Raw genomic sequence first — 442322 nt, 5'->3', positions numbered from 1 at the left:
AAGAAGACGACGGTTACGGGCGTCGAGATGTTCCGCAAGCTGCTCGATCAGGGCCAGGCTGGCGACAACATCGGCGCGCTGATCCGCGGCATCGGTCGTGAAGACGTCGAGCGCGGTCAGGTTCTGTGCAAGCCGGGTTCGGTTACGCCGCACACGAAGTTCAATGCGGAAGCCTACATCCTGACGAAGGAAGAGGGCGGTCGTCACACGCCGTTCTTCACGAACTACCGTCCGCAGTTCTACTTCCGCACGACGGACGTGACGGGCGTTGTCGATCTTCCGGAAGGCACGGAAATGGTCATGCCGGGCGACAATGTGTCGGTCGTCGTGACGCTGATCGTGCCGATCGCGATGGAAGACGGACTTCGCTTCGCGATCCGCGAAGGCGGCCGCACGGTCGGTGCCGGCGTCGTCGCGTCGATCATCGAGTAATCCGCGAGACCCGCGGGACGGACCTTGTGTCCGCCCGCGGACCGCATGGGGATTTGGACATGAACGGTCAAAACATTCGGATCCGTCTCAAGGCGTTCGACCATCGAGTTCTCGATGCCTCGACCCGCGAGATCGTCAGCACGGCGAAACGGACCGGTGCACAAGTGCGCGGTCCTGTGCCGCTGCCCACGCGGATCGAGAAGTACACAGTGCTTCGTGGTCCGCATATCGACAAGAAAAGCCGTGATCAGTTCGAGATGCGCACGCATAAGCGTCTTCTCGACATCGTTGATCCGACGCCGCAGACCGTGGACGCGCTGATGAAGCTCGACCTCGCCGCTGGTGTCGACGTCGAGATCAAGCTGTAAGGCGCTCACAAGGGGACACGCCGATATGCGTTCTGGAGTGATCGCACAGAAGGTGGGTATGACGCGCATCTATAATGATGCGGGTGAGCATGTGCCGGTAACGGTGCTGAAGCTCGAAAACTGTCAGGTAATCGCCCACCGGACGGAAGAGAAAAACGGTTATGTTGCGGTGCAGGTTGGCGCCGGACTGGCCAAGGTTAAGAACACGCCGCGCGCCATGCGCGGGCACTTCGCCGTCGCGAAGGTTGAGCCGAAGCGCAAGCTCGCGGAATTCCGCGTCTCGCAGGACAACCTGATCGACGTCGGTGCCGAAATCACGGCGGACCATTTTGTCGAAGGGCAGTTCGTGGATGTCACGGGCACCTCGATCGGCAAGGGCTTCGCCGGTGCCATGAAGCGGCACAACTTCGGCGGCCTTCGCGCCTCGCACGGTGTGTCGATTTCGCACCGTTCGCATGGCTCGACCGGTCAGTGCCAGGACCCCGGCAAGGTGTTCAAGGGCAAGAAAATGGCCGGGCACATGGGTGCCGAGCAGGTGACCACGCAGAACCTGAAGATCGTTCGCACCGACGTTGAGCGCGGGCTGATCATGATCCAGGGCGCCGTCCCGGGATCGAAAGGTGGCTGGATCGTCATCCGCGACGCGGTCAAGAAGGCGCTTCCGGACGGTGTTCCGATGCCGGGTGCCTTCCGCGCGGTCGAGGCTGCTGCTGCAGTCGAGAAGGAGAGCGAGTGATGGAACTTGAGGTAAAGACCCTCGACGGGGCTGCCGCCGGTTCGATCACGGTGTCGGACGAGATCTTCGGTCTCGAGCCGCGCACCGACCTGATCCACCGCGTCGTGCGCTGGCAGCTGGCGCGTCGCCAGGCCGGCACGCACAAGGCGAAGCAGCGTTCGGAGATTTCCGGCACGACGAAGAAGTTCGTCCGCCAGAAGGGCACGGGCGGCGCGCGTCACGGCAACAAGAAGGCTCCGCAGTTCCGCGGCGGCGGCAAGGCCCACGGGCCGGTCGTCCGCAGCCATGCGCACGATCTTCCCAAGAAGGTCCGCGCGCTCGGCCTGCGGCATGCCCTTTCGGCGAAGCTGAAGGGCGACGGTATCATCGTCGTCGATTCCGCCAAGCTCGAGGAAGCCAAGACCAAGGCGCTGTTCGCCCGTTTCGCCAAGCTCGGTCTCAGCAATGCGCTGATCATCGACGGCAGCGAGGTCGACACGAACTTCCGCCTTGCATCGCGCAACATTCCGGCGATCGACGTTCTGCCGATCGAGGGTATCAACGTCTACGATATCCTGCGGCGTGAAAAACTGGTGTTGACCAAGGCGGCGTTGTCGGCCCTGGAGGAGCGGTTCAAATGAGCACTCTCAAGCACTTTGACACGGTCGTGTCCCCGGTGATCACCGAGAAGGCGACTTTCGCGTCCGAGCAGAACAAGGTCGTGTTCAACGTTGCGCCGACCGCCACGAAGCCCGAGATCAAGGCCGCTGTCGAAGCGCTCTTCGGGGTGAAGGTGACGGCCGTGAACACCCTTGTCCGCAAGGGCAAGCAGAAGCGGTTCCGCGGGCGGATCGGCCAGCAGTCCGACGTCAAGAAGGCGGTCGTGACCCTGCAGGACGGCCAGTCCATCGACGTCACAACCGGTCTGTAAGGGCGGAGAGGGAACAATGGCACTCAAAACCTTCAATCCGACGTCGCCCGGTCGGCGCCAGCTGGTCCAGGTGGACCGCTCGTCGCTGTACAAGGGCAAGCCGGTCAAGGCTCTGACCGAGGGGCTTTCCAAGTCCGGCGGTCGCAACAACACCGGTCGCACGACGTCGCCGAACCGCGGTGGCGGGCACAAGCGCCGCTACCGTCTGGTCGACTTCAAGCGCACCAAGCTGGACGTTTCGGCCACGGTCGAGCGGATCGAATACGATCCCAACCGGACCGCGTTCATTGCGCTGATCAAGTATGAGGACGGCGAGCTGTCCTACATCCTGGCTCCGCAGCGCCTGGCCGTTGGCGACAAAGTCCTCGCCGGCAAGTCGGTCGACGTGAAGCCGGGCAATGCGATGCCGCTGGCCTCCATTCCGGTCGGCACCATCGTCCACAACGTCGAGATGAAGCCCGGCAAGGGCGGTCAGATCGCTCGTTCGGCCGGTGCCTACGCACAGGTTGTGGGACGTGACCAGGGTTACACCACGATCCGCTTGCTTTCGGGCGAGCAGCGTCGGGTGCTTGGGACCTGCATGGCCTCGATCGGTGCCGTGTCCAATCCGGACCACGGCAACATCAATCTCGGCAAGGCGGGTCGTTCCCGCTGGCAGGGTCGTCGCCCGCATGTGCGTGGTGTCGCCATGAACCCGGTCGATCACCCGCACGGTGGTGGTGAGGGTCGTACCTCCGGTGGCCGTCATCCGGTGACGCCGTGGGGCAAGCCGACCAAGGGCAAGCGCACGCGTTCGAACAAGGCCACGGACAAATACATCGTCCGCAGCCGCCACGCGCGCAAGAAGTAAAAGGGGCCGACCATGGCACGTTCAGTTTGGAAGGGCCCGTTCGTCGACGGCTTTCTGCTGAAGAAGGCAGAAAAGGTCCGCGCGTCGGGCCGAAACGAAATCATCAAGATCTGGAGCCGGCGTTCGACGATCCTGCCCCAGTTCGTGGGTTTGACCTTCGGCGTCTACAATGGCCAGAAGCACGTTCCGGTGCTGGTGTCTGAAGACATGATCGGTCACAAGTTCGGCGAGTTCTCGCCAACGCGCACCTATTATGGCCATGGCGCCGACAAGAAGGCGAAGAGGAAGTAACCATGGGCAAGCCGAAGGGCGGGCGCGCGCTCGCCGATAATGAGGCGAAGTCGGTCGCCCGGATGCTGCGCGTTTCTCCGCGCAAGCTGAACCTTGTTGCGGAAACGATCCGCGGCAAAAAGGTGGAAAAGGCGCTGTCCGATCTCACCTTCTCGCGCAAGCGGATTTCCGACGACGTCAAGAAGGCGTTGATGTCGGCGATCGCGAACGCGGAGAACAACCATGACCTCAATGTCGACAGCCTGGTCGTGGCCGAGGCGCATGTCGGCAAGGCATTCGTGATCAAGCGGTTCCAGGCTCGTGCCCGTGGCCGTGTGGGTCGGATCGAGAAGCCTTTCTCGAACCTTACCATCGTCGTCCGCGAAGTCGAGGAGACCGCCTGATGGGACACAAAGTAAATCCGATCGGTCTGCGTCTTGGCATCAACCGCACCTGGGATTCGCGCTGGTACGCGGACAAGGGTGAATACGGCCAGCTGCTGCATGAGGACTTCCGCATCCGGGAGTACATCCTCAAGGCTCTGAAGCAGGCAGCCGTTTCCAAGGTTGTCGTCGAGCGTCCGCACCGCAAGTGCCGCGTTTCGGTTCACTCGGGTCGTCCGGGTGTCGTGATCGGCAAGAAGGGCGCGGACATCGAGAAGCTCCGCAAGGCGCTTTCGCAGATCACCAACTCCGATGTGCACATCAACATCGTTGAAGTGCGCAAGCCCGAGATCGACGCTCAGCTGGTTGCTGACGGCATCTCGCAGCAGTTGGAGCGCCGCGTTGCCTTCCGTCGTGCCATGAAGCGGGCGGTTCAGTCCGCCATGCGGATGGGCGCACAGGGCATCCGGATCAACTGTGGCGGCCGTCTTGGCGGCGCCGAGATCGCCCGGACCGAATGGTACCGCGAAGGTCGTGTGCCGCTGCACACGCTGCGCGCGGACATTGACTTCGGCATGTCCACGGCCCACACGGCCTACGGCACATGCGGCGTCAAGGTCTGGATCTTCAAGGGTGAGATTCTCGAACACGATCCGATGGCGCATGAGCGTCGCGCGGTCGAGGGCGACGGATCGAACCAGGGCGGCGGACGCCGCGATCGCGGACGCGCTGCCTAACAGGCGGCGGTCGGGTCTTGGACAGTAGCAAAGCGAGAGAGTAGAGATGCTGCAACCGAAGCGAACGAAGTTCCGCAAGCAGCACAAGGGCCGGATCCATGGTACCGCCAAGGGCGGAACCGATCTCAATTTCGGCGCCTTCGGCCTGAAGGCCGTGGAGCCGGAGCGGGTGACCGCACGCCAGATCGAGGCGGCCCGTCGTGCCATGACCCGTCACATGAAGCGTGCGGGTCGTGTTTGGATCAGGATTTTCCCGGACGTGCCGGTGTCGTCGAAGCCGACTGAAGTGCGTATGGGTAAGGGCAAGGGTTCGCCGGATTATTGGGCCGCTAAGGTCAAGCCCGGTCGGATCATGTTCGAGATCGACGGTGTGCCGGAAGACACGGCACGCGAAGCGATGCGCCTTGCTGCAGCCAAGCTGCCGATCAAGTGCCGCTTCGTTCAGCGTATCGCCGACTGAGGCGGGACCAGGAGAGTAGTGCCATGAAGGCCATGGACGTTCGGGCAAAGACCTTGGACGAGCTGGTAGCGGACCTTGAAAGCCTGAAGAAAGAGCAGTTCAACCTGCGCTTTCAGCGGGCCACCGGCCAGCTTGAGAATACGGCGCGTGTGCGCCAGGTGCGTCGTGACATTGCGCGCATTCAAACGATCATGCGCGACAAGCGCGTGGCAACAAGCGCGTAAGGAGACCATTATGCCGAAACGCGTACTGCAGGGCGTTGTGGTGAGCGACGCCAACGAAAAGACGGTCACGGTTCGTGTGGAGCGCCGCTTCACCCATCCGCTGTTCAAGAAGACCGTCCGCCGCTCGAAGAAGTATCGGGCGCACGACGAGACCAACGCGCACAAGACGGGCGATACCGTCCAGATCCAAGAGTGCGCGCCGATTTCGAAGACCAAAACCTGGACCGTTGTCGAAACGTCGACTGCGGACTGACATGACTTCCGGCGTTCGCAAGCGAACACGGTGAGAGAAGAACAAGGCGGCCAGTCATGATTCAGATGCAAACAAACCTCGACGTGGCGGATAATTCCGGCGCCCGTCGTGTCATGTGCATCAAAGTGCTCGGCGGCTCCAAGCGGAAATATGCCAGCGTCGGCGACATCATCGTCGTCAGCGTGAAAGAGGCAACACCGCGCGGCCGCGTCAAAAAGGGCGACGTGATGAAAGCGGTCGTCGTGCGCACGGCGAAGGATATTCGCCGTCCCGACGGCTCGGTGATCCGGTTCGACCGCAATGCGGCGGTCCTGGTCAACAACAACAAGGAACCGGTGGGGACCCGTATCTTCGGCCCGGTTCCGCGCGAGTTGCGTGCGAAGAATCACATGAAGGTGATTTCGCTCGCTCCGGAGGTGCTCTAATGGCCGCCAAGATTAAAAAGGGCGACACCGTTGTCGTGCTCACGGGGCGCGACAAGGGCAAGACCGGTGAAATCATCTCGGTTTCCCCGCAGGACAACAAGGCTCTGGTTCGCGGCGTGAACGTCGTTCGCCGGCACCAGCGCCAGACGGCGCAGTCCGAGGGTGGGATCATCAGCAAGGAGCTGCCGGTTCACATGTCGAACCTGGCGCTTGCCGATCCGAAGGACGGGAAGCCGACTCGTGTCGGGTTCCAGGTGAAGGAAGACGGCACCAAAGTGCGCGTGGCCAAGCGTTCGGGAGATCTGATCGATGGCTGACACCAAGACCTTGCCGCGGCTGAAGACGGAGTATCTTGAAAAGATCCGTCCGCAGATGCAGGAAAAGTTCAACTACAAGAATCCGATGCAGATTCCCTCGCTTGAGAAGATCGTTCTCAACATGGGGATCGGCGAGGCGGTGGCCGACAGCAAGAAGGCCAAGATCGCTGCCGAGGATCTTGCGCATATCGCCGGTCAGAAGCCGGTCATCACCAAGGCCCGCAAGTCCATCGCGACCTTCAAGGTTCGTGAAGGCATGCCGCTTGGCGCCAAGGTGACGCTGCGCGGGGAACGGATGTACGAGTTTCTCGATCGCCTCATCACGATTGCGCTGCCGCGCGTTCGTGACTTCCGCGGCCTGAATGCCAAGAGCTTCGACGGCCGTGGAAACTACGCAATGGGCGTGAAGGAACATATCGTGTTTCCGGAGATCAATTACGATCAGGTCGACCAGATCTGGGGCCTGGACGTGATTGTTTGCACCACCGCGGACAACGATGACGAGGCGCGCGAGCTTCTGCGCGCGTTCAACTTCCCGTTCCGCAAATAACGTAGCGGGAAAAAGAACGAGGACAGACGATGGCGAAGAAGAGCGCGATCGAGAAGAACAAGCGGCGCGAGCGGCTCGTTAAGAAATACGCCGAGAAGCGCACCGCGCTGAAGGCGGCTGCGAAAGACGACAGCCTGTCGCTTGAAGAGCGTTACGCCGCAAGGCTGAAGCTCGCCAAGCTGCCGCGGAATTCCGCGGAGGTGCGTATTCGCAACCGTTGTGAAGTGACAGGACGCCCCCGCGGCTACTATCGCAAGCTGAAGATGTCGCGCGTTGCGCTTCGCGAGCTGGGCTCCAAGGGCTTGGTCCCGGGCCTCGTGAAGTCGAGCTGGTAAGGAGAGTCCGATGGCGATTTCCGATCCCTTGGGCGATATGCTCACCCGGATCCGCAATGCTCAGATGCGGCGCAAGAGCAAGGTCTCTACGCCCGCTTCGAAATTGCGCGAACATGTGCTCGACGTGCTTGCGTCGGAAGGGTATATCCGTGGCTATTCGGCTGTGGAATTCGACGGCGGCAAGGCTGAGCTCGAGATCGAGTTGAAGTACTTTGACGGCGAACCGGTCATTCGTTCGATCGAACGGATTTCCAAGCCGGGGCGGCGGGTGTATTCCTCCGTCAAGAATATCCCGCGTGTGGCGAATGGCCTGGGCGTGTCGATCCTTTCGACGCCGCGCGGTGTCATGGCCGACCATGATGCGCGGGAGCAAAACGTTGGTGGCGAGGTGCTTTGCCGCATCTTCTGATGCTGCAGGGCACTCTTGCAAGGTAAACTGGACAGGTTGGTCTTATGTCTCGAATTGGCAAGAAGCCAGTCCCCGTGCCGAGCGGGGTAACGGCAACGATCAACGGCCAGACGGTAGCGGTCAAGGGTCCGAAGGGGGAACTCTCCTTCGTGGTCAATGATCTCGTTCTGGTCGAAATGACGGACGATGGAATCAAGGTCGATCCGCGCGTCGACAGCAAGCCGGCGCGTGCGATGTGGGGCATGTCCCGCACGATGGTGGAAAACATCGTGACCGGGGTGAGCAAGGGCTTCGAGAAGCGCCTTGAAATCACCGGCGTCGGTTATCGTGCACAGGCGCAGGGCAGGAACCTGCAGCTTGCGCTCGGTTTTTCGCATGACGTCGTGCATCCGATGCCCGAGGGCATCGATGTGGCATGTCCGAAGCCCACGGAAGTCGTGATCACGGGCATCGACAAGCAGCGCGTCGGACAGGTTGCGGCGGAAATCCGCGATTATCGTCCGCCCGAGCCCTACAAGGGCAAGGGTATTCGCTACGCGGGCGAATATATCGTCCGCAAGGAAGGCAAGAAGAAGTAACGGACCGGACCATGGCGAAGACACAATCAGGCTTCGAACGCCGCCGCGACCGCGTCCGTCGTTCGATCAAGAAGGTACTCAACGGGCGTCCGCGCCTGTCGGTGTATCGCTCTTCCAAACAAATCTATGCGCAGATCATCGACGACGCCAAGGGCCATACGCTCGCTTCGGCGTCGAGCGTCGACAAGGATCTTCGCTCCGCTCTCGCTTCGGGCGGCAACACCTCTGCGGCCGAGACCGTCGGCAAGGTGCTCGCCGAGCGCGCCAAGGCGGCCGGCGTCACCAAGGTGGTGTTCGACCGCGGCGGGTACATGTACCACGGGCGCGTCAAGGCTCTGGCCGATGCGGCTCGTGAGGGCGGACTGGAATTCTGATCGTCGTTGAAAGACGCTCACAGACAAACGGAAGCGAATATTATGGCGAGACAGGATAATCGGGATCGCGGAGGCGATCGGAACGAGCGCGACAGCGAATTCGTCGACAAGCTTGTTCACATCAACCGCGTCGCCAAGGTCGTCAAGGGTGGCCGCCGGTTCGGCTTTGCCGCGCTTGTGGTCGTTGGCGACCAGAAGGGCCGCGTCGGCTTCGGTCACGGCAAGGCCCGTGAAGTGCCGGAAGCGATCCGCAAGGCAACGGAAGCCGCGAAGCGGTCGATGATCCGCGTGCCGCTGCGCGAGGGCCGCACCCTGCACCATGACGTCAACGGACGTCACGGCGCGGGCAAGGTGATCCTTCGTGCCGCACCGGCCGGTACCGGCATCATTGCCGGCGGTCCGATGCGTGCGGTGTTCGAGACCCTCGGCGTCCAGGACGTCGTTGCCAAGTCGCTGGGCTCGGCGAACCCCTACAACATGGTGCGTGCCACCTTCGAAGCCCTGAAGCACGAGGACAGCCCGCGTTCGGTCGCGGCTCGCCGCGGTCTCAAGGTGTCGCAGGTCCAGGCCCGTCGCCGTGATATCGACGATAGCGCGCAGGCGGCCGCAGAGGCTTGACCTTTGCGTGCATCGACCCCAGCTTGAGAAAGGCTTGGTTCCATGGCGAACACTGATAAGACCGTTACGGTCGAGCAGGTTGGCAGTCCCTTGCGGCGTCCGAAGGACCAGCGCGCGACGCTGGTCGGCCTCGGACTGAACAAGATGCACCGTCGCTCGACACTCAAGGATACGCCGGAAGTACGCGGCATGATCCGGAAGGTTCAGCATCTCATCCGCGTCGTCGAAGACGCGTGATGGATGCGGGGAGATAAATGATGAAACTGAATGAACTCCGGGACAATCCGGGTGCCACGAAAGACCGCATGCGTGTCGGTCGCGGCATCGGCTCCGGCAAGGGCAAGACCGGCGGCCGTGGCGTCAAGGGTCAGAAGAGCCGTTCGGGCGTCGCGATCAAGGGCTTCGAGGGCGGCCAGATGCCGATCCATCGCCGCCTGCCGAAGCGCGGCTTCACGAACATCTTCGCGAAGTCCTTCTCGGTGGTGTCGCTCGGCCGCGTGCAGATCGCGATCGATGCCGGCAAGCTTGACGCAAGCCAGACGGTGACGGCCGAGGCCCTCAAGGCCGCCGGCGTGATCCGTCGGGTCAAGGACGGCGTCCGCCTTCTGTCCGACGGTGCCCTGAAGGGCGCAGTCTCCTTCGAGATCGCCGGCGCCTCCAAGGCTGCCATCGACGCGGTCGAGAAGGCTGGCGGCAAAGTCACGATTATCGGAGCCCAGGCTGAATAAGCCTGGGTTTTCCCTTGTTCCTGCACGCATATTTGACCGGAGCCTGGAATGGCATCAGCTGCCGAACAGCTAGCGGCTAATCTGAATTTCTCAGCTTTCGCCAAGGCAGAAGAGTTGAAGAAGCGTATCTGGTTCACACTGGGTGCGCTTCTTGTGTATCGGTTCGGCACTTACGTGCCGCTTCCGGGGATCAATCCCGAGGCTTTCGCCCAGGCCTTCGGCCAGGCGCAGCAGGGCATAGTTGGCCTGTTCAACATGTTCTCCGGCGGTGCCGTCCAGCGCATGGCGATCCTCGCACTCGGCATCATGCCGTATATCTCCGCATCGATCATCATTCAGCTTCTCACCTCCGTTGTTCCCTCGCTGGAACAGCTCAAGAAGGAGGGCGAGCAGGGCCGCAAGGTGATCAACCAGTACACCCGTTACGGCACGGTGGTTCTCGCCACCTTCCAGGCGTACGGGCTTGCGGTCGGTCTCGAGAGCGCTGCGAATGTCGTGATCGATCCGGGCTGGTTCTTCCGCATTTCGGCGGTCATTACCTTCGTCGGCGGCACCATGTTCCTGATGTGGCTCGGTGAGCAGATCACCGCGCGCGGCATCGGCAACGGCATTTCGCTGATCATTTTCGCCGGCATCGTTGCGGGTCTTCCCTCGGCAATCGCCTCGACGCTCGAGCTCGGGCGGCAGGGCGCACTCGCCACGCCGATCATCATCGCCATCATCCTGCTGTCCATCGTGGTGATTGCGATCATCGTGTTCATGGAGCGTGCGCAGCGGCGGTTGCTGATCCAGTATCCGAAGCGCCAGATGGGCAACCGGATGTTTGAGGGCAACACCTCTTTCCTGCCGCTCAAGCTCAACACGGCCGGCGTGATTCCGCCGATTTTCGCCTCATCGCTGCTGCTGGTTCCCGCGACACTTTCGGGGCTGGGCACGACCGGCGACGAGAACAGCATCCTGACCACGGTCACGGCGCTGCTTGGCCACGGCCAGCCGCTCTACATGCTGCTTTATGCGGTGCTGATCGTGTTCTTCTGCTTCTTCTACACGGCGATTGTGTTCAATCCGTCGGACACGGCCGACAATCTGAAGAAGCACGGCGGGTTCATCCCGGGCATCCGTCCGGGCGAGCGGACCGCGCAATATATCGACTACGTCTTGACCCGCATCACCGTGGTCGGCGCCATCTACATTGTTCTGGTCTGTCTATTACCCGAATTCCTTATTTCCGCGACGGGCGTTCCGTTCTACTTCGGTGGCACCTCCCTTTTGATCGTCGTCAGCGTGACCATGGATACGGTATCCCAGATCCAGGGCCATCTGCTCGCGCATCAGTATGAGGGACTGGTGAAGAAATCGAAGCTCAGGGGGAAGCGTAGATGAGGTTGATTTTTCTCGGACCGCCGGGTGCCGGCAAGGGCACCCAGGCCGCCCGTCTGGTGGAGAAGCATGGCATTCCGCAACTGTCGACGGGTGACATGCTTCGGGCGGCGGTTGCCGCGGAAACGCCGGTGGGCCTGAAGGCCAAGTCGGTGATGGACGCAGGCGGGCTGGTGTCGGATGACATTGTCATCGGCATCGTCGCCGACCGCATCGAGGAGCCGGATGCCCAAAAGGGGTTCATCCTCGACGGGTTTCCCCGCACGGTCGCCCAGGCGGAAGCGCTGGATGCGATGCTGTCCGAGAAGAACATGAACCTCGATATCGTGCTCGAACTGGACGTGGACCAGTCCGCGCTGGTCGACCGGATCGTCAAGCGGGCGGCCGAGGCCAAGGCAAACGGCGAGCCGGTGCGCAAGGACGACGATCCGGAAGTGTTCAAGCAGCGCCTTGAGGCATACAACCGCGATACCGCAGTCGTTGCGCCCTATTATCGTGGACGCGGGCAGCTGAAATCTGTCGACGGCATGAAGTCGATCGACGAGGTCTCTGCCCAGATCGATTCCGTGCTTGACGCGGTTGGCAGAGAGGTCTAATCCTCGCGACCTGCCCTAATGTACGCATCCGGGTCCGCGTTACGCGCGCGGGACGCGGGTGCGTTCGTGCAGTTTTTCCTCCCCGCATGGGCCGGCCTCCACCGGACGCGGGGCAACCCGGCGGCGCTTCAAGTCCGAAGCCCCCAAAACATGGAGACGGCATTGGCCCGTATCGCAGGTGTAAACATCCCGACGAACAAGCGCGTCGTCATCGCGCTTCAGTACATTCACGGCATCGGCGCCAAGTTTGCCGAGGAGATCATCACCAAGGTGAACATCGCGCCCGAGCGCCGTGTTAACGAGCTTTCGGATGCGGAAGTCCTTGCCATGCGCGAGACCATCGACCGCGATTACATCGTGGAAGGCGATCTTCGCCGCGAAGTCGCGATGAACATCAAGCGCTTGATGGACCTTGGTTGCTACCGCGGGCTGCGCCACCGTCGCGGCCTTCCGGTCCGCGGCCAGCGCACGCACACCAACGCCCGCACCCGCAAGGGCCCGGCGAAGGCGATTGCCGGCAAGAAGAAGTAATTCATCGGAACGTACGGCCCGGTGGAGCCGCCGAACGACGGCGGTGACGAGATCGAGCAAAGGATAGAAAAATGGCTAAAGAAACCACGCGCGTCCGGCGTCGCGAACGGAAGAACATTTCCTCCGGCGTCGCGCATGTGAACTCGACGTTCAACAACACCATGATCACCATCACCGATGCGCAGGGAAACACGATTTCCTGGTCGTCGGCTGGCGCCATGGGCTTCAAGGGCTCGCGCAAGTCGACCCCGTATGCCGCACAGGTGGCCGCGGAAGACGCCGCGAAGAAGGCAGCCGAACACGGCATGCGCACGCTTGAGGTCGAGGTCCGCGGTCCGGGTTCGGGTCGTGAGTCGGCCCTGCGCGCCCTTCAGGCTGCCGGGTTCATGGTGACGTCGATCCGCGACGTGACGCCGATCCCGCACAACGGTTGCCGTCCGCGCAAGCGCCGCCGCGTCTGAGTTTCAGACGTATCACTCCCTTCTCATGGCACAGCATGGCCGTGGCTTGCGGGCCGCGGCGGGACAGCCGGAGGAAAGAGATTTGAGCATTAACAAAAACTGGCAGGAACTGATCAAGCCGAACAAGCTTGAGGTAAAGCCGGGTCATGACGCGCGCCTGCTCGGTGTCGTCGTTGCCGAGCCGCTGGAACGCGGCTTCGGTCTGACCCTCGGCAATGCCCTTCGCCGTGTTCTGCTGTCGTCGCTTCAGGGTGCGGCTGTCACAGCCGTCCAGATCGACGGCGTTCTGCATGAGTTTTCGTCGATCCCCGGCGTTCGCGAGGATGTCACCGACATCGTCCTGAACATCAAGGAAATCGCGATCCGCATGCAGGGCGAGGGCCCCAAGCGCATGGTCGTGCGCAAGCAGGGCCCGGGCGTCGTGACCGCCGGCGACATCCAGGTGGTGGGTGACATCGAGGTCCTCAATCCGGATCTCGTGCTTTGCACGCTCGACGAGGGTGCGGAGATCCGCATGGAGTTCACCGTGAACACCGGCAAGGGCTATGTCGCAGCCGACCGCAACCGTCCGGAAGACGCGCCGATCGGCCTGATCCCGGTCGACAGCCTGTATTCTCCGGTCAAGAAGGTGTCCTACCGGGTGGAAAACACCCGTGAAGGCCAGGTTCTCGACTATGACAAGCTGTCGCTGACGATCGAGACCGACGGATCGGTGACGCCCGAGGACACCGTCGCCTTCGCAGCCCGGATCCTTCAGGACCAGCTCTCGATCTTCGTCAACTTCGAAGAGCCGCGCCGCGAAGTGAAGGAAGACACCGTTCCGGAACTCGCCTTCAACCCGGCGCTCTTGAAGAAGGTCGACGAGCTCGAGCTTTCCGTGCGTTCGGCCAACTGCCTGAAGAACGACAATATCGTGTATATTGGCGATCTCATCCAGAAGACCGAAGCCGAAATGCTGCGCACGCCGAACTTCGGTCGCAAGTCGCTGAACGAGATCAAGGAAGTTCTCGCCCAGATGGGTCTCCACCTCGGCATGGAGGTGGCCAACTGGCCGCCGGAGAACATCGACGAGCTCGCCAAGCGCTACGAAGATCATCAGTACTGATCGCGCGGGTTGCGCGGTCTTCAGGTAACAGCATCAGGCGGGTTGGTCCGCCGTGACAGGAAAAGGAGAGAGCCATGCGCCACGGCAATCGCGGCCGCAAGCTCAATCGGACTTCGAGCCATCGCAAGGCGATGTTTGCAAACATGTCCGCATCGCTGATTGAGCATGAGCAGATCGTGACGACGCTTCCCAAGGCAAAGGAACTGCGTCCGATCGTCGAGAAGCTGATCACCCTCGGCAAGCGTGGCGACCTGCACGCCCGCCGTCAGGCGATTTCGCAGATTCGCGACGTCGCGCTCGTTCGCAAGTTGTTCGACACGCTTGCGGAGCGCTACAAGGGCCGCAACGGCGGTTACACGCGCGTTCTCAAGGCGGGCTTCCGCTATGGTGACAATGCGCCGCTGGCCGTGATCGAGTTCGTCGATCGCGACGTCGAGGCAAAGGGTGCTGCCGATCGTGCACGCTCCGAAGCCGAAGACACGGCCGAAGCCGCAGCATAAGCTGCCGCGACACGACACGAATGAAAAGGCGGCCTTCGGGTCGCCTTTTTTGTTACCTTCGATCCGCCTATATCGGGGGAGGCGAGTCGGGCGGCCGCTCCCGTGCGCAACGCCCGAGGCAGAAATCCGGATTGTGGGGAATGGCGAGATGACGGGATATGCAGGCACGATTGTGCGGGCAGCGTTGCGAGTTGGCGGTTTGGCCGTATTGGCGGTCGCTCTCGCTCTGCCGGGCCAGGCCTCCGACCGGCAGACGCCGCGTTCGGCGGTGGAACTCAAGGCGTCCTTCGCGCCCGTGGTCAAGACGGCAGCGCCGGCGGTGGTCAATGTCTATGCGAAGCGGACCGTGCGCCAGCGCCAGACATCGCCGTTCTTCGACGATCCGTTCTTCCGGCGTTTCTTCGGCAATCCGGGACAGGATCTCGGGCGCCCGCGCGAACGGGTGGAATCCTCGCTCGGGTCCGGCGTGATCATCTCCGCCGACGGGGTGATCGTGACCAACCATCACGTGATCAAGGGCGCGGACGAGGTGCGCGTCGCGCTGTCGGACCGGCGCGAGTTCGATGCGGAAATCATCGTGCTTGACGAAAAGACCGATCTCGCCATCCTCAAGGCGAAAGACCTGAACGGCACGTTGCCCTATCTGGAATTCGCCGATTCCGACACGGTCGAGGTCGGCGACATCGTGCTTGCCGTCGGCAATCCCTTCGGCGTCGGGCAAACCGTGACGCAGGGGATCGTTTCGGCACTGGCGCGCACGCGGGTCGGCGTCTCGGACTACCAGTTCTTCATCCAGACCGATGCGGCGATCAACCCGGGCAATTCGGGTGGCGCGCTCGTGGACGTCGACGGACGGCTTGTCGGCATCAACACCGCGATCTTCTCGCGCTCGGGCGGCTCGAACGGTATCGGCTTCGCCATTCCCTCCAACATGGTGCATTTCGTCGCCGTCGCGGCCCAGGGCGACGGCACCGTGCGGCGCCCATGGCTCGGGGCCGGCCTGCAGTCGGTCGGCGCGGAGATCGCCGAGGCGATGGGGCTGGACCGCCCGCGCGGCGTGCTCGTCACCCAGATCGCGCCCGACAGCCCGGCAGAGGCATCCGGCCTGCGCGTGGGCGACCTGATCATCCGTGTGGCCGATGCGGAGATTACCGATCCCAACAGTTTCGGCTACCGCTTCGCGACCAAGGAAATCGGCTCCACGACGCGTTTCACCATCCTGCGTGGCACGGGGGAGCAGGAGATCACCGTATCGCTCGAGGCCGCGCCCGAGACCGTTGCGCGCGATCCGAGGCGCATCGAGGGCTATTCGCCCTTCGCCGGAACGACGGTGGTCAATCTCTCGCCCGCCGTTGCCGAGGAGCTGCGTCTCGATACCTTCGAGCAGGGCGTTGTCGTTTCAGAGCTGGAGCCGGGATCCACCGCCAACCGCGTCGGCCTTGAGGTCGGCGACATCCTGCTGTCGGTGAACGGACGCGAGATCGCCACATCGCGCGAGCTTCAGCGCATCGCCGGCGGCGATCCGGGGATCTGGCGGCTCGAGATCAAGCGCGGCGACCGGGTGCTGCGCATCGCCCTTCGGGGTTAGGGCAATGGCCGCGAAAGAAGCCGTTCGGCGATGAGTGACCTGTTTCAAAGCGCGGGACTGGATGCGGGGGCGGTGCGACCGCTCGCCGACCGGTTGCGCCCGGCGCAGTTGAGCGAGGTCGTCGGCCAGGATCATCTGCTGGGCGAGGACGGCGCACTGACGCGGATGCTGCGCACGCGAAGCCTCGGGTCGCTGATTTTTTGGGGCCCGCCCGGCACGGGAAAGACCACCGTGGCGCGGCTTCTCGCCGAACAGACCGATCTGCGCTTCGAGCAGATCTCGGCAATCTTCACCGGGGTCGCCGATCTCAAGAAGGTGTTCGAGGCCGCGCGCGCCGCGCGCAGTATCGGGCAGGGGACGCTGCTCTTCGTCGACGAGATCCATCGTTTCAACCGCGCGCAGCAGGACGGGTTCCTTCCCGTCATGGAGGACGGAACGGTGACGCTCGTCGGGGCGACCACCGAAAACCCGAGCTTTGAACTCAATGCGGCGCTTTTGTCGCGTGCGCATGTCCTGACCTTCAAGACGCTCGACAGCGAGGCCATTGCAAAGCTGCTGGAGCGCGCGGAAGCGGAGGAAGGTCGGCCCCTGCCGCTCGATGAAGGCGCGCGCGCGGTTCTCCTGCGCATGGCGGATGGCGACGGCCGTTCGGCGCTGACGCTTGCCGAGGATGTCTGGCGCGCGGCATGGGAGGGCGAGACCTTCGATGCCGAGCGTCTCCAGGAGATCGTGCAGCGGCGCGCCCCGGTCTACGACAAGTCCCGCGACGGGCACTACAATCTCATTTCCGCGCTCCACAAGTCCGTGCGCGGGTCCGATCCCGATGCAGCGCTTTACTGGTTCTGCCGCATGCTCGATGGCGGCGAGGACCCTTTGTTTCTTGCGCGCCGGCTGATCCGAATGGCGGTGGAGGACATCGGGCTTGCCGATCCGCAGGCGCTGGTGCAGGCAAATGCGGCGCGCGATGCCTATCAGATGCTTGGCTCTCCCGAGGGCGAACTGGCGCTGGCGCAGTCGGTCGTCTATCTCGCGACCGCGCCGAAGTCGAACGGCGTTTACAAGGCCTACAAGGCGGCCGTGCGCTCGGCAAAGCAGAACGGCTCGCTGTCGCCGCCGAAGCATATCCTCAACGCGCCGACCAAGCTGATGAAGTCGGAGGGCTATGGCTCCGGCTATGCCTATGACCATGATGCGCCGGATGCGTTTTCCGGTCAGGACTACTTTCCGGAAAGCATGGGGCGGCAGCAGTTTTACGATCCGCCGGAGCGGGGATTCGAGCGCGAGGTCCGCAAGCGCCTGGATTACTGGGAACGCCTTCGCCGCGAGCGCGCCGGCGGCTGAGCAGGCGGATCGCCGGCCTGCGCCGTTTCGCAGGCGCTTGTGGGTTGCATGACGTGAAGCCCTTGCCATTTTCTGCGAAGCGGCCGAGCATTGTCGTTCCAGCACGGAGCGTGCAGCTTTCATGAAACAGATCGAATTGCGCCTGGCGCTTGTGTTGTACGGTGGCGTTTCGCTGGCCGTGCACATGCATGGAATCACGCGGGAGTTTCTCAATCTGGTGCGGGCGTCCCGGCGGACGGAGGTCCGGCTGGACCTCGGGACGACGAACGAAGCGGGAAGCCCGGTCACCGCCGCCTATGAGGCGTTTCTCGACCTTTTCGCCCCGAAACTCGATTTGCGTGTGGTCATCGATGTGATTTCGGGTGCTTCCGCCGGTGGCGTCAACGGCGTGATGCTGGCGCGCGCGCTGGCGCATAACCTCTCGCTCGACGGCCACCGCGACCTCTGGCTCGAGAACGCCGACGTCACGCGTCTCGCCAATGAACCGGTCGGATTGACGCGCTATCTCAAGGGGTCGATCGCGCCGGTGCTGGACCGGCTGGTGACCATGGCGCTCAAGTCCGAGCTGGATGACGGCGAAACGCGCGGCAAGCTGCGTCGCCTCATGCAGTCGCGCTGGTTCACACCGCCCTTTTCCGGCGCGCGTTATGTGGGATGGATGCTCGATGCCTGCCACACCATGCGTCCCGGCGACGGGGAGGGCGGTCCCGCAACCCTCGTGCCGCAGGGCCAGCGGCTCGATCTGCTCGTGACCGTCACGGATTTTTACGGCGCCAAGCAGCGCTTCGCCATCCACGATCCCGTCGAGGTTGAGGAAAGGGAACACCGTCTGATCCTGCGCTATGCCGCCACCTGTCGCGGCAATGGTGAGCTGCAGTCGGATTTCGGCGATGGCGCCATCCCCTCCCTCGTGTTCTCCGCGCGCGCCACCTCGGCCTTTCCCGGTGCCTTTCCGCCAATGATGCTGGGTGAAATGGACCAGGTTCTCGAGGCAAGGGGGGAAAGCTGGGCGCAGCGCGACAGCTTTTGCCGGCGCGCGTTCGGCGCGGCGGACGCGGCGGCGGAGGCGCGCGTTTTCGTCGATGGCAGCGTTGTCATGAACAAGCCGTTCCAGCCGTTGCTCGAGGCGATTGCCGGGCGCGCCGCGGGCCGGGAGGTCGTTCGCAAGATCGTCTATGTCGACCCCAAACCCGAGGAGGTGTCCGCGCCGGAGGATGACACGCCGGACGCGCAGCTCCCTGGGTTCTTCCGTGTCATTCTGGCGTCGCTTGCCCATATCCCGCGCAATGAGCCGATCGGCGATGCGCTCGAACAGGTCGCGGAGCACAACCGGGAGGTCCGGCGGATCGCCGAGGTGATCTCCGCCGCCGAACCGCTGGTGGAAAGCGAGGTTCGCGCGATCCTCGGGCCAGAGCTGCTTCATCCGCTGACCACGCAGGAACTGACCCGCTGCCGGACGATGGCCAATGAGCGGGCGCATCTCACCGCCGGCTACGCCTATCGCGGCTATCAGCGGCTGAAGCTTTCCGGCGTGGTCGAGCGGGTCGCGGATCTGTGCGCGCGGGTTCTGAAGGGCGAGCCGGGCGGTGCCCCCGAACCCGCCAGGGCGGGCGGCGGCGGTCAGGCGTCCGCGATTGCGCTTCGCCTCGACGCGTGGCTTGCCACCGCCTTGCACGCAGGCGCTGAAACTTCGGTCACGCCGGAGCCGGTCATCCGTTTCCTGCGTGGGCTGGATGTCGACTATCGCATTCGCCGTCTCCGTTTCGTGATCCGCCGGCTCAACCGGCTCTACCGGCTCGCGGAGAACCGTGCCGGGGTCAGGGCGGACGAGATGGATGAGTTGAAGTCGACGCTTTACCAGCAGATCGACCATCTCTCGCGTCGCTGGAGCGCGGAGTTTTATGGCGAGGAAACGCGGCGCCTCGTCGAACAGCTGCTGGAAACCCCCGCGGCCGACCCGCAGGCGGGTGACGCTCTGGTCGCGGGGTTGTCGGCGCGCATGGGGCTTTCCGATCTCGACGCGCTTGCCGACGATGTCTTCTCGATGATGACGCTCAACTATCTGCCGCAATCGCTGCATCTGGCGCTGACCGGCGCCTATGTCGGCTTCGCCTTCTACGATCTCGTAACCTTGCCCGTTCTGCGGGGCACGGCGATTGCGGAACACAACGAGATCCAGGTCGACCGCATCAGTCCGGCCGATTCGCACAGCTTGCGGCGCGAGGGAATCGCCCTGAAGGGACGCAGCCTGAATGCCTTTGGCGCGTTCTTCAATCGCGGCTGGCGCGAGCATGACTATTTGTGGGGGCGCCTGACGGCGGCGGACCGTTTGATGACGATGGCACTTCAGGCGGCCGAGCCCGTGGTGCGCGTCGCCGAGGAGCGGGTGCGTGCGGCGAGGCGGGGCGTGTTTCTCGCCATCCTGGAGGAGGAACGCGAACGGCTCAACGCGGATCCCGCGTTGGTCCCGGGGGTGTTGCGGGAGGTGGAGGAGACGTTCTCAGACGTTCGCGCGGGCGCGTGAGATCTCGACGCTGACGCGTCCGCTCGCGATGGGAAGCGGGGCGCCGGGCTTGTGGACCCGAACGCGCACCGCCGCGATGCGGGCATCGCAGTCCAGCACAGCGTCGGTAATCGCTCCCGCCAGCCGCTCGATGAGCTGAAACCGGGAGGTGGTCACCACTCGTTCCACTGTTTCGGTCAATAGGCCGTAGCAGACCGTGTCTTCGTAGCGGTCGGACGCGGACACTGTCGTCAGGTCCAGGTGACAGGTCAGATCGACCTGGAAGCGCTGGCCGAGCCGCGCTTCTTCCGCATGAACGCCGTGGTAGGCGTAAAAGGCCAGATCTTGAAGGTGGATTGCATCCATGACGGGTTGGGTCCGGTTCGGCGGCGGCGCTCCATAGCGCTGCGCCCGCCATCTAGCAGTCGGGGTGCGGGTGCCGCAACCGCGAACTGGCCGCGATCACCGGCGCGAGCGCTGCACTTCTCCGGCACGCTGTGCCGGCACCTCGAGGCGAAAGTCCGGACATCGACCGTCGTCGGACCGGATCTGCATGACGCCGGCGCCTCCCGGCTTGTTCCAAAGCCAGGTCGCCCGATTCGCGCAAGGGGGGACAATCGGCGCCCTTACGGGGCTGCCACGGAAACCGTCGGGCCGAAAAGCGCCTCGAAGGTGTGTCTGAGCGTCAGGTCGACATCGGCGAGCGTCACGGGCAGGCCGAGATCGACGAGACTGGTGACACCGTGCCGGGTGACACCGCAGGGCACAATGCCGGCGAAATGGTCAAGCTCCGGCTCCACGTTCAGCGCCATCCCGTGAAAGCTGACCCATTTGCGCATGCGGATACCGATGGCGGCGATCTTGTCCTCCCGGTCCTCGCCCTGGTCCGGGCGGCGCACCCAGACGCCAACGCGGTCCTCGCGCCGTTCGCCGCGCACGTGGTGCTCCCACAGCGCGGAGATCAGCCAGTCCTCCAGTGCCGCGACGAAGGCACGGACATCCGCGTTGCGCCGCTTGAGGTCGAGCATGACATAGACCACGCGTTGCCCCGGACCGTGATAGGTGTATTGCCCGCCGCGCCCGGTCTTGTGGACGGGAAACCGGTCGGGGGTCAGCAGATCGCTCGTGTTCGCGCTGGTGCCGGCGGTATAGAGCGGGGGGTGTTCCAGCAGCCAGATACGCTCCGCCAGCGTGCCGTCGGCGATGCCGCCGACGCGGCGTTCCATCTCGGCAATGGCGGTGTCATAGGGAATCAGGCGGTCGCTGACCGCCCATTCGACCGGCGGGCAGTCGGGCGTTGCCGGATGGAAACCCTTAAGGATCTGCCCGCGTTCTGTCATTTTGCAAGTCCGTTAGCGGTTTGTTAACCATGACGCGCCCAAGGTCAGCGTGGGCGTCATCCGCGCCCCCGTCATTTAGAGTGAATACCCTGGCAATGCCATCCCTGTTCGAGGCCGGACGCTTTCATGGGCATCTTCGACGATATCTCCATCGACATTTCCGTGGTTCTGGGAACGGCGGAAATGCCGATCCACCAGCTGCTTCGCATGGGCCGCGGCGCTGTCATCGAACTGATGTCGCGCGAGGAGGACGATGTGAAAATCCTGGCGAACAACATTCCCATCGCCAAGGGGCAGGTGGTCCTGCAGGGCGAGCGTGTCGGTGTGTCCGTGACCGAAGTGCTGATCCGTCCGCCGGAAGCACGGCCGGTGCGCGCCGCAGGGCCGGTTTGAGCCTCCGGAAACGCAAGGCTGTGAATATCCTCTCGCAATTCGCTTGCGCAGCAAAAACCGATTTGCTAGACGAAGGCTCCGCAGCGCGATGGGTTGCGGAACAAGCGGTCGTGGCGGAATTGGTAGACGCGCAGCGTTGAGGTCGCTGTGGGGTAAAACCCGTGGAAGTTCGAGTCTTCTCGACCGCACCAAAAAAAAGACCCGGTCTTCGGACCGGGTTTTTTTGTGTCCGCAAGCAGCGGATCGCTCCGAGTTGATGCGACGCAGGTCATTGTCGCGCAGGGGCGGGCCCTGCGCGACAATGCGGTTACAGAGCAGCGGCCGGGTAGACCGGTCCCTGTGCCACGATAAAGCCGCCATCGACGACCAGCGTTTCGCCACTGATGAAACTCGCCTCGTCGCTGGCGAGGAAGAGAGCTGCCGCGGCAACCTCCTCCGGCCGTCCGAAGCGGGCCAGAGGCGTCCCGCGGGTGACGCCCTCGACATAGGTTGTCGAAGTCATCAGCGGCTGGGTCATCGCCGTCTCGATCGAACCCGGCAGAACGGCATTGCAGCGAATGTTGCGATGACCGAACTGATAGGCGATCGATCGGGTCAGACCGACAACAGCGGCTTTGGCGGCCGTGTAGCCGGCAACCGGGCCGGCTCCGGGAGGCCCGCCCCCCATGACGGCCGCGATGGACGCCTGGGTGACGATTGCGCCGCCGCTGGCCGGCATCAGCGCGACCGCTTCGCGACAGCACATCCATGTGCCGTCGACATTCACGCGGAACACCTGCTCCCAAGCCTCCCGCGTTTGCTCGGTGATCCCGCCGATTGCACCGGAGATGCCGGCGTTCGTGTACAGGATGTCGAGCCGCCCCTCGTGATCGCGAATGTCGCGAAACAAAGCGCCGACCTGCATTTCATCCGATACGTCGCAGGAAATGGCGCGCGCGGACCCGCCGGCCGCCGCGATTTCGCGGCAGAGATCCTCAACTGCGGCTGCATCGAGGTCGGAGGCGATGACATGCGCGCCCTCGCGGGCGAAGAGACAGGCACTTGAGCGGCCGATCCCGTTTGCCGCGCCGGTGATCAGCGCGATCTTTCCGTTCAGTCTCATTGTGTGATCCAGTTCTTTCGGAAGGGGCTGGCGGATCAGGTCCGCGGCACATCCTCCAGATGGGCGAAGGCGTTGTTTTCGCGGACGCGGTCGATCATCCAGTCGACATCGACCAGGCCGGCAATGGAATCGTCTTCGTTCAGACCGACCACCGCGCCGTACATGAAGCCGAGCAAAGTGCAGCCGTCGGGATGGATTTGCGGCGTATGCGAAACGCCGCCTGCTTCAACCATGAACTGGCCGGCGCGAATCGTGCCGTGCTCGTAGGAAAAGCCGCCTTCGAGGATAAAGGCGTTCGCAGCGCCCATATGCTTGTGTTTCACCGCAGGCGCTTCCGGCGAGATGCGAAGCAGGATTACGGTGTAGGAGCGATTGCGGTCATAATCGAGCAGCTTGAACTCGGTGCCGGGCAACGCCCATTCGGTCCAGGGAATGTGTTCCGCGCGCACGAGCGTCGAGCCGTCGGCGAAGTATTGGTGCTGCGTCGGGGCGGCGGGAATTTCCGTCATTTTCTCTGGTGTATAGGTGTTCATGTTTTTCCTCCGGTAGGTTCAAGCCATTGACAGGGCGTTTTTTTCTTCGCCCCCTTCAAATGCTATTGTCGTACAAACCCTGGTGGAAATACTCTCTGGGTATATCGCGATACCGGGGAGGAACCTGAGTCGATGCGTCCAACACTTGAGCAATTGCGCCAGTTTGTCGCGCTTGACGATCTTCGCAATTTCACCCGTGCCGCCGCGCTATGCGGCATTTCGCAGCCGCCGTTCTCGCGCAGCATCCGCCGGCTTGAGGAGGTGGCGGGTCTGGCGTTGGTGGCGCGCGAACAGGGCGGTGTCGAATTGACGCCCGCGGGTGTGGAACTCGCGAGCCGCGCGCGCGGCATCATCGCCGATCTCGACGACGCGTTGCACCTTGTCCGCGCAATGTCGACAGGACGGCGGCGCATTCGCATCGGCTTCCTTGAGTATGTCTACGCGTTGATCGAACCGCTCGGCCTGGACACCTGCGCGCACCTGTTTTCCGATCGCATTCTCGAGCCGGTCGACCTGGGCGACCTGCGGCCCGATCAGGCGGTGCTGTCGGGGGAACTGGATCTGGCCTTCGCGGCCGGATGCGACGGAGAAGGACATTGGGCACCCGGGGTCTCGGCGACGACCCTTTTCACGGAGCCCATGGCTGCGATGCTGAGATCCGATCATGCCGCAGCGGGCATGCGCGAGGTTTCCCTGTCCGGGCTTGCAGGCGACTCTCTCGTTGCATTCGATCGCGGGCATGCGCCGTTTCTCTACGATCGTCTGGCGAAGGCGCTGGAGCGGTCGGGCGGACGGGCACCGCTCGCTCTTCACGTCGCCACTCTGGAAAGCATGGTCAACGCCATCCGGGCAAACGGTGCGGTCGGCCTCGTGCCCGCATCCGTGAGGCAAAGACCCTTGCGTGACATCTCGGTCGTGCCCTTCGCCGAGGCGGACGGTCCGCACATCAGTCTGATGCTGTTGTGGCGACAGTGCGAAACACAACCTTCGTATCGTTCGTTCGGCGCCTGGATGCGACAGGCGATCCTCAGTCGGGAGGGACTTTCCGAAAAGCTTGCGCCGGCGTGACGTCAACGCAAGGCAACCACAGGCGGGGCCTACGCGTTGTGTCGACGTGAACTGTTGTTCTGCCTTTTTTTGAAATCCTGTGCTGCGCGCATTCCGTAACACACTGAGGAGTGGTTGACCGGCTTGTTCAGCCAACCGTTTCTTGGCCGTGCAGCATCGGTCGAGACGCACTCAAACCCGAAAGGAGCGTGCGATGCCAGTCGAAAAGAAAAAGGTCAGCGCCCGACAGGGGAACACCAACAAGACCAATGCGCGTGTTCTCGCGATCTCGCTCGGCCTTGGCGTGGTGGTTCTTGTTGCCGTGACTTTCTGGTTCGTCTTCTAGGGTTGGATCCATGGTTTGACGCGCAACCGGCGCCAGACCGGACGGGCAGGGCAATTGCCGCGCCGGCGTCGCAAGCGGGCCCGGCCAGGCCCGTCGATGAGGTCGCTGGTCCGATGCGGTTCCTGTTTGGGGCAGAGCGCTCGTGTCCGCGGCCCTGTTGGATTGCCTGATGGCGCGAAAGCGAAATCTCGCGCCTATCTCACGTCGAGTGCGAAAGTCCGTTCGAAGGCGGCGCAGCGTTCATGGGCGGCGCATGCGGCATCCAGCCCGCGCGTCTCCAGAAGGGATGCGGCGTTGCCGCCATCGGTCTTGATGACGTCGGCCATCCGTCGGGCAAGATCGAGGCTGTAGGCCTCTTCGACGCCCTCGATGGTGGCGCAATGGTCCGGCGTGCCTCCCAAGGGCGAGGCAATACACCGATTGGCAAAGGCGAGCCAGTCGCCGGCGCCCTCGTTGATGACCTGGATATAGTCGGTGAGAAAAGTGGACGTCGCCAAAGCATCCGTTCGGCTGAGATTGTACTTGCCCACCCGCATGGCAATCTTGATGTCCTTGGGATAGTCGCCTTCCTCCTTGAGCACGAACTCGCTTGTGCAGCAGCTCACAGAGGTGGATCGCCGCAAGGCCTGGATCTCTTCCGGCTCGATCCAGGCCATTGAAACGAAGCGCGGTTCCCCTGCGAGTGCCGCGGCCCACTGGACATTGCGCTCGGATCCGAAGGCCACCGTGTCGCCGCGCATGCCGGCACTGGTGAAACCCACCCAGACGCCGAGCGCGACGAGCGCCACCATGGCCGCGCTGCCCCCGCGCCATTTGCGAAGCACAAACAGGAGGATTGCCACGGCGAGCAGAAGCCAGGCCAGATATTGCAGCCAGGCCATGCCGTTGTCCGCCAGATGGCCGAAGCTGTCCACCAGATAGAGAACGGCCTGAACCGGGGCGCTGAAGATGGTGAGCACGATGCCGAGCACGACCATGCCGGCTATGATCTTGGCCGCGTCGTAGAGATTGATGCCGATAACCATTCTATTCTCTCTTTTTCATCGTGCCGACGTCGAGTGCATCCCGGGTGTGCCCTACGTGAGAAGCCCCTTCGGATACGGTCCTTGAAGCTTTTCATGGTGACACTTGCCGCATGTTTGCCTGTCGCGCAGATTGGCCCGCATTTCTTAAGGGTGGCTAAATCGCTGCGGCATGCCGAGCGGTCCGGGTGTCGATCGCATAGAGTAGGGCGGGGCGTGTCCCGCGCGACCTGTTCCGGCGAGTGGGGGCGTGGGCGGCAGGTCGGAAGAAGAGCACTCTGCAGGGCTTGCAAAAAGCGCACTGTGTGCGTATCTTGCGGTGTCGAAACGGTCGCGTTGCCAGCCGGTTCATCGTCTTCGCGCCAGCCGCCTTTCGCATGTGCGAGGGTGGGTGAACTCCAGGTTGCGCATATGATCGCAGCCGGGCGGGTCCCTGTGTCATGGCGCGGGAAATCCAGCTGGTTTTCGGGCCGCGCCCACAGGATTTCGCGCGGCGGACGTTGGTGCCGCACCGTCTTTGCCCTAAGACTGTTGGGGGATGCGTGCCACGGATCATGTGCACCCTACAGGCGGTGCTGCAGGCCCCTGCAGAACGTGACGAGCGTAAGCGCGTGACGGTCTCGCAAGACTGCAATCTCGCAAGACTGCAACGGACCAACCAGGGAGGGGATCGTGTCGGACGCCGAAACAGTCGAACCAGTCGATCCCGCATTGGAACTCCCGCCGGTCCGTGACGAAGAGGGACGGATCTCCGCCGGTTTCCTGGCGCTGATCGAGGCCGGAATCGAGGCCGAGGACGCCGCCGCGCTCATCGGTCTCGTCGGCGACCTGCACGAAGCGGATGTCGCCGATCTGATCGAGTCTATGGATGGCGACAGCCGGGGGCCGTTCGTGCGGCTGCTCGGCGACGAGTTCGATTTCGCCACCCTGACGGAACTCGACGAGGCGGTCCGCCTCAAGATCCTGGAAGAGCTGCCGGCGAAGACGCTGGCGGAGGGCATCGGCGAGCTCGATTCCGACGATGCCGTCTATATTCTGGAGGATCTCAGCGAGGACGAGCAGGCCGCGATCCTGCAGCGGCTCTCGCATACCGACCGCGTCCAGCTCCAGCGCTCCCTCGACTATCCGGAAGAATCCGCCGGCCGTCTCATGCAGACGGATTTCATCGCGGTGCCGCCGTTCTGGAGCGTCGGTCAGACCATCGACTACATGCGCGAGGCGGAAGACCTTCCGGAAACGTTCCACGAGATCTTCGTGGTCGATCCGGGCTTCCGGCTGATCGGGTCGATACCGCTCGACAAGCTGCTGCGCACCAAGCGGGCGACCAAGGTCTCCGCGATCATGGAGGAGGACGTCCACCCCTTCGAGGCGACGGAGGACCGCGAGGAGGTGGCGCGCTCCTTCGAGCGTTACAACATGGTCTCTGCCGGTGTGGTCGACGATGCCGGCCGGCTGGTCGGCATGGTGATGATCGACGATATCGTCGACGTCATCCAGGAGGAGGCGGAAGAGGATCTGCGCGGCCTGGCGGGCCTTGGCGACGAGGAGATTTCGGATGCGGTGTTCGTCACCGCCAAGTCCCGTTTCACCTGGCTGGTGGTCAACCTTGCGACGGCGGTGCTCGCCTCCGTGGTGATCTCGCTGTTCGAGGGCACCATCGAGGCAATGGTCGCGCTTGCCGTGTTGATGCCCATCGTCGCTTCCATGGGCGGCAATGCCGGCACCCAGACGATGACGGTCGCCGTGCGCGCGCTGGCAACCCAGGAGCTCGACGCCCGCAACATGTGGCGGGTGTTGCGCAGGGAGGTGCTCGTCAGCCTGCTGAACGGTGTCGCGCTGGCGTTCCTGATCGGCATGGCCGCCACCTGGTGGTTCGACAATGCCGGCCTCGGCACGGTGATCGGCGTGGCCATCGTCATCAACATGATGTCGGCGGGCCTGTCGGGCCTTCTCATCCCGGTCGTTCTGGAAAAGGTCGGGGTCGATCCGGCCATTGCCTCCAGCGTCTTCGTCACGACGGTGACGGACATCGTCGGTTTCTTCGCCTTCCTGTGGATCGCGGCGCTGTGGTTCGGCCTGCCGATCTGAGGGAAAACGGACCACGCAAGAAAGCCAAAGGGAGCGTCACGATGGCAAACTCTCTCCGGGTGCGGGGCATCCTGGAAACCTCGGTCTATGTGGACGATCTCGACCGGGCCCATGCGTTCTACGGCGATATTCTCGGTCTGGAGCGCATGGTGAGCGGGGATCGACTGAGCGCCTATGACGCGGCGCCCGGAGAAACCTTGCTCGTCTTTTTGCGCGGCGCGACCTCGCAAGACGTTCCCACCAGCGGCGGGCTGGTTCCCGGCCATCACAGCGAGGGGCCGAGCCATTTCGCCTTCAAGGTCGCAAAGGCCGATCTGAATGCCTGGCGGGCGCATTTCGCGCAAGCCGGCGTTTCGATTGTCAGCGAGGTCACTTGGCCGGCCGGTGGCGTCTCGCTCTATGTGAATGACCCCGACGGCAATGTCGTGGAGTTCGCGGCCCCCGCGCTTTGGCCGAACTACAGGGAGTAACGGCGCCGCGATGACCCATTTCCTTCTCGTTGCGCTGGGCGGCGCGCTTGGCGCGGGCAGCCGGCATCTGGTCAACCAGGCGGCGCTGCGCGTCTTCGGTCCCGGGTTTCCGGTCGGTACGCTGACGGTCAATGTGCTTGGGTCGCTGGCCATGGGGCTTGTGATCGGCTGGCTCGCCGCGCGGGCCAGTGCCGGGGGCGCGGGGGCCGGACTGCGGCTTTTTCTCGCGACCGGCGTTCTGGGCGGGTTCACGACGTTTTCCGCCTTTTCCCTCGATGTCGTTTTCCTGTGGGAGCGGGGCCAGCAGATGGCCGCGCTCGGCTATGCGGCGGTTTCGGTGGCGGTCTCCATCGCGGCGCTTCTCGCCGGACTGTGGGCGATGCGCACATTGATGACGTGAGCGGACATGCGGGAATGCTTGCCCTGCCGCGCGCGGCGGATTAGGTAGGGCAAAATCCCCACGCCTTCCGCGCAGTGCCGCGTAAGCTGGCGGAAGCGATCAGGAAAGCCAATGTCCGGAATAGAACAACGAACCGTCACCGCGGATGAGGCCGGCATGCGCCTCGACCGGTGGTTCAAGACGCATTTTCCGGGGCTCGGCTTCGGCCATCTGCAAAAGCTGTTGCGCACCGGGCAGGTGCGCGTCGACGGCAAGCGCGTGGACACCTCCACCCGCATTGCAACGGGGCAGGTCGTGCGCATTCCGCCGATGCAGGTCGACGCCAAGGTCCAGGCCAAGGACAGCGCCAACGCCAAGCCGAAGGCGCGCAAGCTCGTTGCCGGCGACCGCGAGGCGGTCGAGGCGATGACGGTCTATGAGGATCGCGAGGTGATGGTGCTGAACAAGCCGGCGGGGCTTGCGGTGCAGGGCGGTTCCGGCCTGACGCGTCATCTCGACGGCATGCTGGAGGCCTTTCGCGACGCCAAGGGCGAGAAGCCGCGCCTCGTACACCGGCTGGACCGGGAAACCTCCGGCATCCTGCTGCTTGCAAAGACCCGCAAGGCGGCGCAGTCGCTGTCGAAATCCTTCCGCGCGCGCCAGACCCGCAAGATCTACTGGGCGTTGGTCGCCGGCGTGCCGAAGCCGCGCCAGGGGCGGATCTCGACCTATCTCGCCCGCGACGATGACGAGGAGCGCATGCGCATCGCCCGCCACGGCGAAGCGGACGCGCAGCATTCCGTCTCGCTCTATTCGGTGGTGGAAAATGCCGGACCGAAGGTGTCGTGGGTAAGCTTGCGCCCGATCACGGGCCGCACGCACCAGCTGCGCGCCCACACGGCGCATGTCGGTCATCCGATCATCGGCGATCCGAAGTATTTCAACATCGAGAACTTCGAGTTCCCGGGCGGCCTGCAAAACAAGCTGCATCTGCACGCGCGCCGCATCGTCATTCCGCATCCGTCGGGGCGCGGGTCCATCGATGTCTCCGCGCCGCTGCCAGCCCACATGCAGCAAAGCTGGAACTTGCTCGGTTTCGACGCCTCCCAATACGACCCCGAAACAAACGATCCGGAGGATTGAGCCCTGTATCTGGTCATTTTCGATTGTGACGGGACGCTGATCGACAGCCAGGACACGATCCTGCACGGGCTGAGCGTGGGGTTCGAGGCGGTGGGGCTTACGCCGCCGGACCGGCGCACGGGTCTGTCTATCGTCGGACTTTCCCTCGATGTCGCCTTCAAGCGGCTTGTCGCGCCCGAGCACGCGCATCTCGTGCCTGCGATGGCGGATGCCTATCGCCAGGCCAAGGTCGAGCGCCGGCTCGCCGGGCTCGATCACGATCCGCTTTATCCAGGCGCGCGCGCCGTGCTCGACGCGCTGCATGCGCGCGAGGACGTGTTGCTCGGCGTGGCGACCGGAAAAGCCCTGCGTGGCGTGCGCCACATGCAGGAGATGCATGGCCTGGAGCAGATGTTCGTCACTATCCAGACGGCGGACAGCGCTCCGTCCAAGCCTCACCCGGGAATGATCCTGCAGGCGATGGCCGAAACGGGCGCGCAGGCCGACAAGACGGTGATGATCGGGGACACGACGTTCGATATCGACATGGCGCGCGCCGCTGGCGTGGCGTCCGTCGGGGTGACCTGGGGCTATCATTCGCGCGAGATGCTCGTGGCGAGCGGGGCCGGACGCATCATCGATCGTTTTGGCGAGCTTCAGGGCGCGCTGGCCGAGACGTTCGGGCTCGATCTGTTTGCCGCAGAAAGGGACATTGCCTGATGCGCGATCTGCTGGAAGAGCTGGAAGCGGGCGGCGGGGCCCTTGATCCCGTGGAACGCGCGAAGACGCTGTCTCGCAAGCAGCTGCCCAAGCGCTTTTACACCGTCGTGTCGGTGGATGCCGGAGCCGACGGCTTTTCCGTTCTGCTCGACGGGCGTCCGGTCAAGACCGCTCAGCGCGGCCGGCTGGTTCTGCCCGACGAGGGCCTCGCGCGCCGGGTCGCGGAGGAATGGGACGCGCAGGAAACCGAAATCGATCCGCTGCGCATGCCGCTGACGCGGATCGCGAATGTTGCGATCGATGCCGTGTCGAACCGCATGCCGGAGGTCGCCGACGACGTCGCCAAATACGCCGGAAACGATCTGCTGTTCTACCGCGCGGAAACGCCGGACACGCTGGTCCAGCGCCAGAACGACCAATGGGGCGCCGTGCTTGGCTGGGCGGAGGCGCGCTACGCCGGCCGCTTCGTGCTGGCCGAGGGCATCATGCCGGTGCGTCAGGATCCCGCAGTGATCGCGCGCATTCGCGAAAGGCTGGAACCGGCCTCGCCGCTGTGGCTTGCCGCGCTTCATGTCGCGACCACGCTGACCGGCTCCGCGTTGCTGTCGCTGGCGTTGGCGCATGAGGCCTTCGATCCGGAGACGATCTGGCGGGCCGCGCATCTCGATGAGGACTGGAACATCGAGCAATGGGGCGCCGACGAAGAGGCGCTGCGCACCCGCGCGCTGCGCAGGCGCGACTTCGATGCGGCCGCCTTCGTCCTGTCGGTGACGCGCGAGAAGTGATCATCGGCCCCTGTCTCCAGGTTTTTCGCGACAGGTCTCGTTGGCGCGGCTGGATGTCTCGTCATTTGTTTGATTGTTGGATTGGAAAATACGCGCCATAATTGCGTCTTGCGATGGGGAGACGCAAGATGGCCGATATTGCAGAGATCGAGCGCCGCATTCTGGCGGGTGAAGACATTTCCTATGAGGACTACCAGGCCATCCGCGCCGAGCGGGAGCGGCTGAACGATCTGGAAGAGATCCTGCTTGGCAAGCGGGCGGGGGTCGAGGTGGAAAAGGAGATCGTGGCACGGGCCACGGGTCCGGCGGTCGCCATTGTCGTCGGGCACACCAAGAACAGTCCCGGCGCCTCGGGCGGGGCGCCGATCCACAAGAACGAGTATCCCTGGAACAAGGATCTTGCCGCAATGGTGCATCAGGCCTGCATGTCCCGTGGCGTGCAGAGCAAGATCTTCTTTCGTGACGGGATCGGCATCAGCGGCGCTTACAAGCAGGTCGCCAAATGGGGCGCGAGCTGTGTGATGGAGTTGCATTTCAACGCCTACAACGGCGCAGCACACGGCACGGAAACGCTTTATGACGAGGACAAGAATGCCGGTTCCAAGGCCTGGGCACAACGGCTGCAGGACGCGATGCTGGGTGCGCTCGGGCTCTACGACCGCGGGCTGAAGGAACGCGACAAGGGCGATCGCGGCTATGGCAGCGTGTCGGCGCTCGACATTCCTTCCGCGCTTACGGAACCGTTTTTCGGCGACAAGGCGAGTGATGCGCATGTCGGCGAAGCCAACAAGCAGGAGCTTGCGGAGGCACTCGCTGCGGCGGCGGCCGCGCAATTGGCGCCGCCCTCGTAGAGGGGCCGCCGCCGCGTTGGTTTCGCGTTTGGGGGCGTGGCGTCAGATCTCGAAGTCGGGGATCTCGGCGACTGCGTCGCGGAGCTTTTCGGACCACATGCGCGACATATCCGCGAAATATCGGTCGGTTTCCTCGATCCGCGTCTGGCGATGGGCCGAGAAGCTGTCGGTGTTGTAGAGCAGCATGTCGATCGGCATGCCGACGGACAGGTTCGACCGCAGCGTCGAGTTGAACGACAGGAGCACCAGTTTCGCCGCCTGGCCAAGGCGCATGTCGGCCTGGGTCACCCGGTCGAGGATCGGCTTGCCGTATTTGTGCTCGCCGATCTGCAGGAAGGGCGTGTCGTGCGAGGCCTCGATGAAATTGCCGGCGGAGTAGATCTGGAACAGCCGCGGGGTCTCGCCCTTGATCTGGCCGCCCAGCAGGAAGGTCACGCTGAAGCTTTCGGAATTGGCGGCAAGCGCATCGCCGTCGATGGCGCGCACATCGCGCATGACGCTGCCGACGAGGCGCGCGGCCTGGAACATCGTCTCGACCGAGAACAGCGTCGGGCGGGTGGGGTCGTCGCTTTCCAGCCGCTCCGACAAGAGGCTCACCACGGACTGGGTGATGGCGAGATTGCCGGCGGACATCAGGCTGATCACCCGCTCGCCGGGCTTTTCCCAGACATTCAGCTTTTTGAAGGTTGCGACATTGTCGAGCCCGGCATTCGTGCGGGTATCGGCGGCCATCACAAGGCCGCGGTCGAGTTTGAGGCCCACGCAGTACGTCATGTTGCACCGTTTGACACGCACCGTGGCAACGGGTTGCCGCAGTGCGAACTGATTCCCTTATGGGACGTTGTGACGGATATGACCGCGTTCCGGGGACCGGAGCAACGGTTTCATTGTTGCTGAGATTGCGCCGATTCCTGCAGGACCGCCACCTCGACCGACATGGCCTCGTCGCCATTTCCCCGTCGAACGCCGCGAATGGGCGCGGCGGAACGCGAATCCAGACCGCAGGTCAGGCGGATGTAGCGCTCCGTCGGGCACATGCCGTTGGAAACGTCGAACCCGACCCAGCCGAGCGAGGGAAGCTTGACCTCGGCCCAGGCGTGATGGGCCTCGGAATCCTGCTCGTCCCCCATCAGCATGTAGCCTGAGACATAGCGGGCGGGAACGCCGATGCTGCGTGCCGCACTGATGAAAATATGTGCATGATCCTGGCAGACCCCGAGGCCGGACGAGAGTGCCTCGGCTGCGGTCGTATGGACTTCGGTGACGCCCGTTTGATAGCCGACCTTGTCGCGAATGGCATGCATCAGCTCGTGAAATCCGGCAATGTCGTCGGTGTTCTCGGCGATGGCGCCGAGACGCCGGATCGATGCATTCGTCTGGGTGAGGGGCGTGAAGCGTCGGAACACGCCATCCGGTGCGGCATAGGGAAACGCCCCGACGATCCCGGCCGTGTCACTCGTCTCAACCATCCCCTCGACGGCGACTGTGAGTTCGGTCACGGGGCCGCGATGGCTGACGAGATCGACGCGGTTCCCGAATGCGTCTGTGTAGTGCGCTCCGCGTTCCAGGCCCGGAACGCTTACCGACCAGGACAGGATCTTCTGGCCCTTGTGGGTATGGGGAACGAGCCGCAATTGCTGGATCATGTGAGCGATCGGCTGCTCGTAGGCATAGCGGGTGACGTGTTTCACGACGAGGCGCATGGGCCGTCGGCCTCCGTTGGTCGCGTGTCGGACCTGCGTCCGGTCCGTGTCACGAGAAGTGGTAGTCCGCGGCGAGCTGGGCGCCAAGCGCGTTGTTGCGGCCGATGAGGTCGGTCAGGAACTCGTGCAGGCCGCCCTGGAAGATCCGGTCCATCGAGGTGTCTTCCAGAAGCGACAACGTGCCTTGCGCCATGTCGCAGCTGACCGGACTGTCGTGATAACGCACCGCAAGCGCGGCGGCGCTTTCCGCGATCCAATCATAGCAGTATGCGATCGACCGTGGCATTTCCTTTCGCAGGATCAGGAATTCCGCCACGTTGAAGGGACGGACCTGCGCATCGCGATAGGCGTGGCGATAGCTCCTGTGCGCCGAAACCGACCGCAGGATCGTGGTCCACTGGTAGCGGTCCAGGTCGCCGCCGATCACTTCGTTGTCCGGCAGCAGGATCCAGTACTTCACGTCGAGGATCCGGGCGGTGTTGTCCGTGCGCTCGATGAAGGCGCCGAACTGGCTGAAATGGTAGCCCGCGTCGCGCATCAGGGTTCCGAGCATTGCGCCACGAAACAGCATGGAGCGCTGTTTGATCCAGGCCAGGAAGTCCGGCAGCTTGTTGTCGGTCATGTGCTGCGGACGAATGTCCAGGAACTCCAGATAGGTGGTGTTCAGGCTTTCCCACATTTCTCCGGTGATGGCGGTCCTGACGGAACGGGCGTTGTTGCGTGCGGCCTCGATGCAAGAACGTACCGAGGAGGGATTGTCCCGGTCGAACAGCATGTGCTGGACGACGGCCCGCTTGCTCGGGTCGTCGTATTTGGCGAAGAACGCTCCGTCGCATCCCGCGCTCACCAGCGTGGAGCGCCAGTCGTCGGAATGATCCTGCCCCAGGCGCGGGGTCATCGCGATGCGATAGCCGACTTCCAGCAGGCGGGCCATGTTCTCCGCGCGCTCGTTGTAGCGCGAGGTCCAGTAGAGCGAAGCGGCGGTGCGGCCGAGCATGTCTTGTCAGTCCTCCAGTACCCAGGTGTCCTTGGTGCCGCCACCCTGGCTGGAATTGACCACCAGCGAGCCCTTCTTCAAGGCAACGCGGGTCAGCCCGCCAGGCGTGATGCGCACCTTGTCCCCGACCAGAACATAGGGCCTGAGGTCGACATGCCGCGGGGCGAGGCCCGAGGCGACATGGGTGGGACACGCGGAGAGCGACAGGGTCGGCTGGGCGATGTAGTTCGACGGATTGGCCTTGAGCCGCCGCTTGAATTCCGCCAGCTCGCGTTTGGAGGCGGTCGGACCGATCAGCATGCCGTAGCCGCCCGATCCGTGCACTTCCTTGACCACGATGTCCGACAGATGGTCGAGCACATAGGCCAGATCGTCGTCCCGCGCGCAGTTCCAGGTGGGGACGTTCTGCAGGATCGGCTTTTGCCCGGTGTAGAATTCGATGATCTCCGGCAGATAGGCATAGACCGCCTTGTCGTCGGCGATGCCGGTGCCCGGCGCATTGCAGATCGTGACGTTTCCCGCGCGATAGGCGTCGAACAGCCCCGGCACGCCAAGCATGCTGTCGGGCCGGAAGGTGAGGGGGTCGAGGAAGGCGTCGTCGATGCGCCGGTAAATCACATGCACCCGCTCCGGCGCACGGGTGGTGCGCATGAAGACCTTGCCGTCCTCGACGAAAAGGTCGCGGGCCTCGCACAATTCGACGCCCATGCTGTCGGCGAGGAAGGCATGCTCGAAATAGGCGGAATTGTAGATCCCCGGCGTGAGGATACAGACCGTGGGGTCCTGCGCGTCGCAGGTTTCCGGTGCGACGCTTTCCAGCGTTTCGCGCAACAGGTCGGGATAGTGCTCGATCGGCGCGACCCGGTTCTGCTGAAACAGTTCCGGAAACATGCGCATCATGGTTTCGCGGTTTTCCAGCATGTAGGAGACCCCGGAGGGCGTGCGGGTGTTGTCCTCAAGAACGTAGAACTCATCCTCGCCGACGCGCACGAGATCCGTGCCGATGATATGCGCATAGACCTTGCGCGGCGGGGTGAAGCCGATCATCTCCGGGAGGAAGGCCTCGTTCTGGACCACCAGATCGGCGGGAATGCGGCCGGCGCGGATGATTTCCTGGCGGTGGTAGATGTCGTGCAGGAACGCGTTCAGTGCCCGCACCCGCTGGTCTATCCCGGCGGAAATGCGCCGCCATTCGGCCGCCGCGAGGACGCGCGGCACGATGTCGAAGGGGATCAGGCGTTCGGTCGCTTCCGACGTGCCATAAACGGCGAATGTGATGCCCAGACGCCGGAAAATCGTTTCGGCCTCGCGCGATTTCCTGCGCATTTCCGCAGGGGTCATGCCGGAAAACCAGTCCGCCAGCGCCTTGTAGGGCGCGCGGGGCTCTCCATCGGACCCAAGCATTTCGTTGAATGGCTCTGTATCCGTCATTCTCCCCCTCTGCGCGACCGTGTCCGGTTTTCCGGCTGCCAACCTTTGACAATTTCGCAAGCTGGCGTGGCGCGTCTCAAGTCCGAAAAAGCGCCAGACACTGGACAGTTTTTCAGCATTTCGGCACTGCCGGCGGTTGCCGTAGCGCGTTCTTCACCTTAGCCGCTGGAAGAATTCCGTCAAACGTGTGCATTGGGTGAGCGCGCAATCGAGCGCCCTGTTTTGCCTTCGTCAGTCCCACTCGAAGGGGCGAAACAGCGGCACCTCGCAGATGTAGCCGACCACGCAGCTTTGCGTGTCGCGGGTGCGGGCGACCTCGGGCCGCACGACCTCCCAGCGGTCGCACCAGCGCGGGCCGGCGACGAAGCGCTGATAGGTGTATTGGCCGGTGGTCATCACCACCGCGCCGCGCTGGGCGACCATCGCCTGCGCCTGTGCGCAGCTCATTCGGCGAAGGTCGGGTCGGGCCGCTTCGGCAACGGTCGGGACAAGGGCGGCGAGGGCGAGGACGAGCATCCCGGCGTATCCGGCAATCCGGCCGGCGCGTGCGTGCGATGGCTTCCGCATCCCGGGTGCGGTGGATTGGATCGTCGACATATGCGGACCTCCTGTCGGGGCGGAAAATGCGTCCCGCCGCTGAAACCGGCTCCGGTCGGCGGTTTGGGCATGAACGGCCTGCCGGATGCCTCGGCCCAGTTTGCCGGGTCGGGCGGTCGAGGCCAAGAAAAACCCGGAGTCTTTCAGGCGCCCCACCGCGCAAGGGCGGGGAAGACGCCGGGTGCGCCGCTGCCGCAAAGGGTGCATCGCTGATGGGTAAAACTCGATATCTTATCGACAATTATAGCAGTTATCTTATTGTAAGAAATGGTATAAATTTTACTTATTGACTTAAACGTAAAGGTAATTCAGCATGACCTCGGAGGGGTCATGCAGCCTTATTATACCATCACCCAGCTCACCCAGGAATTCGGCGTGACGACGCGGACGCTTCGGTTCTACGAGGCCGAGGGGTTTCTCAAGCCGCAACGGCGCGGGCGCCAGCGGCTTTATCGCCCCGGCGACCGGACGCGGCTGAAGCTGATCCTGCGCGGCAAGCGGCTGGGCTTCTCGCTGGCCGAGATCCGCGACATCATCACCATGTATGCGAAGGCGCCGGGCGAAGCGGGGCAGCTGCAGCTGTTGATGCGCCGTATCGAAAGCCGGCGTGCGGAGCTTCTGGCCAAGCGCCAGGACATCGACCTGACGCTTTCGGAGCTTGAAGAGGTGGAGGCCGGGTGCCGCAAGCGGCTCGCCGAGATGGGACCGGCCGGCGACCTGTTCTCCGCTCTTGGGGACAAGGCGCCATGAGCGCGCAGCAGCCCCGCGATCCGGCATGGGAGGCGCGGGTGCGCGCAAGCTTCGCGCGCCAGGCGTTCATGACCACGCTGGGTGCGGAGATTGCCGCGCTTGCGCCCGGGCGGGTCGAACTCGCGGCCGCGTATCAGCCCGGCCTGACCCAACAGCACGGTTTCTTTCACGCCGGGGTGACCAGCACGCTGGCCGACAGTGCGGCCGGCTATGCGGCGCTCTCGCTGTTCGAGCCGGGGCACGGCGTGCTGACCACCGAATTCAAGATGAACCTGCTCAATCCCGGGCGCGGCGACCGGATCAGGGCCGTCGGTCGGGTCATCAAGCCCGGCCGGACGCTGACCGTGGCGGCCGCCGACGTCTATGGCTTCGGCGACTTCGGCGAGGTCCATATAGCGACCGGCCTCTTCACCATGATCGCGCGGGAGGGACTGAATGACTGAGGCAGAAAGGATCGCGATCCGGCCGCTCGTCGCCGCCGACCGCGCCGACTGGCTGCGGCTGTGGCAGGCCTATCTCGCTTTCTACCGGCAGGAGCTTGGCGATGGGGTGTCGGAGGCGGTTTTCGCCCGGATCTCCGGCGACGGCGCCCATTGCGGTCTTGTCGTCGAGCAGGGCGGCCGGATGGTCGGATTTGTCCACTATATCGTCCACGAAACCACCTGGTCGCTCGCGCCGACCTGCTACCTGGAAGACCTCTATGTGGACGGTGCGATGCGCGGCGGCGGTGCCGGACGGGCACTGATTGCGGCTGTCGACGAAGCCGCCAAGGCGCGCGGCTGCCGCTCCGTCTACTGGCACACCCATGACGACAATGCCCGCGCGAGGGCGCTCTATGACAAGGTTGCGGTGCTGAGTCCCTTCGTGCGCTACGACCAGATCCTGACCCCGTAATCTTGAACCCAACCGCCCGGACGCGCCCCGGCCGCGCCGTCCGAACCGGAGCCAAAGCCATGATCCGCAACGATTTTCCTGCCTTCAACTTCAATCTCGGCGAGACCGCAGACATGCTGCGCGACAGCGTGCGCTCGTTTTCGCAGGACAGGATTGCGCCGCTCGCCGAGCGTATCGACCGCGAGGACTGGTTCCCGCGCGCCGAGCTGTGGCCGGCGATGGGCGAGCTTGGCCTGCATGGCATCACGGTGGAAGAGGAATGGGGCGGCACCGGCCTCGGGTATCTGGAGCATTGCATCGCGATGGAGGAAGTGTCGCGCGCATCGGCCTCCATCGGCCTGTCCTACGGCGCGCATTCCAACCTGTGCGTCAATCAGCTGCGCCGCTGGGGCACGGATGCGCAAAAGACCCGCTATCTGGAAAAGCTGATCACCGGCGAGCATCTCGGTGCGCTGGCGATGTCGGAGCCGGGGGCGGGGTCGGATGTCGTTTCCATGAAGCTGCGGGCCGACAAGAAGGGCGACCGCTACATTCTGAACGGGTCCAAGATGTGGATCACCAACGGGCCGGATGCCGACACGCTGATCGTCTACGCCAAGACCGATCCGGCGGCCGGACCCAAGGGCATCACCGCCTTTCTGATCGAGAAGGGCTTCGCCGGCTTTTCCGTTGCCCAGAAGCTCGACAAGCTTGGCATGCGCGGGTCGGAGACCGGCGAGCTGGTGTTCCAGGACTGCGAGGTCCCGGAGGAAAACGTGCTTCATCAGGTCGGCAAGGGCGTCAATGTGCTGATGTCGGGCCTCGACTACGAACGCGCGGTGCTTGCCGCCGGTGCCGTCGGCATCATGCAGGCCGCGATGGATGCGGTGATCCCCTATATTCACGAGCGCAAGCAGTTCGATCAGCCGATCGGCACGTTCCAGCTCGTTCAGGGAAAGGTCGCGGACATGTATGTCGCGATGAATTCCTCCAAGGCCTATGTCTATGCCGTGGCGCAAGCCTGCGACCGGGGCGAGACGACGCGCGAGGATGCCGCCGGCGCGATCCTCTATGCCGCTGAAACCGCCACCAAGATGGCGCTCGACGCGATCCAGCTGCTCGGCGGCAACGGCTACATCAACGAATATCCGACCGGCCGGCTCCTGCGCGACGCCAAACTCTACGAGATCGGTGCCGGAACGTCCGAAATCCGACGCATGCTGATCGGCCGGGAGATCTTCAACAAGACCGGTTGAGGGGCAGATGCGAGTTGCCACCCCACCACCCGCTTCGCCCATTCCTGGACTGCGGCGGTCGTCTCGGTCGGGAGGCCCGGGGATCTGGCGCAGGTGTCGGGGAGGGGGGCGTGCACGCCTCCGGGACGGTGCGCCGCGTGACCGCCCGGTGCGGCGAGCGCCAAAAAGTCGCCCTGCGGGCGCGATGTTTGGGGTCATGGAAACCTTCTTTCCGAAACCCCTTTGCCGCGCGGGCGCGCATCGCCTAAGTATGGGGGTCGAGACAGGGCCTTTCCGGGCCGAATCCGTCTTCACAAGGAGCAGATCTTGCACATGACCAACAAGACGACCGATGTGCCGAGCCGCCTCGACGACGAGGAAGAGGAAAAGACCAAGACGCCGAGTTCCATTCAGGTCGACAAGCATCTGTTCGACGCGCGCACGGTTCTCATCACCGGGCCGATCACCCAGGAACTGGCGCGGGACGTCAGCGCGCGCCTGATGGCGCTGGCGCAGGTGTCGCATGATCCGATCACCGTGATCGTGTCCTCGCCCGGCGGCCACGTCGAATCGGGCGACATGATCCATGACACCATCAAGTTCATCGCGCCCGAGGTTCGTATCCTGGGCATGGGCTGGGTGGCGAGCGCCGGCGCGCTGATCTACGTCTCGGTTCCCAAGGAGCGTCGTTACTGCACGCCGAACACGCGCTTCCTGCTGCATCAACCGTCCGGCGGCGCCGGCGGCCAGGCATCGGACATCGAGATCCAGGCGCGCGAGATCCTCAAGATGCGCGACCGCTTGAACAAGATCTTCGCCGATGCCACCGGACAGCCGATGGAGCGGATCGAGAAAGACACCGACCGCGACTACTGGATGGGGCCGGACGAGGCCATCGAATACGGTCTCGTCGGCAAGGTCGCGGCCTCCGTTTCCGATCTCGACTGAGGTTCCTTCGGGCGGGTTCCTTCGCGGTTCCCGCCCGAATCATGTCCGCACGCCGGAGACGTTGTCACCGAAGAGGATCCTGCAATGAAATACCTGTCTCTCAATGGCATCGACATGCCGGCGCTGGGCCTTGGCACCTGGCCGCTCAGCGGCGAACCGTGCCGTGACATCGTGCGGGCCGCGCTGGAAAGCGGCTGGTCCCATGTCGATACGGCGGCGATGTACGACAACGAAAAGGATGTCGGGGCCGGCCTTCGGGCATCGGGGCGTTCGCGCGACGACTATTTTCTCACCACCAAGGTTTGGCACGACCGCCTCGACCCGGAGCTGATGCTGCGCTCCTGCGAGGACAGTCTCGACCGGCTCGGGCTTGAGCATGTCGACCTCTTCCTGATCCATTGGCCGAATGCCCATGTTCCCTTGAAGGAACAGATGGAGGCTCTGCTCGAGGTGCGCGCGCGCGGCTGGGCGCGGGCGATCGGCGTGTCGAATTTCACGGCCGCGCTGGTGCGCGAGGCACAGGATCTCACCGGTGGAGCGCTGTCGCTCAATCAGGTGGAGTATCACCCGCAGCTGTCCCAGAAGGCGGTGCGCGCGGCGCTTGCCGAGGCCGGCATGGGGCTGACCGCCTATTCCCCGATCCAGAAGGGCGCGGTGCGCGAGCAGCAGGTCATTCGCGACATCGCGAAGCGTCACGGCAAATCGGAGGTCCAGGTCACGCTGCGCTGGCTGGTGCAGCAGGACAATGTGGCCGCGATCCCCAAGACCGGAAACCCGGCACGGCTTGCCGAGAATGCGGCGATTTTCGACTTCGAGCTGAGCGCGGACGAGATGGACGCGATCTTCGCGCTGGGCAGCGGGAACGGGCGCCGGGTCGATCCGGATTTCGCGCCGGAGTGGGACGCCGAATAGGCTTTTCCTGCCTCTGGGGAACACGTGATCGCGAAACGGTCTTTTTTCGGCTAAACTCCGGCCCTAGATAAGCTTGGAGCCTGCCCCCGCGGCAATACGCCGGGCCCGGCTCGGTTTGGCGTGGCGCTTCGGCCGCGCGGCAATGCGGCATTTCGGGTCGCGACGTGGCAGACAGCAGGGGCCCGGGCGACCCGGGGCGAAGGGGCATCCATGACGATCAACGCAACCGTGCTGGCCGCCGATGTCATGGAATGGCTTTATGGCGAAGCCGTCATGATCGGCGACAGTCTGGAGCTCATCGAGACGCTGGCGCAGCGGTTGCGCAAGAGCGGCTTGCTCGTCGAGCGGATTTCCACCTCGATCCCGCTGCTGCATCCCAATGTTCGCGCGGAAAGCGCTTTGTGGAGCAGCGACGGCGAGCGGGAAATGCGCCGCTATTTCGAGTCGGCGGAGACCAACGAGGTGTATCTGGCCAGCCCGCTGAAGGTGGTCTACACCGAGAGACGCAGTGTGCGCATCCGGCTGATCGGCGATGAAGAGCCGCCGCACTTCGGCATCACGCCGGATCTGATCGAGGGTGGATATACCGACTACATCATTCTGCCGATGCCGTTTTCCGACGGTTCGCTGAAGGGGGTGAGCTTCGCGACCCGCGCAAGGAACGGCTTTTCCGGCGCCGAGATCGGTCTTCTGGAGGCAATCACCCGGCCGCTGGCGCTGATCTGCGAGCTGCAGACCCTGAAACGCACGTCGCGCACCTTGATGGAAACCTATGTCGGGCACCGCGCCGGCGAGCGCGTTCTGGAGGGGACCGTTCATCGCGGCGACGGCGAGACGATTTCGGCCGTCGTCGGCTTTGCCGACCTGCGCGGCTTCACCGAGCTCTCCAACGCGTTGCCCGGCGATAAGCTGATCGCGTTGCTCAATGCCTATTTCGAGGCGATCACGAGCGCCGTCGAGGCGCATGGCGGCGAGGTGCTGAAATTCATCGGCGACGAGGTGATGACGGTCTTTCCCTACCGCTGCCCGGAGAGCGCACGCGAAGCGTCCCGACAGGCGCTTATGGCCGCACGCGACGCGGTGGAGAGGATCTCCGAGATCAACCGCACCTGTTGCGAAAAGTCGCAGGAACTGCGTGTCGGCATTGCCCTGCATGCCGGCGACGTCTTCTTCGGCAATGTCGGCGCAAAGACGCGGCTCGATTTCACCGTTGTCGGACCGGTCGTTAACCTGGCGTCCCGGATCGCCGGGCTCACCCGCGATCTCAACCAGGACATTCTCGTCTCGGAGGCCATCGCCGACATCATGGGCTGCCGCGCCGGACTGATGGGCAGCTTTCAGGTGAAGGGGTTTGCCGAGCCTGTCTCCGTCTTCATGGCGCCCTTGTCGGCGATCGGGTCCGATGGCGACTGGTGTGCGGAAACGGCGAGGGTTCTTGCCCTGGAGGCGAACTGACGCCTGGTGAGGACGATCATCACGAAAAGGGTGGTGACGAAAAACACACGGGCGTCGGCGAACCAGCCGAGATATCCGATGGAGAAGAAAAACGCCCGCTGCCCGCGATTGAAGTGGCCGCCGGCGAGCACCATCATGCCGCCCGCGCGTTTGGCGAAGTCCGCCACATGCGCCGGCTTCGGGTCTCCGTCGGGCATGGCGCCCATCATGATCGTGGCGTAGTTGAACAGCCGATAGGCCCAGCCGAACTTGAAGAACGCATAGGCATAGATCAGCGTCAGGCCGATCACCTTCAATTCCCAGGTGGCGGGGTTGCGTCCTTCGTCCAGTCCGAGGTCCTGCATGATCCGAAAGACCGATTCGGTCGAGGTCAGAAGGGCGAAACAGCCACCGATCGCCAGAAGCGAGGTCGAGGCGAAGAAGCCCGTGCCCTGCTGAAGCCCGCCGGCGACGGCGATGTCCATGATCCTCACCGGCCGGCGGCTCATTTCCAGCATCCAGCCGATGCGATGCCGGTTCATCGCATGCGACAGCGTGCGCTTGCGCAAGGGCGACAGCTCAACGACTGCGTGAAAGCCAAGCCAGCCCGCCAGGAACCAGGCAAGCGCAGCAAGATCGAGGGCGGTAAGAATGTCCATCAGAGTTCCTGTGCCGGCAGCGGTGCGCGACATGCGCCTGCGACACAGTGGCCCCGGACGGGCGTGCGATCAAGCAAGGCGGTGACTTTGCGCGCGTCGCCGATTTCGGGCGCAAGAGCGGAGAAACGGCGGATTTCCGGTCGTCGGCGCGATGTTTCCTCCACAAGCCCCTGTGGGCAACCGGAGGGGAGAGGGCGGAAAAACCGCCATGCGTGACGCGCACGGCAGGTCGCCCATTTTTTCACCTTGCGAAAGCCTTTCCAAATCGTTAAATCCCGCTCGTCCGAACACGGCGCGCAATTGGTGCCGCCGCAACTCATCATGGGCTCAGGATCGGGCAAGGGGTTCTCATGGACGAACATGTGCAGAAATCCTGCTGGGGCGTGGCGGCATGGGCCGTTATCCTGGCCGGTGGCGTTCTCGCCTTGATGGTCGTATTCGGCGGTGCCGACGTCGGTCCCGCCACGGTGGTGGCGGTTCAATAGACGTTGCGCGGCCCGGGGCCGCGGACACCGGAATCGAGACAGGGGTGCGGCGGGGCCGCGCCCCTTTTTGTTTGTGTCTTGCGCATTCCGGCCGTTCGTTCTGCCGTTGCCTCTTTCGCGTCTTGAAAAACCCGGCCGCAGGGCAAAGACTGACCGAAAGGCGGCGGGACCAAAACAGGAGAGGGACACGATGGCGGGAGCGATAACCAGAGGCTACAAGGCGCTGATCGAAGCGGCCAACGCCGAGATCGAGACGCTGAGCGTGGCCGAAGCCATGGCGCTTCATGGCGACCCGCAGGTCGTGTTCGTCGACATCCGCGATATCCGGGAGCTGGGGCGGGAAGGGCGGATGCCGGGTGCCGTTCATGCTCCGCGCGGCATGCTGGAATTCTGGGTCGATCCGGACAGCCCCTATCACAAGCCGGTGTTTGGCGAGGACAAGCGGTTCGTCTTCTTCTGCGCCGCCGGCTGGCGTTCAGCGCTTGCAACGAAGACGGTGCAGGACATGGGATTGACGCGTGTCGCGCATATCGACGGCGGTTTCGGCGCCTGGAAGGCGCAGGGCGGGCCGGTCGACGAAGAAACGAAAGACAGCAAGGCGCCTTGACCGCCGGCAGCGCTCAGCAGGCCGGGCACGCCTCGACGGGGCGGGGTTTCGGGCGTTGCCGGCCGTGGGACGAGGCGCGCTGGAAAACCATCTGCCGGAGTTTGCGGACGCCGGCCGGCGTGCTCGACAGCAGTCCGCCGAAGCGCATGGGGCCCATTTCAAAGACAATCAGGGTCACCGGACCGAGGCCTGGCCAGTCCACTTCGGCGCCCCAACTGGGCACCTCTTCGGCGGAGGCCACGCCGGCGAGGACGACGGCATCGTCACGTGACAGGTTGACGCCAGCCGACACCGGCCATTCGATCCGCGCAAGGCCTGTGGGAATGCGCCACAGACGCATGGACGCGCCGGCATCGATCAGGAGTTCCCTCCGGTCCTCGGAAAGGGCGATATGCACCAGCCGCTGGTCGAACCCCGTCGGCACGATCTCGAGACCCTGGTCGGAGCGGACGAGCGTTGCGGTGTTGGCGACGATGTAGGGCTCCGGCGCGGGCACTTGCGGCATGGCAGCACCCGTCATCCCCAGAAGAAGGGCAAGCGTCGGCACTGCGGGTATCAGGCGGCGGAGTGAAGGAAGCTGGATCATCTGGCTGTCGCAGTCATCGGAATTCGGCCACACTAAACAGCACTGCCTTCCGTAAGGCGAATCATTTCCCGTGCAAGATGGATGCTGATTGCCATGAAGTTGATTGTCGGAAACAAAAATTACTCCTCCTGGTCACTGCGCGCCTGGCTCGCGCTCGCGCTGACCGGCACGTCCTTCGAGGAAGAACTGCTCCCGCTCGATACTCCGGAGTTTTACGACCGCATCGAGGGACTGTCTCCGGCCGGGCGCGTGCCGGTGCTGATCGATGGCGATGTGACGGTCTGGGATACGCTGTCGATCATCGAATATCTGGCCGAGCGGTTTCCCGATGCGGGCCTGTGGCCAGCCGCGCCCCATGCCCGTGCCCATGCGCGCTCGATCTGCGCGGAGTTTCATTCCGGCTTTCCCGCCTTGCGGGGACATTTTCCGATGAACCTGCGCCGGACACCGGCGCCGCATCCGCAAGACCCGGAGGCCGGGCGCGACATCGCCCGTATCCGCGAGATCTGGACGACCTGCCGGTCGAAGGCCGGCGACAGCGGCCCCTTTCTCTTCGGCGCGTTTTCCGCCGCCGACTGTTTCTTCGCGCCGGTCGTCACCCGGTTTCTCACTTACACGCTGGAGATGGGCGAGACAGAACGGGCCTACGCGGAGGCGGTGATGGCGCATCCGCTGATGCAGGCATGGTGTGCGGAGGCAGCCAAGGAAACGGCAATCGTTGACGCGGACGAGGTTTGATTTGTATCTTAAGTATATGATTTTACTTAATAAATCTTAAGACGTTGACTGGCACGTAAACGTCATTCAATGTCTTTTCCCGAATGAGGCCGTGGCCGTCCGGGGGCGGTCGGCACGATGAACCGAGGGGGCGAACGGGTGGCGATCCTGCGCAGCAATTCCACAATCCAGGGCGCGGAGCTGGAAGCCAATCGCAGTGCCTGGGCGGCACTGGCGGAGGATCTCGCGCAAAAGCGGGCCGAAGCCGCGCGCGGCGGCAACCAGCGGGCGCGCGAGCGGCATCTGTCGCGGGGCAAGCTTCTGCCGCGCGAGCGGGTGACGCGGCTTCTCGATCCCGGCACGCCGTTCCTGGAGCTTGGTGCGCTTGCCGCGCACGGGATGTACGGGGATGCGATCCATGGCGCGGGACTGATCACCGGCATCGGCCGTGTGTCGGGCCGCGACTGCATGATCGTGTGCAACGATGCCACCATCAAGGGCGGCACCTACTACCCGATGACGGTGAAGAAGCACCTGCGCGCGCAGGAAGTCGCGATGGAAAACCGTCTGCCCTGCATCTATCTGGTCGATTCCGGCGGCGCCAACCTGCCGAACCAGACCGAGGTGTTTCCCGACCGCGACCACTTTGGCCGCATCTTTTACAATCAGGCCAACATGTCGGCGGCGGGCATTCCGCAGATCGCTGTCGTCATGGGGTCCTGTACGGCGGGCGGGGCCTATGTGCCGGCGATGTCGGACGAAACCGTCATCGTGCGCCGGCAGGGCACGATCTTCCTCGCCGGACCGCCGTTGGTCAAGGCGGCCACGGGCGAGGAGGTGTCGGCGGAGGATCTGGGTGGCGCCGAGGTCCATGCGCGCGTCTCCGGTGTGGCCGATCACTACGCCATCGACGACGATCAGGCACTGGCGCAGGCGCGGCGCATCGTCGCCAATCTGAACACGGTCAAGACGCCGGAGGCGGCACTGCAGCCCGCGCGCGATCCGGTGCTCGATCCGGGCGAGCTGGAAGGCGTCGTGCCGGTCGATCTGCGCAAGCAATATGACATTCGCGAGGTCATTGGCCGCATCGTCGACGGTTCGGAGTTCGACGAGTTCAAGGCGACCTATGGCACCACGTTGGTGACGGGCTTTGCCCGGATCATGGGCATGCCGGTCGGTGTGATTGCCAACAACGGCATTCTCTTTTCGGAATCCGCGCTCAAGGGCGCGCATTTCGTCGAATTGTGCTGCCAGCGCAAGATCCCGCTGCTCTTCCTGCAAAACATCACCGGCTTCATGGTCGGACGCGAGTATGAGGCCGGTGGAATCGCCAAGGACGGGGCCAAGCTGGTGACGGCGGTGGCAAGCGCCAAGGTGCCCAAGATCACCGTGATCGTCGGCGGCTCCTATGGCGCGGGAAACTATGGCATGTGCGGGCGCGCCTATGGACCGCGGTTCCTGTTCATGTGGCCGAACGCGCGGATCTCGGTCATGGGGGGCGAGCAGGCGGCGAGCGTGCTGGCCACCGTCAAGCGCGACAACATCGAGGCCGACGGCGGGACCTGGAGCGCGGAGGAGGAGGTCGCGTTCAAGACGCCGATCCGCGAGAAATACGAGGCGGAGGGGCATCCCTATCATGCCACCGCGCGGCTTTGGGACGACGGCATCATCCTGCCGCAGGAAACCCGCAGGGTGCTGGGTCTCGCCTTTTCCGCAAGCCTGAATGCGCCGATCCCGGAGACGCGCTTCGGCATTTTCCGCATGTGACATGGCGGCCCGCCGCTTTCCGGCGGGCGCGTTTCAAGCCTGAAAGACAAGAGGATCGCCATGCTGGATTCGGTGCTGATCGCCAATCGCGGGGAAATCGCCTGCCGCATCATCAAGACCGCGCGGCGTCTGGGCCTGCGTACCATCGCCGTCTATTCGGAGGCCGACCGCAACGCGCTTCACGTGCGCATGGCGGACGAAGCGGTCGCCATCGGGCCGGCGCCGAGTTCGGAAAGCTATCTGGTTGGAGAGCGCATCCTGGAGGCGGCGCGTCAAACGGGTGCAGCCTCGATCCATCCGGGCTACGGGTTCCTGTCGGAAAACGCCGCCTTCGCGCAGGCCTGTGCCGATGCCGGGATCGTCTTCGTCGGGCCGTCAGCGGCCGCGATCCGGGCCATGGGCCTGAAGGACGGGGCCAAGGCGCTGATGGAAAAGGCCGGGGTGCCGGTCGTGCCCGGCTATCACGGCGACCGGCAGGACGCGGAATTCCTCAAGCGGAAAGCCTATGAGATCGGGTATCCGGTCTTGATCAAGGCGGTGGCCGGCGGCGGTGGCAAGGGCATGCGCCGGGTCGACAAGGCCATCGAGTTCGAGGCGGCACTTGCCTCCGCGCAGCGCGAGGCGCAATCGGCCTTTGGCGATCCGCGCGTTCTGATCGAGAAATTCATCCTCAATCCGCGCCACGTGGAAATCCAGGTGTTCGGCGACGGCAAGGGCAATGCGGTGCATCTGTTCGAGCGTGACTGCTCCGCGCAGCGCCGCCACCAGAAGGTGCTTGAGGAGGCGCCGGCCCCCGGCATGAGCGAGGAAACCCGCGCCGCAATGGGCGATGCGGCGGTGGCCGCGGCCAAGGCGGTCGATTACGCCGGTGCCGGCACCATCGAATTCATCGCCGACGGCTCCGGGGCGCTCCGGCCCGACGGCTTCTGGTTCATGGAGATGAACACGCGGCTCCAGGTGGAGCATCCGGTGACCGAGCTTGTCACCGGGCAGGATCTGGTCGAATGGCAGTTTCGTGTCGCCTCGGGCGAGGGTCTGCCGCTGACGCAGGACGAGATCCGTCTCGACGGCCACGCGGTGGAGGTGCGGCTCTATGCGGAAGATCCAGACAGCGGCTTCCTGCCGTCGACCGGCACGCTCGATCTTCTGATGTTGCCGGAAGGCGAGGGCATTCGCATCGACACGGGCGTGGAGGCCGGAGGCGAGATCTCGCCCTTCTACGATCCGATGATCGCCAAGGTCATCGCCTATGCGCCGACGCGCGAAGAGGCGCTCGACCGGCTTGCCCATCAGTTCGGCGTGTCCTGGATCGCCGGTCCGAAGAACAATCTGGCCTTTCTGGCGAGCCTCGTCGCTCACCCGGAGGTCCGGGCCGGCGGTTTTGACACCGGCCTGATCGACCGGGATCTCGAAGCGCTGACGCAAGGCTCGGTGTCTCCGGCGACGATTTCCATGGCGGTTGCGGCGCTGCTCGACGGACAGGAGAGCGCTGACGGTGTGGCGGAGAGCGGGTGGACCGATCCTTTCGCGCTGCGCGATGCCTTCCAGCTTTCAGGGCAGCGCTCGGTCGGTGTTCGGGTCGAGGTCGATGGCGAGGCGCGCGACATTCAACTGGCGTGGCGCGATGGCCGCGCGGTCCCGCAAGGCGATGCGGACGCCGGCGAGAGCGCGGGCATCGTAAGCTGGGCGGGTGACGTGGTCTATGCGCTGGAAGGCGGGCGGGCGGTCAAGGTCGCGCGTGTCGATCAGCTGGCACGCGTGGCGGAAGAGGCCGAAGGGGCCGCCGCGATCAAGGCGCCGATGCATGGCAAGGTGATCGCGGTCGATGTGGCGGCCGGCGACACGGTCGCCAAGGGCGACCGGCTGGCCGTGGTCGAGGCGATGAAAATGGAACATGCCGTCGTCGCACCGCGCGACGGCACGGTGGAAACAGTCTTCGTCAGCGAAGGCGGGCAGGTCGATCAGGGCGCGCCGATGGTCTCGCTGGTCGAGGTCGACGCCTGAGTTCACGAGGCGCAAACGAGGTCCGCTGCGTCGACTACCGAGCGACCGGCGTGAGGGCGTCGACCAGATCGGCAGGCGTTGTGAAACGCGGGGTCCAGCCAAGAAGCTTGGCCGCGCCGGCGTGCGATGCGCGTTGCGACAGGGCGTAGCCGGCGGCAATGTCGTGGTGCAGGGCAAGACCCGGCGCGCGCTCTTCATGTTCGAGATCGAGCCGGAGGCCGAGGCTGTCTGAGACAAGGCGCATCAGCGTGGAGACGGGCACCGCTTCCACGCCACATCCGAAGGCGCTGAGGCGATAGCGCCGTGCCTCAACCACGCGCACATAGAGATCCGCCAGGTCCTCATCCGATATCAGCGGCCACAGCGTGTCCAGTCCGGCACGCGTGCGAAAGGCATGGCCGGTCTCCGCCGCACGGCGCATCTCGGCGACGGGGCCGCCGTCACGGCCGCAGACGAGCGCCGGGTGAATGACCGAAAGCGCCAGATGGCGCATCGGCAACAGCGAGCGGATGGCATTGGCCACATGGGCGAAGGCTGGCAGCGGTCGAAACGGCGTGCTCTCGCGCAAGGGGACCGTCGGGCTCGCCGGAAAGAGCCAGATGCCGCCGGTGTAGACCACGCTGAAGGGCTGGGGACGGTCGGCGGGAAGGGATTTGAGGGCCGCGACGAGGCGGCGTTCGACCGTGACGGATTGTGCGTCGAACGTGGCGGCCGTATGCACCAGCGCATCGCAGCGCGCGGCTTCTTCAAGCCAGGCGCGCGGCTCGCGCAGGTCGCCGGAAACGGCTTGCGCGCCAGCGGCCCGGAGCCTTGCGCCGCTGTCCGCCGAGCGTGCCAGCGCCTTCACGCCGTGGCCGCGCGACAGGAGCAGCGCGAGCACCGCGCGCCCGATGGTTCCGGTTCCGCCTGTGAGAAAGATCTGCATCCCCAATTAAAAGCGCCGCGCAACCGATTCGCGCAAGCGTTCCCGTCCGCCGGGTTCGCGGGCGGTCGCGGAACAGCCAGATGTGTATTGCGGGACAGGATGAGACGCCGGCGCTTTGATCTCGGGCCGGAGGCACTATAACGGAGAGCATGACGCTACATCTGCTGAAATTATGCGTGGGGGCCGGCTCCATCGAGGATCTGCAGGCCTGGATCGATTTCCGGGCCGAGGAGCGGCGTGCGCGCGGCGAGGCACCGGAGCAATGCCACACCACGCGGATGGTTCCCACCCGCCGTGACGAGCTGCTCGACGGCGGCTCGCTCTACTGGGTGATCAAGGGATCGATCCAGGTGCGCCAGAGGCTGATCGACATCCGGCCCTTCACCGATGCCGCGGGCATCAAGCGCTGCGACCTGGTGCTCGAGCCGGTGCTTTATCCCACGCGCCCGCATCCGCGCCGTCCGTTTCAGGGCTGGCGCTATCTCAAGGCGGAGGATGCCCCGGCCGATCTCACGCGGCTGGACGGGGCGGGAGACATTCCCGACGCCATGCGCCGCGAACTGGTGGAACTCTGCCTGATCTGAGGCTTGGTCCCGGTCAGGACGGCCGCGACCATCCCATGTTGTCGATGAGCCGTGTGGCGCCCAGTCTCGCGGCGACGAGCAGGCGCATGTCGCGCGTCGCGTTGTCGACGGGCGCAAGCGTGTCGGCTGCCCGAAGTTCCAGATAATCGACCGCGAAGCCGCCGTCGGACAGTCTGCGCCGTCCCCGATCGAGGGCATCGGCAACGGTCGTTCCAGCGTCGAGCGCCTGAAGCGTTTCGCGCAGGACAGCCGGCAACAGCGCGGCCTGTTCGCGATCCCGGGCGGAGAGGTAGCGGTTGCGCGAGGACATTGCCAGACCGTCGGCCTCGCGCACGGTCGGTGCGCCATCGATCTCGATGGGGATGTTCAGGTCGCGGACGAACTGGCGGATCACGCAAAGCTGCTGGTAATCCTTCTCGCCGAAGATGGCGAGGTCGGGGAGCGCTGCAAGCAGGAGCTTGGTGACCACAAGGGCCACGCCGTTGAAGAAATGCGGACGGGTAACGCTTTCCAGGTCCTGCGACGGTCCGCCGACGGTAATTCCCGTCGCGAAGCCTTTCGGATACATCTCGCCGACGGTCGGCAGGAACACGGCATCGACGCCGAGGGCCGCCAGTTTGGCGATATCGCAGTCGTTGTCGCGCGGGTAGGCGTCGAAATCCTCGTTCGGAGCGAACTGGGTCGGGTTGACGAAGATGGAAACGATCACGAGGTCCGCCCGGGCCTGTGCAGTGCGCACCAGCGACAGGTGGCCCTCGTGAAGCGCCCCCATCGTCGGCACCATGGCGATGCGCCGACCGGCGCGCCGTGCGGCCTCGACATCCGCGCGCAGGCCGGTGATGGTCTCGAAAATCCGGGGGCGTGTCATCGTCGCAGGTCTCCGTCACACAAATGTCGGCGGGAACGCGCCTGGCGCACTGGCAAAAGAGGCGCTCATGCCTTGGCAATTCCCGATGCGAAGGCCATATCGCACTGGGCGGGCAATTGCCACGGTGCGAAACGGGAGGAAGGAGGCGCTGATGCCGAAAACGCGCGATATCGACCTCAAGAAACAGGGGACGACTCCGGCGGAGCGGGCGTCGTCGGGATCGGAGATCGCCAGTTTCCTGAAGGATGCCAAGGCCACGACGACGGTGGCCCGGGCCGGTCGGCTGGTGATCGCGCTCGACGCGACGATGAGCCGGCAGCCGACCTGGGATCGCGCCTGCGCGCTCCAGGGAGACATGTTCGCCGCCGCCGGAAAGGTCGGACATCTGGCGATGCAGCTCGTCTATTTTCGCGGTTTCGGCGAATGTGCGGCCTCAAAATGGGTTCAGGACGCGAATGCGCTCGCCCGGTTGATGACCCGCATCGACTGCCGCGGTGGCCAGACCCAGATCCGCAAGGTGTTGCGCCACACGATCGACGAGACCAAGCGCAAGAAGGTTCAGGCGCTGGTCTATATTGGCGATTGTGTGGAGGAGGAGGTCGACGGCCTTTGCGCCCGTGCCGGGGAGCTCGGTCTTTTGGGCGTGCCCGCCTTCATCTTTCAGGACGGGCGCGAACCGCATGCGGAAACGGCGTTTCGCGAAATCGCGCGACTCACCGGAGGCGCGCATTTTCGTCTCGACGAGGGCGCGCCGGAGGAATTGGCGGCCCTGCTCAAGGCGGCGGCGGTTTTTGCAACCGGCGGCCGACCGGAGCTTGAAAAGCTCACCAGGGGCGGGGATGCAGGCGCAAAGCGGCTTCTGGCGCATCTGCGCTGAGCGGGTGGGCGGATCGGCGCCGCCCCTCGCACTTGGGTGCATCGCCCGTTATATGAAGCGCAAGGATTACAAACGCGGAAACGTCGCAACCGACGTCTGCATCGGGAGATGACATGGGATATCTGCTGCTGGGGGTGGCGGCACTGGGACTCGTCCTGGCGTTCGGCAATTCCATCGCCTCGGCCGATCCGGCGCGCCTGGCCAGGCAACTGAAGACCGCCGGCGGGGTCGGGCTGCTTGTCGCCGCCCTCGTGCTCTTGCTGATCAAGCGCTTCGACCTTGCATTTTTTGCAGGCATGGCCGGCTTGTCATTGCTGGGCTTGCGAAACGCGAAGGGATTTCGCAGCGCGGGCGGGAGTGGCTCCACCGCCGGTGCGGGTCAGGCCTCGGTCGTCCGGTCGGCCTATCTGGAGATGTCGCTGGACCACGAAACCGGCGACATGGACGGGGAAATCCTGGCCGGCGCATTCGAGGGGCGCCGGCTCGACGGACTTGCGCCGTCGGAGCTTCAGGCGCTTTACCGAGAAATTTCGGGCGATCCCGACAGTCGGGCGCTATTCGAAGCTTATCTCGACCGCCGGCAGCCCGGATGGCGCGTAGACTTCGAGGCGGATGCCGCAGCGGGGCAGGGAGCCTCGCCGGGCACGGGCGCCATGACCGAGGAGGAGGCCTACCAGGTTCTTGGGCTTTCGCACGGCGCCGGCAAGGCGGAAATCCGGGCGGCGCATCGCCGGCTTATGAAACGTGTTCATCCCGACCAGGGGGGGAGCGGATTTCTCGCTGCGAAACTCAACGAGGCTAAGGACCTGCTTCTCAATCGTCATTGAATTCACCAATACGCGTGACAGATGATCTTGGTGGCGCCGGCGCGGTCTACTGATAGACCGCGTAGCAGTTGAACTTGTTCCGCTTGAGGGTCTTGCATGTGTCCCACGCTGCGGTCTTGGTCTTGAAGCCGATGAACCGGGCCCGGTAGAGGGTCGTTCCGTCCGCTTCGACGGGTTCGGTATGCGGGGCGTAGCCGCGCAAGGCGCGTCCCGTGCGGCCCTGGGCCTTCTTGAGCATCGCGATCGCGCCGTCTTCGGATTCGGCGGCGGCGATCTGGATCTGCCAGCCCGGTTCGGGATCGGCGGTGTTGTTGGCCGCCACGGTGACCGACGCGTCGGCGGGCGCCTTGGGAAGGGCGACAGCGTCGCCGGCGCTCGCCACCTGGATGGCCTGCGTCCTCACAGCCCTGATGACAGGCTCGGTGCGGGACCGCGGAGCGGCGGCCGGGGGAAGGGGAACGCCGGCGCGGCTGGCAAAGGCGAGGCTCTTGCGCCGAAGGGCGGCCTTGAGATCGGCCTTTTGCGGCACGGGCACGATCGATCCGGTCACGATGTTGCCCTGGGCGAGCTGGGTGGCGGCGATGATCGGCTTGGCGTCGGGAACCTCGGCGACCAGCAGCGGCTTGAGGTTCGGCACCGGGATGTTGCGCAGTTCCGCGTAGCGCGGGATCGCTGAGGCGCCGCGAGCGACCAGCATCGGGGCGGTGCGCTTGCCGCGCGACGCCTTGGGAAGATAGCTGGCGATCAGCTTCTTCATCTGGGCGTTGCGCGATGCGCCCGTGCGGCCACCCATCACGACCGCGACGATGTGGCGGTTGCTGCGCTTGACCGAGGTAACGAGATTGAATCCCGATGCACGGATATAGCCGGTCTTGATGCCGTCGACGCCTTTCACGCGGCCCAGAAGCCGGTTGTGATTGCCGTAGCGACGACCCTTGTACTTGTAGAGACGCGTTCCGAAGTATTTGTAGTACTTCGGAAAGCGTTCCTGGATCGCCCGGCCGAGAAGCGCCATGTCGCGCGCGGTGGTGACCTGCGCGCCGTTGGGAAGGCCCGACGGATTGCGGAAGGTCGTGGACTTCATGCCGAGCTGGCGCGCGCGCTGCGTCATGCGGCGGCCGAATGCCGAGACGGATCCGGAGATGTTTTCGGCAACCACCACCGCGACGTCGTTCGCGGACTTCGTCACCAGTGCCAGGATCGCGTCCTTGGCACGGATGGTGCTGCCGGGCTTCAGACCCAGCTTGGACGGCGGCCGGCTCGAAGCGTATTTCGAGACCTTGAGCGGCGACCGCAGCGACATGCGCCCGGCTTCCAGTTCCTCAAACAGCATGTAGAGCGTCATGATCTTGGTCAGGGACGCCGGATAGCGCTTTGTATCCGCCTTGTAGCTGTAGAGGGTCTTGCCGGTCTTGGCGTCGACCACAATGCCGGAATACTTGGAATTCGCGTTCGCATCGCCCGGCGCAACTGCCAGACAGCCGACTGCGACCGTCGCAATCAGGGAACCGCGAAATCCGCTTGCCAGGACGCGCACGGCGCGTCGCACACCTTTACTCAGCACAATGTCACCCCATTCGGGCCAGGTGTTTCGTTTGCGGCGCTCTCGCCGACCCCGGTCGTGCCGGATGTCGCGATGACCCTCGCCGTGGACGGGATCCTAACGCAAACAGGGTTACGAATGTGCAAACGCGAGCGTCTGCGAAATCCGGTTTCCGTGTTGTTCCGCCGGTTTGTTCCCGCCATGTCGTTCCCGCAGATTCGCAAATGGCAGTTAATGCGCCGTTACCTCCCGCCGATCCGATGCATCATTCGGCACAATCGCACCCCGGGCTGTGGACGGACGCCCCCGCGTCGAGCTTATCGGTGCAGGCTCTGTCACACGACCGGGAAACCCCTTAGGTCGAAGGGATATATTGCAGTGCAAAATGGATCGTTGACATAAATTGTGCACTGCATATATATGCTGAAGACAATCAAAAAGTCGGCGTCGACCCCATGGTATCGAACCCGGCTACGCACGCGCAAGACGGGCATCCGTGCTGCGGTCCACCGACCCAAACACGCCAACGAGGTTATCATGATCAACAATTTCGAAGAAATGCAGAAGCTCAGCAAGGACAACATGGACGTCATGATGCAGAGCATCGGCGCCATGACCAAGGGCATGCAGGCGATCGCGTCCGAAGTGGCCGACTACCAGAAGAAGTCCTTCGAAGAGAGCACTGCGGCCATGGAGAAGCTCGCCGCTTCCAAGTCGCTCGACAAGGCTTTCGAAGCCCAGAGCGACTTCATGAAGTCCGCGTACGAAGGTTTTGTCGGCGAAGTCACCAAGATCGGCGACATGTATTCGGAACTGGCGAAAGACACCTACAAGCCCTACGAGGGCGTCATTGCCAAGGTCGCGAAATAAGCCTTCCGGCTTTCAGTGACGATCGAGGCGGGGCAACGGCTCCGCCTCCTAAAGCCCGGCTTCGGCCGGGCTTTTTTGTGGTCGGCGGCAGAGTGCCGCGCATCCGCTCCGGCGCGTTCCGCAGGCGCGGACCCTTCGGTTCGTCCGCTGGGGCGATGGCATTGTTGCCGGCGGAAAAGATCATACATAGTGTCTATCGGAAGTGGCGTCATGAGAGCGGGCGGCGACGTCCGCCCGGTGGCGCGCGAATGAGGACATGGCGCCGCGACGGCCAAAAAATGCATTTGATTGCGTTCGCGGGGTTGGTGAGCGGCCCTCGTGCGCTAGGATAGTCATCAAAGGGCGGTTTGCGGGTTCCGCTTGCAAAAGCGGCATCGCCGGCGCGGGTCTTCCAGCCGTCCGGACGAACGGGACAAAGCGCAGCCAGGCGCCACGGGGTCCGTTGCGAAAAGGCCATGGAGCAGGAATGACGAAAGGACCTCAACGCGGGGACGGGGACGACGCAGGCGGTCTGGTCGTCACCAAAACGCGTACGGTAGCCAAGCGGCCGAACTTGTACCGCGTTCTGCTGCTGAACGACGACTACACACCGATGGAATTCGTCGTGCATGTCGTGGAGCGGTTCTTCCAGAAGAATCGCGAGGAAGCGACACGCATCATGTTGCACGTTCATCACCACGGGGTGGGGGAGTGCGGGGTGTTCACCTACGAGGTGGCCGAGACCAAGGTTACACAGGTGATGGACTTTGCCCGCAAACACCAGCATCCTCTTCAGTGCGTGATGGAAAAGAAATAGGGGTCGCCAGTGCCTTCATTCTCCCGAAGCCTCGAAAAGGCGCTGCATCAAGCGCTTTCTTTCGCAAACGAGCGGCAGCAGGAATACGCGACTCTCGAGCACCTTCTGCTTGCCCTGGTCGATGACCAGGACGCGGCGGCCGTGATGCGCGCCTGTAATGTTGACCTGGATATCTTGAAACGCAATCTCGTCGACTACATCGATTCCGAACTCGAAAACCTCGTGATCGACGGCGACGACGACAGCAAGCCGACGGCCGGATTCCAGCGCGTTATCCAGCGCGCGGTGATCCATGTGCAGTCCTCCGGTCGCGAGGAAGTGACCGGGGCGAACGTGCTGGTGGCGATCTTTGCCGAGCGCGAAAGCCATGCCGCCTATTTCCTGCAGGAGCAGGACATGACGCGCTACGACGCGGTCAACTACATCTCGCATGGCATCGCCAAGCGCGCCGGCATGTCGGAAGCACGCCCCGTGACCGGCGCCGACGAGGACGCCACGACCGAGGAAGTCGGCGAAAAGCCGAAGCAGAAGACCGACGCGCTCGAAGCCTATTGCGTCAATCTCAACGAAAAGGCGAAGGCCGGCCGCATCGACCCGCTGATCGGGCGCGCTGCGGAGATTTCACGCACCATCCAGATCCTGTGCCGTCGGTCGAAGAACAATCCGCTCTTCGTCGGAGATCCCGGTGTCGGCAAGACCGCCATCGCGGAAGGGCTGGCCAAGCGGATTGTCGACAAGGACGTTCCCGACGTCCTGATGGACGCCACCATCTTCTCCCTCGACATGGGCGCGCTGCTTGCCGGCACGCGCTACCGCGGCGATTTCGAGGAACGCCTCAAGCAGGTGGTCAAGGAGATCGAGGATTATCCCGGTGCGGTGATGTTCATCGACGAGATCCATACGGTGATCGGCGCGGGCGCCACCTCGGGCGGGGCGATGGACGCCTCCAACCTGCTCAAGCCGGCGCTTGCCTCTGGAACGATCCGTTGCGTCGGCTCGACCACCTACAAGGAATACCGCCAGTTCTTCGAGAAGGACCGCGCGCTCTTGAGGCGGTTCCAGAAGATCGACGTCAACGAGCCTACGATTTCGGACGCCGTGGAGATCCTGAAAGGTCTGAAGCCCTATTTCGAGACTTTCCACAAGGTCCGCTACACGAACGATGCGATCAAGACGGCGGTCGAGCTGTCGGCGCGTTACATCAACGACCGCAAGCTGCCGGACAAGGCCATCGACGTGATCGACGAATCCGGCGCGTCGCTGAAGCTCCTGCCCGAAGGTCGTCGTCGCAAGACCATCGGCGTGAAGGAGATCGAGACCACCGTGGCCTCGATGGCGCGGATCCCGCCGAAGTCCGTCTCCAAGTCGGACGAGGAGGTTCTGTCCAACCTCAATGCGACGCTGAAACGCGTCGTCTACGGGCAGGACGACGCCATCGAGACGCTGTCGTCGGCGATCAAGCTCTCGCGCGCCGGGTTGCGCGAGCCGGACAAGCCGATCGGCAATTACCTCTTCTCCGGCCCGACCGGTGTCGGCAAGACGGAGGTTGCGCGTCAGCTGGCAAGCTCGCTCGGTGTGGAGCTGCTGCGCTTCGACATGTCGGAGTACATGGAGCGTCACACGGTGTCGCGGCTCATCGGCGCGCCTCCGGGCTACGTCGGCTTCGACCAGGGCGGTCTGCTGACCGACGGTGTCGATCAGCATCCGCATTGCGTGCTTCTGCTTGACGAGATCGAGAAGGCCCATCCGGACCTCTTCAACATCCTGTTGCAGGTGATGGATCACGGCAAGCTGACCGATCACAACGGCAAGCAGGTCGATTTCCGCAACGTGATCTTGATCATGACGACCAACGCGGGCGCGTCCGACATGGCAAAGGAGCCGATCGGCTTCAACCGCGTCAAGCGCCAGGGCGAGGACCAGGAGGCAATCAACCGCCTGTTCACGCCGGAGTTCCGCAACCGTCTCGATGCCGTCATCGCCTTCGGCAACCTGCCGACCGAGGTGGTGCACCGGATCGTCGAGAAGTTCGTCATGCAGCTGGAAGCGCAGCTTGCCGACCGTGGCGTGACCTTCGAGCTGACCGATGAGGCGATCGCCTGGCTCGCCGAAAAGGGCTACGACGACCGCATGGGCGCGCGGCCTCTGGCGCGCGTCATCCAGGAACACATCAAGCGGCCGCTCGCCGACGAAGTGCTCTTCGGCAAGCTGCGCAAGGGGGGCACGGTCAAGGTTTCCGTATCGGAAGACGCCGCCGGCCTGCTGCTTGAAAGCGTCGAGGAGACGCTGGTCAAGCCGAAGACCGAAAAGCCCAAGGCGGCGAAGCCGAAGCGCCGTCGCAAACCGGCGGCCAAGAAGACCGAGGCCTCGACCGGCCCGACACGCAAGGGTGACGGGCCGGCCAAGAAGAGCCTGATCCCGAAGGTTCCGCTGGCGGACTGATTTCGCCGACGAGAAGGCTCTTCTCGAAACGACATCGTGAAACGGCACCCCTCGGGGTGCCGTTTTGCATTCGGCCCGACGCCTGCTAGAAGGGAAGGGTTCCCTTCAGCATGATGCGCGTGTGCGACGCGACGCCTCCCGGTCTCCAGTGCCTTGTCATGACGCCACCTTCCGATCCTTCGGGCGCCCCACCTCCGGTCGACGTGCCGACACCATCCATTTCCTCGTCGGGATGGGCCTGGCGTGGCATGCGGTCTGCCGTTTCCATTCCGGCGTTGATCCTGACGGCGGCATTCGTCGGTTACGCGGGTCTCGCGCGCGAGAGTGGACTGACCCTGGATCAGACATTGATGATGACGGGGCTCGTTTGGGCCTTGCCCAGCATCGTCGTCCTGACCGGTGCGATTTCCGGTGGCATGGGCATGATTTCCGCCGCCCTCGCGGTGGCGCTCGCCTCCGTGCGGCTGATGCCGATGACCATGGCGCTGATGCCGCTGTTGCGGGTGGAAGGCAAGACGAAGCGCTGGCATTTGATGGTCGCCTCGCATTTCGTCGCGGTGACCGCCTGGGTGTTTGCCATGCGCAATGTGGAGGATCTCCCGCGCGAGGGACGGCTGCCGTTCTTTCTGGGGTTTGGCGCCAGTCTGACCGGGTTCGTCTTTTGCATGACGGGGCTGGCCTATGTGATGGTCGGAAGCCTGCCGCCAATGGTTGCCGGCGGTCTCTTCATGCTCACGCCGGTCTATTTCCTCTGTTCGCTCTGGGGCGCGTCGCGAATTTCCGCCGACAAGGCCGCGATGCTTGCCGGTCTGATCCTGGGGCCGGTGTTCTTTCTTCTCGCGCCTGAGCTGGACCTGCTGTTGACCGGGCTCGTCGGAGGGACGGTCGCCTATGTCGGCACAAGGCTGGCGCGACGGGGATGGCGATGACGATGGCGGACCTCTGGTGGTGGCCCTATGCCATGATCGTCATTGCCGGCTGGCTGGCGACAGACGTCTGGCGCTGGCTTGGTGTGCTGGTCAGCGGGCGGCTGCGTGAAGACAGCGAGTTGATGATCTTCATCAGGAGCGTGGCCACGGCGCTCGTCGCCGGTGTGATTTCCAAGCTGGTGCTGTTTCCCGCGGGCGCGCTTGAAAGTGCGCCCGTCCTGTTGCGGCTGGCGGCTGCGGCCTCCGGCTTCGCAGCCTTCCTGATGTTGGGTCAGCGCGTGATCGTCGGGGTTTTGGCTGCCGAAGTGGTTCTGATCGGCGGGTGGCTTCTTCTTGGAGGAAGTTGAGGACAGACCCGGATCGAGGCGCGATTGCTGACAGAATGCTGTCAGCAGCTCCCTGTCATGGTCTCCCGGTGGCGCAGGCACGCGCCGGGCCCTGACATGGAGACCTCCGATGACAACCGAAGAACCGACGCTTCACTACGCCCCCCGCTCCCGCGCCACTGCGACGCGCGTGCTGCTCGAAGAGCTTGGCGCGCCCCATGACCTCAATGTGCTCAACATCCGAAAGGGCGCGCACAAGGCGCCCGCGTTTCTGGCGATCAATCCGCTCGGCAAGGTGCCGGCTCTCAGCCACGGCGATACGATCCTGACGGAATCCGTCGCCATCGCGCTCTATCTCGGCGATCTCTTCTCAGAGGCCGGATTGACGCCACTGCCGGGCGATCCGCGACGCGGTGCCTATCTGCGCTGGATGGTGTTTTATGCCGCGAGCTTCGAACCGGCGTTGATGGACAAGATGTGCGCTCATGTGCCGCCGGCGAATGAATGCGCCTACGGAACCTTCGATCAGGTCATCGAGCTCCTTGCCAATCAGCTCGGGCAGGCGCCCTACATTCTTGGCGACGAGATCACGGTCGCCGACATCCAGTGGGGGGCGACGCTGGAGTGGGCGTTGGCGTTCAAGGCGATCCCGGAGTTGCCGGTCTTTCGCGACTATGCAACGCGGGTCACGTCCCGGGCGAGCTTCCAGCGTGTGTTCAAGGATGAGGTGCGGCTCGGCGCCGAACATGAGGCCGCTGCCGCCTGACCCGGGCGCGTTGGCGTGCGGGGTGCCCGGAATGGGCGGCTCCGTCCGGCAAATGGTGCGTGTCGGTCAGCCCGTCAGTTCGACGGGCCGACCATCTTCAGCCGGCCAGCGCGGCGCGGATCTTTTCGGCATGCGCTGCCAGAACCGCGCCGTCTGCCATGTCGCCCGTGTGGGGACGCAGTTTCACGCCATCGAAGCGCGGGATCACATGGACATGGGTGTGAAACACAACCTGTCCGCCCGCGCTTTCGGAAAACTGCTGGATCGTGGTTCCGTCCGCCTCGAAGGCTTTCATCACCGCACGGGCGAGCTTCTGCACTGTCGCCATGACGGCGTTGAGGTCGCCCTCGGCGATATCCAGGATGTTGCGTGACGGCGCCTTGGGGACCACCAGCACATGGCCGTCGCCGCGGGGCATGATGTCCATGATCGCGAGCGTCTTGTCGTCCTCGTAAACGCGCTCGCTCGGCAATTCGCCGCGCAGAATTTTGGCGAAGACATTCTGGTCATCATACGGCACCGACATGGCAGGCTCCCCGATTGGTTCGCGGTCCGGCAACTGCCGTCTCCGCTTCACGTTCTGAATCAGCTGCACGTTCACATGCCGATTCAGCCTTGTTGCGTGGGCCGACTGAACGGCGTTTGAGAAAAAGATTCAAGTGCGGGAAAAGGGCGAGTCTTTTGAATCGCTTGCGCGATGCTCTTCAGCCGCGCTTGAACGGGGAGTAGGCTTGTGCAATTGCCTCGCCCTCGCGCCGCACGGCCTCACGCTCGCTCTCAAGATAATCCGCAACGGCGTCGCGCAGGCCCGGATGCGCAATGAAGTGCGCGGAGTAGGTCGGGGTCGGAAGATAGCCGCGCGCCAGCTTGTGCGCCCCTTGCGCGCCGGCTTCCACGCGGGCAAGTCCGCGCTCGATCGCGAAGGCGATGGCCTGGTAGTAGCAGACTTCGAAATGCAGGAACGGGTGGTCCTCAAGGCAGCCCCAGTTGCGCCCGAAGAGCGCGTGAGAGCCGATGAGGTTGAGTGCCCCGGCGATCATCCGTCCCTCGCGCCGCACCATCACCAGCAGGACACTGTGTGCGAGGCGTTCGCCAAGCAGGGAGAAGAAGCGGCGGTTGAGATAGGGGCGGCCCCATTTGCGGGCGCCTGTATCTTCGTAGAAGGCGTGAAACGCATCCCAATGCGCTTCCGTCAGGTCCTTGCCCGTCACCCATTCGATCTCGAGCCCGGAGGCAAGCGCCGCGCGCCGTTCCTTGCGGATCTGCTTGCGTTTGCGCGACGCGAGATCGGCGAGAAAATCCTCGAAGGTGGCATAGCCCTTGTTGAGCCAGTGGAACTGCTGGTCGTTGCGTTGCAGGAAGCCGCGCTTGCCGGCGATCTCCCACTCGGCCTCGTTCAGGAAGGTGACATGCGCGGAGGACGCGGAGCGCAGGCGGCACAATTCGCGCAAGCCGTCGGCAAGGGCTGCGATGGCGGCGGGTCGGTTGATGCCGGCCCCGCTCAGGAACCGGCGGCCGGTTGCCGGTGTGAAGGGGACGCAGGACTGAAGCTTGGGATAATAGCTGCCGCCGGCACGGTGATAGGCGTCGGCCCAGGAATGGTCGAAGACATATTCGCCCATCGAATGGCTTTTGAGGTAGCAGGGAAGGGCGGCGACCGGGGTTCCGTCGGGTGCGTCCAGCAGCAGGTGCTGGGGCAGCCAGCCGGTGTGTTCGCTGACGCAGCCGGACTCTTCCAGGATCGACAGAAAGTCGTGCGAAATGAAAGGGTTGAACTCCGTTTCCTCAGAAATGGAATCGTCGCCCTGATGTTCCGATTCAACGCCCGCTTTTGGCGAGAGCGCGCCGTTGTCGCCGAGGCTCCAGTGTGGATTGGCAAGCGCATCCCAGTCGTTGCGGGAAATCTCCGCCAGCGAGGTGATGGCTCTGAGGTGAAATTCCTGTGTCTCGTCGTCGGCGGCGCTCACGAAGCTCGTGCCCTTGTGTCGCGGTGTATGTCGCTTGCGCTTGCGCGCCCTTGTCGACTTAGGGTCGCGCCGCAAAAAGGGGAAGGGCTGACGCGCCTTCCCCTCGGTGTCATCACGCTTTGGCGTCCGGGTCGAAGCCCTCGAACACAATCTGGTCGGCGAAGGCGTCCGCACGGGCGCGGTCTTCGGGCGTGCGCACCGTCCAGGCGATCACCGGCAGTCCGAACAGCTTGCGCAGGGTCATCGGCGCAAGTGCGGGAAGCCCCTTTACCCAGTAGGACACGAAGCTCGGGCGCACCCGCGGCGCATAAAGCATGTGGCGCAGCATGAAGCGTTCGATGCGGCTCGCGCGGCCCCAGTTCCTCAGATCGCGGACGCCGTCGCCGAGGGCGCCGCGCGGAATGTCGGGCGCGGCCTCGCGCATCATCTGCAGGATATCGGGATCGAAGGATTTTACCGCCACGGGTCCCTTGTAGCGCGACAGGCTTTCGGCGATGCCCGCAATATAGGCGTGCTTGGGATGACGCTCGAAGCGCGACTTGATCTCGATGCACAGGCCGACCCGGCCGTCGACCTGCTCGAGCAATTCATCGAGACGCCAGAGGCGGTCGTTCGTGCCGCGCATCATCACCGCTGCCAGTTCCGCCGCCGTTCGCGCCTTGACCGGGCCGGTCTCGAAGGTCAGTCGCTCCAGCGTGTCGTCGTGAAACACGATGGCCTTGTCGTCGGCGCTTTGCTGAAGGTCGACCTCGACGGAGAAATTTCTCTCCATCGATGCCGCGATGGCGGAGGGCGTGTTTTCGACGCACCCGCGCGCCGTGTCATGAAAGCCGCGATGCGCGATCGGGCGCTCGGTCAGCCAGGAGAGATCGCGCATTTGTGCAGGGTTTCCGTTCAAGAAGGCGTGTCCGCTCAGGCGACTTCGAAAATCGCCTCGACCTCGACCGCAACACCAAAGGGCAGGCCGGCGACGCCAACCGCTGAGCGCGCATGTCGTCCCTTGTCGCCAAGTGCCTCGACCAGGAAATCGGAGGCGCCGTTGATCACCTTCGGCTGGTCGGTGAAATCGGGCGTGGAATTGACGAAACCGACGATCTTCACCAGGCGAACCACACGATCGAGATCGCCGAGTGCCGCCTTTGCCTGCGCAAGGAGGTTGATCGCGCAAAGCCTTGCCGCCGCCTGGCCGTCTTCCAGCGCGTAGCCGTCGCCAAGCTTTCCCTGGTGCTCGATGCCGGCGGGACCCATCGGGATCTGCCCTGAAACGAACAGCTGATTGCCTGTCTGGACATAGGGGACATAATTGGCGGCCGGCGCGGCCGCCTTGGGCAAGGTGATTCCCAGCGTTTCGATGTGTTTTTCGATCTGACCCGGCATTGGCAAATTCCTTTGGTTTATCTGCGTGGCGCCAGCTTCCGCGCGCATATGAAATTCGCCGGGAGATTGACCCAAATTCCGGGGCGCTTCAAGCGTTGAACCGGGTTCCTGCGGATCCGTCCGCTCCGGCAGGCGGCAATCCGCAAAAGGAAGGACTGGTCGGTGCGGCCAGGATGCGCAACATTGGGGCGGGGATCTGTGAGGAGTGAGAGATGAAGATATTGCGTCTTGGCGTTGCCGCTGCCCGGACCGGCGCAGCGTCGGTTTTCCTGGCGGCTGTGCTCCACGGTGGCGCGCAAGCCGGCCCGACGGAGCTTTTGACGCATCGGGCGGTCTATGATCTGACGCTTGCCGAAACCTCCCAAGCGGCAGGCATTTCCGGTGTGCGCGGGCGGATGGTCTATGAATTCACCGGCGGGCCGTGCGAAGGCTACAGCGTCGCCTTTCGCTTCGTCATTCAGGTGTCGGACGAAAACGGTCAGGTGCGGGTGACCGACTTGCAGACGAGCTCTTTCGAGGATCCGGCGAGCAAGGCCTTTCAGTTCCTGTCGAAGACCTACATCAACCGCAAGCTGAGCGAGGAAACGCGCGGGCGTGCCGAACATGCGGCCGACGGCATCGAGCTCGACTTGAAGAAACCGGCGCCGCGCACGGCCACGCTGTCCGACAAGGCGCTGTTCCCGACAGAACATTTGCGTCGCCTGCTCGAAACGGCGGTGCGCGGCGACACGATCCTCGTGGCAGATCTCTTCGACGGTTCGGAGACGGGCGACAAGGTGTATGAGACGACGTCGGTGATCGGAGCGCGACGTGACGGGCCGGGCAGCCCCGGCGAGGAAAATGCCGGCGCGGTCGCCAAGATCGGCGATCATCCCCACTGGCCGGTGACGATCGCCTATTTCGACAGCCAGACGCCGAGCGCGGGTGAGCGCATGCCGGTCTACCAGCTCGGCTTTCTGCTCTACGACAATGGCGTCAGCCGGCGGCTCAAGCTCGACTATGGCGACTTTGAGCTGCGCGGCAATCTGTCGGAGCTGACGCTGATCGATCCGGTGACCTGCAAACAATAGGGACCCGTGGCGATGCCGCCGTCAGCGATCCCGCTGGCGGCGGATGTCGCCTGAACGGGTCAGGCCCAGCTCGACGGCGCTTTTGCCGAATTTCGAGCGCAGGGCGTCCACCGCGCGTTCCGCGCGGGCGCGCCGTCCCGCGCCGTCGTCGACGAGATCGTCCGGGTCGGCGTGGACAGGGTCGGAAAATTCGCTGACGCCGATGCCGATCAGCCGGAAACGGCGTCCGTTCGCCTCGACCTGCAGAAGATCGTCGCCGGCGCGAAAGATCCGGTCGGCAAGCTGGGTCGGCGCCGGCAGGCTGCGGGCCCGGGTCAGGGTCTTGAACTCGGCGGTCTTGAGCTTCAGCGTGACGGTGCGTCCGGCCATGTCGGCGGCTTTCAGGCGCTCCGACACCTGCTCGCTGAGCCGCCGCAGGATCGCGCGCAACTGGCCGTGATCGCCGATATCGGTGTTGAAGGTCGTTTCGTTGGATATGCTCTTGGTGTCGCGCTCCGGCGACACCCGCCGCTCGTCGCGACCATGCGCGAGGGTGGCGAGCCGCAGGCCCATCGCGCCGTACCGGCGGGCCAGATCCGTCGCTTCCATTCCCTGCAATTGTCCGATGGTCTTCACGCCGTCGCGGGCGAGTTTGTCCTGAAAGACCTTGCCGACACCCCAGATCAGGCCGACCGGCTTGTCGGCAAGGAATGTCCCGGCTTCCCGCGCGCCGATCACCGAAAAGCCGCGCGGCTTGTCGAGATCGGAGGCGATCTTGGCGAGAAACTTGTTTGCTGCCAGCCCGACGGAAACGGTGATGCCGACGTCGCGTTCCACCTCGCGGGCGAAACGGACCAGGGTTTCGGCCGGGGTTGCATGGTGAAGACGCTCGGTGCCGGTGAGATCGAGGAAGGCCTCGTCAATGGACAGGGGCTCGACCAGCGGCGTGAGCGCGAGCATGCGCGCCCGGATCTCGCGCCCGACACTTGCGTATTTCTCCATGTCGGGGCGGATGACGACGGCGTCGGGGCAGGCTTCGAGCGCCTTGAACATCGGCATGGCTGACCGGACGCCGTGGATACGCGCGATATAGCAGCAGGTGGAGACGACACCGCGCCGCCCGCCGCCGACGATCACCGGCTTGTCGAGCAGCTCCGGATTGTCGCGTTTTTCCACCGAGGCATAGAAGGCGTCGCAATCGACATGGGCGATGGAGAGCGTGTCGAGTTCGTCATGGGCGAGAAGCCGGGGGCTGCCGCAGGCGGTGCAGCGGCGCGCAGCCTGTTTTTGACGTGTGCCGCAATCGCGGCAGATCGCACCGCCGTGCGGTGGCGTGTTGTCCGCAGGAGGCCTGTCCGGATCTGAGGGTGAGGGCGACATTCCAGGAGCTCCGACGCGCAGCGCGAGGGCGTTTCCCGATCTAGTCGGAAAGGCACGTCGAAATATAGGCTTCCACGGCGCTCCAGTCATGGGTTTTCAGATGAACGCCCGCAATCGTGTCGGAGGTGGCGAAAAACCGCCTGTCGGCGACAAAATGGATCAGGACGCAGTCGGCCAGGGCCGTCTGCACCGAGCGGATGTTCTGTGGACTGTCGTCGATGAATGCCACCGGCCCCCGGCGTCCGGCGGCAAGCGCCGCCACGGCGCCGCCCTTTGCCCCGGTGTTGGTGATCACCGGATAGCGCATCCCGTGGCCGGCGAGCGTTCTGACGCGCTTTTCCCTGTTCCAGGCGCCGGGAAGATTGGTCAAAAACACGATGTCGGCGGAACGCGACAGCGTTTCCAGCGCCTGCGCCGCGCCGTCCACCGGTTGTTGCCGATGCGTCCAGGTGTCGAAAAAGTCCTGCAGCAGGTCCTTGACCGCGTTTGCCGGCACCGGCGCGCCGTCGCGACCGGCGATGTTGCCCGTCAATTTGTAGGCGTGGCTCAGGAAGCGCAGGCCCTGTGCCTCGAGGTGCTCTTCAAGATGGGCGATGAAATGCAGGACGACCTCATCGACATCGCAAATCACCAGGGGACGCTCGCTGGCAGCCAGGGCCTTGATCTGGCTGAGCGTTTCAGCAAGAACGGGAGCAGGCTCAACCATGGGCGGATGTGGATCCGTCGAGCGCGTGCCGGGCGATTGCGACGCTGGTCGGCCGGTGGCCGCGGGCTTCGCAAAACGCCAACAGGAGCGCTTCATGGGCCATGTAGAACTCCAGCACGCCGATCAGGAAGCCGTCTTCCTCCGCCGCGTCGCGAAGTTCGGCCGGGCCGATGCCGGCAAGCGCGAGAAAGCGGCCGAGATGCTCCATGTCGCCGGCCAGATACGAAAGCGCATCGGCGGCCAGCGCTTCGGCTTCCTCGGCGCTGAGGCGGGACCGCTGTCCAAGGTTCATTTGCGTTTGCCTTTCCGAAACGAATTCCCTCTACGATATATGGTACCTATCGTGGGAAAGGGGCCAACGCCAGTCACGCTTGCGCGCAGGCTGCTCGAGAGAGCGGACCCGCTAAAGGCAAGGTGGGCAAGGCACGGGGACGAAGGCGACTGATATGGCAAAGACCGTGCTGATTGTTGAGGACAACGAACTCAACATGAAGCTGTTTCATGATTTGTTGGAAGCTCATGGCTATGAGACCCTCCAGACCCGCACGGGAATGGAGGCGCTGGAGCTTGCGCGCGCGCACCGTCCCGATCTGATTCTGATGGACATCCAGCTTCCGGAAGTTTCCGGGCTGGAGGTCACGAAATGGATCAAGGAAGACGACGATCTGAAGACGATTCCCGTTATCGCGGTCACGGCCTTCGCAATGAAGGGCGACGAGGAACGGATTCGCCAGGGCGGGTGCGAGGCCTATATCTCAAAGCCGATTTCGGTTGCGAAATTTCTGGAAACCGTTCGCTCCTATCTGGGCGATTGACGCCACGCGAGGGGGCATGACGGGTCGCATTCTGGTCGTAGACGACGTAAAGGCGAATGTCCGGCTTCTCGAAGCCCGGCTCGGGGCCGAGTATTTCGACGTTCGCTCCGCGGCAAGCGGTGAGGAGGCGCTGTCGACCATCGCCTCCTGGCCGTGCGATATCGTCCTGCTCGACGTGATGATGCCGGGAATGGACGGGTTCGAGGTTTGTCGGCGAATCAAGTCGGACCCCAGAATCGCCCATATCCCGGTGGTGATGATCACGGCGCTCGATCGCGCGGATGACCGCATCAAGGGCTTGCGGGTCGGTGCCGACGAGTTTCTGACAAAGCCTGTCAACGATCTGGCGCTTGTCGCGCGGGTGAAGAACCTCGTGTCCCTCAAGCGGGTCACCGACGAGCTCCGGCTTCGCGCGCAGACCGGCTCGCAGTTCGGCCTGGTTGCCGAGAACGAGGCTGCACCCGATGCGGAAGGGCGTGTCCTGCTTGTCGACGACAGTGCGTCGTCGTCGCGGCATCTTTTTGAAATCCTGCGGCAAAGCTGCCGTGTGGAGCTGGAGACCGATGGCGCCCACGCCTTGATCACGGCGGCGGAACGCGGTTACGAGACCATCGTGATCAATCTCGGTCTGGAGCGGTATGATGCGTTGCGGCTGGTGTCGCAGATCCGGGCGCTGGAGCGCACGCGGCTCGTACCGATCATCCTGATTGCCGGGGCAGACGACACGGCGCGCATGATGCGGGCGCTGGACCTCGGCGTGAACGACTGCATCCTTCGTCCGGTGGAACGCACGGAGCTTGTCCTGCGCCTGCGCACCCAGATTGCCCGAAAGCGCGCCAACGACCGGCTTGCGAGCGATGTCGAGCAGACCATCGCCATGGCAATCACCGATCCGCTGACCGGATTGCGGAATCGTCATTATCTCAAATCCCATCTGTCGCGCCTGGTTCGTCAGGCCGCAGAGACCGAACTGCCGCTGTCGGTGCTGATGATCGACATCGACCGTTTCAAGGCAATCAACGATACCCATGGGCATGACGCGGGCGACGTGGTGCTGCGGGACGTGGCGCAGCGCCTGCGCGGCCACGTGCGCGGTCTCGACATGGCATGCCGGCTGGGGGGCGAGGAATTCGTCATCCTGATGCCGGAGACAACGCTGTCCGCCGCCGAAAAGGTCGCGGAGCGTCTGCGCGACGTTGTCGCTCGTGACGCTTTCGCTTTGCCCGAGGGGGATGCGGAGCATCTGCCGGTGACGGTCAGCATCGGCGTCGCGGCCCATGAGAGGGCTGGCGACAGCGGCGAAAAGCTGATCAAGCGCGCCGACCGGGCACTCTACCAGGCCAAGCGGGACGGACGGAACCGCGTGGTCTGTTGCACGGAGACGTTCGACGACCCGGACAGCGAAGAGACGACGCCTTGTACGTCATCGCCTCCCGGCAGGCGGATGCAAGCCGGTTGACAGACGACGTCTGGTCTACGGACGAGCCGAAAAGCGGCGCGCATAGGTTGCCGTAACGTCCTCGAAAACCGCATCCCGTTCGCGTTGCGCCTGGCGCAGGTCCCTGCGGCTTGAATCAAGCGAAAAGCGCGCACTGGAGCGTCGATCGCGCAGACGTTCGCGCTCCCGTCGGCACGCCCGCCGGGCCGCCCGGTCCTCCTGCACGCAATCGAGCTCGGCGATGCGCTCGCCAAGGTCGTCGATTTCGCGCTGCGCGCGTTCGAGGCTGCTTTCGCTCAGATTGACATCATCCTCGGCGCCTTTCAGCCGACCGCCGAGCCGGCGCGCGTCGTCGAAGTCGACCGCAAGGTCCGCCGGGCACGAAAAAGAGGGCCTGTTGCCCGTGCGTCCGTCCTCGAACCCGCGCCGCGGCGTACAATAGGCCCGCACGCCCGTGCTCCAGCCCTGCATGTAGGCATCCGTGTCGACCGTCACCGAATGGCGACCGCAATCCTCGACGACCTTCTGCAGGCGCGATTCCGGAAATCCCTGCAAGGCATGGGCCTTGCCAATCGCCGGCCAGTCGCCAGCCTCGCATTGTTCGCGGGAGACGGTCGCGCAACTTGCCAGGAGGACGGCGGCTCCGCCCGCTGCTGCAAAGGCCCAGATTTTCATGATATCGATCCGCTCGTTCCAAATAGGAATTTGGCAAAAAACAACCAGAATGCTACCTAAAGATGTGCCGGCTTCAGGTAAACCGTTTCTGCCGGTGGATGCAAGCGCGTGGTCCCGGGGAGGCTGACACACAATCTGGCGTTTTGTCACGCTGCGGCTTGCCGGTTTTCCCGAGGGCAAAACCTGCGTTTACCGCGTTCATTTACATAAATTGTAAATAAAATGCTAACGGCGCCGGGTTTGTATTGATTCGCAACGGCGTTTGGATAGGCTGCCGCTTGTGAACGGATGCCGGTTGTCAATTCGCATCATTTCATGATCGTCTCTGCGCACTGAATGCGCCGGGACGATAGAAGCGTCCCACGGAAGGTTCAGGTCCGCCGCATCTCCTGACACCGTGGGGTTGACCGGTGCCCCTGCAGGCAGGAGTGGCCTCCTTGAAATGCCTGCGGGAGCACCGGTCGCCTTCTTCGCGCGCCGGTCGCACCCGGCTGTTTTCCAGCCCTGCTCATTCCACCCGATCCCGTCCGGACCCGACGTGTCCGTTGCCCGGAGGGCTTTCCAACGTGCCGTTGGTCCTGAAAACGAAAAAAGGCCCCCGAAGGGACCTTCTCGTCGTCATGCCCGGCAGGGTGCCTGCCGATGTGCGCGTCGCCGTTACTTGATCTTGGCTTCGCGGAATTCGACGTGCTTCTTGGCAACCGGATCGTACTTCCGCTTGACCATCTTTTCGGTCATCGTGCGGGAATTCTTCTTGGTCACATAGAAAAAGCCTGTGTCGGCGGTCGACTGCAGCTTGATCTTGATGGTGTTCGCCTTGGCCATCGGTCTTGTCCTTGCACTGGTGTCCGGCACCGCGTCGCGAACTCCGAGAGATCGAAGAGGACGTTCCACCGGGAAATCTTGGGAAACTTTGCGCGCACCATACGTTTCGCGCGCCATAAGTCAAGCGGGATCGCGGGCGGCCTCAGCCCGGTCAGACTTCCTCCCGAATAAAGCCGTTTCCACGCCAGTAATAGAAGGGCAAAGGCGTGACCGGGTCCAGGTCGGGGTCGTCGCGAAGCCGGTTTTCCAGCTCTTCGATGATGGTCAGCGTGATTGTTGGCAGCTCGAGATCCTTGGCCTGCGTCAAGGTCAGCCAATGCACGTCCTCAAGCTCTCCGGAAGGCCCGGTGCCTTCGGGCAGGCGGTCGGCGACGGCATCGGCAAAGACCGCGAGGAAGCGCGTGTCGAATCGTCTCGGCCTGCGCGGCGGCGTGATCGCGCGCGCGATCAGCCGCACGGGCGTGAGGTCCGGCACAAGGCCGCGGTCCGAAAAGGCGGCCATGTCGCCGGTGCCGGTCCAGGGGCGATCGGTCTTCGCGCCGACGAGGAGACCCGCCTCTTCATAGGTTTCACGGGCGGCAGCAACGGTGAAGGCGCGTGCGCGGGCTTCCGTCTTCGGCCCCTTCATCGCATGCATCAGCTTGCGCTCGACGTCCGGGTGATAGGCTCCGGCGACCGGGATGCGGCTGTCCTGCGGGTCGACGCGTCCGCCGGGAAAGACGAACATGCCCGGCATGAACCGGTGCCGCTGATGACGGCGCCCCATGAGGACACGGGGACTTCCGCCCTGACTGCGGTCCAGTACCAGGAGGGTTGCGGCGTCCTTGGGGCGCAGGTTTGGGTCGTTCGTGTTGCGCTCGGCCTCCGAAAGGCGCCGGACCAGGTCCTCGCTCATCGTGCCTCGTGTCCGCCGCCGAAGTCGTACATCGGCTGATCGTCCCCGATCGCGTTCGGGTCGAAACCATGCATGTAGTTGGCCCATTGCAGGCCGATCAGCGCGCCCTTGATCGGCGGCAGCGCGAGCAGGGAGGAGATCACGATCAGCGGCAACCAAAGCACGAAATGCACCCACATGGCGGGAACGAAGGCGATCTCGACGGCAAGGGCAATCGGCAGGATGATGTGGCCGACGATGAAGATCGTGAAATAGGGCGGGGCGTCGTCGGCGCGGTGGTGGTGCAGTTCCTCGCCGCAGGATTTGCAGGCCGGCTCGACCTTCAGATACTTGCCGAACAGGCGGCCTTCACCGCAGTTGGGACACAGGCACTTGGCACCGAGCAGCATTGCCCGGCTGACATCGCGCTTCGGTTTGGACGCCGGAACCGGCGATACATCGGTCAGTCCGGCATAGGTGACTGTCATGTCCGTGGTCCCTTCGAATTTCGGCTGCGACCGGGCGCGCTCTTTCCGCTGCGGGGCCTGCCTTTTGACTGCCGCGCGGTCTTGCTTCGCCGCGAGGCGGTGCGATCACGCGAACTCTTGCGCTTGTGGTAGTGTCCTTCGCTCAAAAGTTCAAACCTGAGGGACCCGGCATAGGGGGCCGCTTCGACCAGTCTCACCTCTACCCGGTCTCCCAAAGAGAAGGTTTCCCCGGTGGTTCGCCCCGACATCGAATGCGACGATTCGTCATAGTGGTAGTAGTCGTCGCCAATTGTGGAAGCCGGCACGAAGCCGTCCGCGCCGGTGTCGTCGAGGCGCACGAAGAGGCCGGACTTCACCACGCCGGAAATGCGACCGGTGAAACGCGCGCCGACCTGGTCCGAGAGCCACAGCGCGATCAGACGGTCCACCGTGTCGCGTTCCGCCAGCATCGCCCGGCGCTCGGCGGCGGAGATATCCGCGCCGACGGCTTCCAGTTTCGTCTCCATGCCGTCCGGCAGTCCGTCGTCGCCAAGCTTCAGCGCCCTGATCAGGCCCCGATGCACGATCAGGTCGGCATAGCGGCGAATGGGCGAGGTGAAATGCGCGTAGCGTTTCAGGTTCAAACCGAAATGGCCGATGTTGTCGGGAGAATACTCCGCCTGCGCCTGACTGCGCAGGATGACCTGATTGACCAGTTCGGCGTCCGGCTGGCCCTTCACCTTGCGCAGGATGCCGTTGAAGGCGGCCGGACGAAGCCCGCCGGATGCCGCAAGGCGAATGTCGAGCGTCGACAGGAATTCCTTCAGCGCTTCCAGCTTTTCCGGGCTGGAAGCGTCGTGGATCCGGAAGAGCAGGGGAATGCCGGCCTTTTCCAGCGTCTCGGCGGCGGCGACATTCGCCTGGATCATGAACTCCTCGATCAGCTTGTGCGCCTCGAGGCGTTCGGGAACGAAGACGTCCTTGACGGTGCCGTCCTCCTTCAGCCGGATCTTGCGTTCCGGCAGGTCGAGGTCCAGCGGCTCTCGGTCGTGGCGTGCGGTCTTCAGGCTCTCATAGGCAGCCCAGAGCGGCTTGAGGATATCGTTCAGCACCGCTTCGCTGGTGTGATCCGGCTCGCCGTCGATGGCCCCTTGTGCCTGCTGGTAGGAGAGTTTCACGGCCGAGCGCATCATCACCCGGTGGAAGCTGTGGCTCTTCTTCTTGCCCCGGGCGTCGATGGTCATGCGCACGGCCATCGCGGCCCGGTCTTCGCCTTCCTTCAGCGAACACAGACCGTTGGAGAGCGTCTCCGGCAGCATCGGAATGACGCGGTCGGGAAAATAGACCGAATTTCCGCGCAGATGCGCCTCGCGGTCGAGTGGCTCGCCGGGCCGGACATAGAAGGCCACATCGGCGATCGCGACGGTGACGATGTGACCGCCTCGATTGTCCGGGTCGGGATCGGCTTCCGCATGCACCGCGTCGTCGTGATCCTTGGCGTCGGCGGGGTCGATGGTGATCAGAGGCAGCTTGCGCCAGTCCTCGCGGCCCTTAAGCGTTGCCGGTGCGGCCTGTTCGGCCGCCTCGACCACCCGGTCGGGGAAGCGATGCGGAATGCCGTGCGTGTGAAGCGCGATTTCGGAGATCGCCATTTCCGAATGCATCGCACCGATGCGCTTTAACACCTTGGCGCGTGTGTCGCCGTAGCGGCCCGGACCTTTGGTCGTGGTGACGGAGATGAGGTCGCCGTCCTCCGCGCCCTTCAGGTCGCCGGTGTCGATCTCCAGTTCGCGTTGCTTGCGTTCGATCGGCTCCAGGAAGGTCCGGCCACGTCCGGTTCTCAGGATGCCGAGAATCGAGGCTGCCTGGCGTTCCAGCAGCTTGATGATCCGCCCGGCGTGCGCTGCCTCCGGTCCTGTCTCGTCAGAGCTCAGGCGCACGAGCAGCCGGTCGCCGAGTCCGGCAGTGCGCGGCTGGCTTTTCCGGCGCTCCGGCACGACGAGGATTTTGGGCGGTGCGCCCTGTTCGTCCACGTCCCAGCTGGCCGGTTCTGCGATCAGTTCTCCATCCTTGTCGCGCGCGACAACGCTCACGACCAGTACGGGCGGCAGTTCGCCAGCCTTGATGAGTTTCTTCTGCCGCTTCTCGAGCAGGCCGTCGTCGGCCATTTCCCGCAGAAGACGCTTCAGATAGATCCGCGCCCCGCCGGTGATCCCGAAATGGCGTGCGATTTCGCGCTTGCCCGCCTTGCCGGGATTGTCGGCGACGAAAGCCAGGATTTCGTCGCGTCCCGGCATCTGGGGCGTCCCGGCCGACTTTGTCGCCGTCTTCTTCGGTTTCGTCTTTTTCGGGCGGTTTGCGGTCAAGCGTCATCCTCTGCCACGGCCTTCTTGGCGGTGGCGGTCTTCTTTGCGGTTGTCTTCTTTGCGGCCGGTTTCTTGGCCGCAGCCGCCTTTGCGGTCGTCTTTTTCGCGGCGGGCTTCTTTGCAGCCGGTTTTTTCGCGGCCGCCTTTTTGGCCGCCGGTTTGCCCTTGCCCGTCTTTTCGATCTTCGCCGCGATCAGCGCCAGCGCCTCGTCGAGCGTGACGGCCTGCGGATCGTTTCCCTTGGGAAGCGTCGCATTGACCTTGGCCCATTTCACGTAAGGTCCGTAGCGCCCGTCCTGGACCGTGATCGGACCGCCGTCGGGGTGCTCGCCCAGTTCCTTCAAGGGGGGCGTGTTGCCCCGGCCGCGTCCAGCCTTGGCGCGCTTTTGCGCCAGCGCATCGACGGCGCGGTTGATGCCGACGCTGAACACCTCTTCCGGGCTTTCCAGATTGGCGTAGGTGCCGTCATGCAGGACGAAGGGACCGTAGCGACCGATGCCGGCGACGATGTCCTTGCCGTCCTCAGGGTGCGGGCCGACCTCGCGCGGAAGCGACAGCAGCTGAAGCGCCTTGTCGAGATCCATTTCGGAGGCTTGCCAGCCGCGCGGCAGGGAGGAGCGCTTGGGTTTGGCTTCCTCGCCGAGCTGGACGTAGGGGCCGAAACGCCCGGTGCGCAGGCTGACGTCCAGTCCGCTTTCCGGGTCCTGGCCGAGCACCTTGGGGCCGTCGGCGATCTCCCCGTCGCCATCCTTGCCGGACGCCGACAATTGGCGGGTGTATCCGCAATGGGGCGGGTTCTCGTTGGGCGTCTTGCCCTCCAGCTTTTCCTTGTCGTAGTTCGAGCAGCCGACAAAGGCGCCGAAGCGGCTGACCTTCAGCGAGAGCCGTCCCTCGCCGCAGGCCGGGCATTTGCGCGGGTCCTCGCCGTCGCCCTTGTCGGGGAACACATGGGCCGCGAGCATTTCGTTGAGGGAATCGAGCACCTCGGAGACGCGAAGGTCCTTGATGTCGTGGACCGAGGCGGAGAAATCACGCCAGAAATCGCGCAAGACATCCTTCCATGACAATTCGCCGGCGGAGATGCGGTCGAGCTTTTCTTCCAGCGCGGCGGTGAAGTCGTACTCGACGTATCGGTTGAAGAAGCTTTCGAGGAAAGCGATGACAAGCCGGCCCTTGTCCTGCGGAATCAGCCGCTTTCCGTCGATTTCCACATAGTCGCGGTCGCGCAGGGTTTGCAGCGTGGAGGCATAGGTGGAGGGGCGTCCGATCCCGAGCTCTTCCATCTTCTTCACCAGCGTCGCCTCGGTGAAACGTGCCGGCGGTTCCGTGAAGTGCTGGGCGGTCTCGATCGAGGTCCGCGACAGGGGTTCGCCCTGCGTCATCGCGGGCAGGCGGCGCCCTTCCTCGTCTTCCTCGTCGTCCTTGCCTTCCTGATAAAGGGCGAAGAAGCCGTCGAAGCGCACGACGGAGCCGGTGGCGCGCAAGGTCGCACTCTTGCCGCCGGCCTTGGCGTCGATGTCGACGGTGGTGCGTTCCAGGACGGCCGATTCCATCTGCGAGGCGATGGTGCGCTTCCAGATGAGCTCGTAAAGGCGGGCGGCGTCGGGATCGAGATAGCGGGCGACGTCGCGCGGGCGCCGGGTCAGGTCGGTCGGCCGGATCGCCTCGTGCGCTTCCTGGGCGTTCTTGGCCTTGGACGAGTAATGGCGCGGCTTTTCCGGCACATAATCGTTGCCGTAGTCGGCGCCGATCACCTCGCGGGCGGAGGCGATGGCCTCGCCGGCAATCTGGACGCCGTCGGTTCTCATATAGGTGATGAGACCGACGGTCTCGCCGCCGATGTCGGCGCCTTCATAAAGCTTCTGCGCGACCTGCATGGTGCGCGCCGCGGCAAAGCCATGCTTGCGCGAGGCTTCCTGCTGAAGCGTCGAGGTGGTGAAGGGGGCGGCCGGGTGGCGGCGCTGGGGTTTGGATTCAACGCTTGCCACCGAAAGGGCGGCGGCATTCAGGTGGGCGGCGATAGCGTCCGCCTCCGCCTTCGAGCCAATGCCGAGGCGCGCCAGTTTCTTGTCGTTGAAGGCCGCGATGCGGGCCTGGAACGCGGCGCCTTGCGAAGTGGTGAGATTGGCGAGAACGGACCAGTATTCCTGGCTGACGAAGCGCTCGATCTCGCTTTCCCGGTCGCAGACGAGACGCAGCGCCACGGATTGCACGCGGCCAGCCGAGCGGGCGCCTGGCAGCTTGCGCCAGAGCACCGGGGACAGCGTGAAACCGACGAGGTAATCGAGCGCACGTCGGGCAAGATAGGCATCGACCAGCGGTTCGTCGATATCGCGCGGGTTGTCCATCGCCTCGAGAATGGACTTCTTGGTGATGGCGTTGAACACCACGCGCTGCACCGGCATGTCCTTCAGGAGCCGCTTTTTGCGAAGAACCTCCAGAACGTGCCACGAAATTGCCTCGCCCTCGCGGTCGGGGTCAGTGGCGAGGATCAGCCTGTCCGCGCCCTTCACCGCTTTTGCGATGTCGCTGAGGCGCTTTTGCGACTTCGCATCGACATCCCAGCTCATCTCGAAGTCTTCGTCGGGGCGGACCGATCCGTCCTTTGCCGGCAGGTCGCGCACGTGCCCGTATGAGGCCAGGACGTGATAGTCCGACCCCAGATACTTGTTGATGGTCTTGGCCTTGGCCGGCGATTCAACAATGACGATATTCATGAGACCCCAAGCAGGAAGAGAAGCGCCTTGCGGCACGGGCGGCGCGATAACGCACGGCTCCGGCGCGCACGAATGGCGCCGGACGATCCCCCAATTAGATAGCAGCTGTCAAATGACCATTCGTGTCGTCCGGGTCAAGGGATGGATTCCGAACGCCGAAAAAAGGCTGCAACGGTGCCTTCCGTCGACCGGAACCTTGCGCCGGGTTGTAATTGACGTGTAGTATGTATTTAGAAAACTACTGGTTGTATCGCTTTTGCCAGCCGCGTCAGGCGGCCAACCATCGGGTCAGATTATGTCGTCAGAATCCCTATCAGATCGAGCTGAAGCTGCCCGGTACTCGGCCCAGATTTGCCGTGAGTTGCGGGACCTGGCAACGAATAACGATCTGACTTTCCTAGCTTATTTGCTCGAGATGGCACGTGTCGAGGCATTCGACAAACATGCAGAGTTTCAAGAAAAAGAAAATCTCTGAACCGTCGTGAAGAGGGTACCTCTTAAGGTTGTGTTTCAAGAATCGCTAAATTCAATGCGTATTTTTAGAACTTGAAATTGTATTGTGGTGTGTCTTGCATTTTTACAACCTGAAATTCTTTATGGCGAATTTGAGGGGTAACAGGCGGGGCCTCATCGGGGCTTGTCCGTCGCCTGGTGCGCCGCGGCCGACTTGTCGGGCCTCGTCAGAAGCGACAGGTGATTTTGTAAGGCCCGGCGGGGGGCTGCGCGGTCGGCGGCCGTTCCGGATCATGTCGCAAGCCGGGGGCGGCCCGACGAAGCCCGAGAGCTCCCGATCCGGTCGATCATCGACCGTCGATTAGGCTCACCTTCTGGCCCGGATGGCGTTCGAGCCGTCCGGCGAGTTCCAATTCCAGCAGGATCACGTGAACGACGCGGGCCTTCAGCTGCATATGGCGGATGAGTTCGTCGATTTCGACCGGCGCGCCGCCGAGTGCGGACAGGACTTTCCCGCGATCGGTATCGGCGACCTGGAGGGGAAGCGTTTTGTTCTCGCGCCCGGGCTCCTCGACCTCGATGGATGGCGGTTCGGGAAAGGGCCGACGGGGTCCGAGGCTGTCCAGAATGTCCTGGGCACTGGTGATGAGCGTTGCGCCGTCCCGGATCAGGCGGTTGCCCCCTTCCGAGCGCGGATCGAGGGGGGAGCCGGGGACGGCAAGGACTTCGCGGTTTTGTTCGGCCGCGAAACGCGCCGTGTGCAACGAGCCGGAAGCGCGCGCCGCCTCGATCAGTACGGTCGCCAGCGACACTCCGGAGATCAGGCGGTTGCGCCGGGGAAAGTCCCGGCTGCGCGGTTTCCATCCGAGTGCCATCTCGCTGACGACCGCGCCGCCTTTGTCCAGAATGGACCTGTGCAGGTCGCGGTTCTCGCCCGGATAGATCACGTCGACCCCGCCGGCCATGACGGCGATGGTGCCGCTGGCGAGCGCGGCACGGTGTGCAGCCGCGTCGATGCCGCGCGCCAGGCCGGACACCACGGTATAGCCGGCCTCGCCGAGACCCGAGGCAATCTCGCCGGCAAGCTTCAACCCTGCCAGCGAGGCGTTTCTGGCCCCGACCATGGCAATGGTTGCCTCTTCGGCAAGGCGGTCGTCGCTGCCGCGCACGCTGATCAGCGGCGGTGCACCGTCCACATATCTCAGGAGCGGCGGGTACCCGTATTCGCCCAGCGCGCGCAGGCGTCCCCCCAGTCGCTCGAGCGCCTCGACCTCATCCTCCGCGTCGGCTTGCGAAAACACACGGATGGTGCGCTTTCCGCCGCGCCGCGACAGGTCGGGCAGGGCCTCGAGCGCGGCTTCCGCCGATCCGGCATGATTGATCAGCGCGCGGAAGGTGACCGGCCCGACGTTTTCGGAACGTATGAGACGCAGCCATGCGAGCCGCTGCCGGTCCGTGAGCACGCGGGTGCGTGCCGGTTCGGACCGGTCGGCGCTCATCCCTTCTGTCCGATCCGGCCTTCCGTTCCCTTGAGCAGGCGGGAGATGTTCTCGTGGTGCTTGGCCCAGAGGATCACGGTGAGCACACCCATGAGCTCGGCAAGCTGGACGCGCCCGAAAACGAGATACAAGAGCACCGGCGTTGCAAGGCTTGCGACAAGCGCGGAGAGCGAGGAGTAGCGAAAGAGCACCGCCATGGTGACCCAGATCGCGGCAAAGGCGAGGGCCGCCGGCCAGTGCAGTCCGAGCAGGATGCCGAGATAGGTCGCTACGCCCTTTCCGCCGCGAAAGCGCAGCCATACGGGAAAAAGATGTCCGAGAAAGGCCCCGAACCCCGCGATCACCGCGGCATCCGGCCCGCCGAAACGAAAGGCGACGAGGACGGCGACCGTTCCCTTCAGCGCGTCGCCCAGAAGGGTGAGGGCGGCGAGATGCTTCTTGCCGGTGCGCAGGACGTTGGTGGTGCCGATGTTGCCGGAGCCGATCGCGCGGATGTCACCTTCACCCGCAAGCCGCGTGATGACCAGGCCGAAGGGGATGGACCCAAGCAGATAGCCGAATACAAGAGCGGCCGAAAAATAGGGCCAGGCGTGGGCCCAGCTGATCGGATCGGGCACGTGCAGCCTCCGGTTGCGCAATCGTTGCAAAGACTAGGACGGGAGCAGGCGTCCCGCAACCATCGTCTGGAGCACCTTGCCGGTAAAGCGGGCGTCCTCGAATGGGGTGTTCTTCGACCTTGAGCGTATCTTCGTCTTGTCGAGAACCCAGGGGCGGTCAGGGTCGAACACCACGATGTCCGCCGGCGCGCCTGCCGCAAGCCGCCCGACCGGCAGCCCGAGCCGATCCGCCGGATTGCAGGTCATCGCCGCCAGGAGCGTCATCAGATCGACATCGCCCGAATGCACGAGGCGAAGGCCGGCTGAAAGCAGGGTTTCCAGCCCGATGGCGCCGTCGGCGGCCTCGGCGAAGGGGTGGCGCTTGGTCTCGACGTCCTGCGGGTCGTGTGCGGAAACGATGACATCGATGGTGCCATCGGCCAGCCCCGCCACCATGGCGCGGCGTTCGTCCTCGCTGCGCAGCGGCGGCGCCATCTTGAAGAAGGTCCGGTAGGGGCCGATGTCGTTTTCGTTCAACGTCAGATGATTGATCGAGATGCCGGCTGTCACGTCGAGGCCGGCGGCCTTGGCCCGCGCCAGCGCCTCGACGCTGTCGGCGCAGGAAAGGGAGCGGGCATGATAGCGACCGCCCGTCAGCTTCGCGAGCCGCAGGTCGCGTTCCAGCATAATGATTTCCGCTTCGCGCGGGCTGGCCGGCAGGCCCTTCCAGCTGGCGTTCAAGCTTTCGTTCATCACGCCGGCGCCGGAGAGGTCCGGGTCCTCGGTGTGGTGCACGACGAGGGCGTCGAAATCGCGCGCATAGGTCATGAGCCTGCGCATCACGCCGGAATGGGTGATCGAATGATTGCCGTTGGAAAAGGCGACCGCGCCGGCCTCGCGCAGCAAGCCGATCTCGCTCATTTCCCCGCCGTCCAGCCGCTTTGTCAGGGCTGCCATCGGATGCACGCGCACGCAGGCCGTGTCGCGGGCACGGCGCAGGACGAAGTCCACCAGCGCCGGATCGTCGATGATCGGATCGGTATCGGGCGAGGTGACAATGGTGGTGACGCCGCCCGCCGCAGCGGCCAGACTGGCGCTCGCCAGCGTTTCGCGGTGTTCCGCGCCCGGTTCTCCCACCGTGACGTCCATATCGACCAGACCGGGGGCCGCGACGGCACCGGTGAGGTCGATGACACGCGTTCCCTCCGGTGCGCCCTGGTTGAGCGCCTCCGGGCCGGCCGCGACGATCACGCCGTCGGCAATCAGAACACCGCCCGGCGCATCGAGCCGGCGGGCCGGATCCAGCACCCGCGCGTTGGTGAACAGGATGGGGGGCTGACTCGCCTCGTTGGCCATATCCATCGTCCTTAGCGGTTCGGCAGATGTGCCGAGAGGGCCTCGAGCACGGCCATGCGCACGGCGACGCCCATCTCGACCTGTTCGCGGATCAGGCTTTGCGGTCCGTCGGCGATCTCGGGGTCGATCTCCACACCCCGGTTCATCGGACCGGGATGCATGACGAGCGCGTCGGGCCGGGCTGCGGAAAGCTTTTCGGCGTCCAGGCCGTAGTAGCGGAAGTACTCGCGCACGGAAGGAATGAAAGCGCCGGCCATGCGTTCGCGCTGCAGGCGGAGCATCATGACGATATCGGCGTCGGCAAGGCCTTCGCGCATCGTCGCGCAGACCTCGACGCCCATCTGGCGGATGCCGTTCGGCAGGAGTGTGGACGGGGCGACGACCTTGACCCGTGCGCCGAGTGCGTTGAGCAGGATGATGTTCGAGCGCGCAACGCGCGAGTGCAGGATGTCGCCGCAGATCGCAACCGTCAGCCGGGCGATCTTGCCCTTGTGACGGCGAATCGTCAGCGCGTCGAGCAGCGCCTGGGTGGGGTGTTCGTGCGCCCCGTCGCCGGCGTTGATCACCGAGCAGCCGACCTTTTGGGCGAGCAGATGCACCGCGCCGGCCGCATGGTGACGCACCACGATGATATCCGGGTGCATGGCGTTCAGGGTGGCGGCCGTATCGATCAGCGTTTCGCCCTTCTTCACCGAGGAGGACGACACCGACATGTTCATCACGTCCGCGCCAAGGCGCTTGCCGGCGATCTCGAAGGAGGATTGCGTGCGTGTGGAGGCTTCGAAGAAGAGATTGATCTGCGTGCGGCCCCGCAGGACGGCCTTCTTCTTTTCCACCTGCCGGCTGATCTCCACGGCGCTTTCCGCGCGGTCGAGCAGGGCAAGGATTTCGTGCGGCTGGAGACCTTCGATCCCAAGCAGGTGACGGTGCGGATAGGCATCCGCAAGGGGGGAGGTTTGTGCGCTCATTAAAGGCTACCCTATAGGCGCAACTGCGCGCGCGCTCAAGGGCGCCTTGGCAATGCCCACGCTTTTTGCCGACCGGGCCGGAAGCGGACGACGTTCAGACCGCGACGAGAAGCGCGACAGGCATCGTTATGGCGGCGGCGAGGGTTTGAAGGGTGAGGATTTCCGCCATCAGCTTGGCGTCGCCGCCCATCTGTCGCGCCAGCAGGTAGGAGCCGCCGGCGCTGGGCACGGACATGGCGATCATCACGGCGGTAAAGGCCGGGCCTTGCACGCCCATCAGGCTTGCGAAGCCGAATCCCAGCGCGGGCATCAGGGCCAGTTTCAACAGAAGCGCGGAGGTCAGCGCAGGGCCCGGGCGACGCAGCGCGTTGAGGTCGAGGCCGGCGCCGACGCAGACGATGCCGATCGGCAGGGCGGCGCTGCCGAGGATTTCCAGCGTCGACCATGCGAATCGCGGCAGCGGCAGGCCGGTGACATTCAGGAGCAGGCCCGCCGCCGTCGACCAGATGAACGGATTGCGGACGAGGTCGAGGAGGATTTTCCGGACACCGGGCGCGGGACCGCTGGTGAAATGCGACAGGACCAGAACGCAGATGACGTTGAGGAGCGGCACCATCGCGACGATGGCGACCGCCAGAAGGGCGACGCCGTCGGCGCCCAGCATTTCATCGGCAATGGCGAGCGCGACAAACGTGTTCCAGCGGGTCGCGCCCTGGAAGACCGAGGTGAACCGCGGACCGTCAATGGCAAAGGTCCGGCGCAGAAGCGGTTGCAGGGCGAGCGCGATTGCTGCCATGGCGACGACGGAGGCAACCAGCGTCGCGCTCATCTCGAAGGCGGGCAAGGCCATGAAGTCGGTCTGAGCGACGGTCGCGACAATGATCGCGGGAAACAGCACGAAATAGGCGATGCGCTCGATGCCGCGCCATTGTTCGCCGGTGATGATTCCCAGGCGCGCGACGAGATGACCTATGGCGATGACGAGCAGAACCGGCAGGAGCGCATTGATGACAACGCTCATTGTGGGTCGTCTCCGTCATACACCGCGTATCTGTCGCCCGTCGGGCCGGCTTGCTCGTCGGTGTCGCGGCGGATGCGCGCCAGCCGGTCGAGGCAGCCCTGGAGGATATAGGCGGCGGCCATCTTGTCGACGAGTTCCGCGCGCCGTGCCCGGGAGCGGTCGGCATCGATCAGCGTGCGGGTGACGGCAGCGGTCGACAGGCGCTCGTCCCATGCGGTCAGCGGAAGGTCGGTGAGCGGCAAAAGGTTGCGGGCGAAGGCGCGGGTTGCCTGAACGCGCGGGCCCTCGGAGCCGTCCATGTTGAGCGGCAGGCCGATCACCATGCCGCAGATCTCGTGTTTCCGGCAGATGTCGAGCAGGGCGGCGGCATCCACACCGAACTTCTTGCGCTTGATGGTCTCAAGCGGGGTCGCGATGCCGCGCCCGAGATCGGACAGCGCGAGACCGATGGTCTTCGTTCCGAGATCGAGGCCGATCAGGCGGCCGATGCGCGGCAGACGCGCCGCGAAGTCATCGTGGGAGAGGAGGGGATCTTGCGCCATGAGATGGCTTTAGCACGCGCAATCCTGTGCGAACAGGGAGCGGGATTGCAGGCGCGCCGCAACCGGTTAGATTCCGGGGGACACCTCGCGGCACTTTCCGCGACAAGCGACAAAAGGGAGACCCGTCATGAAGATCACCTATCTCGGTCACGCCGCCTGCCGTCTCGACATTCCGGGCGCCGCGATCCTCATCGACCCGTTCCTGAGCGGCAATCCGTCCTTTCCCGAGACGCTGAGCGTCGACGGCGTCAGCGCGGGCGTGACCCACATCTTGCTGACCCACGGGCATGACGACCACATCGGCGACACGCTGGAGATCGCGCGCAAGACCGGCGCGCAGGTCACCGCGAACTTCGAGATTGCCATGTGGGTGCAGTCGCAGGGGCATGAGAACATCAACCCGATGGGCTGTGGCGGATCGGTCGATGTCGGTCCCTTCACCGTGTCGCTGACCCAGGCGCATCACACCTCGTCGTCGCTCGCCGGGGGCTGGCCGCCGGTTTACATGGGTCAGCCGAACGGGCTGGTGGTGCGCGCAAAGGGGGAACCGACCTTCTATCACATGGGCGATACGGACCTCTTCGGCGACATGGCGCTGATCGAGGAACTCTATCGGCCGAAGGTCGGTGTCGTGCCGATCGGCGACCGGTTCACCATGGGCGCGAAAACGGCGGCGATCGCCTGCAAACGGTTCTTCGATTTCGAGACGATCCTGCCGTGCCACTACGGCACCTTCCCGATTCTCGACCAGTCTGCCGACGGTTTCCTTGCCGAGATGGGCAGCGATGCGGGGCGGGTGAAGGTCACGGAACCGGGCGGCTCTTTCGAGGTCTGACGACGGTCCCGGGCGCTGGACACGGTCTGAATGTTCACGTAATGTTCCATTTCCAATTCCAGCGTCCGGACAAGCCATGACATCTCAGATCCCGTTTCGCGCCAAGCTTGACGACTTCCTGCTCAGCCTTGCCCGCGGGGATCTCCTCGAGGCGATCGGGGCGCATTATGCGCCTGACGCGCGTCTCTTTGAAAACGACATCCTGGTTGCGCGCGACCGCGCCACCGTCTTGCGAAAGCTGCAGCCGGTCTTGCGCCGCTTCGCGATGGTGCGGGGCACGTTCGACGAGCTGACCTGCGAGCGCGATACGGGGCGCGTGCGGTTTTTCTGCCGCATCGACGGGGTGGACATCGACGGCCGGATCGTGCGCGAGGAGGTTTTCCACGCGCAGGTCTGGGCGGGCGGTGCGGTGGTGGAGGAGCGGCAATATCGTGGCGACGCGCTTGCGCGCCTGTTTTCCCGCAGCTTCGCGCCCAGCCGTCGCGGTCCGCTGCCCGCGTCGCGCGTATCGGCCCCGCTCCCGACGCCTGGCGCGGCGGTGATGGCGGTGCGCACCCTCGGTGCGTGAGGGCTTTTTCCGGGCCGGTCGTGTTGCGGGCGCCCTTTGGCTTGCGGGCGGCTTGATCGCGATGATATAGGCCTCCTGTCGAGGATGCCCTCGCGCGGATCGGTTCCGCTCAGGCGTCCCGGCTCCCGAGGCAATCCGGAGATCCCCATGTCCGTCGATATCGACACGGTGAAACGCGTTGCGCATCTTGCGCGCATCAAGGTCACGGACACCGAAGCCGGTGAGATGACCGGTCAGTTGAACACCATTCTTGCCTTCGTCGAGCAGCTGGACGAGGTCGATGTCAGCGGCGTCGAGCCGATGACCTCGGTCGTCAAGCAGGAGATGAAGAAGCGCGCCGACGTGGTCAATGACGGTGGCTATCCGCAGGACGTGGTCGCCAACGCGCCGATGTCGGAAGACAATTTCTTCATGGTGCCGAAGGTGGTGGAATAGGCCGTGACTGTTGCGATTGGCGTCGAGTGCCCGCTCACCGACGACATGCGCGCCCTGATCGCGGAGTTGAATGCCGCTTTGCTGGCGCTGACGCCGCCCGAGGCCTGTTTTCACATGAGTGTCGAGGACATGGCTGGGCGTGACACGACCGTATTCGTTGCCCGCAATGGCGACAGTGGCGATGTGCTCGGGTGCGGGGCGCTGCTGCGTCATCCGAACAGGGTCGGCGAGGTCAAGCGCATGTACACGCGTCCCGCCGCGCAAGGCCGCGGGCTCGGCGGGCGTATCCTGGCGCGGATCGAGGACCTTGCACGCAGCGAGGGTTTCACGCGACTGGTGCTTGAGACCGGCAACACCTACACGGCCGCGGAGCGGGTCTACCGGCGGGCCGGCTTCCGGCAATGCGGTCCGGTGCTCGGGTATCCCGACACGCCGTGTTCCGCCTTTTACGAAAAACAGCTTCTTTCCAACGCGTGACGCGAACAGCCCAGCGAGACGAAGACATGACCGAGCTGACGAAACTGACCCTGACCGAAGCGCGCGACGGGCTTGCAGCACGCGATTTCAGCGCCAGCGACCTCACCAACGCCTATCTGGGCGAGATCGCGGCCGGCAATCAGGCGTTGAACGCCTATGTGGCGATCACCGAAGACAAGGCGCGGGAGATGGCCGCAGCCTCCGACGCGCGGCTCGCCAAGGGCGAGGGCGGTGCGCTGGAGGGCATTCCGCTCGGCATCAAGGATCTCTTTGCCACCGAAGGCGTTCACACACAGGCGTGCAGCCACATCCTCGACGGGTTCAAGCCGCGCTATGAATCGACCGTGACCGCGAACCTCTGGGCCGACGGCGCGGTGATGCTCGGCAAGCTCAACATGGACGAGTTTGCCATGGGCTCGTCCAACGAGACGTCCTACTACGGCAATGTCGTCAACCCGTGGAAACGCGACGGTTCCGACGAGGCGCTGGTGCCCGGCGGATCGTCCGGCGGGTCGGCTGCCGCCGTCTCCGGTGCCCTGTGTCTGGGCGCGACCGCGACAGATACCGGTGGTTCGATCCGCCAGCCGGCGGCGCTGACCGGCACGGTCGGCATGAAGCCGACCTACGGTCGCTGCTCGCGCTGGGGCACGGTCGCCTTTGCCTCGTCGCTCGATCAGGCCGGGCCGATCACCCGGACGGTTCGCGACAATGCGGTCATGCTGCGCTCGATGGCCTCCGTAGACCCCAAGGACACGACCAGCATCGATGCGCCGGTTCCCGATTACGAGGCCGCCGTCGGCAAGTCGGTGCGCGGCTTGCGGATTGGCATTCCCAAGGAGTACCGCGTCGACGGTATGCCCGACGAGATCAACGCACTCTGGCAGCAGGGCATCGACTGGCTCAAGGATGCGGGGGCCGAGATCGTGGAGATCTCGCTGCCGCATACCAAATACGCGCTGCCGGCCTATTACATCGTCGCGCCGGCGGAAGCCTCGTCGAACCTTGCCCGCTATGACGGCGTGCGCTACGGATTGCGTGTCGATGGCGACGACATCGCCGACATGTATGAAAAGACGCGCGCGGCCGGCTTCGGCACCGAGGTGAAACGGCGTGTGATGGTGGGAACCTATGTGCTCTCCGCCGGCTACTACGATGCCTATTATCTCAAGGCCCAGAAGGTTCGCACGTTGATCAAGCGCGACTTCGACCTGTCCTTCGAGGCGGGTGTCGACGCGATCCTGACACCGGCAACGCCGGATGCGGCCTTCGCGCCGGGAGCGATCACCGATCCGGTCGCCATGTATCTCAACGACATCTTCACGGTGACGGTGAACATGGCCGGCCTGCCGGGGCTTGCGGTGCCTGCCGGGCTCAACCGGGACGGCCTGCCGCTCGGGCTCCAGCTCATCGGTCGGCCTTTTGGCGAAGAGACGCTTTACAGCCTGGGGTCGGTGATCGAACAGGCCGCCGGTCGCTTTACGCCGAAGCGCTGGTGGGCCTGACGCGCGGGCGCTCCGAACAGACTTGCAGATGAATGTTTCGCCGCCGGGGCAGCCCCGGCGGCGTTTTTCGTCGGTGTCAGCGGTTGTCCGGCTGTGAGCGGACCCGCTTCAGGCCCAACCGGGTGATCCGGTAGGGGCCGCTTCGGGACGAGGCGATGTAGCGCCGTCGCTTCAGCTTTCTGAAAAGGGCTATGTCCAGCCCCGGTGCCCGCCAGCCGTCACGTGTGACGCAGGTGGCAATTGCGACGCGGTTGCGTTCGTCCTTTTCGACGCGCAGATGACCGCCCTGGGCAAGCAGGTGAAGCACCCGCTGCTCGGCTTTCGAAATGTCCATGATTGTCCGGATTGTTGATGCACGGCTCCGCTGTCCGCAGCCGGAAACGCTTGCGGAGGGGAGCAGTCTCACGGCCGACCCTCGGAATTGGGCCGGCCCTATCGGGCCTCGCGGCGTCCGTGCATCAAGTCTCCATCGGTTTGAGACCGTTAATTGGATGGGCTTGCGCGGATTTTCAAGCCGTTTTGCGACCAATGCCGCATTCTGAACGGACGGTGTTGCAGGTGGAGCGCAGGATCGGTCGCAAAATCGGGCGTGTGACGCTTCGCTCCGTTTCCTTTTTTCCGTTCTGGCTCTAGAACTAGCGCCATGACACCGGCAGAATCGATTTCCGTCCTCTTCGGCCTTGCAGGCCTGGTCAATCCCTTTGCGCTGATGATCGGTGCCGTGCTCGGCTGGTTTGCCGATGCGCGCGCCAAACTCCTCATCGCCGGGTTTGCCGCCGCTGCCCTGAGCCTCCTGCTCGATGCTTCCATGAATCTGAGCGGCGTGCCGCCGGTGGGAGGCTACGATGGCGGCCCGCTGGCCGTTCTGCCCTTCCGTTTCGTCGGCGCAGCGCTTGCGGCCGCCTTCGTTCACGGCATGCGCAACCGCATGCGCGGCGATCGATAGGCGTTGCGGCGCGCGTTCTCCTTTTCCGACCCGGATGCGGGTCGCATCATGTCCGGTCAGTGAGGAAGTCTCATGTCACCTGCCGCGGTGTCCTACCTGGCGCTTGCCGTCGCCATCGTGTTCGAAGTCGTCGGCACGACGGCGCTACAACAATCCCAGCAGTTCACCCGCCCGCTGCCGACGATGGTCATGGGCGGATGTTACCTTGCCGCCTTCTATTGCCTGTCGATCGCGCTGCGGACGCTTCCGGTGGGCGTCGCCTACGCGATGTGGAGCGGTCTGGGTATCGTGCTGATATCGCTGGCGGGGGTCGTTCTGTTCCGCCAGGCGTTGGATCTCGCGGCCTGGATCGGCCTTGGCCTGATCATCGCCGGCGTCATTGTCGTCAACGTCTTTTCAAAGACCGTGTCGCACTGATATCGGCACGGTAGCGACCGACCGGCGATACGGAGACGGCCCCCGTATCGCTCCCTGTGCGGGAATTCGCCCGTCGCGCAACATGTGTCAGCGCTGCGCGCTCCACTCGGCGAAGAGGTCGCCGTTCGGGCAGTAATCCGGAGTTTTTTCCGCGCCGTCGGCATGAGCGTCCAGCCAGCTAGCGCATTCGCCCGGGCACTCGCATCCCATGCAACGGTTCGCGGCCGCGCGCAGGCTGTTTGCCAGCGTGATGTCGGCCGGCATGCCCTCGGTGGCCCCGACGGTCCGCATCATCCGGCCCATCAGGCCCGCCCGTTCGTCGAGCCGCTTCAGATATCCCATGCCTGTCTCCCTTGCGATGCGCTGCCGGCGCCCTGGACGCGCCGCTTGTGACTGTGTCCATCCTGAATTGGTTGCAGATGAAACGAATTGAGCCAGATCAAACCCTGCAGGCTTTTCAGCGCGTTTTCGCCGAATCTGGTAAGGTTGCAGCGTTCAGGAGCGCATACGCTGGAGAGTGACGATGGTCTCGCGCGTGTCGACCCCGACGGGCGTCGTCGCCGTTACGCCCGTCACCCGGCTTCCGCCGCTGTCTGTTGGCGATGTCATCGCCATGCGCGTGGCGCGCCACATGACCGATGGCGTCATGCGGCTTGTGTCCGGAAATCTGCAGCTCGACGTGGCTGGACAGGAGATGTTTCCCGTCGGCGCGCGGGTCGCGTTGCAGGTGGGGCGCGGATCGGATGGCGCACTGACATACCGGGTGGGCGCCACCGGCGATGCCGCCGCAGAACCCGGGATGCAGGCTGCGCCTGCCGCGCCACGTGAACAGGCGGCGCTTCAGCGTCTCTCTGCCCTTGCTGCCGAACTCGCGGCCCGCCAGGACGGACTGGCGCCTCTATACTCCGGCCTGTCGGCCGTGCGCGCGTCGCCCGCGGTCGCAACGCTGCCGCAACCGGTGGCCGCGGCCATGGCGGCACTGTTCGGCATCCGGCTGGTGGCCGATGACAAGCTCGATGGGGCCCGGCTGAAACGGGCGATCGCAACCGCCGCCGGTGCAACTGCAAGCGGGGGAGGGCGCGGCGGCCTGCCGGCGCTGCTTCAGGATCTCGGCGAGGCCTTGCGGGTCTTTTCAAGGGGCGGGGAGGGGATCGCGCGGGAGGGGACGCCGCCGGCACCGCCGAGCCTGTCCCGCCATCCGCAGCCGCAGACGCCGGGACGCGCCAGTTTGGAGATGATGCAGGCGCTGTCGCGCGGTGACTTGTCCGCCGCCGCGCTGTTGCTTCTTGGAAAAAGCGATGCCGCCCTTGCCCGCGTGCGGCTGTCCGGCCTTACCTCGCTCAAGGTGCTGGGCGATGGCACCGCAGCCGGCGATGGCATCGCCTTTGATCGCACGCTCGACCTGCCGTTTGTTCTGGGCACACACACGGGCGTGATCAACCTGCAGATCGGGCGCGATGACACGCCGGGCCACGATGGCGAGGGCGCGCATCCTGCCTGGCGGGTGCGCTTTGGCATCGAAACGGACGCAAGCGGACCGGTTGAAGCGGTGGTGGGGCTCGACGGAACCCGGTTGTTCGCGACACTCTGGGCGGAGCGCGGCGAGACGGCGTCCGCGCTTTCGGCCGGGATCTCCGGATTGCACGAAATGCTGTCCGCATCCGGGCTGGAGGTGGTCGAGCTTCGGGTGCTGCCGGGCCTGCCGGGAAATCCGCCCGCGGAATCCGGCCAATATGTGAACCAGGTCTCATGAGCAACGCCCCCGCTGATCCCCCGCAACCGCTTGCCGTTGCGCTTCGCTACGACAATGCCGGCGCGCCGCGCGTGACCGCCAAGGGGCGCGGCGAGGTGGCGGCGCGCATCCTGGAGACGGCCGCCGCCCATGGCGTCCCGATCGAGGAGGATGCGGCCCTGGTGCAGGCGCTGGCGCAGATCGAGATCGACGAGGAAATCCCCATCGAACTCTACGAGGCGGTCGCGGCGGTGCTGCGCTACATCCTGTCGATCAAGTGAGGGCAAGCGGACGGGGGTCACGGTCTCCGGCGGCGCAGCAGGGTCCATGTCCTGAGATCCGCGACGGTCTTGACGAAGACCAGCACGACAGCCCCGCACAGCAGCGCCTTCGACACCGTGCCCATCGTGCCCTCGATCAGCAGCGCATGCACCACGCTGCCCGCAACGGCGAGCGCCACAAGGCCGGTATGCGCCAGCCGCCAGACCCGGGGCCGGATGCGAAGCCGCCAGCCCAGCGCGGCCAGAAGGGCGGCTGCGAACAATGCCCACATGGCGATCACGCCCCAGGCGGAAAACGGGGTCGGCGAGGCGAAGAGAAGCGCGTCGATCACATCGGGCGGGCTGGTAAGCCAAAGCCCCGCGACATGAACCACGACCGCCGCGACCAGCGCGCCTCCAACCCATCCATGCAGGCGCCGGCCCCTTGGCGAGGGCAGGCCGGGCAGGGCGCCGCCGGCAAGCAGCGGCTGGAGAAGCAAAAGCGCCATCGCGACCACGCCCGCAAAGCCGGCGACGATATAGACCGGCTGGCGCCAGGCGATGAGCGGGCTTGTCGCCGCGATGGCGAGCGGCACGGCAATCACCACGCCAAGGGCGGCCCAGACAAGAGCCGCGCGGATCGAAGCCCGTTGGCTCACGCCGGCTGAAGCACGAAATTCGCGGCAAGCGTCGTCTCGTCGGCGCTTCGCATGACCGGGCGCAGGAAGACTGTCTTGAACCCGCCGCCGTCATGTTCGGCGTCATAGGCGAGATGGCCGTGCGGCTGGCCGAAGGCCGGCACGATCTGCGGCATGTCCATGCGGAATTCGCCGTTTTCGTCCGTCAGCGTCGCGCCGTGGCTGTGCGGGTCGCGCTCGTGGCCTTCCGTCGTATGCGCCCAGATCTGGATGCGCCTGCCGGCAAGCGGCGCACCGTCGCCGGCGCGCAGCACGGTGCCCCGCATCAGGAACCCGCCGCCGCCGATCCGCTCCACGACGGGCGCGCCGGGCCGGTAGTTGTTGGCCCCGCCGCGCATCGACGGCGTCGGCGCCACGCTCTTGGCCTGGGCCGGCACGATCAGGCGCGAGGCGCCCACCGTGAGCGCGGTGCTCGCAGCGGCCGCGCCGCCAAGAAGAACGGTGCGGCGGGTGGGATGGAAAAGGCTCGTCATCTCGCTCGCTCCTGTGGTGATTTTGTAACGCGGGCGCGAAACCGGAGGAGGCGATCCACGCGCGTCCAGTCTACGCGGGGGAATGTGGTGCGGATGAGGAGAAGGTCGAGGGCCGTTGCGTGGGTATCGCTAAAATCTTGCATCGTCACAAACATCCCACCCACCACCATAAGGGATGGACCTTTTCCCCGGTTTTGCGTAGGCAGTGCGTCAACGCCCGTGTTTATAAAATCAGGACCTGAAACGGCATGAGCATCGTCGACACACGCACTCCCGATCCGAAGAAATTCATCAAGGGCGCCACTGGCGACTGGGAAATCGTGATCGGGCTTGAGGTTCATGCGCAGGTCACCTCCAACGCGAAGCTTTTTTCCGGGGCTTCGACCGAGTTCGGGCGGGATCCGAATTCCAACGTTAGCCTCGTCGATGCCGCCATGCCGGGCATGTTGCCCGTCATCAACGAGGAATGCGTTGCCCAGGCGGTGCGCACAGGCCTCGGGCTGAAGGCGGCGATCAACCTGCGCTCCGTGTTCGACCGGAAGAACTATTTCTATCCCGATCTGCCGCAGGGCTACCAGATTTCGCAGTTCAAGCAGCCGATCGTCGGCGAGGGCGAGATCCTGCTCGAAATGGGCGACGGCGAAGACGTCACGGTCGGCGTCGAGCGCCTGCACCTGGAGCAGGACGCCGGCAAATCGCTGCACGACCAGCATGCGACCATGTCGTTTGTCGACCTCAACCGCTCGGGCGTGGCGCTGATGGAGATCGTCTCCAAGCCCGACCTTCGCTCCGGCGACGAGGCCAAGGCCTATCTGACCAAGCTGCGCACCATCCTGCGTTACTTGGGCACCTGCGACGGCAACATGGACCAGGGCTCCATGCGCGCCGACGTCAACGTCTCGGTGCGCGCGCCGGGCGGCGATTTCGGCACGCGCTGCGAGATCAAGAACGTCAACTCCATCCGCTTCGTCGGTCAGGCCATCGACTATGAGGCGCGGCGCCAGATCGGCATTCTGGAGGACGGCGGATCGATCGACCAGGAGACCCGCCTGTTCGATCCGGTCAAGGGCGAGACCCGCTCGATGCGCTCCAAGGAAGAGGCGCATGACTACCGCTATTTCCCCGATCCCGACCTCTTGCCGCTGGAGTTCGACCAGGCCTATGTCGATGCACTGGCAAGCGGCCTGCCGGAACTTCCCGACGACAAGAAGACACGCTTCATCGCCGATTACGGCCTGTCCGCCTATGACGCCGACATCCTGATCGTGGAGCGGGCCTCGGCCGACTTCTTCGAGGAGGTGGCCAAGGGGCGCGACGCGAAGCTGTCGGCCAACTGGGTGATCAACGAGCTGTTCGGCCGGCTGAACAAGGAAGGCCTCGACCTTGGCGAGACGCCCGTGTCGGCGGCGCAGCTCGGCGGGCTCGTCGATCTGGTCAAGGACGGCACGATTTCCGGCAAGATCGCCAAGGACCTGTTCGAGATCCTGTGGACCGAGGGCGGCGATCCGGCGGAGATCGTCGAGACGCGCGGCATGAAGCAGGTGACGGATCTCGGCGCCATCGAGGCGGAGGTCGACAAGATCATTGCCGCCAATCCGGAGAAGGTGGAGCAGGCCAAGGAAAAGCCGGGCCTACTCGGCTGGTTCGTCGGCCAGGTGATGAAGGCGACCGGCGGCAAGGCCAATCCGAAGGCGGTCAACGATCTGCTCAAGTCGAAGATCGGCATCGAGTAGCGCGAAGGGGCCGGGACAACGCCGGCCCTTGTCAGTCTCTCCCGCGCTTGCGGCGACGACGCGATGGCGTGCGCCTGTGCATGATTGTCTTGTCTCCGTAAATATTGCAGTGCAATATATGACAGGATGGCAAAAGCACATTTCGCTTGCCATCCAATTGCCGTGATTGCCCGGGATTTTCTCAAACATCTTGGTGGGATAGCCCTGTCCGCTCGATATCGCGACGGGCTGACGCGCGTGCGGGCCGATGCCTTCATGCTGCGCCAGCACACCAGCCGGCCTGCCGGCGGGCGCGGTTTGAACGACAGGGGCGTGCGATGCGATCGGAGCGGCAGTCCGCTCTTTTGACCGTCGTCGCGATTCTTCCCGCCGGATGCCGAAAACCGTTTCCGAGGTGCCAATAGCCGACATGCCGATGATCGACAAACGCCGCTTCCTGACGTCCAGCGCCGGTTTTCTCTCCCTTCTTTTGGGGAGCGCTGCCTTTCCCGCCTTCGCCCAGAAAGCGGTCGCCGATGCGCCGGAGGGTGCCGAGGCGCAGCCCGCGCAAGCGGGGCCGCCTTTCGACTGGAATGCGCTCGTCGCGCGGATGAAGGCCAAGGCGGGGACGGCCTATGCGGAGCCGGAATCGCGCCTGCCCGAAGTCGTCGCCGCACTCGGCTACGATGCCCATCGCGCCATTCGCTACCGTCCCGAACAGGCGCTGTGGGCGAAAGAGCACCGCAATTTCGAGCTTCAGGCATTTTACCCCGGCTGGGTCTTCGACCATCCGGTGGAGATCCTCGAGATCGTTGACGGGAAGGTCCGTCCGATGGGGTTTTCCGCCGACGACTTCGAGTACCGCGCGCCCCTCGATCCCGCCGACTTCCAGGTCTTTCCCGGCGCCGCCGGCTTCCGCCTGCACTATCCGCTCAATCGCAACGACTATCGCGACGAACTGATCACCTTTCTGGGATCCAGCTACTTTCGCGCGCTCGGCCGGGGCAACGTCTACGGCCTATCCGCGCGCGGGCTGGCCGTCGATACGGCGGCGGGAACGGAGGAGGAGTTTCCCCGGTTCACCCGCTTTTACATCGAGAGACCCGAGCGGGATGCGCGCCAGATCCGCTTTTATGCCGAGCTGGAGAGCCCGCGCGTTGCGGGCGCCTATGCCTTCACCGTCCTGCCGGGCGTGGAAACGCTTGTCGACGTGGAGGCCGCGATTTTCCTGCGTGGCGACGTTTCCCGGCTCGGGCTGGCCCCGCTTACGTCGATGTATCTGTTTGGCGAGAACGACCGCACGGGCTTCGACGATTTCCGTCCCGAGGTCCACGACAATGACGGCCTTGCCATGCTGCGCGCCAGCGGCGAACGCATCTGGCGGCCCTTGACCAATCCGTCACAGCTCCAGCTCTCCGTCTTCAGCGAGACAGACCTGCGCGGGTTCGGCCTGCTTCAGCGCGACCGGGTGGCCGACAATTACCTCGACACGGAAGCGTACTACGAGCGCCGGCCCTCACTCTGGGTCGAGCCGGTGGGCGACTGGGGCCCGGGTGCCGTCCTTCTGGCCGAGATTCCGTCCGATTCCGAGGCCAACGACAATATCGTTGCCTTCTGGATGCCTGAAAACGGGCTTTCGGCAGGGTCCGAGCACCGGTTGCGCTACCGCATGACCTGGGCGCGCGACGTCGAGGGAGACGTGCCTCTGGCGCGTGTCCTGCGCACGCGCACGGGCGCGGGAGGCGTCGCCGCGGTGGAGAACGATCAGGACATGCGCAAGTTTCTCATCGATTTCACCGGGGGCCCGCTGGAGGGGCTGGGCGAGGACGCGGCCGTGGATGTCGCGCTCCATGTCGGCAACGGCGAGGTGGTCCACAAGAATCTTTCGAAGATGCCAGGGAACGATCTGTGGCGTTTGATCGTTGATATACGGCGGACTGACGCCGACCAGCCGGTTGAACTCGCCGCAAGCCTTGGTTTTGAAGGCAAGACCCTGTCCGAAACCTGGACCTATCAATGGGGGCATGCGAGATGACGTCAGACATTCGTCATGGAGAACGCGCGGTCCGACCGGAGCCGAGCGCTGCGAAACCGTCTTTTTTCGACCAGTTGCGCCGCGACCTCGGTCGCCACGACCTTGACGACACAACGCTTGAACGCGCGGTCGCCGAGGCTGCCAGAGGTATCGCCGACGTGGACGCCGGGGCGCTCGTTGCACGTCTCAAGGCGGGGCAGGGGGACAGCGCCCTGCGTCGCCGGATCGCGGCCCGGCTTTGCCTTCCGGCTCCGCATGCACCTCTCGCGATGCCCGTGCAAAGGCTGGAGCATCCGCGCCTGGCATTGCTGCCGAAACTCGCCGGACTACGCTTTGTCTCCCGTCGTCGAAGTCTTCGTGAACGGTGAGGAGGCCCGTGACGCCCCCCTTCAAGCCTTGATGGGGAATTTTCGGATGCATTTGAGCCGGCGGATCCCGCCACATGCGTTTCTCGCGCTGACGTATCCACGTCGCGTCAAGTCTCAGTGGAGTGCCGTCGGATGAAGCCGGATGTGTCGAAATCCTCGTTCAGGGAAAACGTCTCCGTCGGCCTGCGCCGCACGGGTGCGATCGTTCTCACGCTTGGTCTTACGGTCGCGGCTGCGTCCATGTTCGGTTCGGTTGCCGTCGCCGACGGATTCGACTGGGTGGATGTGGTCCGCGTCTCGCTTGTCGCCTTTTGCGCGCTTTGGCTCTCGTGGGGCGCGTGCATCGGCGTTCTCGGGCTCATCTTCGGCCATGACAGCGTGCCGGTGCGGGACGGATTGCCCGAGGGGCGCACCGCCATCGTGATCCCGGTTTACAACGAGGCGGCGGATGCCGTTTTCGCGCGTCTGGACGCCATGTATCGCGCACTCGACGCGGCGGGCGCGCTCGACAGCTTCGATTTTCACGTGCTGTCGGACTCGACCCGTGAGGAAGCGGCGACCGCGGAAAAGCGGTTGCATCGCCGCGCGGTGACGGTGCTTGGCGCGGGCGGGCGACTGTTTTACCGGCACCGCTCCCCCAACACGGGTCGCAAGGCCGGAAACATCGCCGACTTCATCCGCACGAACGGCGGTGCCTACGCCTATATGCTGGTTCTCGACGCCGACAGCCTGATGAGCGCGGATACGATCGTCGAAATGGTCCGGCGCATGGAGACCGCGCCCGATCTCGGGCTGCTGCAGACGGTGCCGCGCATCATCGGCCGCAGAACGTTGTTCGGCCGGATGATCCAGTTCTCTGCCAACTTCTATTCGCCGGTGTTTTCGCGCGGTGTCGCCGCGCTTCAGGGCCGCCAGGGGCCGTTCTGGGGGCACAATGCGCTCATTCGAACGCGGGCCTTCGCCGCTACGTGCGGTCTGCCGGATCTGTCGGGAGAACCGCCCTTCGGCGGGCAGATCCTTTCTCACGACACCGTGGAGGCGGCAATGCTGGCGCGGGGCGGCTGGCGTGTGCGTCTCGATGCCGATCTCGACGGATCCTATGAGGAAGCGCCGGCGAATCTCATCGAATACGCCAAGCGCGACCGGCGTTGGTGCCAGGGGAACCTGCAGCATGCTCGCCTGCTGCTCGCACCGCGCCTTGCGTTCTGGAGCCGGATCAACATCCTGCAGGGGATCATGGCCTATCTGGCCTCGCCAGTCTGGCTCCTGTTCCTGACGGCGAGCGTCATAGCGCCTCTGTTCGCGCCGGCGCCGGTCTATTTTATCTCGGGATCTCCGTTTCCCCGCTTCCCTCACCCCGAAACGGAAAAGGGCCTGGCGCTTATTTTCGGGGTCGTCGGGTTGCTCATCTTGCCCAAGGCGCTGCTCCTGTTGCGTGCCGTTCTGACTCGCGACGTCACAAACTACGGGGGCGCGGGGCGCGCCTCCGTCTCGGCGCTCTACGAATTGCTGCTCGCCTCGCTGATGGCGCCGATCCACATGATGTTCCAAAGCCGGTCCGTGTTTCAGGTTCTGTCCGGTTCAGACTCCGGCTGGCCGTCGAGCGACCGCGAGGACGGGTCGCTCGACTGGGCGACGAGCCTGCGCTCGAGCTGGTGGATGGTGGTCTTCGGCATGGTGATGCTGGTGTTCGCCTATTCCTTTGCCTTCGACCTGCTGGCCTGGCTGCTTCCGGTGACCCTGCCACTTGTTCTGGCACCGCTGGTGATCCGGTGGACAGCCGCTCCGTCTGTTGGGGACCGCGCGCGTTCGAAGGGACTTCTCCTCACCCCGCAGGAATTGCGTGACGTCCCGGTGATCGCAGGTGCGGCACGGGCGCTTGCGACCTATCGGGCCAGCGATGCGGACCATGAGGCGCAGCGCAGCGCCGCCTGAAACCTCCCGGCCTTCCCCCTTGCGACGGCAGTGTCATCATGCCGTTACGCGAAAGTCATACCCGGCTCACCAGACAGGTTTTCAACGAGTCGGGAGAGACGAGATGCCTTCTGCGAGCAAGGTCCGGGGACGCGGGGCCCTGATCGGCGACGCCGTTCACCGGAACAGGGCGCTGTCCGGGGAGGGCGCTCTCGAACGGCTCTTCACCTGGGCCTTCAAGGGGCTTGTCTACCCGCAGATCTGGGAAGACCCGGAAATCGACATGGAAGCCCTGGCCATCGAGCGCGATCACACGATCGTGGCGATTGCGTCGGGCGGCTGCAACATCCTGTCGTATCTGACGGCCGATCCGCGCGCGATCACCGCCGTCGATCTCAACAAGGCGCATGTCGCGCTGACGCGTCTGAAGCTGACCGCCGCGCGGCAGTTGCCCAACCACGAGGCATTCTACCGTTTTTTCGGCAAGGCCGATCAGGCCGCCAATGTGGCCGCCTACACACGCTTCCTCCAGCCGCATCTGCACGGTGAGGCTCGCGCCTATTGGGAGGCGCGCGATCTCACCGGGCGCAGGCGGATCTCGCTGTTTGCCCGCGATCTCTACCGTCACGGCCTGCTCGGCTATTTCATCGGCTGGGGCCACAGGATCGCGCGGCTCTATGGCATCGACCCGAAGGATCTGCTCAAGGCGCGCACGATGGAAGAGCAGCGCAGCTTCTTCGACACGGCGCTCGCGCCGCTCTTCGACAAGCGCATGGTGCGTTGGGCGACCTCCAAGAAGGTCTCGCTCTACGGGCTTGGCATTCCGCCGGCCCAATACGAGGCATTGGCGTCTGCCGGCGATGACGGCATGGCGGGCGTGTTGCGCCAACGGCTGGAGCGGCTGGCCTGCGGGTTTCCGCTTTCCCAGAACTATTTCGCCTGGCAGGCCTTCGGGCGCGGCTACGCGGATGACGATGCCGGACCGCTGCCGCCTTATCTCCGCCGCGCGCATTTCGAGGATGTGCGCGCTCGCGCCGACCGCGTGAAGGTGGCCAATCGCTCGTTCACCGACCATCTGGCCGGTCAGCCGGACAAGAGCGTCGACCGCTATGTGCTGCTGGATGCGCAGGACTGGATGTCGGACGGCGCGCTCAATGACCTTTGGGCGGAAATCACCCGCACCGCGCGTCCCGGAGCACGGGTGGTGTTTCGCACGGCGGCCGAGCCTTCGCTTCTGCCGGGGCGGGTCGCGGCCCATATTCTCGAGCGATGGGATTATGACGCCGAGACGTCCGCAAGTTGCACGGCCCGGGATCGTTCCTCGATCTACGGCGGCGTGCATCTTTACACCCTCAGGCCCGCATGAGCGGGCAGGGGCTGCAACAGGACAGCGTTGCCGGTGCGGCGCTGATGGACCGTATCTACGGCTGGCAGCGGCCGATCTACGATCTCACCCGCAAGTATTATCTGCTTGGCCGCGACAGGCTTCTGTCCGAGCTTGCCCCGCCGGACGGTGGAACCGTGCTGGAACTCGGTTGCGGAACGGCGCGCAATCTCATCCTTGCCGCGCGGCGCCATCCGCATGCCCGGTTCTTCGGGATAGACCTCTCCTCCGAGATGCTTGCCGAGGCCCGAAAGGCAATCGCGAAGGCGGGGCTGGAACGGCGTATCTCGGTCGCGCAGGGCGATGCCACCCGTTTCGACACTTTGGGTCTCTTCGGCGTCGCGACGTTCGACCGGGTGTTCTTGTCCTATGCCGTGTCGATGATCCCGGACTGGCCGAGGGCAATCGAGGCGGGGGCGGGAGCGCTCGCCGGAGACGGCAGCCGGCTCTCCCTGGTCGATTTCGGTCGAATGGAAGCCTATCCGGGCGTTTTCCGCGCTCCCTTGCGGGCCTGGCTCGCCGCGTTTCATGTCAGCCCGCGCGACGGGATCGAGACGACCCTTGAGACGACAGCCGAACCCCTTGGGGGAACAGTGGACTGTCGCTCGCTCTTTGGCGGCTACGCCGTATACGCAACGCTTGCGCGAGTGCCGGCGCGGCCCAAAACGGCCTCCAGATCTCGCTCGACGACAAAGGACATGCGATCATGACACTACAAAACGTTCCCCTCTCCGAATCCCAAGAGCCGTTCGCGGCGGAGGTTCAGATCGTTCCTGCCACCGATGCGGATATTCCCGCAGCCGTTGCACTCTTGAGCGGAAATGCCGTTGGGTCGCGGGTCGGGGTCGAAACGGGAGATCCCGAGCCGTATCGCGCCGCGTTGCGGCGGATGCAGGCGGGTGGCGCGACGACGCTTTTTGTTGCCCGGCCGGAGGGCGCGGAGCCCGGCGTTATCGCCGGCATGTTCGAGCTCACGGTTCTGACGGGCCTGTCCTACGTCGGTCAGCCGCGCGCGAAGCTGGAGAGCGTGCATGTCGCGCCGGACTGGCAGCGCAGAGGCATCGGGCGCACGATGATGGCCTTTGCGGAGGCGCGGGCGCGCGCGCTTGGATGCGTGCTCTTGCAGCTCTCCTCGAACAAGGAGCGCGCCGGTGCGCACCGGTTTTACACAGCCCTCGGCTACGAGGCCTCGCATATCGGGTTCAAGCGGATGCTGTAGCGCTCCGCCCGCCAGTTTTTCCGTTCGACACACAGTCTCTCATGGAAGTGGTTGCGAACACGCGGCCGGATAAGGCTGACCGAAGCCGATATGCGGACCGAATGTCCAGCTCTTCCCGTCGAAACAGAACCGGACCCGAATATCGTTGTCATTGCCATAAATCAGGCCAACATCTGACGGGCCAAGGAGTTCCATTCCGTGAAACCTGCCGTCAAAAAAGCCCCGTCGCCATTCCGACACGGTGCCATCGTCGGATATGCCATATAGAGCAATTATGTCCTTGTGGTTCCCATAGAGGCGCCCGACCACATTGTCTCCAGACACGAGGCCATGTCCGTCTCCGTCTTCAATTCTGTATGTATTCCTTGAAAAACCATCAGGCTTTTTTGTGAATATATCAAAGATATCATTATCTCTTCCATATCGGACGACCGTGTGATTTTTCCCCGTGAAAACATCAACCCCGCAGTCGTACTCGTCTCCATCCTGAATTCGATAGAATGTGCCGCTCGATATATTGCTTTTGTCTTCCCCAACAATAATCAGATCCTTGTCTTCTCCGCCAATCCACGTGGTGAATGAAGATGAACCCGTTGAGCATTGCCAAAAAGGATCATTCATCGGTCCGCCGCGAACGATGCCCATGTTCGCGTCACAAAGCCTTGGATCGCCGTCCCCTCCCGTGGCCATCAAACCGCAGCCGCCAAGCGGGTTTCCCATGTCCCAGGTGTCGATTTGCGGGCCGGCATCGCTGGCGCATTTCACGCATTTCCCAAGGCGTCCTGCATGAGAAGACAAGGGTGCGAACGCTAGAAATACAGAGAATGCAATCAATGAAGCCTTCATTTTTCTCTCCGTTGCGACAATATGTTGAAAAATTCAATTTTTTATTTGTATATTACAAATAATACTTGATTTACCTTGCGTCATTTTATTTTAGCAAGATTGTTGATAACGCACAATCATTTGGTTCTGAGATGGCTTCCCCCGGGCCCGCTTTTCATGTCACGCCGGGGCGTTCATGGCACGTGATCGGGCGTCCATCGTTGCGGCCTCCTTTGAGCGCGTGATCAATTCAGGCTTTGCCGGATGGAACGTGGTTGCCTATGTCTAGCCGTGAGGGCGGAAAAATCCGCAAGCCTTGAGACCGACAGTCCGGAGACCAAGAATGAGCGTTTCTCAAAAAGAGCCCATTGAAGTCCATTACTGGCCGACGCCGAACGGCTGGAAGGTGACGATCCTCCTGGAGGAGTTGGGGGTTCCCTACGAGATCAAATACGTCAACATCGGCGCTGGCGACCAGTTCAAGCCGGACTTTCTGAAAATCGCGCCGAACAACCGCATGCCGGCCATCGTCGATCCGGAAGGTCCGGGTGGCGAACCCATTTCGGTTTTTGAATCGGGGGCAATTCTTCAGTACCTCGGCCGCAAGTTCGGCAAGTTTTATCCCGCCGACGAGCGTGCGCGGGTGAAGGTCGAGGAATGGCTCATGTGGCAGATGGGCGGTTTCGGTCCGATGCTCGGCCAGAACCACCACTTCCGCGTCTATGCGCCGGAAAAACTCCCCTATGCCATGGAGCGCTATCTCAACGAGACGCACCGCCTCTATGGCGTGCTGGACACGCAGCTTGAGGGACGGGACTTCGTGGCCGGCGACTACAGCATTGCCGACATGGCGATCGTGGGCTGGGCAAAGGGCTGGGAGCGTCAGGGGATGGACCTCGCCGCCGATTTCCCGAACGTGAAGCGTTGGCTCGAGGCGATGATGGAACGCCCGGCGGTGGCGCGCGGTCTTGCCGTGGGACAGGAAGAGCGCGAAAAACTCAACCTTGCCGGCGACAAGAACGCGCAATCGGTGCTGTTCGGCCAGCGGGCGCGCTGACCGCGTATCCGCTGGTAAAAGATACGTTGGATTGAGGGTGGGGCGCCCGGCGGTCCGCCGGAGCGCCCTTTTTGCCGCAATGCGAGCTATCTGACCCGGTTCCATGTTTCGCCCCGGCAGATCAGTCCGCCAAGCACGCAGCCCTTGAGCGACAGTCTGTCCGGACCTTCCAGGACCATGCGTCCCTTGTAGGTCTTGCCGTCTTCCGCGTTGTAGACCCGCCCCGTCCAGACACCGGGCTCGCCGGCCGGCGTCATTCCCATCACCGTGCGCGTGCCAAGCAAGGAGCGGGAGCGTTTCGCGGGATCCGGGTTCTTGGTGTCGGCGCGCGGTGCCTTCAACCACACCAGCGTGCCGCACAAGGCGGAGCCGCACTTGCTGATCTCGATGCGCGACGTGCCGCTTGGGCGCTGCCAGATGCCGCTGGCGTCGGCGGCCGCGGCCGCGGCCGGCATCAGGAACATCAACGCCATGATGAGCGCGGTGCGGGCAATCGGGTGATCGGTCATTTCACGTGTCTCCTCCGCAGTGTCCGAAAAGAGGCGTTATGCCCTTTACGTAAACGGAATGTAGTCGAGAGGTGAGGCGTTGACCACCGGTGCCGTTACGGCAGGTGAGGGCGTTTTGCCCGGGTCGCGAGGAGGTTTAAAAATTCCTCTTTGTTCGAATGGTGAATCCCTGGTTGACGACGACTGTCGAATTGTCGGCAAAGGAAGCTGATTCCATTATCCGATTTCCGGATTCCTGGTGAATCCTTTGTAAAATTTACCGAAAATTCTAATTGTGTTTGTGTCTCGTTAAGTGCGATTTTTAAGCTCTCGTTGAAAGACCGACGACACACTCGGCGTTGAAAGATGCAGACACAAGAAACCGGAACGGCGTCTTTCTCCCTTCTTGGCTTTGCATGCCGCAAAGCCGGAGCGTTGAACGGAAACGGAGTGTGAAATGGCCCGTCTTGATCTTGGAAACCCCGAACTGGCAACCATGGGCGGACAACCCGCCGGCCCTGACATCCTGTTGCAGATGGGGCTTGATTGCGCCTGCGGCCGGCATGGCGTGACGGATCTGGTCGCTGCGCACAAATGGTTCAATCTGGCCGCGATGAAGGGCAATGCCCAGGCGGTGCACCATCGCCGCGATATCGCCGACGAAATGAGCCGGACCGAAATCGCCGAAGCCCAGCGGGCCGCCCGCGAATGGCTCAGTCTGAATTGAGACACCTTACGCCCGGCCCGCGCGGAGGAGCCGCATCGCTCGAAGGCATTCCGACAGATCGCGGCGTGTGACCTGTAAGGCGTCCAGGCGCCGCGATCGACATGCCCGGGCCGATGACCGGCCGACACGCGTCCGTCACAAGCCGTCTTTTGCGCAGGGGTCGTTTTGCGATTTCCCGAGGGGGCGCCGCTTTTTCTCGCGACGAGATACAGTCTGCGATGCAGCTTTGGCATCCGGCAAGGACAGCAGGCGCGCAACGGCTTGGACCTGCTTCAGCCTTTTCTTGAGCGGCACCAGTCCGGCGTCGTTTGGAAGAGCCTCGATCAGCACGTTCGTTCGATCTCCGATGGTGCGCGCCGTCGCTCTTCGTTTCTTTCCGCTGCTTTTCCTGTCGCTCGCCATACCGCCAACCTCGCATCGCTCATCAAGCGTCGCTCTCGGGAACCGGCATGCGGTCGTCCCGCCAGCCTCTGGCCGGAAGTGTTCACGCTGGAGCTGCGGGAAGCCATCGTGGATTCCCACGGTGCGACGGCCGCGGGCCGCGTGCAGGGTCACCGCAAGAGGCCGGCACGAAACCCGCGTGTGACCAGATGCGCCCGGTTGATCGCGTTGAGCTTGCGGCGCAGGGCCGCGCCGTGATCCTCGATCGTGCGCACGGCAAGACCCATCAAATCGGCGATGTCCCGGTCGGTCTTGCCTTCTGCCGTCCACCGCAGACAGTCGTATTCGCGTGCCGACAAACCGAGCTCGCGAGCGGATTTGCGATTCATTTCAACCGCTCCCGAACACTCCACCGCAAGATTGGCCGCGACCTCGAGCATGCCGATTTCCTTGTCCGTCAATGCGATCCGCTCGCCGCCGAGTGAAAGACTGCCTCTTGCGCCGTTTGCGGTGACCACGGGAATCGCAATTCCGTCGACCAGACCATGTTCGCGCGCGGCGCCGAACAGCTGATCGGCGGCGGGCGAGGGCGCCTGGGCGATGGCTTCTGACCACCGGAAGCCGTTCTCCGTGGTGAGCACACGGTGGATGACGGGATCCTTGTGGACGTGGCCTTCGTCGAAATAGCGCAACAGCCATTCGTGGGGCCAGCGATTGAACAGGATTTGCGTCCGGGCGTCCGGGCCAGGCGTCTCTTCTGCCGGAACGACACCGCACAACACCTGCGTGAGGCCGTAGCGGGCGCCAATTCGAAGAAGGGCGTCGCAGATCGCTCTCTCGTCGACCGCGTCGCGGATCTGCTCAAGAAGCGCCATAAGGGTGTCGTGATCCATCGCTTTCCATCCATACTCGAAAATGCGTGCCCGCAATGCGAGCAGTTTTCAAATGCAAACTTTATACGATATTTCGAGGAGATGGAGATTGCGGGACGGACGCGGATTCATGGCCTTTTCGTCAAGGCACGCGGATGACCGGGCCTGCTTCGGAGGAGCGTTTCAGCTGTGCATGACGGCCTGAAAATGCCTTGACCCATGCGGTTATTCCGCCTATCCCGAACACGTTGGAGAGGTGGCCGAGTGGTCGAAGGCGCTCCCCTGCTAAGGGAGTAAACGGGAGACCGTTTCGAGGGTTCGAATCCCTTCCTCTCCGCCATTCCTTTTCAGCGTTATCCAAAGCCGTTAAAATGTTGGTCGGGCTGGCAGTTGTGCGGTTCGAAACCGATTGTTTCGCGCTGAGCGCAATGAAGCGGCGAGGGCCGGTTTCAAATTTGCCCAGCGACCGAGCGCGTGCGGTGACGGTCGAAGATTCAAGGGGTTGCGAGAAGCGCCGTCGCGGTTCGAAGCCTTTTTCGACGCCGGGCTTTTGCGCCGGGAGGCGTAGGGAAAGACCGACCGGCTGGAGAAGGAGATATTCTCATTTTCTCGAATGCGCCTTCGATGCTGGTGCTGGCCATCTTCGTCATCGCGGCCCTTGCCGTGTTTGTCAGTGGCACACGTCTTACCCGGCTGGTCGACAGGCTCGCAGACCGTACGGGGCTTGGAGAAGCCATTGCGGGCGCCATCCTCCTGGGTGGATCCACGTCGTTGAGCGGCACGATCGTCTCGGTCACTGCCGCATTCGAAGGTCATGCCTCGCTGGCGTTTTCCAACAGCATCGGCGGAATCGCCGCTCAGACGGCATTTCTGGCGATTGCGGACCTCACCTATCGAAAGGCCAATCTCGAGCACGCCGGGGCTGAATTGGTCAATGTTTTCCAGGCGATCGTTCTTTTCGGATTGTTGATGCTGCCGATGCTGGCCTTGACGTTACCAGAGGTCACGATCTGGTCGGTCCATCCCGTGTCCCTGGTCATTCCGGTTGTCTATGTTCTGGCACTTGTCGCCAGTCGCACCCTTCGTGCCACGCCGATGTGGAAACCCGTTTCGACGCCGTACACGCGGGAGGACCAACCGGATACCGAGAGCACGGCCGAACGCAGACATTCCACCGCGTTTCTGTTCGCTCAATTCATCGGACTGGTCGTGGTGATGGGCTTCGCGGGCTGGATGATCGCTTCGACCGCAACGGTGTTGATGGAGAGGTTTGCGGTGTCCGCCTCGCTTGTCGGGGCGCTGGCGACAGCGACGGTTACATCGATGCCGGAACTCGTAACAACCCTGGCGGCGGTGCGCCGCGGTTCGCTTCAATTGGCCATTGGCGGCATTATCGGCGGGAACACGTTCGACACGCTGTTCCTTCCGGCAGCCGATGTCTTTTATCGAGACGGGTCACTCTATCACGCCGCCACCATGGCTGATTTCTTTTGGATCGTCGTGGCCGCGCTCATGACCACAGTGCTCTTGGCGGGACTGATCCTCCGACAGCGTTTCGGCCCCGCCCGCATCGGGCTGGAAAGCGTGGCGTTGCTCGGCATTTATGCTTGCGCCATTGCAGTTCAGGTATTCGTGACGGGCGCATGACCCTGGACGGCGTGCGGTCGTCTGTCAGATCGTCACCCCTTTGAATGCGCAAGGCTAGGGGCTGGCCCTCATTCATGAGGCTGTCGCGGATTTGAAAACGGCGATGCGCGGCCATGTCCCTGTCTTTCGGACCTGACGCCGCTTCCGCCTTTTCCTTGTCGGAAAAGTCCGGAAAACCTCGAGTTTCGCGTGTTTGTCGCTTCTTGACGAGGCGCCATCGCTCTCAAGCCGTGGCCCCCGTTTGAGCCATCGCCCTAGAGCGTATTCAGAAAATCGAGTGTGGCGGAGACTGCCGCATCCCTGGTGTCTGCGTCGAAACCAAGGGGGCTCAGGAACGACTTCTCTTCGACATCGAAGCCATGGGTGACGCCTTCGTAGACGGTGACCGCCACATCGGCCTTTACCGAGAGAAGTCGCCCCGCAACCTCCAGACAGGGGCGCTCGTTCGCGATGGTGTCGCCATCCACCAACAGGAAGAGATAGGACAGCTCCGGCGGCAGCGCGCCGACGGAGCCCAGGCTCGCCGCGCCGCAATAGGGATAGTAGAGGACGGTGCCCCGGATCCCCTCCAGCGGATCGGCGGCAATGGCCTCGGGCCAGGACGTCAGCAGGGGCGGCAACGTTCCGGCGCGCGCCATGGCGAGATAATCCAGCGTCGTCCAGCCGCCGTGGGACACGCCCATGAGCACGACGCGCGTGCTGTCGATCTCCGGCCGGGCGCGCAAGGCGGCGAGCGTGACGGCGATGTCAGCCGCGCGCTCCGCGCCGTTGAGCAGCTGCCCTGCGCAGACCAGCCGCCAGAGCTGAACCTCGTCCAGCCCGCGCGGGCTGTGGCTATCGACGAGAACGGAGGCCCAGCCCGCCGCGGCCAGCTCCGTCGCCAGCCGGTCGAGGTTTGAGCGCGGGCCGTCGCAGCCCGACAACAGCAGCGCAACCGGATGCGGTCCCGCGCCTTCGGGAAGTGTCCAGCGCATGGCGGGTGCAATCAGCGCGGCGATCTCTTGCGGCGATTGCGGGTTGGCCGTCCAGCCGAGCCGGCCGCGAAAGCCGTTGACGGCGAGAACCGTCGCGACGAGCACGAGGGCAACGCCGGTTCCGACCAGCCAACGCTTCATGCCCGGCTCGCGTCAGTCATTGTTGCATCCGTTCTTGAAACCGAGGTCGCAATGGGCCTTGAGCCGTTCGGTGTCCTCGCTCGTCCAGCCCGCCGGCGCGCTCACCTCAATCCATGGATCGATGTAGTCTTGGGCGTAATAGGCATGGCCGTGCCCGGCCGGGGCACCGAAGGACAGCGCCATGTCGAGCGCCAGCTGAAATTGGGTGACGATGGGCATGAAGATCATATGCGCGGAGGCATCGGGCGCCGGCGGATCCCGCATCCAGGGCGGTGCGCGCCAGACCGAAAACGGGTCGTAGAACACGATCGGATCGCTGGAATATTGCAGGAAGACGATGCGCATGTCGCTCCAAGCCGCGCCGTGGGACGCATCCTGGAAATGGTTGGCGTATCGTATGAAGGACCCGTCGCCGATCCGGGGCAGGACCCAGGGGCTGCCCTCGTTCCTTGCGTTTTGGACATACCGCCAGAATGCGGAGGGAAACGGCGGCCCGGCCCAGAAGGCGCCGTCGATGGGATCATTGACCAGCCGGAAGAGGTTGGTGGCATGCATCGACGACCAGGCGCCGAGGCTGAGACCGTGGACATAGAGCCTGGGCCGCTCTCCGGCCGGCAGGGTCTGCCAGTGGCGGTGAACCGTCTCCAGCAGAGCGGTGGCCTGGTCGAGCCCGGTGGCGGTCTCCAGGATCAATGCCAGCGGCGATTGCAGATAGGAATACTGTACGGCGACCGTCGCGATGTCGCCGCCATGCATGTATTCGAGCGGATCGTGACTGCCCGGATCGAGCCAGCCGGTGCCCGTGGGGCTTGCGACGACCAGCACCTCACGCTCGAAGGCCCCCCGGCGCTCGAGTTCGGCAAGCGCGAGTTCGGCGCGCTCCTCGGCCGTTTCGCCATTGGCGCGTCCCACATAAACGCGAATGGGATCGAGCGCCGGCGCGCCGGTAAAGGCGGAGATGGCTTCGGCGTCCGGGCCGCCGAGCACGAAATTGCGCCCCGGCGTTCCAACACCGCCCCAGTCGATCAGCGAATTGGCGCCACCTGTCAGGTCCGGGTTCTCGGGAGGCGGCGGCGCGGTGTCGAAGAGCTCCTGGGCCGTCTCGTAGCTTGAATCGAGCCGCGTCACGACCTGGTCGTACACGCCATCTCTCGTGACGACGAACAGCACCAGCCCCACAAGCGCGAGGGCGAGGACATTGGCGCGCCGTTCCGGCATGACCTTCAGCAGGCGGGCGCGCACGAGGCGCACCAGCCAGGCGAGGAAGGCGCCTACGGCAAAACACAGCGAGAAGGTCAGGATCGCCGCGAGCATCAAGGGGATCAGGTCCAGACCGTCGGCCAGCGGCATGCCCATCTTGGCGCGCAAATCGTTCTGCCAGGTCAGGTTCGAGAAGAGCGTCCACAAGAACAGCCCCAGCGCGCCAAGCGCGAGCAGCGCAAGCAGCCAGCGTTTCGGCGCACCGGAAGGTTCCGGCATGTCCGCGAAACGCCAGATCAGCCGCACCACCCACCAGGAGAGATATCCCAGCGCCATGACCAGTCCGCCGAGGACCCCCTGCACCATCGCATCGCGCGGAATGAGCGAGGGTGTGAGCGAGGCCGCGAAAAAGAGAAGGCCGAGCACCAACCCGGCCAGCGAAATCTCCTTCCAGCGTATCACGGCGCTGTCTCCTTAAAATGATGTTACCGGGGCGGTTCCGCCTGCTGGCAGGTTGCACGCCTGCGCAACGATCCTCTCCGGGCGCTGAAAAGTAAACCCCGTCAAACACCTGCAGAGCGTCCTTTGAACAGGGAAACGATGCGAACCAGATGTTGTCGGTCGTTTTCCGGACCGGTTGCGGACCTGGTTCGCGGAGCAAGCGCCCCCTGTTCGGGCTGTCTCGCTGCGCGCAAGCCGGCCGGAATGCGTTTCATGGCCTCCCGGGCGCAACGGTTGCTCTTTTTGCGTGAAGCAGGATCTGCGCGTCCCGGTCAGCCGGGAGCGCGAAAGGATTGGTCGCGGGCGACGAAGGTGCGGGGCGTGAAACGCACGAAGACGTTGGAGGGGCTCTCCGGTGCATCGGCGAAGCGGGGATCCCATTTCGACCGATCCGGTCCGAGATACTTCGAAAGGAGGGCGATGGCCGTGTCTGCGTCCCAGGGGTGGGGGCGTGCGATGCCGCGAAAGCCGACATGCAGGAAGCGTCCCGTCGGGCGGTCGAAATCGACGATGCCGACGGCGGCGTTCGGCGCGCGCTCCACCTTGTCGGGGAACGTGTCGGACCTGTTGGCGCTGATGAACCAGAGATCGCGCCCGTCGTGATAGAACCAGAGTGGGGAATCGCAGGCCGTGTCGGCTTTCCATGTCGCGAGATGGGCGACCAAAGGCCGTTTCAGGAATGCCACGACATCGAAGGCGGGCAGGCGGTTGTCATGGGTCACGCCGGACAGGTCCAGCGAGGTGTCTGCCGGCATGTCGTTCATCCGTGTGCGCCTCCCGCCCGCAAGCCTCCGGGGTGCGTGCCCGGCACGTCCAGCCCGCTTGCCTCAATCCCCGCGACAAGACCAGCAACCCAGCTCCGGTCCCAGCCTTCCCGTGCACTGGTCAGGACAAGCAGTGGATGAGACCCGTCCGGATTGCGGATCGCCGTATAGGCGCCATGGGTGTCGGAGACGAAGGCCAGCAGGCTTCCATCGGAAAGCGTCTCGAGGTGGCAGGGGTGTTTTTCCAGCGACCACGGTCGAAGCCGGTCGTAGGCATCCGGCCTGTCGAACAGAATTATCCGGACTTCGTGCCCCTTGTCCGCACCGGTGTCGAAGACGAACTCGAATTCGCGGTGGGTCCGGTATTCGAAGACAATGACGCTGTCGAGCGCAAGGCCAGCGTCCGGCGGCAGGTGCACGGCTACGTCGAGAGCGTCACACGCGTCGGCCGCCTTCCATATTGTCTTCCGGGGCCGGCGGTCGCGGCGCCAGCGCAAAAAGCCGATCGGGGCGTTGACCGGGTCGGGAGCATGGCGAGCCCAATAGCTGAGCCTGGCAAGCGGCAGGGTGAGACGCGCATCGCTGTGGGGACCGCCGAGGCGAACGAGCGAGCGGAACACATGCGCGGTGCCGTCCTCACCGAGTTCGCCCGAGATGACGGCCAGTTCGCAGGAGGTGCGGGCAAGCCGGGCATATCCGCCTTCGCGGCCCTGAAAATCGCGACCGTGCCAGCCGAGGTAGTCGCCGTCCAGAGGGATGGGCGTTGCCGGCGATCCCCAGAGACAGGGCAGGTCGCCTGCCGCCGGTCCCCAGTCGTAGAGAAATTGCTTCAGCCGGAAGACCGTCTCGTCGCGCCGTGCCTCGAAACGCAGGGAACACGGGTTCGCCGTTCCCCAGTTGGCACGGTGGCCGCTGCCGGTCTCCCGACCGCCTGGCGGCTGTTCGGTGCGCAAGGTCCAGGTGATGTCCCAGTCAACGAGTTGCGTCGGCTCGAAGACGGGAAAGTTCACGCGGGCCTGGATATCGGCAAGTGGCAGGTCGTGCAGAAGACCGTCCGCAAAGGCGTCCGCACGGTTCGTGTCTGTATCCTCCGTCATGCGACCCTTCCGTTTGCGTGGATATCACGAGAGTGACAGGGCATCGATACTCGGCAAGCCGGCACTCGGTTCCATATGACGGGCAAGCGCCAGATCGAGTGTATCGCGCAGGGCGTCCCGGTCGAGATTGCGGCCGATCACGGTCGCGGTCAGGGGATGGGTTGCCGTGCCGGCTCCGGTCACGGGCTCGAGCGGAAACAGCACGCCGTTGACCACATGGAAGGCGACCGGCGTGGTCCGCTCGCGGCAAACGGCGATGCCCTTCAGCCGAATGAGATCCTGCCCCAGGATGGTGGAGAGGGCGAAGAGCCATTCGCCGAGCACTGCCGAGGTGATGTTTCCCTCATGATGGAGCGAGAAGGCCGCGATGTCGGTATGGCGGTGGCCGTGGGATGCGGCTGCGGTTTCGGGGAGCGGTGCCAGACGGTCTTGCCAACCGGGCGCGAAAAGCTCGCGGATGCTTTGGTCCCGCTCGACAATGCGGGCGATCGGGTTGAGATCGGAAAGCCGTGCCTCGAACCGCGCGCGTTCCGCCCCGACGGCGAGATCCGTCTTTGTGAGCACCAGCGTGTCGGCTGCCCGGATCTGGTCGCGGAGGATGTCTTGCGGCATGCCTGTGCCGCGCCACGACGTGAGGTCGGCACAGGCCACGACCCTGCGGATGGCGAGGCGCGCTGACATCACCGGGTCGGCACCGAGCGCACCGATCAGCGCGGAGCTTTCCGCAAGGCCCGAGGCCTCGATCACGATGCCGCGAAACGGGCGATGCGGATGCGAAAGCTCCGTCAGCGCTGCCATCATGCCCTCCAGACCGCTGCAGCACATGCACTCGCCCGAAATCCCGACATTGACGTAGCCGGCGCGGGCGAAGAGATCGGAATCGATGCTCTCTTCACCTATGTCGCCGACCACCATGTCGATATCCACGGGCGCGGCCTGGTCGAGCGCGTCGCGCAGGAGCGAGGTCTTGCCACTGCCGAGCGGGCCGGTGACCAGGACCACCGGCCGTCGCTCGCTCCGTCCACCGCCGTCGCGGCGTTCCTCAAGGCTGCTCATGGCGCCTTCGGCGGTTGCCAGACACAGCGAAACCCGATCTCGCAATGGCGATCGGTCAGGAGGTCCTTGCCCCGGTAGTAGCCGCGCAGCATCTCCGCGCGTGACGTGAAGCACCCGCCCCGGATCACGGCGAAGGCGGCCGGCCGGTTCATGAATTCGCGCGGATGGCGGTTCTTGAAGAAGGGATCCATGTCCTTGTGGTCGAAGAAGTTGGTGCGTGTCCACTCCCAGACATTGCCGGCAAGTCCGCGCACGCCGTAAACACTCTGCGAACCAGCGCGGGCATCGGCCTTCTCAACCGTGCGTTCGGGCGTCGTGTCGCTGTAGCTGCGCAGGATTTCCTCCCATTCGGCCATGGATCCGATCGGGCGCGCGAAACAGGTTTCGACATAATTCGCCTTTTCCGGGTCGAAGCTGTCGCCCCAGGGATAGACCCGGCCTTCCGGTCCGCGGGCCGCCTTTTCCCATTGCGTCTCGTTCGGCAATGCCTTGCCCGCCCAGTCCGCGTAGGCCCAGGCGTCGTACCAGTCGATGCCGGTGACCGGCAGGGCGGGATCGGCAAAGCGCGGATCGCGCCAGTGGGCCGGCGTATAATCCTTCTCGGGCGGAGCGTCGGGGTGGCCGACCCGGTCGGGATGGGTGCGGGCAAAGTCGAGGAAGAGTGCATAGTCGGCATTGGAGACCGGATCGCGGTCGATATAGAACGCGTCGACGTGAACCTCGCGCCGCGGAAGGAAGTCCTTGTAAAAGAATGGGAAGTCGTCGACCGAGTCGACGCCCGTCACAGCCGGCCCCTCGGGAATGTGGACCATGGTGGAGAGGTCGGGTTCCCGCGCCTTCTTGCGGTCGAGCAGGGCGCGATAGGGGGCGAGGAAGTCGTTTTCGCGCGCTTTGAGCTCGGACGGGTCGGAGCTGTCGAAGATGGTCGTCAGGGCATGTTTGGTCAGCGAGGCGCCAATGCCGACAGGCTTGCGCTTGTAGTCTTCGCGCGTGAAATAGCTCGGCCATCCGGAAATGCGCACCAGATGCGAAACGGCGCGCGGCTCACGCAGGGCACCGCAAAGGCGAATTGCCCGAAAGGCCACTGCATCGACCGCGTCATGGGTTGCCTCGCAAAGGAGTTCGCGGGCCGGCAGATGGTGTGACCAGGCATGGGCGACGTCGCAGGCCGCGACGCGAACCTGCCAGATCGGATGGTTGATCGCCGTTTCCAGCCGGGCCATGCCCTCTTCGGGGCTTTCAGAGGCTTCAAGCTCCGTGCGCACCGCCTCGACCTGTTCCCAGAAGGCCCTGTCGTCGAGTGCGTGAAAGATCTCCGCGGTTCCGCCGCCGCTTGCCTCTGCCGGCGTTCGCGTCTTGGTCGCAGTCGTCATGCGGACATCTCCCTTTCGGCCGGCGCCCTGGTGCCGGCGTCGTTGCATGTCGCGGGCGGGCTTGCGACGTGCGACCGCCGCCCGAGGTGGGTCATGAAGAAGGACGGATGGTGGAAGATCTCCGTCAGCAGATTGTCGTTTGAGGCCCAGAGCCCGAAGGCATTGGCGAAGAGGAGCTCTGCGTCGAAAAGGCCCTTCAGCGTCGACGGGTGAAGCCAGCTGTAGCCGCCGGCCGGCCGCCCGTCCGCCGGCTGTGCGGTGAAGGTGCCGCCGGCAATGTCGAGAGCATAGTCGGTGTCGAAACCGTCGCCGTCGCTCAGGCGTAACGTCACCGGGCGCGGGGTCGTGCAATGCCGGCTCCAGTAGTAGGTGCCGACGATATGCGCCAGAACCTTGCGCACGAGTTCTTCCGGATCGCCCGTGAACGGGGCTTCGCCGTAGGAGCCGGGCCGGAACGCCGGAATCCCGACCTTGGGCTCGAGCACGAGATCGGCATAGCTGTCCGCCACATCCGCCGGTGCGTGGCGCGCGCCCGGTTCCACAGCAACGGATCCGCCGGCAGAGACGACGAAGCGGTCTCCGGAACCCGGGAGATGACTTCGCCGGCCGGTGTGTTTCAGGGCGTCATGCGCCTGAAGCGGCGTGAAGGGGAAGATCTTGCGGTTGACCCATGCGAAACGGTCCGCTGCATCGATGCCGTCGACCCGCCAGCCAAACGACGACGGCACGGTGAGGGTGGCGTTGAAAAGGTCGGTGTGGGCGCTGAAAGCATCACGGCAGCGTTTCTCGAAAAGTGCATAGTCGTCGGCCTCGCGGCGCTCCAGAAGCGGAGCGGCCGGCGAGGTGGAATGGCTCGGGATGAATGCGATGTCGATTGCCGGTTGCCGTTCGCGAAAGAAGGCCTCCGTCCTGGGGTGCAGGATGGCATCTCCGCCAAAGATCGCGCGTTTGCCCTCGACCTCCAGCAGGTAGAGAAACTCCGGGAACATGACTTTTGAGGGCAGGGCGGTGATCGTCATGTCGCGAAAGCCGACCTCCTGAAGCGGCTTGACCGCGACAAGGCGCGTAAAGCCGAGCTCCCGCAAGATCCAGGGGATCGCCTTGTATCCCATGCCGGAACCGCTATGGACCGGCAGCTTTTCCGCGTCCGGATAAAGGACGATTGCATCCTTGTTGATGCCGGCCAGCGATTCCACGTTCAAATGATCGCAATGGTGGTGGCTGATCAGCAGGGCGTCGACGCGCGGCAGGGTCAGGGTAATGTCGCAATGGAGATTGCGGCGCCAGAACCGATCGAGACGGGGCGTCAGCCACGGATCGACGGCAAGTGTCGTCCCGCCTGTTTCGACGAGAAAAGAGGAATGGCCGAGGGAGGTGATAATCACGCGAGAACTCCCGTCGTCAAGCTCCGGTTGCCGGGCATGCGGGGCGCACGTCCGGTGAGGATTGGAAACACAGTTCCCCGTTTTCACGGCAAATACCCGGCCGGGCGCGCTTCCGGCCGGGATGCCGACGCACGGTTTTCAGACACGCGCGTCAACGCTGGCGATCACCACTTTTCGGCGATCTGACTGTCTTCGTCGTTGCCGGCGTCGCCGTCCTGCATCCGCACGAGGGTTTCAGCCTCGCTGAGGGTCACTTCGTCGATTTCAACCTCATATTCGTGGCTCATCGTTGGACTCCTTCATTGCGTCTAGAAGTTGTTGACTCATGCCAACAACAACGTAAGATTACGTACTCACAGAATACCCGTCAAGCGTGAATAATAATATGGTTACAAGTGCTGATTGTTATTTCTTGAAAGGCTTCCCTAGCGTAAGGGATCTGGAGTCGACGGCCGGATCGTGTCGGGTCGCGTGGAAAGCCCTTGTGTCGTTGCCGGATACCGCCGAATGACGGAGCCATCGACGGCCGGTCCGGCAGGTGGGCGCAGCGAGGGGGGGCATGCACATGACCGACCGCGCGGCGGGCCTGGCGCGGAGGCCTGGAAGACAGCTTTCGGCGGCACTTATCTCGATCTTTATGCCTCTGAATTTTCAGAGACGCTGGACCGGATCCAGGTCGGCGATGTCATCGACATGCTCGGTCTCTTCACGGGCGCGAAGCTGCTTGACGCCGGCTGCGGGCAGGGCCGGCATCTCAAGCAATTCATCGACGCGGGGCTGGATGCCGTGGGGCTCGACTTTTCCGGCGAAATGCTGGCCGCCGCCCGGGGCAAGGGTCTTCCCGCCGGACGTCTCGTTCAGGGCGACATCCGCAGTCCGCCTTTTCCCGCAGGATGCTTCGACGCGGTGGCGAGCCTCTACACCGCTTTCGGTTTCTTCGACGATGCCGATGAGGATCTTGCGGCGCTCAAGGCCTTCCGGCGCGTCTTGCGGCCTGGCGGATGGCTCGTTCTCGAGACGATCCATGCCGGCGGGCCGGCGCGTATGTGGCCGGAGCGCAAGTCCTATCCGCTTGGGCCTTCGGCATTTGTGCGCGAGGAAAACCGTGTGGACTGGAAAACGGGCACGCTCGATCAGGTTGTGACGGTGGAGAGCGGCAGCGCGCGCCCGCGCGTTTTCGCGACACGCCTGCGGATTTATACAAAACGGCAATTGAGCGAGCTGTTGGAAGCTGCGGGCTTCGTTGACATCGCCTGCAAGGAGGGGTTTCGCACCGACCCGCAAGCGCCCGCGAGCTTCGGGCCGCTTCTTGCGACGTCCTCCCGCATTGCCTGTATCGGAAGGTGTCCGCCCCATGCGCCCGCCTGACGGTTCGCAGGGTGCGCCGGCCAATCCGGTGCGCGGGCCCGTCATGCGGTTGGATCCGCGCTCGCTGGCGACAGCGCTCGACGAGGCGCTTGAGAGGTACGGTCGCCGTGTCGCCGTGGTCGCGGCCGGCCAGGCACATTCCTATTCCGAATTGCGCGGGGCGGGCCGTGCCGTGGCCGCCTGTCTTCACGCAGAGGGTGTTTTGCCCGGCGACCGGGTCGCGCTCCTCGGCGGGCGTTCGCCCGACATTGTCGCCGCGCAGATCGGTTGCCTGTTCGCAGGGGCGGTGGCCGTGCCGCTCGACCCGGCCCATCCGCCCGAACGGGTGCGGATGCTGCATGAAGAGGCCCGGCCGCGCCTCACATTCGCGTTCGATCGCAGCGTCCATCTGCCGGATGCCGACTTGCGCTTTCTTGCCCCCTTTTCGCGCTCGCGTGCGGGTGACGACCATGGAGCGGTTCCAGAGGATCCCGACGTCCCGGCGGTCGTCTATTTCACATCCGGGTCCACAGGGCGGCCGAAGGGGGTGCTCACCGCGCAGGACGGGATCCTCAACGAAGCCCTTTGGACCGCGCAGGCGTTCGAGATGGAACCGGGAACCCGCACGGGCTGGACCGCATCGACCGCCTTTGCCGTTAGCCGCTGGGAGGTATGGTCGGCGCTTCTGGCAGGGGCCGAGATCCATATCGCCGAAGACGCCGACCTTTCCGACGGTCCGGGATTTGTTCGCTGGCTGGAGCGGACCGGCGTCGAGATCACCTTCCTCGCCACAGCCCGGGCCGGCATGTTGCGTCGCGGCGATTTCACGCAAGGATGCCGGCTCCGCCTGCTGATCGTCGGCGGCGACGTCCTTCGCACCGTGCCCGACGTGCCGGAGAGCTGTGCGCTCGTGAACGCCTTCGGCATTACCGAGGCATCCAGCGTGCGCAGCGTGGACCCATTGACGCCGGGGGCGACACCGGACGGTGCCATCGGCTTTCCCATCGCCAATACCGAGTTTTATGTCGTGCGGGCCGATGGCAGCCTTGCCGGACCGGGAGAGGCCGGCGAAATCCACATCGGCGGCACCGGTCTTGCTCTCGGGTACCTGGACAGTCCGGAGGCGACCGCCGAACGGTTTATATTCCCGGGGTTTTCCGGTGGTGCGCGGGTCTACCGGACCGGAGATCTCGGCCGGATCGATGCACAAACCGGTCATGTCGTGCTGTTGGGCCGGGCCGGAAACGATGCAAAATTCGGTGGCGAGCGGATCTCGGTGGAAGAGATCGAGCAGGCGATCGCGAAAATTCTTGCCCGGCCGGACCTTTGCGTGATCGACCGTGGCGCCGGCGCCCGTCCCCGTCTTGTCGCCTGGGTGGCGGAAAGCGCCTGGACGGTCGCTGAATCCGCCCTGCGCCGAGAGCTGCGCGACAGACTGCCGGCGGCGGCTTGCCCCGATCTCTATTGCATAGTGCCTCAACTGCCGCTCAGCGCCCATGGCAAGACAGACCGGGCAGCGATTGCCGCCTGGACGCTTCCCGACTGGGTCGGGGATCGGCCGCTGAGCGAGGATGAAACCCGTATCGGCCGGCTTTGGTCGGCCATCGCCGGTCTCGGCCCGCGCGGTCCGGAGGACCGCTTCTTTGCCACGGGTGCGACCTCGCTCGATGCCATGCGCCTGCTTGGCGAGATTGAGCGCGCTTTCGGCGTGCAGATCGAGCTCGGTGATCTTTTCGCGGATGACCGGGTGTCGTCTCTCGCCGGGATGATCCGCGTGGCGAGCGGGACCCGTGAAACGGGGAACGCGCAGGACGACGACGGGCGCGCCTTGCCCGCCTTGCCCGAGCAGACAGGCATCTGGTTTGCGGAACAGGTCTCGAAGGGCGATCCGCGTTACAACGAAACGTTCCTCTTCACATTCGATTTCGGCCTCGACCGGGAGCGGATCGTTGCGGCTGTGCAAGCGGTGCTCGTCTCGACCGATGCGCTGGCGCTGACGATCCGCGAGGCAGGCGGCGATCTCACGGTCGTTCCCGTCAATCCCACGCGCATCGAAGAAGAGCTTGCCGCATTTGCCGCAGAACGGGATCTTGCAGATCCCGATGCCGTTGCCGCGCAGCTCATGGCGCAACCGCTCGATATGGACCTCGGGCCGCTCTTCCGGGCACGGCTTGCAAGAGACGGCGAGGGGCGGATCGTGCTCGTTTTGCTCCTGCATCATGCCGTTTGCGACGGCTGGTCGCCGGGCGTGCTTGCCCGGCGGCTCGCCCGTCATCTTGCGGTGGGCAACCCGCAAGCAAGTGCGGCCCCGCCCGCCTACCGGGACTGGATCGCCCGGTGCGCCCGGACGCGCCAAATGGCGCATGACGAGCGCGAGGGGGGCGCTGCATTCGGCCATGACGGCTGCTATGCCGGTTTTGAAAGCGGCATGGAGCAGGCGCCGCTTCCGTTTTGCGACATGCCGGACGGGCCGCTGGTTGTCGAGACCCTGTCTTTCGACGAAAACCTTCGGCGGCGGCTCGTCGACTTTGCGCGCGACAGGCGAACGACGCTCTTTCGCGTCGGCCTGCTGGCCTTTGCAACGCTTGTCTGCCGGCTGGGCGACCGCGACCGGACGCTCGTCGGCGCCTTCATCAGCGCCCGGCGCGCGGCCCGCGATTTCGAAACGGTCGGGCTGATGACACAGACGGCGGCGCTGCCCATCCGGATCGACGAAGATGCCACGGTCGCGCAGAACCTCGAGGGAACCGGGGCCGCTCTCGCCGACGGTCTCGGGGCCTCGCACGCGGGCATGGCCCGGCTCGCCCCCGCTTTCGCCGAAAGGGGCATGGATATTGGCGCCCTTGCGACTTTCAGCCATGAACAGGATGCCGAAGCCCCGGGCGACGGCGTGGTGGCCGTCCGGCACCGTCCGTCACCCTTTGCGAAATTTCCGCTGTCGGTGACGCTGACGGAAGACGCGCAAGGTGCGCTCCGACTTGTCGGGGAGGCCGCTGTACCGGGGGTGGCCCTGCGGGTTTTTCTCAAGCGTCTGCATCATGTGTTCGACTGGATGACGCGGTCTTCCGAGGCGCCGCTCGCCGATTGCCCCGTGCTGCTGGAGGGCGAAGAGGCCCGGATTTTCGCCGCCGGGGCCGGAGCCGCCTTGCCGCAGCCGGCGTTCTTGACCGTTTCGCACGGGATTGAGGCGGATCTCGCCGGACGAGCGGAGACACTCGCCCTTCTGTCGAAGGACCGGCAGGTGTCCGCGTCGCGGATCCTGGCGTTGGTGGGGGGCGTGGACACCTTGATGGGCGCTTATGGCGTCGGCCCAGGCGATCGCATCGCGGTTCTTTCCGCTCCCTCGCTCGTTTGCGTCGTCGCGATGCTTGCCATCTGGCGGCGAGGCGCTGCGTTCGTGCCGATCGACCCCGCGATGCCGGCTGCCCGGCTCCGGCAGATCGCCGATGTCGCCGGGCCGAAGCTGGTCATCACGGTCGACGGAGCGTCCTGGCCGTTCGGCGGCCCGGTTCTCGCGCTCGATGCCGAAACGCTTGAGCGCCGCGCGCGTCCGCCATCGGGTCCGAGCCTTGCCGTCCCGGACGGGATCGCCTGGGTCTATTTTACCTCCGGTTCGACCGGTGTGCCGAAGGGCGTCGCCGTGTCCCACGGGGCTGCGCGCAACCATTCGCTGCTTGCCGATGAAATGAGCGACATCCGTCCCCATGACCGGATCCTGCAATTCGCCTCGCCAAGCTTCGATGCGTATATCGAAGAGGTTGTCTTTGCCTGGACCCGTCGCGCGGCTCTGGTCATTCGCGACGACGCAATGATGGGATCCCCGGCGCGTTTCTTCGACCGGATCCGGGAGCAGGGCGTTACTCTTCTGACTCTGCCGACCGCATGGTTCCATTTTCTCGCCGCAGGTCTCTGGACGGAAGAAGCACAGGCCGCGCTGCGTCTTGTCCACACAGTCATCTTCAGCGGCGAGGCCGCGCGGCCCGACGCCGTCGATGCCTGGCGCAGAGTCGTGGCGCCCAGCTGTCGGCTCGTCAATGTCTACGGCCCGACCGAATGCACCATCTCCTGCACTTATGGCGATTTGCGTGATCCCGACCGCGTTGTCAGCGTCGGCGTTGCGGCGCCCAATACCTATTGCCGGATTCTCGACCGACGCCGGCGACCGCTTCCGCTGGAAACCTACGGCGAACTCTGTTTCGGCGGTCTGTGCCTAGCGCAGGGCTATGTCGGCGCGCCGGAGATGACGGCGGAGCGTTTTCAGCCGGACCCCTTCGGAAAGACGGGCGCGCGCCTTTATGCCAGCGGCGACCGGGCGATGCTGGCGGACGATGGCACGATACACGTCAGCGGCCGCCAGGACGAGATGGTCAAGATCCGCTCGCAGCGGCTCGAACTCGGCGACGTCGAGGTTGTTGCACGCCGATATCCCGGACTCGCCGATGCGACAGCCTTTCTCCCAGGGGCCGAGCCTTTTGCCGATCATCTTCTGATGGCCGTGGTACCGCGCGATCCGGATGCCTTCGACACGCAGGAATTTCGCGCCCATATCGCCCGCAATCTGCCTGCTGTCGCGGTGCCTCAGCGCCTACTTGTTCTCGAGCGGATCCCGCTCACCACGGCGAACAAGATCGACCGGCGTTCCTTGCGCGCGCGCGCCGAGCGCGACGCACATGCGCTCTCCGGGGATGCGCAGGAGACAGTCCCCGACAATGCGTCCACGGACAACTGGCTCATAGCCCGTTTTCGCGCGGCCCTGTCCGATCCGGGCGTGCGGGAGGACACCGATTTCTTCCTGTCCGGCGGCAATTCGCTTCTTGCCATGCGACTGTTGGGCGAGATTGCGCGGCGCTACCGGACAGGCCTTCTCTACTCGGAGTTTCGTGCCCATCCGACTCCGGCCGGGCTGGCTGCCCTGATCGACGCACGCGATCCCGGCCTGACGATGCCGGAACCGGCGCCCGTCGCGGTCGCACTCGACAGCGCTCCGCCCTTGCCGATACAGGCAGCGAAGCTTGCGACCATGGTCGAGCGCGGCGACGAGGGCGCCTGGAACCAACCCTATGTGGCCGCCTTCGACGCGGGTGTCGACGCGAACCGTTTGCAGACGGCGCTTGACAGGCTTGCCACGGAGCATTTCCCGCTGTCCGCCGTCTGGGACCCCGAGGCCGGGCTTTGGCGGCGGGACAGGGGCCGGCCGGCCCATGTTTGCCGCGCCGTTTCGGGCACCGAGGCTGCGCGCAGGGCGATTGCGGAGGAGTGCTGGCGTCCCTTCGACGTGACCCGCGCACCGCTGTTTCGCCTGGTTCAGACCGATTTTCCCGATGGCAGTTGCTGGCTTGCCTTTGTGTCCCACAACATCATGGTTTCCGGCCAGGCAAACGACTACTTCACCGCGGTCATGGAAGAGGCGTCGAGCGACGCGGCGCAGGCGCACCCGCGCAAGGTCGATTTTCCGCAAGTTGTCGCCTGGCGCGCTGCCTGGGAGCGCGAGCGCATGGCCGGGGCCGGGCGGGCGTGGATCGAGCGTTGCGCCGCGATCGACCGGTGGCCGGCCTATGACGGCACGGCCGTCAATCCCGTCGAGCATCGTGTCGCGATCCTTGCCGAAGGGGCGGAGGTATCGTTCGTTCGGGCGATGCAAACGGCGGGTGTCACGATTGCCGCCGGGCTTGCCCGCATTCTTCAGGGTTTGCCGGAGACGCAAGCCGGCATTCTCGGTGTCCTCGTCGACGGGCGGGAGGCGGCGGGTTTCGGCGGTGTGTTCGCCCCCATGGCGGCAACCCTGCCGCTGGTGCTCGAGAGCGAGGCGAAGGGAGATCTAGGCGCCATCCAGAAGGGCATCGACACGGCCATCGACGCCTATCCCTTCACGCTCAGCATGTTGGAGCAGGGATTGCGGCAGGCGGGCCGGCTTGCCGATGGGGAGAAAGCCGCCTTCGTGACGGTATCGGTGGAGCAACCCATGGCCGTGCCGGTTATCGGCGGCCGACGCGGCCGCTGGCTGCGCGAGGTCAATGGCGCATTGCGGCGGGCGGACACGAAAACCGTCTTTCCGCTTGCGCTCAATGTCGAAATCGATCCGCGCGGCTGGATCGTTGAGGTAACCTGCTCTTTGCAACTTCTGGGTGCGGAGCGCGCCGACGCCATTCTCGATCATGTGGTGGGGGCTCTCACCGCGGTGCCGGCCGTTCGCCGCAGCGCCTGAGACCCGTCAAACACGAAAGAAGGGGGAGTAAGCCATGTGGACCGCGACATACGAACCTTATGTGGTGCCGCTTGAAGACGCGGGCACCCGCATCCGGCCTCTTGCGGCCGAAGCCGCACAGGCGATGCTGAATTTCACCATCCTGCGGCCCCGTTATCTGCCGCCCGACACACTGATGACAGAGGCCTTCCTGCGGGTCGAGGCGCCGCCGACCGACGACGATGCCATCGAGCGGGGAAACCGTCCCCCGGACTGGACGAGCGCCAACACCTGTTCCTATCTGATGCGCTTTGAGGGAAACGGGCGGCGTTTTCGCCTCAAGCAGTTCCTGTATGACTGGGCACCGCCGGCCTGCGATCATCCGCCGCTGTGGGGCGGCGCGGTCCGCCCCGTGCCGTCCGTGCCCCCCTATGTGACCTGGGTCGGCACCGATTTCATGGACCGGGCCGGCGCCACCTCGCGCATCAACCGAACCTCGGTGGAGATGTCGATCTCGGAGGGGCGCTATTCCGACGAAGAGATCGCCGCACTCTTCTGCGGTCTCGAGCCGGTGGACGCGCAGTTTGCGCGCCTGCTGGAGGCTCAGCCGTTTGCGACCCTGACCTACTGGTCGCGGCATGACCTTCCGATCGTCAACGTGCCCTACGGGCTGTTCCGTTTCAGCCGCACCGACGAGGCGGAGCGAGGGGCCTGGACCGCCGGTGCCGCGGAGACGCCGGGAATTCGCCAACCGCGGCTCGACCCTTCCTTCGGTTTCGGTCTCGACAGCACAGGCCTGTTCGGCGACGCGGACAACCGCGAGGCGGAACTGGTCTTCACCGCCGCGCCGGGCAGGGGGCGTGAAGTCCGCTTTATCCTGCAGGCGGGGAACCGCGGGCGTATTGCCTGGCCGCCGCTTGCATCGTCGCATCCCGCGAGCGGCGAAACGGTTTCTGTCAACGGGACGGAGGCGCATGTCCGCTTCATAGACGCGTCTGTCGGGCCGTGGGCCGCCGTCTTCGAGCACGAGGGCACCCGTGCCCTGGTCATGACCTCGTCCGCCCACGGGCATGACCGGGCGTGGTTCATGGACCTTCTCGCCAAGACAGACTGGAGTTGATGTGACAGGGGACGAGAAGGGCCGCCCGGGGCGGGTCGAATGGCGTACTCTTGGCCTTTTTTACGGCTACGGCTTCTTTGACGGGCTCATTCTGATCTATCCGGTCTATCTGCTCTATTTCCGCGACCAGGGACTGAGCGAGACGGAAATCGCCACGCTGCTCATGCTGTGGCCGATTTCCTCTTTGCTTTTCGAACTGCCGTCGGGCTATCTCGCCGACCGCTTTTCCAAGAAGGCGATCCTGATCATCGGTCATGTCGCCTATCTTGGCTGCTTTGCCGTCTGGCATTTCATGCCGACCTTTGTCGGGTTCGGCATCGGTCTTGCGCTTTGGGGCATGCGCGGGGCCCTGTCTTCCGGCGCGTTCCGGTCGTTTCTCTATGAGGAAATGGAGGCCCGCGGTGCCCGCGGCGCCTTTGTGCGTGTGCTCGGTCAGATCAACGCCCTGAAGTGGACGGCGATGCTGATTGCCTATTCCGTCGGCCCGGCGTTGATGGCCTTCGGTTTCACCTTCGTTCTCGCCCTGACCGCCGTCGCCGCCGTGACGGCGCTTGGCTGCCTCCTGCTCGTGCGGCGCAAGGCACCGACGGTCGTGGACGACGGCACCGTGGGGCTTGGCGAGTTCGTTCGTGCGCTCCATGGCCATGTGGTCCGCGATCCCGCCGTCCTGCGGGTGATCCTCTTTGGCGGGGCGCTGATCGGCACCGGCGCGGTGGACGAGTACTGGCCCCTGCTCGGCACCGATCTCGGTGTGCCTGAAACGGCTCTCGGTCTTTTTCTCGGCGCGATCATGGGGGCGCAGGCGCTCGGCGATCTTCTCGCCCACCGGCTCGCGGCCCTGAAACCTGTCTCCATTGGCGCGACCGTCGCAGGCGCGGGCGTCATGCTGCTTGTTGGCGTAGGGGTCGGCACGCTCTATCTGGCGCTGCCCGCTGTGGTCGTCTTCGCAATGCTTTACCAAGGGGCGGCGACCGCCAATTCCGGTCTTCTTCACGACCGTGTCGCCGGCTCGGTTCGCGCCAGTGCGGCGTCCATCCTGGGCTTTGCGTCCAATATCATCTCGATCCTGCTGTTTTATGCGATCGGCCAGATTTCCGAACGCGCGGGCGTGCCGCTTGCCATTGCCTGCGCGGGCGGGATTTTTATCGTCATCGGGCTGGCCGGCATGCGTGCGGAATCGACAGCCGGGCGATCACCCGGACACGGCGGCGGCAAGGACGCATAGGCCGGCCAGCACGATGAGCTTGGCGGCGAGAAAGGGCAGCACCGCGCGAACGATGGCGGGAAACGTCATCCGCTCCCTCATGACGCCGCTGGCCACAATCAGAAGCAATCCGAAGGGCGGCGTGATCAGGCCGATCTCCATGCACAGCAGGATGACCAGGCAGGCATGCAGCGGCGCAATGCCGGCTGCGGTGAGTACGGGAAGCACAAGAGGCACGAGTATGAGCGCCATGCTGACCCCGTCCACGAAGCAGCCGAGGAGAATTGCGGCAATTGCGCAGGCGAAAAGCAGTGCAAGCGGTGCCCCGGCGAGGGCCTCGAGCGTGTCCCTTACGCCTTGCGCGATTCCGAGGAAGACCAGGATCTGGGAAAAGATCCCGGCGGCGGCGATCACGAGAAGCAGGCCCGCGCCTTCGGTGGCGGTTCGCGTGGCTGCACGGGCGAGGACATGGCGGTCGAGTTCTCCCGAGGCCGCGAGAAGCACGATCGTGGTGACGAGCCCGAGGGCCGCAGCTTCGGTCGGTGTTGCGATGCCAAAGGCGATGCCGGCAACCATGGAGGCGAAAATCACGGCCGCGCGCAATATGTGATGTCGAAGCCGGGAAGGAGCTTCGCGCTCGGCTTTGCGCGCGGTTGCGGCGGGACGTTCGGTGAGACGGATCACCATTGCATGGGCCAGTGCAAGGCAGGCGCCCAGCGGCACGATGGCGATCAGCATTGCCGCGACATCCACCTGCGCGATGGAGGCGACGAGAACGGCGAGTGCGGAGGGAGGCACGAAGATGGCGATGCCTCCGCTGGCGAGGGCTGCCCCGGTCAGGGGGCCGGAATCCGCGCCGTTCCGGTTCGCTGCCGGCTTCAGCGCATTGAGGATGAGCGCGGCCGCGGCAAGCGATGAGCCGGAAACCGCCGACAACAGGACCCCGCTGCCGAGCGCCACGAACCCCTGGCGTCGCCCCGCCGCGCCCAGTTGGTCGCGGACGGCCGCAATTGCGCGACCGCCCGCGCCGCTCTCGATCAGGAGATGTCCGATCATCAGAAAGAGCGGGATCGGAAGAAGCACGAAGCGCGACAGGCCCTCGATCAGGGAGCGCGACAGAAGCGTTACACCGATGGTGCCGGGGAAGACTGCAACAGCCGCGCCGAACACCACCGTCAAAAAGGCAAAAAACACCGGAACGCCGGCGAGGATAAGCCCTATCTGACAGGCGAGGATCAGCGCGAGGGGCGCGAGCCAGTCCAAGGCTGTTCAGCTCCGGCTGCGCACAAGCGCGGCGATGCCGGCAAGCGCGAAGGCGAGCGCGGCTGCTGCCCAGACCGGCGCTTCCGGCACGTCGAGGCTGCGACGGAAATGGGCTCCGGTCCGCCAGGCCTCGAGCGCGAGGTCGGCATAGCGAAGCCCGAGGGCAAGGCAGAGCGTGGCGATCAGCCCGCCGATCGCCCGGCTGCGCAGCGGGGAAGGCGTGTTGCTCCATTGCAGGGCGACATGTCCTCCCGCCCCGGAGAGACCGGGCAGGGCGGCGAGCACCGAGACGAGCAGGAGGTATTCGACCCGCTCCAGCCCGATGACGACCGAAAGTCCCAGATGCCGGAAGGCGAAATCGGCAAGCACGGCGACAACGATCAGTCCGAAGAGGATGGCGGAAAGCGCGGTGGACATGCGCAGGACGGTTTTCAACAGACGCACCGGGCGCGCTCAGTCGGCGGCAAACGCGCGAAGCTGCGCGATGGCCTCGGGGCTGCGCCTGCCAAGCTCTTCCCAATAGGCGGTCTCCGCCTGGGCGACGAGGCCCGCACCGAGATCGATGACGCGCATGCCCGCGGCCTCCTGTTTGGCGAGTTCGGTGCGGGTTGTTTCCGCCATGCGCTCGCTTGTATTGCGTTCGAAACCGGCAACGCTGCGCGCCAGCGCGTCGCGTTTCGCGTCGGTGAGCCCGTTCCACGCCCCGGCATTCATGACGATGGCGATGGCCGTCTTGTAGAAGCCCGGCTCGATGCGGTGTCGCGCGAAGGCATCCCAGCCGAAGGTGGTGACGTCCCAGGCCGGCCAGCCGAAGCCGTCAACGGCGCCGGCGCTCAGAGCTGCATGAAGCTCGCCCGGTGGCAGGGTCACGGTCGTTGCGCCGAGGCGTTCATAGAAGGCGCCATAGACCGGCGTGACCCGCAGTCGAAGACCCGTGAAATCGAGCGTTTCGACGGGATCGACCAGATAGGTGAAGAAGGGAACCGTGTCGCCATAAACGCCGAGAAGTTTCAGTCCCGCCTTTTCGTGGGCGACTTCGAGGATTTCCCATGCCGGCGTGTCGCGTATCTCGTGGTAACGGCCGGGCAAAAGCTGCAAGGCTTCGGCCTCGACCGCCAGATCGCGGTAGTAATTGACGGGCAGGACACCGATCTCGATTGCGCCGAGGGCAACGGCCCGGCCGAGTTCGAACGGGGAGACCGCTTCAGGGCCGCCAACCAGCGTGATTCTCACGCTTTTCGCGCCCGCCGTCGCATTGACCGTGGCGACAAGGTCCTGGAACGGCAAGATGAAGGCGGAATTCGGCGGCAGGAAGGTGACGGCCTTGAGCTGCGTGTCAGTCTCGGCGCGTGTCGTTCCCGCCGTCGCGATCGACATCATCAACAGCAGACCGCCAAGCCGCGCGGCACGTGCCCAGCATCGGACGAGCAAACGCACGGACATCGGGCAACCTCGCGGGCGGTATCAACACATGATTGTATTTTATAGCTATTACAATTCATTACGTAAGGTCAAGGGCATACGTTGTTTGCACCAGGGATCGGATATCGCGGAGGCGGTCTTGTCACCGGCGGATCCTGCGCTCACGACGGCCGCGAGCTGCGGTCGGTATTGACCCTCCAGTTGCTGGAAGTGTTTTCGTACCAAGGACTTGTGCGAGCGACGGTCGTCAGGCCGCTGTTTGTATTTTGCGGAACTTTCGATGCCGGGGCCTTGTTGTAGTCAAACGCGGAACCACACGGAGGGAACGATGAAATACGGTCGGTTTTTTGCGATGATCGCCACATCGACAGTGGTGATGTTCGGGCTGATGTACCTGAACACCTATCTTGTGAGCCACGCGTTCTGGTCCGAAACGCGTGCCTATATGGCCCTCGTCATGGGGGCGACGATGGCAGTGATCATGCTCGCCTACATGCTTTCGATGTACACCAACCGCACCCTTAACCTTGCCATTTTCGCAGGTTCGGTCGTGGTCTTTGCTGCCGCGCTCTGGCTGGTGCGCAGTCAGGCAACGGTGGAAGATCGCAGTTTCATGAGTGCGATGATCCCCCACCATTCGATTGCGATCATGACCTCAAGCCGGGCCAATATCTCCGACGCGCGGGTGCGAAAGCTGGCGGATGAAATCATCTATGCCCAGGACAAGGAAATCGCCGAAATGCGGTATCTGATCGCGGATATCGACGAAGACGGCATTCAGTCATCCAGACCCGAAAGCGGTGAAGCCACGCTCGTCGGCCCCGCCGAAGCGCTCGCCACCGAGACCGTGGCGACGGTGGATCCCGAGTTTCTGAGCGAGGAGGAGATTGCCACTGTCTTTCCCGCAGCCGGGAGGTCTTGCCGCTTCGCCTATACGCAGGACAGCCCGCCGGTGCTCGTCGTCGCGGAAGGTGCCGAAGGTCCGGCCGCGCTGGTCAAGATCAGCGGCGATCTGGTTCGTCTGGACCCGGACGATACGGCCCCGGAGGGCGAAAGCTTCCGCTCTGGAGTGCTTTGGGCGAACCTGAACCGGTTGGCCGACGGCACCCTTGCCGACCTGGTCATGTCGGCGGGATCCGATTACGAGGCCGGTTTCCGGGGACAGTACGACTGTGCAAACCGATAGGAGGCACGATTGGCCAGCAACCCGACAAAGGACCGCGAGACAACGGCGCAACTCTTTCGAATGGTCATGCCGGATCATCTTTGCCCGTTCGGATTGAAGTCGAAGGACCTTCTCGAGCGGCGCGGCTTCAAGGTCGAGGATCATCCGCTGACAACCCGTGCTGAGACGGACGCCTTCATGGAACGGCAAGGCGTCGGGACGACACCCCAGGTCTTTATCGGGGGCGAACGGATCGGCGGGTACGAGGACCTGCGGGTGCATCTCGGCGTCGACCCTCCGCCAGAAGAGCAAAGCGACACGAGCTATCAGCCCGTGATCGCCATCTTCTCCGTCGCGGCCCTGCTTGCGCTTGGCCTGTCGTTTCACCAGTACGGAACGGCGCTGAGCGTGCGGGCGGTCGAGTGGTTCATCTCGCTGTCGATGACACTGCTCGCCGTGCAGAAATTGCAGGATGTAGAGAGCTTCTCGACGATGTTCCTGAATTACGACCTTCTGGCACGGCGCTTCGTCCCCTACGGAAAGATCTACCCCTTCGGCGAGGCGCTCGCCGGCATCCTGATGACCGCCGGCGTGCTTGTCTGGATCTCCGCACCGCTCGCCCTGTTCATCGGTACGGTGGGCGCCGTCAGCGTCTTCAAGGCCGTCTATATCGACAAGCGCGAACTCAAATGCGCCTGCGTCGGCGGCGATACATCCGTACCTCTTGGCTTCGTCTCCCTGACGGAAAACCTGATGATGGTGGCGATGGGGATCTGGATGCCGCTCAGGTCCTTCCTGCTTTGAGCCCGTGTCCACCGGTTTGACCCTGGAGGTCTCCGGCATCGACCGACAACGGTGCGGCCCTTGCCGCAAGAAACCTTGCGGCGACCCCGCCGCTGTCGCCACTGGGAGCATGTGCAATGACGGGTTACCGGAAAGACAGCATTACCCTGCCGGGGGCCGTTGCCATGGGCACGGGCGTGATGATCGGCGCCGGCATCCTCGCGCTCACCGGACAGATGGCGGAACTGGCGGGCCCGATCTTTCCGCTGTCCTTTGTGGCGGGCGCGGTCGTCACGGCCTTCAGCGCCTACACCTATATCAAGATGTCGAATGCCTTTCCGTCCGCCGGTGGTATCGCGATGGTCCTCGTCAAGGCCTATGGACCGACGACGGTCGCGGCAGGCGCAGCGCTCTTGATGGCGCTGTCGATGGTCATCAACGAAAGCCTGGTCGCACGGACCTTCGCATCCTATACGCTGCGCGGGTTGGGGATGGAGCCCGGTGGCTGGCCGGAGCCGGCGCTGGGCGTCTCGGTGATCGTTTTCGCCTGGCTGGTCAATGTCCTGGGCAATCGCTCTGTCGGTGTTTTTTCGATCTTCATGGCTGTTTTCAAAGTCTTGGGAATAGCTCTTTTCGGGATTGCGGCACTCTGGGCCGGGGGCATCAGCTTCGAGGCGACCGGGGGAGCCGGGGGAGCCGGCGGATTTCTTGCCTCCGTCGCTCTTGCCGTTCTGGCGTTCAAGGGGTTCACGACTATCACCAACAGCGGTGCGGAGATCACCCGGCCGCATCGCAACGTCGGCTGGGCGATCGTTTTCTCGATTGCAATCTGCGTGCTGGTTTATCTTCTGGTGGCCTTCGCCGTCGGAGCGAGCCTGCCGCTTGAGCGCATCATCGCAGCGAAGGATTATGCGCTCGCTGAAGCAGCCGAACCTGCGCTCGGGCGGACCGGCTTCTATCTCACCGTCGTGCTTGCCGTCGTCGCCACGGCCTCCGGGCTCATTGCCAGCGTTTTTGCGGTGTCTCGCATGCTGGCGATGCTCACCGACATGCGGCTGATCCCGCACAGCCATTTCCGGATGAGCGGCGGGATTCAGGATCATACGCTTGTCTATACGGTGGTGATCGCCGGGCTTCTCACGGTCTTCTTCGACCTCGGCCGCATCGCGTCGCTCGGCGTCTTCTTCTATCTGGTGATGGATATCCTCATTCACTGGGGGGTGTTTCGCAGCCTTCGCCGGGAAATCGGGGCCAGGGGAGAGGTCTTGCTGATCGCGATCGCGCTCGACCTGCTCGTCTTGTCGGCTTTTGCAATCCTGAAATTGCAGACGGACCCTGCGATTGTTGCAATTGCTGCCGTTGGCATGGCGGCGGTCTTTCTCTTTGAAAGCGTGTTCCTGCGGGTCAGACCGCCGGCCAGGGGGCAGCCTGACCACGCGCACGCGCCGTCGGAGCCATCCTCCGGCGGGAAGAAATAGAGGACGCAGCGGATCTTGACCTTCCTGTGACTGGAAGGGATAGCAAGGCCGTCAATTCAGGTAGGAGTCTGAAATGACGCAAGATGCCCATACCCACCATCATCACGGCGATCACGCTGACGGGAATTGCGGGCACACGCATATGCAAGGCGGTCCGGATGAGACCGGTGCAAGGGATCCGGTCTGTGGCATGTCGGTAACCCCCGGCCCGGATGCCCGCTCGCGCGATTACGATGGCCAGACTTATTATTTCTGTTCCGAGGGCTGTCAGACGAAATTCGACGGGGACCCGTATTTCTATGCGTCCGGCAACGCCGGAAAGGTCGAGCAGAGCGCTGCGCCGGGCTCACTCTGGACGTGCCCGATGCACCCCGAGATCGTTCGCGACGGGCCTGGAGCGTGTCCGATCTGCGGGATGGCGCTCGAGCCGACAGTGCCCTCCGACGAGCCGAGCGAGGAACTGACCGATTTCACCCGGCGGCTCTGGGCCAGCGCGATCGCGGCGGTGCCCCTTGTCATTCTCACGATGGGAGATGTTGTCGGACTGCCGGTGCGGGACTGGCTCGGACACCAGACGGCGGTTTATCTGGAGTTCGTGCTCGCCACGCCTGTGGTGCTTTGGGCGGCATTGCCGTTCTTCCAGCGTGGCATCAACTCTGTCGCCAACCGCTCGCCCAACATGTGGACGTTGATTTCGCTCGGCGTCGGCGCTGCCTATCTCTATTCGCTGGTCGCCACGTTCCTGCCCGGTGTGTTTCCCGAACAATATCGCAACATGGGCGGCATGGTCGGGACCTATTTCGAGGCGGCCGTGGTGATCGTCGCACTCGTGTTCGTCGGCCAGGTGCTGGAGTTGCGGGCCCGCGAGCGCACGGGCGATGCGATCAAGGCGTTGATGGATCTCGCGCCCAAGACCGCACGCCGCATCCTGCCCGACGGCTCTGAATACGATGCTCCGCTTGAAAACATTGTCGCAGGCGACCTGCTGCGCGTGCGGCCGGGCGACAGCGTGCCCGTCGACGGCGAGGTCGTGGATGGACGCTCGGCTATCGACGAGAGCATGATTACCGGCGAATCCGTGCCGATCGAAAAGACCGGAGGCGACCGGGTTACCGGCGGGACGATCAACAAGAACGGAACATTGGCGATCCGCGCCACAGATGTCGGGGCGGACACCGTGCTTGCACAGATCGTGGATATGGTTGCGGGCGCCCGTCGTTCGAAGGCTCCGATCCAGGGGCTTGCGGATCGCGTTTCGGAATTTTTTGTGCCGGCCGTGGTCGTGGTTGCGATCGTCGCCTTCGTGACATGGCTGATGATCGGGCCAAGTCCGGCGTTCGTTTTCGCCATTGCTGCCGCGGTGTCCGTGTTGATCATCGCCTGCCCCTGCGCGCTCGGACTTGCAACGCCGATCTCGATCACCACGGCGGCCGGTCGCGGCGCGCAGGCCGGCGTGCTGATCAAGGACGCAGAGGCGCTCGAACGCATGGCACGCGTGGACACCCTCATCGTCGACAAGACGGGAACGCTGACCGAAGGCAGGCCGAAACTGACGGATGTCCTGGCGTTGGAGTCCTTTTCGGAAGACGAAGTTCTGGTCAATACCGCAGCACTTGAACGCGGGTCGGAGCATCCGCTCGCCGATGCCATTGTTGAAGGCGCGCGTCAGCGCGGGGTGAACACGGGGACGGCATCGGACTTCGAGGCGGTTACCGGCAAGGGTGTCACAGGCAGGGTCGAGGGGCGTGCGGTCGCGCTCGGCAATGTCGGACTGATGCAGTCTCTCGGTATCGCGACGGCGCCGTTGGACGACAAAGCCGATGCCCTGCGGTCGGAGGGCAAGACGGCGATGTATGTCGCGCTCGACGGACGGCTGGCCGGGCTGGTTGCGGTCGCTGATCCCATCAAGGAGACGACGGAGGCGGCGATCCGTGAGCTGCACAGGCAGGGCCTGCGCGTCATCATGGCGACAGGCGACAACCAGCGCACCGCGGAGGCGGTTGCGGCGAGACTGGGGATCGACGAGGTGCGCGCCGGCGTCCTGCCGGAAGACAAAAAGGCGCTTGTCGACGAATTGCGTGCCAAAGGCGCGCGCATTGCCATGGCCGGCGATGGCGTGAACGATGCGCCGGCGCTGGCGTCGGCGGATGTGGGTATCGCCATGGGCACCGGCGCGGATGTCGCCGTCGACAGCGCGGGGCTGACGCTGCTCGGTGGGGATCTGTCGGGGATCGTGCGGGCGCGCAAACTGGCGAAGGCAACGCTGAGAAACATCAAGCAGAACCTGTTCTTCGCCTTTTTCTACAATGCCGCCGGGGTGCCGGTCGCGGCCGGGATCCTCTACCCGGTGTTCGGCCTGCTGCTGTCGCCGATGATTGCCGCTGCCGCGATGTCATTCTCGTCGGTCTCGGTGATCACCAATGCCCTGCGGCTCAGGCGTGTGAAGCTGTGATCGCGCTTCATTGCTTTCGCTCACCGCAGGGCGGGACGCGCTGTCAGGGGCACTTGTTTTCCCTGATCGAGATCCGGGTGCCGTGATGTCGGGCGCGGGCCGTCTCCTTGCTCTCGCAAGCCTCCTGGGTGGGGCTGCCGGCATTGCCCTGGGCCTCAATGCCGGATGGTTCGGCGGGGGCGGGGCCTCAAACGGCGGCCGGGACCTTGCGCGAGGGGCGCAGATCTACGCGGAGGCTTGCGCCTCCTGCCACGGGGCAAGTCTCGAAGGGCAGGCGGACTGGCAGACTCCGAACCAGAACGGCCGGCTTCCCGCGCCGCCGCATGACGAGACCGGTCACACCTGGCACCATTCGGACCGACTGCTTCTCGACATCATGAGACGGGGAACCGCGAGCGTTGTCGGAGGCGGCTACAAAAGCGACATGCCGGGTTTCGGGGACGTCTACACCGATGACGAATTGCAGGACGTGCTGGCCTGGATCAAGACGCGGTGGCCTGAAAGGGAGCGCACCTTTCAGGCCGAAGTGACGGCTCGGGATCCCGCCGACTGAGGACCGCCACCCCACATGAAGAAGCGGCCGCCGGGATTGCTCCCGACGGCCGCGCCGATCCGTTTTCGCAGCGTCACTGGCGGGCGTCTATTCAGCCGGGGCCTCGGCCGCACTATCGGCGGTCTCCGCGCTTCGGGACTTCCCGTCCCCGTCGAGCGGGACGCGGGCGAACGTACGCATTACGAAGACGTAGAACACCGGCACGAAGAAGATCGCAAGCACCGTGCCGGAAATCATGCCGCCCACGACCCCGGTTCCGATGGCATTCTGGCTTCCCGCGCTGGCGCCGTTGGCGATCGCGAGCGGTGTCACGCCGAGCGTGAAGGCCAGCGAAGTCATCAGGATGGGCCGGAACCGCAGATGGGCCGCCTCGACGGTCGCCTCGTACATGGTGCGTCCTTCCGCCATGAGGTCCTTGGCGAATTCGATGATGAGGATCGCGTTCTTGGCCGAAAGTCCCACGATGGCGATCAGTCCGACGGTGAAATAGACGTCGTTCGGCATGCCGCGCAACGTTACAGCGGCCACCGAGCCGATGACCCCGAGCGGCACCACCAACATGACCGCGAAGGGGATCGACCAGCTTTCGTAAAGGGCTGCGAGCAGCAGAAAGATAAACAGGATGCTCAGTCCGATCAGGAAAGGCGCCTGCGATCCGGACTGGATTTCCTGGAGCGACTGGCCGGTCCATTCGTAGCCGAAACCGGAGGGAAGCGAGGCCGCGATGCGCTCCATCTCGGCGATCGCGTCGCCGGAGGAATAGCCGGGGGCGGCCTGTCCGGAAATTCGGATCGAGGGATAACCGTTGTATCCGACGATCTGGGACGGCCCCTTGACCCAGTCCACGGTTGCGAATGCGGACAGGGGAACCATGCCGCCGTTGGTGTTGCGCACGGACAGTTTCAGCAGATCGTCCGTTTGCATCCGGGCGTCCTGATCCGCCTGCACGGTGACCCGCTGCATGCGCCCGGAATTGGGGAAATCGTTGACGTAGCTCGAACCGAGATGTGCGGAAATCGTGGCGTTGATGTCGCCGAAGGCGACGCCGAAGGCATTCGCCTTCTCGCGATTGACCTGAAGGTTAACCTGGGCTGCATCGGGCAGGCCGTCGATGCGAAGGCCGGTGAGAATCGGATTCTCGCTTGCAGCTGCCATAAGCTGGTCGCGTGCGGCGGCGAGCGCATCCGTTCCGCGACCGCCACGATCCTGCAAGCGGAAGGAAAAGCCGTTCGAGGTGCCAAGCCCCTGGATCGCCGGAGGCGAAAGCGCAAAGGACATGGCGTCCTTCAATCCGAACAGTTGGCCGTTGCTGCGCGCCGCTATGGCGCTGGCGGAGTCATCCGGGCCGCGTTCCGACCAGTCTTTCAAGGTCACGAAGGCGAGACCGGCATTTTGACCCGCTCCGGAGAAGCTGAAGCCGAGAATGCCGACGATACGCGAGACGGCACTTTCCTTCCCGAAGATCTCCTCAACCTGCTGGATCACTTCCAGCGTTCGGTTGGCGCTTGCCTCGGGTGGCGCCTGGATGTTGACCAGCAGGAAGCCCTGGTCCTCGTTCGGAAGGAAGGACGACGGCAGACGGGTGTAGGCCCAGCCGAGTCCCACAAGCAGGGCCAGGTAGATGACCATCATCCGCCCGGCGCGCCGCGACAACCAGCCGACGGAAGCGCTGTAGCCTTTCGTGGTACGGGCGAAACCGCGGTTGAAAAGGCCGAAGAAACCACGCTTTTCGTGATGCCCCTCGGGAATCTGCTTCAGCATGCTGGCGCAGAGTGCGGGCGTGAAAGACAGCGCGAGAAAGCCGGAGAACAGGATCGACACGACCATGGTCAGGCTGAATTGCTGGTAGATGATGCCGACAGCGCCGGGGAAGAAGGCCATCGGGACAAAGACGGCAGTCAGCACCAGCGTGATCCCGATGATCGCGCCCGATATCTGCTTCATCGCCTTGCGCGTTGCGGCGCGGGGCGACAGGCCTTCCTCAGCCATGATGCGCTCGACGTTCTCGACAACGACGATGGCGTCGTCGACCAGGATGCCGATGGCGAGAACCATGGCAAACATGGTCAACACATTGATGGAGAAGCCGGCCGCGAGCATGACGGCGCAGGTGCCGAGCAGGGCGATGGGAACCACCAGCGTTGGAATGACGGTGTAGCGGAAGCTCTGCAGGAACAGGAACATCACCACAAAGACGAGGGCCACCGCCTCCAGCAGCGTGTAGATCACTTTCTCGATCGACGCCTCGACGAAGGGAGAGGTGTCATAGGGGATTTCGTAGGCGATGCCCTGCGGGAAGAACTGGGCCAGCTCCTCCATCTTGGCGCGCACCGCTTCGGATGTGGCCAGCGCGTTGCCGGTGGACGAAAGCTGAACGCCGATGGCGGCACTCGGCTGGCCGTTCAGCCGGGTGGAGAAATTGTAACTCTCGCCACCGACCTCGACCCGGGCCACATCGGAAAGCCGTACGGTCGAGCCGTCCGGATTGGCGCGCAGAACCACCGCGCCGAACTCCTCTGCCGAGGTGAGCTGCCCCTTGACGAGGACCGTGGCCGAGATCTGCTGGGTCACTGGATTGGGCTGGGCGCCGATACGTCCCGCGGCCACCTGTGCGTTTTGCGTCTGGATCGCGGCGATGACGTCACTGGCCGTCAGATTGAGACCGAGCATCTTGTCCGGGTCCATCCAGATCCGCATCGAACGCTGGGTGGCGAACAGCTGTGCGCTGCCGACGCCGTCGATGCGGCGGACTTCGCCGAGGACGTTGCGGCTCAGGTAGTCGCCGAGCGCGACCACATCGAGCGTCCCGTCGGTCGAGGTGACGGAGACGACCATCAGGAAACCGGCGCCGGCCTGTTCGATACGGATGCCCTGTTGCGTGACCGTGCGGGGCAGGCGCGGTTCGACCCGGCGAATGCTGTTTTGCACGTCGACAGCGGCTTGCGAGATTTCCGTGCCCGGCGCGAAGGTGGCGGTGATCGAGATTCGCCCGGAGCTTTCCGAGGTGGATTCGAAGTAGATCAGCCCCTCGACGCCGTTGAGTTCCTCCTCGATCGGCCGGGTCACGCTCAGATAGGCGTCTTCGGGCGATACGCCGGGATAGTTGGTCTGAATCGAGATCTGCGGCGGCGCGACGGTCGGGTATTGGGAAACCGGCAGGAAGGGAATCGCGATCACGCCGACCAGCGTGATGAAAATGGCGATGACCCAGGCGAAAACGGGCCGGTCAATGAAAAAGGACGACATGCGGTCACATCCTGCTGGACCGGAAGGGACGGCGATGCGCCTGCCCCGTCATACGGCCCGTCGTGTCATGGTGCAGGGATCCGGGCCGGGAGGAGGTGGCCGGATCCCTTCGGAGTTTTACTTGGCGGCAAGGTCCGCTGTCCCGGACCCGTCGTCCCACTCGGTCGGGGCCAGTGGCGCGCCGGGGCGCAGTTTCTGGAACCCTTCGACGATCACCTTGTCGCCGGGCGCGAGGCCCTTGGTGATCACCCAGCGCGATCCGACCACGCGTCCGGTTTCGACCGGGCGCAGTTCCGCCTTGTTGTCGGCGCCGACCAGGTAAATCTGTGCCTGGCCGCCGGTATTGCGCTGCACCGCCTGCTGCGGAACGGCTATCGCGTCGATCTCCTTGCCCTGCTCGATCAGGACACGCACATACATGCCCGGCAGAAGGTCGCCGTCGGGATTGGGGAACTGGCCGCGCAGGGTGATCTGTCCGGTGGTCGTATCGACCGTCGCTTCGGAAAACAGCAGGAGGCCGGAATGCGAATATTCCTGACCGTCGTCCAGCAGCAGGCGCACCGTCGCCTCGCCTGAACGCGGGCCGTTCGGCGCGCCGACATTGAGCGCGCGGCGCAGGCGCAGCGTCTGGTTGGCAGACTGGGTGAAGTCCGCATAGACCGGATCGAGCTGCTGGATTGTCGCAAGCACCTGGCCGGAGGGATCGACCAGGGCGCCTTCGGTGAGCAACGCCCGGCCGATGCGGCCCGAAATCGGTGCGCGCACTTCCGAGAAATGCAGGTTCAGCTCGGCCGCATCCAGGCCGGCGCGCGCCAGTGCGACGTCGGCATCGGCCTGGGCAAGCTGCGCCGTGGCGCTTTCGAAGGCCTGCGCGCTGGTCACTTTGCGATTGCGCAGTTCCTCTTGCCGTTCGGCCTGCTGGCGGGCCTGAAGCTGCGTTGCCTTGGCGCGTTGCAGGGTTGCCTTGGCACTTGCCACCTCGACGCGGAACGTCCGGGGATCGATGCGGTAGAGAACATCGCCCTCCTTCACCACCGACCCTTGTTCAAAGACGCGTTCGACAAGGATGCCCGACACGCGCGGGCGCACTTCGGCGATCCGTGTCGGGGCGATGCGACCCGGCAGTTCGTTGGTGATCGGAATTGTCTCGGCCGCGACTTCCACGAAGCTCACCGCAGATGGCGGCATCGCCGGCGCGGCCCCGGATGCGGATTTCTCGGATGCATCGTTGCAACCTGCAAGCAAGAGGGCACTCAGGAGTGCGGCGGTCAGTTTCCGGTACATGTCGTCGACCTTTCGGGAAGAGTGGCGGGAGCAGGGTCCTGACTGACCAGCCAGCCGATCTCCGAGATAAAGCGGGCGCGCTCGTCGCGCGCCCATGTTTGCAAACCGAGCCACTCCAGGGACATCAGTCCTTCAAGGGCGAGAAAGGCGAGCAGGGCGCCGCGCGGATTGCGGGATGTGTGTTCCACCTCTGCAAGGCGTTCGCGATAGGCCAGGGCAACCGGTTCACGCAGTTCCGCATCATGGGCAAGGGAGGCGAGAAGGCCCAGCGCCACCGCGCGGTCCTCGTCGGTGAGGGAGTGGGAGGCAAGGGATATACGGCCCCGGATCGCGGCATCCGCCCCATCGCCGAGTTCTTTCGCCGCGTCTCGTTCGCACGCGCGATGCGCGGCGAGACGTCGTTCAACGACTGCCCTGATCAATGCCTGCTTGGTCTTGTAGTCGTAAAGGACACTTGCCTTGCTGATGCCGGCCACACAGGCGACGGCGTCCAGGCTCAGCCGTGCCGCGCCATCGCGCATCACGACCTGCTCGGCAGCATCGAGAACCGCATCGGGTTCTATGGTGCGTTTGCGTCCCATTGGTTGTCCTGAGATTTTTCCGACCGTTCGGTTATATATACGCTTCGCGCTTGCCGGCAATTGTTTTTTGCGGTGCGGTACAAATGATCCCGCAAGTGCCTCTTTCGAGCCTGTTTCTCCTTCGACCTGATCGTGTCTTCGTTCATGACGCGTGTATTCTCTCCTCTTGTCCGCGGCCTGTTTCGAGCCAGTTTGGACGGTAGTGTCCCGGCGACCCACCCTGTCGACGCAAGGTCGGGGGCAGGGAAAGGGGATACCTGCGCCCGCGCGAAGCTGAACCCCAGAGGAATGATCACATGGCGGGAATGGAAGCGACGTTGTCATGAAGGCCGGGCCCCTATCGACCCTGAACCGGAATATCGCCGTGCATGTCAGCGCGTTGACGGCGACCAAGACCGCGGACGGCCTGATTGATCCGAAACTGGTGCTGGCCTGGCTGATGAGTTCGATCGGCGCGCCGGGTTTTCTGATCGGCCTGCTCGTTCCGGTCCGTGAGGCTGGCTCCTTGCTTCCGCAGCTTCTCATTGCGCGCAACGTGCAGGGTACGCTCCGGAAGAAATACTGGTGGGTGGCCGGATCCGCAGTGCAGGGCCTTGCCGCTTTCGGGATCGCGGGGAGCGCCCTCGTGTTGACCGGGACTGCCGCCGCGTGGGCTATCGTTGTATGTCTTGCGCTTCTCGCGGTTGCGCGCTCCGCTTGCTCGGTCAGCTACAAGGACGTTCTGGCGCGCAGCATCGAGAAGGGGCAACGCGGTCGTGTTTCCGGTCTGGCCGGCACAGTCTCGGCGGTTGCCGTCTTTGCGTTTGCGATTGTGCTGGCGACAGGGCTGCTTCCGCGCGAACCACGGGTCATCGCGGGCGCCATTGCGCTTGCCGGAGGGCTTTGGGTGTTTGCCGCCGCCGTGTTTTGCTTGCTGGACGAAACGCCGAATGGCGAGGATGCAACGTCCCGCGACGCCCTGGCCGCCATGCTTCGGCCCTTGCGTGAGGATGGGGAGTTGCGAACCTATATCGCCACGCGCGGGCTTTTGATTTCAACCGCGCTCGCTCCGCCGTTCCTGGTCATGCTGGGGAATGCCGACGCCACCGAGTTCGGCAACCTCGGCCTTTTGATCCTGGCGTCTTCCATCGCGGCAATCGTGTCGTCCTATGTGTGGGGCGCGCTTTCCGACCGGTCGAGCCGCCAGACGATGATGCTGGCGGGGCTGCTTTCGGGCCTGACCCTGGCGGGCGCCTCCCTGACCGCCTTTGTCTCTTCCTCCACGGTCGCGAGCCTGGCGGTCGCCGGCTTCGTCTTCCTTGCCCAGATCGCCTATCAGGGCGCGCGCGGTGGCAGAAAGACACATCTCACCGACATGGAAACCCACGACCGCAAGGCGGTCTATACCGCCGTGTCGAATTCCGTGATCGGGCTACTTTTGCTCGCGGGCGGTTTGTTTGGCCTGCTGGCCGATTGGTCCGGACCCGAGATCGTTCTTGCCGTGCTCGCCGTCATGAGCTTTCTGGCGAGTGTCACTGCCTTCGGCTTGTCGGAGGTGCAGCGCGACAAGGCCTGAGCGGCGCTGGTTGACGGCTCGTTGCGGCGGGACCGCCTAACGCTTTGTGTCAGGACCGGCGTCTCGAAAGCCTGCCTTGCGGTGGGCGACCTCGACGCCGCTAAAAAAGACCTCCACCGCGTTTTCTGCGGCCGTTCCGAAGTCGATGTCCGTCTTCACATTGTACACGAAGCGGCGGATCGCGATGTAGAAGATACCGCCATGAAGCCCCCAGAACAATTCCAGCTCCTGGTCGCTCGGCTGGGTGTTGGCCGCGTCCTGTCCAAGCTCGTGACGCAGCTCCAGCGCAGCCGGGACGATCACCTTGTCGCGGATCAGTGACAGATAGCGCTGGGTGAGATCGTAGGATTTCAGGCCTGACGACACGAAAATGCGGACCCAGTCGTAGTCGAATACCCGCTCCGCATACTCGCGATAGAACTGGGTCAGCCGGTCCTGCAGCGAGCGCTCGCGGTTGATGACCAGCGTTTCCCAGGCCGGATTCCAGCGACGCAGATAGATGTGTTCGTACACCCGTTCGATCAGCGCATCCTTGCTGTCGAAATGCTTGTAGATGACGGCATGGGAGATCCCCATCCGCTTCGCCAGTTCCCGGGTCTGGCCCTCGAATCCGCACTCTGCGAAAAACCGGACGGCTTCCTCGACAATGAGTCTTTCGCGATCTTGCGCGCGCATGTTCTTGCGGCGCGGTGCGGCTGGCGGGCGGGCGTCTTTGGCGGGCGGCATCGGTCTCTCTTGCGTTTCGGCATGTTTTAGCAAGCTCACAGGTAGTGACCAAGTGGTCATTTTTTACTTGATCCGCAGGTCGGTGTGATACTACAAAAGTGACCAGTTGGTTACTAATGCGGCCACAAGACCGCACCCGGGGGGATTGCATGAAATCACCGGCTTTCGATTACATTCGGGCCAGGTCCGTCGCCCATGCGCTGGAGGCCTATCGGGACCTGGACGGCGAGGGCGTCTATCTCGCCGGCGGCCACAGCGTCGTGCCTTCGCTTGCGCTGCGCCTGCAGGCGCCGGCGGCCCTGATCGACCTGTCCGGCATCGACGCGCTCACGGGGATCTCTCTCGATGACGGCTGGTTGCGCATTGGTTCCATGACCCGGCATGCCGAGATCGCCTCGGATCCGCTGATCCGCGATCATGCCCGGCTGTTCCATCTCGCTGCCCCCCATGTCGCGCATCCCGCGATCCGCAATCGGGGAACCGTCGGCGGCAGTCTCTCGCTCGCCGATCCGGCGTCGGAGTTCCCCGCCGTCGCGCTGGCCCTGCGCGCCGAGCTGGAGGTTGCGGGTCGGGACGGGATCCGCCGGGTGAAGGCGGACGACTTCTTTCTCGATATCTACGAGACGGCGATGGAGCCTGGCGAGATCCTCCAGGCCATTTTCGTTCCGCCGGTGCGGACGGGCGAGGTTTGCGCGTTCGACGAACTGGCCCGGCGCCGCGGGGATTACGCGATGGTCGGCGCTGCGGTGCAGGCCGTGGTCGAGGCGGGCCGTCTTGCCGACATCAGCATCGCGTTTTTCTCCGTCGGCAACAAACCGACCCGTGCCGGCGCGGCCGAAGCCGTGCTGCGCGAGAACGCCATGAACGACACCGCCATTGCGGCTGCGCAGGCCGCGCTCGACGCGGACCTCGATCCGTCGGACGAGCCGCAGATGCCGGCCTCCGTTCGCCGGCACCTGGCACGCGTGCTGCTCGGGCGGCTTTTGGGACATCTGGGAACGACGGCATGACCATGGACATCGAACTCACAGTCAATGGCGAGCAGGTGCGCGAAAGCGTCGAGCCGCGCATGAGCCTTGCGGATTTCCTGCGCGAGCGGCTGCAGCTGACCGGAACGCATCTCGGCTGCGAGATGGGCGCCTGCGGGGCGTGTCTGGTCCTGCTCGGCGGCAAGCCGGTGCATGCCTGTCTGGTTCTTGCCGTTCAGGCGTCCGGCGAGACCGTGGAAACCGTCGAAGGGTTGAGCGAACGCGGTGCGATTGCCGATCTTCAGGCGGCGTTTCATGACCGCAATGCGCTGCAATGCGGGTTCTGCACCACCGGCATGGTCGTCAACGCGCATGCGCTGCTTGGTGAAACGCCGGTGCCCGCGCGTGACGAGATCCGGGATGCGCTGTCCGGGAACTATTGCCGCTGCACCGGCTACGAGGCCATCGTCGATGCGATCGCCGAGACCGCCCGCAAGCGCGCAAGCGATGCGGAGGCGTCGGCATGAGGTCCAGCGACACGCGCACGATCTCCGCCCGCGATCCGCATATCGGACAGGCCCATCGGCGCGAGACCGCGCGGCGCCATCTCGCCGGACGCGGCCGGTTCGTGACCGACATCGCGCTGCCGCGCATGCTTCACGCAGCCTTCGTGCGCTCGCCGATGGCGCGGGGGCGGATTGTCGAGATCGACACGAGCGATGCCGCGCAATCGCCGGGTGTCGTGCGGGTGTTCACGGCGCGGGATCTCAATCCGCTCTGCCAGCCCTGGACCGGGACGCTCGACCACTTCGCGTCGATGGTCAGTGCGCCGCAAAACCTCCTTGCGGAGGACGAGGTGCTTTGGGCGGGGCATCCGGTCGCGATGATCCTGGCGCGCACGCGGGCCGAGGCGGAAGATGCCTGCGAATTGGTGATGCTCGACATCGAGGAAGGCGAGGCCTGCGTCGACGGGCATGCCGCGCTGGCCGAGGATGCAGTGCGCGCGGCGCCCGGCCTCGACAGCAATCTGTGTTTTCAAACGGTGTTGGAGACCAAGGCGGTCGACGATGCCTTCGCCTGCGCGGCTCATGTCGTGGAGGGTGACTTCGTCTTCGGTCGCCATACGGCGGTGACGCTTGAACCACGCGCGGTCGTGGCCGACTTCGATGCGGCGAGTGGGCAGTTGACCGTTCACCACGGCACGCAGACGCCCTATCAGTTCCAGGATATCTACGCGCGTCACTTCGCTCTGCCTGAAAGCCGTGTACGGGTGATCGCACCGGATGTTGGCGGCTCCTTCGGGATGAAGCTGCATCTCTACAACGAGGAGATGGCAACGGTTGCCGCGAGCCTCCAGCTTGGCCGGCCGGTGAAATTCGTTGCGGACCGGCTGGAAAGCTTCGTCTCCGATATTCATGCGCGCGACCACAAGGTTTCGGCCCGCATGGCGCTCGATGCCGAAGGCACCATCCTGGCGATGGATGTCGACGACATGACCCAGATCGGCGCCTTTTCGACCTATCCCCGCACCAGCGTCGCTGAGGGCAATCAGGTCGTGCGCCTGATGGGCGCACCCTACAAGATGCCCGACTATCGCGGCCGTCTCTCCGTGGTGTTCCAGAACAAGGTCCAGACCAGCCAGTATCGCGCCGTCGGCCATCCGATTGCCTGCGCGGTGACGGAGGCCCTGGTCGACAAGGCGGCCGTCAAGCTCGGCCTCGATCCCATCGAGATGCGCGCCCGCAATCTGGTGCCGGACGACGCCTATCCCTTCGTCTCGGCAACCGGCTACAGCTTCGAGAAGCTGTCGCATGAAGCCTGTCTGTCAAAGCTGCGCGATCTGATGGACTACGATGCGCTGCGTGCCGAACAGGCTGAACTTCGCCAAAAAGGCGTCTATCGCGGCATCGGCATTGCCCCTTTCGTCGAGATCACCAACCCGGGTGCGGCCTTCTACGGCGTCGGCGGCGCGCGAATTTCCGCGCAGGATGGCGCGGTCGTGCGTCTCACGCCCTCCGGCGAGGTGCAATGCGCGATCTCGGTCACCGAGCAAGGGCAGGGGACGGAAACCGTCATTTCCCAGATCGTTGCCGATCAGCTTGGCGTGTCGCCCGAGCAGGTGAAGGTCACGACCGGGGATACCGACACCACACCGAGCGGTGGCGCCACCTGGGCCTGCCGGGGCGCGGGCATTGGTGGTGAGACGGCCTTGCGCGCCGGGAGAAAGCTTCAGGGCCAGATCCTGGCGCTTGCCGGGCAGATCCTGCAAAGCGACCCGGCCGATCTTGCCCTTGCCGAGGGCCATGTGGTCGATGCGAACAGCGGAACCCGCCGCATGCCGCTTGCCGAAATCGGACGGATTGCGACCTACCGGCCGGATACGCTTCCCGAAGGAGCCGACAATTCCCTGACGGCCGCACAGCATTTCGCGCCCTCCGGCTACCCTTTCGACTTTACCAACGGCATCCAGGCGAGCCTTGTCGAGGTGGATGTGGAGACCGGCATCGTGCGCCTTCTGAAGCATTGGGTTGTGGAAGATTGCGGCCGCATCATCAATCCGCTGCTGGTCGACGAGCAGATCCGCGGCGGCGTGGTGCAGGGACTTGGGCCGGCGCTCTTCGAGGAGTGCCTCTACGACGAGACCGGCCAGATGACCAATGCCTCGCTCGCCGACTATCTGGTGCCGATGGCCTGCGAAATGCCGGACATCGTGATCGGTCATGTGGAAACGCCGACGAACGACACGATCCTCGGGGCAAAGGGCGTCGGCGAGGCCGGCACGGCTGCGGCGGGAGCTGCGGCACTCAATGCCGTCAATGACGCCATCGGCCCGCTTGGCGCGCAGATCCACCAAACCCCGATGACGCCGCTGCGTGTGCTGAAGGCGCTCGGCCATGTCTGATCATCTGTTTCGAAAGGGGGCCTGCAATGGAGCTTGAGGGCACACAGGAACTGAACGCCGATCCGCAAACCGTGTGGGCGGCGCTCTTCGACCGTGACGTTCTGGAACGTGCGATCCCGGGCTGCGAGACACTGGAGCAGACCGGCGAGACCGAGTTTGCCGCGACGGTGAAGCTCAAGGTCGGCCCGGTTTCCGCACGGTTCAAGGGGGCGGTGGAACTCAGCGACATCGTTCCGCTCGTCTCCTGCACGCTGTCGGGCAAGGGCTCCGGCGGCCTCGCCGGCTTCGCCAGGGGCGCGGCGCGGGTCACGATCGAGGACCTTGGGGAAACGACGCGTCTCACCTACAGCGCGGATGCGGCGGTCGGCGGCAAGCTCGCCTCGCTCGGCAACCGGCTGATCAAGTCGACGGCGCAAAAGCTCGCCGGGGAATTCTTCGCAGACTTCGAAGCGATCCTGGCGGAGCAGGCGGAACCGGCACCGGTTCCCGTGCCGGCGGAGTGACGCGATAACGCCCCGGCGGACCAACCGTCGGTGTTTTGTGACTGTGCAACGAAAAACCCGTGCAAGGCGCGGGACATACCTGGGAGGAACTCACATGAACCCGACACGCAGACATTTTCTGGCCGGCACGTCCGCGCTTCTCGCGATGCCCTATCTCAACACGGGGTCGATCGCGGCCGAGACCATCAGCATCCAGATCGGATCGAGCCACCCGACCAACAACATCTGGGTCTATGCGATGCAGACCGCGTTGCAGCCGGCGCTCGACAAGCTCTTGGCGGATGCCGGTGGCAACTATGTCGTCAACTGGGGCGAGAACTACGGCGGCACGCTTTACAAGTTCAAGGACACCCGCGCGGCCGTGCGCGACGGCATCGTCGATATCGGCATGGTCGGCACCGTCTGGGAGGGCTCGTCCATGCCCTTGCAGAACGTCACCTATTTCACGCCCTTCGCCAATTCCGACCATAACGTCGTCATCGACGTCTTCGACCGCCTCACCGAGGACCTGCCGGAGCTGAAGGCCGGCTGGACCGACCAGAACATGGTGCATCTGTCCTCGCTGGTGACCGACAATTACGACGTCTACGCCAATTTCGACATCAACTCGGTCGACGACATCAAGAACCGTCGTCTGAACGCGCCGGGGACGTCCGCCAACTGGCTGGCAGACACGGGCTGCACGCCGGTCGACGGTGCGCTGACCACCTATTACACGGACATCCAGACCGGGGTTTCCGAAGGAACGCTCTCGTTTGCCAGCGGCATCCAGCCGACACGGGTCTACGAGGTTGCGCCCAAGCTTGCGCGGGTCGGTTTCGGATCGATGTATTTCGGCGGCATTGCGGTCAACAAGACCTTCTACGACGCGCTTCCGAACGATGTGCAGACGGCGCTGCGCGAGGCCGGCCGCATCACGTCGCGCAGCCACGGCGACTATGTGACCGAGCGCGCGACCAGCGCCATGAAGGAAATGGTGGCTGCCGGACTTCAGGTGAACGACATGGCACAGGCCGAGCGCGAGCGTTGGGCGGCAACCTTGCCGAATGTCGCCAAGCCCTGGCTCGACGCCAATGGTCCGGCGGCGGCAAAGGTCCTGAAGGCCTATTTCGCGGCACTCAGGGAGCGGGGCATCACGCCGGCCCGCGACTGGGCCGCCGAGGCCTGAGCCAGACAGCCGCTTGTGTCCAATAGTGCGACGACGGGGTAAATCATGCAGCAAGACAGGTCGATGTCAGCAAGCCAAAGCTGGTTCCGGCGCGCTTTGCAGGGCGTCTTGAACGCCGTCGCCGCAGTGGGGACACTCTGGATCTTCGCGATCATGCTGTTGATTGTGGCCGACGTGGTCGGCCGCAATTTCTTCGCGATGCCGATCATCGGCGTCGCGGAGATCGCGGCCCGCTCGGTGGTCGCGATCGTTTTCCTGATGCTTCCGGCCGCGGCCCTCAACGGAAGTTTGATCCGCGCCGATTTTCTGCAGCGCGGCCTGAACCGGCTTGCCCCGGCTTCCGTCAACACACTTGAAGTGCTGTTCGGCCTGACCGGCGCCATCCTGTTTGCGCTCGTCGCGCTGGCTTCATGGCCCGACACCCTTCGGGCCTGGACCAGCGACGAGTTCTTCGGCGTGCGCGGGGTCTGGACCCTGCCCACACTTCCGTTCCGGATGATCGTCGTCGGCGGCTCCGCCGCAACCTCGCTTGCGTTCCTGGTCGAGGGACTGGGGCACCTTTCAAACCTGCGCTCCAGCAAGGCATTTTGAGATGAGCAATATCTCCATCGGGTTGATGCTGATCGGCGTTCTTTTTGTGCTGGTGGTGATGGGCATGCGCATTGCCGTGGCGCTTTTTGCCGTCGGCTTTGCCGGGGTCTGGATCATTCGCGGCAACTTCGACCTCGCCATGAAGCTGATGTCGATTGCCGCCTATAATGGCGTCGCCAACTATCTCTTCGCGACAATCCCGCTGTTTGTGCTGATGGGGCATCTCGTCAGCGTTTCCAATGTCGGCAAGGACACGTTCGACGTGGCCGAGACGTTGCTGCGCCGGCTGCTCGGTGGACTGGGCATCGCGACCGTCACGGCCAACACCGTGTTTGCCGCCGTGACCGGCGTTTCCATCGCCTCCGCCGCCGTCTTCACCAAGGTGGCAGTGCCGGAAATGACGCGCCACGGATACCGTCCCTCGTTTTCCGCCGGCACCGTTGCCGGCAGTTCGGTCCTCGGCATGCTGGTGCCGCCCAGCCTGCTTCTGATCATCTATGGCGTTCTGGCGGAACAGTCGATCGGACGCATGTTCATCGCCGGGCTGGTGCCGGGCGCGCTGCTGGCCGGCGGTTTCGTGATCATGATCCTGATGCTGGCGAAATTCGCGCCGGGCTTTGTCTTCACCCGCGAACATCTTGAGCAAAAGAGCGCTCAGAGCGAAGACGCGCCAAGGTTGTCCGGCAGCGAAATCCTCTTCAAGTCATTGCCGATCATCGTTCTCGTCGCCTTCGTTCTCGGCGGGCTCTATTCCGGCTTCTTCACGCCGACGGAAGCCGGCGGTGTCGGTGCCTTTGCCGCGCTGGTGATCGCGATCCTGCGCCGAAGCCTGAACCTGCGCCGCTCCTGGAGCGTGCTCACGCAAACCGGGTCGATTTCCGTGGGGATCCTCATCCTGCTCGTGGCCGCCGGCTTTTACAGCCAGATGCTGGCCGTTGCCGGCATCCCCAATGCCATCGGGGATTTCGTCCAGAACAGCGGGTTTGGTGCGACGGGCTTCCTGGTGATCTATGTCCTGCTCGTTCTGCTGCTCGGCATGATCCTCGACAGCAGTTCCATCCTGTTGATTGTCGTCCCTATTGCCGCGCCCATCGCCCAGGGGCTCGGCTTCGATCTCGTGCACTTCGGCATCGTCACCGTGATCGCGGTGGAGGTCGGCCTGCTGACGCCACCGTTCGGGATCTCGATCTTCACCGTCCATTCCACGCTCGGAGATCGCGGGACCTCGCTGGAATCCATCTTTGCCGGTGCATTGCCCTTCGTCGGGGTGATGCTTGGCGTGCTGGTGCTGATCTCGTTTTTCCCGCAACTGGTGATCGGATAGCGTCTGCCCGGCAGCGTTACCGGGCGACCTTGAGGGCGACATGAACCAGCGTCGCCACGCCGAAGACGAGGAACACCAAGGCCGAAGTGCGGGTTATCAGCCGGCGTCGCGCGCGCAGGACCGTTTTCATTGCGGGAAGCGCGAACGCCCCTGACACCGCGCCATGCACGACCACCGAGTTCATGAAAAAGAGCAGAACGACGACCGCATAGTCGGGCGGGGTCATCGCCGCCAGGGGCAATGTGGTTGCGAAGACGGAGCCGAAGAAGACGGCGGATTTCGGATTGGCGATGTTGACGAGAAAGCCGCTCGGGAAGGCGGCTAGTTGCCGGCGCGGCGTGTCGTCCGGCATCCTTTCGTCAGGCAACTTGGAGGCGGCCGTCGCGACCAGAAGCCTTGCGCCCAGATAAATCAGGAACAGGCTGCCCAGAACATTCAGCAGCAGAAAAGCGCGTTCGCTTGTCGCTTCTCCCGCGAAATAGATCGCCGCGCAGGCGCCGGTGGAAAACACCAGACCGGCTGTCGCGATCCCGACCACCGCCGAAAGCCGTGTCGCCGGACCGCGGTCCGACAGTGTCAGAAGCAGAAACTGGTTCGGCCCCGGCACCAGCATCGCCATCGCCTGAATCGAAAGCGCTGCCGCGAGTTCGGCCATCGGCACCATCTAGAGAACCTTCAACAGGGCGCCGCGTTCGGCCTCGAAGGTGGCGAATTCGGCCGCCTTTTGCGCTTCGTGGCGTTTCATCGATGCATAGAGCGAAACCGTTTCGTCAGGCAGGGCGGCACGCGCGAGCCGGCTTTCCTCAAACGCCGTGATGCTGTTGGCGAAGTCGAAGTCGAGCGGCCGGGGCTCGGGAAACGCGTCGCTCGCAGCGGCCGTGTTCATGCCTGCAAGCACCAGGAGAATGGCAAGGTAGGGATTGGCGTCGGACGTCGGCGTGCGCAGTTCCACCCGTGGGGTGCCGTCTTCCTCCAGGCGTCTCAGGGCCGAAAAGCGTCCTCCGTCGCTGATGTCGCTCGCGCCCGAACGAAAAGAGGCGATGTTTTGCGCATGGCGGCTGTTGCGCGTCGGGCTCAGTGTCAGAAACGCCTCGTCCAGCACATGTCGCATGCCGCTTGCGATCCGCTTCGAAGATGCGTTCATGTCGCTCCCGTCGAAGCGCGCGGAGACATGAAGGTGCAGGTTGCTTGGCGAGCGGTCCTTATGCTCGACGGCGATGAAGGTGCAGCGCAGCCCATGCGACGCGGCGACCGTGCGGCAGATCATGCGCGCCAGAAAGATCCGGTCGGCCTGTTCAAGCGGATCGGTATGCGCCAGCGCGATCTCATATTGATCGTGTTCGTTTTCCTGCGACAGATCGCGCCACACGATCCCGGCGCCGTCCAGCGCATCCAGCATGTCGGAGAGGCAGCGCTGACGGAGCCCGATGCCTCCGAAGGCATAGGCCTGGCCGTCGGGGGCAAGATGTACCCGGTCGTCGTCGCCAATGAGATAGAATTCGAGCTCTGCTCCGATCCGGGTTTCGCAAAGCCCGGTCGTGCGTTCCAGAAGGTTCCCGAGATGAGCGCGAAAATCGAGCGGATGAGGATCACCACGCGGATCGGTGACCGCTCCGATGGCGATTGCCGATGCGCCGAGCAACCCGGTCGCGAAACCCTCCAGCTCCCGCCCGTCATGGTCCGTGACATCCACCTTGATATCGGCAGCGCCGAACGGCTTTGCGAGAACCGGGAAGAGGACCGGGTGGCCGTAGACGTCCTTGGAAAAGACGCCGGAAGAAAACCCCACCCGCACAGCCCGCGTGCAATCCCGGTTTACCAGCTTGCCCCGTGCAATGCCGTGGGCATCGGGAAAGAGAACCAGGGTGCGGGCCGCGCCGCTCATCTTGGGTCGGGCCTCACCCTGTCCGCGGTCAACCTCCGGTAGATCGTCTCCGCCCTGTCGACCATCTCCCGATGGCCCGACGCGATATGGATCTCTTCCTCCTCCACAGGCGGGAGGATCGTCCGGCTTTGCTCCAGTGTTGCGTGCCATTTCGCCTGGGACTGCCTCTCATGCGATGCCCATTTGCGGATGCGACCGTCTTCCCAACTCAGCATGCGGGGAGAATAGCGCACCCCGCACCACACGCAAAGCTTGTATGCAATTGCATCCGGATCGGCACGAAATTCCTCGCCGTCGATCACGATCGCCGCGCCCTTGAGGGTTTGCACGCGGTTCCAGACCCGTTCCAGCGCGGTGAAGCCGAACTCGTCCTCGGTGAAGTCCGGCTTTATGCGGATCAGCGATGCATAGACCTTGCGTGGATCGCGGGTCAGGAAGACGTTGCGCGCGCCTTGCAGGAGATCGTCGGCGACATAGGGTTCCCCCTGAAAGGCCAACTCCTTGATGAAAAGAGGGGTCGTTTCCAGGGGGGCGCGCAGGCGGTCGTTGATAACGCCGGCCTCGAACGGGTCTTCCGGCGGCGCCGCCTGGTCGCCGTAGCGTCGCGAGCGGCGCTGCGAACCGAAGTAATAGGCGTTGGTGTAGGGTTCGTGAAGCACGTCGAGGTCCTCGGCATTCTTCATCACCCGTTCAAGGGCCGTCGAGATCGAGCGCGGTGTCGCCCAAAGAAAGATGCGGTGTGCTGCGGCCGGAAGTTTTGCGGCATGCAGCTGCGCGTCAATCCGAAAAGCTGAAGACGTCATCGTAGGTTTCCCTTCGCCAGACGAGGGTCCCGTCGCCGCCGTCGCGCTGGGCGACGGCGGCGCGCAACTGATTGAAATTGGTGGAGCGTGAAACGGTATAGGCGCCGGCATCCGAGAGGACGACAAGATCTCCCGCCGCAAGCGATGCGGGCACCCTTGCGTGGTCCATCACGACGTCACCTTCGAAGCAGAGCGGCCCGCCGATCGTGCAGTCGGGGTCGTCGTCGCGCAGCGGCAGTTCCCCGCCGGCGCGGAGGAAGCGCAGCCGGCGTCGCTCGCCAAAAGCCGCTGTGGGGAGGATGTTCAGTCCCCCGTCGATCACCACCCATCGCTTCCCCGGCAAGGTCTTCAGGCCTGCAACGCGGGTGACGAGCACCATGCTGGCCGACATCAGGTAGCGGCCGGGCTCGCAGCTGATGCAAAGGTCATCCAGACCGTGTTCACTGATACGCCGGGCCAAGGCCCGGGTGAAGGCGGCCATGTCGAAGGTCTCGTCGGGAACGTCTTCAAGGCGTTCGCCCATCGTGGCCTTGAGGGCACTCCACCAGCCGCGCTTGCTGCGCTGCATGCCGGGAACGCCGAAGCCGCCGCCGATGTTGAGTTCTTTGATCTCGATGCCCGACGCGCGCAGGTCAGCCACGAAGCCGAGCACCGGTTCCAGCGCTGCAAGATGGAGTTTTGGGCTGGTGATCTGGGAATTGAGATGCGCGTGCACGGTCTCGAAGGAAAATCCGGATGCGGATATCCGCTCGGCCATGTGTCGGGCCAGACCGTCATCGAGGGGCCAGCCGAATTTCGCCGAACGCTGCTTCGCGGCATGCGCTTCAATGAAGCTTCGGTCGGCGGCGTCGAAGACGGGCTGCCCCGGGTTGATCCGAAGCCCGAGGCGCGCATCGGCGATCCGTCGGTTCGACCGCAGGGCCTCAAGCGTTTCAAGCTCCTCCTCCAGGTCAATGTTGACGGTGATGCCTTCGCGGGCGGCGCGCTCGAGTTCCTCGGCGCGCTTCAGCGGACCGTTGAATACGATGTCGCGGGCCGCGCACATCCGCAATGCGTGCTCCATCTCGAAGCCGGAGACCACATCCGCCCCCATGCCAAGCGCATGGCCGGAGCGGCACAGGGCGGGCATGTAGTTGGTCTTGTAGGAGAGATAGGCTTTCGTTTGCGCGAAAGCTGACTGCCACGTCTTCAAAAATGCGGAAACGCTGTCGCGAAAACAGGCGTCGTCATAGATGAAGAGCGGTGTTCCGTGGCGCTCGGCGAGCGACTGGATCTCCCGGGCATCAAGGTCGGTGAACGGCTCACGGGCCGTCAGTGCGAGCATGATCTGGCATCCGACGCTGTCATTCCGCGGCCACGGAGTTCGGAGGCGAGACGTCCGCAGTGGCGAAATCCTCGAATTCCTGACCATAACGCCGGTCTGCCCAGGGATTGATGGAGATCACCCAGATGTCTCGGTAGCCGCCGTCTCCGGAAGCAGCGCGAATGTCGCGGGCGCCGTGAACCATGTCCTCGTCGCGCATGATCAGGCATTGCCCCGGATCGAGCACCTGCTCGAAGAACGGTTCGGTTTTGCCGATTTGGTAGAGGGTGGATTCGCCTCCGGTGACATTGGAGCGCTCCCAGACCGTCACGCTGGTGATGTGGTGGCCGTCGCGATGTGGGCCTTCGGGTATCGTCTTGCCCTGAAACACCTCGTCGACGCGGGTGCGCCACTGGTGAAGATTGACCTGGAACACCGCACGTGTGTCAAAGCGCAATTCCTCTGCGATCGTCTCGAATTGAGGTGTCGGGTCGACGCCCGCGATCGGCTCGAATTCCCGGCGTACGCCGCCGACCTTCCGGTTGTAGGCTTTCGCCTGGATGAAGGGGCGGTGGGTCAGCACGCGGCACGCCCAGCGGTCGTGTTCGTGAAACAGGATATACTGGGAAAACTGGCGCCAGCGCTCCCTGTAGTAGGGGTCCTCCGGCAGCCGGTCGAAATTGGCGCGGGCCTCCGCAGACAGCGGCGGCATCTCCAGTATCCTGTACCCGAGCGGCCCGAGATGAAATCCGATGTGATCCATGATCGCGCATCCTTTGCCATTATTCTGGTTGTGCGATCTTACATTTGATACTCAAGATTGCAATTGCCTGTTGTTGCAATTTCGCCTTCTGTCGCTTTCGACGTTCGCAGCGAGCGCGAAATTCGCATCGTTCCTCTCGACGCTGATCCGAATTCTGTCCTGGGTGCGTAGAGTTTCGGGCGTGGTGCCCGCGCGCGTCTTTCCTCTGTTTTGCAAGGAGATACCATGCCCGAGGGTCATACGATCCACCGTGCAGCGCGCGACCATCGGCGCCTTCTTGCAGGCCGGACCTTGCGCGTCTCCTCACCTCAGGGTCGCTTCAGCGCCGGCGCGGCGCATCTCGACGGGGGCGTTTGCTCTGACGTCGAAGCCTTCGGCAAGCATCTGGTCTACCGGTTCGATGGGGAGACCTATCTGCATGTCCATCTCGGGCTCTTCGGGCGGATCCGAAAGCGCAAGCTCCCCGCGCCCGACCCGGTCGGCGCGGTTCGTGTCAGGCTTGAGGGCGATACCCATCTGGTCGACATCAACGGACCGGCGATTTGCGAGACGCTGGACGGGCACGGGTTCGATGTCCTGAAAGGCCGTATCGGTCCGGATGTGCTGCGCGAGGACGCCGATCCGGATCGCGCCTTCGACAGGATTTCGCGCAGCCGAACCGGCATTGGCCGGCTGATCATGAACCAGGCGGTGATGGCCGGGATCGGCAATATCTATCGTACCGAAATCCTCTGGCGGCAGCGCATCCATCCAGACCGGCCGGGGCGCGAGATTTCGCGCAAGGAATTCGACGCGATCTGGAGCGACGCGGTGCACTTGCTGGAAATCGGCCTTCGCAAGAATGCGATTGTCACGGTCGACAATGCTCCGCCGGGCCGCAGCCGCTACCGCGAGCGGGTGAACATCTTCAACAAGGAGCGCTGCCCCTATTGCGACGGGGCGATTGTCCGCATGGAGATCGACACGCGGCGGGCCTTTGCCTGCGAGGTCTGTCAGCCGACGCCTTGAGCTGCGCCCGTGCCTCTCCAAGGCTCGACATTCGCCGTGATCCGCGCGACCGTGCCTCCACTGATTGCGAAACCATGCGAAGGGGAGGCGCTGGTGGAGATTTTGAAAAATGCGGGGAGGGGCCGCGAGGACACGATCGCAAGTCTTGAGGGCGTGCCTGTGCCGAGCGTCGATGTCGATGCGGTGCTCTCGCTTCTCGGTCAATGCCCGGCCGCCAAACCCACGCCCTTGCGCGAGGCGGCCGATCTCGCCCGAACCGCCGGTGTGACCAGCCTCCACGTCAAGGACGAGCGCGGCCGCATGGGGCTTGGCAGCTTCAAGGCGCTGGGCGCGGCCTATGTGGTTGCCCGCGAGGCCACGGACACGGGCTGCGACCAGCCGGACCGGGCGCTCGACGGCGTCACTTATGTGACCGCAAGCGCTGGAAATCACGGCCTCTCGGTCGCAGCAGGTGCGCGCATCTTCGGCGCGCGGGCCGTGGTCTATATCGCCGAGACGGTGCCGGAGGGATTTGCCGCGAGGCTGCGCGCCAAGGGCGCGGAGGTGAAGCGCGAGGGTGCCGACTATGAGGCCAGCATGGCGGCGGCACTGGAGGCGGCCGAGGCGAACGGGTGGCGGTTGCTTTCCGACAGTTCCTGGCCCGGCTACCTGGAGCGCCCCTGGCGCTTGATGGAGGGCTATCTGGCGTTGATGGAAGAGGTCTTCGCGCAAATGCCGGCCCCACCGACGCATGTTTTTCTTCAGGCGGGTGTCGGCGGGCTGGCGGCGTCCGCGGCGGCGCTTGCGCGCACCGTCTGGCGGGACGGGCCGGCGATTGTCGTCGTGGAGCCGTCGGAGGCTGCCGCGCTTCAGGGCTCCATTCGCGCCGGAGCCGTCCTGGAGGCGATAGGCGGCGTGTCCTCGATGGGACGGCTCGATTGCAAGGTGCCATCGCTGATTGCGCTGAAAGGGCTCTCCCGCGACGCGGACTTCTTCGTCACCGTCGGTGACGCCGACGTCGAGGCCGTCCTGCCACGGCTTGCGGAGACGGGGCTTGCGACGACGCCCTCGGGCGCGGCGGGATGTGCCGCGCTGCTGATGGCCGGCGACGCGGAAAAGCATGCGCTCGGCATTGGCCCGCAAAGCCGGGTTCTTGCCATCCTCAGCGAGGAGGCCGAGGCATGAGCTGGGCTGCGCGCGGCTTTCCCCTCGAAGAATACCGCGGCCGCGTTGCGCGGGCCCAGGCCGCGATGGAGGACGCGGGACTGGATGCGCTGCTTCTCACCGGCGAGGCGGATGTGCGCTATTTCTCGGGCTTTCTGACGCGCTTCTGGGAAAGCCCGACGCGGCCCTGGTTTCTGGTGGTGCCGGCGGGCGGCGATCCTGTGGCGGTGATCCCCTCCATCGGCGCCAGCCTGATGGCGCAAACCTGGATCGAGGATATCCGCAGCTGGCGCTCGCCGGACCTTGAAGACGATGGCGTCTCGCTGCTGGCGGAGGCCCTGCGTGAGGTTGCGGGCGCAAACGCCCGGGTCGGCCTGCCGATGGGCGCTGAATCCTCCCTGCGCATGCCTTTGGCCGATTTCAAACGGCTGGAAGCCGTGCTGTCCCCGGTCACACTTGTCGGCGACGCCGGGATCATGCGTGCGCTGCGCATCCGCAAGTCACCGGCGGAAGTCGACAAGATCCGCACCGCCTGCCGGATCGCGGACCGTGCGTTCGACCGTGTCCGGGAAATCGCGGGCGAAGGCGCGAGGCTCGACGAAGTGGCCCGCCGTTTTCAGATGCTGTGTCTGGAGGAAGGAGCGGACTGGGTGCCCTATCTTGCCTGTCCGTGCGGGCCGGGGGGCTATTCCGATGTGATTTCGCCCGCCGACGGGCATGTGTTCTCGCCCGGCGATGTGCTCATGCTGGACACCGGTCTGGTGCGGGACGGGTATTTTTGCGATTTCGACCGGAACTACTCCATCGGCGCGCCGTCGCCGGAGGTTCAGGCGGCGCATCGCCAGCTTCTCGAGGCCGTCGATGCCGCCATGGAGATCGCACGCCCGGGCGTGACGGCCGCGGATCTGTTTCATGCGATGGACCGGATCGTCACCGGAGGCCAGGGCGGCAGCGACACCGGACGGCTCGGGCATGGGCTTGGCATGCAATTGACCGAGTGGCCTTCGCTGATCCCGCAGGATCACACATCGATTGAGGCCGGCATGGTGCTGACGCTGGAACCGGGGATCGAGGTGGGAATGGGAAAGATCCTCGTGCATGAGGAAAACATTGTCATCGGCGATCATGGCGCGGAGTTCCTCTCCAGCCCTGCGGCGCCCGACATCCTGTGTCTCGAGGCGCGCCCATGACGGTCTTTTCGTTTGATCTAGAGACGCCCGCCCCCTTGCGTCTCGGGCTTGTCATCCTGCAGGCGGATGAAACGATCGAGCGCGACTTCCGCCGCCTCCTGTCCATGGAGACCGCGGTTCATTTTTCACGCGTTCCAAGCGGACTTGAGGTGACGCAGGAGACCCTGCTTGCGATGCAGGCGCATCTGCCGACCGCCGCGAGCCTGTTTCCCGATGCGCTTCGTTTCGACGCCATCGGCTATGCCTGCACCTCGGGGGCCTCGGTGATCGGCAGCGCGCGGGTCGCGGAACTGATCCGCGCAGGGGCGAATGTGGAGGCGGTCACGGACCCGGTGCAGGCGCTGATCGCGGCGTGCCGGGCATCCGGTGTCACCCGCCTCGCGCTGCTGTCGCCCTATGTGGAGGACGTCTCCGACAAGCTGCGGCAACGGCTCGCGGACGGCGGCGTGGAGACGCCCGTCTTCGGCTCCTTCAACGTGGCGGAAGAGGCCAAGGTCGCGCGCATCGCGCCGGCCTCGGTGATCGATGCCGCCACCCGGCTTGGCGCCGATCCGTCGGTGCAGGCGGTGTTCCTGTCCTGCACCAACCTGCGCACGCTCGATCTTCTGGAGGACGTGGAGGCGCGCATCGGCAAGCCTGTGTTTTCCAGCAATCAGGTGTTGGCCTGGCATCTGTGCCGGCTGGGAGGTGCGCGGATTCCGGCCGGGTTCGGGCGTCTGTCAGAAGTGTCCTGAGGCCGGCGCGGGCAGCCGGATCAGCGCGATATCCTTGTCCGGGATTTCGCAGGACCATCCACGGCTGTTCGCGACATGGCGCAGGGTCTTCTCCCTGTAGAAGACCACATGGGTCGGGTCGCGCCGGTAGCGCCAGCCGGCAAACCGCGCATCGTCGGTCTGGAACAGGGTCATGACAGCGAGGATCCCGCCTGGTCGCAGGAGTGCGCCCATCCGGTCGAACTCCGTGAAGGGGGCATGAAAATGCTCTGCCGTCTCGCTGCAGGCCACGAAATCATAGGAGGTTTTCAGGGCCGCCGGATCGTCGTGAAAGAAGGGGTCGTAAAGCGTGACCGCATGGCCGGCCTCGCGCAGGATCGCGGCAAGCGCCGACCCGGGGCCGCTGCCGAAATCGAGCCCCTTCGACCTGGGAGAGAGCCGCGCCAGCAACGGGACGGCAAGGCGCATCATGAACTGCCGGTATCCCGGGTCGTCGGGTGCGTTCTCATGGGTGAGGTAGTGGGCGTGTTCCGCCTCTGCCGACAGGTAGTGCCGGGGATCGAGGACGGTTGCTTCGCAGGTGTCGCAGCGCCAGTACGTCAGCCCGTCGATGGGGGCGAGCGTGTGAACGGTCGCGCAGCGGCACACCGGACAGGCATCAGGCGGCATGCGTGCCGTCATCCGCCTTTGCGCGCCAGATAAACGGTCTGGGTGAAGGGCTTGTCCTGCAGTGGATTGTGGAAGGTTACCGGTTCCGCCCAGGCCTCGGCAAAGACGCTTCGCAGGCGTTCGGTGAAGGCGTCATCCTCGCGTGCATCCGACCACAGGCCGAAGATGCCGCCGGGCTTCAGGTGAGCGGCAAGTGCGGTCAGTCCGGGCGTGGCGTAAAACCCCGTGCTGCGCTCGTCCAGAAGCGCGTCCGGCGTGTGGTCGATGTCGACAAGGATCGCGTCGAGCCGGCGGGCCGGGCGTTCGCCCGCAAAACCGGTCGACCCTTGCGCGAGTGCAAAGAAATCGCCCTGCACCAGCCGAGAGCGGGGATCGGCCGTCAGCTCCGCGCCGAGCGGCAACAGGCCCTCGCGGTGCCAGTCGAGCACGGGCTCCAGCATTTCCACCACACAGAGCGACGCGAGACGCGGGTGGTCGAGCGCGGCCTTGGCGGTATAGCCGAGGCCAAGCCCGCCGACGACGACGTCGAGCGCATCGCCCGTGCAGGCGTCGAGGCCCAGTTTCGCAAGCGCGATCTCCGATGCCGTGAACAGGCTCGACATCAGGTGTTCGTCGCCGAGGATGATCTCGAAGACGTCGACATCGAGCGCAAGAAGCCGCCGGCGACGCAGCGACAGCGCGCCGATGGGAGTCGGCCGATAATCCAGTTCCTCAAACAATGCGCTCACGCGTTCGGCTCCCTGCGGGTTTCGGCCAGCCCGCATCGTTCGCGAACGCCGTTGTTCCCTTATCGGCGCTTCGCCGGGGCAGGGCAACCCGTGAGCCGCGGATCAGCGTGCGAGCCAGCCGCCGTCGACAATCAATGTCGTTCCGTGCACGAAGCGCGCGGCGTCGCTTGCCAGGAACACCACCGGGTCGGCAATCTCGTCCGGACGGCCCCAGCGTCCGGCCGGCACGCGGGCGAGGAGGGCTTTCGAGCGTTCGTCGTCGTCTCTGAGGGCCGCGGTGTTGTCGGTAGCGACGTAACCGGGCGCGACGGCGTTGACGTTGACGCCGGAGGCCGCCCATTCGTTGGCGAAAGATTTCACCAGGTTGGCGACCGCGCCCTTGGCGGCGGCGTAACCCGGCACCGTGAGGCCACCCTGAAAGCTTAGAACGGAGGCAAGAAAGATGACCTTCCCGCTGCCGCGCGCCACCATCTTCGCACCCAGATCGCGGGCGAGTTGAAAGGGCGCGGTGAGGTTCACGGCCAGAACATCGTCCCAGTCGCCATCGGAATGGCTGGCAAGCGGCTCGCGGCGGATGATCCCGGCGTTGTTGACCAGAATGTCGATCCGTTCGTCGGCCTCATCCAGCCGGGCAATGAGACCTGCGACCGCATCGCGTTCGCCAAGATCCGCGCGATAGTGCCGGAAGGTCCGCCCGAGCGCACGGACCGTCTCACCCGTCTCGCCGCCATCGTCGGGCAGGCTGGTGCTGACGCCCACAACATCCGCCCCGGCGCGGGCGAGCGCTTCGGTAATCGCGCGCCCGATGCCCCGGCTGCATCCGGTGACCAGCGCCGTGCGCCCGCTGAGGTCGAATGGCGAGGCGGAGGTCGGATGGGTCACGGTCAGGCTGCCTTCCGGAGCGTGCTCGCCAGCACGAGTTTGCGCGGGTCGCCGATCAGGGCTGCATAGCGGGTCAGGAAGCGCGCCGCGTCCGCGCCGTTGAGCACCCGGTGATCGTAGCTGAGATCGAGCGGCACCATGGCAACGGGCGTCCAGTCGCCGTCTTCCCAGACCGGCACCGTCTCCATGCGCGTCAGGCCGAGGATCGCGAGTTCCGGCGGGTTGACGATCGGAGTGAAGGCCGTGCCGCCGATCCCGCCGAGGCTGGAAATCGACATCGACGCGCCGCCCATTTCCTCCGAACGGATCTTTCGGGCCTGCGCGCGTCCCGCGAGATCCATGATGTCCGCAGCGATCTGCCACAGGCCCTTGCGGTCGGCATCGCGCACGACCGGAACCATCAGCCCGTGCGGCGTGTCGACCGCAACGCCGACATGCGCGAAATGCTTGAGGATCAGGGTATCGCCATCCGCCGACAGCGACGCGTTGAAGCGGGGAAACTCGATGAGGCATTGCGCCAGTGCCTTCACGTGGAAGGCCAGTGCCGTCAGGCGGGTGCCGCGTTCCTGCGCTTCGGCCTTGAGGCTTGCGCGAAAGGTCTCGACCGCGCGCATGTCGGCGCGGTCGTGATGGGTCACCTGCGGGATCATTGCATTGGCCGCGGCCAGGTTTTTCGCGGCGACCTGGGCCATGCGCGCAAGCGGTTCCTCGCTCACCGCGCCATAGGTGGAATGATCGACGTCCCAGTACCGGCTGTGGTCGGTCGCGGGCGCCGACGTTTCACCGCTCAGGTGCCAGTCGACATCCTCGCGCGCCAGCGTGTTGCGACCGGTCGCCGCGCCCAGGGCGTCGAGATCGACGCCCTGCTGGCGCGCATAGGCGCGGGTCGAGGGAGAGGCATTGATGGACATTGCGGGCCTCCTACCAGCTTGCGGAAATATACTGGGTTTCCATGAATTCCAGCATGCCCTCGTGTCCGCCCTCGCGGCCGAGGCCGGATTGCTTCACGCCGCCGAAGGGGGCGGCCGGATCCGAGACGAGACCCCGGTTCAGGCCGACCATGCCGTATTCCAGCCGCTCGCAGACCTGCAATGCGCGTTTCATGTTTTCGGAAAAGACATAGGCGACGAGGCCGTATTCGGTCGCATTGGCGCGTCGAATAACGTCTTCCTGGTCGGTGAAGGTCTGGATGGCCGCGACGGGGCCGAAGATCTCGTCATGCACGCAGTCGGCGGTTTCCGGCACGCCGGACAGCACCGTGGGCGGGTAGTAGAACCCCCTGCCGTCGGGCGCCTTGCCGCCAAGCTCGATCTTCGCGCCCTTTTTGACGGCATCCTCGACGAATTCCGCCACCTTGTCGCGGGTCTCCGCATTGACCAGCGGACCGACGTCCACGCCGTCCTCGATGCCATTGCCGAGCTTCAGCTTGCGCATTGCCGCGACATATTTCTCGGTAAAGGCCTGCGCCACGCTTTCATGGACGTAGAAGCGGTTGGCGGCGGTGCAGGCCTCGCCGAGATTGCGCATCTTGGCGAGCATCGCGCCTTCCACCGCGACATCCAGGTCGGCGTCCTCGAAGACGATCAGCGGGGCATTGCCGCCAAGCTCCATCGCCGGTTTCAGGACCTGGTCGGCGGCCGAATGCAGAAGCTTGCGCCCGACCTGCGTGGAGCCGGTGAAGGAGATCACCCGCACGCGCGGGTCGTGCAGCATGTGGTCGACCAATGCGCCGGTGCGCCGCGACGGCAGCACGTTGACCAGCCCCTTGGGAACGCCGGCTTCCTCCAGAAGCGGCATCAGCGCGAGCATGGTCAGCGGGGTTTCCGACGCCGGCTTGATGATCACCGGACAGCCGGCGGCAAGCGCTGGCGCGATCTTGCGGGTGCCCATGGCGGCCGGATAGTTCCACGGTGTGACGAGAACCGCGATCCCGGCCGGCTTGTGCTGGACGAGAATGCGTGCACCCGAGGCCGGCGCATGGGTGATCATCCCGTCGGCGCGCACGGCTTCCTCGGCGAACCAGCGGAAGAATTCCGCTGCATAGGTGGCCTCGCCGATGGCATCGCCGCGCGCCTTGCCGTTTTCCAGCGTGATCAGGCGCGCGAAATCCTCGATGCGCGCGGTCATCAGTTCCCACGCCTTGCGCAGCACTTCCGACCGCTGGCGCGGCGTGTAACCGGCCCATTCCGCGAAAGCGCCTTGCGCCGCATCGAGGGCGGCATCCGCGTCGGCGATTTCTGCGGAAGCGACGGAGGCCAGAACTTCTTCCGTCGCCGGATTGATGACGTCGAAGCGGACGTTCTCGGCTCCGGGACGCCAGTCGCCGTTGATGTAGAGATCGGTGTGGTCCATTGGGAACTCCAAGGGTCAGAGCCAAAAATCAAAGCAGGTGGCGCAAGGGATCCTCAAGCCGCCCGGCAAAACCGGAGACGAGCGAGATCGCGGCGCGTGCGTCGAGTTGACCGGCGCCGCATTCCAGCGTCAGCGTGAGTGTTTCATCCTCCTGCACGAGGGTCAGGACGGGGGCGGCTTCCGCGCCCATGCGCAAACCGTTGAGCGGGGAGGCACGCAGATCGCGAAGGATCAGGTCCGGTTTGCCGTTCGTCGCATCGTCTTCGGCTGCCTCGGGGAAGCGTGTCGAGCCATGCAGCGTTTCCACCTCGATCACAGGGTCCGGGTTGCCGTCCAGGGACCGCAGGCTTGCGCGCGCGAAGCCAGCCAGCAATGTGGATTGATCGACCGAACCCTGGGTTTCCGCCCGCGCCCATGCGAGAAATCCGGCAAGCCCGTCCGAAGACACGCGCGCCGACAGGTGCCGGGCCGGTGCCGCTTCGACAGGTGCCGCCGATCCCGTGCCACGCGCCGGCATTGTCCGCAGCGTTTCGAGGTCGCGGACATGGAAGGGCTGCGGATGTCCCGCCTCCGCGAGACGGGCAAGATCGAGACCTTCCTCCAGCGCCAGCCGCCGCGTCTTGGGCGAGGCGAGGATGACGCCCTCGACCGCTGCCGCCTTTGTCGGCGAGGGCCGGGCGGGAGCGGTCGCCTTTGTGGCAATTGCCTCTTCCGTCTTTGCAGCGGGGTCCGATGGCGCTGCCGTGGGTTTGGCGCTTGGCCCCGCGCTTCGGCGCTGCGGATCGGCTGGCTTGTCGGCGGAAATGATCGCCACGCTCTCGCCGACCGGCACAGTGTCGCCGGCCTCCGCCAGAAGAGCGGCGACATATCCGTCGTGGCCGGCGGGGACTTCCATCGTGCTCTTGTCGGTCTCCACCTCGAAGAGCACATCGTCGGCCGCGACCTGATCGCCCGGTGCTTTGGCCCATGAGACCAGCAGGCCGGTGTCCTGCGCCATGCCGAGCGCCGGCATGATCACGGATTTGCCGTCCGGGAGTTCTGCCGGCGCAGGCTCGCTTTCGGCCTCCGCAGGCGCTTTCGATTCCGCAACGGGCGCCGGGGGATCCTCGTCGGCAGCTTCGGCCGTCTCGGCGATCACCGCGACCACGTTTCCGACCGGGATAGTGTCGCCGGCGGCGGCCGTGACCCTGGTGAGAAAGCCGTCGGCCTGTGCCTCGACCTCCATCGTCGCCTTGTCCGTCTCCACCTCCATCAGCGCATCCCCGGCCTTGACCGCGTCGCCCGGGCTTTTCAGCCAGGAGACGATAAGGCCTGAGTCCTGCGCCATGCCGAGAGCCGGCATGATGACGTCATGCGGCATGGATCATCTCCCCGGCCACCAGCCTGCGGGCCATGGCCGTCACGGCATCGACCGTGGGAACGGTCAGATCCTCAAGCGCGGGCGAGAACGGCACCGGCACGTCCATCGCCCCCATGCGCACCACCGGCGCGTCGAGGTGATAGAAGGCTTTCTCGTTCAGCCGGCTCGCGATCTCCCCCGTCACGCCGTAGCTCTGGTGGCCCTCGTCGATGACGATGGCGCGCGAGGTTTTCTTGACCGACTTAAGCAGGGTCTCCTCGTCGAGAGGCACGATGGTGCGCGGATCGATCACCTCCGCCTCAATACCTTCCTTTGCCAGCGCCTCGGCGGCGGCCTCCGCCACCTGCACCATGGAGGAGGTGCCGATCAGGGTGATGTCCTTTCCCTCGCGCTTCACGTTCGCCACACCGAAGGGGATCAGATATTCCTCCTCCGGCACCGGGGCCTTGTCCTGGTACATCAGCTTGTCTTCGAAGATGACGACCGGGTTGTTGTCGCGGATCGCGGTCTTCATCAGGCCCTTTGCCTCATAGGCGGAGGAGGGAAGGGCGACCTTGAGACCCGGGATATGCGCGACGAGCGCATGCAGCGACTGCGAGTGCTGGGCGGCGGAGCGGCGCGTCGCGCCGAGGTTGGTGCGCAGCACCATCGGCACGTTCAACTTGCCGCCGGACATGTAATAGGCCTTGGCGGCCTGATTGCAGAGCTGGTCCATGATCAGGAACAGGAAGTCCCCGAACATCAGGTCGACGATCGGCCGCGAGCCCGTCAGCGCGGCACCGACGGCAATCCCGGTAAAGCCGGGTTCGGAAATCGGCGTGTCGATGATGCGCTCGGTGCCGAATTCCTCCACGAGCCCCGAGAGGACCTTGAAGGGCGTGCCGGCTTCCGCGACATCCTCGCCCAGCAGGAACACGGTTTCGTCGCGGCGCATTTCCTCGGCGATGGCTTCGTTCACCGCCTTCGACAGGGTGATCTCTCTCATCTCGCGCCTCCTCAAGCAGCATTGGGCGCGTAGACATGCATGTCCACTTCGCGCGTATCGGGATAGCGGGCGGCTTCCGCGTAGGCGACGGCAGCTTCGGCGTCGGCTTCAACCTCGCTCTTGAGCTTGTCGAGGTCGTCGGAGGTCGTAATGCCCTGATCCGTCAGCCACTTGCCGAAATTGACGATCGGGTCGCGCTCGGCCTTCCATAGCGCTTCCTCGTCCTTGGCCCGGTAGTATTCGCGGTTGATGTCGCCGACGTGGTGGCCGTGGTAGCGGTAGGTGTCGAGCTGGATGAAGAAGGGGCCTTCGCCCTTGCGTGCCCGGGCGACCAGCTTTTGGGTCAGGTCGTTGACGGCAAGCACGTCCTGTCCGTCGACGACATGCGCCTCGATGCCGAAGGCTTCGGCCCGCGCGGTGAGCGAGCCGGCTGCGATCTCCTCGGTCTTGGTGTATTCCGAGTAGCCGTTGTTCTCGCAGGCGTAGATCACCGGCAGGCCCCAGAGCGCCGCCATGTTCATGACCTCGTACCAAAGCCCCTGCGCGGTTGCCCCGTCGCCGAAGAAGCAGACCGTGACGTCGCCCGTTCCCAGACGCTTGGCGCTTAGGGCCGCGCCGGTGGCGATACCCATCGAGCCGCCGACAATGGCGTTGGCACCGAGGTTGCCGTTGCTTTGGTCGGCGATATGCATCGAGCCGCCCTTGCCCCGGCAGTAGCCTTCCTCCTTGCCCAGGAGCTCGCAGAACATCTCCTTGAAGTTCGCGCCCTTGGCAACGCAGTGGCCGTGGCCGCGATGGGTCGAGGTGATCTTGTCGGTCTCTGTCAGAGCCTCGCAAATGCCCACCGCCACGGCCTCCTGGCCGGAGTACATGTGGGTCAGACCCGGCATCTTGGCGGAGAGATAGAGCTGGTTTGCCCTGTCCTCGAAGGCGCGAATGCGCACCATCTGCCGGTACATGCGCAGATAGTCGTCCGTATTCGTCTTCTTCTTTCGTGCGGCACTCATGTCTGGCCTCCTCCCTGGCCGGCGCCGGCGCGGGGCCGGCGCCCGTGGTCGTCAGTAGCGGTTGGCGATCGGAAGATCCTCGGCCGGGAACAGGCTGATCACCGTGCAGCCCTTGTCGGTGACGACGACCTCTTCCTCGATGCGGGCTGCGGAGTATCCGTCGGCGGCCGGACAATAGGTTTCCAGTGCGAAGACCATGCCGGTCTGGATCTCCATCGGATTGTCGAGCGAAACCGCGCGGCTGATGATCGGACGCTCGTGCAGGGCAAGGCCGAGACCGTGGCCGAACTGCAGGCCGAAGGCCGAGAGCTCGTCCGGGAAGCCAAATTCCTCCGCCTTGGGAAAGGCCTTGGCGACCGTATCCGTCGTGACGCCCGGCTTGATCAGGGCGATGGCATTGTCCAGCCATTCGCGGCAACGCACATAAGCGTCGTTCTGCGCGGGCGTTGCCCGGCCGATGTTGAACGTGCGGTAGTAGCAGGTGCGGTAGCCCTGATAGCTCTGCAGAATGTCGAAGAAGGCCTGGTCGCCGGGGCGGAACAGACGGTCCGTGAAGTTGTGCGGGTGCGGATTGCAGCGCTCGCCGGCAATCGCGTTGATCGCCTCCACATCGTCGGACCCCATTTCGTAGAGCATCTTGTTGGCCCTGGCGACGATGTCGTTTTCGCGAATGCCGGGGCGCAACTCGTGCCAGATCATGTCGTAGACGCCGTCCACCATGCTGGCCGCCTGGTTGAGCAGCTGGATCTCGTCGATGTTCTTGATCTCGCGCGCGCTCAGCATGACCTGCTGGCCGTCCACGACGTTGAGGCCGGCCTCCTGGAGAGCGAAGAACATGGCGGTTTCGGCGTAGTCGACGCCCACCGGCATGTCGGCCATGCCGGCCTTCTTGATCAGCGAGGCGATCTCTTCCGCGTAGCGCTTCATCAGCCCGAAGCTCGGCGGGATGGTGCCGCGCATGCCCACCACGCCGGCGCGGCAGCGCTCCGGATCGAGCCAGTCGCAGTATTCCTTGTGGTGCACGGCCGCCGAGCCGAAGTCCCAGACGTAGGGCTCCTCGTCGCCCGCGAGAAGCGCGAAGCGGCACATCTTGTCGCGTTCCCACTCGCCGATCTTGGTGCCGGTGATGTAGCGGATGTTGTTGACGTCGAAGGTCAGCAGCGACCCGCAGCCCGACTTCTTCAGCGCATCCTTGGTGCGCGACAGGCGGTAGCGGCGCAGCCGGTCGTGGTCGACGCGGCGCTCGAAGTCGACGGCCGTGTGGCCGAGCGCGGGAATATGCCGGTCCCAACGCCAGTTGGGATCGATGTCGCCGGGCTGCAGGATGCGGGGATTGAGGGCATTGGTCATGGTTGTAAACCTCCCTTGGCGGCGCACGCGATGACGCGTGGACCGGCCGGTCTGTCCTTGAGAAAAGAAAGTCGTGCAGGCGCGTGGGCGAAACGTGCCGCCCGGTCGCGCGCCTCGCGTCACTGCATGATCATGCCGCCGTCGATCATGATCAGCTGGCCGGTCATGTAGTCGCTCTCGTGGGAGCACAGGAAGGCTGCCGTTCCCTTCACGTCATCGGGATACGAGTAGCGCTTCATCGTGATCATGGTCTTGGCGAGGTGGTCCATCGACTGACCTTCCTCCTCGAACATGCCGATCTCGACCAGATCCTTGTCGAGTTGTTCCCAAAGCTCCGTCCGCACAACGCCCGGTCCGTATCCGTTGACCGTGATGTTGTGCTCCGCCAGAGCCTTTGCGCCGCCGATGATCAGGGCAAGAGAGCAGTATTTGGAGCAGGAGTAGGGGATCACGTCGAGAAAGGCCGTGCGCGACACGATGCTGCCGACGTTGACGATCTTGTAGGGCCCGTGCTCCTTGCCCTGGGCGATCATCTGCCTGGCGGCTTCCTGCATGCCGAAAAGCTGGCCCTTGGCATTGATGTTCATGATCATGTCCCAGTTTTCCTCGTCGATATCGAGGAACATCCTGGGCTTGTTCACCCCTGCGTTGAGAAGCGCGACATTGATCGAGCCGAAGGCCTCGACCGTCTTTGCAACGGCTGCGGTGTTGTCCTCGCGCTTGGTCACGTCGAGCTTTACGGCCACGGCCTTGCCGTTGCCGGCGGCATTGATACGCTCCGCGACCTCGCGGACCCCGTCGACATTGATGTCACCGATGCAGACATTCGCGCCCTGTGCAGCGAAGTACTCGGCATTGGCCGCGCCCATGCCCTGGGCGGCGCCGGTGATCATGATGTTTTTTCCCTTGAGACGATTGGGGTCCATTTTTTCCTCCCTGAGTGGATTATTGTCTCATGACCTGGGCTGCCCTTGCCTGGGCGCGCTCCAGGGCATCGCGCGGGGGGATGACGCCCCGCAGCATGTCGTGCATCTCCTGTCCGCAGATGCTGATGATCTTCGAGATTTCGGGGATCGGCGGGCGTGGCCAGAACTGAAGCTCGTCGCGCCAGGACATGGCGTCCACGGCTTCGAAGATGGTCGAGAGCCGCCGCACCTCCGGGTCCGCGCCGACCGAATAGCGCGGTGCTGTGCGGCTGCCGTTGACGACATAGAGCTTCTGCGCTTCCGGCGACGTGAAGGCGATCAGGGCTTCTCCTGCCGCGGCCCGCCGTTCCTCGGGAAGGTTTGCGGGCAGGGCGAGGACATAGCCGCCGACCGGCGCGACCGGGGAGCCTTTCGGTCCCGGCGGATGAGGCAGATAGCCGGTCTGCCCGCACGCGGGCGAACTGGGATCCTGCTCGAAGTAGGGGGCAAGCAGCGTGTAGCCATAGGCCATGGCAACGCGGCCCGATGCATAGGGGCGCACGCGCTCGTACCAGGACATGGAGAGGATATCGGGCGGCGAGAAGTCCAGCAGCGCCTTGAGATATTCCGCCGCCTCGAGGGCGCGGGGCGTGTCGATGGTCGGCTCGAGGTCGGTCCGGTCCAGATGATCGGCATCGTAGCCCCCGGCGATCCGCTTCATGTTGACGATCGGCTGGCCGAAGTCCGCGCAGGTCATGATGAAGGTATGACCGAGGGCCGTGCCGCGTGCGGCGTTCCAGGCGATGCCGTAGCGTCCTTGCGTGGGATCGTGCAGCGCGCGTGCCGCTTCCAGCACGGCGTCGGTCGTTGTTGGGGGCTCGAGACCTGCCTCGGCGAAGAGATCGCGGCGATAGAAGAACAGTTCCGGAGTGGTCTGGCTGGGGACGCCATAGGGACGCCCGTTCCAATGCGCGGCGCGCCAGCCGGCAGTATGGAAGTCGCCGGGATCGAGCCGGTCCACGTCCAGGACGTCATCGAGGGGAAGCAGGATGCCCTTTTTCACGAATTCGCCGATCCAGGGAAGGTCGACGGCGATCAGGTCGTAGCGGCTGGTCGCTCTTTCGGAATTGCGCAGGGTCTCTTCGTGGAGCCGGTCGATGGAAAAGGCGCGCTGGTTGATCTTGCTGCCAACCAGTTGCTCGAACTGGCGCTTCAGGTTCTCCATGACCATGAAGGTTGGATCGCCGTGAACCAGGATCCGCAAGCCCCCGGGCAGAGCCAGCGGCTCGGGCAGGACCTGCGGCGGCTGGATCGAATGACCGGCCATGTAGGATCCGCCGTAGTAGTAGTCGGCTTCCTCGGTGGTGGCCGGGCCACCGCCGAAGGTCTGTTGCGCAATGCGCTGAAGACGGTCGGAGAGCTGGCTCCATTTCTGGATCAGGTCGGCGCTCGGATGCAGCGAAAAGCTCCGCCCGCTTCTCGTGCGCGGACGCTGCTCGATCAGGCCGCCCTTTTGCATCTCGGCCAACTTGCGCATGGCAGTCGCATAGGGAACGCCGGAGGCGGCGACCAGTGCCGACGCCGTCACGACCCGTCCTTCCAGATGACTGCGCATCAGGTGCATTGCCATGTTGAAGTAGGGGTTCGGCGCGCTCGGCTCTATGCTGGTTTCCACCTCGCCCGTGAAGGCTTCGAGAAAGCCGATCACATCGAGCATTTCGGCTCGGTTGTCGCCGGACTGCGCCGCCGCTAGGGCGTCAGCTGAATATCCGCTTTGGATGTCCGTGGCTTGCAGCGCGGTCACTTTGGGTCCCGTTGTCGTGTTGAATCCGGAGCGAGAATGACGTTTCATGTCGGTGTTCTTTCAAAATGGTCATTTCCGGGATTGTGACGTTACCGTCGTTTTATCCGTTTTGGATAATCAACTGTCCAAAACGGATAAAACTTCTGCGGTATGGAAGCGGCGTCGGGAGAATGATCTTGGTATCTGATTGCAAAGGGGTGCGAACCCTTGGCCCTGGAGGATGAGGCGCAATCAGCACGAAAGATTTTCCATGGGAGGAAACACCATCATGACGCTCAAGCTCGCAGCCGCGCTCGTCGCGACCACCGCCCTCATCGGCGCTTCCGGTGTTGCACAGGCGGAGACCTACAAGATTGGCATCACGCAGAACAACGTCGGTGTCGACAGCTACCAGACCACCTATGAGAAGGCCTTCATCGCAGCCGCCGAAGAAAACGAGAATGTCGAGGCGGTCGTGCTCGATGCCGGCGGCGACGTCGCCCGCCAGATTGCCCAGATCCAGGATCTCATCCAGCAGAACGTGGACGCCATCATCATCTGGCCGACCAACGGCAAGGCGGTGGTTCCGGCCGTGCGCAAGGCCCACCAGGCGGGCATCCCGGTGATCGTCACGAATTCCAATATCGCCGAGGAAGGCTTCGACTTCATCGCTTCCTTCTCCGGTCCGGACAACATCACGCAGGGCGCGCGCTCCGCCGAACTGATGTGCGAGGCGCTGGACGGCAAGGGCCAGATTGTCCAGATCTCCGGGCAGCCCGGTTACACGACGGCGATCGAACGCGCCAAGGGCTTCGAGGACCGCCTTCCGGAGGTGTGCCCCGATGTCGAACTGATGGAAACGCAGCCGGGCGACTGGAACCGTGAAAAGTCCCAGCGTGTCATGGAAAGCTTCCTGGTGAAGTACGACACTATCGATGGTGTCTATGCCGGTGACGACAACATGGGCGTCGGCGCGCTCAACGCGGCCAAGGCGGCCGGACGCGCCGGTGATATTGCCTTTGTCGGGGCAACCAACTTCGCCGTCGGATACGAGGCGATGGCACGTGGCGAGTACTACGGATCGATCTACCAGTCGCCGGTGGACGATGCGGAGGCCGCATTGAAGACCGCGCTCGACGTTCTGGAAGGCAAGGACGTGCCGGATCTCAACTATTTCGACACGCCGAAGATCACCAAGGCGAACATGGACGAGTTCGACAAGCCCGTCTTTTGATCCTCCCGCCTGTGGCGCGGGTCCCTGTCGGATCCGCGCCGTTTTCTATCTCGTTCTTCCAATGAAGGGAGGTGCGTCATGGGACGTGTCTCGGGGCGCGCCTGTCTTGTGACCGGCGCCGCGCAGGGAATCGGCCGTGCCATTGCGGAGGCGCTGCTGGAGGAGGGCGCGGATGTCTGTTTCGCCGATATCAACGGCGAGAAAGCGGCGCATGTTGCAGCGGAAAATGCCGAACGCGCGTCGACGGGTGGCGGCAAGGTCATGTCCGCCAAGGTCGATGTGACGCAACGCAACGAGGTGCGCGACATGATCGCGCGTGCCGCGGATGCCTTCGGCCGGATCGATGTGAAATTCAACAATGCCGGCGTCAATCGGCCGATGAACTTCCTGGATGTGACGGAGGAAAATTGGCGGTTCATCATGGACGTGAACGGGCTTGGCGTTCTCATCGGCATGCAGGAGGCGGCGCGCCAGATGATTGCGCAGGGGGGAGGCGGAAAGATCGTCAACACCGCCTCTATCGCCAGCCGTCAGGGGTTCGACAATGTCGCGCCCTACTGTGCATCGAAGTGGGCGGTGGTCTCGCTCACGCAGTCCGGCGCCCGCGATCTTGCGCGGCATGACATCACCGTGACGGGGTTTGCGCCCGGGGTGGTGGCGACGGAAATGTGGGAGGAGGTCGACCGGGATCTGATGGCGATCGGCGCCTCCGAACGACCGGGCCAGGCGATGGAGGAGTTTTCTTCCGAGATTCTCAAGGGGCGGGTTGCAACGCCGGCCGACATCACAGGGACAACGACTTTTCTCGCGTCACGCGACAGCGACTACATGACGGGGCAGATCGTCATGATTGACGGCGGAATGACACTGGTCTGACGCCGAAACCGCCGCACGGACCGGCGGGTATAACCGCTGCAAAGACCGGCGGGACATAGGGGAGGAAACCGGATGGCGGACACACGCCTGAAAACCATCGGCGAGTTGCTTGCTCGACAAGGCATCCTGATCGCCTTTGCAATATTCTTGATCGGCTTCGCGGTTTTCAGCGATCGTTTCATGACACCTGAAAACCTTGCCACGGTGATCCGGCAGGCCGCCATCATCGGTGTCATGGCCGTCGGCGTGACCGTCGTGGTCATCGGCGGAAACCTGGACCTGTCGGTCGGGTCCATGCTGTCGTTTTCCACCGTTCTCGTCGTTGATCTCCACGACAAGATCGGTCCGGAACTGGCGATTGTCGTGATGCTCGGTGCGACGCTTGTGCTTGGGGCGGTCAACGGGTTTCTGGTCGGTGTGGCGCGACTGAATTCGTTGATTGTCACGTTGGGGATGCTCTCGGCGATCCAGGGGCTGACCCTGATCTACACCGGCGGCAAGAACGTCGATATTCTCGATCAGGAGACCACCTGGTTTGCGATCTTCGGGCGCGGCTACGTTGCCGGCATCGCGACGCCGATCGTCATGTTCCTCGGCCTTGCGCTCTTCATGCATGTGGTGATGGCCTACACTCCGTTCGGGCGCCGGGTCTATGCGGTCGGCGGCAACCCGACGGCGGCGGTGTTTTCCGGCATTCGCCGCTCGCGCCTGGTGTTTTCCACCTATCTGATTTCCGCCTTGACCACGGGGATCGCGGCCTTGATCCTGGGAAGCCGGGTGATGGGCAGTCAGAACAACGTGGGACAGGGCTACGAACTATTGGTTCTCGCCGGCGTGATCCTGGGCGGAACGTCGCTTCTCGGCGGCTCCGGCAACATTCTCAAGACCGTGATTGGCGTTCTCATTCTCGGGTTTATCCAGAATGGACTGCTGCTCATGGGCTATCCCTACTACGCCCAGTGGCTCGTGACCTGGGTGGTCATCATTCTTGCGGTCTGGCTGGACATCGCGGCGAAACGCGGCCGGCTGCTGTCGCCGATCGCCTGAGGAGGACACCATGGCGGACACCTCGAAAAACGCTTTCGTGACATGGCTGACGCGCAATCCGATCTGGGGCTTCATCGTCCTCATCTTTGCGTTCTTCAGCTTTTCGAACGAATATTTCTTCGACCTGCAAAATTTCCAGAACATCCTCGTCCAGACGTCGACGATAGGCCTGATCGCGCTGGGCATGACGCTCGTCATGATCAACGGCAACATCGACCTCAGCGTCGGGGCCGTGGTTGCGCTGGCGGCAAGCCTTGCCGTCGACCTGCAAAGCTGGGGCGTCTTCGCCGCCTGGGGCAACTGGGCGATCCTGCCGGCGGTGGCGGCGGCGCTGGCCTCCGGCATCGTGCTCGGCGCGCTCAACGGGTTCATTGTCTGGAAAACGGGCGTCGACGCCTTCATCGTGACACTGGGGGCGATGATCGGCGTGCGCGGATTGGTGTTCATCTACACCCGCGAGGAATCCTTCTTCGCGATGAACTTCGCCTATTCCGACTTCGGCGCGAGCTCGGTCGGCCCGTTGCCGACGCTCGCCGTGCTCTTCCTGCTCTTCACCGTCGCAACGCACCTTCTGCTGTCGCGCACCGTCCACGGGCGCAACACCTATGCGGTTGGCGGCAACCGGGACGCCGCCGTGAACGCCGGCATCCGGGTCGGGCCTCACATGATGATCAACTTCATGATCGTCGGCTTTTTCGCGGCACTTGCAGGCGTGACGCTCTCGTCGCAGATGGGCGCAGCCACGCCCAATCTCGGGCGCGATTACGAGCTTTGGGTGATCACCGCGACTGTGCTCGGCGGAACGAAACTGACCGGCGGCGCGGGCAACATCATCGGTACGTTCGGCGGCGTCCTCGCGATCGGCATCCTGCGCAACGGCATGAACCTGATGCAGGTTCCTGCCTTCTACGTCCTTGTCATTCTCGGCATGATCCTGATTGCGGTGCTGTTCCTCGACAAGCAGCTCAACCGACGCGGAAAACAGGAGTTGAAGACATGATGGCGCCGGTTCCCGCCCTGCGGCTCGAGGGCATCGTCAAGACCTTTCCCGGCGTGCGCGCGCTCGACGGCGTCAGCTTCGAGGTGCTTCCCGGCGAGGTTCACGCGCTTCTCGGCGAAAACGGGGCCGGCAAGTCGACCCTGATGAAGACGCTTGCCGGAATGCATCAGCCGAACGAGGGGCGTATCTACATCGAGGAAAAGCAAGTGGAGATGCGCACGCCGCTTGAGGCGAAGGCCAAGGGCGTGGTGCTGATCCACCAGGAGCTGAGCCTGGTGGAGGAAATGTCGGCGGCGGAAAACATCTACCTCGGCGAACTTCCCAGGAAAAGCTTCGGACGGGTCGACTGGAAGACGCTTTTCGCCAAAGCCGGCGAGATCCTCACGCGGCTGAACTGCAAGTTCGGTCCGCAAACCCGGGTGGGGGACCTGTCGATCGCCAACAAGCAGATGGTGGAAATCGCGCGTGCGCTCACCGTGAACGCCAAGGCGGTGATCTTCGACGAACCGACTGCGTCGCTGACGGATGCGGAGAAGGTTGTGCTCTTCGAGATCATTCGCGATCTCAAGGCTCGTGGCGTGGGCATCGTCTACATCTCGCATCGTATGGAGGAGATTTTCACCATCTCCGACCGGATCAGCGTCCTGCGCGACGGCACCTATCGCGGCACGCTGATCACGTCGGATACAAACGAGGACGAGGTGACGCAGTTGATGATCGGGCGCAGCCTCGATCTGTCGCGCAACGAGGAACATGTCGAGTTTGGCGGTGTGGCCCTTGAGGTGCGCGCTCTCAGCTGCGGATCGCTCTACCGGGACATCAGCTTTCACGTGCGATCCGGCGAGGTTGTCGGCTTCTACGGCCTTGTCGGTGCCGGCCGCACGGAGATTGCGGAAACGCTTTTCGGTCTGCGCACACCGAGCTCCGGGACGGTCCTTCTGGAAGGCAAGGAGGTGCGCCTGTCCTCTCCCGTCGATGCGATTGCCAACGGGATCTCGCTTGTTCCCGAAAGCCGCAAGGAGCAAGGGCTGGTGCTCGGCATGAACTGCCGGGACAACATCACCTTGCCCCAGGTGGATGATCTGACCGCAGGCCCCTTCGTCTCCGACGGCGCAGAGCTGGCAATTTTCGAGCAATATCGCGACCGGCTAGAGATCAAGACGCCGAGCTGGCGGCAGGCGGTCAAGAATCTTTCAGGCGGAAACCAGCAGAAGATCGTGATCGGCAAGTGGCTGGCGATGCGCCCCAACGTGCTCATCGTCGACGAGCCGACGCGCGGCATCGATGTCGGGTCAAAGGCGGAGATCCACAATCTGATCCGCGAACTGGCGCGCAGCGGCTATGCGGTCATCGTGATCTCTTCGGAAATGCCGGAAGTGTTGCATGTCTCCGACCGGGTCATCGCGATGTACAGCGGCGAGATCATCCGCGAATTCACTGCAGCGGAGGTGAACGAGGACAATCTCGTTCAGGCGATTTCCGGTATCCGAGCAGAGAAGGTGGCGTGATGCGGGTCGGATTTGCAGGTCTTGGCAGGATGGGCGCGCACATGGTGCGCAATCTGGTCCGCGCCGGGCACGAGGTTAGCGTCTGGAACCGCTCCCGCGACAAGGCAGAGGCGCTGGCCGCCGAAATCGGTTGTGGGGTGGCGACCACGCCGCGCGCGCTGGCATCGGAGACGGACGCGGTCATGACGATGCTCGCCGACGATGCGGCCTCGCAGGCTGTGCATGAAGCGGCCGACGGGCTTTTTGCCGGCGCGGGCGCGCGCTGGATTGTCGAAATGGGAACAATGAGTCCCGCGCATATCGAGGCGCTGGTCCAGAATGCGCCGCAGGGGGTGAAGGTGGTTGATGCGCCTGTTTCCGGCGCGACACAGGCGGCCGCCGACGCGCAGTTGATGATCATGGCGGGATGCAGCGAACGCGAGGGGGCGGAGCTTCGACCGCTTTTCGACGCGGTCGGCCGCAAGACCATCCACCTGGGCCGAGCCGGCGCTGGCGCTGTGATGAAGCTTGCCGTCAATTCACTTATCCACGGTCTCAACCAGACGCTTGCCGAAGCGCTGACACTTGCCGAGGCCTCCGGTATCGCACCGGAGCTGGCTTTCGACGCCATCGAGGCGTCGGCCGCCTGTGCGCCGATGCTCAAGTATCGCCGGCCGCTCTATCTCGACGAGCAGGCACATGCCGTGACCTTCACAGTGGCGCTTGCGCGCAAGGACATGGAGGTCACAGCGAACCTTGCCGACACATTGGGTGTCGCCATTCCGCAGGGAAAGGTCACGCTCGACAGGCTGCGCGCGGCGGAGCGTCGCGGCTATGAAGGCCGCGACATGGCGGCGATGGTGAATTTCATGCGTGAGGAGAATCAATGAAAGCGGTTTTGTTCGTAGGCGGATGGGAAGGACATGCACCCACCACCTTTTCCGACTGGTGCGAGGATCTTTTGCGCAAGGAAGGTTTCGAAGTCGTGGTTCACGACACGCTCGCGCCCTTGGCCGATCCCGAAAGCCTTTCCGATGTCGACCTGATCGTCCCGATCTGGTCGTCGGCGCGTTCGTCGCATCAACCCGAATTCGGCAACATGACGAAGGCCGAGGAAGATGGCCTCCTGCGTCTGATTGCCAACGGATGCGGTCTTGCGGGATGGCACGGGCACATGGGCGATGCGTTTCGCGACCGCCCCACCTATCACTTCCTGATTGGCGGGCAGTTCGTCGCGCATCCGCCGGGCTGGCCGGACAATGCGGTCCCCTCGGACGACTTCGTCGACTACGACGTGACGATCACGCGCCCCGGCGACCCTGTCGTTCAGGGCATCCGGAGCTTCCGCCTGCATTCCGAACAATACTACATGCTCGTCGATCCCTCCAACGAAGTGCTGGCGACCACGACCTTCTCAGGCGATCACCTGTGGTGGATCGAAGGAACGGTCATCCCCGTCGTGTGGAAGCGGCGCTGGGACAAGGGGCGGGTGTTCTACTGCTCCATCGGCCACACACTGGACGATCTCAAGGTGCCGCAGGTGAGCGAGATTATTCGTCGCGGAGCGGTTTGGGCGGCCGAAGGCAAGGCGCTTGCCGACTGAAACCGGCTGCGGGGCATATTCTCGACGCAATGAACATTCACGTTTTCGGAACTTTTCGTTGCCGGACTGCGTTCGCAGACAGGATGCCGCCCTGCGGCGAAAAGGCGGCCGACGGTCTCGTGGCGAACTGTCGGCCTTTTCATTTCATTGCGAAAGGACCTTTGAGATATGAAATCCGAAAACGTGAACGGTGCGAGCCTGGAAACCTGGGATGTGGACGAGGTTGCCGGCGCATTGGGGCGTCACGATATCGTTCTCATCGATGTGCGCAGCCCGCAGGAATTCCTGATCGAGCACATCGAGGGGGCCTTGCTCTCGCCCATCGCCTTCTTCGATCCGAGTTTTCTTCCGCGCGACACGGACCGGCGGATCGTCCTGCATTGCGGGTCCGGAATGCGCTCGGAAAAGGCCGCGCGCGCCTGCCTGGAGGCCGGCTTCGAGCGGATCGCGCATCTGGGTGGCGGCATGGGTGCATGGAAATCCGCCGGACAGCCTTTCGTCGGGACGGACATGTCGACGGGGGCGCCCAAACGCATGACAGCGGGATAGGCATCCGCATCGATTTCCGTGTCTTCGTGCAAAACCGGGATGAGCCCGGTTTTGCATCCACGCGCCTCCATCTGCGGGCCGCCCGGCGCCTAGACGAGCGGCCGGGCCACACCGGAAGCAGTGCGGTGGGGCGCTGTCATTTCAGGATTTGAACGACGGTATGACGCCTGGCCCGCGAGCGTGCGTCAATCCGTGACGGTGGCATCGCCCACGCAGATCGCGTGGGCGTCACCGTCGCGCACGCTGAGGCGGACGATTGCGTTTTTGTGATCGAGCACCTTGGCAATGCGCCCTTCGACATGGATCGAGGCGCCCACGGGGAGCGGCCTGAGAAAACGGGTCTGAAGCGTGTGGATCGTGAGGTCCGGGCGCCAGGCCAGCAGGGCTGCCTCGAACTGGCCCATCACCAGCATGCCATGCACGATGGTGCCGGGCAGGCCGACGCTTTGTGCGGCGGCGTCATCAAGATGGATGGGATTGCGATCCCCGGAGGCTTCAGCGTAGGCCGCAACCTCTTGTGAGGAGAGCGTGCGCGGTTCACTCGCGGGCAGCCGATCTCCGACGGCGAACGCAGGGCGTACCTCACCCATCCGCCTGCTCCTTGCGGTTCACATACAAGACGATCTCGGCGGTGAATTCTTGAAGGAGCGTGCCGTTATCGTCATGGACACGACCGCGCAGGACCAGTCGGTCGTCGCGGTCGGGATTGGTGTGCCAGTCGAGCGCAACCCGGTAGCGGCGGTCGCGCTCGAGCGCGACGTGATAGGTGAAAGCCTGTGCCTGGTGAACGAGCATGGCACCGCGTTCGCGTGCGATCGCCTCGATCCGCCCGCCGGATTCAGCGCCTGCAAAGACCGTGAAGGCATAGGTCGCCGGCACGTGGGGGGGCGAAAACGGTGCTGTCGCCCCGCCGGAAAGCGCGGCGGCGAACGCGTCGATTTTGGCGGAGGCGGTGTCGAGCACCGCATCGGGCAAGGCGGTCCACTGCGGTTCGCGTGTTTCGGGCAAGGTGGTTCCTTCAGCGGAAGGCGCGCAACGCCAGCGTGGCATTGATGCCGCCGAAGGCGAAGGAGTTGCTGATCGCTGCCGACATGGAATGCGCGCGTGCCTCGTTCGGAACGGGGTCGAGGTCGCACTTGGGATCGGGAGCCAGCCAGTTGATCGTCGGCGGCGCGATCTGGGCACGCAATGCCTCCACGGTCACGACCAGTTCGATGGCCCCGGCCGCGCCGAGTGCGTGACCGTGGATCGGCTTGGTCGAGGAGACCGAAAGGGACGAGAGCCGGTCGCCGAACACCTGACGCAGTGCCCGGGTCTCGGAAATGTCGTTGAGGATCGTGCCGGTGCCATGGGCATTCACGTAGTCGATCTCGTCGGGAGCCAGTCCGGCGTCCTGGAGCGCGGCGGCAATGGATCCGGCAGGGCCTTCGACCGTGGGGCGAAGAAGGTCGGCCGCGTCGCTCGTCGTGCCATAACCGGCGATCTCGGCAAGCGGTGTCGCCCCACGGGCAAGCGCGTGTTCCAGTTCCTCGATCATCAGGACGGCCGCCCCCTCGCCGAGCACCATGCCGTTTCGTTTGTCCGAGAACGGTCGACAGGCTTCGGGAGCCATCACCCGCAGGACTTCCCACGCGCGGAAGGTGGAGGGCGTCAACAGGGCCTCGCTGCCACCGACCAGGGCCGCGTCGATGATGCCGGCGCGAATCATCTGAAGGCCGTAGCCGACCGATTGGGTGCCCGAGGCACAGGCGCTGGAGATTGCAAGCGACGGTCCGCGCACGCCATACCGCATGCTGATCTGAGAGGCGGCCGCATTGGGCATCACCTTGGCGATTGTCATCAGATCGGTGCGGTCGTTGGCGACATAGAAGTTGTAGTTGCCATCATCCGTCGTCCAGGCGCCGCCAATCCCGGACCCGATGATCGCGCCGGTGCGCGGCCCGAGCGGCGTTGCGGTGTCGATGCCGGCATTCCGCAGCGCTTCCTCGGCAGCGACAAGTGCCAGCTGGGCGAAGCGATCGGTGGTCTTGATCTGCTGAGGGGTCAGGTGATCCGAAGGTTCGAAACCCTTGATATGGGCTGCCTTGGTGATCCTCTGGCGGGGGTAGCGGTCGAAACGGATGTCCGATACGCCGCTTCGCCCGTCGCGCACGGCCGTCCAGAGGCTTTCCACTCCACGTCCTGCAGCCGTGATCGCCCCCATGCCGGTGACAACAATTCGGCGTGTCTGATTGGTCACGCAGCGTCTTCCTTCATACGAGCCGCGAGAACCTTCAGGAAATCGCCCACCGTCTCCGCATCTGCCAGATCGCCATCGACGGGAATATAGACGCCGAATTCTTCTTCGATTGCCATCAGAACGACGACCATGTCGGCGGACTGGATGCCGAGTTCCTCGAACGTCGCATCCGGCTTGAGCTTCTCACGCTCGACCATGCCTTCCTTCGCGACGAGATCCAGCAAGCGATCAAGCGTCGCGGGGTCAATCCCTTCGGCCATCTGTTCCATCTCGTGCCTTGTTCCCTGATGTTCCGAATTCTTGTCGGCTGTCATAAAAGGTCGCGCGCCCCGGTTCCACAACGAATTTTCACAAAACCGGCGGTTGGCCGCGATTTCCCGAGGGCTTGCCCGCGAAAAGCCGTGCCGAGAGGTCTTGTCATCGCATTGTTTCGTCCGCTATTCACAATCGACGGTGCCGTCTCGCAACAAAAGCGAAGCGGCAGGGCGGTGCTTGGGTGGTCGGTCGCGATATGCGGCATGTGACGCAGGTTGTCTCGAATGCGGGAAAGGGCGAGGATGTCACGACGTGGCGGGGCAAGCGAAGGTGTGCTTCTCGGATTGTTGCTCAGCGTGCCGGTCGTTGCCATTCCCCTGTTTCAAATTCCAATGATGATCTGGGCTCGCTGGTCCTTTTATCAGCGCCACCCCGACTACGTCCAGCATAGCGCTCCAACCATTAGCCGTGCAATTTCCGATCCCGCCATCGGGGGACCCTTTTCGATGATGATCCTGGCAGTCACGGTGGTGGTGCTGCTGGCGCTGGTTCCGATCTTCCATGGCTACCGGATGGCGATCGAAACCCGGTTCGCGCAGGATCCGGCGCTGCGCCGTTTGCTGACCGCGCGCGTGTGGCTGGCGATCGGCCTGCAGGTTATTGGCAGCGCCGGGATGGTTGTTTGCACTCAATACACCTTCGCGAACAACCACGACCTTCATATGTTCGGCAGCTACTTGTTTTTCGTCGGACAAGCCGGCGCTATCGCAACGAGCGGCTTCCTTTGCGCCCGGATCGCGACCGCCGGGCATCTTGCGCCCGACGCGCCGTTTGCATTGCTGCCGCATATGAGCCGTGTGCGCAAACGGGCCGCGCAGGTCGTTGCTGGCATGGCCGCCGCATATCTGGTGCTCTTCGCCATCAAGGGCATCGAGCTGCCGGTACCGGAATACACGATCTATTACGTCTATACCGTTCAGGAGATCCTCACGATTTCCTCCTTCATCGTCTATCTCGCTCTGTTCGCGCCCGATATCTTTGCAATCGGTCGCTCGCTTCATGCCATGCGCACAGCGCCCCAGGCCGCAAGCCAATAGCGCACGGCACCGGATATCGCCTCCGCCGTTTGCTGGCGTCCGCTCGGGTCGGGCGGTGTCAGTCTTGCGCGGACGGTGTGGTGGCGGCGCGTGCAAGCTCCGCGCTTCGGCTTTCGATGGCATCCTGCAACCGCGTCTCGAACGCCTTCGCGTTGAGACCGGGTGCAATTGGTGGCAGCACTTCCACAACAATGCGTCCGGGATAACGCCACAGGCTCCGCCGCGGCCAGAACACGCCCGAATTCAGCGCCACCGGAACACAAGGCGCCTTGAGAGAGCGGTAAAGAGCAATGAGGCCGGGCTTGTAGTCCGGCGGAGCAAGCGGGGTTCTGCGGGTGCCCTCGGGAAAGATGACGACGCTGCGTCCCTCGTCGAGCCGCTTTCGTGCGTCGCGCATCAGGTTCATCAGCGCGGCCGCGCCGGCTGCCCGATCGATGCGGATATGGTTCAGCCGCCACATGGCCCATCCGGCCACCGGGATCAGGGTCAATTCGCGTTTCAGCACGAAAGCCGGGTCATCCAGGATGACTTGAAGGGCGATCGTCTCGAAGGCCGACTGGTGTTTGGAGGCGATCAGGCAGGGGGTAGTCGGCAGGTTTTCCCGCCCGCGCACTTCGTAGGACAATCCGGTCAGGACCTTCAGGGCCCAGAGCCAGAAGCGAACGAGGCGCCGGACGACGGCCAGGCAGCAGCTGCGCGGCAGCACAAGCAGGACCGTGAAAGGGGCTGCGAGCACCAGGGTCGTCAGCACGAGCGCCAGAAACACGAGCGAGCGCAAGGCCACGCCCAAGCCCGGCCAGCGGCGTGCGCGCGGAGCAGGGAGCATTTCGCTTGACCCTGGCGCATGTCTGTCCATCGGGTTCAGCCCCGCTATCTGACGGCAGGGGTGCGGGCGGCTTCGACGGTCATGCCCGCGGCCCGATCTCGATTGCGATGTCGGCGACGCCCTCGATCATTCCCTTCAGCCGATCTCCGGGACGGATCGCTCCAACGCCGGCCGGGGTGCCGGTGAAGATCAGGTCACCCGGCGCAAGGGTGACAGACGTGCTGCACAGGGAGACGACATCGCGAACGGGCCAGATCTGGTCGGCAAGATCCGCGTCCTGGCGGACTTCGTCGTTGACCGAAAGTGTGATGCGGCCGGTCGTGGGGTGGCCGATCCGCGCCGCCGGCACCAGTGGCGACACGGGCGCCGATCGATCGAAGCCTTTCGCCCAGTCCCAGGGGCGCCCCATCTCCTTTGCCATCTTCTGAAGGTCGCGCCGGGTCAGATCGATGCCCGCGCCATAGCCCCAGATGTGCGACTCGGCCGCGTCCGGTGAAATGTCGGCACCGCCGCGACCGATGGCGACGACGAGCTCCATCTCGAAATGCAGGTCTTCCGTCAGCGGCGGATAAGGGATGACCCCGCCGGCATCGCAGACCGCATCCGCGGGCTTGGTGAAAAAGAACGGCGGTTCGCGATCCGGATCCTTGCCCATTTCCCGGGCATGAGCGGCGTAATTGCGGCCGACGCAAAACACGCGGCGCACCGGAAAACGCTCGGCCATCCCCGAAATCGCGACGCTAGGCTGAGGCAGGGGAGCAAATACGAAGGACGTCACCGCGGTCTCCTTGGCAGGGGCGGTCCGCACTTGCGAAAACGGCGGACGCGAAAAGGAAGCCCGTTTTCTTAGGAGAGTTCCGTGCCCCGGTCCAGCGCTGCAACCCTCCCGCCGCTCGGGAAGCGCCCATTGTAATCAGGCTGTTGCAGTGCAACACTGCCCTTTCCAGCAGGGGTGGTGACATGAGCGGTTGTATCGTTTCCGTAGCGCAGCAAAAGGGCGGGTCCGGCAAGACGACGCTTGCGGCCCATCTTGCCGTCGCGCTTGCGCGGCGTGGCGAATTTCCCGTGGCGTTGATCGATGTCGATCCGCAAGGGTCGCTCGGCACGTGGTTCGAGGCGCGCGAGGAGGTTCTTGGCGAGAACCAGACGGGTCTGACCTTTCGGACCTCCAGCGGATGGGGCGCGCGACGTGAGGCCAGAACGCTCGCCCGCGATCATGGCGTGGTCATCGTCGATACGCCTCCGAAGACGGATTCCGATGTGCGCCCGGCCATTGAGGCGGCCAATCTCGTGGCGATCCCGGTGCAGCCGACGCCCGTGGACATCTGGGCCACCGGTCAAACGGTGGAGATTGCCCGGCGGGAGGGGACCGACGCGCTCGTTGTCCTCAACCGGGTGCCGCCGCGGGCGGCCCTGACCTTGGAAATGCTGGAGGCCATCGCGGAGCACGGATTTCACACCGCGGCTGCACGTCTTGGCAATCGGACCGCCTTTGCGGCGTCCATGGGGCGGGGCCTTACGGTTCAAGAGACCGATGCGCGCGGCAGGGCGGCGGAGGAAACGGTGGCTCTGGCGGTCGAAATCGCCGACATGCTGGATCTCGACTGATCGGGGGGGCGCGTCGGCTGTAGGGCGATCACCCCTGCCGGGCGGCCTTGTCCAGAATGTCCAGGACCGCGTCGCCGTTCAGCGCATCAGGCAGTTCAAGGAAATCGGCGTGGCGGTGCAACGCGGCTTCCAGCATTCGGTCGTAACGGGTCTTGGGGACTTCGCGGGCGCCGAATTGGGAGAGGTGTCCGGTCACGAATTGCGTGTCCAGTAGCGTGTAGTTGCCTGCGATGAGGCGTGCCGCCAGATGGACAAGCGCGATCTTGGACGCGTCGCGCTCGCGGGAAAACATGCTCTCGCCAAAGAAGGCCGCGCCCAGGGACACACCGTACAGGCCGCCGACCAGCAGCCCGTCACGCCAGACCTCGACAGTGTGGCAGTGGCCCATGTCGAAAAGTGCGCCGTAGAGCCGGCGGATTTCGGAGTTGATCCAGGTCTTTTTTCTGTCGTCCTGCGGCTCGGCGCAACCGTCGATCACCAGCTGGAAGTCGGTGTCGACCCGTACCTCGAAGACGTCCTGGCGGACAGTCCGGCGCAAGCGCTTGGGAATATGGAAAGTCTCCAGCGGAAGCACACCCCTGTGCTCCGGTTCGATCCAGAAGAGGTTCGGATCATCCGCCGATTCTGCCATCGGGAAGATCCCGCAGGCATAGGCTTTCAGGAGCACCTGCGGAGTGATGACCAGCTGATCGGACGTGTTGGCGGCCATTGGATCCTTCCCGTCGGGCAACGTCGCCATGCAAGAGCGTGACCCGATGATGCGCATGAACCACGCGTTGGCGCCGCATCCGGAAGCGCCATGCCATGATGACGCTCCCGCAATGCCGTTCAGCCGCTTCGCGCTTCCTGACCGTTTCTCGCGCGTTCGGCGTCAGTCCGTCTCGTCGACCGCCAGATACTTCTCGAGCCAATGGATATCATACATGCCGTTGGCGATGTCCTGATTGTCCACCAGATCGCGGAACAAAGGGATCGTGCTGTCGATTCCGTCCACGACGAACTCATCGAGGCAGCGGCGCAGACGCATCATGCATTCCACGCGGTTGCGGCCGTGCACGATCAGCTTGCCGATCAGGCTGTCGTAATGTGGCGGAATCTTGTAGCCCTGATAGACGCCGGAATCGACGCGAACCCCCAGCCCGCCCGGCGGGTGATAGTAGCTGATGCGGCCCGGCGAGGGGGCGAAGGTCCTCGGGTTTTCGGCATTGATCCGGCACTCGATGGCGTGGCCCTCGAAGGTGATGTCCTCCTGGCGCAGCTGCAATTCGGCGCCCGAAGCGATGCGGATCTGCTCGTTGACCAGATCGATGCCGGTGATCATCTCCGTCACCGGATGCTCGACCTGGAGACGGGTGTTCATTTCGATGAAATAGAACTCGCCGTTCTCGTAAAGAAACTCGATGGTGCCGACACCACGGTACTTGAGCTTGCGCATCGCCGCGGCGACGACTTCGCCGATCTTCTTTCGGCTTTCGGCATTCAGCGCCGGGGAGGGCGCCTCTTCCCAGACCTTCTGGTGCCGCCGCTGCAGGGAGCAGTCGCGCTCGCCCAGATGGATGGCGTTGCCGCGTCCGTCGCCCAGCACCTGGATTTCGATATGGCGCGGCTTGCCGAGATACTTCTCCATATAGAGCGCATCGTCGCCGAAGGCGGCCTTGGCCTCGGAACGGGCCGTGGAAAGCGCCGTATCGAGGTCGGCTTCGCTCAGAGCAACCTTCATGCCGCGGCCGCCGCCGCCGGCGGCGGCCTTCACGAGCACGGGATATCCGATTTCGCGGGCAATCGCGTGAGCATCGTCGGAGGGCGTAACGGCACCGTCGGAGCCTGGAACCACCGGGATGCCGAGCTTCTTGGCGGTCAGCTTCGCTTCGATCTTGTCGCCCATGATGCGGATATGCTCGGCCGTCGGGCCGATGAAGGCGATCTTGTGCGCCTCCAGGATTTCCGCGAAACGGGCATTTTCCGACAGGAAGCCGTAGCCTGGGTGGACGGCATCTGCACCGGTGATCTCGCAGGCGGCGAGAAGCTGCGGGATGTTCAGATAGCTGTCGCGCGCCGCCGGCGGGCCGATGCACACGCTTTCGTCGGCAAGACGCACATGCATCGCGTCGGCGTCGGCGGTGGAATGCACCGCGACGGTCTGGATGCCGAGTTCCTTGCAGGCGCGCAGGACGCGCAGCGCGATCTCGCCCCGGTTGGCAATGAGGATTTTGGAAAACATTGTCTGGCTCCCCGTCACTCGAGGATGACCAGTGGCTCGCCGTATTCCACCGGCTGCCCGTCTTCGACAAGAATGGCCGTGACACGGCCGGCGCGCGGGGCGGGAATCTGGTTCATCGTCTTCATCGCCTCGACGATGAGCAGCGGATCGCCGGCGGCAACCGTATCGCCGATCTCGACGAAGTTGCGTGCGCCCGGCTCTGCGGCGAGATAGGCCGTGCCAACCATCGGTGAGGGCACGGCACCGGGATGCCCGGCCGGGTCCGAGGTCGCCTCGGCCGGTGCCGCAGGCGCCGCCGGCGCCGGGGCGCTGGCTGCGGGGGCGGCGACGGGGGCTTCGATGCTGATCTGACGGGCCACGCGGACGCGGAAATCGTCGCGCTCCAGCTCGATTTCACTCAGGTTGGTTTCGTCGAGCAACACAGCGAGCTGGCGAATGAGATCCTGATCGAATTTGTTTTTCTTGTCCGACATTGGCTTTCTTGAACTTTTCTCGGTTGGCAGATGCCGGCGTCACGGCCTGATGACTGTCGAGAGCGCTTCCAGCGCGAGTCGATAGCCCGTGGCGCCGAAACCGCAGATCACGCCCAGGGCGACCGGCGATACGTATGAGTGGTGTCGAAATGCCTCGCGCGCAAAGACGTTGGACAGATGCACCTCGACGGTGGGTATTTCCGCCGCCCGGATCGCATCATGCACCGCGACGGAGGTATGGGTGAAGGCGGCCGGGTTGATCAGCAGGCCCTGGGCGAGGTCGCCCGCTTCCTGGATCCAGTCGACAAGCACGCCTTCATGGTTGGTCTGGCGAAAGTCGATCTCGATATCGAGATCCTCGCCGACATCCCGGCACAGGCGCTCGATGTCGCCGAGCGTCGCCGAGCCGTATGTCGACGGTTCGCGTGTCCCGAGCCTGTTGAGGTTCGGACCGTTGAGAACGAATACAGAAGCGGACATGCCTACTCCGCAAGGGGCCGCGCCGCGCTGACACGGCGCGATGATCAACGCCCCTTATAGGCACTCCATGAGGCAAGGAAAAGACCCGACATTGCCTGCATCCGCATTCGAATCAGGACAAAGCCGGGTTTTCGTGTCTCAGCAGGCCGCTTCGCCGCAATTCCGCGTGGCCTCAATGCCCTGCTTCAACCGGTCGTAGCCGACCGCTCCCATCATCACCTCGTCGCCGATCACATAGGCGGGCGTGCCGTTGAGGCCGAGGCGGCGGGCCAGCGTGTAGACTTCCTCGATCGTGGCATTGACTTCCGGGTCGTTCATCGCGGCGTCAAGGGCTTCGATCTCGAGACCGGTGTTTTTCGCCGCCTCGATTGCAGATGCGCGGTTCGCCTGTCCGCGCGCGCTCATGAGTTCGCGGTGGAACTCCAGGTACTTCTCCGGTGCCACCGCATTGACGGCAACGGCCACCCGGGCCGCCTCGACGGATCCTTCGCCCAGAACCGGGAACTCCTTGAGGACGATGCGGAGTTTGTCGTCTTCCTCGAGCAGGCGCATCATGTCAATCATGGCCCGCTTGCAGTAACCGCAGTTGTAGTCGAAGAACTCGACGAGCGTCACGTCGCCGTCCGGATTGCCGAGTTCCACCTGACGGGTGGAATTGAACAGCACGTCGGAAACGGTGGAGACGGCCTGTGCGCGCGCTTCGTTGGCGGCCGCGACCTCCCGCCGTTCGAGTTCCTCGAAGGCTTCTCGAATGATGTCCGGGTTTTCCAGAATGTACTCGCGGACGATCGTTTCCACGTCGCCGCGCTTCAGCGGTGCGTCCTGTGCCTGGGCAGGTGCCTGCAGCATGACAACCGTCATCAGCGTCAGCATGGCCAGCTTCAGCGGCGCCGTGAGGGCGGTTGCAAGATTGGTGTTCATCTGTGTCTCCAAAAACGGGTCCAGACCCGTGGGGCTCCATGGCCCGATGTGAGGTGCCGGACGGATTGTCCGGGTCGAGGGCGTGGCTAAGCCGGCGATGGTGTGCCGACCCCTGATCGGGACCGTGAGGTCCGGTTTCGCGCGACTAGCGCCGCTTTGCGAAGTCGGGCGGGTTATACGACACGATATCATCTGCCTGTAGCCACGCGGGCGTTCCGCGCTTCAATTTTTTTTGTGCGCGGGCGGCATAGCGTTTGGCAGCGCGGAAATCGCCGCGTGCCATCAGTCCGCGTGCGGTCGACAGGTCCGCATCCGCCGTCTTGCCCTGCCGGCCTTGCGCAATGGCGAGCTGCGAATATCCGATCGGCGAATTCGGGTCCATCTGAAGGCCGGCCTTGAGAATGCGTTCGGCCTCGGGCAGCAGGCTGTCCGTGTTGGAGGCGACAAGTGCGAACCCGAGCCAGATGTTGAGCTGGCCCTCGCGCGGGCGCAAGGCTACAGCCTTCCGGAACGGAGCGACGGCCGCCTTCGGATTTCCCGATTCCAGCAGGGCCTGTCCCTTCAATTCATGAAAATAGGGATTGTTCGGCTGCCGGCGGATGAGGGCGTCGATGGCCTCGACCGCTTCGCGCCGGCCGCTGGTGCGCATGGTCGCGACCGCGCGGGCGTAGTCGGCGGCAAGCGAGCGGTCGGAGCGCGGATAGGCGCGTGCCACCGCATTGGGGTGGCTGGTGAAGGCCATGAGCTTCGCGCGCACCATGTCGTGCCGGGCCTGGAGCGCCGGATCCGCCGGCTTGTTGAAGTGGCGGCTCTGGCGCGCCAGCGTTTCGAGGGCCTTGAGGCGCTCGCGCGGCATCGGATGGCTGATGGAATAGGGATCGGTGTATTGTGCGGAAAACAGGTTTTGGTCGGCGAAGCGGCTGAAGGTCTTCAGCATGCCCCTGGCCGATTGTCCGGTCTTCTCCAGGAATGTGAGCGCGGCGCGGTCGGCGACGGCTTCCTCGCCCCGACGATAGGCAAGCAGCGTGCGCTGCGCCAGTCCGGCGCCGGCGGTCACCGCGCCCGCGCCACCGCTTGCCGAGCCCGCCGCAGCGGCCCCCGCGCCGAGAAGGGCGCCGATGGCGGCCATGATCTGGGCGTTCGCCAGCGCCTGGCGCAGGCGAACCAGATGATTGCCGGTGATATGGCCGGTCTCATGTGCGAGCACGCCGATCACCTCGCCCGGTGTCTCCGCGTCGAGGATCACGCCAACGTTGATGAAAATGCGTCGCGCATCGGCGACGAAGGCGTTGAAGTCGTTTTGGTTGACGAGAATGATCTCGACCTGCTGCCTTGAAATGCCGGCCGCATCGAAGATCGGCGCGGCGTAGTCGCGCATCAGTTCCTCGGTTTCGGCATCGCGCACGAGCGGCAGGCTGCGTTGCGCCTGCGCCGGTTGCATGATCGACGTCACGCCGATGAGTGCGGCGGCCGCAACTGCGGCGATCCGTCGACCCAGCGGCAGGCGGACCGGGGCGCCCGGCCTGCGGGAGCGCTTTTCGCATGTGCAGCTATGGATGACGGGCGATCCGGGGGCGGACTGGCAACGGCTCATCAATCGGGTTTCCTCGTCTGCAACTGGCACATCTCCCGGCGGGTGTCCGGCTCTGGCATCGGTCGACGTCTCGCCGGTTCCTGGCCAATCGCCTGTGCCTTGCGATCGGCTGCCGGCGACGCGCGGATCTGGACACGGACGCTCCGGGAGGGTAGGGAGCCGCATCTCGACGGTCAACCGAGCCGCCAGAACATGCGAATGTTTCCCTGTCTCATAGACGTCGGGAATGCGGCGTTACCTTGACAAGGGCGTCGTGTTCACGCGTCTCGGTTTCCGTTCTTGTCTTCTCGCGCGAGGTTACACAGGATGCCGCAGTCCTCCAGACGTTCCGAAGTCGAACCGTTCCTTGCAATGGACGTGTTGGCCAAGGCCAACGCACTGGAAGCTGCCGGGCACGAGATCTTGCACATGGAGGTCGGGCAGCCGGGCGCCAATGCGCCGGCACGGGTGGTCGAGGCGGCACAGGCAGCGCTCTCCGCCGGGCGGCTTGGCTATACGGAAGCAAGGGGACTGCCGGTGCTTCGCTCGGCGATCGCCGCCCATTACCGTGACACCTACGGCGTCGATGTACCGGATGGACGCATTCTGGCAACGACGGGGTCTTCCGCCGGGTTCAATCTGGCCTTTCTGGCGGCCTTCGATCCGGGCGACCGGATCGCCATCGCGGCCCCCGGCTACCCCGCCTATCGCAATATTCTCAAGGCACTTGGCATCATTCCCGTCGAGATCGAGGTCGGCGCCGACACCCGCTGGGCCTTGACGCCGGAGCTTCTGGAGGCCGCGCACCGCGAGGCGCCGCTCAAGGGCGTGCTCGTTGCATCGCCCGCCAATCCCACCGGCACCATGATGACGCCCGAGGCGCTCAAGGCGCTGGTTCGGGCCTGCGACGACATGGGACTCTGGTTCCTGTCCGACGAGATCTATCACGGCCTGGTGTTCAACGGCCGACAGGAAACGGCGCTCGCCTATAGCGACAAGGCGATCATCCTCAACAGTTTTTCCAAGTATTACTGCATGACCGGCTGGCGCATCGGCTGGATGGTGCTGCCCGAAGCGCTGGTGCGTCCGGTCGAGCGCATCGCCCAGTCGCTTTACATTTCGCCGCCGGAGCTGTCGCAGCGCGCCGCGGCCGTTGCCTTCGAGGCGACCGCGGAACTCGAGGCGATCAAGGCCGGATATGCGGCGAACCGCGAGCTTCTGCTCAAGCGCCTCCCGGCGCTCGGCTTCACCGAGATGCTGCCCGTCGACGGGGCCTTCTACTGCTACGCCAGCGTTCGGCCGTTCTCCAACGACAGCGTTGCCTTCGCAGAACGGATGCTCAACGAGGCCGGGATTGCGGCGACGCCGGGACCGGATTTCGATCCCGTCAACGGCCGCTCCTACATCCGGTTTTCCTTCGCCGGCGACAATGCGGTGATTGAGAAGGCAATGGCCCGGCTGGAAGAGTGGTTGCCCACGGCTGGTTAGGAGCGCGCGCCAGCGCAAATCCTCGCGACGCATGCAAAAAGGGGCGGATCGCAATCGATCCGCCCCTTTTTGCATTTATCGTCGTGGGCGATGCCCGTGGCTCTTGAAGAGACGACGGATGCCCTTTCAGAAGAAGCTGCGGCGCTGCCACCAGCCAGAGCGCTTCGGCTCCGGATCTTCATCTTTTTCAGTGGATCCGTCACCGGCGACGGTCTCACGGACCACCACGGGCTCGGCCGGTGCCACCGGTTCGACCGGTTCTGCGGCCGGGTTTTCTGCGACAGCGGGTTCTTCGCTGTCCGGCATTGCCGGCGCAGCCGGTTCTTCTGGCGCTGCGACAGTCTCGTCCGCGGCCGCTGCCATGGGCTCTTCGGTCGCAGCCGGCTCTTCCGCCGCTGCCGGTTCTGCGGGTGCTGCTTCGCTCGTTTCAGCGTCGCCGCCGGAAGTCGCGGTCTGCGTCTCCTGCGGTGCGTCCTGTGGCTCGGCGGACTGGGCTTCGTCGCTTGCCGGTGTCACGGCTTCGGCATTGACCTCGCCATTGCCGGAGCCGTCCGAGGCCTCGGCGGACGTCTCGTTGCCCTCGCCATCGCGCCGGCTGCGGCGTCCGCCGCGACGGCCACGGCGACGCTTGCGGCGAGCGCGATCCTCGTCGCTTTCGTCCTCGCCAGCGCTTTCGGAGGCAGCACCGGCATCGCCGGTCGACTGGTCGTCGTCGCCATTTGTCTCGGCATCGGCCTGCTGTGCGTCATCGCCCGAAGGCTTGCGGCGCCGGCGCCGGCGCCGACGCTTGCGGTTGTTGCCGTCCTCGTCCTGGGTGTCCTCGCGCGCGGAGCGTTCGCGCGGAGCCTCCTCCTGGTCCTGACCCTCATCCTCGTCTTCGTGCTCGATCACGATCGGCTCGATGCTCGACGGCTGGACCATCGGCGGGGCATCGTCCGGGCGGGCTTCGATAAGCTCGCCGCGCTCCAGGGCGTAATGCTGGCCGTTGTCCATGGCACCGGCCTGAACATCGATCTCGAGGCCGAAGCGCGCTTCGAGATCCGACAGATGCGAGCGCTTCTGATTGAGAATGTAGAGCGCGGCTTCCGTCGTCGTACGGACGATCAGATTGTGCGTGGCGCCCTTCAGGAGCTGGTCTTCCAGCGAGCGCAGAACATGCAAGGCCACCGATTCCACCGACCGGATCATGCCCGTGCCGTGGCAATGCGGGCAGGGGGTCATGGAGCTTTCCAGAACGCCCGTGCGGATGCGCTGGCGCGACATCTCCAGAAGGCCGAAGTGCGAGATCCGCCCGACCTGGATGCGGGCGCGGTCGTTCTTCAGGCAATCCTTCATCTTGCGTTCGACGGCGCGATTGTTCTTGTTCTCTTCCATGTCGATGAAATCGATCACGATGAGACCGGCAAGATCGCGCAGCCGCAGCTGACGGGCGACTTCCTCCGCCGCTTCCAGATTGGTCTGGACGGCGGTGTCCTCGATGTTGTGCTCGCGCGTCGACTTGCCCGAGTTCACGTCGATGGCGACTAGCGCTTCCGTCTGGTTGATGACGATGTAGCCGCCGGATTTCAGCGTCACCTGCGGCGAGAACATCGCATCGAGCTGCGATTCGACCATGAAGCGCGAAAAGACCGGGGTGGCGTCCTTGTAGGGCTGGACGTTCTTGGCATGGCTCGGCATGAGCATGCGCATGAAGTCCTTGGCCTCGCGGTAGCCCTCGTCGCCCGCGACAAGGACCTGGTCGATATCCTTGTTGTAGAGATCGCGGATCGAACGCTTGATCAGCGACCCCTCCTCATAGACGAGATAGGGGGCCGAAGACTGCAGCGTCAGGTCTCGAACATTCTCCCAAAGCCGCATCAGATATTCGAAATCGCGCTTGATCTCGGCCTTGGTGCGGCTTGCGCCCGCGGTGCGCAGGATCACGCCCATGCCCTGCGGCACTTCCAGTTCCGATGCGATCTTCTTCAGCCGCTTGCGGTCGGTCGGATTGGTGATCTTGCGGGAAATCCCGCCACCACGTGCGGTGTTCGGCATCAGGACCGAATAGCGGCCGGCGAGCGACAGATAAGTCGTCAGCGCAGCACCCTTGTTGCCGCGCTCTTCCTTGACGACCTGAACCAGCAGGACCTGCCGGCGCTTGATCACTTCCTGGATCTTGTACTGCTTGCGATGGCGGCGTGCGCGCTGCGGCACTTCTTCCATCGCGTCCTCGGCGCCGACCGATTCCACGTCGGTTTCGTCGTCGGAGCTGTTTTCCGTATCGGAGCCGGCGTCGTCGTCCGACGGCGTCTCGTCGCCGGACACGCTTGCGTCCTCGGTCTCGGCCTTGGCGGCCTTGCCCCGGCGGCGCGACGGTTTGGCCGGCTTTTCGGGCGCCTCGTCCGCGTCGTTACGCCGGGCGTCGGCTTCTTCTTCCTCGAGAAGCGCCTGACGGTCGGCGACCGGGATCTGATAATAGTCGGGATGAATTTCGCCGAAGGCGAGGAACCCGTGGCGGTTGCCGCCGTAGTCGACGAACGCCGCCTGAAGCGACGGCTCGACCCTGGTTACCTTCGCCAGATAAATGTTGCCGCGCAGCTGTTTGCGATTCGCGGCCTCGAAATCAAACTCTTCGACCCTGTTGCCACGCACGACGACAACCCGGGTCTCCTCCGGGTGCGCGGCGTCGATCAGCATTTTGTTTGCCATAGATGGGGATCTCCACGACCGTCGCGTCGGGGCGGCGCTGATTGCGCGCCCGAATGTGCGAAACACCGGCCGTTCTGTTCTTCATTGTGAATGTTGACGGTGTGGCGCGCTGCGCGGCGATGCGAACGGAGGAGCCCGTGCCGCAGAGGGCAGGTCCTTGTCCGTTGCGGATCGTCTTCGCGCAAAGGTTCATTGCAGCGCCTATTCTGACCATATGTATCGCGTGCCTGCCTAAACGACCGGCCGGTATTGAAAAAGGCAGACGATTCGCGTCTGCTGATGGGCGCCTGCAACTGGCGGGCGCGAACGGTTGCCTCCGGATCCACCGCTCCGTGTGACCGCTTTCACCGCTCCGTCCACCTGGCCGCATGTTCGATGGCGGCGTCGGCGGCGGTTGCGGCAAGCGTGCACGCGGTTCGTTCGCCCGATCGGGTTCCGCAGCCAATTGATCTTTCGCGGATGACGCAAGGACAGTTGGCTTGACGGGACGCCGTTCAAGGGACCAAGACATCCCGGCTGGAATCAACTCCGAGACCGGGACCCGTTCACTTCCTTTTACGGGCGTGAGCCGGCGATGGCAAGTATGCTCGCAAGGCCGGCCCGCGCGGTTTGCGGCGCGTGCGTTGATCCGTCTATTGTCAATGAAAGGTTAACTTGCCTATGACTAAGTCTTGGTCGGGGGTGTTGTGGGGTGGCGCTTCGCGAAACGCTCTTGGAAACGGACTTTAAATGGCATTGGTTCGGCGCATGGCTAGCCGGCTTGTTGCGGCCGCGATGATCGCATGGCTCGGGACAGCCGCTTTCTCGGCTCAGGCCGACAGCGACGTGACGGCGGTGGCGCGCGATGCGCGCCTTGCCGGCGACGAACTGCGTACGCGGTTCGTCATGGACCTTACGAAGCCGGTGGAGTTCGCGGTTTCGACGCTGTCCGATCCCTATCGGGTGGTCATCGACCTTCCGCACGTTTCGTTCGACCTTGATCCGGTCGCGGGGCGCGACGGACGGGGACTCGTCTCCGACTGGCGGTTCGGCCTGTTCGCCGCCGGCAAGTCGCGGATCGTTCTCGATGCAACAGAGCCCGTTTCGGTCGACAAGGTGTTCGTGCTTCCTTCGGTGTCCGATCAGCCGGCCCGTTTCGTGATCGATCTGGTGAAAACCACTCGTGCGGCTTTCCTCGACGAGGCGGAGGCCTCGGCAGCGGAAGCGCGTGCTGCAAACGCGGCCGTTGCGCGCAAGGGCGATCGCCTGAAGCCGCAGGCCGACGCAAGCCGTCCGCTGATCGTGCTCGATCCCGGCCACGGCGGTCTTGATACCGGCGCCACCGGCACGGCGGGGACCCTGGAAAAGGCGGTGGTCCTCGATTTTTCGCTTCTGCTTCGCGACAAGCTCATGGAAAGCGGCCGCTATGACGTGCGCATGACCCGCGATACGGACATCTTCATCCCGCTTCGCGAGCGGGTGAAGATCGCGCGTGGCCATCAGGCGGATCTTCTGGTCTCGGTTCATGCTGATTCGGTGCGCGTCGGGCGCAGCCAGGTTCGGGGAGCGGGTGTCTACACGCTTTCGGAAAACGCCAGCGACGAGATCGCCGCGGCACTGGCGGAGCGGGAAAACCGGTCCGATGTCATTGCCGGGATCGACCTTGCGGACGAGGCTGACGACGTCACCGACATCCTGATCGACCTGGCGCGCATGGAGACGAAGAAATTCTCGTTTTTCTTTGCACGTACGCTGGTGGATGAATTGCGCGGCTCGGCGGAGCTCGTCAAGAATCCGCATCGTTCTGCGGGTTTCCGGGTTCTGACGGCCCATGATGTGCCCTCGGCGCTGGTCGAATTGGGCTATCTGTCGCACAAGCTCGACGAGAAGCTGATGGCGACCGATGCGTGGCGCGACCGGATGTCCGGCGCCATCGTGGCGGCCATCGACCGTTATTTCGCCAGGCGGTTCGGTGCGGCGAACATGACGCTGTCGCAGACCGCGGATGCGGGCAAGGCCGACGACACGGATGCGCCGGCGGAGCAATGATGCCGAAACGCCTCAGCATCGCCATATTGCTCGCCGACAGAGTGCGTTGAAAGACAGGGTTTCTGTCATTCGGCCGGCGCTGGCCGGCGGGGTGCACCGGACGGGCCTCTAAGAAGCTGGCGGGGCAGGGGGCGAATCCTGTATGCCGCCGCTTCGTCCGCGTCCTGGCGCCGTTTCGCACGGGGGAAACATCCCGCGTGTCTTGGAATTCTAATTGGGGCAAACGAGCCGGTTACATGAAAGTCCTGATCAAGCTATTCGGCTATCTCTTCGGCATCGGCGCCGTGTTCGCGCTTCTGGTGGCGGGTGGCGTGTGGATCTATCTGCAGGAAATGACCGACGACCTGCCGGATTACACCACCCTGAAGAACTACGAGCCGCCGGTGATGACGCGTGTGCATGCCGCTGACGGCCAGTTGATGGCGGAGTACGCCAAGGAACGCCGCCTGTTCCTGCCGATCCAGGCCGTGCCGGAGATGCTCAAGCAGGCTTACATGTCTGCCGAGGACAAGAACTTCTACACGCATCTGGGCGTCGATCCGGAGGGCATCGCGCGCGCTGCCTTCGCCTACATCAAGAATTACGGGACCGGCCGCCGGCCCCAGGGCGCCTCGACGATCACGCAGCAGGTTGCGAAGAACTTTCTTCTGACCAACGAGGTGTCCATCGAGCGCAAGGTGAAGGAGGCGATCCTGTCGCTCAGGATCGAGCAGGCCTACACGAAGGACGAGATCCTCGAACTCTATCTGAACGAGATCTATCTGGGACTCGGCGCCTATGGCGTCGCGGCGGCGTCGCTGCTGTATTTCGACAAGTCCGTGCATGAGCTCACCCTTGAAGAGGCGGCCTATCTCGCGGCCCTGCCCAAGGCGCCGAGCAATTATCACCCGTTCCGTGATCGCGAGCGCGCGATCGAGCGTCGCAACTGGGTGATCGACCGGATGGTGCAGAACGGCTTTGTCGATTCCACCGCCGGCGAGGAAGCCAAGGCCAAGCCGCTCAACGTGACGCCGCGCACCCGCGGATCCCAGCTGTTCGGGTCCGAGTATTTCGCCGAGGAGGTGCGCCGCCGCATTTTCGAGATGTACGGCGAAGACCGTCTCTACGAGGGCGGGCTTTCGGTTCGCTCCACGCTCGATCCGGAGTTGCAGGTCAAGGCCCGCAAGGCGCTGATGGACGGCCTGATCGCGTTTGACCGCCGGCGGGGCGGCTGGCGCGGCGCGGAAAAGACGATTGAGCTTGGCGCCGGCGACTGGGGAGCGGCTCTTGCCGAAATCCCGGGCTATTCCGACGTCCCCGAGTGGCAGACCGCTGTCGTGCTGTCGGTGTCCGGGGAGGCGGCCGAGATTGGTCTGAAGCCGGAGACGCTCATCAGCGGCGACTTGTCCACCGAGCGCAAACGCGTCTCGCTGCCGTTCGCCGGCATGAAGTGGGCCCGGGTCAGCGGCCGCGCGCCCAAGAGCGCGAACGATGTGCTCAATCCCGGCGATGTGATCTTCGTGGAGGCCATCGACGGCCCCGCCGGGCCGGTCTATGAGCTGCGTCAGTTCCCGAAGGTGTCGGGCGCGCTGGTCGCAATGGATCCCTTTACCGGTCGCGTGCTTGCGATGGTCGGCGGTTTCTCCTTCGCGCAGAGCGAATTCAACCGCGCGACGCAGGCGTATCGCCAGCCGGGCTCGGCCTTCAAGCCCTTCATTTATGCGGCTGCGCTCGACAATGGCTACACGCCCTCCAGCGTTGTGCTCGATGCGCCGGTCGAGATCGCCCAGGGGCCCGGTCTTCCCATGTGGCGACCGAAGAACTACGGCGGAAAGTTCTATGGTCCGTCGACCCTGCGTCTCGGCATTGAACGGTCGCGAAACGTCATGACCGTGCGCCTTGCGCAGGACATGGGGATGCCGCTGGTGGCGGAATACTCCAAGCGCTTCGGCATTTACGACGACATGATGCCGGTGCTGTCGATGTCTCTCGGCGCGGGTGAGACCACCGTCATGCGCATGGTCACCGCCTACGCGATGATCGCCAACGGTGGGCGCAAGGTTACGCCGACGCTGATCGATCGCATTCAGGATCGCTATGGCAAAACCGTGTTCCGCCACGAGGAGCGTACCTGCGAAACCTGTGCGACCGATCACTGGGAAAGCCAGCCCGAGCCCGAGCTGATCGACAACCGCGAGCAGGTGCTCGACCCGATGACGGCTTATCAGATCACCTCCATGATGGAGGGTGTGGTCCTGCGGGGCACGGCCACCAAGGTCCAGGCCGTCAACCGCCCGGTCGCCGGCAAGACCGGCACGACCAACGACGAGAAGGACGCCTGGTTCGTCGGCTTTACGCCCGACCTGACCGTCGGCGTCTTCGTCGGCTACGACAATCCCAAGTCGATGGGCCGGGGAGCTACGGGTGGTCAGGTCGCAGCGCCGATCTTCACCGAGTTCGTCAAGAACGCGCTGGCCGACCAGCCGCCGGTCGAATTCCGCGTTCCCAAGGGCCTGCAGCTCATCCCTATCAACCGTCGCACGGGCTTGCGCGCCGCGGCCGGAACACCGGGAACCATTCTGGAAGCCTTCAAGCCGGGAACGGCACCGCCGGACGAGTATTCGATCATCGGGTTCCAGGACGATATCGGCATTCCGCGCACGGTTTCCCCGGAAGCCGGGCAGGCGGTGATGACGGGAACCGGCGGGCTCTACTGATCCTCAAACCAATGTGCAAACCACCCGGTTCGGGATGGTTTGCACGTCACTTTCGGATCAACTATGGTCGCGCCCATTCCGGCGTTCGCAGGGGCGCTTTCGCCGGATACCTCTTTCCATCCAACCGGATGGCGACACATTCAACACCAACGCGAGGACTTGCGATGCGCGCCGAAACAGAGGCCGTGGTCGATGAAATCAAGCAGGCCATAAGCCTGCTGAGGAGGCATCTTTGACTGGGATCAAGCGATTGCCAGACTCGACGAACTGAACGCTGCGTCCGAGGACCCGACCCTTTGGGACGATCCGACGCAGGCCCAGAAACTGATGCGCGAGCGTCAGCATCTCGACGACAGCATCAACGGGGTGCGTCAGCTCGAGGCCGACCTCAACGACAATCTCGAACTCATCGAGCTTGGCGATGCGGAAGGTGACACCGACGTGGTGTCCGAGGCGGAAACCGCGCTGAAGGCGCTGCGCACGGATGTGCAGCGGCGTCAGATCGCGTCGCTGTTGTCCGGCGAGGCCGATGGCAACGACGCTTATCTGGAGATCAACGCCGGTGCCGGCGGTACGGAAAGCCAGGACTGGGCGAACATGCTGTTTCGCATGTACACCCGCTGGGCGGAGCAGCACGGGCACAAGGTCGAGGTTCTCGAGATCCACGACGGCGAAGAGGCGGGCATCAAGTCCGCGACGCTCAAGATCAGGGGCGACAACGCCTACGGCTGGCTCAAGACCGAGTCGGGCGTGCATCGTCTCGTGCGGATTTCGCCCTATGACAGTCAGGCGCGTCGTCACACGAGCTTTGCCTCGGCCTGGGTCTATCCCGTGATCGACGATTCCATCGAGGTGGATATTGCCGAAAGCGACTGCCGGATCGATACCTATCGGGCGTCCGGTGCGGGCGGGCAGCATGTGAACACGACCGACTCGGCCGTGCGCATCACCCACCAGCCGACCGGGATCGTGGTGCAGTGCCAGAGCGAACGCTCCCAGCACAAGAACCGGGCAAGTGCCTGGTCGATGCTGAAGGCGCGTCTCTACGAGCTGGAGCTGCAGAAGCGGGAGGAAAAGGCCAATGCGGAAGCGTCTTCGAAGACGTCGATCGGCTGGGGCCACCAGATCCGCTCCTACGTGCTGCAGCCCTATCAGCTTGTGAAGGACTTGCGGACCGGCGTGGAAAGCACCAGCCCTCAGGACGTCTTGAACGGCGACCTGGATGGCTTCATGGAAGCGACGCTGGCGCAGCGTGCCTTCGGCGGCCAGGCGGAAGAGATCGCCGACGTCGAGTAGGCAACAGCTTCGCTTCATCGGCGACAATGTCAGAAAACGGCGCCCTATCGGGCGCCGTTTTTGCGTGTCAGGCTGGCTCGAGGATGATGCGGGAAATGCGGTCTGTTTCCTCGAGCGGGAAGAACTGCCCGGTCGCATTGTGATCGATGTGGGTCAGTTCCCCAACGAAAAGCTCCGTGCCCTGCCAGTAGAAATCGACGCGGACCAGGCTGAAGGGGGCCGCCAGCGCTTCCGCAATCGCGACGATCCGCTCCAGGATTTCGGGTCTGGCGCGAACCTCCGGTGAGACCGGCGTTCCAAGGGTCGCATGCAGCGGCTGCCAGTCGGCGGTGAAGAGCATCGATGTCGTGTTCACGGGCGCACCGAGGTAGCATTTGATGCATTTCACGCGCCCGCGATAGCAGAAAACCTTGAGTTCGGTGTTCGGATCGGCATCGAAGAGAACAGGTTCGACGATCACCTTGGGGGGGAGGTCCCGGTAATTGGCTTCGCGCCAGACCCGGTAGTAGTTGTGGTCGAACCAGCCCAGAATCCGGTTCAAGTTGAGTGCTTCGCCGTTGCGGCGAATGATGATCGAACCGCTGGAATGGGTCGGTTTGATCACGCAGCGCGAGGGAAAGGCGTAGCCGGCCGCTTCCTTCTTGCTGTGAAGCACCGCGATGGTCGGAACGGCAAGTCCTGGACCGGCGTGCTCCTCGATGAAGTGCTTGGCGAGCTCCTTGTCGGTGGTGCGCACCCGGTCCCGCGAGAGGATCTCGTCGCCGACCTTGAGGGCGAGCAATGCGTCCTGCAAGGTTGCCCGGTGTCCCGGCCAGCGACCATGCGCGAGGCGGAACTGCAGGCAGGAAATCAGTCTGTCGAAACGCCGGGTCTTGGGTGTGATCCCGTTCAGCCAATGATGGATCGACCACAAGGGGCCGGTTGTCGGTGGCAATATGCGCGTGTCCTCCGGCTCCGGTTCGGGAATGGCTGTGGAGGTCATGCGCAGCGGTCGCCTTCTTCGTTGAAAATGATCGCCGATATCCGGCGTTCCGAACCAGGGGGGATGAATCTCAAGGTTGCGTTGTTCGAGGTATGCGTGATTTCGCCGAGATAGAAGTCGGCACCATCGGTGTAAACGTCGACACGCACGAGACCGAAGGGGGCCGCCACCTGCTCGACCGCGGCGATCATGGCATCGTGATTTGCCGGCCGGGCCTTTTTCAAGGTCGTGACGGGATAGTTCATGGATGCATCGAGCGCTGTCCAGTTGCGCTCGTAGAGCATCCTGTGCGGGCTGGTGCTCTTGTCATAGGTCCATTTGATGATCTTGACCTTTCCCTTGAAGCAAAAGAATTTTACCTCGCAGGGATCCTCCTGGTCGAAGACGAACGGTTCGACAATGACCTTCGGGGTCAAGTGCCGGTAGTTCGCCTCGCGCCAGGCGCGGTAGTAATTCGTGTCCAGCCACCGTGAAATTCGTTCGAGATCAAGTGGGGCGCCGTTGCGTCGGCGGATGACCTGGCCGCTCATGTGGGTCGGCTTGATCACGCAGCGTGTCGGGAAGGCGTAGGAAGCGATCTCCGCGCGTGATTTCAGCACGGCAAAGGTCGGCACGATGTGAGCGGCGTCGATGCAGCCACGGAGATAGGCCTTGGCAAGCTCCTTGTCGGTCGTCGTGACCCGAAGCGGGGACAGGATCTCGTCCGATGTCTTGAGGGCAAGAAGGGCATCGTTCAGCGAGTTCTTCCGGCGTGCCAGACGGCCGTGTGTCGCAAGGAAGTGGGCATGCGACAGGACCTTGTCGAACGGGCGCGTTTCGGGCGCGATCCTCATCATGATGTCGATCAAAGACTTGGCAATCATCGCATGCGGCCCGGTTCCAACCCCGAAGCGAGCGCTTTAGGTGAAATTCCGCACGGTTGCAACGCCAGATTTTCCCCGTGTCTCCAGCGGCCGGAATACGGCGCCCGGTGCGGGTGCCGGGGGTTTGGGCAGCGGCTGCCAGGGGCTCCTCATGTCTGCGTCCCGGGCGGGTCCTCGACGAAGAGCAGCGCCGAAACCCGCTCTTCCGCCGAAGGGGGGAGGAACGGGTTGGTGGCGTTGCCTGCCACATGCGTGATTTCTCCGACATGGAAATCCACATCGTTTGTGTACATGTCGATGCGAACGAGATCGAAGGGTGAGGCGAGGCATTCCGCCGCCTCGATCATGGCATCGAGATTTGCCGGGCGCGCCTTTTGCTTGGTGGCCACCGGGTACTTGAGCGATGCATCGAGCGGTTGCCAGTCGCGGGTGTAGAGCATGCGGCTGATCGCGGACCCGCGATCGAAGTCCCAGTGGATGACCCTTGCCTTGCCCCGGAAGCAGAAGATCTTCATGTCGTCGGCGGTGTCGGCATCGAAAACGAATGGTTCGACGATGATTTTCGGGGCGAGGTATCGGTAGTTCACCTCCCGCCAGCTCCGGTAATAGTTCTTGTCCATCCAGCCGAGGATTTTCGCCATGTCGACCCGCTCGCCGCCATGTCGCAGGACAACGTCGCCGCTGGTGTGGGTCGGCTTGATCACGCACCGCTGTGGAAACGTGAAGTCGCGGATTTCTTGCTTGCTGCGCAGGACTGCCAGCGAGGGAACGACGTGTCTTTCGTCTATGCGTTGTCGGATGAACTCCTTCGCCAGTTCCTTGTCGGAGGTGAACACCCGTTCGGGACGCAGGATTTCGTCGCTTGTCTTGATGCGGAAAAGCGCGTCGTTCAGCAAGGGACGCATCTCGGGCAGCCGGCCGTGGGCGATGAGGAACTGCAGGGTCGAGAGCTGCTTGTCGAAGAACCGCGTTTTCGGTGCGACGGCGCTCAGGCAGTCGAGGGTTGCCGACAGGATGGGGGAGGTGCGTCGCATTTTTCGCTGTGCCGAGACAACAGAGGCCGGATCGGCTCCAATTTCTGACGGACACACGCGAAGATTTCAATGTGCAGAATTGCGCGAGGGGACCGCCGGCTCGCCGGCTGCCGGCAGATCCCCGCGAGATCGAGGGGGCTGAAAGCTAGATCAGCATCTTGCGCAGGCGGCTGGAGATCATGTCGATCACGGTCACGGTAAGCACCATGACGATGATGATCGCGCTCGCTTCCTCGAACCGAAACCCCTTGAAGGCCTCGTTGAAGGTGAAGCCGATGCCGCCCGCGCCGACGATGCCGAGCACGGTGGCGGAGCGCACGTTGGTCTCGAAGCGGTAGAGCGAGAAGCTCGACCACAACGGGATGACCTGCGGGATCACGCCGTAGACGATTTCCTGGATCCGGCCGGCGCCGGTGGTGCGAATGCCTTCCACCGGCCGTTCGTCGATGGCCTCGACCGCCTCCGAAAACAGCTTGGAGATGATGCCGAGGTTGTGCACGAAGATCGCCAGAACGCCGGGCAGGGGGCCGAGCCCGACGACGGCGACGAACAGCACCGCGAACACCAGGTCGTTGATGGCGCGGCTTGCATCCATCAGCCGGCGCATCGGGAAGACGACCCAGGCCGGGGCAATGTTGCTGGACGCGAGAAGGGCAAGCGGCGCGCCGAAAATGACCGACAGGACGGTGCCCCACAGGGCGATCTGGACCGTTTCCAGCATCTTGCGGAGATACAGGTCGAGGTCGTTGAAGTTCGGATCGAGAAACTGGCCGACCATCCCGTAGAGAAAGTCGTTCCCGGTGAACAGGCGCGTCCAGTTGTTGATTTCCGCCGGATAATACGACAGGGCCAACAGGATCACGATCACGCCGGTGATGGCGGCCAGGCGCAGCAGGTTCGACCAGCGTGGTTGCATCTGCGCGCGCACGGCTTCCGATAGGGCCGCCTCGGCGCCCAGGTGCCCGGTTTCGGCAGTCATCGTCTCATCCTTCCTGTTGGCAGACGGGCCGCGGGATCTCCCGCGGCCCGGCAGTTCCGGTGTCCGGCACCGGCATGATGCCGGTCGCCGGTTCGTTCAGGCTCAGTAACCGCCCTTGCCGACAACCTCGGCCTGCTTGGCCAGGTCGGCGAGCAGCGCGTCGGCGGCCTCGATTGCATCGGCGTCCTCGGCGGCTTCGGCCTTCAGCTTGGCCTTGAAGGCCTCGATCTGGCGCACGTCGAGCAGCTGTGCGTTGGAGGAGGCGAGGAACGGGCCCCAGCCGTCGGACAGGTTGGCCAGAATAGCGCGCTCGCGCTCGACCTTTTCCAGGTCACCAAAGCGGCCGTACTGCATGAAGAAATAGTAGAGCTTCTCCTTTGCGGCGGACGGCAGATCGGCGCGCCAGACCATCGGGTCGGAGGGGATCAGCGGCGAGCGCCAGATTTCCTTGACCTGTGCGGCGGCGTCCGGATTGGACTTGGCGAGGCGGGCGTAGATGGATTCGGTGTTGTTGGTTGCAACGTCGACCTGGCCGGCGGCAACGGCGAGCGCATTGCCTTCATGATTGGCGGAGGTCACGCGGGCGAAGCACTCTTCCGGCGTCTTTCCGTTCAGCGCCCAGACGTAATAGCCGGGGATGGCGAAGCCGGAGGTCGAGTTGGGATCGCCGTTGCCGAAGGTCAGCGTCTTGTCGCATTTCAGAACGTCGTCGAGCGAGTCCAGCGGGCTGTCCTTCTGGGTGATCAGGAGCGAGTAGTAGCCGCGCGAGCCGTCGTCCTTGATGGTCTGGGCGAAGACTTCGCCGCCGGCCTTGTCCACCGCCTGGATGGCCGACTTGTTGCCGAACCAGGCGACATCGACCTGCTTTGCGCCCATGCCGGCGATAACGCCCGCGTAGTCGGACGCGAAGAACGGTTTGACCTTGGCGCCGAGCGAGGCCGCCATGTCATCCAGGAACGGCTGGAAGTTCTTTTCCAGCACCGACGCGCTTTCGGTGGAGATAATGCCGAAATTGATGGTTTCGGGCATGGCGCCCTTGTCTTCAGCCTGGGCGATGCCGGTTGCGGACAGCGCGAATGCAGCCGCCACAAGGACTTTGTTCAACATGGGAGATCTCCTGATTGACCTGTTGGTCGCGCGCCACTGCGGCTCACGCGTTTGCCACCGCAAGGGCGGCCACTTTCGGTGCGGCTTCCGGCGCCGCGCCGCCATGCCCGACCCGTCTCGGGCCGGAAGGCATGTCCGGGGTCGACAGCGTTTCGCTGTCGTAAAGGGTTGCGAGATCGGCACGGCTGATGCCGCCGACCGGGCCGTCGTAAACCAGCGTTCCCTGCTTCAGCGCGATGATCCGCCGGCAATGGCGAAAGGCGTGATCGATCTGGTGCAGCGACACCACCACCGTCACACCGTCCTCGCGGTTGATGCGCGCGAGGGTCTCCATCACCTTGTCCGCAGACGCCGGGTCCAGCGAGGCGATCGGCTCGTCGGCAAGGATCACGCGGGCTTCCTGCGTGAGGGCGCGTGCGATGGCGGCGCGTTGTTGCTGGCCGCCGGACAGGCGCGAGGCGCGGCGGTGGGCGAAGTCGATGATGCCGACCCGCTCGAGCGCCTGAAGCGCACGAATGCGGTCCGCGCGGGTAAAGAGGCCCAGCGTGCCACGCCAGAACGGGGTCTTGCCCAGACGGCCGGCGAGTACGTTGCGCAATACGCTGAGGCGGTTGACCAGATTGAACTGCTGGAAAATCACCCCCACGTCCCGGCGGATGCGACGGGCCTCGGCCGTTCGCCCGCCGTCGGCCTGGACCGTGCGGTCAAGCAGGCAGATGGCGCGCGCGTCGCCACGGTCTATGGTTTCCAGTCCGGAAATCAGGCGCAGAAGCGTCGACTTTCCGGAGCCGGAGGCGCCGATGAGCGCGACCATTTCGCCGTCCTGGATCGAAAGCGAAACATCGTTGAGAACCGGCTTGTTGCGCTCGAACGCTTTTGAGACGAAGCGGGTTTCGATTGCTGGCATGTGCTGTGTACTCCTTGCGATGCGGAGGTACGCAAGGAGTGTTGCAGCTACATGACAGTAGCGGGCATGCCGGGGGATAACGCTCGATGGCACACTGGCGAGGGGGCGATGCGGGGCGCGCGGGGCCTGCAAACGAAAAACGGCGCCCATTGGGCGCCGTTGATGTGTCAGTCTTGTGGGGCGGTCAGTTTTCCAGGAGGGGCTTGATCCGCTCACCGGCGTCCATGAAGCGTGTCGGATTCATCGGCCGGTCGTCCATGCGCACCTCGTAATGAAGGTGCGGCCCCGTCGAGCGTCCTGTCGAACCGACGCGCCCGATCGGTTCGCGCGCGGTTACCGTCTGCCCCTTCTTCACCAGGATCCGGCTCATGTGGGCAAACCGGGTGACCACGCCGCTCGGATGTTCGATCTCGACGGATTTTCCGTAGCCGCCGTTGCGCCCGGAAAAGACCACGGTGCCCGGGCCCGGAGCGCGAATGCTGGCACCGCGCGGCGCCTTGAAGTCGGTTCCGGTGTGCATCGCCATGCGCCCCAGGAAGGGATCGAGGCGGGGACCGAAGGAGGAGGAAACGGGCGCGCCGGCGACCGGCCTGTCGAAGGGAATGCCGCGCGCGGCCGTCTTCAGCGTGTCGAGCGCCGCGAGTGCGCGCTCCGCCCGTTCCAGGCGGGCGTCGAAGTCGGTGGCGCCAAGCGGTACATACGGCCCGCCGCTCGCCTTTGCCGGCGCATCGCTCTGGGGAGGGGCGGCGGCTGCCAGTTGCAAGCCGAGCTTGTCAACGGTCTCGGAAATCCGTTCGGCATCGCGTTCGGCAGTCACCGCAATCACGTCCAGGGCCAGATGGGCTTCCCTGTCCATGCGCTGCAGGTTTCCGTTTACTGTTTCGATCAGCGTCGTCTTGCCGTCGAGCGCGGCCTGGTGTGCCGGTGCGGCTGCGGGGCGGTTGACGGTTGCGGCGGGGGTCTCGCTCTGCGATCCGCGCAGATTGAGCTCCGGCGTGATGGCGATCGGTTCCGGCGTTCCGCCGATGCCGGTTCCGGTCAGTTCCGCGTCAAGCGCCAGGAGCGGATCGGCCACATCGGGCTTGGTTTGCGGGACCGGGCCGCCGACCGCCACGCGGATACCGCTTGCGGCTGCTTTTTGCAGGAGCGCGGCGACACGCGACTGACGGGTGTCGAGGTTTTGCTGACGCGCGACGACGCCTTCAAGCTGCGCTTCCAGGCTCTGGCGCTCCAGGACGCTGCGGCTGGTCAACTGGTCGATGCGCGAGCGAAGCGATGCGATGCGGTCTTCGTAGGAGAGCTGCATCTGCGCCTGGCGTTCGGCCGAGGAGTGTATGATGTCGTCGCGCAGAACGAGATAGGCGGTCGCGCCGACATAGCCGACTGCAAGCATGACGCCGATGGCGGTGGCTGCACCGGCGATCCAGGGCGATATCGTGAAACTGCGCACGTGATCGCCCTTGGCGATGATAACCCGATGGGGTTCCTTGCGTTTTCCGAACACCTTCTGTCCGTTTGCTGCGTGTCCTGTCATCACTCTCCGGACCCATTCCTGACGTTTCCGATCACACACTCGACCGGATATCCTTGGAATCGATTAGAGATGATTAAGGTTAACAAATGCTAAGGGTTAGACGCTCAAACGGTCTTTTTGGCCCTGCCGGGACGGACGTCACCCGGTCAGGCGGACCAGCGGGCGATAGAACCCCGGCGTCAATCCGGCCTCCGCACGGGCCCGATCGTTGAACGGCGGCTTGAGCCCGCCCTTGAAGTGCCGGCGCACAAGGTCCTGAAACCGGGCCTCCGGATCGGTGCGCTCGCGGTCGCACAGGAAGCGGAACCATTTTGCACCGAAAGCGACGTGACGTTTTTCGTCGCGGTAGATGATTTCGAGGATGTCGGCGGTTTCCCCGTCGCCGGTCTTGCGGGCCTTGGCGATCATGTTCGGCGAAATGTCGAGGCCGCGCGCTTCCAGCACCAGTGGGATCACCGCCAGACGCGCCGTGAGGTCGTTTCCGGTGCTTTCGGCTGCCTCCCAGAGGCCATGATGGGCCGGCAGGGCCCCGTAAGCGGAACCGACGTCGGCAAGGCGCTTGCGCAGCAAGGAGAAGTGCTTTGCCTCCTCCAGTCCGACGCGCACCCAATCGTCGAAAAAGGAGCGTGGAACGCGGTGGCCTGCGAAACGGCCGACAAGATCCCAGGTGAGGTCAACGGCATTCAGCTCGATATGCGCGAGCGAATGCAGCAAGGCGATCCGGCCGGCCTGGCCGCCGACGGCGCGCTTGGGCATGTCCCTGGGCGGCAGAAGAACCGGCGTGTCCGGGCGTCCGGGCTGGGCCGGCATCGGCTGACCGCCGGTTCGCTCGCGCAAGGAGAGGGCGCGGGCGAACCAGCTCCTGGCGGTGGCGTGCGACAGCCGGACCTTCTCGTCAAGGTCGGCGGTGCCGACGATGCGGCGCGCGCCCTCGGCAAGCGAGGCGGGGGCGGCGTCGAGAGACGTCTGTCGCGTGGGGGAAATTCGCAAGCGGGCTCCAGTGGCTCGGTAGGGGACGGTTGGCAGGACGAGGCGTCGCGGAGGTGCCGTGCGCAGGCTTCCGCGACGCAGGTCAATCGAGGGCCTTGACGGCGTCGAGGACGGCATCGGCGTGGCCAGGCACCTTCACCTTGCGCCAGATGTTGGCGATCTTTCCTTCGCCATCGATCAGGAATGTGGCGCGTTCGACGCCCATGTACTTCTTTCCGTACATGTTCTTTTCGACCCAGACACCATAGGCGGCCGCGACTTCGGTCCCGGTGTCGGCGGCGAGGATCACGCCGAGGTCGTGTTTCGCCTTGAACTTGTCGTGCTTTGCGGCTGTGTCGGGCGAGACGCCGACGACTGTCGCGCCGGCGGCCTTGAAGTCGTCGCCGAGACCGGTGAAGGCAATGGCTTCCTTGGTGCAGCCGGGCGTGTCGTCCTTTGGATAAAAATAGAGCACCACCTTGCTCCCCCTCAGGCCGGACAGGCTGACGCGCCCGCCGCCGTCGGTTTCCAGATCGAAGTCGGGAGCCGGGTTCCCGGTCGCAATTTCGCTCATATTGCCTTCCTTTCGTCACGAGTGGAGGAAACAACTGTCAAACTGTTACGCGGTCGCCATGAAAGCGGATGCAGGCGGCCGCAAAGCGCATTCGATCGGCCGCATGCAGTAATATGTTCTGCGCGAATCGCGCCATTAATGCCCGCCTCGAACAAGGACCAGACCCCTGTATAGAAGGTTGATCCGCCGCGATAAACCCTTGCGCGTGACGTTGCGCCGGCGTCGCGGCCGGTGGGTTGCGCCTGCGGCCGCCCTGCTTGTGATCATGCTCGTCTCGATTGCGGGAGTGGCGGTTTATCTCGCGCAAGGGCCGGTGTCGGTGCCGCAACTTGCGCGTGTCATCGAGGAGCAGGTGTCCACCGATGAGGCCCAGTTGACGATCGGCATTGCCACAGTGGATCTGTCGCGCGGGCTGCCGGTTCGTATCGAGCTTGAAAACGCGGCCATCGAGATGCCGGGAGAAAGCCCCGTCACGCTGATCCTGCCGCGAATTTCGGCGCCGCTCGAGGTGTCGGCGGCATTGCGCGGCGAGGTGGTTCTGGATGAGGTGGTGCTGGAGCAGCCAAAACTGCAAATCCAGCCGACAGGAACGACGCCGAGCGACATTCCCGACATGTCGGCGCTTGCCGAGACCGGAGACAGGCTCGCTCGGCTCGCGCTTGCGCAGCTCTCCGCGCGCGGCATCCAGCGGATCGAGGTCGTGTCAGGGGAGGTTGTTGCCCATGCCGGGCAGACCTACAGGACCAGCGGCATCGACGCGGTGCTGCGGCGGGAGGGCCGCGACACGTTGCAGATGGAGGCGGACGTCGCCGGACGCATGGGGCGTTGGCGCGCGAACCTGCGCAGGAGCATCGATCCCGGCACCGGGGAGCGGTTGCTCGGTCTCGACATCCAGGATGTCACCCTCGGCGAGTTCATGCCGCTCGAAACCCAGATGCGCGCGGGGCGCGGACTGGGCGTTCCGGTGCGCGTGCGCTTCGACACCAGCCTCGACGCCGATGGTGCTTTCATTTCGAGCCGGGCCGGCGTGTCTGTCTCGCCGGGATGGATCAACACCGGACGGACCGTCGTCAGTTTCGACCGGTTCGACCTTCAGCTCGTCTGGGAGGCGGACCGACCCGGTTTCCGCGTGGCGCCGTCCGCCTATGTGCGCGGCAATACGATCGTGCCCTTCGAGGGGACGGTGGAGCCGCCGCGCGAATGGCAGGAGCTGTGGTCCTACGAGCTCGTTTCGCGAAACGGCCGGATCGGACCGAGCGACGTCCCGGGGCCGCCTTTCGCGATGAACGTTCTCATGGTCGAGGGACGCGCCGATCTCACCCAGCGCGAGCTGCATTTCGACACTATCGCCCTGCGTTCGGGAACGGCCCAGCTTGATGGTGCGGGGTCGCTGCGGCTTGGCGCCGACGGTCCGTATCTGGCACTGGCCATGGCAAGCGGTGCGATGCCTGTTGCCACAATGAAGCGGATCTGGCCGATCACGGTGGCGCCGCCCGCGCGCGCCTGGGTGATCGAGCATCTGATCGACGGGCGGGTTCTCGGCGGCAATGTCACGGTCGCCCTGGAACCGCCGGCTTTCGATCACCTCGATCCCGATCCCGGCTGGTCGGGGGATGAGATGTCCGTCGACATCGCCTTCGACGATGTGAGCCTGAAGAGCGTTGGCACGGTGCCGGTTGCCCAGGGTCTCGCCGGGCGTCTGCAGGTGGTGGACGAGATCCTGACCGTTTCCTCCGGCCAGGGCATGATGGTGGTGCGGCCGGACGAGCAGCTCAGCATCGGCAGCGTCGATTTTTCGATCCCCGATCTGCGCAAGAGCGGTGTGAAGACCGGTGTTCTCGCCTTGACGCTTGCAGGTCCCGCGGCCTCCCTTGGCGGCGTCCTCGACAGCGAGCCCTTCCAGGTGCTGTCAAAGAACGAGATCGCGCCCGTAGACCTCGACGGTCGCGGATCGCTCTCGCTGTCCGCCCGATTTGCGCTGGAAAAGGATGTGCCGCTGGAAGACGTCGACTGGGCGCTTGAGGGCGCGCTTGAGGGGTTTTCCAATGCCAAGCCGATCCGCGGTCACAGGATGCGCCGCGCGGATCTGTCGTTCGAGGTCGATCCGGGGCGCATCGCGCTGACCGGGCGCGGGGAGCTCGACGGTCTGCCGGCAAACATCGATCTGGTCGTTCCGATCGGCGACGACGGGGAAGCATCGGTTGCAGCCCGCCAGGGCGTGGTGATCGACGCCACAGCGAAACAGCTTGCCGATCGCGGCATTGATCTGCGCGATTTCGTTTCCGGTCAGATGCGCCTGTCGTCCAACGAGACCGCCTCCGGCCAGAGCTACGAGATCGACCTGTCGCGCGCGCGAATCAGCCTGCCGCAGGTCGGATGGAGCAAGAGTCCGGGCGTTTCCGCGAAGGCGAGCTTCACGCTGGCAGAGGTTGAGGGCGGCCGGGAGGTGCGCGGTTTCCAACTGACATCGGAAGGCGTGGATATCGCGGGCACGATAGCGCTCGACGCGAAGGGGGGCTTCACCAGCGCCCGGTTCTCCCGCTTTGCGCTGCGCCCCAGCGATGACGCCACATTGCGGGTTTCCAGGCGGGGAAACCAAGTCGTGGCCGAGATGCGTGCGCGGCGCTTCGACGGGCGCGGAATGCTCGCCAATCTGGCGAATGGCAAGACTGCAGCCAGAAAGGGACAAGGCGGCGCGGTTCGCATTCAGGCGACGGTCGACCAGATGACCGGCTTCAACGGAGTCAATGTGGCCAATCTCTCGCTGAACATGTCCAGTGTCGGCGGAGACATGCGGGCCCTGTCGCTGAGCGGGCAGACGGGTGGGAAGTCCCCGTTCAAGCTGACGATGTCCGGGGAGGGGGCGGACCGCGTCCTGACCGGGTCGATGCAGGACACGGGCGCGCTGCTGCGGTTTGCCAATCTTTACGAACGCATGCGCGGAGGAGAAGGCTCCCTGTCGGTCGCCATGCCGTCGAACGGCGCCTGGAACGGCCGTTTCAGGGTCAAGCGGCTCTCCATAACCGAGGATCCCGCGATCCGCGCGCTGGCGCGTGCACCGGACATGTCCGACCCGGACCGGCGGAGACGTGCCGGCCTCACAGGGTCGGCGCAGCGCGGCGAGGCATCCTTTACCGCGCTCGATCTCGTGTTCCAGCGCCAGGGCGACAGGCTGACGATCACCGACGGCACCCTGACCGGCGCAACCATCGGCGGAACGGTAAGCGGTGAGGTCGATCTGGAAAGCCGTCTGCTGGACCTGACCGGCACCTTCGTTCCGGTTTTTGCCCTCAACAATCTCTTTGCCAAGATCCCGATCCTCGGCTTTGCGCTGGGCGGGGGCTCGGACGAGGGGCTGATCGGCGTGACCTTCAAACTGACAGGTCCGATTTCCGATCCGGTGTTGACGGTGAATCCGGCCTCGGCGATGGCTCCCGGCATCTTCCGGAAGATCTTCGAGTACCGTTGAAAGCACCGCAACAGATCGCACAGTCCCGATGGCTTCCGTAACGGAATGCGGTGGGCATTAGGTGTGGCCTCGCCGGGTGGCGGCGTGTATAACCCCAGCCGGCTGGGCTGGCGGCGTTGCCGGGGCGAAGCCGGGCCGCCTTTCGGTGTCGTTTCCGACGCCGACGGTCTGATGCGGCCGACTGGTGGCGCCGCATTGCGAATATCGTTGGAGCAGGGCATCGGCGCCTCACCAGAACGCCGATAGCGGAATTGTGCGGGAGTTGGAACTATGGCGCAGAACTGGACACCTGACAGCTGGCGGTCGAAACCGGTCGTACAGGTTCCCGATTATCGTGACGCCGAGGCGCTTGCGGCGGTCGAAGGCCGTCTTTCCGACTTTCCCCCGCTCGTATTTGCAGGTGAGGCGCGAAAGCTGACCGATCAGCTCGCCGACGTTTCGGAAGGGCGCGGGTTCCTTCTGCAGGGCGGCGATTGCGCCGAGAGCTTCGCCGAGCACCATGCCGATCATATTCGCGATTTTTTCCGCGTCTTCCTCCAGATGGCGGTCGTTCTGACCTACGCCTCCTCGCAGCCGGTGGTGAAGGTCGGGCGCATTGCCGGCCAGTTCGCCAAGCCGCGGTCCTCTCCGATGGAAAAGAAGGGCGACATCGAGCTGCCCAGCTACCGGGGCGACATCGTCAACGACATCGAGTTCACGCCGGAAACGCGCGAGCCGGATCCGCAGCGCCAGATCATGGCCTATCGTCAGTCCGCCGCGACGCTGAACCTGCTGCGGGCATTCGCCCAGGGCGGTTTCGCCAATCTCGACCATGTCCATCGCTGGATGCTCTCCTTCGTCAAGGACAGCCCGCAAAGCCATCGCTATCAGGTGCTGGCCGACCGGATTTCGGAAAGCCTCGATTTCATGCGGGCCTGCGGCATCGACCCCGACACCGCGCCGCAGTTGCGCTCGACGGATTTCTTCACCAGCCACGAGGCGCTCCTGCTCGGATACGAGCAGGCGCTGACGCGTGTCGACAGCACCTCGGGCGACTGGTACGCGACCTCCGGCCACATGCTGTGGATCGGCGACCGCACGCGCCAGCCCGATCACGCCCATGTGGAGTTCTTCCGTGGCATCAAGAATCCGATCGGCCTGAAGTGCGGTCCGAGCCTGACGCCGGACGGTCTGCTGGAACTGATCGACACGCTGAATCCCGACAACCAGGCGGGCAGGCTGACGTTGATCTGCCGCTTCGGCGCCGACAAGGTGTTCGAGCACCTGCCGGCGCTTGTGCGGGCGGTGGAGCGCGAGGGGCGCAAGGTCGTGTGGTCCTGCGATCCCATGCATGGCAACACGATCACCGCGAACGGCTACAAGACGCGGCCCTTCGACCGCATCCTGCGCGAGGTGGAGGTCTTCTTTGCGGTGCATCGCGCCGAAGGCACCTACGCCGGCGGGATCCACGTCGAGATGACCGGCAACAATGTCACCGAGTGCACCGGCGGCGCCCGCGCTTTGACCGCCGAGGACCTGGCCGACCGCTATCACACCTACTGCGATCCGCGCCTCAATGCGGAACAGGCAATCGAGCTCGCGTTTCTCGTGGCGGAAAACGTTCGCAAGGAGCGCGATGCCCGTTCGGCGGAGCGCCAGGCCGCGGCCAGCTGACGCGGATACGGCGCGTTTTCGACGCTGTTCTCGAACGGCCGGTCCCGCCGGCCGTTCGCCCGTTGCGCCGGAGCCCCGGCGCGCGATCCCGTTGCGGATCAGCACCGCAGAAGGTCACATTTGCGTGAACCGGTGGCCCTGCCGGCCGAAACCGTTTTTTCTTAAAGGAAATATTGAGGCTTTTTTGTATTAGGTTTTCCAACGCCAATCGGGAGGGGACCGAGACGGCATGCAAATTGACCTTTCGGATGTGTCGATCCTTGTAATTGACGACAACACCCATATGCGCGCGCTTTTTCGCGCGATCTTGAACGGGTTCGGGGCGCGCCGGATATTCGAGGCAGGCGACGGATCCGATGGACTGGCCGTGCTGGTCGACCGAAAACCCGACGTGGTGATCTGCGACTGGGTGATGGCGCCGCTGTCGGGAAGCGAATTCCTGTCCATCCTGCGCGGCGATTCCGACGAACTCGTCGCGACGACGCCCGTGATCATGGTCAGCGCGGATGCGCGCAAGCCGGTGATCCTCCGCGCGCTCGAGCTGGGCATCCACGAGTTTATCGCCAAGCCCGTGTCGCCGGCAATGCTTTACGAGCGTCTCTACCGGGTGTTGACCGAACACCGGCCCTTCGTCCGGCACGGTACCTTCTTCGGCCCGGCGCCACGGGGAGGCGGGCCGCCGCCGGGGCCTTCAATGCCCTCGGTTCCGCCCGCGCAGGAAATGGTTTTTCTTTAAGACGGACGATCGTCAGGCGTGCGCGCACGCTGTTCCGCTCGACCGTCAGGTTGGCCGCCCTGGGCACTGGACCGTGGTTCGAGACCGGGCTAAACCGGAGCCATGACAGAACCTTCCACGCCCGCGCTTTCCGACCGGCTCCGCCTCGCCATTGCACAGTTCAATCCGACGGTGGGAGACGTCGCCGGCAACCTGGAACTTGTGCGCCGGGGCCGTGACCGCGCGGCGGCCGCGGGCGCGGACCTCGTTCTGTTTTCCGAATTGTTCCTGTCGGGCTATCCGCCGGAGGATCTTGTCCTCAAGCCTGCCTTCGTCTCCGCGTGTCGCGCCGCGCTCGATGCGCTTGTCGCCGACACAGCCGATGGCGGCCCCGGGATCATCGTCGGTCTGCCCTGGCGCGAGGGGGACAAGCTGCACAACGCCGTGGCCCTGGTTGATGGCGGGCGAATCGAGGGGGTCCGGTTCAAGGTGGACCTGCCGAACTACGGCGAGTTTGACGAAAAGCGCGTTTTTCAGCCGGGGCCGTTGCCCGGGCCGGTCGGGTTTCGCGGTATTCGCCTCGGCATTCCGGTCTGCGAGGACGCGTGGTCGGACGAGGTCTGCGAGTGTCTGGCGGAAACCGGTGCCGAGCTGTTGCTGGTGCCGAACGGATCGCCGTTTTACGCGGGAAAGCCGGACGTCCGGTTGCAGGTCATGGTGTCGCGCGTCGTGGAAACGGGCCTGCCGCTGGTTTATTGCAATCAGGTCGGCGGACAGGACGAACTGGTGTTCGACGGAGCGTCCTTCGCGCTTCAGGCCGACCGCAGTCTTGCATTTCAGATGCCCGAATTCGCCGAGACGCTGGAGGTCAGCGACTGGCAGCGTGAGCGGGACGGGAGCTGGATCTGCACGGCCGGTCCGGCTGCGGCGCTGCCCGATGCCGATGCCGCGCGCTGGTGTGCCTGCGTCATGGGTTTTCGGGACTATGTGGAAAAGAACGGCTTTTCCGGTGTCGTGCTCGGTTTGTCCGGCGGTATCGACAGCGCCATCGTCGCCGCAATGGCCGTGGATGCGCTCGGGCCGGAACGGGTGCATTGCGTGATGCTTCCCTATCGCTACACATCGGAAGAAAGCCTCGCGGATGCAAAGGCTTGTGCCGATGCCCTGAAGCTGCGCTACGACACCGTCGGCATCGCGCCGGCCGTGGAAGGTTTCCAGGCGGCCCTGTCGGAGCTCTTTGACGGGACCGAGAGCGGCGTGACGGAGGAAAACATCCAGTCGCGCGCCCGTGGCGTGATCCTGATGGCGATTTCCAACAAGTTCGGCCACATGGTCGCCACCACCGGCAACAAGTCGGAGATGTCGGTTGGATATGCCACGATCTATGGCGACATGAACGGCGGGTTCAATCCGATCAAGGATCTCTACAAGACCCAGGTCTATCATCTCGCGGCCTGGCGCAACGCCAACCGGCCGGACGGCCTTCTCGGGCCGGAGGGCGAGGTCATCCCGGCCAATATCCTTACCAAGGTTCCATCGGCCGAATTGCGGGAAAATCAGACCGATCAGGATTCGCTTCCCGACTACGATGTTCTCGACGACATTCTGGAATGCCTGGTGGAATACGAAATGTCCGTCGGCGATATCGAGGCGCGCGGGCACGACCGTGCGTTGATCCACCGGATCGAACATCTGCTCTATGTCGCGGAGTACAAGCGGCGTCAGTCGGCGCCGGGGGTGAAGATCACCCGCAAGAATTTCGGCCGCGACCGACGCTATCCGATTACCAACCGGTTCCGCGACCGCAGCTAGGCGGACTTCAGAGTCTTGCAAGCCATGCGGTGCCCCGGCGCCTTTTCGTGCGGAAAGACCGTGCAATGTCGTATTTCACCTTCGTTCGAGAGAACCTGCGCTGGCTCCTTGCCGGCCTGCTGCTGACGTTTTTTTCCAGCTTCGGCCAGACGTTCTTCATTTCGCTGGTTGCCGGCGACCTGCGGAGCGAGTTCGGTCTGTCACATGGTGCGTTCGGCGGTCTCTACATGGCCGCGACGCTGCTGTCGGCCGCCTCTTTGACGGTCATCGGCAAGGTCGTCGACACGCAGCCGCTCGCGCTGGTGTCGGCCGCGATCGTTTGCGGATTGGCACTGTTTACCGTCGGCATGGCGAGCGTTTCGTCGGTCGCGATGCTTTTCGTGGTGCTCTACGGGCTGCGGTTGTTCGGGCAGGGCATGATGACCCATGTGGCGATGACCGCGATGGGGCGCTGGTATGCGGCGCAGCGGGGGCGGGCGGTGTCCATTGCAGCCCTTGGGATCCAGTGCGGAGAGGCATCCTTGCCGCTCGCTTTCGTTGCCGTGTCGGCGTTGGTCGGCTGGCGCGGCGCCTGGTGGCTTGGCGCGGCCGCCCTTGTCGTGGTTGCCCTGCCGGCGCTGCTATTGCTCTTGAAGGTGGAACGCATTCCCCGGGGGCAGGCCTCGCCCGACGACGGCCCGAAGATCCTGCGACACTGGACCCGGCGCGAGGTTCTTCGCGATCCCGCGTTCTGGGTCATTTCCGCCGGCACGCTTGCGCCTCCCTTCATCGGCACCACGATTTTCTTCAACCAGGTCTATCTGGTGGAGCTGCGCGGCTGGACGATGGAGCTGTTTGCCTCCGCCTTTGTCGCCATGTCGTCGATGACCATCACCTGCGCGTTGCTTGCCGGCTGGCTGATCGACAAGGTCACGGCGGTCCGGATCCTGCCGGTGTTCCTGCTGCCGCTCGGCGCGGCCTGCGTGTTGCTCGCCACGGTGACGGCTCCCTGGGCGGCCTTTGGGTTCATGGCGCTTCTGGGTGTCAGCTACGGGTTCAGTTCCACCCTCTTCGGGTCGCTCTGGCCGGAGATATACGGCACGCGTCATCTGGGCGCGGTTCGCTCCGTGACCGTTGCGATGATGGTGCTGGCTTCCGCCATCGGTCCCGGGCTGACCGGCACGCTCATCGATCTCGGCGTCGCCTATGAAACGCAGATCCTGGCCATGGCGGCCTATTGTTTTGTCACGGCAATCGCGATGGCGGTCGTCTCCATCCGCGTTCGTCGCCGATCCGAGGCGGCGGGCACGCCCGGTATTGCCGAGCGATCACCCACACCCTAAGACAGGCGCATGACCGTAACAGTTAGATTTGCTCCCTCGCCGACAGGTTTTCTCCACATCGGCAATGCCCGTCCGGCGCTGATGAACTGGCTCTTCGCACTGCGTGAAGGCGGACGGTTCGTACTGCGCTACGACGACACCGACCGCGACCGCTCGACCGCCGAGTTCGCCGACGCGATCGGCGAGGATCTCGCCTGGCTCGGCATCCGCCCGCACGAGAGCTTCCGTCAGTCGGAGCGAATTGCGCAATATGACGCAGCGGCCGAAAAGCTGCGTGCCGCAGGGCTTCTCTATCCCTGTTACGAGACGGCGGAGGAACTGGAGCGCCGCCGTGGACGCGCGCGCGCGCTCGGACGTCCGCCGATCTATGATCGTGCGGCGCTGAAACTCACGGATGCAGAGCGATCCGCCCTTGAAGCCGAGGGGCGCCAGCCGCATTGGCGGTTCCTGCTGCCCAATCACGACGGCGATCCCTTTGTCACGCGTCGAGCCGACGTCAGCTGGTCGGACCTGTGTCGCGGTGAGCAGACCATCGACCTTGCCTCGCTCTCCGACCCGGTCCTGATCCGCGCTGACGGCAGCTATCTCTATACGCTCCCCTCGATCGTCGACGACATCGCGTCGGGCATCACCCATGTGATCCGGGGCGAGGACCATGTGGCCAACACGGCGGTGCAGCTTGCGATCTTCAAGGCGCTCGATGCGGCCCCGCCTGTCTTCGCCCATCACAACCTGCTGACCACCGTGTCGGGCGAGGGGCTGTCGAAGCGCAAGGGCGCGCTCTCCCTGCGCTCCTTGCGCGAGGCGGGCTTCGAGCCGATGGCGGTCGCCTCGCTTGCGGTCCTGAGCGGCACCAGCCATTCAATCGAGCCGGCGGACACGATGGCGGCGCTGGCCGAGATGGTGTCGCTCGCCGATGTTTCGCGCTCGGCCGCCAAGTTCAATCCCGAGGACTTGCGTCCGCTCAACGCTCGCCTGGTGCACAGGCTGCCCTTCGACGCCGTGGCGGATCGCCTTCAGGCGTTGGGTATCGCCGGTGGAGCGGGCTTCTGGGAGGCGGTGCGCGAGAATTGTGAGACCGTCGGCGATGCCGCGCGCTGGTGGCGCGCCGTCAACGATCCGCAGCCGCTGCCGGTCGCGCCGGAAGACGCCGGCTATCTCGCCCGCGCGGCGGAACTGCTTCCAAAAGAGCCCTGGGACGACACCACCTGGGGGGCGTGGACCGGGGCGCTGAAGGCGGAGACCGGGCGCAAGGGCAAGGGGCTGTTCCTGCCGTTGCGCAAGGCGCTCACCGGCGAGGCACACGGTCCCGACATGAAAGCGTTGCTGCCGCTTATTGGGCGACGAAATAGCGTGGCCCGACTACCCTGACATTCTGCTTGGGCTGAACCTCGGCCGGGGTGGCGCGCGTGTCGTTTTCTTGCGACGCGGCGGCCGCCTTCGGTGCGGTTTCCGCAGCGGCGCCGCCCAGAACCGGCAGCCGCATGGCGGCCGGTTGGGGGGCGAAACCGAGTTCCACATTCATTCGTGTGTCGGGATCGGCACCGTCGGGAACGGACGCCCTCGGCGCCACGGGGGTGGCGAGCGTGTCTCGCAATGCGTCGATTCCCAGTCCGCCGGATGCCTGCGTGTTGCGCAGACTGTCCACGGCAACCGCGTCGCCGCTGCGGATCAGGCTCGCCATGCTCTGGCGCGTGCCCGGCTTCGGCTGGCAACCGCATTCCGAGACATAGGTTTCGCGAAAGCGGTAGGCATTGGGTAGATCCGTGTAGGGAAGACCGTCGACGCTGACCAGATTGTCGACCGTCTCGCCGGGATTGCGATGCACGAAGAGCTGCGCCTCGGCGCCCGGGCACATCGACCGGCAGATGGCCGTATCGCGGCCGAAGCCCTCGCTGCCGGTTGAAAAACTCACAGGAAAATAGAAGCCGTCGCAGGTGCGCACGCACATCGTGCGATAGGTCGGGCCGGAGGGACGGCTCGTGGTGAAATCGGGCGCGGCGCTCGTGATCGTCACCGAAGACCGCCTCGCAGGTGCGGCCGGGGACGCATGTGCCGTGGTGTTGCCGGCGTCGTCCCGGCGGCCTATGCCGAAGAGAGCGAGCAGACCGCCGCCGCTTCTCGCCTCGCGCGGCTGGCCGCAGCCCTGGCTTGCGAGCGTGCGCTCGAGCTGTTTCTTGCGGCGGGTCTGGTCGGGGCGCGCACGACGATCGCGCTGGCGTTCTATCTTGGCAAGATTGGCACGCATGCGCTTGATCTTGCTGTTCAGCGCCTTGCACGCGCCGGCCGCTCCGGCGCCGGAACATCCCAGATGCCGTGCATCGCGTTGGGCAAGCCCGAGTGCGGCCTTTTGCTGCTGAGCGGCCTTTGACCATTTGCGGTATTCCGGCGATTGCGCGCCGCCGGCTGAAACGCGGGAGAGCTCGGAACGAAGCGCATTGCAACTCGCGGCCTGGCCCGGAGTTGCGGCAAGAAACAGCGCCGCGCCTGCCAAAACGGCAAGGCCCGCGTTGCGTGCGAATGCATACGGTCCCGTCATGCCTGATCCGTTCGCTACGGCACGTTCGGTGTCGTGCCTGCCATCCCGTTGTCGGCGCTTTGGGTGCGCCGTGGGTCCCCTTATGGGGATCTTCCACGCCTAACTATCGGCACAAGTCCGGGGGCGGCACAACAAAAGCCTCGGATTTTAGTAAATTCCGGCCTAATGGCGCGCAGGCGCAACGTGTCCGAATCCGGAAACCTGGATCCCGCGGGAGCGCTGTCTACTCGGCCATTTCGTTCGTAAGCTCCTGGGCCCGCAGCATCAGGCGTTCCAGCAAGCCGTCGAGCGCCGCGCGTTCGGATGAGGAAAATCCGGCGACGAGGGCCTGGGCGAAGTCGCGCGCCTGCGGGGCGAGGGTCTCGTAGATCGCGCGCCCGTCCTCTGTGAGCGCGAGGAAGCTTTCGCGCATGTCCTGGCTGTTGGGTTCGCGGCGGATCAAAGCCCGCGCCTCGAGCGTTGCGGCGGCGCGCGAGACCTTGGTCTTGTGCATGCGGCTGTGATGGCCGATGCCCTTGGCCGTGACAGTGCCGAATTGCCCGAGCGTCGCGATCAACCGCCATTCCGGAACCGTGATGCCGTAGCGGCGGCGGTAGACGCCGGCGAGCGACTGGCTCACGGTCTCGGCCAGGACGTTAAGGCGATAGGGGAGGAAACTTTCAAGCTCGAGCGGCGGCAAAGATGACGTCATGAGGCCAATCCAGTGGGGCGGGCCCCAAAGCGGCCCATCAGGAATATACAATCTGCACGGGTATCCTTGCAATTGTAACCAGTTTGCGCCGCTCGAGGGAAGAGGCAGGGCTGCGGCGGTGCGGACACTTGCCTCTTGCGGACGCGCGTGGCACCACGAAATGCCCGCAGCCACAACGGATCTTCATTTCGGCCATGTCGACGCAAAAACCTGCCTCCCCGCCGCAAAGCGTCGCCTTCGTCTGGACGGTGCTGACGCATGTGCTCGTGCTGCCGGTCGCGGCAGCGTATTTGCCGGCGCTTTTTCTCCAGACAGGGCCGGGCGGCGAGCCGTCCGCCGTCTCCCTTTCGGTGCTTGCGCTGTCCGGTCTGTTCGCCGTCCTGATTGTCGGGCTTCACCTCGGGCTCTGGCGCATGGCACGCAGGGAGGGGCAGGCCCGCCTCCAGGGCGTTGTCATCGGTCTCGGAGCTCTCAGCCTCGCAACGCTTGTTTTGCTTGGCTCGCCGGCACCGATGCTGGTCCTTGCCCGCCTCGTGGGGGTGGTGTTGTGAGGTCCTTCCCCCCATATCGGGTGAACACCGAAAACAGATCTGGAGAAACGCGAATGCGCCCCCTTGCCCTGGTGACGGCCCTCGGTCTTGCGACCGCCCTCGTAATGACACCCGTCGCGTCCGCGCAGGAAGAGCCGGATCTGATTTTCAAGAAATCGACCGTCTGGAAACTGCTCACGCCGGACCACAAGCTTGCCACCTATGCCGTCGACGATCCGTTGGTGAAGGGCGTTGCCTGCCATTTCACGGTGCCGGAAAAGGGCGGCGTGTCGGGATGGCTCGGCGTGGCCGAGGAGGTGTCCGACATCTCGCTGTCGTGCCGCCAGGTCGGGCCGGTCACCTTTACGGAAAAATTCGAGCAGGGCGATGAGGTGTTCCGCCAGCGACGCTCGTTCCTGTTCAAGAAGATGCGGATCGTTCGCGGTTGCGATGCCAAGCGGAACGTTCTGGTCTATCTGGTTTATTCCGACAAGATCATCGAGGGCAGCCCCAAGAATTCGACCTCGACCGTTCCGATCATGCCCTGGGGAGATGCCGAGGCGGCACGCTGCGCCGAATGGCTCGAGAACTGAGCTGGCGCCGTTGCGGTCATTGCGCGCCGGGCAAGCGGTCTACGCATCAAGCCTCCGGTTAGCCGGCGTGTTCGCTTTCGCGCTCCTTGACGGGGGCTGCGCCGGATTCCGGCGGGCAGAAATGTTTCTGCAGGAGGGCCAGCACGTCCTGCGCGATCTCGCTGTCCAGGCTGTAATAGATCGTGGTTCCCTCGCGCCGGGTGCGGACAAGTCCCTGCGCCCGCAGCAGGGCGAGTTGCTGTGAGACCGTCGGCATGCGCATTCCGGTCATTTCTGCGAGCTGGCCGACGTTGGTCTCGCCGTTTGCCATGTGGCACAGCAGCATGAGGCGAGGGCCGGAGGCTAGCATCTTGAGAAACCCGGCCGCATCTTCGGCCTTTTCCTGAAGCGCGTTGATCATCGTTGTCCTTCCGCTGCAGCCTGCGCGGTCCCTGTGGTTTTTTCGGCCCGGATATGGCTTTCGTGAAGCCTCGCGCGGGAATGTGGCTTTCTCGCGGGCGTGCAAATCGCAGGCGCATTAGAATTCAACCGGGGAGCGGGTGCAAGCGTTCACCTGATCGGGAAACGGCTTTCGCGCCAGTGTGATGCGCCCTGGCAACCGCCGGCAGAAAACTCGCAGGCGTTTGTGGACGCCAGGCGGGCTGTCTCTCCGCGCTCCCCGGAAAGAACGAAAACCGCGACGGGGATGAGAAGAATCGCGCCGAACAGGCTTGCTGTCAGTGTCTGGGAGAGGAGGAGGCGGGCGTTTGCGAACATGACGGGCTCCGATACGCAGGACTTGATCATGAAGGGATCTTGCCATTCGCGCCGTGAACCGGCCCTGAGAGCACCGTTTATGTCCGGTTCAGCTTCCTTAACGCCCAGGCCGTCCCGGCATGCCATACGAACCGCTGCCTTGAAGATCTGAGTCGGAAACCTGGCTCATCTCATTGTTTCGCAAGCGTTTTTCTGCTCGTTCGATGGTCAGAGTTTCACCGGCGCCAGTGCGGCAATCGCTTTTTTCAGGACCTTGTCGCGGTCGTAGATGTCGCGGCGGAAATGGGTCGACCCGTCCTTGTTCACCCAGGCGGTCAGATAGGTGAGATGAACCGGGACCGGGTCTTTCAGCTTGATGACCCGTCGTTTGCCCGCCGACCTGACCGACAGCAGTTTCGCCTTCGTCCAGCCGTCGTCGCCCAAGAGCACCTCGCCGAGATCGAAGGGATTTTCCGTGCGGATGCAGCCGTGGCTGAACGAGCGTTGCGACCGGGAAAACAGCGATTTCGATGGCGTGTCGTGAATGTAGATACTGAATTTGTTGGGAAACATGAACTTGATGCGGCCAAGCGCGTTGCCATTGCCGGGGTCCTGGCGCAGCGTGAAGGGGAAATTCCCCCGCCCGTAGGCCTGCCAGTTGACCGCATAGGGGTCGATTTCGCGATTGCCCGAGAAGATGCGGATGTTCTTCGACTGGAGCGTGCCCGGATTGCGTTGCAGCTGCGGCAGGTATTCCCTGGTGGCGATGGAATAGGGCACCGTCCAGTAGGGGTTCACCTCAGCGTAGGTGATCTGGTCGGAAAACACCGGCGTTGCATGATAGGGCTTGCCGACGACGACGCGCGCGGTGTGGACGGTCTTGTCGGCCTTCACGACCTTCAGGTTCTGGTCGGCGAGATTGACGAAGACATAGCGGGCGCCGAGATCGTCCGGCATCCAGCGGCGGCGCTCCATATTGAGCTCCATCTGCTCAATGCGGGTTTCGATGGGGACGTTGATTTCCGCAAGCGTGTTCTTGCCGATGATGCCGTCGACGGTCAGGCCGTGCCGCTCCTGGAACAGTTCGACCGCCGCGACGAGGGCGCCATCGTAGACGTCGCCGGCATGGCTGCCGGCGGTGAAGAGATCCTGCTGCGCCAGGCGTTCGCGCAACACCGCGAGACGCGGATCGCTCATGCCGGGTTTCAGCGTGTCGCCGGCGGGAACGGAGGTGAAGCCGCCCGCTGCCGCCTTTGCGCGATAGGAGGCGAGGCCCGCCTTGAGCCGCGCGTAGTTGGACGTGTTCGGCGACAGGGCGTCCAGGGTGAGGGCGAAGTCCTCGCTCTGCTCCACCAGATCCAGAAGGGCTTCCGGATCAGGGGTTTGCGGGAAAAGCTTGAGCGATGGATTCACGTCGTTCGGTTTGACGCGACCGGCGACCATGTCGTTGGCATAGGTGATGTAGCTGTTGGACAGCGCCACCTCGACAGCTGCCAGTTCGTTCGTTCCGGTGGCGTTGAAGGCGATCTGGAAAAGCCGGTCGGGATCATAGGAGGCCGGGTCGAGCGCATGGGCGCGCGCCGCCTCGAAGGCTTTCAGCAGGAGTTCGCCATGCGTGTTCAGTCCGTCTTCGGAGACCCAGAGCGGCTGAAAGAGGCGGCTTTCGTAGAAGGACTGCACCCCTAGCTGAAGTTCGTCCTCGCTGCCGGCGTTGAAGGCGGCATCCAGCATCAAGGTGTCGGCGGTGGACAGTTCCCGGGCAATCGCCATCGCCAAAGGATCGCGCGGCAGAAGCGTGGAGGGGTCGGGTGCGGGCGCAAGCGCGCCACCGGCCGGCGGGGCGCCGGTGGCGGTGGCCGGCCGGGCCTCTCCGGAGGCGCTTTGCGCCATGGCGGGTCCGAAGCCGGGCAGGGCGAGCAGGACCGCGAGGAGAAGGCCTGCGATCCCCGGTCGCCGCGTTTTTCTAAGAGGGCGGACAAATGGCGGCGACGGGCGCGAAAACAATTTCGTGGTCGTGTCCATGCGCATGGGTCTTCCTCCTGTTCGCCACCGCTTGCACGATCTTACACAAGCTTTGGGCCGGGAACGAGGCTTCGCTGTGCGGCCGGGAAAATCCGGCGGAGACCGCGTTTTCGGGGCGCACGGCAGGACTGCGGACTTGACCACGCCGGGCAAACGGGTCAGAACACGTTTCATGACAACGGCCAAGCGGACCCTGATTTCGATCCTCATTATTTGCAGCTAGCGACAACGCTGGCTGTGGCCGTTCCCCTCATGCTCGATGCTCCTCCACACCGGAGATGAGACGGACGCCCCGGCCAGACGGCCAGGAGACGACCGATCATGCATTCCCAGCATCCTTTGAAGCTCACCAATACCTTGACGCGTTCGAAGGACATCTTCGTGCCGGAAGATCCGTCGAACGTGCGCATGTATGTCTGCGGGCCGACGGTCTATGACTTCGCCCATATCGGCAATGCCCGGCCAGTGATCGTTTTCGACGTGCTCTATCGCCTGCTGCGCCATCTCTACGGCATGGAGCATGTCACCTATGTGCGCAACATCACCGACGTCGACGACAAGATCAACGCGCGCGCCCTGCGCGACTATCCCGACTTGCCGCTCAACGACGCCATTGCCCGCGTCACGCAGAAGACCGCCGACCAGTTTCATGCCGACGTGAAGGCGCTCGGCTGCCTCGCGCCGAGCGTGGAACCGCGCGCGACCCAGCATATCCCCGGCATGATCGCGATGATCGAGACGCTGATCGCCAAGGGCAACGCCTATGTGGCGGAGGGCGAGGTGCTTTTCGACGTTGCCTCGATGCCGGCCTATGGGGGGCTGTCACGGCGCAACCTGGAAGACCAGAAGGCCGGCGCGCGCATTGCCGTCGAAGGCCACAAGAAGAACCCCGGCGACTTCGTGCTGTGGAAGCTCTCCTCCGACGAGGAACCCGGCTGGGACAGCCCCTGGGGCCGGGGGCGGCCGGGCTGGCACATCGAATGCTCGGTGATGAGCGAGGCGCATCTGGGCGCGACCTTCGACATTCATGGCGGCGGGCTGGACCTGATTTTCCCGCACCACGAGAACGAGATCGCCCAGTCCTGCTGCGCCCATGACACGGACAGGATGGCGAGCGTCTGGCTCCACAACGGCTTCGTCCAGGTGGAGGGGAAGAAGATGTCCAAATCGGAGGGCAACTTCGTCACCATCCATGATCTTTTGGCGAGCGAGAAATTCGGCGGGCGGAAATGGCCCGGCGAGGTGCTGCGTCTCGCCATGCTGATGACCCACTACCGCGAGCCGATCGATTTCTCCGTCAAGCGGCTGGAAGAGGCTGAGCGCAGATTGGCCGGATGGCGTCGTGTGTTTGAAGACAAAACGCTTGTATCTGTCGAGGCCAAACACTCCGAGCGCTTCATTGGCAAGCTGGCGGATGATCTGAACACTCCTGAGGCTTTGAATCTTCTGACGGTGTTTGCCGGATATGCGCGAGGGACCGGAGCTGAATATCAGCGTGGTGGCGAGGCTGCATCCGACAATCCTTCGCCTGAGCTAGCCGCAGCTTGGCTGAAAGGAAGTGCAGAATTACTGGGGTTGTCTATGGAACCTCAAAACAAGGTCTCCGCTGCTCACCAAAAACGCGTCGACGAACGTCTCGAAGTCCTGCGTGAGGCAGACGTGGCAAAATTGGCTGGCGACAAGGACCTCATGAAACAGAAGTTCATCGAGGCTGACAGCATTCGCGAGGAACTTGATAAGGCGGGGATCCAGCTCAAGGACGGCAAGGACCCTGAGACCGGCATGCGCGTCACGACTTGTGAGGTTAGGCCGTGACACCGCCCCGCTCTCCCGTCTCCCCCCGTGAGGGGGAGATGTCGGCCTTTGCCGACAGAGGGGGGGATGGAGCCTCTCCGCACGGAGGGAGGTCGGTGGCGGGCTTCGTTGCCCCCCTCTGTCTCCTTCGCAGACATCTCCCCCTCAGGGGGGGAGAGGGGCGCGTGGGGCGTGGCCGTGGATCGGGTCGGCTGGGTGCTGCGCCCAACGGCAGGGTCGATGTCGTCGACCCGGTGAACTTGAGCCGCGCGACGGCGCTGGCAGCTTTGCCTGTGCGACTTCCCCGCTCTCCCGTCTCCCCCCCTGAGGGGGAGATGTCGGCATTTGCCGACAAAGGGGGGTATGGAGCCTCTCCGCACGGAGGGAGGTCGGGAGTGACCTCCGTTGCCCCCCTCTGTCTCCTTCGGAGACATCTCCCCCTCAAGGGGGGAGAGAGGCGCGCGGGGTGGCATCGTGCGATGGGTCGGGCGGTGCCAGCGTGGCGACCGCTCGGCGGTTTTGCGCAGACTCAGCCCAGTTCAAAAGCCTCAGTCTCTTTGCCTCAGCGATTGACCCGCTCTCCACTCTCCCCCCCTGAGGGGGAGATGTCGGCATTTGCCGACAGAGGGGGGGATGGAGCCTTTCCGCACGGAGGGAGGTCGGGGGCCGGCTTCGTTGCCCCCCTCTGTCTCCTTCGGAGACATCTCCCCCTCCAGGGGGGAGAGAGGCGCGCGGGGCGTGGCCGTGGATCGGGTCGGGCAGTGGCATCGTGGCGACCGCTCGGCGGTTTTGCGCAGACTCAGCCCAGTTCAAAAGCCTCAGTCTCTTTACCTCAGCGACAGCCCCGCTCTCCCGTCTCCCCCCCTGAGGGGGAGATGTCGGCATTTGCCGACAGAGGGGGGGATGCAGCCTTTCCGCATGGACCGAGCTTGAAGGCGGTCTCCGTTGCCCCCCTCTGTCTCCTTCGGAGACATCTCCCCCTCAGGGGGGGAGAGGGGCGCGTGGGGCGTGGCCGTGGATCGGGTGTTGCGGTGTCGTCGAGGCGTCGTGGTCTCAATTCTGATTGGTGTCGAAATCAGCCGTTTCCGACGGCGCTGGCAGCTTTGCCTCAGCGATTGACCCGCTCTCTCGTCTCCCCCCCTGAGGGGGAGATGTCGGCCTTTGCCGACAGAGGGGGGTATGGAGCCTCTCCGCACGGAGGGAGTTCGGGGGCGACCTCCGTCACCCCCCTCTGTCTCCTTCGGAGACATCTCCCCCTCAGGGGGGGAGAGGGGCGCGTGGGGCGTGGCGGTGTGTCAAACCGCGGTCGAGGATGGCTTTTGGAGAGTAGTCCATACTCGGGGGATGCAGGCATGCCTCATCGTGACGTTTCAAGGTCCCTGCGCGCGAACGCGAGATCTCTTCGCAAGACGATGACCCCGGCGGAGAAGAAGCTGTGGGCCGTGCTCCGGGGCCACAGGCTCGACGGCATCGCGTTTCGCCGGCAGATGCCGATTGCCGGCTACATCGTCGATTTTGCCGCGCCGTCACACAAACTCATCGTCGAACTCGACGGGTCGCAGCATGGAGAGGCGGCTGGCCTTGATGCCGACCGCCTGCGGGACGCGCGGCTTGCTGAGCTTGGCTGGACGGTCTTGCGCTTCTGGAACCGGGATGTGCTCGACGAGCTTGACGGCGTCTGCCGAAAGATCCTGGACACCTGCGCGACAGGAGACCCGGCATGAGCACGTCCGAGATCCACACCGGCGGCTGCCAGTGCGGCGCGCTGCGCTTTCGGGTGAGCGGACCGCTGGGGACGGCCTCGATCTGCCATTGCCGCATGTGCCAGAAGGCGTTCGGCGGGTTCTTCGGCGCGCTCGTCGCCGTTCCCAAGGGCGCGCTCGCGTGGACGCGCGGCGGGGCGCCGGCCCGGTTTCGCTCCTCCAATCACGTGGCGCGCGGGTTTTGCGAAACCTGCGGCACCCCGCTGACCTATGAGGAGCCGGACGGGTCGGTGGCGCTTGCGATCGGTGCTTTCGACCATCCCGACGCGATCCCGCCGACGATCCAGTATGGCGTCGAAGCCAAGCTTGCCTATGTCGACACGCTCGGCGACCTTCCGGCGCGCGAGACGCTGGACGATCTCGCGGCTGCCGCCTTTCTCGAGACCATCGTCAGCCGTCAGCACCCCGACCGCGACACGAACAGTTGGCCGCCCGAGGAATGGGCGGGCGATACCTGGCCGAAGTCCGGCCCGTCCTCCAACGACTGACCCCACAAAAGACCGGTCCCGATGAACGACCGGCGGCCCCAAGGACATGAAGACATGACACGCGAACGCCTCACCCTCTTCGACACCACCCTGCGCGACGGTGCGCAGACGGCGGGCATCGATTTCTCGGTGGAGGAGAAGATCGTGATTTCCGAACTGCTGGAGCGGCTCGGGGTCGACTATGTGGAAGGCGGCTATCCCGGTGCAAACCCGACCGATACGGCCTTTTTCGCAGAGAAGCGTACGCGGTCGGCCACCTTCACCGCCTTCGGCATGACCAAACGCGCCGGGCGTTCGGCTGCCAATGACCCCGGGCTCCAGCTGGTGCTCGGCTCAAAGGCCGATGCGGTCTGTCTCGTTGCCAAGGCCTGGGACTATCACGTCAAGGTGGCGCTCGGCTGCTCCAACGAGGACAACCTCGTGTCGATCCGCGAGAGTGTGGAGGCGGTGCGGGCCTCGGGGCGCGAATCATTGATCGACTGCGAGCATTTCTTCGACGGCTACAAGGCCAATCCCGACTATGCGCTCGCTTGCGCCCGTACAGCCTATGAGGCCGGCGCGCGCTGGGTGGTTCTCTGCGACACCAATGGCGGCACGTTGCCGTCGGAAATCCGCGAGATCGTCGCCAGGGTGCGCGAGGTCGTTCCGGGCGAAAACCTCGGCATCCACGCTCATGACGACACGGGCCATGCGGTTGCCAACACGCTGGCCGCCGTCGATGCCGGCGTGCGGCAGATCCAGGGCACGCTGAACGGCATCGGCGAGCGCTGCGGCAACGCCAATCTCATCACCCTCGTGCCGACCCTGATGCTGAAGGCGCCGTACCGGGAAGCCTTCGAGCTGGGCGTGACGAGCGATGCGCTGGCCGAAATCACGGCGATCTCTCGCGCCTTCGACGAAATCATCAACCGCTCGCCGGACCGTCACGCGCCCTATGTCGGGGCCAATGCCTTCGCCACCAAGGCGGGCATCCATGCCTCGGCGATCCTCAAGGAGCCGGAGACCTACGAGCATGTGCCGCCGGAAAGCGTCGGCAACCGGCGCCGGGTCCTTGTGTCCGACCAGGCGGGGAAGTCCAACCTGCTGGGCGAACTCAAGCGGCTGGGGATCTCCGTCGACAAGGCGGATCCGAGGCTCGACGCGCTCCTGAACGACGTCAAGGAACGCGAGGCGCAAGGCTATGCCTATGAGGCGGCGGATGCGTCCTTCGAATTGCTCGCCCGTCGCCGGCTCGGCGAGGTGCCGAAGTATTTCGACGTGAAGTCCTTCCGCGTGATGGTCGAGCGTCGCCACAATGCGCTCGGCGAACTCGTCACCGTGTCGGAGGCGGTGGTGAAAATCGATGTCGACGGCGATGCACGCATGTCGGTGGCGGAAGGAAACGGTCCCGTCAACGCGCTCGACAATGCGCTGCGCAAGGACCTGGGGCGTTTCCAGGATCGCATCGACGAGATGGAATTGATTGATTTCAAGGTGCGTATCCTCAATGGTGGTACAGGCGCGGTCACGCGCGTCCTGATCGAAAGCCAGAACCGTCGCACCCACAAGCGCTGGTTCACGATCGGGGTTTCAAGCAATATCGTCGACGCGTCGTTCCAGGCGCTGCTCGATTCCCACACCTTTACGCTCCTCAAGTCGGCGGGCTGACCGCCGGCGCCGCCACAGGTCACCATTATGAGCCTTCCTCACACGAGTGAGGCGGAAGATGCCGAACGCCGCCTCGGTCTGATATTCGCGTTCACCGCTTATGTTTTGTGGGGCGTTCTTCCCGTCTATTACAAGTGGACCTCGGCGGTCGGGGCCGACGTGGTCGTCGCGCATCGCATTCTCTGGTCGGTGGTGTTTCTCGGTATTTTCCTGACCCTGCGCGGCCGCATGGGGGAGGTGCGCGACGCACTTTTCGACCGCAAGCGCCTGCCCATGCTCGCCCTGTCGGCTGCGATCATTTCCCTGAACTGGCTGATCTTCATCTGGGCGGTTGCCGACAACCGCATCCTCGAGGTGAGTTTCGGCTATTTCGCCAATCCGCTGGTTTCGGTTGCCATCGGCCTGATCGTCCTGAAGGAAAAGCTCAGCCGCTGGCAGGCGGTGGCCATTGCCATCGCCGCGCTCGCCGTGGCGATCCAGGCGGTGGCGCTCGACGCCTTTCCCTGGGTCTCGGTGGGCCTTGCCTTCACCTTTGCCACCTACGGTTATCTGCGCAAGATGGTGGTGGTGGGGGCCTCGCCGGGCCTCATGGTGGAATCGATCCTGCTTGCTCCGCTTGCTCTTGGCTACCTGCTATATTCCGGCGTCTGGGAAGGGCATTATGTCTTCCCGCTGGACAATCCGGGCCTTCTGCTCCTCCTGGCGGGAACCGGCATCGTGACCGCCTTTCCGCTCGCGCTGTTTGCTGCCGGCGCGCGCCGGTTGCCGTTGTCGATGATCGGGTTGTTGCAATACATGGCGCCGACCCTGCAGCTGATCCTCGCGGTCTTCATCTATGGCGAAGACGTCGATCCGATGCTCTTTGCGACCTTCGGGCTCATCTGGATATCGCTCGCGATCTTCACCACCGACATGTTCTATCGCCGGGAGAGGCGTCCGCGTGGCGGCGCTGCATAGGCCGGCGGCGGTCATCTTGCGGAAAGGAGAACGGGCGCGAGGAGGGTCCTCGCGCCCGCAATCTCATTCAATTCTGATTGCCGCCTTTCAGACGGCCTTCAGCAGCACGTGGCGCTTCTTGCCGAGCGACAGCTTGATCACGCCATCCTCCAGCAGGTCCGCCTCGCCGAGCACGCGCTTTTCGTCGCCCTCGACCTGATCGTTCACGCGGGTGCCGCCGCCCTTGACCTGACGGCGGGCCTCGCCGTTGGAGGCGCAAAGCCCGGCCGTGACGAAGGCGGCGAGCAAGCCGATGCCGTCCGCCAGATCGGCGCGCGGCACCTCCACCGTCGGCAGGCCGCCGGCCATCGCGCCTTCCTCGAACGCCCGGCGCGCGGTGTCGCCGGCTGCCTCTGCCGCCTCGCGGCCGTGCGCCATTGCGGTTGCCTCGGTCGCCAGCACCTTCTTGGCCTCGTTGATTTCCGAGCCGCCAAGTGCGGCGAGACGGGCGACCTCGTCGAGCGGCAAGGTCGTGAACAGCTTGAGGAAGCGTTCCACGTCGCCGTCCTCGGTGTTGCGCCAGAACTGCCAGTAGTCATAGGCCGACAGCATGTCCGGGTTGAGCCAGACAGCGCCCGAGGCGGTCTTGCCCATCTTGGCGCCCGAGGCGGTGGTGAGCAGGGGCGTCGTCAGTGCGAAAAGCTCGACCTCTTCCATCCGCCGGCCGAGATCCACGCCGGAGAGGATGTTGCCCCATTGGTCGGAACCGCCCATCTGGACGCGGCATCCGGTGCGGCGGAAGAGCTCGACGAAGTCGTAGCCCTGGAGCAGCATGTAGTTGAATTCTAGGAACGACAGATGCTGTTCGCGTTCCAGGCGCATGCGCACCGCGTCGCGCTGGATCATCTGGTTGACCGAGAAATGCCGCCCGACCTCGCGGAGGAAGTCGACATACTGCAGGCCCATCAGCCAGTCGGCGTTGTCCATCATCACCGCGTCCCTGGGGCCGTCGCCGAAGGACAGGAAGCAATCGAAGACCTTGCGGATGCCGTCCTTGTTTGCCTCGATCTGGGCATCGTCCAGCAGCGGGCGGGCATCGTCGCGGAAGGAGGGATCGCCAATCCGCGTGGTGCCGCTGCCCATCAGTGCGATGGGGCGGTGCCCGGTTTTCTGCATCCAGTGCAGCATCATGATCTGGACGAGCGACCCGACATGCAGGCTCTTGGCCGTGCAGTCGAAGCCGATATAGGCGGTGACCGTCTCGGACCGATACAGATCGTCGAGCCCCTGGGGGTTCGAGATCTGATGGATGAAGCCCCGATCGCTGAGGGTCTTCAAGAACTCCGATTTGAAAACGGTCATTTGTCTGTTCGTCCGTTGTGGGGTTGGCTGTGGCTGCCCGTGTCGCGACGCGCGCAGGCGCCACGCCTTGCGGGACCCGGGCGGGGCCGCGCAGGCCCGACCCTCATAACCGAAGTTGTCGGCGAGATCACGGGGGAATTGCCTGTTCGGGCAGAGGTGCTGCCATGCACTGGCGTCAGAACAAAAAAAGCGGCCGGAAAACCGGCCGCGAAAGTTTGCGGGTCGAGGTCGGGCGCAGGTCGCGTCGACATCGAGCCGTTTCTACCAACGCCGCATGACGCGCCGGTGACGGGCAAGGCGGGTAGGCCAAATGCAAAAAGGCCCCGCATTGGCGGGGCCTTCTCGAAAGTCTGGCGGTGAGGCCAAGAGGCGTCAGAGGGTTTCCTCTTCCGCCTCGCCCTCTGCGGAGGCGTCCGCCTCGTCTTCGTCTTCGCCTTCGGTCTCGCCTTCGGCGTCCTCGTCTTCCTCTTCTTCGAACTCGAAGGTGTCGAAGTCGCGCGACGTCAGATCTTCACCGCGCGCCTGGCGCTCGGCTTCATCGTTGGAACGGGCGATGTTGAGGCTGATCTCGACCTCCACTTCGGGGTGGAGAACGATCACGACGTTGTGCACGCCGATGGTCTTGATCGGCTTGTCGAGGCGCACCTGGGCGCGCGACGCGGAGAAGCCGCCGTCGGTCATGGCGTCGGCGATGTCGCGGGTCGAGACCGACCCGTAGAGCTGACCGGTTTCGCCAGCCTGGCGGATCGCGATGAACGTCGTGCCGTCGAGGGACTTGGCGACGCTTTCGGCCTCGGCCTTGCGTTCCAGGTTGCGGGCCTCGAGCTGCGCGCGCTCGTTTTCGAAGCGCTGCATGTTGGCCTTGTTGGCACGAAGGGCCTTGCCCTGCGGCAGAAGGTAGTTACGGGCGAACCCGTCCTTGACCCTCACCGTTTCGCCCATCTGGCCAAGCTTGGCGACGCGCTCCAGAAGAATGACTTGCATGTCGTATATCCTTGTCGTCTGTCCCGCACCGTCTGGCGGTGCGGTTAGGGGCCCCCGTCAGAAACGGGTCGACCCCAGCCGATTGCAGGTGTTCGCGATCTTACTTGATCACGAAGGGCAGGAGCCCGAGGAAGCGCGCACGCTTGATGGCGCGGGCGAGTTCGCGCTGCTTCTTCGCCGACACCGCGGTGATGCGGCTCGGAACGATCTTGCCGCGCTCCGAGATGTAGCGCTGAAGCAGACGGATGTCCTTGTAATCGATCTTCGGTGCGTTGGCACCGGAGAACGGGCAGGTCTTGCGACGGCGGAAGAAAGGACGCCGCGTCGGGAGCTGAGCGATATCAACCATTGCGTTCTCTCCTTAGTCGTCGTTGCGGCGGGGGCCGCGATCGCCACGGTCACCACGGTCGCCGCGATCACGGTCACCGCGTCCGCCGCGTCCGCCACGACGGTCGTCGCGGTCGCGCTTCTGCATCATTGCGGAGGGCTCGTCCTCGTGCTCGTCGACCTTGATGGTCAAAAAGCGCAGGACGTCCTCGTTCAGACGCATCTGACGTTCCATTTCCGCGACCGCCGCAGGCGATGCATCGAGGTTCATCAGCGTGTAATGCGCCTTGCGGTTCTTCTTGACGCGATAGGTCAGGGTGCGCAGGCCCCAGGCCTCGACCTTGCCGACGCTGCCTTCGTATTCTGCGATCAAAGCCTTGTACTGCTCGACCATCTGCTCGACCTGCTGGGCCGAGACGTCCTGGCGAGCCAGGAACACATGCTCGTAAAGCGGCATGGATTGTGCCTTTCTTCAGGTTCATAAACCCCGGAACACGGCGCTAAGCCTCTTCGAGCCTTCAAGAAAGGCAAATCGAAGCAACTTCGAAGGCGGAGACACGGGAAGGCGGACGCTTTCGCCGTCCTGCCGATTGTCCAAGGGAATTCCATGTGACAACCGGTCTTCCGTTCAGCCCCCGGCCAGAGTTCCGAACGAAGTGGCGCTTATACACCAGTTGGGTCCATGTGCAAGCCGGGCCGACAAACGGGCACTGTTTTTTTCGCAAGCGACCTTGACAGAAAGGTGGGTGAGCGTCTCTTTGCGGCCAACTCACAAGGTGGCGCCGGAGATGCAGTCCCCAAGCGTCGCACATTAGAAGGTGGAGACAGCGCGATGAGCATCGCTTTCACGTTCCCCGGACAGGGAAGCCAGGCGGTCGGCATGGGCCGCGACCTGGCGGAGCAGTTTGCCGAGGCGCGGGCCGTCTTTCAGGAAGTCGACGAGGCGCTCGGCGAGAAGCTCAGCGAAACCATGTGGAACGGCCCGGAAAGCGATCTCACGCTGACGGCCAACGCGCAGCCGGCGCTGATGGCGGTGAGCCTTGCCACGATGCGTGTTATCGAGTCGCGCGGTCTCGATCTGAAGGCGTCCGTCGCGTTCGTCGCCGGTCATTCGCTTGGTGAATACTCCGCGCTTGCCGCGGCCGGTGCTTTGAGCGTTGCAGATGCCGCGCGTCTCTTGCGGATTCGCGGCGACGCGATGCAAAAGGCGGTCCCGGTGGGCGAGGGCGCCATGGCGGCGCTGCTCGGGCTCGATTTCGACGCCGCCGTCGAGGTCGCCCGCGAGGCGGCCGGCGGCGAGATCTGCCAGGCGGCCAACGACAATGCGCCGGGTCAGGTCGTGGTCTCCGGCCACAGGGCCGCCGTGGAACGCGCCATCGAGATCGCCAAGGCCCATGGCGCGCGGCGCGCGGTGTTGCTGCCGGTCAGTGCGCCGTTCCATTGCGCGCTGATGGCGCCGGCCGCTAACGTCATGGCCGAGGCCCTCGCGGCCGTGGAAATGAAGACGCCGGCAGTGCCGCTTGTTGCCAATGTGCTTGCGGCTCCGATCAGCGACCCCGCCGACATTCGCCAGCGGCTCGTCGAGCAGGTGACGGGAACCGTGCGCTGGCGCGAATCCGTTTCCTGGATGGCGGGCGCCGGTGTCGACACGGCCTTCGAGATCGGCACGGGCAAGGTGCTGAGCGGAATGGTCAAGCGCATTTCCAAGGACATGACCGGGTCGCCGGTCAATACGGCTGCCGACATCGACACGCTGATGGACCGTTTGCAGTCCAGCTGACACAGTGTGTTTTTCAGACCACCGATTTGAGGATTTCGTGCGTATGTTCGATCTGACTTCGAAAACCGCTCTCGTGACCGGCGCCACCGGCGGGCTTGGTGCGGCCATCGCCCGTGCCCTTCATGCCAATGGCGCCACGGTCGCGCTGTCGGGAACGCGTGCCGAGAAGCTCGAGGCGCTTGCGGCCGAGCTTGGCGATCGCGTGCATGTCGTTCCGGCGAATCTGTCCGACCGCGAGGCCGTGGACGCCCTGGTGCCGGCGGCCGAAAGCGCGATGGGCCAGGTCGACATCCTGATCAACAATGCCGGCATCACCCGCGACAACATCTTCATGCGCATGAAGGATGAGGAATGGGACCAGGTGCTGGAGGTCAATCTTACCGCCGGATTCCGCTTGTGCCGCGCCGCCGTCAAGGGAATGATGAAGCGCCGGTCCGGCCGCATCATCGGCATTGCCTCGGTGGTCGGCGTGACCGGCAATGCCGGCCAGGCCAATTACGCGGCCGCCAAGGCCGGCATGATCGGGATGGCCAAGTCGCTGGCGCGCGAGGTCGCGGCCCGCAACGTGACCGTGAACACCATCGCGCCCGGTTTCATCGAGACGCCGATGACGGACGCCCTGAACGACAAGCAGAAGGAATCGATCCTCGGATCGGTTCCCGCCGGCCGGCTGGGGCGGGCGGATGAAATCGCCGCCGCGGCGCTCTATCTGGCAAGCGACGAAGCCGGTTATGTCACCGGCGAGACGCTTCACGTGAATGGCGGTATGGCCATGATTTAAAAAGGGAAATGCCGCGACTGGCGCGGCCTTTCCCCCTGTGTTTCGAAGGGCTTTCCCGCGACTGGTCAAGCCCTGGAAAGTGTGTTACGAACCCGCCGGCCAGCAGACCCGTTCACGAAGGTTCGGCGCTCGGGCGTGGCCGGTCCGGCGGGGGAAAACAACCTATCCGGGCCTGGTGCGGGCTGGTACCCCATTCACCGCGTTCCGAAGATCGGGTACGAGGTACGGCGCTGAGCGCTAAATCAAGCGAACTACTGTTGGAAGCAATCGAGGAATCAAAATGAGCGACATCGCGGATCGGGTAAAGAAGATCGTCATCGAACATCTCGGCGTCGATGCCGACAAAGTCACCCTGGAGGCGAGCTTCATCGACGATCTGGGCGCCGACAGCCTGGACACGGTTGAGCTGGTCATGGCTTTCGAGGAAGAGTTCGGTGTCGAGATTCCGGACGATGCGGCCGAGACGATCCTGACGGTCGGGGACGCTGTCAAGTTCCTGGAAAAGGCCGCCAGCTAATCGAATTTGAATGCCGCGCCGGATGGGACATCGTCCCTCCGGCGCGCCTACATACGGGTATGAAATGAGGCGAGTTGTCGTTACTGGCCTTGGCATGGTCTCGCCGATGGCGTGTGGTGTCGAGGAAAGCTGGACTCGGATTCTGAACGGCGAAAGCGGGGCCTCCCGCGTCGACCATTTCGAAGTCGAGGATCTCGCCTGCAAGATTGCCTGTCAGATCCCGCGCGGCGACGGTTCGAACGGGACATTCAATCCAGACGACTGGATGGACCCCAAGGAACAGCGCAAGGTCGACGATTTCATCGTCTTCGCGATGGCGGCCGCCGAACAGGCGATCCGCGATTGCGGCTGGGCGCCCAAGACCTACGAAGAGCAGGTCCGCTCCGGCGTTCTGATCGGCTCCGGTATCGGCGGACTTCAGGGAATAGAGACAACGTCGCATGTCCTGCGCGACAAGGGCCCGCGCCGCGTGTCGCCCTTCTTCATTCCCGGCCGGCTGATCAACCTCGCCGGCGGTTACGTTTCCATTCGTCACGGTCTCAAGGGACCGAATCATGCGGTTGTCACCGCTTGTTCGACCGGCTCGCACGCCATTGGCGACGCTGCCCGTCTGATCGCGCTGGACGATGCCGACATGATGGTGGCCGGCGGGACGGAATCCCCCGTCTGCCGGATCTCGCTTGCCGGCTTCGCTGCCGCGCGCGCGCTTTCCACTGGTTTCAATGAAAATGCCCAGGGCGCGTCGCGTCCCTATGACAAGGACCGCGACGGCTTCGTCATGGGCGAGGGCGCCGGCGTGGTGGTGCTCGAGGAATATGAGCGTGCCAAGGCCCGCGGCGCCAAGATCTATGGCGAAGTGGTCGGTTACGGTCTTTCCGGCGATGCGTATCACATCACCGCACCGTCGTCGGACGGCGATGGCGCCTATCGCTGCATGCAGGCCGCACTCAAGCGCGCGGGCATGACGCTCGGCGAGGTCGATTACGTCAACGCCCATGGCACCTCGACGCCGCTGGGTGACGAGATCGAGCTTGGCGCCGTCCAGCGGCTGGCCGGCGATGCCGCGTCGCGGCTCACGATGTCCTCGACGAAATCCTCCACCGGGCACCTTCTGGGCGCCGCCGGTGCGATCGAGGCGATCTTCTCGCTTCTGGCGATGCGCGACAACATCGTGCCGCCGACGATCAATCTCGAGAATCCGTCGGTTGCGACCGAAATCGATCTGGTCCCGAATACGGCCAAACGCATGACGGTGGACACGGCCCTGTCCAATTCCTTCGGGTTTGGCGGGACAAATGCGTCTCTCGTCTTCCGCAAGGTTGCGGCCTGAGGCCGGCGCCCCGGGCGCCGGCTGACTGACAGCATGAACGGGCTTCGCGGTTTGGCCATATTTTCACGGCATGTGGCGAACCCATTCCTTCGATCAAACTGACCGGATGGGTTATGAGCGACAAGCCGACAGACGATTCCGACACTGGCAGCGAGGGTGAAACGCCGGTTTACCGGCCGAACCCGAAGAGCCCGCGCGAGGCCATCCAGCCCGAGCCGGCGCCGCAGCCGCCCGCCCGCTCGCGCCATGTGCGAAACCCGATTGTCATCGTCATCAACTTCCTGTTGTCGCTCGCCGTTCTCGGCGTGATCGCCGCCGGCGGCCTGCTGTACTGGGGCAAGGCCGAATTCGAGGCGCCCGGTCCCGCAGCCAGCGAAAAGACGGTGATCATTTCATCCGGATCGAGCCTGCAGCAGATCGCCGACACGCTGGAGAATCAGGGCGTCATCGAGAACGCCTATCTCTTCTGGGCCGGTGTGCGTGCCTACAAGAACGCCGGAAAGCTGAAGGCGGGCGAATATGCCTTCGCCGCGGGAAGCTCGATGCAGGACGTCATGGAAGACCTGGTCAGCGGCAAGGCCGTCTACCATATGGTCACCGTGCCGGAGGGCTGGACCAGCCAGCAGATCGTCGAGCGCGTGCGCGAGCATGAGGTCCTGACCGGAAAGCTCGACGAGATTCCGCCCGAGGGCTCGCTGTTGCCGGAGACCTATACCTTCACGCGCGGCGCCACGCGGGCGCAGGTCATCAGCCAGATGCGGGAGGCCCAACAAAAGGCACTCGCCGAAATCTGGGACCGCCGGATCGAAGGTTTGCCGGTCGAGACCCCGGAGGAGCTGGTGATCCTTGCTTCCGTGGTGGAAAAAGAAACGGCGCGGGCCGATGAGCGGCCCCGGGTCGCCGGTGTCTTCGTCAACCGTTTGCGGCGCGGCATGCGGCTGCAATCGGATCCGACCATTCTTTACGGTCTCTACGGCGGCGACGCCTGGAACCGCGATCGGTCCGGCATCACCCGGTCTCAGCTCGACGCGCGCAATCCCTACAATACCTATCAGATCGACGGCCTGCCGCCGGGTCCGATCGGAAATCCGGGTCGCGCGGCGATGGAGGCGGTGGCCAATCCGTCGCGGACGAAGGATCTGTTCTTCGTGGCGGACGGCACCGGCGGTCACGTCTTTGCGGAAACCTACGAGCAGCATCAGCGCAATGTGGTCAAGTGGCGCGAGATTGAACGGACGCGCCGCCAGCAGGAACGCGAGAATTCCTCGGGCGAAGCCTCCGGCGGCGAAAGCGGCAACGACGGCTAGACAGGGGCCGGAACGGCGCCGCCGTGTTCCGGAAAAGGCGCAAGCGGGGCACGCCAATGGGCAAGACGACATCAGCAGAGGCCGAAGCGGGCGGGTGCAATCGCGCGGGCGCTCTGTCCAGCATGACCGGTTTTGGGCGCGTCGACGCAGGTGAGGGCGGCGCGCGCTGGACCTGGGAGTTGCGCTCGGTCAATGGCAAGGGGCTCGACGTCCGCCTGCGCCTGCCGTCGGGACTTGAAGGCCTTGAAAGCCATTGCCGCGAAACGGTCGCCGAGGCGGTGTCGCGTGGCAATGTCACCGTCGGCCTGAGTTTTCAGCGGGCACAGGGCGAGGCCGTTCCCCAGATCAACGAAGCGGCGCTCGATGCCTTTCTTGCCGCGCTCGAGATCGTGCACAGGCGTGTGCCCGACGCGGCTCCCGTCGCGCTTGAGGGCATTCTCGCGCAGCGCGGCATCATCGAGTGGAAAGAGCCCGAGGAGGATCCGGCCGAGCGTGAGCAACTGATTTGCGCGCTCCAGGCCAGCCTCGCGGATGCGCTTGCGGCACTTGTCGGCATGCGTCGCAGCGAGGGCGCCGCGATCGAGGCGGTGCTGCGCGGACAGTTGCGCGACATCGCCCGCCTGACCCAGGCCGCGGAAGCCGCGCCGTCCCGGCACCCGGAGGCCATTCGCGCGCGGCTCGCCACGCAGGTCGAGGCGCTTCTCGGCACGAGCGCGCCCCTCGACGCCGAGCGGTTGCACCAGGAGGCGGTGCTGTTGGCGACCAAGGCGGACATTCGCGAGGAACTGGACCGGCTTCAGGCCCATGTCGAGGCGGCTCTCGCACTCCTTGACGGGGGCGGTGCCGTTGGGCGGCGACTGGACTTTCTGGCGCAGGAGTTCAACCGCGAGGCCAATACGCTGTGTTCCAAATCGAATGGAACGGAATTGACCGCCATCGGTCTTGAGCTCAAGACGGTGATCGACCAGATGCGCGAGCAGATACAGAATCTGGAGTAGGGGCGAATGAGCGAAGCGGAAACCGGAACGGTGGTCACCGCCGACGAGGCTGAGGCGCAACGGCGCGGGCTGATGCTGGTGTTGTCGTCGCCCTCGGGCGCGGGCAAGTCCACCATCGCACGCCAGCTCCTGGAGCAGGAGAGCAACCTCAAGCTGTCCATCTCCGTCACGACCCGCCCTCGCCGGTCGAGTGAAATCGATGGCGTGCACTATCATTTCATCTCGCGCGAGCGTTTCGAGCAGATGCGTGATCGCAACGAGCTTCTGGAGTGGGCGGAGGTTCACGGCAATTATTACGGCACGCCGAGCGATCCGGTCGAGGAGGCCCTGTCCCAGGGGCAGGACGTTCTCTTCGACATAGACATTCAGGGAACGTTCCAGCTTTATGAGGCCGTCCGGCCGGATGTCGTGTCGGTCTTTATTCTTCCGCCCTCGATTGCAGAGATGAAATCACGTCTGCACCGGCGCGCGGAGGATACGCCCGATGTCATCCAGCGCCGTTTGAAGACCGCCGTCGGCGAAATGAAACACTGGTGCGAATACGATTACGTCATCGTCAACGAAGACCTGCAGCGCGCCTATGACGGTGCGCGGTCGATTCTGCGCGCGGAGCGGCTTCGCCGGGAGCGTTGTCCTGCCATCGGCACCTTCATCGAGGGAATGGTCGAGGACCTGCGCCGCGAGACGGACGGCGCCTGAGCGACACGCTCACGCGAAGGCTTGCGCCAGCTTCACGAACTCCGCGATATCGAGCTCTTCGGCCCGGCGGGTCGGCTCGATCCCGGCCGCCTCGAGGCGGCTCAGAGCGTCGCCGTCAAGGGCCTTGAGGCTCGCCCTCAGCATCTTGCGGCGCTGGCCGAAGGCGGCGGCGGTCACGCGTTCCAGCGCCTTCAGGTCACAGGGAAGCGGTGTTGCGCGCGGGGTCAGGTGGACAATCGCCGAGGTGACCTTCGGCGGCGGTGTGAAGGCCTTGGGCCCCACATCGAAGGCAATTTCCGCATGGCAGCGCCAACCGACGAGAACGCCGAGGCGCCCATAGGCCTTGGAGCCCGGCGCTGCGACGATGCGTTCGGCCACTTCCTTTTGAAACATCAGCGTGAGCGACTGCCAGGCCGGCGGCCATGTTTCCTGAGCCACCCAGCCAAGCAACAGCTGGGTCCCGACATTGTAGGGGAGATTGGCCACGATCTTCAGCGGGCCGTCGTCGGCGATCTCGGAAAGGCGAAGCGTCAGCGCGTCGGCGTTTCGAATGTCTAGCCGCCCGGGATAATGCGCCGCGACCTCCTCCAGCGCCGGGAGGCAGCGCGTGTCCTTTTCCACCGCGACAACGCGCCTGGCACCGGCGACAAGAAGGGCGCGCGTCAGGCCTCCCGGGCCCGGTCCCACTTCCAGCACGGTGGCTTGCGAAAGATCGCCGGCGGTGCGCGCGATCCGCAGTGTCAGATTGAGGTCGAGCAGGAAATTCTGCCCGAGCGACTTGCGCGCCTGCAGGTCATGCGTGCGAATGACGTCGCGCAGCGGCGGCAGCGTGTCGATCTGGCTCATTCCACCAGGCCGGGGTCGGCCATGACGGCGGCAAGCCGGACCGCGGCGGCGAAACTGTCGGCGCGCGCGGTGCCGGAGCCGGCGATTTCCAGCGCCGTCCCGTGATCTGGCGACGTGCGCACGAAGGGAAGCCCAAGGGTCGCGTTCACCGCATCGTGGAAGGCGAGCGTCTTGGCCGGGATGAGGGCCTGATCGTGGTACATCGCAAGCGCGCAGTCGTAGGTCGACCGCGCCTCTTCGTGGAACATCGTGTCGGCGGGAAGCGGCCCGCGCGCGTCAATTCCCTCGGCCCGCAATTGCGCGATTGCGGGTTCGATGATGTCGGTATCTTCCCGCCCGATGGATCCGTTTTCGCCCGCATGCGGATTGAGCCCGGCAACGGCCAGACGCGGCGCCTCGATGCGAAAGCGCGACATGAGGTCGGCGTTCACGATCCGGGCGGTCTCGACGATCGACTGTGTCGTCAGCGCTGCGGGAACCGCGCTCAGCGGGATATGAATGGTCACGGGAACCGCCAGAAGGTCCGGTCCGGCCAGAAGCATCACGGGGCGCAGGGTGTCGTGGCCGGCTTCGCGGGCGAGTGCGCCGAGGTATTCCGTATGTCCCGGATGGTCAAAGCCCGCGTCGTAAAGCGCCTTCTTGTTGATCGGGTTGGTCACCACCGCACCCGCGCGGCCCGCCAGCGCGTCGGCGACGGCCATGCGGATCGAGGTGAGCACCGCTTCGGCATTGGCGCTGTCGGCGATGCCGGGCCGGTCCTCCACCGATGCGGGGAGGGGAACGACCGGCAAGGCGTTCGGAAAGGTCTCCAGCGCCGCTTCGACGGTGGTCTTGCGCAACTTGATCTTGAGGCCCATGCGCTCGGCGCGCGCTGCCAGCAGCGCCGGGTCGGCGAGGACGTAGAAGGGCGGCAGGTCGCGCGCGACCCGCTCGCTATAGGCTTTGAGGGTCACGTCCGGCCCGACCCCGCCCGGGTCGCCCATGGTGACGGCGAGGGGCAGGACGCTGCTGCGCATGGCGTTCATCAGCGGTAGTCGATGATCGCGCGGCTGCGCAACTCGCGCAGATAGCGGCGGCTCAGCTGCTGGCCTTCCTTGGCGCGCAGGTCCTCTTCCACTTCCATGCGGGCGGCGGCATTGCTTTCGATTTCCCGCTTTTCGCAAACCGCGAAAACCTCAAGGCCGTTCGGCGTGCTCTGCGGCGCCGTTGCCTTGCCGGCAGGCGTTTTCTCGACAAGCTGTTGCAAATCGTCGGGCAGTTCCGTTTCCAGCCTGAGCTGAGCCGGGCGCACCACGACCTCGCGGTACTTCTGCGCCAGGGCTTCTGACTGGTCGCAGGAATTGAAGGCGCGCCGAAAGGCCTCGGCATCCCGGCGGCGCTGGTTCTTGAAAGACGAGGAGGATTTTGAGGGAATGACGAAAATCACCGACTGGAGCCTGTATTCCATGCTCTTGTCGGTTTCCTCGTCGTCCTTCTTGCGCAGAGCGGCCAGAACGTCGGATTCGGCGATGCGAACCTCCTGGCGAAAGCGAGCACGCAGGATCTGACCCCAGCCGATTTCGGCCTCCAGACGGTCGCGGAGCGTTTCCGGGCGCACGCCCGCCTGACGCAACGCCTGGCCAAGCTGTTTCGGCGAGAGTTTCACGCGGCGGGCAAGGGTGGCATAGGCGTCATCGACCTCGGCCTGGGACACACGAATGCCGGCGCGCTCTGCTTCCTGCATCTTCAACTGTTCGTCGATCAGTTCTTCCATCGCCGAACGTCGCGCGGCCGCCCCCCCGCGACCTGTCGTCAACCGCAACAGTCCCGCGCGCTGCTTGATGTCGTAGGATGTGATCGGCTTGCTGTTCACCACCACCTTGATGGAGGTTTGCGCAGCGAGCGGGTCCATCGTCAGACCTGCCGCAAGCAACAGACCGACGGCTGCGAAAAACCAGCGCCTCACAGTCATTCCCTTCCCCTTTTCGCCTTGCCGGCTCGCCCCTGCGTCAACGGCGATGGTCCGGCAGCGATCCCGGTCGTGTCAACTGTGACCGTCCGGGTCTGTCTTCGGTAGGCCATATCTTACAACGCTGCGTGTCGTTGCACCGGAAAAAGGCCAAATTCCGGATGCGAACAGCCTGAAACCGTTCCACGCATCAGTTGTTGCCGTTGGTGGAGAATTGCGTGTCGCCAAGCGTGCGCAGGCCGAACCGCAGGAAGAACAGCCGGTCCGTGGTCTGGCCGTTGTTGCGGCTGCGGTCTTCCGAATAGGCAAAGGACACGGAGAACCCCTCGTCGTCGTAGCCGAAGCCGACGCTGTCGCGAACCATGTTGTTGCTTTGCAGATCGTAGCGCACGGATCCGAAGACCCGCCAGTTTTCCTGCAGCCGCAGGCTCGCAGAACCGATGACCTCCTCGCGGGCGGTCGGGATGCCGATGTTCGGCTGTGCCGAGAGATAGGCATAGGCAAGGTTGCCCGTCACGGGGCCGTAAATGCCGGAGGCTTCGACCTGGCCGCGGCGCACGGCGAAATTCTCGTGATCGAACCGCGCCTGCGCGCCGATGCGGAAGCCCTGGCGGCTGTCGAAATACAGGCTGCTGACGTAGTCGCTCTGGTTGCTCGCAAGCCCCGACGAGCGGGTGGCGTCGAGAATGTCCGCCGTCTTGAACGAGTTGGTGCCCGCCAGCTGGAACGACCGGCCGAAGAGGGCGCTGATGTTGAAGTTGTTGTCGAACTGCAGGCTGTACTTCAACCCGATGTTGGCGCGGGTGCCGCCTTCGCTGCGGTCGAAGCCGGAGAATTTGTCGTATTCGAACAGCGTGGTGGAGTCGAAGACGATGCTTTGCGCGTCCTCGTTGGGAAGTTCGCCGATGCGACCCTCGTTCGGGCGCACGATCAGCTGCGCAACCGGTTCGAAGATCTGGTTGCCGCCGTCGAAGGTGGCGAGAATCGGAAAGCGGTAGTCGATGCCGACGGCCGGCATGATCCGCCCGACAACGGATTCGTCCGTCAGCGCGCCGACCGTCTTGTCCTGCGAGGCGAGGAAGAAGAGGTCGCCCTTCACATAGGCGAAGGGCGTGAACACCTGGCCGAGCGGGTCGATCACGGTCGTGCGCCAGTCAGCGCGCAGGCTTGTGCGGGTGAACGTGCCCTCGACGCCGCGAAAGCGTTTCGTACCGCCGATCTGGATCGCGTCCGTCTTGTCGCGCGTCAGGCTGGTCAGGTTGCCCGTCAGCGAAAGCTCGCCACCCGCGATCGGATCCTCGAAGATGTAATTGTAGTCGAGCACCGGATGAACGAAGGGCTGTTTGTCCTGCAGCCGGCTTCCGACGGGAAGGTAGCCTGGCGCATCGAACTTCGGGTCTGCGCTGTAGTCTTCCTGCGAAATGCGGAAGGCGTAGCTCCTGAGGTCGAAGCGGTTGCGCTCGCTCTGGCCGGTCAGATAGATCTGCGAAATGTCGCTGGCGTTGCCGAAATCGGCGAACTTGTAGTCGTTCAGAAACGCGCGGTCGCTGCGGTAGGAAACGTCCCAGCCCCATTTCCAGCGCTGGTTGATGTCGAACTCGCCTTCGGTCGCGATCACGCCGCGAAACCGTCGGTTGCCGCTCGAGTTCGAATATTCCCCCGGCTGGGCCTGGATGAGACCGCCCACGTTGATGGAATAGCTGCCGTCGATCAGGCGCTGGCGCCATTCCGCCTGCGCGAGCAGGCCCTGCTTGGACAGCGGGGTCGCCGAAAGCAGGAGATCGTAGGTCGGGTCGAGCGCGAAGTAATAGGGAATCGTGGCGCCAACCCCGACGCGGTCGCCGACCACCAGGGTCGGAGACAGCAGGCCTGTCTTGCGCTTGACGGTGGGATCCGCCATCGAAAAATAGGGCAGATAAACGAGCGAGCGGCCGAAGAATTCCAGCGACGCATCCTGGAACTCGATGGTCCGTTCCGTTTCGTCGTGGATGATGGTGGCCGCGCGCACCCGCCACAGGGGCGGTTTGCCGGGTGGGTTCGTCGGCTTGGTGTAGACGGTGTAGATGCCGTTGTCGAAAGTCGTTTTGTTGCCGTTCTCGCGCCGGGCGCCGTCCGCGATGAAGCGCGTGCGCTGTGGCGTGTCGAGCTGCAGCGCCGATGCGAACCCGTCGCGCAGATCTTCCGAAAGCTCCATCGATGCAGCCCGCAGGACATTTCCGTTGGGCTCCGTGAGGCGGACGTTTCCTTCCGCGCGCAGTCGGTTCTGGCGCCGGTCGAACACGACACGCTCCGCCTCGACGGTGTTGCCGCCATAGTAGATCTGCACGTCGCCGACTGCGGAAATCTTGTCCCTGTCGAAATCGTAGCGCAGCTCCGTCGCTTCCAGCAAAAGCGGTTCGTCCGGATCCACCTGGGTTCCGAGCGCGTTGAGAACGCTGTCCTGGGCAAGCGCGGGGGTGGCGAGCAGGCCGGGGGAAAGCGAGAGCGCAAGGGCGCTGACGCCGGCAAGCGCGAGGCCGCGCAAACCCTGCGCGCCAGACGCCTGTCGCCCGGCAGCGGCTGCACGGGTGCTACGAACCGTCTGCGAAGGAACGGCAACGGCCATCAGCCGTCCTCCAGATGCAAGAGGATCGTAAACCCCATCAGAACTCCAAACACTCCTGGCGCCCAAGCGGCAACGACCGGGGGCACGATTCCCGCGCCTCCCAGATCCTTTCCCAGTTCCGAGAGAACGTAAAGCACGAACCCGGCAAGGATTCCACCCAGAATCAGTCTGCCGACGCCCCCCATTCGTGAAACCCTGAGCGAAACGCAGGCCGCAATCAGGATCATCGCGGCGAGAAGCGCCGGACGTGCGAGAAGTGTCTGATACTGCAAGGAATACCGGTAGGCGGGAAGACCTGCGCGCTGTGACAATTCGATCACACGGGGCAGGTCCCAAAAACCGATGGATTCCGGGGCGGCGATGCTTTCGCGCACCTCCGTCGGGGTCAGATAGGTGGAGACATAATAGGTGGTGTGCGTGCTCGGGTCGCCGGTGGTGGAATAGACCGTCGCATCGCTCAAACGCCAGCGCTTGTCTTCAAGCAGGGCCTGGCGCGCCTCGACGCGTTCGGAAAAACGGGCGGAACGGTCGAAGGTGAACAGGGTGACGCCAAGCAGCCGCGTGCCGCCATCCAGCGTCTGTTTGGCGTGAAGCACCGATTCGCCGTCCGTACCGTCCTGTCGCAGCCAGATTTCCCCGGTGGTCTGGAGCAGGAAGTTCTGCTCGCTGCTGAAGAGCCCGGAGGCGATCTCGTCGGATTGCGTGCGCAAGACCACGGCCAGCGGATTGTACAGTGTCACCGCCGCGATGCCGAGGCCGATGCCGACGAGAAGCGCCGGCGCGGTGAATTGCCAGACGGACACCCCGGCGGCGCGCGCAACGACGAGTTCCAGCTTGCGGCTGAGCGCCAGAAAGGCGGCGATGGCGCCGAACAAGACGGTAAACGGCAGCACCTGTTCCATCAGTTGCGGCACGCGCAGAAGCGAAATCAGGCCGATGCGCGCCAGCGTCGCCCCGTCCTGGCCGGAGCTGCGGCGGAGCAGTTCCAGGACGTCGAAGAGGAAGATCAGCACGGCCGCGAGCACGAACAGCCCGAGAATGGCGCCCAGGAACTTGCGCGAGAAATAGACGGCGAGCGTATGTCCAACCAGACCGCGTTCCATCTCAGGCCACCTCGTTGGGATGGCGGCCGCGCAGCTTCTGGAAACGGGCTTCCGCGCGTTCCAGGACAAGCTCGAGGGTCCCTGCGATGCGCTGGAACCACGCCGGTTTGCGTTCGGCGGCGATTGCCCAGCAGCTGAGTGCGATCGCGAGAAGGGGAACCGCATAGAGCGCAAATCGCGCCGAAGGCATGTCCGGCACCAGGGTCAGCACGCCAAAGCCGGCACTTCTTAGCAAAATCGCCAGGGTGAGCGCGGTAAGCGTCGCGACGTTGCGGTTCTGGCGGGTGGTTTTCGGTTGTCCGGCGAAGACGAACACGATCAGCGCAAAGGCGAGGGGGTAGAGCGGCTGGCTCAGTCGGTCGTGCAGCTCCGCGACGAGCCTGGCGCGGTTGTCGCGGGCGTAATCATCGTCGGCGGCTGGCGCAATCAGGTCCATGAGCGAGCGTTCGCTGGCCTTGTAGACGGAGGTGCGGCCCGTGGGGACCATGTTCGACAGGTCGAAGGCGTAAGACTGGAAGCGCACGATCGAGATCGAGCCGGTCGCCCGCGTGCGCCGCTGGATGGTGCCGTCCTGCATCACCAGCAAGGTACGGCCGGCGGCCTCGACGATGCGCCCGCGCGCAGCCTCGTAGGTGAAGACGATGTCGTCGGCCCGGTCGTCGTGCATCAACAGGCCGTCGAGCTGACCGTCACCGCTGCGGTTGCGGATGTGGAAGGTGAGACCGTCCTCGATGCCGATGAAACGTCCGGGGCGCACGATGTTGGCAACGAGATCGACCCGCACCCGCGTGATTTCGTCGCGCAGGGCACTGAGACCGAGCGGCGCAAGCGAGAGGGAGAGCGTGGCGCAGAACAGGCTGACGAAAATGGCAAAGATCACCACCGGGCGCATCAAAACGGTGCGGGACGCTCCCGAGGCGTTGATGACGATCAGTTCGCTGTCGTTGGACAGCGTGTTGAGCACCACGATCAGCGCAATCAGGAGTGCGAAGGGGGCGATTGCAAGCAGCAGGAACGGCATCGCCAGCAAGGTCATGCCGACGAACTGGACGATGGTCTGCCCCTTGGAGGTGACCAGATCGAGCTGACGCAAGGCCTGCGTTGCCCACACAACGCCGGCAAGCGCGGCGAGGGTCAGGGCGAAAGCCGCCGAGAGGCGTCGCAAAACATAGCGCTCGAAGGTTGTCATCAGGTCCGTGTTGAATGTCGTCGCCAGGCAAGGGTGCCGGTGGATCTCATGGCTGGAACGGCACACGTCGTGCGTGCCACCGCCGGGAAGGCCATCTTGTCGATTAAGCGACAGTTTAGGTAAATACTCCGAGAAGAAAAAGGGTTAACGACATCTTACCCCCGCTCGCGCTTGCCGTGGGCCGAAACTGGCACCATTGTAACGTCAACCCTCGGCCGGTCGGACGCGATCCGCGCGCGACCGAATCGAGAGGATTCCTGTGCGCTCGGGCCTGTCTCGGACCTGGTGTCTGGTGCTGGGCGCCTTCATGCATCGTGTAACCAAGAGGTTTCGTCTTGCTTCCGAAAATTTCGTTCTCCAAGCTTTCCGCCCCGTCAAAGGGCACCCTCGTCGTTTTTGCCGACGATGCGCTTCATCTCGGCCAAACCGCGACGGACGTGCTATCCGGCGTTGACGGCCTGTTGCAACGCGCCGCCGCAACCGGCGGGTTTTCCGGCAAGGTCAACACGGTGCTCGATCTCATCGCGCCGTCCGGGCTCGACCTTGATCGTCTCCTTGTCGTTGGACTGGGCAAGGCCTCCGCGGCCGCGGACCTAGGGGAAAGCGCCTGGATGACGCTCGGCGGCGTCGTCATGGGCGCGCTTTCCAGTTCCGAGGCGGCCGACGTGCTGATCGATGTGCCGGGCGGCGAGGCTTCGCCCGAAGCGGCTGCGGCTTTCGCGATGGGGGCCAAGCTTCGCGCCTACAGCTTCGACCGTTACAAGTCGACGTCCGGCGACGACACGTCGGCAAAGACCAAGAAACTCACGATCGGCGTTGCCGACACCAAGGCCGCGAAGAAGGCCTGGGACACGGCCGATGCGATCAGCGACGGCACGCTGCTCGCCCGCGATCTCGTCAACGAGCCGGCCAATGTGCTCACCACGCTGGAGTTCGCCAAGCGCGCCGAGGAGCTTTCCAAGCTCGGCGTCGAGGTCGAGATTCTCGACGAAAAGGCGATGAAGAAGCTCAAGATGTTTTCGCTTCTCGGTGTTGCCCAGGGCTCTGAATATCCGCCGCGTCTCGTGATCATGCGCTGGAACGGCGGAAAGAAGGACGACCAGCCTGTCGCCTTCGTCGGCAAGGGCGTCGTCTTCGATACCGGCGGCATTTCGATCAAGCCGGCCGGCGGCATGGAGGACATGAAGGGCGACATGGGCGGAGCGGCCGCCGTGACCGGCCTGATGCATGCGCTTGCCGCGCGCAAGGCCAAGGCCAATGTCATTGGCGTGATCGGTCTGGTGGAAAACATGCCCGACGGACGGGCCCAGCGGCCCGGCGACATCGTCACCGCCATGTCGGGGGCAACCATCGAGGTCATCAATACCGACGCGGAAGGCCGTCTCGTGCTGGCCGACGCGCTCTGGTACACGCAGGACCGCTTCAAGCCGGCCTTCATGATCAACCTGGCGACACTGACTGGCGCGATCATCGTGGCGCTCGGCAACCAGCATGCCGGCGTCTTCTCCAACAACGACGAACTCGTCGGGCGTTTGTCGGAGGCCGGGGAGGCGACCGACGAGAAGGTCTGGCGGCTGCCGCTCTCGAAGGAATACGACAAGCTGATCGACACGCCCAACGCCGACATGAAGAACACCGGCGGGCGCACTGCCGGCTCGATCACGGCGGCGCAGTTCCTGCAGCGATTCGTCAACGATGTGCCGTGGGTGCATATCGATGTTGCGGGAACCGCGATGAGCAGCCCGAAGACGGAGATCAGCAAGGGCTGGGCCTCCGGTTTCGGCGTCCGGCTGCTCGACCGTCTGGTCAGCATGCACTACGAGAAATAGGCGGATATCTGGCGGCGGGACGTTTTCCGCCGCCATTTCCCGGGAGGTGCGGCTGTCTGTCTGACGCGCCTCGGCAGGCACGAAAAAACCCGCCAAAACGGCGGGTTTTCGGCGGGCCTAAAGCTGTGACGGCGCGGTGTTTCTCGCGCCGCGTCTCAGCAGGTCTTGTAGGCGACGCAGGTGCCTGAGGGTTCGCCGACGACCGTGCCCATGGCCGTCGTCACGCCGGCAAGGCCAAGAACAAGTCCGAAAAACAGGGCAATCCGCACAGCCATCAAAGTCGTCTCCCGTTCGTCCGACCCTATGGTTCCCGGACTTTCCCAAGTCTGCCCCGCGCGCCAAGCGCCGGCTGTGATCCGTGCCACAGCCTTACGCCTTTCACGAAGGTCTTGTCCCGGTCGACAGAGTGCCGCGCCGGGGTTGGGAAACGGTTAATGAGGAATTGAGCGGAAATCAAAGCCGCTTTCGTGTGGCGCGGCACATGGCCGGGCACCTGTTGCGCATTGGCCGCACCTGGCGCACAGTCGCGCTCGCGTCGCGGCCGTCCCCGCACCGTTTTCAACAGCCAGGTCCTTATGACGGAAGTGCTTTTCTACCATCTGACGCTCAAGCCGCTGGAGGATGTCCTCCCTGGTCTGCTGGAGACCTGCCTGCAGCGCGACTGGCGCGTTGTCGTGCAGGCGGGATCGGCGGAACGGGTAACGGCGCTCGATTCGCTGCTGTGGAGTTATCGCGAGGACTCGTTCCTGCCGCATGGAACGGCAGCCGACGGCGAGGGCGCCCGGCAGCCCGTTTTTCTGACCGACGGGCCGGACAATCCGAATGGCGCGAGCATCCGTTTCCTCGTCGACCGCGCAGCGCCGCCCGACCTGTCGCCTTACACGCGCGGTGTCTTCCTGTTCGACGGCGATGACCCGGAAGCGGTCACGGACGCGCGGGGCCACTGGAAGGCGCTGAAGGCGGCCGGGCACGAATTGACCTACTGGCAACAGACGGAAGACGGGCGATGGCAGAAGAAGGCATGAGCGGACGCGACAGCCGAACAGGTGCGGCCGATCCACGGTTCGCCGAACGCCGGGATGCGGCGCGCGACCGGCTCGACGATCTCTTCGGCGCCAAAGGCGGCGACAAGGACGACCGGTGTGCATGGTTCAACGCCGTTTATGACACGGCGGAGGGAGACGCGGCGGCCGTGCCCTGGGCTGACCTTGCGCCCAAGGCGGCTCTTGTCGACTGGCTTGGCGACCATCCGGGCGGAGGGGCACGGGCGCTCGATGTCGGCTGCGGCCTTGGCGACAACGCCGAGGCGCTGGCGGCGGCCGGCTATAAGACGACCGCTTTCGATCTTGCGCAGCGCGCCATCGACTGGGCGCGCCAGCGGTTTCCGGGATCGCCCGTTCACTACACCGCAGCCGACCTCTTTGCGCCGCCGACCGACTGGGCCGACGCTTTCGATCTGGTGCACGAATGCTACACGGTGCAGGCGCTGCATGGCGATTTGCGTGAAGCCTCTTTTGCCGCTTTGGCAAGGCTTGTGAAACCGGGCGGCCGGCTTCTGGTCCTGACCCGCTCGCGGGCGGACGGCGTCGAGACCTCCGGTCCGCCCTGGCCATTGTCGCCCGGTGAACTGTCCGGTTTCGAGGCGGCAGGTCTTCGCCTGAGCGAATCGACAGCCTATGACGTGCAAAAGGGCGAGCGCATCATCCCGCACATCCGCGCGGTCTATGTGAAGGCGGCGTGAGGGCAGGACCTGCGGTCTCGCCCGGGCTCACATGAACGGCGGGGCCTCCCGGGTGACACCGAAGAGCCTGTTGTCGCTGACCATCGGAACGCCCGCCGATTGAAGCGTCCAGAACTCGCTGGCGTCTCGGCATTGCTCATGCGTTGGCCGGTCCGTTGCGGCGGTCTCTGTCCCCTGACCCTCCGGAACGTCGAGCGCGCTCAGCGTTTCTCTCGAACCGGCAACACCTTCGGTTCCCTTCACTGCCTTTTCCGCTGCAACGATGAGTGCCGTCGGCACGCTCGCGCAGTCGACGAAGGCCACTGTGCGCGGTGTGTCTCCCGTGCCCGGGGCCGTTGTTACCGTGTAGCCGTTCTTGTTTGGGTCGAAGGTCCAGCGCGTGGAGGCAAAATGCGGGATGCTCGGCGTTGCTGTCCCTGGCCGGGACTTGCAGACCTCCTTGGTCGGTTCCACAAGGCTGGCGGCGATCACCTCGCTCTCGCTTGAGCCGCATTCCTGAAAGTTGACCGTCTCGGTTCCGGGAACCGGGAAGAACTGTCCCAACGGATTGTCGCCGTCCATGCGCACGCCGTTGCTGACTTGGCGAACGGCTGCAAACGCATCGCCGCTCCTTTCGGTCTCCAGTCTCTCGATGATGTCTGACACACGCTCCGAGAGTTGCCGGATCGCCTCTTCGGAGGCTGGTTGCGACAGCGCCGGCGAAAACGGCATCCAAAGGGTGGCCAGAGTGAAAAGTGCTGCGCGCTTCATGTCTTTGCTTCCCTCTCAGCTAGCGGTCGGATGCGCAAAAGGTTGTCTCCTGCCAGTTTGCGGCTGCGCAGGGTGACATATTGCGGATCGGCAGATAGCGATCGCTTGCCGTTACGTGGGTGAGGAGAAACCCTTCCTTGCCGATGACGCAAAGGGCATAGGACCTCTCGGGAATTGCGATGACGTGCTTGATCACGGCACCTTGAAGGCAAGTCGATAGTCGAAGCCTCTGGCGCACGCTTAAAGCGTTGTCGGTGATGGCGAAGGAATTCCGCGGAGACGTTACGGCTCCCTGCTCGTGCCATATGCGATGGGCCGTGGTGCGCGCGGTTTCCTCCGCGCTTGCCTTGACGCTTATGAACAGGATGAACGCAACGACCGGAAGCACGCAAAGGATGAAGGCACGAAACGGCGTGTCCTTCGGGATCGTTTCGGTCTTGCGCAGCCATGCGAAACCCAGCGCGAGTCCCAGCGCGCCAACGCCCGTCAGGGTCAGTTTTGCAAGAAATGCATTGTGTATGAACACGTTGTAGGAGTGCGCGACAATTGTCGCGAGCGGCGCATCGACTTCATGGATGGAGATGGAAAAGGCCGACAGAAAAGCGTCGAGATAGGCGATGCCGGCGAAATAGCCCAGGGCGAGAGGCGCTATCACGATAGCGCTGTCCAGAAGCACATCGGCTATTTGGCGTTGCGGATCAGACATCGCTCCAGGCTGCTTTTCTTTCCCTTGCGGCAAGACTATGCGCAGCCTCAGATTGCGTCCATCTGATTGTTCCCGGAAAAGAGAATTGTGTGACGGTGCCGTCGTTGCTGCTCAGCAAAAACGGCGGAGCCCTGGCCCCGCCGTTTTCGTTTCCGTGCCCTTTGCCGTTGTTGGCGTATGCGCCCCAGCCGGAAAGCGTAAGGGGCGCGACGCCGGTCAGGAAGGCCGGGGCATTCGTGCGGGCAGCGGCGCAAACGGGCGAAACCAAGAGGGGGGCGAGCGATGGACACATCCGTTTGCGTTTGTCGGCGAAACTCTGCTCAGCTGCAGATTTCCCAATATCGTCGCAACGGATTGCATTGTCTTTTACTTGGCTTCGAAAGTCGTCTCCCGCTACCCTTGCGCCGTCGCTCCTTCGTATTCGCTGGACAACTCCAGCCAGCCTTGCTCCGTCTTGGCGAGTTTCTTTTCCAGAAACGCGCGTTCCTTGACGAATTTTGCCGCGCGTTCTCCGTCCTTCAGGAAGAAATCGGGATCGGCAAGCGCCGCGTCGAGCTTTTCCATCTTTGACTGGATGCGCGCGATTTCGGCTTCCGCCGCCTTGATTTCCTTGCGCAAGGGGGCAAGCCGCGAGCGCCGTTCGGCCGCGTCCTTGCGCCGCTCCTGTGCGCTGCGCGGGTCTTCCGGCTCGTCCTGTTTCGCAGCTTCCTCGGCGGCGGCCTTTTCCGCGGCCGCCTGCTTCGCCTTGCCGTTCTTGTTCGGTCGGTCCTTTTGCAGGATCAGCCGGCGGTAGTCCTCCATGTCGCCTTCGAAGCTCGACACCCCGCCATTGGCGACGAGCCAGAGCCGGTCGGCGCAGGCCTCGACCAGATGCCGGTCGTGCGAGATCAGAATCACCGCGCCTTCATATTCGTTGACCGCCTGGATCAGCGCCTCGCGGCTTTCGATGTCGAGGTGGTTGGTCGGTTCGTCGAGGATCAGCAGGTGCGGCCCCTCGAAGGTCGCAAGGCCGAGCAGCAGGCGGGCCTTCTCGCCGCCGGAGAGATCCTGGGCGGGCGTGTCCATGCGGCTGGTCGGCAGGCCGAAGCGGTTGACGCGCGAGCGGACCTTCGATTCGGCGGCGTCCGGCATGAGCTTGCGCACATGGGCCACGGGGCTGTCGGCGGGAATGAGATCGTCGAGCTGGTGCTGGGCGAAGAAGGCGACATTCATCTTCTTGGCGCGGGTGATTGTGCCGGACTGCTCCTTCAGACGGCCCGCAATCAGCTTGGCGAAGGTCGACTTGCCGTTGCCGTTGGCGCCGAGCAGGGCAATGCGGTCGTCGTTGTCGATGTTGAGCGCGAGGTTCGACAAGACCGTGGTGTCGCCGTAGCCGGCCGACACATTGTCGAGGCGGATGATCGGCGGCGCGAGTGTGCCGACAGGGGCGGGGAAGGAGATCGGCAGGGCTTCGGCGCCGCGAATGCCGGCGATCGGCTCCATCTTTTCCAGCATCTTCAGCCGCGACTGCGCCTGGCGTGCCTTACTCGCCTTGGCCCGGAAGCGGTCGACGAAGGCCTGCATGTGCTTGCGCTGGGCTTCCTGCTTCTCGCGGCTCTTTTCCTGCAGCATCATGGTTTCGCGGCGCTGGCGGTCGAAACTGTCGAAGCCGCCGCGGTAGAAGGTGAGCTTGAGCTGGTCGAGATGCACGATGGAATCGACCGCCTTGTTCAAAAGGTCGCGGTCGTGGCTGATCAGCAGAACCTGGTGCGGATAGCGGGAGACATAATTCTCCAGCCACATCGTGCCTTCCAGATCGAGATAGTTGGTCGGCTCGTCGAGAAGCAGGAGATCTGGCTCGGAAAACAGCACCGCGGCGAGCGCGACGCGCATGCGCCAGCCACCGGAGAATGCGGAGCAGGGGCGCGCCTGCGCGTCGGAATCGAAGCCGAGACCCGACAGGATACGCGCCGCGCGCGCCTCTGCCGTATGGGCGTCGATGTCGGCAAGCCGCGTGTGGACTTCGGCGATGCGGTGCGGATCCGTTGCCGTTTCGGCCTCTTCCAGAAGCTGTGCGCGCTCGGTGTCGGCGGCCAGCACCACCTCCATCAGCGACTGTTCGGTTCCCGGCGCCTCCTGGGCGACCTGGCCGATGCGGATGCCCTTGGGCATCTGGATCTCGCCGCTTTCCGGCGCGCTCTCCCCGGTGATCAGGCGAAACAGCGTCGACTTGCCGGCGCCGTTGCGGCCGACGAAGCCGGCCTTGGAGCCTGCGGGAAGGGTGACGCTGGCGTTGTCGAGGAGCGTACGCCCGGCGATGCGAAAGGTGAGGTCGGTGATCTGCAACATGGGCGGATCAATGGCCGCAAATGCGCCGGGGCGCAAGGGGGCACGCGCAGTCGTGCGTCGATGATGAAGCCGGGAATTGTAACCCGCGACCTTCGCAGCCTAGGATGTTGGCGACCGACAAAACCAGAGGAGAAAGCAGCATGTGTGTTCCAGGATGTCAGGAAACCGTCGCGCAGCGTCTGAGCCGGCGCGGTCTGCTGAAAGGGGTTGCCGGCGTCGCGGCCGGCGCCGCTGCCTTCACCGCCTTTCCGCCGCCGCGTGCCGCCCGGGCGCAGGCGTTGAATTTTTCGAAGGCGGTCGACCTCACGCATGACCTGATGGCGGATTTTCCGACCTTTTTCGGTAAGCCGGGGCTGGAAATGGAGCGCATGACGTCCTTCGAGACGGACGGCTTCAACATGTACACATGGCACGTCGTGGAACACACCGGTACGCATCTTGACGCGCCGATCCATTTTTCCGCCGACGGCAAGACGTCGGACGAGATCGCGCTCGACCAGCTTGTCGTGCCGCTTGCCGTGGTCGATGTGCGGGAAAAGGCGGCCGCCGACCCGGACTATCAGGTGACGGTCGAAGACCTGAAGGCCCATGAAGAGGCCCACGGTCCGCTGCCCGAAGGCGGCTGCGTGGCGATGAACTCGGGCTGGGCCGCGCATGTCGGCAGCGAGAAATTCCGCAACGCGGATGCCGAGGGCGTGATGCATTTCCCGGGCTTTTCCAGGGAGGCGGCGATGTACATGATGGAAAAGGGCGTGGTCGGCATGGCGGTGGACACGCTGTCGCTCGACTTCGGAGCCTCCAAAACCTTCGACACGCATTACGCCTGGCTTCCGACGGAGCGCTGGGGGATCGAATGTCTCGCCGGCCTCGACGAGGTGCCCGCCACCGGCGCTACGCTCGTCGTCGGCGCACCGAAGATCAAGGGCGCCACCGGCGGCCCGAGCCGGGTGATCGCGCTGGTTTGAGGTAGTGTGCTCTTAGTGACGGTCCCCGAGGTGCTGCCAATCGTTTCGAATGTATTTTGGCTGGTGCATTGCGTTACGGGAGCGGTCGGCTATAGGCCCTTACGTTGTATCGCGTCAGAGACGGCGCCGTGAATACAGCGCTGTCTCTGAACTGAATGGAATAAGAGGAAAAACGAGCAACAGCGAATCTAAATCCGACGAATGCGCGGTTTTGCCGTCGGAGTTTTTTCATGGTGTGGAACATCGAAAGCTAGCACAGTAAGGATGACCTCTCGATTGGGGTCGTCACGCTGACCGAAGACATAACGAAAACACGTTTCATTCTCAATTTTTGGTCCCGATTTGAACTGCGCATGCTGTTGAGTAGCTTCAGAAATTTTTTGAAGGACTCCAGAAAAGTCTCGGTTCTTGTTAAACACAATGACAGCAGTTTTTGTGTCTCGCCAAGATAGGTAGGAGAGAACTTGGTTGATTGTCTCAAGGTGAGCTTTCTCCCCGCGCCAGAATTTGCACTCGGCGATAAATAAATTGCGCCCCTCGTGCCTTATTAGGATGTCCGTCTTACCTTCAGCATTGAATGTCTCGCCGGTCGCTTTGCCTTCATACTGCCCATTTAGTTGCACTAAAAAATGCTGGCGAATGTCTTCCTCGCCCATACGAGAGAATGCAGCAGGGCTTCGCTCCATCACAAGTGTCATGTCCTGAATGATCTTGAGTATGTTGTTGTAGTCGTCCTCCGGTAGGACTGGTTCTGGTCTGTATGGTGCGGTTGAGGCAGGAGGCAGTTGCGGGTTTATTCGTTTGCGCTTGAGAGGTGCGGCGTAGGCCTGTGGAGCGTCTGCGCGTTCTTTTAACTTAAACCTTAGGCCAGATAACAAGTTCTGATTGGCTAGAAGTTTTTCGCGTCGCTGTTCAATCGTTTGTCTTGCCAGGGTGGGGAGTTTATCATTAAAACTACGGGTGTCACTTCGCTGCCAATTAAGATATTGACCAATGTCCTTTAACGATCGGTCAAAACCAGCTTGAACCTCGTCCCCACTAAGCTGGGTTCCGCTTTGTACAAGAATGATGGACTGGCCCCTGATTTCAGCTCGAGGTGGCGAAAGGTTGAAGGTGGACGGTCGGATTTTGAACATTTGAGGATCGCCGGTAAACGGCACTTCCAAGGTCACTTGCGTTCCAGGCGCAGAACAGGTCTCTCCCCGGGCTAATCTGTACCCAGGTCCGTGGACGCCGACTATCGCCTCATGTTGATCGACAACGGCATTCTCCACATCCAGTTCAGGCACTTCAAGCTGGTACCTATCGACAAGGTAGCGAACCAGATCCTCAGCGGAGGTATTTAGAAATCGAGATTCAGGTATCCCGGAAACTTCAGATAATAATTGGGTTTTTTGATTTTCTATGATCGAAAAACCGTCATGTTCACTGAATAGTAGATTGCTTCTGCTGCGCCCATAGACCATCGGTCTGTCCAACGTAACTTATTTCGATTCGTTAACAATATTTGGACACAAAAACAGATCGGTGCAAGGGCTCAAGTGAGCTTCATGCACTACCCGAGAACCAAAAACCCCCGGCGGTTTCCCGCCGGGGGTTTCTTCGTCCACATCCGCCCGCAAGGGGCAGGGACAAGACTTAGACGGAGTAGTACAGGTCGTACTCGACCGGATGCGGCGTCATTTCGAAGCGCATGTTCTCTTCCATCTTCAAGCTGATGTAGGCATCGATCTGGTCGTCGTCCATCACGCCGCCGGCCTTGAGGAAGTCGCGGTCGGCATCCAGCGATTCCAGCGCTTCACGCAGCGAGGCGCAAACGGTCGGGATGTCCTTCAGCTCTTCCGGCGGCAGGTCGTAGAGGTTCTTGTCCATCGCGTCGCCCGGATGGATCTTGTTCTTGATGCCGTCGAGGCCGGCCATCAGGATGGCTGCGAAGCACAGGTACGGGTTCGCGGAGGGATCCGGGAAACGCACCTCGACGCGCTTGGCCTTGGGCGAGGAGGTGAACGGAATGCGGCAGGACGCCGAGCGGTTGCGCGACGAGTAGGCCAGCAGAACCGGAGCCTCGTAGCCCGGGACCAGACGCTTGTAGGAGTTGGTCGAGGGGTTGGTGAAGGCGTTCAGCGCCTTGGCGTGCTTCAGGATGCCGCCGATGTAGTAGAGGCAGGTCTCCGACAGGTCGGCATACTGGTTGCCGGCGAAGGTCGGGGTGCCGTCCTTCCAGATCGACAGATGCACATGCATGCCGGTGCCGTTGTCGCCGAACACCGGCTTGGGCATGAAGGTGGCCGTCTTGCCATAGGCGTGGGCAACCTGATGCACGACGTACTTGTAGATCTGCATCTTGTCGGCGTTGCGGGTCAGCGTGTCGAACATGATGCCAAGCTCATGCTGGGCCGCTGCCACTTCGTGGTGGTGCTTCTCGACGGTCACGCCCATCTCGGTGAGGACGGTGAGCATCTCGGAGCGGATGTCCTGGCAGCTGTCGATCGGCGGAACCGGGAAATAGCCGCCCTTGTTGCGCGGACGGTGGCCGAGGTTGCCCGTGTCATACTCAGAGCCCATGTTCGACGGCAACTCGGTGCTGTCGATCTGGAAGCCGGTGTCATAGGGCTCGGTCGAGAAACGGACGTCGTCGAAAATGAAGAACTCGGCTTCCGGGCCGACATACACGGTGTCGCCGACGCCGAGCGACTTCATGTAGGCCTCGGCCTTCTTGGCGGTCGTGCGCGGATCGCGGTTGTAGGCCTCGCCGGAGATCGGGTCGACGACGTCGCAGATGATCGCCATCGTGGACTGGGCGAAGAAAGGATCGACGTGTGCGGTCTCGGGATCGAGCACCAGCATCATGTCGGACTCGTTGATCGCCTTCCAGCCGGCGATGGAGGATCCGTCGAACGCCACGCCCTCGGCGAACATGTCCTCGTCGACAAGGCCGGCGTCCATGGTCACATGCTGCATCTTGCCGCGCGGATCGGAAAACCGAAGGTCGACGAACTTGATGTCCTTTTCCTTGATTTCCTTGAGAATTTCAGTGGCGCTCGTCATGTAGTGCTTCCCTGTCGTTCTTGAGTAACCGTTGGGGTGATAAGGCCGCCGAAGCGCGTCCGGCGGCAGGGAGGTCGGCTGTCTGACGCCCCTAGATGGCGTCCGTGCCGGTTTCGCCGGTGCGAATGCGCACGGCGTCCTCGATCGTGGAAACGAAGATCTTGCCGTCGCCGATCCGGCCCGTCTGCGCCGCGTTGCGGATCGCTTCCACGGCCTTGTCCACCAGATCGTCGGTGAGGACGATCTCGACTTTGACCTTGGGAAGGAAGTCCACCACGTATTCGGCGCCGCGATAGAGTTCGGTGTGGCCCTTCTGGCGCCCGAAGCCCTTGGCCTCGGTCACGGTGATGCCCTGGAGGCCGACCTCCTGGAGGGCCTCCTTGACCTCATCAAGCTTGAACGGCTTGATAATTGCCTCGATTTTCTTCATCGCCTCCGCCATTTCGCGTCGCTCGGTTAAGAAATGCCGGCCGTTGCGGGCCTGAGCTCCCTCCTGATTAGCACGCAGCGTGCCAAACGCGCCTGCGGAAAAAACAGCCCGCATTTCGGGCAGTTTACGCGGGGATTCCAGAGGCTTCGGGACAATGAGGCAGTCTTGCTGCCTTTAAAATGTGCAGATTGCATAAAAAATGGACGCATCCGCCTGCTTGGCGTGGCGGATCATGCGGCACCGGCTGCGGTTGCGCGCGGGTCGCGCTTGGGGTGACACTGCCCTGCGGATCCGGATCGTGCTTCCTCGGCCGCCGGTGGCGGGCGGGTCCGGAGGGGCGGATCGGACGTGCAGGATGGCAGGAGAAAGAGATGCGTGTTTCAGCCCTCGATCACATCGTGTTGACCGTGACCGATCTCGACGCGACGGTCGCCTTTTACAGTCGCGTTCTCGGGATGGAGGAGGTCGTTTTCGGCGGCGGGCGCCGGGCGTTGCGTTTCGGTGCCCAGAAGATAAGCCTGCACGAGGCGGGCGCGGAAGTGTCGCCCGCGGCGCGTGTCCCCACGCCCGGGGCGGCGGATCTGTGTTTTCTCGTCGAGGCGCTCGATGCGGTGATCGCCCGCCTCGATCTGGCGGGTGTCCCGATTGAGGAGGGGCCGGTGTCGCGGACCGGCGCCTGGTCGCCGCTTCGCTCTGTCTATATCCGCGATCCCGACGGCAATCTCATCGAGTTGTCCGAGCCGCAGGAAGTCGTTCTCGCGGGCGGAACCGGGGACGCGGCGTGAGCGAGCTTCTGACGCCTGCCGAGATGGGACGAGCCGACGGGCTGGCGATCGACGGCGGGATTGCCGGGATCGACCTTATGACCACAGCCGGACGGGCGGTCGCCGACACGGCTTGCCGGATGGCGCGCCATGACACGCCGGTGCTGGTGCTTGCCGGTCCCGGCAACAACGGTGGCGACGGGTTTGTCGCGGCGCGCTTTCTGCGCCGGAGGGGATACCGGGTCGAGGTGCTGCTTTCGGGAGCGCGCGACAAGATCTCGGGCGATGCGCGGCTTGCGCTGGAGGCCATGGAAGCCGGCGGGGTGCGCGCTGCGGTGCTGGAAGAGGATGCCCTGGCGACGGCGCTTGCCGAGGCCGGATTGGTGATCGATGCCCTCTTCGGTGCCGGTCTCGCCCGACCGCTCGGCGGCGCGGTAGCGTCTGCCGTCGCGCGCATCAACGAAAGCCGCGTGCCCGTACTTGCGGTCGACCTTCCCTCCGGCCTCAACGGGGCGAACGGTCAGGCCATGGGGTGTGCGGTCGAGGCGACGCGCACGATCACTTTCTTTCGGCCGAAACCCGGGCATGTGCTTTTGCCCGGTCGTGAGCTTTGCGGGTCGGTCGAGGTGGTGGATATCGGTATCGCCGGGGAGGTGCTGACGCAGATCGGCGTCACGGCCTGGCGCAACGGACCGGACCTGTGGTTGCCTGCCTGTCCTGCGCCCGGCCTTTCCGGGCACAAATACACGCGCGGTCACGCGCTGGTCGTGTCGGGGCCCGCGCTGTCCACCGGCGCGGCGCGCCTTGCCGCGGGCGCGGCGCTGCGCGCGGGCGCCGGTCTGGTCAGTGTCGCGACGCCGCCATCGGCCGCCCTGGTCAATGCCATGCATCTGACCGCGGTGATGCTGACGTCGTTCAAGGGCGCGGCAGGGCTTGCACAGATCCTTGAGGATCCGCGGTTTTCCGCCGTCGCCATCGGCCCCGGTGCCGGGATTGGCGACGCCACGCGCGCGCTCGTCGGGGCCTGCCTTTCAAGCGGGGCCGATGTCGTGCTCGACGCCGATGCGCTGACCAGTTTTTCGAGCGACCGGGAGGCACTCTTCGCGCAGATTTCCGCGCGCGGAGGGGCGGAGGGGAAAAGGCCTCCCGCCACCGTCCTGACCCCGCATGACGGCGAGTTCGCGCGGCTTTTTCCCGATCTCCGGTCCGGCGAGGTTCCGTCCAAGCTGGAGCGGGCGCGCAGGGCCGCCAGCCGCAGCGGCGCCGTTGTCGTCCTCAAGGGGGCCGATACGGTGATCGCCGCGCCCGACGGACGGGCGGCGATCAACGACAACGCACCGCCCTGGCTGGCAACAGCCGGCTCCGGCGATGTACTGACCGGGATCGCGGCCGGATTGCTGGCCCGCGGCATGCCCGCCTTCGAGGCGGCGGCAATGGCTGTCTGGGTCCACGGGGCGGCCGGGCAGTCGTGCGGCGCCGCCATGACCGCGGAGGATCTTGAGCCGGCTCTTCGTGGCGTCCTTGCGGATCCGGCGCTTCGGCCTGCGGAAAACGGGTCCGGGCGGGCGGTTTGAAATCGCCTGTGGCAAGGCGGGCGGGCACCCCGGTTTTTCCTTTGACCCGCTCAATCGGGGTGCTATAGAGGCCGCGCCTCGGTTTTAGGCGCCTTTTGCACGTCGCGGGCGTGGTGGAACTGGTAGACACGCCAGATTTAGGTTCTGGTGGCGCAAGCCGTGGGGGTTCAAGTCCCTCCGCCCGCACCACGTCGAGCCTGAACCCGAAGCAAACCCGAAACAGGGCAACATTTTCGAACGAGCTGTCGGAAAGACGTTCTCTATCAAGGACGAAGCACACGACCATGCAGGTAACCGAAACGCTGGCCGAGGGGCTGAAACGCGAACTGAAAGTCGTCATTCCGGCGTCTGAGCTTGCAAGCCGCCTCGATACATATCTCGAAGATCTCAAGGGCAAGGTCCGCATCAACGGCTTCCGGCCGGGCAAGGTGCCGATGGGCCACATGAAGCGGATGTACGGCCGTCAGGCCACCGCCGAGATCCTCAATGAAATGATCACCGAGACCACCCGCAAGGCGGTCGAGGATCGCAATGAGAAGCCGGCTTTGCAGCCCGAAATCGATTTGCCGGGAGACGATGCGGAGGCGATCCTCTCGGGATCGTCCGACATCGCCTACACGATGAGCTACGACATCCTGCCGGAATTCGAGATCATCGACTTCAAGACGCTCGAGCTCGAGCGTCCGATCGTCGAGATCGAAGAGGCGGAAGTCGACGAGCAGATCAAGCAGATCGCGGAAAACAACAAGCCCTTCGAGACGAAGGACGGTGCCGCGGCCGATGGCGACCGGGTTGTGATGAGCTACCTCGGCAAGCTCGACGGCGAGCCCTTCGAGGGCGGTGCCGACGAGAACGGCCAGCTGGTCATCGGCTCGAACCAGTTCATCCCCGGCTTCGAGGAGCAGCTCGTCGGCCTGAAGGCCGGCGACGAAAAGACCATCGAGGTCAGCTTCCCCGAGGACTATCCCGCCAAGCATCTCGCCGGCAAGCCGGTGACCTTCGACATCGTCGTCAAGGAAGTCCAGGCGCCGGGCGAGATGAAGATCGACGACGAGTTCGCCAAGGGGCTGGGTCTTGAAGGGCTGGACAAGCTCAAGGAGATCATCCGCGGCCAGATCGAGAGCCAGTACGGCGCGATGACCCGTCAAAAGGTCAAGCGTCAGCTGCTCGACAAGCTCGACGAGATCTACACCTTCGATCTGCCCGAGCGGCTGGTCCTGTCCGAGTTCGACGGCGTGTGGCGCCAGGTCGAGGCGGACATGCAGCGCGAAGGCAAGTCCTTCGAGGACGAGGGCGCCTCGGAAGAGGAAAGCCGCGCGGAATACCGCAAGATCGCGGAGCGTCGCGTGCGTCTCGGTCTGGTGCTGTCGGAAGTGGGCGACCGCAACGAGGTGAAGGTGAGCGACGACGAGGTCCAGAAGGCCCTCTACGAGCGCGTTCGCCAGTTCCCGGGCCAGGAAAAGGAAGTCTTCGAATATTATCGGAGCAATCCGCAGGCCCTCGCCAGCATCCAGGCGCCGATCTATGAAGAGAAGGTCGTCGACTATATCCTCGAGCTCGCCCAGGTCACCGACAAGACGGTGACCAAGGACGAGCTGATGGCCGAGGACGAGGACGACGCCGCGGCGTAAATCCCGCGGGCCTTACGACAAGGCCGTTCCGCTCCGCCCGTGCTGGCGGGGCGGACCGGTCAGGCAAGGGCAGAGACGTTCTTAACCCTTGTCGGTGTCTCATCAGCACCTATCTTTCGGATCAAGGCGACATCCCTTATGAATGGGTGTCGCTTTTTTCGACTCAGACCGAGACCGAGAGCGCACCGCCCGTCGCACACCGGCCACGGGGTTCGAAGGTACAAGGCACACGGTGCCGGCACCGACGGACAGGGGCGCTCCGCCAAAGCATGGACGAGGCATGAAGGATCCTATCGATTTCGCCGTGAACTCTCTTGTCCCGATGGTTGTCGAGCAGACGAATCGGGGCGAACGCGCGTTCGATATCTACTCGCGGCTTTTGAAGGAGCGGATCATTTTCCTGACCGGTCCGGTCGAGGATCATCTGGCGACGCTGATTTGCGCCCAGCTCCTCTACCTGGAGGCGGAAAACCCGTCGAAGGAGATTTCGCTCTACATCAATTCGCCCGGCGGGCTCGTGACATCGGGGCTGGCCATCTACGACACGATGCAGTTCATCCGCCCCGAAGTGTCGACGCTGTGCATCGGCCAGGCTGCCTCCATGGGGTCGCTGCTGCTTGCCGCCGGCGCCAAGGACATGCGGTTTTCGCTGCCCAACGCGCGGGTCATGGTGCACCAGCCTTCCGGCGGTTTCCGTGGCCAGGCAGCGGACATCATGCTGCATGCCCAGGAAATCCTGAAGCTGAAGCAGCGATTGAACGAAATCTATGTCAAGCACACGGGGCAGTCGCTCGACGCGGTCGAGGCCGCGCTGGAGCGCGACAACTTCATGACGGCCGATATGGCGAAGTCCTTCGGCATCGTCGATGAAGTGATCACCGACCGCGCCAGCCTTGGCGGGGGCGGCGACGCCTCTAAGTAACCGGATTGATGCAGCCGCCCGGGCTGAATGCCCGGGCGCCGGGCAAAACCGGGTTCGTGCGTTTGCCTTAAACGAATGTTGATTTTTAAGGTGGAAGCATGGTGACATTCGGGATGGTTCGCGGGTTCGCCGACGGCCCGAAGCCCGGACGGGAAGACGCCGGGGCGCGTTTTCCTTTATAAGACAGACCGGAAGATCACCGGATCTTCCGAACCACGCGGGGTTTACCTGATGACCAAGGCCAGCGGCGGCGATTCGAAGAACACGCTTTATTGCTCCTTCTGCGGCAAAAGCCAGCATGAAGTGCGCAAGTTGATCGCCGGCCCGACCGTTTTTATCTGCGACGAATGCGTTGAGCTGTGCATGGACATCATTCGCGAGGAGAACAAGTCCTCGCTCGTGAAGTCGCGCGACGGCATCCCGACGCCGCAGGAAATCCGGTCTGTCCTCGACGACTATGTGATCGGCCAGGGACCTGCCAAGAAGGTGCTGTCGGTCGCGGTGCACAATCACTACAAGCGCCTGAACCATGCGTCCAAGAGCAACGATGTCGAACTCGCGAAGTCGAACATCCTGCTGGCCGGTCCGACCGGTTGCGGCAAGACGCTGCTCGCGCAGACGCTGGCGCGCATCCTCGATGTGCCCTTCACCATGGCCGATGCCACGACGCTTACCGAGGCCGGTTATGTCGGCGAGGATGTCGAGAACATCATTCTCAAGCTGCTCCAGTCGGCCGACTACAACGTCGAGCGCGCACAGCGCGGCATCGTCTACATCGACGAGGTCGACAAGATCAGCCGCAAGGCCGACAATCCCTCGATCACCCGCGATGTGTCGGGCGAGGGTGTGCAGCAGGCCTTGCTGAAGATCATGGAAGGTACGGTTGCCTCGGTTCCCCCGCAGGGCGGTCGCAAGCATCCCCAGCAGGAGTTCCTGCAGGTCGACACGACGAACATCCTGTTCATCTGCGGTGGCGCCTTTGCCGGGCTCGACAAGATCATTTCCGAGCGTGGCCGCAAGACCTCGATCGGCTTCAAGGCCAATGTCGAGGCCCCCGAGGACCGGCGCACGGGCGAATTGTTCGGCGAGCTGGAGCCTGAGGATCTGCTGAAGTTCGGCCTGATCCCGGAATTCGTCGGACGTCTTCCGGTGATCGCGACGCTTGGCGACCTCGACGAGGAAGCGCTGGTCAAGATCCTGACGGAGCCGAAGAATGCTCTGGTCAAGCAGTACCAGCGCCTGTTCGACATGGAAAACGTCGAGCTGACCTATCACGAGGAAGCGCTCAAGGCGATTGCCCGCAAGGCCATCGAGCGCAAGACCGGCGCGCGTGGCCTGCGCTCGATCATCGAGACGATCCTCCTCGACACGATGTACGAGCTTCCGGGCCTCAAGGGCGTCAAGGAAGTGGTCATTTCCGCCGAGGTCGTGACGGGCGAGGCACGTCCGCTCTACATCTACGAGGATCGCCAGGAAGAATCCGTTTCCAGCGCCTGAGTGGGCGGCGGCCGGTCCGGCCGCCCGCGAGCGTTTTGCAAAGAGGAGCCCCGGAACGCGTTTCCGGGGCTCCTTTGCGTATGGGGCGGACTGCGGACGCGCAAAGGCCGGAGAACGCTGCGTTCATCCGGTTCTGCGGCCGGCGGGGCCGGACAACGCCCCGTTTCGGGGATTTCCACCGAAGGATTGGGCAAACGGCGCGGTTTTTCGGCGAATCGGGCGGCTTTGCGCTTACTCTTGTTTACGACACACAGTGACCACACGCCTGCGCGCCTTGACACCGCGCAAGGGGGACTCCACCTAATGTGACAACAGGTGGCGTGGCATCGCCCGGCGTGCCCATGGCGGGGCGGCGGTCGATGGCCGGATCGGATCGGGGGCAGGGCCTTCGCGGTTCGACAACGCAGCCGGCAATGCGCCCGTCCGTGTCCGCAACCTTTGGGGGCGGCGGGTTCGCAAGGAAAGGAAAACCAATGACTGAGTTCGATGCGCGGCCCGAGGGCGAGGGAACGCTGTATCCGGTGCTTCCCCTTCGCGACATCGTCGTCTTCCCGCATATGATCGTGCCGCTTTTCGTCGGGCGCGAGAAGTCCATTCGTGCGCTGGAAGAGGTGATGGCCGCCGACAAGCAGATCCTGCTTGCCACTCAGGTGAATGCCTCAGACGACGATCCGTCGCCCTCCGACATCTACGAGATCGGCACGCTGGCAACCGTGCTCCAATTGCTCAAGCTGCCCGACAACACCGTGAAGGTGCTGGTCGAGGGCGGCGCGCGTGCGCGCATCTCCGAGTACACCGACCGCAGCGACCTCTTCGAGGCGCATGCTGTGGCGCTGCCGGAGGAAGAGGGCGACACTGTCGAGGTCGAGGCGCTCTCCCGCTCGGTGATCTCCGAGTTCGAGAATTACGTGAAGCTGAACAAGAAGGTCTCTCCGGAGGTGCTGGGCGCCGTCGGTCAGATCGAGGAATACTCAAAGCTTGCCGACACGATCGCGTCGCATCTCGCGGTGAAGATCCCGGAAAAGCAGGAAATCCTCGGCATCACCTCGGTCTCCGAACGGCTTGAGCGCGTGCTCGGCCTGATGGAGAGCGAGATTTCCGTTCTGCAGGTGGAAAAGCGCATCCGCTCGCGCGTCAAGCGCCAGATGGAGAAGACCCAGCGCGAGTACTATCTCAACGAGCAAATGAAGGCGATCCAGAAGGAACTCGGCGACGGCGAGGACGGCCGCGACGAGGTGGCCGAACTGGAAGAGCGCATCACCAAGACGAAGCTGTCCAAGGAGGCCCGCGAAAAGGCCACCGCGGAGATGCGCAAGCTCAAGCAGATGAGCCCGATGTCGGCCGAAGCGACGGTGGTGCGCAACTACCTCGACTGGCTGCTGGGCATTCCGTGGAGCAAGAAGGGCAAGGTCAAGCACGACCTGAAACATGCCCAGTCGGTGCTCGATTCCGACCACTATGGCCTGGAGAAGGTCAAGGAGCGGATCGTGGAGTATCTGGCCGTGCAGAAACGGGCGAACAAGCTGAAGGGACCGATCCTGTGTCTCGTCGGACCTCCCGGTGTCGGCAAGACCTCGCTCGGCAAGTCCATCGCCAAGTCGACAGGCCGTGAGTTCGTGCGGATGTCGCTCGGCGGCGTGCGTGACGAGGCCGAGATCCGCGGCCACCGCCGCACCTACATCGGCTCGATGCCCGGCAAGGTCATCCAGTCGATGAAGAAGGCGAAGAAGTCCAATCCGCTCTTCCTGCTCGACGAGATCGACAAGATGGGCATGGACTTCCGCGGCGATCCCTCCTCGGCGCTCCTGGAGGTGCTGGATCCGGAACAGAACTCGTCCTTCATGGATCACTATCTGGAGATCGAATACGACCTGTCGGACGTGATGTTCGTGACCACGGCGAACACGCTGAACATCCCCGCGCCGCTGATGGACCGGATGGAGATCATCAGGATCGCCGGCTACACCGAGGATGAAAAGGTCGAGATCGCCCGCCGTCACCTGCTGCCCAAGGCGGTCAAGGATCACGGTCTGCGGGACGGCGAGTTCGAGGTCGAGGACGCGGCGCTGCGGATGGTGATCCGGCGCTACACCCGCGAGGCGGGCGTGCGAAACCTCGAGCGCGAGCTGGCGACCCTGGCGCGCAAGGCGGTCAAGGAAATCCTGATGAGCGAGAAGTCGACCATCTTGGTCGACGAGGCGGGCGTGGAGGAACTCCTGGGCGTGCCGCGGTTCCGCTACGGCGAAGCCGAGCTTGAAGATCAGGTCGGCGTCGTGACCGGGCTGGCATGGACCGAGGTGGGCGGCGAGCTGCTGACCATCGAAGGCGCCATGATGCCGGGCAAGGGCAAGATGACCGTGACCGGCAACCTGCGCGACGTGATGAAGGAATCGATTTCCGCGGCCGCCTCCTATGTGCGGTCCCGGGCCGTCGATTTCGGCATCGAGCCGCCCTTGTTCGACAAGCGCGACATCCACGTCCACGTGCCGGAAGGCGCGACGCCGAAGGACGGTCCGTCTGCGGGCATCGCGATGGCCACCGCCGTTATCTCCGTGATGACGGGCATTCCGGTGCGCCGTCACGTCGCGATGACCGGCGAGATCACCTTGCGTGGCCGGATCCTGCCGATCGGCGGGTTGAAGGAAAAGCTGCTTGCGGCGCTGCGGGGCGGTATCACCACCGTCCTGATCCCGGAAGACAACGCCAAGGACCTCGCCGAGATCCCTGACAACGTCAAGAACGGCCTTGAGATCATCCCCGTGTCGCGCATGGAGGACGTCCTCAAGACCGCGCTGGAGCGCACGCCGGAACCCATCGAATGGGACGAGGCAGCGGCCGATGCGGCCCGCGAAGCGGTGCGCGCGGAGGCGGAGGCGGCCAAGCCGGTCGCCCATTAAGGTCACGGGTTATGCACAAAAAAGGGGTCCCGGCTCGCGCCGGGGCCCCTTTGTCGTATAAAAAGGGGACAAAATCGCGGATTTCTGCCCTTTTCGGCTTGCCTTGGGCCTGAAATCGCAAGAGTGTCCCTGCCGAAGCCTGTGACGAATCGACGGGCTGCTGTTTCCAGGAAAGGGACTGCCATGAACAAAAACGATCTGATCGCCGCTGTTGCCGAAAAGACCGGTCTCACCAAGGCGCAGGCCGGCGAAGCGGTCGATGCCGCGCTCGACGCCGTCACCACCACGCTGAAGAGCGGCGGCGAAGTCCGCATCATCGGCTTCGGCAATTTCTCGGTTTCCGAGCGCGCAGCCTCCGAAGGCCGCAACCCGCGCACGGGCGAGACCATTCAGATTCCGGCATCGAAGACGCCGAAGTTCAAGGCCGGCAAGGGCCTCAAGGACGCCGTCAACGTCTGAGGACGCGACGACGCAGAACTTGCGTGACGGCCCTGCGCGCGACAGCACGCGGGGCCGCTTCGCGTTTGGGCCTGGGCTGTCCGCTTCGACCTGCGACCCGGTGTTTGATGTTGCCCTTCCGGGTGGAGAAAACGCCCGAGGACGCCCCTGCGAGCCGGCTGGAGCGTTTCGGGCGGCTTGAGTGGACCGGCGCTTCCAGGATGTCTTGACGCCGGCGCCAGGGCGGCGGCCGCTGTCTCCCGCCCGTTGGCATGGGACAAGCTGCAAGAGCCTGTTGAATTTCCCGGCGCGCCGGCTTAAGAGAATTCCAGACTCGACTGCACGGCCTCCTGAGGGGGCGCATTCGAGCTTCTTGCGCGTCAAGGCCTACGTTGCCTTGTTTCGGCATGGGCCCTGTACAGGGTGGGCCGTGTTTCGCGTCGGGCGGTTAGCTCAGTTGGTAGAGCGCCTCGTTTACACCGAGGATGTCGGGAGTTCGAGTCTCTCACCGCCCACCATTTTCCGTCCCCGATGCGATTCAACATGGCCGGTCCTTGCAAGGCCCGATGAGCCTGGCGCGGCCGCGTCGCTCGGTCGCCGTTTCCTTCCGGTCGCTTTGTCGCTTCAAGTCGTCGTTTTCTTTTCGCGAAAACGCTGCGGGCGCGGCGCGCGGTGTTGGGTATGTAAAAGCTCCGGGGTGCGTCACTTTCGCCGCTGTTTGCTTTTCGGTGGGGGCGGGTCAGCCCGCCGGACTTATTGCTTTTCTTTAAATTTTCGGGTCGTCGAGGTTGCAACGTTCACGCGTCGGAAGCCTAACCTCGTCTGTATGGGGCCTATGTCAGAACAAAATCAATTCCTTCCCTAGGGTAATTTGAGGTTGTGTCGCAAGTGATTGAAAATAATCCGCGTTTAGGTGTTGCTTAAGATTTTTGGCCAATTATTCGACTCGTCTCGCAACTGCGCGAGGCCGTCGGGGCATCGGGCACTTCAACCTTTCATGAATTGATCCTTCCCAGCGTTTCCGTTTTATCGCCCTTCATCGCTCTTGCGAGCGACCGGGGCATGAAGCGTTCTTGTCTCGACGGGTTTTCCTGCCTCTGCGGACCGTGTCGGTCCGTACGCCAATACAGGTTCCGCGTCGATGACCCGTCTTGCCTCTGTTTCGTCGGTTTGCCCGCCCCGCGATCGCGTTTCGTTCCGCCCCCTGGCCTTGCCGCTCGCCGTGGCGCTTTTGTCGGCGACGGCTCTGACGCCGGCGGAAGCCGGGTGTAGCATCGACAACAAGGTGGAGACCTGCAGCGGGGAAATGAACGGGGCCATCGTCCACGACCAGAACGGCGTACACACGCTGACGCTCAAGGGGCTGACGAACGACCTCAATGCCTATGAGAGCCCGGACGCCGGCAAGCAGGACGGTCCGGCCATGTATCTTCGGGATCCCGGCGGCACGACGGACGCTCCCGATGACTGGTCGGGCTCCAACCGCAACGGTCAGTCGGGTGTCGATGGAGACGCGGGCGCGACTATCGATGCCACGGTCAGTCTCGACAGCGGGTTCGGCTTTGTGGGTACCAGCGGCGTCGTCATCGAAACGACCGGCTGGGAGGGAAGCTACGGCCACGAGGCCAAGCACACCGACAAGCACGCGACCGGCGGGCGCGGCGGCGATGGCGGTGAGGGCGGGACTGTTTCTTTCATCGCGCAGTCTGATTCTGGCGGAAAGACGCCATCGGCAATCCAGGCAAACGGAACCCAAAGCTCATCCGCCTCGGTTCAGGACGCGGTGCGCGGCATTCAGTTGATGACCACCGGCGGGGCCGGCGGCAATGGCGGCTGGGCGGAATCCAAGGGCGGCCTCAAGGATGCCGAGGGCGGCGTCGGTGGCACGGGCGGCAATGGCGGGGCAGCGACGCTCAGCCTGAAGGATGGTCACTATCTCACCTACAATTCCGACGGTACGGCCCTTGGCGGCGTCGGTATTCATGTGTCGTCGCAGGGCGGCAGGGGTGGCGGTGCCGGCTACGGCGAAGTCGACGGCTGGGATGCCGACAGCGCCTATGGCGGCAATGGCGGCGACGGCGGCAATGGCGGCACGGTGAATGTCTCGGCAAGTTCCGCGCTCAGCACCATCGTGACCACCGGTCCTGTCGGGATTTACATCACCAGCATCGGTGGCGGTGGCGGCGACGGCGGCGACGGCAAGGGCGGTCACGATTACGCCGGCGACGGCGGGGACGCCGGGAACGGCGGCAGTGTTACGGCCGACCTCAAGGTCGATGTGACGACCAAGGGCGACGGGTCCGGACCGGCGATTTACCTGAAAAGCGCTGGCGGCCAGGCCGGCGACAGCGGTGGCGATCACGGCGGCATCAAGAACCACTCGGGAAATCCGGGTGAGCCCGGCGAGGCGGGAACGGTCGACCTGACCCTGACCGGATCCACCGTGAACACCTCCGCCGAAGGTGCGGACGGCGTTCTCCTGCAGAGCGTCGGCGGCATGGGCGGCAACGGCGGCGATGTGTCCGGCGTCTTTTCCTATGGCAGCAAGGGCGGCAGCGGCGGCGCCGGCGGCAAGGTGACGGCAACCGTCACCTCGACGGACGTCACGACGAAGGGCGATCACGCCAGCGCGTTTCATGCCCAGTCGATCGGCGGCGGTGGCGGCAAGGCGGGCAAGACGTCCGGCCTGTCGGCCCTTGCGGCGGAAGCGGGCGCCGGCGGTGTCGGCGGAACCGTGAACGTCAGCCTTGCGGGCAGCACATTCGCGACCGAGGGCGTCAACGCGACGGCGATCAAGGTCCAGTCGATCGGCGGCGGCGGCGGCAGCTCGGGTGCGTCGGACGGCTTTTATGCGGTCGGCGGCAATGCCGGCCTCGGCGGCAAGGCCGGGACCGCGACGCTGACGGTCGACGGTGTGACGGCAACCACAAAGGGCGACGCTTCGGTCGGCATCCTGGTGGAAAGCATCGGTGCGGGCGGTGGCGATGCCTATTCGCCGAGCGGTGCCTTCGCCTACGGTCAGGACGGCGGCGGCGGCGGCAATGGCGACACGGTCACCTTCACCAGCAAGGGCAAGGGCGTTTCGGTCACCACCGAAGGCGATCACGCCGACGGCATCATGCTCCAGTCACTCGGCGGCGGTGGCGGCAAGGGCGCGAGTTCCTTCGAGGCGATCGCACTGCTCCAGCCGCTGGTCGGGACCAGCGGCGGCGGTGGCGGGTCGGGTGGCGACGTGACGTTCACCGGCTCCGACAAGGACGTGATCAAGACCTCCGGCGACCATTCGCGCGGATTCTTTGCCCAGTCGGTTGGTGGCGGCGGCGGTGCGGGCGGAAACACGGTCGAGATCAATGTCGGCCTGATGTTCAATCCGCAAACGGGTTCGCAGGGTAGCGACAAGGAGCATCACGGCGGCACGGTCTCCGGCACCATTGGCGGAACAATCGAGACGGACGGGCACAATTCGGCCGGCGCGTTCGTCCAGTCGGTTGGCGGCGGTGGCGGGTCTGCCGGCAACAGCGTGCAGGTCGGGGTCGCGATCGAGTTCAACCACGACATGGGCGCGGATGGCGACAAGGGCGGAACCGGCGGCACCGTCGACTTCACCAGCAATGCGGCGATTACCACCAAGGGGCACGATTCCGATGGCATACTCGCGCAATCGGTTGGCGGCGGCGGCGGTCATTCCAGCAATGTGTTCGACAGCAATCTCGCTGGTCTCAACCTGAGCCAGTTCGTCGGAAATCAGGGCGCGCAGGGCGGGGCCGGCGGCGATGGCGGCAAGGTGACGGTTGTCTCCAATGGAACCATCGCGACCGGCGGGCATATGTCGCTTGGCATTCTCGCGCAGTCGGTTGGCGGTGGCGGCGGCAAGGCCGGATCGACGATCAACGCCGATGTGGGGCTTTCGGCCGGTGCCGTGACGCTTGGTCAGTCCGGCGGCGACGGCGGCGTCAGCGGCGACGTGAGCGTCACAAGCAAGGCCAAGATCTGGACCAAGGGCGCATCCGCGACCGGCATTCTGGCGCAAAGCGTTGCCGGCGGCGGCGGTGTCGCCAACACCACGGTCAACGGCGACCTCGGCATCAGCATGGATTACACACATGGCGGCAACGGCGGACAGGGCGGCGATGCCGGCAACGTTTCTGTCGAGAACGACGCAGAGGTCCAGACCGACGGCGACGGATCGGTCGCGATCTTCGCGCAATCGCTCGGAGGCGGCGGCGGCAACGGCGCGGTGACGGCTTCGGGCGCGGTCAGTGTCGTTGACGTCAATATCGGCGTTGGCGGCAACGGCGGCGAAGGCGGCACCGGCGGGACGGTCAACGTCAGCAACGCGGGCAAGCTGACGACCAAGGGCGATCATTCCTCCGCCGTCCTGGCTCAAAGCGTCGGCGGCTCCGGCGGCAACGCCGGCATGCTGGCGATGGGGTCGGCCACGGCGGGTGAGATCTCCGGCTCGGTCAATGTCGGGGTTGGCGGCGACGGTGGCGACGGCGGTATCGCCGATGCCGTCAAGATCGACAATTCCGCTGCGATCGAAACCTCCGGCTACATGTCCTTCGGTCTTGCCGCACAGTCGGTGGGCGGGGACGGCGGCATGGGCGGTGCTGTCTATGCCGGCACCTTCAATGCCTCGATGGACGGTGGCGCAACTGTTGCCGTGACCGTTGGCGGCAGCGGTGGCGGCGGCAGCAAGGCCGGCGCGGTCACAATCAACAACAACGGCGCGATCACGACGAGCGGCCACTATGCCGATGCGATCTTTGCCCAGTCCGTTGGCGGCAACGGCGGTGCGGGCGGCGTAAGCTATGCCGGCACCCTGGACGTCAGCACCGGAAGTTCCTTTGAATCGAGCGTTCAGGTCGGCGGCAACGGCGGCTCGGGCGCGCTCGCTTCCGACGTCAAGGTCACCAACACGAAGGCCCTTGCGACCACCGGCGGCAACGCGCACGGCATTTTCGCGCAGTCGGTTGGTGGCGATGGCGGCGATGGCGGTTCGGGTATCGGCTTCTTTGGCGATTTTGAACGCCAAAAAGAAAACTACCTCAAGGTCACCGCCAACGCGCAGGTTGGCGGCGGCGGCGGCTCTGGCAACCATGCCGGCAAGGTCACGGTCGACAACAGCGGTGACATCTCCACAGCGCAGGACACCTCCTATGGTGTCTATGCCCAGTCGGTCGGTGGCGGCGGCGGCGACGGCGGCAATGCCGGCGCCTATTCCATCGGCTATACCCTGGCACCCAAGAACGAGGAGGGCGAAAGCGCTGAATCCAAGGGCGTCAGCCTGTCCTTCACCATGGGCGGCAGCGGTGGCGGTGGCGGCCACGGCGACACCGTCGATGTCACCAATCACAAGCAGACGACCATCACCACGTCGGGCAAGGCCTCCTATGCGATCTTCGCCCAGTCCGTCGGTGGCTCCGGCGGCACCGGCGGCAATGGCGAACCGGGTCTGGAGGGCTGGCTGGCCGATGTCTACGAGATCTACGAAAAGCTGAACACGGCAAAGGAAATCTACGAACAGTTCAAGGAGTTCCCGGAGAGCCTCTACGAGGGGTTCTCGGTCGATGTCGGCGGCGGAGCCGGCGAGGCCAGCGATGGCGGTGCCGTGACGGTGACGAACGACGGCTACCTCACCACGTCCGGCGATTCCGCGACCGCGATCTATGCCCAGTCGGTCGGCGGCGGGGGCGGCACGGGCGGCGACGGCTCGCAAGGGTTGATCACGTCGCTGTCGGTTGCCGGCAGCTCCGGCGGCGGCGGCCACGGTGGCACGATCAACGTGTCGAACTCCGGCACGATCACGACCGACGGCGATGGCGCGATGGGCATTCTGGCGCAGTCGCAGGGCGGCGGCGGCGGTGCGGCCGGCGATATCGAGACCACCATCGTTCACGAGATCGACGATCTCTGGGAAACGCTCGGCGCCCAGGTCTTCAGCGTGGCGGACGGCGGCAAGGGTGGCGACGGCGGCGACGTCTCCGTCTCTTCGAAAGGCACCATCCTCACCAATGGCGCGAACGCCCACGGCATCTTCGCCTATTCGGTCGGCGGCGGCGGTGGTGCCGAGGGCGAGCTGGAGGCCGGCGACGGCAGCGGGTCCATCGGCAGCGAAGGGCGCGACGGTCTCGGCGGTGAAGTCTCGGTGAACGTGCTTGGCCTGGTCGACGTGACCGGCGACGGATCCGTCGGCGTCTACGCCCAAAGCGTATCGGGCGGCGGCGAGAGCTACTCCAAGGGCGTCGACATCACGGTCGACGGAACCGTGCGGGCGGAAGGTGCAAAGGGGCGTGCAATCCTGGCGCAGGCGTCCAGCTTCCACGAACACGATCCGGACGGGAACAATCACAGCGAGGGCGTGGTCGCGATCTCGATCGGCCCGAGAGGCCTGGTCGAGACCACATCGAGCGATGCCTATGAAACAATCGCCGTCATGGGTGGTCGATCCGTGTCGAATTCCGAAGGTGATCTCATCGTCACCAACCAGATCACCAACGGCGGAACGTTGCGCAGTGCGGATCTCGATTCGGTCGTGGTGCGCAACGACCAGAAAGCCTCGCTCAAAATCGTCAACAACGGAGGAAAGCTGACCGGCTCGCTCGACCTGAATGACGCGAACAAGCAGGCCTTCTACAACATCGAGTCCGGCGTGACCGAACTGGGCACAAGCTTCAACATGGGCATCCATGCCGACAGCCTGTTCGCGAACTCCGCCGTCCTGACAGCCGGCGAGTGGGGCAAGGTTCATACCTCCACGATCACGACGGGCAGATTCACCAGCAGCGATCTCCTGATCGTGGACGCAGCCCAGGCAACCGACGGGACGATCACGAACGACCTCATCATTGTCGATGTCCACGGCAAGGACGACGTCATCGAACTTGGCGGCACCGTCGAAACCCAGTGGTCGAAGTCGACGACGCTGACTTCCGGTGACACCGGTAGCCTGAAGTTCTTCACATCGGCGAACGGCGAGACTATCGACTGGTCGGATGCGCAAGTCCGGAGCAACGGCGTGATCGCCTATACGCTAGACGGCAGTGACGACGAGGTGTTTCTGGACTACAGCGTCGACTATCAGGGCGGCGCATCGGGTATGGGGCGCAATGCCGCGAACACCGCGCAGTACTTTGAAAACGCGATGAACCAGATCAAGACCGCCGGGATGACCGACGACACATCCGGTGGCGTGCGGGAGTTCGGCTCGACGCTGCTCAATTCCGGGAACACGGCCGAGACGGAACGCCATTTCAATTCGCTGTCCCCTGAAGAAAGCCTGAACGGCGCGATGAAGGCCGTTGCCGCGTCCCAGGCGCTGCACGGGCTGCTGCAAAGTTGTCCGACGCTCGATCCCGGCATGGGCGATGCGTTCTTCCGCCAGCGCGAGTGCGTGTGGGTGCAGGCGATCGGCAATCGCCATCACCAAAGCGCAACGTCAACCACGGATTCCTTCCTCGAAGTGACGACCGGCGTCGCCGGTGCCTTCCAGAAGGAAGTCTTCGACAGCACCTTCGTCGAGGTCGGCGGTCAGCTCGAATACCTCGACGTGACGAGCGGCACCTATTCGCAGTCCGGCAGCCGCTTCAGCGCCGGTGTCGCGCTCAAGCACGAAGTGGGGATGTTCACCTTCTCCACCACGGTTGGCGGTGGCGTCTACGATCTCGACCAGAACCGGCGCTATGCGATCGGTGGCACGGGTCACACTGCCTCGGCCAACATCAAGGGCCGGTTCCTGACGGCCGAAGGGCGCGTGTCGGCGGTGTTTGAGCGTCATGGCTTCTACGCCAAGCCCGCTGTCGCCCTGTCTGTCACGCGCTTGTGGCAGGATGCGTTCAGGGAAACCGGCTCGGGTCCGCTCAACTGGAATGTTCGTGGTGTGTCCAAGACCTCGGTCGCGGCAGCGCCCATCCTCGAGATCGGACATGCGTTCGATCTCCAGGACCGTCCGACCGTCGTCTTCCTGCGCGGCGGGATCACGGCCCAGCTCACCGATCCGAGCGTGTCGACCACGGCGGTGCTTGCCGGCGCGGATGCCTCCTTCGGATCGCTCTCCAGCGTTTCGAGTTCCGACCGTGTACGTGCCGATTTCGCGGCCGGCTTCGACATGGACGTCAGCGAGCGTTTCTCGGTTTCGCTGCTCGGACAGGCGGGCTTCAGTGAGAACACGACCGACCTTGGCGGCTATGCCCGGATGAAGCTTCGCTTCTGAGGCGGATGGATGCGCAGACACGGCCCGTGGCTCTCAAGTCGCGGGCCGTTTGTGTGTCCGCAATGCCGTTTGATTGCGCGTCTCAGGGGGCGACGCCGCAGGCGCGGGCGGAGGCCGCAAGGGGGAAACCGCACACAGGAGCGAGCGGCAGGGCCGAGACGGCGGTATCATCGGGGGGAGGAGAGAAAACGCCCGCCGGGGGTTAAGTCATCTGGGGTGGAAACGATGACTTGTGCCGCGGCGGGCGCTCGGGAGTTTTTGTTTCCGCGATTTTGATCGATGGGGCATCGCGGTTTTGTGACCGGCTTGCGGGCTTCGGGCTGACCCTCCGAAGCGTTGCGTGCCAGGCTTGTTCTCATGTATCCAAGAAGCGTGCCACTTTTGGTAAGTGCTTAAATTGCGTGTTTTCTGCGTTGGCGTCCGAAAATGGCCTGCCTGCCTATCGCATTTTGCAAATGGCACTTTTGTCCATCGATTTTGTCTTTGCGAAAAGCGAATCCGGGCTTTCGAATTTGCAAACGTATGCAATTCCGGAAGGAACCGTTCCATACGGATGCAATCGCGGATCCGGGTTCTCGTGCCGATGTTCGGGGAGGCAGGGCGCTGCAGGCTGTGCGCGGCCGGCCTCGGCGCGGGGCGCGCTAGTCCTGGTGGGGGCGCCGGAACGCTCCCTCATCCGCGGCCCTTGCGGGGGCAGGACGCGGCGGGTCTCCGCCGCGTCCGAAGGTGAAAGAGCCGTCCGGCTCTCGCGATCAGTTCTTCGCCGCTTCCACGAGCTGGATCGACACGGCGTTCAGCGCGGCGATCTTCGCGTCGCCGGATCCGTCCGCGTAGGCCGCGTCGAGCGTCGCGATCATGCCCCTGAAGTTGTCGAGGAGCGCGTCGGCGGCATCGACCGGCAGCGGCTGGTCGTCATAGGCTTCGACCACGCCCTGGGCCGCGAACATGATCAGCGTGAGGGCGGCGGCATTGTCCGGCTCGCTGGAGATGCGCGCCCGCGCGGCCTTTGCGCAGGCATTGTAGGCGCGCACCCCGTGACCACCATCGACAACGATCTCGACGAGACTTTCAAACATTTCCAACTCCGATCCTATTAACTGGACAGTTCGGCAATGCCGCCGTGGTTGGCCGACCACTCCAGCGGATTGTGCAAGAAGTTCTCCACTTCCCTGAGAACGTCGGGCGACAGGTGCTTCTGCTTCTTGCAGACGTCGAGGATGTCCCACCACGTCGCAAGATAGTGCAGGCGCATGCCGGCCGCCTCCAGCCGTTCGGGCGTGCCCGGGAAGACGTCGTAGTAGAAGACCGAAAACGTGTCGGTCGCCTTCGATCCGGCCTTCTCGATGGCTTCGGCGAATTTGACCTTGCTGCCGCCGTCGGTGATCAGGTCCTCGACCAGAAGGACACGCGAGCCTTCCTTGAGATAGCCCTCGATCTGGGCATCGCGGCCGAAGCCCTTGGGCTTCTTGCGCACATATTGCATCGGCAGGCCGAGGCGCTCCGACAGCCAGGCGGCGAAGGGAATTCCGGCCGTTTCCCCGCCGGCGACGGAATCGAATTGTTCGAAGCCTGCGTCCCGCAGGATCGTGCCGGCCGCGAAATCCATGACCGCGGAGCGGATGCGGGGGAAGGAAATCAGCTTGCGACAATCGATGTAGACCGGGCTCGCGAGGCCGGAGGTAAAGGTGAACGGCTGATCGGCGCGGAAATGGACGGCTTCGATTTCGAGCAGCATTTTGGCGACCAACTCGGAAACGAGGGCCTTGTCGGGGAAGGTGTTGGGGAACATGGGCTGGGTCCTGTGCTGCGAGCGGATTCTTCGCTAGGTGCTTTACTGAATCTGGACCGGTCTAGCTACCCACATTCCAGTGGATCGGGATCATCGGGTCGAACACCGTCACCTCGTCCTCGCCGACCGCGACCTTGTCGGGGAATACAACCGGTTCGTCCTGGCGCGTGAGGGTGATGGTGGCCTCATTCACGGGCAGGCCGTAAAACGCCGGACCGTTGAGCGAGGCGAAGGCCTCCAGCTTGTCCAGCGCGTTTTCCTGTTCGAAGACCTCGGCCAGACAGGCCATCGTGTTGATGGAGGTGAAGATCCCGGCGCAGCCACAGGCGGACAGCTTCAGCGGATCGAGATGGGGCGCGGAATCGGTTCCCAGGAAGAAACGGGGATCTCCCGATGTCGCGGCGGCACGCAGCGCCAGACGGTGCGTCTCGCGCTTGGCGACGGGCAGGCAGTAGTAGTGCGGCCTGATGCCGCCCGCCAGAATGGCGTTGCGGTTGATCATCAGGTGATGGGTGGTGATCGTCGCCCCGACGTTCTTGTCCTGCGCCTTGACATAGTCGACGCCGTTTTCCGTCGTCACATGCTCCAGCACGACGCGCAGCTCCGGCAGCCTTTCGCGCAAGGGCGCGAGAACCGTCTCAAGGAACACGGCCTCCCGGTCGAAGATGTCGATCTCCGGGTCCGTCACTTCGCCATGAACGCAAAGCGGCAGTCCGATCTCGGCCATTTTCTCCAGAACGGAATGGACCCTGGTAAGATCGCGCACGCCGCTTTCGGAATTCGTCGTCGCGCCGGCGGGGTAGAGCTTCACCGCCGAGATCAGCCCGTCGCGAAAGCCGGCTTCCACATCCGCCGGATCGGTCGTCTCGGTCAGATAGAGCGTCATCAGCGGCGTGAAGGCGTCGCCATCCGGCAGGGCCTTGAGAATGCGGTCGCGGTAGGATGCGGCCTGCGCCGTGGTGACGACCGGCGGCACCAGGTTGGGCATGATGATGGCGCGGGCGAAGTCGCGGGAGGTGTGGGGGAGGACACCTTCCAGTACGTCGCCGTCGCGCAGGTGCAGGTGCCAGTCGTCCGGGCGGCGAATCGTAAGTGTGGTCATGCTTGCTCCTCGAGATATGCGGAGAAGATATCGCATGCCGCGAGGAAGTCCGAAACGTCCATCGCTTCATCGGGGTTGTGCGAACCGTTGCGGTTGCGCACGAAGACCATTCCCGCCGGAACGCCGGCGGCGGAAAACACCGCCGCGTCGTGACCGCCGCCGCTCGGCATGACGAAGGGCTCCAGGCCGGTGCGTCCCATGGCGTCGCGCAGATCGGATACCACGGAGGCGTCGCAGATCGCCGGGGCAGAATACATGCCCTCATCGAGTTCGAAGCGGACCTTGCGGTCCTTCTCGATCTGCTTCATCTCGGTCGCGACGAGGCTGCGCATCTCGTCCAGCGTCTCCGCGCTCTGGCTGCGGATATCGAGGCTGAAGGTGAGCCGGTCGGGAATGCGCGACAGCGCGTTTGTTTCCCGGTCTGTGGACACCATGCCGCTGGTCAGTACCAGATCGGCGCCCTTGTTCAGAATCGTCGTCCAGCTCTCGTCGAGCCGCACCATCAGATCGGCGAAGGCAAGCACCGGATCGCGCCGGTAGGCCTTCGGCACGGCGCCGGAATGCCCGGCCTCGCCGATGCAGTCGATCGCGCGATGGCGGAAGTTTCCGCGGATCCCGGAGACGATGGCGGCGGGAAGGTTCTTGCCGATCAAGAGCGGACCCTGCTCGATATGCAGTTCCAGATAGGCCTCGATCCGGCTGCAGTCGATCAGCGGTTCGCGATCGGCAATACGCTCTGTCGGAAGGCCGATCTCGCCCATGTGATCGGCCAGCGTGCGACCGTCGCCCTTGTGGCGCGCCTTTGCCTCCGTTTCCGTCAGTTGCCCGGTCAAGACCTTGGAGCCGATGTAGCAGGGGCCGAACCAGGCGCTTTCCTCGCCGCGCATGGCGAGCACGTGAACAGGCCGGCGGAAGGATTTTCCGGCGCGCCGCGCGCGCACCAGGCACATCAGCCCCGCGATCACACCGGCGAGACCGTCGTAATTGCCGCCGAAGGGGACGCTGTCGACATGCGAACCGATGACGATGAAGCGCTCCGCGTCGCGGTCCTGCGGCAGGCAGAAATTCGCGTTGCAGCCGTCGTCGTACCAGACGTCCAGTCCTTCCGAGCGGGCGAAATCTTCCAGATAGGCAAGCGTCTTCGTCTCGACGTCGGAAAACGCCGGGCGGCTGACGCCCTCGACATCCGGTGTCATTTCGGCGATTTCGCGAAACAGGCGCGAGGCGAGGGCGTGGTCGTCCTCTTGCGAGGCGGCGGACTGGGGCTTTCCTGCAAGGGTCATTGTGCCACCGCAATCGCTGAGGTCTCGATATCCTGCTCGCCGTCGATCACCGAGCCGATCAGTTCGGAAACGGACGCAATGCCCTGCGCGGCAAGCCAGGCTTCGAGGTCGTGAAGGATGGTGAGCATTGCGGTCGGATGAATGAAGGTCGCCGTTCCGACTTGAACCGCGGTGGCGCCGGCAATCAGGTATTCGATCACGTCCTCGGCGGTGGAAATGCCGCCGCAGCCGATCACCGGAATGCTGGCGGCCCGGGCGCACTGATAGGCCATGCGCAGGGCGATGGGCTTCAGCGCCGGACCCGACAGGCCGCCCATCAGGTTGCCGAGCCTGGGCTGGCGGGTGTGGATGTCGATGGCCATCGACAGGATGGTGTTGGAGACGACGAGCGCGTCCGCGCCACCCTCTTCGGCGGCCCGCGCCACTTCGGCGACCTCGCCGGTGTTCGGTGTCAACTTCGCCCACAGCGGCAAGGGGCTTGCGGCGCGCAGGCGCTGCATGATCTCGAAGGTCGAGGACGGGCGGATGGCAAACGCCTTGCCGTCTTCCTCGATGTTCGGGCAGGAGATGTTGACCTCGATGGCGTCGACACCCTCCACGCTGACCTCCTGGCACAGCGTCGCGAATTCGTCCGCCGTGTTGCCGGAGATGCTGACAACCAGCGGGGTTTCATAGCGCTTGAAGAAGGGCACGACCTTTTCGAGAAAGGCGCCGACGCCCTTGCTCGGAATGCCGATGGAATTGAGCATCGAGCCGTTGACCTCGCAGACGCGCGGGGTCGGATTGCCGTCCCGCCAGTCCCGCGTGATCGTCTTGGTGACATGCGCGCCAAGCTGCTCGAGGTCGAAGACCTCGGCCAGTTCTTCCGAGAAGGTGCCGGAGGCCGGCATGATCGGGTTCTTGAGCTTCAACCCGGCAATATCGACTGTGAGATCTACCATGCGATGGCCTCTGCCATATCGAAAACGGGTCCTTCGCGGCAGACCCTCAGATTGACGACCTTGTCGTCCCGGTTGAACTTGCGCACGCAGCACTGGCACATGCCGACGCCGCAGGCCATTTGCTGCTCAAGCGCCACCTGGCCCGGAATGCCGTGGGCCTCGCCGAGCTTTTGCAGCAGGCGCAGGATGCGGTTCGACCCGCAGGTGTAGAAGGCATCCGCCCGTCCGTCGGCGATCAGCTTCTCCACAACGACCTCGAGGTTTTCCGGCGTCGAGGTTCCTTCCGCATCGGTCAGCGCGATCACCCTGGCGCCCAGCCCCTCGAAGAGGTCGATGGACATCAGGTAGTCGGGATGGCGTGCGCTGCAGATCGCCGTCAGCCGGCGACCGAGACGCTTGGCCTCCAGCGCCAGAGGGGCGAGTGTCGCAAGCCCCACGCCACGGGCGACGAGAACCAGATTTTTCCAGTCATCCTCGATGGTGAAGGGCGTTCCCAGCGGTCCGAAGACGGTGAGACTGTCGTTTTCCCCAAGCGTCGCCATTGCGCGGGTTCCCGCGCCGCCGACCTTGTAGAGGAAATGCAGCTCGTTCTTCTCCGGATAGAAGCCGTAGATGCTCATCGGGCGGCGCAGGTAGGGACTTTCGCCCCCGGCCTGCGGGCACAGGATATTGAAGAACTGACCGGCCTTGCACTGCTCCAGAAGGTGCGTGGGCGCGTCCAGAACCATCATCCGGTATTCGCCGTTGACCGCGATATTGCTCTTGACCCGAAGATCGAGGTCGAAGGCGCTCGGCGCGTCCGCCCCTGCGGTTACGTGGGGTGTTTGCAGCATAGCACTCATCCGAACACGAGCCGGGGCAGGAACGTCGAGATATCCGGCACATAGGTGATGATCGCCAGGACGATCAGATTGGCGATGATGAAGGGCCACAGTCCCGAGATGATGGTCAGGACCGGCTTCGACAGCGTCGAGGACGCGACGAAGATATCGAGGCCGAAGGGCGGCGTGATCATACCGATGGAGATGTTCAGCGTGACGACCATGCCGAAGTGGACGGGGTCGATGCCGAGCGCCATGGCGACCGGGAAGAGGGGGGGGACCAGGATCAGCAGCGCGGAGTTCGGGTCGATGAACATGCCGGCGATCAGGAAGCAGACGTTGACGATCAAAAGGAACATCACCGGCCCGGCGTGGATTGCCTCCAGGAAGTTGGTGATTGCGGTCGGCACCTGCGCCAGCGTGATGAAATAGGACAGCAGGCTGCCCATCGCGAGCAGGATGAAGATGATCGCGGTGGAGATCGCGGCGCGTTCCGTCACATCGAAGAGCTTGCGCCATGTCAGCTCGCGAAACACCAGTCCTTCGACGAGAATGGCATAGATGACGCTGACGGCGGCTGCTTCTGTGGGGGTGAAGTAGCCGCTGTAGATGCCGCCCAGGATGATGAACGGCATGCCGAGCGCCCAGCCGGACTGGCGGATGGCGACGAGGCGCTCGCGCCAGCTGGTGCGCGGGTTGCGCGCCACGCCGCTGCGGCGGGCCTCGATGGCCGCCATGACCGCAAAGGCAACCCCCAGCACGAGACCGACGGCAAGTCCGCCGACGAACAGCTTGGCGACGGAGGTCCCGGTCATCCAGCCATAGATGATGAAGGTGATGGAAGGCGGGATGAGCAGGGCCGTCTCCGCACTGGAGACGATGAGGCCGAGCGAGAAGCGGTCGCTGAAACCGGCCTTGCGCAATTCCGGGTAGACCATGCGCGCCATGGCCGCGACGGTCGCCGGCGCGGAGCCGGAAACGGACCCGAAGGCCATGGAACCGCCAATGGTGGTGTAGCCCATGCCGCCGCGCAGGTGACCGATCAACGTCTTGACCAGTCCGGTCAGCCGGCTTGCGATCTGTCCGGCGCCCATCAGCTCCGCGGCCAGGATGAAGAAGGGGATCGCCAGAAGCGTGGTGTGATTGATGCCACCCAGGATCTTCTGTGCGAGAACGGGATCGGGAAGGCTTCCGTAGAAGAATTCCTTGATCATGAGCGCGGGAATGCCAAGCACGAGAAACATCTCGAACCCGAGAACGAGCAGCAGAACCGCGGCGAAGATGACGAGTGCGATAAGGATCATAGTTCCTCCGACGCCTGTTCGGCGAAACGATCGATGCGGCCGAAAAAGCTGAGCGCGTAACGCAGGGCCATGAGGGCAAAGCCGATGGTGGGCGCGAGATAGATCCAGAAAACGGGAACGTTCAGGGTCGGGCTCTTCTGACCCATGCCGTAGACAAAGGCTGTCATCTGGTAGCTGAGGTAGACGAGATAGACGCAGAAGACGAAGCCGACCATGTCGATCGCCTTGCGCAAGGGCAGGCCGGTGGTCCGTGCGATGCGGTCGCGCCAGGTGTGAACGCCGGCATGGCGGCCCTTTTCCAGCGCAAGCCCGACCGTGAAGAACACGAGGAACAGGCTCATCAGCCGAACCGCCTCTTCCACCCAGGCGAAATCCGACGCAAAGGTGCCCCCGACCTGGCGCGCCAGGACATTCGAGAAGTAAAGGGCGACCATTGACAGGAAGATGGAGACAGCGGCGATACGCTCAGCCGTTCTTATGACGGTCAGGATCTTCAAGGGACTGTCCTTGCATTGTGGGTCCCGGTGCCGGGCCCTTGTCCAGGGCCCGACAGGGGAGCGTCCGATGCCGCGATGCGGCACCGGACCGGGACTTACTTGGCCGTTGCGGCTTCGTATTCCTTTTCGTAGACGGTGATCAGCTCTTCGCCTTCCTCGCCGGCGCGCTCCAGATAGGCAGCGCGGCCGGCCGGATACATCACCTCGCGGAAGGCCGCCTTTTCCTCGTCGCTCATCTCGCGGATCTCGATATCGGACGTCTTGATTTCCTCAAGAGCGGCGTCGACAGCGGCACCCTTGTGCGCAATCAGGTCCGGGACGACTTCCTCGAAGGCGGCGACGATCGTGTCCTTGTGCTCCTGCGGCAGGCTCGACCACCAGGCCGGATTGAACAGGATCACGTCTTCCATCGCGCCGTGGTTGGAGACAACGAGGTGCTTCTGCACTTCGTGGAACTTCATGCGCTGGATGGTGTCGAGCGGGTTTTCCTCGCCATCGACGACGCCAGTCTGAAGGGCGGTGTAGAGTTCGCCGAAGGGCAGGGCGATCGCCGATGCGCCGAGCGAATTGAACTGCTCGATCAGGATGTTGGAATCCATCACGCGGAACTTCTGACCCGAGAAGTCGTCAAGGCTGGCAAGCGGCTTGGAGGAGGTGAAGTTCTTGCGCCCGTTCGGCCACAGGCCGATGCAGGTCACGCCGCGCTCGTTGAAGGAGGCGCAGAGTGCATCTCCGAAGGCGCCGCCGCGGATCTCCTGAGCGACGGTTTCGTCGTTCGGCAGCAGGAAGGGAATGTCGAGAATGGACACCGCCGGGTTGAAGCCGCCGAGGAATGCTGCCGGAGCGACCGTGCCTTCCAGCGAGCCGAGCTGGACGCCTTCGGTCATTTCACGCTGCGAGCCGAGCTGGCCCTGCGGGAAGATCTGGAATTCGACGGCGCCGTCGGTGCGTTCCGCGACGAGTTCTGCAACCTTTTCCAGGTGGACGTGCCGTGACTGTTGCGCTGATTCCAGGTGACCGATCTTCGCGGTGAAGTCGGCGGCGTAAGCATTGGACGCACCGGATACGGTGGCGGCGACAAGCAGGCAAGAGGCCGATAAGTTACGAATGCGCGTGTTCATTGTTACCCTCTCTGGAGTTTTACATCCGGAAAGACGTGAGGTTAGGAGCGGACATTTTTTCTGTCAACGACAAATCTCAAAATTGAGACGATGGGTCTTTAAGTCTAATAATTTGTACGCTACGTCTGTTCGGATGTCGGTTGCGTTGACAAGGCCGGGCTGTCGAGCCAATGGAAATTTCAGTGGAAGGAAAGAGGCGTGCCGGACGAGGAAACCATCAGCTTTTCCGATATTGGCGCGAGATTGAGAGCCCATCGCCTGGGCAAGGGCCTGTCGCCGGAAACGCTTGCCGAGAAGCTTGGAATGTCGCGCGCCGCGCTTTACCGGGCGGAAAAGGGTGAGATCCGCAAGATCGAGACGCTGACGAGCATTGCCTCGGAGCTGGGCGTGTCACTCGCCAGCCTGATGGGGGTCGGCGTCGAATATGTCAGCAGCGCGGTGGCGTTTTTCGAGCGCATGCGGCAGCTGGAACAGAATTGCGAGCAGATCATCGGCCTGTTCAGTCCGGTCTCCTATCTGCTGACCTCGGACGCCTATGACGACATGCTGCGCGAGGTGCTGCTGGAATCGGTCCCGGAAAGCGCGATGAGCGATGCGGCCGCAGCCGATCTCGTGGCCTCCCTGCTCGATATCCTGCGCGCCCGCAAAAGTGCCTTCCATCAGCGCCGTCCGCTGATCGTCAGCCTGATCGCCTCCGCCGATCTGGAGCGGTTTTTGCTGCACGGATTGATCGGGCGTCACGATCTGCCGTCCGACGTCGTCCGGGCGCGGCGGGAGCAGGCGCGCCGTGAGGCGGAATCGATTCTGGAGATGTTGCGGGAAGAGCCCATCGGCATCCAGATCGGGATCGTGCGCGAACCCGTCCCTGCCACGAGCTTCCAGATCTTCCGCCAGGACGGGCGCTCGCTGATGGCGATCAGCCCGTTCCGGCTTGGCGAGCAGCCCAACATCCGGCTGGGCGTTGCCTTGATCACCGGGGCGCAGGAAGCCATGACGCTGCATGAGGAGATCGCCAAGGGGCTTTGGCAGGATGCGCTCAAGGGCAAGGACGCGGCGGAATACCTGGAAGCGATGATCGAAAAATACGCGGTGTGAGGCGCTTGCGCCTGGCATGGCGCGCGCCGTTCGGCGGATCGGCAAAGCTGGAGTGTCGCATTGCAGCGCGGAAGCGCATCGCGCGGCTTTCCTTGCGAAAGGCCAATGCGGTCACGTGGCTGAAGGCTTTCGGGAAGCTTTGCTCTCGACCGGCGCGCGGCCGGGAGAGGTGTGGACCAGAAAGAAGAGTGGTACGCCCAACGGGACTCGAACCCGTGTTTCCGCCGTGAAAGGGCGGCGTCCTAGACCGCTAGACGATGGGCGCCCGGTCCGTTGATGTGGGCGGTTTATAGGCGGGTTTTTTTGGTCAGGCAAGGGGGTAGATGCATGGTAATCCACAGCCGTCTTCGCAGCCGCGAAAAACTGCGCATGACGAGGTCGAATGCCGCCGCCATGCGCGCGACCGCCGGAACCGCAAGGCCCGGCCGCCGGTCTTCGGCCTACCAGCTGCCGGTGTTCTCCATCGAGGCCCAGGGTTCCTTCGGCGCCTGCGCCTCGCCTTTTTGCAGCAATTCGATGGAAATGTTGTCGGGAGAGCGGATGAAGGCCATCCGCCCGTCGCGCGGCGGCCGGTTGATTGTCACGCCGGCGGCCTGGAGCTTTTCGCAAGTCGCGTAGATGTCGTCGACCTCATAGGCGAGGTGGCCGAAGTTGCGCCCGCTGTCATACTGTTCCGGATCCCAGTTGTAGGTCAGTTCCAGCGCCGGCGCGGAGCCTGCCTTCACCGCCGCCACGTCGTCGGGGGCTGCCAGGAAGATCAGGGTGAAGCGGCCGGCTTCGCTCTCGTGACGGCGCACTTCTTCGAGGCCGAAGATTTTGCAGTAGAATTCCAGCGATTTATCGACGTCGGCGACGCGAACCATGGTGTGAAGATAGCGCATGTGTGCCTCTTTTCTGGTGGCGTGTCTGGTGTTTGAATTGCCGTCGGGAGCGGGGTCCTGCAACGGGCCGGATGCCGGCGGCGTGTGCCCGAAACACTATGGAGTTGCGCGCCCAGATCAATGGCGGATCGTTTCGTGGCGACGGTTTTCGTGCCCATGCCGGGCTTTTTGGCAGGCAACTGCCAAGTCCGGCCTTTGCGAATCGATCAAAAGCGTTTCACACTCTTCCCTCGGGGCCATTGACACTTTTTCGCAATTAGGTGTGGTCCCGTCCGCGCGGGATGTTATCCTCAACAGGCGGAATCGTTGGTGTTGCGGTTCCCGCGAAGGCGTATCCAGCTTACGGCGTATCAGGGGCGTGGACTATGAAGGACATGGGATCAAAACACGCCATGGCGGTGCCGGACGGGACAGCAGAGGACCCCGGGGCCGACCTGGATGTGCTCGCCGGTTCGATCAAGTGGTTCGACGTCGCGAAGGGCTACGGCTTTATCGTTCCCGACAATGGCGCCCCCGACGTTCTCCTGCATGTGACCTGCCTGCGCCGCGACGGCTACCGCACGGCCTATGAGGGCGCGCGGATCGTTTGCGAGGTGACGCCGGGCACCCGCGGTCTTCAGGCCTTTCGCATCCTGTCGATGGACGAGAGCACGGCCGTTCACCCCTCGCAGCTTCCGCCCTCGCGCACCCATGTGCAGGTCGTCCCCGAAAGCGGATACGAGCGCGCCACGGTCAAATGGTTCAATCGCGTGAAGGGGTTCGGCTTCCTGACCCAGGGGGAGGGCACGGAGGATATCTTCGTGCACATGGAAACCCTGCGCCGCTTCGGCATTACCGAATTGCGGCCCGGTCAGACCGTGATGGTCCGTTTCGGGCAGGGCCCCAAGGGCCGCATGGCCGCCGAAATCCGCCCGGACGGCGAGGGCGTGCATATTCCGTCGTCGCACTGATGCTTTCCCATGCCGCACCGGGCAAGCTCCGGGGAATCGTGTCTCTGGTGATGTCCGTCTTTCTGGCGGCCTGTCTTTTCGGAGCGCTTTTCCTCGTTCTTCCCTATGGCGGCCTGCGCGCGGACGGGACGCGGATCGAGACGGTCCTGGAGTTGCCGCGCGAGCCGTTGTTCGTTGTCTCCGCCTCCGGTCGTCACCGCTTCGAGGTGGAAATCGCCGAAACGCCGCAGGCGCGGGCGCGCGGGCTGATGTACCGCGAAGCGCTGGCATCCGACGCGGGCATGCTGTTCGACTTCCAGGAGGAACGCGAGGTTGCCTTCTGGATGAAGAACACCTTGATTCCGCTCGACATGATCTTCATCGAGGCATCGGGGCGGATTGCCCATATCGCGCGCGAAACCGAGCCGCTGTCGGAGGAACTCGTTCCCTCGCGTGCGGTGGTGCGGTTCGTGCTCGAGGTGCCTGGCGGAACGGCGGCAAGACTGGGCATCGTTCCCGGTGACGTCGTCCAGAGCGATGTGATTTCCGCGGCGGGAAACCCCGGTTAGTTCCGTTGGCCGGGCCGGGCACCCTTTGCTCCACTCTTTTTCGAATTTGCTTATTTCTTTTGTCGGTTGTCAGAACCGGATGGTTTATGTGTTAATACCCTGAAGATGCTGCTGCACCTTAGGTTGTTTTCTGTTTTCAACTAACCTTCCTGGGTGGTCAATCATGGTTGTTTGTTCGAAAGGGTCGGACGAATGTCGAAAGTGACTTCTGCTACTGCGTCCGGCTTTAATATCGAACTCGATGACACGGGCTTTTTTCAGGGAATGATCGGAACGCTGGCCGGCACTCTCGAGGAAGTCGTGGGCCTTGAGGATGCCGCCTCTTTTGTCGGGGTCGTCGGTGGCAAGATCGGTGATGATCTCGCTTCGCAATATGTCTCCGAATTGCAGGGCAAGCCGCCAAGCGCGGAGGCGATCGGTGCGATTCTGGTCGACATGAAAGCGCGGATCGGAGGGGGGTTCCGGGTCGAGTCGGCCGATGGAGAGGAGATCGTCCTGGTCAACTCCCGCTGTCCCTTTGCCGAGCAGGTCAAGGGCCGCCCGTCCTTGTGCATGATGACCACGAATGTCTTCGGGCGCATTGTCGCGACAGCCAACGGATATGCGCATGTCGAGATCGAGGAGGCCATCGCGACCGGGCATGCGGGCTGTCGGGTGCGCATCCTTCTGTCGCCTGGGGAAAACCTGAATGGTTACGAGTTCTATCCCTGAAGCGCAGCTTCTGTTGCGCGGGCTGACAATTGCGATCGAGAACATGCCGAAGGCCACTTTCGTCGTCGACGAGGATGGCGGCCTCTGGCTTTCCAACCGCATGGCACAGCGCCAGTACGGTAGCTTGGTCCGGGACGACTTCCTGGTGCTTTTTTCCGAGAAACCGGAGCGTGCGCGTGCGCGCCTTTCGCGGGCGTTCAAGTCGTCCACCCCGGTTTTCATCGGGCTGGAGGGGGTGTCGGGCGACAGGATGACGTTTTCCGGCTGGCGACTTTCGGAGATCCCGGGGCTGGGCCGGCCGCTCGCGATTCTCCAGCTGGATCAATCGAAGTCGCTCGTCGGGAAGTTTCTGTCAGCCACCGAGGACGCGATGCGCACCAATCGCCGCCTGGCCGACAGTCTGGCGCAACAGCAGGACCTTCGTCACGAGGCGGCCCGGCTCAAGCGGCTGAACGAGACCGACCCGATGACGGGGTTGCTCAATCCGGTTGCCTTTCGCCATCAGGCGGAGCGGTTGCTCGCGGACGTGCCCGTGCGCATCGCGGAAGCGGCCTTTATCTATATCGATCTCGATAACTTCAAATGGGTCAACGACACATTCGGCCATCAGGCCGGCGACGCGGTGATCCGCTCGACGGCGCGCGTGTTGCACAGGACCATCCGCGAAGGCGACATTGCCGGACGTCTCGGCGGGGATGAATTCATGGTGGCCTTGCGGAACGCGAACCTGGAGGCGGCCGCCACGATCGCCCGGCGCATTGCCACCGGGATCTCGAGGCCACTGTCCTGGTCGTCCCCCGGACAAGGCGCCGTGAGTACAATCAAGCCGGTGGCCTCCTTCGGGATTTCCTCTGCCACGGATGCAACCTCGACGCTTGAAGCTCTCCAGCACGAAGCGGAGGAAGCGATGTATCTGGCGAAGCGGCACAAGCGCCGCGCCGGCTAGGGCGTCGACCCGTGAATGGCGCTGGCGTGATGTTGGAACCGGAAAAAGGCCGCCAGGAGCAGGCAACGCAGCGGCCTGGCCGGGACGCTCCCCCGCGCTGATCCGGGCAGGGGGAGCGATCTGCATTTCCAGCTTGACGGAGTGGTCCGAACACCGATACACGGCAGACCGGACGGGGTATAGCGCAGCCTGGTAGCGCATCTGCTTTGGGAGCAGAGGGTCGCAAGTTCGAATCTTGCTGCCCCGACCATTTCATCAGGACATCTTTCCGTTTATCCAAGGCCTTCAGGGTCTTGCACGCGACATTTGGCCTGCCGCGCAGGGCCTTCGTGTGTGCCGGTTGTCTGGCCTGCGGGCCCGTTTCAGCACGTTTCCAGCGTCTGCATGTATGCGTGGGCGCCTTCCATGATCCGTCGACCCGTCGGCGTATAGTCCGCATGAGCGGAAAGCACCGCATGGCCGTCCAGGAAGCCCTTGCGGCTTTGCCGGGCAAGGGCGATCGCCTCCGTGCGCGCGTCTTGCGTGATCCCCGGCGCATCGGTCAATTCGCGCATCGCGAAATGCATGCGGGCGAGGACGAAGGTGGCATGATAGATGCCGTCGAGCGGGCGCGGGTCGGCACGCAACGGCGACGCATAGCGTGCGTCCGCACCGTTGTGCAGGTAGAATTCCACCGGCGACATGGCGAAAAGCGTGCCGTGCGCGGCTTCGTGGACAAGCGTTTCGGCGAGCGCCGCCGGGCTGCGGCTGCGTGACATGTTGATCAGCACCGTTCCCCAGCGCTTCAGGCTGCTGGCACCGTCGAATTCCAGGTCGTTGACGGCCTCGCCATGCGCGGGAACGATCTCCGAAACCAGGGTTTCCATTTCGCTGTAACTCGTCGGTGCATGGTCGCGCAGGAGGGCGAGACTTGCCCGCAGTTCGACAAGGGCCGCATCGCAAGGGGGGCCGGTCAGATGCGAAAGCTGGCTGTCGTGGAGCGAGTCGGAGACGAACTGGCGGCGAAAGGCGGCTTCTTCCTCCTCGGTGAAGCCCTCACGGTTCAGCGGACGCAACTGCAGCGCGGGCGGCGCGGTTTCCGGCGCCCGCGTCGTCAGCTCGTCGATCGCGCGTTGCAGCGCGGGCAGGTCCTGCGCGGCAACCGCATCGACCGCGTCGAAATAGTGACCGAACAGGGCAGGGGCGACGCGCAACGGCCGGTCAAGTTGCGCGAGTAGCGCATCGGCCCGGGTGGGGTCGAAGTCGACATGGCCGCTGCATCGCTCGAAGAGATGCGCCAGGCTCTCCCGGAACCGGCCGTTCAGCGCGCCCAGGTGGCGCAATGCGGCGTCTTTTCCAGGAAGAAAGCAGGAAGCGGACATCAGGGAATCCTGGATGGGAAAGGGGCGGCCGGACATGCATGAGGCCCGGCGCAAGCGGACGAAAAAGGCGCCGGATCTTCATCCGCCGCCTTTCGATATCGATCGGTCCGCGTGAAAACCGGCGGGGCGATCAGCCCCCGTTCTGAGCGCCGACGGGCTTGCCGGAACCGACCATCTGCGGGTTGGCGATCCGCGCGCCCAGGGTCTTGCTGTCGTCGAGCGCAACCGCATCGATGTGCGAAGGACCCGTCGGCTTGGCCGATCCGACCATCTGTTCGTTGGACAGGCAATTGCCCAGAACTTTGGACGGAGAAATGGAAACAGGAAAGGACATGATCACCACCTTGTTGAAATTGATAAAAATGCGTATCACAACGTATGTGTGCATTCAATTGCCTGCTGCCGTCCTCACCTGCCGTAGCAGCTCTTTTTCGATTTCACGGGAGGCTGTCGCTTCGTTGCATGATACACTTCATTACCACAGCGGAACACGCCTATACGTTGAAAGGCATTCGCAAGTCGCCGTATCGCACGTTCGACGTGACGGGACGAAGCTACGACTGGCTGTTCCGCCAGAGCACGATTTCGACCGGCGCCTGCGTCTTCACGGACCTCGACCGGCTGCGCTATTTCGAACTCGCCGAGGCTGCAACGGTGTGCCGCAGGCTGCGGGAGGCCGGCGTGCGGGTGTTCAACGATCCCGCCCGCGTGCTGCTGCGCTACGACCTGCTGAGTCGTTTGCGGGCGCTGGGCATAAACGACTACCGGGTTTATCCTGCGGCGCAGCGTCCGCGTCCGGAGCGCTTCCCCGTCTTCCTGAAGTGCGAGGAGGGGCACAGCCAGCATTTCTTCGACGTGCTGGAGGATCAGTCGGCCCTCGACGCCTGTCTCGACAAGCTCCGGGACGAAGGCGTGCCGCTGACGCGTGTCCTCGTGACCGAATTCGCCAACACGCCACTGCGCGACGGGGTCTACCGGCGTCACACGATCTATCGGGTGGGGTCGGCAATGCTGCCCGGGAACACGGTGCTGGAAGACAGTCCTTTTGTGAAATATGGCCGACGCGGTCTCGCCACCGACGCGGAGTTCGAGGAGATCATTGCCGAAATGGCGGCCAATCCGCATGCCGAACTGCTGCGGCCGGCGTTCGAGGCCGCAGGCGTCGACTACGGCCGCGCGGATTTCGGTTTTCGTGACGGGCGGCTCGCGGTCTATGAAATCAACACCAATCCCTCGATCGGGTTGAAGGCGGGGGCCAGGCACGCGGATTTCAACGCGGCGGTGGATCGCGGGATGCGGGCCTTCATCGAGGCGCTCGGCGGCGTTGCGGGACCCCGGATCCGGGCGCGCATTGCACCCTCGCGGTGGCATGCGGCCCGGTTGCGCCCGGTCTTCGGGTTGCGCCTGCCGCAGCCGTAAGGACGCGCCGGACGGAGGAGCGCGGGTGTGCGGAGCGGGTTGTCTGCAGCGTGCCATTGACTTCGCGCCGTCTGGACGGAATAAACGGAACGAACCTTGTCCCGTCGGGGACAGGCCAAGCTCATGTTGACGGAACACGCCCGATGGTCGCACGCATTTACTCGCCGGCAAAGACGGCAACCCAGTCCGGACGCGGCAATGCCCAGGAATGGATCCTTGAGTTCGTGCCGGAAACCGCACGCTCGATCGAACCGCTGATGGGCTACACGTCGTCCTCGGACATGAAGCAGCAGGTGCGCCTCACGTTCGAAACGCAGGACGAGGCGGTCGCCTATGCCAAGCGCAACGGCCTTGCCTATCGTGTCGAGGAGCAGAAGACCCGTCGTGTTCCGAGGCTCACCTATTCGGACAATTTCCGCTACGACCGGTTCATGCCCTGGACGCATTGAGCGGGCCGCGCGGTCCAATGGGATCGCGCATGCGGCTCCCGCGGCCCGTGCCTCAATGACTTCAGTCCAAGTGGCCCCGTAGCTCAGTGGATAGAGCACCGGCCTTCTAAGCCGATGGTCGCAGGTTCGAATCCTGCCGGGGTCGCCATTCTTTTCAATGCCTTGAGCTGGTTTCGTCATCACCCTGGCGAGGCCCTTGACGGTTGTCGCCGCCGGGCGGATCAATCCGCGGGCGCGCTGTGCAGATAGTCTTCCGTCACCGCCACATCGGTTGTCGGTCGGCCAAACAGGTATCCTTGCGCGAAGTCGCAGCCGTGGTGCTGCAGGAAGCTGCGCTGTTTTTGCGTCTCGACGCCCTCAGCGACCACATCGAGGCCGAGCGATTGCGCCAGGCTGATGATGGAGCGCACGATCACCGCGTCATCGGCATTTTCGGTGCAGTCGCGGATGAAGGACTGGTCGATCTTGAGGCGGTGCACCTGCAGGCGTCGCAGGTGGATCAGCGACGCATATCCCGTTCCGAAATCGTCGAGCGCGATGCGCACGCCAAGGGCGTGAAGCTCCTGGACCGTGCGTGCGATCTGGTCGGCCCAGCGTCCGAAGATAACCGTTTCCGTAACCTCGATTTCCAGATCCTGCGGCGCAAGGCCGTGTCGGGAGAGGGCGTCGCCGACCGTGCAGGCGAAGTCGGGATCGCGCAACTGTTGTGCCGAGACGTTCACCGAAAGAAGGCCGGGGGGCGTTCCTTGTTCGCGCAGCGCGGCGACACGCGACAGCGCCTTGTTGAACACCAGCCCACCCAGGGCGGATGCAAGGCCGGTGTCTTCCGCCAGGGGAATGAACTCGGACGGTGGAATGGCCTTTCCCTGGTGGGTCCAGCGGGCAAGCGCCTCGAACCCGCGGTGGCTGGCGCTTTGCGTCTCGACGATGGGCTGGAAGGCGACATCCGGGTCGCCGCAACCGATCGCGGTTCGCAGCGCTTCGGCGAGTGTCCGGTTGCGGGCCCGCACGGCGCTGTGCTCGGGCGAGAAAAAGACATGCGTCTGCCGGCCGGCGGCCTTGGCTTCGAACAATGCGATGTCGGCATGTTTCAGCACTTCGCTCGGCGTGTCGCCGTCGCGCGGGAAAAGGGCCGCGCCGATCGACAGGCCGATGGCGATCTGGCGTCCGTCGACCGTAACGTCGTCGCACAGCTTGTGCGTCAGGCGCTCGATGACGGTCGTGATCGCTGCTTCGTCGGGGGCATGATCGAGAAGCAGCGCGAATTCGTCGCCGCCAAGGCGAGCCACAACGTCGTTCTCGGTGGTGCAGCCGCACAGGCGCTCGGCGATCGTTGTGAGCACGCGGTCGCCGACTTCATGGCCGAGCGTGTCGTTGATATCCTTGAAGTGATCGAGATCGATGAGAATGAGCGCGCCCGTGCCGGCGGTGTTCTGCTGGATATCCAGGGCCGCCTGCAGCCGGGTTCGCAGAACGCCCCGGTTGGCAAGACCCGTAAGGTCGTCCTGTTCCGCGAGGCGGCGGATCTCCACATCCTTCGCCTTTTGCTCGCTGACATCGAAGATGACGCTGTGCCAGAGCGTATCGCCATTGGCGAGGCGCCGCGGCTGGCCGCGGCCTTCCAGCCATTTCAGTTTTCCGGAAGGCGTCCTGATCCGCCACGTGTGAAGCCAGGGCTCCAGGGATCTGGAGGAGTTCGCCACGGACCGCTGCATGTCCGCAAGGTCCTCGTCGAACACCATCCGCCAGATCGTGTTTGCATCGATGACGGTTTCTTCCGGCGTGATCTCCCAAAGATCCAGGCATCCCTGGCTCATGTCCATGATTTGGTCGGTTCCGTCGGCACGGATGCAATAGCGGAAGATCGCGCCGGGCGTGTTCTCCGCAAGTGCCCGGTAGCGGATTTCGCTTGCCTGAAGGTCGTGGAATGCCCGGATCTGCTCCGTCACATCGGTGATCGTGATGCTCCAGGTCTCGGCAGAGGGAATGTCCCGGCGCGGCATGCCGCGTCCCACGACCCATTTGTGGCCGCCTCTGGAGTTTGCGATCCGAAACGTGCCGCTCCATTCGCGACCTTCCCGGCCGGCCCGACGCAGGGTGGCGAGCATCTGCCGCTCGTCGTCTGGATGAATGCGTTTCCAGAGCCTGTCCAGCTGCCCGTCGATCTCGGCCTGCGTGAGGCCCCAGATCGCCTCGCAACTCTCGCTGATGAAGTCGATGGAGAAATTGTCCGCGGACGTGCGTGAAACCCGCATCACGACAAAGGAAGGCGCATTGGCGAGCAGAAAGCGGGCTTCCCCTCCAACGGCGAAATAGGCCATGGGATCGTCTGTTCGAGCGTCCGCGGAGGCTTGCGCGCTGCTCGATTCGTTTTCACGAAGAACCGGGGCTCCTCCGGAAACCAGGCCTGCTCGTGATCCGGGCCTGTTCTTGTCATTTTGCGACATGCATACTCGATGGTTCTGGTAAACCGCAGATTTGACAGGGGTTTTGGTATTATAGAGCGTATGATCCAAAAGGATATTGGTATAAATTCCCCTAATCGCCCGTCGGTTGCATGACGGCCTTTCGTCGTGTTTTTCCGGACATTGCCGGCGCTTGCGCGTGGCGATCGACAGCGCCCCCGATAGGACCGAAGGCGCCCGTCTCGGTTCTGGCGGGTGTATGACGGATTGCTACCAACTCACGCCCTCGTCGGAAAAGAAGGGGAACGGGCCGGGAAACGCTTCCACAAAGGCCAGATGCGTGACGACGCCGCCCTCCGGGGTGTGGTGATGGAGGAAGAACCCGGGCGGTTCCATGATGAATTTGCCGGCTTCGCTGTCGGCGATGTCGAGATGCACCTGATGGCCGGTGCTGGGGGCCAGTGTCATCACGGTTCCGCCGACGGAGGCGACGATGGTGCGGTGGATATGACCGCACATCACCCGCTCGACGTGCGGGTGCCTGCGCAGGATCTGTGCAAGCTCGCCGGAATCCTTCAGTCCAATGCGGTCCATATGGGCAATGCCGGTCGCCGCCGGCGGGTGATGCACGGCGATGAGGGTCGGCCGGTCGCTGTCGCCGAGCGTGCGATCCAGCCAGGCGCGCTGCGCTTCGCCAAGCTTGCCGTGGGGCTTGCCGGGCACGGAACTGTCGAGGGCGACGAGCCGCACGTCGCCGATGTCGACGGCATAGTGGATCTTGTCGGCACTGCCCCGGTCGAGCGGGCCGAGCTCGCTGAGCAGTTCGCGCATCATCGCGGGCGAATCGTGATTGCCCGGGATCACGAAGACGGGGGCCTTGATTCTGCCCAGAAGCCGCTGGACGCCGGCGTATTCCCGCTCGTCGGGCGCGTCCGCGAGGTCGCCGGTCACCACCACGGCATCGGGCTGGGGATCGAGCGCGTTCAGCGCGGCGATCGCGCGTTCCGCCAGCATGTTCGTTTCGCTGACACGATAGCAGGCGAGGCCTCGGGGGCGGATGTGGAGGTCCGTGATCTGCGCAATCAGGGTCATTCAGGTGCTCCGTGGTGCGTCGGGGAGGGCCGCTCGTGACTGCCTGAAGGCTAGCGCCCGCGCGCGGCGATGGCGAGAGAGTTGCGCGTGAACGGTTTCCCTTTTGCGCGCGCTCATGTAGGAAGCGCGCGGGGGGCCGGACCGCGCGGGGGCGCGGTTGCCATTACCAGTCGGTCGCATAGGCTTTACGACAATGAGCGAAACATCCGCCGGGCGGGCAACGGAAGGCTTCGGGACTGCCGGCGTGCGCTGGTTGCGCGTCATCGGCCGGCGGGGCCTTGCCCCGCTTGTCCTGCTGCTTCTGGGGCTCGTCTTCTTCGCGCCGGGGCTCACGCAGGTGCCGCCGCTCGACCGCGACGAACCGCGCTTTGCCCAGGCCACCAAGCAGATGGTGGAAAGCCGCGACTTCATCGACATCCGGTTCCAGGAGACGGCGCGCCACAAGAAGCCGGTGGGCATCTACTGGCTGCAGTCGGCGGTCGTGGAGGCGAGCGGTCTGGGCCGCGATGCGCCGATCTGGGTGTATCGGCTTCCCTCGCAGCTGGGCGCGCTGCTTGCCGTTTTGCTGACCTACTGGTGCGTGCGCGCCTTCGCCGCGCCCGGCGTTGCCTTTGTCGCCGGCGCGCTTGTCGCAGCGTCGCTGATCGTCGGCGTCGAGGCGCGTCTGGCCAAGACGGATGCGATGCTGCTCGCCAGCATTCTCGCAGCGCAAGGGGCGCTGGCACGGATCTGGCTGGAACGCGCGGCCCTCAGGGGGCATCCGCTTCTTGCCGCCCTTTTCTGGGGCGCGCTTGGCGTCTCGGTGCTCATCAAGGGCCCGGTCGGACCGCTCGTGGTCGGCCTTACCGTGGTGCTTCTGTCGGCCGTGACGCGCGACTTCGGGTGGATCAGGCTGCTTTATCCCTTGCGCGGTATCGCCGCGTTCCTGCTTCTGGTGCTGCCGTGGTTCGTGGCGATCTATCTCCAGACCGACGGCGCCTTTTTCGCCGAGGCGATCGGCAAGGATCTGCTGGGCAAGGTCGCGACCGGACAGGAAAGCCATGGCGCGCCGCCGCTCACCCATCTGGCCGCGGCACTTGGCACCTTCTGGCCGTTGTCGGCCTTCATGGTTCTGGCCCTGCCGGGGCTGATTGCCGCGCGCCGCGCCCCGGCCGTGATCTTCGCGCTGTGCTGGATCGCGCCGACCTGGGTGATCTTCGAGTTCACCGCGACGAAACTGCCGCATTACACCCTGCCGTTGCTTCCCGGCGTCGCGCTGCTTGCCGCCGTGCTGTTGTCGCGCCAGGACGAACCGCCGTCGAAGGGATGGCGTTATGCCGCCGCCGGCCTGTTGTTCGTTCCCGTCGCCGGGGTCGCGGCGGCCAATTTCATCGCAGGCCCGATCGTCGGCGCCTGGCCCTCGCCGCCGGGCGCGGTGATTGCCGCGCTGGCGCTGGCGCCGGGCATCACGGCGATGCGGCACATGGCGCGCGGGGCGGCCCTGCGCGCGCTGCCGACGACGCTGCTCGCCGGGTTTCTGCTGATCGTCGCCACCTGGGGCTTCACTTTGCCGGCGCTGTCGCCGATCTGGGTCAGCCCCCGGCTGGCCGATGCGGTCGCGCAGGAGGCAACCTGTCCCGCGCCGCGTGTCGCCAATGTCGGCTTCAACGAGCCGAGCTACATCTTCCTGCAGGGCACCGACACCCTGCCGACCTCGGCGCAGGGCGCGGCGCGGTTTCTGGTGGAGGCGGACGGAGAAGCCGACGGGGGATGCCGGATCGCCGTTGTCGATACGCGGCATGAGGCCGATTTTCTGTCGGCCCTGGCGGCGCTTGGCGTCACCCGCGACAAGAGCTCCGTGCGGGTCACGGGGCTGAACATCAACGGTGGCGACGAAATGGATATCGGCCTCTACAGCGCACAGGAGACGGGGCGTGAGTGACGACAACGTAAATTCCCAGGCCCCGGCGCCCGCGACCGGGGGGCGGATCCGGGGTGCCCTTGACCGGGCGCGCGCCAATGCGGTCGCGATCCGCGCGCTTCTGGCCGGGCGCGAGCACCGGGTTGCCGCGCAGCGCCTGCCGCTGCCGCCGGGCCACCGGCCGCAGGACATTCTGGCTGTGCTGCTGCTGACGGTCGGCATCGCGGTGATCGTGCTGGATATTCCGACCTACCCCTGGCTGCGCTCGCTGCCGCAGCAATACAAGAACGCCTTCATCGCCATCACCGATCTCGGCAAGGGGCACTGGATCCTCTGGACGACCGGCATCTACTGTCTTGCAACGCTTGCGCTCGACTGGGATCGCCTGACCTGGCGGGTGCGCATGGCGCTGTCCAGCTTGTGGACCTTTTGTGCCTATATCTTCGTGGTCGTGGCTTCGAGTGGCGTCATCGTTCTCTTCCTCAAGTGGGTGCTGGGGCGGGCGCGTCCGAAGCTTTACGAGCAGGTCGGGCCGGTACACTTCGATTTCCTGGCGCTGAAGGGCGCCTACACCAGCTTCCCCTCCGGCCACTCCACCACGATTGCCGCGCTGGCAACCTCGCTTGCGCTGATCTTTCCGACCTACCGCTGGCTGATCGTCGTGTGCGGGTTCTGGATCGCGTTCAGCCGCATCATGGTCGGCGCGCATTATCCGAGCGACGTGATCGCCGGAACGCTGCTTGGCCTGAGCGTCGGCGTTGTCGCCGCGCGCTGGATGGCGCACCGGCGCATCGGGTTCCGTTTCAACCGGCTCGGCGCGATCACCCCGATCATGGGGCGCGTCAGCTTTCGCGCGAGCGTTCGTGCACTGTGGCGCGCCGCGACGGGGGCGCGTGCCTTCACCAGGCCGGTGGCCACCGAAATGCGTGACGCCGGAGACGCATCGTGAGCGCGGAAGCGGCCGCCGGCGTGCTGGAGGTCTCCGTGATCGTGCCTGCCAAGGACGAGCGCGAGAACCTGGAGGGCCTGATCGGGGAGATCGCCGCGGCCCTTTCCGGGAGGGCCTTCGAGATCGTCGTGGTTGACGACGGGTCCGGCGACGGCAGTGCGGACATGCTCGCCGCGCGGGCGCGTGAGCTGCCGTTCCTGCGCGCGTTGCGCCATGCCACTGCCTGCGGGCAGAGCGCGTCGGTCCGCTCCGGGCTCTACGCCGCGCGCGGCACGGTGGTGGTGACCATCGACGGCGACGGTGAAAACGACCCGGCCTATATCCCCGCACTTCTCGCCGCGCTCGAGGCCGCCGGGCCGTCGGTGGCGCTGGCGGCCGGGCAGCGCACCGGCCGCAAGGCGAGCGCCGCCAAGCGATTGGCCTCGCGCTTTGCCAACCGGCTGCGCGGCTGGATGCTCAAGGATCAGACGCGCGATTCGGGCTGCGGGCTGAAGGCCCTGCGGCGGGACGTCTTTCTGCGCCTGCCGTATTTCGACAGCTGGCACCGGTTCCTGCCCGCGCTCGTGCTCCGGGAGGGCTATGGCGTTACCCATGTCGACATCGTCGACCGGCAGCGTCGTCACGGTGCGTCCAAATACGGGATTTTCGACCGGGCGCTCGTCGGGATTCTGGATCTTTTCGGCGTGTGGTGGCTGCGCCGTCGGCGCAAGCGTATCCCGCAGGTCTCCAACATCGCCGGAGTGCCGGCCGACGTGGCGAAGGAGTAGCGGCGGTGCTAGCCGATCTGACAGCCTGGCTCTACAGCGTCTTCATCGAGCGTTTCGACGGCTGGGTGGCGCTCGGGTTCGTCGCGCAGGCGATGTTCATGATGCGCTTCGTGGTGCAATGGGTCGCGTCCGAACGGGTCGGACGCTCCATCGTGCCGGTTGCCTTCTGGTTCTTTTCCATCGCCGGCGGAAGCCTGCTGTTCGTTTATGCGATCCAGGTCGGCGACCCTGTGTTCATCGCGGGCCAGGGCCTCGGCCTGATCATCTACCTCCGCAATCTCTGGCTGATTTTCCGCGAAAAGCGTCGCGATCCCGACGTTTGATACGGCCATCGGCACGGCGCGAAAGCAAGCGCCCGCAACCCCGGTGCGAAGCGCTGGGGCCGCGGGCGGTTGTCGGTGGGCGGCGGCTCAGCCCTTGAGCGCCGCGAAGCCGGCCTCAAGGTCGGCACGAATATCGGCAATGTCTTCCAGACCGACATGCAGGCGGACACTCGGACCGCCCTCCGGCATCGGCGTTGCGCTGCGCATGCCCTTCAGCCGCACGGGGATCGCCAGGCTCTCGAAACCGCCCCAGGAATAGCCAAGCCCGAAGAGGCGCAGCGCATCCAGGAAGGCATGGCTTTGCTCCGGTGTCACATCGTCGGTGAAGTCGAAGGCGAAGAGGCCGGAGGCGCCGGAGAAATCGCGGCGCCAGATCGCATGGCCGGGATCTTCGGGCAGGGCAGGGTGGCGCACCCGGGCGACCTCCTCGCGGGTCTGCAGCCAGCGGGCGATCTCCAGACCGCTTTCCATGTGCTGGCGCAGTCTAACGTGCATGGTGCGCAGTCCGCGCAGACCGAGGAAGACGTCATCCGGTCCGACATGGATGCCGAGCGCGCCGGCGGTCGCGTCGAGCGCCTCCAAGGCGCGCGGGCTTGCCGCCACCGTTCCCAGCATCGCGTCGGAATGGCCGACGATGTATTTGGTTCCCGCCTGGATCGACAGGTCGACGCCATGGGCAATCGGCTGGAAGTAACAGGGCGTCGCCCAGGTGTTGTCCATCACCACCAGCGCGCCGCCGGCATGGGCGGCCTCTGCAATCGCCGGAATGTCCTGCATCTCGAAGGTGAGCGACCCTGGCGCTTCGGTCATCACCGCCTTTGTGTTCGGCCGCATCAGCGCGGCGATGCCTGCGCCCACCAGCGGATCGTAATAGTCGACCTCGATGCCCAGCCGCCTGAGCGTCGTCTCCGCCAGATGCCGTGTCGGCCCGTAGGCGCTGTCGGCGATCAGCACGTGATCGCCCGACGACAGGCAGGACAGCAGCGCCAGTGCCACGGCGTTCAGCCCGCAGGAGGCAAGCTTGGCGCCGGCCGCGCCTTCAAGCTCTGCGATGGCGTCTTCCAGCGCGTCGGAGGTCGGGTTGCCCCGGCGGGCGTAATGATAGGCCTGTTTGCCCGACAGCATGGTCGCGGTGTCTGGAAAAAGCACCGTCGAGGCATGGGCGACGGGTGGATTGACGAAGCCGTGAAAGTTGCTCGGCGCACGGCCGGCCTGGGTCAGGCGTGTCGCGAGACCGGCACGGCTGTTCGACTGGGAGGCGGACATCATCTTCCTTTCGGAATGGCTGTTTGTATTTTCGGATTGTGAAAAGATTTTCACAATTCGCAGGTGGCATGACGCTGCGCCCCTTGACCCTTAGCCATAAATGCCATCGAATGCACCCGTGAGATAACGGTGGCATGTTTGACGACCTGAAAACAACAATGGTCGCGGCACTGCCGGGAGGGGAATTCCAGTGACACCAATGCTGCGCATGGTTGCATGCTGTATCCCTTGCACGTGATCTCGGACGAACCCGATATTCAGACAGGGCAAAAGAGAAGGCTGCATATCCATGACGAAGAAATTTCTGACGATCGCGCTTGGCGCCGCGCTAGGGTTGAGCGCCACGGCCGCTTCCGCCGCGACGCTTGACGATGTCAAGGCCAAGGGCTTCCTGCAGTGCGGTTCGAACACCGGCCTTGCCGGCTTTGCCGCTCCGAACGACGCCGGCGAATGGACCGGCCTCGATGTCGACACCTGCCGCGCCGTCGCGGCCGCGATTTTCGACGATCCGGAAGCCGTCAAGTTCACCCCGCTGACCGCCAAGGAGCGCTTCACCGCGCTGCAGACCGGCGAAGTCGACGTGCTGGTGCGCAACACCACCTGGACCATGACCCGCGACACCACGCTCGGCCTGAACTTCACCGGCGTGAACTATTACGACGGCCAGGGCTTCATGGTGCGCAAGAGCCTCGACGTGACGTCGGCGCTCGAATTGTCCGGCGCTTCGGTCTGCGTGCAGACGGGCACCACCACGGAGCTGAACCTCACCGACTACTTCAAGGCCAATGGCATGGAGTATCAGCCGGTGGTGTTCGAGAAGCTGGAAGAGGTCAATGCGGCCTATGATGCCAACCGCTGCGACGTCTACACCACGGACGCCTCGGGCCTTTATTCGATCCGTCTTCAGCTGACGAATCCGGGCGACCACGTCGTGCTTCCGGAGATCATCTCCAAGGAGCCGCTCGGTCCGGTGGTGCGTCAGGGCGACGACCAGTGGTTCAACCTCGTCAAGTGGACGCTGTTTGCCATGGTCAACGCCGAAGAGCTGGGCGTGACCTCGGCCAATGTCGAAGAGATGAAGGGCTCCGACAACCCCAGCATCAAGCGCCTTCTCGGTGTTGACGGCAAGTTTGGCGAGTCGATCGGCCTGTCCAACGACTGGGCCGTGCGCATCATCAAGCATGTCGGCAACTACGGCGAGATGTTCAACAAGAACGTCGGCCCGGACACCCCGCTCGGCATCGAGCGCGGCGTGAATGCGCTGTGGTCGAAGGGCGGCCTGCAGTACGCCCCGCCGATCCGCTAATCACGGCTTACGATCCGGACCCGGCGCCTGGCGCCGGGTCCATTTGCATCACTTTCCGGAAACCTGAAAAATCAGGCCATAAACGCCCGAAAACGGGCGGGAGTATCGGGCCGGTGACAGACCGGTTCGGGCGAGGGGATACAGTCTGACATGACACCTGTGAGCTCTGCCACGGGCGAGCATGCGGGCGACGAAGCTGGGACATCCTGGTTCTACAACCCGCGGGTGCGCGGGATGATCTTCCAGTTGCTCGTCGTCGCCGCCCTTCTTGGGGTGGTTGCATTCTTTGCCTATAATGCAAAGACCAATCTCGAACGGGCCGGCATCGCCTCCGGCCTCGGCTTCTTTTCCGAACGTGCCGGCTTCGACATTTCGCAGACGCTCGTGCCCTATACGAACGACAGCACGTATTTCAGGGCCTTTCTTGTCGGCCTCGTGAACACCCTGCTGGTGGCATCGATCGGCATTCTCATCGCGACGGTGATCGGCTTCATTGTCGGCGTGGCGCGGCTTTCCAAGAACTTCGTGATCCGCCAGCTTGCGCAGCTCTACGTCGAGATCCTGCGCAACGTTCCGCTGCTGCTGCAGCTGCTGTTCTGGTACAAGGCGGTGCTGTCGGTCCTGCCGTCGCCGCGCCAGTCCCTGGAGCCGGTCTCGGGCGTGTTTCTCAACAACCGCGGCCTCATCCTCCCCGAGGTGATCGGACAGCCGGGAAGCGGACTGATCGGCTATGCGATCCTCTCCGCGATCGCCGGCGCCTACGGCATTTGGCGCTGGGCGCGCAAACGCCAGCTCGCGACCGGCAAGCAGTTTCCCAGCCTTCTGGTCGGCATCGCCCTGATCGTCCTGCTGCCGCTGTTGACCTTCTTCGTCACCGGCATGCCCGTCGATCTCTCCTATGCGGAGCTGAAGGGCTTCAACTTCGCCGGAGGCACCGTCGTCAATCCCGAGTTCATGGCATTGCTTCTCGGCCTGTCGCTCTACACGGCCGCCTTCATCGCGGAAATTGTGCGCGCGGGCATTCTCGCCGTCTCCCACGGCCAGACGGAAGCCGCCTTTTCGCTCGGCATCCGTCCCCGGCGCACGCTGCAGCTCGTTGTGATTCCGCAGGCGATGCGGGTGATCATCCCGCCGCTGACCAGCCAGTATCTGAACCTGACGAAGAACTCGTCGCTGGCGGTGGCGATCGGCTATCCCGACATCGTCGCGGTCTTCGCCGGGACAGTGCTTAACCAGACGGGCCAGGCGGTCGAGGTGATCATCATCACCATGCTTGTCTATCTGACGATCTCGCTGTCCACGTCGGCCTTCATGAATTGGTACAACCGCCGTGTGGCGCTGGTGGAGAGGTAAGGGCGATGGATACGGGTTCAGTCGCCTATGTGCGCACCGAGGACGCGCCGCAATACGCGCCGCCTTCGACAAAAACGGGTGCCGTTGGCTGGATGCGCGACAATCTGTTCGATTCCGTCGCAAATTCCATCCTGACGATTGTCGGCATCGCCATTCTGGCCTTGATCGTGCCGCCGGTGATCAACTGGCTGTTCATCGACGCGGTCTACACCGGTGACAGCCGGGATGCCTGCGTCGTGGAAGGGGCGGGCGCCTGCTGGGCTTTCGTCAACGCGAAGTTCGGCCAGTTCATGTACGGCCGCTATCCGTTCGAGGAGCGCTGGCGGGTCGATCTCACGGGGATCCTGCTGATCGCGGGACTGGTTCCCGCCGCCATCCCGCAGGTTCCGTTCAAGCGCGAGACGGTGCTTTATCTGATCGTGGTCTTCCCGATCGCCGGCTTCGTGCTGCTGACCGGTGGCAATGTCGACATCTCGGCCGGTTTCTGGGTCAGCTATGCGACGCTTTCGGGCGGGCTGCTCGCCATTGTCGCAGCGGTCTGCATCAACGCGAAGCTGCCGCTGGCGAGACCTCTGATCGGGGTCGGCCTTGGCGTTGCCGCGGTGGCATTGGTCTTCGCCATCGCGGCCTTCGACTTCGGACTTGTGTATGTCGAGACCCAGCTCTGGGGCGGATTGCTGGTGACTCTGGTCGTTGCCATTGTCGGCATCGTCGCCTCCTTCCCCGTCGGCATCGTTCTGGCGCTCGGGCGCAGGTCGCATCTTCCGGCCGTCCGGCTGATCTCGGTGATCTTCATCGAATTCTGGCGCGGCGTGCCGCTGATCACCGTGCTGTTTATGTCCTCGGTGATGCTGCCGTTGTTCCTGCCGGACGGCGTCAACTTCGACAAGCTTCTGCGGGCGTTGATCGGCGTCGCGCTCTTTGCCTCCGCCTATATGGCGGAAGTGGTGCGCGGCGGTCTTCAGGCGATTTCCAAGGGACAATACGAAGCCGCCGACGCGATGGGGCTGTCCTATTCGCAGGGCATGCGCCTGATCATTCTGCCGCAGGCACTGAAGCTGGTGATCCCGGGCATCGTGAACACCTTCATCGGCCTGTTCAAGGACACCAGCCTGGTGCTCATCATCGGCCTGTTCGACCTGCTGGGCATCGTGACGCTGAACTTCTCGGATGCGAACTGGGCGTCGCCGAACACGCCGGCCACGGGCTTCATCTTCGCGGCCTTCGTGTTCTGGATCTTCTGTTTCGGCATGTCGCGCTACTCCATGTACATGGAGCGGCGGCTGCACAGAGGGCACGCGCGTTAGCGCGTGTCCGTTCGCCGACCGGCATTCCACGCCACTTCGCCTTGCTTATTCAGGTTTGGAGCAACTAGACATGACCGACACTGCAGCCGCCGCCGTCACCCGTCCGACGATGCATATCTCGGACACCGACGTCGCCATCGAAATCAAGGACATGAACAAGTGGTACGGGGATTTCCACGTGCTGCGCGACATCAACCTCAAGGTCATGCGCGGCGAGCGCATCGTGATCTGCGGGCCGTCCGGCTCCGGCAAGTCGACGATGATCCGCTGCATCAACCGGCTCGAGGAGCACCAGAAGGGTCTGATCGCGGTTGACGGGATCGAACTGACCGACGACCTCAAGAAGATCGACGAGATCCGCCGCGAGGTCGGCATGTGCTTCCAGCACTTCAATCTCTTTCCGCATCTCACGATCCTGGAGAATTGCACGCTCGCGCCGATCTGGGTGCGCAAGATGCCCAAGGCCAAGGCCGAGGAAATCGCGATGCACTATCTGGAGCGGGTCAAGATCCCCGAGCAGGCGAGCAAGTACCCCGGCCAGCTTTCCGGCGGCCAGCAGCAGCGCGTGGCGATCGCCCGTTCGCTGTGCATGAGCCCGAAGATCATGCTGTTCGACGAGCCGACCTCGGCGCTCGATCCGGAGATGATCAAGGAAGTGCTCGATGTCATGGTGAGCCTTGCCGAGGAAGGCATGACCATGTTGTGCGTGACCCACGAGATGGGCTTCGCGCGCCAGGTCGCCAACCGGGTGATCTTCATGGACGCGGGCATGATCGTGGAACAGAACGAGCCGGAGCAGTTCTTTACAAATCCGCAGCACGAACGCACCAAGCTGTTCCTCAGCCAGATCCTGCACTGAGGAGCGGGCGGGCGGCGGTCCCCATATCGACGGCTGCGTGCCGCAAGCGCGCGACGACGGCGGGGGTGGACAGGTGAAACGGGCGGCGCCGGTGCATCGGCGCCGCCCGTTTCCGGTCATGGGGGAGGCTCCCGGAAGGCGGTTTCCCGAGCGCCGGCGATCGGATCAGGCCGGTTGACGCCCGGCCATCAGCAGCTTGAAGACGTCGACAGGGCGATAGGGATACTCCAGAAAGTCATCGACGCCGGTCTCGACCAGACCGCTGCGCGTGCCGTCCGGGAGTTGCGGCGGGGCGAGCACCACGATTTTCCCGCGGTGAGGGGCGCCGCCGGGTTTCGTCAGGTTTTCCAGAAAATAATGCACCACCTTGCTGTAGACCAGCAGGACGATATCGGCGGACGTCAGGCCCTGCGGCCGTTTCGCCAGGCCCTCCTGCGGCACCAGGGTGACCTTGCAGCCGAGTTCGTCGAGGGCGGAGCGGATCGGTTCGGTGATCTTCGGATTGGAACTGACGATGACGATCTCGAGCGGTCCCCTGGAGCGGGTCATCCGGCGCACCGCCTGCTCGATCTTGCAGAGTTGCTGCTTGTGGGCGTTGCTGATGCGTTCGACCTCCTTCAGCCGGGTCTCGACGGTGGCCAGCAACATGTCGTAGTCGATCGGTTTGGTCAGATAGTCGTCGGCCCCCAGGCGTTTGCCCTTGATGATGTTCTCGCGGGTGGCGAGCGCGGTCAGGAAGATGAAGGGCACGCCGGTGAATTCCGGATGGTCCTTGCGCACGCGGTCGAGCAGGTCAGGGCCGTTCATGACCGGCATCATCACATCGCACAGGATGAGATCCGGCTTGCTCTGGATGAGGGCGTCCAGCCCTTCCTTGCCGTTGCTTGCAGTGACGACCTTGTAACCCGCATCCTCGAGCTCCTCCTTGATGTCCTTGAGCAGGAGGGGTTCGTCCTCAATACAAAGAATCGTTTTTGTGTTCATGATGCCGCCTTGCTCGAACTTGAGAGTGCCATTTCGTTCCGCGGGTCGGGGAGGTGGACCTCCACGGTCGTGCCGTTTCCGACGGTGCTGGAGACCACCAGTTTCCCGCCGTGTTCGGTGACGATCATGTTGGCCATGTGCAATCCGATCCCGGTGCCGGCGATGCCGCTTGCGGTTGTCGCGCGATAGTAGCGATTGCAGATTTTCGGGATCTCGGAGGTCGGGATGCCGACACCGCGATCGGTGACGCTGATGACGGCGTGCCGGCCGTTGGCGCCACCGCGCACCTTTATCGGGCCGCCGCCGGGCGAATACTTGATTGCGTTCGACACGATGTTGTCGAGAGACTGTTCAATGAGGCTTGCGTCGATGCGCGAGGTTTCGGGCAGGCCGGAGAGATCGACATCGATCTGATGCGTGGTGCAGACCTGCGTGTGACGCGTGCAGACGGCCTCGACGAGCGCGTGCAGCAGCGTGTCGACGGGCTCGATCTCGAGTGCACCCGATTCGCCTTTCGAAAAGCGCAGGAAGCGGTTGATCAGATATTGCATCCGTTCGACGGATTCGCGGATGTGGCCGAGCCGTTCCACCAGGATGCCGGGATCGAGCGGCTGTCCGTCGCCGCGGGCCAGCGCCGCCTGCAACCGGCGCAGGAGGCGCTGGGCATTGCTGTCGATGATTGCAAGCGGTGTGCGGAATTCGTGCGATGCCATCGACACGAACTCGCGTTGCATCTCGTTGATTTCCTGTTCGTGGCGCAGCATTTTCACCAGCTTGTCGGTGTGCCGCTGCAAGGTGCGGTGCTGCTTCTTGAAGGTGGTGATGTCGGTGAACTTGTAGGTTACCGTTCCGTCGTCTCCGGTGGGCCGACAGCTGACCCGATACCAGACGGCCTGGCCGAAGCGGAACTCGCTTGGAATCTCCGGATCCTGGTCCAGCCCCTCGAGTGCCTCGACCAGTCCCGCGGGACCGTAACGGCTCAGGACCGGGAGGATTTCGGCGTCTTGGCGACCGAAATCCTCGCGATAGGGAAACAGGCGCTCGAAGGTCTCGTTGGCGAGGACGATGCGCCCGTCGCAACCGACGATGACCAGTCCGTCACGCACCGCATTGACCGCGTTGACAAGCATGTCGTGGCCCTTGCGCAGCTCGGCCGTGCGGGCTTCCAGACGCTCCTCGAGCCGGTCCCGTGCATCGGCGAGGTCCCGTTCCTGGCGCCTGAGCTCGGTAATGTCGGAATAGATGGTGACGAAACCGCCATCCTCCATCGGCGTGCCCTGGACGCGCAGGACCGTCCCGTCCGGGCGGGTGCGCTCGAAGTCGTGAGCTTGGCGCTGCGCGGCCAGTTCGAGACGGCTGCGGACCTGCTGCTCCCGGTCGCCGGGACCGTAGTCGCCGCGTTCGGCGTTGAAGCGGAACAGGTCTTCCATTGTCGGCATGCCCGCGAGCATCTCGTCGGGAATGCCGAGCATTCCCAACGCCGTGTTGTTGGCGATGACCAGACGCAGATCCGCATCGAAGACCGTGACGCCTTGGTGCACGCTGTCAAGAAGGTGATGCAGGACGGGGTACACCGTGCCTTGGTTAGCAACATGATGACGCATGTGACCAATTCCTTTTTAGGTCACTTACGTTGAGTCAGGTAAATAGGGAGCTAATTCTTCCGGAATGTTTGTTGATCTTCGACGTTAGGGAAATTCCGGGTAATCTGCGCCGGTCGAATTTTAACGATCCGCTTCACCTGTCCGGCATCAGGCCTGCGTCCCCATACCCTGACGAACGACACCGCACTGCCCCTGACGAACGACACCGCACTGCCGGGCTCGCTCCAGCCCGGCAGCGCGGTGTCGTGTCGCGGCTTGTGCCGGTCAGGGCGCGGTGAGCGCCTGCGCCGGGACGATGGCGGCCCGGGACGGCATCTTGCGTCCGCCTTGCGCCCAGAAATAGGACTGGCGTTCTTCCGTCGGGGTACAATTGTAGCGCTCCCGGTAGCATTTGGTGAAATGCGAGGTCGAGGCGAACCCGCAGGCGATGGCGACGTCCAGCACCGCGCGGTTGGTGCGGCGCAACAGGTCGCGGGCGGTTTCCAGACGCAGCTTCAGGTAATACTGACCGGGCGTGCAGTCGAAGTGCCTGCGGAAAAGCCGCTCGAGTTGCCGGGGGCTGAGGCTCACCGTCATGGCGAGCTGCTGGCACGACAAAGGATCCTCGATGTGCAGGTCCATGATCCGGATCGCGTCGAGGATCTTGATGTTGGAGATGCCCGTGCGGCTTTCCAGGTCGTGGCGTTGCGCGCTCTCGCCGGAGCGCATGTTCTGGTACAGCGCCACCTCGGCGACCTCATGCGCCAGATAGGCGCCGTGCTGGATCGCGATCACCCGCAGCATCATGTCGAGCGCGGCCATCCCGCCGGCGCAGGTGATGCAATTGCGGTCGATGGCAAAAAGATCCCCTGACACCTCGATATCCGGGAATTCCTCGCGGAACGAACGCAGGTTCTCCCAGTGGATCGTGCAGCGGCGGCCGTCGAGCAGGTTGAAACGGGCAAGCACAAAGGCGCCCGTACAGATCGCACCATAGGTACGCCCGCGGGAGTTCAGTTTTCGCAGCCGTGTTCCGAGTTCGCGCGGCAGCGGCGTGCGCTCGACGTCGACGCCCGAACAGATCAGCGTGATGTCGGCGTCGTCGAGATCCGCGATGCCGCCATCGACCGACACGGTGCAGCCGTTGCTTGCCTCGACCCCGGCGCCATCCAGCGAATATGTTTTCCAGGAGTAGTACTGCTGCCCCAGAACCCGGTTGGCCAGACGTATCGGTTCAATCGTCGACGTGTAGGCAATGAGGGAAAACTGGTCGAGAAGGATGATCGCGACCCGCTGGATTTCGCTGTTGTTCGCTGCCGACATGTTTTTTGCCCGCTTCAAGATGGCCCGGAAGGATTCCCATTATATTTTCGTTCAGTCTGTGCCTCGCCGTTGGGGCTGTCAAATAAAATTCAAGGCAATACATGCCCCGTCATGTATCTAATTTTTGTATATATGCAACATCGGTTTTTTATTGAGAAATTGTTTTTCATGTCACGTATTTCCACACCGGAACTTCGAAATCGCACATTCGATCCATCGGTGTGTCCGGTTCTCGGGCCGCTCCGGGGAAATGCGTATCGGTTGCGCGCGCCCTTGAGAATTTCGGATCTGGACCCGGGCTGGTCCGAAAATCTCTCCGACCTTCCGCAAGGACCAAGCCGGAGGCCGTGGCGGCGGTCTTCTATTTGCCGTAGCCGGATTTGTTCTGTTCACGGGCGTTGCGCAAGGGGATGGCGGCGATCTTCAAGCCCCTGGAAAGCCCCTGCGGGCAGTTTCGGGGCGGGAGGGCTTGCGGGCTGCCTGTCGCGACCGCGCGCTTCCATGGGCGCATGAGGGGGTATGTCGGGGGGCTGTGCCGCCGGATTCGCGGTGCGTACGTCGTTTGAACGCCACTACGTCAAGGATCTGGCGGTCAACGCGCATCCGGACGCCGTGCGGGCGTTCAATGCGACGCCGCCGGTGCGCCGCAAGTTCTTTGCCGGAAGCCGCGGTGCCTATCGGGCCGGGCATCACTATGTCGTCGCGCCTCAGCGCTGGGAGCGGACCGTGGACGGCAAGGTGTGGGTCGGCGTTTTCGCCCATGAGATCGGCCATGCCATCGACCTCCACGGGCGCGGTCCGCGCGGCGGCAGGTCGCTGTGGCTGGCGCCGGCAATCCGCCGTGACCGCGCCGCAATGCCGCCGCGCCCGCAGCCGGACTTCGGACGGCCGCGGCGCGGAGAATTCGAGCGGGCGCTTTGCGCATTCCCCGATGCGGCGCGCGCGGTGCTTCTGGCATGGCTTCCGGCGGACGGCGCGGCGGGGCGTTTTGCCGTTGCATGGGCGGACGGGCGGCTGGAGGAGGCGATCGGCGGCTTTATCCGCCTGCGCCGCACGACTGCGGTCGTGTCCGCTTGCCGGGAGGACGCACGGCTGCAGCTCTATGCGCTGGCAAAGGTCGGGGATTTCATCGGCGCGGTCTACGACGGGCGGCGCGGCGGCGGGCATGCGCGCACCTATTACCGCGAACTTCCGCCACTCATTGGGCCGTCGCTGACCGTCGGCCATCCGGCGGAGGCGTTCGCCAATGCCTACGTCTGCGACGTGATCACGGGCATGGAGCTTCTGTCGTTCCTGGTCGCGAGCGCGGCGCCGCACACGCACGCGGCCTATCGTGTCCTGCTTCGCTGCATCGGGGAGGGGCGCTGTGCGCCGTCGCCGGACGATTTGCCCGTGCCCGCCGTGTAGCGCGCCCGAAGGCAACGAGCCGGCATGTCCGGTCAGGGTATTTGCGGTCGTCGAAGGGAATGGTGGGCGATACTGGGATTGAACCAGTGACCTTTCCGGTGTGAACGGAACGCTCTCCCGCTGAGCTAATCGCCCGCGCCTCGTGCGGCTGGTTGCGGCTTTCTAATGGAGGTCAGGGAGGAGCGCAAGGTGGTTTCGGGTCTGCCTGCGGATTTATCAACACATCGCCGGTGCGGCGACGAAGCGTCCGGCAATGCTACTGGACGGAGCGGCGGCCGGAGTTCGGCACGGATTTGATCGGGATCGCGGCGACCGTCTCGATCGACGCCTGCAGGCCGTTGTCGCGCATGTAGGTGCCAATCAGCTGCAGCGCCCCGTCGACGTCGCCTTCGAACATGCAACGGTTGATTTCCGTTGAAATGAACATGCGAGAGTTCGTGCTGGGTTTCATGGCGTCCTCTGTGCGGCGCTGCATCGAGCAGTCGGAAGGCAACAACCGGTGCATAGCGTGATTCCCCAACAAATCTCCGGGAAAGCCGGCCGGGATCCGAAAGGCCAATGCCTGGCGTGCGAGAGTGCATTTAACGTGCAGAATACACGTCAACGCAATTCAAGATTGCTCCCCGGCGGTTGTATTCTCCAAGACGGTTTATGGGGCGTTAGGCTTGGGGTCCGCAAATGTGGCTGACATGACACGGAAAATGGCGATGCATGGCGAAATGGGCGCGGCGCTCGGGCCGGGGCCGGTCGCGGACGCTGAGGATGCGCCGCGAAGCCGTTTTCTTGTCCGTCGGTCTTCACGAAGATCGGGGCTCTTCTTCGTCGCGAAAGGCGCGCGGCACGTCTCAGGGCACCAGGCCGAGGGCCGCGAGCGTTTCCGGCAATGTGTGAAACGCCGAAATGACGGCGTCGGGTCCAAGCTCTGCCACGGGAATTGCGGTGTAGCCGAAGGTGACGGCGATGACCGGGATCTGCGCGGCGCGGGCGGCGTCGATGTCGGTCTTGCTGTCGCCGATCATCACGGCGCGCGCGGGCCGGCCGCCGGCGCGGCTGATCGCGCCGAGCACCGGTTCGGCATTGGGTTTTGAAAGCGGGTAGGTGTCGCCGCCGACGAAGGCGTCGATGCCGGCGCTCAGGCCGAGCGTGTCCAGCAGCCGGCGGGCCAGTGTTTCTCTCTTGTTGGTGCAAATCGCGATGCGAAAGCCGCGCGCCCGGAGCGCGGTCATCGCCTCGACGGCACCTGGAAAGGGGCGGCTCTCGACGGCGATGTTTGCCCGGTAGTGGTCGATGAAAGCGTCCTGCAGCCTGTCGAGCAGCGCGCTGTCCGGTGCGACGACGCCGTTCAGCTCAAGTCCTTTTCCCAACAGCGCCCGGGCGCCATGTCCGAAGAGATGGCCAAGGCTTTGCGTCGTCACGCAGGCGTGTCCTTCGCGCGCAAGCACCGCGTTCAGGGCGTTGACCAGGTCATGTTTCGTGTCGACAAGCGTGCCGTCGAGATCGAACACGAGGACGGTCGGGGTCATGGGCGGCTCCGGTTGAAAGGGCGCGCCGTTATATACGCAAAACTCTCCGGGCCGAAACATGCTTACAGCTTGTAGGCGGTGCGGAAGCCGCCCCAGTGGTGCCCGTCGAGCACGATCGGGGCATCGACCTCGCGCATCCACACGATGGTCCCGTTGCCCATGTCGCGCGGATAGGTCTGGACCAGGAAGGGGCGGGTGTTTCGCGCCGCGCTCAGGCCGGCGCGGTCGTCGAAGATGCGTTTGTTTCGGCAGTTCGCCGCGTTCCAGGCCGGATCGTCGGCGCGTTGCGGCCTGGAATAGATCATGTTGTGGACGGGCAGGTAGCCGTTGCGGTCGACGGTGGCGCAAAAGGCCATGCCCGTCGAGGCGGCGAGGATTTCCTCCTGGATCGGCGGCAGAATGTCCTCGAGGACGGCGAGCGCCCGGTTTTCCATCTGCTGCGGATCGGTTCCCGCAATTGCCCGGTAGTCGGTGTCGAACAGCGCGTCCATCGTCAGGCGGCGTTCCTCCAGCGCTGCGCGCATCGCGGTTTCGACCCGTTCGGCGCCGCCACGGGCGCGCGCGATCAGCGGATCCAGTTGCCCGCGAACGTCGGCGAGCAGCGCCGCGACATTGGCGCAAAACGCGGCCGAAGGCTCCTGGAAGGCGCAGTGCAGGCCGTTTTCGGAAGTTGCGACAATTGCCAGATCGACGGTGCCGAGCCCATCGAGCTCCGCGGTGGCCGGGCCGCACTGGCTCCAGGTTTCGCCGTCCTGGGGCACCAGCAGCGCACCGCCTTCGGAAATGTCTCGGGTTTTTACCTTGAGGCTTGCGCCGCGCGCGGACAGGGTTCCGCAGCGCTCCGCCGGCAGGCGGTCGCCGGCGCGCCTGTCGCCAATCGCGGTCTGGCGGATCATCATGGTGAAGCGCTGGCCAAGGCCCGCGCCCAGCGCCATCATTCCCTCCGACGCGCCGCGGGCGGCCTCGCCGGCCCGTTCGGCGGTGTCGGTCGCGGAAGCGATGGTGTCGACCTTTTCGCTGACAGCACGCACGAAGTCGGCGGTCTGGCGGGCGGTTTCCCCGACCGAGCGCGAGGTCTCGAGCTGGTCGCCGACCTGGTCTGCCACCTTGGCGAAGCTCGGCAGGATTTCGCCGATCACCCCGATGATGCGGTTGACCGCCAGGATGCTGCCCTCGGCGGAGTGCTGCAGGCGGCCGATATTGGCGACGATCTCGTCGGTTGCCGTCTGGGTCTCCACCGACAGCGCCTTGACCTCGTTTGCCACGACCGCGAACCCCTTGCCGGCGTCTCCGGCCCGGGCGGCCTCGATCGTTGCGTTGAGGGCCAGAAGGTTGGTCTGCTTGGCGACATCGGAAATCAGCTGCACCACGCTGGCGATGTCGTCGATGGCGCCCTTGAGCTCCTCGATGCCGGCGTTGGCGGTGTCGGCGACCTCGCGGGCCTCCTCGGCGAGTTCCGAGGATGTGCGCACCTGCGCATCGATTTCGCCACTCGCCTCCGCCAGATGGGCGATTGCCGTCGAGAGGTCCTGCGCGGTGGTGTCGGCGTGGCGCGATTCCTCGCGAAGCGCTTCGGACTGGCCGCGAATGTCGGACAGCACGACGAGTTGTTCGCCGACCCTCAGTCCGAGCGCCTGTGCCTCATTGCCGATTTTCGCCGCCGCCGCCTGAAGATCCGTCTCCATCAGATCGAGCGTCAGCGATGTCTGGTGATCGCCGGCCAGCGATGTTGTGGTCACCTCGGCGTCGGGCGGGGTTTCCGGCTCTGTCACGACCTGCGAAATGCTTTTTTCCACGACGCCCTTGCGCTGTGAAACAGAAAAAAGGCGCATGACGATCCTCCCGGACGCGATTTTTGCTGGGCTGGCCAGCACCACAATACGTGCGATATTTAGATGTTCCGGTTGAAATTCCGGTTAACGCAACGTCGCTTTTGACGAATTGGCGGCGCGCCCTTTTTCGGCGTGTATTCTTTGCGGCTGCACCCCTGTGCTGGGTGTGGTCAGTGAGAATGCGCAGTCCCTTTGCCTTGCCGCCCCGCCATGCTACACCCGCCCCGCTGTTCCGCATCGCACGGGATCCGTGCGCGGGCGCGTTAACGAACGTCTTTGGACCGCGAATGTTTAAGGCCCGTTTCGGACCGGAATCATGAGCGGAATGCATGAGCGGGATTGAATGAGCGACGACTTCAAGCGACTTGCCGCCGTATCGGCCCTGGAAGAGGTCCGCAACGGCATGCGGCTGGGTATCGGCACCGGATCGACCGCCGAACATTTCGTGCGGGCGCTTGCCGAACGCGTCGCCGAGGGGCTCGAGATTGTCGGCGTCCCGACCTCCGAGCGCACCGCCTCCTTGTGCGAGAGCCTTGGCGTGCCGCTCGCCACCCTGGACAGTTGTCCGGAACTCGACCTGACCGTCGACGGCGCCGATGAGCTCGATGCCCGGCTGACCCTGATCAAGGGCGGCGGCGGGGCACTGCTGCGCGAGAAGATCGTCGCGCGCGCCTCGCAACGCATGCTGGTGATTGCGGACGAGAGCAAACAGGTCGCGACCCTTGGCGCGTTTCCGTTGCCGGTCGAGGTCGTGCCTTTCGGTCTGCGGGCCACGCGCAACGCCATCGAGGCGGCGCTTGCCACTTTCGGCCATGACGCGCCGATTTCGCTGCGCGGCGGGGACACGCCGTTCGTGACAGACGGGCAACACCATATTCTCGACATCGAACTGGGCCAGATCAAGGATGCCGGCGCGCTGTCGCGCGCGCTCCTCGATATTCCCGGTGTCGTTGATCACGGACTGTTCATCGGCATCGCCGATGCCGCTTATCTGGCCGGACCGGGAGGCGTGACCCGCCTCGTTCCGGTCACTTGAACCCTAGAAGGACCGCGGCGCGTTTCGCCAAGGGCGACCGCCTCTATGTCATGGAGTTTTCGATGTTTTCGACCCTTCGCCACAAATTGACTTCCGCAGCCTCCGCGCTGTTCCTGCTGGCGGCCGTTGCCGTGCCGGCGAGCGCGCAGGAGACCATCTCCGACGAGCACATCGCCGCCGCGCGCGAGACGGTCATGGCCGCCAATGCGATCCGCGCGTTCGACAATGTTCTTCCGCTGATGGCGGACCGCACGCGCACGCTCTTCATCCAGAGCAATCCGGCAAACACCACCGAGATCGACCTGGTGGTCAACGAGGTCGCGCTGAAGCTCGCCGAACGCCGTCCGGAGCTGAACCGGGTGGTCTACGAGGTGTGGGCCCGTCGGTTCTCCATCGAGGAGCTGAACCAGCTCGCCGAGTTCTACAAGTCGCCGCTCGGCCAGAAGTATTCCAAGGTCGAGCCGGAGCTCAGGGCCCTGTCGATCGGCGCGGCCAAGCAGTGGGGCGATGCCATTTCCACCGAGATGGTCACGCTGGTGCGCGAGGAGCTGAACAAGCGTCAGGCGCCGGAAGCCGAGACGAAGAGCGAATAATCGTCCGGGCTTTCCCCCAACGGCGCACCGGCGCAGGCAGTTGCTGCCGGCACGCATGCGCCGGTTGGCGCGCGTAACGGCACAAGACGAGGCATGGCATGAGCGACTTTGAGTACGACCTGTTTGTCATCGGGGGCGGGTCGGGCGGCGTACGCGCGGCACGGATTGCCGCCGGGCACGGCGCCAGGGTCGGGATCGCGGAAGAGTTCCGCTATGGCGGCACCTGCGTGATCCGGGGCTGCGTGCCCAAGAAGCTGTTCGTCTATGCCTCCAAGTTCTCCGAGGAGTTTGAGGACGCGGCCGGGTTCGGCTGGAACGTGGGAGCAAGCAGCTTCAACTGGGAACGGCTGATCGACGCCAAGGACCGCGAGATCGCGCGCCTTGAAAACGTCTATCGCCGCAACCTGGAACGCTCGGGCGTCGAGATGTTCGACAGCCGCGCGGTCCTTGAGGATGCGCACACGGTTCACATCATGTCGGATGACCGGCGGGTGCGGGCCAAAACGATCCTCATCGCCACCGGCGCGACGCCGAACGTCGATGCGGATCTTCCCGGCGGCGAGCATGTCATCACCTCCAACGAAGCCTTCCATCTGGCCGACTTTCCCAAGCGGGTGGTCGTCGCCGGCGGTGGCTATATCGCGGTGGAATTCGCGGGCATTTTCGCCGGGCTCGGTGCCGAGACGACGCTGATCTACCGGGGGGAGGAAATCCTGCGCGGTTTCGATGACGATCTGCGCAAGGCGCTTCACGAGGAAATGGAAAAGAAAGGCATCAGAGTCCTTTGTGGCGATGTCTTCACCTCGATCGAGAAGCGCGAGAGCGGTGATTTCGTCGGGCACACGAAGCTTGGCGAGGCCATCGAGGCCGACCGGATCATGTTCGCCATCGGGCGTCGTCCGAACACCGCGGGTCTCGGACTGGACGCCGCCGGCGTCGTGACTTCGGCCTCGGGCGCCATCGCGGTCGACGACCGGTCGCGCACCAATGTGCCGTCGGTCTACGCGGTGGGCGATGTCACCGACCGGGTCAATCTCACGCCGGTGGCGATCCGCGAGGGCCATGCCTTCGCCGACACGCTGTTCGGCGGCAAGAGCTGGTCGGCCGATCACACGATGATCCCGACAGCGGTGTTCTCGCAGCCGGAAATCGGCACCGTGGGCATGACGCAGGCCGAGGCCGTTGCCAAGCACGGGACCGTGGATGTCTACCGCGCGCATTTCCGTCCGATGAGGCACACGCTGTCCGGGCGCGACGAGAAGATGCTGATGAAGCTTCTGGTCGATCCGTCGAGCGACAAGGTGCTCGGCGTCCATGTGCTCGGTCACGATGCCGGCGAACTGGCGCAGGTGCTTGGCGTTGCCATGCGCATGGGCGCGACCAAGGCGGATTTCGATGCCACGATGGCCGTGCATCCCACCGCCGCCGAAGAGCTCGTCACCATGCGTGAGCCGACCGAGCGGGTCACGGCCTGAGCCATTCGGCGGTGGGTCGCCGGGTTTGAACATTGAGAACGCCTGGGGCGGGGTCTGAAGGATTTGAATCCGGACCTTGCGCCAGGCGTTTGTTTTTTCAGGTGAAGTCTTGATTCAAGTTGCGCGGCGGCGTCGAGCCCGTCGCGGGTTTGGCCATGTCGTGCCAGCCAGCCTTCCGTCGTCCGGGTATCTGCTTATTGACAGCATGTTGTCAAATCGTAAGCTTGTTGCATGAAGAGCACATCGGACAAGGGGCGCGCGGACGACAGCGCAAAGGCCCGTGACGCGACGCCTGCGCATTCGCCCGAAAGCGGGCTCGTGACGCAGGTGATCCTGGAAACCTTTCGCCTCAACGGGGCATTGCTTTCGGCGGGGGACGCGCTGGTTGGCGATCTTGGGCTGACGAGCGCGCGCTGGCAGGTGCTCGGGGCCGTTGCGCTGGAGGGCCGGCCGCTGTCGGTGGCGCAGATCGCCCGGCGCATGGGGCTGTCGCGGCAGGCGGTGCAGCGGGTCGTCAACGATCTGACGGCCGCCGGGCTTGTCGCCCTTGAGGACAATCCCGATCACAAACGCGCTCGGCTCGTGGTGATGACGGGCGCGGGGGAGGCCGCTTATGCCGAGGCCGACCGCCGCCAGATCGCCTGGGCGAAGGAGCTGTCCGAGGACCTTGGCGCGGAGGCGCTTGCCGCCTGCCTCGCCGTTCTGCGCCGGATTTCGGTACGTTGCGAAGGAGACCGTTGATGTCACATGCCAATCGGGCGCCTGGACCGCGCGCCAGTCGGCCGCTGTCCGTCTCGCCCCGCAAGATTGCCCATCGAACCGCCGGCCTGCTTGCCTTTGCGATGATCGCGACCTTCTGGGTCTCGACGGTCGTCTCTGAGCTTGTCGGATCGGCGCAGGCCGTCGCGGCCGTGAAGCAGGCGATCCTCTACGCGATGATCGTGCTCGTGCCCGCACTTGCGGTCGCCGGCGCCAGCGGGTTTTCGCTTGGCAAGGGGCGCAGCGGCGCGCGGATCGACGCGAAACGCCGCCGCATGCCGCTGATCGCGGCCAACGGGATCCTGATCCTCGTGCCGTCCGCCGTGTTTCTCGCGATGAAGGCGCGTGCCGGTATCTTCGACACGCCCTTCTATACGGTCCAGGCCGTGGAGCTTGTCGCCGGTGCGCTCAATCTCTTCCTGATCGGGCGAAACATCGCCGACGGGCTGGCCGTTTCCGGCCGCCTGCGGCGTGCGCGGCCCGCACACTAGCAGGGGGAGTGCCTTTGTTGCCCGACGGCGTCAGCGGTCGCGCAGGACCTTCAAAAGCGTGTCGATCTCGGCATGGGTGTTGTAGGCATGGACGGAGGCGCGCACCAGCGCTTCGAGCCCGCGCGCCGGAAGGTCGATGCGCGCCGATCCGGCACCGGAAACCGAGACGTTGATCCCGGCCTGTGTCAGCCGCGCCTTCGTGGCGGCCGGCGTCTCGCCATCGACCAGGAAGGTGACGATCCCGCAGCGTTTTTCGCCCTTGTCGTGCACGGCAATGCCGGGAAGCCGCGAGAGCTCGGCACGCAATGTGTCGCCAAGCTCCGAGATGCGGGCCTCCAGCCGGGCCATGCCGATCTTGCAGGCGAGCCGGGCGGCGACGCCAAGGCCGATCTGGCCGGCAAAGAAACGTTCCCAGTTTTCGAAGCGCCTGGCCCCCGCGACCAGCCGGTAGCGCTCCGCGTCCAGCCAGTCGGTCGATTCCAGGTCAACGAAGGGCGGCTCCAGCGTGTCCACGACCTCGCTGGAGACATAGAGGAACCCGGTGCCGCGCGGTCCGCGCAGGTACTTGCGGCCGGTGCCCGACAGCATGTGGCAGCCGATACGGGTGACATCGAGGTCGATCTGGCCGGCCGACTGGCAGGCGTCGAGCAGATAGAGCAGGCCGTGCCGGCGTGCGATTTCGCCAACGGCCTCCGCTGGATTGACCAGCCCTCCGAAGGTCGGAACATGGGTCAGCGCGATCAGCCGGGTGCGCGGTGTGATCGCCGTTTCCAGCGCGGCCAGATCGATCTGGCCGCTGGCATCGTCGTCGATCAAGTCGATCTCGATGCCGGCGCGCGCCTTCATCTGCAACAGCGCGACGAAGTTGGAGACGTATTCGGCCCGGCCGGTGATCACCCGGTCGCCGGGCTCGAAGGGGATGGAATAAAACGCCATGTCCCAGGCGCGGGTCGCGTTCTCGACATAGGCGATTTCGTCCGGACGCGCGCCGAGAAGAGCCGCGACGGCGGGGTAAAAGTCAGCCACGTCTGCTGCCGCCCGGTCCGCGGCCTCGTAGCCGCCGATGGTGGCTTCCAGGTCGAGATGGTCCTTCACCGCCGTGAGAACGGACGCGGGCATCAGTCCGGCGCCGGCGTTGTTGAAGTGGATCGTCGTCTCGCACGCAGGCGTTGCGGCGCGAAGGACGGCCGTGTCCGCGTCGCTCCAGGCGTTCGGTGCGCTGGTCATGGCTTTTTCGATCCTTTAGAACTTACGGCGCAGCGCAACAAACGGCATGCGCCGGAAAGGCGGGACATTTCATGCAGATTACCTATTTCGGCTACGGCTCGCTGGTCAACACCCGCACGCTGGGCGCCGAGGCGACGCCGGTCGCGGGGACGCTCGACGGCTGGCGCCGGGAATGGCGCGCCTGGTGGCGCGCCGACAGCGCCTCGCAGCGGCCGGGCGTGTGCACGCTGACCGTGCGGCGCGATCCGCAAAGCGCAATCCAGGGCGTGATGGTCAGCGAGCCGGCCGCGCGGCTGGCCGTGCTCGACGCGCGCGAGAAGCGCTATGTGCGCGTCACCGATGGCATTGCCGATGCGTTTTCCTGCGATGCGCGGGGAAATCCCGCGCCCGACGGTGCGTTTCTCTATGAAGCCGATACCGAGATCCGCCACAAGGGCGACGACGACCACCCGATCCTGCAAAGCTATGTCGACTGCGTGATGGCGGGCTTCCATGCCTTCTGGGGCGAGGCGGGCGTGCGCCGGTTTATCGCGACGACCGACGGGTGGGATGCGCCGATGCTCGCCGACCGGATGGCGCCGCGCTACCCGCGCGCGCAGGCGATCGATGCCGGTCTTCTGGCCTTTTTCGACGAGCTGCTGGCCACAGAGGGCGTGCGCTACATTCCGGCGTGAGGGAACGGCGCGCGCCGACACAAATGCCTTTTGGTCGCTTGCCTGGCCGGTGTGCTCTTGGCGTGCGCATGCGGCCCGCCGCGAGCGCCTGCCTGACGTCGAATTCGTAAGCTCTTCCGGAATCGGGTATTTCCTCGTGGTGCTCCCGAGCGTGACGCTGTCTCTCGAAGGCGCCGAAACGGCATGAGCACGTCGCAGCCGGACCATGAGGCGCGCGGGGCTCCCGCGCCGACCGACGCGAAAGGAGGGCGGCACTTGAAACGGCCCATAAATTTCGAGGCGTTCAGTCTCGGCGATGTCGGCGCGGTGTTGCGCGTCTCGGCGGGGATCGTGCTGATCTTCGTCGTCATGACGAGCCTCGCGCCCGACACCGTCCAGCGCGTCGCGCAGGAGCTCCTGCATGCGACCGCGACGAATGTCGGCTGGATGTACGTTCTGGTCACGACCGGATTTGTCGGCTTCATGCTGGTCCTGGCGCTGTCGCGGATGGGGTCCATCAAGCTCGGCCCGGCGGACGCCCCACCCGAGTTCTCCTTTGCGAGCTGGCTGGCGATGATCTTTTCCGGCGGGATGGGCGTCGGGCTGGTGTTCTGGGGTGTCGCCGAACCGATCATGCATTTCACCGATCCGCCGCTCGACGACGGAATGCCGCGCACCGTTTCGGCTGCGCAGACCGGCATGCGCTATGCCTTCTTCCATTGGGGCCTGCACCAGTGGGCGAACTTCACGCTGGTGGGGCTCGCCATTGCCTATGTCCGGTTCCGCCACGACAGCCACGGCCTGATCAGCGAGACGCTCCGACCGCTCATCGGGGATCGTGTGGACGGTGGCTGGGGCAAGGCCATCGATGTGCTGACCGTGGTGTCGACCGTCTTCGGCGTGGCAACGACCCTGGGGCTCGGCGCGCTTCAGATCAACAGCGGCATTGCGCGGCTGGCGGGGATCCCCTTCGGCTTTTCCGCGCAATTGGTGATCGTCGCCGTCGTCGGCGGCTTGTTCATGCTATCGGCCATGACCCCGCTCGACCGGGGCGTGCGGCTCTTGAGCAACGCCAACATGCTCTTGGCGGCGACGCTGCTCGGCTTCGTGCTGGTCTTCGGACCGACGTCCTTCATCTTCGGTGTGATGACACAGACCCTGGGGGAGTACCTGGGCACCATCATGCAGATGAGCCTCGTCACCTCGCCGTATTCCAACGGTGACTGGGTCGAGCAATGGACGCTGTTCTACTGGGCCTGGGGGCTGAGCTGGGCGCCCTTCGTCGGGAGTTTCATCGCGCGGATCTCGCGGGGGCGGACGATACGCGAATTCGTGCTTGGCGTGATGATCGTGCCGGTCGCGCTCAGCATGCTGTGGTTTTCGACATTCGGCGGGGCTGCCCTGCATTTCGAGATTTACGAGCATGCGGGCATCGCCGATGCGGTGGCCGCGGAGGTGCCGTCCGGTCTCTACGTCCTGCTCGAACAGCTGCCTGGCAGCAACGTGCTGACCCTGGCGTCGATCCTGCTGGTTGGCATGTTCCTCGTGACTTCGGCGGACTCGGCGACCTTCGTGCTCGGCATGTTCACGTCGAAGGGCGTGCTCAACCCCACCCGGGCGGTGCGGCTGCTTTGGGGCACGTTGCAATTGCTGATGGTCGTGGTGCTCCTGCTCACCGGCGGGCTGGAAAGCCTGAGGACCGCCTCCATCGTCGCGGCGTTTCCGTTCATGCTTTTGATGATCATGATCGCCGTTTCTCTTTATCGCGATCTGGCGCAGGAACTCGCGATGCGCGACGAAAAGGCGAGGATGCTCGACGTGCGCATCGAACGCTGGCTGCTTCGCGAATCCGAACGCGAGGCGGCCGAGAAGGCCGAGGCGGAAATCCACCCGACCGTCCCGGAAGAGGGCGGGACGAGGACGAACGCCACGGCGGCGAACGAAAGACCGGCTGAATAGGCCAGGGCCTTTGGTTCGGGGGACCGGACAAACAAAAAAGCCGGCGGAGATTGCTCCTCGCCGGCCTTTTTCATGACGCCCTGCTGACCGCTGTTACTCGGCCGCCTGCGGCAGGTCGTCCCGGTTGCCGTGCGCTGCTGCGTCTTCTTTTGCAGCCGCCTTCTTGCCGATGGGTGTGACATTGGCCGGCGCGGGGGTCGTTGAAACCCTTGTCCCGAAGGCGGCATCCGCTGGCGTCGGCGGTAACTGCGGTCCCGGTGCGGCCGGGGACGTCTCGGCCGCGGCGGTGCCGGTTTCCGCATCCCCTTGCGACCCCCTGCGCCGGGTGAAGAGGCGGCTCCAGACGGTCGGAACCGCCAGCATCGTCGGGATCATGATCAGCGTCAGGATCGTGGAGAACCCGAGGCCGAAGATGATCGCCGTCGACAGTTGCACCCACCAAACGGCGGTGATCGACCCCACCTCGATGACGCGGTTGAAAAAGTCGAAATTGACCATCGTCATCATCGGGATCAGGCCGGCGATGGTGGTGGTGGTGGTCAGCAGCACCGGCCGGACGCGCTGGGCCGAGGTCTTCAGGATCGCTTCTATCGGCTCGATCCCGTCGTCCCGGAAGCGGTTGTAGGTGTCGATCAGCACGATGGCGTTGTTGACGACAATGCCGGCAAGCGCGACGACGCCGGTGCCGGTCATGATGATGGAGAACTTCTGTCCCATCACCGCCATGCCGAGCAGCACGCCGAAGACCGACATGATCACTGTCGAGAGCGTCAGGATCGTCTGGTAGAAGCTGTTGAACTGGGTCACCAGGATGATGAACATCAGGAACAGCGACCCAACCATCGCCTTCACCAGGAATTCGCCGGACTCCTTCTGGTCTTCCTCGGCGCCCCGGAACGTCAGGAACACATTGTCCGGGAAGCTCTCGCCGTCGAGCCACGCCTGAAGCTCCTTCACCTTGTCGTCGGCGGTCGCTGCGCGCGTCACGCCGTCGTCGGTGGTGATGGTTGCGTCGCTTGCCACATTGGCCTTCACGTCCATTGCGTAGAGGCCGTCGCGGCGGGTGATCGAGGTCACTTTCTGCTGCGGCTGGCGGTCGATGAAGTTCGACAGCGGCACAAGTCCGAGGTCGGTCTGCAGACGCAAGCTGTCGAAACGGTCGAGCGTGCGCTCCGTTTCCGGCAGGCGCACGCGGATATCGACCTCGTCCTCGGAATCGTCGGGCCGGTACTTGCCGATCAACACGCCGTTGGTGACGAGCTGCACCATCGCGCCGACCGAGCCGATGCCGGCCTGGAAGCGGCCGGCCTGCTCGCGGTCGATGGTGATCTGCCATTCGATTCCGGGCAGAGGACGGCTGTCCTCGCGGTCCTGCAGGCCGTCCATTGCATTGACATGGTCGCGCACGCGGGCGACGGCGGCGACAGCGTCGTCGTAGCTCGTCGAGGTGACTTGCAGGTTCACATCCTTGCCGGTCGGCGGGCCACCCTCGATCTTGCGCACCTCGACCTTGATGCCGGGCAGGGGGGCGGTGCGTTCGCGGATTTCGGCGAAAATATCCTCCGCCTTGCGCCGGCAGCAGAAATCGGCCAGCTCGATGTTCAGCTCGCCGATAACGTCGGCGGGCTTGTCCTGGACCCCGCCCAGCATGTCGCCGCCGCCCCCGCCGCCGCCGGCGGTCGCGTTCATCACCACGTTGTCGATGCCCGGCACGGTGAGCACCACCGCTTCGACGTCGTCGACGAGGTCGAGCGCCTCGCGCACCGAGAAGTTGCCGCGTCCCGAAACCAGGATCACGGCGGCATCCGGTTCGTCGTCGACGAAGAACTCGATGCCCTGCATGTTTTGCTGGAAATACAGCGTTATTCCGCCCGCGATGGCGATGACCGCGCCAAGCGTCAGCACGTTGCCGAGCGCCGTTCCGGCGGCAAAGCTCAGAAAGCGGACGTAGGAACCGGTTGCGCCCGTCACCGTCTGAGGATCGAAATGCGCGTCCGCCGACAATTGCCGGGCGGCGGTCTGCTCCCGATCCGCCAGGCGTTGCGCCCGGGCGCGCGAGCGGGCCACGACCGGCTTGAACAGCCGGAAGGAGAGCACGCCAAGGCCGAGGCCTGCCGCGACGCCGAGCGGGATGAGCGCCGCCTGCGGAAGCCCGACGGGAAGGAGCGCCACCGCAAGGGCGACGGCAAGGCCGACCATGCCCGCCAGCACGGCGGCCGCATGGCGCCCGATTGCGGAGATCGCGCCCGACAGCACCACGCCGGTGACCGGCAGGAACACGAGCGCCGTCAGCAGCGAGGCGGAAAGCACGATCACCACCATGATCGGCAGGTAGCTCATGAACTCGCCCGCGACCCCCGGCCACAGAAGCATCGGCAGAAAGGCGGCCAGCGTCGTCGCCGTGGAGGAGACGATCGGCCAGAACATCAGCCTGGAGGCGCGGATATAGGCTTCCTGCGCGGGCATGCCTTCCGCGATCTTGCGGTCGGCGTATTCCACCATGACGATGGCCCCGTCGACCAGCATGCCGACGGTGAGCACCAGGCCGAACATCACCATGGTGTTCACGGTCATGCCGATTGTCGACAGGATCAGGAAGCCGATCATGAAGGACGTCGGAATCGAGATGCCCACGAGCAGCGCGGACTTCGGACCGAGCGCCCAGATCACGAGGATCATCACCAGGAAGATGGCGGTCATGATCGACGATTGCAGCGATCCCAGGATCTCGAAGATGTTTTCCGACTTGTCGAGCAGGTAGTCGACGCGGATCGCGTCCGGCCAGTCGCTGGTCGCGCTGTCCACGACCTCGCGCACGGAGGCATTGTTCTCGATGATGTTGGTGCCCTTGCGCTTCACGACGTTGATCGTGATCGCCGGCTTGCCGTTGACGCGGTTGAAACTCGTCGGATCCTTGAAGGTGCGGCGGATCTCGCCGATGTCGCCGAGCGTGACGACGCCTTCGCCCGATTGCTTGATCGGCAGCGAATAGACGTCTTCGGCGTTCTCCAGGAGACCGGGCACCTTGACGTTGAAGCGGCCCTGGCCGTTGTCGAGGAAGCCGGCCGGCACGAGCTGGTTGTTCTGCGACAGCGAGGTCAGCAGATCCTGTTGGGTGACGCGATAGGATTCCAGCTTCATGGAATCGATCACGACCTCGAGCAGCTCTTCCCGGTGGCCGGAAAGTTCCGCCTCCAGCACGGTCGGGACTGCCTCGATCTCGTCCTTCAGCCGCCGCGCGTGCTGATAGAGCGTGCGTTCGGGCACCGCGCCCGACAGCGCGACGTAGATCGTCGGTTGCAGCGCGAAATTCGTTTCCGAGATCGTCGGTTCCTCGGCCTCCTCGGGCAGCTTCGCCTTCGCCTGGTCGACCTTGTCGCGGACATCGGCGAGCGCCTTGTCCTTGTCGAAGGAGATGTCGAATTCCAGCACGATGCCCAGATGGCTTTCCGAGGCGACCGCAGTGATTTCCTTCAGGCCGTCGAGACCGCGCAGGGCGGTTTCCATCGGCCGGGCGAGCAGACGTTCGGCATCTTCCGGCGAAATGCCCTGCTGTGTCACGGAGACATAGAACACGGGCACGTCGATATCCGGGTCGGCTTCCTTGGGGATGGCGATATAGGCAAGAATGCCGGCTGTCACCATCACCGCCATGAGGGTGAGGACCGTGCGCGGACGACGCAGGATGCTTTCGAGCATGTCGATCATTTCGGCATCTCCGCCACTTGCCGCACCGCCTCGACGGTCTGGCCTTCGATTACGTAGTCCTGCCCGGCGGTGATCACAGAGAGCGTCTGCGGCAGTCCGGACACCCAGATGCCGTCCGTGTCGCCGCCCAGGATCGTGACGGGGTGAAAGACGACCGTGTTGTCGTCGGTCACTGCCCGCACACCGAGCGTGCCGGCGTCGTTGAGCGTCAGGATGCCCGAGCTCAGCCGGTGCGCCTTTTGCATCGCGAGCGGAACCCGCGCGGTGGCGGTGATGCCGTCGCGCACCGCGCCGTCGGGATTGGCGATCTCGATTTCCACGCGGAAGGTGCGGGTCGCATCCTCCGCCGCAGGCGCGATGTAGCGGATCGCGCCGTTGACGGTCTCGCCGGTGACCAGTTCGACCTCGGCCGCCTGGCCGATTTCAAGCTTGCCGACGTCGCGTTCCGAGACCTGGCCGATGGCAAGAACCGGATCGGCGTCGATCAGCGTCGCGCAGACCTGGCCCGTGGCGAGGATGGTTCCGGTCTCGACCATCGGGCTTTCCACCACGCCGCCGATCGGCGCGGTGATAACGGTGCGCGACAGCTCAAGCTGCTGTTCCTCAAGCATGGCGGCGGCGGCGTCCATGGCCGCCTTGAGTGCCGCGACGCGGGTTTGCGCCGTAAAGCCCTTGTCCTGCAGCTGCGTTGCGGCCGAGTGGTCGAGTTTCGCCTGCGCCAACCGCGCTTCCGCCTCCAGAACCTTGGCCTGCCGGGCTCCCTTGTCGAGCACGCAAAGCACGTCGTCGCGCTCCACGCGCTGACCTTCGGCGACCTTGCGTTGCGCCACGCGGCCCGTGGTTTCCGCGCGCACCGCCACCGATGCCTCGGCTTCCGTGCGGCCCCGGATCACCAGCACCGAGCTGCGCTCCTCGGCCGCAATGTCGCGCACGGCGACGCGAAACGGAGTGCCATCCTGCTCGCTGCTGCGTTCCGCCGGCGGCGGCGTGGCGTTGGCGGCATCGGCGCGCCCGCCCTCGATGTAGGTGCCGGTCCACATCCAGCCGGCGACGGCGGCGGTGATTGCCACCGCGAGAATGTGGGAAAAGCGGATCGTCATGACCTGATGTCTCCGGGGCGTTTTCTACTCGGCTGCAGCGGGAAGGGCTGCGGCGGTATGTTGGTCGAGGGTCTCGAGCCTTGCGCGGTTTTCGGCCAGGAAGGCAATGTCTTGACGGATGCAGTGACGCCCGTAGTCGAGAATGAAGTTCGTCGGTTCGTGGCCGCACTCCTGCGCGATGCCGTCGAGTTTGGCGAGTTCGTCATGCAGGTTCTGCATTCGATGGTCGATGGCCGAGCGGATGGTCTGCGGACTGACGAGATCCGCGCACATGGCAACGAGAAGGAACGGCGAACGGAAGGTATCTGGCGCGGGCGTTTCGCTCAGTGCCGCGATAAACGCGGCGCGACCGGCCTCGGTGATGGAATAGACCTTTCGCGACGGCTTGCCGCTTTGTGCTTCCTCGCGAACCGTCACCAGACCGTCGGCCTCAAGGCGGGCAAGGGCGGGATAGATCGAACCGAAGCTGGCGTCGACGAAATAGCCGTAGCGACCCTCGGTGGAGAGCTTGCGGATCTCGTAGCCGGTGGCGTCGCCAAAGTTGAGGATCGCGAGACACAGGGTCCGTACGCTCATGAGGTTCGTCCTTTCCGATTGCCGTCCCTGACCGGTCGCGTGCCAAGCGTCCGGTTCGCCGGCGCCCGCGGGACTGCTCTGCAATATTCGCAAGTCGTTATATATCGATCTGATATATCCTCGCTGTATATATAGGCTTGCGAAAATGACGCAAGACCCTGCGTAAATTTTCCCGCGGAGCCTTGAATTGGACGGCGGAGGCGACAGAATCGGGAAAGGATCGATCGTGCGGGGCCAGCGACAGGGCTGCGCCAAAGGGCCGCGTGGACATTAAATGGTCCCCGGCTACAGTTTTGTGTAGCGGCTTTCGCGGCGACATGCGTGCGCGAGACAGGTGGAGAAAACCGATGGCGATTGACGAAACCGGTCGAGACGCGACTTCGGGCGAGGCGCAGAGCACCACGCCCGGCAGCCTGCGCGGCCTTTGGGCCTCTCCCTTCTTTCGGCTTCTGGCGATCAACTGGCTGATCGGCGCCTTCGTCTCGGTGATGGTGCTGGGTGGCCTGATGTATTTCGACACGGCGAACCTGCGCAGCCTCATCCTCAATTCCGACAATCCGGTGCTGCCGATCGTCGTCCTGCTGTTCGGGCTGATGATCACGCTGTGTTCGGCGGCGATGGGAGCGGCCATCATGGCGCTGCCCGGTGAGGACCGCGGCGACAGCGGCGGCAAGGGCGGCACGCGCGAGCGCGCCGACGAGGGCTTCGCCGCCGGTCTGTCCGGGCTCCGGCCCGCGCTCCAGCCGGTCCGCGTGCGGGTGCGCTAAAACTTCCGATCGTGGGAATGTCTTGCATCGCGGTCGGGTTTTGGGTTTCTTCGCAACAGCATGCGATCACCCCCGCCGGGGGCGAACACGGGATCCATTTCCATGAGCGACATCTATCCGCGCGATCTGATCGGTTACGGACGCGAGACGCCCGACCCGCAATGGCCGAATGGCGCCAAGGTCGCGATTCAGTTCGTCCTTAACTACGAAGAGGGCGGCGAGAACTGCATCCTGCATGGCGACACGCACTCCGAGGCGTTTCTGTCGGAGATCGTCGGGGCGGCGGCCTGGACGCGCCAGCGCCACATGAACATGGAATCGATCTACGAATACGGCGCGCGTGCCGGCTTCTGGCGGCTGTGGCGGATGTTCACGAGCCGCGCCATGCCGCTCACCGTCTATGGCGTCGCCACCGCGCTTCAACGCAATCCGCAAGCGGTCGAGGCGATGAACGAGGCCGGATGGGAAATCGCCTCCCACGGGCTGAAGTGGATCGAATACAAGGATTTCTCGCGCGACGACGAGCGCCGCCACATGGACGAGGCGATCCGCATCCACGAGGAAGTGACCGGCTCGCGTCCGCTTGGCTGGTACACGGGGCGCTCGTCCGAGCACACCCGCGACCTTGTGATGGAGGAGGGTGGCTTCCTCTATGATTCCGACAGTTACGCCGACGATCTTCCCTATTGGGTCGAGGGCCCGTCGGCGCCGCATCTGGTCATTCCCTATACGCTGGATGCCAACGACATGCGCTTTGCCACGCCGCAGGGCTTCAACGCCGGCGACCAGTTCTTCACCTACCTGAAGGACACCTTCGACACGCTCCATGCCGAAGGCGAGGCGGGCGCGCCGAAGATGATGTCGGTCGGCCTGCATTGCCGGCTGGCGGGCCGTCCGGGCCGCGCGGCGGCGCTTGCGCGCTTCCTCGACTATGTCGCTGCCCACGAGGACGCCTGGGTCGCGCGCCGCATCGACATCGCCTGGCACTGGCATGCCCACCACGCCGGCTGAGGCGGGCCACATGTGTTCGGGCAAGCCTCGTTTCCTGGCAGAGAAGTCATGATTTGCGTCATCCCGGACGGAGCGTCAGCGCAGATCCGGGATCGGGGAGGCGTGGCCGGTTGGAAGTCGTCACCAAAAAGGCTTGTCTCCTGGCTCTCCGATACCGGGTCGCGGCTTGCGCCTTGCCCGGTATGACGCTGCGGCTAAGCTGAGCTGCTTCGTGTTGTTCAGGGGTATAGCAGTTTGACATCATCTCCTTGGTTCCCGGCAATGAAGTCGGCTGTCGATGGATAAGCACTCTCCTCCCGACGCCTGTGTCGCGGCGCTTGTCGACCGCTTGCAGGCGACGCAGCCGCTCAGGGTCTGGTCGCTGATCGTCACGATTTTCGGCGACATGGTCGCGCCGCGCGGCGGCGAGGTCTGGGCCGGGACGCTGTCCGATCTGCTTGCAGAAATGCGCATCGACGCGGCGGCCGTGCGGGCAGCCCTTTCCCGGCTCGCCCGCGACGGCTGGGTCGACCGGATGAAGGTCGGACGGCTCAGCTATTATCGCCTTTCCGCCGAGGGACACCGGGCCTTCGTCCCGGCGTTGGCGCGCGTCTACCGGCTGAGCGGCGATGCGCGGGCCGCAGCCGCCCTGCGCGTTGTCGTGCTCCCCGAGGGCGAGGAACGTGTCGCCTTGCGCGACGCAGCACTGAAGTCCGGTTACGGGACGCTCGGGCCGTCGGTGCTGGTCGGCACCTCCGCCAGTCCGCCGCTCGAGGGGGCGGGCGCGGAGCGCTGTATCCATCTCGCCGCCGAGGTGATCGGCGGATCCGCCGCCGAACTTGCAGCGCGCGCCTTCGATCTGGCGCCGCTGGCGGAGCGCTATCGCCGGTTCATCGCCGCCTTCACGCCGCTCGATGCGGCAATGGCGAGTGGGAGAGCCTCGTCCGATGCCCGCGCGATGGTGGCCCGCACGCTGCTCATTCACGACTATCGCCGGCTGATCCTGCGCGACCCGATGCTGGCCGCCGACCTCTTGCCGGCCGACTGGCCGGGCGCGGAGGCCAATGCGCTGACGGCCCGGATCTATGCCGCGCTTCGTCCCGGCGCGGAGCGCTGGATTGCCGCAAACGGCCGCTCCAGCAGCGGCGACCTGCCGGCCCGGGCCGCCGGGGACAGCGCGCGCTTTTCCGCTTAGTTTCGCAATTTCAGAGACTTGCCGCAGTGCATCGTATTATGTGACAAAAAATGCTTGAAGCTGGAAATATTCGTCACGTATAGTCCTTGCATGCCGGCGCGGGACGGGACGGATCCGCGCGCTTTTGTCCGGAAACGGATGACGGTCGGTTCGAGGAGGTTTCACCAGATGTACACCCAGGCACTCAATGCGCGCGACACCGAGGCAGGCGCCGTCGAGGACGCGGATCGCGTCGCGGCGTTTCAGGCGCGGGTCGATGCGGAAGAGAAGATCGAGCCGAACGACTGGATGCCGGAGGGCTACCGCAAGACGCTGGTGCGCCAGATCTCCCAGCACGCCCATTCCGAGATCGTCGGCATGCTGCCGGAGGGCAACTGGATTTCCCGCGCGCCGACCTTGAAGCGCAAGGCAGCGCTCCTTGCCAAGGTGCAGGACGAGGGCGGCCACGGGCTGTACCTCTATTCCGCCGCCGAGACGCTGGGCGTGTCGCGCGAGGAACTGACCGAGCAGCTTCTCTCCGGCAAGGCGAAATACTCCTCGATCTTCAATTACCCGACGCTGACCTGGGCCGACATCGGCGCCATCGGCTGGCTGGTCGACGGTGCGGCGATCATGAACCAGATCCCGCTGTGCCGCTGTTCCTTCGGACCCTATTCGCGCGCCATGATCCGCGTTTGCAAGGAAGAGAGCTTCCACCAGCGCCAGGGCTACGAGCTGCTGCTGGAGATGGTCCGCTCTTCCAAGGAGCAGAAGGAGATGGTGCAGGACGCGCTGAACCGCTGGTGGTGGCCGTCGCTGATGATGTTCGGGCCTTCCGACACCGACAGCAAGCACTCCGCCCAGTCGATGGCCTGGAAGATCAAGCGCTTCACCAACGACGAGCTGCGCCAGAAGTTCATCGACGCGACGGTGCCGCAGGCGCATTACCTCGGCCTGACCATTCCCGACGACAAGCTCGCCTTCAACGAGGAGAGCGGCCACTGGGAATTCGGCGAGATCGACTGGGACGAGTTCATGCGCGTTGTCGCCGGCAACGGCCCGTGCAACCGCGAACGGCTGGCCGCGCGCAACAAGGCGCATGCCGACGGCGCCTGGGTGCGCGAGGCAGCCCTTGCCTATTCGCAAAAACGCGCCGACCGCCGCGAGGCCGCCCGTCACGCGGCCGAGTGAGCGGCCGAACGATTTGCCCGAGGGAGAGACGCAGATGACCGAGAAAACCACACCGCTTTGGGAAGTCTTCATCCGTTCGCGCACCGGCATGGCGCATCGCCACTGCGGTTCGGTGCATGCGGGTGATGCGGAGATGGCGCTTCAGGCGGCGCGCGACGTCTACACGCGGCGCGGCGAGGGCCTGTCGATCTGGGTCGTGCCGTCCGCCGAGATCATCGCCTCCGACCCGGCGCAGAAGGACGAGATGTTCGAGCCGACCGCGTCGAAGATCTACCGCCATCCGACCTTCTACGAGATCCCCGAAGAAGTCGGAAACATGTGAGCGGCGGGAGAGAAGCGATGACCAGCGATCTTTTTACCTACACGCTTCGCCTTGCCGACGACGCCGCCATTCTGGGCCAGCGGCTGGGCGAATGGTGCGGCCACGCGCCGACGCTCGAAGAGGACATCGGTCTTGCCAATGTCGCGCTCGATCACATCGGCCAGGCGCGCAACCTCTATTCCTACGCAGGCGAGGTCGAGGGGGCGGGCCGCGACGAGGACCAGCTCTGCTTCCTGCGCAAGGAACGCGAGTTCGGCAACTGCCTGCTGGTGGAACAGCAAAACGGCGATTTCGCGCAGACGATCGCGCGCCAGCTGTTCTTCTCCGCCTTCATGCTGCCGTTCTGGCGCAAGCTGACCGGCTCGACGGACGAGACGCTCGCCGCCATCGCCGCCAAGGCCGAGAAGGAAGCCGCCTACCATTTGCGCCATTCCGGCGAGTGGACCATTCGTCTGGGCGACGGCACGGCGGAAAGCCGGGCGCGCATGCAAGACGCCATCGATCTGCTGTGGCCCTATACGGGCGAGCTCTTCGAGGCTGACGGCGTGGTGGAACGGCTGGTGGCGGAGGGCGTCGCTGTCGATCCCGAGACCCTCCGCGACGAATGGCGGGCGACGCTCGCCCGCGTCTGCGACGAGGCGACGCTGCCGCTTCCCCCCGAGGGCTGGATGCAGTCGGGCGGACGGTCGGGCCGGCATTCGGAGAGTTTCGGCCATCTGCTTTCCGAGATGCAGTACATGCAGCGCGCCTATCCCGGGATGCGGTGGTAGGCCATGACCACCGAACCGCAGACCGCCGCCATCGATGCCGCCGCGGCCCGCATGCGGGCCTGGGAGATCGCGGCCGAGGTGCCGGACCCCGAGGTTCCGGTGCTGACCATCGGCGATCTCGGCGTGTTGCGCGATGTGCGGCTTTTGGAGGACGGCGCGGTCGAGGTCGACATCACGCCGACCTATACCGGCTGTCCGGCCATGTCGGTCTTCACCATGGACATCGAGACAGCCCTCCTCAAGGCGGGTTTCCCGTCCGTGCGGATCAGGACGGTGCTGTCGCCGGCCTGGACCACCGACTGGCTGAGCGAGGAGGCGCGCGAGAAGCTGCGCGCCTACGGCATTGCGCCGCCGGCCGGAAAGGCCTCGCGCCGGGCGCTCTTCGGCGACGACGAGGTCGCTTGTCCGCGTTGCGGGTCGCTTGCGACCGAGAAGGTCTCGGAGTTCGGCTCGACCGCCTGCAAGGCGCTGTGGCGCTGCACGGCGTGTTCCGAACCGTTCGACTATTTCAAGTGTCACTGATCGAAATCTGACAGAACACGCCGGCCCGGCCCTTCACGGAGAGATGGCCCGCCGGTTTTGAGGGAGGAAGCCGCATGTCGCCGCGTTTTCATGCGTTGAAGGTCAAGGATGTCAGGCGCGAGACCGCGGAGGCGGTGTCGATCTCCTTCGAGGTGCCGGAAGATCTGCGCGAGGCCTATCGCTTTGCCGCCGGGCAGTATCTGACGCTGCGCACGATGATCGACGGCGAGGACGTGCGCCGTTCCTATTCGATCTGCGCCGGCGAGGACGACGGCGAGCTGCGCGTCGCGGTCAAGAAGATCGATGGCGGCGCCTTTTCCTCCTTCGCCAACGAGAATGTCGCGCCCGGCGACGAAATCGACGTGATGACGCCCTCGGGGCGCTTTCTCTTGCCCGCGCATGACGGCGGCAAGCGAACGCTGATCGCCGTTGCCGCCGGCTCCGGCATCACGCCGGTGCTTGCGATGATCCGCACGGTGCTGACCCGCGAGCCGGAGAGCGAGTTCTATCTGTTCTACGGCAACAGGACCGCGCAGAGCATCATCTTCAAGGAAGAGATCGAGAACCTGAAGGACCTGTTCCCGACCAGGCTCGGCGTCTTCCACGTGCTGTCGCGCGAGACGCAGGACGTCGACATGCTGTCCGGCCGGCTCGATGCCGACAAGCTTCAGGTGCTCCTGACCCACGCCGTGCCGGCGAGGGACGCCGACGGGATCTTCCTCTGCGGTCCGGGCGAGATGATCGAGACGGCGACGGGTGCCTTGTCGGCGCTGGGCATCGACGAGGCCTGCATCCACCGCGAGTTCTTCACGCCCGCCGACGGCTCCGCGCCGCATGCGCCCAAGCCCGCGCATGACGGCGCCGACACCGATCATGCGGCGACCGCCGAACTGATCATCGACGGCACCCGCGTATCCGTCCCGGTCAACGCGGGCGAGACCATCGTCGACGCCGCGATCCGCGCGGGCATCGAGGCGCCTTACTCCTGCAAGGGCGGCATGTGCTGCACCTGCCGCGCCAAGGTGGACAGCGGCGCGGTCGACATGGCGGTGAACTATTCGCTGGAACCCTGGGAAGTCGACGCCGGCTTCGTCCTCACCTGCCAGTCCCGCCCCGTCAGCAAGACGGTGGTCCTCGACTACGACGCGATGTAGGCTCTAGGAAGCGGGGCAGAAAGCTTGATGCGCCGTCGCCCGTTTCCCACACTGTGAGCCTTCCCATGCATGAGCGTTTCGTGCTCGTCACCGGCTGTTCCGGTGGCGGAAAATCCGCATTGATCGAAGAGCTTGCCCGCCGCGGTCACCGAACGATCGAGGAACCCGGCCGGCGTATCGTCCGCGAAGAACTGGCGGGAAAGGGTACCGCACTGCCCTGGACCGATCTCGCCGCCTTTGCCCGGCGGGCGATCCGCATGGCGGTCGCCGACTGGCGCAGCGCGCATGCCGGAGCGGGTGCCGGCGGCTGGACCTTCTTCGACCGGGGTGTGATCGATGCCGCCTCCGCCTTCGAGGCTGCGACCGGGCGCCAGGTTGTTGCGCCGCTCGCCCGCCGCTACCGCTACCGGCCGCTGGTCTTTCTCGCGCCGCCCTGGCCGGAGATCCATGCCGGCGATGATGAGCGCCGGCACGGCTTTGCCGCCGCGGTCGAGGAATACGAGCGGCTTGCGGATGTCTTGCCCACGCTCGGCTACGAGACCCGGCTGCTGCCGAAGCTCCCGGTCGCCGAGCGCGCGGCCTTCGTGCTCGCCGCGCTGGAGCGCGGCTGAGCCTGCCGCTCACGCTCACCCCTCCCACAGTTCGTCGTCGATGATGCGGGCGGCTTCCAGTCCGCTCAGATACGCTCCGTGGACCGTGCCGTGGTGGCGGAAGGTGGTGTGTTCGCCGGCGAAGAGCAGCGTCTTTTCGACAGGTCGCGCGAGGGCGTCGAAGTCTTGCGGTTCTGAGCCGAAGGCGGTGAAGGAATAGGCACCGCGCGTGAACGGGTCCTGCGACCAGCGGGTCAGGCGCACGTCTTCCGGCTCCGGCACCTCGCGCCCGAACATCGTCCGGACCGCGTCCATCGCGTCCGCCGTCATCTCGGCGTCGTGCATCGCCTCCGCCTTTGCGGCATAGGCGCCGACGCTGAAGCCGAGCAGGATGTTTTCCTCCGAGAACGTCCGGTAGTTCAAAAAGTAGTTCCAGCGGCCTTTCTCGGACGTCATCAGCCCGAAATATTGCGTGTCGACCGGCCAGTGGGCGTGGTCGAATTTCAGCGCGATCTTGGTGACATTGCCCATCTGCAGCCGCTGAAGGCGCGCCCGCATCGCCTGGGGAAGCGGCGGGTCGAAGGCGATTGTTTCCGCCTTGAGCACGCCGAGCGGGACGGTGCAGATCACGAAATGGGATTCATAGATCGCATCGCCTGCATGGACGGCGGCCCCGTCGCCGGCCTCATAGTCGACAGCCTCCACGACCGCATTGAGGCGGATGTCGAGCCCTTGCGCCAGATGGGCGGCAATCGCGTCATAGCCCTGCGTCAGGATCACATCCGCGCCGTCAAACGCCTCGTCCTCGTCGAAGTGGAGCGCGGAAAGCCGCTCCAGCGGCCCGCCCGTGTCGAACTCGGTATAGGCGGAGAGCATCCAGCGGGTGAGTGGGTCGCTCAGCGCGGCCGGGTCGATGGTGCGGATCGCCTCGGCAAGGGAGAGGTCGCTGGCAAGCGTCGCGTCGATCCGCGCCGCGAGTCCCTGCAGCCGTTGTTCCGCCGTGAAGACGGCGGCGCGCGACTGCCGGGTGCCGTCGGCGGCGAAGACGTCGAAACTGTCGTCGTCGGTGACGAAGGTCGGGCTGTTCACGGCCCTTGCCAGGTCGCTCAAGGGATTGCCGTCGGGGCCGTGGATCCAGCCGGCGCCGACCTCGAAGGACGCGCCCAGCGAGCGGTCGGTGCGCAGGCGCCCGCCGATCTTGTGCGTTGCCTCCAGCACGATAACGTCATAGTCCAGTTCGGTGAGGCGGCGCGCGGCGGCAAGGCCGGCAACGCCCGCACCGATCACGATGACATCGGCCTCGCGGACCTGCGCCCGTGCCTTTGCGGGGGGCACGCCGGCGAGGGACCCTGCGGCAAGTCCCGACAGGGCCGCGCCCGTGCCCCATTTCAGCATGTCCCGACGGTTGGGGACGGAAAGCCGTCCGTTGCGTGTCATTGTGGCGTTTGCGACCGTCTCCCGTTAACCACCTGCGAACCATAACGTTTAGTTGAAGATTCAACAGTATCCGCCATGGTGCTGACGAACAATGAAAAGGGACGGTTGATGGCGCGCTGGTTGAAGATGCGGGAGAGCAATATTGCCGTGGGGATCTATCTGATCTGTGCGGCGGTGGTGATCGCTTTCGTCGTGTCGAATGCGCATGTGCTGACGCGGGCCGGCGGGATCGCCGACGAGGTGCGCGCTGCCGACGAGCAGAACCTCGTGCGCAACGAGGTGGCCCGTCAGACGGAAATCCTGGCCCGGGACCAGTCGCAGATCTCGCATTGGGACGAGGCGGTGCGTGCACTGATGTCGCGCATCGACTGGGAGTTCGTCCGCGAGGAAATGGCGGACTGGCTGTGGGACGATTTCGGCATCCAGACCACCATCGTGATCGGACCGGACGATGCCCCGCGCGTGATGGTGTTTGAGGACGACATTCTCGCGGTGGCGGAAGCGCAAAGACACGTCGACCTGGCCTTTGACCTGATCGCCGCCGCCCGGGAGGTCTATATGGCCAAACGGCTGCCGCGCGGGGAACGGTTCACGATCCTGGCGCATCCGGTGCGCTCCCCGGTGCCGATCTATGTGTCCGATTTCCGGATGGTCGACGGCGACGTCAACATGATCGTCGCGCAGGCGATCGTTCCCGACGACGATGAGACGCTGCCCGACGGGCAGCCGAATGTGCTCCTGACGCTGAAGCCACTGACCTCGGCGATGATGGAGACGGCGGGCGCGAAACTCGGGCTGCAGGACTTCGCCGTCACGTCGGGCGACCGGGTGCCGGAAGGGGCCGGGGCCCTGCGGGTCAGCCGCAAGGCGGATGCCGATGCCCTCTACGCCTCCTGGACGCTGTCGCATCCCTCAACCGTGATCTGGAGCCAGGCGCTTCCGGTTCTCGCCGGCGTGGTCGCCCTGGCAATGCTGTCGCTCGGTGCGGTGGCTGTGCTTTACGGCCGGGCTCTGCAGCGCATGCAAAAAAGCGAGGCGCGCAACCGCTTCCTCGCCCATCACGATGCGCTGACCGGCTTGCCGAACAGGCTTTACTTCGACCGTCTGCTGGAAGAGATCCTGAGCCGGGGCGAACAGGACCGCTGTGCCGTGCTCTGCATCGATCTCGACCGCTTCAAGGCCGTGAACGACACCTACGGCCATTCGGCAGGCGACCAGGTGCTGCGCACCGTTGCGTCCCGGATCCTGGCCATTGTCGAGGGGCGAGGCATTGCCGCGCGGGTGGGCGGCGACGAATTCATCGTCCTGCTGCACGAGGGGCTAGGGCGAGATGCCGTACGTCTCCTGTGCGACGGTATCGTGGAGAGCATCTGCGCCGAAATCCCCATCGAGGGCGGACGCGCGAGCGTGGGCGCGAGCATCGGCGTTGCCTGGTGGCCGGAGGATGCGCGAACCGCAAAATCGGTGATCCGCAGCGCCGACGAGGCGCTCTACCGCGCCAAGGAAGACGGGCGCGGGCGCGCCTATCTTTCGCAAGATCAAGGGGCAGACGAGGCGGGGGCCGGGGATCTGCCGTCCGACGAGCGGATCGCGGCGCGGGTCGCGCCTCACACGCCGAGATAGGCCTCGCGCACCCGGTCGTCGGAGAGCAGTTCCTTGCCCGGACCGCTCATGGCGATGTCGCCGGTCTCGATGACATAGCCCCGGTCGGCAATCGACAGCGCGGCGAAGGCGTTTTGCTCCACCAGGAAGATCGTCACGTCGTCGGTGTCGCGCAGCCGGGCGATGATCTCGAACACCTGGTCGACGAGAACCGGCGCAAGGCCCATGGACGGCTCGTCGAGCAGCAGCAGCTTGGGCCGGCTCATCATCGCGCGGCCGATGGCGAGCATCTGCTGCTGGCCGCCCGACAGGCCGCCGGCCGGATTGCGCCGGCGTTCCTTGAGCACCGGGAAGAGCGCATAGACCCGCTCCAGATCGTCGGCGATGTCCTTGTCCTTGCGCAGATAGGCGCCCAGGCGCAAATTGTCCTCGATCGTCAGCGGCGTGAAGATCTGCCGCCCTTCCGGCACCTGGGCGATGCCGGCGCGCACGCGCGCATGCGGGCTGGCGCGGGTGATGTCCGTGCCTTCGAAGGAGACGCGCCCGCCGGTGACCGGTTGGACGCCCGAAAGCGCGCGCAGAAGCGTGGTCTTGCCGGCGCCGTTGCCGCCGACGAGCGCGACGATCTCACGCGCGCCGACATGCAGCGACAACCCGTGCAGCGCCTCGATGCGCCCATAGGCGGAGGTGAGGTCCGCGACGGAGAGGAGGGGGGCTTCAGTCGAGAGCAAGGTTTGCCTCCCGCGTTCCATGGGTTCCCAGATAGGCTTCGATCACCTTGGGGTTGGAGCGGATCTCCGCGCCGGGGCCTTCCGCCAGCACGCGGCCCTGGTCGAGCACCAGCACCCGGTCGGAAATGCGCATGACGAGCTTCATGTCGTGTTCCACAAGCACCACGGCGACGCCGTCGTCGGCAATGGTGCGGATCAGCCGTTCGATCTCTTCCGTTTCCACCGGGTTGCAGCCGGCGGCCGGCTCGTCGAGCAGCAGCACCTTGGGATCGGCTGCGAGCGCACGGGCGATTTCCAGACGCTTCAAGGCGCCATAGGGCATGGAGGAGGCCGGCGTGTCGGCGTAATCCGCCAGTCCGACGCGTGCCAGCAACGTGTCGGCGATTTCCGCGCTCTCGCGGTTCTGGGCAAGCGTCGAGGGCAGTGCGAGGAGATGGGCGAGCAGGCCGCGTTTCTCCTTCAGGTGACGGCCGACCATGACGTTTTCCCGCGCGCTCATGCGAAAGAACACCTGGAGGTTCTGGAAGGTGCGCGACAACCCGCGCTCGGCGAGGCGGTTCGGCTCCAGCGTCGTTACCTCGGCGCCGTCGAGCCGCACCTGGCCGGTCTTCGGCCGATAGACGCCGGAGACCAGGTTGAACAGCGTGGTCTTTCCCGCGCCGTTGGGGCCGATGATCGAAAAGACCTGTCCCGTCTCGGCGGTAAAGGACACATTGTCGACGGCGCGTACGCCGCCGAAGGCGATGCCGATGTCCTGGACTGCGAGGATGCTCATTTGCGCCTCCGCTGGATCAGCGCGGCAAGGCTCGGCACGATGCCCGACCGCAGCACGATCATGATCACCATCATCATCAGGCCGAGCAGCATGTGCTCGTATTCGTGGAAGGCGGTGAGAACCTGCGGCAGCACGACGAGGATCGCAGCACCCGCGACCGATCCGAGGATCGAGCCCATGCCGCCCACGACCACCATGGTCACCAGCTCGATGGAATGCATGAAGTTCGCCGTTTCCGGCGTGACGAAGCCGTTGACCAGCGCCAGCGCCGAGCCCGCGACGGAGGCATAGACGGCGGAAATCACGAAAACGCGGACCTTGTAGCGGGCGACATCGATGCCGGCGACGCGTGCGGCGACTTCGGAATCGTGCAAGGCCCGCAGCGCGCGGCCCGTGGGGCTTGCCACCAGGTTGACCGCGATCCATGCGCCGACGACCAGCAATCCGCCGGTGATCCAGTACCAGGTCTCCGCGCCGCGTGCGCGCCAGCCGAACAGCGTCATGCGGCTGACCGGCATCCCGTCCGGCCCGCCGGTCAGCCAGGCCTCGTTGGAGATCGCCATGGCGATCAGAATGCCGAAGCCGAGCGTTGCGACGGCGAGATAATGGCCCTTGAGCTTCAGGATCGGCCGTCCGACGACAAAGGCGATCAGCCCGCAGATCACCGCGCCGACAAGGGCGGCGAGGAGCGGATGCAGCGCGAATTGTGCCGGCAGCACGGCGACCGCATAGGCGCCGAGGCCGAAGAAGCCGGCGTGTCCCAGGCTCACCTGACCGGCATAGCCCATCAGGAGGTTCAGCCCGATCACGGCAAGTGCGGAGATCCACACAAGTGCTGCGACGCGCAGGTAGAAGTTCGAGGGCAGGGCGAAGGAGAGCGCCACGACCACGAGGGCGATGACGAGGGGAACGGCGAGACGATGAGAGAGGAGGGCCGGCATGGTCACACGCGCTCCACGCTGGCGCGACCGAACAGGCCGCCGGGCATGACGAAAAGCACGCCGAGGATGACGATGAAGGCGATGGCATCCTTGTAGGTGGAGGAGAGATAGCCGGCGCCGAAGGCCTCCAGCAGGCCGACGGCCAGTCCGCCGACGATGGCGCCGAGCGGATTGCCCATGCCGCCGAGCATGGCGGCGGCGAAGCCCTTGAGCGCCAGCAGCGTGCCGATGTCGTAGCTCGTCAGCGTGATCGGGGTCACCAGAATGCCGGCAATCGCGCCGATGGCGGCGGAGACGACGAAGGAAAAGCCGACGACGAAGGAGGTGTTGATGCCGACGAGCCTTGCCGCGAGGCGGTTGGCGGCGGTGGCGAGCACCGCCTTGCCGAGCAGCGTGCGGTTGAAGAAGGCCCACAGCGCCAGGACGATGATGCCGGCACCGGCGAGCACCCAGAAGCTTTGCGGCAGGATGGCGGCGCCGCCGAACCGGATCGGCGTATCGCCGGAAAACGACGGCAGCGAGTGAAACTGCTTGTCGAAGACGACCTGGCCGAGGCCGCGCAGGAAGATCGACGCGCCGATGGTGATGATGATCAAGGTGACGGGCGAGGCGCCGCGCGCCGGCTCGATCGCGAGCCGGTGCAGCGCCAGTCCGACCGCCATGGCGGCGGCGATGGCCATGAGCGCGGCCACGGGAAGGGGGATCCCGGCGGCGGTGAGGAACACGGTTGCCATGCCGCCGATCATGACGAATTCGCCTTGCGCGAAATTCACCACGTCGGAGGCGTTGTAGATGATGGTGAAGCCGAGCGCGACCAGCGCGTAGACCGCGCCGACCGTCAGGCCGGATACACTGAATTGCAGGAATTCGGGCATGGATCTCCGCCGCCACGTCAGGGGTGCGCGCGCTCAAGAAGCGCCGTCACGATGCGAGAGGTGAGGACCCGCCGCGCTTCAGGAGCGCGGCGGGGGAGTGCGGTTTTGCGCGTTATTCGACCAGGGACCAGTCGCCGTCCCTGATTTCCAGCATGCGGAAGGCGGACAGGTCGAGACCGAGGTGATCGTCGGCGGACATGTTGACGACGCCGGCGGTGCCCATGAAATCGGAGGTCTTTTCGATCTCGTCGCGGATCGCGGCGGGATCTTCGGAGCCTGCGCGCTTCATCGCTTCGACGAGGATCATCAGCCCGTCATAGGCATGACCGCCGAAAGTCGAGACCGGCTGGCCGGTCGCGTCCTCATAGGTGCTCTTGTAGCCGGTGACGACGGCCTTCTGCGGGTCGCTGTCGGGAAGCTTTTCGGCCACCAGAAGGGCGGAGGCCGGCAGGCGCACGCCTTCCGCCGAATCTCCGGCGAGATCGATGAACGACTTGGAGGCGACGCCGTGGCTCTGGTAGAGCGGCACGTCGAACCCGAGCTGGCTGTAATTGCGGGTGACGATGGCCGGCCCCTGGCCGAAGCCCGGGTTGATCACGGCCTGCAGGCCGTCCGCCGACTTGATGTTGGTCAGCTGCGGCGTCATGTCGGAATCCTTCGGCCCGTAGGTCTCGTCCGCGACGATCTCGATGCCGTAGTTGCCGACCACGTCGAGGCACTGGCTGCGCATCGACTTGCCGAAGCCGCCGGTGCCCGAAATCATGCCGATCCTGGCGATGCCGCGGGCCTTCATGTCGGTGAAGATCTTCTCGCAGGCCATGCGGTCGGTGTGCGGCGTCTTGAAGATGAATTCCTTGACCGGATCGATGATCACCACGGCGCCGGCGAGCGAGATGAAGGGAATGCCGGCGTCCTCGAACACCGGAACCATCGCCATCGTCGCACCCGTGGTGGAGCCGCCGACCATGGCGACGATGCCGTCGTCCTCGACGAGGCGGGTCGCGAAGGTGCGCGCCTTGTTGGCGTTGCCGCCGTCGTCATAGACGATCAGTTCCAGCTCTTTGCCGTTGACGCCGCCGTCCTTGTTGATCTGGTCGACGTAGAGTTCCAGCGTCTTGGCTTCCGGATCGCCCAGGAAGGACGCGGGGCCGGTCACGGCGAGCGAGGCGCCGATCTTGATCGTCTCGGCGGCGGTTGCGGTGCCGGCGAACATCGCCGCACCGGCCAGAAGGGCAGCGCCCCCGAGGCATGTTTTCATGTTGGTCATGGTTTCCTCCCAGATTCGGCCTTGAGGCCAGGTGTTGTTTTCACGCTTTCAAAACATCGGTCGTCCCTGTGCCGCGTCCCCCCCGGACGCGCGAAGACCGTTACGCCGCGACCGGGCGGCGCACGGTTGCCACGCGGAAGCGATTGGCAACGAATGCGCTGTCGCACAGACAGGCATTGCCGGCCGGGTTCGCGCCCGTAACGTGGTAGTCGGAGAAGGCGGCGTTCTGGTTGACGAAGACGCCGCCGGTCAGATTGACGGAGAGGCCGACACCGGCCTCCGCAAAAGCGTCCGCGGCCCGGTCGATCACGGCCTCGTCGGTCGCATAAAGCGCTGCCGTGATCGCGCCCTTGGCGCGGGCCGAGTTGGCGGCACGCGCGATCGCGTCGCTCGCGTCGTCCGTGGCGATGACGAAGCTGATCGGTCCGAAACGCTCTTCCAGATAGGCGTCTTCGTCCCTGGCATCGACGGCGAGGATCAGCGGTGTCGCCGTGCGCGCGCCGTCCATGCCCTCGACGGCTGTGCTCTCGCGCACCACCCGACCGAGCGACCTTGCCTTGGCGACGCGCTCGATGGTGGCGGGATTCTGGACCGCGCCGAGAACGCCGGCGGCACGCTGCGGATCGCCGAGCAGCTTGTCCATGGCGATCCTGATCGCCTCGGCCACCTCGTCGAAGGACTTGTGACCGTCGTCGGTCTCGATGCCGCCGCGCGGGATGTAGACGTTTTGCGGCGCGGTGCACATCTGCCCCGAATAGAGCGCCAGCGAGAAGGCGACATTGCCGGCCAGCCCGCGCAGGTTGTCGGTGCCGGTCACGACGATGGAATTGACGCCGGCCTCCTCGGTGTAGACGAGCTTGTCGCGCGCATTCTCGCGCACCCATTTGCCGAAGGCGGGCGAGCCGGTGAAGTCGACGATGGCGATGTCCCTGTGCGTCACCAGATCCTTGGTGATCGGCGCATCCGCATCGTCTGCGGCCAGAAGCAGCACGTTCGGATCGAAACCGGCCTCCGTGAGGACCTCGCGGCCGATTTTCACGGTCAGCGCCAGCGGCAGGATCGCGCCCGGATGCGGCTTGACGATCACGGCGTTGCCGGTCGCGAGGCTGGCGAAGAGGCCCGGGTAGGTGTTCCACGTCGGGAAGGTGGCGCAGCCGATGGCGAGCGCCACGCCGCGCGGGATCAGGCGGAATGTCTTGTCCAGAACGATCGGGTCCTTGGGGCCTTGCGGCTTTTCCCAGCGCACGTTGCCCGGCACCTTCGACATCTCGTCATAGGCATAGGCAAGCGCTTCCAGCCCGCGGTCCTGCGCGTGCGGGCCACCGGCCTGAAACGCCATCATGAAGGCCTGACCGGAGGTGTGCATCACCGCATTGGCGAAGAGAAAGCTCTGGGCATTGATGCGCGCCAGGATCTCCAGGCACACGCCCATCCGCGCCTCGACGCTTGCCGATGCCCAGCCGGCCATCGCCACCTTGGCGGCGGCAACGAGCGTGTCGGCCTCCGCCTTTGGATAGGAAATCGCCAGGTCGAGGCCGTAGGGGCTGACTTCATGGCCGACGGACCCGCCGGCTGTCGGTTGGTCGAGGTCGAAGGCCTTTCCGATCAACGCCTTGAAGGCGGCCTCGCCATCGTCCTTGGCGGTCTCGCCATAGACCTTGCCCGACGGCATCTCCGGATAGGCGGAGAAGAAGCCACGGGCGTGGATCGCCGCAACCGCCTTGTCCAGCGTGTCCTTGTGCCTGTCGAAAAACGCGGCCATGCCTCTCTCCCTTCTGGTTGCGCGCAAGACTGCCCGGCTTGCGATCCGTACTGATCGCGATGGTCGGACATGCCCTGAGGGCGCGCCGTCCCGGTCTGTCGCCGCGCATCCTGCGCCGCCGCCGCCGGGGTTCGAATGTTGGTGCTGCCCGTGATTGACAGCGCCCGATTGACGATCATAATAATTAACCGACCGGTTGGTCAGTCAAGTGAAAAATGACAAGCGACCGTTCCGCTCCCGATCTTTCGACGCACAAGCGTGCCGGCTGAAGGACGGTGCGGCGCCACGGGAGAGGCAGGCAAGGGAGGCCACATGAACGAGGGACAGACGGGCGAGGGGGCGATGGATGCGCCGGTTCTCGTCGAGCGGGACGGGGGCGTGCTGGTCGTCACGCTGAACCGGCCGGACAAGCTCAACTCCTTCAACGAGGCGATGCATGCCGAGCTGCGGAACGCGCTGGACATTGCCGAGACCGACGCGGAGGTGCGGGCACTGCTGCTGACCGGGGCGGGGCGCGGCTTTTGCGCCGGTCAGGACCTTGGCGACCGGGTCGCCTCCGACGACGGCACGCCGCCGGACCTCACCCAGACCATCGAGGCCAACTACAATCCGCTGATCCGCCGGCTGAAGGCCCTGCCGAAGCCCGTCGTCTGCGCCGTCAACGGTGTCGCGGCCGGGGCCGGCGCCAATATCGCACTGGCCTGCGACATCGTGCTGGCCGGCGAGAGCGCCAAGTTCATCCAAGCGTTTTCGAAGATCGGCCTCGTTCCCGATTCCGGCGGCACCTGGTCGCTGCCGCAGCTTGTCGGACTGGCGCGCGCCAAGGCGCTTGCCATGCTGGCAACGCCCGTGCCGGCAAGACAGGCCGAAGACTGGGGCATGATCTGGAAGGCGGTGCCCGATGCCGACCTGATGACGGAAGCGCGCAAGCTTGCGGGCTCGCTCGCCGAAGCGCCGACCTTCGGCCTCGGGCTGATCAAGCAGGCGATGGAGGCCGCGACCGACAACACGCTCGACGCGCAGCTCGATCTGGAGCGCGATCTTCAGGGCCGTGCCGGCCGCTCGCCGGACTACCGCGAGGGCGTGGCCGCCTTCATGGCCAAGCGTCCGCCGGTCTTCACCGGCAAGGATCCCGACGGAGAGGCATCATGAGCGCGCCCGTATCCGCCGAGGGTCTCGATCCGACCGCGCTCGCGCGGGCCTGCGCCGACGCCATGTGGGCCGACGACAAGGCCAGCCGGGGGCTCGGCATGGAGATCGTCGAGGTCGGCCCGGGCCGCGCGGTGATCGCCATGAGCGTGCGCGAGGAGATGGTCAACGGCCATGGCATCTGTCACGGCGGCTTCGTCTTCACGCTCGCCGACAGCGCCTTCGCCTTCGCCTGCAACAGCCACAACCAGTCGACGGTCGCAAGCCATTGCGCGGTGACCTTCCTGCGGCCGGGCAAGCTCGGCGAGCGCCTCGTCGCGACCGCACACGAGCGCTGGCGCGAGGGGCGCTCCGGCATCACCGACGTGACGGTGACCAATGCGGATGGCGAGACGATCGCCGAGTTTCGCGGCAACTCGCGCACGATCCGCGGCACGCTCATTCCGGAGACAGACACGGCCTGAGTTCATCGGCAAGACGGGTTGAGGAGTCCGTTTTGCGTTTTTCCGGCCGCCTGCGGCCGCCTCAAGATCAAAGTGAATACGTCGGGAGGACATCCATGCACGACCTATCGCCCAAGCCCGGCGATCTCGATCCCATCGAGACCGCATCCCGGGACGAGATTTCCGCGCTTCAACTTGAGCGCCTGAAGTGGTCCGTGCGTCACGCCTATGAAAACGTGGCGCATTACCGCAAGAGTTTCGATGCAGCGGGTGTTCATCCCGACGATCTCGAGACGCTGGCGGATCTCGCGAAATTTCCCTTCACCGCCAAGCAGACCCTGCGCGACAACTACCCCTTCGGCCTGTTTGCGGTGCCGCGCGAGGAGGTGGTGCGGGTGCATGCCTCCTCGGGCACCACCGGCAAGCCGACGGTGGTCGGCTATACGCGAAACGACATCAAGACATGGTCGAGCGTGGTCGCGCGCTCTTTGCGCGCCGCCGGCGCGCGCAAGGGGATGATCTGTCACGTCGCCTATGGCTACGGCCTCTTCACCGGCGGTTTGGGCGCGCACTACGGTGCGGAGGAACTGGGCATGACCGTGGTGCCGATTTCCGGCGGCATGACCGAACGCCAGGTGACGCTGATCGAGGACTTCAGGCCGGAAGTCATCATGGTGACGCCCTCCTACATGCTGGCGATCCTGGACGAGTACAAGGCGCGTGGGATCGATCCGCGCTCCTCGTCGCTGAAGCTTGGCGTTTTCGGGGCGGAACCTTGGACCAACGCCATGCGCGAGGAGATCGAAGAGGCCTTCGACATGCATGCCGTCGACATCTACGGCCTGTCGGAGGTGATGGGGCCGGGGGTCGCCAACGAATGCGTGGAGACGAAGGACGGGCTGCACATCTGGGAGGATCATTTCTATCCCGAGATCATCGATCCGGAGACGGGAGAGGTGCTGCCCGACGGCGAGGTCGGCGAACTGGTCTTCACCTCGCTCACCAAGGAGGCGATGCCGGTGATCCGCTACCGCACCCGCGACCTGACGCGGCTTTTGCCGGGAACGGCGCGCTCGATGCGGCGGATGGAAAAGGTGACGGGTCGCTCCGACGACATGATGATCGTGCGCGGCGTCAACGTGTTTCCCACCCAGATCGAGGAACAGCTCTTTCGCGTCGAAGGCCTGTCGCCGCATTATCAGGTGGAATTGACACGCACCGGGCGGATGGACGAAATGACCGTCCACGTCGAGGCGCTTGCCTCCCATGCCGACGATGCGCACCGGGCGTCCGCCGCGGCGGAGTTGCGCGCCCACCTGAAAAACGTGATCGGCGTCAGCGCCCGCATCCATGTCGCCGACCCGGATGCGCTGGAACGCTCGATGGGCAAGGCGAAACGGGTTATCGACAACCGCCCGAAGGAAGCCTAGGCGTTCGCACGCCAACTGGTCGGCAAACGGCGCGGCGGCGGCATCGCAGTCGCCGCGCGAGCAACGGAGAGAGACATGGCGCGGCCGCGCGCGGACGATTACGACGACAAGCGCAAGGCGATCCTGAAGACCTCGGCGGAGCTGTTCGCCGAGCACGGCTACGACCGCGCCTCGATGAACCAGATCGCCAAGGGCTGCGGCGTCTCCAAGGCGCTCGTCTATCATTACTACGACAACAAGGACGCGCTGCTCTTCGACATCATCCGCGACCACCTCGACGAATTGATCGCGGCGGTGGAGGAGGCGGCGCCCGAAACGGCCTCCGGCGAGGCACGGCTTCTTGGCTATGTCGGTGCACTGCTCGACGCCTATCGCGACGCCAACGCGGAACACAAGATCCAGATCAACGAAATGAAGCGGCTTCCGCCCGAGCAGCAGGAAGACCTGAAGGAGCGCGAACGCGCCCTGGTCAAGCTTTTCGCATCCGCGCTGACGCAGGCCGTTCCCGAACTTGGCAACGGATCCCATCTTCTGAAACCCGTCACCATGAGCCTGTTCGGCATGGTCAACTGGCACTATCTCTGGTTCCGCGACGGCGGTCCCGTCAGCCGCGAGGACTATGCCGAAATTGCAACCCGGCTCATTCTCGACGGGGCGCGCAGCCTTGCGACCTGACGGTCGACGCCGGGGTTTCGCAGGGCGTTTTTCCGTGATTGTGTTCTGAAATCCAGCGACCTATGATTGCGTCGTCTGATCGCAATGCCCCGGGCGGTCATGCCGGTTGCCGCCGTTGCGGTTGCGCCGGTCGGCCCTTTCGCCGGCCGGGCCGAAGCCGTCGCCAGCCGGGCAGCGCCAGACGAAGCCGCATCCATCATCCTTGTGCGGCGGGATCACAAGGGGCGTTCATGCTGACACGACGGCATCTGCTTGGGACGATTGCGCTCGCCACCACGGTCGGCGCGTCGGTTGCGGTACGTCCCACCAGTGCCAGAGCCATTCCGGATCTTGATCCTGTCCTGTCCGGGCGGTTTGTCGAGGACCGTGCGCTGTTTTTCCGCATGCGCGGCCTTTCGGGAACGTTGCTCGACCTTCGTTTGGGCTATACCGGGCCCTTCGGCTACGAGCGCGGGGCCTGGCGGCGGCGTGCGCTCGATGCCTGGCGGCAGGCCTACGGTCAAACGCCGGACGCGGGGTTTGCGACAGCGCAACGCGAGGTTCCCGCATTCCTGTTGCGCGCCGATGGCCGCTGGTTCGGCGATGCCGCATCGGAAACCGTCCAGCGCACGGCGGCGGGGTTTGCCGACTGGACGACCCGGATCGGTATCCGCGAGGACAGTCGCCTGTATGAGGACATGATCCTCGCGCAGGGTGCCATGGCGCTGCTTCTGTCGATGCGCACGCCGGAAGCGCGCGCGGCGCGCACGCTTGCCGTCTTCGACGGACTCACCTGGATCTGGCCGTTCTGCGGTGGTTGACGCAGCGCCCGGCAGGGGGGCGGCCGCGCTTCAGGGCCGCCTCTGGACCTCCCCGGGACGGGCCGTCATGATCGCGCCCGTCGGGGTGCCGCGAATCGTCCGCGCCCGGCATGCGCATCGAAAATCGCCAGGGGGACCCACATCATGCTGCAACTCGACCCGCAAGCCACAAGGGACGCGCTCGACTGGCGGGACCTGATCGAAGCGCTTCGAACGATGTTTCGCGACGGCTGCGAGATGCCGGTGCGCCACCATCACGATTTCGAGGTGCCGGGCGAGACGAGCGGAACCCTGCTCTTGATGCCGGCCTGGGTTCCGGGCCGCTATCTCGGCGTCAAGCTGGCCACCGTGGTGCCGGGAAACAGCGACCGCGGCCTGCCGGCGGTGATGGCAAGCTACATGCTCTCCGACGCGAAGACCGGTGAGCTGCGCGCCCTGGTCGATGGCGGCGAACTGACCGCGCGGCGCACGGCGGCGGCCTCCGCGCTGGCGGCCGACTATCTGGCGCGCGCCGACGCGCGCCATCTCGTCGTTGTCGGAACGGGCCGGCTGTCGGTCAATCTGGCGGCGGCCCATGCAACCGTGCGGCCGCTGTCGCGCATTAGCGTGTGGGGTCGCAATCCGGAGAAGGCGGCAAGCGTTGCGGAAGAGATTTCCGAAACGGTCGGCATTTTCGCGACCCCGACGGACGATCTGGAAGACGCGGTTGGCTCGGCCGACATCGTGACCGCCGCAACACTGTCCGAAACGCCGCTCATTCTTGGTGAATGGCTGCCGGCCGGCTGTCATGTGGATCTGGTCGGTGCCTTCAAGCCGACGATGCGCGAGACAGACGATGCGGCCGTGTCGCGGGCCCGCGTCTTCGTCGACACGCGCGCCGGGGCGCTCAAGGAAGGCGGCGACATCGTGCAGGCGCTTGAATCCGGTGCGCTCACCGAAGACGCGGTGGAGGGCGATCTCTTCGAACTCACCCGCGCCGTGACCCCGGTGCTGCGCGAGCCGGATGACATCACGCTGTTCAAGTCCGTCGGGGCGGCGCTTGAGGATCTCGCCGGCGCGATCCTCGCTTATGAAACGGCGTCCGCTGCCGACAAGCCCGAGCGCAAGCTGCCCTTGATGTGAGAGCGGGGATACGGGGCGCGGCCTGCGGGGACAACACCTTGGCAAAGGCGGTCAGCCGCCGCGCCTTTTGTCCCCGCGCGCGGAGCCGGGATTTCCCCGCGAGCGGGATGGGCCGGCGTCCGCGTCCGGTCCGCGCAATTTGCATCAACCCGGCTTGTTTCGGCCTCAAGTTTCGCAATTTTTAGCGCAGAACTTGTCGATATTGTCGTTGCCGCAATCTCGCCGGAAACCTGCCGTCAACCGCCGATGTGCGCGCGTCAGATATAGGTCCGCGCCTCGATCGGCGTAGCCTCGATGCGTCTGAGCAGCTCGTCCAGCAGGGCGGTCTCGGCCCGGTTCATCGCCGCCTTCGGGTTCCACACCACATGCACGTCGATCGCCGGCATGTCGTCATAGGGCGGCAGTTGCCACAAGAGCCCGTCCTCGATGTCGCGGCGCATCACGTGGATCGGCAGCGGGCCGATGCCGAGGCCGGCGATGATCATGCGCCGAACCTCTTCCAGATGGGCCGAGGTGCCGACGATGCGATCCTCCAGCCGTGCGTCGGCGCGCATCAGGGTGACGGGCCGCAGCGCGTCGCTCATCCGGTCGGTGACGAAACTGACCGAGGAATGGCCGCCGAGATCGGCCTTGGTCAGCCCGGTGCGGCCGAACAGCGGATGGCCGGGGCCGCAGAACAGTCCGAAGAACTCGCGATAAAGCCGCCGGTACTCGAGCCGCGGGCTCTTGTCGTGCACGAGGCAGACGCCGAGCGAGGCACGCCGCGACATGACGGCGGCCAGCCCGTCCTTGCTGGCGGAAATGTCGATGGAGAGCGTCGCGTGCGGGTGGGCGGTGTGAAACGCCGTCAGCGCTTCGTCGAAGACAGGGCAGACAACATGACTTGCCATGGCAATGCGCACGTGGCCGCGCACCTCGTTGGCGACCTCGCGCATCAAGGTGCCGAGCCGGAGAACCGCGCCGTGAATGTCGATGACCTCGCGCTGGAGCAGCGTTCCGGCCGCCGTCAGCCGGAAGCGCCCGGGCGAGCGGTCGATCAGCCGCTTGCCGAGTTGCTCCTCCAGCCGCTTCAGCGCGGAGGAGACCGACGGCTGTTTCAGCCCGAGTTGGTCCGCAGCTTCCGTGATGCTGGCCGATTCAGCCAGAACGAGAAAGGTGCGCAGGAGATTCCAGTCCAGATTGCGGGCGAGACGTTCGGGCGGCTGGTCGGGGGAGCGGGCGATCATAGGCTGTGTCTATTTCCAAGATAGCGATTATCTATTTGAACAATGATAGAGGGGGTGCCACCCTTCGCGCAACAAACGGGAGAGGGAAATCCGCTCATGACGGTTGAAGCGCGGGAGGCGCGGCAACCCTATCTGCTGCTCAGTCCCGCAATGGTCGCGGTGACGCTGCTGCTTCTGGTGCCGCTCGCTTTCATCGTCGTCTATTCGTTCTGGCTGCGCACGGCGACCGGCGCGGATCAGGCCGGTTTCTTCCTCGACAACTGGCGCGAGGCGCTCTCCGACGCCTTTTATCGCGACATTCTCCTCAACACGCTGAAGATCGCCGGGATCACCACGCTGGTCTGCGCTGTCATGGGCTATCCGGCGGCCTATGTGATCGCGCGCTCGCGCGGCAACAAGGCGGTGCTTCTGCTCCTCCTGATGCTGCCGTTCTGGATCAGCTACATCATCCGCACGATGTCCTGGATCAACATCCTGGGCGCGTCGGGCGCGATCAACTCCGCGCTGATCTGGGTCGGCATCACCGACGAACCGATCCAGATGCTCTACAACGAGGCGAGCGTCGTTCTGGGGCTGGTGCATTTCCTGCTGCCCTTCATGATCCTCAACATCTACGTCAGTCTCGACGGGATCGACACGACGCTTGAGGATGCGGCCTGCTCGCTCGGGGCGACGCGCTGGCGCACCTTTCTGGAGGTCACGCTGCCGCTGTCGCTGCCCGGGCTTGCCGCCGGCGGACTGCTTGCCTTCGTTCTGGGGGCGGGCACCTACATCACGCCGATCGTGCTCGGCGGACCAACGGACGCGATGTTCGCCAATCTTGTCTTCGAGGCGATCATCACCCAGCTCAACTGGCCGCTCGGGTCGGCGCTCTCCTTGATGCTTTTGGCCGTGCTCGGCGCGCTGGTGCTGCTTTACAACCACTTCCTCGGCATGGGGCAACTGATGAAGGGGCTTGGTTGATGGGGTGGCACCTGCTGCGCGGATGGACGGTTCTGGTCTATCTCTTCATGTTCCTGCCGATCATGGTGGTTGTGCTCTTGAGCTTCAACGCCAGCCAGTTCGGCAGTTTCCCGATGACCGGCGTGTCGTTTCGCTGGTTCGTCGAACTGGCGGAAAACGAGGCGATCCTGCGCGCCTTTCGCACCTCCATCGTGCTCGGGCTGCTGACCTCGGTGATCTCGACCACCATCGGCGTTCTCGCGAGCCTTGCGCTGGTGCGCTACAACGTGCCGGCGCGCAATGCGATCTCGACGCTCCTGATCGCGCCGATCCTGGTGCCGGAGGTGGTGCTTGCCGTGGCGCTGCTGCTCTTCCTCAACGCGCTGTCGGTCAACAAGAGCTTCGCCCTGCTTCTGGCCGGCCATGTCATCTTCACGCTGCCCTTCGTCATCCTGGTGGTGCAGGCCCGTCTCGTCGGCATCCGCCGCGACGTCGAGGAGGCGGCGATGAGCCTCGGCGCGAGCCCGATCCAGACCTTCTTCCAGGTGACGTTGCCGCTTCTCGCGCCGGCCGTTTTCGCCGGCATGCTGTTCGCCTTCACGATCAGCTTCGACGACATCACCGGCACGCTGTTCTGGAAGCCGGGCGGCGTCGAGACCGTCCCCACCCAGATCTTCGCCATGCTGCGCAATTCGATCTCTCCGGAGATCAATGCGCTCGGCACGGTGATGATTTTCCTGACGGCCGGGCTGCCGCTTGCCGGCATTGCAATCGCCCGGCGTCTGGCGCTCAAGCGCGGCGGCTAGAACCGCGCTGGCACCTCAAGACCCGCACTCCAGAGAGGACATTGTTATGGACAATACAAAACGTTACGAGCGATTGCGCGAACGCTACCTGAATGGCGGGATCGACCGCCGCAGCTTTCTCGGCCTGATCGGCGCCGCCGGGCTTGCCTATGGCGTGCAGACGCCGTTTGCGCGTGGCGCGCTGGCCGCGACCGGTGAGGTGCGTTTCGACGGTTGGGGCGGCGTGGTCTCGGAGGCCTTCCGCAAGCATGCCTTCGACCCCTACACGGAAAAGACCGGCATCACCGTGGTCGACGGCACCTTCGGCGGCGGCGACGAATATCTGTCGCGGGTCAAGGCCAGCCAGCCGGGCGAATACAATATTGCTCACCTCTCCGGCGTCTTCGACTATGCGCGCTATCACAATCTCGGGCTGTCATCGACGCTCAACGAAGACAATATTCCGAACCTGAAATATGTGATCCCGAAGCTGACCGACGTGTTCCGCAAGGTGACCGGCGGAACGCTGTCCTGCGTGCCCTACGACTACGGCACCACCGGACTTGCCTACAATCGCAAGCACATCTCCGACGAGGAGATGAAGGAAAAGGGCGCGAACATCCTTCTCGACGCGCGCTTCAAGGGCAAGATCGCCGGCTGGAGCGACTGGCGCACGCGCATCTGGTACGCCTCGCTGCAGACCGGTCAGGACCCGAACGGCGCCACCGACATGGAAGCGATCTGGGAGGCGCTGCGCACCCACCGCGATCTGCTGCTGAAGTACTGGAACTCCGGCGCCGAGCTGATGAGCCTTCTGGCGGAAGAGGAGATCTATGTGACCGAGGCCTGGTCGGGCCGCGTCTTTGCGCTGCAGGAGCAGGGCCACGACATCGGCTACATGGATCCGCCCAACGGCTTCGGCTGGCAGGAGTGCCTCTTCGTGATGAAAGGGTCTCCGATGGAAGCTTGCGAGGAGCTCCTGAACTTCATGCTGGCGCCGGAAACCTCCATCGCCGTGGCGGAAGGGCAGAACTATCCGCCGGCGCTCGATCCGACCAAGGTGGACCTGGGCAAGAAGATCCCGACGCTGCCGGCCTTCGATCCGTCCGGCACGCTCGACGGGCTGACCTTCGCCGATCCGGCCTATTGGAACGGCCACGAGCAGGAGTGGTCGAAGCTCTTCGGCCGCATCCAGAAGGGCTACTGAGCCTGAGCGGCGCCGGCGGGACCGCGCGACATTCGCACCCGCCGGCGCCGACATCTTCCAGACCCCTGACCGGAGTGAGCCCGTGGGCGCCGTCACGCTTCAAAACATCGTCAAACGCTTCGGCGCCTTCACGGCGGTTCATCCGATGTCGCTGGAGATCCCGGAAGGCGCGTTCGTCAGTCTTCTGGGGCCGTCTGGCTGCGGCAAGACGACCACCTTGCGCATGATCGCAGGCCTTCTCGATCCGAGCGAGGGCGACATCCAGATCAACGGCCGCCGGATCAACGACGTGCCGATCCACAAGCGTAATCTCGGGCTCGTCTTCCAGAATTATGCGCTGTTTCCCCATCGCACGATTGCCGAAAATGTCGCCTTCGGCCTGAAGTTTCGCGGTGTCGACAAGGCGGAGCGCGATGTGCGCGTGAAGAAGGCGCTGGATCTCGTGCAGCTTCCCGATGTCGGCGACCGCTATCCCAAGCAGCTCTCCGGCGGGCAGCAGCAGCGCATTGCGCTGGCGCGCGCCATCGTCATCGAGCCGGATGTTCTGCTGCTCGACGAGCCGCTGTCGGCGCTCGACGCCAACCTGCGCGAGGACATGCGCGTGGAGCTGAAGCGCATCCAGCACCAGATCGGCATCACCACCGTCTTCGTCACGCACGACCAGGCCGAGGCCCTGGCGCTCTCCGACCGGATCGTCGTGATGAGCAACGGGCGTGTCGAGCAGGTCGGCGCACCGGAGGACGTCTACACGACCCCGGCGACGGAATTCGTCGCGCGCTTTCTCGGCGCCTCCAATATTCTGCCCTCGATCTGCACCGGCACCGATCAGACCACTGTCGCGCTCGACAATTCCGCCTTCGGCAAGCTGGTGCTGCCGCGCGAGCGCGCGCCGCATGTCACGGGAGCGGGCGCGGTCAAGCTTGCGGTGCGTGCCGAAAAACTCTCAATCGTCGCGCCGGGCGCGGCGGGTGCCGTCGGCGAGGAAGAGGTCAGCGTGCCGGGCGTGGTCGAGACGGTCGATTACCAGGGCCTGGCTGCGCGCTATTTCGTGCGCGTTGGCAACGAGCAGCTTCAGGCCATCAACATGATCGACGGAAGCCCCTTTGCGGAAGGAGCGGCGGTCGACGTACGGCTGCGCCCGCGCGATTGCACCATTCTGGCGGAGGCGGCGTGATGAGCGAGCGGGCCAGGAGCCATCTGTTCTACCAGAGCCGGCGGCGACGTCCGCAGCTCGACCGGGCGCGCGGCGTCTACATGTGGGATGTCGACGGAAAGCGCTATCTCGACGGATCGTCGGGCGCGATGGTCTGCAACATCGGCCATTCCAACGAGCGGGTGCTGGAGGCGATGCGCCGCCAGATGGAGAAGTCGACCTTCGGCTACCGGCTGCATTTCGAGACCGAGCCTGCGGAAAATCTCGCCCGCCTGACGGCGCAGCGCGCGCCGGAGGGGCTTGAGAAGGTGTTCTTCGTCTCCGGCGGCTCGGAGGCGGTGGAAAGCGCCATCAAGCTTGCCCGCCAACATGCCATCGCGACCGGCGCGGCGCAGCGATACAAGGTGATCTCGCGCCAGCCGAGCTATCACGGCTGCACGCTGGGGGCGCTGGCGCTCACCGGCTATGCGCCGTTGACCGCGCCCTTCGACCCGATGATGCGGCCGATGCCGAAAATCCCGGCGCCGCGCGCCTATCTTGACGGCCTCGACCCGAACGACCCGGCGACCGGCCATCACTATGCCGACATGCTGGAAGCGCGCATCCGCGAGGAGGGGCCGGAGACGGTGCTCGCCTTCATGGTGGAACCGATCGGCGGCGCCTCGACCGGCGCGCTGGTGCCGCCCGCCGGCTACATGCAACGCGTGCGCGAGATCTGCGACCGCTACGGCGTGCTCCTGATCCATGACGAGGTGATGTGCGGCGGCGGACGCACGGGGCGCTTCTTTGCCGCCGAGCACTATGGCGTCGCGCCGGACATTCTGGTGGTGTCGAAGGGGTTTGCGGCCGGCTATGCGCCGCTCGGCGCGATGGTGGCGCATGATCGCATTGTCGAGCCGGTGCTGGATGGCGGCGGTTTTCTGCATGGCTTCACCTATGCGGGCAATCCGCTGGCCTGCGCCGCCGGGCTTGCCGTTCTGGAAGAAATCGAGGCGGAGAAGCTGTGCCAGAATGCGCAAAGTGTCGGCGCGCTGCTGAAGTCGCGGTTGGTCGAGCTGATGGGGCGTCATCCGCTGATCGGCGACGTGCGTGGGCAAGGGCTGCTGCTTGCCTTCGAGATGGTCAGCGACAAGGACACGCTCGCGCCGCTCCCCCGCGAGCTGAACGCCCATGACAAGCTCGTGGAACATGCCTATGACGAGGGGCTGATCCTCTATTCGCGACGCACGCGTGGCGGCTATGAAGGGGATCACTTCCTCGTCTGTCCGCCGATGATCACCACGGCGGAACAGGTTGACGAGATCATGGAGGGGCTTGAGCGGGCGCTGAAGCGCTTCCTTGCCGACGCAGCACCGTATCTGCCCCGCGCCGCCTGAAGAATTTTGCCTGAAAGACCGCACTCGCATCATGACAAAAGCCATCATCACCTGCGCGGTGACCGGGTCGATCCACACGCCGACCATGTCGCCGCATCTTCCTGTCACAGCAAAGGACATCGCCGACCAGGCGGTAGAGGCGGCCGAGGCCGGCGCCGCCATCCTGCATCTGCATGCCCGCGATCCGGAGACGGGCCGCCCCTCGGCGCTGCCCGAGCATTTCCTGGCGTTCCTGCCCGACATCCGCGCGCGCTGCGATGCGGTCTTGAACCTTTCCACCGGTGGCAGCGCGGTCATGACCCTCGACGACCGGCTCGCCGCGCCGCTTCAGGTCGCGCCGGAGATGTGCTCGCTCAACATGGGCACGATGAATTTCGCGCTCTATCCGATGGCCGCGCGCTACGACAGTTGGAAGCACAATTGGGAAAAGCCGTTCCTGGAGGAGAGCGACGACCTCGTCTTCAAGAACACCCCGCGCGACATCGCCCGCATTCTCAACGATCTCGGCACGGAGCGCGGCGCGCGGTTCGAGTTCGAATGCTACGACGTCGGCCACCTGCACATGCTGCGGCACTTCGCCGACCGGGGGCTGGTGAAGCCGCCGTATTTCATCCAGTTCGTTTTCGGCGTGCTCGGCGGCATCGGCGCGGATACGGAAAACCTGATGCACATGAAGCGCATGGCCGACAAGCTCTTCGGCGACGACTACATGTTTTCCGTGCTCGCCGCTGGACGCCAGCAGATCCCCTTCGCCTCGATCTCGGCGGCGATGGGCGGCAACGTGCGCGTCGGGCTGGAGGACAGTCTCTTCATCGCCCGGGGCGAGCTTGCGGTTTCCAATGCCGAGCAGGTGCGCAAGATCCGCAGGATCCTGGAGGAGATGGGCCGCGAGATCGCAACCCCCGACGAGGCGCGCGCGATGCTCGGTCTGAAGGGCGCCGACGAGGTGGCGCTATGACACAGGACGGCATCTCCATTCGGCAGGCGAGCGAAGCCGACGCAGGCAGGTTCAATGACGCCCTGGCACGGCTTTCGAGCGATCTGGGAGATCCGCATGGCACACAGCCGGAGGACCTCTTGCGGCACGGCTTCGGTACCTTGCCGATTTTTAGCGGGTTGCTGGCGGAAACCGAAGACAGTGCCGTGGTCGGCGCGCTGTTGTCTTCGCCGATGTTTTCCACCGTGTCGGGCGCGGCGGGGCTTTATGTGTCCGATCTCTGGGTTTGCGAGACGATGCGCGGGCGGGGACTGGGCCGCAGGCTGCTGGCCGCGGCCATCGAGATGGCGCCGGCCGACTGGAACATCAGGTTCCTGAAGCTTGCGGTCTATGATGACACGCCGCGCGCAAGGGCGTTCTATGACCGGCTCGGCTTTGCGGCCACGACTGGCGAGACCGTGATGCGGCTCGATCACATTCACTTCGATGGACTGACGGATGAGACATGAAAGCGTTACTTGACGACCGACAGGCCCGCCACGACCCGAAGCACTTCATGGCCAACGGCAGGATGTCCGCCAATCCCGAACAGCCGAAGCGCATCGAGGTGCTGCAAGGCGGCGCACTGGCCGCCGGCTGCGACTTCGCCGCGCCGGAGGATCATGGCGCCGGGCCGATTGCGGCCATTCATTCGGCCGAATATCTGGTGTTTCTCGAGACCATCCACACCCGCTGGTCGCGCATGACGGACGCCTCCGACGAGGTGATCCCCAACATCCATCCCGACCGGCGCACGGCAAGCTATCCGCGCTCTGCCGTCGGTCAGGCCGGCTTCCATCAGACCGACACGGCGTGCCCGATCGCGGAAGGGACCTGGCAGTCGGCCTATTGGTCGGCGCAGACCGCCCTGACGGCGGCCGATCTCGTCGCCGGGGGCGAGCGAAGCGCCTATGCGCTCTGCCGCCCGCCGGGGCATCACGCCTTCGGCGATCTCGCCGGGGGCTTCTGCTTCCTCAACAACGCGGCCATCGCGGCCGAACACCTGCGCGCGCAGGGCCTCAGGCCCGCGATCCTCGACGTCGACGTGCATCACGGCAACGGAACGCAAGGGATCTTCTACGACCGCGCCGACGTGCTGACGGTCTCGATCCATGCCGACCCGATCCGCTTCTATCCGTTCTTCTGGGGGCACGCCCATGAACGCGGCGAGGGGGCGGGCCTTGGCTGCAACCTCAACCTGCCGCTCCAGCGCGGCACGGGCGATGACGACTACCTGACAACGCTGGAGACCGCCTTCGCGCATATCAGGGCGTTCGGAACCGACGTGCTGATCGTCGCGCTCGGCCTGGACGCGTCGGAAAACGATCCGCTGAAGGGGCTGGCGATCACCACCCCCGGCTTTGCGCGCATGGGAGCGGCCATCGCCGGCATGGACCTGCCGACCGTTCTGGTGCAGGAAGGGGGATACCTCTCACCGCAGCTCGGCGACAATCTCACGAGCTTCCTCACGGGCTTCAAGGGCGAGTAATGCAGTCCAGCGATTTTTTGATCATCGGCGGAGGCATCGCCGGCGTCGGCGCGGCCGCGCATCTGGCGGACAGCGCCAGCGTCACCGTTCTGGAAACAGAGGACGCGCTCGGCCGTCACTCCACGGGTCGTTCGGCGGCGATCTTCATCAAGAACTATGGCAACGCCACCCTGCGGGCGCTGAACGCGGCCGCTGAGCCGGTGCTTGAGAGCGGCGGTGATTTTGCCGAAACCGGTTTCCTGTCGCCGCGCGGAGAACTGGTGATCGCAACGGCCGAGGAAGTCGGCCAATTGGATGCCTATCTCGCCGAGGCCGACGGCATGGAGACCGTCAGTCCGTCCGAGGCCGTGCGGATGGTGCCGATCCTGCGCGAGGAGTTGATCGTCAAGGCCGCCCGCGAGCCAAACGCGCGCGACATCGACGTCGACCGTCTGCTTCAGTCCTATGCCCGCCACGCAAAGCACCGCGGTGCGCATCTGGTGCAGAATGCCCCGGCGACTTCCATTCGCCGCGAGGGCGATGCGTGGCGCGTGGAAGCGGGTGGCGAGGTCTATCGCGCAGCCGTCCTGATCAATGCCGCCGGTGCCTGGGGCGATGAGGTGGCCGGTCTTGCCGGAGCCGCGAAAGTCGGTCTGACGCCGATGCGTCGCTCCGCCGCGATCCTGCCAGCACCCGACGGCCATGACGTGTCGCATTGGCCCGCCGTGGTGAGTGCCTCGGAGAGCTGGTACGCCAAGCCGGAGGCCGGCAAGCTGATGGTCTCGCCGGCGGATGAGGATCCGGTCGATCCGCATGACGCCTGGCCTGAGGACATGGTGATGGCGGAAGGGCTGCACCGGTTCGAATGCGCCACCACCGTTCCGGTCACCCGTGTGGAGCGCACCTGGGCGGGCCTGCGCAGTTTCGTGGCCGACCGCTCGCCGGTCGTGGGATTTGCGCCGGAGACGCCGGGCTTCTTCTGGCTGGCGGGGCAGGGCGGTTATGGCATCCAGACCGCGCCTGCGCTCTCGCGCCTTGCGGCCGATCTGTGTCTCGGGCGCGGCCCGGTGCTTGGCGCGGAGGTGGTTTCCGCGCTAGACCCTTCCAGGCTTGCGCGCGCCTAGGCGTGCGTGGCCTGCAGTCATACGACTGATTTTCTTTTTCTTTCAACACCAGGGAACGCAGACATGTCGGATATCAAACGCCTCGAGATCGGCCGGCGCATGAGCCAGGCCGTCATCCACAATGGCACGGTGTGGCTTGCCGGCCAGGTCGGGGCGCCGGGGGAAAGCGTCACCGCGCAGACGCAGGGGATCCTCGCAAAGATCGAAAAGCTGCTGCTCGATGCCGGCTCGGACAAGTCGCACATCCTGAGCGCGACGATCTGGCTGGCGTCGATGGACGATTTCGCCGAGATGAACGCGGTCTGGGATGCCTGGGTCGACCAGACGCAGACCCCGGCGCGTGCCTGCGGCGAATCCCGCCTGGCAACGCCCGACTACAAGGTCGAGATCATGATCGTGGCGGCCCAGAAGGGCTGACCTCGGCTTTCTCATCGCGCTGATGTTTCGCGGCCGCATCCTGTTCGGGTGCGGCCGTTTGCGTTTCAGCCGTTCATCCCCGCGATGCCGCCTCGCGCCCGGCAACCCGGCCAAAGGCGATGGCCGTCAGCAGGCCGTTGCCCGACAGATAGCCCGACACATCCGGCCCCGAGACGCCGCAGGCGGCACCTCCGGCGGCAAAAAGGTTGGGGAAGGGGTGCCCGTCCCCGCGCAGGCCGCGGGCACTGTCGTCGATCATCAGTCCACCCTGGGTGTGGAACAGCGCGCCGGTGACCTTCACCGCGAAAAACGGCGCGGCGAGCGCCGGCTTGTCGGTGAAGTCGCGCGCGAAGGGGTCGGCTTCCACCCCGCACTGGAAGCGGGCGACGGACGCCAGCGTGACTTCAAGCGCCGCCCCGGGCAGGCCGGTCGCTGCGGCGATATCGGCAAGGGTTTCTCCCTCGCGGATCGCGCCGGCTGCAAGCGCGTCGCGGTAGTCGGGAAAGCCCGCGCGGGCAAAGTCGTGAATTCGCTCGTCGTAGATGTTCCAGGCGGTGCCGCCCGGCTGCGCGAGCACGGCGACGGCCTGTTCGGAATAGCCGCCGTGTTCGTTCGAAAAACGCTCTCCGGCCGCGTTCACCTGGATCGCGCCCTCCATCATCAGCGCCCAGGAGATCAGCACGCCATGGGGATGCGCCAGCGACCCATGGCCCTGATAGGCGGTGAGGTGACGGGTCTGGGCGCCGAGTTCCTCGCCCCAAAGCAGTGCGTCGCCGGTGTTGCCGGCATGGCCGTAGTAGAGCGCATCCGTCATTTCCGGGATGTGGCGCGCGACCAGATCGGGATTTCCACCATAGCCGTTGCAGGCGAGGATCAGCGCCTTGCAGCCGATGATTTCCGTCTGGCCGTCCGGGCGCTCGATCTCGACTGCCCGGATTGCATCGTCATCGCCGACAAAGAGACCCCGTGCCAAAGCCTCGGTCACGACGGGAATGTCGCAGGCCGCGGCGGCGGCCGAGAGCCGGGCCATGAGTGCCGTGCCGGTCTTCTCGGGGACTGCATGCATGCGGTGACGGCTGTGGCCGGGATAGAGAAAGTCGGTCAACACAACCCATTCGAGGCCGTGACGCTCCGCCAGCCAGTCGAGCGCGGGGCCGATTTCGCTCGACGCGAGACGCGCAAGCGCGGGCACGGCCCGGCCCTTTGCCTTGGCCTGTATGTCCGCCTCGAAGCGGCTGGCGTTGTCGTCCGCGATCCCGGTGGCGCGCTGGGCCCTGGTGGCGGGGGCGGGAATGAAGCCGGAGGACATCGACGTCGAGCCGCTCGGCGAGGCGTCCCGCTCCACCACGACGACGTCGGCACCGCCGTCATGCGCGGCGAGAGCGGCGACCAGTCCGCAGGCGCCGGCGCCGATGACGAGCACATCCGTCTCGATGTCGAGGCGCTCGGGCTGTGCGCGGCGGATGGCCGGCGCGCTCATGATCAGCGCCTGGCCAGTTCGCTGAGCGCCTCGGCGCAGGTCAGTGCGGTTGCAACCGTCGAGAGATCGCCAATGGCGCGCTCATGGGTCTCGCGCGAGAAGGCGGCGCTGCCGTCGGAGAGCACTGCGGTGGAGAAGTCGCGCACATGCGCATCGCGGACGGTGGAGGCGACGCCGCCGTTGGTGACGATGCCGCAGACCAGAAGCGTCTCGATCCCGGCCTTGCGCAGCACCCAGTCCATTCGCGTCATGTAGAAGGCGGAATAGGCGACCTTTTCCACCGTGAGATCGGCGGGTTGCAGCGTGTCGACCAACCGGTGTCCCCATTGGCCGGGACAGAAGTCGCCCTTGCGGAGGAAGGGGCGCATCTGCTTGAGGTGGTGCGAGATGAAGGGCTCGCCGCCCTTGCCGGGCACCAGCGTGAACTGGGTGGAGACGATCCAGCCGCCGGCCTCGCGCAGGGCTTCCGCAACGGGGCGCACGCGTGCGGGCAGGGCCGCGATCTCGGCGCTTGTCTGCCCTCCGCGCGCATAGGCGCCGTCTGGATGCAGGAAGTCGTTCTGCAGGTCGACGATCAGAAGCGCCGTGCGGCTCGGGTTGTGGAGGTTGACTGTCATGCCTGATGCGGTCCTGTGCAAAGTGGATCGGGAGACGAGCCTTCCTCTCTCCACTTGCGGGGGAGATGCCCCCGGTCGGGGGCAGAGGGGGGTGAGCCGCCAGGTCGGGGCCGGATGCCTGCCCCCCTCTGTCGGCGCTCAATCGCTTGTCCTTGCACATTCACGCGCATGTCCTACTCCGCCGGTGCGATCACGAGATTGCCGAAGCGGTCGACCGTGGCGTTCAGGCCCGGATCGACGAAGATCGTCGTGTCGGGCTGTTCCAGCAGGGCCGGTCCCTCGATCAGGGCTCCGACTTCCAGCGCCAGTCGGTCGTAGACGCCGGCGACATGATGCTTGCCGTCGACATAGACGGAACGTGTCGCCGTCCTGCACTCCCGTGCGGGCTTGCCGTCTTCCGGCGCGAAGAGCGTCATGTCGAGGCCGGGCCGTCGGCCGATCACCGCGATGCGGTAGTTCATCACCCGCATCGGGATGCCCTTGAGCAGTCGCCCGAAGGTGGCGCCATAGGCGGCCTCGAAGGCGTCGCGGATCGCGGCTGCACTGAGTCCGGTTTCAGGCACCTCGATGGGCACGCTCACCGTATGGGTCTGGCCCAGATAGAGCATGTCGAGTTCGATCACCCGGTCGACCGCGTCGAAGCTGACGCCGGCGGTGGCAAGCACCGAGGCCGTTTCGCGTGCATCGCGCAGGATGGCCTTGCCGAGTTCCATCGTGTCGATCTCCGACAGGATGCCGTTGACCGTCTGCACCCGGTCGTGGCGCATGTCGGCGACGACGCAGCCAAGCGCGGAGGTGACGCCTGGAAAGCGCGGGACGAGGGCGGAGGCAAGGCCGACCTCCTTGATCAGCGCGCCAGTGTGCAGCGCGCCGCCGCCGCCAAACGGCATGGCCGCGAAGCGTGCCGGGTCGTGGCCCTTCTCGATGGAGACAAGGCGGATCGCGCCGGCCATCTTGGCGTTGGCGAGCTTGAGGATCGCTTCGGCGGCATCTTCCACCGAAAGCCCGAGCGGCGTGGCGATGTGGCTCTCGATGGCGCCGCGCGCGGCGTCGATGTCGAGCCGGTCGAGCTTGCCGCCAATTGGGCGGTCGGGGTTGATGCGCCCGAGCACCAGATTGGCATCGGTGACGGTGGGCCGCGTGTTGCCGAGGCCGTAAGCCACCGGCCCCGGATCGGAGCCGGCGGATTCCGGGCCGACCCGCAGCAGGCCGCCGGCATCCACGGTGGCAATCGAGCCGCCGCCGGCGCCGATGGTGGTGATCTCGATCATCGGCGTGCGCACGACCATGCCGAAATCGATGGCCGTCTGCGCGGCAAGGGCCGCATCTCCGCCGGCGACGAGCGAGACATCGAAGGACGTGCCGCCCATGTCGCAGGTGATGATGTTGTCGAAACCGGCGGCCTCCGCGATCTTCGTTGCCGCGATCACGCCGGCGGCGGGGCCGGAGAGCGCGGTGCGTACGGGATAGCGTTTGGCGGTGTCGATGGACATGACGCCGCCGTTCGACTGCACGATGAGGATGTCGCCGGCAAACCCCTGCTCCTTGAGACCTGTCTCGAGGCGGTCGAGGTAGGAGGAGACCACCGGCTGGAGATAGGCGTTGAGCGTTGCCGTCGACAGCCGCTCGAACTCGCGGATCTCCGGCAGGATTTCGGTCGCCGCCGTCACATAGGACGTCGGCCAGACGGAGCGCACCGCTTCCACCGCGACGCGCTCGTTGTGGCTGTTGGCATATCCGTTGATGAAGAAGACGCAGACCGCCTCGCAGCCGGCTGCCGCCAGGTCGCGCGCGCGTGCCTCGACCTCGCCCGTATCGATCGCCTCAAGCACGGTGCCGTCGGCCAGCACGCGTTCGCGCACTTCCACCCGGTCGGGACGTTCCACCACCGGCGTGAAGGCGCCCTTCAGGCCCCAGGTGGTCGGGCGGTCGCGGCGGCGCATTTCCAGCACGTCGCGGAAGCCTTCCGTGGTGATGATGCCGGTACGCGCGCCCTTGCGTTCCAGAAGCGCGTTGGTGCCGACGGTGGTGCCATGCACGACCGTGCGAATATCGCCGAAGGTCTCGACCCTGGAGGCGATGCCCTCGATGAAGCCGCGCGACTGGTCGCCGCGTGTCGAGGGCACCTTGGCGGTCGTCACGCGGCCCGCCGCTTCATCCAGGATGAAGACATCGGTGAAGGTGCCGCCGACATCGACGCCGATTACATAAGCCGGCCTGCTCATTGCGCGGCCTCCCTTGAACGAAGCGTTTCGGTCCGGGCCGCGTCGACCGTGCCTTCGGTATCCAGCGCGACGCCATAGTCGGCTTCCGCGTGGTTCCGGCTGACGATGCCGAGCGCGACGTCGCGTGCAACGGCCTGCGGATCGCGGGCAAGCGGATCGCCATAGCCACCGCCGCCGGGCGTCTCCAGCTTCAGGCGCTCACCGCGCGCGATGCTGATGCCGACCATTTTCGAGGCCATCGGCGGCTGGTGCCAGCCGTCGGACTGCTCGTAGGAAAAGCGGTTCATGGCACCGGGAGATCCACCGACAACACCGAGGGGCGCGTGCCGTCCGCGCTCGCCGAAAAGAAAGACGTCGGCCTGTTTTTCCAGAAGCTCGATCTCGTAGATCGCCCCGAGACCGCCGCGCGTCTCGCCCGGACCGCCGGAATCGGGCCGAAGCGCCCATTGCGTGAAGCGCACGGGGTAGGCCGCCTCCAGGATTTCCAGCGGCGGGATCGTCGCGGTGGAGATCGGCGCGTTGCCGTGGTTCAGTCCGTCGCCCCCGGCATGCGCGCCGTGCCCGCCGCCGAAGAAGGAGAACATCACCCAGCGCTTGCCGTTTTCGCGGTGGCCTGCGAGCGACAGCGCGTTGATCGTGCCATAGGCGCAGGCCATTGCCGGCTCCGGCGCGATCTTCGCCACCGCCTGAAACACCACGTCGATCAGCCGCAGGATCGTCTCGGTGTAGCCGCCGACGGGCTTGGGCGCCCGGACCGAAAGCAGCGAGGCCTCGTCGATCCTGAATTCCACCGGCTCCAGCACGCCGGCATTGGCCGGCACATCGCCGAAGATGTGCTTCAGCGCGACGTAGCAGGCGGCAATCGTTGTCGAGCGGGAGATGTTGACCGGCCCGGCGCAGGCGGGCGAGGAGCGGGAGAAATCCATCACCATCGTCTCGCCGTCGATGGTGAGATCGAGCGCGATCTTGAGCGGTTCGTCGACGATCCCGTCGTTGTCGAGCCAGTCCTCGGCGGAGACGGTGCCCTGCGGCAGGGCGGAGATTTGCGCGCGCATCAGCTTGGCGGCGCGCGCCTTCAGCTCCACCAGGCAGTTGCCCACCGTCCGGGGGCCATAGTCGTCGAGCAGTTCGCCCATGCGCCTGGTGCCGAGATCGAGCGCGTTGATCTGGCCGTTGAGATCGCCGTAGAGCGACAGCGGCAGGCGCGAGTTGGCGGAGAGAATGTCGACCACGTCCTGGCGAAATTCGCCCCGGTCGTAGAGTTTCACCGGCGGGATCAGCATGCCTTCCTGGAAGCATTCCGTGGCGGCCGGATTGTAGTTGCCGGGCACATTGCCGCCGACGTCGTGCCAGTGGCCGACGGAGGCGAGAAAGCAGAACAGCTTGCCGTCGCGAAACACCGGCTTCACCAGGCGGAAATCGGAGAGATGCGTGCCGCCGTCATACGGGTCGTTGAAGATCCAAACGTCGCCGTCGTGGACGCCGCCGGATGTGGCCGCCTTGTCGATGACGGCCTTCACGGCGAAGGCCATGACGCCGACGAAGATCGGCAGGCCGGACTTGCCCTGCACAAGCGTTTCACCGGTCGTCGCGTCGTAGATCCCGTGCGAGGCGTCATGCGCTTCCGCGATGATCGGGTTGAAGGCGGAGCGGAAGAGCGTCGCGTCCATCTCGTCGGCGATCTGCTCCAGCCGGCCTTTCAGGATGGCGAGCGTGACGGTGTCGATGGTCATCGCGAGGGTCCTTCGGTGTCGTAGCGCCTGCCGGTTGCCAGCATGTCGTCGGTGCCGATCACGCCATTGAGGCCCGCGAAGTCGAACATGCGGTTGCGAAAGGCCTCGTTGGAGCCGTTGGCGACGAGGTTGGCGTAATAGTCGCGCGCGGTCGCGGCGATGGCGCGCACCACGCCGCCGGGAAAGATCACGAAGCTGAAGCCGAGATCCTGAAGCGCGCCCGCGCCGACGATGGGCGTCTTGCCGCCCTCCACCATGTTGGCCATCAGCGGAACGCGCCCGCCGAAGCGCTTCACGATCTCGGAGATCTGTTCCATCGACTGCGGCGCCTCGATGAAGAGCATGTCGGCGCCGGCCTCCAGATAGGCCTCGCCGCGCTCCAGCGCGGCGGAAAAGCCCTCGACGGCGATGGCATCGGTGCGGGCGATGATCAGCGTGTCGGCGTTCGTTCGCGCGTCGCAGGCCGCGCGGATCTTGCCGACCATCTCGCCGGCGGCAATCAGCGACTTGCCGCTGAGATGCCCGCAGCGTTTCGGGCTGGTCTGGTCCTCGAGCTGAAGCGCGTTGGCGCCCATGCGCTCGAACACGCGCACGGTGCGCTGGACGTTGAGGGCGTTGCCGAAGCCGTTGTCGGCATCGACGACGACGGGAAGCGCGATGCGGTCGCGGATCGCGGCGAGCGTGTCGGCAACCTCGCTCATCGACACCAGTCCGATGTCGGGGCGGCCGAAGCGGGTGTAGGCGATGGAGGCGCCGGAGAGATAGACGGCCTCCGCGCCGGCCTGTTCGGCGATCAGCGCGGACAACGCATCGTAGACGCCGGGCGCCAGCAGGATGTCCCGCTCGGCGAGGCGCTGTTTCAGGGGCGGGGGTCGGCGCATCGGTCATGCTCCTTGTTGCGCTCCTTGGCGAAGCGCTTCTTGAGATGCGGCACCAGCCCGCCGTCGGCGAGCAGCACCTGCAGATTGTCGGGCAGGGGATCGAGGGCGAGTGTTTCTCCCGCCGCCTCGAGCTCCAGGCGCGCAGCAGAGACATCGAGGCGGGCGGCCGCGCCGTCCGTCACCCTGCCCAAATCCGGTGCGGTGAGCACGGGAAGCCCGAGGTTGATGGCGTTGCGGTAGAAGATGCCGGCAAACGACAGCGCGACGACGCCGGCAAGGCCCAGATGCTTCAAGGCTTCCGCCGCCTGTTCGCGCGAGGAGCCGACGCCGAAATTGCGGCCCGCGACCAGAATGTCGCCCGGCCGGACCTCTTGCGCGAAGCCGGGGCGCACGCCCTCCAGGCAATGGGCGGCGAGCGCCTCGATGCCGCCTTTCATGTAGGCGCCGGGCGCGAGCTGGTCGGTGTCGACATCGTCGCCGAGAAGGAAGATGCGTCCGCTCATGCCGTGCCTCCGTCGTCCTGGAGGAAGGCGCGCGGATCGGCGATCTTTCCGGCAATGGCGGAGGCCGCCACGGTCAGCGGCGAGCCGAGCCACACCTGCGAGGATGCCGCGCCCATCCGTCCCTTGAAGTTGCGCGCGGTGGAGGAAATGCAGGTGACGTCCTCGCCCAGACGGTCGGTGCCATAGCCCGCGCAGATGCCGCAGGCGTTGGGCAGGATGCGCGCGCCGGCCTCCTCGAAGACCGCCATGATGCCGTCGGCCGCCGCGCGGTCCTGATCGCGCTTCGAGGCGGGTGCCACGAGGAGCTCCACGCCCTTTCCGAGCCTGCGCCCGCGCAGGATGGCCGCGGCGTTCCTCAGATCCTCGTATTTCGCGCCGGTGCAGGCGCCGATATAGGCAACATCGACAGGGGTTTCCGGCGCATCCGTGACGGGGGCGCTGTTGGCCGGCGAATGCGGGGCGGCGACCTGGGGCGCAAGGGCGCTCGCATCGAAGACGTGATGTTCCAGCACCGGCGCGCCGGGGTCCGTCGCGAGCGCGCTCCAGATCTCCTTACCGCTCATGTCCGCGCCGGCGGTCTCCAGGAACGCGGCGGTGGTGGCGTCGGGGGCGATCAGCCCGGCCTGGCCGCCAAGTTCCGCTGCCATGTTGGAGAGCGTCATGCGCTCCTGCATGGAAAGGGCCGCGATTGCCTCGCCGGTGTATTCCACCGCCTGATACTTGCCGCCGTCCATGCCGAGCCTGCCGCAGAGCGCGAGCATCATGTCCTTGGCGGTGACGCCCCGCGACAGCCGTCCGCGCCACTCGAGCAGGATGGTGTCGGGCACCTTGAGCCAGATTTCGCCGGTCGCCAGAACGCCGGCCATCTCGGTCGCGCCGACGCCGAACATATAGGCGCCGAAGGCCCCGCCCGTCGGCGAGTGGCTGTCGCCGCCGACGACCAGCATGCCGGGTCGCAGGTGCCCGCGTTCGGGCAGCACAACGTGGCAGATGCCCTCGCCATCGTGGAAAGCGACCTTGCGCTCCTTCGCCCACTGGCGGGTGAGTTCGAGAATGCGCGCGCCTTCGTCGGTGTCGCCTGGCACGAAGTGATCGGAGATCAGCACGACCTTCGAGGCGTCGAACAGGCCGACGCCGAGATCCTTGAGGATCGGCTCGACCCGGCGCGGGCCGCCGCTGTCGTGGATCATGGCAAGGTCGACGCGCGCCGTCACGATCTCGCCGGGCGTGACGTGATCGCGTGCGGATGCGCGGGCGACGATCTTTTGCGCAAGCGTTGTCGGTGAGGGGGTGTCTCCGGTCATCAGGCAAGCCCCAGGTAGGAACGTTTCAGCTCGGGATCGTCCATCAGCGTCGCGGTCGGACCCGAAAGGCGGATCTCGCCGTTTTCCATGACGAAGGCGCGGTCGGCGATCTCCAGCGACTGCAGGACGTTTTGTTCCACGAGCAGGATCGGCAGGCCGTCCTTGTTGAGCACGCCGATCAGGGAGAACATTTCCTCCACCAGCAGCGGCGAGAGGCCGATGGAGGGTTCGTCGAGGATCAGAAGACGCGGTTCGGCCATCATGCCGCGTCCGATAGCGAGCATCTGCTGCTCGCCGCCCGAAAGCGTCCCGGCCTTTTGGCCTGCGCGTTCGCGCAAGCGCGGGAAGGTGTCCATCACCCGGTCCAGATTGCGCGCGCGGTTGGGTTTGCCGCGCCGATAGGCGCCAAGCTCGAGGTTCTCGCGCACCGTCAGGTTGGGAAAGATGTGGCGTCCCTCCGGCACATGGATCAGCCCCAGATCGACGATTGTCTCCGGTGTGCGGTTCTGGATCTCCGCGCCGTCGAAGACGATACGGCCCGACCACGCCGGGATCAGGCCGGAGAGAACGGAGGAAATCGTCGTCTTGCCGACGCCGTTGGAGCCGAGCAGGGCGACGATCTCGCTCTTTCCGAGATCGAAGGAGACGCCGCGCAGCACCTCCACCGCGCCGTAGCCGGCGCGCAAGCCGTCGACAAGAAGCATCGTCTCGTTACTCATGCGCGCCTCCCACGGCGTCGGCCGCCTGTTTCGCCATGCGCTCGGCCATGCCCTTGCCGAGATAGGCCTCGATCACATGGGGGTCGCGCGTGACGTCCTGTGGCGCGCCTTCGGCGATAAGCTGCCCCTGATTGAGCACCCAGGTGTGTTCCGACAGGCTCATCACCGCCTGCATCACGTGTTCGATCAAAAGGATGGTCACGCCTTCGTCGCGGATCGCGCGGATGACCGGGATCACGTCGCGGATTTCCGAAGGGTTCAGCCCGGCGAGCACCTCGTCGAAGAGGATCAGTTCGGGGTCGGTGGCGAGCGCGCGGGCGACCTCGAGCCGCTTGCGCCCGGCAACGGTCAGCGCCGCCGCATCCATGTCGAGCCGATCGCCGAGCCCGACCTTGCGGGCGACGTCTTCCGCCTTTTCAAGCGCTGCCGCGCGCGAGCGGATCTTGAGGTGCGCGCCAACGGCGATGTTTTCGCGCACGCTCTGGCCGGCGAAGGGCTGGACGATCTGGAAGGTGCGGATCATGCCGCGTTCGGCGATCTCCTGTGGCGCCAGTCCGGTGATGTCTTCGCCGCGAAACCGGACGCTGCCCGCATCCGGCGTATGAAAGCCCGTGATCAGCGCGAACAGCGTGGTCTTGCCGGCGCCGTTCGGGCCGATCAGCGAGGTGATTCCACCCTGCGGTACGCGCATCGAGATGTTGTTGGAGGCCTGCAGTCCGCCGAAACGTTTTGAGATCCCGGCGACGTCCAGAATGGGCGAGGCGTCATGCATGGCGGTCGCCCTCCGTCTTGCGCCGTGCCGAACGGGTGAGGCGGGAGACCAGGCCAGACAGGCCACGCGGGGCGAAGAGGACCATGATCACCAGGATCGTGCCGTAGATGACGAGGCTGATGCCCGGCAGGTCGCCGATCACCTCGCGAGTGACTTCCGAGACCGCATGGAGCGCGACCGCGCCCAGCAGCGGACCGAAGAGCGTGCCCATGCCGCCGACGATGGGAACCAGCAGGCTTTCCACCGAAACGGCCGGGCCGTAGGCGATACCGGGATCGAGGTAGAGGAAGAACTGGGCGTAGAAAACGCCGGCGAGGCCGGAGAAGAGGCCCGACAGCATGATTGCCCGCATCTTGACGCGGAAGGGATCGACGCCGAGCGCCCGGGCGGCATCCTCATTGTCGCGCACCGCCATCAGTCTTGCGCCGAAGCGCGAATGGCCGATCCACCAGGCGGTCAGGAAGGCACCGAGCGTGATCGCCCACAACAGCCAGTAGAAGCCGGCCTTGGAGGCGAATTGGAGGTTCGCCGCGCCGGGATCGAGCGGGATGAGAATGCCGACGCCGGCACCTGTGAAAGGCACGGTGTTGGACAGGATCCGCAAGACTTCGGCGAAGGCCAGCGTCACCAGCGCGAAATAGGATCCGCGCAGGCCGTAGCGAAAGGTCGTGAAGCCGATGAAGGCGGCCACGCCAACCGCAAGGGCGCCGCCTGCGACCAGTCCGAGCCACGGATTGAGGCCGAGTTGCACCTGGAGCACCGCGACCGTATAGGCGCCGGTTCCGAAGAAGGCGGCATGGCCGAAGGAGAACTGGCCGCCGTAGCCGCCCAGAATGTTCCACGCCTGACCGAGAAGGGCGGCGTAGAGCGTCATGATGATGGTGGTGCGCCAGGATTCAGACTCCACGAAGAAGGGAAGCGTGAAGAGCGCGGCGAAGACGAGACCGAGAAGGGCGAGCTGGCGCATGGGTCAGACCTTGTGTCCAAGCAGGCCCGTTGGGCGAAAGACGAGAACGAGGATGAAGATCAGGAAGATGCCGAGCTGGCCCAGGCTTTCGCCGAAGAACAGGCCGCCGAGCGCTTCCACCACCCCGATGATCAGCCCGCCCAGAAGCGCGCCGACGAAGGAGCCCATGCCGCCGAGCACGACGATGGTGAAGGCGATCAACACGAAGCCGTGGCCGACCTGCGGGTTCACGTAGTAGCTCGGCAGGAGCAGGCAGGCGGCGACGCCAAGACACGCAATGCCGAGCCCGAAGCTCATGGCGAAAACATGCTCCACATCGATGCCGACGAGTTGCGCGCCCTTGCGCTCCTTTGCAAGCGCGCGGATCGCGCGGCCGAGATCCGTCTTGCTCATGATCAGCCACAGCAGGGCTGCCGTGATCAGCGCGCCGGCGAAGGCGACCACTTTGGGCAGCGGCAGGAAGGCGCCGAAGATCTCGACGACCTGGAAGCCATAGGGCACGTCGACGATGCGCGTGTCGGACTTGAACAGGAAGAGCGAGAGGTTCTCGATCACGATGGCGAGGCCGAGCGTCACCAGCAGGATGTTTTCATCCCGCCCGTGACTGGCGCGGCCGATGATCCCGCGCTGCAGTGCATAGCCGAGCGCGAACATGCCCGGCGGCACGATCAGAAGCGCCACGTAAGGGTCGATGCCGAACTGGACGTTGAGATAGTAGACCGCGTAGAGGCCGAGCATCAGCAGCGCCCCATGGGCGAAGTTGATGATGTGCAGCACGCCGTAGATCAGCGTCAGGCCGAGCGCGACGAGCGCATAGAGCGCGCCTGTCGTCAGCCCGTTCAGTACGGACGGCACGATGATCGCCATGTCGGGCATGGTCACTCGCAAGGCTTGTCGGATGAGAGGGGCGGGCGGGAGCGTCAGGCCCCGCCCGCTTCGATCCCGCGACCGGCGATCAGCCGCCCATCGGGAAGACCGTCTCGGCGGAGGCAAACTCGGCCGGGAAGATCACCTCGATGTCGCCGTTCTGCACCTGGGTGTTGACCGGCTGGGCGCCCGCGTTCTGCCCGTCGACCATCTTCGTCGCGCCATAGGGCATGTAGGACATGTCCATTTCCGAGGCGGCAAGGGCTGCGTTCACCGCATCCTTGTCGGTGGAGCCGGCGCGCTCGATGGCATCGACCAGTCCGAGAACGGCGTTATAGGCGAGGAACACCTCGTAGGTGTAGATCAGGCCCTTGGCTTCCGCCGCCGTCTTGCGCTCAAGCGCCACGTCCGACTTCGGATTGAACCAGTGGTTGCAATCCATGATGAGGTCGGCGGCCTCGGGGAATTCGTTGACGAACTTGTAATTCGATGCAGCACCTCCGAGCACCGAATAGATGCCTTTCGCCTCGATGCGTTGCTGGCGCATGGTGCGGGCGAGCAGCACATATTCGTTGTAGTAGTTGGCGGGAATGATCAGGTCCGGTTTCTGCGACTTGATCTGGAGCACGATGTTGGTGAAGTCGCGCGTCGGATTGGCGTGCTTGATGACATCGATTACCTCGATGCCTCTCTCAGGCAGGCGTTTGGAGAGCAGACCGGCGGTGCCGGTGCCGAACAGCGATTCCTCGTGGATGATCATCGCCGTCTTGGCCGGCGATCCGGCCGCCTTGTTGATCGTGTCGAGGTTGTCGACGGCAAACTCGGCGATCTTGCCGTAGCCGGGACCGAAGCGGAACGTGTTGGCGAGGCCGCGCTGGACGATCTGGTCGGAGACGCCGACGTCGACGACATGCGGCGTGTTGGTCTTGGCCGCTTCCTGCGAGGTGGCGAGCGAGATCGAGGAGGCATAGCCGGCGACGATGCCGTCGATGCCGGCCTCCGCCATTTTGGTTACCTCGGCCGCGCCGATTTCCGGTTTGCCCTGGCTGTCGGCAAGCACCGCCTCGACCTTGGCGCCGCCCATCGACTTGATGCCGCCGGCGGCGTTGATGTCGGCAATCGCCATCATTGCGCCTTCGCGGCATTGAGTGCCGGAAAAGGCGATGAAGCCGGAAACAGGGTGGATCAGGCCGATCTTCACGGGGGCGGCCTGGGCGCGCAGCACGCTCGGAAAGCCCGTCACGCCAAGGCCGAGGGCGGCGGCGCCGGTGGCCAGGAATTCGCGGCGGCGCAGGCCGCCCTTCAACGTCTTGTCAGTCATCTCAAACCTCCACTGACGGCCGTCTTCGCGACCGGTTGGCTGTCCCGGGTCCCTCTTTGCGCTTTTATCCTCCGCCGGCCGGGACCGGTGGAGAGCTTGTCGTGGTCCAGCGCGGGCCGCTTTCGGCGCGCACCCGGCGCATGGACATTTCGAAACGGTAGAGATCCGGCCGGTACAGGACGCGGATGTATTCAACGGGGCGCTCGGCGCGGTCGCTGACCACGCGGCGCACCTCGATCAGCGGCGAACCGGCCGGGATCGCAAGCACGGCGGCGACGTCCGTCTCGGCAACGGTCGCGGAAATCGTCTGGCGGGCGGAGGTGACATCCACCCCGGCGCGTTCCAGAAGGTGCAGCAGCGGCTGGACGTTGAGGTCGTCGGCGCCGTAGTGGCGGCCGATGTCGGCGGGCACATAGGTGACGAGATAGGACATCGGCTCGCCCTCGAGACGACGCACGCGCACCGCGCGTTGCACCTCGGTGCCGGGCTCCACCTCCAGGGCATGGGCGATCTCCTCGCCGGCCTGCGTGTAGGCGAAGGACAGGACTTCCGCCGTGGTCGACTGGCCCATCAAGGTGATGTTCTCCAGCCAGCCTTCGATGGACGACGTGACGGCAGGCGCCGGCGGGCGGTTGACGACGCGCGTGCCGCGCCCGCGTTCGCGGATGACGAGGCCGGCGTCCGCCAATTCGTTCAGCGCGCGCTTGGCGGTGATGCGGGAGACGCCGAATTCCGTGGTGAGATCCTGCTCGCTCGGCACGCGTTCGCCGGCCGACAGGTTGCCGCCATAGATGCGGTTGCGCAGCAGCAGGAAGATCTGGTGGTAGAGCGGGACCGGCCCGTTGGGATCGAGAATGCCGGATCCGCGCGCCGTGGAGGCGGTGTCGCTGCCCTGTGTCTCGGAAACGATCGGGATCGGCGGCGTGCTCACGGCTGGGCTCTCTTTCCGTTTGTTACGTTTAATGGTATGTCATTATATCATTATGTCAACCGGCTTCCGGCCGCCTGTCCGGATCTTGCGGGGGTGGCCGATTTCCGGGGTCGGTGAGGGTTCGGACCGGACAAGACGGGAAGCGAAAAGGGGGAGAGCGGCAATGCCGATCGTGCGGGTGACGATGATCGAGGGTTATGCGGAGGAGGTGCGCCAGCGGCTTGCGCTGCGGCTGACGGACGCTGTGCGCGGCACCATCGCCGCGCCGGCGGACGGGGTGACCGTCGCCATCGAGGAGGTGAGGCCGTCGAACTACATGCGCGGCGGACGGAGCCGCACGCCGGGCGTCGCCGTGCCCGATCCGGTCGATGTGGTCCGCGGGTTTCTCGCCGCGATGGAGGCGCGCGACCTGCCGCGGGCGCAGTCCTGTCTCGCCGACGGCTTCGAAATGGTGTTTCCCGGCGGGCAGCGGTTTTCGGCGCTTGCCGAAATGGTTGCCTGGGCCGGGACGCGGTATCGGCGCGTTTCCAAGACCATCGCCGGGTTCGATACCGGCTTTTCCGACGGCCGTGCGGTGGTTCATTGTCACGGCACGCTGAGCGGGGAATGGCTGGACGGGTCGCGTTTCGAGAGCGTGCGTTTCATCGACCGTTTCGAGGTCGAGAACGGGCGGCTTGTCAGCCAGAGCGTCTGGAACGATCTGGGCGAGCGAAAACGGGAGGGATGCGATTCAACCGATGTTTAGACCTTGGCGGTAAAGAAAGGGCTTCGTATGGGGGGCGTGAAGGTTCCCATGGTCTTTCTGTCGCGAGGTCGATCCAGCGCCATGTCCGAGTTTTCACTCTCTCCCGATTGCGAACCGAAAGGTGGCGCTGCGTCCTCCGTACCTCTCGACACGGTGCGCGGTGGGGCCTGGCCGGTGACGGCGATACGGGTCTGCACACTGGTCCTTCCAAGTCTCTTTCTGGCGCTGGTTCTGCTGTTGCCGGTGAAAGAGCCCAAGCTGATGTTCCTCGATACGCTTGCAGCGGCGGAATTTGCGGAGTCCTGCTGTCGGCCCTATTTCGGCTTCGTCTCGACGCTCGGCATCATGCTGTGGGTCGCGACCGCTGCGGTGTGCCTGTTTTGCGCGCTCGCCTTCGCGCTGACGCATCGGGCGCGTGCGGTCGTGTTGTTTGCCGGTGCCGCCGGATTGCTGTCGGGGTGGCTGGCGCTGGACGATGCCTTCCTGTTGCATGAGGTCGTGCTGCCCGAATTCGGGATCGCGCAAAATCTGGTCCTGGCGGCGAATGCCGCATTTGCCGTCGTCTATGTCGCGGCAAGCCATCGGATCATTCTCAACCACGACAAGTGGCTGCTTCTGCTGGCCTGCGGCGCACTTGCCTTCAGCATGGGCGTGGACACGGTGTTCCACAGCCTCGATCCTGTCCTCGTCTATGTCGAGGACGGGGCGAAATTCCTTGGCATCTTTTGCTGGATGAGTTTCCACGTCACAACGATGGCGCGGATGCTTGCGCAGCCTTCCGCTGCGGACGACGTCGGGTTCGGCGCGTCGCGCTGACCGCCTGCGCGCAGCCGGTCAGGCCGGCCTTTCAACCATCGCACACAGCATCTCGAACAGGATCGAGACGCCAAGCCATGCGGTGCCGCCGGAGGCGTCGAAGGGCGGGGAGACCTCGACAAGATCCGCGCCGACGATGTTTACGCCCGAAAGAAGCCGCGCCACCTGCAGCGCCTGGAAGGAATTCGGACCGCCGACCTCGGGCGTGCCCGTCCCGGGCGCATAGGCCGGATCGACGAAGTCGATGTCATAGGAGACATAGGTCGGGGCCTCTCCGGCGATCTCGCGGGCCTCCGCCATCACGTCCTCGACCCCGCGTGCGAAAAACTCCTCGATGGCGATGACCCGAATGCCCGCGGATTGCGCGAATGCCCGGTCTTCATTGTCGTAGGCGGTGCCGCGAATGCCGATCTGGACGCAGCGGTGCGGATCGAGCAGCCCTTCTTCCATCGCGCGGCGAAACGGAGTGCCGTGGGTGTAGAGGCAGCCGTCGAAATAGCTGTGATAGAGATCCGTGTGACTGTCGAAGTGGATGAGCCCGAGCGGGCCGTCGACTGCCAGTGCCCGCAGGATCGGAAGCGAACACAGGTGATCGCCGCCGGCGGTCAGCGGGCGGATGCGCTCCTGCTTCAGCCCTGCGTAGAACGCCGTCATGCGCTTGAGGCTGTCCTGAAGGTCGACCGGGTTCGGGCCGACGTCGCCGAGATCCGCGCAATTGGCCCGTTCGAACGGACGAACGCCGGTCGCGCCGTTCTGCGCGCGGATCATCGTCGACAGGTCGCGCAGCTGCCGCGGGCCATGGCGCGGCCCGGGCCTGTTGGTGGTGCCGCCGTCCCAGGGGGCGCCGACCAGCCCGATGTCGACAGCCTTGCGGCGCGGATGGTCGTTTTCCACGAGCGGGAGCCGCATGAAGGTAGGGACGCCTGCAAAGCGGGGCAGGTCGAACCCGGACACCGGCTGAAAGAACGGATCCGTCATTGAGGGGGCTCCAGCAAGAAATGGCTCGACGCGGTCCGCGATGCGATGCGCCGCGCACGGACGGCCGGCGCCGTCACGGCCCCCGACCGGTCCGTCAGACGGTATAAAAAAACCGGTACGGGGTCGAGATCCGTCGTCTCCAGGGGCGCTTGCGGAATTGTGCACTAAAAATCCAAAATTACTTTTAGATTTTTTTGTTTGTATAAAAGTAATATTTGAAAACATATGGCGAAATCTGAAATATTATATCAATAATATTTTCCAGAATGGCGCGTCGCAATTTTCATTTTTGCCGGAGATGTTTTTATAATTCATTGCCGTAGCTTGAATTCTGATCCTATTCCTTTACGTTTCATTTTCAAGTGGCCGGCAGGAGCGTGTTCTTCATGTGATGGACGCGTGCGTTAGCCACGCACTCATTCGCGCGATCGTGCCGCATATCCGGTGCGAGGCTGCAGGAGGACGTGTCCATTTCGCAGAACAGGAGTTACACATGAGCATTGATCCCGACAAAGGCTACATCGCGCTTCTCGGCTGGAGCCTGAACGCCATTGACGCAATCGACCGGTTCGATCGCAAGTACATCGTCGTCGCGCCGCCCTGGGCCGAGGAGTACTGTCAGCAGAACGAGATTCCCTACATGTCGTGGGATTTCGACCGGCTGAACGAGCGGTCGCACGAGCTTGCCCACCGGTTGAAGGAAGAGGGCGTCGACGTTGCCATTCCGCTGTTTGAGGAAACCGTGGAATGGGCGGGTGCAATCAATTCCGTGCTCATGGACAATCCGCGTCTTCTCGGCCAGTCGATGCTGTTCCGCGACAAGTCTTTGATGAAGCGGCGTGCGCAGCTTGGCGGCATTCGTGTCGGCGTCTTCGAGGAAGCGCACGATCGCGGCGACGTGATCCGCTTCCTGAAGCGCGTCAACCAGACGCTGCTGAAGCTCGAGGGCGATCCCAACGACCCGATCCACTTCAAGGCATTCGACAAGTCCGGCACGGCCGGCCACCGGGTGATCCGCACGCCGGAAGATGTCGACAACATCCCCGACGAGGAGTTTCCGGCCCTGCTGGAAAGCCATCTCGACGGTTGGGAGTTTGCGGTCGAGGCCTGGATCAAGGACCGAAAGATCCAGTTCCTGAACATTTCCGAATATGTGACGCTCGGCTATTCGGTGTTCGTGCCGGCGACGCCCGAGCTTGAGTCCTGGCGTGCCCGGATCACCGAGGAGGTCGAGAAGCTGATCGAGACCTTCGACATCGATTTCGGTTTCATTCATCCGGAATATTTCCTGACGAGCGACGGCAAGCTCTACTTCGGCGAGGTCGCCTATCGTCCGCCGGGCTTCAACGCGCTTGAACTGATCGAACGCGCCTACGGGTTCAACGGCTATCAGGGCATCGCCTTGATGTTCGACCCCAAGGCGACGACGGAGGAAATCGACGCCTTCTTCCCCGAAGAGGTGACGGATGCCAAGGGCTATGCCGGGTGTTTCGGCGTCTATCCGCGCCGGCGCGTCATCAGCCGGCTGGAAGTGCCGGAGGAAACCCAGAACCACCCTTATTTCGAGTTCCACGAACTTGCCTCGCCGGCGGAGCAGAAGGTCACGAAGCGCACTGCATTCGGCACCCACTGGGGTCTGGCCTATTTCTTTGGAGAGAATCCGCACAAACTGCGGGATCTCCTGAAGGCTCAGGAGGATCTGGATTTCTATATCTAGGGGCGTCTCCAGGCACGTCGGGGGCGATCGCTTGCACAAGGACGAATTGACCATGACGGAAACGAGGCCCGAGGCGGCACGGCTGGCCGATACGCTCGATGTGGCCATCGAGCGGCTTTCCGGAGCGCGGCCCTTCGCCAAGCAACGCCATCAGCGTCCCGTCCTCGATGTGGCGGCGCGTCTCGCTGCGGTTCCCGGCGGGCTGGACGCGCTCTACGCGCGCGGGCTTGCGATGGAGGCCGCCGGTCTCTTTCGCGGGTCCGACTGGGACGACCCCTCAAGGCTGTTGCCGCAGCTGGTCGGGCAGACCTTGCAAAGTCCGGACCGACTGACGGTCGCGCTCGAGGTGGCCAGCCTGCTGCGGCTGCTGGCGATCGCCAGCGGCGGCGGGGCGCATGTCAACGTTCATGCCGAACATGCCCGTCATTTCCTGACGCAGGTGCTGGCGCTCAATCTTCCGCATTTCTTCGACCAGACCAGCGAGGCGGACCGGCAGGACAGTGCAGGGACCGCCATGCGCCGCGATGTGTTCCGCTTCATCGCGGATCACATCGGCTTCCAGGACGTGCTCGGCATTCTGGTCACGGAGATCTGGCGCATCCTCGAGCAGAGGCCGATCCAGGTCGGCCCCGTGAAGGAGATGATCACCCAGATCGCCATCGCGCTGACGCGCGAGGATGGCGGGATCGGGCGTGAGCGCCTCGGCGCGGACCGGCTGGTCAGCGCGCTTTTCGGGCCGACAAACGAGTGCATCGACGATCCGGGGATCGATGCCTACCAGATGCGCCTGGAGCGGCTCGACGATACGGCCTTGCGCCGCGAGGCGTCCGGCTTCGCTCGCGCCATGCATGACACCGGCCTTGTGTCCGACTATCACGCGGCCTTCCTGCGCTGGGTGTCGAAGTACCGTGACGCGTCCTTCGCGCCCGAGGCGCTCGGACTTGGAGGGACGGGGCTCGACAGTTACAGGAAGTTCAAGCCGCTCGTCGACAAGCTGATTTCGGCGGCCGTGCATCCCCAGACACCGCAGGCCGTCCACGGACTGGCGATGCTTCTGGAACGCGGCGTGCTGCACAGCGCCCCGATCGCGCCGGCGCTGGAGCGTCAGCTCTCGATGACCTTGCAGCCGGCCGTCGCCGCGCGCATCGAACTGGCATTCGGCAATGCCGTTCCGGCGCAGACGCGTGTGCTTGCCGGGACGCTGGAGGTCATGGGCCAGCCGCTGGGCGTGGGGCAGGGCGCCACCCCGCCCTGCCAGTCCGCCCGCGCAATTGCCATGTGGGCGCTGAACGATCCCGACTTCCTGCTGCATCTGATCTGCCAGGTGGGCGAGTTCGATTCCCTGTTGATGCATTTCGAGGGGAAGGCGATTGCCTCCGGCGACCTGCCGGCCGGGCTTGCGGCCGGCGCGCCGATCGACGCCGATCCGGTCTCCGTGCTGCTGGTGCCGCATCTTGACCGCGTCTATGCCGAGATGGGACGGATCTGCGCCCCGCGCGGCGGCGACCCGCACCGCTGGATCAACCCGGAGTTCCACGGCTGGTGGGTGGCGCGCGACTGCGTCGTTGCCGTCGATGTGCTGACCGGGCAACTGGACGACTACGACGGCTTCGTCACCCGCTTTTGCCAAGGGTATCACCCGGCGTATAACGGCGGCCGGCCGGTGATCCATCCCCAGCCCGCAGGTATTGCGGTGACGGATGCCAGCGCGCGCTTCGTCGGCTGGCATGCAATTTCGATCCTGCGTGTGGCGCAGGATACGGAAGGGCGCACGCGCATTTATTTCTACAATCCCAACAACGACAGCGGTCAGGACTGGGGCGGTGGCGTTACCGTCTCGACGCATGGCAACGGCGAACGCCACGGCGAGGCCTCGCTCGTGTTCGAGCAGTTCGTCTCGCGGCTCTACCTGTTCCACGACGACCTCATTCGTCCCGCAGGGGCAGGGGCGCCGGTGCCTGCGGAACTGATCGAAAGCATTCGCACCCTGGCGGTGGACAGCTGGGCCGCGTCGCGCATCCCCCAGGACCTTGCGCTCGCCGGGGCGCAATAGCCGCCGGGTCGCGGACGCTCAGCCCGGGCTGAAAAGCGGAAAGCTGACGCCAAGCGCCCATGCGAGGCAAAGACCAAGCCCCAGGCCCGCTGAAAGCGCGCCCGAGCGCTGCGCCACCCATCGTCCCATCAGCCCCTGCACAAGGTAGAAAAGCACCAGCACGGGCAGGATGAGGAACAGGAACATCAGCCGCTCGGGATCGAGCGCCGCGGCTGCGCCAAGCGATACGAGCACGGCGGCCCGCGCGGCGATCCGGTGCCACCACAGGCCGTGTCCGGCCCGCGTCACGAAGCTGTCGGCGATCATGAACGGCACGGTGCCGACCGCCAGCGCGGCGATGATCGCGAGCCGTTCTCCGTTGGGCATGAAGCTTGCCGCATAGCGGTCCATCGCAAGGCCGAAGACGGCAATTCCCCAGATCGCGAGCAGGAATACTGCCGGCAGGGATACGGCCAGCGCTTTCGCCTTCCAGACATGCAGCAGCGCCAGTTGGGCAAGTCCGTAGAGCGCCAGATGGATCACCAGGTAGTCGGCGACGAGAACGGGCAGGAACGGGACATAGGAAACGACCGCCACCAGCGGTACCGTAACGGCCGGGACCAGGACTGCGGCCCAGAACAGGCGCGGGGAAATTTCCCGGGGTGGCCCGGCGGTCTGCGGCAGCAACATCGTAAGCGGCTTGAACAGGCCGACGATGCCCGCCATCAGCAGCAGGATCCAAACACCCGGCAAGACGATCCGGCCCGAAGACGTTCTGTTGAACGCACCATCCAGCCAGTTCCGGGTCTCGCGCAGGGCCGTTTCGCTGAACAAGACCCCGACATGCTCCACACCCGGCGCGACGACGGCGCGGCGCTGAACGTTGCCTGCGGTCGCGGTTTCGCCTTCGGCCGCGTCGGGCTGAACCTTCCGAAGATCGGCGAGGGCGACCGCCCGCAGTCTTGTCTCCCATTCGCCGCTGATCGCAAGAAGGCGCACCGGCCGGTCTGCCGTCACGGCCTGGGAAAACATCGATATCGCGACAACTGCATCGACGGGCGTGCCGGCGTCGCGCTCGGCGATGGCGGCGCGGACCAGAATGTCGGTCGCCATCGAATGACCCAGTAGCGCCAGGCCGGAAATTTCCGGCGTGAGAGCCCGGCCGGCTGCGATCACGCGGCGGGTTTCCGCAACCAGAAGCGCAGTTGTGCCGTCGATGGAGGTGACGTCGCCCGACATCGGGACCGGGTTGCGCCCGTGCCCCTCGAAGTCGAAGGCGAGCACCGTGTAGCCGGCGCGCGCGAGCGTCAGCGAATAGGCCTGCATCAGCTGGCGCGATCCGGCGAAGCCATGGGCGATGACGACGAGCGGGCCGGCCTCGCCAGGCTTTCGATAGAGTGTCGCGGGTGTCGTGCCGACCGACATCCCGGAGATGTCGAGGCCCGCGCGGCCACGCTCGAGATTGAAAATCGAGACGGCGATGGCGATGAGCGCGACAAGCGTGACGAGCCATCCAAGCAAGCCTCCGCGCGACGGCCGGTCGTGTCGGATGTGCGCGCTCATGCCTTTGGGAGCCATCGTGCGAGGAGGGCGGAAGGACTGACCATTGCGCCATCAAACCCCGAAAATCAGGGGGTGTCCACGCTGGCGAACAGTAAAACCTGTCAAGGGGTTCGTGTCTTGACGGTGGCGGACAGCACCTTTGGCGGTGTTGAGCAGGGTCACTTCCTCAAGCGCATAAACCAAGGTGATCTGCAGTGGGGGGTGTTTCGCTGCGCAACAGGACCGCGACGTTCATCCGTTCCGCCGCGCCGTCGCCCTCACTTCCTGCCGGGCGTTTTCGTTTCCCTCCTGCCCAAGTCGAGCTGTTGCTTGCAGCAACGCTCCAGCGCGATGAACCAGAAGGCGGCGCTGTCGATGCTGTGGAGGCTGGCGGAGAGGAGGCCATGGTTCTGGCGAAGCGCTGCCTTCGCGCCCTTGAACGCCTTGGCGACAGTGGAACCGGCCCGGTTTTTCGCCGCGACCGGCCCGGTCTCTTTGCCGGTGATGTCGGGGGGGGGCGTCATGGACGTTGGCGTGCAGCTCTTTGCGCTGGCGGCGCTCGTCCTCCATCCGGTCGAATTCGGGACGATCAGCCCCGACCTCTGGGGCTGATAGATCGAGACGCGAATTCAAGGGTCGGGCATGGGGGCTTCGATAGCAGTGCGCACGCGAAACCGGCCGCGCGCGGTGCGCGGCGCCATTTTCGCAACAAGCGGCGGGACGCGGCAACGCAAGATCGGCAATAATAGTTGTCGCCGACGGCCAGGCGGCGCGGATGAAAGGGCATGAGTGGCGATGCGCGACGACCGACTGCTGGAAATGCGGGTGTTTCAGGCGGTGGTGGACACCGGAGCCTTCACGGCGGCCGCGCACAGCCTCGGGGTCAGCCAGCCCTTCATCAGCCAGACCGTCCAGCGGCTCGAACAGCGACTTGAAACAAGGCTTCTGCATCGCACGACGCGCGGTCACCGACTGACGGCGGAGGGTGAGCAATTCCTGGCGGCGGCGCGCCGGGTGATCGAGACGGTGGAACAGGCGGAGGCCGACTGGCAGACGAACGAGGCCCGCGTGGAGGGCCATTTGCGGGTGTCGGCGCCCATCGCCTTCGGTCTCGACCGGGTCACGCCCCTGATGCCGGAGTTTCTGGCGTCCCACCCGGGTCTGTCGCTCGACCTGCGCCTGACCGACGACACGGAAAACCTGATCGACGACCAGATCGACGTGGCGATCCGCATGGGCCGGTTGCCGGCGTCCAGCCTGATGCACCGGCGGCTGTGCCGGTTGCAGAGGATCGTCGTGGCCGCGCCCGCGCTGCTGGAGCGTTTCGGCGTGCCGCAGACGCCGGCGGATCTGGAGCGCATGCCCTGTGTCGCCTGGGACGGAAGCCGCGACCACCTGAACCGATGGCGGTTCGTGGTCGGAGGCGCGCCGGTTGTCCTTCGCGCGGAGAGCCGGTTCAAGAGCAATCAGGGCATGTCGCTCTATCAGATGTGTCTGGCGGGCTTCGGCGTCATGCGCATTGCCGAGCATCTGGCGCGTCCGGCGATTGCTGACGGGCGGCTGGTGCAGGTGCTTGGCGACTGCACAAAGGTCGACGACGGCGCGATCTACGCCGTTTTTCTGCCGGACCGCCACATGGTGCCGCGCATCCGCAAATTCATCGATTTCCTGGTGACGGCCTTCAAGAGACCGCCCTGGGAGGATGCTGCGCCGCCGGTCTGACGGCTTGGCGACATGAACCGGCCCAAGGCGGAAAACGGAAACAGGTTCAAGAAATCACTGTGTAAAAAGCCACCGCATCAAACGCTCGCGGACGCAGTCCAAATGGCCGATCATCGCCTCGCGCGCCCGTTCCGGATCCTTCGCCTCAAGCGCCTTCAGCACGGCGATATGCTCGCGCGCCTGTTCCTCGAAATTCTGCTCCATCCGCACCATGTGGCACATGCGCGCCTTGTTGCGCAGGTTCTGGATCAGGCTGGCCAGAAGCGGTTTTCCGCTGCTCTCGGCGATGAACAGGTGAAACTCGTCGTCATATTCCCAGAATCGGTCGAACTCGATGGTCTTGTCGGCAAGAAGCTTTTCGGTCCGGTCCATCATGTCGGCGATGCGTTCCGGCGATGCCCGCCGCGCCGAATGTGCCGCGGCCTCGCCCTCCAGCAGGCGGCGAATCAAGAGAATTTCGAGCAATTCTTCTACCGCAACTTGCCTGATCACAATGCTGCCATTGGCTAATCGCTCAATGAGACCTTCCCCCTCGAGCCGATTTATTGCTGTTCGCAGAGGTGTTCGTGATGCGTTCAACTGCTCTGCCAGGCGCCTCTCCGTGAAGACATCACCGGGGCCGAGCTTCTGGGCAAAGATAAGGCTTCGGAGATATTGGTAAGCTTGCTCCGAGATGCTGCTTTTTTCTTCCTTTGCGTCGCTTCCGGTCTGGCTGTTGTCCAAGCTGGCCACTCCTCTTCTGCGGTCTGTGGACCGGCATCATGCGTCTCGACTTCTATAAACACGGCGGCACCGGAAGTCCATTGACACATGGCGCGCCGCTGGTATACCGCTGGTACTATAACTGGAATGCAAGGTGATGTGGTGCACGTGAGTTTCAAGCAAATGCAATTTTCCCCCGAGCCTCTCACGTCGGAGGCTTTTCAGCCTTTCGGCAAGGTTCTCGAGCACAGCGGCGCGGCACGTCGTCATATGATCGAGTCGAACTTTTCCCAGAAAAAAGAAGACCTTCGACAGGCCATATGGGTCTCCCGACTGCCCGATGCGTCGCAGTTTCCGCTCGTGATCGACCAGTTGGAACGGCACCCGCACAGCCACCAGGCATTCATTCCCTTGCTCGAGAAGCCGTTTCTGGTTGTCTGCTGCCCGGACCTGCCGGACGGAGCGCCGGATCTCGCGCGGACGAAGGCTTTCATCGCCGAGCCTGGGCAAGGGGTGATCTACCGCCGCAATGTCTGGCACGCCGGCCTCAGGGTTCTTTCGGCTCCAGCCGAGTTTGTCGTGGTCATGGCCCTGTCGGACAAGGACGACGATGTCCTTCTGGATCTGGAGACGCGGTTGCTCATCGGAGGCAATGCGGAAGGGAATGGGGAAGAAGCATGAGTGCGGATCGGCATCTGGAACGGGACTTCAAGGGATATGGATGCGCTCCGGTCGATCCGCGTTGGCCGGGTGGTGCGCGTATTGCCGTCAACTTCGTGATGAACATCGAGGAAGGCGCTGAGCCCTCGGTTCCCGATGGCGACGCGGCAAGCGAGACCGGGCTTACGGAAGGGGGGGCGGGGACCCTTTCGGGCCGCGACCTGGCCGCGGAATCGATGTTCGAATACGGCAGCCGCGTCGGCTACTGGCGTCTTGTCCGGCTGTTCGAGGAGCGCGGCCTTCCGGCGACGGCCATGGCCTGCGGTCTGGCGCTGCAGCGCAATCCCGAGATCGTGGAACACCTCAAGACGTCAAACTTCGACATCTGCGCACACGGCTGGAAGTGGGAGCATCACCGCGGCCTCGACGAGGCACAAGAGCGCGAGCGGATCGCCCGCACCCATGACGCGATCCGGGATCTGGTCGGGACGCCGCCGGCGGGCTGGTACTGTCGCTACGGGCCGAGCCTCAACACCCGCTCGCTGGTCGTCGAACATGGTGGGTTTCTCTATGACAGCGACGCCTACAACGACGAATTGCCCTACTGGACCGACGTGTCCGGCAGGCGTCATCTGGTGGTGCCCTACGGCCTTGCGATGAACGACGCGAAGTTCATCCGCGGCGGTATGGCGACCGCGAACGAGTTCTTCGAATACCTGCGTGATTCCTTCGACATGCTGTACCGCGAAGGCGGGCGGATGATGTCCGTCGGGCTGCATCTGCGCCTGTCGGGACATCCGGGGAGGGCTGCCGGGGTCGAGCGGTTTCTCGATCACATCATGCAATTCGAAGACGTCTGGGTCTGTCGGCGGGACGCAATCGCCCGTCACTGGCACGAACATCATGTTCAGAAGTGAGGAGGACTTTTCATGAAACATCTCTCTCTTGGCGCCGCTCTGGCGGCAGCACTTTTCGTGTCCCCGGTGGCGGCTCAGGATCATGATCCGGCAACGCCGATGGTGGTGGGGTCGGACTTCGGCGTGTCGCCCTGGATGGTGCGCAGCGCGTCCGGTCCGGAAGGTTTCGGTGTCGACATGATCAACGAGATCGGCAAGCGTCTCGACCGCGAGGTCGTGATCGAGGATATCAACTTCTCCGGCCTCTTCGCAGCGCTCTTCGCCAAGCGGGTCGAGTTTACCGTCAATCCGCTGAACATCACCGCCGACCGGGCCGAACGCATGCTGTTCACCGAGCCGTTCTTCGCGACAGGCAACGGCTTCATCGTGCGCGAGGGCGAGACGCTCGACGGCTTCGAGGGGCTGCGCGGCAAGGCCGTCGCAGTGAACCGCGGCACCATCTCCGACACCTGGGCCACCGAGAACGCCGAGAAATACGGTTTCGAGGTTCAGCGCTACGAGACCTTCCCGGATTCCGTCCAGGCAGTGATCACCCAGCGGGTCTTCGCCGCCTTGAACGAGATCCCGACCGCCGTCTATGCAGCGAGCCAGAATTCCGCGATCACCATCGGCTTCCGCGACTTCAACGGCCGCAACTTCGGCTATGCCTTCCGCCTCGAAAGCGAGGACTATCGCAACACGGTGGAGGCCGTCATCGAATGCATGAAGCAGGATGGCACGCTCGCGGGGCTCTACGAGAAGTGGTACGGCGAAACGGCCGCCGAGGACTCGCCCCTGCGCAAGGTCTATCCGGGCTACGGCGCGCCTGGCTTCAAGGGGTATGACGAGACCCCGCACGAACCGAGCTGTCAGTAGCAGAAGCAGCAGGCACCCACGGCGGTCCTCGACCGTCGCGGGTGTTTGTCAAAGGGGGTGGTCGTGGATCGGATCCTTGAGAATTACTTTAATCTCGCGGTCATGGCGCAGGCCCTGCCGACGGTGTTCGACGGGTTTCTGGTAACCGTTCAGGTCGCGCTCAGCGTCATTGCGATCGGTATCGGTGCGGGGCTGGCGCTCGCGCTGTTGCGCTGCGCGGAAAACCCGGTTTTGAACGGGGTCATCAGCCTCTATGTGGAGGTGTTTCGCACCCTGCCGCAGCTGGTCATCCTGATCTTCATCTTTTTCGGCCTGCCTTACATGGGCATCCGGTTCTCGCCCTTTCTTGCCGTGGCCGTTGGGCTCGGCGCTGTGCTGTCCGCCTTTGCCGCGGAAACCTTTTGGGCGGCCATCAACGCGCTGCCCAAGGGGCAGTGGGAAGCCTCTGCTGCGCTCGGCATGTCGCGGATGAAGTGTCTGTTCTACATCATCCTGCCGCAGGCTATCCGCCTGGCCACCCCGCTCATCACCAATCGTGCGATCGCAATCACCAAGGGCACGGCGCTGGGCGTCGCGGTGTCTCTTCAGGAGACGCTTGGGAGCGCGCAAAGTGTGATGGCAATTCTCGCCAATCCCTCGCCACTGACGCTGGCAGCCGGTTTCTACCTGCTGTTCTTCATCCCGTTGGTGATTGCGAGCCGGATCATCGAAAACCGCATGGCGAAGACGACGGGATAGGTCATGGAACTGTTTCTGCAGAACTTCGCGAATATCGATTCCCTGGTGAAGATCTGGCCGCTTTTGGTCCAGGGCCTGAGTCTGACGTTGCTCCTTTCGCTGGTTTCCCTGCCGCTCGGTCTGCTGGCCGGCTTGACGGTCGCCGTCACCTACAGTTTCGGCAACACGTTTTCACGGCGGCTGATCATCGTCATGATCGACCTGCTGCGGTCCTTTCCCGCGCTGGTGCTGCTTATCCTGATCTACTACAGCCTGCCGTTTTTCGGCATTTCGCTGCCGGGTTTCGCCGCGGTCGTGCTTGCGCTCGTCATCAACAACACGGGCTACTATGGCGAGATCTTTCGGGCGGGAATCGAGTCCGTGCCGCGCAGCCAGCACGAAGCCGCTGCCGCACTCGGGTTCGGGCGGGGCAGGGCGATGGTCTACCTGATCCTGCCGCAGGCGGTGCGCCGGGTGGTGGCGCCGCTCGCCAGCAACTCGCTCGAACTGGTCAAGATGACCTCGCTCGCCTCGCTGGTCGCATTGCCCGAACTGTTGCGTTCGGCGCGTGTCGCCCAGGAGCAGACCTACAATCCGACACCGCTCACCGCGGCTGCCGTGATCTTCTTCGTGATGCTGTGGCCCTTCTCGCGCTGGGTCTCGCAGATGGAGAAGAAGGCGCTGAAGGAAAGGGCATAAGATGCGGGTACTTGTAACCGGCGGGACAGGGTTCGTCGGACTGTCGCTTGCCGAATGTCTGTTGGCGCAGGGGCATGGGGTGCGTCTTCTCGCGCCCTCCGCGCCCGCCGGACTTCTGGAGGATCCCGCGCTTTCCGGGGTGGAGGTCCGGCTCGGAGATATTCGCGACCGGGACACGCTGGCCGAAGCGATGGGGGGCGTCGATGCGGTTGCACATCTCGCCGCCATCACCCCCGACAAGGCCTATGAGACCGAAAATCCCATGAGCGTGGTCGATGTCAACGCCGGGGGAACCGCAAGTCTCATGCACGGTGTTGCGCTTCATGCGCCGAAGGCCCGCATCCTTCTCGTCAGCAGCGTTGCCGTCTATGGCACCGGCGACCCTGTCGGAAACCGTTGGGACGAGGTTGCGGACCCGCTGGCGCCCGCCAGCCTTTACGGGATCACCAAACAGGCGGCGGAGCAGCTGGCGCGTTATCTCGCCCGTCTCAATGGCCTCGATCTCGTGATCGGGCGTCTCGGGCCCGTGTTCGGGCCCTGGGAACATGCCAGCGGGGTTCGGCCGTTTCTGAGTCCGCACACCCAGGCGCTGGCGCTTGCGCTCGCGGGACAGGAGGTCGTCCTGCCGCGTGCGCTTGCCGGAGACTGGTTGTACAGCCGCGATGCGGGGCGCGCCCTTGCTGGCCTCTTGTCCGCTGGAGAGGCGTCCGGCGGGATTTTCAATGTCGGCGCGGGGGCGATCAGCCGGGTCTCCGACTGGTGTGCGGCCTTGTCGAAGCTTCTGCCCGAGCTACGCTGGCGCCTTGCCGAGCCGGGAGACGCCGCCAACGTTCACCTGACGCTTGCCCGTGACAGGGCACCGCTGGCCGTGAATCGGTTGCACGCCCTTGTGCCCTTGCGCCCGTCCGGTTCGTTGGCGGACTGCGTTCGCGATCATCTGGCCTGGATGGAAAGTCATCCCAACGCCGTCCCCCTCAGGAGGAATGAACATTGACCGGTATCACCGCAGAGACGCCTGTGATTGAGCTGGAGCGAGTGGAGAAGAACTTTGGCGGCTTCCAGGCGCTGAAGGGCGTCGACCTGAACGTCGGAAAGGGGGAGCGCATCGTCATTTGCGGCCCCTCCGGGTCGGGCAAGTCCACGCTCATCCGCTGCATCAACGGCCTGGAAACCCACGACGGCGGTGTGATCCGCGTCGCTGGAAAGGTCCTCGACGGCAAGAGCCGGAGCCTCGACGAGGTGCGCCGCGAGGTCGGTATGGTGTTCCAGCATTTCAACCTGTTTCCGCATCTGACCGTCCTGCAGAATCTGACCATCGCGCCGATCAAGATCCGTAAGGTGGCGAAGGCCGATGCGGAGGAGATGGCGCGCGCCTATCTCGAGCGGGTCCAGATCGCGGAACATGCCGACAAGAAGCCCGCGCAGCTTTCCGGCGGCCAGCAACAGCGCGTCGCCATTGCGCGCGCCTTGTGCATGCAGCCCGAGGTGATGCTCTTCGACGAACCGACCTCCGCGCTCGACCCGGAAATGATCAAGGAAGTGCTGGATGTAATGGTGCAGCTCGCCGAGGACGGAATGACCATGATCTGCGTCACCCACGAGATGGGCTTTGCCCGCAGCGTCGCCAACAAGGTGGTGTTCATGGACAAGGGGCAGGTCGTGGAAAGCGCCGACCCGGTGACCTTCTTCACCAACCCGCAGAACGAGCGCGCCAAAACCTTCCTCAGCCAGATCATCCGGCACTGACGAAAGGCGAGACCATGGACCTGAATGGGAAGACGGCAATCGTTACCGGTGCGTCGTCCGGTATCGGACGCGCCATCGCGCTTCGCTTCGCACGCGCCGGTGCGCGTGTGGTGGCTGCGGACATCACCGAAGATGTGGTGGAGGGCGGGGCCCCGGTCGCGGGCGCGTTGGGCGAGATCGATCCGGCCAACCGGTTCCGGCAGGTCGACGTCACCGATGCCTCCAGCGTCGCGGAGCTTGTCGCGGAGACGGCGGAGGACTTCGGCCGGCTCGATGTGATCGTCAACAATGCGGCAATCGGCAGCCCCTTCGCGCTGGGCGAGACGGAAGAGGCGCAATGGGACCGCGTGATGAACGTGAACCTGAAGGGCGTCTATCTGTGCAGCCGGGCCGCGATTGCGCAGATGCTCCGTCAGGAGATCGTCAGCGAGGCGCGCGGGAGGATCGTCAACATCTCCTCGCAGCACGGCATGGTCGCGGCGCCGGGCGCCTTCGCCTATGGGGTCAGCAAGGCAGGCGTGGTCTATATGACGCGTCAGGTTGCCGCCGACTATGCCGATCGGCACATCATCTGCAACGCGGTGGCGCCGGGCAAGATCGTCACGGGGAAGGGCGGGCGCCCGTCCGAGCCGGACGTGCTGGCGTATTCGCGCAGCCGGACGCCGATGCCGCGCCTTGGACAGCCTGACGATGTGGCTGGCGCGGCGCTTTTCCTCGCCAGCGACGAAGCTCGTTACATCACCGGACACAACCTCTTGGTGGACGGAGGGTGGATGGCGGCCTGACACCAGGCCGCCATCCGTCTCAGATCCCCTTGATCATGCCGCCATCCGCGCGGTGCACGGAACCGGTGATGTAGGACGCCCGGTCGCTGCACAGGAAGGCGGCATAGGACGCGAATTCCTCGACGCGTCCGTAGCGCCCGGCCGGAATGTTGGCCCGTGAAGCGGCCCGCACCGCATCGATCTCCTTGCCGGAGCGCTCCGCAGCCCTGGTGTCGAGTTCGTCCACACGGTCCGTGTGAATGCGTCCCGGCGCCAGGCAGTTGACCGTGACATTGTCGCCCGCAACCTCGCCGGCCAGCGTCTTCGACCAGCCGACGACGGCGAGGCGAAGCGCGTTTGAAATGCCGAGATTGGGGATCGGCTGCATCACCCCAGACGAGACGACATTCACGATACGGCCCCAGCCGCGCGCGCGCATGCCCGGAAGCACATGCCGCGCCAGGCGGCAATTTCCCAGAAACATGATGTTGAACTGCGCCATCCAGACGTCGTCGGGAACCTCGGCGATCGGTCCCGGGGGCGGGCCGCCGCAATTGTTGATCAGGATGTCGATATCGCCGGCGGCCCGCGCCAGCGCCTCGATGGAGTCCGCGTCCGCCAGATCGCAGCGGATCGCCTCCGCCTGACCGCCGTTGTCCGCGATGGCTTGAGCTGCCGTGTCGAGCGACGCTTGTGTTCGTCCGCTCAGGACAAGCGATACGCCTTCTTGTGCAAGGGCCTGGGCGATGCCGTGTCCAAGGCCGCGTCCTGCTCCGATTATCAAGGCTTTTCGCCCCTTCAATCCAAGATCCATCCGTCTTTCTCCGGGTTTTCGTGGTGTTGCCGACGCCGCCTTCCGTTGACAGCGCCGCATGGCGAGTGCTAGGCATCCTAGTGGGATACCAGTGGAGTATCAACGGTGTCCCCAACGGTTTTAAGGGGGAGTACAGATGAAAACTGCAATGATCACCGCGTCTGTCGCGTTTGCCATGGCCATTGGAGGAGCGGTCGTCGGATCGGCCCAGGCGGCCAGTCTCGAGGAGATTCGCGAGAAAGGCGTGCTCAATGCGGCGACGAGCGGAAACCTTCCGCCGGTCAGCTACATGAACGAAAAGAACGAGCTGGTAGGCTACGACATCAATGTCGCGCGCTTCATCGAGAAGAAGCTCGGCGTGAAGATCGAGATCAATCGTCTGGACTGGAAGGGCATTCTCCCCGGTCTTCAGACGGGGCGGTTCGATGCGGTGTTCTCCAACGTGAACATCACGAGCGAGCGCAAGGACACCTTCACCTATTCCATTCCCTATTCCCGTGCCGCTGTGGTGGTGGTCAAGCGGGCCGGGCTCGACGACATCACCGGCTACAAGACGCTTGCCGGAAAGCGCGTCGGGGCGATCTCCGGCGGAAACGACGGCGAAATTCCGGCGCGGGCGATCTCCAAGGAATACGGCGAGTTCGAGCAGTTCAAGGGCTACAGCGGCTATGCCGAGATGCTGCAGGACCTGATGGTCGGCCGCGTGGACGCACTGATCATGCCGGACACGGCGGCCGGCGGCTTCCTGAAGTCGCGACCGGGTGTCGCCGAGATCGTCGGCGAGCCGTACATGGTCCGCTTCGTCGGCGTGCCCATGCAGAAGGGCTCGGATGCGCTGAAGGCGGAGATCGACACCGCCATCCGCGAAATGCGGGCGCAGGGGCTTCTCGATGCGTGGGGAGCGGAATTCTTCGGCATCGAGAACTTCAGCGATCAGCTCGTCGACGAAGTCCCCTGACCTGTCGGGGCCCGGCGTGCCGGGCCCCCAAATCTCCGTCCTGCTAACCTTTGAAAGTTCGGCTCATGGAACTCGATTTCTCGGTCGCCTGGACCTATCTGCCGGTCATGCTGGAGGCGACCCTGCTGACAATCATGTTGGCACTGGTCACCCAGACCATCGGCACGTCTATCGGCTTCGTTTTCGCCCTTGGACGAACGTCCCGCTTCGGCGTTCTGCGCTTTGCGGTCTGGTCCTATGTCTGGCTGTTTCGCGGCACGCCGGTCCTGCTTCACCTCTTTTTCGTCTATTACGCAGCGCCGCTGTTCGGTGTGACGCTGGATGCGCTTCCGGCCGCAATCATCGCGATGTCGCTGAGCTCGGCCGCCTACAACACCGAGATCCTGCGCTCCGGCATTCAGGCCGTGCACAAGGGGCAGATCGAGGCGGCGGAAGCGGTGGGCATGCGCTATGGGCGGATCGTCCGTCGCGTGGTGGCGCCGCAGGCGATCCGGATCGTTATCCCGCCCTATATGAGCAATTTCATTTCCCACACCAAGAACACCTCGCTGGCTTCCGTCATCACGGTGCCCGAGCTGATGCTGACGTCGCAGATGGTCTATTCCTCGACGTATCGCGCCATCGAGATCCTGTCGGTTGCCGGCCTGATCTATCTGGTGCTGACGTCCTGCCTGACCGGGTTGCAGCTCTGGCTCGAGCGTCGCACCAGCTATGAGGCGCGCGGCATGAGCCGTCGTCGCCGCCGGCAGTTCCTGGGCGCATCGGATGCGTCCGTGCGGATGGAGGCATGATCATGACACAGGCAGAATCTCCCATGATCGAGGCGCGGGATATCCGCAAGACGTTCGGCACGTTCCAGGCCTTGAAGGGCGTGTCCCTGACGGTCGGGCGCGGCGAGGTCGTGTGCCTGATCGGCCCGAGCGGGTCCGGCAAGAGCACGCTGTTGCGCTGTATCAATCATCTGGAAACGCCGGATTCCGGTGTCGTTCGGGTCGATGGCCAGCCGGTCGGAAGCGTGGAGAACAACGGGAGGACCACGCGCATGTCCGCGCGGCAGGTCGCGCAGATGCGAAGCCAGATCGGCATGGTCTTCCAGATGTTCAACCTGTGGCCCCATATCAGCGCCATCGAAAACGTCGCCCTCGGTCTGACCGAGGTGAAGGGCATGTCGGTGCCGCAGGCGGCGAAGATCGCGCGCGAGCAGATGGAGCGGGTGGGCCTCGCCGCGAAATGCGATGCCTTCCCCGAGCATCTGTCGGGCGGACAGCGTCAGCGCGTCGCCATCGCACGGGCTCTGGCAATGGAGCCGAAGGTGATGCTGTTCGACGAGCCGACATCAGCGCTCGACCCGGAACTTGTCGGGGAGGTGCTTCAGGTCATGGAATCGGTTGCCGCCGACGGCATGACGATGATCGTCGCCACGCACGAGATGGGTTTTGCCCGCAAGGTCGCGGACAAGGTCGTCTTCATGGACGACGGCAACGATGTCGAGGCGGGTGCGCCAGACCAGATCTTCGACAACCCGAAAAGCGATCGTCTCCAGCGGTTCCTCAACAAGGTTCTGGCGTGACGAAGACGGGCGGACGGCTTGCCGGGCAGCGGTGCATCGTTACCGGCGCGGCGGGGGCACTTGGGCTGGCGACCGCGCGGCGGTTCCTCGCGGAAGGGGCGGTCGTGGTCGGCGTGGATCTTTGCGCGCCGGAGTCCGGCTGGCCCGACGGCGTCATCGCGGAAGAGGGGGATGTCGCGGACCCGGCATTCGTCGAGGCAGTCGCCGGACGACACGGCGAAAGCGATGTCCTCGTGCTGTTCGCCGCGATGTCGCAGGGCGGCTCCGTGGAGGATACGACCCCGGCGACATGGAGCCGCGTGCTGCAGGTGAATGTCGTGGCGGCCGCACTGTGGATCGGTGCCGTGCTGCCGTCGATGCGCCGGGCAGGGCGCGGCGCGATCGTTACGGTCGGGTCGCAACTGGCACAATCCGGCGGGACTGGCAATGTCTCCTACATCGCGTCGAAAGGGGCGGTCGCCGCGCTGACCCGAACGGTTGCGCTGGAGTATGCGTCCCAGGGCATTCGCTGCAACTGCCTTGTCCCGGGAGCAATCGAGACGCCCTTGCTGCGCCGGTCCTTCGCTCGCGCGAACGACCCGGCGCTGGCTGAGCAGCGCTCCCTGTCACGCCACCCTGCGGGACGCTTCGGAACGCCGGAGGAGGTGGCCGCTGCCGCGCTGTTTCTCGCCAGCGACGAAGCATCCTTCACCACCGGCGCGATGCTGCCGGTGGAAGGCGGCTGGCTCGCCAGCTAGGAAAGGGAGAGACCCATGCGGGTTCTTGTGACCGGAGGCAGCGGTTTCGTCGGCGCGAATGTCGTGGAAGCGCTGGTGTCCGCGGGATGTTTCACGGTCGTACTCGAGCGCCCCGGAGCGCCGCGCTCGCCCGGCGCGACAAGGTTCATCGAGGCGGATATCGGCAATGCGGCTGCCTGCGAGGCGGCGCTTGAGGGTGTCCGCACCGTGATCCATTGCGCGGCGGTCACCCCTGCGGGAACGGCGGATGCGGAGGCGGTGCAACGCGCTTTCGCCATCAACCTGGCGGCGACGGCGGGGCTTGCGATGGCGTGCGAGCGTCGCGGCGTGCGCATGATCCATCTGAGTTCGGCGTCGGTCTATGGCGCAGCGTCGGGCGGACCGCTGGACGAGACCGGGACCTGGCCCAGACCCGTCGCGGCCTACGGCATCTCCAAGCTTGCCGCAGAGCAGTTCGTTCTGTCGCGGCGTGCCTTCCGCCTTGACGCCTGTGTCCTGCGGATCGGGTCCGTCTTCGGTCCCCACGAGCGGGGAACGGGCGTGCGCGACACCCTGAGCGCGCTTTATCAGGTCACGCGCGCGGCGCGGAGCGGGCGGGCGGTGCGGCTGCCGCGCGCCGGACGGCGCGACTGGATCTATGCGCGCGATGTCGCCGCCGCCGTCCTTGCCGCCGTGGGGCTGTCCAACCTGCCCGACGCGCCGGTGAACATCGCCGGCCTGGAGGAATGGAGCGTCGCCGACTGGTGCGAGAGCCTCGCGCGGCATGTGCCGTTCGACTGGCGGATCGGGCCGTCCGCCCCGAGCGTCGATTTTCACGGGCGCGACGACCGTCCGCCGCTCGCCACTCAACGAATGCGAACCCTGCTCGGGTTTCATCCGACCTACACACGTGACCGCGCCTGCGAGGATTACCTGCGCTGGCTGGAGGAAAACGAGGCGTCATGACGACTTACGACACGATCATCACGGGCGGGCTTGTGGCTGCGCCGGGCCGCGATCTCCTGTGCGATATCGCGATCAGTAACGGGCGGATCGCCGCCCTGGGACAGGGGCTGTCGGGGGCGGAGGTCATCGATGCGAAGGGCATGATCGTCACGCCCGGCGGCGTCGACGCGCATTGCCACATCGACCAGCTCACCTCCACCGGTGCGCGGACCGCCGATACCTTTGAAAGTGCCTCGCGGGCTGCCGCCCATGGCGGCACCACCACGCTGATGCCCTTCGCCGTGCAGCATCGCGGCTGCTCGCTCCGCGAGGCGGTGACCGACTACCGCGCGCGCATGGGCGACACCAGCCATGTCGACTGCGCGTTTCACCTGATCGTCACCGATCCGACGCAAGAGACGCTGAAGCGCGATATTCCCGAACTGGCGGCCGAGGGCTTCACCTCGGTCAAGATCTACCTGTCCTACGAAGCGCTTCGCCTCGACGACCGTTCGGCCCTCGATGTGCTGGCCGTGTGCCGCGCCGAGCGTCTGATCACGATGGTGCACGCGGAAAGCCACGACATGATCGCCTGGCTGACCGAGCGCATGGTGCAACACGGCTACGACGATGTGCGCTACTTCCCGCGTTCCCGCCCCATCGTGGCCGAGCGCGATGCCACCCATCATGCTATCGCCATGTCCGAGCTGATCGACACGCCGGTCCTCATCGTTCACGTTTCCAGCATCGACGCGCTCGATGAAATCCGTCGCGCCCAGGCCGGCGGACGTCCCGTGCTCGCCGAGACTTGCCCGCAGTATCTGGTTCTCGCGGATACGGATCTGGACCGTCCAGACTTCGGCGGCGCGAAATATTGCTGCAGTCCGCCGCTGCGCGACAAGGCGCATCAGGAGGCCCTGTGGAAGGGGCTTGCCGACGGGACGCTTGCCGTTTGCTCGTCGGACCATTCGGCGTTCTTCTTCGACGGGCCGGACGGGAAGAAGCGCAACGGCCACGGCGCGCCCTTCACCCGCATTCCCTACGGACTGCCCGGGCTTGAAGCGCGCATGCCGCTGATGTTCTCCGAGGGCGTCAGCGCCGGCCGGCTGTCGCTGCAGACATTCGTCGACGTCACCGCGACGCGACCTTCGGAGATCTACGGACTTGGCGCGTTCAAGGGGCGGATTGCGCCCGGATACGATGCGGATCTGGTGATTTGGAACCCGACGCAGACTGCGCGGATGTCTGTCGAGCTGCTCCACGACGGGATCGACTACACGCCTTACGAGGGGATCGACCTTGTCGGCCGTCCGGTGCGCACGCTGCTGCGGGGGCAAACGCTGTGTCACGCAGAGGAGTGGGTCGGAGGCGAGGGCGCCGGCAAACTGCTGGCCTGTGAGCGTCCGGTTCCGGAGGATCGGCCTGGACCGGCGCAGGCGTATTACGATGTGACGGCCAATCGGTTTTCCGACGGATTTTGACCTCGCCAACAGACGGCTGCGGGGTGTCGAGCTCTCCGCGCCGGTCGGCGGCGACCGACCAGTCCCCCGGCGCGACCGCGGGCACAGCGGTGACAGCTGCGCCCGCCGGCGCTCGCTCGGCAGAAAAGCCCCCATCGCGGCACAGTCCAGACAGACCCGGTGTTGCCTCTCGTGCATGGCACGATCGCGGGGAGAAAACCGGGCCTAGGTCTTGTCAAACCGTGCGACGAGAGCGTCGATTTGTGACTGCACGAGCCCCCGGGCAGGCAAGCCGCGTGTCAGAATCGCGAGCTTTGCCGTCTCCTCGAGCTCTTCCATGGCAAACACGGCCGCCGACAGATCCTTTGCAGCAACCACGGGGCCATGGTTCGCCAGCAACACAGCGGATCGCTGACCCGCGAGCCCGCGTACTGCATCTCCCATGGCCGGATCGCCCGGCAGAAAGAACGGAAGCAATTTCACCTTTCCCAGCTTCATGATCGAATAGGGCGTCAACGGCGGTAGCACATCGTCAGGATCTGTATCGGTCAGCATGGACAGGGCGACAGAATGTGTCGAATGCAGGTGAACCACCGCGCCCGTGGGTTTCCGGGTGTCGTAAAAGGCACTGTGCAGCGGGATTTCCTTCGTCGGCAAATCGCCTCCGAGGTGAACCATGTCTGCGCTCAGATGGCTGATCCGGGCCGGATCGAGAAACCCCATTGAACTCCCCGTCGGAGTGACAAGAACAGTGCCATCCGACATACGGGCGGAAATATTGCCGGAACTGCCCGGGGTCAGCCCCCGATCGAAGAGCGACTTGGCGAATAGGGCGATCTCTTCACGCAGACGGCTTTCTTCGCTCATGATGCGGCCAGCCTTGCGAGTGCTTCGGCGAAAAAGTCGGGTCCGCCGAAATTCCCCGATTTCAGCACGACCCCGATGTCGCGATTGCTCGGGCGCAGCATCGGTACACCGGCTGCAATGCGTGGGCCGATGTGAAAGGCATCGGTGTGCAGCCCGTTCACGACGGCGCCAGACGTTTCGCCCCCCGCGATGACCAGGCGCGCGATGTCGCGCTGCAGCAGCGCATTTGTGAGATCGGTGAAGAAGCCTTCGATGGCATGGGCGAGCGGGTCGCGGCCGTAACGGCCCTGCGCTTCCAGAACCTTTGATGGCTCCGCAGAGGAGTAGATCAGCGGCGCGGTGTCCTGCGCCAGGACCCAATCGGCGATATCATCGGCATCGGCGCCTCCCGACATTGCCATGTCGGGCGTGATCTGGCGGCTGGGTGCCTTTGCGGCATAGGTGGCGACTTGACCGCGTGTTGCGCTGCTGCATGACCCGGACAGAATGACGCCCGGTCCTGTTACCGCGGTCCAGCGCGGCGTTGCGGGGCTTGCGGCAAAATTCTCCGGCAGTCCGATGGCGATGCCGGACCCTCCGACCAGCAGCTTGCGGTTTCGACCTGCCTGGGCGATTGCGCGCAAGTCGATATCGCGGATCGCGTCAACGATGACCATGCACCGCTCGGTCGGCAACGCCTGTGCTATCGCATCGCCCCCCTGGAAGACAATCTGCGCGGGAACATGCGATACGGGCCAATCCGTCTGCGATGCCAGAACGCGGCGCAGATCCGAATCGCGCATCGGAGTCAGCGGATGGTCTTTCATGCTGCTTTCGGCAAGGGGCATGTCGTTGACGAACAGGTTGCCCTGATAGACCGAGCGCCCGCTTTCGGGAAAGGCCGGGCAGACCATGACCTGCTCCTCGCCCAATCGCGCTGCGAGCGCGCCTGCGACCGGACCGATGTTGCCCTGCGCCGTGGAATCGAAGGTTGAGCAGACCTTCAAGACGATCAGCTCACATCCCTGAGCCAGCAGCCATTCGCAGGCATCCAGCGACTGTCTGACGGCCTCATCGGCCGGGATGGTTCGAGACTTGAGCGAAACAACTCCGGCGTCGACATCGCTGGCTGCCGCTGTTTTTGGAAGGTCGACGTATTGCACACAGGACATCCCCCCTTCGGCCACGGTCAGCGCGATGTCGGATGCTCCGGTAAAGTCATCCGCGATAACACCCAGTTTCATAGGGAGGTCTCCGTGAGCGGACCCGGGCCGGGCCAGCGCATGTGATCATTGATGCTCAGGGCGTCGGTGCCGTGAGTGCCGCTGCACTGAAAGCCGTCGGCGCGCGCCCTGGAATTTCGCTCAGCGTATTTGACGGGGGCGGGCCCCCGGTTTCTCACTGGTCCACCTGCGCATAGGTGGCGACGGTCTTTTCGGCGATCATCGAAGAGGTTTCGGCGTCGAAGGCTCTGAAATGCGCGCTTTCCAGGTGGGCATCGAATGCGGCCCTGTCCGTGTACAACTCGTAGAGGAACACCTCGTCCGGCCGTGCAGCGTCGGTGGCGACATCGAACTGATGACACCCTTTCTCGTTCGTCCGCGAAGCACGGGCGTTTTCAAGCATAAGCGGCAGGAAGGTTTGCATTTTTTCCGGCACGATCCGGAAGGTGACGACGACTGCGAACATGTACGCTCCTTTCCAGGAAGAATGCATCGGCCATAGTCATGCGCCCATGACGCATGCGTTGCGGCAAGTTACGTGAGAGTTACTTGGCTTTTCGGTAATTCAGGCGTCGCCTTTGTTTTGCAAAGGCGGAAACACGGGATCCTTAGATGGACCCTCTTGCGAAAGCCATCAGGTACCAGACCAGGGCAGCGACACCAATCGCGCCGAATATCTCCGGCCACCAGCCGAAGCCATAGACCTTGTGCTCTTCGTTATTGGTATCCATGCGGAATGTCCTTTCAAAGTCCTGGCAGCCAGAGTGCAATCTGCGGGAATGCCATCACAAGAGCCAGGCCGATGAGTTGCAGGCCGATAAAGGGCAGTACGGCCAGGAATATCTCCTGAAGCGTCACGTCTTTCGGCGCTACGCTCTTCAGATAAAAACACGCCGGTCCAAACGGGGGAGACAGCATGTAGATCTGAATGTTCATGGCGAACAGAATTCCGAACCATACCGGATCGTAGCCGAGCTGAACCACGACCGGGGCAAAGACCGGAACGGTGATGAAGACGATCGCAATCCATTCCAGGAAGGTCCCCAGAAAGAAGATGATCAGCATCATGACCATGATGACCACAATCGGTGCGACATCGAGCTCGGTGAGAAGGCCGCCCAGGAAGCGTGTGCCGCCCAGCAGATTGTAGATCCCGACCAGGCTGACCGCGCCGATGATCAACCACAGGATCGAGCCGGTGGTCAGCGTTGTCGCCCAGAGCGCCTCACGAATGCTCTTGACGGTCAGCTCGCGGCGTGCGGCGGCAACAATCAAGGAACCGATGGCGCCGATGGCGGCGGATTCCGTCACGGTCGCGATGCCCCCGTAAATCGAACCGAGAACACCGAAAATCAACAGGAATGGCAGGATCAGCCCCTTGAGATAGGAAAGCCGTTCCAGGAACGGGAGCTCGGCCTCGGGCGCATCGTAAGCCGGGCCCATCGCCGGATTCAGCCGTATGCGGATCAAGACATAGGAGACATAAAGGAAAGCAAGAAGCAGGCCCGGCCCGATCCCGGCGGTAAACAAGTCGCGCACCGACACGCCAGCTTCTGCGCCGTAGACGATCAGCACCACACTGGGGGGGATCAGGGTTGCCAGAGAGCCCGACGCACACAAGACGCCAATCGATAGCTTTCGATCATAGCCAAGCCGGAAAAGCTGCGGCAGGGCGATAAGCCCCAGGAGGACGATCTCTCCGCCCACGATTCCAGACATGGCAGCCAGGATCACCGCGACAAGGCAGGTCTGGACAGCAACGCCGCCCTTCATCCGCCCGCCGAGGATGGCCATGGAGTTGAACAGCTCCTTGGCGATCCCGGATCGTTCCATAACATTGGCCATGAAGACAAAAAAGGGCACCGCAATCAGGGTCTGCTTGTCCATGACCTTGGTGACGGCCGACGTCACAAGAATGAAGCCGTTCGAGCCGAAGGACAGGTAGGCCGTGCCGACGGAGATCAGCAGCGTCGAAGCCCCCAGCGGCACCCCGATCGCCATCAGGGTGAACAGCGCGGCCACAAGGTACAGTGTGATGAGTTCAATACCCATTATTCACCCCCGATCTCGGTGGCGTCGGGCAAATCCTGGGACGGGGTCAGAAGATTGGCCAGAAGCTGAAGGAAATACAAAACAGCCGCAACGACGAACATCGTCTTGATGTAGGTCGGCGATGGCGGATCGAAGGCGCTGCCCGTCGTCTGGGGAGATTGCAAGACCTTCACCATCGGCCCCCACAGCATGACGATCAGTCCCGCAACGCCCACCATCGACAGGGCAATGGCGACCTTCTTCATGCGCTTCCAGATCCTGTCGCCGACCAGGAGTTCCATTGTGGTGACGGTGATATGGCGTCGCTGCTGGGTGACAGCGCCCACGCAAAGCAGCCAGGCGGTGGCGACCAACATCATGATCGTCTCGGATGTCCAGGAGGTCGGCGCACCCAATGCGTAGCGCATGAAGACCTCGTAGACCGAAAGGGCAATGGCCGCGAGATAGAACACACCGCAAGCCTTGCCCAAAAAGACCGAGATCTTCCCCATGGTTTCTACGTACGCCTGCATCTCGCTCTCCCCGCGGTGTCGGGGCCAGCATTCGCTGCTGGCCCCTTTCGCTTGTTCAGCTCAATTCAAGAGCCCGATTTTCTTCATGAAGTCGTAGTGGGCATCCAGTGCCTTGCGGGCTTCGGGTGACTTGGCTGCGGTTTCTTCCCAAGCCTCGGACGCGATGGCGCGGAACTTGTCGCGTTCGGCCTGCGGCCAGTTGATGACGTTGATTTCGCCACTTGCGATATCTTTTTGCACCTGTTGCTTGTCCTGCAGGTCAAGCTGGCGGCGCAGGTCGTCATACGCGGCATAGAACCAGGTTTCGAGCACAAGCTGCTGATCGTCGGTCAAGCTTTCCCAAAGGTCTTTGTTGAGAGCGAACTGGCGGACCGCCATCGAATGGATGCCGGGATAGAGCGGGTTCGCTGCCACCTGGTGAAAGCCGGACGTCGAATTGTTGATGTAGGCCGATGCGTCCGCGGCATCGATCACGCTTTTTTCCAAGGAGGTGAAGACGTCGGAGAGGGACATCGACACAGGGGCTGCGCCCGCTTTCTGGAAGACGGACGCGGCCAGACCGGACGGGGAGCGGATCTTGACCCCCTCCAGATCGGCGACACCGTTGATTTCCACCTTGGCGACCAGGGCTTCTTTCGAGACCGCACCGCAACCGACAACGTGAATGGCGTCGGGCAGCACCGCGTCCCACAGCTCTTGCACGGCTTCGCGGCCACCGCCGTGACGGCAGAATGTCTGGATCTGCTCGGGAGAGTCATACCCTGCGATCAAGTCGCCGAGGATGGCAAAGGCGGGGTTGCGGCCTGTGAAATAGGCGATCGAGTTCAGATCTCCGCTGAGCACACCCGCCATAACAGCCTCGGGGGTCTCTTTGCGGTCGACGATCGAGTTGATCGGAAAGAACTCGACGGTGAGCTCGTCACCGGTCATTGCCGCCAAGCGGTCGCTCCAGTTCTCTTCGAGATACTTGTATTCAAAAGCGCCACTTTGCGCCGACGTTTGCAGCTTCAATACTGTCTCTGCGTTGACCGACGTAGCTGCAAGTGACAGTGCGGCCGCTGCTATCAGTGTCTTTTTCATGGTTTCTCCTCCCGCCCGCTTTCTGGGCCACCCCAACGGGTCGAATCTGTTGACCGGGCTCACTGAACCACCTCATAACAAATCCGTCAATGTATTCGTTGAGGTATTTGACGGCGCGTTCATTTGATGCATATTCAGGATGGGAACAGGAGAATCCAGATGGCCGAAGCCACCAAGTCCAGCAGGGTCGATGACGCCTATGAGCGGCTAAAGGAGGAAATCCGAACGAACCGGATGCCCTCTGGCTATCAAGCTCCAGAACCTGAAATCGCTGTGCGCCTGGGAATGAGCCGCACGCCGGTGCGCGAGGCGCTTATTCGGCTGGAAGCCGAAGGACTTGTGGAGTTGATCCCGCGCCACGGAGCGCGTGTTCTCCCGATCCGCGCGGCAGACATGCGCGAGATATATGAGATTCTAACTGCTCTCGAACCCGATGCAGCCGCACGACTGGCCGCGCGAAAGCCGTCGGACGAAGAACTGACGCAATTGGAAAAAGCGACGCGCGACATGGAAGCGGCGCTGGAAAAGGAAGACCTGGACACATGGGCCGAAGCAGATGACCGTTTCCACCTTGCCCTTCTGGAGCTGCAAGGGAATCGGCGGCTGAAGGGGTTTGTGATGTCGCTCTATGATCAGGCGCATCGTGCGCGGATCGTGACGATGCGCATGCGCGATCTGCCGCGAAAGTCGACCGAAGAACACCGCGAAATTCTGGAAAACCTGCGGAGTGGCGATGCCGAAGCCACGCGCCGGGTATTCCGAGAGCATCGCCGCCGGGCCGCTGACGAGTTGCTCGGCATTCTCGAGAAGTATCGGCTGGGACAGCTCTAGGGCGCGACCCCGACATGACGCTGTCACCGCATGGAAAATGCCGAAACGCCGCAGGCCGGCGCGCGCGGAGCGGCCGGTTGCGCGCTCAAGCGCGCCGGCGATGCCGGGCGAGGCCATTTTCATGTCCGTCGAACGCGATCGGACTTCGCCCTTTCCTTGTTTCTAAGTACTTGAGAAGTCGCATTTCTTGCGCTTTCACCGCTTGACGGGACGCAATCCGTCTCAAACCAAGACGGCCTCGTTTATGGGGCCAAACCCTAGCCTTGAAGGTACATCACACATGACTGAAAAATTGCGCATCGCCCTGATACCTGGCGACGGGATCGGTGTGGACGTTTCCAAGGCTGCGATGGCGGTGGTCGATGCGGCTATGACCAAAGCCGGCGCGACGCCTTTGACCTATGAGACGATCCAGGCTGGCGCCGGCTATTTTCAGGAGACCGGCCAAGACATCGAACCGGGCGGAGAAAAGCGTGCAGGCGAGCTGGACGCGATTTTCCTAGGTGCGATCGGTCTGCCCGCGGTGCGCCACGCCGACGGCACCGAAATCGCACCGCACCTGCGCCTGCGCGACCTCTTCGGGCTTTACGCGGGGGTGCGTCCCGTCAAGGCCTACCCGAACGCGCCGCAGCGCCTCGCCGATCCCCGTGCGGCTGGGATTGACATGGTGATCCTGCGCGAATCCACGGAAGGGCTGTTCTATTCGGCCGCAGTCCACGGCCGCTCGGATATTCGGGGGGACGATGAGGTGCGCGACACGATGCGCATCACACGCAGCACCACGGAAAAGCTGCATCGCTTTGGTTTCAAGCTCGCTGAACGCAGAAAGCAGCGCGGCCACCCGGGACAGCTAACCTGCGTCGACAAAGCCAATGTGTTTGCTTCCATGGCGTTTTTTCGCAAGATTTTCGATGAAATCGCCGTGGATTATCCCAACGTTGCAACCGGCTATAATTACGTCGATGCCATGGCGCTGGACATGATCCGCAAGCCCTGGGAGTTCGACGTCATGGTGATGGAGAATATGTTCGGCGATATCCTGTCGGATTTGGCGGGCGGCCTTGTGGGCGGCATGGGCATGGCGGCCTGCGCCGAAATCGGAGACGATGTCGGGCTCTTTCAGCCGGCGCATGGCTCCGCACCCGACATCATGGGTCAAGACAAGGCGAACCCGCTCGCGGCCATTTTGTCGGGCGGCTTGATGCTGGACTACCTGGCCGAGCAAACCGGCAGAGATGCCTTGTCCAAAGCTGCGGAGTTGATCGACACCGCAGTCTCAGACGGGTTCGAAGCCAACCGTATTCGTCCGATGGAATTCGGCGGGGACATGGGCACCCGGGCCGTCACCAACACGATTTTGGACCTCTTGCGCTAGGCGTCCGGCTTCGAAGATATCAGTGGGGGCCTGGCCGCGCCGGGACGGGGCCGGGGAACTTCCAGACGTGTGCGCCGTTGCCGACCAGAGCGGCTTGGCAATTGCCGCCGTCTGGTCGTCGGCAAAAAGCAACGTGCCCCGACCGCTCCAAAACCCGACAAGGTCTCGCGACGAACCGTGGGCAGACGCACCGCCTGTGTCTGTCCGCAGCTGGTGTGTGTGGTCCGGTCTCCCTCGCAGTGAATTGCTGTTTTTCACTTTTCTCATATCGCTGCATTTGCGGGATTTCGCTTTTGGTCAGCCGGGTGACGCTTGCGTGAACACGTCGCAAAATCGCGGCGACGTTGCTTCAAGCCTTGGAAAGAGGCTTGAATCGCGCGCTTCGATACGAGTGATCCCGAACGGACAATGATCCAGATGTCCGCGCGATTAGGGAGCCCCTCCACCGACAGCGGAAATCGACGTGGGTGACGTTTGCAGGGGAGCCTTCGCCCGTCCGCACCCTTGGCGAAAGCGGTGAGCGGGGCCGCTATGTCGATGTTGGTGACCGCCGCCTTGCCGCCGAACCGGTCGGAGGCCGGTTGGGTCAGGCGGTTTTGCCGCAACGCCTTGATATGGGGCGATGACATGGGACGGGGAACCGCAAGGAGAAGCGCGGCGAGACCAAGTGCTCTCGAATACGGGTATGCGCCGTCCCTGTCGTGAGGGGAGGGACGTTTTCCGTCCCGCCTGAATACTCTGTTCATGGCGCGGTGAACCGGATGCCCTCCGGGCGAGGAAGTTTCCCGGTCCGTCAACATGCTTTCAAGCGCGTTCCTGTGCGTCGCTTCAGGGCGTTCATCCAGGCGCCCCCCTGGCCGCCGGATCGTTTGGCGGAACGGGGGCGTTCCACTGATCGTTGGCAACGGCTTCAAAAACAGTTAGATCAGTCTGTAACTTCACGAGCATTGGACAGAGTATGAGCGCAGAGGCCAAATCGCCCCCTGTTGCAAAACCCCGGCGCACCCAGGCCGAGCGATCGCAGGAGACCCGGAACAAGGTTTGCGAGGCGACCCTTCAGGCGCTGGTCGAGGTGGGCTACGAGCAGATTTCGACCACGTTGATCGCGCAGAAGGCGCAGGTTTCGCGCGGGGCGCTGACCCACCAGTTTCCCACCCGCAACGACATGCTGGTTGCGGCGTTCGAGAGACAGGTTAGCGAGTGGCAAAACGGCTACCCCTTCGGGCTTGATCCGGAAAAGGAACAGCTTTCGGTAGACGAACTGATCGATGCGCTATGGGATAACATCTTCGCCAACGGCCGCTATGTCGCTGCGATAGAACTGATGCTGGCAGCGCGACAGGACAACGAACTCGGCCATGCATTGCGCGATATCCTCGTGTCGTGGATCCGCAAGCGCGACCGGATCACGGTCAGGCTTGTCGGGGGCGATGTCGACGATGCCGAGGCCGATTTGAAGGTGCAGTTGCACCTCTCCGTGCTGCGTGGCATCGCCATGCACCAAAGCTTCGATTCCGACCCTTTGACGGCCCAAAAGCTGATCGATTTGTGGAAACGGATCGCGCGACAGGCGTGACACGCGGCGCGTGTGCTCCCTTTTGAAAAAAACTTTCTCGTCAACCCGGCGCCGGAAGTGTGTAATCATTTCAGTCTCTTGCGTGATTGTGTTTTGCCGGCTTCTCGCTTGCCGCGTAGAGCTTTTGCGAATCAAAGGTTGATTTACGAACACCCCTGATTGCATGATGCGGACATCGCTGTTCGTAAGGTGTCGCTATGGCCTCACGAACGGGCTGGTGACACCGCCCGGTAGTACTGGGCTGCAAAGGGGAAGAATTCATGACCATCAAATTGCTTCTTGGCACCGTCGCGGGCCTCGGCCTCGCCGTCGCTCCAGCCCTGTCCGCCACCTGGGACCTGTCGAGTGAATATCCGGCCGGCTCCCTGCAGGGGCGGACCGCGGAGTTCTTCGCCAATGCCGTTACCGAAAAGACCGGTGGCGAGATCGAAATTGCCGTCCACCATGGCGCCGCGCTTGGCTACAAGAGTGTCGACCATTTCGATGCCGTGGGCGATGGCGCGCTACAGGCGGCGTCCTCGGCGTTTGTGTTCTGGACCGGCATCGATCCGATCTTCCAGCTCTCCTCGTTGCCTTTCCTCGCGCCCACCACCAAGGACGTTCATGACCTTTATGGGTTGTCCAAGCCCGAGTACGCGAAGGTTCTGGAAGACAGCAACCAGGTGCTCCTGCTGGCAACGCCGTGGCCGTCGTCCGGCTTGTGGGGGAACAAGGCCTTCACCGCGACGGCGGATCTTGAGAGCGTGAAGGTTCGCACCTACGACGTCGCTTCAACCGAAACAATGAAGAACGCGGGCGCCTTCCCGATCCAGATCTCCTGGGCCGACGTTCCCGCGCAGCTGTCAACCAATGCCATCGACGCGGTGCTGACCTCGCCCAATGGCGGCGTGGGTGTGCAGATGTGGGAAGAGCAATCGAACTTCACCAACGTGAACTATGCTTCCTCGCTGCAGGCGATCCATCTGAACCGTGACGCCTGGAACGACCTGAACGATGAGCAGCAGGCCGCCGTCAAGGAAGCTGCTGCGGATGCCGAAGCCTTTGGCTGGAACCTGCTGTCGGATGCAACCGCCAAGGACTTCGACACCATGCGTGAAAACGGCATGACCGTGACCGAGGAAATCCCGACAGAGTTCTCGGACGCGCTGACGGCCGCAGCCCAGCCCTTTATCGACCAGTGGGTCGCGAACACCGGCGAGCGCGCGCAATCCATCATGGATGCTTACAAAAACCGGTAATCCGTTCCCGGCTGGCGCGGGCCGCGTCTCCCTGCTGTCCGCGCACCTCTTTTCTCTTTTCCTCCCCGGAGCTCTGCATGACCCGCTTCTATTCCGGTGTGTTCCTCCTGTCGCGACTGGCTGCCGTGGTTGCCGCAGGCGCGATGATCTACATGGTCGGGCACATCGCATACGAGATTATCCTGCGGAGCTTTTTCGCGACCTCGACCTTCGTCCTCGACGAGTTTGTCGGCTACGGGATCGGTGTCTGCGTGATCTGGTCGCTGGGCTATGTGCTGGAACATGGCGACTTGATCCGCGTCGGGATCGTACTTGAGCATCTGCCCGCACGGGGGCGGGCGTTGTTTACGGCCGCCGCCGCATTGATCACCGCCGCCATGTCTGCCGGGCTCGCCTGGATGTTCTGGATCCGCGTGGCGCGTGCCTGGTCGCGGGGCACCGTTTCCTCCTCTGTGGCCGCCGTTCCGACCTGGATACCTGAAGGGGCAATCATGGTCGGGCTCTGCGTCTTTTCGCTGGCCGCCCTTGCACACGGTCTGCGCCATATCACCGGGCATCCGTCGCCCGCGCCGCGGACGCCGCTGGTTACCCCCGTCGAATAAGCCACCGTCCCCTTTTGGAGAGATGCCATGGACACGCTCCTAACTGCGGCCGCGACGCTGGCCTTCCTTCTGCTGTTCCTCGGCCTTGGCGTCTGGGTCTTCGTCAGTCTTGCCCTGGTTGCCACCACGTCACTGTTCTTTCTGCACGGGATGGACCTGTCGAGGATCGGTTCGATCGCGGCGGGCATCATCTACCGCTATTCCACGAGCTGGGAGCTGTCAGCCATTCCGATGTTCATCTGGATGGGGGAGATTATCTTCCGCACCGACATCTCGACCAGGCTGTTCCGGGGCCTGTCGCCCTTTGTCGACTACATCCCCGGCCGACTGCTGCACACCAACGTGCTGGGCTGTACTCTGTTTGCCGCAGTTTCGGGCTCGTCGCCCGCCACCACGGCCACCGTCGGCCGCATCACCACGCGTGAACTGGGCCGGCGCAACTACGATGACCGCCTTTCGCTGGGCTCGTTGGCGGGGGCCGGTAGCCTCGGGCTGCTGATCCCGCCGTCGATCGTGATGATCGTCTACGGTATCCTCGCCGAGCAGTCGATCTCTCGCCTGTTTGCCGCCGGCGTGCTGCCCGGCCTGATGATCGCTGCGCTCTACTCAGGCTACATCATGATCCGAGCCAAGCTGAATCCGGCGCTGGTGCCCGCGCAGCGCGAAGAGCGCAGTGCGATGGATTTCCTTCGTGCGATCTGGAATCTGGCGCCGTTGGTGGGGCTGATGACCATCGTGCTGGGATCGATCTATTCCGGTATCGCAACCCCATCCGAAGCGGCGGCCGTGGGGGTTGTCGCCGCCATCGTCCTTGCCGCCGTGACGCGCCAGATGTCGCTGGGGTTGCTGCGCGATACGCTTATGGGAGCGCTGCGGACCTCGACCATGGTCTGTTCGATCCTGATCACCGCAGCCTTCATGTCCACCGCCATCGGCTATCTGCATATTCCAGCGGATGTCGCGAAAGGAATCGCCTCGCTGCAGTTGCCGCCCTGGGGATTGCTGGTCGTGCTCTCGCTCTTCTACCTCGGGCTCGGCTTCTTTCTTGATGGCACCTCGATCGTGGTGATGAGCCTGCCGATCTCTCTGCCGCTGGCGCTGCAAGCGGGGTTCGACCCGATCTGGTTCGGCGTCTACCTCGTGCTGATGGTCGAGATGGCACAGGTGACCCCGCCGGTCGGCTTCAACCTCTTCGTGCTGCAGGGCATTTCGGGTCGCTCCATCGGTTATGTCGCCCGCGCCGCGTTGCCTTTCTTCGCGCTGATGCTGGTCGGGGTGGCGCTGCTGGCGATCTTCCCGTCCATCGCCCTGTGGCTCCCGAACTTCTTCTATGGATAAGACAATGACTTCTCCCGTTGACCTTGCCGCGTTGCTGTCCGCGCAAGCGCGGCACGATCAGCCCCACGCCCTGTTCCGCGCGGTACAGGACGCCTGCGCAGACCGCTTCGGCTTTCGGTTTCTGACGGTTTTGAAGAACCTCCCCGGCACGGGAAACGTGATGCGGATGCACAGCTCCGCATCGGATTACCCGGTGGGTGCGCTCAAGCCCATGGGGCTGACCGAGTGGGGCAAGATCGTTCTGGACGCTGGGGAAAGCTGGCTCGGAAATTCCCGCGAGGACGTGCTCTGGGCTTTCCCCGATGCTGAACTGATCCTCTCGAAGGGCTGCGAGGCTTGCGCCTGCGCACCGGCGATCTGGGCCGGTCGCTGCGTCGGTGTGCTTTCGCTGAACGCCGAGCGCGACGCCTATGGCCGCGAGGATCTGGCCGAGATGACCCTTGTCGCGCAGACCCTCGCGCCGGCGCTGATCTGACCCTTTGAAAGGATGACCCCGATGACCACCCTGTTGATCAAGAACGCTCGCATCGTGGACGGCACAGCGCCCGAACCGACCGCTCCGATGCAGATCGCCATCGAGGACGGGCGCATCCGCGAAGTCGGTGCCTCCGTTCGTTTCACCGCCGGGGAAGAGCTGGACCTTGCGGGTCTGACTGTCATGCCGGGCCTGATCGATTGCCACGTCCACACCATTGCGACCACGGCGAACCTCGGTCAGAACGCGGCCATGCCGTCCTCGCTGGTGGCCGCCAAGTCCTCAAGGCTGATGAAGAACATGATCATGCGCGGCTTCACCACCGTGCGAGACCTGGGCGGTGCGGATCGCGGCCTGCAGCAGGCCGTGGAAGAGGGCTACTTCACCGCGCCCCGCCTGGTGATCTGCGGCAAGGCCCTGTCCCAGACCGGGGGGCACACCGACTACCGCGGCCCCTACGACAACCGCGATGTCGGCTGGTACGCGCAGGCGCTCGGCACTTTGGGCCGGATCTGCGACGGCAAGCCCGAGCTGATGCGCGCGGCGCGCGAAGAACTCAAGGGCGGTGCGCAGTTCCTGAAGGTCATGGCCGACGGCGGCGTCTCTTCGCCCTCCGACCCGATCGGCTACCTTGTCTTTTCGGTCGAAGAGCTTGCGGCATTGGTTGAAATCGCCAAGGGCTTCGGCACCTATGTTGCGGGGCATCTTTATGACGACAAGGCAATCGTGCGTGCGCTTGACTGCGGCATCGACTGCATCGAGCACGGCAACCTGATCGGCGATGAGACGATCAAGCGCGTGGCGCGCGAAGGCGCTTTCGTCGTGCCGACCAACATTACCTACGATCTGCTGGCCCGTCGCGGCGCCGAGTTCGGCCTGCCGCCGGAGTCCGTGGCCAAGGTTGCCGACGTGCGCGAAGCCGGGCTAGAGCGCTTGGTCAAGCTGCACGAGGCCGGTGTGACCATGGGGTATGGCTCGGATCTTCTGGGCGGCATGCAGACCGAGCAGTCTGGCGAATTTCCGTTGCGCGGACGTTATATCCCGGCCGATGCGGTAATCCGCTCGGCCACGGTGGATGCGGCCAGGGTGCTGCGCATGGAAGGCGAAGTTGGCGTGATCGCCGCCGGTGCCCATGCAGACATCGTCGCGGTCGAAGGCAACCCGCTTGAAAACCTTGACCTGCTGACCGGACAAGGGGCCCACATGCCGCTGATCATGCAGGGCGGGCGCGCCATCAAGAAGGCGGCAAGCCTCTGAGGGCCTAGCACAAAACCCAGCCGGCCCGCTTTGTTGCCGGATGAAAGGTCAAGGGCAGGTCAGGGGGAACCCGGCGAGACCCGTCGGAGGCCGGGTCTGCCTCCTAGCTTCGCTCGATATCCCGGCGGAGGACGATCGAGGTTGTCAGGTCCTCGATGTTGTCCATCGCCGAAATCCCGTCGCGCAATTCGTTGAGCCCATTGATCGAGCCGACCTCGACCTCCACAACGAGATCGAGCTGACCGCTGACCGAGGATACCTTTCGGACTGCAGAGAAGCCCGCGAGGTGGTCGAGCACATCGAGCGAGGGGGTGCGCTTCAGGGTGAGAAGCAGAAAGGCGTGGATCTGCCCATCGTCGAGCTGGCCGATATCCGCGCGGTAGCCACGGATCACGCCCGCCCGTTCCAGCCGGTTTACCCGCTCGGTGGTCGCGCTTCGCGACAGGCCTATCCGTCCTGCAAGCGACTTCATCGGAATGCGCGCTTCCCGCGAGAGGATGCTGAGGATGGTCCGGTCGATCGCATCCGTGTCCTGCATGGGCGTCTCCTGACATGCCGCCGACAAGATGGCGGTTACAATAAACAGAGTGCCGGCATAACCGGCATAATGCCGGATGTGCCTGCCCTCCGTCCATGTAACTCTTTCCACAGGGAAGAGGACTGCCATGACCGACATGCTGAAGACGACCCCGGATTTCTCCATCGACGCCGCAGCCGCGGATCTCAAAGAGCACTATGGGCTGTCCGGTGTGTTGTCGCCGCTTGCCAGCGAGCGCGACCAGAATTTCAAGGTGGAGACGGCTGCCGGGTCCTTCATCTTGAAGATCGTCAATGCGGCCGAGCCGGAAATCGAGAGCGATTTTCAAACCGCGCTGCTTTCGCATATCGAAACCCATGCCGGCGATCTTCCGGTGCCGCGTATCCGTCCAACGCTTGCGGGCAAGAGCCTTGCCCGCACGACGAGCCCCGATGGCGTCGGCCATCGCATTCGGCTCGTCAGTTGGGTCGACGGCCAGCCCCTCGCCGAAACCGGCCGCAGCGATGCCGCGCTCGAAGGCCTCGGGCGTCTGCTCGGCCGGTTCAATGTCGCGTTGAAGGGCTTCATGCACCCCGGCGCGCTGCGTGAAATGGATTGGGATATCCGCCGGGCGGGTCTTTCCGTCGAGCGGCTGCACCATATCTCCGCCCCCGAGGATCGCGCCCTGCTGGAGCGCTTCCTCGCGCGGTTCTCGGCCCGCGAACAGCGCCTCGCAGGGCTTCGTGCTGTCGTCATCCACAACGACGCCAACGATTGGAATGTGCTGGTCGATGCCGCCGATCACGATCGCATCTCCGGCCTGATCGATTTTGGCGATGCGCTCTACACTCCGCTGATCGCGGAAGTTGCCATCGCTGCGGCCTATGCCGGTCTCGACCATGACGACCCCATCGGCGCGGCGGCCGCCATTGCCCGTGGCTTCCACGAGGCGTATCCGCTGCTCGAAGAAGAGCTCGATCTTCTCTATGACCTGATTGCCATCCGCCTGGTCATCTCGGTGACGATCTCCGCGTCACGCCGCAGTCACACGCAAGACAACCCCTATCTCGCGATCAGCGAACGCCCCGCCTGGACGTTGTTGCGGAAGCTCGACCAGATGAACCCGCGGTTCGCAACCGCCATCCTGCGCAAGGCCTGCGGCTTCGAGGCGACGTCCGGCGCGCGCGCTGTCACGGACTGGATTGCCGCGAACCGCAAATCCTTCGCGCCGCTGCTTGTCCGTCCGGCCGCATCCTATCCCGCAGCGCTCGTGCCCTACGGCGATCCGGCGCATCCGATGACCGTCAAGTCGGCCGCAGCGCAGCCGGACGAGGCGCAGGCCGTCTGGGAGGCCCATTGCCGCGAAAACGGCATTGAACTGGGTATCGGGCCCTTCGGCGAGGAGCGCACCGTCTATACGGGACAAATGTTCGTCTCGCGTTTCATCGAGAAGACGCGCCGCACCTGCCATCTTGGCCTCGACCTCTTCATGGCCGCGGGCACGGAGGTCTACACGCCGCTTCCCGCGACCGTCGTCAGCGTCGAGATCGAACCGGACCCGCTGGGCTATGGCTGCCTGATCGCGCTGCGTCACGAGCCCGAAGGCTGTGTCCCCTTCATCAGCCTCTGGGGCCATCTCGCCCATGAGGCGACGAACCGCCTGAAAGCGGGCGACCGCTTGGAAGCCGGTGCTCTGGTCGGCGAAATGGGCGCGCCCCGGGAAAACGGCGGCTGGGCGCCGCATCTGCATCTTCAGCTTTGCACCGATACGAGCCTGAGCGCGGCAGAAATTCTCGGTGTGGGGGAGATGCGCTATCTCGATGTCTGGACCGAGATTTTCCCCGATGCCAGCACCTTCGCCGGTATCGCCGGGGATTTTTACGAACGACATGGCCGCTCACACGCAGAAATCGTCGAGATGCGGCGTGAGCTGTTGTTGCCGAACCTGTCGATCTCCTACGACCGGCCGATCAAGTTCGTGCGCGGTGAGGGCGTCTGGCTGGTCGATGACGGCGGGCGCGCGTATCTCGATTGCTTCAACAACGTCTGCCACATCGGCCACGCCCATCCGGTCGTGGTGGAGGCGATGTCAAAGCAGGCCGCCACACTGAACACCAATACGCGCTACCTGCACGACAACATTGTTGCCTATGCGGAGCGCTTGACGGCGACCCTGCCGAACGACCTCACGGTTGCCGGCTTCGTCAACAGCGGCTCGGAGGCCAACAGCCTGGCACTCAGGCTGATGCGGGCGCATACCGGGCGCGAAAACGCAATCGTGCTCGACTGGTCGTATCACGGCACCACGCAGGAGCTGGTAGACATCAGCCCCTACAAGTTTCGCCGCAAGGGCGGCCTTGGCCAGAAGCCGCATGTCCATGTCGCCGCCGTCCCGGACAGCTACCGCGCTCCGGCGGACTGGTTCGGGGAAGAGCACGGCAGGCGTTTCGCCGAAAGTGTCGCCGACCAGATCGCCGCCATGCAGGCAAAGGGCGAGGCGCCCGGGTTCTTCATTGCCGAATCCATCCCGAGCGTCGCCGGGCAGGTCTTCCTGCCGGAAGGGTACCTGAAAGAGGTCTATCGGCTCGTGCGCGAGGCTGGCGGTATCTGTATTGCGGACGAGGTGCAGGTCGGCTTCGGCCGCGTCGGCAGCCATTGGTGGGCCTTTGAAACGCAAGGTGTCGTGCCGGATATCGTGACCATGGGCAAGCCGATCGGCGATGGCCATCCAATGGCGGCCATGGTGACGACCCGCGAGATCGCCGAGAGCTTCAACAACGGCATGGAATATTTCAACACCTTCGGTGGTAATCCGGTGTCTTCCGCTGTCGGTCTTGCCGTTCTTGATGTCATCGAGAGTGAAAACCTGCGCGGCAACGCGCTGACCATCGGCAATTACCTGATGGATGCTTTCCGCGACATGCAAACGCGCCACGCGGTGATTGGCGACGTGCGCGGCCTTGGTCTCTTCCTCGGCATCGAGCTGGTGACCGACCGCAAGAGCAAGGCACCGGCGACGGAGTTCGCCCGCGCCGTCTCCAACGGCGCCCGCCGCCGCGGCGTGCTTCTGGGAACGGAGGGGCCGCATGACAACGTGCTCAAGATGCGCCCGCCGATGATCTTTTCGAAACGTGACGCCGACCATTTGATTGCCGTGCTCGAGGACACCTTCACTGACGTCGAAAAGACGCTGAGCTAAGGCCAATCGCAACAACGACCAAGAGCATTTCAGTCGGGGAACTTGTTTCCCGACCGGGAGGGCGTGCGCCAAAAACTACTGAGGAGGAGACCCGAATGAAACTGAGAAACCTGATCATGGCCGCCACGATGCTTGCGACCGGTACCGCCGCCGAAGCCGGCACATTCGACACCGTCAGCGAGCGTGGCAAACTGCGTTGCGGGGTAAGCCAGGGCGTGCTCGGCTTCTCCGCGCCTGACGAGAACGGAGTATGGAGCGGTTTCGACATCGACTTCTGTCGCGCGGTCGCCGCCGCGACGCTCGGCGACCCGGACAAGGTTGCCTATGTGCCATTGTCCACGAAAGACCGCTTCACGGCGCTGCAATCGGGGGAGGTGGACCTTCTCTCGCGCCAGACGACCTGGACGCGCTCGCGCGACACCGATCTCGGCATCAGCTTTGCGGGCATCAGCTACTATGATGGCCAGGCCTTCATGATCGGCAAGGATGTCGGGGTGACGAGCGTCAAGGAAATCTCGGGCGCATCCGTCTGCACGGAGACCGGCACCACAACCGAACAGAACATGGCCGACTACTTCAGCGCCAACAATATCGAGTACCAGGTCATCGCCTTCGAGAAACCGGACCAGACGGTGCAAGCCTTCGCCACAGGCCGCTGTGATGTCTATTCCAGCGACGCCTCCGCGCTCTATGCCCAGCGTCTGTCGCTCAACGACCCGGACCGCTTCATCGTGTTGCCCGAGATCATCTCCAAGGAACCGCTCGGTCCGGCCGTGCGTCAGGGGGATGAACTGTGGTTCAAGATCGTGCGCTGGACGCTCTTTGCGCTGATCGAGGGCGAGGAAATGGGCATCACCAGGGAGAATGCAGCGTCTCTCGTCGAAAGCGGGACCGCCGCCCAGAAGCGTTTCCTGGGTGTCGAAAGCGGCGCGGACAAGTCCGTGGGGCTCGATCCCGAATGGACCTACCGGGTGATCTCCGCCGTCGGCAATTACGGCGAAATCTTCGAACGTCACCTCGGCAAGGACAGCCCTTTGCAGATTGATCGCGGTCTCAACCGGGTGTGGACCGACGGCGGCCTGATGTACGCACCGCCGGCTCGATGAAGTTCCGGCGCCGTGGAGCTCGCTCCACGGCGTTGGTGCCCAGCCGCTTCGACACCGCCGCGACCGGATAGCCGCGCCCGGTGATTTGCGCCATCGCAGCCTGCTTGCGATCTGGCCAATCCCGTTTGTGTGGATTGCGGATCGGTCGCCATCCTCAGATCGTCGATCTGAAGGTGGCGGCCGCATCGGCTTCGCCGCCGTGCCGAACAATCGGCTTTTTCCAAGACAAAAATGGCCGGTCTTCGGTACAAACGCGTTGCGTCTCGTCGCCAGCAGAGGCCTGCTGCTACCTGCGGCCCGAGACGGTCTTCAGTGGGCGGTCCATGAAACCTACGCGATTGAGACGCTTTTTGTCCGACGTCTCTGCATGAGTGTTCATGGGTCAGGCTGCTTTCCAGTGGCTGGCCCTGCGTAGCAGCCCCAGGCAGCCGTTACATGGCGATCTCTATTTTTTCATAGAAAAATTCAGTTTTCCGAAAATGGCAGCTCGATTGATTTGGCTGAATTTGAAATTTATTCAATAAAAATTTTCAAAATTTATGTTGTGATATGGAAGTTTTGTCAATTTAACGAGAGGTTTGTTTCGATTTGTATTTTTCTCTCAGCGCGTCGCGCCAATTTACATTTTTTGTTTGAGTTTTCCGGCTGAGGGATGTGCACTTTCATGTCGGCACAGTGGCGGGTTTGCTGTATGCTTGGATTCGTTTTCAGTCCTCCATTTTGAGCGGTTCAACTCAAGCCCCGACCGAGTAAAGCCAGACCGCATCCTGTTTCCGGGAGTTCAACAATGAGAATATGTGGCTGCGATTGCACCCGTCCGGTGTTCTCCTCCGATACGCCAACCGCGTGCAAGTGCTGCGCGCCGGAGACCCTTGCTGCCTACGCGCGCATCAACGCCGATATCTCGAGGCGTGAGATGCTAGGGGGCACGATGGCGACCCTCGGCATGTTCGCCGGCTTCGGCCTCGCGCCGGGGTACGCCCAAGGCGGAGCATCGGGCAGGGCCTTGCTCCTGGAAAACCTGCGCCTCTTCGATGGCGAAAGCCTGCGCCTGAGGGATGACGTCCAAATCCTGATCGAAGGTGACAGGATCTCCGCATTGGTGCCGCGAGGCGACGAGGTCCAGAATGTGGAACGCATCGATTGTGGCAACCGGGCGGTCATTCCGGGCCTCATCGACGCCCATTGGCACAGCACGCTGGCGGCTGTCAGCCAGTTGACGGCGCTGACGGCCGATATCGGCTATGTTCATCTTCTCGCGGCACGCGAGGCCGGCGCCACCCTGCGGCGAGGGTTCACCACCATCCGGGACGTCGGTGGGCCTGCCTTCGCGCTCAAGCGGGCCATTGACGAGGCCGTTGTCGAAGGTCCTAGGATCTTCCCCTCCGGCGCAATGCTTTCTCAGACTTCGGGACACGGCGACTTCAGACAGTTGAACGAGTTGCCGTCCGCACCGGGCACACTCAGCTACGCCGAAAAGATGGGGGTCTCCGCGATCGCGGATGGCGCCGACATGGTTCTTCTGCGCGCCCGCGAGCAGCTCATGAAAGGCGCCAGTCAACTCAAGGTCATGGCCGGTGGCGGTGTTGCGTCTCCCTATGACCCTTTGGACGCAGTGCAATACACCGAACGAGAACTCAGGGCCGCAGTCGAGGCGGCGAGCGACTGGGGGACCTATGTCTGCGCCCATGTCTATACCTCGGAAGGAATAAAGCGTTCCGTGCGTGCGGGCATCAAGAGCATCGAGCACGGTCAGCTCGCGGACGAGGAAACCGTGAAAATCATGGCCGATACGGGCGTCTGGTGGAGCCTTCAGCCGTTCCTGGCCGATGAGGACAGCAACAAGTATCCGGATGTCGCCAGACAGGATGCCCAGAAGCGCGTCGCGGAAGGAACCGTGAAGGCCTACGAGTGGGGAGAGCGCTACAAGGTCGACATCGCCTTCGGCACCGACATCCTGATGAACCCGGCGGGGACGGTGACCCAGGGCCGGCAGCTTGCAAAGATCACACGCTTCATGTCGCCGCTCGAGGCGTTGCGCATGGCCACCGGCAGAAATGGCGAACTGCTGGCACTGTCCGGCGCGCGTGCCCCTTATCCAGCGCCGCTGGGTGTCATCGCGCCGGGCGCCATGGCCGACCTGCTGGTCGTTGACGGCGACCCGGAAACGGACCTGGCGTTCCTCGGCGATCCCGAAAACAGCCTGCGTCTCATTCTCAAGGGCGGCCAGGTCGTGAAACAGACGCTCTGAGACACACATCCCTTGCTTCGCCCCCACTTTAGGCAGAATGACATGAAACCTCTCTTTTACCCGATTGCTCTCGCATTGGTTCTGGCCATCTTCTTCCCGGGGCCTTCACAGGCCTCGCCAGCCTTCCCGGTCGACGACGTCTGGCGGCTGGTGGAGCTGGATGGCAAGGCCGCCAATGCAGGAGAGGGAATTTCGCTGATGATCGGCGATGACGGCACCGCGTCCGGTCATGCCGGATGCAACCGTTTCACTTCGCGGGCCATTCTGGAAGGTTCAACGCTCTCCTTCGAGACCGTCGCGATGACGCGCATGATGTGTGCCGAGCCGCAAATGCAGCAGGAGCGGCGCTTCCAGGAGACGCTGGCGGAGGTCGCCCGATGGGACATGGCCGGCAGGGCGCTCATCTTTTTAGACCGGGAGGGCAACGAAAGACTTCGGTTCGAACCGCTTCTGACCGAGATCCGTTTCGAGCTTGCCCTGCCGGCCGGCACGCAGGTCGAGACCGCGACGATAAACTACAACTGCGAAGACCGGCAGCTTCAGGTCGATTACATCAACGCGGGCCCGGTGTCGCTGGCAATCCTGAACATGGCGGACGAGACCGTCGTTGCGGCCGCCGTGGTGTCAGCGTCCGGCGCGCGTTACGCAGGCGGCGAATATGTCTGGTGGACGAGGGGCGCGCGCGAAGCCTCGCTCGCACTGGCCCGCGACGGTGATGATACCCCCGAGTGGCACTGCCGCGCCGAATAGGCTGCAATCGATGCGATATCCCGCCTCCACCAGCCCGGGTCCGAGGACCAGCGTCGTGATGCCGGCATAGACAAGAAGCGGGTGACGTCCACGATGGTGGCCGCAGCCGGTCCGGAGAAAACGGCCGTATCTTGCCGCGCAGGCATAAACGCCACAGGGAAAACGGCTCCGATCAAGGTGGCGCTCACGCCCTGGTCCGCAAGGGCAGGGCGGGGCACCTCAACCTTCACATTCACCGACGTGTATGATACGTGTCCGGGGGCTAGGTAACTTGGTGTCGGCCCACTATCAAGTTTCTGTTTTCCCATCCATTTGTGATCCTGCCGGTGAAATTCATGACCAGACTTTCCTGGAGCTTGTTGTTTGCTGTTGCCGTGGTTTTGGGGGGGGGCGGCGCAAGTGGAGCCGATGAACTTCACGCCCGTGGAGAGAGTGAGCCGGAAAGCGCGCCCAAGGCTGTTTTTCAGGTCACCCCTTATGCCTGGGCATCCGGGCTCGCGGGAGACGTATCGCCCTTCCGCCGGGTTCCGACCGTGCGTGTCGAAAAGGCGTTCGCCGACATTTTCGAGCAGCTCGAGGTTGCGGGCTTCGTCAACCTTTACGGGCGGTACGGACGCTGGGTCCTGTCAGCGGACGTGATGTATGTGAACCTTACCGATAGCGAGACGTTCGGACCGCTTCCTTATATCGGCGCGACCGACGCCAGGTTCAACACGGCGCAGTTCTCGGCCACGCTCGCGGGCGGGTACCGCGCTGTTGACACCGGTCGTTTTACCTTCGATGTCCTGGGCGGTTTCCGGCACTGGCACCTCTGGAATAAACTCGAGGTCAGCGCCGCCGGAAGACAGTTTACCGTCAAGAGCGACTACGGCTGGACCGACCCTCTGGTCGGCGCAAGGGCACACGTTCATCTTACCGACGCCTTCTCGGTTCTGGCCCAAGGGGACATCGGCGGGTTTGGAGTTGGGGCGGACAGTACCTGGCAACTTCTTGTGACGGCCAATTACAAGATGAGCGAGAGACTGGCCCTTTCCGTTGGCTACAAGGCGCTGTCCGTCGACTACGATGCGGACGGGCACGTCTTTCAGTCCACGTTGTCAGGACCCGTCGCCGGTCTCACTCTGAGGTTCTGAGCGCGGTATTGTGCACTCCGCCAGCGCCGGCCTCGCGGCATTGCCGGTCCCTCACGATGTGGAAGGCCGATCTTACCGATAGGCGTCCTTTTCCCAGTCGACGCGGGCTTCCACCATCAGAAGCAGCGCACCGGCAAGGAAGCATGTCGCCCCGACAAGAAGGTTCAGGTTGGAGAGTTCCGGGATCCAGGCGGGCTCCCTGACGGCCGGAACATAGGCCAGTGTCGATGCGATCATGAAGGCGAAGCATCCGCTCAGGTTGATGGCCGCAATGCACCAGTCGAGGTCTCGCGGCCGGAAAGAAATATGAGCGTGGCCCGCTTCGATATAGGCAAGATACCCCGAGACGAGAAAACAGACAGAGCCGATCATGCCGGGGACCCAGATCATGAAGTCCTGCGCAAGCTGACCTGTGGGCGGACGTATCGCGTCGAAAGTGTTGAAATTGAACGCGATCGTGCCGATGAGCTGCGCGAGCGTGCACCACCAGCCCGGACTCGCGGGCTGCCAGCCGATCCAGCGGATTCCCTCTGTTTGCTCGACCGGAACGCCAATGCCGGCAAAGGCGGGCGTGTTGGCCGCCTGGAAATGCTGCAGGTAGCCGGCGAGGGTGAACGGGATGGACCCTGCGAAGAAGATGCAGTTGATTTGAAGACCCGAAAGGCTGGAAGGGACCAGCGACAGCAGGGATCCCAGCATGAAGAGCGACGCCCCGACAGCAAAGGTCAGCCCCATCCAACAGTTGTAGGAGGGACGATGCCAGAAGGGCCTCGTCTCATGCCCGGGCAGGCGAACGAGGCCCTTGCGGTGCTGGCGGGCCCGCCAGATGAATTTGCCGCCGTGCAGGCGGAATGACCGGCGGGTCACAAAGGGCCAGGCACCGCGCTGGTGAATCTCGACCGTCCCTCCATTGGTGGGCGAGGTGGCTTCCATATTCTCTCACACCTGCTTGCGGGGCGGAACGTCTGCAACCGGTCTGTGCCAGCTAGTGGTGGAACCCGGAAAAATCGTCGCTGCCGAGCGGAGTGCTCGGTTGATGCACGCCGAGATGGTCGATTGCCGCCTGCATGTCCTGGATGAGCTGCGCGCACAAGTCGAGGCTGACGCCGTTGCGGACCAGGATGCGCTGTACCGCCTGGCCCTGTTGGTTTGCCGGAAGGGTATAGGCGGGAACCTGCCATCCGCGCACGCGAAGCCTGTCGGCGAGATCGAAGAGTGAAAAGCCCGGATCGGTGTTATCCTTGAGCTTCCAGGAAACCGCAGGGATACCTCTGGCCGGATCTCCGTCGAAAACGATGTCGAACAGGCCGAGCCTGGAGATCTCTTCCGCCAGGTAACGGGCGCTCTTGTAGCAGGCACCGTGCACCTTTGCATAACCTTCGCGCCCGAGCCTCAGGAAGTTGTAATACTGGCAGACGATCTGTCCCCCCGGCCGTGAGAAGTTAAGAGCGATGTCCCGCATGTTTCCGCCGAGGTAGTTGACCCAGAAGACCATTTCCTCCGGCAGGTCCTTCTCCTCACGCCACATCACCCATCCAACGCCAAGCGGAGCCAGTCCAAACTTGTGTCCGGACGCATTGATCGAACGTACCCGCGGCAAGGTGAAGTCCCATTCCAGGGAGGGCGCACAGAACGGAGCCAGGAACCCGCCGCTGGCCCCGTCGACGTGAATGGGGATATCGAGACCGGTTTCCGCCTCAAGCCGGTCGAGCGCATCGCTCACCGCCTTCACGGGTTCGAATTCACCGGTGAAGGTGACACCGAGCGTCGGAACGACTCCGATCGTGTTCTCGTCGCAGTACTTCAGCGCCTCTTCCGGGGTCATCAGCAAGCGCCCGTCTTCCATCGGAATTTCACGATGTTCGATGTCCCAGTAACGGGTGAACTTGTGCCAGCAGATCTGGACAGGTCCGGTCACGAGATTCGGCCGGTCTACGGTTTTTCCCGCTGCCCGCCTGCGCGCCTCCCAGCGGCGTTTCATCGCCAATCCACCAAGCATCGCGGCTTCGCTCGAGCCGGTCGTCGAGCATCCCGTTGCCGTACCTTGGGGGGCATGCCAGAGATCGGCCAGCATCCGGACGCAGCGTTGCTCGATCTCCGCCGTCTGGGGATACTCGTCCTTGTCGACCATGTTCTTGTCGATGCAATCATCCATCAACTGATGGACTTCGGGTTCTTCCCAAGTCTGGCAGAAGGTTGCCAGATTCTGTCTGGCGTTTCCGTCCAGCATCAGTTCGTCGCGCACCGCCGCATAGACATGGCGCGGATCGCGTTCGTCCGTGGGAAACTCGGACTTCGGCAGAACGTGGCCGGCATCGCGCGCACCGTAGACCTCGTCAAAGATCTCTTGCCGTTTCTTGCTCATGAATTACTCCGGGGTCTTGAAATCCAACAAATATCAATGGGCGAATGGGACCAGTTTCTTGGTTGCATCAGTCTGCTCTCCGCCGAGCGCGGTCATCGGCAGGACCCGCATGTCCGTTTCGGAGGAGAGCGCTCCAAGATCGAAACGCACGTAGTTGAGGCTGCCATGGGGCCTGAGATGGAACTGCTTCCGGTCCAGGTCCGAGAGGTTGGTCCAGCAGGTGAATTCCGTGGCGTAGGCTGCCGGGGTGGCCTCGGCGAGGCCCGCCACCTCGAGATGGCCGCCCCCTTCTTCGGGGTAATCGATCGTCACTCCGCGTGGACGGTCGAAATTGTTCATGATGTGAGCAAGGGTCAGCACCGCGTCGTCGGGCGTATCGGCCTTCTCGGCGTATTGCGCATAGAAGGCGGCGCGCACGAACCGCCCGACCGAGGTGTTGGAGGCCGGCAGGCCCGTGGTCGCAATTCCCGAATCCGGTTGAACGGCATGGTAGTCGCCGAAGCGGGCACTCGATTTGTCCACATTCGTCAGGAATGTGTAGTTGTTCAGGTTGGTAATGTGCCAGGGAAACTCGGGCCCGTTCGTCATCACGCCGACTGGGTTGTCATGGAGCGACATGCAGCCGAGGTTGAATTCGATCACGAGCGAAGCTCCGCTCGCATCGTGCACCACGTAGTGAAATGGCGACTCGACGCCGCCCAGCAGCGCCAGCGGCTCCAGAAGCACGGGCTGCTGTTCAAGCAGCTGTCGAACTTCCGCGACACTGGAGCACTGGCTCAGCGCCCAGGTCCCGAGATCGGACGCGGACAGCACGGCAGTGGTGGTCTCGACCGCCAGCTTTCGGCCCCCTGCGGACGGGTAGGACAAAAGGCTGAATGTCAGGCCCTGATCGTTCATGCCTTCAAGGCATTTGAAATCCTGAGACGTCAACGGCTTGTCCGGGGAGGGCATCCGTCCGGGCATGCATACCCCGATCACGCTGTATTTGCCGGAATAGACAAGGTCGGGGTGCCCATCGATTTGCGACGTGTAATCGAGAGCCCTGGGGAAGAAGGCCACCTGATAAGGAAGATCCATCGTCAGTTCCAGGGTCCTGCCGAGATAGGCCTTGCCTGCGGCATCGCGGTAAATGAGAGATGTACACATGCTGCTGCTTTCAGTGGTTGGCGAGAATTTCGGTTGGAAAGGGGGACCTTCGGGCCGAGGCGACAGGGTCCGATTCGTTTCGTTGGTGCAGTGTCCGGCCCCATTTCATTGCGAGGCAAGGCCGGGAGCGGCGGATGAGGTCATTGCCCCGAGCGAAAACGCCAGCGATGCGGCGGCGACAAGTGCAGCGGCATGTGCATCCGCCTGCGCCTGACGGGCTTCGAGCAGCCCGGTATCGGCTATTGTCACATCCGTGATCGTGCCAAGACCGTTCCGGTAGGCGTCGAAGGCGGCGTCGTAGGTCAGGTTCGCCGCTGCTTTCAGCTCGGATGCGGCCGAATAGGCCTCTAGAGCCGAGCGCAGATTATCGGAGGCAATCACGATTTCGCGTGTGGCCGTCTGCCGTGTCTGTTCAAGTCCGGCGCGGGCCGCTGCCGTCTGCGATTGTGCCCGTTTCCGACTGGAGCTGCGTATACCCCCATCATAGATCGGAATGCTGATGCCTACGAATACTCCGGTCGAGCTGGACATGGCGCCGATATCAGGCAGATTGTCGACCTGAAATCCGGACTGGTTGGATGCGGCGACACCGCTCAGATAAACCTTCGGCAGGAAGGCTGCATCGGCCGCCCGTTCATTGGCCTTGCTGGCCTTGACGGCGGCATAGCTGGCGAGAACGTCCGGCCGTCTCGCCAGGGCGGTCTCGATGATCCGGTCCGTCGGCATGGCAGAGGCTGCCGGCAGACGCTGGTTCGCGACGGAAACGATGCGGATTTGCGATCTCGGAGAAACGCCGACGGCACCGATCAGCTCCTGGTAGGCGTCGAGGCGGGCATCTTCGGTCTGGACTCGCCGCAGCTTGGCTTGCGCCGCCAGTTGTTTGGCCTGGGCCACTTCAATTTTGGTCCCGGTGCCGTTTCGCATTCTCGCGTCCGCCGCTGACTTGACTTCGCGGCTGTTGCGCAAGGCCTGCTCGGCGAGCCTGACGCTGGTTACGGCAAGATCATAGCGATAATAGGCCTGGGTTACGGCGTAGATAAGCGCCTGGTGGGTCCCGTTGAACCCGACATTCGCGGCAAGGGCATTCTGCTTGGCCGCCTCCCGCCAGGCCTGGCGCTCGCCGAAATCGAACACGAGCCATTGCAGGGCGAGATTGGCCTGGGCTCCGCTAACCGTGGTCGTCAGATTTCGCGTGCGTCCTTCCAGATCGGGAAGCGGCGTTACGACTTCGCTCCAGCCTCCGATGATGTTTCCGGTTAGCACAGGCAGAAACGAAGCCTCGACCATGCCGACCGCCAGTGCGGCCTGGCGCGCATGCTCCCAGGCAATGCGCGTCGACGGATTGCTCTTTTGTGCCAGATCGATCAGTTGCGCGAGGTTGTAGGTCGCATTGACACGCACATCCGTGCCCTTGCCGAGAGCCTCCGGGTTTCTCGCGACGGAAAAGTCCGAAGCCCCGGCGGGCGCATCGGCGGGGTGCCAGGCCTGGTCGGGTGCTCGTGGCGCGTCGCGGTAGGAGTCCGCCACGCAGCCGGAGAGAACGACTGCGAGGAACATGCCTCGGCTCCAGACAGGCAGGCGCTTGGCGCTGGACCGGAATATTCGTCGCATAAAGCTCACCGTGTGGTCAGGAACGTGGCAGGCACACATCACGCGCTGCCCCGATATGTTGTTACCAGATCATGGCGGGGCGTGTTCGAACCGGTTGGCAGAAGACCTGGCCTGGCCTGAATTGCGGCCAGCGAGGTGCGTGCCCGGTCGGGCGAGATCGCGCCGCATGCCAGCGCTGTTGCGAGGATGCGCAACTCTTCGATGGCGTCGCGGAGACGGTTCCGATCCAGTCCGCGGGGCCGCAGACGCGCGGTCTCGAAAACAGAGGTCTCGATAAGCCGGTCCGCATCAGCGAGAACGGAATGGACCTCCGCAACGGCTTCGATGCACGCGGACCGCGACCTCCTTTCGGTCGCCAGTCCGAGCAGGACACCCGCCCTGGAGACCTTCTCCCCGGCAGTCTGAAGTGCACTTTTCGGCCAGAAGCGGGTGAAGATCAAGAAGACCACCAGGTTCCCGACCAGGATGCCGATGATCCTGTCACCTGCCTGTGAAAACTCGAAACTCGGTCCGAAATCGTTGAGCACCGTCAGCAGGAAGGCGAGTGCAACCTGGACTCCGGCGTAGTTGATCCGCTCACTGCCGGAAGAGATCCACGCACCTGCGAGAACACCAAGAAAGACCAGCGCCATCAGGCCTCCGATCGACGTAATGTAAGGCATGACGAACAGCAGCGACGCCACCCCGAGCGCGGCTCCGGCAAGACATCCGCCGATCCTCAGCAGCAACTTGTGCACGGTTTCGCCGACGCTGCCGAGAGACGCGACGTAACAAGTGATCATCGCCGTGTGGATGCCGTCCCAATGAATGCCTGTGTAGAGCAGGTAAGACAGCAGCGCTGCCGCCGACGTTTTCAGGGCAAACCGGAAATGTTCGGGATTGGTCAGCGCGTCAGCACGAACCACCTCGGGCGGCGAGAAGCCGGGTTGAGCGCCCCCATCCGGGGCAGCCAGTCTGGCCATGGTCTCTGTGAGCGGACCGTCAACCGGCAGCTCTGTGCCGCAGGCATCGGCGGGCTGCGCGAGTTCGCCCGTTTCAGCCTGGTCCGCCAACCGGTACAACGCGGCCGCATGTTCAGGACACGTTTCCGTGCCGGCCGCGTTTGCGTGACGGGACGCGTAGAGCAGCACCTGGTAGCTGGTGGCGACCGCGCCGGTCAGCCAGAGCGTCTCGGAACGCGGAGCCAGTCGCAATACCCGGGCCAGCATCATCTGCATCAGCAGTGCCTGATTGCCTTCGGCCAGAAGATCCTGGAGCGCTTCGGCATGGCTGCCGCCTTGAAGAACGCCGGCAGCACGGCGCAACCTCTCCACGATCTTTTCGCGAACGAGGCGTTGCGGTGCGGGGCCGGCGAGCAAGCTGAACAGGAACATCACGGCCATCGGCACGAAAACCATCTTCCAGGCCAACAGCAGCCCCTGGTCTGCTATCCCGCCGGAGGGAACATCGCTGACCAGCGTCAGGATGAAAGCAATGATGAGACCGATGATGGCCGCCTGTTCGCCAAGCATCGTGGCGGAGCTGAGATAGAGAAACACGAAGGAGGCGCCGAACATGAACGTCAGGCGCAGTGCCGGGGCGTCCGCGGTCGCCGAAATCAGGGGCACAATTCCCGCAACCACCAGAGATGCGAGAAGAACGAGTCCGACCGCCATGACGCAATTGTTGAGCGCGTCGCGCTTCATCAGGAAAATCACGAGATAGAGACTGATTGCCGCTTCCGGGACACGAAAGGTCATTGAAACAGCCGCGGCCAGAGAACAGACAAGCGCCACCTGCCAGGCAAGCTGGAACCGGCCGGGGAAGGGCATCAATTCCTCAACGACCTGGCGCCAGATGACTTTTGCGTTCCGCTCAGCAGGACGTGTCATGATGAATGACCGTGTTGGCGGAGGCGCCCACCCGCATCAGCTCTGCCGGCGGGTCGATCAGCCGGATCCGGACGGGAAAGCGTTGCTGTATGCGCACCCAGTCCAGCGACTTGGGCACGATCGGCAAGGAGATCGGAAGCTCGATGAGTTCCTTCGATGCGACACCCCAGCCGATCCCCTCCACGACGCCCCTGATCTCCCTCTTTCGGTCGGACAGGGCATAGACCGTCGCGCAATTTCCCACCGATATGTCAGGGAGGCTGGTTTCCAGATAGGCCGCCGAGGCAAACCAGGTGTCTGTCCGGATGAGTGTGAAGACGCGCTGTCCAGGCAGGACATGTTCTCCCGACGAGATCGTCAGTCCGGCAATACGACCGTTGTGAGGGGCACGCAGCACCGTGTTGGACAGTTCGTGTTCGGCAATTGCCAGGGCTGCCCGACGCGCGGCTACCAGCGATTCCGCGCCGGCTTCCGTACGGACCAGCGCCTGAGCCGCCTCAAGCTGCTTGAGCGCCTCGTTGAGACTGACCCGCGCATCTTTCTGCGCCGTTCGGGCAGTGTCCACCTGCTGGGCGGAGACATACCCCTTCTCCTCCATGGGAGAAAGCCGGTTCAGGGTTTGGGTGGCCAGTTCCAGGTTGGTCTCGGCCCGTTCCACCTGGTCTTCGGCGATTGCGACGTTCAGAAGTTGGGCCTGAATGTTCTGTGACTGATCGGCCTGGGCCGCGAGCGCGATATCGAGATCCGCGCGTGTCTGGTCGACCGTGAGCGCATAGGTCGTCCCGTCGATCTCGAAAAGGACGTCGCCCTTGCGCACCAAGGCGCTGTCGTTCACCGCGATGCGTGAAATGCGGCCTGCGGTCGATGGCGCAATGTGAACCACATCCGCGTTGAGGATGGCGTCGTCGGAGATGGAGACCTGCGAGGAAGACCAGTAGCCGAAATAGACCGCCGATGCCGCCCCGGCAATCAGGCCGACGCTGACGACGGTTCCGAGCGCTTTCGCTTTTCTGTTGGTCATCAGGTTGCTTTCTCCATGCTCAGATCACCAATGTGTCGATGAGCGCGGAAAGACCGGCTACGAGGCAGAGATAAAGGGCGCCACGCCAGCGGAGGATGTCCTCAAGTCCGACGGTCACAAACAGGATCCGCGCGATGACCGTCAGACCGACCGCCGCCCCGAAGGAAAGCAGCCAGGACGGGAAATAGCTTCCGAACATCGGAACGCTCGGAGCCGCTGCGGCGGCCGAGGTGGCGGACAGTGCTGGAAGAAACAGGCCGGATACGGCGGCACACGCGCGTGATCGCGTTGCGGTCCAGGGCATTCCCTTCCTTTCGCTTGCTTGTTTCGGGATTGCTTTGGCCGTGCCGAAGCCTAGCTATCGCCGAAGTACTTGATGCGCAGCTCGTCGATCAACCCGTCTTCCTGGGCGCCGATCACCTCAATGGTCATCTGCCGTCTCAGAGGGCTTCCGTGCGGAAGTCCGAAGCCGTATTTCTCCGGCTGGAAGATCGGCCCGACCACCTTGAGCTCTCGCTGCGGATTCCGGTGAACGTAGTATTCAAGTACCGGCGCATCGCCGATGATCGCTTCCACCCAGCCCCTGTTGAGTGCATCGACGGAACCCTGGATGTTTCTGGTGGAAATCGATGTGATGATCGAATCCTGCGCGAACTCCTCGGCACTGCTGCCCTGGGCGACGGCGACGGTCTTGCCCTGCAGGTCGGACACGTTGTGGACGGTTCCCGTCAGCGAGAGGCTGGTCATCACGCTGGTGACCGAGGACGTGACATAGGCCATGACCGCAATGCCGCAGACAAGCCAGAGGCCCTGCCAGATACGGCCGATCCAGCCGAACAGGTTCTTGCGCTTGGGGGCCTTGCCCGAGGTGACGACGGACATGACCGAATAGAAGCTTTCGGCCACACCTTCCGTCCAGCTGTTTGAGAATTCCTTGTCGAACCTTCGATCGAAAAGGGTCATGCCGACAGTCGAAATGACAATAATCAATGCCAGCCAGCCGTAGGCTTTCAAAAACCCCGCATCATTCAATCCTTCGATAACCCCGCTCAATCCGACATGAGGTGTCTCGCTGACCATGATCCGCAAACCTGCATCGAACCAGGGCTGCGTGAAATCGAACCGGGCGGCGCGTCTTTCGGAAATGGTCAGATTGGAGACGGCAAGGTCCACCTCCTCGGAGGAGACGGCCTCGATCAGTTGCTTCACCGTATCGAAGGGCTTGTAGTCATAATCAACGCCGATTTCGCCGGCGATGAATTCCCAGAGATCGACCGCCATGCCGGTGACTTCGTCACCTTCGACCATGACAAAAGGCGGACTTTCGTGGATACCAACGACAATTCGCGGGTTTTCCTGAGCAGTCTCTTGCGCAGTTTCTTGCGCTCCCACCACTGACGAAAAACCGAGGACGACGAGAATTGCGGCGAGGAAACGCAGCATGACGCTCACCTTGAACTGGGAGACACGAGACAAAGAAGAATTGATGGAGAGGGGCATGAACGGACAGCGCGAAAATTGTGGCAAAACGGAAATCAACCGGTAGCGGAGTTCAAAAGCTGCACAACTTTTGCACGGAGTTCAGACATTCGGATTTAACCTCAGTTTGAAGGTCGCGTGCATTTGGGCCACCTGTCTGTTTCGGTCCGTGTGCGGCCAGCGCTCTCGGGACATGGAGAACTTTTCCATCATCGAGAAAAGGAAACCAGAAGGATGCCTCTTTTGATGATGGGTGTCGGTTCGATCATAACCGTCTGATTGGCGCTGTCTATCAACACGGGACATTTGCAAAGATCAGCCGCCGGCACACCGCTCTTTCCCGTTTCAAAGTTGTCAGGACCTGGTTCCCCCTAAATCCTTATTTCTTCGTGTCGATCTACTGGCGCATCAACGGCGCGAAAATCCTCAACTTCAACTTTCTGATTTTTGGGCTGGCTATCTGTGAAAGAGAGAGTCGGAGGGTAAGATAAAACAGCGGCCATAGCAAATCTACTAGCAGTGCGTTCGCGTTCGACTTAATTCGGATTTATTTTTTTCAATTAACATCAGAAAAAACAACAGGGATAATAGTAGTCATTGCCACGTTGGTGACGAGGGGCGAGTTGAAGGCCTTGTAAAATCGATCTCCGCGACCCGCGTTCTTGCGATTGATCGGATTGCAGAGGTCCGGGAAGAGGGGGCGATACGCGAGAGCCTTGATCGGTTCGACGTCGTCTGGAGATGCAGGGCGGATCAGCTCAGCCGGAACGGGGTCAAAGGGCACCGCGTCCGTGGACTGGGATTGGACTTGAGGTCGCGGACATGGTGCCGACGGATTTTAAATCCGAATTCGCTTGCAATATCAATTTCTTGGAAGGGTTGGCTGGGGAACCTGGATTCGAACCAGGACTAACAGAGTCAGAGTCTGCGGGTCTACCGTTAACCTATTCCCCAAAACCATGAGCGACAGGCGCCCGGGGCGCGTCGCTGTTCGTAGGCGGCGTTTTATGAATCTCGGCGGGCGCTGTCAAGGGTGGATCTTGTTCTGGTGTGTCTGTGCAGGACAACCTCGTCCGGCAAAGCGCTCCTGCCGCGTCTGGGCGAAACCGCAAGGGCTGCTGCCCGCAATGCATTGCGGGGCGCGCAAAGGATGGTAAACTGACGGCAACGAGAGACCGGACCGGGTCAGCGGCGTTCCGCGGCCCGGCAAGTCGAGGCGGCCCTGAACCGCCGGCAAGGACGAACAGTGAGCGAATCGGGAAAGATTGGGCCAGGCTCCGACCGGCCCCATCCCGACGCGGAAACGGACTCCGAAGCGCGCGCCGCAGGGCACCGCCGGGCGTTCGGCAGGAAGCGAAAGCGGCGTGGCAAAAAGGGCCATGTCGTCCAAGGTTCCGCGGAGGGACTTTCGACAGGCGCGCCGGCGACAGGCGCGCCGGACCGACCGGTTATGTCGGGTCCGGAAATGCCTGTATCCAACGGCACGGGTCAGTCCCCGCCGGCGCAAGCCGTTCGGGAGGAGCTGAGCGATGCGCACGGCCGGGGGCAGGGGCCGACGAAAAAGCGACGCGGAAAACGGCGGCGGCGGCCCAACCGCGCCGAACGCCGGGCGGAAAAGCCATCATTGCCCGATTCCTGCGACAGCCGGTCTTCGTCCTCCGGACAGACCGTTTCATCGCGCGATTCGAACGGCGTTCGGTTTGAGGGGCCGGCTGTTTTCGAGCAGAAGCATGGCGCGAGAGCTCATCGCAATGGTGCGGCGCGCGGTGCCGGTTCGTCCGGGAGCGGGCCTGATCCGTCCCGGCCGCCCTCCCGGATGCAGGACGTTCAGCCCGACCGGTCGCAACGCCCCGCGCGTGGCGGGCGGCGATCGGGCGGACCGCCCGTTCTGGATCCGGCGATCGCGCAGCGGCTTTATGCGGCGCTCGATCTCGGCACGAACAATTGCCGCCTGCTTGTCGCGCGGCCCGAGGTTCGCGGTTTTCGCGTGGTTGACGCCTTCTCCAAGATCGTTCGTCTGGGCGAGGGGCTTGGCCATCACAATCGCCTGAGCGAGCCGGCGATGGACCGGGCGATCGAGGCGCTTGGCTGCTGTCGCGACAAGATGCGCGACCGGGGCGTGGAGCGGGTTCGGCTGATTGCCACGGAGGCCTGTCGCGCGGCGGAAAACGGACCGCTCTTCATCGAGCGGGTTTTCCAGGAAACCGGTCTTGCCCTTGAGATCGCGACCCGGGAGACCGAAGCGCGCCTTGCGGTTGCCGGTTGCGCCTCGCTGGTCGATCCGGATGCCAATGGCGTGGTGCTCTTCGACATCGGCGGCGGCTCGTCGGAAATCGTCTGGCTCGACCTGCGCAACCGCTGCGGTGCGCGGGGCGTCGCGCTGACGCGGTTCATCCGCGACTGGACCTCCCTGCCGGTCGGCGTCGTCAATCTTGCCGAGCGCCACGGCGGTCGCCATGTTTCCGCCGACACGTTCGAGGCCATGGTGCAGGATGCGCGCCAGCATCTGGAAGCGTTTTCGCTCGGCCGGGAGCTGACGGAGGCGATCTGCGACGGAAAGGTCCACATGCTCGGCACATCCGGCACCGTGACGACGCTCGCCGGAGTGCACTTCGGACTGAAGCGCTACGACCGTCGTCGGGTCGACGGGGCGTGGATGGATTCCGACGACGTCACGGCAATGATTGAGCGTTTGCGCGCGATGCCCTATGAGGAGCGCGTGGGCAATCCCTGTATCGGCGCGGACCGCGCGGATCTGGTGCTTGCCGGCTGCGCGATCCTGGAAGCGATCCGCAGGCGTTGGCCGTGTCAGAGGCTGCGTGTGGCCGACCGGGGCCTGCGCGAAGGCATATTGATGGAACTCATGTCCGCCGACCGGGTCTGGCGGCGCAAGGACCCGCCGAAACATCGCGGACGGGGAAGGAAGCACAAATGAGCGGATCGGGCCGCGGCCGCGGCGATCGCGGCATGTTCGAACGGGTGAAGACCGCCAAGCGGCGCACCAATTCGTCGGCGCGCTGGCTGCAGCGGCAGCTGAACGATCCCTATGTCCGGGCGGCGAAGATCGACGGCTATCGCTCGCGCGCCGCCTACAAGATTCTCGAGATCGACGACCGACATCACATCCTCAAGACCGGTCAGCGGATCGTCGATCTTGGCGCTGCGCCCGGCGGCTGGTGCCAGGTGGCGGCGGCCAAGACCGGGTCGACCGACCAGGATCCGCGGATCGTCGGGATCGATTATCTGGAAGTGGAGCCCCTGCCGGGCGTCACGCTGCTGCTCAAGGATTTTCTGGACGACGACGCGCCGGAGGCCCTGCGCGCCGCCCTTGGCGGGCATGCCCCCAACCTGGTGATGTCCGACATGGCGGCGCCGACAACTGGGCACCGGCAGACGGACCACTTGCGCACAACCCATCTGTTCGAGGTCGCAGAGGAATTCGCGCGGGAGAATCTGGCGCCTGGCGGGGCCTTCCTGTCGAAGGTGTTTCGCGGCGGCGCGGAAAACGAAGCGCTCGTCCGGCTCAAGCGGGACTACCAGTCGGTGCATCACATCAAACCGCCTGCGAGTCGCAAGGAAAGCCCGGAACTCTATGTTCTGGCGAAAGGGTTTCGCGGCAGCGGCGACTGAATGGGCGAGGGCGAGGCAAAATGCCCGCGTCCATCCGGGAGTGAGGGCGTTATGTCGCTTTCCTTCCTGTCACGCCCGTGTTAATGACCCGCGCCAACTTCTCTTATTCGTGACGCTTCGTCCCCGGCGAGTTTTTTGCTTCCGGCGGCCAGGCGGTATTTCCTGAAAGGGGATTGGCACATGGCTGAATTCTACCAGTCGCTTCATGGCGCGGAAGCGCTGACCTTTGACGATGTGCTCCTGATGCCGGGTCACTCCGAAGTGCTTCCGGCAGAGACCGATCTCCGGACTCGCGTGACACGGAACATCGAACTCAACTTCCCCCTGCTTTCCAGCGCCATGGACACGGTGACCGAGGGGCGTCTCGCCATCGCGATGGCGCAGGCCGGCGGCATTGGCGTTGTTCACCGCAATCTCACCATCGACCAGCAGGCCGAAGAGGTTCGCAAGGTCAAGAAGTTCGAATCCGGAATGGTCGTCAATCCGTTGGTGATCGGTCCGGACGCGACTCTCCAGGACGCGCTGGACCTGATGGAGCGCTTTCGCATCTCCGGCATTCCGGTGGTGGAAAACGGCGGATCTGGCGGACAGCATGTCGGCCGCCTCGTCGGCATCCTGACAAACCGCGATGTTCGCTTCGCCTCCGATCCCAGCCAGCGCGTCTATGAATTGATGACCCGCGAGGGTCTGGTGAGCGTGCGAGACACGGTGAGCCAGGCCGAAGCAAAGCGTTTGCTGCACAAGCACCGCATCGAAAAGCTCCTGGTGGTCGACGACGCGCAGAATTGCGTCGGCCTGATTACCGTCAAGGACATGGAAAAGGCCCAGCTCAACCCCAATGCGTCCAAGGACGACCAGGGCCGGCTGCGGGTCGCCGCTGCGACAAGTGTCGGGCCCGAAGGCTTCGACCGCGCGGAACGCCTTGTCGATGCGGGGGTCGATCTGCTCGTCGTCGATACCGCGCACGGGCACTCCGAGCGCGTGCTGGAGATGGTGCGACGCTGCAAGACGCTGTCGAATTCCGTGCAGGTGTTGGCCGGCAATGTCGCGACCCGCGATGGCACGCTGGCGCTGATCGATGCTGGTGCCGATGCCGTCAAGGTCGGTATCGGGCCGGGATCGATCTGCACCACCCGCATTGTCGCCGGCGTCGGCGTTCCGCAGCTCACGGCGATCATGGAAGCCTGTGAAGCGGCGGCAAAGGCGGATGTGCCGATCATTGCCGATGGCGGGATCAAGTATTCCGGCGATCTTGCCAAGGCGCTGGCGGGCGGTGCATCGGCGGCGATGATCGGATCGCTTTTTGCCGGGACAGACGAAAGCCCGGGCGAGGTCTACCTCTATCAGGGGCGCTCCTACAAGGCGTATCGCGGGATGGGGTCGGTCGGCGCGATGGCGCGCGGTTCGGCCGACCGCTACTTCCAGGCCGAGGTGCGGGACGCGCTGAAGCTCGTTCCGGAAGGGATCGAAGGACAGGTGCCTTACAAGGGACCGCTCGAAAGCGTGCTGCATCAGCTCGCGGGCGGCCTGCGGGCCGCGATGGGCTATGTTGGTGCAGGCACGCTTCCCGAGTTTCGGGAAAAGGCCCGTTTCGTCCGTATTTCGGGTGCCGCATTGCGCGAAAGCCATGCCCACGACGTGACAATCACCCGGGAAAGCCCGAATTATCCTTCCAGCGTCTGACGCGGACATGAAAAACTCCGGGACGGTGTCCCGGAGTTTTTGATCACAAAGAAGCGGAGAGTGTCCGTTCCCACCGCCATCTTGCCGTTGGAACAGGTGCCGGTGCGGTCCGTCCTCAGCTGCCGGCGTCCGGATCGTTGGACTTGGTGTTGCGTCCCTTGCGCTTCACCTGCGACATCTCCAGAAGGCGATGGGCGCAGGCGACAAGGAGTTCGGGAGACTCGCCGCGCATATCCTCTGCGGCATATTCGAAATATGCCTTCCAAGCCCTGATTTCCTTGCTTGGATCAACTGTTCCGTCGGTTCTATCGGTCATCGCTTCCACCTCCAATTTACAACAGAGAACGCGATGCAACGTTATGGAAGCGTTATTCCTTTAGGGTGCAAAGACACGTGACAGTTGAGCGAAAGTTGTAAAATGATAGTATTTACGAGGTATTCCTACTTTGGGTTGTTGAGCTGACCTCTATTCGCGCTGATATTATTTTTGACTGCCGTGGGTCAGGCCATGGCAGAGGCGTTGGCAAGCAGGACCGGATCGGCTAAAGCAGCAACGATTGCAGATCGCGCTCAGGGGCGCGGCAGGCTTGCAACGAGAACGAGAATGGCGGCGTCGCCGTCAAATGTCCAACGGACACGGCAACAGGCCCGAAGCGTGCTTCGGTGTTGCCGACGAGAACACGGATTTCGGGGAGAGGGCATGAAGGACGGGGGCCGGCTGGCTGCGGCAATCGAGATCCTGGGCGATGTCGACACCCATCGACGGCCTGTGCAGGACGCGTTGAAAGACTGGGGGCGCCAGCATCGCTTCGCCGGGTCCGGCGACCGCCTGGTGATCGCCAATCTTGTGTTCGATGCCCTGCGCAAGCGTCTGTCGCTCGCGCATGTCATGCGCTCCTCGGAGCCGCGCGCGCTGGTGCTGGCGACCTATGCCCGCAGTTGGGGGTATGGC

The 442322-nt window shown here is 64.2% G+C and carries 418 protein-coding genes and 9 tRNA genes (1 of these 427 running past the window's edge); 241 read left to right on the top strand and 186 right to left on the bottom strand.

The window, feature by feature from the left end; genetic code table 11:
• From G572_RS0105240 to G572_RS0105090, 31 genes are all read left to right on the top strand, one after another.
• Window positions 1-432, top strand: a 432-nt coding sequence (locus tag G572_RS0105240; protein ID WP_029057584.1) for an EF-Tu C-terminal domain-related protein, incomplete at its 5' end; no start/stop codon positions are given.
• A 59-nt stretch (window positions 433-491) separates the two neighbouring features.
• Complete coding sequence (gene rpsJ, locus G572_RS0105235) at window positions 492-800, top strand: 30S ribosomal protein S10 (RefSeq protein WP_029057583.1); 309 nt, start codon at window positions 492-494, stop codon at window positions 798-800.
• Between the two features lie 25 nt (window positions 801-825).
• Window positions 826-1536: a 50S ribosomal protein L3 gene (gene rplC / locus G572_RS0105230; RefSeq protein ID WP_029057582.1), complete on the top strand. Its 711-nt coding sequence runs from the start codon at window positions 826-828 to the stop codon at window positions 1534-1536.
• Window positions 1536-2156, top strand: a complete 621-nt coding sequence (rplD, locus tag G572_RS0105225) for a 50S ribosomal protein L4 (RefSeq protein ID WP_029057581.1) — start codon at window positions 1536-1538, stop codon at window positions 2154-2156. The genes rplC and rplD overlap by 1 nt, the downstream gene beginning before the upstream one ends.
• On the top strand, window positions 2153-2446 hold the full coding sequence (locus tag G572_RS0105220) for a 50S ribosomal protein L23 (RefSeq protein ID WP_029057580.1): 294 nt from the start codon (window positions 2153-2155) through the stop codon (window positions 2444-2446). The genes rplD and G572_RS0105220 overlap by 4 nt, the downstream gene beginning before the upstream one ends.
• 16 nt (window positions 2447-2462) lie before the next feature.
• Window positions 2463-3296, top strand: a complete 834-nt coding sequence (gene rplB / locus G572_RS0105215; RefSeq protein ID WP_029057579.1) for a 50S ribosomal protein L2 — start codon at window positions 2463-2465, stop codon at window positions 3294-3296.
• 12 nt (window positions 3297-3308) lie between these two features.
• Window positions 3309-3587 carry a 30S ribosomal protein S19 gene (gene rpsS / locus G572_RS0105210; RefSeq protein ID WP_029057578.1) on the top strand — a complete coding sequence of 93 codons (279 nt, stop codon included), beginning with the start codon at window positions 3309-3311 and terminating at the stop codon, window positions 3585-3587.
• Between the two features lie 2 nt (window positions 3588-3589).
• Window positions 3590-3970 carry a 50S ribosomal protein L22 gene (gene rplV / locus G572_RS0105205; protein ID WP_029057577.1) on the top strand — a complete coding sequence of 127 codons (381 nt, stop codon included), beginning with the start codon at window positions 3590-3592 and terminating at the stop codon, window positions 3968-3970.
• Window positions 3970-4686 (top strand): 30S ribosomal protein S3, encoded by a 717-nt coding sequence (gene rpsC, locus G572_RS0105200; RefSeq protein WP_029057576.1) that lies wholly within the window; start codon window positions 3970-3972, stop codon window positions 4684-4686. Before rplV ends, rpsC begins: the two co-directional genes overlap by 1 nt.
• Before the next feature lie 46 nt (window positions 4687-4732).
• Entirely contained in the window at window positions 4733-5146 is a 414-nt protein-coding gene (gene rplP, locus G572_RS0105195; protein WP_029057575.1) for a 50S ribosomal protein L16, read from the top strand.
• Between the two features lie 23 nt (window positions 5147-5169).
• Window positions 5170-5370, top strand: coding sequence for a 50S ribosomal protein L29 (gene rpmC / locus G572_RS0105190; protein WP_029057574.1), 201 nt, complete (start codon window positions 5170-5172; stop codon window positions 5368-5370).
• A gap of 10 nt (window positions 5371-5380) precedes the next feature.
• Window positions 5381-5623 (top strand): 30S ribosomal protein S17, encoded by a 243-nt coding sequence (rpsQ, locus tag G572_RS0105185; protein WP_029057573.1) that lies wholly within the window; start codon window positions 5381-5383, stop codon window positions 5621-5623.
• Between the two features lie 56 nt (window positions 5624-5679).
• On the top strand, window positions 5680-6048 hold the full coding sequence (rplN, locus tag G572_RS0105180) for a 50S ribosomal protein L14 (RefSeq protein WP_029057572.1): 369 nt from the start codon (window positions 5680-5682) through the stop codon (window positions 6046-6048).
• Window positions 6048-6365, top strand: coding sequence for a 50S ribosomal protein L24 (gene rplX, locus G572_RS0105175; RefSeq protein ID WP_029057571.1), 318 nt, complete (start codon window positions 6048-6050; stop codon window positions 6363-6365). The genes rplN and rplX overlap by 1 nt, the downstream gene beginning before the upstream one ends.
• Window positions 6358-6915, top strand: a complete 558-nt coding sequence (gene rplE, locus G572_RS0105170) for a 50S ribosomal protein L5 (protein WP_037545374.1) — start codon at window positions 6358-6360, stop codon at window positions 6913-6915. The genes rplX and rplE overlap by 8 nt, the downstream gene beginning before the upstream one ends.
• 29 nt (window positions 6916-6944) lie before the next feature.
• The gene (rpsN, locus tag G572_RS0105165; protein WP_029057569.1) at window positions 6945-7250 is read left to right on the top strand and encodes a 30S ribosomal protein S14; all 306 of its coding nucleotides are present in this window, start codon (window positions 6945-6947) and stop codon (window positions 7248-7250) included.
• 10 nt (window positions 7251-7260) lie between these two features.
• Window positions 7261-7659 (top strand): 30S ribosomal protein S8, encoded by a 399-nt coding sequence (gene rpsH, locus G572_RS0105160; RefSeq protein ID WP_029057568.1) that lies wholly within the window; start codon window positions 7261-7263, stop codon window positions 7657-7659.
• A 44-nt stretch (window positions 7660-7703) separates the two neighbouring features.
• Complete coding sequence (rplF, locus tag G572_RS0105155; RefSeq protein ID WP_029057567.1) at window positions 7704-8237, top strand: 50S ribosomal protein L6; 534 nt, start codon at window positions 7704-7706, stop codon at window positions 8235-8237.
• 11 nt (window positions 8238-8248) lie between these two features.
• Complete coding sequence (gene rplR / locus G572_RS0105150; protein ID WP_029057566.1) at window positions 8249-8611, top strand: 50S ribosomal protein L18; 363 nt, start codon at window positions 8249-8251, stop codon at window positions 8609-8611.
• 42 nt (window positions 8612-8653) lie between these two features.
• A complete protein-coding gene (gene rpsE, locus G572_RS0105145) occupies window positions 8654-9229 on the top strand; it encodes a 30S ribosomal protein S5 (protein ID WP_029057565.1) in 576 nt (191 codons plus the stop codon).
• 42 nt (window positions 9230-9271) lie between these two features.
• On the top strand, window positions 9272-9466 hold the full coding sequence (rpmD, locus tag G572_RS0105140) for a 50S ribosomal protein L30 (protein WP_029057564.1): 195 nt from the start codon (window positions 9272-9274) through the stop codon (window positions 9464-9466).
• A gap of 20 nt (window positions 9467-9486) precedes the next feature.
• Window positions 9487-9957, top strand: a complete 471-nt coding sequence (rplO, locus tag G572_RS0105135) for a 50S ribosomal protein L15 (protein ID WP_029057563.1) — start codon at window positions 9487-9489, stop codon at window positions 9955-9957.
• Window positions 9958-10005: 48 nt separating this feature from the next.
• Complete coding sequence (gene secY / locus G572_RS0105130; RefSeq protein ID WP_029057562.1) at window positions 10006-11340, top strand: preprotein translocase subunit SecY; 1335 nt, start codon at window positions 10006-10008, stop codon at window positions 11338-11340.
• On the top strand, window positions 11337-11933 hold the full coding sequence (locus G572_RS0105125; RefSeq protein WP_029057561.1) for an adenylate kinase: 597 nt from the start codon (window positions 11337-11339) through the stop codon (window positions 11931-11933). The genes secY and G572_RS0105125 overlap by 4 nt, the downstream gene beginning before the upstream one ends.
• Window positions 11934-12095: 162 nt before the next feature.
• The gene (rpsM, locus tag G572_RS0105120; RefSeq protein WP_029057560.1) at window positions 12096-12464 is read left to right on the top strand and encodes a 30S ribosomal protein S13; all 369 of its coding nucleotides are present in this window, start codon (window positions 12096-12098) and stop codon (window positions 12462-12464) included.
• Between the two features lie 71 nt (window positions 12465-12535).
• A complete protein-coding gene (gene rpsK / locus G572_RS0105115; protein WP_029057559.1) occupies window positions 12536-12925 on the top strand; it encodes a 30S ribosomal protein S11 in 390 nt (129 codons plus the stop codon).
• Between the two features lie 25 nt (window positions 12926-12950).
• Window positions 12951-14030, top strand: coding sequence for a DNA-directed RNA polymerase subunit alpha (locus G572_RS0105110; RefSeq protein WP_208979015.1), 1080 nt, complete (start codon window positions 12951-12953; stop codon window positions 14028-14030).
• 74 nt (window positions 14031-14104) lie between these two features.
• Window positions 14105-14530: a 50S ribosomal protein L17 gene (rplQ, locus tag G572_RS0105105; RefSeq protein WP_029057557.1), complete on the top strand. Its 426-nt coding sequence runs from the start codon at window positions 14105-14107 to the stop codon at window positions 14528-14530.
• Window positions 14531-14678: 148 nt separating this feature from the next.
• Window positions 14679-16118: a Do family serine endopeptidase gene (locus G572_RS0105100; RefSeq protein WP_037545371.1), complete on the top strand. Its 1440-nt coding sequence runs from the start codon at window positions 14679-14681 to the stop codon at window positions 16116-16118.
• A gap of 30 nt (window positions 16119-16148) precedes the next feature.
• Complete coding sequence (locus tag G572_RS0105095) at window positions 16149-17459, top strand: replication-associated recombination protein A (RefSeq protein WP_029057555.1); 1311 nt, start codon at window positions 16149-16151, stop codon at window positions 17457-17459.
• A gap of 121 nt (window positions 17460-17580) precedes the next feature.
• Window positions 17581-19983 (top strand): patatin-like protein, encoded by a 2403-nt coding sequence (locus G572_RS0105090; RefSeq protein WP_029057554.1) that lies wholly within the window; start codon window positions 17581-17583, stop codon window positions 19981-19983.
• Here G572_RS0105090 and folB read toward each other — a convergent pair.
• Window positions 19960-20328: a dihydroneopterin aldolase gene (folB, locus tag G572_RS0105085; protein WP_029057553.1), complete on the bottom strand. Its 369-nt coding sequence runs from the start codon at window positions 20326-20328 to the stop codon at window positions 19960-19962. The genes G572_RS0105090 and folB overlap by 24 nt on opposite strands.
• Window positions 20329-20588: 260 nt before the next feature.
• Entirely contained in the window at window positions 20589-21302 is a 714-nt protein-coding gene (gene lipB / locus G572_RS0105080) for a lipoyl(octanoyl) transferase LipB (protein WP_029057552.1), read from the bottom strand.
• A 126-nt stretch (window positions 21303-21428) separates the two neighbouring features.
• On the opposite strand from lipB, the gene G572_RS0105075 reads away from it, so the two are divergent.
• Entirely contained in the window at window positions 21429-21695 is a 267-nt protein-coding gene (locus G572_RS0105075) for a FliM/FliN family flagellar motor switch protein (RefSeq protein ID WP_029057551.1), read from the top strand.
• A 104-nt stretch (window positions 21696-21799) separates the two neighbouring features.
• Window positions 21800-21886, top strand: a tRNA-Leu gene (locus tag G572_RS0105070).
• A gap of 116 nt (window positions 21887-22002) precedes the next feature.
• Here G572_RS0105070 and G572_RS22565 read toward each other — a convergent pair.
• Both G572_RS22565 and G572_RS25340 read right to left on the bottom strand, forming a co-directional pair.
• Window positions 22003-22797, bottom strand: a complete 795-nt coding sequence (locus tag G572_RS22565; RefSeq protein ID WP_037545368.1) for an SDR family NAD(P)-dependent oxidoreductase — start codon at window positions 22795-22797, stop codon at window positions 22003-22005.
• A 35-nt stretch (window positions 22798-22832) separates the two neighbouring features.
• Window positions 22833-23330 carry a cupin domain-containing protein gene (locus G572_RS25340; protein WP_084649878.1) on the bottom strand — a complete coding sequence of 166 codons (498 nt, stop codon included), beginning with the start codon at window positions 23328-23330 and terminating at the stop codon, window positions 22833-22835.
• 132 nt (window positions 23331-23462) lie between these two features.
• On the opposite strand from G572_RS25340, the gene G572_RS0105055 reads away from it, so the two are divergent.
• On the top strand, window positions 23463-24398 hold the full coding sequence (locus G572_RS0105055) for a LysR family transcriptional regulator (RefSeq protein WP_084649877.1): 936 nt from the start codon (window positions 23463-23465) through the stop codon (window positions 24396-24398).
• A gap of 193 nt (window positions 24399-24591) precedes the next feature.
• The gene (locus G572_RS26755; RefSeq protein ID WP_281168747.1) at window positions 24592-24723 is read left to right on the top strand and encodes a hypothetical protein; all 132 of its coding nucleotides are present in this window, start codon (window positions 24592-24594) and stop codon (window positions 24721-24723) included.
• A gap of 194 nt (window positions 24724-24917) precedes the next feature.
• Here G572_RS26755 and G572_RS0105045 read toward each other — a convergent pair whose 3' ends face one another.
• Window positions 24918-25748: a hypothetical protein gene (locus G572_RS0105045; protein ID WP_029057548.1), complete on the bottom strand. Its 831-nt coding sequence runs from the start codon at window positions 25746-25748 to the stop codon at window positions 24918-24920.
• Between the two features lie 669 nt (window positions 25749-26417).
• Here G572_RS0105045 and mgtE point away from each other — a divergent pair.
• The 7 genes from mgtE (at window position 26418) to G572_RS0105010 (ending at window position 32160) form a co-directional block, all read left to right on the top strand.
• Window positions 26418-27833 (top strand): magnesium transporter, encoded by a 1416-nt coding sequence (gene mgtE / locus G572_RS0105040; protein WP_029057547.1) that lies wholly within the window; start codon window positions 26418-26420, stop codon window positions 27831-27833.
• Window positions 27834-27874: 41 nt separating this feature from the next.
• The gene (locus G572_RS0105035; RefSeq protein ID WP_029057546.1) at window positions 27875-28303 is read left to right on the top strand and encodes a VOC family protein; all 429 of its coding nucleotides are present in this window, start codon (window positions 27875-27877) and stop codon (window positions 28301-28303) included.
• Window positions 28304-28313: 10 nt separating this feature from the next.
• Window positions 28314-28703 (top strand): fluoride efflux transporter CrcB, encoded by a 390-nt coding sequence (crcB, locus tag G572_RS0105030; RefSeq protein WP_029057545.1) that lies wholly within the window; start codon window positions 28314-28316, stop codon window positions 28701-28703.
• Window positions 28704-28814: 111 nt separating this feature from the next.
• On the top strand, window positions 28815-29825 hold the full coding sequence (locus G572_RS0105025; RefSeq protein WP_029057544.1) for an RluA family pseudouridine synthase: 1011 nt from the start codon (window positions 28815-28817) through the stop codon (window positions 29823-29825).
• 3 nt (window positions 29826-29828) lie between these two features.
• Window positions 29829-30524, top strand: a complete 696-nt coding sequence (locus G572_RS0105020; protein WP_029057543.1) for an HAD-IA family hydrolase — start codon at window positions 29829-29831, stop codon at window positions 30522-30524.
• Complete coding sequence (locus tag G572_RS0105015; RefSeq protein ID WP_029057542.1) at window positions 30524-31309, top strand: ATP12 family chaperone protein; 786 nt, start codon at window positions 30524-30526, stop codon at window positions 31307-31309. Before G572_RS0105020 ends, G572_RS0105015 begins: the two co-directional genes overlap by 1 nt.
• Before the next feature lie 128 nt (window positions 31310-31437).
• Window positions 31438-32160 (top strand): N-acetylmuramoyl-L-alanine amidase, encoded by a 723-nt coding sequence (locus G572_RS0105010; RefSeq protein ID WP_037545362.1) that lies wholly within the window; start codon window positions 31438-31440, stop codon window positions 32158-32160.
• 42 nt (window positions 32161-32202) lie between these two features.
• Here the strand turns inward: G572_RS0105010 and G572_RS0105005 are convergent, their stop codons facing one another.
• From G572_RS0105005 to G572_RS0104985, 5 genes are all read right to left on the bottom strand, one after another.
• A complete protein-coding gene (locus G572_RS0105005; RefSeq protein ID WP_029057540.1) occupies window positions 32203-32934 on the bottom strand; it encodes a proteasome-type protease in 732 nt (243 codons plus the stop codon).
• Window positions 32935-33044: 110 nt separating this feature from the next.
• Window positions 33045-33863: a transglutaminase family protein gene (locus tag G572_RS0105000; RefSeq protein WP_029057539.1), complete on the bottom strand. Its 819-nt coding sequence runs from the start codon at window positions 33861-33863 to the stop codon at window positions 33045-33047.
• Between the two features lie 49 nt (window positions 33864-33912).
• Window positions 33913-34860 (bottom strand): alpha-E domain-containing protein, encoded by a 948-nt coding sequence (locus tag G572_RS0104995; protein ID WP_029057538.1) that lies wholly within the window; start codon window positions 34858-34860, stop codon window positions 33913-33915.
• Between the two features lie 6 nt (window positions 34861-34866).
• Complete coding sequence (locus G572_RS0104990; protein WP_029057537.1) at window positions 34867-36291, bottom strand: circularly permuted type 2 ATP-grasp protein; 1425 nt, start codon at window positions 36289-36291, stop codon at window positions 34867-34869.
• Between the two features lie 231 nt (window positions 36292-36522).
• Window positions 36523-36807: a hypothetical protein gene (locus G572_RS0104985; protein WP_037545868.1), complete on the bottom strand. Its 285-nt coding sequence runs from the start codon at window positions 36805-36807 to the stop codon at window positions 36523-36525.
• A 411-nt stretch (window positions 36808-37218) separates the two neighbouring features.
• On the opposite strand from G572_RS0104985, the gene G572_RS0104980 reads away from it, so the two are divergent.
• The 7 genes from G572_RS0104980 (at window position 37219) to G572_RS0104950 (ending at window position 43061) form a co-directional block, all read left to right on the top strand.
• The gene (locus G572_RS0104980) at window positions 37219-37638 is read left to right on the top strand and encodes a MerR family transcriptional regulator (protein ID WP_029057535.1); all 420 of its coding nucleotides are present in this window, start codon (window positions 37219-37221) and stop codon (window positions 37636-37638) included.
• Window positions 37635-38081, top strand: a complete 447-nt coding sequence (locus G572_RS0104975) for a PaaI family thioesterase (protein ID WP_029057534.1) — start codon at window positions 37635-37637, stop codon at window positions 38079-38081. Before G572_RS0104980 ends, G572_RS0104975 begins: the two co-directional genes overlap by 4 nt.
• Complete coding sequence (locus tag G572_RS0104970; protein WP_029057533.1) at window positions 38074-38532, top strand: GNAT family N-acetyltransferase; 459 nt, start codon at window positions 38074-38076, stop codon at window positions 38530-38532. The genes G572_RS0104975 and G572_RS0104970 overlap by 8 nt, the downstream gene beginning before the upstream one ends.
• A 59-nt stretch (window positions 38533-38591) precedes the next feature.
• The gene (locus G572_RS0104965; protein ID WP_029057532.1) at window positions 38592-39767 is read left to right on the top strand and encodes an isovaleryl-CoA dehydrogenase; all 1176 of its coding nucleotides are present in this window, start codon (window positions 38592-38594) and stop codon (window positions 39765-39767) included.
• 312 nt (window positions 39768-40079) lie between these two features.
• Window positions 40080-40694, top strand: a complete 615-nt coding sequence (locus G572_RS0104960) for an ATP-dependent Clp protease proteolytic subunit (RefSeq protein ID WP_029057531.1) — start codon at window positions 40080-40082, stop codon at window positions 40692-40694.
• A gap of 84 nt (window positions 40695-40778) precedes the next feature.
• Entirely contained in the window at window positions 40779-41606 is an 828-nt protein-coding gene (locus G572_RS0104955; protein ID WP_029057530.1) for an aldo/keto reductase, read from the top strand.
• A 210-nt stretch (window positions 41607-41816) separates the two neighbouring features.
• Window positions 41817-43061 carry an adenylate/guanylate cyclase domain-containing protein gene (locus G572_RS0104950; RefSeq protein ID WP_029057529.1) on the top strand — a complete coding sequence of 415 codons (1245 nt, stop codon included), beginning with the start codon at window positions 41817-41819 and terminating at the stop codon, window positions 43059-43061.
• On the opposite strand, the gene G572_RS25845 is transcribed toward G572_RS0104950, so the two are convergent.
• The gene (locus G572_RS25845) at window positions 42944-43699 is read right to left on the bottom strand and encodes a DUF599 domain-containing protein (protein WP_029057528.1); all 756 of its coding nucleotides are present in this window, start codon (window positions 43697-43699) and stop codon (window positions 42944-42946) included. The two genes, G572_RS0104950 and G572_RS25845, sit on opposite strands and share 118 nt — an antisense overlap.
• 350 nt (window positions 43700-44049) lie before the next feature.
• Between G572_RS25845 and G572_RS26750 the strand changes: the two genes are divergently transcribed.
• Together G572_RS26750 and G572_RS0104935 are read left to right on the top strand one after the other, a co-directional pair.
• On the top strand, window positions 44050-44184 hold the full coding sequence (locus G572_RS26750) for a hypothetical protein (protein WP_281168746.1): 135 nt from the start codon (window positions 44050-44052) through the stop codon (window positions 44182-44184).
• Window positions 44185-44374: 190 nt separating this feature from the next.
• A complete protein-coding gene (locus G572_RS0104935) occupies window positions 44375-44791 on the top strand; it encodes a rhodanese-like domain-containing protein (protein ID WP_029057527.1) in 417 nt (138 codons plus the stop codon).
• 13 nt (window positions 44792-44804) lie between these two features.
• Here G572_RS0104935 and G572_RS0104930 read toward each other — a convergent pair whose 3' ends face one another.
• Window positions 44805-45338, bottom strand: coding sequence for a hypothetical protein (locus G572_RS0104930; RefSeq protein ID WP_156884469.1), 534 nt, complete (start codon window positions 45336-45338; stop codon window positions 44805-44807).
• Window positions 45339-45470: 132 nt separating this feature from the next.
• Here G572_RS0104930 and G572_RS0104925 point away from each other — a divergent pair, with 132 nt between their 5' ends.
• The 3 genes from G572_RS0104925 (at window position 45471) to G572_RS0104915 (ending at window position 49865) form a co-directional block, all read left to right on the top strand.
• Window positions 45471-46115 carry a glutathione S-transferase family protein gene (locus G572_RS0104925; protein WP_037545862.1) on the top strand — a complete coding sequence of 215 codons (645 nt, stop codon included), beginning with the start codon at window positions 45471-45473 and terminating at the stop codon, window positions 46113-46115.
• A gap of 117 nt (window positions 46116-46232) precedes the next feature.
• Window positions 46233-47861: a carboxyl transferase domain-containing protein gene (locus G572_RS0104920; protein ID WP_084649876.1), complete on the top strand. Its 1629-nt coding sequence runs from the start codon at window positions 46233-46235 to the stop codon at window positions 47859-47861.
• A gap of 60 nt (window positions 47862-47921) precedes the next feature.
• Window positions 47922-49865, top strand: a complete 1944-nt coding sequence (locus G572_RS0104915) for an acetyl/propionyl/methylcrotonyl-CoA carboxylase subunit alpha (RefSeq protein WP_029057523.1) — start codon at window positions 47922-47924, stop codon at window positions 49863-49865.
• 34 nt (window positions 49866-49899) lie between these two features.
• On the opposite strand, the gene G572_RS0104910 is transcribed toward G572_RS0104915, so the two are convergent.
• On the bottom strand, window positions 49900-50790 hold the full coding sequence (locus G572_RS0104910; protein WP_029057522.1) for an NAD-dependent epimerase/dehydratase family protein: 891 nt from the start codon (window positions 50788-50790) through the stop codon (window positions 49900-49902).
• 149 nt (window positions 50791-50939) lie between these two features.
• On the opposite strand from G572_RS0104910, the gene G572_RS0104905 reads away from it, so the two are divergent.
• Entirely contained in the window at window positions 50940-51374 is a 435-nt protein-coding gene (locus G572_RS0104905) for a DUF1489 family protein (protein ID WP_029057521.1), read from the top strand.
• 13 nt (window positions 51375-51387) lie between these two features.
• On the opposite strand, the gene panC is transcribed toward G572_RS0104905, so the two are convergent.
• Window positions 51388-52242 (bottom strand): pantoate--beta-alanine ligase, encoded by an 855-nt coding sequence (gene panC, locus G572_RS0104900; RefSeq protein WP_029057520.1) that lies wholly within the window; start codon window positions 52240-52242, stop codon window positions 51388-51390.
• 151 nt (window positions 52243-52393) lie between these two features.
• Here panC and G572_RS22555 point away from each other — a divergent pair, with 151 nt between their 5' ends.
• Both G572_RS22555 and G572_RS0104890 read left to right on the top strand, forming a co-directional pair.
• The gene (locus G572_RS22555) at window positions 52394-53119 is read left to right on the top strand and encodes a vWA domain-containing protein (protein WP_037545354.1); all 726 of its coding nucleotides are present in this window, start codon (window positions 52394-52396) and stop codon (window positions 53117-53119) included.
• A gap of 113 nt (window positions 53120-53232) precedes the next feature.
• Window positions 53233-53946 carry a DnaJ domain-containing protein gene (locus G572_RS0104890; RefSeq protein ID WP_029057519.1) on the top strand — a complete coding sequence of 238 codons (714 nt, stop codon included), beginning with the start codon at window positions 53233-53235 and terminating at the stop codon, window positions 53944-53946.
• 46 nt (window positions 53947-53992) lie between these two features.
• Here the strand turns inward: G572_RS0104890 and G572_RS0104885 are convergent, their stop codons facing one another.
• Window positions 53993-55450 (bottom strand): serine hydrolase, encoded by a 1458-nt coding sequence (locus tag G572_RS0104885; protein WP_029057518.1) that lies wholly within the window; start codon window positions 55448-55450, stop codon window positions 53993-53995.
• A 579-nt stretch (window positions 55451-56029) separates the two neighbouring features.
• Between G572_RS0104885 and G572_RS0104880 the strand changes: the two genes are divergently transcribed.
• The 3 genes from G572_RS0104880 (at window position 56030) to clpA (ending at window position 59597) form a co-directional block, all read left to right on the top strand.
• Window positions 56030-56359, top strand: a complete 330-nt coding sequence (locus G572_RS0104880) for a phasin family protein (RefSeq protein WP_208979040.1) — start codon at window positions 56030-56032, stop codon at window positions 56357-56359.
• A gap of 466 nt (window positions 56360-56825) precedes the next feature.
• Window positions 56826-57155, top strand: coding sequence for an ATP-dependent Clp protease adapter ClpS (clpS, locus tag G572_RS0104875; RefSeq protein ID WP_029057516.1), 330 nt, complete (start codon window positions 56826-56828; stop codon window positions 57153-57155).
• 9 nt (window positions 57156-57164) lie between these two features.
• Complete coding sequence (gene clpA, locus G572_RS0104870; protein ID WP_029057515.1) at window positions 57165-59597, top strand: ATP-dependent Clp protease ATP-binding subunit ClpA; 2433 nt, start codon at window positions 57165-57167, stop codon at window positions 59595-59597.
• Between the two features lie 85 nt (window positions 59598-59682).
• Here the strand turns inward: clpA and G572_RS26635 are convergent, their stop codons facing one another.
• Window positions 59683-59847 carry a hypothetical protein gene (locus G572_RS26635; protein ID WP_245566149.1) on the bottom strand — a complete coding sequence of 55 codons (165 nt, stop codon included), beginning with the start codon at window positions 59845-59847 and terminating at the stop codon, window positions 59683-59685.
• Between G572_RS26635 and G572_RS0104865 the strand changes: the two genes are divergently transcribed.
• The 3 genes from G572_RS0104865 to G572_RS0104855 all read left to right on the top strand — a co-directional run bounded on the left by G572_RS0104865 (window position 59846) and on the right by G572_RS0104855 (window position 61618).
• The gene (locus tag G572_RS0104865; RefSeq protein ID WP_245566148.1) at window positions 59846-60526 is read left to right on the top strand and encodes an AzlC family ABC transporter permease; all 681 of its coding nucleotides are present in this window, start codon (window positions 59846-59848) and stop codon (window positions 60524-60526) included. The two genes, G572_RS26635 and G572_RS0104865, sit on opposite strands and share 2 nt — an antisense overlap.
• Before the next feature lie 2 nt (window positions 60527-60528).
• Window positions 60529-60873 carry an AzlD domain-containing protein gene (locus tag G572_RS0104860; protein WP_029057513.1) on the top strand — a complete coding sequence of 115 codons (345 nt, stop codon included), beginning with the start codon at window positions 60529-60531 and terminating at the stop codon, window positions 60871-60873.
• A 109-nt stretch (window positions 60874-60982) separates the two neighbouring features.
• On the top strand, window positions 60983-61618 hold the full coding sequence (locus G572_RS0104855; RefSeq protein ID WP_029057512.1) for a glutathione S-transferase family protein: 636 nt from the start codon (window positions 60983-60985) through the stop codon (window positions 61616-61618).
• A gap of 97 nt (window positions 61619-61715) precedes the next feature.
• On the opposite strand, the gene G572_RS0104850 is transcribed toward G572_RS0104855, so the two are convergent.
• The 4 genes from G572_RS0104850 to G572_RS0104835 form a co-directional block, all read right to left on the bottom strand.
• Window positions 61716-62144 carry an HIT family protein gene (locus G572_RS0104850; RefSeq protein WP_029057511.1) on the bottom strand — a complete coding sequence of 143 codons (429 nt, stop codon included), beginning with the start codon at window positions 62142-62144 and terminating at the stop codon, window positions 61716-61718.
• Between the two features lie 178 nt (window positions 62145-62322).
• Window positions 62323-63585: a GNAT family N-acetyltransferase gene (locus G572_RS0104845; protein ID WP_084649875.1), complete on the bottom strand. Its 1263-nt coding sequence runs from the start codon at window positions 63583-63585 to the stop codon at window positions 62323-62325.
• A gap of 112 nt (window positions 63586-63697) precedes the next feature.
• Complete coding sequence (locus G572_RS0104840) at window positions 63698-64462, bottom strand: glycerophosphodiester phosphodiesterase family protein (RefSeq protein ID WP_029057509.1); 765 nt, start codon at window positions 64460-64462, stop codon at window positions 63698-63700.
• Between the two features lie 35 nt (window positions 64463-64497).
• Entirely contained in the window at window positions 64498-64962 is a 465-nt protein-coding gene (locus G572_RS0104835) for a RidA family protein (protein WP_029057508.1), read from the bottom strand.
• Window positions 64963-65174: 212 nt separating this feature from the next.
• On the opposite strand from G572_RS0104835, the gene G572_RS0104830 reads away from it, so the two are divergent.
• Window positions 65175-66032, top strand: a complete 858-nt coding sequence (locus tag G572_RS0104830) for a cell envelope integrity EipB family protein (protein WP_051241614.1) — start codon at window positions 65175-65177, stop codon at window positions 66030-66032.
• Between the two features lie 21 nt (window positions 66033-66053).
• Here the strand turns inward: G572_RS0104830 and G572_RS22550 are convergent, their stop codons facing one another.
• From G572_RS22550 to G572_RS0104815, 3 genes are read right to left on the bottom strand one after another with little or no spacing between them, the layout of a single operon-like run.
• The gene (locus tag G572_RS22550; protein ID WP_051241612.1) at window positions 66054-67391 is read right to left on the bottom strand and encodes a DNA polymerase IV; all 1338 of its coding nucleotides are present in this window, start codon (window positions 67389-67391) and stop codon (window positions 66054-66056) included.
• Window positions 67392-67431: 40 nt separating this feature from the next.
• Window positions 67432-68097: a hypothetical protein gene (locus G572_RS22545; RefSeq protein WP_029057506.1), complete on the bottom strand. Its 666-nt coding sequence runs from the start codon at window positions 68095-68097 to the stop codon at window positions 67432-67434.
• A complete protein-coding gene (locus tag G572_RS0104815; protein WP_029057505.1) occupies window positions 68090-68389 on the bottom strand; it encodes a DUF3572 domain-containing protein in 300 nt (99 codons plus the stop codon). Before G572_RS0104815 ends, G572_RS22545 begins: the two co-directional genes overlap by 8 nt.
• 154 nt (window positions 68390-68543) lie before the next feature.
• On the opposite strand from G572_RS0104815, the gene G572_RS0104810 reads away from it, so the two are divergent.
• Both G572_RS0104810 and G572_RS22540 read left to right on the top strand, forming a co-directional pair.
• On the top strand, window positions 68544-68912 hold the full coding sequence (locus tag G572_RS0104810; protein WP_029057504.1) for a response regulator: 369 nt from the start codon (window positions 68544-68546) through the stop codon (window positions 68910-68912).
• Between the two features lie 16 nt (window positions 68913-68928).
• The gene (locus G572_RS22540; RefSeq protein ID WP_084649874.1) at window positions 68929-70371 is read left to right on the top strand and encodes a PleD family two-component system response regulator; all 1443 of its coding nucleotides are present in this window, start codon (window positions 68929-68931) and stop codon (window positions 70369-70371) included.
• Between the two features lie 15 nt (window positions 70372-70386).
• Here G572_RS22540 and G572_RS22535 read toward each other — a convergent pair whose 3' ends face one another.
• From G572_RS22535 to ruvX, 12 genes are all read right to left on the bottom strand, one after another.
• On the bottom strand, window positions 70387-71025 hold the full coding sequence (locus G572_RS22535) for a DUF2799 domain-containing protein (RefSeq protein ID WP_051241610.1): 639 nt from the start codon (window positions 71023-71025) through the stop codon (window positions 70387-70389).
• Between the two features lie 657 nt (window positions 71026-71682).
• Complete coding sequence (gene rpmG / locus G572_RS0104795) at window positions 71683-71850, bottom strand: 50S ribosomal protein L33 (protein ID WP_029057503.1); 168 nt, start codon at window positions 71848-71850, stop codon at window positions 71683-71685.
• Window positions 71851-72001: 151 nt separating this feature from the next.
• Window positions 72002-72745, bottom strand: coding sequence for an NUDIX hydrolase (locus G572_RS0104790; RefSeq protein ID WP_029057502.1), 744 nt, complete (start codon window positions 72743-72745; stop codon window positions 72002-72004).
• Window positions 72742-73212: a DUF983 domain-containing protein gene (locus G572_RS0104785; protein ID WP_029057501.1), complete on the bottom strand. Its 471-nt coding sequence runs from the start codon at window positions 73210-73212 to the stop codon at window positions 72742-72744. The genes G572_RS0104790 and G572_RS0104785 overlap by 4 nt, the downstream gene beginning before the upstream one ends.
• Window positions 73209-75488 (bottom strand): ribonuclease R, encoded by a 2280-nt coding sequence (gene rnr, locus G572_RS22530; protein ID WP_051241673.1) that lies wholly within the window; start codon window positions 75486-75488, stop codon window positions 73209-73211. Before rnr ends, G572_RS0104785 begins: the two co-directional genes overlap by 4 nt.
• 65 nt (window positions 75489-75553) lie before the next feature.
• Window positions 75554-78274, bottom strand: a complete 2721-nt coding sequence (gene topA / locus G572_RS0104775; protein ID WP_029057500.1) for a type I DNA topoisomerase — start codon at window positions 78272-78274, stop codon at window positions 75554-75556.
• Window positions 78275-79074: 800 nt separating this feature from the next.
• Window positions 79075-80226, bottom strand: coding sequence for a DNA-processing protein DprA (dprA, locus tag G572_RS0104770; RefSeq protein ID WP_029057499.1), 1152 nt, complete (start codon window positions 80224-80226; stop codon window positions 79075-79077).
• Entirely contained in the window at window positions 80223-80843 is a 621-nt protein-coding gene (gene plsY, locus G572_RS0104765) for a glycerol-3-phosphate 1-O-acyltransferase PlsY (protein ID WP_029057498.1), read from the bottom strand. Before plsY ends, dprA begins: the two co-directional genes overlap by 4 nt.
• A 33-nt stretch (window positions 80844-80876) precedes the next feature.
• Window positions 80877-82178: a dihydroorotase gene (locus tag G572_RS0104760; protein ID WP_029057497.1), complete on the bottom strand. Its 1302-nt coding sequence runs from the start codon at window positions 82176-82178 to the stop codon at window positions 80877-80879.
• An 11-nt stretch (window positions 82179-82189) separates the two neighbouring features.
• On the bottom strand, window positions 82190-83146 hold the full coding sequence (locus G572_RS0104755; protein WP_029057496.1) for an aspartate carbamoyltransferase catalytic subunit: 957 nt from the start codon (window positions 83144-83146) through the stop codon (window positions 82190-82192).
• A 94-nt stretch (window positions 83147-83240) separates the two neighbouring features.
• A complete protein-coding gene (locus tag G572_RS0104750) occupies window positions 83241-84167 on the bottom strand; it encodes an AEC family transporter (protein ID WP_029057495.1) in 927 nt (308 codons plus the stop codon).
• On the bottom strand, window positions 84164-84709 hold the full coding sequence (ruvX, locus tag G572_RS0104745; RefSeq protein ID WP_029057494.1) for a Holliday junction resolvase RuvX: 546 nt from the start codon (window positions 84707-84709) through the stop codon (window positions 84164-84166). The genes G572_RS0104750 and ruvX overlap by 4 nt, the downstream gene beginning before the upstream one ends.
• A gap of 127 nt (window positions 84710-84836) precedes the next feature.
• Here ruvX and G572_RS0104740 point away from each other — a divergent pair, with 127 nt between their 5' ends.
• From G572_RS0104740 to gatA, 5 genes are all read left to right on the top strand, one after another.
• Window positions 84837-85544, top strand: coding sequence for a metal-dependent hydrolase (locus G572_RS0104740; protein WP_029057493.1), 708 nt, complete (start codon window positions 84837-84839; stop codon window positions 85542-85544).
• A gap of 76 nt (window positions 85545-85620) precedes the next feature.
• A complete protein-coding gene (locus G572_RS0104735; RefSeq protein ID WP_029057492.1) occupies window positions 85621-86112 on the top strand; it encodes a Cif family virulence factor in 492 nt (163 codons plus the stop codon).
• 147 nt (window positions 86113-86259) lie between these two features.
• The gene (gene gatC, locus G572_RS0104730) at window positions 86260-86547 is read left to right on the top strand and encodes an Asp-tRNA(Asn)/Glu-tRNA(Gln) amidotransferase subunit GatC (RefSeq protein ID WP_029057491.1); all 288 of its coding nucleotides are present in this window, start codon (window positions 86260-86262) and stop codon (window positions 86545-86547) included.
• Window positions 86548-86550: 3 nt separating this feature from the next.
• Window positions 86551-87024 carry a GNAT family N-acetyltransferase gene (locus G572_RS0104725; protein ID WP_029057490.1) on the top strand — a complete coding sequence of 158 codons (474 nt, stop codon included), beginning with the start codon at window positions 86551-86553 and terminating at the stop codon, window positions 87022-87024.
• 26 nt (window positions 87025-87050) lie between these two features.
• On the top strand, window positions 87051-88526 hold the full coding sequence (gene gatA, locus G572_RS0104720; RefSeq protein WP_029057489.1) for an Asp-tRNA(Asn)/Glu-tRNA(Gln) amidotransferase subunit GatA: 1476 nt from the start codon (window positions 87051-87053) through the stop codon (window positions 88524-88526).
• A 76-nt stretch (window positions 88527-88602) separates the two neighbouring features.
• Here gatA and G572_RS0104715 read toward each other — a convergent pair whose 3' ends face one another.
• Window positions 88603-88860 carry a YjhX family toxin gene (locus G572_RS0104715; protein ID WP_029057488.1) on the bottom strand — a complete coding sequence of 86 codons (258 nt, stop codon included), beginning with the start codon at window positions 88858-88860 and terminating at the stop codon, window positions 88603-88605.
• Between the two features lie 309 nt (window positions 88861-89169).
• Here G572_RS0104715 and G572_RS0104705 point away from each other — a divergent pair, with 309 nt between their 5' ends.
• Together G572_RS0104705 and G572_RS0104700 are read left to right on the top strand one after the other, a co-directional pair.
• Window positions 89170-89472, top strand: coding sequence for a hypothetical protein (locus G572_RS0104705; RefSeq protein WP_037545343.1), 303 nt, complete (start codon window positions 89170-89172; stop codon window positions 89470-89472).
• A gap of 72 nt (window positions 89473-89544) precedes the next feature.
• Window positions 89545-89889 (top strand): DMT family transporter, encoded by a 345-nt coding sequence (locus G572_RS0104700; protein WP_029057486.1) that lies wholly within the window; start codon window positions 89545-89547, stop codon window positions 89887-89889.
• A gap of 87 nt (window positions 89890-89976) precedes the next feature.
• On the opposite strand, the gene G572_RS0104695 is transcribed toward G572_RS0104700, so the two are convergent.
• Window positions 89977-90231 (bottom strand): DUF6455 family protein, encoded by a 255-nt coding sequence (locus G572_RS0104695; RefSeq protein ID WP_029057485.1) that lies wholly within the window; start codon window positions 90229-90231, stop codon window positions 89977-89979.
• A gap of 181 nt (window positions 90232-90412) precedes the next feature.
• Here G572_RS0104695 and fliK point away from each other — a divergent pair, with 181 nt between their 5' ends.
• Entirely contained in the window at window positions 90413-91642 is a 1230-nt protein-coding gene (fliK, locus tag G572_RS0104690; RefSeq protein ID WP_029057484.1) for a flagellar hook-length control protein FliK, read from the top strand.
• Window positions 91639-91902, top strand: coding sequence for an EscU/YscU/HrcU family type III secretion system export apparatus switch protein (locus tag G572_RS0104685; RefSeq protein ID WP_029057483.1), 264 nt, complete (start codon window positions 91639-91641; stop codon window positions 91900-91902). Before fliK ends, G572_RS0104685 begins: the two co-directional genes overlap by 4 nt.
• A gap of 17 nt (window positions 91903-91919) precedes the next feature.
• Here the strand turns inward: G572_RS0104685 and G572_RS0104680 are convergent, their stop codons facing one another.
• Window positions 91920-92540: a ferric reductase-like transmembrane domain-containing protein gene (locus tag G572_RS0104680; RefSeq protein ID WP_208979014.1), complete on the bottom strand. Its 621-nt coding sequence runs from the start codon at window positions 92538-92540 to the stop codon at window positions 91920-91922.
• Window positions 92537-93052: a peptidase associated/transthyretin-like domain-containing protein gene (locus G572_RS0104675; protein ID WP_029057481.1), complete on the bottom strand. Its 516-nt coding sequence runs from the start codon at window positions 93050-93052 to the stop codon at window positions 92537-92539. Before G572_RS0104675 ends, G572_RS0104680 begins: the two co-directional genes overlap by 4 nt.
• Window positions 93053-93300: 248 nt before the next feature.
• Here G572_RS0104675 and gatB point away from each other — a divergent pair, with 248 nt between their 5' ends.
• From gatB to G572_RS0104635, 6 genes are all read left to right on the top strand, one after another.
• Complete coding sequence (gene gatB, locus G572_RS0104665; RefSeq protein WP_029057480.1) at window positions 93301-94785, top strand: Asp-tRNA(Asn)/Glu-tRNA(Gln) amidotransferase subunit GatB; 1485 nt, start codon at window positions 93301-93303, stop codon at window positions 94783-94785.
• A gap of 415 nt (window positions 94786-95200) precedes the next feature.
• Window positions 95201-96799, top strand: coding sequence for an OpgD/OpgG family glucan biosynthesis protein (locus tag G572_RS22525; protein ID WP_037545842.1), 1599 nt, complete (start codon window positions 95201-95203; stop codon window positions 96797-96799).
• Window positions 96800-97299: 500 nt separating this feature from the next.
• Window positions 97300-99102, top strand: a complete 1803-nt coding sequence (gene mdoH, locus G572_RS22520; RefSeq protein ID WP_037545335.1) for a glucans biosynthesis glucosyltransferase MdoH — start codon at window positions 97300-97302, stop codon at window positions 99100-99102.
• A 103-nt stretch (window positions 99103-99205) separates the two neighbouring features.
• Window positions 99206-100447 (top strand): BtaA family protein, encoded by a 1242-nt coding sequence (locus G572_RS0104645; protein ID WP_029057478.1) that lies wholly within the window; start codon window positions 99206-99208, stop codon window positions 100445-100447.
• Entirely contained in the window at window positions 100444-101175 is a 732-nt protein-coding gene (locus G572_RS22515; protein WP_051241608.1) for a class I SAM-dependent methyltransferase, read from the top strand. The genes G572_RS0104645 and G572_RS22515 overlap by 4 nt, the downstream gene beginning before the upstream one ends.
• Window positions 101172-101684: a GNAT family N-acetyltransferase gene (locus tag G572_RS0104635; RefSeq protein ID WP_051241606.1), complete on the top strand. Its 513-nt coding sequence runs from the start codon at window positions 101172-101174 to the stop codon at window positions 101682-101684. Before G572_RS22515 ends, G572_RS0104635 begins: the two co-directional genes overlap by 4 nt.
• Window positions 101685-101723: 39 nt before the next feature.
• Here the strand turns inward: G572_RS0104635 and G572_RS26180 are convergent, their stop codons facing one another.
• On the bottom strand, window positions 101724-102530 hold the full coding sequence (locus G572_RS26180) for a hypothetical protein (RefSeq protein WP_156884468.1): 807 nt from the start codon (window positions 102528-102530) through the stop codon (window positions 101724-101726).
• A 322-nt stretch (window positions 102531-102852) separates the two neighbouring features.
• Here G572_RS26180 and G572_RS0104630 point away from each other — a divergent pair, with 322 nt between their 5' ends.
• Window positions 102853-103566, top strand: a complete 714-nt coding sequence (locus G572_RS0104630) for a glutathione S-transferase family protein (RefSeq protein ID WP_029057476.1) — start codon at window positions 102853-102855, stop codon at window positions 103564-103566.
• Window positions 103567-103652: 86 nt separating this feature from the next.
• Here G572_RS0104630 and G572_RS0104625 read toward each other — a convergent pair whose 3' ends face one another.
• The gene (locus G572_RS0104625) at window positions 103653-104075 is read right to left on the bottom strand and encodes a DUF2147 domain-containing protein (protein ID WP_037545332.1); all 423 of its coding nucleotides are present in this window, start codon (window positions 104073-104075) and stop codon (window positions 103653-103655) included.
• Window positions 104076-104511: 436 nt separating this feature from the next.
• Here G572_RS0104625 and G572_RS0104620 point away from each other — a divergent pair, with 436 nt between their 5' ends.
• Window positions 104512-104781 (top strand): hypothetical protein, encoded by a 270-nt coding sequence (locus G572_RS0104620; RefSeq protein ID WP_029057474.1) that lies wholly within the window; start codon window positions 104512-104514, stop codon window positions 104779-104781.
• 135 nt (window positions 104782-104916) lie between these two features.
• On the opposite strand, the gene G572_RS0104615 is transcribed toward G572_RS0104620, so the two are convergent.
• Together G572_RS0104615 and G572_RS0104610 are read right to left on the bottom strand one after the other, a co-directional pair.
• Window positions 104917-105183, bottom strand: coding sequence for a hypothetical protein (locus G572_RS0104615; RefSeq protein WP_029057473.1), 267 nt, complete (start codon window positions 105181-105183; stop codon window positions 104917-104919).
• Window positions 105184-105332: 149 nt separating this feature from the next.
• Window positions 105333-106055 (bottom strand): helix-turn-helix transcriptional regulator, encoded by a 723-nt coding sequence (locus G572_RS0104610; protein WP_029057472.1) that lies wholly within the window; start codon window positions 106053-106055, stop codon window positions 105333-105335.
• Window positions 106056-106284: 229 nt separating this feature from the next.
• Here G572_RS0104610 and G572_RS0104605 point away from each other — a divergent pair.
• Window positions 106285-106374: transfer RNA gene (locus tag G572_RS0104605), tRNA-Ser, on the top strand.
• Window positions 106375-106658: 284 nt separating this feature from the next.
• On the top strand, window positions 106659-107681 hold the full coding sequence (locus G572_RS0104600; protein ID WP_037545329.1) for a sodium:calcium antiporter: 1023 nt from the start codon (window positions 106659-106661) through the stop codon (window positions 107679-107681).
• A gap of 254 nt (window positions 107682-107935) precedes the next feature.
• Here the strand turns inward: G572_RS0104600 and G572_RS25335 are convergent, their stop codons facing one another.
• The 8 genes from G572_RS25335 to G572_RS26745 all read right to left on the bottom strand — a co-directional run bounded on the left by G572_RS25335 (window position 107936) and on the right by G572_RS26745 (window position 116459).
• Complete coding sequence (locus tag G572_RS25335; RefSeq protein ID WP_051241604.1) at window positions 107936-108796, bottom strand: dienelactone hydrolase family protein; 861 nt, start codon at window positions 108794-108796, stop codon at window positions 107936-107938.
• A 12-nt stretch (window positions 108797-108808) separates the two neighbouring features.
• Window positions 108809-110458 carry an alpha/beta hydrolase gene (locus G572_RS0104590; RefSeq protein ID WP_051241600.1) on the bottom strand — a complete coding sequence of 550 codons (1650 nt, stop codon included), beginning with the start codon at window positions 110456-110458 and terminating at the stop codon, window positions 108809-108811.
• Between the two features lie 311 nt (window positions 110459-110769).
• On the bottom strand, window positions 110770-111261 hold the full coding sequence (locus G572_RS0104585) for a pyridoxamine 5'-phosphate oxidase family protein (RefSeq protein WP_051241598.1): 492 nt from the start codon (window positions 111259-111261) through the stop codon (window positions 110770-110772).
• Entirely contained in the window at window positions 111258-112358 is a 1101-nt protein-coding gene (locus G572_RS0104580; protein WP_029057468.1) for a hypothetical protein, read from the bottom strand. The genes G572_RS0104585 and G572_RS0104580 overlap by 4 nt, the downstream gene beginning before the upstream one ends.
• Window positions 112359-112382: 24 nt before the next feature.
• A complete protein-coding gene (locus G572_RS0104575) occupies window positions 112383-113414 on the bottom strand; it encodes a CobW family GTP-binding protein (protein WP_029057467.1) in 1032 nt (343 codons plus the stop codon).
• Window positions 113411-114787: an SUMF1/EgtB/PvdO family nonheme iron enzyme gene (locus G572_RS22505; RefSeq protein ID WP_051241596.1), complete on the bottom strand. Its 1377-nt coding sequence runs from the start codon at window positions 114785-114787 to the stop codon at window positions 113411-113413. The genes G572_RS0104575 and G572_RS22505 overlap by 4 nt, the downstream gene beginning before the upstream one ends.
• A complete protein-coding gene (locus G572_RS0104565; protein WP_029057466.1) occupies window positions 114784-116172 on the bottom strand; it encodes an MBL fold metallo-hydrolase in 1389 nt (462 codons plus the stop codon). Before G572_RS0104565 ends, G572_RS22505 begins: the two co-directional genes overlap by 4 nt.
• Window positions 116173-116336: 164 nt before the next feature.
• Window positions 116337-116459, bottom strand: coding sequence for a hypothetical protein (locus G572_RS26745; RefSeq protein WP_263626991.1), 123 nt, complete (start codon window positions 116457-116459; stop codon window positions 116337-116339).
• Window positions 116460-116679: 220 nt separating this feature from the next.
• Here G572_RS26745 and G572_RS0104555 point away from each other — a divergent pair, with 220 nt between their 5' ends.
• From G572_RS0104555 to G572_RS25330, 4 genes are read left to right on the top strand one after another with little or no spacing between them, the layout of a single operon-like run.
• Window positions 116680-117540 carry a class I SAM-dependent methyltransferase gene (locus tag G572_RS0104555; RefSeq protein WP_029057465.1) on the top strand — a complete coding sequence of 287 codons (861 nt, stop codon included), beginning with the start codon at window positions 116680-116682 and terminating at the stop codon, window positions 117538-117540.
• Complete coding sequence (locus tag G572_RS0104550; RefSeq protein WP_029057464.1) at window positions 117527-123724, top strand: non-ribosomal peptide synthetase; 6198 nt, start codon at window positions 117527-117529, stop codon at window positions 123722-123724. Before G572_RS0104555 ends, G572_RS0104550 begins: the two co-directional genes overlap by 14 nt.
• A gap of 34 nt (window positions 123725-123758) precedes the next feature.
• A complete protein-coding gene (locus tag G572_RS0104545) occupies window positions 123759-124823 on the top strand; it encodes a hypothetical protein (RefSeq protein WP_029057463.1) in 1065 nt (354 codons plus the stop codon).
• A 1-nt stretch (window position 124824) separates the two neighbouring features.
• Window positions 124825-126048, top strand: coding sequence for an MFS transporter (locus G572_RS25330; protein ID WP_029057462.1), 1224 nt, complete (start codon window positions 124825-124827; stop codon window positions 126046-126048).
• Here G572_RS25330 and G572_RS0104535 read toward each other — a convergent pair.
• The 3 genes from G572_RS0104535 to dctP are packed head-to-tail and all read right to left on the bottom strand — an operon-like array spanning window position 126016 to window position 128733.
• Window positions 126016-127290, bottom strand: a complete 1275-nt coding sequence (locus G572_RS0104535; protein ID WP_029057461.1) for a TRAP transporter large permease subunit — start codon at window positions 127288-127290, stop codon at window positions 126016-126018. The two genes, G572_RS25330 and G572_RS0104535, sit on opposite strands and share 33 nt — an antisense overlap.
• Window positions 127291-127296: 6 nt before the next feature.
• Window positions 127297-127725 (bottom strand): hypothetical protein, encoded by a 429-nt coding sequence (locus G572_RS0104530; protein WP_208979013.1) that lies wholly within the window; start codon window positions 127723-127725, stop codon window positions 127297-127299.
• A gap of 18 nt (window positions 127726-127743) precedes the next feature.
• Window positions 127744-128733, bottom strand: a complete 990-nt coding sequence (gene dctP, locus G572_RS25325) for a TRAP transporter substrate-binding protein DctP (RefSeq protein WP_051241594.1) — start codon at window positions 128731-128733, stop codon at window positions 127744-127746.
• A 307-nt stretch (window positions 128734-129040) separates the two neighbouring features.
• Between dctP and G572_RS0104520 the strand changes: the two genes are divergently transcribed.
• The 5 genes from G572_RS0104520 to G572_RS22485 all read left to right on the top strand — a co-directional run bounded on the left by G572_RS0104520 (window position 129041) and on the right by G572_RS22485 (window position 135143).
• On the top strand, window positions 129041-129898 hold the full coding sequence (locus G572_RS0104520) for a DUF305 domain-containing protein (RefSeq protein WP_029057459.1): 858 nt from the start codon (window positions 129041-129043) through the stop codon (window positions 129896-129898).
• A gap of 66 nt (window positions 129899-129964) precedes the next feature.
• On the top strand, window positions 129965-130681 hold the full coding sequence (locus G572_RS0104515) for a MauE/DoxX family redox-associated membrane protein (RefSeq protein ID WP_281168745.1): 717 nt from the start codon (window positions 129965-129967) through the stop codon (window positions 130679-130681).
• A 116-nt stretch (window positions 130682-130797) separates the two neighbouring features.
• Entirely contained in the window at window positions 130798-132138 is a 1341-nt protein-coding gene (locus G572_RS22490; RefSeq protein ID WP_051241592.1) for an APC family permease, read from the top strand.
• Between the two features lie 73 nt (window positions 132139-132211).
• The gene (locus G572_RS0104505) at window positions 132212-134590 is read left to right on the top strand and encodes a heavy metal translocating P-type ATPase (RefSeq protein ID WP_208979012.1); all 2379 of its coding nucleotides are present in this window, start codon (window positions 132212-132214) and stop codon (window positions 134588-134590) included.
• 85 nt (window positions 134591-134675) lie between these two features.
• Window positions 134676-135143, top strand: a complete 468-nt coding sequence (locus tag G572_RS22485; RefSeq protein WP_037545317.1) for a c-type cytochrome — start codon at window positions 134676-134678, stop codon at window positions 135141-135143.
• An 87-nt stretch (window positions 135144-135230) separates the two neighbouring features.
• Here G572_RS22485 and G572_RS0104495 read toward each other — a convergent pair whose 3' ends face one another.
• The 3 genes from G572_RS0104495 to G572_RS0104485 all read right to left on the bottom strand — a co-directional run bounded on the left by G572_RS0104495 (window position 135231) and on the right by G572_RS0104485 (window position 140254).
• Window positions 135231-138389, bottom strand: coding sequence for an efflux RND transporter permease subunit (locus G572_RS0104495; protein ID WP_029057456.1), 3159 nt, complete (start codon window positions 138387-138389; stop codon window positions 135231-135233).
• A 117-nt stretch (window positions 138390-138506) separates the two neighbouring features.
• Window positions 138507-139673 carry an efflux RND transporter periplasmic adaptor subunit gene (locus G572_RS22480; RefSeq protein ID WP_037545314.1) on the bottom strand — a complete coding sequence of 389 codons (1167 nt, stop codon included), beginning with the start codon at window positions 139671-139673 and terminating at the stop codon, window positions 138507-138509.
• A complete protein-coding gene (locus G572_RS0104485) occupies window positions 139658-140254 on the bottom strand; it encodes a TetR/AcrR family transcriptional regulator (protein ID WP_029057455.1) in 597 nt (198 codons plus the stop codon). Before G572_RS0104485 ends, G572_RS22480 begins: the two co-directional genes overlap by 16 nt.
• Before the next feature lie 322 nt (window positions 140255-140576).
• On the opposite strand from G572_RS0104485, the gene G572_RS22475 reads away from it, so the two are divergent.
• Window positions 140577-141809, top strand: coding sequence for an MFS transporter (locus tag G572_RS22475; protein WP_208979011.1), 1233 nt, complete (start codon window positions 140577-140579; stop codon window positions 141807-141809).
• A 36-nt stretch (window positions 141810-141845) separates the two neighbouring features.
• Here the strand turns inward: G572_RS22475 and G572_RS22470 are convergent, their stop codons facing one another.
• Entirely contained in the window at window positions 141846-142535 is a 690-nt protein-coding gene (locus G572_RS22470) for a TetR/AcrR family transcriptional regulator (protein ID WP_342664756.1), read from the bottom strand.
• Between the two features lie 149 nt (window positions 142536-142684).
• On the opposite strand from G572_RS22470, the gene G572_RS0104470 reads away from it, so the two are divergent.
• The 7 genes from G572_RS0104470 (at window position 142685) to G572_RS0104440 (ending at window position 149991) form a co-directional block, all read left to right on the top strand.
• Complete coding sequence (locus tag G572_RS0104470) at window positions 142685-143545, top strand: FAD binding domain-containing protein (RefSeq protein WP_029057454.1); 861 nt, start codon at window positions 142685-142687, stop codon at window positions 143543-143545.
• Window positions 143542-144030 carry a (2Fe-2S)-binding protein gene (locus G572_RS0104465; protein WP_029057453.1) on the top strand — a complete coding sequence of 163 codons (489 nt, stop codon included), beginning with the start codon at window positions 143542-143544 and terminating at the stop codon, window positions 144028-144030. Before G572_RS0104470 ends, G572_RS0104465 begins: the two co-directional genes overlap by 4 nt.
• Entirely contained in the window at window positions 144027-146405 is a 2379-nt protein-coding gene (locus tag G572_RS0104460; RefSeq protein WP_037545311.1) for a xanthine dehydrogenase family protein molybdopterin-binding subunit, read from the top strand. Before G572_RS0104465 ends, G572_RS0104460 begins: the two co-directional genes overlap by 4 nt.
• Window positions 146406-146431: 26 nt before the next feature.
• Window positions 146432-146908: an SRPBCC family protein gene (locus tag G572_RS0104455; protein ID WP_029057451.1), complete on the top strand. Its 477-nt coding sequence runs from the start codon at window positions 146432-146434 to the stop codon at window positions 146906-146908.
• 94 nt (window positions 146909-147002) lie between these two features.
• Window positions 147003-148076, top strand: coding sequence for a C4-dicarboxylate TRAP transporter substrate-binding protein (locus G572_RS0104450; protein ID WP_029057450.1), 1074 nt, complete (start codon window positions 147003-147005; stop codon window positions 148074-148076).
• 63 nt (window positions 148077-148139) lie between these two features.
• On the top strand, window positions 148140-148667 hold the full coding sequence (locus tag G572_RS22465) for a TRAP transporter small permease subunit (RefSeq protein ID WP_037545815.1): 528 nt from the start codon (window positions 148140-148142) through the stop codon (window positions 148665-148667).
• A gap of 1 nt (window position 148668) precedes the next feature.
• Entirely contained in the window at window positions 148669-149991 is a 1323-nt protein-coding gene (locus G572_RS0104440) for a TRAP transporter large permease (RefSeq protein ID WP_029057449.1), read from the top strand.
• Window positions 149992-150007: 16 nt separating this feature from the next.
• Here the strand turns inward: G572_RS0104440 and G572_RS0104435 are convergent, their stop codons facing one another.
• The 5 genes from G572_RS0104435 to G572_RS22460 are packed head-to-tail and all read right to left on the bottom strand — an operon-like array spanning window position 150008 to window position 154745.
• The gene (locus G572_RS0104435) at window positions 150008-150646 is read right to left on the bottom strand and encodes a LysE family translocator (RefSeq protein ID WP_169391284.1); all 639 of its coding nucleotides are present in this window, start codon (window positions 150644-150646) and stop codon (window positions 150008-150010) included.
• A 9-nt stretch (window positions 150647-150655) separates the two neighbouring features.
• Window positions 150656-151876: a type I glutamate--ammonia ligase gene (locus G572_RS0104430; protein ID WP_029057447.1), complete on the bottom strand. Its 1221-nt coding sequence runs from the start codon at window positions 151874-151876 to the stop codon at window positions 150656-150658.
• Window positions 151873-152679: a sulfotransferase-like domain-containing protein gene (locus G572_RS26420; protein ID WP_029057446.1), complete on the bottom strand. Its 807-nt coding sequence runs from the start codon at window positions 152677-152679 to the stop codon at window positions 151873-151875. The genes G572_RS0104430 and G572_RS26420 overlap by 4 nt, the downstream gene beginning before the upstream one ends.
• A complete protein-coding gene (locus G572_RS0104420; RefSeq protein WP_029057445.1) occupies window positions 152654-154003 on the bottom strand; it encodes a diaminopimelate decarboxylase family protein in 1350 nt (449 codons plus the stop codon). The genes G572_RS26420 and G572_RS0104420 overlap by 26 nt, the downstream gene beginning before the upstream one ends.
• A gap of 19 nt (window positions 154004-154022) precedes the next feature.
• Window positions 154023-154745 carry a 2OG-Fe dioxygenase family protein gene (locus G572_RS22460; protein WP_084649866.1) on the bottom strand — a complete coding sequence of 241 codons (723 nt, stop codon included), beginning with the start codon at window positions 154743-154745 and terminating at the stop codon, window positions 154023-154025.
• Window positions 154746-154970: 225 nt separating this feature from the next.
• On the opposite strand from G572_RS22460, the gene G572_RS0104410 reads away from it, so the two are divergent.
• The 4 genes from G572_RS0104410 (at window position 154971) to G572_RS0104395 (ending at window position 158820) form a co-directional block, all read left to right on the top strand.
• Window positions 154971-155753 carry an Fpg/Nei family DNA glycosylase gene (locus G572_RS0104410; RefSeq protein WP_029057444.1) on the top strand — a complete coding sequence of 261 codons (783 nt, stop codon included), beginning with the start codon at window positions 154971-154973 and terminating at the stop codon, window positions 155751-155753.
• 93 nt (window positions 155754-155846) lie between these two features.
• The gene (locus G572_RS0104405) at window positions 155847-156917 is read left to right on the top strand and encodes a pyridoxal-phosphate dependent enzyme (RefSeq protein WP_029057443.1); all 1071 of its coding nucleotides are present in this window, start codon (window positions 155847-155849) and stop codon (window positions 156915-156917) included.
• Window positions 156914-158086: a M24 family metallopeptidase gene (locus G572_RS0104400; protein ID WP_037545304.1), complete on the top strand. Its 1173-nt coding sequence runs from the start codon at window positions 156914-156916 to the stop codon at window positions 158084-158086. Before G572_RS0104405 ends, G572_RS0104400 begins: the two co-directional genes overlap by 4 nt.
• Window positions 158083-158820 carry a maleate cis-trans isomerase family protein gene (locus tag G572_RS0104395; protein ID WP_029057441.1) on the top strand — a complete coding sequence of 246 codons (738 nt, stop codon included), beginning with the start codon at window positions 158083-158085 and terminating at the stop codon, window positions 158818-158820. The genes G572_RS0104400 and G572_RS0104395 overlap by 4 nt, the downstream gene beginning before the upstream one ends.
• Here G572_RS0104395 and G572_RS0104390 read toward each other — a convergent pair.
• The 11 genes from G572_RS0104390 to G572_RS0104340 all read right to left on the bottom strand — a co-directional run bounded on the left by G572_RS0104390 (window position 158806) and on the right by G572_RS0104340 (window position 170754).
• Window positions 158806-159468: a class I SAM-dependent methyltransferase gene (locus G572_RS0104390; protein WP_051241665.1), complete on the bottom strand. Its 663-nt coding sequence runs from the start codon at window positions 159466-159468 to the stop codon at window positions 158806-158808. The genes G572_RS0104395 and G572_RS0104390 overlap by 15 nt on opposite strands.
• A gap of 8 nt (window positions 159469-159476) precedes the next feature.
• A complete protein-coding gene (locus tag G572_RS0104385; RefSeq protein ID WP_029057439.1) occupies window positions 159477-160196 on the bottom strand; it encodes a polyamine aminopropyltransferase in 720 nt (239 codons plus the stop codon).
• Window positions 160197-160298: 102 nt separating this feature from the next.
• Window positions 160299-161078: an SDR family oxidoreductase gene (locus tag G572_RS0104380; protein WP_029057438.1), complete on the bottom strand. Its 780-nt coding sequence runs from the start codon at window positions 161076-161078 to the stop codon at window positions 160299-160301.
• 2 nt (window positions 161079-161080) lie between these two features.
• Window positions 161081-161989, bottom strand: a complete 909-nt coding sequence (locus G572_RS22455) for a 2-oxo acid dehydrogenase subunit E2 (RefSeq protein WP_051241586.1) — start codon at window positions 161987-161989, stop codon at window positions 161081-161083.
• Between the two features lie 10 nt (window positions 161990-161999).
• Complete coding sequence (locus G572_RS0104370) at window positions 162000-163430, bottom strand: NAD-dependent succinate-semialdehyde dehydrogenase (protein WP_029057437.1); 1431 nt, start codon at window positions 163428-163430, stop codon at window positions 162000-162002.
• 28 nt (window positions 163431-163458) lie between these two features.
• On the bottom strand, window positions 163459-164790 hold the full coding sequence (locus G572_RS0104365) for a biotin/lipoyl-containing protein (RefSeq protein ID WP_029057436.1): 1332 nt from the start codon (window positions 164788-164790) through the stop codon (window positions 163459-163461).
• Window positions 164780-165775 carry an alpha-ketoacid dehydrogenase subunit beta gene (locus G572_RS0104360; protein ID WP_029057435.1) on the bottom strand — a complete coding sequence of 332 codons (996 nt, stop codon included), beginning with the start codon at window positions 165773-165775 and terminating at the stop codon, window positions 164780-164782. The genes G572_RS0104365 and G572_RS0104360 overlap by 11 nt, the downstream gene beginning before the upstream one ends.
• A gap of 11 nt (window positions 165776-165786) precedes the next feature.
• Window positions 165787-166782, bottom strand: coding sequence for a thiamine pyrophosphate-dependent dehydrogenase E1 component subunit alpha (locus G572_RS0104355; RefSeq protein WP_029057434.1), 996 nt, complete (start codon window positions 166780-166782; stop codon window positions 165787-165789).
• Between the two features lie 51 nt (window positions 166783-166833).
• Window positions 166834-168132, bottom strand: a complete 1299-nt coding sequence (locus tag G572_RS0104350) for a M24 family metallopeptidase (protein WP_029057433.1) — start codon at window positions 168130-168132, stop codon at window positions 166834-166836.
• A 119-nt stretch (window positions 168133-168251) separates the two neighbouring features.
• Window positions 168252-169058, bottom strand: a complete 807-nt coding sequence (locus G572_RS0104345; protein ID WP_029057432.1) for an SDR family NAD(P)-dependent oxidoreductase — start codon at window positions 169056-169058, stop codon at window positions 168252-168254.
• A 19-nt stretch (window positions 169059-169077) separates the two neighbouring features.
• A complete protein-coding gene (locus G572_RS0104340; protein WP_037545804.1) occupies window positions 169078-170754 on the bottom strand; it encodes an ABC transporter substrate-binding protein in 1677 nt (558 codons plus the stop codon).
• Window positions 170755-171109: 355 nt separating this feature from the next.
• Here G572_RS0104340 and G572_RS0104335 point away from each other — a divergent pair, with 355 nt between their 5' ends.
• The 8 genes from G572_RS0104335 (at window position 171110) to G572_RS0104300 (ending at window position 178616) form a co-directional block, all read left to right on the top strand.
• Window positions 171110-172054 carry a sugar ABC transporter substrate-binding protein gene (locus G572_RS0104335; protein WP_029057430.1) on the top strand — a complete coding sequence of 315 codons (945 nt, stop codon included), beginning with the start codon at window positions 171110-171112 and terminating at the stop codon, window positions 172052-172054.
• A 78-nt stretch (window positions 172055-172132) separates the two neighbouring features.
• Complete coding sequence (locus G572_RS0104330) at window positions 172133-172930, top strand: SDR family NAD(P)-dependent oxidoreductase (protein ID WP_029057429.1); 798 nt, start codon at window positions 172133-172135, stop codon at window positions 172928-172930.
• A gap of 72 nt (window positions 172931-173002) precedes the next feature.
• Window positions 173003-173977: an ABC transporter permease gene (locus tag G572_RS0104325; RefSeq protein WP_029057428.1), complete on the top strand. Its 975-nt coding sequence runs from the start codon at window positions 173003-173005 to the stop codon at window positions 173975-173977.
• A gap of 10 nt (window positions 173978-173987) precedes the next feature.
• Window positions 173988-174977 (top strand): ABC transporter permease, encoded by a 990-nt coding sequence (locus G572_RS0104320; RefSeq protein ID WP_051241584.1) that lies wholly within the window; start codon window positions 173988-173990, stop codon window positions 174975-174977.
• Window positions 174974-176485 (top strand): sugar ABC transporter ATP-binding protein, encoded by a 1512-nt coding sequence (locus G572_RS0104315; protein WP_029057426.1) that lies wholly within the window; start codon window positions 174974-174976, stop codon window positions 176483-176485. Before G572_RS0104320 ends, G572_RS0104315 begins: the two co-directional genes overlap by 4 nt.
• Window positions 176485-177354 carry an NAD(P)-dependent oxidoreductase gene (locus G572_RS0104310; protein WP_029057425.1) on the top strand — a complete coding sequence of 290 codons (870 nt, stop codon included), beginning with the start codon at window positions 176485-176487 and terminating at the stop codon, window positions 177352-177354. The genes G572_RS0104315 and G572_RS0104310 overlap by 1 nt, the downstream gene beginning before the upstream one ends.
• On the top strand, window positions 177351-178067 hold the full coding sequence (locus G572_RS0104305) for a ThuA domain-containing protein (RefSeq protein WP_029057424.1): 717 nt from the start codon (window positions 177351-177353) through the stop codon (window positions 178065-178067). Before G572_RS0104310 ends, G572_RS0104305 begins: the two co-directional genes overlap by 4 nt.
• 168 nt (window positions 178068-178235) lie before the next feature.
• The gene (locus G572_RS0104300; RefSeq protein WP_029057423.1) at window positions 178236-178616 is read left to right on the top strand and encodes a rhodanese-like domain-containing protein; all 381 of its coding nucleotides are present in this window, start codon (window positions 178236-178238) and stop codon (window positions 178614-178616) included.
• 185 nt (window positions 178617-178801) lie between these two features.
• Here the strand turns inward: G572_RS0104300 and G572_RS22450 are convergent, their stop codons facing one another.
• The 4 genes from G572_RS22450 to G572_RS0104280 are packed head-to-tail and all read right to left on the bottom strand — an operon-like array spanning window position 178802 to window position 181115.
• A complete protein-coding gene (locus G572_RS22450) occupies window positions 178802-179206 on the bottom strand; it encodes a MaoC family dehydratase (RefSeq protein ID WP_037545277.1) in 405 nt (134 codons plus the stop codon).
• Window positions 179199-179624, bottom strand: coding sequence for a hypothetical protein (locus G572_RS0104290; protein WP_029057422.1), 426 nt, complete (start codon window positions 179622-179624; stop codon window positions 179199-179201). Before G572_RS0104290 ends, G572_RS22450 begins: the two co-directional genes overlap by 8 nt.
• A 10-nt stretch (window positions 179625-179634) precedes the next feature.
• Window positions 179635-180855 carry a beta-ketoacyl-[acyl-carrier-protein] synthase family protein gene (locus G572_RS0104285; protein ID WP_029057421.1) on the bottom strand — a complete coding sequence of 407 codons (1221 nt, stop codon included), beginning with the start codon at window positions 180853-180855 and terminating at the stop codon, window positions 179635-179637.
• Window positions 180852-181115 (bottom strand): acyl carrier protein, encoded by a 264-nt coding sequence (locus G572_RS0104280; protein ID WP_037545800.1) that lies wholly within the window; start codon window positions 181113-181115, stop codon window positions 180852-180854. The genes G572_RS0104285 and G572_RS0104280 overlap by 4 nt, the downstream gene beginning before the upstream one ends.
• Before the next feature lie 297 nt (window positions 181116-181412).
• Between G572_RS0104280 and G572_RS22445 the strand changes: the two genes are divergently transcribed.
• A complete protein-coding gene (locus G572_RS22445; protein ID WP_029057419.1) occupies window positions 181413-182207 on the top strand; it encodes a Frag1/DRAM/Sfk1 family protein in 795 nt (264 codons plus the stop codon).
• Between the two features lie 58 nt (window positions 182208-182265).
• On the opposite strand, the gene G572_RS0104270 is transcribed toward G572_RS22445, so the two are convergent.
• Both G572_RS0104270 and G572_RS0104265 read right to left on the bottom strand, forming a co-directional pair.
• On the bottom strand, window positions 182266-183033 hold the full coding sequence (locus G572_RS0104270; RefSeq protein ID WP_051241578.1) for a lysophospholipid acyltransferase family protein: 768 nt from the start codon (window positions 183031-183033) through the stop codon (window positions 182266-182268).
• A 79-nt stretch (window positions 183034-183112) separates the two neighbouring features.
• The gene (locus G572_RS0104265) at window positions 183113-183811 is read right to left on the bottom strand and encodes a fumarylacetoacetate hydrolase family protein (protein ID WP_029057417.1); all 699 of its coding nucleotides are present in this window, start codon (window positions 183809-183811) and stop codon (window positions 183113-183115) included.
• A gap of 182 nt (window positions 183812-183993) precedes the next feature.
• Here G572_RS0104265 and parA point away from each other — a divergent pair, with 182 nt between their 5' ends.
• A complete protein-coding gene (gene parA, locus G572_RS0104260; RefSeq protein ID WP_029057416.1) occupies window positions 183994-184641 on the top strand; it encodes a ParA family partition ATPase in 648 nt (215 codons plus the stop codon).
• Window positions 184642-184669: 28 nt separating this feature from the next.
• Here parA and aat read toward each other — a convergent pair whose 3' ends face one another.
• From aat to G572_RS0104230, 6 genes are all read right to left on the bottom strand, one after another.
• The gene (aat, locus tag G572_RS0104255) at window positions 184670-185350 is read right to left on the bottom strand and encodes a leucyl/phenylalanyl-tRNA--protein transferase (RefSeq protein ID WP_029057415.1); all 681 of its coding nucleotides are present in this window, start codon (window positions 185348-185350) and stop codon (window positions 184670-184672) included.
• Between the two features lie 162 nt (window positions 185351-185512).
• On the bottom strand, window positions 185513-186862 hold the full coding sequence (accC, locus tag G572_RS0104250; RefSeq protein ID WP_029057414.1) for an acetyl-CoA carboxylase biotin carboxylase subunit: 1350 nt from the start codon (window positions 186860-186862) through the stop codon (window positions 185513-185515).
• Between the two features lie 14 nt (window positions 186863-186876).
• The gene (accB, locus tag G572_RS0104245) at window positions 186877-187335 is read right to left on the bottom strand and encodes an acetyl-CoA carboxylase biotin carboxyl carrier protein (protein ID WP_029057413.1); all 459 of its coding nucleotides are present in this window, start codon (window positions 187333-187335) and stop codon (window positions 186877-186879) included.
• 39 nt (window positions 187336-187374) lie between these two features.
• Window positions 187375-187815, bottom strand: coding sequence for a type II 3-dehydroquinate dehydratase (gene aroQ, locus G572_RS0104240; RefSeq protein WP_029057412.1), 441 nt, complete (start codon window positions 187813-187815; stop codon window positions 187375-187377).
• A gap of 138 nt (window positions 187816-187953) precedes the next feature.
• Window positions 187954-188736: a DsbA family protein gene (locus tag G572_RS0104235; protein WP_029057411.1), complete on the bottom strand. Its 783-nt coding sequence runs from the start codon at window positions 188734-188736 to the stop codon at window positions 187954-187956.
• 145 nt (window positions 188737-188881) lie between these two features.
• Entirely contained in the window at window positions 188882-190330 is a 1449-nt protein-coding gene (locus G572_RS0104230) for a M48 family metalloprotease (protein ID WP_084649863.1), read from the bottom strand.
• A 306-nt stretch (window positions 190331-190636) separates the two neighbouring features.
• Between G572_RS0104230 and G572_RS0104225 the strand changes: the two genes are divergently transcribed.
• On the top strand, window positions 190637-191797 hold the full coding sequence (locus G572_RS0104225; protein WP_029057409.1) for a pyridoxal phosphate-dependent aminotransferase: 1161 nt from the start codon (window positions 190637-190639) through the stop codon (window positions 191795-191797).
• 126 nt (window positions 191798-191923) lie between these two features.
• Here G572_RS0104225 and G572_RS0104220 read toward each other — a convergent pair whose 3' ends face one another.
• Complete coding sequence (locus G572_RS0104220; RefSeq protein WP_029057408.1) at window positions 191924-194485, bottom strand: Rne/Rng family ribonuclease; 2562 nt, start codon at window positions 194483-194485, stop codon at window positions 191924-191926.
• Window positions 194486-195232: 747 nt separating this feature from the next.
• Here G572_RS0104220 and G572_RS22440 point away from each other — a divergent pair.
• The 3 genes from G572_RS22440 to prfB all read left to right on the top strand — a co-directional run bounded on the left by G572_RS22440 (window position 195233) and on the right by prfB (window position 200505).
• On the top strand, window positions 195233-196513 hold the full coding sequence (locus G572_RS22440) for an N-acetylmuramoyl-L-alanine amidase (protein WP_051241576.1): 1281 nt from the start codon (window positions 195233-195235) through the stop codon (window positions 196511-196513).
• Between the two features lie 245 nt (window positions 196514-196758).
• Entirely contained in the window at window positions 196759-199209 is a 2451-nt protein-coding gene (locus G572_RS0104210) for a penicillin-binding protein 1A (protein ID WP_037545787.1), read from the top strand.
• Between the two features lie 164 nt (window positions 199210-199373).
• Window positions 199374-200505, top strand: a protein-coding gene (gene prfB / locus G572_RS0104205; RefSeq protein ID WP_156884467.1) for a peptide chain release factor 2 whose coding sequence is annotated in 2 segments (ribosomal slippage) — window positions 199374-199442 and window positions 199444-200505 — 1131 coding nt in all. Because the reading frame shifts where the segments join, the coding sequence is not laid out codon by codon here.
• 67 nt (window positions 200506-200572) lie between these two features.
• Here the strand turns inward: prfB and G572_RS0104200 are convergent.
• The 9 genes from G572_RS0104200 to G572_RS0104160 form a co-directional block, all read right to left on the bottom strand.
• Window positions 200573-201487 (bottom strand): ATP-grasp fold amidoligase family protein, encoded by a 915-nt coding sequence (locus tag G572_RS0104200; RefSeq protein ID WP_029057405.1) that lies wholly within the window; start codon window positions 201485-201487, stop codon window positions 200573-200575.
• Complete coding sequence (locus tag G572_RS22435) at window positions 201484-202350, bottom strand: ATP-grasp fold amidoligase family protein (RefSeq protein WP_051241574.1); 867 nt, start codon at window positions 202348-202350, stop codon at window positions 201484-201486. Before G572_RS22435 ends, G572_RS0104200 begins: the two co-directional genes overlap by 4 nt.
• A gap of 149 nt (window positions 202351-202499) precedes the next feature.
• Window positions 202500-203384, bottom strand: coding sequence for an ATP-grasp fold amidoligase family protein (locus G572_RS22430; protein ID WP_051241572.1), 885 nt, complete (start codon window positions 203382-203384; stop codon window positions 202500-202502).
• A gap of 145 nt (window positions 203385-203529) precedes the next feature.
• Window positions 203530-204363, bottom strand: a complete 834-nt coding sequence (gene phnE, locus G572_RS0104185) for a phosphonate ABC transporter, permease protein PhnE (protein WP_029057404.1) — start codon at window positions 204361-204363, stop codon at window positions 203530-203532.
• 102 nt (window positions 204364-204465) lie between these two features.
• Window positions 204466-205470, bottom strand: coding sequence for a phosphonate ABC transporter substrate-binding protein (gene phnD / locus G572_RS0104180; RefSeq protein WP_029057403.1), 1005 nt, complete (start codon window positions 205468-205470; stop codon window positions 204466-204468).
• Between the two features lie 43 nt (window positions 205471-205513).
• Entirely contained in the window at window positions 205514-206377 is an 864-nt protein-coding gene (phnC, locus tag G572_RS22425; RefSeq protein ID WP_084649861.1) for a phosphonate ABC transporter ATP-binding protein, read from the bottom strand.
• Between the two features lie 184 nt (window positions 206378-206561).
• Entirely contained in the window at window positions 206562-207911 is a 1350-nt protein-coding gene (locus G572_RS0104170) for a peptidoglycan DD-metalloendopeptidase family protein (RefSeq protein ID WP_037545269.1), read from the bottom strand.
• 138 nt (window positions 207912-208049) lie between these two features.
• The gene (locus G572_RS0104165; protein WP_245566145.1) at window positions 208050-208901 is read right to left on the bottom strand and encodes a ferritin-like domain-containing protein; all 852 of its coding nucleotides are present in this window, start codon (window positions 208899-208901) and stop codon (window positions 208050-208052) included.
• Between the two features lie 82 nt (window positions 208902-208983).
• Window positions 208984-209454: a peroxiredoxin gene (locus G572_RS0104160; RefSeq protein WP_029057400.1), complete on the bottom strand. Its 471-nt coding sequence runs from the start codon at window positions 209452-209454 to the stop codon at window positions 208984-208986.
• Window positions 209455-209653: 199 nt separating this feature from the next.
• On the opposite strand from G572_RS0104160, the gene G572_RS0104155 reads away from it, so the two are divergent.
• The 6 genes from G572_RS0104155 (at window position 209654) to gltX (ending at window position 219796) form a co-directional block, all read left to right on the top strand.
• Window positions 209654-212923 (top strand): AsmA-like C-terminal domain-containing protein, encoded by a 3270-nt coding sequence (locus G572_RS0104155; RefSeq protein ID WP_029057399.1) that lies wholly within the window; start codon window positions 209654-209656, stop codon window positions 212921-212923.
• A gap of 270 nt (window positions 212924-213193) precedes the next feature.
• On the top strand, window positions 213194-214576 hold the full coding sequence (locus G572_RS0104150; RefSeq protein WP_029057398.1) for a class II 3-deoxy-7-phosphoheptulonate synthase: 1383 nt from the start codon (window positions 213194-213196) through the stop codon (window positions 214574-214576).
• A gap of 229 nt (window positions 214577-214805) precedes the next feature.
• Entirely contained in the window at window positions 214806-215312 is a 507-nt protein-coding gene (locus tag G572_RS22420; protein ID WP_051241570.1) for a response regulator, read from the top strand.
• Between the two features lie 102 nt (window positions 215313-215414).
• The gene (locus G572_RS0104140; protein WP_029057397.1) at window positions 215415-217103 is read left to right on the top strand and encodes an NAD+ synthase; all 1689 of its coding nucleotides are present in this window, start codon (window positions 215415-215417) and stop codon (window positions 217101-217103) included.
• A gap of 65 nt (window positions 217104-217168) precedes the next feature.
• Entirely contained in the window at window positions 217169-218425 is a 1257-nt protein-coding gene (locus G572_RS0104135; protein WP_029057396.1) for an MFS transporter, read from the top strand.
• A 9-nt stretch (window positions 218426-218434) separates the two neighbouring features.
• The gene (gene gltX / locus G572_RS0104130) at window positions 218435-219796 is read left to right on the top strand and encodes a glutamate--tRNA ligase (RefSeq protein WP_029057395.1); all 1362 of its coding nucleotides are present in this window, start codon (window positions 218435-218437) and stop codon (window positions 219794-219796) included.
• Here the strand turns inward: gltX and G572_RS0104125 are convergent.
• Both G572_RS0104125 and G572_RS22415 read right to left on the bottom strand, forming a co-directional pair.
• The gene (locus G572_RS0104125) at window positions 219759-220964 is read right to left on the bottom strand and encodes a DUF2865 domain-containing protein (protein ID WP_029057394.1); all 1206 of its coding nucleotides are present in this window, start codon (window positions 220962-220964) and stop codon (window positions 219759-219761) included. The genes gltX and G572_RS0104125 overlap by 38 nt on opposite strands.
• A gap of 223 nt (window positions 220965-221187) precedes the next feature.
• On the bottom strand, window positions 221188-221655 hold the full coding sequence (locus G572_RS22415; RefSeq protein WP_037545266.1) for a MarR family winged helix-turn-helix transcriptional regulator: 468 nt from the start codon (window positions 221653-221655) through the stop codon (window positions 221188-221190).
• Between the two features lie 194 nt (window positions 221656-221849).
• On the opposite strand from G572_RS22415, the gene G572_RS0104115 reads away from it, so the two are divergent.
• Window positions 221850-222206 (top strand): hypothetical protein, encoded by a 357-nt coding sequence (locus G572_RS0104115; RefSeq protein ID WP_029057393.1) that lies wholly within the window; start codon window positions 221850-221852, stop codon window positions 222204-222206.
• A gap of 104 nt (window positions 222207-222310) precedes the next feature.
• Window positions 222311-222778, top strand: coding sequence for a CreA family protein (locus tag G572_RS0104110; RefSeq protein ID WP_245566157.1), 468 nt, complete (start codon window positions 222311-222313; stop codon window positions 222776-222778).
• A gap of 58 nt (window positions 222779-222836) precedes the next feature.
• Here G572_RS0104110 and G572_RS0104105 read toward each other — a convergent pair whose 3' ends face one another.
• Entirely contained in the window at window positions 222837-223178 is a 342-nt protein-coding gene (locus tag G572_RS0104105; RefSeq protein ID WP_029057391.1) for an ArsR/SmtB family transcription factor, read from the bottom strand.
• Window positions 223179-223741: 563 nt separating this feature from the next.
• Window positions 223742-225403: a L,D-transpeptidase family protein gene (locus G572_RS22410; RefSeq protein ID WP_084649897.1), complete on the bottom strand. Its 1662-nt coding sequence runs from the start codon at window positions 225401-225403 to the stop codon at window positions 223742-223744.
• A gap of 453 nt (window positions 225404-225856) precedes the next feature.
• Here G572_RS22410 and cysS point away from each other — a divergent pair, with 453 nt between their 5' ends.
• From cysS to rarD, 5 genes are all read left to right on the top strand, one after another.
• A complete protein-coding gene (gene cysS, locus G572_RS0104090) occupies window positions 225857-227350 on the top strand; it encodes a cysteine--tRNA ligase (RefSeq protein ID WP_029057389.1) in 1494 nt (497 codons plus the stop codon).
• 1331 nt (window positions 227351-228681) lie between these two features.
• Entirely contained in the window at window positions 228682-229053 is a 372-nt protein-coding gene (locus tag G572_RS0104085) for an endonuclease domain-containing protein (protein WP_029057388.1), read from the top strand.
• Window positions 229050-229580, top strand: a complete 531-nt coding sequence (locus tag G572_RS22405; protein ID WP_051241565.1) for a GFA family protein — start codon at window positions 229050-229052, stop codon at window positions 229578-229580. Before G572_RS0104085 ends, G572_RS22405 begins: the two co-directional genes overlap by 4 nt.
• A gap of 54 nt (window positions 229581-229634) precedes the next feature.
• Window positions 229635-231227, top strand: coding sequence for a citramalate synthase (gene cimA, locus G572_RS0104075; protein ID WP_029057387.1), 1593 nt, complete (start codon window positions 229635-229637; stop codon window positions 231225-231227).
• 27 nt (window positions 231228-231254) lie between these two features.
• Window positions 231255-232184 (top strand): EamA family transporter RarD, encoded by a 930-nt coding sequence (gene rarD, locus G572_RS0104070; RefSeq protein ID WP_029057386.1) that lies wholly within the window; start codon window positions 231255-231257, stop codon window positions 232182-232184.
• Between the two features lie 87 nt (window positions 232185-232271).
• On the opposite strand, the gene tyrS is transcribed toward rarD, so the two are convergent.
• The 4 genes from tyrS to rpsF form a co-directional block, all read right to left on the bottom strand.
• Entirely contained in the window at window positions 232272-233525 is a 1254-nt protein-coding gene (gene tyrS / locus G572_RS0104065) for a tyrosine--tRNA ligase (protein WP_029057385.1), read from the bottom strand.
• A gap of 372 nt (window positions 233526-233897) precedes the next feature.
• Window positions 233898-234509, bottom strand: a complete 612-nt coding sequence (gene rplI, locus G572_RS0104060; protein WP_029057384.1) for a 50S ribosomal protein L9 — start codon at window positions 234507-234509, stop codon at window positions 233898-233900.
• 100 nt (window positions 234510-234609) lie between these two features.
• Complete coding sequence (rpsR, locus tag G572_RS0104055) at window positions 234610-234858, bottom strand: 30S ribosomal protein S18 (RefSeq protein ID WP_029057383.1); 249 nt, start codon at window positions 234856-234858, stop codon at window positions 234610-234612.
• A gap of 12 nt (window positions 234859-234870) precedes the next feature.
• Entirely contained in the window at window positions 234871-235293 is a 423-nt protein-coding gene (rpsF, locus tag G572_RS0104050) for a 30S ribosomal protein S6 (protein ID WP_029057382.1), read from the bottom strand.
• A gap of 375 nt (window positions 235294-235668) precedes the next feature.
• On the opposite strand from rpsF, the gene fabD reads away from it, so the two are divergent.
• The 7 genes from fabD (at window position 235669) to gmk (ending at window position 242248) form a co-directional block, all read left to right on the top strand.
• Window positions 235669-236616 carry an ACP S-malonyltransferase gene (gene fabD, locus G572_RS0104045; RefSeq protein WP_029057381.1) on the top strand — a complete coding sequence of 316 codons (948 nt, stop codon included), beginning with the start codon at window positions 235669-235671 and terminating at the stop codon, window positions 236614-236616.
• 43 nt (window positions 236617-236659) lie between these two features.
• Window positions 236660-237397, top strand: coding sequence for a 3-oxoacyl-[acyl-carrier-protein] reductase (fabG, locus tag G572_RS0104040; protein ID WP_029057380.1), 738 nt, complete (start codon window positions 236660-236662; stop codon window positions 237395-237397).
• Window positions 237398-237677: 280 nt separating this feature from the next.
• A complete protein-coding gene (locus G572_RS0104035) occupies window positions 237678-237914 on the top strand; it encodes an acyl carrier protein (RefSeq protein ID WP_029057379.1) in 237 nt (78 codons plus the stop codon).
• A 64-nt stretch (window positions 237915-237978) separates the two neighbouring features.
• Entirely contained in the window at window positions 237979-239244 is a 1266-nt protein-coding gene (fabF, locus tag G572_RS0104030; RefSeq protein ID WP_029057378.1) for a beta-ketoacyl-ACP synthase II, read from the top strand.
• A gap of 113 nt (window positions 239245-239357) precedes the next feature.
• On the top strand, window positions 239358-240551 hold the full coding sequence (mltG, locus tag G572_RS22400) for an endolytic transglycosylase MltG (protein WP_051241563.1): 1194 nt from the start codon (window positions 239358-239360) through the stop codon (window positions 240549-240551).
• Window positions 240552-240673: 122 nt separating this feature from the next.
• Entirely contained in the window at window positions 240674-241549 is an 876-nt protein-coding gene (locus tag G572_RS0104020; protein ID WP_029057377.1) for a YicC/YloC family endoribonuclease, read from the top strand.
• 6 nt (window positions 241550-241555) lie between these two features.
• The gene (gmk, locus tag G572_RS0104015; RefSeq protein ID WP_029057376.1) at window positions 241556-242248 is read left to right on the top strand and encodes a guanylate kinase; all 693 of its coding nucleotides are present in this window, start codon (window positions 241556-241558) and stop codon (window positions 242246-242248) included.
• 9 nt (window positions 242249-242257) lie between these two features.
• Here the strand turns inward: gmk and rsmA are convergent, their stop codons facing one another.
• The 6 genes from rsmA to lptF form a co-directional block, all read right to left on the bottom strand.
• Complete coding sequence (gene rsmA, locus G572_RS0104010; protein ID WP_029057375.1) at window positions 242258-243094, bottom strand: 16S rRNA (adenine(1518)-N(6)/adenine(1519)-N(6))-dimethyltransferase RsmA; 837 nt, start codon at window positions 243092-243094, stop codon at window positions 242258-242260.
• Complete coding sequence (gene pdxA, locus G572_RS0104005; protein WP_029057374.1) at window positions 243091-244110, bottom strand: 4-hydroxythreonine-4-phosphate dehydrogenase PdxA; 1020 nt, start codon at window positions 244108-244110, stop codon at window positions 243091-243093. Before pdxA ends, rsmA begins: the two co-directional genes overlap by 4 nt.
• An 8-nt stretch (window positions 244111-244118) precedes the next feature.
• Entirely contained in the window at window positions 244119-245045 is a 927-nt protein-coding gene (locus G572_RS0104000; RefSeq protein WP_169391282.1) for a SurA N-terminal domain-containing protein, read from the bottom strand.
• 187 nt (window positions 245046-245232) lie between these two features.
• Window positions 245233-247647, bottom strand: a complete 2415-nt coding sequence (locus tag G572_RS0103995) for an LPS-assembly protein LptD (protein ID WP_029057372.1) — start codon at window positions 247645-247647, stop codon at window positions 245233-245235.
• On the bottom strand, window positions 247647-248750 hold the full coding sequence (gene lptG / locus G572_RS0103990; RefSeq protein WP_051241561.1) for an LPS export ABC transporter permease LptG: 1104 nt from the start codon (window positions 248748-248750) through the stop codon (window positions 247647-247649). Before lptG ends, G572_RS0103995 begins: the two co-directional genes overlap by 1 nt.
• A 1-nt stretch (window position 248751) precedes the next feature.
• Window positions 248752-249939: an LPS export ABC transporter permease LptF gene (gene lptF / locus G572_RS0103985; protein ID WP_029057370.1), complete on the bottom strand. Its 1188-nt coding sequence runs from the start codon at window positions 249937-249939 to the stop codon at window positions 248752-248754.
• Window positions 249940-250274: 335 nt separating this feature from the next.
• Here lptF and G572_RS0103980 point away from each other — a divergent pair, with 335 nt between their 5' ends.
• From G572_RS0103980 to G572_RS22395, 3 genes are all read left to right on the top strand, one after another.
• A complete protein-coding gene (locus G572_RS0103980) occupies window positions 250275-251768 on the top strand; it encodes a leucyl aminopeptidase (protein WP_029057369.1) in 1494 nt (497 codons plus the stop codon).
• A 575-nt stretch (window positions 251769-252343) separates the two neighbouring features.
• Window positions 252344-252793, top strand: coding sequence for a DNA polymerase III subunit chi (locus tag G572_RS0103970; protein ID WP_029057368.1), 450 nt, complete (start codon window positions 252344-252346; stop codon window positions 252791-252793).
• The gene (locus G572_RS22395; RefSeq protein WP_037545742.1) at window positions 252790-253509 is read left to right on the top strand and encodes a class I SAM-dependent methyltransferase; all 720 of its coding nucleotides are present in this window, start codon (window positions 252790-252792) and stop codon (window positions 253507-253509) included. Before G572_RS0103970 ends, G572_RS22395 begins: the two co-directional genes overlap by 4 nt.
• 27 nt (window positions 253510-253536) lie before the next feature.
• On the opposite strand, the gene G572_RS0103960 is transcribed toward G572_RS22395, so the two are convergent.
• From G572_RS0103960 to G572_RS0103950, 3 genes are all read right to left on the bottom strand, one after another.
• Entirely contained in the window at window positions 253537-254259 is a 723-nt protein-coding gene (locus G572_RS0103960) for a hypothetical protein (RefSeq protein WP_029057367.1), read from the bottom strand.
• 19 nt (window positions 254260-254278) lie between these two features.
• Window positions 254279-254914: a hypothetical protein gene (locus tag G572_RS0103955; RefSeq protein ID WP_156884466.1), complete on the bottom strand. Its 636-nt coding sequence runs from the start codon at window positions 254912-254914 to the stop codon at window positions 254279-254281.
• 444 nt (window positions 254915-255358) lie between these two features.
• Complete coding sequence (locus G572_RS0103950) at window positions 255359-257293, bottom strand: ABC-F family ATP-binding cassette domain-containing protein (protein ID WP_037545256.1); 1935 nt, start codon at window positions 257291-257293, stop codon at window positions 255359-255361.
• Window positions 257294-257433: 140 nt separating this feature from the next.
• Between G572_RS0103950 and G572_RS0103945 the strand changes: the two genes are divergently transcribed.
• On the top strand, window positions 257434-258258 hold the full coding sequence (locus G572_RS0103945) for a cyclase family protein (protein WP_029057364.1): 825 nt from the start codon (window positions 257434-257436) through the stop codon (window positions 258256-258258).
• Window positions 258259-258446: 188 nt separating this feature from the next.
• Here G572_RS0103945 and G572_RS25835 read toward each other — a convergent pair whose 3' ends face one another.
• The 3 genes from G572_RS25835 to G572_RS0103930 all read right to left on the bottom strand — a co-directional run bounded on the left by G572_RS25835 (window position 258447) and on the right by G572_RS0103930 (window position 261736).
• Window positions 258447-259724, bottom strand: coding sequence for a hypothetical protein (locus G572_RS25835; protein ID WP_084649858.1), 1278 nt, complete (start codon window positions 259722-259724; stop codon window positions 258447-258449).
• Between the two features lie 172 nt (window positions 259725-259896).
• The gene (gene glnA / locus G572_RS0103935) at window positions 259897-261306 is read right to left on the bottom strand and encodes a type I glutamate--ammonia ligase (protein ID WP_029057363.1); all 1410 of its coding nucleotides are present in this window, start codon (window positions 261304-261306) and stop codon (window positions 259897-259899) included.
• A gap of 91 nt (window positions 261307-261397) precedes the next feature.
• Window positions 261398-261736 (bottom strand): P-II family nitrogen regulator, encoded by a 339-nt coding sequence (locus tag G572_RS0103930; protein WP_029057362.1) that lies wholly within the window; start codon window positions 261734-261736, stop codon window positions 261398-261400.
• A 371-nt stretch (window positions 261737-262107) separates the two neighbouring features.
• On the opposite strand from G572_RS0103930, the gene G572_RS22390 reads away from it, so the two are divergent.
• The 10 genes from G572_RS22390 (at window position 262108) to G572_RS0103880 (ending at window position 279671) form a co-directional block, all read left to right on the top strand.
• A complete protein-coding gene (locus G572_RS22390; protein WP_037545254.1) occupies window positions 262108-262521 on the top strand; it encodes a VOC family protein in 414 nt (137 codons plus the stop codon).
• 23 nt (window positions 262522-262544) lie between these two features.
• A complete protein-coding gene (locus G572_RS0103920; RefSeq protein WP_051241657.1) occupies window positions 262545-264074 on the top strand; it encodes a bifunctional ADP-dependent NAD(P)H-hydrate dehydratase/NAD(P)H-hydrate epimerase in 1530 nt (509 codons plus the stop codon).
• A gap of 104 nt (window positions 264075-264178) precedes the next feature.
• Window positions 264179-264263 (top strand) — tRNA-Leu (locus G572_RS0103915).
• 95 nt (window positions 264264-264358) lie between these two features.
• Entirely contained in the window at window positions 264359-265705 is a 1347-nt protein-coding gene (tig, locus tag G572_RS0103910; protein ID WP_029057360.1) for a trigger factor, read from the top strand.
• Window positions 265706-265985: 280 nt separating this feature from the next.
• Window positions 265986-266627, top strand: coding sequence for an ATP-dependent Clp protease proteolytic subunit (locus G572_RS0103905; RefSeq protein ID WP_029057359.1), 642 nt, complete (start codon window positions 265986-265988; stop codon window positions 266625-266627).
• Window positions 266628-266858: 231 nt separating this feature from the next.
• Entirely contained in the window at window positions 266859-268124 is a 1266-nt protein-coding gene (gene clpX / locus G572_RS0103900) for an ATP-dependent Clp protease ATP-binding subunit ClpX (RefSeq protein ID WP_029057358.1), read from the top strand.
• A gap of 473 nt (window positions 268125-268597) precedes the next feature.
• Window positions 268598-271021 (top strand): endopeptidase La, encoded by a 2424-nt coding sequence (gene lon / locus G572_RS0103895; protein WP_029057357.1) that lies wholly within the window; start codon window positions 268598-268600, stop codon window positions 271019-271021.
• Window positions 271022-271162: 141 nt separating this feature from the next.
• Window positions 271163-271480 (top strand): HU family DNA-binding protein, encoded by a 318-nt coding sequence (locus G572_RS0103890; RefSeq protein ID WP_224805286.1) that lies wholly within the window; start codon window positions 271163-271165, stop codon window positions 271478-271480.
• Between the two features lie 421 nt (window positions 271481-271901).
• Window positions 271902-271977, top strand: a tRNA-Val gene (locus G572_RS0103885).
• A 623-nt stretch (window positions 271978-272600) separates the two neighbouring features.
• Window positions 272601-279671: an autotransporter outer membrane beta-barrel domain-containing protein gene (locus G572_RS0103880; protein WP_029057355.1), complete on the top strand. Its 7071-nt coding sequence runs from the start codon at window positions 272601-272603 to the stop codon at window positions 279669-279671.
• 752 nt (window positions 279672-280423) lie between these two features.
• Here G572_RS0103880 and G572_RS0103875 read toward each other — a convergent pair.
• From G572_RS0103875 to G572_RS0103835, 9 genes are all read right to left on the bottom strand, one after another.
• A complete protein-coding gene (locus G572_RS0103875; RefSeq protein ID WP_029057354.1) occupies window positions 280424-280747 on the bottom strand; it encodes a hypothetical protein in 324 nt (107 codons plus the stop codon).
• Window positions 280748-280764: 17 nt separating this feature from the next.
• Window positions 280765-281460, bottom strand: a complete 696-nt coding sequence (locus tag G572_RS0103870) for an orotate phosphoribosyltransferase (protein WP_029057353.1) — start codon at window positions 281458-281460, stop codon at window positions 280765-280767.
• A gap of 61 nt (window positions 281461-281521) precedes the next feature.
• Window positions 281522-282562 carry a dihydroorotase gene (gene pyrC / locus G572_RS0103865; protein ID WP_029057352.1) on the bottom strand — a complete coding sequence of 347 codons (1041 nt, stop codon included), beginning with the start codon at window positions 282560-282562 and terminating at the stop codon, window positions 281522-281524.
• Complete coding sequence (locus G572_RS22385; protein ID WP_051241560.1) at window positions 282559-283845, bottom strand: Zn-dependent hydrolase; 1287 nt, start codon at window positions 283843-283845, stop codon at window positions 282559-282561. Before G572_RS22385 ends, pyrC begins: the two co-directional genes overlap by 4 nt.
• Window positions 283842-284786 carry a dihydroorotate dehydrogenase gene (locus tag G572_RS0103855; RefSeq protein ID WP_029057351.1) on the bottom strand — a complete coding sequence of 315 codons (945 nt, stop codon included), beginning with the start codon at window positions 284784-284786 and terminating at the stop codon, window positions 283842-283844. Before G572_RS0103855 ends, G572_RS22385 begins: the two co-directional genes overlap by 4 nt.
• Window positions 284780-285619, bottom strand: a complete 840-nt coding sequence (locus G572_RS0103850) for a dihydroorotate dehydrogenase electron transfer subunit (protein ID WP_029057350.1) — start codon at window positions 285617-285619, stop codon at window positions 284780-284782. The genes G572_RS0103855 and G572_RS0103850 overlap by 7 nt, the downstream gene beginning before the upstream one ends.
• Window positions 285620-285624: 5 nt before the next feature.
• Window positions 285625-286911, bottom strand: a complete 1287-nt coding sequence (locus G572_RS0103845) for a TRAP transporter large permease (RefSeq protein WP_029057349.1) — start codon at window positions 286909-286911, stop codon at window positions 285625-285627.
• Window positions 286908-287408: a TRAP transporter small permease gene (locus G572_RS0103840; RefSeq protein ID WP_029057348.1), complete on the bottom strand. Its 501-nt coding sequence runs from the start codon at window positions 287406-287408 to the stop codon at window positions 286908-286910. The genes G572_RS0103845 and G572_RS0103840 overlap by 4 nt, the downstream gene beginning before the upstream one ends.
• A gap of 95 nt (window positions 287409-287503) precedes the next feature.
• Complete coding sequence (locus G572_RS0103835; RefSeq protein ID WP_029057347.1) at window positions 287504-288529, bottom strand: TRAP transporter substrate-binding protein; 1026 nt, start codon at window positions 288527-288529, stop codon at window positions 287504-287506.
• A 198-nt stretch (window positions 288530-288727) separates the two neighbouring features.
• Here G572_RS0103835 and G572_RS22380 point away from each other — a divergent pair, with 198 nt between their 5' ends.
• Window positions 288728-289624, top strand: a complete 897-nt coding sequence (locus tag G572_RS22380) for a helix-turn-helix domain-containing protein (RefSeq protein ID WP_051241556.1) — start codon at window positions 288728-288730, stop codon at window positions 289622-289624.
• A gap of 189 nt (window positions 289625-289813) precedes the next feature.
• Here the strand turns inward: G572_RS22380 and G572_RS0103815 are convergent.
• A tRNA-Glu gene (locus G572_RS0103815) sits at window positions 289814-289889 on the bottom strand.
• A 175-nt stretch (window positions 289890-290064) separates the two neighbouring features.
• Window positions 290065-290505, bottom strand: a complete 441-nt coding sequence (gene gloA, locus G572_RS0103810; protein WP_029057344.1) for a lactoylglutathione lyase — start codon at window positions 290503-290505, stop codon at window positions 290065-290067.
• A 392-nt stretch (window positions 290506-290897) separates the two neighbouring features.
• Between gloA and G572_RS0103805 the strand changes: the two genes are divergently transcribed.
• The 5 genes from G572_RS0103805 to G572_RS0103785 all read left to right on the top strand — a co-directional run bounded on the left by G572_RS0103805 (window position 290898) and on the right by G572_RS0103785 (window position 293910).
• A complete protein-coding gene (locus G572_RS0103805; protein ID WP_245566156.1) occupies window positions 290898-291455 on the top strand; it encodes a cold-shock protein in 558 nt (185 codons plus the stop codon).
• On the top strand, window positions 291455-292003 hold the full coding sequence (locus G572_RS22375; RefSeq protein ID WP_208979010.1) for a DUF192 domain-containing protein: 549 nt from the start codon (window positions 291455-291457) through the stop codon (window positions 292001-292003). Before G572_RS0103805 ends, G572_RS22375 begins: the two co-directional genes overlap by 1 nt.
• 192 nt (window positions 292004-292195) lie before the next feature.
• Window positions 292196-292714 carry a methanogen output domain 1-containing protein gene (locus G572_RS0103795; RefSeq protein ID WP_029057342.1) on the top strand — a complete coding sequence of 173 codons (519 nt, stop codon included), beginning with the start codon at window positions 292196-292198 and terminating at the stop codon, window positions 292712-292714.
• Window positions 292692-293660 (top strand): GGDEF domain-containing protein, encoded by a 969-nt coding sequence (locus tag G572_RS25320; protein WP_084649855.1) that lies wholly within the window; start codon window positions 292692-292694, stop codon window positions 293658-293660. The genes G572_RS0103795 and G572_RS25320 overlap by 23 nt, the downstream gene beginning before the upstream one ends.
• Before the next feature lie 173 nt (window positions 293661-293833).
• A tRNA-Pro gene (locus tag G572_RS0103785) sits at window positions 293834-293910 on the top strand.
• Between the two features lie 112 nt (window positions 293911-294022).
• On the opposite strand, the gene G572_RS0103780 is transcribed toward G572_RS0103785, so the two are convergent.
• On the bottom strand, window positions 294023-295021 hold the full coding sequence (locus tag G572_RS0103780) for an aKG-HExxH-type peptide beta-hydroxylase (protein WP_169391281.1): 999 nt from the start codon (window positions 295019-295021) through the stop codon (window positions 294023-294025).
• 130 nt (window positions 295022-295151) lie between these two features.
• On the bottom strand, window positions 295152-295355 hold the full coding sequence (locus G572_RS0103770) for a hypothetical protein (protein ID WP_156884465.1): 204 nt from the start codon (window positions 295353-295355) through the stop codon (window positions 295152-295154).
• A gap of 128 nt (window positions 295356-295483) precedes the next feature.
• Here G572_RS0103770 and G572_RS22365 point away from each other — a divergent pair, with 128 nt between their 5' ends.
• From G572_RS22365 to G572_RS0103755, 3 genes are all read left to right on the top strand, one after another.
• Window positions 295484-296440 carry a hypothetical protein gene (locus G572_RS22365; RefSeq protein ID WP_051241550.1) on the top strand — a complete coding sequence of 319 codons (957 nt, stop codon included), beginning with the start codon at window positions 295484-295486 and terminating at the stop codon, window positions 296438-296440.
• 143 nt (window positions 296441-296583) lie between these two features.
• Window positions 296584-296889 (top strand): ETC complex I subunit, encoded by a 306-nt coding sequence (locus G572_RS0103760; RefSeq protein WP_029057339.1) that lies wholly within the window; start codon window positions 296584-296586, stop codon window positions 296887-296889.
• Window positions 296890-296961: 72 nt separating this feature from the next.
• Window positions 296962-297037 (top strand) — tRNA-Arg (locus G572_RS0103755).
• A 73-nt stretch (window positions 297038-297110) separates the two neighbouring features.
• On the opposite strand, the gene G572_RS25315 is transcribed toward G572_RS0103755, so the two are convergent.
• Entirely contained in the window at window positions 297111-299210 is a 2100-nt protein-coding gene (locus G572_RS25315) for a putative bifunctional diguanylate cyclase/phosphodiesterase (RefSeq protein WP_051241548.1), read from the bottom strand.
• A gap of 354 nt (window positions 299211-299564) precedes the next feature.
• Window positions 299565-300386, bottom strand: a complete 822-nt coding sequence (locus G572_RS0103745) for a phosphodiesterase (RefSeq protein WP_029057338.1) — start codon at window positions 300384-300386, stop codon at window positions 299565-299567.
• Between the two features lie 193 nt (window positions 300387-300579).
• On the opposite strand from G572_RS0103745, the gene G572_RS0103740 reads away from it, so the two are divergent.
• Genes G572_RS0103740 through G572_RS0103725 form a run of 4 tightly spaced genes read left to right on the top strand, consistent with a single transcriptional unit; the run spans window position 300580 to window position 304325 of the window.
• Window positions 300580-302307, top strand: a complete 1728-nt coding sequence (locus G572_RS0103740) for an ArnT family glycosyltransferase (protein ID WP_037545238.1) — start codon at window positions 300580-300582, stop codon at window positions 302305-302307.
• Complete coding sequence (locus G572_RS22355) at window positions 302300-303235, top strand: phosphatase PAP2 family protein (protein WP_051241546.1); 936 nt, start codon at window positions 302300-302302, stop codon at window positions 303233-303235. Before G572_RS0103740 ends, G572_RS22355 begins: the two co-directional genes overlap by 8 nt.
• Window positions 303232-304002, top strand: coding sequence for a glycosyltransferase family 2 protein (locus G572_RS22350; protein ID WP_037545236.1), 771 nt, complete (start codon window positions 303232-303234; stop codon window positions 304000-304002). The genes G572_RS22355 and G572_RS22350 overlap by 4 nt, the downstream gene beginning before the upstream one ends.
• 5 nt (window positions 304003-304007) lie before the next feature.
• A complete protein-coding gene (locus G572_RS0103725) occupies window positions 304008-304325 on the top strand; it encodes a lipid-A-disaccharide synthase N-terminal domain-containing protein (protein ID WP_029057336.1) in 318 nt (105 codons plus the stop codon).
• Between the two features lie 87 nt (window positions 304326-304412).
• On the opposite strand, the gene metC is transcribed toward G572_RS0103725, so the two are convergent.
• Complete coding sequence (gene metC, locus G572_RS0103720) at window positions 304413-305594, bottom strand: cystathionine beta-lyase (RefSeq protein WP_208979008.1); 1182 nt, start codon at window positions 305592-305594, stop codon at window positions 304413-304415.
• 286 nt (window positions 305595-305880) lie between these two features.
• On the opposite strand from metC, the gene G572_RS0103715 reads away from it, so the two are divergent.
• The 4 genes from G572_RS0103715 to G572_RS0103700 all read left to right on the top strand — a co-directional run bounded on the left by G572_RS0103715 (window position 305881) and on the right by G572_RS0103700 (window position 310416).
• A complete protein-coding gene (locus G572_RS0103715; RefSeq protein ID WP_029057334.1) occupies window positions 305881-306897 on the top strand; it encodes an amino acid ABC transporter substrate-binding protein in 1017 nt (338 codons plus the stop codon).
• 150 nt (window positions 306898-307047) lie between these two features.
• Window positions 307048-308250: an amino acid ABC transporter permease gene (locus G572_RS0103710; RefSeq protein ID WP_084649853.1), complete on the top strand. Its 1203-nt coding sequence runs from the start codon at window positions 307048-307050 to the stop codon at window positions 308248-308250.
• Window positions 308251-308255: 5 nt separating this feature from the next.
• Window positions 308256-309557: an amino acid ABC transporter permease gene (locus G572_RS0103705; RefSeq protein ID WP_029057332.1), complete on the top strand. Its 1302-nt coding sequence runs from the start codon at window positions 308256-308258 to the stop codon at window positions 309555-309557.
• A gap of 70 nt (window positions 309558-309627) precedes the next feature.
• A complete protein-coding gene (locus tag G572_RS0103700) occupies window positions 309628-310416 on the top strand; it encodes an amino acid ABC transporter ATP-binding protein (RefSeq protein ID WP_029057331.1) in 789 nt (262 codons plus the stop codon).
• A gap of 165 nt (window positions 310417-310581) precedes the next feature.
• On the opposite strand, the gene G572_RS25830 is transcribed toward G572_RS0103700, so the two are convergent.
• From G572_RS25830 to G572_RS22340, 3 genes are all read right to left on the bottom strand, one after another.
• Window positions 310582-311400, bottom strand: a complete 819-nt coding sequence (locus tag G572_RS25830) for a response regulator (RefSeq protein WP_084649852.1) — start codon at window positions 311398-311400, stop codon at window positions 310582-310584.
• Window positions 311397-313004: a sensor histidine kinase gene (locus G572_RS0103690; protein WP_029057330.1), complete on the bottom strand. Its 1608-nt coding sequence runs from the start codon at window positions 313002-313004 to the stop codon at window positions 311397-311399. Before G572_RS0103690 ends, G572_RS25830 begins: the two co-directional genes overlap by 4 nt.
• 264 nt (window positions 313005-313268) lie before the next feature.
• Window positions 313269-314306, bottom strand: a complete 1038-nt coding sequence (locus tag G572_RS22340; RefSeq protein ID WP_037545231.1) for a GlxA family transcriptional regulator — start codon at window positions 314304-314306, stop codon at window positions 313269-313271.
• Between the two features lie 549 nt (window positions 314307-314855).
• Here G572_RS22340 and G572_RS0103680 point away from each other — a divergent pair.
• Entirely contained in the window at window positions 314856-315713 is an 858-nt protein-coding gene (locus tag G572_RS0103680; RefSeq protein WP_156884464.1) for a hypothetical protein, read from the top strand.
• 60 nt (window positions 315714-315773) lie between these two features.
• Here G572_RS0103680 and G572_RS0103675 read toward each other — a convergent pair.
• The 4 genes from G572_RS0103675 to G572_RS22330 all read right to left on the bottom strand — a co-directional run bounded on the left by G572_RS0103675 (window position 315774) and on the right by G572_RS22330 (window position 319068).
• A tRNA-Val gene (locus G572_RS0103675) sits at window positions 315774-315848 on the bottom strand.
• 121 nt (window positions 315849-315969) lie between these two features.
• Window positions 315970-316140, bottom strand: coding sequence for a hypothetical protein (locus G572_RS22335; RefSeq protein WP_156884463.1), 171 nt, complete (start codon window positions 316138-316140; stop codon window positions 315970-315972).
• Between the two features lie 418 nt (window positions 316141-316558).
• On the bottom strand, window positions 316559-317236 hold the full coding sequence (locus tag G572_RS0103660) for an HAD-IA family hydrolase (protein ID WP_029057328.1): 678 nt from the start codon (window positions 317234-317236) through the stop codon (window positions 316559-316561).
• Window positions 317237-317298: 62 nt separating this feature from the next.
• Window positions 317299-319068 (bottom strand): methyl-accepting chemotaxis protein, encoded by a 1770-nt coding sequence (locus G572_RS22330; protein ID WP_051241544.1) that lies wholly within the window; start codon window positions 319066-319068, stop codon window positions 317299-317301.
• Between the two features lie 343 nt (window positions 319069-319411).
• Here G572_RS22330 and rpiA point away from each other — a divergent pair, with 343 nt between their 5' ends.
• The 5 genes from rpiA (at window position 319412) to G572_RS0103630 (ending at window position 323422) form a co-directional block, all read left to right on the top strand.
• Window positions 319412-320104, top strand: a complete 693-nt coding sequence (gene rpiA / locus G572_RS0103650) for a ribose-5-phosphate isomerase RpiA (RefSeq protein ID WP_029057327.1) — start codon at window positions 319412-319414, stop codon at window positions 320102-320104.
• A 62-nt stretch (window positions 320105-320166) separates the two neighbouring features.
• On the top strand, window positions 320167-320697 hold the full coding sequence (locus G572_RS0103645) for a DUF2059 domain-containing protein (protein ID WP_029057326.1): 531 nt from the start codon (window positions 320167-320169) through the stop codon (window positions 320695-320697).
• Window positions 320698-320795: 98 nt separating this feature from the next.
• Window positions 320796-322172: a glutathione-disulfide reductase gene (gene gor / locus G572_RS0103640; RefSeq protein ID WP_029057325.1), complete on the top strand. Its 1377-nt coding sequence runs from the start codon at window positions 320796-320798 to the stop codon at window positions 322170-322172.
• Between the two features lie 231 nt (window positions 322173-322403).
• A complete protein-coding gene (locus G572_RS22325) occupies window positions 322404-322913 on the top strand; it encodes a MarR family winged helix-turn-helix transcriptional regulator (RefSeq protein ID WP_084649850.1) in 510 nt (169 codons plus the stop codon).
• A complete protein-coding gene (locus tag G572_RS0103630; RefSeq protein ID WP_245566144.1) occupies window positions 322913-323422 on the top strand; it encodes a hypothetical protein in 510 nt (169 codons plus the stop codon). Before G572_RS22325 ends, G572_RS0103630 begins: the two co-directional genes overlap by 1 nt.
• Before the next feature lie 30 nt (window positions 323423-323452).
• Here G572_RS0103630 and G572_RS0103625 read toward each other — a convergent pair whose 3' ends face one another.
• On the bottom strand, window positions 323453-324649 hold the full coding sequence (locus G572_RS0103625) for an aminotransferase class V-fold PLP-dependent enzyme (protein ID WP_029057323.1): 1197 nt from the start codon (window positions 324647-324649) through the stop codon (window positions 323453-323455).
• A 71-nt stretch (window positions 324650-324720) separates the two neighbouring features.
• Between G572_RS0103625 and G572_RS0103620 the strand changes: the two genes are divergently transcribed.
• Together G572_RS0103620 and G572_RS22320 are read left to right on the top strand one after the other, a co-directional pair.
• On the top strand, window positions 324721-325323 hold the full coding sequence (locus tag G572_RS0103620; RefSeq protein ID WP_029057322.1) for a hypothetical protein: 603 nt from the start codon (window positions 324721-324723) through the stop codon (window positions 325321-325323).
• A 255-nt stretch (window positions 325324-325578) separates the two neighbouring features.
• Entirely contained in the window at window positions 325579-327261 is a 1683-nt protein-coding gene (locus tag G572_RS22320; RefSeq protein ID WP_051241650.1) for a BCCT family transporter, read from the top strand.
• 93 nt (window positions 327262-327354) lie between these two features.
• Here the strand turns inward: G572_RS22320 and G572_RS26630 are convergent, their stop codons facing one another.
• Genes G572_RS26630 through G572_RS0103600 form a run of 3 tightly spaced genes read right to left on the bottom strand, consistent with a single transcriptional unit; the run spans window position 327355 to window position 332645 of the window.
• Complete coding sequence (locus tag G572_RS26630) at window positions 327355-330969, bottom strand: efflux RND transporter permease subunit (RefSeq protein ID WP_084649848.1); 3615 nt, start codon at window positions 330967-330969, stop codon at window positions 327355-327357.
• A complete protein-coding gene (locus tag G572_RS0103605) occupies window positions 330966-332069 on the bottom strand; it encodes an efflux RND transporter periplasmic adaptor subunit (protein ID WP_029057321.1) in 1104 nt (367 codons plus the stop codon). Before G572_RS0103605 ends, G572_RS26630 begins: the two co-directional genes overlap by 4 nt.
• A 24-nt stretch (window positions 332070-332093) precedes the next feature.
• Window positions 332094-332645 (bottom strand): PadR family transcriptional regulator, encoded by a 552-nt coding sequence (locus tag G572_RS0103600; RefSeq protein ID WP_029057320.1) that lies wholly within the window; start codon window positions 332643-332645, stop codon window positions 332094-332096.
• A 347-nt stretch (window positions 332646-332992) separates the two neighbouring features.
• Between G572_RS0103600 and G572_RS22310 the strand changes: the two genes are divergently transcribed.
• The 9 genes from G572_RS22310 (at window position 332993) to G572_RS0103555 (ending at window position 340146) form a co-directional block, all read left to right on the top strand.
• Entirely contained in the window at window positions 332993-333412 is a 420-nt protein-coding gene (locus tag G572_RS22310) for a hypothetical protein (RefSeq protein ID WP_051241542.1), read from the top strand.
• A 102-nt stretch (window positions 333413-333514) separates the two neighbouring features.
• A complete protein-coding gene (gene puuE / locus G572_RS0103590) occupies window positions 333515-334423 on the top strand; it encodes an allantoinase PuuE (protein ID WP_029057319.1) in 909 nt (302 codons plus the stop codon).
• A 277-nt stretch (window positions 334424-334700) separates the two neighbouring features.
• Window positions 334701-335597, top strand: a complete 897-nt coding sequence (locus G572_RS0103585) for a PaaX family transcriptional regulator (RefSeq protein WP_037545225.1) — start codon at window positions 334701-334703, stop codon at window positions 335595-335597.
• A 168-nt stretch (window positions 335598-335765) separates the two neighbouring features.
• Window positions 335766-336767: a 1,2-phenylacetyl-CoA epoxidase subunit PaaA gene (gene paaA / locus G572_RS0103580; RefSeq protein WP_029057317.1), complete on the top strand. Its 1002-nt coding sequence runs from the start codon at window positions 335766-335768 to the stop codon at window positions 336765-336767.
• A 34-nt stretch (window positions 336768-336801) separates the two neighbouring features.
• A complete protein-coding gene (paaB, locus tag G572_RS0103575; RefSeq protein ID WP_029057316.1) occupies window positions 336802-337089 on the top strand; it encodes a 1,2-phenylacetyl-CoA epoxidase subunit PaaB in 288 nt (95 codons plus the stop codon).
• 17 nt (window positions 337090-337106) lie between these two features.
• Window positions 337107-337859 (top strand): 1,2-phenylacetyl-CoA epoxidase subunit PaaC, encoded by a 753-nt coding sequence (gene paaC / locus G572_RS0103570; RefSeq protein ID WP_029057315.1) that lies wholly within the window; start codon window positions 337107-337109, stop codon window positions 337857-337859.
• Window positions 337860-337862: 3 nt separating this feature from the next.
• Window positions 337863-338381: a 1,2-phenylacetyl-CoA epoxidase subunit PaaD gene (paaD, locus tag G572_RS0103565; RefSeq protein WP_051241540.1), complete on the top strand. Its 519-nt coding sequence runs from the start codon at window positions 337863-337865 to the stop codon at window positions 338379-338381.
• Window positions 338382-338455: 74 nt separating this feature from the next.
• Window positions 338456-339535: a 1,2-phenylacetyl-CoA epoxidase subunit PaaE gene (gene paaE / locus G572_RS0103560; protein WP_029057313.1), complete on the top strand. Its 1080-nt coding sequence runs from the start codon at window positions 338456-338458 to the stop codon at window positions 339533-339535.
• Window positions 339536-339600: 65 nt separating this feature from the next.
• The gene (locus G572_RS0103555) at window positions 339601-340146 is read left to right on the top strand and encodes an AAA family ATPase (RefSeq protein WP_029057312.1); all 546 of its coding nucleotides are present in this window, start codon (window positions 339601-339603) and stop codon (window positions 340144-340146) included.
• A 15-nt stretch (window positions 340147-340161) separates the two neighbouring features.
• Here the strand turns inward: G572_RS0103555 and G572_RS0103550 are convergent, their stop codons facing one another.
• On the bottom strand, window positions 340162-341562 hold the full coding sequence (locus tag G572_RS0103550) for a flavin monoamine oxidase family protein (RefSeq protein ID WP_029057311.1): 1401 nt from the start codon (window positions 341560-341562) through the stop codon (window positions 340162-340164).
• A gap of 75 nt (window positions 341563-341637) precedes the next feature.
• On the opposite strand from G572_RS0103550, the gene G572_RS25310 reads away from it, so the two are divergent.
• Window positions 341638-343185, top strand: coding sequence for a diguanylate cyclase domain-containing protein (locus G572_RS25310; protein WP_029057310.1), 1548 nt, complete (start codon window positions 341638-341640; stop codon window positions 343183-343185).
• On the opposite strand, the gene G572_RS0103540 is transcribed toward G572_RS25310, so the two are convergent.
• From G572_RS0103540 to paaN, 6 genes are all read right to left on the bottom strand, one after another.
• Window positions 343170-343895, bottom strand: coding sequence for an ABC transporter ATP-binding protein (locus G572_RS0103540; protein ID WP_029057309.1), 726 nt, complete (start codon window positions 343893-343895; stop codon window positions 343170-343172). The genes G572_RS25310 and G572_RS0103540 overlap by 16 nt on opposite strands.
• Window positions 343882-344670 carry an ABC transporter ATP-binding protein gene (locus tag G572_RS0103535; RefSeq protein ID WP_029057308.1) on the bottom strand — a complete coding sequence of 263 codons (789 nt, stop codon included), beginning with the start codon at window positions 344668-344670 and terminating at the stop codon, window positions 343882-343884. Before G572_RS0103535 ends, G572_RS0103540 begins: the two co-directional genes overlap by 14 nt.
• Window positions 344667-345611 (bottom strand): branched-chain amino acid ABC transporter permease, encoded by a 945-nt coding sequence (locus G572_RS0103530; RefSeq protein WP_029057307.1) that lies wholly within the window; start codon window positions 345609-345611, stop codon window positions 344667-344669. The genes G572_RS0103535 and G572_RS0103530 overlap by 4 nt, the downstream gene beginning before the upstream one ends.
• 2 nt (window positions 345612-345613) lie before the next feature.
• Window positions 345614-346486 carry a branched-chain amino acid ABC transporter permease gene (locus G572_RS0103525; protein WP_029057306.1) on the bottom strand — a complete coding sequence of 291 codons (873 nt, stop codon included), beginning with the start codon at window positions 346484-346486 and terminating at the stop codon, window positions 345614-345616.
• A gap of 112 nt (window positions 346487-346598) precedes the next feature.
• Entirely contained in the window at window positions 346599-347744 is a 1146-nt protein-coding gene (locus G572_RS0103520) for an ABC transporter substrate-binding protein (RefSeq protein ID WP_029057305.1), read from the bottom strand.
• Window positions 347745-347853: 109 nt separating this feature from the next.
• A complete protein-coding gene (gene paaN, locus G572_RS0103515; protein ID WP_029057304.1) occupies window positions 347854-349515 on the bottom strand; it encodes a phenylacetic acid degradation protein PaaN in 1662 nt (553 codons plus the stop codon).
• A gap of 342 nt (window positions 349516-349857) precedes the next feature.
• Here paaN and paaG point away from each other — a divergent pair, with 342 nt between their 5' ends.
• The 6 genes from paaG (at window position 349858) to lhpI (ending at window position 355134) form a co-directional block, all read left to right on the top strand.
• Window positions 349858-350667, top strand: a complete 810-nt coding sequence (gene paaG, locus G572_RS0103510) for a 2-(1,2-epoxy-1,2-dihydrophenyl)acetyl-CoA isomerase PaaG (protein WP_029057303.1) — start codon at window positions 349858-349860, stop codon at window positions 350665-350667.
• Window positions 350664-351128, top strand: a complete 465-nt coding sequence (gene paaI, locus G572_RS0103505) for a hydroxyphenylacetyl-CoA thioesterase PaaI (protein ID WP_029057302.1) — start codon at window positions 350664-350666, stop codon at window positions 351126-351128. Before paaG ends, paaI begins: the two co-directional genes overlap by 4 nt.
• A gap of 95 nt (window positions 351129-351223) precedes the next feature.
• Entirely contained in the window at window positions 351224-352537 is a 1314-nt protein-coding gene (paaK, locus tag G572_RS0103500; protein WP_029057301.1) for a phenylacetate--CoA ligase PaaK, read from the top strand.
• A gap of 75 nt (window positions 352538-352612) precedes the next feature.
• Window positions 352613-353212 carry a TetR/AcrR family transcriptional regulator gene (locus tag G572_RS0103495; RefSeq protein WP_029057300.1) on the top strand — a complete coding sequence of 200 codons (600 nt, stop codon included), beginning with the start codon at window positions 352613-352615 and terminating at the stop codon, window positions 353210-353212.
• A 230-nt stretch (window positions 353213-353442) separates the two neighbouring features.
• The gene (locus G572_RS0103485; RefSeq protein ID WP_029057299.1) at window positions 353443-354012 is read left to right on the top strand and encodes a hypothetical protein; all 570 of its coding nucleotides are present in this window, start codon (window positions 353443-353445) and stop codon (window positions 354010-354012) included.
• Between the two features lie 144 nt (window positions 354013-354156).
• Entirely contained in the window at window positions 354157-355134 is a 978-nt protein-coding gene (lhpI, locus tag G572_RS22300) for a bifunctional Delta(1)-pyrroline-2-carboxylate/Delta(1)-piperideine-2-carboxylate reductase (RefSeq protein ID WP_051241535.1), read from the top strand.
• A gap of 257 nt (window positions 355135-355391) precedes the next feature.
• On the opposite strand, the gene G572_RS0103475 is transcribed toward lhpI, so the two are convergent.
• On the bottom strand, window positions 355392-356360 hold the full coding sequence (locus tag G572_RS0103475) for a LysR family transcriptional regulator (protein ID WP_029057298.1): 969 nt from the start codon (window positions 356358-356360) through the stop codon (window positions 355392-355394).
• A gap of 96 nt (window positions 356361-356456) precedes the next feature.
• Between G572_RS0103475 and G572_RS0103470 the strand changes: the two genes are divergently transcribed.
• From G572_RS0103470 to G572_RS0103425, 10 genes are all read left to right on the top strand, one after another.
• Window positions 356457-357323 (top strand): ABC transporter permease, encoded by an 867-nt coding sequence (locus tag G572_RS0103470; protein WP_029057297.1) that lies wholly within the window; start codon window positions 356457-356459, stop codon window positions 357321-357323.
• Window positions 357323-358108, top strand: coding sequence for an ABC transporter permease (locus G572_RS0103465; protein ID WP_029057296.1), 786 nt, complete (start codon window positions 357323-357325; stop codon window positions 358106-358108). Before G572_RS0103470 ends, G572_RS0103465 begins: the two co-directional genes overlap by 1 nt.
• A gap of 46 nt (window positions 358109-358154) precedes the next feature.
• On the top strand, window positions 358155-359294 hold the full coding sequence (locus G572_RS0103460) for an extracellular solute-binding protein (protein WP_029057295.1): 1140 nt from the start codon (window positions 358155-358157) through the stop codon (window positions 359292-359294).
• An 82-nt stretch (window positions 359295-359376) separates the two neighbouring features.
• A complete protein-coding gene (locus tag G572_RS0103455) occupies window positions 359377-360468 on the top strand; it encodes an ABC transporter ATP-binding protein (RefSeq protein ID WP_029057294.1) in 1092 nt (363 codons plus the stop codon).
• Complete coding sequence (locus G572_RS0103450; RefSeq protein WP_029057293.1) at window positions 360468-361823, top strand: aminotransferase family protein; 1356 nt, start codon at window positions 360468-360470, stop codon at window positions 361821-361823. Before G572_RS0103455 ends, G572_RS0103450 begins: the two co-directional genes overlap by 1 nt.
• Before the next feature lie 31 nt (window positions 361824-361854).
• Complete coding sequence (gene kce, locus G572_RS0103445; RefSeq protein WP_029057292.1) at window positions 361855-362781, top strand: 3,5-dioxohexanoate:acetyl-CoA acetone transferase; 927 nt, start codon at window positions 361855-361857, stop codon at window positions 362779-362781.
• On the top strand, window positions 362778-363269 hold the full coding sequence (locus G572_RS22295; protein ID WP_051241533.1) for a GNAT family N-acetyltransferase: 492 nt from the start codon (window positions 362778-362780) through the stop codon (window positions 363267-363269). Before kce ends, G572_RS22295 begins: the two co-directional genes overlap by 4 nt.
• Window positions 363266-364288: a histone deacetylase family protein gene (locus G572_RS0103435; protein ID WP_029057291.1), complete on the top strand. Its 1023-nt coding sequence runs from the start codon at window positions 363266-363268 to the stop codon at window positions 364286-364288. The genes G572_RS22295 and G572_RS0103435 overlap by 4 nt, the downstream gene beginning before the upstream one ends.
• On the top strand, window positions 364288-365391 hold the full coding sequence (locus G572_RS0103430) for an NAD(P)/FAD-dependent oxidoreductase (protein WP_029057290.1): 1104 nt from the start codon (window positions 364288-364290) through the stop codon (window positions 365389-365391). The genes G572_RS0103435 and G572_RS0103430 overlap by 1 nt, the downstream gene beginning before the upstream one ends.
• Before the next feature lie 63 nt (window positions 365392-365454).
• Complete coding sequence (locus G572_RS0103425) at window positions 365455-365808, top strand: RidA family protein (RefSeq protein WP_029057289.1); 354 nt, start codon at window positions 365455-365457, stop codon at window positions 365806-365808.
• 73 nt (window positions 365809-365881) lie between these two features.
• Here G572_RS0103425 and G572_RS0103420 read toward each other — a convergent pair whose 3' ends face one another.
• From G572_RS0103420 to G572_RS22280, 13 genes are all read right to left on the bottom strand, one after another.
• Window positions 365882-367288, bottom strand: coding sequence for an FAD-dependent oxidoreductase (locus tag G572_RS0103420; RefSeq protein WP_037545213.1), 1407 nt, complete (start codon window positions 367286-367288; stop codon window positions 365882-365884).
• Window positions 367289-367290: 2 nt separating this feature from the next.
• Window positions 367291-367905, bottom strand: a complete 615-nt coding sequence (locus tag G572_RS0103415; protein WP_029057287.1) for a cysteine hydrolase family protein — start codon at window positions 367903-367905, stop codon at window positions 367291-367293.
• A 173-nt stretch (window positions 367906-368078) separates the two neighbouring features.
• Window positions 368079-370130: a hydantoinase/oxoprolinase family protein gene (locus G572_RS0103410; RefSeq protein WP_029057286.1), complete on the bottom strand. Its 2052-nt coding sequence runs from the start codon at window positions 370128-370130 to the stop codon at window positions 368079-368081.
• Window positions 370127-371863, bottom strand: a complete 1737-nt coding sequence (locus G572_RS22290) for a hydantoinase B/oxoprolinase family protein (protein ID WP_037545211.1) — start codon at window positions 371861-371863, stop codon at window positions 370127-370129. The genes G572_RS0103410 and G572_RS22290 overlap by 4 nt, the downstream gene beginning before the upstream one ends.
• The gene (locus G572_RS0103400) at window positions 371860-372744 is read right to left on the bottom strand and encodes an isocitrate lyase/PEP mutase family protein (RefSeq protein WP_029057285.1); all 885 of its coding nucleotides are present in this window, start codon (window positions 372742-372744) and stop codon (window positions 371860-371862) included. Before G572_RS0103400 ends, G572_RS22290 begins: the two co-directional genes overlap by 4 nt.
• Window positions 372723-373247 carry a LeuD/DmdB family oxidoreductase small subunit gene (locus tag G572_RS22285; RefSeq protein ID WP_037545207.1) on the bottom strand — a complete coding sequence of 175 codons (525 nt, stop codon included), beginning with the start codon at window positions 373245-373247 and terminating at the stop codon, window positions 372723-372725. Before G572_RS22285 ends, G572_RS0103400 begins: the two co-directional genes overlap by 22 nt.
• Window positions 373244-374551, bottom strand: a complete 1308-nt coding sequence (locus G572_RS0103390; RefSeq protein ID WP_037545204.1) for a 3-isopropylmalate dehydratase large subunit — start codon at window positions 374549-374551, stop codon at window positions 373244-373246. Before G572_RS0103390 ends, G572_RS22285 begins: the two co-directional genes overlap by 4 nt.
• Window positions 374551-375255 carry an ABC transporter ATP-binding protein gene (locus G572_RS0103385; protein ID WP_029057284.1) on the bottom strand — a complete coding sequence of 235 codons (705 nt, stop codon included), beginning with the start codon at window positions 375253-375255 and terminating at the stop codon, window positions 374551-374553. The genes G572_RS0103390 and G572_RS0103385 overlap by 1 nt, the downstream gene beginning before the upstream one ends.
• A gap of 7 nt (window positions 375256-375262) precedes the next feature.
• Window positions 375263-376042, bottom strand: a complete 780-nt coding sequence (locus G572_RS0103380) for an ABC transporter ATP-binding protein (RefSeq protein WP_029057283.1) — start codon at window positions 376040-376042, stop codon at window positions 375263-375265.
• Window positions 376035-377009, bottom strand: coding sequence for a branched-chain amino acid ABC transporter permease (locus G572_RS0103375; RefSeq protein ID WP_029057282.1), 975 nt, complete (start codon window positions 377007-377009; stop codon window positions 376035-376037). The genes G572_RS0103380 and G572_RS0103375 overlap by 8 nt, the downstream gene beginning before the upstream one ends.
• 3 nt (window positions 377010-377012) lie before the next feature.
• Window positions 377013-377885: a branched-chain amino acid ABC transporter permease gene (locus G572_RS0103370; RefSeq protein ID WP_029057281.1), complete on the bottom strand. Its 873-nt coding sequence runs from the start codon at window positions 377883-377885 to the stop codon at window positions 377013-377015.
• Window positions 377886-377964: 79 nt separating this feature from the next.
• Window positions 377965-379197, bottom strand: a complete 1233-nt coding sequence (locus tag G572_RS0103365; protein WP_037545199.1) for an ABC transporter substrate-binding protein — start codon at window positions 379195-379197, stop codon at window positions 377965-377967.
• A 64-nt stretch (window positions 379198-379261) separates the two neighbouring features.
• Entirely contained in the window at window positions 379262-380128 is an 867-nt protein-coding gene (locus tag G572_RS22280) for a GntR family transcriptional regulator (RefSeq protein WP_051241530.1), read from the bottom strand.
• Between the two features lie 163 nt (window positions 380129-380291).
• On the opposite strand from G572_RS22280, the gene G572_RS0103355 reads away from it, so the two are divergent.
• On the top strand, window positions 380292-380873 hold the full coding sequence (locus G572_RS0103355; protein WP_029057279.1) for a tautomerase family protein: 582 nt from the start codon (window positions 380292-380294) through the stop codon (window positions 380871-380873).
• A gap of 81 nt (window positions 380874-380954) precedes the next feature.
• Window positions 380955-381689 carry a hypothetical protein gene (locus G572_RS25305; protein WP_051241527.1) on the top strand — a complete coding sequence of 245 codons (735 nt, stop codon included), beginning with the start codon at window positions 380955-380957 and terminating at the stop codon, window positions 381687-381689.
• A gap of 18 nt (window positions 381690-381707) precedes the next feature.
• Here G572_RS25305 and G572_RS0103345 read toward each other — a convergent pair whose 3' ends face one another.
• A complete protein-coding gene (locus G572_RS0103345; protein WP_029057278.1) occupies window positions 381708-382667 on the bottom strand; it encodes an agmatinase in 960 nt (319 codons plus the stop codon).
• A 493-nt stretch (window positions 382668-383160) separates the two neighbouring features.
• Between G572_RS0103345 and G572_RS0103340 the strand changes: the two genes are divergently transcribed.
• On the top strand, window positions 383161-384384 hold the full coding sequence (locus tag G572_RS0103340) for an ATP-grasp domain-containing protein (RefSeq protein ID WP_029057277.1): 1224 nt from the start codon (window positions 383161-383163) through the stop codon (window positions 384382-384384).
• Window positions 384385-384436: 52 nt separating this feature from the next.
• Complete coding sequence (locus tag G572_RS0103335; RefSeq protein WP_037545677.1) at window positions 384437-386437, top strand: hypothetical protein; 2001 nt, start codon at window positions 384437-384439, stop codon at window positions 386435-386437.
• A gap of 18 nt (window positions 386438-386455) precedes the next feature.
• Here the strand turns inward: G572_RS0103335 and G572_RS0103330 are convergent, their stop codons facing one another.
• Window positions 386456-387979, bottom strand: coding sequence for an alpha/beta hydrolase (locus G572_RS0103330; protein ID WP_029057275.1), 1524 nt, complete (start codon window positions 387977-387979; stop codon window positions 386456-386458).
• Window positions 387980-388236: 257 nt separating this feature from the next.
• Window positions 388237-388482 (bottom strand): class II aldolase/adducin family protein, encoded by a 246-nt coding sequence (locus G572_RS25300; RefSeq protein ID WP_029057274.1) that lies wholly within the window; start codon window positions 388480-388482, stop codon window positions 388237-388239.
• Between the two features lie 271 nt (window positions 388483-388753).
• On the opposite strand from G572_RS25300, the gene G572_RS0103315 reads away from it, so the two are divergent.
• The gene (locus tag G572_RS0103315; protein WP_029057273.1) at window positions 388754-389680 is read left to right on the top strand and encodes a LysR family transcriptional regulator; all 927 of its coding nucleotides are present in this window, start codon (window positions 388754-388756) and stop codon (window positions 389678-389680) included.
• Between the two features lie 54 nt (window positions 389681-389734).
• Here the strand turns inward: G572_RS0103315 and G572_RS25825 are convergent, their stop codons facing one another.
• Window positions 389735-390403 (bottom strand): GntR family transcriptional regulator, encoded by a 669-nt coding sequence (locus G572_RS25825; protein WP_169391279.1) that lies wholly within the window; start codon window positions 390401-390403, stop codon window positions 389735-389737.
• 87 nt (window positions 390404-390490) lie between these two features.
• Between G572_RS25825 and G572_RS22265 the strand changes: the two genes are divergently transcribed.
• From G572_RS22265 to G572_RS0103270, 8 genes are all read left to right on the top strand, one after another.
• Window positions 390491-391063 carry an ureidoglycolate lyase gene (locus G572_RS22265; RefSeq protein WP_084649846.1) on the top strand — a complete coding sequence of 191 codons (573 nt, stop codon included), beginning with the start codon at window positions 390491-390493 and terminating at the stop codon, window positions 391061-391063.
• Window positions 391060-391959: an allantoinase PuuE gene (locus G572_RS0103300; protein WP_029057271.1), complete on the top strand. Its 900-nt coding sequence runs from the start codon at window positions 391060-391062 to the stop codon at window positions 391957-391959. The genes G572_RS22265 and G572_RS0103300 overlap by 4 nt, the downstream gene beginning before the upstream one ends.
• 12 nt (window positions 391960-391971) lie before the next feature.
• A complete protein-coding gene (locus G572_RS0103295; RefSeq protein ID WP_029057270.1) occupies window positions 391972-392814 on the top strand; it encodes a substrate-binding periplasmic protein in 843 nt (280 codons plus the stop codon).
• 63 nt (window positions 392815-392877) lie between these two features.
• The gene (locus tag G572_RS0103290; RefSeq protein ID WP_029057269.1) at window positions 392878-393552 is read left to right on the top strand and encodes an amino acid ABC transporter permease; all 675 of its coding nucleotides are present in this window, start codon (window positions 392878-392880) and stop codon (window positions 393550-393552) included.
• 3 nt (window positions 393553-393555) lie between these two features.
• Entirely contained in the window at window positions 393556-394230 is a 675-nt protein-coding gene (locus G572_RS0103285) for an amino acid ABC transporter permease (RefSeq protein WP_029057268.1), read from the top strand.
• Window position 394231: 1 nt separating this feature from the next.
• Window positions 394232-395224, top strand: coding sequence for an NAD-dependent epimerase/dehydratase family protein (locus G572_RS22260; RefSeq protein WP_037545192.1), 993 nt, complete (start codon window positions 394232-394234; stop codon window positions 395222-395224).
• 23 nt (window positions 395225-395247) lie between these two features.
• Complete coding sequence (locus G572_RS0103275; protein ID WP_156884481.1) at window positions 395248-395976, top strand: amino acid ABC transporter ATP-binding protein; 729 nt, start codon at window positions 395248-395250, stop codon at window positions 395974-395976.
• 14 nt (window positions 395977-395990) lie between these two features.
• Window positions 395991-396761 (top strand): SDR family NAD(P)-dependent oxidoreductase, encoded by a 771-nt coding sequence (locus tag G572_RS0103270; protein WP_037545190.1) that lies wholly within the window; start codon window positions 395991-395993, stop codon window positions 396759-396761.
• Between the two features lie 19 nt (window positions 396762-396780).
• Here G572_RS0103270 and G572_RS0103265 read toward each other — a convergent pair whose 3' ends face one another.
• Window positions 396781-397554, bottom strand: coding sequence for an SDR family oxidoreductase (locus G572_RS0103265; protein ID WP_029057265.1), 774 nt, complete (start codon window positions 397552-397554; stop codon window positions 396781-396783).
• A gap of 136 nt (window positions 397555-397690) precedes the next feature.
• On the opposite strand from G572_RS0103265, the gene G572_RS0103260 reads away from it, so the two are divergent.
• From G572_RS0103260 to hydA, 6 genes are all read left to right on the top strand, one after another.
• Window positions 397691-398512 (top strand): substrate-binding periplasmic protein, encoded by an 822-nt coding sequence (locus G572_RS0103260; protein ID WP_084649845.1) that lies wholly within the window; start codon window positions 397691-397693, stop codon window positions 398510-398512.
• A gap of 65 nt (window positions 398513-398577) precedes the next feature.
• Window positions 398578-399303: an amino acid ABC transporter permease gene (locus G572_RS22255; protein WP_051241521.1), complete on the top strand. Its 726-nt coding sequence runs from the start codon at window positions 398578-398580 to the stop codon at window positions 399301-399303.
• 2 nt (window positions 399304-399305) lie between these two features.
• Window positions 399306-400082: an amino acid ABC transporter ATP-binding protein gene (locus tag G572_RS0103250; RefSeq protein WP_037545666.1), complete on the top strand. Its 777-nt coding sequence runs from the start codon at window positions 399306-399308 to the stop codon at window positions 400080-400082.
• Window positions 400079-400819 (top strand): SDR family oxidoreductase, encoded by a 741-nt coding sequence (locus tag G572_RS0103245; RefSeq protein ID WP_029057262.1) that lies wholly within the window; start codon window positions 400079-400081, stop codon window positions 400817-400819. The genes G572_RS0103250 and G572_RS0103245 overlap by 4 nt, the downstream gene beginning before the upstream one ends.
• Before the next feature lie 15 nt (window positions 400820-400834).
• On the top strand, window positions 400835-401764 hold the full coding sequence (locus G572_RS22250) for an NAD-dependent epimerase/dehydratase family protein (RefSeq protein ID WP_051241520.1): 930 nt from the start codon (window positions 400835-400837) through the stop codon (window positions 401762-401764).
• Complete coding sequence (hydA, locus tag G572_RS22245; RefSeq protein ID WP_051241519.1) at window positions 401761-403224, top strand: dihydropyrimidinase; 1464 nt, start codon at window positions 401761-401763, stop codon at window positions 403222-403224. The genes G572_RS22250 and hydA overlap by 4 nt, the downstream gene beginning before the upstream one ends.
• A gap of 204 nt (window positions 403225-403428) precedes the next feature.
• Here hydA and otnC read toward each other — a convergent pair whose 3' ends face one another.
• The 7 genes from otnC to G572_RS0103200 form a co-directional block, all read right to left on the bottom strand.
• Entirely contained in the window at window positions 403429-404070 is a 642-nt protein-coding gene (gene otnC / locus G572_RS0103230) for a 3-oxo-tetronate 4-phosphate decarboxylase (protein WP_029057261.1), read from the bottom strand.
• Entirely contained in the window at window positions 404067-405293 is a 1227-nt protein-coding gene (gene otnK / locus G572_RS0103225) for a 3-oxo-tetronate kinase (protein WP_029057260.1), read from the bottom strand. Before otnK ends, otnC begins: the two co-directional genes overlap by 4 nt.
• A 154-nt stretch (window positions 405294-405447) precedes the next feature.
• The gene (locus tag G572_RS0103220) at window positions 405448-405738 is read right to left on the bottom strand and encodes a putative quinol monooxygenase (RefSeq protein ID WP_029057259.1); all 291 of its coding nucleotides are present in this window, start codon (window positions 405736-405738) and stop codon (window positions 405448-405450) included.
• A 142-nt stretch (window positions 405739-405880) separates the two neighbouring features.
• Window positions 405881-406003, bottom strand: a complete 123-nt coding sequence (locus G572_RS26740; protein ID WP_281168743.1) for a hypothetical protein — start codon at window positions 406001-406003, stop codon at window positions 405881-405883.
• A gap of 13 nt (window positions 406004-406016) precedes the next feature.
• Window positions 406017-407294, bottom strand: a complete 1278-nt coding sequence (locus tag G572_RS0103210; RefSeq protein WP_245566143.1) for a TRAP transporter large permease — start codon at window positions 407292-407294, stop codon at window positions 406017-406019.
• Window positions 407295-407323: 29 nt separating this feature from the next.
• The gene (locus G572_RS22240; protein WP_037545187.1) at window positions 407324-407836 is read right to left on the bottom strand and encodes a TRAP transporter small permease subunit; all 513 of its coding nucleotides are present in this window, start codon (window positions 407834-407836) and stop codon (window positions 407324-407326) included.
• 60 nt (window positions 407837-407896) lie between these two features.
• Complete coding sequence (locus G572_RS0103200; RefSeq protein WP_029057257.1) at window positions 407897-408916, bottom strand: TRAP transporter substrate-binding protein; 1020 nt, start codon at window positions 408914-408916, stop codon at window positions 407897-407899.
• Between the two features lie 159 nt (window positions 408917-409075).
• Between G572_RS0103200 and G572_RS22235 the strand changes: the two genes are divergently transcribed.
• From G572_RS22235 to G572_RS0103155, 8 genes are all read left to right on the top strand, one after another.
• On the top strand, window positions 409076-409747 hold the full coding sequence (locus G572_RS22235) for a GntR family transcriptional regulator (protein ID WP_037545185.1): 672 nt from the start codon (window positions 409076-409078) through the stop codon (window positions 409745-409747).
• Between the two features lie 280 nt (window positions 409748-410027).
• Window positions 410028-411122, top strand: coding sequence for an isocitrate/isopropylmalate dehydrogenase family protein (locus tag G572_RS0103185; protein WP_037545183.1), 1095 nt, complete (start codon window positions 410028-410030; stop codon window positions 411120-411122).
• 958 nt (window positions 411123-412080) lie between these two features.
• Complete coding sequence (locus G572_RS0103180) at window positions 412081-412698, top strand: TetR/AcrR family transcriptional regulator (protein ID WP_029057255.1); 618 nt, start codon at window positions 412081-412083, stop codon at window positions 412696-412698.
• Between the two features lie 260 nt (window positions 412699-412958).
• On the top strand, window positions 412959-413936 hold the full coding sequence (locus G572_RS22230) for a TRAP transporter substrate-binding protein (protein ID WP_037545181.1): 978 nt from the start codon (window positions 412959-412961) through the stop codon (window positions 413934-413936).
• A 77-nt stretch (window positions 413937-414013) separates the two neighbouring features.
• Window positions 414014-414538, top strand: coding sequence for a TRAP transporter small permease subunit (locus G572_RS22225; RefSeq protein ID WP_051241516.1), 525 nt, complete (start codon window positions 414014-414016; stop codon window positions 414536-414538).
• 27 nt (window positions 414539-414565) lie between these two features.
• Window positions 414566-415876 (top strand): TRAP transporter large permease, encoded by a 1311-nt coding sequence (locus G572_RS0103165; RefSeq protein ID WP_029057254.1) that lies wholly within the window; start codon window positions 414566-414568, stop codon window positions 415874-415876.
• A 4-nt stretch (window positions 415877-415880) separates the two neighbouring features.
• Window positions 415881-416351, top strand: a complete 471-nt coding sequence (locus G572_RS25295) for a GAF domain-containing protein (protein WP_051241514.1) — start codon at window positions 415881-415883, stop codon at window positions 416349-416351.
• Window positions 416352-416372: 21 nt separating this feature from the next.
• The gene (locus G572_RS0103155; protein WP_029057253.1) at window positions 416373-417608 is read left to right on the top strand and encodes a metal-dependent hydrolase family protein; all 1236 of its coding nucleotides are present in this window, start codon (window positions 416373-416375) and stop codon (window positions 417606-417608) included.
• 103 nt (window positions 417609-417711) lie between these two features.
• On the opposite strand, the gene G572_RS22215 is transcribed toward G572_RS0103155, so the two are convergent.
• The gene (locus G572_RS22215; protein WP_037545177.1) at window positions 417712-418146 is read right to left on the bottom strand and encodes an Lrp/AsnC family transcriptional regulator; all 435 of its coding nucleotides are present in this window, start codon (window positions 418144-418146) and stop codon (window positions 417712-417714) included.
• 127 nt (window positions 418147-418273) lie between these two features.
• On the opposite strand from G572_RS22215, the gene G572_RS0103145 reads away from it, so the two are divergent.
• The 5 genes from G572_RS0103145 to G572_RS0103125 all read left to right on the top strand — a co-directional run bounded on the left by G572_RS0103145 (window position 418274) and on the right by G572_RS0103125 (window position 426564).
• Window positions 418274-421324, top strand: coding sequence for an aminotransferase class III-fold pyridoxal phosphate-dependent enzyme (locus tag G572_RS0103145; protein WP_029057251.1), 3051 nt, complete (start codon window positions 418274-418276; stop codon window positions 421322-421324).
• A gap of 95 nt (window positions 421325-421419) precedes the next feature.
• Entirely contained in the window at window positions 421420-422430 is a 1011-nt protein-coding gene (locus tag G572_RS0103140; RefSeq protein ID WP_037545175.1) for an amino acid ABC transporter substrate-binding protein, read from the top strand.
• 931 nt (window positions 422431-423361) lie between these two features.
• Window positions 423362-424681 (top strand): metal-dependent hydrolase family protein, encoded by a 1320-nt coding sequence (locus G572_RS0103135; protein ID WP_245566142.1) that lies wholly within the window; start codon window positions 423362-423364, stop codon window positions 424679-424681.
• A 42-nt stretch (window positions 424682-424723) separates the two neighbouring features.
• Window positions 424724-425431, top strand: coding sequence for an META domain-containing protein (locus G572_RS22210; protein WP_051241508.1), 708 nt, complete (start codon window positions 424724-424726; stop codon window positions 425429-425431).
• Between the two features lie 335 nt (window positions 425432-425766).
• Entirely contained in the window at window positions 425767-426564 is a 798-nt protein-coding gene (locus G572_RS0103125; RefSeq protein WP_084649894.1) for a hypothetical protein, read from the top strand.
• 72 nt (window positions 426565-426636) lie between these two features.
• Here the strand turns inward: G572_RS0103125 and G572_RS0103120 are convergent, their stop codons facing one another.
• The 9 genes from G572_RS0103120 to G572_RS0103075 form a co-directional block, all read right to left on the bottom strand.
• Window positions 426637-427497, bottom strand: coding sequence for a hypothetical protein (locus G572_RS0103120; protein WP_029057247.1), 861 nt, complete (start codon window positions 427495-427497; stop codon window positions 426637-426639).
• A 52-nt stretch (window positions 427498-427549) separates the two neighbouring features.
• Window positions 427550-428929: a glutamate decarboxylase gene (gad, locus tag G572_RS0103115; protein ID WP_029057246.1), complete on the bottom strand. Its 1380-nt coding sequence runs from the start codon at window positions 428927-428929 to the stop codon at window positions 427550-427552.
• A gap of 33 nt (window positions 428930-428962) precedes the next feature.
• Entirely contained in the window at window positions 428963-430075 is a 1113-nt protein-coding gene (locus tag G572_RS0103110; RefSeq protein ID WP_029057245.1) for a linear amide C-N hydrolase, read from the bottom strand.
• A gap of 105 nt (window positions 430076-430180) precedes the next feature.
• Window positions 430181-431725, bottom strand: a complete 1545-nt coding sequence (locus G572_RS0103105) for a TolC family protein (protein ID WP_245566141.1) — start codon at window positions 431723-431725, stop codon at window positions 430181-430183.
• Window positions 431725-433242, bottom strand: a complete 1518-nt coding sequence (locus tag G572_RS22205; RefSeq protein ID WP_169391278.1) for an FUSC family protein — start codon at window positions 433240-433242, stop codon at window positions 431725-431727. Before G572_RS22205 ends, G572_RS0103105 begins: the two co-directional genes overlap by 1 nt.
• 298 nt (window positions 433243-433540) lie before the next feature.
• A complete protein-coding gene (gene mdtN / locus G572_RS0103095; protein WP_029057243.1) occupies window positions 433541-434578 on the bottom strand; it encodes a multidrug transporter subunit MdtN in 1038 nt (345 codons plus the stop codon).
• Between the two features lie 19 nt (window positions 434579-434597).
• Window positions 434598-434882, bottom strand: coding sequence for a YtcA family lipoprotein (locus tag G572_RS25820; RefSeq protein WP_084649844.1), 285 nt, complete (start codon window positions 434880-434882; stop codon window positions 434598-434600).
• Between the two features lie 50 nt (window positions 434883-434932).
• Complete coding sequence (locus G572_RS0103085) at window positions 434933-436021, bottom strand: transporter substrate-binding domain-containing protein (RefSeq protein WP_084649843.1); 1089 nt, start codon at window positions 436019-436021, stop codon at window positions 434933-434935.
• A gap of 916 nt (window positions 436022-436937) precedes the next feature.
• Window positions 436938-437011, bottom strand: a tRNA-Gln gene (locus tag G572_RS0103075).
• A gap of 862 nt (window positions 437012-437873) precedes the next feature.
• Between G572_RS0103075 and G572_RS22195 the strand changes: the two genes are divergently transcribed.
• The 4 genes from G572_RS22195 to G572_RS0103050 form a co-directional block, all read left to right on the top strand.
• The gene (locus G572_RS22195; RefSeq protein ID WP_425423411.1) at window positions 437874-438992 is read left to right on the top strand and encodes a Ppx/GppA phosphatase family protein; all 1119 of its coding nucleotides are present in this window, start codon (window positions 437874-437876) and stop codon (window positions 438990-438992) included.
• A complete protein-coding gene (locus G572_RS0103065) occupies window positions 438989-439687 on the top strand; it encodes an RlmE family RNA methyltransferase (protein WP_029057241.1) in 699 nt (232 codons plus the stop codon). Before G572_RS22195 ends, G572_RS0103065 begins: the two co-directional genes overlap by 4 nt.
• Before the next feature lie 180 nt (window positions 439688-439867).
• On the top strand, window positions 439868-441370 hold the full coding sequence (guaB, locus tag G572_RS0103060) for an IMP dehydrogenase (protein ID WP_029057240.1): 1503 nt from the start codon (window positions 439868-439870) through the stop codon (window positions 441368-441370).
• 700 nt (window positions 441371-442070) lie between these two features.
• Window positions 442071-442322, top strand: partial view of an RsmB/NOP family class I SAM-dependent RNA methyltransferase gene (locus G572_RS0103050; RefSeq protein WP_029057238.1) — the 5' end (the start) only. 1041 nt of this gene lie beyond the right edge of the window; 252 of the gene's 1293 nt are visible here — the first part of the coding sequence; its start codon is at window positions 442071-442073; its stop codon lies off the right edge, out of view.

The organism is Stappia stellulata DSM 5886, assembly GCF_000423705.1.
In the GTDB taxonomy this organism is placed as follows: domain Bacteria; phylum Pseudomonadota; class Alphaproteobacteria; order Rhizobiales; family Stappiaceae; genus Stappia; species Stappia stellulata.
Note: the sequence above shows the minus strand (reverse complement) of the source record. Positions and strands in the feature narration are given on the sequence as shown.

Coding starts and splice junctions, on each gene's coding strand:
- rpsJ (WP_029057583.1), top strand. CDS start 492: ATGAACGGTCAAAACATTCGGATCCGTCTCAAGGCGTTCGACCATCGA.
- rplC (WP_029057582.1), top strand. CDS start 826: ATGCGTTCTGGAGTGATCGCACAGAAGGTGGGTATGACGCGCATCTAT.
- rplD (WP_029057581.1), top strand. CDS start 1,536: ATGGAACTTGAGGTAAAGACCCTCGACGGGGCTGCCGCCGGTTCGATC.
- G572_RS0105220 (WP_029057580.1), top strand. CDS start 2,153: ATGAGCACTCTCAAGCACTTTGACACGGTCGTGTCCCCGGTGATCACC.
- rplB (WP_029057579.1), top strand. CDS start 2,463: ATGGCACTCAAAACCTTCAATCCGACGTCGCCCGGTCGGCGCCAGCTG.
- rpsS (WP_029057578.1), top strand. CDS start 3,309: ATGGCACGTTCAGTTTGGAAGGGCCCGTTCGTCGACGGCTTTCTGCTG.
- rplV (WP_029057577.1), top strand. CDS start 3,590: ATGGGCAAGCCGAAGGGCGGGCGCGCGCTCGCCGATAATGAGGCGAAG.
- rpsC (WP_029057576.1), top strand. CDS start 3,970: ATGGGACACAAAGTAAATCCGATCGGTCTGCGTCTTGGCATCAACCGC.
- rplP (WP_029057575.1), top strand. CDS start 4,733: ATGCTGCAACCGAAGCGAACGAAGTTCCGCAAGCAGCACAAGGGCCGG.
- rpmC (WP_029057574.1), top strand. CDS start 5,170: ATGAAGGCCATGGACGTTCGGGCAAAGACCTTGGACGAGCTGGTAGCG.
- rpsQ (WP_029057573.1), top strand. CDS start 5,381: ATGCCGAAACGCGTACTGCAGGGCGTTGTGGTGAGCGACGCCAACGAA.
- rplN (WP_029057572.1), top strand. CDS start 5,680: ATGATTCAGATGCAAACAAACCTCGACGTGGCGGATAATTCCGGCGCC.
- rplX (WP_029057571.1), top strand. CDS start 6,048: ATGGCCGCCAAGATTAAAAAGGGCGACACCGTTGTCGTGCTCACGGGG.
- rplE (WP_037545374.1), top strand. CDS start 6,358: ATGGCTGACACCAAGACCTTGCCGCGGCTGAAGACGGAGTATCTTGAA.
- rpsN (WP_029057569.1), top strand. CDS start 6,945: ATGGCGAAGAAGAGCGCGATCGAGAAGAACAAGCGGCGCGAGCGGCTC.
- rpsH (WP_029057568.1), top strand. CDS start 7,261: ATGGCGATTTCCGATCCCTTGGGCGATATGCTCACCCGGATCCGCAAT.
- rplF (WP_029057567.1), top strand. CDS start 7,704: ATGTCTCGAATTGGCAAGAAGCCAGTCCCCGTGCCGAGCGGGGTAACG.
- rplR (WP_029057566.1), top strand. CDS start 8,249: ATGGCGAAGACACAATCAGGCTTCGAACGCCGCCGCGACCGCGTCCGT.
- rpsE (WP_029057565.1), top strand. CDS start 8,654: ATGGCGAGACAGGATAATCGGGATCGCGGAGGCGATCGGAACGAGCGC.
- rpmD (WP_029057564.1), top strand. CDS start 9,272: ATGGCGAACACTGATAAGACCGTTACGGTCGAGCAGGTTGGCAGTCCC.
- rplO (WP_029057563.1), top strand. CDS start 9,487: ATGAAACTGAATGAACTCCGGGACAATCCGGGTGCCACGAAAGACCGC.
- secY (WP_029057562.1), top strand. CDS start 10,006: ATGGCATCAGCTGCCGAACAGCTAGCGGCTAATCTGAATTTCTCAGCT.
- G572_RS0105125 (WP_029057561.1), top strand. CDS start 11,337: ATGAGGTTGATTTTTCTCGGACCGCCGGGTGCCGGCAAGGGCACCCAG.
- rpsK (WP_029057559.1), top strand. CDS start 12,536: ATGGCTAAAGAAACCACGCGCGTCCGGCGTCGCGAACGGAAGAACATT.
- G572_RS0105110 (WP_208979015.1), top strand. CDS start 12,951: ATGGCACAGCATGGCCGTGGCTTGCGGGCCGCGGCGGGACAGCCGGAG.
- rplQ (WP_029057557.1), top strand. CDS start 14,105: ATGCGCCACGGCAATCGCGGCCGCAAGCTCAATCGGACTTCGAGCCAT.
- G572_RS0105100 (WP_037545371.1), top strand. CDS start 14,679: ATGACGGGATATGCAGGCACGATTGTGCGGGCAGCGTTGCGAGTTGGC.
- G572_RS0105095 (WP_029057555.1), top strand. CDS start 16,149: ATGAGTGACCTGTTTCAAAGCGCGGGACTGGATGCGGGGGCGGTGCGA.
- G572_RS0105090 (WP_029057554.1), top strand. CDS start 17,581: ATGAAACAGATCGAATTGCGCCTGGCGCTTGTGTTGTACGGTGGCGTT.
- folB (WP_029057553.1), bottom strand. CDS start 20,328: ATGGATGCAATCCACCTTCAAGATCTGGCCTTTTACGCCTACCACGGC.
- lipB (WP_029057552.1), bottom strand. CDS start 21,302: ATGACAGAACGCGGGCAGATCCTTAAGGGTTTCCATCCGGCAACGCCC.
- G572_RS0105075 (WP_029057551.1), top strand. CDS start 21,429: ATGGGCATCTTCGACGATATCTCCATCGACATTTCCGTGGTTCTGGGA.
- G572_RS22565 (WP_037545368.1), bottom strand. CDS start 22,797: ATGAGACTGAACGGAAAGATCGCGCTGATCACCGGCGCGGCAAACGGG.
- G572_RS25340 (WP_084649878.1), bottom strand. CDS start 23,330: ATGAACACCTATACACCAGAGAAAATGACGGAAATTCCCGCCGCCCCG.
- G572_RS0105055 (WP_084649877.1), top strand. CDS start 23,463: ATGCGTCCAACACTTGAGCAATTGCGCCAGTTTGTCGCGCTTGACGAT.
- G572_RS26755 (WP_281168747.1), top strand. CDS start 24,592: ATGCCAGTCGAAAAGAAAAAGGTCAGCGCCCGACAGGGGAACACCAAC.
- G572_RS0105045 (WP_029057548.1), bottom strand. CDS start 25,748: ATGGTTATCGGCATCAATCTCTACGACGCGGCCAAGATCATAGCCGGC.
- G572_RS0105035 (WP_029057546.1), top strand. CDS start 27,875: ATGGCAAACTCTCTCCGGGTGCGGGGCATCCTGGAAACCTCGGTCTAT.
- crcB (WP_029057545.1), top strand. CDS start 28,314: ATGACCCATTTCCTTCTCGTTGCGCTGGGCGGCGCGCTTGGCGCGGGC.
- G572_RS0105025 (WP_029057544.1), top strand. CDS start 28,815: ATGTCCGGAATAGAACAACGAACCGTCACCGCGGATGAGGCCGGCATG.
- G572_RS0105015 (WP_029057542.1), top strand. CDS start 30,524: ATGCGCGATCTGCTGGAAGAGCTGGAAGCGGGCGGCGGGGCCCTTGAT.
- G572_RS0105010 (WP_037545362.1), top strand. CDS start 31,438: ATGGCCGATATTGCAGAGATCGAGCGCCGCATTCTGGCGGGTGAAGAC.
- G572_RS0105005 (WP_029057540.1), bottom strand. CDS start 32,934: ATGACGTACTGCGTGGGCCTCAAACTCGACCGCGGCCTTGTGATGGCC.
- G572_RS0105000 (WP_029057539.1), bottom strand. CDS start 33,863: ATGCGCCTCGTCGTGAAACACGTCACCCGCTATGCCTACGAGCAGCCG.
- G572_RS0104995 (WP_029057538.1), bottom strand. CDS start 34,860: ATGCTCGGCCGCACCGCCGCTTCGCTCTACTGGACCTCGCGCTACAAC.
- G572_RS0104990 (WP_029057537.1), bottom strand. CDS start 36,291: ATGACGGATACAGAGCCATTCAACGAAATGCTTGGGTCCGATGGAGAG.
- G572_RS0104985 (WP_037545868.1), bottom strand. CDS start 36,807: ATGCTCGTCCTCGCCCTCGCCGCCCTTGTCCCGACCGTTGCCGAAGCG.
- G572_RS0104980 (WP_029057535.1), top strand. CDS start 37,219: ATGCAGCCTTATTATACCATCACCCAGCTCACCCAGGAATTCGGCGTG.
- G572_RS0104975 (WP_029057534.1), top strand. CDS start 37,635: ATGAGCGCGCAGCAGCCCCGCGATCCGGCATGGGAGGCGCGGGTGCGC.
- G572_RS0104970 (WP_029057533.1), top strand. CDS start 38,074: ATGACTGAGGCAGAAAGGATCGCGATCCGGCCGCTCGTCGCCGCCGAC.
- G572_RS0104965 (WP_029057532.1), top strand. CDS start 38,592: ATGATCCGCAACGATTTTCCTGCCTTCAACTTCAATCTCGGCGAGACC.
- G572_RS0104960 (WP_029057531.1), top strand. CDS start 40,080: ATGACCAACAAGACGACCGATGTGCCGAGCCGCCTCGACGACGAGGAA.
- G572_RS0104955 (WP_029057530.1), top strand. CDS start 40,779: ATGAAATACCTGTCTCTCAATGGCATCGACATGCCGGCGCTGGGCCTT.
- G572_RS0104950 (WP_029057529.1), top strand. CDS start 41,817: ATGACGATCAACGCAACCGTGCTGGCCGCCGATGTCATGGAATGGCTT.
- G572_RS25845 (WP_029057528.1), bottom strand. CDS start 43,699: ATGGACATTCTTACCGCCCTCGATCTTGCTGCGCTTGCCTGGTTCCTG.
- G572_RS26750 (WP_281168746.1), top strand. CDS start 44,050: ATGGACGAACATGTGCAGAAATCCTGCTGGGGCGTGGCGGCATGGGCC.
- G572_RS0104935 (WP_029057527.1), top strand. CDS start 44,375: ATGGCGGGAGCGATAACCAGAGGCTACAAGGCGCTGATCGAAGCGGCC.
- G572_RS0104925 (WP_037545862.1), top strand. CDS start 45,471: ATGAAGTTGATTGTCGGAAACAAAAATTACTCCTCCTGGTCACTGCGC.
- G572_RS0104920 (WP_084649876.1), top strand. CDS start 46,233: ATGAACCGAGGGGGCGAACGGGTGGCGATCCTGCGCAGCAATTCCACA.
- G572_RS0104915 (WP_029057523.1), top strand. CDS start 47,922: ATGCTGGATTCGGTGCTGATCGCCAATCGCGGGGAAATCGCCTGCCGC.
- G572_RS0104910 (WP_029057522.1), bottom strand. CDS start 50,790: ATGCAGATCTTTCTCACAGGCGGAACCGGAACCATCGGGCGCGCGGTG.
- G572_RS0104905 (WP_029057521.1), top strand. CDS start 50,940: ATGACGCTACATCTGCTGAAATTATGCGTGGGGGCCGGCTCCATCGAG.
- panC (WP_029057520.1), bottom strand. CDS start 52,242: ATGACACGCCCCCGGATTTTCGAGACCATCACCGGCCTGCGCGCGGAT.
- G572_RS22555 (WP_037545354.1), top strand. CDS start 52,394: ATGCCGAAAACGCGCGATATCGACCTCAAGAAACAGGGGACGACTCCG.
- G572_RS0104890 (WP_029057519.1), top strand. CDS start 53,233: ATGGGATATCTGCTGCTGGGGGTGGCGGCACTGGGACTCGTCCTGGCG.
- clpS (WP_029057516.1), top strand. CDS start 56,826: ATGACGAAAGGACCTCAACGCGGGGACGGGGACGACGCAGGCGGTCTG.
- G572_RS0104865 (WP_245566148.1), top strand. CDS start 59,846: ATGCGGTCTGCCGTTTCCATTCCGGCGTTGATCCTGACGGCGGCATTC.
- G572_RS26635 (WP_245566149.1), bottom strand. CDS start 59,847: ATGCCACGCCAGGCCCATCCCGACGAGGAAATGGATGGTGTCGGCACG.
- G572_RS0104860 (WP_029057513.1), top strand. CDS start 60,529: ATGGCGGACCTCTGGTGGTGGCCCTATGCCATGATCGTCATTGCCGGC.
- G572_RS0104855 (WP_029057512.1), top strand. CDS start 60,983: ATGACAACCGAAGAACCGACGCTTCACTACGCCCCCCGCTCCCGCGCC.
- G572_RS0104850 (WP_029057511.1), bottom strand. CDS start 62,144: ATGTCGGTGCCGTATGATGACCAGAATGTCTTCGCCAAAATTCTGCGC.
- G572_RS0104840 (WP_029057509.1), bottom strand. CDS start 64,462: ATGCGCGATCTCTCCTGGCTGACCGAGCGCCCGATCGCGCATCGCGGC.
- G572_RS0104835 (WP_029057508.1), bottom strand. CDS start 64,962: ATGCCGGGTCAGATCGAAAAACACATCGAAACGCTGGGAATCACCTTG.
- G572_RS0104830 (WP_051241614.1), top strand. CDS start 65,175: ATGAAGATATTGCGTCTTGGCGTTGCCGCTGCCCGGACCGGCGCAGCG.
- G572_RS22550 (WP_051241612.1), bottom strand. CDS start 67,391: ATGTCGCCCTCACCCTCAGATCCGGACAGGCCTCCTGCGGACAACACG.
- G572_RS22545 (WP_029057506.1), bottom strand. CDS start 68,097: ATGGTTGAGCCTGCTCCCGTTCTTGCTGAAACGCTCAGCCAGATCAAG.
- G572_RS0104815 (WP_029057505.1), bottom strand. CDS start 68,389: ATGAACCTTGGACAGCGGTCCCGCCTCAGCGCCGAGGAAGCCGAAGCG.
- G572_RS0104810 (WP_029057504.1), top strand. CDS start 68,544: ATGGCAAAGACCGTGCTGATTGTTGAGGACAACGAACTCAACATGAAG.
- G572_RS22540 (WP_084649874.1), top strand. CDS start 68,929: ATGACGGGTCGCATTCTGGTCGTAGACGACGTAAAGGCGAATGTCCGG.
- G572_RS22535 (WP_051241610.1), bottom strand. CDS start 71,025: ATGAAAATCTGGGCCTTTGCAGCAGCGGGCGGAGCCGCCGTCCTCCTG.
- rpmG (WP_029057503.1), bottom strand. CDS start 71,850: ATGGCCAAGGCGAACACCATCAAGATCAAGCTGCAGTCGACCGCCGAC.
- G572_RS0104790 (WP_029057502.1), bottom strand. CDS start 72,745: ATGAGCGAGGACCTGGTCCGGCGCCTTTCGGAGGCCGAGCGCAACACG.
- G572_RS0104785 (WP_029057501.1), bottom strand. CDS start 73,212: ATGACAGTCACCTATGCCGGACTGACCGATGTATCGCCGGTTCCGGCG.
- rnr (WP_051241673.1), bottom strand. CDS start 75,488: ATGCCGGGACGCGACGAAATCCTGGCTTTCGTCGCCGACAATCCCGGC.
- topA (WP_029057500.1), bottom strand. CDS start 78,274: ATGAATATCGTCATTGTTGAATCGCCGGCCAAGGCCAAGACCATCAAC.
- dprA (WP_029057499.1), bottom strand. CDS start 80,226: ATGAGCGCCGACCGGTCCGAACCGGCACGCACCCGCGTGCTCACGGAC.
- G572_RS0104760 (WP_029057497.1), bottom strand. CDS start 82,178: ATGGCCAACGAGGCGAGTCAGCCCCCCATCCTGTTCACCAACGCGCGG.
- G572_RS0104755 (WP_029057496.1), bottom strand. CDS start 83,146: ATGAGCGCACAAACCTCCCCCCTTGCGGATGCCTATCCGCACCGTCAC.
- G572_RS0104750 (WP_029057495.1), bottom strand. CDS start 84,167: ATGAGCGTTGTCATCAATGCGCTCCTGCCGGTTCTGCTCGTCATCGCC.
- ruvX (WP_029057494.1), bottom strand. CDS start 84,709: ATGGCGCAAGATCCCCTCCTCTCCCACGATGACTTCGCGGCGCGTCTG.
- G572_RS0104740 (WP_029057493.1), top strand. CDS start 84,837: ATGAAGATCACCTATCTCGGTCACGCCGCCTGCCGTCTCGACATTCCG.
- G572_RS0104735 (WP_029057492.1), top strand. CDS start 85,621: ATGACATCTCAGATCCCGTTTCGCGCCAAGCTTGACGACTTCCTGCTC.
- gatC (WP_029057491.1), top strand. CDS start 86,260: ATGTCCGTCGATATCGACACGGTGAAACGCGTTGCGCATCTTGCGCGC.
- gatA (WP_029057489.1), top strand. CDS start 87,051: ATGACCGAGCTGACGAAACTGACCCTGACCGAAGCGCGCGACGGGCTT.
- G572_RS0104715 (WP_029057488.1), bottom strand. CDS start 88,860: ATGGACATTTCGAAAGCCGAGCAGCGGGTGCTTCACCTGCTTGCCCAG.
- G572_RS0104705 (WP_037545343.1), top strand. CDS start 89,170: ATGACACCGGCAGAATCGATTTCCGTCCTCTTCGGCCTTGCAGGCCTG.
- G572_RS0104700 (WP_029057486.1), top strand. CDS start 89,545: ATGTCACCTGCCGCGGTGTCCTACCTGGCGCTTGCCGTCGCCATCGTG.
- G572_RS0104695 (WP_029057485.1), bottom strand. CDS start 90,231: ATGGGATATCTGAAGCGGCTCGACGAACGGGCGGGCCTGATGGGCCGG.
- fliK (WP_029057484.1), top strand. CDS start 90,413: ATGGTCTCGCGCGTGTCGACCCCGACGGGCGTCGTCGCCGTTACGCCC.
- G572_RS0104685 (WP_029057483.1), top strand. CDS start 91,639: ATGAGCAACGCCCCCGCTGATCCCCCGCAACCGCTTGCCGTTGCGCTT.
- G572_RS0104675 (WP_029057481.1), bottom strand. CDS start 93,052: ATGACGAGCCTTTTCCATCCCACCCGCCGCACCGTTCTTCTTGGCGGC.
- gatB (WP_029057480.1), top strand. CDS start 93,301: ATGAGCATCGTCGACACACGCACTCCCGATCCGAAGAAATTCATCAAG.
- G572_RS22525 (WP_037545842.1), top strand. CDS start 95,201: ATGATCGACAAACGCCGCTTCCTGACGTCCAGCGCCGGTTTTCTCTCC.
- mdoH (WP_037545335.1), top strand. CDS start 97,300: ATGAAGCCGGATGTGTCGAAATCCTCGTTCAGGGAAAACGTCTCCGTC.
- G572_RS0104645 (WP_029057478.1), top strand. CDS start 99,206: ATGCCTTCTGCGAGCAAGGTCCGGGGACGCGGGGCCCTGATCGGCGAC.
- G572_RS22515 (WP_051241608.1), top strand. CDS start 100,444: ATGAGCGGGCAGGGGCTGCAACAGGACAGCGTTGCCGGTGCGGCGCTG.
- G572_RS0104635 (WP_051241606.1), top strand. CDS start 101,172: ATGACACTACAAAACGTTCCCCTCTCCGAATCCCAAGAGCCGTTCGCG.
- G572_RS26180 (WP_156884468.1), bottom strand. CDS start 102,530: ATGAAGGCTTCATTGATTGCATTCTCTGTATTTCTAGCGTTCGCACCC.
- G572_RS0104630 (WP_029057476.1), top strand. CDS start 102,853: ATGAGCGTTTCTCAAAAAGAGCCCATTGAAGTCCATTACTGGCCGACG.
- G572_RS0104625 (WP_037545332.1), bottom strand. CDS start 104,075: ATGACCGATCACCCGATTGCCCGCACCGCGCTCATCATGGCGTTGATG.
- G572_RS0104620 (WP_029057474.1), top strand. CDS start 104,512: ATGGCCCGTCTTGATCTTGGAAACCCCGAACTGGCAACCATGGGCGGA.
- G572_RS0104615 (WP_029057473.1), bottom strand. CDS start 105,183: ATGGCGAGCGACAGGAAAAGCAGCGGAAAGAAACGAAGAGCGACGGCG.
- G572_RS0104610 (WP_029057472.1), bottom strand. CDS start 106,055: ATGGATCACGACACCCTTATGGCGCTTCTTGAGCAGATCCGCGACGCG.
- G572_RS0104600 (WP_037545329.1), top strand. CDS start 106,659: ATGCTGGTGCTGGCCATCTTCGTCATCGCGGCCCTTGCCGTGTTTGTC.
- G572_RS25335 (WP_051241604.1), bottom strand. CDS start 108,796: ATGAAGCGTTGGCTGGTCGGAACCGGCGTTGCCCTCGTGCTCGTCGCG.
- G572_RS0104585 (WP_051241598.1), bottom strand. CDS start 111,261: ATGAACGACATGCCGGCAGACACCTCGCTGGACCTGTCCGGCGTGACC.
- G572_RS0104580 (WP_029057468.1), bottom strand. CDS start 112,358: ATGACGGAGGATACAGACACGAACCGTGCGGACGCCTTTGCGGACGGT.
- G572_RS0104575 (WP_029057467.1), bottom strand. CDS start 113,414: ATGAGCAGCCTTGAGGAACGCCGCGACGGCGGTGGACGGAGCGAGCGA.
- G572_RS22505 (WP_051241596.1), bottom strand. CDS start 114,787: ATGACGACTGCGACCAAGACGCGAACGCCGGCAGAGGCAAGCGGCGGC.
- G572_RS26745 (WP_263626991.1), bottom strand. CDS start 116,459: ATGAGCCACGAATATGAGGTTGAAATCGACGAAGTGACCCTCAGCGAG.
- G572_RS0104555 (WP_029057465.1), top strand. CDS start 116,680: ATGACGGAGCCATCGACGGCCGGTCCGGCAGGTGGGCGCAGCGAGGGG.
- G572_RS0104550 (WP_029057464.1), top strand. CDS start 117,527: ATGCGCCCGCCTGACGGTTCGCAGGGTGCGCCGGCCAATCCGGTGCGC.
- G572_RS0104545 (WP_029057463.1), top strand. CDS start 123,759: ATGTGGACCGCGACATACGAACCTTATGTGGTGCCGCTTGAAGACGCG.
- dctP (WP_051241594.1), bottom strand. CDS start 128,733: ATGTCCGTGCGTTTGCTCGTCCGATGCTGGGCACGTGCCGCGCGGCTT.
- G572_RS0104520 (WP_029057459.1), top strand. CDS start 129,041: ATGAAATACGGTCGGTTTTTTGCGATGATCGCCACATCGACAGTGGTG.
- G572_RS0104515 (WP_281168745.1), top strand. CDS start 129,965: ATGCCGGATCATCTTTGCCCGTTCGGATTGAAGTCGAAGGACCTTCTC.
- G572_RS22490 (WP_051241592.1), top strand. CDS start 130,798: ATGACGGGTTACCGGAAAGACAGCATTACCCTGCCGGGGGCCGTTGCC.
- G572_RS0104505 (WP_208979012.1), top strand. CDS start 132,212: ATGACGCAAGATGCCCATACCCACCATCATCACGGCGATCACGCTGAC.
- G572_RS22485 (WP_037545317.1), top strand. CDS start 134,676: ATGTCGGGCGCGGGCCGTCTCCTTGCTCTCGCAAGCCTCCTGGGTGGG.
- G572_RS0104495 (WP_029057456.1), bottom strand. CDS start 138,389: ATGTCGTCCTTTTTCATTGACCGGCCCGTTTTCGCCTGGGTCATCGCC.
- G572_RS22480 (WP_037545314.1), bottom strand. CDS start 139,673: ATGTACCGGAAACTGACCGCCGCACTCCTGAGTGCCCTCTTGCTTGCA.
- G572_RS0104485 (WP_029057455.1), bottom strand. CDS start 140,254: ATGGGACGCAAACGCACCATAGAACCCGATGCGGTTCTCGATGCTGCC.
- G572_RS22475 (WP_208979011.1), top strand. CDS start 140,577: ATGAAGGCCGGGCCCCTATCGACCCTGAACCGGAATATCGCCGTGCAT.
- G572_RS22470 (WP_342664756.1), bottom strand. CDS start 142,535: ATGCCGCCCGCCAAAGACGCCCGCCCGCCAGCCGCACCGCGCCGCAAG.
- G572_RS0104470 (WP_029057454.1), top strand. CDS start 142,685: ATGAAATCACCGGCTTTCGATTACATTCGGGCCAGGTCCGTCGCCCAT.
- G572_RS0104465 (WP_029057453.1), top strand. CDS start 143,542: ATGACCATGGACATCGAACTCACAGTCAATGGCGAGCAGGTGCGCGAA.
- G572_RS0104460 (WP_037545311.1), top strand. CDS start 144,027: ATGAGGTCCAGCGACACGCGCACGATCTCCGCCCGCGATCCGCATATC.
- G572_RS0104455 (WP_029057451.1), top strand. CDS start 146,432: ATGGAGCTTGAGGGCACACAGGAACTGAACGCCGATCCGCAAACCGTG.
- G572_RS0104450 (WP_029057450.1), top strand. CDS start 147,003: ATGAACCCGACACGCAGACATTTTCTGGCCGGCACGTCCGCGCTTCTC.
- G572_RS22465 (WP_037545815.1), top strand. CDS start 148,140: ATGTCAGCAAGCCAAAGCTGGTTCCGGCGCGCTTTGCAGGGCGTCTTG.
- G572_RS0104440 (WP_029057449.1), top strand. CDS start 148,669: ATGAGCAATATCTCCATCGGGTTGATGCTGATCGGCGTTCTTTTTGTG.
- G572_RS0104435 (WP_169391284.1), bottom strand. CDS start 150,646: ATGGCCGAACTCGCGGCAGCGCTTTCGATTCAGGCGATGGCGATGCTG.
- G572_RS0104430 (WP_029057447.1), bottom strand. CDS start 151,876: ATGAGCGGCGCGGCCCGCACCCTGGTTCTCTTTCCCGATGCCCACGGC.
- G572_RS26420 (WP_029057446.1), bottom strand. CDS start 152,679: ATGACGTCTTCAGCTTTTCGGATTGACGCGCAGCTGCATGCCGCAAAA.
- G572_RS0104420 (WP_029057445.1), bottom strand. CDS start 154,003: ATGCTCGCACTGACGGCCCGTGAGCCGTTCACCGACCTTGATGCCCGG.
- G572_RS22460 (WP_084649866.1), bottom strand. CDS start 154,745: ATGGATCACATCGGATTTCATCTCGGGCCGCTCGGGTACAGGATACTG.
- G572_RS0104410 (WP_029057444.1), top strand. CDS start 154,971: ATGCCCGAGGGTCATACGATCCACCGTGCAGCGCGCGACCATCGGCGC.
- G572_RS0104400 (WP_037545304.1), top strand. CDS start 156,914: ATGAGCTGGGCTGCGCGCGGCTTTCCCCTCGAAGAATACCGCGGCCGC.
- G572_RS0104395 (WP_029057441.1), top strand. CDS start 158,083: ATGACGGTCTTTTCGTTTGATCTAGAGACGCCCGCCCCCTTGCGTCTC.
- G572_RS0104390 (WP_051241665.1), bottom strand. CDS start 159,468: ATGCCGCCTGATGCCTGTCCGGTGTGCCGCTGCGCGACCGTTCACACG.
- G572_RS22455 (WP_051241586.1), bottom strand. CDS start 161,989: ATGTCCATCAATGCCTCTCCCTCGACCCGCGCCTATGCGCGCCAGCAG.
- G572_RS0104370 (WP_029057437.1), bottom strand. CDS start 163,430: ATGGACCACACCGATCTCTACATCAACGGCGACTGGCGTCCCGGAGCC.
- G572_RS0104365 (WP_029057436.1), bottom strand. CDS start 164,790: ATGCCGCATGACGTCATCATGCCGGCTCTCGGCATGGCGCAGGACTCA.
- G572_RS0104360 (WP_029057435.1), bottom strand. CDS start 165,775: ATGAGAGAGATCACCCTGTCGAAGGCGGTGAACGAAGCCATCGCCGAG.
- G572_RS0104355 (WP_029057434.1), bottom strand. CDS start 166,782: ATGAGTGCCGCACGAAAGAAGAAGACGAATACGGACGACTATCTGCGC.
- G572_RS0104350 (WP_029057433.1), bottom strand. CDS start 168,132: ATGACCAATGCCCTCAATCCCCGCATCCTGCAGCCCGGCGACATCGAT.
- G572_RS0104345 (WP_029057432.1), bottom strand. CDS start 169,058: ATGGACCCCAATCGTCTCAAGGGAAAAAACATCATGATCACCGGCGCC.
- G572_RS0104340 (WP_037545804.1), bottom strand. CDS start 170,754: ATGCTCGATGTGATCGGCTTTCTCGAAGCCTTCACGGGCGAGGTGGAA.
- G572_RS0104335 (WP_029057430.1), top strand. CDS start 171,110: ATGACGCTCAAGCTCGCAGCCGCGCTCGTCGCGACCACCGCCCTCATC.
- G572_RS0104330 (WP_029057429.1), top strand. CDS start 172,133: ATGGGACGTGTCTCGGGGCGCGCCTGTCTTGTGACCGGCGCCGCGCAG.
- G572_RS0104325 (WP_029057428.1), top strand. CDS start 173,003: ATGGCGGACACACGCCTGAAAACCATCGGCGAGTTGCTTGCTCGACAA.
- G572_RS0104320 (WP_051241584.1), top strand. CDS start 173,988: ATGGCGGACACCTCGAAAAACGCTTTCGTGACATGGCTGACGCGCAAT.
- G572_RS0104315 (WP_029057426.1), top strand. CDS start 174,974: ATGATGGCGCCGGTTCCCGCCCTGCGGCTCGAGGGCATCGTCAAGACC.
- G572_RS0104310 (WP_029057425.1), top strand. CDS start 176,485: ATGCGGGTCGGATTTGCAGGTCTTGGCAGGATGGGCGCGCACATGGTG.
- G572_RS0104305 (WP_029057424.1), top strand. CDS start 177,351: ATGAAAGCGGTTTTGTTCGTAGGCGGATGGGAAGGACATGCACCCACC.
- G572_RS0104300 (WP_029057423.1), top strand. CDS start 178,236: ATGAAATCCGAAAACGTGAACGGTGCGAGCCTGGAAACCTGGGATGTG.
- G572_RS22450 (WP_037545277.1), bottom strand. CDS start 179,206: ATGGGTGAGGTACGCCCTGCGTTCGCCGTCGGAGATCGGCTGCCCGCG.
- G572_RS0104280 (WP_037545800.1), bottom strand. CDS start 181,115: ATGGCCGAAGGGATTGACCCCGCGACGCTTGATCGCTTGCTGGATCTC.
- G572_RS22445 (WP_029057419.1), top strand. CDS start 181,413: ATGTCACGACGTGGCGGGGCAAGCGAAGGTGTGCTTCTCGGATTGTTG.
- G572_RS0104270 (WP_051241578.1), bottom strand. CDS start 183,033: ATGCTCCCTGCTCCGCGCGCACGCCGCTGGCCGGGCTTGGGCGTGGCC.
- parA (WP_029057416.1), top strand. CDS start 183,994: ATGAGCGGTTGTATCGTTTCCGTAGCGCAGCAAAAGGGCGGGTCCGGC.
- aat (WP_029057415.1), bottom strand. CDS start 185,350: ATGGCCGCCAACACGTCCGATCAGCTGGTCATCACTCCGCAGGTGCTC.
- accC (WP_029057414.1), bottom strand. CDS start 186,862: ATGTTTTCCAAAATCCTCATTGCCAACCGGGGCGAGATCGCGCTGCGC.
- accB (WP_029057413.1), bottom strand. CDS start 187,335: ATGTCGGACAAGAAAAACAAATTCGATCAGGATCTCATTCGCCAGCTC.
- aroQ (WP_029057412.1), bottom strand. CDS start 187,815: ATGTCCGCTTCTGTATTCGTTCTCAACGGTCCGAACCTCAACAGGCTC.
- G572_RS0104235 (WP_029057411.1), bottom strand. CDS start 188,736: ATGAACACCAATCTTGCAACCGCCCTCACGGCGCCGCTGAAGCTGGCC.
- G572_RS0104230 (WP_084649863.1), bottom strand. CDS start 190,330: ATGAGCCGTTGCCAGTCCGCCCCCGGATCGCCCGTCATCCATAGCTGC.
- G572_RS0104225 (WP_029057409.1), top strand. CDS start 190,637: ATGCCGCAGTCCTCCAGACGTTCCGAAGTCGAACCGTTCCTTGCAATG.
- G572_RS0104220 (WP_029057408.1), bottom strand. CDS start 194,485: ATGGCAAACAAAATGCTGATCGACGCCGCGCACCCGGAGGAGACCCGG.
- G572_RS22440 (WP_051241576.1), top strand. CDS start 195,233: ATGGCTAGCCGGCTTGTTGCGGCCGCGATGATCGCATGGCTCGGGACA.
- G572_RS0104200 (WP_029057405.1), bottom strand. CDS start 201,487: ATGACCTCCACAGCCATTCCCGAACCGGAGCCGGAGGACACGCGCATA.
- G572_RS22435 (WP_051241574.1), bottom strand. CDS start 202,350: ATGATTGCCAAGTCTTTGATCGACATCATGATGAGGATCGCGCCCGAA.
- G572_RS22430 (WP_051241572.1), bottom strand. CDS start 203,384: ATGCGACGCACCTCCCCCATCCTGTCGGCAACCCTCGACTGCCTGAGC.
- phnE (WP_029057404.1), bottom strand. CDS start 204,363: ATGACTGCCGAAACCGGGCACCTGGGCGCCGAGGCGGCCCTATCGGAA.
- phnD (WP_029057403.1), bottom strand. CDS start 205,470: ATGTTGAACAAAGTCCTTGTGGCGGCTGCATTCGCGCTGTCCGCAACC.
- phnC (WP_084649861.1), bottom strand. CDS start 206,377: ATGCCAGCAATCGAAACCCGCTTCGTCTCAAAAGCGTTCGAGCGCAAC.
- G572_RS0104170 (WP_037545269.1), bottom strand. CDS start 207,911: ATGACAGGACACGCAGCAAACGGACAGAAGGTGTTCGGAAAACGCAAG.
- G572_RS0104160 (WP_029057400.1), bottom strand. CDS start 209,454: ATGAGCGAAATTGCGACCGGGAACCCGGCTCCCGACTTCGATCTGGAA.
- G572_RS0104150 (WP_029057398.1), top strand. CDS start 213,194: ATGGCGCAGAACTGGACACCTGACAGCTGGCGGTCGAAACCGGTCGTA.
- G572_RS22420 (WP_051241570.1), top strand. CDS start 214,806: ATGCAAATTGACCTTTCGGATGTGTCGATCCTTGTAATTGACGACAAC.
- G572_RS0104140 (WP_029057397.1), top strand. CDS start 215,415: ATGACAGAACCTTCCACGCCCGCGCTTTCCGACCGGCTCCGCCTCGCC.
- G572_RS0104135 (WP_029057396.1), top strand. CDS start 217,169: ATGTCGTATTTCACCTTCGTTCGAGAGAACCTGCGCTGGCTCCTTGCC.
- gltX (WP_029057395.1), top strand. CDS start 218,435: ATGACCGTAACAGTTAGATTTGCTCCCTCGCCGACAGGTTTTCTCCAC.
- G572_RS0104125 (WP_029057394.1), bottom strand. CDS start 220,964: ATGACGGGACCGTATGCATTCGCACGCAACGCGGGCCTTGCCGTTTTG.
- G572_RS22415 (WP_037545266.1), bottom strand. CDS start 221,655: ATGACGTCATCTTTGCCGCCGCTCGAGCTTGAAAGTTTCCTCCCCTAT.
- G572_RS0104115 (WP_029057393.1), top strand. CDS start 221,850: ATGTCGACGCAAAAACCTGCCTCCCCGCCGCAAAGCGTCGCCTTCGTC.
- G572_RS0104110 (WP_245566157.1), top strand. CDS start 222,311: ATGACACCCGTCGCGTCCGCGCAGGAAGAGCCGGATCTGATTTTCAAG.
- G572_RS0104105 (WP_029057391.1), bottom strand. CDS start 223,178: ATGATCAACGCGCTTCAGGAAAAGGCCGAAGATGCGGCCGGGTTTCTC.
- G572_RS22410 (WP_084649897.1), bottom strand. CDS start 225,403: ATGGCGCAAAGCGCCTCCGGAGAGGCCCGGCCGGCCACCGCCACCGGC.
- cysS (WP_029057389.1), top strand. CDS start 225,857: ATGCATTCCCAGCATCCTTTGAAGCTCACCAATACCTTGACGCGTTCG.
- G572_RS0104085 (WP_029057388.1), top strand. CDS start 228,682: ATGCCTCATCGTGACGTTTCAAGGTCCCTGCGCGCGAACGCGAGATCT.
- G572_RS22405 (WP_051241565.1), top strand. CDS start 229,050: ATGAGCACGTCCGAGATCCACACCGGCGGCTGCCAGTGCGGCGCGCTG.
- cimA (WP_029057387.1), top strand. CDS start 229,635: ATGACACGCGAACGCCTCACCCTCTTCGACACCACCCTGCGCGACGGT.
- rarD (WP_029057386.1), top strand. CDS start 231,255: ATGAGCCTTCCTCACACGAGTGAGGCGGAAGATGCCGAACGCCGCCTC.
- tyrS (WP_029057385.1), bottom strand. CDS start 233,525: ATGACCGTTTTCAAATCGGAGTTCTTGAAGACCCTCAGCGATCGGGGC.
- rplI (WP_029057384.1), bottom strand. CDS start 234,509: ATGCAAGTCATTCTTCTGGAGCGCGTCGCCAAGCTTGGCCAGATGGGC.
- rpsR (WP_029057383.1), bottom strand. CDS start 234,858: ATGGTTGATATCGCTCAGCTCCCGACGCGGCGTCCTTTCTTCCGCCGT.
- rpsF (WP_029057382.1), bottom strand. CDS start 235,293: ATGCCGCTTTACGAGCATGTGTTCCTGGCTCGCCAGGACGTCTCGGCC.
- fabD (WP_029057381.1), top strand. CDS start 235,669: ATGAGCATCGCTTTCACGTTCCCCGGACAGGGAAGCCAGGCGGTCGGC.
- fabG (WP_029057380.1), top strand. CDS start 236,660: ATGTTCGATCTGACTTCGAAAACCGCTCTCGTGACCGGCGCCACCGGC.
- G572_RS0104035 (WP_029057379.1), top strand. CDS start 237,678: ATGAGCGACATCGCGGATCGGGTAAAGAAGATCGTCATCGAACATCTC.
- fabF (WP_029057378.1), top strand. CDS start 237,979: ATGAGGCGAGTTGTCGTTACTGGCCTTGGCATGGTCTCGCCGATGGCG.
- mltG (WP_051241563.1), top strand. CDS start 239,358: ATGAGCGACAAGCCGACAGACGATTCCGACACTGGCAGCGAGGGTGAA.
- G572_RS0104020 (WP_029057377.1), top strand. CDS start 240,674: ATGACCGGTTTTGGGCGCGTCGACGCAGGTGAGGGCGGCGCGCGCTGG.
- gmk (WP_029057376.1), top strand. CDS start 241,556: ATGAGCGAAGCGGAAACCGGAACGGTGGTCACCGCCGACGAGGCTGAG.
- rsmA (WP_029057375.1), bottom strand. CDS start 243,094: ATGAGCCAGATCGACACGCTGCCGCCGCTGCGCGACGTCATTCGCACG.
- pdxA (WP_029057374.1), bottom strand. CDS start 244,110: ATGCGCAGCAGCGTCCTGCCCCTCGCCGTCACCATGGGCGACCCGGGC.
- G572_RS0104000 (WP_169391282.1), bottom strand. CDS start 245,045: ATGACTGTGAGGCGCTGGTTTTTCGCAGCCGTCGGTCTGTTGCTTGCG.
- G572_RS0103995 (WP_029057372.1), bottom strand. CDS start 247,647: ATGGCCGTTGCCGTTCCTTCGCAGACGGTTCGTAGCACCCGTGCAGCC.
- lptG (WP_051241561.1), bottom strand. CDS start 248,750: ATGGAACGCGGTCTGGTTGGACATACGCTCGCCGTCTATTTCTCGCGC.
- lptF (WP_029057370.1), bottom strand. CDS start 249,939: ATGACAACCTTCGAGCGCTATGTTTTGCGACGCCTCTCGGCGGCTTTC.
- G572_RS0103970 (WP_029057368.1), top strand. CDS start 252,344: ATGACGGAAGTGCTTTTCTACCATCTGACGCTCAAGCCGCTGGAGGAT.
- G572_RS22395 (WP_037545742.1), top strand. CDS start 252,790: ATGAGCGGACGCGACAGCCGAACAGGTGCGGCCGATCCACGGTTCGCC.
- G572_RS0103960 (WP_029057367.1), bottom strand. CDS start 254,259: ATGAAGCGCGCAGCACTTTTCACTCTGGCCACCCTTTGGATGCCGTTT.
- G572_RS0103950 (WP_037545256.1), bottom strand. CDS start 257,293: ATGTTGCAGATCACCGACCTCACCTTTCGCATCGCCGGGCGTACGCTC.
- G572_RS0103945 (WP_029057364.1), top strand. CDS start 257,434: ATGTGTGTTCCAGGATGTCAGGAAACCGTCGCGCAGCGTCTGAGCCGG.
- G572_RS25835 (WP_084649858.1), bottom strand. CDS start 259,724: ATGGTCTATGGGCGCAGCAGAAGCAATCTACTATTCAGTGAACATGAC.
- glnA (WP_029057363.1), bottom strand. CDS start 261,306: ATGACGAGCGCCACTGAAATTCTCAAGGAAATCAAGGAAAAGGACATC.
- G572_RS0103930 (WP_029057362.1), bottom strand. CDS start 261,736: ATGAAGAAAATCGAGGCAATTATCAAGCCGTTCAAGCTTGATGAGGTC.
- G572_RS22390 (WP_037545254.1), top strand. CDS start 262,108: ATGCGTGTTTCAGCCCTCGATCACATCGTGTTGACCGTGACCGATCTC.
- G572_RS0103920 (WP_051241657.1), top strand. CDS start 262,545: ATGGGACGAGCCGACGGGCTGGCGATCGACGGCGGGATTGCCGGGATC.
- tig (WP_029057360.1), top strand. CDS start 264,359: ATGCAGGTAACCGAAACGCTGGCCGAGGGGCTGAAACGCGAACTGAAA.
- G572_RS0103905 (WP_029057359.1), top strand. CDS start 265,986: ATGAAGGATCCTATCGATTTCGCCGTGAACTCTCTTGTCCCGATGGTT.
- clpX (WP_029057358.1), top strand. CDS start 266,859: ATGACCAAGGCCAGCGGCGGCGATTCGAAGAACACGCTTTATTGCTCC.
- lon (WP_029057357.1), top strand. CDS start 268,598: ATGACTGAGTTCGATGCGCGGCCCGAGGGCGAGGGAACGCTGTATCCG.
- G572_RS0103880 (WP_029057355.1), top strand. CDS start 272,601: ATGACCCGTCTTGCCTCTGTTTCGTCGGTTTGCCCGCCCCGCGATCGC.
- G572_RS0103875 (WP_029057354.1), bottom strand. CDS start 280,747: ATGTTTGAAAGTCTCGTCGAGATCGTTGTCGATGGTGGTCACGGGGTG.
- G572_RS0103870 (WP_029057353.1), bottom strand. CDS start 281,460: ATGTTCCCCAACACCTTCCCCGACAAGGCCCTCGTTTCCGAGTTGGTC.
- pyrC (WP_029057352.1), bottom strand. CDS start 282,562: ATGACCACACTTACGATTCGCCGCCCGGACGACTGGCACCTGCACCTG.
- G572_RS22385 (WP_051241560.1), bottom strand. CDS start 283,845: ATGACCCTTGCAGGAAAGCCCCAGTCCGCCGCCTCGCAAGAGGACGAC.
- G572_RS0103855 (WP_029057351.1), bottom strand. CDS start 284,786: ATGGTAGATCTCACAGTCGATATTGCCGGGTTGAAGCTCAAGAACCCG.
- G572_RS0103850 (WP_029057350.1), bottom strand. CDS start 285,619: ATGCTGCAAACACCCCACGTAACCGCAGGGGCGGACGCGCCGAGCGCC.
- G572_RS0103845 (WP_029057349.1), bottom strand. CDS start 286,911: ATGATCCTTATCGCACTCGTCATCTTCGCCGCGGTTCTGCTGCTCGTT.
- G572_RS0103835 (WP_029057347.1), bottom strand. CDS start 288,529: ATGAACACGCGCATTCGTAACTTATCGGCCTCTTGCCTGCTTGTCGCC.
- gloA (WP_029057344.1), bottom strand. CDS start 290,505: ATGCGCTATCTTCACACCATGGTTCGCGTCGCCGACGTCGATAAATCG.
- G572_RS0103805 (WP_245566156.1), top strand. CDS start 290,898: ATGGCGGTGCCGGACGGGACAGCAGAGGACCCCGGGGCCGACCTGGAT.
- G572_RS22375 (WP_208979010.1), top strand. CDS start 291,455: ATGCTTTCCCATGCCGCACCGGGCAAGCTCCGGGGAATCGTGTCTCTG.
- G572_RS0103795 (WP_029057342.1), top strand. CDS start 292,196: ATGTCGAAAGTGACTTCTGCTACTGCGTCCGGCTTTAATATCGAACTC.
- G572_RS25320 (WP_084649855.1), top strand. CDS start 292,692: ATGGTTACGAGTTCTATCCCTGAAGCGCAGCTTCTGTTGCGCGGGCTG.
- G572_RS0103780 (WP_169391281.1), bottom strand. CDS start 295,021: ATGTCCGCTTCCTGCTTTCTTCCTGGAAAAGACGCCGCATTGCGCCAC.
- G572_RS0103770 (WP_156884465.1), bottom strand. CDS start 295,355: ATGTCCTTTCCTGTTTCCATTTCTCCGTCCAAAGTTCTGGGCAATTGC.
- G572_RS22365 (WP_051241550.1), top strand. CDS start 295,484: ATGATACACTTCATTACCACAGCGGAACACGCCTATACGTTGAAAGGC.
- G572_RS0103760 (WP_029057339.1), top strand. CDS start 296,584: ATGGTCGCACGCATTTACTCGCCGGCAAAGACGGCAACCCAGTCCGGA.
- G572_RS25315 (WP_051241548.1), bottom strand. CDS start 299,210: ATGGCCTATTTCGCCGTTGGAGGGGAAGCCCGCTTTCTGCTCGCCAAT.
- G572_RS0103745 (WP_029057338.1), bottom strand. CDS start 300,386: ATGACCCTGATTGCGCAGATCACGGACCTCCACATCCGCCCCCGAGGC.
- G572_RS0103740 (WP_037545238.1), top strand. CDS start 300,580: ATGAGCGAAACATCCGCCGGGCGGGCAACGGAAGGCTTCGGGACTGCC.
- metC (WP_208979008.1), bottom strand. CDS start 305,594: ATGATGTCCGCCTCCCAGTCGAACAGCCGTGCCGGTCTCGCGACACGC.
- G572_RS0103715 (WP_029057334.1), top strand. CDS start 305,881: ATGACGAAGAAATTTCTGACGATCGCGCTTGGCGCCGCGCTAGGGTTG.
- G572_RS0103710 (WP_084649853.1), top strand. CDS start 307,048: ATGACACCTGTGAGCTCTGCCACGGGCGAGCATGCGGGCGACGAAGCT.
- G572_RS0103705 (WP_029057332.1), top strand. CDS start 308,256: ATGGATACGGGTTCAGTCGCCTATGTGCGCACCGAGGACGCGCCGCAA.
- G572_RS0103700 (WP_029057331.1), top strand. CDS start 309,628: ATGACCGACACTGCAGCCGCCGCCGTCACCCGTCCGACGATGCATATC.
- G572_RS25830 (WP_084649852.1), bottom strand. CDS start 311,400: ATGAACACAAAAACGATTCTTTGTATTGAGGACGAACCCCTCCTGCTC.
- G572_RS0103690 (WP_029057330.1), bottom strand. CDS start 313,004: ATGCGTCATCATGTTGCTAACCAAGGCACGGTGTACCCCGTCCTGCAT.
- G572_RS22340 (WP_037545231.1), bottom strand. CDS start 314,306: ATGTCGGCAGCGAACAACAGCGAAATCCAGCGGGTCGCGATCATCCTT.
- G572_RS22335 (WP_156884463.1), bottom strand. CDS start 316,140: ATGTTCATTTCAACGGAAATCAACCGTTGCATGTTCGAAGGCGACGTC.
- G572_RS0103660 (WP_029057328.1), bottom strand. CDS start 317,236: ATGACCCCGACCGTCCTCGTGTTCGATCTCGACGGCACGCTTGTCGAC.
- G572_RS22330 (WP_051241544.1), bottom strand. CDS start 319,068: ATGCGCCTTTTTTCTGTTTCACAGCGCAAGGGCGTCGTGGAAAAAAGC.
- rpiA (WP_029057327.1), top strand. CDS start 319,412: ATGAGCGACGACTTCAAGCGACTTGCCGCCGTATCGGCCCTGGAAGAG.
- G572_RS0103645 (WP_029057326.1), top strand. CDS start 320,167: ATGTTTTCGACCCTTCGCCACAAATTGACTTCCGCAGCCTCCGCGCTG.
- gor (WP_029057325.1), top strand. CDS start 320,796: ATGAGCGACTTTGAGTACGACCTGTTTGTCATCGGGGGCGGGTCGGGC.
- G572_RS22325 (WP_084649850.1), top strand. CDS start 322,404: ATGAAGAGCACATCGGACAAGGGGCGCGCGGACGACAGCGCAAAGGCC.
- G572_RS0103630 (WP_245566144.1), top strand. CDS start 322,913: ATGTCACATGCCAATCGGGCGCCTGGACCGCGCGCCAGTCGGCCGCTG.
- G572_RS0103625 (WP_029057323.1), bottom strand. CDS start 324,649: ATGACCAGCGCACCGAACGCCTGGAGCGACGCGGACACGGCCGTCCTT.
- G572_RS0103620 (WP_029057322.1), top strand. CDS start 324,721: ATGCAGATTACCTATTTCGGCTACGGCTCGCTGGTCAACACCCGCACG.
- G572_RS26630 (WP_084649848.1), bottom strand. CDS start 330,969: ATGATCGACATGCTCGAAAGCATCCTGCGTCGTCCGCGCACGGTCCTC.
- G572_RS0103605 (WP_029057321.1), bottom strand. CDS start 332,069: ATGACGATCCGCTTTTCCCACATTCTCGCGGTGGCAATCACCGCCGCC.
- G572_RS0103600 (WP_029057320.1), bottom strand. CDS start 332,645: ATGAGCGTACGGACCCTGTGTCTCGCGATCCTCAACTTTGGCGACGCC.
- G572_RS22310 (WP_051241542.1), top strand. CDS start 332,993: ATGGCGATTGACGAAACCGGTCGAGACGCGACTTCGGGCGAGGCGCAG.
- puuE (WP_029057319.1), top strand. CDS start 333,515: ATGAGCGACATCTATCCGCGCGATCTGATCGGTTACGGACGCGAGACG.
- G572_RS0103585 (WP_037545225.1), top strand. CDS start 334,701: ATGGATAAGCACTCTCCTCCCGACGCCTGTGTCGCGGCGCTTGTCGAC.
- paaA (WP_029057317.1), top strand. CDS start 335,766: ATGTACACCCAGGCACTCAATGCGCGCGACACCGAGGCAGGCGCCGTC.
- paaB (WP_029057316.1), top strand. CDS start 336,802: ATGACCGAGAAAACCACACCGCTTTGGGAAGTCTTCATCCGTTCGCGC.
- paaC (WP_029057315.1), top strand. CDS start 337,107: ATGACCAGCGATCTTTTTACCTACACGCTTCGCCTTGCCGACGACGCC.
- paaD (WP_051241540.1), top strand. CDS start 337,863: ATGACCACCGAACCGCAGACCGCCGCCATCGATGCCGCCGCGGCCCGC.
- paaE (WP_029057313.1), top strand. CDS start 338,456: ATGTCGCCGCGTTTTCATGCGTTGAAGGTCAAGGATGTCAGGCGCGAG.
- G572_RS0103555 (WP_029057312.1), top strand. CDS start 339,601: ATGCATGAGCGTTTCGTGCTCGTCACCGGCTGTTCCGGTGGCGGAAAA.
- G572_RS0103550 (WP_029057311.1), bottom strand. CDS start 341,562: ATGACACGCAACGGACGGCTTTCCGTCCCCAACCGTCGGGACATGCTG.
- G572_RS25310 (WP_029057310.1), top strand. CDS start 341,638: ATGGTGCTGACGAACAATGAAAAGGGACGGTTGATGGCGCGCTGGTTG.
- G572_RS0103535 (WP_029057308.1), bottom strand. CDS start 344,670: ATGAGCATCCTCGCAGTCCAGGACATCGGCATCGCCTTCGGCGGCGTA.
- G572_RS0103530 (WP_029057307.1), bottom strand. CDS start 345,611: ATGCCGGCCCTCCTCTCTCATCGTCTCGCCGTTCCCCTCGTCATCGCC.
- G572_RS0103525 (WP_029057306.1), bottom strand. CDS start 346,486: ATGCCCGAATTCCTGCAATTCAGTGTATCCGGCCTGACGGTCGGCGCG.
- G572_RS0103520 (WP_029057305.1), bottom strand. CDS start 347,744: ATGAAAACATGCCTCGGGGGCGCTGCCCTTCTGGCCGGTGCGGCGATG.
- paaN (WP_029057304.1), bottom strand. CDS start 349,515: ATGGCCGCGTTTTTCGACAGGCACAAGGACACGCTGGACAAGGCGGTT.
- paaG (WP_029057303.1), top strand. CDS start 349,858: ATGGATGCGCCGGTTCTCGTCGAGCGGGACGGGGGCGTGCTGGTCGTC.
- paaI (WP_029057302.1), top strand. CDS start 350,664: ATGAGCGCGCCCGTATCCGCCGAGGGTCTCGATCCGACCGCGCTCGCG.
- paaK (WP_029057301.1), top strand. CDS start 351,224: ATGCACGACCTATCGCCCAAGCCCGGCGATCTCGATCCCATCGAGACC.
- G572_RS0103495 (WP_029057300.1), top strand. CDS start 352,613: ATGGCGCGGCCGCGCGCGGACGATTACGACGACAAGCGCAAGGCGATC.
- G572_RS0103485 (WP_029057299.1), top strand. CDS start 353,443: ATGCTGACACGACGGCATCTGCTTGGGACGATTGCGCTCGCCACCACG.
- lhpI (WP_051241535.1), top strand. CDS start 354,157: ATGCTGCAACTCGACCCGCAAGCCACAAGGGACGCGCTCGACTGGCGG.
- G572_RS0103475 (WP_029057298.1), bottom strand. CDS start 356,360: ATGATCGCCCGCTCCCCCGACCAGCCGCCCGAACGTCTCGCCCGCAAT.
- G572_RS0103470 (WP_029057297.1), top strand. CDS start 356,457: ATGACGGTTGAAGCGCGGGAGGCGCGGCAACCCTATCTGCTGCTCAGT.
- G572_RS0103465 (WP_029057296.1), top strand. CDS start 357,323: ATGGGGTGGCACCTGCTGCGCGGATGGACGGTTCTGGTCTATCTCTTC.
- G572_RS0103460 (WP_029057295.1), top strand. CDS start 358,155: ATGGACAATACAAAACGTTACGAGCGATTGCGCGAACGCTACCTGAAT.
- G572_RS0103450 (WP_029057293.1), top strand. CDS start 360,468: ATGAGCGAGCGGGCCAGGAGCCATCTGTTCTACCAGAGCCGGCGGCGA.
- kce (WP_029057292.1), top strand. CDS start 361,855: ATGACAAAAGCCATCATCACCTGCGCGGTGACCGGGTCGATCCACACG.
- G572_RS22295 (WP_051241533.1), top strand. CDS start 362,778: ATGACACAGGACGGCATCTCCATTCGGCAGGCGAGCGAAGCCGACGCA.
- G572_RS0103435 (WP_029057291.1), top strand. CDS start 363,266: ATGAAAGCGTTACTTGACGACCGACAGGCCCGCCACGACCCGAAGCAC.
- G572_RS0103430 (WP_029057290.1), top strand. CDS start 364,288: ATGCAGTCCAGCGATTTTTTGATCATCGGCGGAGGCATCGCCGGCGTC.
- G572_RS0103425 (WP_029057289.1), top strand. CDS start 365,455: ATGTCGGATATCAAACGCCTCGAGATCGGCCGGCGCATGAGCCAGGCC.
- G572_RS0103420 (WP_037545213.1), bottom strand. CDS start 367,288: ATGAGCGCGCCGGCCATCCGCCGCGCACAGCCCGAGCGCCTCGACATC.
- G572_RS0103415 (WP_029057287.1), bottom strand. CDS start 367,905: ATGACAGTCAACCTCCACAACCCGAGCCGCACGGCGCTTCTGATCGTC.
- G572_RS0103410 (WP_029057286.1), bottom strand. CDS start 370,130: ATGAGCAGGCCGGCTTATGTAATCGGCGTCGATGTCGGCGGCACCTTC.
- G572_RS22290 (WP_037545211.1), bottom strand. CDS start 371,863: ATGACCATCGACACCGTCACGCTCGCCATCCTGAAAGGCCGGCTGGAG.
- G572_RS0103400 (WP_029057285.1), bottom strand. CDS start 372,744: ATGCGCCGACCCCCGCCCCTGAAACAGCGCCTCGCCGAGCGGGACATC.
- G572_RS22285 (WP_037545207.1), bottom strand. CDS start 373,247: ATGAGCGGACGCATCTTCCTTCTCGGCGACGATGTCGACACCGACCAG.
- G572_RS0103390 (WP_037545204.1), bottom strand. CDS start 374,551: ATGACCGGAGACACCCCCTCACCGACAACGCTTGCGCAAAAGATCGTC.
- G572_RS0103385 (WP_029057284.1), bottom strand. CDS start 375,255: ATGCTTCTTGTCGACGGCTTGCGCGCCGGCTACGGCGCGGTGGAGGTG.
- G572_RS0103380 (WP_029057283.1), bottom strand. CDS start 376,042: ATGCATGACGCCTCGCCCATTCTGGACGTCGCCGGGATCTCAAAACGT.
- G572_RS0103375 (WP_029057282.1), bottom strand. CDS start 377,009: ATGCGCCAGCTCGCCCTTCTCGGTCTCGTCTTCGCCGCGCTCTTCACG.
- G572_RS0103370 (WP_029057281.1), bottom strand. CDS start 377,885: ATGCCCGACATGGCGATCATCGTGCCGTCCGTACTGAACGGGCTGACG.
- G572_RS0103365 (WP_037545199.1), bottom strand. CDS start 379,197: ATGACTGACAAGACGTTGAAGGGCGGCCTGCGCCGCCGCGAATTCCTG.
- G572_RS0103355 (WP_029057279.1), top strand. CDS start 380,292: ATGCCGATCGTGCGGGTGACGATGATCGAGGGTTATGCGGAGGAGGTG.
- G572_RS25305 (WP_051241527.1), top strand. CDS start 380,955: ATGTCCGAGTTTTCACTCTCTCCCGATTGCGAACCGAAAGGTGGCGCT.
- G572_RS0103345 (WP_029057278.1), bottom strand. CDS start 382,667: ATGACGGATCCGTTCTTTCAGCCGGTGTCCGGGTTCGACCTGCCCCGC.
- G572_RS0103340 (WP_029057277.1), top strand. CDS start 383,161: ATGAGCATTGATCCCGACAAAGGCTACATCGCGCTTCTCGGCTGGAGC.
- G572_RS0103335 (WP_037545677.1), top strand. CDS start 384,437: ATGACGGAAACGAGGCCCGAGGCGGCACGGCTGGCCGATACGCTCGAT.
- G572_RS0103330 (WP_029057275.1), bottom strand. CDS start 387,979: ATGAGCGCGCACATCCGACACGACCGGCCGTCGCGCGGAGGCTTGCTT.
- G572_RS25300 (WP_029057274.1), bottom strand. CDS start 388,482: ATGACGCCCCCCCCCGACATCACCGGCAAAGAGACCGGGCCGGTCGCG.
- G572_RS0103315 (WP_029057273.1), top strand. CDS start 388,754: ATGCGCGACGACCGACTGCTGGAAATGCGGGTGTTTCAGGCGGTGGTG.
- G572_RS22265 (WP_084649846.1), top strand. CDS start 390,491: ATGGCGCGCCGCTGGTATACCGCTGGTACTATAACTGGAATGCAAGGT.
- G572_RS0103300 (WP_029057271.1), top strand. CDS start 391,060: ATGAGTGCGGATCGGCATCTGGAACGGGACTTCAAGGGATATGGATGC.
- G572_RS0103295 (WP_029057270.1), top strand. CDS start 391,972: ATGAAACATCTCTCTCTTGGCGCCGCTCTGGCGGCAGCACTTTTCGTG.
- G572_RS0103285 (WP_029057268.1), top strand. CDS start 393,556: ATGGAACTGTTTCTGCAGAACTTCGCGAATATCGATTCCCTGGTGAAG.
- G572_RS22260 (WP_037545192.1), top strand. CDS start 394,232: ATGCGGGTACTTGTAACCGGCGGGACAGGGTTCGTCGGACTGTCGCTT.
- G572_RS0103270 (WP_037545190.1), top strand. CDS start 395,991: ATGGACCTGAATGGGAAGACGGCAATCGTTACCGGTGCGTCGTCCGGT.
- G572_RS0103265 (WP_029057265.1), bottom strand. CDS start 397,554: ATGGATCTTGGATTGAAGGGGCGAAAAGCCTTGATAATCGGAGCAGGA.
- G572_RS0103260 (WP_084649845.1), top strand. CDS start 397,691: ATGAAAACTGCAATGATCACCGCGTCTGTCGCGTTTGCCATGGCCATT.
- G572_RS22255 (WP_051241521.1), top strand. CDS start 398,578: ATGGAACTCGATTTCTCGGTCGCCTGGACCTATCTGCCGGTCATGCTG.
- G572_RS0103250 (WP_037545666.1), top strand. CDS start 399,306: ATGACACAGGCAGAATCTCCCATGATCGAGGCGCGGGATATCCGCAAG.
- G572_RS22250 (WP_051241520.1), top strand. CDS start 400,835: ATGCGGGTTCTTGTGACCGGAGGCAGCGGTTTCGTCGGCGCGAATGTC.
- hydA (WP_051241519.1), top strand. CDS start 401,761: ATGACGACTTACGACACGATCATCACGGGCGGGCTTGTGGCTGCGCCG.
- otnC (WP_029057261.1), bottom strand. CDS start 404,070: ATGAGCGAAGAAAGCCGTCTGCGTGAAGAGATCGCCCTATTCGCCAAG.
- otnK (WP_029057260.1), bottom strand. CDS start 405,293: ATGAAACTGGGTGTTATCGCGGATGACTTTACCGGAGCATCCGACATC.
- G572_RS0103220 (WP_029057259.1), bottom strand. CDS start 405,738: ATGTTCGCAGTCGTCGTCACCTTCCGGATCGTGCCGGAAAAAATGCAA.
- G572_RS26740 (WP_281168743.1), bottom strand. CDS start 406,003: ATGGATACCAATAACGAAGAGCACAAGGTCTATGGCTTCGGCTGGTGG.
- G572_RS22240 (WP_037545187.1), bottom strand. CDS start 407,836: ATGCAGGCGTACGTAGAAACCATGGGGAAGATCTCGGTCTTTTTGGGC.
- G572_RS0103200 (WP_029057257.1), bottom strand. CDS start 408,916: ATGAAAAAGACACTGATAGCAGCGGCCGCACTGTCACTTGCAGCTACG.
- G572_RS22235 (WP_037545185.1), top strand. CDS start 409,076: ATGGCCGAAGCCACCAAGTCCAGCAGGGTCGATGACGCCTATGAGCGG.
- G572_RS0103185 (WP_037545183.1), top strand. CDS start 410,028: ATGACTGAAAAATTGCGCATCGCCCTGATACCTGGCGACGGGATCGGT.
- G572_RS0103180 (WP_029057255.1), top strand. CDS start 412,081: ATGAGCGCAGAGGCCAAATCGCCCCCTGTTGCAAAACCCCGGCGCACC.
- G572_RS22230 (WP_037545181.1), top strand. CDS start 412,959: ATGACCATCAAATTGCTTCTTGGCACCGTCGCGGGCCTCGGCCTCGCC.
- G572_RS22225 (WP_051241516.1), top strand. CDS start 414,014: ATGACCCGCTTCTATTCCGGTGTGTTCCTCCTGTCGCGACTGGCTGCC.
- G572_RS0103165 (WP_029057254.1), top strand. CDS start 414,566: ATGGACACGCTCCTAACTGCGGCCGCGACGCTGGCCTTCCTTCTGCTG.
- G572_RS25295 (WP_051241514.1), top strand. CDS start 415,881: ATGACTTCTCCCGTTGACCTTGCCGCGTTGCTGTCCGCGCAAGCGCGG.
- G572_RS0103155 (WP_029057253.1), top strand. CDS start 416,373: ATGACCACCCTGTTGATCAAGAACGCTCGCATCGTGGACGGCACAGCG.
- G572_RS22215 (WP_037545177.1), bottom strand. CDS start 418,146: ATGCAGGACACGGATGCGATCGACCGGACCATCCTCAGCATCCTCTCG.
- G572_RS0103145 (WP_029057251.1), top strand. CDS start 418,274: ATGACCGACATGCTGAAGACGACCCCGGATTTCTCCATCGACGCCGCA.
- G572_RS0103140 (WP_037545175.1), top strand. CDS start 421,420: ATGAAACTGAGAAACCTGATCATGGCCGCCACGATGCTTGCGACCGGT.
- G572_RS0103135 (WP_245566142.1), top strand. CDS start 423,362: ATGGCGACCCTCGGCATGTTCGCCGGCTTCGGCCTCGCGCCGGGGTAC.
- G572_RS22210 (WP_051241508.1), top strand. CDS start 424,724: ATGAAACCTCTCTTTTACCCGATTGCTCTCGCATTGGTTCTGGCCATC.
- G572_RS0103125 (WP_084649894.1), top strand. CDS start 425,767: ATGACCAGACTTTCCTGGAGCTTGTTGTTTGCTGTTGCCGTGGTTTTG.
- G572_RS0103120 (WP_029057247.1), bottom strand. CDS start 427,497: ATGGAAGCCACCTCGCCCACCAATGGAGGGACGGTCGAGATTCACCAG.
- gad (WP_029057246.1), bottom strand. CDS start 428,929: ATGAGCAAGAAACGGCAAGAGATCTTTGACGAGGTCTACGGTGCGCGC.
- G572_RS0103110 (WP_029057245.1), bottom strand. CDS start 430,075: ATGTGTACATCTCTCATTTACCGCGATGCCGCAGGCAAGGCCTATCTC.
- G572_RS0103105 (WP_245566141.1), bottom strand. CDS start 431,725: ATGTGTGCCTGCCACGTTCCTGACCACACGGTGAGCTTTATGCGACGA.
- G572_RS22205 (WP_169391278.1), bottom strand. CDS start 433,242: ATGTTCGGCGCCTCCTTCGTGTTTCTCTATCTCAGCTCCGCCACGATG.
- mdtN (WP_029057243.1), bottom strand. CDS start 434,578: ATGACCAACAGAAAAGCGAAAGCGCTCGGAACCGTCGTCAGCGTCGGC.
- G572_RS25820 (WP_084649844.1), bottom strand. CDS start 434,882: ATGCCCTGGACCGCAACGCGATCACGCGCGTGTGCCGCCGTATCCGGC.
- G572_RS0103085 (WP_084649843.1), bottom strand. CDS start 436,021: ATGCTGCGTTTCCTCGCCGCAATTCTCGTCGTCCTCGGTTTTTCGTCA.
- G572_RS22195 (WP_425423411.1), top strand. CDS start 437,874: ATGCAGGACGTTCAGCCCGACCGGTCGCAACGCCCCGCGCGTGGCGGG.
- G572_RS0103065 (WP_029057241.1), top strand. CDS start 438,989: ATGAGCGGATCGGGCCGCGGCCGCGGCGATCGCGGCATGTTCGAACGG.
- guaB (WP_029057240.1), top strand. CDS start 439,868: ATGGCTGAATTCTACCAGTCGCTTCATGGCGCGGAAGCGCTGACCTTT.